Annotated in this window: 409 protein-coding genes, 5 tRNA genes and 10 pseudogenes (2 of these 424 running past the window's edge); 222 read left to right on the top strand and 202 right to left on the bottom strand. The window is 53.7% G+C overall.

The features are described from left to right. Positions 1-536: the 3' portion of an NAD(P)/FAD-dependent oxidoreductase gene (locus G7064_RS12930; RefSeq protein WP_166073905.1), read on the top strand. Its footprint begins 430 nt before the window's first position; 536 of the gene's 966 nt are visible here — the last part of the coding sequence; its start codon lies beyond the left edge, outside the window; the stop codon is at positions 534-536. Between the two features lie 9 nt (positions 537-545). Here G7064_RS12930 and G7064_RS12925 read toward each other — a convergent pair whose 3' ends face one another. The 27 genes and pseudogenes from G7064_RS12925 to uxuA all read right to left on the bottom strand — a co-directional run bounded on the left by G7064_RS12925 (position 546) and on the right by uxuA (position 40,103). Further along, positions 546-1,925 (bottom strand): sensor histidine kinase, encoded by a 1,380-nt coding sequence (locus G7064_RS12925; RefSeq protein ID WP_133274387.1) that lies wholly within the window; start codon positions 1,923-1,925, stop codon positions 546-548. Positions 1,926-2,048: 123 nt separating this feature from the next. Then, positions 2,049-2,351, bottom strand: a complete 303-nt coding sequence (locus G7064_RS12920) for a hypothetical protein (RefSeq protein ID WP_166073904.1) — start codon at positions 2,349-2,351, stop codon at positions 2,049-2,051. Between the two features lie 197 nt (positions 2,352-2,548). Continuing rightward, complete coding sequence (locus tag G7064_RS12915; protein WP_166073903.1) at positions 2,549-2,827, bottom strand: hypothetical protein; 279 nt, start codon at positions 2,825-2,827, stop codon at positions 2,549-2,551. A gap of 276 nt (positions 2,828-3,103) precedes the next feature. Continuing rightward, complete coding sequence (locus tag G7064_RS23050) at positions 3,104-4,288, bottom strand: hypothetical protein (protein WP_317172757.1); 1,185 nt, start codon at positions 4,286-4,288, stop codon at positions 3,104-3,106. A gap of 23 nt (positions 4,289-4,311) precedes the next feature. Continuing rightward, on the bottom strand, positions 4,312-6,072 hold the full coding sequence (locus G7064_RS23045) for a glycosyl hydrolase 115 family protein (protein WP_317172756.1): 1,761 nt from the start codon (positions 6,070-6,072) through the stop codon (positions 4,312-4,314). A 56-nt stretch (positions 6,073-6,128) separates the two neighbouring features. Beyond that, entirely contained in the window at positions 6,129-7,253 is a 1,125-nt protein-coding gene (locus tag G7064_RS12905) for an endo-1,4-beta-xylanase (protein ID WP_166073902.1), read from the bottom strand. Positions 7,254-7,309: 56 nt separating this feature from the next. After that, complete coding sequence (locus G7064_RS12900) at positions 7,310-8,893, bottom strand: alpha-N-arabinofuranosidase (RefSeq protein WP_166073901.1); 1,584 nt, start codon at positions 8,891-8,893, stop codon at positions 7,310-7,312. Positions 8,894-9,091: 198 nt separating this feature from the next. Beyond that, on the bottom strand, positions 9,092-9,910 hold the full coding sequence (locus G7064_RS22420) for a transketolase-like TK C-terminal-containing protein (RefSeq protein ID WP_240935488.1): 819 nt from the start codon (positions 9,908-9,910) through the stop codon (positions 9,092-9,094). Between the two features lie 44 nt (positions 9,911-9,954). Beyond that, positions 9,955-11,142: a transketolase gene (locus G7064_RS22415; protein ID WP_240935487.1), complete on the bottom strand. Its 1,188-nt coding sequence runs from the start codon at positions 11,140-11,142 to the stop codon at positions 9,955-9,957. Between the two features lie 85 nt (positions 11,143-11,227). Continuing rightward, positions 11,228-12,559, bottom strand: a complete 1,332-nt coding sequence (xylA, locus tag G7064_RS12890) for a xylose isomerase (protein WP_166073899.1) — start codon at positions 12,557-12,559, stop codon at positions 11,228-11,230. After that, positions 12,537-14,063, bottom strand: a complete 1,527-nt coding sequence (locus tag G7064_RS12885; protein WP_166073898.1) for a xylulokinase — start codon at positions 14,061-14,063, stop codon at positions 12,537-12,539. The genes xylA and G7064_RS12885 overlap by 23 nt, the downstream gene beginning before the upstream one ends. Positions 14,064-14,466: 403 nt before the next feature. Continuing rightward, complete coding sequence (locus tag G7064_RS12880) at positions 14,467-16,323, bottom strand: sialate O-acetylesterase (RefSeq protein WP_240935486.1); 1,857 nt, start codon at positions 16,321-16,323, stop codon at positions 14,467-14,469. 303 nt (positions 16,324-16,626) lie between these two features. Next, the gene (locus tag G7064_RS12875; RefSeq protein WP_166073897.1) at positions 16,627-18,684 is read right to left on the bottom strand and encodes an alpha-glucuronidase; all 2,058 of its coding nucleotides are present in this window, start codon (positions 18,682-18,684) and stop codon (positions 16,627-16,629) included. Between the two features lie 52 nt (positions 18,685-18,736). After that, positions 18,737-19,696, bottom strand: coding sequence for a glycoside hydrolase family 43 protein (locus tag G7064_RS12870; protein WP_205711115.1), 960 nt, complete (start codon positions 19,694-19,696; stop codon positions 18,737-18,739). Between the two features lie 57 nt (positions 19,697-19,753). Next, positions 19,754-22,213: a glycosyl hydrolase family 95 catalytic domain-containing protein gene (locus G7064_RS12865; RefSeq protein WP_240935485.1), complete on the bottom strand. Its 2,460-nt coding sequence runs from the start codon at positions 22,211-22,213 to the stop codon at positions 19,754-19,756. A gap of 91 nt (positions 22,214-22,304) precedes the next feature. Continuing rightward, complete coding sequence (locus tag G7064_RS12860; RefSeq protein ID WP_166073894.1) at positions 22,305-24,233, bottom strand: alpha/beta hydrolase-fold protein; 1,929 nt, start codon at positions 24,231-24,233, stop codon at positions 22,305-22,307. Positions 24,234-24,313: 80 nt separating this feature from the next. Then, a complete protein-coding gene (locus G7064_RS12855; RefSeq protein ID WP_166073893.1) occupies positions 24,314-25,657 on the bottom strand; it encodes a family 43 glycosylhydrolase in 1,344 nt (447 codons plus the stop codon). A gap of 127 nt (positions 25,658-25,784) precedes the next feature. Beyond that, the gene (locus tag G7064_RS12850) at positions 25,785-27,386 is read right to left on the bottom strand and encodes a glycoside hydrolase 43 family protein (protein ID WP_240935484.1); all 1,602 of its coding nucleotides are present in this window, start codon (positions 27,384-27,386) and stop codon (positions 25,785-25,787) included. A gap of 13 nt (positions 27,387-27,399) precedes the next feature. After that, entirely contained in the window at positions 27,400-28,641 is a 1,242-nt protein-coding gene (locus G7064_RS12845; RefSeq protein ID WP_240935483.1) for a glycosyl hydrolase family 8, read from the bottom strand. 115 nt (positions 28,642-28,756) lie between these two features. Then, entirely contained in the window at positions 28,757-28,930 is a 174-nt protein-coding gene (locus tag G7064_RS23040) for a hypothetical protein (RefSeq protein ID WP_317172755.1), read from the bottom strand. Positions 28,931-28,983: 53 nt separating this feature from the next. Continuing rightward, positions 28,984-30,339, bottom strand: a pseudogene (locus G7064_RS12840) (glycoside hydrolase family 43 protein); the annotation flags it as partial. Between the two features lie 422 nt (positions 30,340-30,761). Beyond that, positions 30,762-32,714, bottom strand: coding sequence for a RagB/SusD family nutrient uptake outer membrane protein (locus G7064_RS12835; protein ID WP_166073892.1), 1,953 nt, complete (start codon positions 32,712-32,714; stop codon positions 30,762-30,764). A gap of 11 nt (positions 32,715-32,725) precedes the next feature. Next, on the bottom strand, positions 32,726-35,107 hold the full coding sequence (locus G7064_RS12830; protein WP_240935874.1) for a SusC/RagA family TonB-linked outer membrane protein: 2,382 nt from the start codon (positions 35,105-35,107) through the stop codon (positions 32,726-32,728). Beyond that, positions 35,107-35,823 carry a carboxypeptidase-like regulatory domain-containing protein gene (locus G7064_RS22410; protein WP_240935482.1) on the bottom strand — a complete coding sequence of 239 codons (717 nt, stop codon included), beginning with the start codon at positions 35,821-35,823 and terminating at the stop codon, positions 35,107-35,109. The genes G7064_RS12830 and G7064_RS22410 overlap by 1 nt, the downstream gene beginning before the upstream one ends. A gap of 55 nt (positions 35,824-35,878) precedes the next feature. Next, on the bottom strand, positions 35,879-36,691 hold the full coding sequence (locus G7064_RS12825; protein WP_166073891.1) for an SDR family NAD(P)-dependent oxidoreductase: 813 nt from the start codon (positions 36,689-36,691) through the stop codon (positions 35,879-35,881). Positions 36,692-36,716: 25 nt separating this feature from the next. After that, positions 36,717-38,822, bottom strand: a complete 2,106-nt coding sequence (locus tag G7064_RS12820; RefSeq protein WP_166073890.1) for an alpha-glucuronidase family glycosyl hydrolase — start codon at positions 38,820-38,822, stop codon at positions 36,717-36,719. 24 nt (positions 38,823-38,846) lie between these two features. Further along, positions 38,847-40,103: a mannonate dehydratase gene (uxuA, locus tag G7064_RS12815; protein ID WP_240935481.1), complete on the bottom strand. Its 1,257-nt coding sequence runs from the start codon at positions 40,101-40,103 to the stop codon at positions 38,847-38,849. Between the two features lie 329 nt (positions 40,104-40,432). Between uxuA and G7064_RS12810 the strand changes: the two genes are divergently transcribed. Further along, the gene (locus tag G7064_RS12810; RefSeq protein ID WP_166073889.1) at positions 40,433-41,611 is read left to right on the top strand and encodes a LacI family DNA-binding transcriptional regulator; all 1,179 of its coding nucleotides are present in this window, start codon (positions 40,433-40,435) and stop codon (positions 41,609-41,611) included. 16 nt (positions 41,612-41,627) lie between these two features. Here G7064_RS12810 and G7064_RS12805 read toward each other — a convergent pair whose 3' ends face one another. Next, entirely contained in the window at positions 41,628-44,078 is a 2,451-nt protein-coding gene (locus tag G7064_RS12805) for an FG-GAP-like repeat-containing protein (protein ID WP_166073888.1), read from the bottom strand. An 884-nt stretch (positions 44,079-44,962) separates the two neighbouring features. On the opposite strand from G7064_RS12805, the gene G7064_RS12800 reads away from it, so the two are divergent. Further along, positions 44,963-45,181 (top strand): hypothetical protein, encoded by a 219-nt coding sequence (locus G7064_RS12800; RefSeq protein WP_166073887.1) that lies wholly within the window; start codon positions 44,963-44,965, stop codon positions 45,179-45,181. Between the two features lie 105 nt (positions 45,182-45,286). Here the strand turns inward: G7064_RS12800 and G7064_RS12795 are convergent. Next, a tRNA-Met gene (locus G7064_RS12795) sits at positions 45,287-45,359 on the bottom strand. Between the two features lie 135 nt (positions 45,360-45,494). Beyond that, on the bottom strand, positions 45,495-47,330 hold the full coding sequence (locus G7064_RS12790; protein ID WP_166073886.1) for a POTRA domain-containing protein: 1,836 nt from the start codon (positions 47,328-47,330) through the stop codon (positions 45,495-45,497). A 246-nt stretch (positions 47,331-47,576) separates the two neighbouring features. Between G7064_RS12790 and G7064_RS12785 the strand changes: the two genes are divergently transcribed. The 7 genes from G7064_RS12785 to G7064_RS12755 all read left to right on the top strand — a co-directional run bounded on the left by G7064_RS12785 (position 47,577) and on the right by G7064_RS12755 (position 52,716). Beyond that, positions 47,577-48,167, top strand: coding sequence for an RNA polymerase sigma factor (locus tag G7064_RS12785; RefSeq protein WP_166073884.1), 591 nt, complete (start codon positions 47,577-47,579; stop codon positions 48,165-48,167). Between the two features lie 3 nt (positions 48,168-48,170). After that, the gene (locus G7064_RS12780) at positions 48,171-48,473 is read left to right on the top strand and encodes a hypothetical protein (protein ID WP_166073883.1); all 303 of its coding nucleotides are present in this window, start codon (positions 48,171-48,173) and stop codon (positions 48,471-48,473) included. 87 nt (positions 48,474-48,560) lie between these two features. Further along, the gene (locus tag G7064_RS12775; protein ID WP_133274409.1) at positions 48,561-49,253 is read left to right on the top strand and encodes a ClpP family protease; all 693 of its coding nucleotides are present in this window, start codon (positions 48,561-48,563) and stop codon (positions 49,251-49,253) included. Positions 49,254-49,361: 108 nt separating this feature from the next. Further along, positions 49,362-50,501, top strand: coding sequence for a radical SAM family heme chaperone HemW (gene hemW / locus G7064_RS12770; RefSeq protein ID WP_166073882.1), 1,140 nt, complete (start codon positions 49,362-49,364; stop codon positions 50,499-50,501). 28 nt (positions 50,502-50,529) lie between these two features. Continuing rightward, on the top strand, positions 50,530-51,003 hold the full coding sequence (locus G7064_RS12765) for a hypothetical protein (protein WP_166073881.1): 474 nt from the start codon (positions 50,530-50,532) through the stop codon (positions 51,001-51,003). A 225-nt stretch (positions 51,004-51,228) separates the two neighbouring features. Continuing rightward, positions 51,229-51,921, top strand: coding sequence for an alpha/beta fold hydrolase (locus G7064_RS12760; protein WP_166073880.1), 693 nt, complete (start codon positions 51,229-51,231; stop codon positions 51,919-51,921). A 24-nt stretch (positions 51,922-51,945) separates the two neighbouring features. Further along, a complete protein-coding gene (locus tag G7064_RS12755) occupies positions 51,946-52,716 on the top strand; it encodes a cyclase family protein (protein WP_166073879.1) in 771 nt (256 codons plus the stop codon). 120 nt (positions 52,717-52,836) lie between these two features. Here G7064_RS12755 and rpmA read toward each other — a convergent pair whose 3' ends face one another. Both rpmA and rplU read right to left on the bottom strand, forming a co-directional pair. Then, entirely contained in the window at positions 52,837-53,127 is a 291-nt protein-coding gene (rpmA, locus tag G7064_RS12750; RefSeq protein WP_133274413.1) for a 50S ribosomal protein L27, read from the bottom strand. An 86-nt stretch (positions 53,128-53,213) separates the two neighbouring features. Further along, a complete protein-coding gene (rplU, locus tag G7064_RS12745; RefSeq protein WP_133274414.1) occupies positions 53,214-53,519 on the bottom strand; it encodes a 50S ribosomal protein L21 in 306 nt (101 codons plus the stop codon). A gap of 471 nt (positions 53,520-53,990) precedes the next feature. On the opposite strand from rplU, the gene G7064_RS12740 reads away from it, so the two are divergent. From G7064_RS12740 to G7064_RS12720, 5 genes are all read left to right on the top strand, one after another. After that, on the top strand, positions 53,991-54,950 hold the full coding sequence (locus tag G7064_RS12740) for a ribonucleoside-diphosphate reductase small subunit (RefSeq protein ID WP_133274415.1): 960 nt from the start codon (positions 53,991-53,993) through the stop codon (positions 54,948-54,950). A 502-nt stretch (positions 54,951-55,452) separates the two neighbouring features. Continuing rightward, a complete protein-coding gene (locus G7064_RS12735; protein WP_166073878.1) occupies positions 55,453-57,837 on the top strand; it encodes a ribonucleoside-diphosphate reductase subunit alpha in 2,385 nt (794 codons plus the stop codon). Positions 57,838-58,383: 546 nt separating this feature from the next. Continuing rightward, on the top strand, positions 58,384-59,067 hold the full coding sequence (locus G7064_RS12730) for a RibD family protein (protein WP_166073877.1): 684 nt from the start codon (positions 58,384-58,386) through the stop codon (positions 59,065-59,067). Positions 59,068-59,227: 160 nt separating this feature from the next. Further along, entirely contained in the window at positions 59,228-59,518 is a 291-nt protein-coding gene (locus tag G7064_RS12725; RefSeq protein WP_166073876.1) for a GIY-YIG nuclease family protein, read from the top strand. Positions 59,519-59,719: 201 nt separating this feature from the next. Beyond that, entirely contained in the window at positions 59,720-60,199 is a 480-nt protein-coding gene (locus G7064_RS12720; RefSeq protein ID WP_166073875.1) for a GNAT family N-acetyltransferase, read from the top strand. Positions 60,200-60,415: 216 nt separating this feature from the next. Here the strand turns inward: G7064_RS12720 and G7064_RS12715 are convergent, their stop codons facing one another. Together G7064_RS12715 and G7064_RS12710 are read right to left on the bottom strand one after the other, a co-directional pair. Then, positions 60,416-61,867: a Gfo/Idh/MocA family protein gene (locus tag G7064_RS12715; RefSeq protein WP_166073874.1), complete on the bottom strand. Its 1,452-nt coding sequence runs from the start codon at positions 61,865-61,867 to the stop codon at positions 60,416-60,418. Between the two features lie 263 nt (positions 61,868-62,130). Further along, positions 62,131-63,126, bottom strand: a complete 996-nt coding sequence (locus G7064_RS12710; RefSeq protein WP_166073873.1) for a ScyD/ScyE family protein — start codon at positions 63,124-63,126, stop codon at positions 62,131-62,133. Positions 63,127-63,413: 287 nt separating this feature from the next. Between G7064_RS12710 and G7064_RS12705 the strand changes: the two genes are divergently transcribed. The 4 genes from G7064_RS12705 to G7064_RS12690 all read left to right on the top strand — a co-directional run bounded on the left by G7064_RS12705 (position 63,414) and on the right by G7064_RS12690 (position 67,203). Next, positions 63,414-63,971, top strand: coding sequence for a hypothetical protein (locus tag G7064_RS12705; RefSeq protein ID WP_166073872.1), 558 nt, complete (start codon positions 63,414-63,416; stop codon positions 63,969-63,971). Positions 63,972-64,086: 115 nt separating this feature from the next. Next, positions 64,087-65,352, top strand: coding sequence for a M48 family metallopeptidase (locus tag G7064_RS12700; protein ID WP_205711114.1), 1,266 nt, complete (start codon positions 64,087-64,089; stop codon positions 65,350-65,352). A 14-nt stretch (positions 65,353-65,366) separates the two neighbouring features. Beyond that, positions 65,367-65,657, top strand: a complete 291-nt coding sequence (locus G7064_RS12695; protein ID WP_166073870.1) for a hypothetical protein — start codon at positions 65,367-65,369, stop codon at positions 65,655-65,657. A gap of 187 nt (positions 65,658-65,844) precedes the next feature. After that, complete coding sequence (locus tag G7064_RS12690) at positions 65,845-67,203, top strand: TPM domain-containing protein (protein WP_166073869.1); 1,359 nt, start codon at positions 65,845-65,847, stop codon at positions 67,201-67,203. An 85-nt stretch (positions 67,204-67,288) separates the two neighbouring features. Here the strand turns inward: G7064_RS12690 and G7064_RS12685 are convergent, their stop codons facing one another. Next, positions 67,289-67,816: a hypothetical protein gene (locus tag G7064_RS12685; protein ID WP_166073868.1), complete on the bottom strand. Its 528-nt coding sequence runs from the start codon at positions 67,814-67,816 to the stop codon at positions 67,289-67,291. A gap of 439 nt (positions 67,817-68,255) precedes the next feature. Between G7064_RS12685 and G7064_RS12680 the strand changes: the two genes are divergently transcribed. The 4 genes and pseudogenes from G7064_RS12680 (at position 68,256) to G7064_RS12665 (ending at position 71,431) form a co-directional block, all read left to right on the top strand. Then, positions 68,256-68,822 carry a GNAT family N-acetyltransferase gene (locus G7064_RS12680; RefSeq protein WP_166073867.1) on the top strand — a complete coding sequence of 189 codons (567 nt, stop codon included), beginning with the start codon at positions 68,256-68,258 and terminating at the stop codon, positions 68,820-68,822. Between the two features lie 316 nt (positions 68,823-69,138). Then, positions 69,139-69,405: an acyl carrier protein gene (locus tag G7064_RS12675; protein WP_165963684.1), complete on the top strand. Its 267-nt coding sequence runs from the start codon at positions 69,139-69,141 to the stop codon at positions 69,403-69,405. 183 nt (positions 69,406-69,588) lie between these two features. Further along, positions 69,589-70,304 (top strand): annotated as a pseudogene (locus G7064_RS12670) (3-ketoacyl-ACP reductase). 209 nt (positions 70,305-70,513) lie between these two features. Continuing rightward, positions 70,514-71,431 carry an alpha/beta fold hydrolase gene (locus tag G7064_RS12665; RefSeq protein ID WP_240935479.1) on the top strand — a complete coding sequence of 306 codons (918 nt, stop codon included), beginning with the start codon at positions 70,514-70,516 and terminating at the stop codon, positions 71,429-71,431. A gap of 57 nt (positions 71,432-71,488) precedes the next feature. Here G7064_RS12665 and G7064_RS22400 read toward each other — a convergent pair whose 3' ends face one another. Together G7064_RS22400 and G7064_RS12660 are read right to left on the bottom strand one after the other, a co-directional pair. Beyond that, the gene (locus G7064_RS22400; RefSeq protein WP_240935871.1) at positions 71,489-71,812 is read right to left on the bottom strand and encodes a hypothetical protein; all 324 of its coding nucleotides are present in this window, start codon (positions 71,810-71,812) and stop codon (positions 71,489-71,491) included. Positions 71,813-71,926: 114 nt separating this feature from the next. Next, positions 71,927-72,894 (bottom strand): annotated as a pseudogene (locus tag G7064_RS12660) (lyase family protein); the annotation flags it as partial. A gap of 280 nt (positions 72,895-73,174) precedes the next feature. Between G7064_RS12660 and G7064_RS12655 the strand changes: the two are divergent. The 4 genes from G7064_RS12655 to G7064_RS12640 all read left to right on the top strand — a co-directional run bounded on the left by G7064_RS12655 (position 73,175) and on the right by G7064_RS12640 (position 76,421). Continuing rightward, a complete protein-coding gene (locus tag G7064_RS12655; protein WP_166073865.1) occupies positions 73,175-73,765 on the top strand; it encodes a DUF4269 domain-containing protein in 591 nt (196 codons plus the stop codon). Positions 73,766-73,822: 57 nt separating this feature from the next. Continuing rightward, positions 73,823-74,590 (top strand): creatininase family protein, encoded by a 768-nt coding sequence (locus tag G7064_RS12650; RefSeq protein WP_166073864.1) that lies wholly within the window; start codon positions 73,823-73,825, stop codon positions 74,588-74,590. A 75-nt stretch (positions 74,591-74,665) separates the two neighbouring features. Further along, positions 74,666-75,604 carry a proline iminopeptidase-family hydrolase gene (locus tag G7064_RS12645; protein WP_166073863.1) on the top strand — a complete coding sequence of 313 codons (939 nt, stop codon included), beginning with the start codon at positions 74,666-74,668 and terminating at the stop codon, positions 75,602-75,604. Between the two features lie 106 nt (positions 75,605-75,710). Next, positions 75,711-76,421: a haloacid dehalogenase type II gene (locus G7064_RS12640; protein WP_166073862.1), complete on the top strand. Its 711-nt coding sequence runs from the start codon at positions 75,711-75,713 to the stop codon at positions 76,419-76,421. A gap of 4 nt (positions 76,422-76,425) precedes the next feature. Here the strand turns inward: G7064_RS12640 and G7064_RS12635 are convergent, their stop codons facing one another. Then, positions 76,426-76,866, bottom strand: a complete 441-nt coding sequence (locus tag G7064_RS12635; RefSeq protein WP_166073861.1) for a hypothetical protein — start codon at positions 76,864-76,866, stop codon at positions 76,426-76,428. Positions 76,867-77,209: 343 nt separating this feature from the next. On the opposite strand from G7064_RS12635, the gene G7064_RS12630 reads away from it, so the two are divergent. Further along, positions 77,210-78,064: a pirin family protein gene (locus G7064_RS12630; protein WP_166073860.1), complete on the top strand. Its 855-nt coding sequence runs from the start codon at positions 77,210-77,212 to the stop codon at positions 78,062-78,064. A 113-nt stretch (positions 78,065-78,177) separates the two neighbouring features. Here the strand turns inward: G7064_RS12630 and G7064_RS12625 are convergent, their stop codons facing one another. The 8 genes from G7064_RS12625 to G7064_RS12590 all read right to left on the bottom strand — a co-directional run bounded on the left by G7064_RS12625 (position 78,178) and on the right by G7064_RS12590 (position 89,877). Next, the gene (locus G7064_RS12625) at positions 78,178-78,435 is read right to left on the bottom strand and encodes a hypothetical protein (protein ID WP_166073859.1); all 258 of its coding nucleotides are present in this window, start codon (positions 78,433-78,435) and stop codon (positions 78,178-78,180) included. 52 nt (positions 78,436-78,487) lie between these two features. Next, positions 78,488-78,982 carry a hypothetical protein gene (locus tag G7064_RS12620; RefSeq protein ID WP_166073857.1) on the bottom strand — a complete coding sequence of 165 codons (495 nt, stop codon included), beginning with the start codon at positions 78,980-78,982 and terminating at the stop codon, positions 78,488-78,490. A gap of 87 nt (positions 78,983-79,069) precedes the next feature. After that, positions 79,070-80,452: a M56 family metallopeptidase gene (locus G7064_RS12615; protein ID WP_166073856.1), complete on the bottom strand. Its 1,383-nt coding sequence runs from the start codon at positions 80,450-80,452 to the stop codon at positions 79,070-79,072. Beyond that, positions 80,449-80,820, bottom strand: coding sequence for a BlaI/MecI/CopY family transcriptional regulator (locus G7064_RS12610; RefSeq protein WP_166073855.1), 372 nt, complete (start codon positions 80,818-80,820; stop codon positions 80,449-80,451). Before G7064_RS12610 ends, G7064_RS12615 begins: the two co-directional genes overlap by 4 nt. A 156-nt stretch (positions 80,821-80,976) precedes the next feature. Continuing rightward, on the bottom strand, positions 80,977-85,314 hold the full coding sequence (locus G7064_RS12605) for a PKD domain-containing protein (RefSeq protein WP_166073854.1): 4,338 nt from the start codon (positions 85,312-85,314) through the stop codon (positions 80,977-80,979). A gap of 510 nt (positions 85,315-85,824) precedes the next feature. Then, the gene (locus G7064_RS12600; protein ID WP_240935478.1) at positions 85,825-87,183 is read right to left on the bottom strand and encodes a DNA/RNA non-specific endonuclease; all 1,359 of its coding nucleotides are present in this window, start codon (positions 87,181-87,183) and stop codon (positions 85,825-85,827) included. A gap of 371 nt (positions 87,184-87,554) precedes the next feature. Then, the gene (locus G7064_RS12595; RefSeq protein ID WP_166073853.1) at positions 87,555-88,061 is read right to left on the bottom strand and encodes a GNAT family N-acetyltransferase; all 507 of its coding nucleotides are present in this window, start codon (positions 88,059-88,061) and stop codon (positions 87,555-87,557) included. A gap of 223 nt (positions 88,062-88,284) precedes the next feature. Beyond that, positions 88,285-89,877, bottom strand: a complete 1,593-nt coding sequence (locus G7064_RS12590) for a family 43 glycosylhydrolase (RefSeq protein ID WP_240935477.1) — start codon at positions 89,875-89,877, stop codon at positions 88,285-88,287. Positions 89,878-90,481: 604 nt separating this feature from the next. On the opposite strand from G7064_RS12590, the gene G7064_RS12585 reads away from it, so the two are divergent. The 3 genes from G7064_RS12585 to G7064_RS12580 all read left to right on the top strand — a co-directional run bounded on the left by G7064_RS12585 (position 90,482) and on the right by G7064_RS12580 (position 92,339). After that, positions 90,482-91,513, top strand: coding sequence for a Gfo/Idh/MocA family oxidoreductase (locus G7064_RS12585; RefSeq protein ID WP_166073852.1), 1,032 nt, complete (start codon positions 90,482-90,484; stop codon positions 91,511-91,513). A 212-nt stretch (positions 91,514-91,725) separates the two neighbouring features. Then, entirely contained in the window at positions 91,726-91,854 is a 129-nt protein-coding gene (locus G7064_RS22745; protein ID WP_262888608.1) for a hypothetical protein, read from the top strand. Between the two features lie 41 nt (positions 91,855-91,895). Continuing rightward, positions 91,896-92,339, top strand: a complete 444-nt coding sequence (locus G7064_RS12580; protein WP_165963686.1) for an Hsp20/alpha crystallin family protein — start codon at positions 91,896-91,898, stop codon at positions 92,337-92,339. 59 nt (positions 92,340-92,398) lie between these two features. Here the strand turns inward: G7064_RS12580 and G7064_RS12575 are convergent, their stop codons facing one another. Next, positions 92,399-93,082, bottom strand: coding sequence for an alpha/beta hydrolase (locus G7064_RS12575; protein ID WP_166073851.1), 684 nt, complete (start codon positions 93,080-93,082; stop codon positions 92,399-92,401). 239 nt (positions 93,083-93,321) lie between these two features. On the opposite strand from G7064_RS12575, the gene G7064_RS12570 reads away from it, so the two are divergent. Beyond that, complete coding sequence (locus tag G7064_RS12570) at positions 93,322-93,705, top strand: Hsp20/alpha crystallin family protein (RefSeq protein WP_166073850.1); 384 nt, start codon at positions 93,322-93,324, stop codon at positions 93,703-93,705. Between the two features lie 84 nt (positions 93,706-93,789). Here the strand turns inward: G7064_RS12570 and G7064_RS12565 are convergent, their stop codons facing one another. Continuing rightward, positions 93,790-94,113, bottom strand: a complete 324-nt coding sequence (locus G7064_RS12565; protein WP_166073849.1) for a hypothetical protein — start codon at positions 94,111-94,113, stop codon at positions 93,790-93,792. Between the two features lie 40 nt (positions 94,114-94,153). After that, the gene (locus G7064_RS12560; protein WP_166073848.1) at positions 94,154-94,435 is read right to left on the bottom strand and encodes a VF530 family DNA-binding protein; all 282 of its coding nucleotides are present in this window, start codon (positions 94,433-94,435) and stop codon (positions 94,154-94,156) included. Between the two features lie 117 nt (positions 94,436-94,552). Between G7064_RS12560 and G7064_RS12555 the strand changes: the two genes are divergently transcribed. From G7064_RS12555 to G7064_RS12545, 3 genes are read left to right on the top strand one after another with little or no spacing between them, the layout of a single operon-like run. Next, entirely contained in the window at positions 94,553-95,404 is an 852-nt protein-coding gene (locus tag G7064_RS12555; protein WP_166073847.1) for a glycoside hydrolase family 25 protein, read from the top strand. A gap of 36 nt (positions 95,405-95,440) precedes the next feature. Then, complete coding sequence (locus G7064_RS12550; protein ID WP_166073846.1) at positions 95,441-95,830, top strand: septal ring lytic transglycosylase RlpA family protein; 390 nt, start codon at positions 95,441-95,443, stop codon at positions 95,828-95,830. A 40-nt stretch (positions 95,831-95,870) separates the two neighbouring features. Next, on the top strand, positions 95,871-96,065 hold the full coding sequence (locus G7064_RS12545) for a hypothetical protein (RefSeq protein ID WP_166073845.1): 195 nt from the start codon (positions 95,871-95,873) through the stop codon (positions 96,063-96,065). 67 nt (positions 96,066-96,132) lie between these two features. Here the strand turns inward: G7064_RS12545 and G7064_RS12540 are convergent, their stop codons facing one another. Then, on the bottom strand, positions 96,133-96,546 hold the full coding sequence (locus tag G7064_RS12540) for a DUF6799 domain-containing protein (RefSeq protein ID WP_166073844.1): 414 nt from the start codon (positions 96,544-96,546) through the stop codon (positions 96,133-96,135). Between the two features lie 167 nt (positions 96,547-96,713). On the opposite strand from G7064_RS12540, the gene G7064_RS12535 reads away from it, so the two are divergent. The 3 genes from G7064_RS12535 to G7064_RS12525 all read left to right on the top strand — a co-directional run bounded on the left by G7064_RS12535 (position 96,714) and on the right by G7064_RS12525 (position 98,485). Then, positions 96,714-97,052, top strand: coding sequence for a DUF3140 domain-containing protein (locus G7064_RS12535; RefSeq protein WP_133274452.1), 339 nt, complete (start codon positions 96,714-96,716; stop codon positions 97,050-97,052). A 117-nt stretch (positions 97,053-97,169) separates the two neighbouring features. Beyond that, positions 97,170-98,117 (top strand): DnaJ C-terminal domain-containing protein, encoded by a 948-nt coding sequence (locus tag G7064_RS12530; RefSeq protein ID WP_166073843.1) that lies wholly within the window; start codon positions 97,170-97,172, stop codon positions 98,115-98,117. Between the two features lie 44 nt (positions 98,118-98,161). Next, on the top strand, positions 98,162-98,485 hold the full coding sequence (locus G7064_RS12525; RefSeq protein ID WP_166073842.1) for a chaperone modulator CbpM: 324 nt from the start codon (positions 98,162-98,164) through the stop codon (positions 98,483-98,485). Positions 98,486-98,497: 12 nt separating this feature from the next. On the opposite strand, the gene G7064_RS12520 is transcribed toward G7064_RS12525, so the two are convergent. The 7 genes and pseudogenes from G7064_RS12520 to G7064_RS12490 form a co-directional block, all read right to left on the bottom strand. Beyond that, entirely contained in the window at positions 98,498-99,235 is a 738-nt protein-coding gene (locus tag G7064_RS12520; RefSeq protein WP_166073841.1) for a ZIP family metal transporter, read from the bottom strand. 81 nt (positions 99,236-99,316) lie between these two features. Continuing rightward, complete coding sequence (locus G7064_RS12515; protein ID WP_166073840.1) at positions 99,317-100,057, bottom strand: SAM-dependent methyltransferase; 741 nt, start codon at positions 100,055-100,057, stop codon at positions 99,317-99,319. Between the two features lie 247 nt (positions 100,058-100,304). Continuing rightward, positions 100,305-100,679 carry a hypothetical protein gene (locus G7064_RS12510; protein WP_166073839.1) on the bottom strand — a complete coding sequence of 125 codons (375 nt, stop codon included), beginning with the start codon at positions 100,677-100,679 and terminating at the stop codon, positions 100,305-100,307. Positions 100,680-100,799: 120 nt separating this feature from the next. Next, entirely contained in the window at positions 100,800-101,423 is a 624-nt protein-coding gene (locus G7064_RS12505) for a hypothetical protein (protein ID WP_166073838.1), read from the bottom strand. 68 nt (positions 101,424-101,491) lie between these two features. Next, a pseudogene (gene nadC, locus G7064_RS12500) lies at positions 101,492-102,351 on the bottom strand (carboxylating nicotinate-nucleotide diphosphorylase). Between the two features lie 170 nt (positions 102,352-102,521). Beyond that, on the bottom strand, positions 102,522-102,920 hold the full coding sequence (locus tag G7064_RS12495; RefSeq protein ID WP_133274457.1) for a DUF4783 domain-containing protein: 399 nt from the start codon (positions 102,918-102,920) through the stop codon (positions 102,522-102,524). A gap of 45 nt (positions 102,921-102,965) precedes the next feature. Then, entirely contained in the window at positions 102,966-103,364 is a 399-nt protein-coding gene (locus tag G7064_RS12490) for a DUF4783 domain-containing protein (protein ID WP_133274458.1), read from the bottom strand. A 155-nt stretch (positions 103,365-103,519) separates the two neighbouring features. Between G7064_RS12490 and gpmI the strand changes: the two genes are divergently transcribed. From gpmI to G7064_RS12475, 3 genes are all read left to right on the top strand, one after another. Beyond that, on the top strand, positions 103,520-105,070 hold the full coding sequence (gpmI, locus tag G7064_RS12485) for a 2,3-bisphosphoglycerate-independent phosphoglycerate mutase (protein ID WP_166073837.1): 1,551 nt from the start codon (positions 103,520-103,522) through the stop codon (positions 105,068-105,070). Between the two features lie 94 nt (positions 105,071-105,164). Next, on the top strand, positions 105,165-105,650 hold the full coding sequence (locus G7064_RS12480) for a hypothetical protein (protein ID WP_166073836.1): 486 nt from the start codon (positions 105,165-105,167) through the stop codon (positions 105,648-105,650). Between the two features lie 168 nt (positions 105,651-105,818). Further along, positions 105,819-106,952, top strand: a complete 1,134-nt coding sequence (locus G7064_RS12475) for a glycoside hydrolase family 43 protein (protein WP_166073834.1) — start codon at positions 105,819-105,821, stop codon at positions 106,950-106,952. Between the two features lie 97 nt (positions 106,953-107,049). On the opposite strand, the gene G7064_RS12470 is transcribed toward G7064_RS12475, so the two are convergent. The 3 genes from G7064_RS12470 to prfA all read right to left on the bottom strand — a co-directional run bounded on the left by G7064_RS12470 (position 107,050) and on the right by prfA (position 110,167). Continuing rightward, positions 107,050-107,481 (bottom strand): secondary thiamine-phosphate synthase enzyme YjbQ, encoded by a 432-nt coding sequence (locus tag G7064_RS12470; protein ID WP_205711113.1) that lies wholly within the window; start codon positions 107,479-107,481, stop codon positions 107,050-107,052. Between the two features lie 8 nt (positions 107,482-107,489). Beyond that, on the bottom strand, positions 107,490-109,007 hold the full coding sequence (locus G7064_RS12465) for a hypothetical protein (RefSeq protein ID WP_166073833.1): 1,518 nt from the start codon (positions 109,005-109,007) through the stop codon (positions 107,490-107,492). Between the two features lie 89 nt (positions 109,008-109,096). Next, entirely contained in the window at positions 109,097-110,167 is a 1,071-nt protein-coding gene (gene prfA, locus G7064_RS12460; protein ID WP_166073832.1) for a peptide chain release factor 1, read from the bottom strand. A gap of 408 nt (positions 110,168-110,575) precedes the next feature. On the opposite strand from prfA, the gene thrA reads away from it, so the two are divergent. From thrA to G7064_RS12435, 5 genes are all read left to right on the top strand, one after another. Then, positions 110,576-113,023 carry a bifunctional aspartate kinase/homoserine dehydrogenase I gene (gene thrA, locus G7064_RS12455; RefSeq protein WP_166073831.1) on the top strand — a complete coding sequence of 816 codons (2,448 nt, stop codon included), beginning with the start codon at positions 110,576-110,578 and terminating at the stop codon, positions 113,021-113,023. Positions 113,024-113,127: 104 nt separating this feature from the next. After that, positions 113,128-114,057 carry a homoserine kinase gene (locus tag G7064_RS12450; protein WP_166073830.1) on the top strand — a complete coding sequence of 310 codons (930 nt, stop codon included), beginning with the start codon at positions 113,128-113,130 and terminating at the stop codon, positions 114,055-114,057. A 60-nt stretch (positions 114,058-114,117) separates the two neighbouring features. Then, entirely contained in the window at positions 114,118-115,410 is a 1,293-nt protein-coding gene (thrC, locus tag G7064_RS12445) for a threonine synthase (protein ID WP_166073829.1), read from the top strand. An 86-nt stretch (positions 115,411-115,496) separates the two neighbouring features. Beyond that, positions 115,497-116,186 (top strand): DUF3365 domain-containing protein, encoded by a 690-nt coding sequence (locus G7064_RS12440; protein ID WP_166073828.1) that lies wholly within the window; start codon positions 115,497-115,499, stop codon positions 116,184-116,186. 36 nt (positions 116,187-116,222) lie between these two features. After that, positions 116,223-117,482 (top strand): protoporphyrinogen/coproporphyrinogen oxidase, encoded by a 1,260-nt coding sequence (locus G7064_RS12435; protein ID WP_166073827.1) that lies wholly within the window; start codon positions 116,223-116,225, stop codon positions 117,480-117,482. A gap of 124 nt (positions 117,483-117,606) precedes the next feature. On the opposite strand, the gene G7064_RS12430 is transcribed toward G7064_RS12435, so the two are convergent. Next, the gene (locus tag G7064_RS12430) at positions 117,607-120,636 is read right to left on the bottom strand and encodes a M16 family metallopeptidase (RefSeq protein WP_240935476.1); all 3,030 of its coding nucleotides are present in this window, start codon (positions 120,634-120,636) and stop codon (positions 117,607-117,609) included. Between the two features lie 315 nt (positions 120,637-120,951). Here G7064_RS12430 and G7064_RS12425 point away from each other — a divergent pair, with 315 nt between their 5' ends. Then, on the top strand, positions 120,952-121,374 hold the full coding sequence (locus G7064_RS12425; RefSeq protein WP_166073825.1) for a hypothetical protein: 423 nt from the start codon (positions 120,952-120,954) through the stop codon (positions 121,372-121,374). 58 nt (positions 121,375-121,432) lie between these two features. Here the strand turns inward: G7064_RS12425 and G7064_RS12420 are convergent, their stop codons facing one another. The 7 genes from G7064_RS12420 to G7064_RS12390 all read right to left on the bottom strand — a co-directional run bounded on the left by G7064_RS12420 (position 121,433) and on the right by G7064_RS12390 (position 130,639). After that, positions 121,433-122,476 (bottom strand): glycosyltransferase, encoded by a 1,044-nt coding sequence (locus G7064_RS12420; protein ID WP_166073824.1) that lies wholly within the window; start codon positions 122,474-122,476, stop codon positions 121,433-121,435. A gap of 309 nt (positions 122,477-122,785) precedes the next feature. After that, a complete protein-coding gene (locus tag G7064_RS12415) occupies positions 122,786-124,204 on the bottom strand; it encodes an MFS transporter (RefSeq protein ID WP_240935475.1) in 1,419 nt (472 codons plus the stop codon). Positions 124,205-124,293: 89 nt separating this feature from the next. After that, positions 124,294-126,132: an alpha-amylase family protein gene (locus tag G7064_RS12410; RefSeq protein ID WP_166073823.1), complete on the bottom strand. Its 1,839-nt coding sequence runs from the start codon at positions 126,130-126,132 to the stop codon at positions 124,294-124,296. 116 nt (positions 126,133-126,248) lie between these two features. Further along, positions 126,249-126,956 carry an SDR family oxidoreductase gene (locus G7064_RS12405; protein WP_166073822.1) on the bottom strand — a complete coding sequence of 236 codons (708 nt, stop codon included), beginning with the start codon at positions 126,954-126,956 and terminating at the stop codon, positions 126,249-126,251. A gap of 168 nt (positions 126,957-127,124) precedes the next feature. Further along, positions 127,125-129,041 (bottom strand): glycoside hydrolase family 13 protein, encoded by a 1,917-nt coding sequence (locus G7064_RS12400; RefSeq protein ID WP_166073821.1) that lies wholly within the window; start codon positions 129,039-129,041, stop codon positions 127,125-127,127. A gap of 156 nt (positions 129,042-129,197) precedes the next feature. After that, positions 129,198-130,031, bottom strand: a complete 834-nt coding sequence (locus G7064_RS12395; protein WP_166073820.1) for a hydrolase — start codon at positions 130,029-130,031, stop codon at positions 129,198-129,200. Beyond that, positions 129,974-130,639, bottom strand: coding sequence for a hypothetical protein (locus G7064_RS12390; RefSeq protein ID WP_166073819.1), 666 nt, complete (start codon positions 130,637-130,639; stop codon positions 129,974-129,976). Before G7064_RS12390 ends, G7064_RS12395 begins: the two co-directional genes overlap by 58 nt. A gap of 238 nt (positions 130,640-130,877) precedes the next feature. On the opposite strand from G7064_RS12390, the gene G7064_RS12385 reads away from it, so the two are divergent. From G7064_RS12385 to G7064_RS23035, 3 genes are all read left to right on the top strand, one after another. Next, positions 130,878-131,330, top strand: a complete 453-nt coding sequence (locus G7064_RS12385) for a ferritin-like domain-containing protein (RefSeq protein WP_166073818.1) — start codon at positions 130,878-130,880, stop codon at positions 131,328-131,330. 148 nt (positions 131,331-131,478) lie between these two features. Continuing rightward, complete coding sequence (glgP, locus tag G7064_RS12380) at positions 131,479-132,825, top strand: alpha-glucan family phosphorylase (RefSeq protein WP_317172752.1); 1,347 nt, start codon at positions 131,479-131,481, stop codon at positions 132,823-132,825. Continuing rightward, positions 132,822-133,127, top strand: coding sequence for a hypothetical protein (locus tag G7064_RS23035; protein ID WP_317172751.1), 306 nt, complete (start codon positions 132,822-132,824; stop codon positions 133,125-133,127). Before glgP ends, G7064_RS23035 begins: the two co-directional genes overlap by 4 nt. A 211-nt stretch (positions 133,128-133,338) precedes the next feature. Here G7064_RS23035 and G7064_RS12375 read toward each other — a convergent pair whose 3' ends face one another. The 12 genes and pseudogenes from G7064_RS12375 to G7064_RS12320 all read right to left on the bottom strand — a co-directional run bounded on the left by G7064_RS12375 (position 133,339) and on the right by G7064_RS12320 (position 142,785). Further along, positions 133,339-133,914 (bottom strand): arylesterase, encoded by a 576-nt coding sequence (locus G7064_RS12375; protein WP_166073817.1) that lies wholly within the window; start codon positions 133,912-133,914, stop codon positions 133,339-133,341. A 76-nt stretch (positions 133,915-133,990) separates the two neighbouring features. Beyond that, positions 133,991-134,602 (bottom strand): TetR/AcrR family transcriptional regulator, encoded by a 612-nt coding sequence (locus G7064_RS12370; protein WP_166073816.1) that lies wholly within the window; start codon positions 134,600-134,602, stop codon positions 133,991-133,993. A 75-nt stretch (positions 134,603-134,677) separates the two neighbouring features. Next, positions 134,678-135,367: a carotenoid biosynthesis protein gene (locus tag G7064_RS12365; protein WP_166073815.1), complete on the bottom strand. Its 690-nt coding sequence runs from the start codon at positions 135,365-135,367 to the stop codon at positions 134,678-134,680. Positions 135,368-135,467: 100 nt separating this feature from the next. Continuing rightward, a complete protein-coding gene (gene crtD, locus G7064_RS12360; RefSeq protein ID WP_166073814.1) occupies positions 135,468-136,979 on the bottom strand; it encodes a 1-hydroxycarotenoid 3,4-desaturase CrtD in 1,512 nt (503 codons plus the stop codon). 214 nt (positions 136,980-137,193) lie between these two features. After that, entirely contained in the window at positions 137,194-137,619 is a 426-nt protein-coding gene (locus tag G7064_RS12355; protein ID WP_166073813.1) for an ArsI/CadI family heavy metal resistance metalloenzyme, read from the bottom strand. 73 nt (positions 137,620-137,692) lie between these two features. Beyond that, positions 137,693-138,268: a sigma-70 family RNA polymerase sigma factor gene (locus G7064_RS12350; RefSeq protein WP_166073812.1), complete on the bottom strand. Its 576-nt coding sequence runs from the start codon at positions 138,266-138,268 to the stop codon at positions 137,693-137,695. Between the two features lie 75 nt (positions 138,269-138,343). Then, the gene (locus G7064_RS12345) at positions 138,344-138,769 is read right to left on the bottom strand and encodes an arsenate reductase ArsC (RefSeq protein WP_166073811.1); all 426 of its coding nucleotides are present in this window, start codon (positions 138,767-138,769) and stop codon (positions 138,344-138,346) included. 20 nt (positions 138,770-138,789) lie between these two features. Then, positions 138,790-139,889: pseudogene (gene arsB, locus G7064_RS12340) on the bottom strand (ACR3 family arsenite efflux transporter). A gap of 70 nt (positions 139,890-139,959) precedes the next feature. Further along, positions 139,960-140,541, bottom strand: a complete 582-nt coding sequence (locus G7064_RS12335) for an ArsI/CadI family heavy metal resistance metalloenzyme (protein WP_166073810.1) — start codon at positions 140,539-140,541, stop codon at positions 139,960-139,962. A gap of 32 nt (positions 140,542-140,573) precedes the next feature. Beyond that, positions 140,574-140,921, bottom strand: coding sequence for an ArsR/SmtB family transcription factor (locus G7064_RS12330; RefSeq protein ID WP_166073809.1), 348 nt, complete (start codon positions 140,919-140,921; stop codon positions 140,574-140,576). A 123-nt stretch (positions 140,922-141,044) separates the two neighbouring features. After that, a complete protein-coding gene (locus G7064_RS12325; RefSeq protein ID WP_166073808.1) occupies positions 141,045-142,289 on the bottom strand; it encodes a class I SAM-dependent rRNA methyltransferase in 1,245 nt (414 codons plus the stop codon). Between the two features lie 55 nt (positions 142,290-142,344). Then, positions 142,345-142,785 carry an SRPBCC family protein gene (locus G7064_RS12320; protein ID WP_166073807.1) on the bottom strand — a complete coding sequence of 147 codons (441 nt, stop codon included), beginning with the start codon at positions 142,783-142,785 and terminating at the stop codon, positions 142,345-142,347. A 174-nt stretch (positions 142,786-142,959) separates the two neighbouring features. On the opposite strand from G7064_RS12320, the gene G7064_RS12315 reads away from it, so the two are divergent. The 3 genes from G7064_RS12315 to G7064_RS12305 all read left to right on the top strand — a co-directional run bounded on the left by G7064_RS12315 (position 142,960) and on the right by G7064_RS12305 (position 146,736). After that, positions 142,960-144,600 (top strand): hypothetical protein, encoded by a 1,641-nt coding sequence (locus G7064_RS12315; protein WP_166073806.1) that lies wholly within the window; start codon positions 142,960-142,962, stop codon positions 144,598-144,600. A 193-nt stretch (positions 144,601-144,793) separates the two neighbouring features. Next, the gene (locus tag G7064_RS12310) at positions 144,794-146,212 is read left to right on the top strand and encodes an APC family permease (RefSeq protein ID WP_166073805.1); all 1,419 of its coding nucleotides are present in this window, start codon (positions 144,794-144,796) and stop codon (positions 146,210-146,212) included. A 71-nt stretch (positions 146,213-146,283) separates the two neighbouring features. Beyond that, positions 146,284-146,736, top strand: a complete 453-nt coding sequence (locus G7064_RS12305; protein WP_166073803.1) for a GNAT family N-acetyltransferase — start codon at positions 146,284-146,286, stop codon at positions 146,734-146,736. 13 nt (positions 146,737-146,749) lie between these two features. Here G7064_RS12305 and G7064_RS12300 read toward each other — a convergent pair whose 3' ends face one another. Further along, entirely contained in the window at positions 146,750-148,279 is a 1,530-nt protein-coding gene (locus G7064_RS12300; RefSeq protein ID WP_166073802.1) for a M20/M25/M40 family metallo-hydrolase, read from the bottom strand. 111 nt (positions 148,280-148,390) lie between these two features. Between G7064_RS12300 and G7064_RS12295 the strand changes: the two genes are divergently transcribed. Continuing rightward, positions 148,391-149,260 (top strand): TolB family protein, encoded by an 870-nt coding sequence (locus tag G7064_RS12295; RefSeq protein ID WP_166073801.1) that lies wholly within the window; start codon positions 148,391-148,393, stop codon positions 149,258-149,260. A gap of 15 nt (positions 149,261-149,275) precedes the next feature. Here the strand turns inward: G7064_RS12295 and G7064_RS12290 are convergent, their stop codons facing one another. After that, the gene (locus G7064_RS12290) at positions 149,276-149,716 is read right to left on the bottom strand and encodes a hypothetical protein (RefSeq protein ID WP_166073800.1); all 441 of its coding nucleotides are present in this window, start codon (positions 149,714-149,716) and stop codon (positions 149,276-149,278) included. Between the two features lie 316 nt (positions 149,717-150,032). Next, on the bottom strand, positions 150,033-150,245 hold the full coding sequence (locus G7064_RS12285; RefSeq protein ID WP_133274492.1) for a hypothetical protein: 213 nt from the start codon (positions 150,243-150,245) through the stop codon (positions 150,033-150,035). Between the two features lie 486 nt (positions 150,246-150,731). Between G7064_RS12285 and G7064_RS12280 the strand changes: the two genes are divergently transcribed. Beyond that, positions 150,732-151,082, top strand: coding sequence for a BLUF domain-containing protein (locus tag G7064_RS12280; RefSeq protein WP_240935474.1), 351 nt, complete (start codon positions 150,732-150,734; stop codon positions 151,080-151,082). A gap of 5 nt (positions 151,083-151,087) precedes the next feature. Here the strand turns inward: G7064_RS12280 and G7064_RS12275 are convergent, their stop codons facing one another. Then, positions 151,088-151,699, bottom strand: a complete 612-nt coding sequence (locus tag G7064_RS12275; RefSeq protein WP_166073798.1) for a TlpA family protein disulfide reductase — start codon at positions 151,697-151,699, stop codon at positions 151,088-151,090. Positions 151,700-151,956: 257 nt separating this feature from the next. Between G7064_RS12275 and chrA (G7064_RS12270) the strand changes: the two genes are divergently transcribed. The 6 genes from chrA (G7064_RS12270) to G7064_RS12245 all read left to right on the top strand — a co-directional run bounded on the left by chrA (G7064_RS12270) (position 151,957) and on the right by G7064_RS12245 (position 156,941). Further along, entirely contained in the window at positions 151,957-153,150 is a 1,194-nt protein-coding gene (gene chrA, locus G7064_RS12270) for a chromate efflux transporter (protein WP_166073797.1), read from the top strand. Positions 153,151-153,226: 76 nt separating this feature from the next. Further along, entirely contained in the window at positions 153,227-153,547 is a 321-nt protein-coding gene (locus G7064_RS12265) for an ArsR/SmtB family transcription factor (RefSeq protein ID WP_240935473.1), read from the top strand. A gap of 59 nt (positions 153,548-153,606) precedes the next feature. After that, positions 153,607-154,422: a sulfite exporter TauE/SafE family protein gene (locus tag G7064_RS12260; protein WP_166073796.1), complete on the top strand. Its 816-nt coding sequence runs from the start codon at positions 153,607-153,609 to the stop codon at positions 154,420-154,422. Between the two features lie 59 nt (positions 154,423-154,481). Continuing rightward, positions 154,482-155,837 (top strand): MBL fold metallo-hydrolase, encoded by a 1,356-nt coding sequence (locus G7064_RS12255; RefSeq protein WP_166073795.1) that lies wholly within the window; start codon positions 154,482-154,484, stop codon positions 155,835-155,837. A gap of 119 nt (positions 155,838-155,956) precedes the next feature. Then, positions 155,957-156,517, top strand: coding sequence for a YeeE/YedE family protein (locus G7064_RS12250; protein WP_166073794.1), 561 nt, complete (start codon positions 155,957-155,959; stop codon positions 156,515-156,517). A 13-nt stretch (positions 156,518-156,530) separates the two neighbouring features. Further along, on the top strand, positions 156,531-156,941 hold the full coding sequence (locus G7064_RS12245; RefSeq protein ID WP_166073792.1) for a DUF6691 family protein: 411 nt from the start codon (positions 156,531-156,533) through the stop codon (positions 156,939-156,941). 54 nt (positions 156,942-156,995) lie between these two features. On the opposite strand, the gene G7064_RS12240 is transcribed toward G7064_RS12245, so the two are convergent. The 4 genes from G7064_RS12240 to G7064_RS12225 all read right to left on the bottom strand — a co-directional run bounded on the left by G7064_RS12240 (position 156,996) and on the right by G7064_RS12225 (position 162,894). Beyond that, positions 156,996-159,953 (bottom strand): DEAD/DEAH box helicase, encoded by a 2,958-nt coding sequence (locus G7064_RS12240; protein WP_166075123.1) that lies wholly within the window; start codon positions 159,951-159,953, stop codon positions 156,996-156,998. Positions 159,954-160,124: 171 nt separating this feature from the next. Continuing rightward, complete coding sequence (locus G7064_RS12235; RefSeq protein WP_166073791.1) at positions 160,125-161,354, bottom strand: FtsX-like permease family protein; 1,230 nt, start codon at positions 161,352-161,354, stop codon at positions 160,125-160,127. A 203-nt stretch (positions 161,355-161,557) separates the two neighbouring features. Further along, on the bottom strand, positions 161,558-162,367 hold the full coding sequence (locus G7064_RS12230) for a class I SAM-dependent methyltransferase (RefSeq protein WP_166073790.1): 810 nt from the start codon (positions 162,365-162,367) through the stop codon (positions 161,558-161,560). A gap of 98 nt (positions 162,368-162,465) precedes the next feature. Beyond that, positions 162,466-162,894 carry a ribosome-binding factor A gene (locus G7064_RS12225; RefSeq protein ID WP_166073789.1) on the bottom strand — a complete coding sequence of 143 codons (429 nt, stop codon included), beginning with the start codon at positions 162,892-162,894 and terminating at the stop codon, positions 162,466-162,468. Between the two features lie 207 nt (positions 162,895-163,101). Between G7064_RS12225 and G7064_RS12220 the strand changes: the two genes are divergently transcribed. Continuing rightward, positions 163,102-164,514 carry a hypothetical protein gene (locus tag G7064_RS12220; RefSeq protein ID WP_166073788.1) on the top strand — a complete coding sequence of 471 codons (1,413 nt, stop codon included), beginning with the start codon at positions 163,102-163,104 and terminating at the stop codon, positions 164,512-164,514. Here G7064_RS12220 and rpiB read toward each other — a convergent pair whose 3' ends face one another. The 3 genes from rpiB to glyA form a co-directional block, all read right to left on the bottom strand. Then, positions 164,515-164,943 (bottom strand): ribose 5-phosphate isomerase B, encoded by a 429-nt coding sequence (rpiB, locus tag G7064_RS12215; RefSeq protein WP_166073787.1) that lies wholly within the window; start codon positions 164,941-164,943, stop codon positions 164,515-164,517. A 46-nt stretch (positions 164,944-164,989) separates the two neighbouring features. Then, entirely contained in the window at positions 164,990-165,880 is an 891-nt protein-coding gene (gene tatC, locus G7064_RS12210; protein ID WP_133274502.1) for a twin-arginine translocase subunit TatC, read from the bottom strand. Positions 165,881-166,031: 151 nt separating this feature from the next. Beyond that, complete coding sequence (gene glyA, locus G7064_RS12205; RefSeq protein ID WP_166073786.1) at positions 166,032-167,324, bottom strand: serine hydroxymethyltransferase; 1,293 nt, start codon at positions 167,322-167,324, stop codon at positions 166,032-166,034. Positions 167,325-167,489: 165 nt separating this feature from the next. On the opposite strand from glyA, the gene G7064_RS12200 reads away from it, so the two are divergent. Both G7064_RS12200 and G7064_RS12195 read left to right on the top strand, forming a co-directional pair. Continuing rightward, positions 167,490-168,017: a hypothetical protein gene (locus tag G7064_RS12200; protein WP_166073785.1), complete on the top strand. Its 528-nt coding sequence runs from the start codon at positions 167,490-167,492 to the stop codon at positions 168,015-168,017. A 99-nt stretch (positions 168,018-168,116) separates the two neighbouring features. After that, a complete protein-coding gene (locus G7064_RS12195; protein WP_133274505.1) occupies positions 168,117-168,920 on the top strand; it encodes a tetratricopeptide repeat protein in 804 nt (267 codons plus the stop codon). An 87-nt stretch (positions 168,921-169,007) separates the two neighbouring features. Here the strand turns inward: G7064_RS12195 and G7064_RS12190 are convergent, their stop codons facing one another. The 3 genes from G7064_RS12190 to G7064_RS12180 all read right to left on the bottom strand — a co-directional run bounded on the left by G7064_RS12190 (position 169,008) and on the right by G7064_RS12180 (position 170,698). Further along, entirely contained in the window at positions 169,008-169,706 is a 699-nt protein-coding gene (locus tag G7064_RS12190; RefSeq protein WP_166073784.1) for a metallophosphoesterase family protein, read from the bottom strand. A gap of 175 nt (positions 169,707-169,881) precedes the next feature. After that, entirely contained in the window at positions 169,882-170,118 is a 237-nt protein-coding gene (locus G7064_RS12185; protein ID WP_166073783.1) for a hypothetical protein, read from the bottom strand. Positions 170,119-170,161: 43 nt separating this feature from the next. Continuing rightward, the gene (locus G7064_RS12180; RefSeq protein WP_133274508.1) at positions 170,162-170,698 is read right to left on the bottom strand and encodes a hypothetical protein; all 537 of its coding nucleotides are present in this window, start codon (positions 170,696-170,698) and stop codon (positions 170,162-170,164) included. Between the two features lie 159 nt (positions 170,699-170,857). Here G7064_RS12180 and G7064_RS12175 point away from each other — a divergent pair, with 159 nt between their 5' ends. From G7064_RS12175 to G7064_RS12145, 7 genes are all read left to right on the top strand, one after another. After that, positions 170,858-171,106 (top strand): 4a-hydroxytetrahydrobiopterin dehydratase, encoded by a 249-nt coding sequence (locus G7064_RS12175; protein ID WP_166073782.1) that lies wholly within the window; start codon positions 170,858-170,860, stop codon positions 171,104-171,106. A gap of 68 nt (positions 171,107-171,174) precedes the next feature. Continuing rightward, positions 171,175-171,873, top strand: a complete 699-nt coding sequence (gene rsmI / locus G7064_RS12170; RefSeq protein WP_166073781.1) for a 16S rRNA (cytidine(1402)-2'-O)-methyltransferase — start codon at positions 171,175-171,177, stop codon at positions 171,871-171,873. After that, complete coding sequence (lnt, locus tag G7064_RS12165; protein ID WP_240935472.1) at positions 171,812-173,563, top strand: apolipoprotein N-acyltransferase; 1,752 nt, start codon at positions 171,812-171,814, stop codon at positions 173,561-173,563. The genes rsmI and lnt overlap by 62 nt, the downstream gene beginning before the upstream one ends. A gap of 7 nt (positions 173,564-173,570) precedes the next feature. After that, positions 173,571-173,909: a hypothetical protein gene (locus G7064_RS12160; protein WP_166073780.1), complete on the top strand. Its 339-nt coding sequence runs from the start codon at positions 173,571-173,573 to the stop codon at positions 173,907-173,909. 62 nt (positions 173,910-173,971) lie between these two features. After that, positions 173,972-174,766, top strand: a complete 795-nt coding sequence (locus tag G7064_RS12155; protein ID WP_166073779.1) for an inositol monophosphatase family protein — start codon at positions 173,972-173,974, stop codon at positions 174,764-174,766. Positions 174,767-174,816: 50 nt separating this feature from the next. Next, positions 174,817-175,023: a hypothetical protein gene (locus G7064_RS21930; RefSeq protein ID WP_205703459.1), complete on the top strand. Its 207-nt coding sequence runs from the start codon at positions 174,817-174,819 to the stop codon at positions 175,021-175,023. Between the two features lie 116 nt (positions 175,024-175,139). Then, positions 175,140-175,478, top strand: coding sequence for a hypothetical protein (locus G7064_RS12145; protein WP_133274512.1), 339 nt, complete (start codon positions 175,140-175,142; stop codon positions 175,476-175,478). Between the two features lie 67 nt (positions 175,479-175,545). Here the strand turns inward: G7064_RS12145 and G7064_RS12140 are convergent, their stop codons facing one another. From G7064_RS12140 to G7064_RS12125, 4 genes are all read right to left on the bottom strand, one after another. After that, entirely contained in the window at positions 175,546-176,568 is a 1,023-nt protein-coding gene (locus G7064_RS12140; RefSeq protein WP_166073778.1) for an SPASM domain-containing protein, read from the bottom strand. 125 nt (positions 176,569-176,693) lie between these two features. Then, positions 176,694-177,155, bottom strand: a complete 462-nt coding sequence (locus G7064_RS12135) for a CHRD domain-containing protein (protein WP_166073777.1) — start codon at positions 177,153-177,155, stop codon at positions 176,694-176,696. Between the two features lie 161 nt (positions 177,156-177,316). Beyond that, on the bottom strand, positions 177,317-178,177 hold the full coding sequence (locus G7064_RS12130) for a CHRD domain-containing protein (protein WP_166073776.1): 861 nt from the start codon (positions 178,175-178,177) through the stop codon (positions 177,317-177,319). Between the two features lie 69 nt (positions 178,178-178,246). Further along, positions 178,247-178,711 carry a CHRD domain-containing protein gene (locus G7064_RS12125; RefSeq protein ID WP_133274515.1) on the bottom strand — a complete coding sequence of 155 codons (465 nt, stop codon included), beginning with the start codon at positions 178,709-178,711 and terminating at the stop codon, positions 178,247-178,249. 236 nt (positions 178,712-178,947) lie between these two features. Between G7064_RS12125 and G7064_RS12120 the strand changes: the two genes are divergently transcribed. Next, positions 178,948-179,310 (top strand): hypothetical protein, encoded by a 363-nt coding sequence (locus G7064_RS12120; protein WP_133274516.1) that lies wholly within the window; start codon positions 178,948-178,950, stop codon positions 179,308-179,310. Between the two features lie 70 nt (positions 179,311-179,380). On the opposite strand, the gene G7064_RS12115 is transcribed toward G7064_RS12120, so the two are convergent. Next, complete coding sequence (locus tag G7064_RS12115; RefSeq protein WP_166073775.1) at positions 179,381-180,859, bottom strand: TlpA family protein disulfide reductase; 1,479 nt, start codon at positions 180,857-180,859, stop codon at positions 179,381-179,383. A gap of 313 nt (positions 180,860-181,172) precedes the next feature. Next, complete coding sequence (radA, locus tag G7064_RS12110; RefSeq protein WP_133274518.1) at positions 181,173-182,558, bottom strand: DNA repair protein RadA; 1,386 nt, start codon at positions 182,556-182,558, stop codon at positions 181,173-181,175. 275 nt (positions 182,559-182,833) lie between these two features. Between radA and G7064_RS12105 the strand changes: the two genes are divergently transcribed. The 4 genes from G7064_RS12105 (at position 182,834) to G7064_RS12090 (ending at position 187,581) form a co-directional block, all read left to right on the top strand. Continuing rightward, a complete protein-coding gene (locus G7064_RS12105) occupies positions 182,834-184,219 on the top strand; it encodes a sensor histidine kinase (RefSeq protein ID WP_166073774.1) in 1,386 nt (461 codons plus the stop codon). A gap of 160 nt (positions 184,220-184,379) precedes the next feature. Beyond that, complete coding sequence (locus tag G7064_RS12100) at positions 184,380-186,032, top strand: FAD-dependent oxidoreductase (protein ID WP_166073773.1); 1,653 nt, start codon at positions 184,380-184,382, stop codon at positions 186,030-186,032. An 84-nt stretch (positions 186,033-186,116) separates the two neighbouring features. Next, positions 186,117-186,950 (top strand): metallophosphoesterase family protein, encoded by an 834-nt coding sequence (locus G7064_RS12095; RefSeq protein ID WP_240935471.1) that lies wholly within the window; start codon positions 186,117-186,119, stop codon positions 186,948-186,950. Positions 186,951-187,002: 52 nt separating this feature from the next. Beyond that, positions 187,003-187,581, top strand: coding sequence for a hypothetical protein (locus G7064_RS12090; protein WP_166073772.1), 579 nt, complete (start codon positions 187,003-187,005; stop codon positions 187,579-187,581). 17 nt (positions 187,582-187,598) lie between these two features. Here the strand turns inward: G7064_RS12090 and G7064_RS12085 are convergent, their stop codons facing one another. Beyond that, positions 187,599-188,978, bottom strand: a complete 1,380-nt coding sequence (locus tag G7064_RS12085; protein ID WP_166073771.1) for a lysophospholipid acyltransferase family protein — start codon at positions 188,976-188,978, stop codon at positions 187,599-187,601. Between the two features lie 99 nt (positions 188,979-189,077). On the opposite strand from G7064_RS12085, the gene G7064_RS12080 reads away from it, so the two are divergent. Both G7064_RS12080 and G7064_RS12075 read left to right on the top strand, forming a co-directional pair. Then, complete coding sequence (locus G7064_RS12080) at positions 189,078-190,343, top strand: hypothetical protein (protein ID WP_166073770.1); 1,266 nt, start codon at positions 189,078-189,080, stop codon at positions 190,341-190,343. Between the two features lie 288 nt (positions 190,344-190,631). Next, positions 190,632-191,399, top strand: coding sequence for a porin family protein (locus tag G7064_RS12075; RefSeq protein ID WP_166073768.1), 768 nt, complete (start codon positions 190,632-190,634; stop codon positions 191,397-191,399). A gap of 100 nt (positions 191,400-191,499) precedes the next feature. On the opposite strand, the gene G7064_RS12070 is transcribed toward G7064_RS12075, so the two are convergent. The 6 genes from G7064_RS12070 to G7064_RS12045 form a co-directional block, all read right to left on the bottom strand. Next, complete coding sequence (locus G7064_RS12070) at positions 191,500-192,951, bottom strand: phytoene desaturase family protein (RefSeq protein ID WP_166073767.1); 1,452 nt, start codon at positions 192,949-192,951, stop codon at positions 191,500-191,502. Positions 192,952-193,224: 273 nt separating this feature from the next. Then, entirely contained in the window at positions 193,225-194,325 is a 1,101-nt protein-coding gene (locus G7064_RS12065) for a chorismate mutase (RefSeq protein WP_166073766.1), read from the bottom strand. Next, complete coding sequence (locus G7064_RS12060) at positions 194,325-195,167, bottom strand: prephenate dehydrogenase (RefSeq protein WP_166073765.1); 843 nt, start codon at positions 195,165-195,167, stop codon at positions 194,325-194,327. Before G7064_RS12060 ends, G7064_RS12065 begins: the two co-directional genes overlap by 1 nt. Before the next feature lie 87 nt (positions 195,168-195,254). After that, on the bottom strand, positions 195,255-196,352 hold the full coding sequence (locus G7064_RS12055; RefSeq protein ID WP_317172750.1) for a pyridoxal phosphate-dependent aminotransferase: 1,098 nt from the start codon (positions 196,350-196,352) through the stop codon (positions 195,255-195,257). A 17-nt stretch (positions 196,353-196,369) separates the two neighbouring features. Then, on the bottom strand, positions 196,370-197,224 hold the full coding sequence (locus G7064_RS12050) for a prephenate dehydratase (protein WP_166073764.1): 855 nt from the start codon (positions 197,222-197,224) through the stop codon (positions 196,370-196,372). Between the two features lie 444 nt (positions 197,225-197,668). Beyond that, on the bottom strand, positions 197,669-197,971 hold the full coding sequence (locus G7064_RS12045) for a hypothetical protein (RefSeq protein WP_166073763.1): 303 nt from the start codon (positions 197,969-197,971) through the stop codon (positions 197,669-197,671). 164 nt (positions 197,972-198,135) lie between these two features. Here G7064_RS12045 and G7064_RS12040 point away from each other — a divergent pair, with 164 nt between their 5' ends. Then, entirely contained in the window at positions 198,136-198,762 is a 627-nt protein-coding gene (locus G7064_RS12040; RefSeq protein WP_166073762.1) for an RNA polymerase sigma factor, read from the top strand. Beyond that, positions 198,749-200,215: a TonB family protein gene (locus G7064_RS12035; protein WP_166073761.1), complete on the top strand. Its 1,467-nt coding sequence runs from the start codon at positions 198,749-198,751 to the stop codon at positions 200,213-200,215. The genes G7064_RS12040 and G7064_RS12035 overlap by 14 nt, the downstream gene beginning before the upstream one ends. A 72-nt stretch (positions 200,216-200,287) precedes the next feature. Here G7064_RS12035 and G7064_RS12030 read toward each other — a convergent pair whose 3' ends face one another. After that, complete coding sequence (locus tag G7064_RS12030) at positions 200,288-200,671, bottom strand: dodecin family protein (RefSeq protein ID WP_166073760.1); 384 nt, start codon at positions 200,669-200,671, stop codon at positions 200,288-200,290. 160 nt (positions 200,672-200,831) lie between these two features. Between G7064_RS12030 and G7064_RS12025 the strand changes: the two genes are divergently transcribed. The 8 genes from G7064_RS12025 to G7064_RS11990 all read left to right on the top strand — a co-directional run bounded on the left by G7064_RS12025 (position 200,832) and on the right by G7064_RS11990 (position 208,442). Further along, positions 200,832-202,241 (top strand): hypothetical protein, encoded by a 1,410-nt coding sequence (locus G7064_RS12025; protein WP_166073759.1) that lies wholly within the window; start codon positions 200,832-200,834, stop codon positions 202,239-202,241. 32 nt (positions 202,242-202,273) lie between these two features. Next, positions 202,274-203,893: a gliding motility-associated C-terminal domain-containing protein gene (locus G7064_RS12020; protein WP_166073758.1), complete on the top strand. Its 1,620-nt coding sequence runs from the start codon at positions 202,274-202,276 to the stop codon at positions 203,891-203,893. A gap of 81 nt (positions 203,894-203,974) precedes the next feature. After that, positions 203,975-205,378, top strand: coding sequence for a class II fumarate hydratase (gene fumC, locus G7064_RS12015; RefSeq protein ID WP_166073757.1), 1,404 nt, complete (start codon positions 203,975-203,977; stop codon positions 205,376-205,378). 151 nt (positions 205,379-205,529) lie between these two features. Next, complete coding sequence (locus G7064_RS12010) at positions 205,530-206,123, top strand: GNAT family N-acetyltransferase (RefSeq protein ID WP_166073756.1); 594 nt, start codon at positions 205,530-205,532, stop codon at positions 206,121-206,123. Beyond that, positions 206,116-206,508, top strand: a complete 393-nt coding sequence (locus G7064_RS12005; protein WP_133274535.1) for a diacylglycerol kinase family protein — start codon at positions 206,116-206,118, stop codon at positions 206,506-206,508. Before G7064_RS12010 ends, G7064_RS12005 begins: the two co-directional genes overlap by 8 nt. Positions 206,509-206,642: 134 nt before the next feature. Continuing rightward, positions 206,643-207,110 carry a DUF6970 domain-containing protein gene (locus G7064_RS12000; RefSeq protein ID WP_166073755.1) on the top strand — a complete coding sequence of 156 codons (468 nt, stop codon included), beginning with the start codon at positions 206,643-206,645 and terminating at the stop codon, positions 207,108-207,110. A 107-nt stretch (positions 207,111-207,217) separates the two neighbouring features. Further along, on the top strand, positions 207,218-207,709 hold the full coding sequence (locus G7064_RS11995) for a DinB family protein (RefSeq protein ID WP_166073754.1): 492 nt from the start codon (positions 207,218-207,220) through the stop codon (positions 207,707-207,709). 97 nt (positions 207,710-207,806) lie between these two features. Beyond that, entirely contained in the window at positions 207,807-208,442 is a 636-nt protein-coding gene (locus G7064_RS11990) for a thioredoxin family protein (protein WP_166073753.1), read from the top strand. A gap of 88 nt (positions 208,443-208,530) precedes the next feature. On the opposite strand, the gene G7064_RS11985 is transcribed toward G7064_RS11990, so the two are convergent. The 3 genes from G7064_RS11985 to G7064_RS11980 all read right to left on the bottom strand — a co-directional run bounded on the left by G7064_RS11985 (position 208,531) and on the right by G7064_RS11980 (position 212,663). Further along, positions 208,531-209,370 (bottom strand): DUF4382 domain-containing protein, encoded by an 840-nt coding sequence (locus G7064_RS11985; protein ID WP_166073752.1) that lies wholly within the window; start codon positions 209,368-209,370, stop codon positions 208,531-208,533. Positions 209,371-209,586: 216 nt separating this feature from the next. Next, complete coding sequence (locus G7064_RS22395; protein ID WP_240935470.1) at positions 209,587-210,504, bottom strand: AsmA-like C-terminal region-containing protein; 918 nt, start codon at positions 210,502-210,504, stop codon at positions 209,587-209,589. Continuing rightward, on the bottom strand, positions 210,480-212,663 hold the full coding sequence (locus tag G7064_RS11980) for an AsmA family protein (protein ID WP_240935469.1): 2,184 nt from the start codon (positions 212,661-212,663) through the stop codon (positions 210,480-210,482). The genes G7064_RS22395 and G7064_RS11980 overlap by 25 nt, the downstream gene beginning before the upstream one ends. A 273-nt stretch (positions 212,664-212,936) precedes the next feature. On the opposite strand from G7064_RS11980, the gene G7064_RS11975 reads away from it, so the two are divergent. Continuing rightward, positions 212,937-213,989 carry a PorP/SprF family type IX secretion system membrane protein gene (locus G7064_RS11975; RefSeq protein WP_166073751.1) on the top strand — a complete coding sequence of 351 codons (1,053 nt, stop codon included), beginning with the start codon at positions 212,937-212,939 and terminating at the stop codon, positions 213,987-213,989. Positions 213,990-214,065: 76 nt separating this feature from the next. Beyond that, positions 214,066-215,340, top strand: a complete 1,275-nt coding sequence (locus G7064_RS11970; RefSeq protein WP_205703461.1) for an SUMF1/EgtB/PvdO family nonheme iron enzyme — start codon at positions 214,066-214,068, stop codon at positions 215,338-215,340. 128 nt (positions 215,341-215,468) lie between these two features. Here G7064_RS11970 and G7064_RS11965 read toward each other — a convergent pair whose 3' ends face one another. The 3 genes from G7064_RS11965 to G7064_RS11960 are packed head-to-tail and all read right to left on the bottom strand — an operon-like array spanning position 215,469 to position 216,776. Further along, complete coding sequence (locus tag G7064_RS11965; protein WP_240935468.1) at positions 215,469-215,978, bottom strand: ComF family protein; 510 nt, start codon at positions 215,976-215,978, stop codon at positions 215,469-215,471. After that, positions 215,963-216,169 (bottom strand): double zinc ribbon domain-containing protein, encoded by a 207-nt coding sequence (locus G7064_RS22390; RefSeq protein WP_240935467.1) that lies wholly within the window; start codon positions 216,167-216,169, stop codon positions 215,963-215,965. The genes G7064_RS11965 and G7064_RS22390 overlap by 16 nt, the downstream gene beginning before the upstream one ends. Beyond that, positions 216,105-216,776 carry a hypothetical protein gene (locus tag G7064_RS11960; RefSeq protein WP_166073750.1) on the bottom strand — a complete coding sequence of 224 codons (672 nt, stop codon included), beginning with the start codon at positions 216,774-216,776 and terminating at the stop codon, positions 216,105-216,107. The genes G7064_RS22390 and G7064_RS11960 overlap by 65 nt, the downstream gene beginning before the upstream one ends. Positions 216,777-216,912: 136 nt before the next feature. Here G7064_RS11960 and G7064_RS11955 point away from each other — a divergent pair, with 136 nt between their 5' ends. From G7064_RS11955 to G7064_RS11905, 12 genes are all read left to right on the top strand, one after another. Continuing rightward, complete coding sequence (locus G7064_RS11955; protein ID WP_133274545.1) at positions 216,913-217,290, top strand: carboxymuconolactone decarboxylase family protein; 378 nt, start codon at positions 216,913-216,915, stop codon at positions 217,288-217,290. A gap of 2 nt (positions 217,291-217,292) precedes the next feature. Beyond that, entirely contained in the window at positions 217,293-217,649 is a 357-nt protein-coding gene (locus G7064_RS11950) for a hypothetical protein (RefSeq protein WP_166073749.1), read from the top strand. A 43-nt stretch (positions 217,650-217,692) separates the two neighbouring features. After that, positions 217,693-218,457 (top strand): exodeoxyribonuclease III, encoded by a 765-nt coding sequence (locus tag G7064_RS11945; protein ID WP_166073748.1) that lies wholly within the window; start codon positions 217,693-217,695, stop codon positions 218,455-218,457. A gap of 141 nt (positions 218,458-218,598) precedes the next feature. Then, a complete protein-coding gene (locus G7064_RS11940) occupies positions 218,599-222,015 on the top strand; it encodes a DUF4175 family protein (RefSeq protein ID WP_240935466.1) in 3,417 nt (1,138 codons plus the stop codon). Between the two features lie 45 nt (positions 222,016-222,060). Further along, on the top strand, positions 222,061-222,522 hold the full coding sequence (locus G7064_RS11935) for an ATP-binding protein (RefSeq protein WP_166073746.1): 462 nt from the start codon (positions 222,061-222,063) through the stop codon (positions 222,520-222,522). Continuing rightward, on the top strand, positions 222,519-223,010 hold the full coding sequence (gene ybeY / locus G7064_RS11930; RefSeq protein WP_133274548.1) for an rRNA maturation RNase YbeY: 492 nt from the start codon (positions 222,519-222,521) through the stop codon (positions 223,008-223,010). Before G7064_RS11935 ends, ybeY begins: the two co-directional genes overlap by 4 nt. Positions 223,011-223,224: 214 nt before the next feature. After that, positions 223,225-225,093, top strand: a complete 1,869-nt coding sequence (mnmG, locus tag G7064_RS11925; protein WP_166073745.1) for a tRNA uridine-5-carboxymethylaminomethyl(34) synthesis enzyme MnmG — start codon at positions 223,225-223,227, stop codon at positions 225,091-225,093. Between the two features lie 116 nt (positions 225,094-225,209). Further along, positions 225,210-225,584, top strand: coding sequence for a hypothetical protein (locus G7064_RS22385; protein ID WP_240935465.1), 375 nt, complete (start codon positions 225,210-225,212; stop codon positions 225,582-225,584). After that, positions 225,521-226,102 (top strand): class I SAM-dependent methyltransferase, encoded by a 582-nt coding sequence (locus tag G7064_RS11920; RefSeq protein ID WP_240935464.1) that lies wholly within the window; start codon positions 225,521-225,523, stop codon positions 226,100-226,102. Before G7064_RS22385 ends, G7064_RS11920 begins: the two co-directional genes overlap by 64 nt. Before the next feature lie 35 nt (positions 226,103-226,137). Next, on the top strand, positions 226,138-227,772 hold the full coding sequence (locus tag G7064_RS11915) for an Ig-like domain-containing domain (RefSeq protein WP_166073744.1): 1,635 nt from the start codon (positions 226,138-226,140) through the stop codon (positions 227,770-227,772). 826 nt (positions 227,773-228,598) lie between these two features. After that, complete coding sequence (locus G7064_RS11910; RefSeq protein WP_166073743.1) at positions 228,599-229,090, top strand: DUF4385 domain-containing protein; 492 nt, start codon at positions 228,599-228,601, stop codon at positions 229,088-229,090. Positions 229,091-229,137: 47 nt separating this feature from the next. Then, complete coding sequence (locus G7064_RS11905) at positions 229,138-229,620, top strand: hypothetical protein (protein ID WP_240935463.1); 483 nt, start codon at positions 229,138-229,140, stop codon at positions 229,618-229,620. A 199-nt stretch (positions 229,621-229,819) separates the two neighbouring features. Here the strand turns inward: G7064_RS11905 and G7064_RS11900 are convergent, their stop codons facing one another. Next, the gene (locus tag G7064_RS11900) at positions 229,820-231,220 is read right to left on the bottom strand and encodes an inorganic phosphate transporter (protein ID WP_166073742.1); all 1,401 of its coding nucleotides are present in this window, start codon (positions 231,218-231,220) and stop codon (positions 229,820-229,822) included. 320 nt (positions 231,221-231,540) lie between these two features. Here G7064_RS11900 and G7064_RS11895 point away from each other — a divergent pair, with 320 nt between their 5' ends. Next, positions 231,541-233,055, top strand: coding sequence for a glycine--tRNA ligase (locus tag G7064_RS11895; RefSeq protein ID WP_166073741.1), 1,515 nt, complete (start codon positions 231,541-231,543; stop codon positions 233,053-233,055). A 69-nt stretch (positions 233,056-233,124) separates the two neighbouring features. Here G7064_RS11895 and G7064_RS11890 read toward each other — a convergent pair whose 3' ends face one another. After that, on the bottom strand, positions 233,125-233,532 hold the full coding sequence (locus G7064_RS11890) for a hypothetical protein (RefSeq protein ID WP_166073740.1): 408 nt from the start codon (positions 233,530-233,532) through the stop codon (positions 233,125-233,127). 222 nt (positions 233,533-233,754) lie between these two features. Here G7064_RS11890 and G7064_RS11885 point away from each other — a divergent pair, with 222 nt between their 5' ends. The 8 genes from G7064_RS11885 (at position 233,755) to G7064_RS11850 (ending at position 248,091) form a co-directional block, all read left to right on the top strand. Next, positions 233,755-236,193 carry an efflux RND transporter permease subunit gene (locus G7064_RS11885; protein WP_166073739.1) on the top strand — a complete coding sequence of 813 codons (2,439 nt, stop codon included), beginning with the start codon at positions 233,755-233,757 and terminating at the stop codon, positions 236,191-236,193. Between the two features lie 177 nt (positions 236,194-236,370). Beyond that, a complete protein-coding gene (gene ileS, locus G7064_RS11880; RefSeq protein ID WP_166073738.1) occupies positions 236,371-239,817 on the top strand; it encodes an isoleucine--tRNA ligase in 3,447 nt (1,148 codons plus the stop codon). 157 nt (positions 239,818-239,974) lie between these two features. Then, positions 239,975-240,622 (top strand): lipoprotein signal peptidase, encoded by a 648-nt coding sequence (locus tag G7064_RS11875; protein WP_166073737.1) that lies wholly within the window; start codon positions 239,975-239,977, stop codon positions 240,620-240,622. Positions 240,623-240,815: 193 nt separating this feature from the next. Further along, positions 240,816-242,741, top strand: coding sequence for an ABC transporter ATP-binding protein (locus G7064_RS11870; RefSeq protein WP_240935462.1), 1,926 nt, complete (start codon positions 240,816-240,818; stop codon positions 242,739-242,741). A gap of 552 nt (positions 242,742-243,293) precedes the next feature. Further along, positions 243,294-245,807, top strand: a complete 2,514-nt coding sequence (gene rnr, locus G7064_RS11865) for a ribonuclease R (protein ID WP_166073736.1) — start codon at positions 243,294-243,296, stop codon at positions 245,805-245,807. Between the two features lie 150 nt (positions 245,808-245,957). Then, the gene (locus G7064_RS11860) at positions 245,958-246,929 is read left to right on the top strand and encodes a polyprenyl synthetase family protein (RefSeq protein ID WP_166073735.1); all 972 of its coding nucleotides are present in this window, start codon (positions 245,958-245,960) and stop codon (positions 246,927-246,929) included. Between the two features lie 137 nt (positions 246,930-247,066). After that, positions 247,067-247,705: a rhomboid family intramembrane serine protease gene (locus tag G7064_RS11855; RefSeq protein ID WP_317172749.1), complete on the top strand. Its 639-nt coding sequence runs from the start codon at positions 247,067-247,069 to the stop codon at positions 247,703-247,705. 110 nt (positions 247,706-247,815) lie between these two features. Further along, complete coding sequence (locus G7064_RS11850) at positions 247,816-248,091, top strand: PLD nuclease N-terminal domain-containing protein (protein WP_133271162.1); 276 nt, start codon at positions 247,816-247,818, stop codon at positions 248,089-248,091. A gap of 88 nt (positions 248,092-248,179) precedes the next feature. On the opposite strand, the gene G7064_RS11845 is transcribed toward G7064_RS11850, so the two are convergent. After that, positions 248,180-248,812 (bottom strand): DUF2939 domain-containing protein, encoded by a 633-nt coding sequence (locus G7064_RS11845; RefSeq protein WP_166073734.1) that lies wholly within the window; start codon positions 248,810-248,812, stop codon positions 248,180-248,182. 120 nt (positions 248,813-248,932) lie between these two features. Between G7064_RS11845 and G7064_RS11840 the strand changes: the two genes are divergently transcribed. Together G7064_RS11840 and G7064_RS11835 are read left to right on the top strand one after the other, a co-directional pair. Next, positions 248,933-249,847: a glycerophosphodiester phosphodiesterase family protein gene (locus G7064_RS11840; protein ID WP_240935461.1), complete on the top strand. Its 915-nt coding sequence runs from the start codon at positions 248,933-248,935 to the stop codon at positions 249,845-249,847. A 369-nt stretch (positions 249,848-250,216) separates the two neighbouring features. Beyond that, positions 250,217-250,603 carry a helix-turn-helix domain-containing protein gene (locus G7064_RS11835; RefSeq protein WP_166073733.1) on the top strand — a complete coding sequence of 129 codons (387 nt, stop codon included), beginning with the start codon at positions 250,217-250,219 and terminating at the stop codon, positions 250,601-250,603. A gap of 89 nt (positions 250,604-250,692) precedes the next feature. Here the strand turns inward: G7064_RS11835 and G7064_RS11830 are convergent, their stop codons facing one another. The 3 genes from G7064_RS11830 to recF all read right to left on the bottom strand — a co-directional run bounded on the left by G7064_RS11830 (position 250,693) and on the right by recF (position 253,107). Then, a complete protein-coding gene (locus tag G7064_RS11830) occupies positions 250,693-251,190 on the bottom strand; it encodes an acyl-CoA thioesterase (RefSeq protein ID WP_133271166.1) in 498 nt (165 codons plus the stop codon). Between the two features lie 399 nt (positions 251,191-251,589). Then, complete coding sequence (locus G7064_RS11825; RefSeq protein WP_240935460.1) at positions 251,590-251,907, bottom strand: DUF721 domain-containing protein; 318 nt, start codon at positions 251,905-251,907, stop codon at positions 251,590-251,592. A 93-nt stretch (positions 251,908-252,000) separates the two neighbouring features. Continuing rightward, positions 252,001-253,107, bottom strand: coding sequence for a DNA replication/repair protein RecF (gene recF / locus G7064_RS11820; protein ID WP_166073732.1), 1,107 nt, complete (start codon positions 253,105-253,107; stop codon positions 252,001-252,003). Between the two features lie 196 nt (positions 253,108-253,303). On the opposite strand from recF, the gene pdhA reads away from it, so the two are divergent. The 13 genes from pdhA to recJ all read left to right on the top strand — a co-directional run bounded on the left by pdhA (position 253,304) and on the right by recJ (position 268,074). Then, positions 253,304-254,356, top strand: coding sequence for a pyruvate dehydrogenase (acetyl-transferring) E1 component subunit alpha (pdhA, locus tag G7064_RS11815; protein ID WP_166075115.1), 1,053 nt, complete (start codon positions 253,304-253,306; stop codon positions 254,354-254,356). Positions 254,357-254,403: 47 nt separating this feature from the next. Continuing rightward, positions 254,404-255,174: a tetratricopeptide repeat protein gene (locus G7064_RS11810; RefSeq protein WP_166073731.1), complete on the top strand. Its 771-nt coding sequence runs from the start codon at positions 254,404-254,406 to the stop codon at positions 255,172-255,174. 184 nt (positions 255,175-255,358) lie between these two features. Continuing rightward, positions 255,359-255,835, top strand: coding sequence for a 6,7-dimethyl-8-ribityllumazine synthase (ribH, locus tag G7064_RS11805; protein ID WP_166073730.1), 477 nt, complete (start codon positions 255,359-255,361; stop codon positions 255,833-255,835). A 249-nt stretch (positions 255,836-256,084) separates the two neighbouring features. After that, positions 256,085-256,468: a TraR/DksA family transcriptional regulator gene (locus G7064_RS11800; protein ID WP_084443474.1), complete on the top strand. Its 384-nt coding sequence runs from the start codon at positions 256,085-256,087 to the stop codon at positions 256,466-256,468. A 176-nt stretch (positions 256,469-256,644) separates the two neighbouring features. Then, the gene (locus G7064_RS11795; protein ID WP_166073729.1) at positions 256,645-258,540 is read left to right on the top strand and encodes a pseudouridine synthase; all 1,896 of its coding nucleotides are present in this window, start codon (positions 256,645-256,647) and stop codon (positions 258,538-258,540) included. Positions 258,541-258,727: 187 nt separating this feature from the next. After that, a complete protein-coding gene (locus G7064_RS11790) occupies positions 258,728-259,225 on the top strand; it encodes a type III pantothenate kinase (RefSeq protein WP_240935459.1) in 498 nt (165 codons plus the stop codon). A 240-nt stretch (positions 259,226-259,465) separates the two neighbouring features. Then, on the top strand, positions 259,466-260,809 hold the full coding sequence (locus G7064_RS11785) for an OmpP1/FadL family transporter (RefSeq protein WP_166073728.1): 1,344 nt from the start codon (positions 259,466-259,468) through the stop codon (positions 260,807-260,809). Between the two features lie 37 nt (positions 260,810-260,846). Next, positions 260,847-261,386: an LPS export ABC transporter periplasmic protein LptC gene (gene lptC, locus G7064_RS11780; RefSeq protein WP_166073727.1), complete on the top strand. Its 540-nt coding sequence runs from the start codon at positions 260,847-260,849 to the stop codon at positions 261,384-261,386. Between the two features lie 37 nt (positions 261,387-261,423). Next, positions 261,424-261,774 (top strand): hypothetical protein, encoded by a 351-nt coding sequence (locus G7064_RS11775; RefSeq protein WP_166073726.1) that lies wholly within the window; start codon positions 261,424-261,426, stop codon positions 261,772-261,774. A 107-nt stretch (positions 261,775-261,881) separates the two neighbouring features. Then, positions 261,882-264,008, top strand: a complete 2,127-nt coding sequence (locus G7064_RS11770; RefSeq protein WP_166073725.1) for a peptidylprolyl isomerase — start codon at positions 261,882-261,884, stop codon at positions 264,006-264,008. A 222-nt stretch (positions 264,009-264,230) separates the two neighbouring features. Further along, the gene (locus tag G7064_RS22380; protein ID WP_240935458.1) at positions 264,231-264,782 is read left to right on the top strand and encodes a tetratricopeptide repeat protein; all 552 of its coding nucleotides are present in this window, start codon (positions 264,231-264,233) and stop codon (positions 264,780-264,782) included. Next, positions 264,782-266,062, top strand: coding sequence for a tetratricopeptide repeat protein (locus tag G7064_RS11765; protein WP_240935457.1), 1,281 nt, complete (start codon positions 264,782-264,784; stop codon positions 266,060-266,062). Before G7064_RS22380 ends, G7064_RS11765 begins: the two co-directional genes overlap by 1 nt. A gap of 284 nt (positions 266,063-266,346) precedes the next feature. Continuing rightward, complete coding sequence (gene recJ, locus G7064_RS11760) at positions 266,347-268,074, top strand: single-stranded-DNA-specific exonuclease RecJ (RefSeq protein WP_166073724.1); 1,728 nt, start codon at positions 266,347-266,349, stop codon at positions 268,072-268,074. Between the two features lie 28 nt (positions 268,075-268,102). Here recJ and G7064_RS11755 read toward each other — a convergent pair whose 3' ends face one another. The 4 genes from G7064_RS11755 to G7064_RS11740 all read right to left on the bottom strand — a co-directional run bounded on the left by G7064_RS11755 (position 268,103) and on the right by G7064_RS11740 (position 270,925). Further along, the gene (locus G7064_RS11755; protein ID WP_166073723.1) at positions 268,103-268,618 is read right to left on the bottom strand and encodes a hypothetical protein; all 516 of its coding nucleotides are present in this window, start codon (positions 268,616-268,618) and stop codon (positions 268,103-268,105) included. A gap of 184 nt (positions 268,619-268,802) precedes the next feature. Then, on the bottom strand, positions 268,803-269,168 hold the full coding sequence (locus tag G7064_RS11750) for a GtrA family protein (protein WP_166073722.1): 366 nt from the start codon (positions 269,166-269,168) through the stop codon (positions 268,803-268,805). After that, on the bottom strand, positions 269,119-270,432 hold the full coding sequence (locus tag G7064_RS11745) for a glycosyltransferase family 87 protein (protein ID WP_166073721.1): 1,314 nt from the start codon (positions 270,430-270,432) through the stop codon (positions 269,119-269,121). The genes G7064_RS11750 and G7064_RS11745 overlap by 50 nt, the downstream gene beginning before the upstream one ends. A 109-nt stretch (positions 270,433-270,541) precedes the next feature. Further along, complete coding sequence (locus tag G7064_RS11740) at positions 270,542-270,925, bottom strand: MauE/DoxX family redox-associated membrane protein (RefSeq protein WP_166073720.1); 384 nt, start codon at positions 270,923-270,925, stop codon at positions 270,542-270,544. 153 nt (positions 270,926-271,078) lie between these two features. Between G7064_RS11740 and G7064_RS11735 the strand changes: the two genes are divergently transcribed. The 4 genes from G7064_RS11735 to G7064_RS11720 all read left to right on the top strand — a co-directional run bounded on the left by G7064_RS11735 (position 271,079) and on the right by G7064_RS11720 (position 275,982). After that, positions 271,079-272,848, top strand: coding sequence for a peptidase M61 (locus tag G7064_RS11735; protein WP_166073719.1), 1,770 nt, complete (start codon positions 271,079-271,081; stop codon positions 272,846-272,848). Between the two features lie 177 nt (positions 272,849-273,025). After that, positions 273,026-273,757 carry an LPS export ABC transporter ATP-binding protein gene (gene lptB / locus G7064_RS11730; protein WP_133271182.1) on the top strand — a complete coding sequence of 244 codons (732 nt, stop codon included), beginning with the start codon at positions 273,026-273,028 and terminating at the stop codon, positions 273,755-273,757. Positions 273,758-273,863: 106 nt separating this feature from the next. Further along, complete coding sequence (locus tag G7064_RS11725) at positions 273,864-275,381, top strand: GH3 auxin-responsive promoter family protein (RefSeq protein WP_205711112.1); 1,518 nt, start codon at positions 273,864-273,866, stop codon at positions 275,379-275,381. Positions 275,382-275,502: 121 nt separating this feature from the next. After that, positions 275,503-275,982, top strand: coding sequence for a hypothetical protein (locus tag G7064_RS11720; protein WP_166073718.1), 480 nt, complete (start codon positions 275,503-275,505; stop codon positions 275,980-275,982). A 402-nt stretch (positions 275,983-276,384) separates the two neighbouring features. Here the strand turns inward: G7064_RS11720 and G7064_RS11715 are convergent. From G7064_RS11715 to G7064_RS11700, 4 genes and pseudogenes are all read right to left on the bottom strand, one after another. Then, positions 276,385-277,154: pseudogene (locus G7064_RS11715) on the bottom strand (TIGR00266 family protein). 174 nt (positions 277,155-277,328) lie between these two features. Continuing rightward, positions 277,329-277,709: a hypothetical protein gene (locus G7064_RS11710; RefSeq protein ID WP_166073717.1), complete on the bottom strand. Its 381-nt coding sequence runs from the start codon at positions 277,707-277,709 to the stop codon at positions 277,329-277,331. Between the two features lie 137 nt (positions 277,710-277,846). Next, on the bottom strand, positions 277,847-279,388 hold the full coding sequence (gltX, locus tag G7064_RS11705; RefSeq protein ID WP_166073716.1) for a glutamate--tRNA ligase: 1,542 nt from the start codon (positions 279,386-279,388) through the stop codon (positions 277,847-277,849). A gap of 143 nt (positions 279,389-279,531) precedes the next feature. Further along, positions 279,532-279,921 (bottom strand): RidA family protein, encoded by a 390-nt coding sequence (locus G7064_RS11700; RefSeq protein ID WP_166073715.1) that lies wholly within the window; start codon positions 279,919-279,921, stop codon positions 279,532-279,534. Between the two features lie 55 nt (positions 279,922-279,976). On the opposite strand from G7064_RS11700, the gene G7064_RS11695 reads away from it, so the two are divergent. Then, positions 279,977-280,693, top strand: coding sequence for a 3-hydroxyacyl-CoA dehydrogenase family protein (locus G7064_RS11695; protein ID WP_166073714.1), 717 nt, complete (start codon positions 279,977-279,979; stop codon positions 280,691-280,693). A 60-nt stretch (positions 280,694-280,753) separates the two neighbouring features. Here G7064_RS11695 and glmS read toward each other — a convergent pair whose 3' ends face one another. The 3 genes from glmS to G7064_RS11680 all read right to left on the bottom strand — a co-directional run bounded on the left by glmS (position 280,754) and on the right by G7064_RS11680 (position 284,973). Next, positions 280,754-282,589, bottom strand: a complete 1,836-nt coding sequence (glmS, locus tag G7064_RS11690) for a glutamine--fructose-6-phosphate transaminase (isomerizing) (RefSeq protein ID WP_133271189.1) — start codon at positions 282,587-282,589, stop codon at positions 280,754-280,756. Positions 282,590-282,686: 97 nt separating this feature from the next. Continuing rightward, complete coding sequence (locus G7064_RS11685) at positions 282,687-284,168, bottom strand: DUF4270 family protein (protein WP_166073713.1); 1,482 nt, start codon at positions 284,166-284,168, stop codon at positions 282,687-282,689. After that, positions 284,152-284,973, bottom strand: a complete 822-nt coding sequence (locus G7064_RS11680; RefSeq protein WP_133271191.1) for a glycogen/starch synthase — start codon at positions 284,971-284,973, stop codon at positions 284,152-284,154. Before G7064_RS11680 ends, G7064_RS11685 begins: the two co-directional genes overlap by 17 nt. A gap of 120 nt (positions 284,974-285,093) precedes the next feature. Here G7064_RS11680 and panC point away from each other — a divergent pair, with 120 nt between their 5' ends. From panC to G7064_RS11640, 8 genes are all read left to right on the top strand, one after another. Beyond that, on the top strand, positions 285,094-285,951 hold the full coding sequence (gene panC / locus G7064_RS11675) for a pantoate--beta-alanine ligase (RefSeq protein ID WP_166073712.1): 858 nt from the start codon (positions 285,094-285,096) through the stop codon (positions 285,949-285,951). Positions 285,952-286,087: 136 nt separating this feature from the next. Further along, positions 286,088-287,614 carry a S8 family serine peptidase gene (locus G7064_RS11670; protein WP_166073711.1) on the top strand — a complete coding sequence of 509 codons (1,527 nt, stop codon included), beginning with the start codon at positions 286,088-286,090 and terminating at the stop codon, positions 287,612-287,614. Between the two features lie 174 nt (positions 287,615-287,788). After that, the gene (panD, locus tag G7064_RS11665; protein ID WP_100338329.1) at positions 287,789-288,136 is read left to right on the top strand and encodes an aspartate 1-decarboxylase; all 348 of its coding nucleotides are present in this window, start codon (positions 287,789-287,791) and stop codon (positions 288,134-288,136) included. A 70-nt stretch (positions 288,137-288,206) separates the two neighbouring features. Beyond that, positions 288,207-289,259: a lysylphosphatidylglycerol synthase transmembrane domain-containing protein gene (locus G7064_RS11660; RefSeq protein ID WP_133271193.1), complete on the top strand. Its 1,053-nt coding sequence runs from the start codon at positions 288,207-288,209 to the stop codon at positions 289,257-289,259. Then, positions 289,243-289,725 carry a D-glycero-beta-D-manno-heptose 1-phosphate adenylyltransferase gene (gene rfaE2 / locus G7064_RS11655; RefSeq protein ID WP_166073710.1) on the top strand — a complete coding sequence of 161 codons (483 nt, stop codon included), beginning with the start codon at positions 289,243-289,245 and terminating at the stop codon, positions 289,723-289,725. Before G7064_RS11660 ends, rfaE2 begins: the two co-directional genes overlap by 17 nt. Before the next feature lie 23 nt (positions 289,726-289,748). Next, positions 289,749-290,426 carry a zinc metallopeptidase gene (locus G7064_RS11650; RefSeq protein WP_133271195.1) on the top strand — a complete coding sequence of 226 codons (678 nt, stop codon included), beginning with the start codon at positions 289,749-289,751 and terminating at the stop codon, positions 290,424-290,426. 208 nt (positions 290,427-290,634) lie between these two features. Then, on the top strand, positions 290,635-291,774 hold the full coding sequence (locus tag G7064_RS11645) for an acyl-CoA dehydrogenase (RefSeq protein WP_166073709.1): 1,140 nt from the start codon (positions 290,635-290,637) through the stop codon (positions 291,772-291,774). Positions 291,775-291,931: 157 nt separating this feature from the next. Beyond that, the gene (locus G7064_RS11640) at positions 291,932-292,855 is read left to right on the top strand and encodes a helix-turn-helix domain-containing protein (RefSeq protein ID WP_084443435.1); all 924 of its coding nucleotides are present in this window, start codon (positions 291,932-291,934) and stop codon (positions 292,853-292,855) included. Positions 292,856-292,948: 93 nt separating this feature from the next. Here the strand turns inward: G7064_RS11640 and G7064_RS11635 are convergent, their stop codons facing one another. The 3 genes from G7064_RS11635 to G7064_RS11625 are packed head-to-tail and all read right to left on the bottom strand — an operon-like array spanning position 292,949 to position 294,875. Then, positions 292,949-293,716, bottom strand: a complete 768-nt coding sequence (locus tag G7064_RS11635) for a geranylgeranylglyceryl/heptaprenylglyceryl phosphate synthase (RefSeq protein ID WP_166073708.1) — start codon at positions 293,714-293,716, stop codon at positions 292,949-292,951. Beyond that, complete coding sequence (locus G7064_RS11630) at positions 293,694-294,500, bottom strand: hypothetical protein (protein WP_166073707.1); 807 nt, start codon at positions 294,498-294,500, stop codon at positions 293,694-293,696. The genes G7064_RS11635 and G7064_RS11630 overlap by 23 nt, the downstream gene beginning before the upstream one ends. A gap of 3 nt (positions 294,501-294,503) precedes the next feature. Beyond that, on the bottom strand, positions 294,504-294,875 hold the full coding sequence (locus tag G7064_RS11625; protein WP_133271199.1) for a phage holin family protein: 372 nt from the start codon (positions 294,873-294,875) through the stop codon (positions 294,504-294,506). Between the two features lie 150 nt (positions 294,876-295,025). Between G7064_RS11625 and G7064_RS11620 the strand changes: the two genes are divergently transcribed. Further along, complete coding sequence (locus tag G7064_RS11620; RefSeq protein ID WP_166073706.1) at positions 295,026-296,168, top strand: J domain-containing protein; 1,143 nt, start codon at positions 295,026-295,028, stop codon at positions 296,166-296,168. A 129-nt stretch (positions 296,169-296,297) separates the two neighbouring features. On the opposite strand, the gene nagB is transcribed toward G7064_RS11620, so the two are convergent. The 3 genes from nagB to G7064_RS11605 all read right to left on the bottom strand — a co-directional run bounded on the left by nagB (position 296,298) and on the right by G7064_RS11605 (position 299,995). After that, the gene (gene nagB / locus G7064_RS11615; protein WP_166073705.1) at positions 296,298-298,214 is read right to left on the bottom strand and encodes a glucosamine-6-phosphate deaminase; all 1,917 of its coding nucleotides are present in this window, start codon (positions 298,212-298,214) and stop codon (positions 296,298-296,300) included. A 309-nt stretch (positions 298,215-298,523) separates the two neighbouring features. Then, positions 298,524-299,609 carry a glycosyltransferase family 2 protein gene (locus G7064_RS11610; RefSeq protein ID WP_205711111.1) on the bottom strand — a complete coding sequence of 362 codons (1,086 nt, stop codon included), beginning with the start codon at positions 299,607-299,609 and terminating at the stop codon, positions 298,524-298,526. Positions 299,610-299,922: 313 nt separating this feature from the next. Continuing rightward, positions 299,923-299,995, bottom strand: a tRNA-Phe gene (locus G7064_RS11605). A 155-nt stretch (positions 299,996-300,150) separates the two neighbouring features. Between G7064_RS11605 and G7064_RS11600 the strand changes: the two genes are divergently transcribed. From G7064_RS11600 to G7064_RS11575, 6 genes are all read left to right on the top strand, one after another. Continuing rightward, the gene (locus tag G7064_RS11600; protein WP_166073704.1) at positions 300,151-301,542 is read left to right on the top strand and encodes a (Fe-S)-binding protein; all 1,392 of its coding nucleotides are present in this window, start codon (positions 300,151-300,153) and stop codon (positions 301,540-301,542) included. 100 nt (positions 301,543-301,642) lie between these two features. Continuing rightward, the gene (locus G7064_RS11595) at positions 301,643-302,503 is read left to right on the top strand and encodes a (Fe-S)-binding protein (protein ID WP_166075112.1); all 861 of its coding nucleotides are present in this window, start codon (positions 301,643-301,645) and stop codon (positions 302,501-302,503) included. A gap of 114 nt (positions 302,504-302,617) precedes the next feature. Then, positions 302,618-303,118, top strand: coding sequence for a hypothetical protein (locus G7064_RS11590; RefSeq protein ID WP_166073703.1), 501 nt, complete (start codon positions 302,618-302,620; stop codon positions 303,116-303,118). A gap of 100 nt (positions 303,119-303,218) precedes the next feature. After that, positions 303,219-303,485 carry a hypothetical protein gene (locus tag G7064_RS11585; protein ID WP_133271203.1) on the top strand — a complete coding sequence of 89 codons (267 nt, stop codon included), beginning with the start codon at positions 303,219-303,221 and terminating at the stop codon, positions 303,483-303,485. Further along, the gene (locus G7064_RS11580) at positions 303,464-305,149 is read left to right on the top strand and encodes an OmpA family protein (protein ID WP_166073702.1); all 1,686 of its coding nucleotides are present in this window, start codon (positions 303,464-303,466) and stop codon (positions 305,147-305,149) included. Before G7064_RS11585 ends, G7064_RS11580 begins: the two co-directional genes overlap by 22 nt. A 272-nt stretch (positions 305,150-305,421) precedes the next feature. Beyond that, positions 305,422-306,195 (top strand): DUF4476 domain-containing protein, encoded by a 774-nt coding sequence (locus G7064_RS11575; RefSeq protein WP_166073700.1) that lies wholly within the window; start codon positions 305,422-305,424, stop codon positions 306,193-306,195. Positions 306,196-306,271: 76 nt separating this feature from the next. Here the strand turns inward: G7064_RS11575 and G7064_RS11570 are convergent, their stop codons facing one another. Next, positions 306,272-306,748 carry a DUF4293 domain-containing protein gene (locus G7064_RS11570; RefSeq protein WP_166073699.1) on the bottom strand — a complete coding sequence of 159 codons (477 nt, stop codon included), beginning with the start codon at positions 306,746-306,748 and terminating at the stop codon, positions 306,272-306,274. Positions 306,749-306,839: 91 nt separating this feature from the next. Between G7064_RS11570 and G7064_RS11565 the strand changes: the two genes are divergently transcribed. The 5 genes from G7064_RS11565 to G7064_RS11545 all read left to right on the top strand — a co-directional run bounded on the left by G7064_RS11565 (position 306,840) and on the right by G7064_RS11545 (position 311,985). Next, entirely contained in the window at positions 306,840-308,042 is a 1,203-nt protein-coding gene (locus tag G7064_RS11565; RefSeq protein ID WP_166073698.1) for a thiolase family protein, read from the top strand. Between the two features lie 15 nt (positions 308,043-308,057). Then, complete coding sequence (locus tag G7064_RS11560; protein WP_166073697.1) at positions 308,058-308,603, top strand: GNAT family N-acetyltransferase; 546 nt, start codon at positions 308,058-308,060, stop codon at positions 308,601-308,603. Between the two features lie 76 nt (positions 308,604-308,679). Then, positions 308,680-309,471, top strand: a complete 792-nt coding sequence (truA, locus tag G7064_RS11555) for a tRNA pseudouridine(38-40) synthase TruA (RefSeq protein ID WP_166073696.1) — start codon at positions 308,680-308,682, stop codon at positions 309,469-309,471. A 196-nt stretch (positions 309,472-309,667) separates the two neighbouring features. Beyond that, positions 309,668-311,422 carry an ABC transporter ATP-binding protein gene (locus G7064_RS11550; protein WP_166075111.1) on the top strand — a complete coding sequence of 585 codons (1,755 nt, stop codon included), beginning with the start codon at positions 309,668-309,670 and terminating at the stop codon, positions 311,420-311,422. A 41-nt stretch (positions 311,423-311,463) separates the two neighbouring features. Continuing rightward, positions 311,464-311,985: a hypothetical protein gene (locus G7064_RS11545; protein ID WP_166073695.1), complete on the top strand. Its 522-nt coding sequence runs from the start codon at positions 311,464-311,466 to the stop codon at positions 311,983-311,985. Positions 311,986-312,245: 260 nt separating this feature from the next. Here the strand turns inward: G7064_RS11545 and G7064_RS11540 are convergent, their stop codons facing one another. From G7064_RS11540 to G7064_RS11530, 3 genes are all read right to left on the bottom strand, one after another. Then, a complete protein-coding gene (locus G7064_RS11540; protein WP_133271210.1) occupies positions 312,246-312,755 on the bottom strand; it encodes an outer membrane beta-barrel protein in 510 nt (169 codons plus the stop codon). A 165-nt stretch (positions 312,756-312,920) separates the two neighbouring features. Further along, positions 312,921-312,994, bottom strand: a tRNA-Pro gene (locus tag G7064_RS11535). Between the two features lie 98 nt (positions 312,995-313,092). After that, a tRNA-Pro gene (locus G7064_RS11530) sits at positions 313,093-313,166 on the bottom strand. 272 nt (positions 313,167-313,438) lie between these two features. Between G7064_RS11530 and G7064_RS11525 the strand changes: the two genes are divergently transcribed. Further along, entirely contained in the window at positions 313,439-313,912 is a 474-nt protein-coding gene (locus G7064_RS11525) for a T9SS type A sorting domain-containing protein (protein ID WP_166073694.1), read from the top strand. Positions 313,913-313,978: 66 nt separating this feature from the next. Here G7064_RS11525 and G7064_RS11520 read toward each other — a convergent pair whose 3' ends face one another. Beyond that, positions 313,979-315,763 carry an ABC transporter ATP-binding protein gene (locus G7064_RS11520; protein ID WP_166073693.1) on the bottom strand — a complete coding sequence of 595 codons (1,785 nt, stop codon included), beginning with the start codon at positions 315,761-315,763 and terminating at the stop codon, positions 313,979-313,981. A 268-nt stretch (positions 315,764-316,031) separates the two neighbouring features. Between G7064_RS11520 and G7064_RS11515 the strand changes: the two genes are divergently transcribed. The 8 genes from G7064_RS11515 (at position 316,032) to coaE (ending at position 322,739) form a co-directional block, all read left to right on the top strand. Further along, positions 316,032-317,123, top strand: a complete 1,092-nt coding sequence (locus G7064_RS11515; protein ID WP_133271212.1) for a Glu/Leu/Phe/Val dehydrogenase dimerization domain-containing protein — start codon at positions 316,032-316,034, stop codon at positions 317,121-317,123. A 115-nt stretch (positions 317,124-317,238) separates the two neighbouring features. After that, a complete protein-coding gene (gene nusB / locus G7064_RS11510; RefSeq protein ID WP_166073692.1) occupies positions 317,239-318,423 on the top strand; it encodes a transcription antitermination factor NusB in 1,185 nt (394 codons plus the stop codon). 144 nt (positions 318,424-318,567) lie between these two features. Next, positions 318,568-318,879 (top strand): YtxH domain-containing protein, encoded by a 312-nt coding sequence (locus tag G7064_RS11505; RefSeq protein ID WP_084443414.1) that lies wholly within the window; start codon positions 318,568-318,570, stop codon positions 318,877-318,879. Between the two features lie 166 nt (positions 318,880-319,045). Further along, on the top strand, positions 319,046-320,047 hold the full coding sequence (locus tag G7064_RS11500) for an isocitrate/isopropylmalate dehydrogenase family protein (protein WP_133271214.1): 1,002 nt from the start codon (positions 319,046-319,048) through the stop codon (positions 320,045-320,047). Between the two features lie 154 nt (positions 320,048-320,201). Next, positions 320,202-320,726, top strand: a complete 525-nt coding sequence (locus G7064_RS11495; RefSeq protein ID WP_166073691.1) for a DUF1573 domain-containing protein — start codon at positions 320,202-320,204, stop codon at positions 320,724-320,726. Positions 320,727-320,834: 108 nt separating this feature from the next. After that, positions 320,835-321,152 (top strand): preprotein translocase subunit YajC, encoded by a 318-nt coding sequence (gene yajC, locus G7064_RS11490; protein ID WP_166073690.1) that lies wholly within the window; start codon positions 320,835-320,837, stop codon positions 321,150-321,152. Between the two features lie 19 nt (positions 321,153-321,171). Continuing rightward, positions 321,172-322,137: a hypothetical protein gene (locus G7064_RS11485; protein WP_166073689.1), complete on the top strand. Its 966-nt coding sequence runs from the start codon at positions 321,172-321,174 to the stop codon at positions 322,135-322,137. After that, positions 322,134-322,739 (top strand): dephospho-CoA kinase, encoded by a 606-nt coding sequence (gene coaE / locus G7064_RS11480; RefSeq protein ID WP_317172748.1) that lies wholly within the window; start codon positions 322,134-322,136, stop codon positions 322,737-322,739. The genes G7064_RS11485 and coaE overlap by 4 nt, the downstream gene beginning before the upstream one ends. Before the next feature lie 7 nt (positions 322,740-322,746). Here coaE and G7064_RS11475 read toward each other — a convergent pair whose 3' ends face one another. The 4 genes from G7064_RS11475 to G7064_RS11460 all read right to left on the bottom strand — a co-directional run bounded on the left by G7064_RS11475 (position 322,747) and on the right by G7064_RS11460 (position 326,544). Further along, positions 322,747-323,919: a hypothetical protein gene (locus G7064_RS11475; protein ID WP_166073688.1), complete on the bottom strand. Its 1,173-nt coding sequence runs from the start codon at positions 323,917-323,919 to the stop codon at positions 322,747-322,749. A 72-nt stretch (positions 323,920-323,991) separates the two neighbouring features. Continuing rightward, on the bottom strand, positions 323,992-325,617 hold the full coding sequence (locus G7064_RS11470; protein WP_166073687.1) for a glycosyltransferase family 39 protein: 1,626 nt from the start codon (positions 325,615-325,617) through the stop codon (positions 323,992-323,994). Between the two features lie 144 nt (positions 325,618-325,761). Continuing rightward, positions 325,762-326,247 (bottom strand): hypothetical protein, encoded by a 486-nt coding sequence (locus G7064_RS11465; RefSeq protein ID WP_166073686.1) that lies wholly within the window; start codon positions 326,245-326,247, stop codon positions 325,762-325,764. Positions 326,248-326,466: 219 nt separating this feature from the next. After that, positions 326,467-326,544 (bottom strand) — tRNA-Val (locus G7064_RS11460). A gap of 137 nt (positions 326,545-326,681) precedes the next feature. Here G7064_RS11460 and G7064_RS11455 point away from each other — a divergent pair. Both G7064_RS11455 and G7064_RS22740 read left to right on the top strand, forming a co-directional pair. After that, positions 326,682-329,264: an AsmA-like C-terminal region-containing protein gene (locus tag G7064_RS11455; protein ID WP_166073685.1), complete on the top strand. Its 2,583-nt coding sequence runs from the start codon at positions 326,682-326,684 to the stop codon at positions 329,262-329,264. Positions 329,265-329,394: 130 nt separating this feature from the next. After that, positions 329,395-330,291 (top strand): TerB family tellurite resistance protein, encoded by an 897-nt coding sequence (locus G7064_RS22740; RefSeq protein WP_133271222.1) that lies wholly within the window; start codon positions 329,395-329,397, stop codon positions 330,289-330,291. A gap of 86 nt (positions 330,292-330,377) precedes the next feature. Here the strand turns inward: G7064_RS22740 and G7064_RS11445 are convergent, their stop codons facing one another. Both G7064_RS11445 and G7064_RS11440 read right to left on the bottom strand, forming a co-directional pair. Beyond that, positions 330,378-331,523: a mechanosensitive ion channel family protein gene (locus G7064_RS11445; RefSeq protein ID WP_166073684.1), complete on the bottom strand. Its 1,146-nt coding sequence runs from the start codon at positions 331,521-331,523 to the stop codon at positions 330,378-330,380. Between the two features lie 45 nt (positions 331,524-331,568). After that, positions 331,569-332,794 (bottom strand): annotated as a pseudogene (locus G7064_RS11440) (Glu/Leu/Phe/Val dehydrogenase dimerization domain-containing protein). 231 nt (positions 332,795-333,025) lie between these two features. Between G7064_RS11440 and G7064_RS11435 the strand changes: the two are divergent. Further along, positions 333,026-333,334, top strand: a complete 309-nt coding sequence (locus G7064_RS11435; RefSeq protein ID WP_084443403.1) for an ArsR/SmtB family transcription factor — start codon at positions 333,026-333,028, stop codon at positions 333,332-333,334. Between the two features lie 87 nt (positions 333,335-333,421). Here the strand turns inward: G7064_RS11435 and hemA are convergent, their stop codons facing one another. Continuing rightward, entirely contained in the window at positions 333,422-334,696 is a 1,275-nt protein-coding gene (hemA, locus tag G7064_RS11430) for a glutamyl-tRNA reductase (RefSeq protein ID WP_166073683.1), read from the bottom strand. 315 nt (positions 334,697-335,011) lie between these two features. On the opposite strand from hemA, the gene G7064_RS11425 reads away from it, so the two are divergent. Then, positions 335,012-336,196, top strand: a complete 1,185-nt coding sequence (locus tag G7064_RS11425; RefSeq protein ID WP_166073682.1) for a sensor histidine kinase — start codon at positions 335,012-335,014, stop codon at positions 336,194-336,196. Between the two features lie 12 nt (positions 336,197-336,208). Here the strand turns inward: G7064_RS11425 and G7064_RS11420 are convergent, their stop codons facing one another. Together G7064_RS11420 and G7064_RS11415 are read right to left on the bottom strand one after the other, a co-directional pair. Next, on the bottom strand, positions 336,209-337,327 hold the full coding sequence (locus G7064_RS11420; protein ID WP_166073681.1) for a lipocalin family protein: 1,119 nt from the start codon (positions 337,325-337,327) through the stop codon (positions 336,209-336,211). A 48-nt stretch (positions 337,328-337,375) separates the two neighbouring features. Next, on the bottom strand, positions 337,376-338,143 hold the full coding sequence (locus tag G7064_RS11415) for a carboxypeptidase-like regulatory domain-containing protein (RefSeq protein ID WP_166073680.1): 768 nt from the start codon (positions 338,141-338,143) through the stop codon (positions 337,376-337,378). Positions 338,144-338,364: 221 nt separating this feature from the next. On the opposite strand from G7064_RS11415, the pseudogene G7064_RS11410 reads away from it, so the two are divergent. The 6 genes and pseudogenes from G7064_RS11410 to G7064_RS11385 all read left to right on the top strand — a co-directional run bounded on the left by G7064_RS11410 (position 338,365) and on the right by G7064_RS11385 (position 344,813). After that, positions 338,365-340,112: pseudogene (locus tag G7064_RS11410) on the top strand (amino acid permease). 163 nt (positions 340,113-340,275) lie between these two features. After that, positions 340,276-341,355 carry a DegT/DnrJ/EryC1/StrS family aminotransferase gene (locus G7064_RS11405; protein WP_166073679.1) on the top strand — a complete coding sequence of 360 codons (1,080 nt, stop codon included), beginning with the start codon at positions 340,276-340,278 and terminating at the stop codon, positions 341,353-341,355. Positions 341,356-341,416: 61 nt separating this feature from the next. Further along, positions 341,417-342,397 carry a hypothetical protein gene (locus tag G7064_RS11400; RefSeq protein ID WP_166073678.1) on the top strand — a complete coding sequence of 327 codons (981 nt, stop codon included), beginning with the start codon at positions 341,417-341,419 and terminating at the stop codon, positions 342,395-342,397. 49 nt (positions 342,398-342,446) lie between these two features. Beyond that, positions 342,447-343,145 (top strand): class I SAM-dependent DNA methyltransferase, encoded by a 699-nt coding sequence (locus G7064_RS11395; RefSeq protein ID WP_166073677.1) that lies wholly within the window; start codon positions 342,447-342,449, stop codon positions 343,143-343,145. A gap of 71 nt (positions 343,146-343,216) precedes the next feature. Then, positions 343,217-343,921: a WbqC family protein gene (locus G7064_RS11390; protein ID WP_166073676.1), complete on the top strand. Its 705-nt coding sequence runs from the start codon at positions 343,217-343,219 to the stop codon at positions 343,919-343,921. 67 nt (positions 343,922-343,988) lie between these two features. Further along, positions 343,989-344,813, top strand: coding sequence for a glycosyltransferase family 2 protein (locus tag G7064_RS11385; RefSeq protein WP_166073675.1), 825 nt, complete (start codon positions 343,989-343,991; stop codon positions 344,811-344,813). Between the two features lie 35 nt (positions 344,814-344,848). Here the strand turns inward: G7064_RS11385 and G7064_RS11380 are convergent, their stop codons facing one another. Continuing rightward, positions 344,849-346,120 carry a polysaccharide ABC transporter ATP-binding protein gene (locus G7064_RS11380; protein WP_166073674.1) on the bottom strand — a complete coding sequence of 424 codons (1,272 nt, stop codon included), beginning with the start codon at positions 346,118-346,120 and terminating at the stop codon, positions 344,849-344,851. Between the two features lie 6 nt (positions 346,121-346,126). Then, the gene (locus G7064_RS11375) at positions 346,127-346,984 is read right to left on the bottom strand and encodes an ABC transporter permease (protein ID WP_166073673.1); all 858 of its coding nucleotides are present in this window, start codon (positions 346,982-346,984) and stop codon (positions 346,127-346,129) included. A gap of 288 nt (positions 346,985-347,272) precedes the next feature. Here G7064_RS11375 and G7064_RS11370 point away from each other — a divergent pair, with 288 nt between their 5' ends. Further along, complete coding sequence (locus G7064_RS11370) at positions 347,273-348,262, top strand: lipid A deacylase LpxR family protein (RefSeq protein ID WP_166075108.1); 990 nt, start codon at positions 347,273-347,275, stop codon at positions 348,260-348,262. Positions 348,263-348,522: 260 nt separating this feature from the next. On the opposite strand, the gene G7064_RS11365 is transcribed toward G7064_RS11370, so the two are convergent. Together G7064_RS11365 and dusB are read right to left on the bottom strand one after the other, a co-directional pair. Further along, positions 348,523-349,461: a DMT family transporter gene (locus G7064_RS11365; RefSeq protein WP_166073672.1), complete on the bottom strand. Its 939-nt coding sequence runs from the start codon at positions 349,459-349,461 to the stop codon at positions 348,523-348,525. An 86-nt stretch (positions 349,462-349,547) separates the two neighbouring features. After that, positions 349,548-350,537: a tRNA dihydrouridine synthase DusB gene (gene dusB, locus G7064_RS11360; RefSeq protein ID WP_133271236.1), complete on the bottom strand. Its 990-nt coding sequence runs from the start codon at positions 350,535-350,537 to the stop codon at positions 349,548-349,550. Positions 350,538-350,606: 69 nt separating this feature from the next. On the opposite strand from dusB, the gene G7064_RS11355 reads away from it, so the two are divergent. The 4 genes from G7064_RS11355 (at position 350,607) to G7064_RS11340 (ending at position 355,214) form a co-directional block, all read left to right on the top strand. Further along, complete coding sequence (locus G7064_RS11355) at positions 350,607-351,662, top strand: CPBP family intramembrane glutamic endopeptidase (RefSeq protein ID WP_166073671.1); 1,056 nt, start codon at positions 350,607-350,609, stop codon at positions 351,660-351,662. A gap of 27 nt (positions 351,663-351,689) precedes the next feature. After that, positions 351,690-352,661: a phosphatidate cytidylyltransferase gene (locus tag G7064_RS11350; protein ID WP_166073669.1), complete on the top strand. Its 972-nt coding sequence runs from the start codon at positions 351,690-351,692 to the stop codon at positions 352,659-352,661. A 319-nt stretch (positions 352,662-352,980) separates the two neighbouring features. Continuing rightward, positions 352,981-354,267, top strand: a complete 1,287-nt coding sequence (locus G7064_RS11345) for a Glu/Leu/Phe/Val family dehydrogenase (RefSeq protein ID WP_133271239.1) — start codon at positions 352,981-352,983, stop codon at positions 354,265-354,267. A 266-nt stretch (positions 354,268-354,533) separates the two neighbouring features. Further along, complete coding sequence (locus G7064_RS11340) at positions 354,534-355,214, top strand: phosphatidylserine decarboxylase family protein (protein WP_133271240.1); 681 nt, start codon at positions 354,534-354,536, stop codon at positions 355,212-355,214. Positions 355,215-355,286: 72 nt separating this feature from the next. On the opposite strand, the gene G7064_RS11335 is transcribed toward G7064_RS11340, so the two are convergent. After that, positions 355,287-355,820, bottom strand: a complete 534-nt coding sequence (locus G7064_RS11335) for a dihydrofolate reductase family protein (RefSeq protein WP_166073668.1) — start codon at positions 355,818-355,820, stop codon at positions 355,287-355,289. A gap of 1,117 nt (positions 355,821-356,937) precedes the next feature. Between G7064_RS11335 and G7064_RS22365 the strand changes: the two genes are divergently transcribed. Continuing rightward, positions 356,938-360,678, top strand: a complete 3,741-nt coding sequence (locus G7064_RS22365) for a collagen-like protein (RefSeq protein WP_166073667.1) — start codon at positions 356,938-356,940, stop codon at positions 360,676-360,678. Positions 360,679-360,689: 11 nt separating this feature from the next. Then, on the top strand, positions 360,690-362,213 hold the full coding sequence (locus G7064_RS11325; protein ID WP_166073666.1) for a T9SS type A sorting domain-containing protein: 1,524 nt from the start codon (positions 360,690-360,692) through the stop codon (positions 362,211-362,213). 109 nt (positions 362,214-362,322) lie between these two features. Here the strand turns inward: G7064_RS11325 and G7064_RS11320 are convergent, their stop codons facing one another. Both G7064_RS11320 and ribD read right to left on the bottom strand, forming a co-directional pair. Next, a complete protein-coding gene (locus G7064_RS11320) occupies positions 362,323-362,805 on the bottom strand; it encodes a GAF domain-containing protein (RefSeq protein ID WP_166073665.1) in 483 nt (160 codons plus the stop codon). Between the two features lie 131 nt (positions 362,806-362,936). Next, on the bottom strand, positions 362,937-363,929 hold the full coding sequence (ribD, locus tag G7064_RS11315; RefSeq protein ID WP_240935455.1) for a bifunctional diaminohydroxyphosphoribosylaminopyrimidine deaminase/5-amino-6-(5-phosphoribosylamino)uracil reductase RibD: 993 nt from the start codon (positions 363,927-363,929) through the stop codon (positions 362,937-362,939). Positions 363,930-363,981: 52 nt separating this feature from the next. Here ribD and prmC point away from each other — a divergent pair, with 52 nt between their 5' ends. From prmC to rfbA, 7 genes are all read left to right on the top strand, one after another. After that, positions 363,982-364,842: a peptide chain release factor N(5)-glutamine methyltransferase gene (prmC, locus tag G7064_RS11310; RefSeq protein ID WP_166073664.1), complete on the top strand. Its 861-nt coding sequence runs from the start codon at positions 363,982-363,984 to the stop codon at positions 364,840-364,842. Between the two features lie 122 nt (positions 364,843-364,964). After that, a complete protein-coding gene (locus G7064_RS11305) occupies positions 364,965-365,567 on the top strand; it encodes an acyltransferase (protein ID WP_166073663.1) in 603 nt (200 codons plus the stop codon). 26 nt (positions 365,568-365,593) lie between these two features. After that, complete coding sequence (locus G7064_RS11300; RefSeq protein WP_166073662.1) at positions 365,594-366,889, top strand: nucleotide sugar dehydrogenase; 1,296 nt, start codon at positions 365,594-365,596, stop codon at positions 366,887-366,889. Positions 366,890-366,903: 14 nt separating this feature from the next. Further along, the gene (gene galE, locus G7064_RS11295; protein WP_166073661.1) at positions 366,904-367,941 is read left to right on the top strand and encodes a UDP-glucose 4-epimerase GalE; all 1,038 of its coding nucleotides are present in this window, start codon (positions 366,904-366,906) and stop codon (positions 367,939-367,941) included. Between the two features lie 49 nt (positions 367,942-367,990). After that, positions 367,991-369,043, top strand: coding sequence for a dTDP-glucose 4,6-dehydratase (gene rfbB / locus G7064_RS11290; protein ID WP_166073660.1), 1,053 nt, complete (start codon positions 367,991-367,993; stop codon positions 369,041-369,043). A gap of 69 nt (positions 369,044-369,112) precedes the next feature. Further along, complete coding sequence (locus G7064_RS11285) at positions 369,113-370,120, top strand: SDR family oxidoreductase (protein WP_166073659.1); 1,008 nt, start codon at positions 369,113-369,115, stop codon at positions 370,118-370,120. A gap of 60 nt (positions 370,121-370,180) precedes the next feature. Beyond that, positions 370,181-371,059, top strand: coding sequence for a glucose-1-phosphate thymidylyltransferase RfbA (rfbA, locus tag G7064_RS11280; protein WP_166073658.1), 879 nt, complete (start codon positions 370,181-370,183; stop codon positions 371,057-371,059). 71 nt (positions 371,060-371,130) lie between these two features. Here rfbA and chrA (G7064_RS11275) read toward each other — a convergent pair whose 3' ends face one another. Beyond that, entirely contained in the window at positions 371,131-372,363 is a 1,233-nt protein-coding gene (gene chrA, locus G7064_RS11275; RefSeq protein WP_240935454.1) for a chromate efflux transporter, read from the bottom strand. Between the two features lie 152 nt (positions 372,364-372,515). Next, positions 372,516-373,493, bottom strand: a complete 978-nt coding sequence (locus G7064_RS11270) for an isopenicillin N synthase family dioxygenase (protein ID WP_166073657.1) — start codon at positions 373,491-373,493, stop codon at positions 372,516-372,518. Between the two features lie 127 nt (positions 373,494-373,620). Between G7064_RS11270 and G7064_RS11265 the strand changes: the two genes are divergently transcribed. The 3 genes from G7064_RS11265 (at position 373,621) to G7064_RS11255 (ending at position 377,519) form a co-directional block, all read left to right on the top strand. Further along, positions 373,621-374,448, top strand: a complete 828-nt coding sequence (locus tag G7064_RS11265; protein ID WP_166073656.1) for a hypothetical protein — start codon at positions 373,621-373,623, stop codon at positions 374,446-374,448. Positions 374,449-374,725: 277 nt separating this feature from the next. Next, positions 374,726-376,777: an OmpA family protein gene (locus G7064_RS11260; protein ID WP_166073655.1), complete on the top strand. Its 2,052-nt coding sequence runs from the start codon at positions 374,726-374,728 to the stop codon at positions 376,775-376,777. 274 nt (positions 376,778-377,051) lie between these two features. Further along, positions 377,052-377,519 carry a response regulator gene (locus tag G7064_RS11255; RefSeq protein WP_240935453.1) on the top strand — a complete coding sequence of 156 codons (468 nt, stop codon included), beginning with the start codon at positions 377,052-377,054 and terminating at the stop codon, positions 377,517-377,519. Between the two features lie 127 nt (positions 377,520-377,646). Here G7064_RS11255 and floA read toward each other — a convergent pair whose 3' ends face one another. Together floA and G7064_RS11245 are read right to left on the bottom strand one after the other, a co-directional pair. Then, the gene (gene floA, locus G7064_RS11250) at positions 377,647-378,648 is read right to left on the bottom strand and encodes a flotillin-like protein FloA (RefSeq protein ID WP_133271257.1); all 1,002 of its coding nucleotides are present in this window, start codon (positions 378,646-378,648) and stop codon (positions 377,647-377,649) included. Between the two features lie 84 nt (positions 378,649-378,732). Beyond that, positions 378,733-379,197, bottom strand: coding sequence for an NfeD family protein (locus tag G7064_RS11245; RefSeq protein WP_166073654.1), 465 nt, complete (start codon positions 379,195-379,197; stop codon positions 378,733-378,735). Positions 379,198-379,384: 187 nt separating this feature from the next. Here G7064_RS11245 and G7064_RS11240 point away from each other — a divergent pair, with 187 nt between their 5' ends. Then, positions 379,385-379,639, top strand: coding sequence for a hypothetical protein (locus tag G7064_RS11240; protein WP_240935452.1), 255 nt, complete (start codon positions 379,385-379,387; stop codon positions 379,637-379,639). 70 nt (positions 379,640-379,709) lie between these two features. Here the strand turns inward: G7064_RS11240 and proS are convergent, their stop codons facing one another. After that, complete coding sequence (gene proS / locus G7064_RS11235) at positions 379,710-381,185, bottom strand: proline--tRNA ligase (RefSeq protein WP_166073653.1); 1,476 nt, start codon at positions 381,183-381,185, stop codon at positions 379,710-379,712. Positions 381,186-382,002: 817 nt separating this feature from the next. Between proS and G7064_RS11230 the strand changes: the two genes are divergently transcribed. Continuing rightward, a complete protein-coding gene (locus G7064_RS11230; protein WP_166073652.1) occupies positions 382,003-382,602 on the top strand; it encodes a hypothetical protein in 600 nt (199 codons plus the stop codon). 67 nt (positions 382,603-382,669) lie between these two features. Continuing rightward, on the top strand, positions 382,670-384,223 hold the full coding sequence (locus tag G7064_RS11225) for an OmpP1/FadL family transporter (protein WP_166073651.1): 1,554 nt from the start codon (positions 382,670-382,672) through the stop codon (positions 384,221-384,223). A gap of 93 nt (positions 384,224-384,316) precedes the next feature. Here G7064_RS11225 and G7064_RS11220 read toward each other — a convergent pair whose 3' ends face one another. Then, a complete protein-coding gene (locus tag G7064_RS11220; protein WP_166073650.1) occupies positions 384,317-385,273 on the bottom strand; it encodes a hypothetical protein in 957 nt (318 codons plus the stop codon). Between the two features lie 184 nt (positions 385,274-385,457). On the opposite strand from G7064_RS11220, the gene G7064_RS11215 reads away from it, so the two are divergent. Both G7064_RS11215 and G7064_RS11210 read left to right on the top strand, forming a co-directional pair. After that, the gene (locus G7064_RS11215; protein WP_166073649.1) at positions 385,458-387,680 is read left to right on the top strand and encodes a S9 family peptidase; all 2,223 of its coding nucleotides are present in this window, start codon (positions 385,458-385,460) and stop codon (positions 387,678-387,680) included. An 84-nt stretch (positions 387,681-387,764) separates the two neighbouring features. Then, a complete protein-coding gene (locus G7064_RS11210; RefSeq protein ID WP_205711110.1) occupies positions 387,765-389,255 on the top strand; it encodes an energy transducer TonB in 1,491 nt (496 codons plus the stop codon). Between the two features lie 16 nt (positions 389,256-389,271). Here the strand turns inward: G7064_RS11210 and G7064_RS11205 are convergent, their stop codons facing one another. From G7064_RS11205 to G7064_RS11195, 3 genes are all read right to left on the bottom strand, one after another. Next, on the bottom strand, positions 389,272-390,273 hold the full coding sequence (locus G7064_RS11205; protein WP_166073648.1) for a glycosyltransferase family 2 protein: 1,002 nt from the start codon (positions 390,271-390,273) through the stop codon (positions 389,272-389,274). A gap of 138 nt (positions 390,274-390,411) precedes the next feature. After that, complete coding sequence (locus G7064_RS11200) at positions 390,412-390,750, bottom strand: hypothetical protein (protein ID WP_166073647.1); 339 nt, start codon at positions 390,748-390,750, stop codon at positions 390,412-390,414. Then, positions 390,714-392,714 carry a hypothetical protein gene (locus G7064_RS11195; protein ID WP_166073646.1) on the bottom strand — a complete coding sequence of 667 codons (2,001 nt, stop codon included), beginning with the start codon at positions 392,712-392,714 and terminating at the stop codon, positions 390,714-390,716. Before G7064_RS11195 ends, G7064_RS11200 begins: the two co-directional genes overlap by 37 nt. 179 nt (positions 392,715-392,893) lie before the next feature. Between G7064_RS11195 and G7064_RS11190 the strand changes: the two genes are divergently transcribed. The 3 genes from G7064_RS11190 to G7064_RS11180 all read left to right on the top strand — a co-directional run bounded on the left by G7064_RS11190 (position 392,894) and on the right by G7064_RS11180 (position 395,630). After that, positions 392,894-393,421: a carbohydrate binding domain-containing protein gene (locus tag G7064_RS11190; RefSeq protein WP_133271265.1), complete on the top strand. Its 528-nt coding sequence runs from the start codon at positions 392,894-392,896 to the stop codon at positions 393,419-393,421. A gap of 141 nt (positions 393,422-393,562) precedes the next feature. Beyond that, a complete protein-coding gene (locus G7064_RS11185; protein WP_166073644.1) occupies positions 393,563-394,114 on the top strand; it encodes a hypothetical protein in 552 nt (183 codons plus the stop codon). A 67-nt stretch (positions 394,115-394,181) separates the two neighbouring features. Then, positions 394,182-395,630 carry a hypothetical protein gene (locus tag G7064_RS11180; RefSeq protein WP_166073643.1) on the top strand — a complete coding sequence of 483 codons (1,449 nt, stop codon included), beginning with the start codon at positions 394,182-394,184 and terminating at the stop codon, positions 395,628-395,630. A 22-nt stretch (positions 395,631-395,652) separates the two neighbouring features. On the opposite strand, the gene G7064_RS11175 is transcribed toward G7064_RS11180, so the two are convergent. Beyond that, positions 395,653-396,372 (bottom strand): glycosyltransferase family 2 protein, encoded by a 720-nt coding sequence (locus G7064_RS11175; RefSeq protein ID WP_166073642.1) that lies wholly within the window; start codon positions 396,370-396,372, stop codon positions 395,653-395,655. 218 nt (positions 396,373-396,590) lie between these two features. Between G7064_RS11175 and G7064_RS11170 the strand changes: the two genes are divergently transcribed. From G7064_RS11170 to G7064_RS11140, 7 genes are all read left to right on the top strand, one after another. Next, positions 396,591-397,346 (top strand): FkbM family methyltransferase, encoded by a 756-nt coding sequence (locus tag G7064_RS11170; protein ID WP_166073641.1) that lies wholly within the window; start codon positions 396,591-396,593, stop codon positions 397,344-397,346. A gap of 85 nt (positions 397,347-397,431) precedes the next feature. Next, the gene (locus tag G7064_RS11165) at positions 397,432-397,962 is read left to right on the top strand and encodes a 3-hydroxyanthranilate 3,4-dioxygenase (RefSeq protein ID WP_166073640.1); all 531 of its coding nucleotides are present in this window, start codon (positions 397,432-397,434) and stop codon (positions 397,960-397,962) included. A gap of 53 nt (positions 397,963-398,015) precedes the next feature. Further along, positions 398,016-399,302: a kynureninase gene (gene kynU, locus G7064_RS11160; protein WP_166073639.1), complete on the top strand. Its 1,287-nt coding sequence runs from the start codon at positions 398,016-398,018 to the stop codon at positions 399,300-399,302. Positions 399,303-399,380: 78 nt separating this feature from the next. Further along, the gene (locus G7064_RS11155) at positions 399,381-400,040 is read left to right on the top strand and encodes a hypothetical protein (RefSeq protein ID WP_166073638.1); all 660 of its coding nucleotides are present in this window, start codon (positions 399,381-399,383) and stop codon (positions 400,038-400,040) included. Between the two features lie 42 nt (positions 400,041-400,082). Next, positions 400,083-400,691 carry an alpha-ketoglutarate-dependent dioxygenase AlkB family protein gene (locus G7064_RS11150; RefSeq protein ID WP_166073637.1) on the top strand — a complete coding sequence of 203 codons (609 nt, stop codon included), beginning with the start codon at positions 400,083-400,085 and terminating at the stop codon, positions 400,689-400,691. A 124-nt stretch (positions 400,692-400,815) separates the two neighbouring features. Next, positions 400,816-402,222: an FAD-dependent oxidoreductase gene (locus G7064_RS11145; protein ID WP_166073636.1), complete on the top strand. Its 1,407-nt coding sequence runs from the start codon at positions 400,816-400,818 to the stop codon at positions 402,220-402,222. A gap of 310 nt (positions 402,223-402,532) precedes the next feature. Next, positions 402,533-402,955, top strand: a complete 423-nt coding sequence (locus tag G7064_RS11140; protein ID WP_133271275.1) for a LytR/AlgR family response regulator transcription factor — start codon at positions 402,533-402,535, stop codon at positions 402,953-402,955. An 89-nt stretch (positions 402,956-403,044) separates the two neighbouring features. On the opposite strand, the gene G7064_RS11135 is transcribed toward G7064_RS11140, so the two are convergent. The 5 genes from G7064_RS11135 to rpoN form a co-directional block, all read right to left on the bottom strand. After that, positions 403,045-403,764, bottom strand: a complete 720-nt coding sequence (locus G7064_RS11135; RefSeq protein ID WP_166073635.1) for a response regulator — start codon at positions 403,762-403,764, stop codon at positions 403,045-403,047. Further along, positions 403,749-406,892 (bottom strand): PAS domain-containing protein, encoded by a 3,144-nt coding sequence (locus G7064_RS11130; RefSeq protein WP_166073634.1) that lies wholly within the window; start codon positions 406,890-406,892, stop codon positions 403,749-403,751. Before G7064_RS11130 ends, G7064_RS11135 begins: the two co-directional genes overlap by 16 nt. 132 nt (positions 406,893-407,024) lie before the next feature. Next, a complete protein-coding gene (locus G7064_RS11125) occupies positions 407,025-407,639 on the bottom strand; it encodes a hypothetical protein (protein ID WP_166073633.1) in 615 nt (204 codons plus the stop codon). A gap of 70 nt (positions 407,640-407,709) precedes the next feature. After that, complete coding sequence (locus G7064_RS11120; RefSeq protein ID WP_133271278.1) at positions 407,710-408,198, bottom strand: copper resistance protein NlpE; 489 nt, start codon at positions 408,196-408,198, stop codon at positions 407,710-407,712. Positions 408,199-408,244: 46 nt separating this feature from the next. Then, on the bottom strand, positions 408,245-409,807 hold the full coding sequence (gene rpoN / locus G7064_RS11115) for an RNA polymerase factor sigma-54 (RefSeq protein ID WP_133271279.1): 1,563 nt from the start codon (positions 409,805-409,807) through the stop codon (positions 408,245-408,247). Between the two features lie 191 nt (positions 409,808-409,998). Here rpoN and asnS point away from each other — a divergent pair, with 191 nt between their 5' ends. After that, positions 409,999-411,393 (top strand): asparagine--tRNA ligase, encoded by a 1,395-nt coding sequence (gene asnS, locus G7064_RS11110; RefSeq protein WP_166073632.1) that lies wholly within the window; start codon positions 409,999-410,001, stop codon positions 411,391-411,393. 72 nt (positions 411,394-411,465) lie between these two features. On the opposite strand, the gene G7064_RS11105 is transcribed toward asnS, so the two are convergent. Continuing rightward, positions 411,466-411,711 (bottom strand): hypothetical protein, encoded by a 246-nt coding sequence (locus G7064_RS11105; RefSeq protein WP_166073631.1) that lies wholly within the window; start codon positions 411,709-411,711, stop codon positions 411,466-411,468. Between the two features lie 71 nt (positions 411,712-411,782). Next, the gene (locus G7064_RS11100) at positions 411,783-412,073 is read right to left on the bottom strand and encodes a hypothetical protein (protein WP_166073630.1); all 291 of its coding nucleotides are present in this window, start codon (positions 412,071-412,073) and stop codon (positions 411,783-411,785) included. Between the two features lie 444 nt (positions 412,074-412,517). On the opposite strand from G7064_RS11100, the pseudogene uvrA reads away from it, so the two are divergent. After that, positions 412,518-415,450 (top strand): annotated as a pseudogene (uvrA, locus tag G7064_RS11095) (excinuclease ABC subunit UvrA). 83 nt (positions 415,451-415,533) lie between these two features. On the opposite strand, the gene G7064_RS11090 reads toward uvrA, so the two are convergent. Further along, positions 415,534-416,067 carry a hypothetical protein gene (locus G7064_RS11090; protein WP_166073629.1) on the bottom strand — a complete coding sequence of 178 codons (534 nt, stop codon included), beginning with the start codon at positions 416,065-416,067 and terminating at the stop codon, positions 415,534-415,536. 334 nt (positions 416,068-416,401) lie between these two features. On the opposite strand from G7064_RS11090, the gene G7064_RS11085 reads away from it, so the two are divergent. Genes G7064_RS11085 through G7064_RS11070 form a run of 4 tightly spaced genes read left to right on the top strand, consistent with a single transcriptional unit; the run spans position 416,402 to position 419,972 of the window. Beyond that, complete coding sequence (locus tag G7064_RS11085) at positions 416,402-416,929, top strand: RNA polymerase sigma factor (protein ID WP_240935451.1); 528 nt, start codon at positions 416,402-416,404, stop codon at positions 416,927-416,929. Further along, entirely contained in the window at positions 416,926-417,618 is a 693-nt protein-coding gene (locus G7064_RS11080) for a hypothetical protein (RefSeq protein ID WP_166073628.1), read from the top strand. The genes G7064_RS11085 and G7064_RS11080 overlap by 4 nt, the downstream gene beginning before the upstream one ends. Next, on the top strand, positions 417,615-418,550 hold the full coding sequence (locus G7064_RS11075) for a hypothetical protein (protein WP_166073627.1): 936 nt from the start codon (positions 417,615-417,617) through the stop codon (positions 418,548-418,550). Before G7064_RS11080 ends, G7064_RS11075 begins: the two co-directional genes overlap by 4 nt. A 27-nt stretch (positions 418,551-418,577) precedes the next feature. After that, the gene (locus tag G7064_RS11070) at positions 418,578-419,972 is read left to right on the top strand and encodes a hypothetical protein (protein WP_166073626.1); all 1,395 of its coding nucleotides are present in this window, start codon (positions 418,578-418,580) and stop codon (positions 419,970-419,972) included. A gap of 79 nt (positions 419,973-420,051) precedes the next feature. Here G7064_RS11070 and G7064_RS11065 read toward each other — a convergent pair whose 3' ends face one another. The 6 genes from G7064_RS11065 to queA form a co-directional block, all read right to left on the bottom strand. After that, a complete protein-coding gene (locus G7064_RS11065; RefSeq protein ID WP_166073625.1) occupies positions 420,052-420,759 on the bottom strand; it encodes a DUF4142 domain-containing protein in 708 nt (235 codons plus the stop codon). 150 nt (positions 420,760-420,909) lie between these two features. Further along, positions 420,910-421,152, bottom strand: a complete 243-nt coding sequence (locus G7064_RS11060) for a hypothetical protein (protein WP_166073624.1) — start codon at positions 421,150-421,152, stop codon at positions 420,910-420,912. Between the two features lie 30 nt (positions 421,153-421,182). Beyond that, a complete protein-coding gene (locus G7064_RS11055) occupies positions 421,183-421,764 on the bottom strand; it encodes a DUF4142 domain-containing protein (protein WP_166073623.1) in 582 nt (193 codons plus the stop codon). A gap of 235 nt (positions 421,765-421,999) precedes the next feature. Then, on the bottom strand, positions 422,000-422,779 hold the full coding sequence (locus G7064_RS11050) for an enoyl-CoA hydratase-related protein (protein WP_166073622.1): 780 nt from the start codon (positions 422,777-422,779) through the stop codon (positions 422,000-422,002). A 119-nt stretch (positions 422,780-422,898) separates the two neighbouring features. Continuing rightward, positions 422,899-423,582, bottom strand: coding sequence for a 2-C-methyl-D-erythritol 4-phosphate cytidylyltransferase (locus tag G7064_RS11045; RefSeq protein WP_133271293.1), 684 nt, complete (start codon positions 423,580-423,582; stop codon positions 422,899-422,901). Between the two features lie 119 nt (positions 423,583-423,701). Beyond that, complete coding sequence (gene queA, locus G7064_RS11040; RefSeq protein WP_133271294.1) at positions 423,702-424,751, bottom strand: tRNA preQ1(34) S-adenosylmethionine ribosyltransferase-isomerase QueA; 1,050 nt, start codon at positions 424,749-424,751, stop codon at positions 423,702-423,704. Positions 424,752-425,002: 251 nt separating this feature from the next. On the opposite strand from queA, the gene G7064_RS11035 reads away from it, so the two are divergent. From G7064_RS11035 to G7064_RS11025, 3 genes are all read left to right on the top strand, one after another. After that, positions 425,003-426,268, top strand: a complete 1,266-nt coding sequence (locus G7064_RS11035; protein WP_133271295.1) for an ABC transporter permease — start codon at positions 425,003-425,005, stop codon at positions 426,266-426,268. 198 nt (positions 426,269-426,466) lie between these two features. Continuing rightward, entirely contained in the window at positions 426,467-427,330 is an 864-nt protein-coding gene (locus tag G7064_RS11030) for a TIGR00730 family Rossman fold protein (protein ID WP_133271296.1), read from the top strand. 78 nt (positions 427,331-427,408) lie between these two features. After that, positions 427,409-428,584, top strand: a complete 1,176-nt coding sequence (locus G7064_RS11025) for a lycopene cyclase family protein (RefSeq protein WP_166073621.1) — start codon at positions 427,409-427,411, stop codon at positions 428,582-428,584. A 4-nt stretch (positions 428,585-428,588) separates the two neighbouring features. On the opposite strand, the gene G7064_RS11020 is transcribed toward G7064_RS11025, so the two are convergent. From G7064_RS11020 to G7064_RS11010, 3 genes are all read right to left on the bottom strand, one after another. Then, complete coding sequence (locus tag G7064_RS11020) at positions 428,589-429,260, bottom strand: ABC transporter ATP-binding protein (protein ID WP_240935450.1); 672 nt, start codon at positions 429,258-429,260, stop codon at positions 428,589-428,591. Between the two features lie 162 nt (positions 429,261-429,422). After that, positions 429,423-429,644: a DUF2795 domain-containing protein gene (locus G7064_RS11015; RefSeq protein WP_019948259.1), complete on the bottom strand. Its 222-nt coding sequence runs from the start codon at positions 429,642-429,644 to the stop codon at positions 429,423-429,425. 140 nt (positions 429,645-429,784) lie between these two features. Then, positions 429,785-431,089, bottom strand: a complete 1,305-nt coding sequence (locus G7064_RS11010) for a DUF349 domain-containing protein (RefSeq protein ID WP_166073619.1) — start codon at positions 431,087-431,089, stop codon at positions 429,785-429,787. A 461-nt stretch (positions 431,090-431,550) separates the two neighbouring features. Between G7064_RS11010 and ettA the strand changes: the two are divergent. Next, a pseudogene (gene ettA / locus G7064_RS11005) lies at positions 431,551-433,211 on the top strand (energy-dependent translational throttle protein EttA). 137 nt (positions 433,212-433,348) lie between these two features. Here the strand turns inward: ettA and G7064_RS11000 are convergent. From G7064_RS11000 to G7064_RS10975, 6 genes are all read right to left on the bottom strand, one after another. Continuing rightward, a complete protein-coding gene (locus G7064_RS11000; protein ID WP_166073618.1) occupies positions 433,349-433,732 on the bottom strand; it encodes a hypothetical protein in 384 nt (127 codons plus the stop codon). Continuing rightward, complete coding sequence (locus G7064_RS10995; protein WP_166073617.1) at positions 433,684-434,424, bottom strand: hypothetical protein; 741 nt, start codon at positions 434,422-434,424, stop codon at positions 433,684-433,686. Before G7064_RS10995 ends, G7064_RS11000 begins: the two co-directional genes overlap by 49 nt. Then, the gene (locus G7064_RS10990) at positions 434,421-434,789 is read right to left on the bottom strand and encodes a hypothetical protein (RefSeq protein ID WP_166073616.1); all 369 of its coding nucleotides are present in this window, start codon (positions 434,787-434,789) and stop codon (positions 434,421-434,423) included. The genes G7064_RS10995 and G7064_RS10990 overlap by 4 nt, the downstream gene beginning before the upstream one ends. A 165-nt stretch (positions 434,790-434,954) precedes the next feature. Further along, positions 434,955-436,259 carry an amidohydrolase family protein gene (locus G7064_RS10985; protein WP_166073615.1) on the bottom strand — a complete coding sequence of 435 codons (1,305 nt, stop codon included), beginning with the start codon at positions 436,257-436,259 and terminating at the stop codon, positions 434,955-434,957. A 12-nt stretch (positions 436,260-436,271) separates the two neighbouring features. Continuing rightward, a complete protein-coding gene (locus G7064_RS10980) occupies positions 436,272-437,618 on the bottom strand; it encodes a hypothetical protein (RefSeq protein WP_166073614.1) in 1,347 nt (448 codons plus the stop codon). A 72-nt stretch (positions 437,619-437,690) separates the two neighbouring features. After that, complete coding sequence (locus G7064_RS10975; RefSeq protein WP_166073613.1) at positions 437,691-438,314, bottom strand: helix-turn-helix transcriptional regulator; 624 nt, start codon at positions 438,312-438,314, stop codon at positions 437,691-437,693. Positions 438,315-438,703: 389 nt separating this feature from the next. Between G7064_RS10975 and G7064_RS10970 the strand changes: the two genes are divergently transcribed. Both G7064_RS10970 and G7064_RS10965 read left to right on the top strand, forming a co-directional pair. Beyond that, positions 438,704-439,819, top strand: coding sequence for a PAS domain-containing sensor histidine kinase (locus G7064_RS10970; RefSeq protein WP_166073612.1), 1,116 nt, complete (start codon positions 438,704-438,706; stop codon positions 439,817-439,819). A 108-nt stretch (positions 439,820-439,927) separates the two neighbouring features. Beyond that, positions 439,928-440,431: a phosphoheptose isomerase gene (locus G7064_RS10965; RefSeq protein WP_166073611.1), complete on the top strand. Its 504-nt coding sequence runs from the start codon at positions 439,928-439,930 to the stop codon at positions 440,429-440,431. Positions 440,432-440,536: 105 nt separating this feature from the next. Here G7064_RS10965 and G7064_RS10960 read toward each other — a convergent pair whose 3' ends face one another. Further along, positions 440,537-441,736, bottom strand: a complete 1,200-nt coding sequence (locus G7064_RS10960) for an acetate/propionate family kinase (protein WP_166073610.1) — start codon at positions 441,734-441,736, stop codon at positions 440,537-440,539. Between the two features lie 1,294 nt (positions 441,737-443,030). Between G7064_RS10960 and G7064_RS10955 the strand changes: the two genes are divergently transcribed. The 3 genes from G7064_RS10955 (at position 443,031) to G7064_RS10945 (ending at position 444,261) form a co-directional block, all read left to right on the top strand. Further along, on the top strand, positions 443,031-443,330 hold the full coding sequence (locus G7064_RS10955; RefSeq protein WP_166073609.1) for a hypothetical protein: 300 nt from the start codon (positions 443,031-443,033) through the stop codon (positions 443,328-443,330). Between the two features lie 92 nt (positions 443,331-443,422). Next, positions 443,423-443,719, top strand: a complete 297-nt coding sequence (locus tag G7064_RS10950) for a hypothetical protein (RefSeq protein ID WP_166073607.1) — start codon at positions 443,423-443,425, stop codon at positions 443,717-443,719. Positions 443,720-443,898: 179 nt separating this feature from the next. Further along, entirely contained in the window at positions 443,899-444,261 is a 363-nt protein-coding gene (locus tag G7064_RS10945; protein ID WP_166073606.1) for a hypothetical protein, read from the top strand. Between the two features lie 105 nt (positions 444,262-444,366). Here G7064_RS10945 and pta read toward each other — a convergent pair whose 3' ends face one another. Continuing rightward, positions 444,367-446,457, bottom strand: coding sequence for a phosphate acetyltransferase (gene pta, locus G7064_RS10940; RefSeq protein WP_166073605.1), 2,091 nt, complete (start codon positions 446,455-446,457; stop codon positions 444,367-444,369). 327 nt (positions 446,458-446,784) lie between these two features. On the opposite strand from pta, the gene G7064_RS10935 reads away from it, so the two are divergent. Together G7064_RS10935 and G7064_RS10930 are read left to right on the top strand one after the other, a co-directional pair. Further along, positions 446,785-447,798 carry a glycoside hydrolase family 43 protein gene (locus G7064_RS10935; RefSeq protein WP_166073604.1) on the top strand — a complete coding sequence of 338 codons (1,014 nt, stop codon included), beginning with the start codon at positions 446,785-446,787 and terminating at the stop codon, positions 447,796-447,798. A 396-nt stretch (positions 447,799-448,194) separates the two neighbouring features. After that, positions 448,195-449,988 carry a serine hydrolase domain-containing protein gene (locus G7064_RS10930; protein ID WP_166073603.1) on the top strand — a complete coding sequence of 598 codons (1,794 nt, stop codon included), beginning with the start codon at positions 448,195-448,197 and terminating at the stop codon, positions 449,986-449,988. Between the two features lie 263 nt (positions 449,989-450,251). Here the strand turns inward: G7064_RS10930 and G7064_RS10925 are convergent, their stop codons facing one another. The 4 genes from G7064_RS10925 to G7064_RS10910 form a co-directional block, all read right to left on the bottom strand. Continuing rightward, positions 450,252-450,692 carry a CHRD domain-containing protein gene (locus tag G7064_RS10925; protein ID WP_133271317.1) on the bottom strand — a complete coding sequence of 147 codons (441 nt, stop codon included), beginning with the start codon at positions 450,690-450,692 and terminating at the stop codon, positions 450,252-450,254. Between the two features lie 74 nt (positions 450,693-450,766). After that, on the bottom strand, positions 450,767-451,693 hold the full coding sequence (locus G7064_RS10920) for a DUF5777 family beta-barrel protein (protein ID WP_240935449.1): 927 nt from the start codon (positions 451,691-451,693) through the stop codon (positions 450,767-450,769). A gap of 22 nt (positions 451,694-451,715) precedes the next feature. Further along, positions 451,716-452,291, bottom strand: a complete 576-nt coding sequence (locus tag G7064_RS10915; protein ID WP_166073602.1) for a YceI family protein — start codon at positions 452,289-452,291, stop codon at positions 451,716-451,718. A 23-nt stretch (positions 452,292-452,314) separates the two neighbouring features. Then, positions 452,315-452,656, bottom strand: a complete 342-nt coding sequence (locus tag G7064_RS10910) for a c-type cytochrome (protein WP_133271319.1) — start codon at positions 452,654-452,656, stop codon at positions 452,315-452,317. 1,346 nt (positions 452,657-454,002) lie between these two features. Between G7064_RS10910 and G7064_RS10905 the strand changes: the two genes are divergently transcribed. Both G7064_RS10905 and G7064_RS10900 read left to right on the top strand, forming a co-directional pair. Beyond that, positions 454,003-454,479, top strand: coding sequence for a hypothetical protein (locus tag G7064_RS10905; RefSeq protein WP_166073601.1), 477 nt, complete (start codon positions 454,003-454,005; stop codon positions 454,477-454,479). Beyond that, positions 454,466-454,669, top strand: coding sequence for a hypothetical protein (locus G7064_RS10900; RefSeq protein WP_166073600.1), 204 nt, complete (start codon positions 454,466-454,468; stop codon positions 454,667-454,669). The genes G7064_RS10905 and G7064_RS10900 overlap by 14 nt, the downstream gene beginning before the upstream one ends. Positions 454,670-455,080: 411 nt before the next feature. Here the strand turns inward: G7064_RS10900 and katG are convergent, their stop codons facing one another. Both katG and G7064_RS10890 read right to left on the bottom strand, forming a co-directional pair. Continuing rightward, positions 455,081-457,336 carry a catalase/peroxidase HPI gene (gene katG / locus G7064_RS10895; protein ID WP_166075102.1) on the bottom strand — a complete coding sequence of 752 codons (2,256 nt, stop codon included), beginning with the start codon at positions 457,334-457,336 and terminating at the stop codon, positions 455,081-455,083. A 249-nt stretch (positions 457,337-457,585) separates the two neighbouring features. Continuing rightward, on the bottom strand, positions 457,586-458,614 hold the full coding sequence (locus tag G7064_RS10890; protein WP_166073599.1) for an SMP-30/gluconolactonase/LRE family protein: 1,029 nt from the start codon (positions 458,612-458,614) through the stop codon (positions 457,586-457,588). A gap of 214 nt (positions 458,615-458,828) precedes the next feature. On the opposite strand from G7064_RS10890, the gene G7064_RS10885 reads away from it, so the two are divergent. Continuing rightward, positions 458,829-459,515, top strand: coding sequence for an SOS response-associated peptidase (locus G7064_RS10885; RefSeq protein ID WP_166073598.1), 687 nt, complete (start codon positions 458,829-458,831; stop codon positions 459,513-459,515). 130 nt (positions 459,516-459,645) lie between these two features. On the opposite strand, the gene G7064_RS10880 is transcribed toward G7064_RS10885, so the two are convergent. From G7064_RS10880 to G7064_RS10870, 3 genes are all read right to left on the bottom strand, one after another. Further along, a complete protein-coding gene (locus G7064_RS10880; protein WP_166073597.1) occupies positions 459,646-459,855 on the bottom strand; it encodes a hypothetical protein in 210 nt (69 codons plus the stop codon). Positions 459,856-460,094: 239 nt separating this feature from the next. Continuing rightward, on the bottom strand, positions 460,095-460,436 hold the full coding sequence (locus G7064_RS10875; RefSeq protein ID WP_166073596.1) for a hypothetical protein: 342 nt from the start codon (positions 460,434-460,436) through the stop codon (positions 460,095-460,097). Positions 460,437-460,666: 230 nt separating this feature from the next. After that, positions 460,667-461,373 carry the 3' portion of a serine protease gene (locus G7064_RS10870; RefSeq protein WP_166073595.1) on the bottom strand. It continues 451 nt past the right edge of the window, so the window shows 707 of its 1,158 coding nt (coding positions 452-1,158); its start codon lies off the right edge, out of view; its stop codon occupies positions 460,667-460,669.

Below are 461,373 nucleotides of genomic sequence, written 5' to 3'. Positions count from 1 at the left end.
TCTGGGGTCGGGGCGTGCTGCATTGCCCTTACTGCCACGGCTGGGAAGTGCGCGACCGAGCCCTGGCAGTATACGGGCGCGGAAAAGGCGTTACCGGACTCGCACTGCTCGTCAGCCGGTGGTCGAAGGAGGTGGTGGTATGCACCGATGGGCCCGGCGGCCTGACCGATAAGGCTCGCCAGCGTCTTCAGCGACAGGGCATTAAGGTGAGGGAAGAGCCTATTGAACGCCTGGATGGCACCAAGAAGCAAGGCCTACAACATGTGCTGTTCAAAAATGGTGATAAGCTGGTACGAGAGGCATTGTTTGTGCATCCGCACCAGCACCAACGCACCAATTTGGCCGAGCAGCTAGGCTGCCGTCTCAACAGCAAAGGCGCCGTCTGGACGGATAAAAAGCAGCAAACCTCGGTGCCGGGCCTCTACGCCGCCGGCGACACGACGGCCGGTATGCAGCAGGCTATTCTGGCCGCGGCTGAAGGCTCACTGGCGGCCATTATGATAAATGAAAAGCTTACCAAGGAAGAGTGCGTTTGAGGCGCTTAATCAACCCGGAATACGGATCGTAAACTCCGTGTATTCACCTTCCTGGCTTTCCACGGTAAGCGACCCATTGTGGCCTTTGGTTACGATATCGTAGCTCAGCGACAGGCCTAAACCGGTGCCTTCTCCCGTGGGCTTGGTCGTAAAGAAGGGCTGAAAAATCTTATCCTTCACGGTGCTTGGCATGCCCATGCCATTGTCGCGCACGCGTACCTCTACATCGCCGGTCTCGGTGCGGCGGGTGCTTACGCTTACCGTGGGTACGTAGCCATCGGATACGCACTCTTTCTTTTTCTGGACGGCGTAGAAGGCGTTGGTAAAGAGGTTTAGCATCACCCGCCCTATATCCTGCGAAATAGCATTCACCTGTCCTAGCTCAGGATACAGGTTCGTGTACAGGGTGGCGTTAAAAGTTTTATCCTTGGCTCGTAAGCCGTGGTAAGCCAGGCGCAGGTACTCGTCGGCCAGCATGTTTATATCGGTCGGTTGCAGCTCGCCTGTGCTGGCGCGGCTGTGCTCCAGCATTCCCTTCACAATGGATGCTGCTCGTTGGCCGTGGTGTGTAATTTTTTGCAGATTCTGCTTTAAATCAACCAGCAGCTCGGTTTCCAGATCGATGTTGCGGGTGGGCTTGCGCTTTTCCTCCTCCAGTTCCATAATCAGTTCGGCGCTTACATCTGAAAAGTTGGTCACGAAGTTCAACGGGTTCTGAATTTCATGGGCAATACCGGCAGTCAACTCGCCTAGAGAGGCCATTTTCTCGGCCTGAATAAGCTGGGTTTGCATGGTTTTGAGCTCAGTTAAGGCCTGGCTCAACTCCTCCGTCTGCTTGGTGAGCGTGGCGGTGCGTTCGGCCACGAGGCGCTCGAGTTCGGCATTCTGCAATGCAATGCGCTGCTTTTCCTGTTCTTCTTCCTCCCGCAACAGGCGCTCTTTCTCTAGGTGCTTTTTCTGGTTGCGCGCAATCAGCAGAAAGGTGATCATCCATATCACCGTGAAGCCCTGCGAAGCATCAAAGGCATTCTCGTAGTCCTCGTCCAGCTTCCAATTCGATAGGGCCAGCACCAGCTCCATGGCGGAGTACACGGTGTACGGCACGACGGCCAGCAGCACGGTACGAGCCGGTCGGTAATCGCGCAATGACAATGCTACCAGCACTACAACCACGAAGACGAAGAGCATATACACTTCGTCCAGCTGATCGTTGCGGAAGTTAATTAGCAGGTCAAGAATACCTAGCCCCACCCCCGGCACCCAAATCCAGCCGAGCAGCTTATCCCAATAGGGCAGGCGGTTGGGCAGGTCGAAAAACCTACGCAAAATCCGCACTACCACCAGTTGGGCCAGCAGAATGCTAATTATTATTTGACCATCAAATTTCATAGACGAAGCCAGTGCTGAGACAGCGAGGTAAACCGGGCGGAAAGGGGAGCATCAAATTACTAAACTACCGCTACCATCTTGCGCCTGCCAGTGCGGGAAAGATCAGCTTAGGGAGCAATAGTACTAATCATCTTTTATTAACTTTTTAGTTAGCCAGTTCTTCGGTAGCGGAACGGCAAAGACGACGGTCGGATTGCTGGTGCGTGGACGGCGGCGGGTGGTAAGCTTTTTCAGCTTGTCATCCTCTTTCGACAAAAGGATGCTGGCATAATCTCCAATCAGGCCCACGGAGGTGGGAAGTACAATGCGTACTGAAAGTTGCTGTGAGGTCTCAGCAGGTTTTGCGCCAGCGGGGTTTTGCGCGTGGCTGCTAAGAATGGAAAGTGGGCCCGCAAGACATAAGAAGAATAATTTAACACCTGACATTGAGTAAGAGCAACACTATACTACTGATTAGGAATAGAATTTATTTGCAACTCTCTATAGAATTATGAACAAATCTACTGTGTTTGCTTTCGTAAGCAATAGCTCAGCAAACGCAGCCTACCAACGCTCAGACTGTAAGGCGGTAGCCAGTATTATAGTGAAAAACGCTGCTCTTCTGCCGTCCGCTCGGGTAAAGGCTAATTCAAACCATACTGCTGCAGCGGGACGGCGTGCCATTTGGTATAAGCCAGCCAGCGCCGATACCACTTCTCATACGTACCCAGCACGCATATAACCTGGCCACTTTGCAGGTAGATGCGGGTCTTGGGCTGACGGTTTTTCCACTCAATGGGACCTGCTTCATCGGGCTCCATTTCCTGCACATGCTGCCAGAGAAAAGCGCGCAACATTTCGTGTTCCTGGCCCAGCATATCCTGCCAGAGCCGTGTAGCTTGAACAATTGGGGAAGAAGACATATTACGGAAGAGCAATCTAGTTTGCATCCGCCCGTTTTTTCCCAATAATTGCGCCTGTTTTTAAACTATGAAAGCACTGCAGGCTAAGGACAGCTAATTTCTGTAAATCGGTATAGTTTAAGTTGTTAAAGCAACTATTTGCGTCTGAAAGCCGACTTGGCTGACCAGTTAATTCTCCAACTTTACTCAGTGCGGTTCTAAAGCTCCTTAGTAAGGGTAAGGACACAAAAAAAGCCCCCAGTGGAGAGCTTTTAAGCATAGGTAGGCGCTAATGAATTACCGCTTACCTATGCTACTCTTGGATGCCTCAGTCGCTTTCGGTGCGGTCGTAGCGCCGGAGAAGCTCTCGGGTGGTCCGAGGTAGCTGGTTTTCACACCGCCACGGTCTATTACCAGCTTTTGCAGCACCACACCAGGGTCGACGAGCCAGAATTTCAGCACATGCTCGCCGGGCTTGGCTAGCGTGTGGCTGGAGGTTTTAATGATGATATTATTTGCCACTGCCTGCTCCCAAGGCCGGTTGCCATTATCCGGGTTTAGGCCAGTATGTAGGTTGACGATCTGCGGTGCTTCGTCATCAAATGACACAGCGTAGCGCAAGCCGGTGGTATTGGTGAAGTCGAGTGTGGGGGCCATGTATGCCTGCACCGTTACTGGGCCGCTGCCCTTTAGCTGCACTTTATATTCTAAGTGCGGACTGTTGCCGGCGGGCGTCTGGCTTGGAATAGTTCTGGGGAAAACCGTTACGCCAGAAAGAGTGCGGCCCAGGTCCGGAATGGTCTGCCATTTCACGTTGCTGCCGTTCACGGCTTGGCTGTAGTGCTCGGCTTCTATCGATACATAGCCATCGGTTTCGACAAAGCCTTTCGCCAGATTGGATTTGCCCCCCGCCGCACTTCCCACCACGGCTTGCACTACGACTTTCTTATTATTTGGTCCGCTGATGGTAATAGGTACGCGCGTGGTACCAGCAGGTGCTTTGCTCCAATCTACACTAACCAGCAGGCGCTGCTCCTTATCGAGCTTAGCTGGCTTGGTAACACGCAGCCACGGTGAACCGGTTTGAACGGTGTACTCAAAGGGAGCCGTGCCAAGGTTGAACACATCGATGTAGCGCGTGGTCTGCTGGTGGGAGTTGAAGGTCGGCAGCACGGCCTCGCCCGACTGTTGGGGCCAAGCCGCTTCGGCGCCCTCGATAGCTACGCCCATGTCGGCGGTGGCGGCAGGAGTAAGCTGTTTTACTTCGGGCATTTTATCAGTGGGGGGCTGCTGCCAATACGTATAGCCAATGTGGGTCTGGTCCATCATGTGGTTCCACTTGCCCTTAGCCATCGTCTGGTTGTAATAGCGCGAAATCTCGGCATCGCGCTCAAACAGCTTTTTGGCTTTGGCGGCCAGATCATTGGTACTGGCGCGGCCTTGTTGGGCGTAGAGTTGGTTCTGAGCGATGGTGTAATACATTTCGTTCAGGTTAGCGCAGGCTTTTACGGGGTGTAGCACCAACTGGAAATAAGCGTCACGGTGCTCGGGGGCATTTTTTCGTTTAGTTGCTCTGCTTCCACCAATAACTTGTTGTAGTCACCCACCACGGTTTCAAACTCGCGGTAGTTGGTCAGGCTATACGTTTTTTCATTCAACAATTCCGGCTTGCGGCGCGAGTTGTACTTGGCATACTTAGCCAATATATCAGCAATGGCCGCGGCGTGTTTGGCACCAAACTGCTGAGTGGCCCACTGCCGGGTATAGTCGTCAATTTGGTTGGCACCGATCTTATCAGGGTTCCAAGCGTAGTCGAGAAAGAAGCTGATGGGAAATTCCATGGGCTTCAGGTCGCCCACATTTACAATCCAGATTTGGTTGGCGCCGTACTCGTGCGCCAGGTGCATCTGCTCCCAAATACGCGGAATTGGGTTCGTGTTGAGCCACTTGTAGTTGCGCGGACCACCTACATAATCATAGTGGTAGTAGATGCCGTAACCACCTTTGCGGGGCTTGTCGCCTAGCTTGGGCAGCTTGCGGATATTGCCCCAGTTGTCGTCGCAGAGCAATAGGGTCACGTCGTCGGGCACGCGCATGCCTTTGTCGTAGTAATCCTGTACCTCTTTGTAAAGAGCCCACATCTGGGGCGTTTGCTCGGCGGGCTTACCAGTTTCCTCCGCAATGATTTTGCGCTGGTCGGCTACTATTTTTTCCAGCAGGGTGATGTTGCTGCCCTCGCTCATGGGCTCATCGCCGTCGCCACGCATGCCCACGGTTACGATGCTTTCCTTGGTACCCATGTTCCTGATACCCTGCCGCCAGAAGTCCTGCAAGGTTTTTTCGTTGGTCTGGTAGTTCCAGGGGCCGCTGCCGAAGCGCTTCCATTCTTGCTGTGAGCGGACCATAGGCTCGTGGTGTGAAGTGCCCATTACGATGCCGTACTCGTCGGCCAGCACGGGGCTCTGCTTGTCGTCGTCGTTGAAGGCATTGCCCCACATAGCGGGCCACAGGTAATTGCCCTTTAGGCGCAGAATCAATTCGAATACATGGACGTACATTTTAGAGTTGATACCGCCAAATTTCTCCTTGGCCCAACCGCTCAAGGCTGGCGCCTCGTCATTAAGGAATATGCCGCGATATTTCACCTTAGGCTCACCCTGCGTATGCCGACCGGGCGCCACATACAAAGCCTGCTGCGGCGGCGTGGGCACATCGGCCCACCAGTACCACGGCGACACGCCAATTTGAGCTGACAAATCATAAATTCCGAAGATGGTGCCGCGCTTGTCGCTGCCGGCAATAACTAGGGCGCGGTCTACACCAGGCATGGGCTGTTCCACCACTTGCAGCAGGAAGGTTTCCCACTTGCCCGCCACGCCCGACACATCAAGCTTTTTCGCTTTTACCAATCCGTCAATCAGGGGGCTTTTTCCAAGCGTCCCGATCAAGACTACCTCTTTTCCGGCCGGCGCTTTATCAGTTGCGAAGGTGGGCGTAAGCTTGGTAACGCGGTTGATATCGGCCTGCAAGTCCTTGGCGGCGCGTAGCACGCCTGGCCAGTCGGAGTTGCTGGCGTATAGAGCCGCGGTTTTGCCGCCAGCTGCCAGTGTAAAGCCGCCTTTTCCTTTTTGGCTCGAAACGTAGACTTCAGCGCCTGGTACTGTAGGGCCAGCTAGCGTTGGCAGCGTAGCTAGCAGTATAAGCAGCATCGGTAGCTGACACTTGCGGCGCCAATAAAAGTACAGTTGGATGGGTTTGAGTAACATAGCTTTGGGTGGAAGGAGGCAGAGCTGAAGGTCAAGGCTAGCTCCCGCCCCATGTTCTACATTTTGCTCTTTGCTGTCTGCATTACGGCCTGCAAAGCGGGCTTTGGCTGGTAGCGGCGGTCAAACAACAATGGGTAGCTGGTGCGACCTCTGATGGGCCAATCGTTTAGCCAAGAATCGTTGTCCGTTACGCCCCACAAGGTGATACGATCAATGACATCGCGGTGCTTGCGGAAGAGGGTGAATAAGTCAGCATAGCGTTTCGTCAGCTTTTGCTGTACGGAGTCGGGCAGACCGGTCGTATACACATTGTACTTCGCGTCGGTGGCAAACGTCTCGGCGATGTCTGCGCCTTGGCGCCGGCTAGGGTTGGGCAGCACATCAATGTCCAGTTCCGTGAAGTTGACCTTTACACCAAGCTTGGAGAACGCGACGATACTCTCTTCTATCTGCTCAATGCTAGGCTTTGTTAGGCCGTAATGGCCCTGCATGCCAATAGCCGTCACTTTAATGCCTTTGGCCTGCAAGCTTTTGACCAGTTTGATTGTGCCTTCCCGCTTTTCAGGACGGTAGAGGCTGTAATCGTTGTAGTACAATTCCGCTTTAGGGTCGGCTTTGTGGGCGTACTCGAAGGCTTTGGCGGCAAAATCTTCGCCCAGAATTTCGAGCCACTTGGTTTTGCGCAAGTCACCCTGCTGATCGTCGATAGCTTCATTTACGACGTCCCAGCCCCCGATTTTGCCTTTATACCGCCCTACTACGATGTTGATGTGATCTTCCAGACGCTTCAGTACTACCTCTCGCGTTGCTGGTTTGCCAGTCGCATCCTCAAACACCCACTTAGGCGTTTGCTGGTGCCACATGAGCGTGTGCCCCACGATGAACATCTTGTTCTCCTGACCGAATTTTACATAATCGTCAGCAGGCTTGAAATTATACTTATCTGGCTGTGGATGAACTGCTTCCCACTTGAGCAAATTCTCGGGGCTGATTGTATTGAACTGCTGCTTAATCAACGCAATGGCCTTGGTATCCTGACCATTAACCTGCTTGTAGTTGAGCGCGGCACCAACGTAAAAGTCTTGCTTGAACGCGTCCTTTAAGGTTGGCTCAGACTTCTGGATAAAGCCGAGCGAAACACTAGTCAGTACGGCGTATGTAAAGGTTTTTTTGATGCTCATGGAAGCGTAATATCAACGGAGAAATAGATACGGATTATGGTAGCATCAAGAAGTTGTTACTTCAGCTCCAGCATTACTACCGATTGGGGCGGTAGCTCTACGGCTAGATTTCCGCCGCGCTTTTTAGCACCAGAAAAGCCCCCCAGCTTCACTTTATTGGGGTTATCAAAGCTGTTGTAATCATTGACTTTAGCCGAAGTCAGAATCCGGCCGGTCACGTTTTTCCAGATAACGCCGGGCAGAGCAGTTTCCAGCTTCAGGGTCTTTTTGGTATCCAGGTTTACCAGTGAGATGTGCACCGCGCCGCTGGCATCTTTGGAGGCGGAAGCGTTCAGGGCCGGCACTTTGTCGTTGCCCATCACATAGTCGGGGCTGGTGAATTGTAGGGGCAGATACTGAGCATCCTGGTGCACCTGATACAAGTCGAAGACGTGGTAAGTGGGCGTGAGCAGCATCTTTTCCTTATCGGTCAAGACGAGGGCTTGCAGCACATTTATTGCTTGGGCCAAATTTGCCCCCCGCACCCGGTCGCAGTGGTTGTTGAAGATGTTGAGCGTGGTGCCGGCTACCAGCGCGTCGCGCAGGGAGTTTTGCTGAAACAGAAAGCCAGGATTAGTACCCGGCTCCACATCGGTCCACACGCCCCACTCATCTACCAGCAAGGCGACCTTCTTGTCCTTGTCATACTTGTCCATGATGGCGGCGTGCTTGGTCACCACGGCTTCCATTTTCAGGCAGTTCTTCATGGTGTTGAAGTACTCCTGCTCGTTGAAGCCGGTGGCTTTACCCTTGCTGCCCGTCCAGCTGCCGGTGGGCAGCGTGTACTGGTGCAGGGTGAGGCCCCACATCTGGTTAAGCGGAATGTTTTTCATGCACGTCTCTGTCCAGTGGGCGTCGTCGCCATTGGCTCCGCTCACGATTTTCTTGAGCGGCGGCGAGGCGGGGTAGTTGTGGGCGAAGGTGGCGTAGCGCTTATACACATCGGTGTAGTATTCGGCCGTCATGTTGCCGCCGCAGCCCCAGCTTTCATTTCCAATACCCCACCACGTCACTTTGTACGGCTCCGGGTGGCCGTTTTTGCGTCGCTCCAGCACGAGCGGCGTGTCGTCGTTGGAGTTCAGGTATTCCATCCAGCCGGCCATTTCCTGTACCGTACCGCTGCCCACGTTGGCAGCTAAGTAGGGCTCGGTGCCTAGCAGTTTGCATAATTCCAGAAATTCGTGGGTCCCAAAGCTGTTGTCTTCCAGGTTGTTGCCCCACCACATATTCAGCATCTTAGGCCGTTGGGCTGTGGGGCCCACGCCGTCGCGCCAATGATAGGTATCGGCGAAGCAGCCGCCGGGCCAGCGCAGATTGGGCACTTTAATCTTGCGCAGCGCCTCCACGATATCCATGCGGATGCGGCCCTGTTTGGGTACGTTCAGCTTTTCATCAACCCAAAAGCCATCGTAAATACAGCGGCCCAAATGCTCAGCAAAATGCCCGTAGATGTGCTTGCTGATTTGCAGCTTCGGGTCGCCGGGCTGCACCGTTACCTGCACCGTTTGGGCGGTGGCATGAATAGTTAAGCCAAGTCCGAGCCCGGCTAGGAGCCCGGCTTTTCTCCCCCACTTGCGCAGAGCAGCACGTGGCGTATCCATCTCAAAAAAGCCCCCAGCGGTCGGTTCGGATGCAATTTGGTCATTGAGTTAGAATGGTTAAATAATAAGCCGGCCGTCATGCAGAGCGAAGCGAAGCATCTCGCGTGCTGATGTCAGATTAGTAATCTAACGGCGTGAGCAAGATGTTTCGCTCCGCTCTGCATGACGGCCGGCTTATTATTTAACCACTTTTAAGGTTTACGAAAGGATTTCCTTGGGCTCGGTTTCGGCAGGCTTATCTTCCAGCAATGCTTTGGCCTTCTCCACCACATTCTCCACCGTAAAGCCAAACATGGCCATTACCTCCTCGCCCGGACCCGACTCACCGAAACGATTCATGCTGATCACGGTGCCTTCGTCGGTCGCGTACTTGTGCCAGCCAATGGGCGAACCAGCTTCAATGGTAACGCGCTTGCGCACGGCCGGCGGCAGCACTTGCTGCTGGTAAGCTTTATCCTGCTGCTCAAACAGTTCCCAGCTCGGCATACTCACGACTCGCGCCGCAATGCCTTGCTTCTGCAGCTCCTGCTGGGCTTGCATAGCCAGCGACACTTCCGAGCCGGTTGCAATAAGGATGAGCTGAGGTTTGCCACCATCAGCTTCGCTCAGAATGTAAGCGCCTTTGGCCACACCTTCGCGCGCGGAGCCATACTTCTCTTGATCCAAGGTGGGCAGCTTCTGGCGCGACAAAATAAGCACCACGGGCGAAGCCGGCTTGGTCATGGCAACGCGCCACGACTCTATCGTTTCGTTAGCGTCGGCAGGGCGCAGCACAATAATGTTAGGAATGGTGCGCAGCGCGGCCACCTGCTCTATCGGCTGGTGCGTAGGTCCATCTTCACCTAAGCCGATACTATCGTGGGTGAAGACAAACGTAACGGCCGATTCGGCTAGGGCAGTGAGGCGAATTGCCCCCCGCATATAGTCGGAGAAGGTGAGGAAGGTGCCGCCGTACACGCGCACGCCGCCGTGGCGCGACATGCCGTTGAGGGCGCCACCCATGGCGTGCTCGCGCACGCCAAACCAGATGTTCGTTTTCTCATAGCTACCCGGCTGAAAGCTCAGGTCGCCGCCGGGGGCATTTCGTTGGAGCTAGCCAAGTCGGCGGAGCCGCCGAAGAGGAAGGGAATCGTTTTTTTCAACGCACCCAGCGCCTTGCCCGACGCTTGGCGGGTAGCCAGAGCACCGTCGGCGGGCGAGAAAACGGGCAGCTCCGCGTCCCAACCAGCGGGCAGATCGCTGGCAAAAGATGTTAGGAACAGCTCGCTTTCCTGCTTGAACTGCTGTTGGTAGGCTTCAAACTTTTGCTGCCACTCCTGCTGCAGCTGAGCGCCGCGCTGGCCGGGTTCTGCCAAGTGTTGGCGCACCTCATCAGGCACCACAAACGACTCGTCTGGGTTCCAACCAAAAAACTCCTTGGCCTTGCGCACATTTTCGTCGCCTAATGGGCTGCCGTGCACTTTGCTAGTACCTTTCTGCGGACTGCCGTAGCCAATAATAGTCTTAATTGAAATCAGGGAAGGCCGGTCCGTTTCTGCTTGTGCCGCGCGGATAGCTTGCTCGATACCGTCTAGGTCGTTGCCGTCCATCACGCGTTGGGTATGCCAGCCATAGGCCTCAAAGCGCATCAACGGGTCCTCGGTGTAAGACAGACTGGTGGGCCCGTCGAGGCTGATGTCGTTGTCGTCGTAGAGGTAGATGAGCTTGCCCAGCTTTAGGTGGCCAGCCAGCGAAGCAGCTTCGGCCGCAATGCCTTCCATCAGGTCACCATCGCTCACAATAGCGTAGGTGTAATGGTTGACTACTTCGTGGCCTTCCTTGTTATACATGGCAGCCAAATGAGCCTCGGCCATAGCCATACCCACGCCATTGGCGAAGCCCTGGCCCAGCGGACCTGTAGTTACTTCCACGCCCGCCGTGATGTTGGACTCTGGGTGGCCTGGCGTTTTGGAGTGCAGCTGGCGGAAGTTCTTGAGTTCCTCAAGCGGCAAATCGTAGCCGTACAGATGCAGCAGGCTATACAGCAGCGCCGAGCCGTGGCCCGCCGACAACACAAACCGGTCCCGGTCGGGCCAAGCGGGGTCTTGCGGATTATAACGCAAAAACCGCGACCACAGCACGTATGCCATAGGCGCGGCCCCTAGCGGCAAACCCGGATGGCCGGAATTAGCCTTCTGCACCATATCCACCGACAAGAGGCGGATGGTGCTTACACTTTGCTCTTCTACTGATATCTGCTGATCAATCATACTGCGCTACATTAAGTTGTAAAACGTCCCCGGCCGGCCACAAAAATTCCCACCCAAGCAGCCAGCCGGTTCGGTTTTACTCGTTTTAGATGTATTGGTTGATAATAGCTTCCAGCCACTCCTGCTTACCGCTCTTCATCACGGGCTCGCCCGATTTATGGGCAATAGTGCGCAGGTCTTCTAAGCTCAACTGGCCTTTCTCAAAAGCAGCACCGTCGCCAGAGTCAAACGAAGCGTAGCGCTCTGTGCGGAACTTGCGGTAAGGCGACTTCTCCAGAATATCATTGGCCGTTACCAGAGCGCGGGCAAACGTATCCATGCCACTTATGTGGGCCACGAAAATGTCCTCCAGATCCGTGGAGTTACGGCGCGTTTTAGCATCGAAGTTGATACCGCCGGGCTTGATACCGCCGTGCTCCAGGATGATGAGCATGCACTCAGTCAACTCGTTGATGTTGTTCGGGAACTGGTCGGTATCCCAGCCGTTCTGGTAGTCGCCGCGGTTGGCGTCCATGCTGCCGAGCATGTTGGCATCGGCGGCTACTTGCAGCTCGTGCTGGAAAGTGTGGCCGGCCAGCGTGGCGTGGTTGGTTTCCAGGTTCAGCATGAAGTCATTCTCCAGGCCGTACTCTTTCAGGAAGCCAATAACCGTGGCCGCGTCGAAATCATACTGGTGCTTGGTAGGCTCGGCGGGCTTGGGCTCGATGAAGAACTTGCCAGTGAATCCTTGTTTGCGTGCGTAGTCGCGGGCCGTGCTGAGGAAGCGCCCCATGTGGTCGAGTTCCCGCTTCATATTGGTGTTGAGCAGGGTCATGTAACCCTCACGGCCACCCCAGAACGTGTAGCCTTCTCCACCCAGCGCGATAGTCGCGTCCATGGAGTTTTTCACTTGCGTGGCGGCGTGGGCTACTACCTGAAAATCAGGATTGGTGCTGGCGCCGTTCATGTAGCGCGGGTGCGAAAATACGTTGGCCGTGCCCCACAGCAGCTTTATGCCGCTAGCCGCTTGGTGCTCCTTGGCATAGTCGACAATGGCTTGCAGGTTGCGCTCATACTCAGCTAGCGAATCACCTTCGTCTACCAGGTCGATGTCGTGGAAGCAGTAGTACGGCGTGCCGAGCTTAGTGAAGAACTCAAAGGCCGCATCCATTTTATCCTTGGCGCGGTTGATGATTTCGTGGTGCGAGTCCCAGGCAAAGCTCTTAGTGCCAGGCCCGAATGGGTCGCCGCCCGTGCCGGTGAAGGTGTGCCAATACGATACGGCGAAGCGCAGGTGGTCTTTCATCGTTTTGCCCCCCACGACGCGGTTCTCGTCGTACCATTTGAAGGCTAGCGGATTGTCTGACTCGCGTCCTTCGAAGCGAATGGTGTCAATGCCTTTAAAGAATTCCGTTTTAGAAAGAGTGTTGGACGACATCTGTCTGGGTGGTTGTGGTTGAAAGAATCTGTTGAGTAAGGACCTTATGCCAGCGGGCGTAGGCCGATTGATATTGGGTTTGCAGCTCTGGCGTAGGCTCCAGCGTCAGAATGCGCTCCAAGCTGCCGAAAGCTTCGGCTGGGCTGGCGTATACGCCTACTCCAATACCGGCGCCACGGGCGGCACCTTGGGCAGCGTCCGTGTTGTAGAGTTCCAGGGTCACGTTGCCGGTGTTTACGAAAGCTTCGCGGAACACTGGGCTCAGAAACATGTTGGCGTTGCCGGCGCGCACCTTTTGTACTTGTACGCCCATACTGCGCATGATGTCCATGCCGTAGTTCAATGCAAAGACGATTCCCTCCTGGGCGGCGCGCAGTACGTGGGCCTGCGAGTGGATATTGAAGCTCAAGCCGCGCAGTTCAGCATCGGTGGGCCGGTTTTCCAGAATACGCTCGGCGCCATTACCGAAGGGCAAAAACAGCAGCCCCTCCGATCCAACCGGCGCTTGCGCGGCCAGCTGATTCATCTGGTCATAGGGCATTTCGCCTACTACTTTGCGCAGCCAGCTATTCAAAATACCCGTGCCGTTCATGCACATCAGCACGCCATTGCGTGGCTGCTCGATCGTGCTGTTCACGTGGGCAAACGCATTCACGCGCGAGTGCGGATCGGACGCGGGCTGATCGGTGATGCCGTACACGACGCCCGATGTGCCGGCTGTGGCGGCTATTTCGCCGGGCTGCAATACGTTGAGGGAGAAGGCATTGTTGGGCTGGTCGCCGGCGCGGTAGCTGATGGGCGTGCCCGCGTGTAGTCCTAATTCTAAAGCCGCTTCGGCCGTGAGCTGGCCCTGGGGGGCAAATGTGTCGACTACCTCGGGTAGCAGGTCGCGGCTGATGCCGTAATAATCGAGTAAATCCTGGGCGACTGCCTGCTCCCGAAAATTCCAGAAAACACCTTCCGACAAGCCCGATACGGTCGTCTGCATCTGGCCCGTGAGCTGGTAGGCGATGTAGTCGCCGGGCAGCTGGATTTTATAAATCTGCTCGTAGATAGCGGGCTCGTTTTCCTTTACCCATTTAAGCTTAGAGGCCGTGAAATTACCAGGCGAGTTCAGGAAGTTTTGGAGGCAATACTCCTCTCCTAGCTCTGCAAACGCCTGATTGCCAAAGTCTACGGCGCGGCTGTCGCACCAAATGATGGCGGGGCGCAACACCTTACCGTTTTTGTCGAGCAGCACAAGGCCGTGCATTTGATAGGTAATACCGATGCCGGCCACCAGTGAAGCGTCGAAGCCGTACTCGCTTTTCAACTCACGGGTGGCGTTCACCACTTCCTGCCACCAGCGTTCGGGCCGTTGCTCCGCCCAGCCGACTACCTCCGCCATTATCTCCATTTCCTTCTTCGGCGACGTGACGCTGGCCACGCACTTGCCGGTGTCTATGCTGAGTAAGGCAACTTTAATGGATGAACTGCCTATATCGTACCCGAGCAGGTATTTCATGGGTGGGATGGGATTAAAAAGAAGGATAGGTTAGCGCGGAGCAATCAACCCTTGTGTACGGTAAAGTTCAATTCACAAGAGATTCAACAACGATCTATCTTACAAGACTAACGGGGGGTTACTATTAGCCTCTTGGCAGTTCGGTATCCGAATATACACTACAAGCTTCGATTACTGACTTTATAAATATGGCCAAAAAACCTTGGATTGCGAATAAAAATATCGCAACCGTTTCCGAAAACGGTTGCGATAGGAAAAAGAACAACAATTTTATTTCGTAAAATATCTTCAAATAGTCAAACGCAACGCTTTCAGGTAGATGACTATTTAAGCAGGAAAGCTTACAGAATAGTACCATTTGCAAATGAGCTATGTACACAATCCCTAAGTTATTCAATAACGATTAAGGCGAAGCTGGCGCGACCGTGGTCTCAAAAGGAGAAGCCGGTAATCCTTCCTTATTATAAAGGTTGGCACCTTCCGGGTTGTCAGCCCAGGCGTAGCGAACGAATGCAGGCACTGGTACTTGGTCGTGCCACACGACGACTGTATTACCCTCAATACGGGCCTGGGCCCACACGAATTTTTTATCAGCGCCAGCTATGGCGAACTGCTTTAGTGGCTCGCCACCTTTGGCCACCAAACCACCTCCCACACTAGTGAACTGGAGTATTGCCTTACCGTCTCTCACTTGCATAGCTTGGTACAGCGGCCCGGAGGCTACCAGCTTTTTCTCACCGTAGGCTACCTGACGGGCAACCAGAGCTAGGCGCTTGCCCACGGTTTGTTTGTCCAGCGGGTGAATGTCGTTCCACTCGCCCACGTCGATGGTGACGACCATGCCCGTGTTTGGCACCTGCAAGGTCTGGCGCTGAGCGTCGCGCACGCCGGCCCAGCCGCTTTCGCCGGGCTGGGGCCGGGTAGCCATAAAGTTGGCGAGTTGTATGTACAAAAACGGCAGCGTCGGCTGCTGCCACTGCTGGCGCCAGTCTTTGATTACGGCCGAGAAAAGCTGCTGATACTCCTGCGCCTTGCCCGTGTTGGACTCCCCCTGAAACCAGATGACGCCCTTGATGGCGTAGGGCAGCAGCGGCCCCACCATGCCATTAAAAAGCCCCCCAGGCTGATTCTGGAAGGAGGTACTACCGGGCGCGGGCGGCAGCGTGGCGCCCAGCTTGTACTGCCAAGGGCCGCGCAGATCCAAAATTTGCCCCCCGGCGCTGAGCTGGTACTGTTTGTCGGGCGTGAAGCCGCCGCGCCCGCCGTTGCTGATGAGACGCACCACAATGATGTTCTTGCCCGGCTTCAACACGCCGGGGCCGAAATCGTACTTGCGGGGCGGGTACTGGTAGCCGGTAGAGCCTACTAGCTGCCCATTAATGTAGGTGGAGTCGGCATCGACGAGAGTGCCCAATTCTAGGCGGGCGGGCTTGCCGACCATAGCGGCCGGCACCTCCACTTCTTTGCGAAACCATACTACGCCATTTACCTGACCTAGCGGTGTTTGGTCGGCCCAAAAGCCGGGCACGCCCGTGGTGGCCCAGCCCGTGGCGTCGTAGTCGGGTGCCGACCACTTGGTTTGGCCGGGCGCCTGGCCCCGATCAGCCTTATAGAGGCGCTGCTGCCAGGCGCGGCCGGCGGCCTGGTCGCGCTGCTGAATACTAGCCACTAGCGCGCTGTCCTTGTATTGCGCGCCCTGCTGTTGGTAGGCCGGAAACTGCTTAAGGCCCTCGGCGCTCAGCCAAGCTTCAGCCGGGGAGCCACCTATGGCGTTTTTAATCAACCCAATGGGCACCTGATACTTAGCGTAGAGGTCCTTGGCAAAAAAGTACGCCACGCCCGAAAATTGCCCAATGCTCTGCGGACTCACGCTGACCCAGTTTCCGCCCATTATATCGTCTTTGGGACCTTTGAAGGAATAGCTCGTGGGCATCGTGAACTGCCGGATGCGGGGGTTGTTGGCTGTGGCTACTTCCTCCGGAAACCGGTCGCGCAGGCGGCTCATGGGTGTTTCCATGTTCGACTGCCCCGAGCACACCCACACGTCGCCCACCAACACGTCCTTCAGCGTAATGTGGTTGCTGGCCGTGATGTCCAGCTGATAAGGTCCCCCAGCTTTCAGAGCGGGCAAGCCGATTTGCCATTTGCCATTTGCGCCCGTTGTTGCCTGATACTTTTTGCCATTGAACTTTAGGGCGACCTTCTCATTGGGCGCGGCCCAGCCCCAGATATTCACTTTGGTATCACGCTGGAGTATCATACCGTCGCTGACAAGCCTGGGCAAGCGCACCTGGGCGTTTGTTTCGGTAGGGCCAGTTAGGCAGCTGCCTAGTAGCGCGAGCAATATCGTACCCCGGCCCAGAGGAGTGCGCCATGGCAATAAGGAACCAGAAAAAAGGGTATGCATCATGTGACTGCTGTTAAAACGTGTAAGGTTCAACTCGCTGGGTAGTCGGTGCCTACAGCAAAAGGAAGTATTTAAATGATAAAGCCTGAGGGCCACAACAGAAGAAAAACTACTCGGAAGCTTCCGCCCTTCTGCTTGACCATGTTTCGTTTAAAATCATTCAGTCGATCTTCTGGGCCGCATGTCGTTGGCAATAACTGACTCCAGGGTATGCATAGGCGGCTCGATGGAAGCAGGAATGGGCATACGGCTGAACTGCTGGAAGTACAGCAAACAAGCGTCTTTCCACTGCACGGCATTGCCACTTTGGCTGCGCAGCTTATTCTGCACTGCCGCAAACCGCTCCGCGTCGACGTAGGGCTGGGCCTGGTCCCAGGTACGTTGGAACTGCTGTACCTGCTGCACGCCCTTATCGTAGTGCGCGCACAGCTCGCTCCATAAAGTGTTGCCACTTTTCATCTTGAAATCCCAAGGCAGGTGGTGAAACCACAGCAGGTACTCATCGGGGCAAGTAGCTGGGTTGTTGAACTGAGTGGCCAGCGGCTCGTGGTATTGGCTTACCGCGTCACTACCGGTTTTGGTACGGTTGAAGCCCACACCGTTGGCGTTGGCTTGGTGGTAGTAGGGAGGAGTCCAGTCGGCGCGCATTTTGGGCGGAGCCCACCACGGCCCAGGGCCGTAGTGCCCGCGGGTGGCCGACATGATGTGGTGCAAACCCAGCGGCATCGAGTAATTCACGACGGCTTCCCGACTATCCAGCATCAACTGCTTTACGGGGGGCAAAAAGTTGGTGTTCCAATCAGCGGCGGTAGTCGGTCCACCGAAGGTCAATTTCAACCACTCATCGGCAATCTGAGCGCTTTTCAGTTGATTGTTCCAGGCCAGGCGGCCGAAGGCGTACCAGTTGGCCTGGGCAAAGTCGTGGCCGGTCCAGTTGGTATCGAGGCCCACGTTGGCCACACCAGCCATGGCCGTATGCTTTTGCGGGTACACGCTGCCATCGGTGCAGCGGGCCACTGTGCTGCCGGGGCCGGCTTGGTGGGTGTCGCTGCCCAGGCACTCTTCCCACATGGGGGCGAGAAACGCCAGGTCGATAGAATGTCCCAGATATTCCTGCGTGATTTGAAACTCAGGCATTACAGAGGTCTTCTTCATAGCCCCAAAGAGCGGGCTGAACGGCTCGCGCGGCTGAAAATCAATCGGACCGTTCTTTACCTGCACGATGACATTGTCGCGGAATTTACCGTCCAGGGGCACAAATTCGTTGTAGGCCTGTTTGGCCCGGTCCTTATCGTTGGGACTGTACACGAAGGCACGCCACATTACCAGGCCGCCGTAGGGCCGCACGGCGTCGGCCAGCATGTTGGCGCCGTCGGCGTGAGTGCGGCCGTAGTCTTGGGGGCCGGGCTGGCCTTCGCTGCTGGCCTTCACCAGAAAGCCCCCAAAATCGGGCACTAGTCGGTAAATTTCCTTGGTTTTGCCTTGCCACCACTTCACCACTGCCGGGTCCAACGGGTCAGCGGTTTTGAGGCCTCCGAGCAGCACCGGCGAGGAAAACTTCACCGCCAAGTAGGTCTTGACGCCGTACGGTCGCAGCACGTCGGTAATAGCCTTCACGCGGGCCAAGTATTCGGCCGAAAGGATCTGTGGAGCGGCATTCACATTGTTGATAACGGCCCCGTTGATGCCCACCGAGGCATTGGCGCGGGCGTATTTCTGCCACCGGGTTTTGTCCTGGCTGGTCGATACCAGGGCGCTATCCTTGCGCCAAAAGATGGACTGCCCGGCATATCCCCGCTCCACCGACCCATCGGGGTTGTCCCAGTGGTTAAGGAGGCGGTGCTCGTAGGATGGATTGAGCAGGTCGTTTTGCACGGGCTGGCCGGTTTGCTGGCGCCGCAGCAACTCATACACCCCGTAGAGTAGGCCCGCCTCGGTGAGCGCTCGCACGCTGGTAGGCCCCAGGCGAAACCCGTCGTACTTGATGGTTTTGTCTTTCACAATACGTAGCGTCACGGTAGCGCCCGCGCCGCCCTGCCAGCCCTGTTGCAACTCCTGCCGGGCGGTAGCGAGCAGGGCCGAGCTCTTGCCGGCCGCCACTACCTTGACCGGCGCGGCCCGCTGCGGCCGGAGCCAAAGCTGGTGCCCGTCTTCGGCGCGCAGTCTGAGAGCCGCATTTAGGAACAGCAGGGTGATAAGAAAGATGTTTTTCATAGCGTGGAATGTGGAGATCTGTGGTAGAGGTGAGCAATGTGCCCCAAATCCCTTACTTCACTGGCGCGACGCCTTTGGTCGTCTGCACGATGGGCTTGATGGTGCCGTCCTTGTTGTAGTACAAGTAGTCCACGCAGATGGAGCGGCGGTAGCTGCCACCGGTCGGTAAGGAGCCGTTGTGGTAGAAGAAGTAGCTCTTGCCCTTGTAATCGATGATGCCGGGGTGGGTGGTAAAGCTATTGGGTACGTTTTCCTGAATAATGCCCCGGTACGTCCACGGGCCGGCGGCGCTGGGAGCCGTGCAGTACTCAATCATTTCGGGCTTGGTGCCCTCGCTGGCGTACACTAGGTAGTACAGCTTTTTACGCTTGTACACCCAGGGGCCTTCAATGTAGTTTTTGGGCGTAATCACGTTGATGGGGCCGTCCAGCTCGGTCATGTTATCCTTGAGCTTCACCCAGCGGCAGCTTAAGTTGCCCCAATACATATACACCTGCTTATCGTCGTCCACGAAAACGGTGGGGTCGATATCGTCCCAGGCGTGGGGCTTGTCCTTGGTCATCTCATTCACAATGAGAGCCTTGCCGATGGCATCCTTAAATGGCCCGGTAGGCCTATCCGACACGGCTACGCCGATGGCCGCGCCACCCTGGCTGTTGTCGTCTTTCTTGTGAAACGTGGATACAAACCAGTAAAACTTACCATTGTGGTACACGCATTGTGCGGCGTAGGCGTCGCCGGTAGCCCAGGCGAAGGTGCGGGGCGAGAGGCGCTTGCCGTAGTCTTTCCAGTGCACCATGTCGGTGGTAGAATAGATGCGCCAGTCGGGCATTTTGTAGTTGGTTTCCTTCACCGAGGCCGTATCGTGGCTGGTGTAGAGAAACAGCGTATCGCGATACACTAGCGGGGCTGGGTCGGCGGTAAATACGTCGCGGATAATGGGGTTTTGCGCTAGCAGGCCAGTCGCAGTTGCTAGGATCAGCAAGACGATAACCGATAGGCGAAGGCTCATTCTCATAAAATCAGGCTTGAGGGGCGGAGTAGTGGATTGGAAGTAGTAGCTGACAGGTTATTGGGCTCGCAATTCGTAGGTTTTACCGGCTTTGGTCTGAAAATCATACACAAACGACGCTGGCAGTACGGACTGGCGCCGGGGGGCTTTTTCGGATACCTGGGGGACTTTTATGGCGGGAGTCTGATAAAACGGGTTGGGGTTGTCGCCCTGCGCCGGGCTCAGCTTGGTGCGCCCAGCAGTTACCACTGGACTATGCACCCGCACCCGACAATTGCCCCCCAGACGCGAAGTAATGCGTGCACGCGTGATTTTGCCTTGGTTCCAGGCAAGGTCCACCACGTATCCACCGCAGGCGACTAAGCCCGTTACTTCGCCCGTCGGCCACGCGTCGGGCAAGGCTGGCAGCAGATCAATGGCTCCGTCGTAGCTCTGTACCAGCAGCTCCGCTAGGCCGGCTGTGCATCCGAAGTTGCCATCAATCTGAAACGGAGGGTGAGCGTCGAGCAGATTAGGATACGTACCGCCGCCTTCGCCCGAGTTGCCGCCCGCGCCAGAGCGTAAGCGCAGTTGCTCCGTGAGGAGCTTGTAGGCGTGGTTGCCATCCTGCATCCGGGCCCAAAAATTCACTTTCCAGCCCATCGACCAGCCCGTAGATGCGTCACCCCGCTGGGTGAGCGTGGTGCGAGCGGCCTCAAATAAGGCGGGTGTGCGGTAGGGCGAAATTTGGCCGCTTGGGTACAGCCCGTACAGGTGGGAAATGTGGCGATGCTTATCAATGGGGTCGTCCACATCTTGCAGCCATTCCTGCACCTGCCCATACTGCCCGATATGCATGGGCGGCAGCCGCTCGCGCAGGGCGCGCAGGGTATCAGCAAATGGTTGATCGAGGCGGAGCAGCTCGGCAGCCCGGATAGTTTTCGAGAATAGATCGAACACCAACTGGTTATCCATTGTAGTGCCGGCCACAATCGCAATACGTTTACCCTGAAGCGAATACGTGTTTTCGGGCGACACCGAAGGGCCCACCACCAGCCACTTATTGGTCGGTTCCTCTTGCAAGGCATCTACCAGATAGGTGGCCGCCCCCTTGAGCACGGGGTAATATTCGCGCAGAAACTGCTCGTCGCCAGTGAACTGGTAATGGTCCCAGAGATGCTGACTCAGCCAGGCCCCACCCATGGGCCAGAGGCCGTACTGGGGCGGGTCGACTTGCCCCGTGATGCGCCAGATATCGGTGTTGTGGTGCAGCATCCAGCCCCGGGCCCCGTACATCTGGCGGGCGCTCTGCTGGCCAGTCACGCTCAGGTCTTTAAGCATCGCAAACAAGGGCTGATGCAGCTCGGTCAAATTAGTGACTTCGGCTGGCCAGTAGTTCATCTCGGTGTTGATGTTCACCGTGTACTTGCTGTCCCAAGGCCCTTTCAGCTGGTCATTCCAGATGCCTTGCAGGTTGGTCGGCTGCCCGCCCGGCTGCGACGAGCTGATAAGCAAATAGCGACCATATTGAAAATACAGCGCCGCCAGTGCCGGGTCGTGACCTTGCGCAAAGTTTTCGAGGCGCTGATTGGTGGGCAACTGGGCCGCGGGCGTCACCCCTAGGTTCAGCGTCACGCGGTTGAAGTAGCGTTGATAAGCTGCTATGTGGTCGGCCAGCGCCTGCCGGTAGGGCTTACCTACGGCCTTCGTCAAGTAGGCGGTAGCCCGATCTGCGGCGTTGCCGCTTACATCGTGGTAGTTGTTGAAGTTGGTACCGATGGAAATGTAGAGCGTGGCGCTGTTGGCGCGCTCAATGCGAATGCCTGCATCGGTGGTTTGCACGGTACCGCCATCGGCCACAACCTGCGCGCGCGTCTGAAAGCGAATCTTACCCTCCTGCCCTTCGTGCTCACTGCCGCGGCCATCAAGTACCAGCTGATCGTTTTCGGTGCGCAGGGTATGTTGCATCAAGCTTTCCGCGCCAAGCTGGCAGCTAATTTTGCCCGGTTGGCTGGCCGTAAGGCGCAGGATTATCACTTGGTCGGGCAGAGAACTGAACACCTCGCGCCGGTAAGAAATGCCCCCCAGCTGGTAGCTGACCGAGGCCACGGCGCGGCCGATATCCAGGTCGCGCCGATAGTTCGTGACTTGCTCGTGGCCGGGAAAACTCACATATAGGTTGGCAGCCATTTGGTAGGGCATTCCGCTGTTGCCGGCAGGCTGCATCTGGCTCTGGGCTAACGCTTGGGCCTCCACCAACTGCTTGGCCAGCAGCTGCGTCCGTAGCTGCCGAATCACCGGCAGGGCGTCGGCCTTCACGTTATTGTTGGGCCCACCAGCCCAAATAGTTTCCTCGTTCAGCTGGAGTCGCTCGCGTTCTGGCGCGCCAAACACCATCACCCCCAGGCGGCCGTTGCCAAGGGGCAGCGCCTCGTTCCAGTTGGCGGCTGGCTGGTCGTACCACAGCCGCAGCGGGGTCGGCGCGGGCTTTCCCCCGGCTACCGCCAACGGCCCGCTAGTCCAGCAAAGCAGGAGCAAAAAAGCCCCCAGAGCCAGCAAAGCTTCCTTATTCGTTCTCTGATTCGCAAGGGGAATGTGGATTAGATTTGAGGTAGTTATGTCTATTTGCTTAAAACAGCTTCTGGGCAAACAGATACAAATCGTGGCGCCATACGGGCCAGGTGTGGCCGCCGGGGTACTCGCTGTACACGTATTTGATGCCTAGCTCATCCATTTTTGCTCGCATCACCTTGTTGTTGGCGTAGGCAATGTCCTCCGGCCCGCCCATCGAGAGCCACAGCTGCTTGAGGTTGGAGTTGATAGTGCTTGCATTGGCTTTCATGAAGGCATACTGCGGATCGGAGAGTTGGGGGTTGTTAGCAAAAAAGCCCGAGCTAAACACGCCCAGATACTGGAACATATCAGTGTTGCGTATGCCGGCGTACAGGGTTTGCAGCCCGCCCATCGACAAGCCCGCCAGCGCCCGGTTATTAGCTCCGGCCGCTACCCGATAGTTGCTTTCCACCACTGGCAGCACCGTTTGCTTCAGCTCGTCTTCAAAGCGTTTCAACGTCTGCTCGCCGAAGCCCGCCAGGCCGCCGGGGCCACCCATATTGCCATCCAGCATCACCACGAGCATGGGTTTGGCCTTTTTCTCGGCAATGAGGTTATCCAGAATCAAATCGGTTTTGCCTTGCTTGGCCCAGCCGGTTTCGTCTTCGCCGCCGCCGTGCAGCAGGAATAGTACCGGGTACTTTGTAGTGGCGTTGGCGTCGTAGCCTGGCGGCGTATACACATAGAATTGCCGCCACGAATTGGTGACTTTGGGGAAGAAACGCTTCACTCGTAACTCGCCGTGGGGCACGTCGCGCAGGGCGTAAAAGCTGGTGCCGCGGCCGGTAATCTCGATGCCGCTGGCCATGCGTCCCATGCCATAGAATGTGTCGCTGGCCGGATCGGCCACGGGTAGGCCGTCGAGGACCAGGGAGTAATAGTGCAGGCCCCGGCTCAGCGTGTCAGTCGTCACGGTCCAGGTGCCGCTGCTGTCTTTTACCATGTCGTATTTGCGGCCGAGGTCTAGCTGCGCCTGCTGCACGCCAGGAGCTTTCAGGCGAAACACGGCGCGGTTGTCGGGCATAATCTGGGGATATTTCGCGTTGCGCACGTTGGTAGCCGCCGGCGTGCCGAGCACCGTGTAGCTGGGCAGGGCCGCCACATCAACGGGCTTGAACAGAAACTGCGAGAACATGTACAGCCCATTTTTCCAGACCTTAAAGTCGTGCCCGCCTGCTTCGAGGTAATACACGTGGGGCACGTTATGCTCGTAGAGGTAGTCGTGGGTGCGCTGGCTGATGGGTACCAAGCCGTCTTGGTCGCCGCACGAAATCCAGAGGAGCTTGAGTTGCTTTTTAGCTTTCCCGGGGTCGTGCACCAATTGCTCAGGCATCTTGGTGTTGGGGGCCGAAGAAAAGCCCCCCACCCAGGCAAATTTATCCAGGTTGCCCAGCCCAAAATTCAGCGACTGCCCCCCGCCCATCGACAGCCCGGCCACGGCCCGGTTCTCGCGGTTGGTGAGTACGGGGTACTTCTTTTCGATGTAGGGGATAAGGTCGGTGAGCAGGTCTTTTTCAAAGTTGGCAAAGGCCGCTACTTTCTCCGGACTGAACACATTGCCCACGGGTCGGTCGTCTTTCATGGCCCTGCCGTTGGGCATCACCACCAGCATCGGCTTGAGTTTGCCCGCCGCGTACAGATTATCCAGAATCACCTGCGGGCGCCCACCCTTGAGCCACTCCTTTTCATCGCCCCCAATGCCGTGCAGCAGGTAGAGCACCGGGTACTTCTTCCTTTTGGAGTAGCCCGGCGGTGTGTACACCAGCGCCTTGCGCACCGTGCCCACCGTTTTCGAAGTATAGCTGATGCTATCCAGCTTGCCGGTGGCAATACCCGCCGTGGGTTGATCGAAGCCCTTGGGCGCTTCCTTCACGGTCGGCTGGGCCAGAGAACTGCTTGTGTTCAGCAGCAGAATCCCTAAGATGACAGCATATATGTTTCTCATAGCTTGGAAAGAAAGTCTTGCAGAACGGGTGGCTGGGGGGCAAATCAGACGGTTGGGAAGCGGGGGGCTTTTTTCGCCGCTTACTCAAATCTGACCCAGTCAATTTCAACGGGTGTATCTGTTTTAGACGCCACCACCAGCGTATGCGTGCCGGGCTTGTAGGCAGACAGGGGGGCTTTTATTTCCTGCCATTGGCTGCCTTTCGGCACGATTACCTGAGCCAACATGGGACCGGTGGCTCCATCAATTCTGATGTGCACTGTGGCACCAGCCGCGGCGGCCACGCGCATGGTTACCGTCTTCAGCGCCTGTTTGCCGAAGGATACCCCATTGTATTGCACCCAGCTCTGGTTAGTGGCCAATACCGTTTTCCAGCCCTGAAACTTATTCGCGGTGTCCAGGAAAGCAATGGAGGCGCCGCTGGGGCTCAGGCGGCTGTAGCGGTCCAGCTGAATTTTCTGCTTGGCGTCGGTCAGGCCCACGCCGCGCAGAGTAGGCTGCACTTTTCGGATAGAACCATCGGGCGCGAAGGATAAGCTGTCGATCCTGACCGAGCGGTTCTTGTCGAAGTTGGGCGACAAGTCATTATGGTGGTAAAATAGGTACCACTGGTTTTTAAACTCCAGCAAGGAATGGTGATTGGTCCAGCAGCCCGTGGGCGACTCGTCCATGATGACGCCCTTCACGGTAAACGGTCCCAGCGGACTGGTACTGGTAGCGTATTCGAGGCGTTCAGTTTTGTTGGCTACGTGCGGATAGGTGAGGTAATACGTGCCTTGGCGTTCGAATACATATGGGCCTTCTTTCAAGCCCTTAGTGGGCAATTCCCCCAAAGTTTTAACCTCAGAGGCTAGCTCCAGCATATTTTCTTTGAGCTTGGCGCCGAAAATCTCCCCCTGCGACCAATACAAATACGCCTGCCCATCCTTGTCGATGAACACGTTCGGGTCAATGCCGCGCACGCCCTTGATAGGCAGCGGCTGCGGCACAAACGGGCCGGTGGGTTTGTCGGCCACGGCTACGCCGATGGTGAAGCCTTTGATGACAGTTGTGTCCTTGGGGGTAGTCGGGAAGTAGAAGTAGTACTTACCATTGCGGTAAATGCAGTCCGGGGCCCACATGCTGTAGCTGTTGGGCTTCACCCAGGGCACCTTGTTTTGGGTCACGATGACGCCGTGGTCGGTCCAGTCGGTGAGGTTGGCGGATGAAAACACGTGGTAGTCCTCCATCACAAACCAGCCGGCCCGTCCGTGCCCGGGAGTGGCCCGAATATCGTGCGACGGATACACGTACACCCGCCCGTTGAATACGCGCGCCGTGGGGTCAGCCGTGAATTGATCGGTGATAAAAGGGTTCTGCGCGCTGGCCGCTGCGCTAACAAAGACCAATGCAACCAGCTGATACCACAGTTTAGATTTTATCATTTGATGTCTTATTGAATGAATGCGTATTGTCATGCAGAGCGGCAGCGAAGCATCTGGCGTGTTTAGTGGGATTACTAATCCTGCGTCAGCACGCGAGATGCTTCGCGCTGCTCTGCATGACGTTCTTTTATTCTTTGCTGATCTGCTCTGAAATGGTGAAATAATCAAAATCAGCATAGCCGCTGGCATTTTTTGAGGCGTAATTGAACAGCCCAAATCGGTAGCCCATAAAATGCGGTAGCGTGTAAGCCATTTTAAGCGGCGCGCCTATTTTTTGCCAGGATTTACCGTCGAGACTGTAGAAGAAAACAGCTACATCTTTGCGGTCCGTAAAATCACATTCGGCCTTGAAATAGATTTTATTCTGCGTCAGCGGCATGCGCTGTATTTCCACGGGTTTTTCCGATTCCGCACTGACCATTACAATGGACTTCGTATCCTTTGTGCGCTTCACTCCTACCAGCCCGTATCGCCTTTGTAGCAGCGCGAGGCCGGCGAAGTCACCGTCTTTCAGCTGCGAGACGTCCAGGGCCGTGGCCCCGGAGCACGTGGGTCCGATGGTGCGCTGGGTGAGCGTGTTGCGAGCTAGGACAAAGGAGGTATCCACGCGGCCTGTTTTCAGGCGCAGGTAGCCTTTGCGGTCGGTGAGCGACCAGAGCGTGTTGTCGGGGTTGTGATTCCACTGCCACACCAAGGGCAGAGACGGCGCGCCCGGCCGCCGGCTGAAATCATCCGACGCCACGAGGCCGGGAATCAGCCCTTTGCTGGCCGGAAGGGCCAGCGTTTCGGGGACTTTGCCCCCCGTGCCCAACACCGGCCAGCCATCAGCCCACGTCACCGGCACCAGATACGGAATGCGGCCCACAGCCCCAAAATCGCGGAATAAGTAGGAGTACCACTGGCCGTCGGGTGTGTCAATGAGGCCGCCTTGGGCCACACCCAGGTCCTGCAAGGCCACCCGGCCCTCGTAGGGTCCGGTTAGCTTATCGGCGCGGTGAACAACGACTGTGCGCATGCCGCCTTTGGGCCACACAATGTTGAAGAGGTAGTATTTTCCTTTGATTTTGAAGAGCTGCGAACCCTCGGCGGGCAGGCCAGTATTGGGGCCGGCTGGCGCACCGGCATTTTCAATCAGTATCTGCTCGGTGGTGCCGGGCTTCACGCCGGAGGCGTCGGCGGCAAGCTCCACCAGGCGCAGCTTGCCGCCCCCATACACCAGGTACACGCGGCCATTGTCGTCAAAAAACAGGGAGTGGTCGTGGTAGCTGGGCTTGAACGACACCGCCTTCCAGGGGCCTTTTTCGATGTTCTTGGTGGAATAGATGTGCGTTCGGCCGGAAGTTTGGGCAAACGTGGACACGTAGTACGTGCCGTTGTGAAAGCGCAGGCTGCTGGCCCACGAGCCGCGGCCGTACGTGCTTTGGCCGTTAGCCAGGTTCATGGCATCGTTCGAGGCCAGGGTGTCGTAGGCGTAGCTTACCAGGCGCCAGTTCACCAAATCCGTGGACTTCATGATCGGCACTCCCGGACTCATGTGCATGGTCGTGCTGCTCATGTAATAATTGCCCCCCACCCGAATCATCGATAGATCCGGCACGTCGGCAAAAATCACAGGATTCTGCGCCTGCTTAGTTTGCGCAGAAAGCGGAAAACGAGCAGCCAGCGCGAAGAATATTCCGCAGCACAAACCGAGTTTACTGAAAAAGCCCCCCATAGAAAAAGCGTACATGCATTCGAGTTTTTTAGCGCTGCTGAGGCTTTATAGCCTGGTATTTTCCGCTCAAATGCATTAAGCTGAACAGATATAAAATACCGTCGTAGTAAGGGTCGAAATATCCATCCTCATATGGCTCCAGCTTGGCATTCCAGAGGGCGCGCACAAAGTCCAGCTTCTGCTTGTCCTGACTGGTCAGGGAGGCTGAGGCGGACGTAGCTACCAGCCCCAGCGAGTGCCGCAGCTTCTTGACGTTGCCGGCTTGCAGAATGAAATCGGGCCGCGAGCCGTCCACGTTGAACTGGTCCTCGAAGGTGTTGATGCCCTTGCTGCGCAGGAATCCCTGAAAGCGCTGGGCGTATTGCTCCTGCCAGGCTTTATCCTTGCCAAACCATACATAATCCATGGCAATGTTCATGGGTACCCGCCAGGAGTCGTAGCGGAAGGCGGGCGGTGCCCACTTGGTCGCGTGGGGCTTGCCGCTAAATTCGGTGTAGTCGTAATTGAGGCCCGTTACCGGGTCGCAGGCGCGGCGCAGAAACGCCCGCGACGTATCGGCGCAGGCCCGGTAGAATTGCTCGTGTCCGTCCTTAGCATACTCGGCCCACACTTCCATAAAAGCCGGCACGTGGTAGGAAGGGTCGGTCCAGTTATACATGTCGCCGACGGGCACAAAGGTGATTTGCTTGTGCTGGGTGTTGATCAGGTTGTACACGTCGCCGGTCCCGTTCTTTTTCCACATCGCATCCAGAATGTTGCGAGCTTCCTGGTAGTAGTTGATGCCAGTGGTATTGCCCCAGCGGTTGGAGGCAAACAGTAGGCTGGTGACGAAGTATAGTTCGCCGTCGGAGGCCGGTCCTTCGGAGTTGCGCTTCATCGTGGCCGGATTGAGACTCCAGGCAAAATACCCTTTCAAGGGCCCTTCCTGGTGTTGCAGGTATTTCTTCGACCAGCGCCAGATGCGGTCAAAAACCTCCTTCTTATTCAACTGCACGGCTATCATCATCCCATAGGAAACGCCCTCCGTCCGGACATCATGGTTTTTCAGGTCAGAAAAGTAGGCCATCGAATCACCTACTTCGAAGTAAATTCGGTTGGGTCCTTCAAAAAGCGCCTGATAGGTTTGGGTCACCTTCTTATCGATGTCGGCCTGGCTGTAGCCCGCTTCCCGGAGCAGATTGGGGTATTTTCCCGTATAAAAAGCCCCCTTGAAGTCGAGCGTGTCGGCTTGGGCGCGCGCTGCGCTAGGCCGTCGCCTAAGCCGATACACAGCAGAGATAGCAAAAGCAGGCCACCACTCTTGAGGCGCTGAAGGAGTTTGAAAGGTAAGTTCATCAACTAAGCAGCTAGAAATTAGGGGCGTGACGTTGCGCGGGCGTTGCGCTCTATTTCTTGTACATCGGGTCGTGACCCTCGTATTTCAGCCACTTGAAAGAGGCTGTATTGACGGTGGGCTGCCCGGCCGACGTGCCGTACATGCCGAACAGACAGCCAATAAAGCCCCCGCCGTTTGCGTGCTCAGGAAGCGCGCATCTACCTTGTCTTTGAGCAGCGTCCATGCTTTGCCGTTTTCCGAAAAATGGAAGCTGTAGGTGTCGCCCTCCGCTCTAATGCGTAATTGGACTTTGCCCGCTGCAGCTTTCAAAGGCGCTTTTGCCAGCGGCTCCATCTTCTTTGGCTCGTCGGTACTCTTGAATAGCTGTATCATGGGCTGGCCCTTTTCCACCGATTTGCAGAGGTAATAGAAGTGCTTTTCATCCTGAAAGACCACTAGGCCAGCGGTTTCATTTTCCGCCTTAGCCGAGAAAGTCAACTCGGTTTCGGCGCTACCATACAGGTGCTGTTGGCGCTTGCCAATGAAGGCCGGGTTGCCGAGTTCCGAGCAGGTTTCCGGCTTCAGCTTTAGCGTGAGTCCTTTGTCTTTACTCAGCGAAAAGTTCGTGCTATCCACTGTGCGCATGAACAACAGCGCCGGGTCAAGCTCCTTGTCGAAGGTGAGGGTGTAGCTGAAATTGCCGCTCTGTGGCCGGGCGCCCGGCTGTTTTACTTCGGGAAACTTCGCCGTGTATGAATACTGCACGCCGCCAGGGCCGGGGTCCATCACCGGCCACTCATCTTTCCACACTACGGGTACGATAAACGTCTCCCGGCCCGTGTTGTAATGGTTGCCTTCGTAGGGCCGTACCGCCAGGAAGATGGCGTAGGTCTGGCCATCGGGCCCGTCCACAAACTGCGCGTGTCCCGCCGATGTGATAGGGTCTTTGCGATCTTTAGGCAGCTCCCGCTGCGAGAGAATGGGGTTTTTCTCGTAAGGCACGTACGGCCCTAGCGGCGACTTGCTGCGGAAAACCACCTCGGTATGATTTACCGACGTACCGCCTTCGGCCGCATACAGGTAATACCAGTTGTTGCGCTTCATGATGTGCGGTCCTTCAATCCAGACCGGCTTTTTGCTCAAATCGACGCCGCCGTTGACCAGGATTTTGGCCTCGCCCACGGTTTGCAGCTTCACGGGATCTAGCTCGATAATCTTGATAGTGCGGTGGCCAGAATACAGGGACACGTTGTTTGGCGGGTCGCTGTTATAGATAACATAGGCTTTGTCGCCCTCGAAAAACAACGAAGGGTCGATGCCCTTTACCTCGGGTAAAAAAATCGGGTCGCTCCACGGGCCCGCGGGATTTTTGGCTGTCACCACAAAATTGCCCTTGTGGTCAATGAGTGTGCAGGTGACGTAAAACGTGCCATTATGGTGCTCAATGGCTGGGGCGAATAACCCGCGAGTCATCCGGTCGCCCATGAAGTTCATTTGCGAAGGCCGACTGATGACGTTTCCAATCTGCTTCCAGTTTTTCAGGTCCTTGCTGTGCATCACCGGAATGCCTGGAAAATAGGAAAAGGTGGAGTTAACCAAGTAGTAATCCGTGCCCACCCGAATGACGCTAGGATCGGGGTAGAAGCCCGTCATAATGGGATTTACCAACTCAATCGATTGTGCAAAAAGAGCTGCGTTATGGAGCAGAAATAGGCAGATTGTCAGTAGGAGAGCTTTTATTTTCATGCTATTTGGTGGGTATACTTTCTAGGTCTAGGATGTTCACTTGATAAGATGACAAGTGTGTAAGCGAGGGCGACACTTGGCAATCAATCGGAATATTTGCCCCCCGCCACTTCGCTCACAAAGCAGACCGCCGCTGAACTTAGCTAGTGGAATGGTAGATGCATCTTTAAAAAATATTGCCGGCAGCTCACTGAACCCGAACGAACTCGGGTTCGGTGATACTGCCGGCAGTTATTATTTTCTTGGTTAATGAAGCGTATTCTATCAAGGGGTAAAAGGATTGGCTGCTCGTATTGAACAGCCAATTCCTTTACCTCTTTTTCGTCAGGCTACTGGTAGCCTGGGTTTTGATAAGCCGCTTTTACATCTGCTGGTACATCCAGACGGTCAAGCTGAACCTGCGGAATAGGACGCAAGTAGTGCTGCGGCTGAATGGTACGTGTAACGGTTAGAGGTGTATGATCTCCGTAGTTGGTTCCTCCAATACGGTAGGTAGAAGACAGCTCATTCCATTTTTGAGTACGCACCAGATCATACCAACGGTAACCTTCCGCATAATATTCGCGCGAACGTTCTGCCAGGATGTAGTTGATGTCTATAGTAGCCGGAGTAGCCGCAACCAAGGCAGCGCTATTATCCTGCACTTTGGCCACGTTTCCATTATTGTCAAAACGCCACTTACCGGCCCGGGCACGGATAACATTAATCAAATCCCTAGCACTTTGACCAGCTTTGGGGGTTGCTCCTTTTACAGCTGCTTCTGCTGCTACAAAATACAGTTCAGAGAATTTGGCAATATTGAACGGACGTGTACTGCCAGCATTAGGCTGTCCTAAGCCAGTACCGTTATCCGTACGGTAAGGTCCAAGCTTCCAAAGGCCTGGATACACAATTCTGCTTATACCACGCGGCGAAATCACATAATCCGCTCTGCCAGGCAGCGTTCCTGCTCCTATATTGCTCGCACCTGCTCCGGTAGGGTACGTAATAGGAGTGGTAGGTTCTGCATCCAGGAAAGTCAGGATTGCGCCACCTGGGGCAACTGGCAGATTATTGGCATTGTATAAAGTGGGGTTAGCAACTCCTGCTTTGGGCCAGTTACCACGGTATACCGTGGTGAAAGTACCATCGTAACGAGAGTCATTTGTTTTATCGGCAAAGGTGTTCTCAATTGCACCAATGGTAGGAGCCATCCGATTCCAAGGACGGCCTAACGCCTGAGCTGCTTCCCGCTGAACAGAAGATGTAGCCCCTGTTCCATTGGGATTGCTGGCGCTTCTGATGTTGGTATAGTTCCAAGTCATCATCCAGCCGGCAAAGTTATCCGGGGCACCGCCACTACCAAAGGTAAGGCTACCCCCATTGTACAACTCGCTTGATTCGGTATGGTCAGCAAACAGCAGCATTTCAGCATTGCGGTCGTTTGTTGCCAAGTGTACATCATAATATGTTGGCTGCAAACGGAACGGACCAGGACTCGCAATACCCTCTGTTGCTATGTCATACGCCTGCTGATAATAATACTGGGCGTTACGACCGTCAGGATCTGTTCTTGGAGTTTCCGGGAAGGTCGGAATGTTGTTAGGGTTTTCGAGCCACCAAGCGTAGGTCAAGTAAGCTTTTGCTAGATAAAGGCGGGCAAGCGTTTTGGTTGCGCCTCCAATAACCCGTGGGGTCGCCGGCAAATCATTAATTGCGATCAGCAGATCAGGGAAAACTGCTTTCGTATAGACCTCGGGTACCGTATTGCGGACTGATGTTCTGATTGGATTGGTGTTGAATTCCAGTTCGCCGGAACCCAAGTCTAAGGGCACCCCGCCAAACGTTTGCACCAGCATGAAGTAGTCGAAGGCGCGGAAGAATCTCGCTTCGGCAACAAGGGCTGGAGAAACGGTTCCTACTGCGGTGGCATTTTTGATAATGCCACTGGCTGTATTGATGTTTGGAAAAGCAGCAGTCCACAATCTATCTGCCCGGCTGTTATTGGCGTTAAGTGCTGCTCGGCCGGAGAAGTCCATAGCCAGAAAGTTCTCGTCAGCATCTCTGCCATACGTTACTTCATCTGTGCCGGTAAGAGTAGCGTTATAGAAGTAAGCATCCCCGTAGATGTAGCGCAAGTGAGCGTACATGGATGTTAACCCACCAGCAACACCTCTTTCTGTCTGGAAGAAGCTAGGCTCGTAAATACTCCGAGGCTCTTCTTCCAACAGATCCGAGCACCCAGCCGCGGACATGGAGATGAGGGCCGCTCCGATGAAAAATTTTATGTTAAAGGGTTTCATTTTTCTCTTTTTTAGAAGGTAAGATTCAGGCCTACGAGGTAGCTGCGGGTTGCAGGTGCGTTAGTACCAATTGTCAACAGACGGGCCGGAACGCCAGTAGTTACTGCCGCATTTTGGTCGGCAAAAGAGTTCGTCTCAGGGTCCATACCTGATTCTCTGTTGTAAGGGGAGAACATCACAAATGGGTTCTGAGCTGTCACGTAAAGTCGCAGTCTATTCACTCCAGCACTCTGTAACCACGCGTTGTTGTCAAAGTTATAGCCAAGGGAAATGGTGCGTATCTTCAAGTAAGAGGCATCAAAGTAACCTAGCGTACTGCCATACTTTGGGTTGTCGCCGCTCGTGAGACCACCTGGCTTAGGATATTTGGCGCCCGTGTTCTCTGGAGTCCAGTAATCCACATCTACGTTGCCCCGGCGACCGTTCAGCAGATTGAGGTAGCCAGATGAACCATACAAGGTACTATTGAGGATACCACCGCTCTGAAAGGCACCTACTGTGCTCAAATCAAATCCTTTATAGGCAACACGGGTGTTGAAACCTCCTAGAAAGTCAGGGTTTACGTCCAGAATTTGACGGTCTAGTGGACCGATTGGTCTGACAGGGGTACCATCTGGGTTATAATCGCCGGTGTATTTCACCTTAATCATACCGGCATTTCCTCCTGGCTCAAGAATGTTTCTGTATGGATCTTCTTCTTGCCACAAGCCTATTTTCTCATAATCATAGATTACGTTGATAGGTTTGCCAACAAACCACCAGTTGCCTTCATCCCTCTGTTGCTCACCAGCAAGTGACACAATCTTGTTGCGGTTGGCATACAGGTTGACACCAGCTTCCCAAGTCCAGCCGTTAAGATTCTCTAAGATCACACCATTCAAAGAGAGTTCTATCCCTTTATTTTGGGTAGCGCCAATGTTGGCAGTATAGCTGTCCACGCCAGAAGTGGGAGGCAATGGCAAACCAAGCAGAATATCTTCGGTGTTGGTTACGTAATACTCAACTGTACCAGAAAGGCGGTTGTTCAAGACAGCGAAATCCAACCCGTAATTCCAGGTTTTAGAAAATTCCCAACCTAAGGTAGGGTTTGGCAACTGGCTTACGAATAGACCCGTCTGGTAGTTAGTAGGACCAAAATTGTATGGTCTGGTAGCTAAAAGCCCAAGGGTTGCATACGGGGCAATAGCTTGGTTTGATGTTACACCGTAACCAGCTCGCAGTTTCAACATATTTACGGCAGGAACACTCTGCATGAATGCTTCTCTGGCTATATTCCAGCCTACCGACACCGCAGGGTAGGTATTCCATTTATATCCTTCAGAAAGTCTGGAGGAACCATCTGAACGGACCGTAGCGGACAACAAATACCGGTCATCATAGGAATACATTACTCGTCCCATGTAGGACAACAGACCGAATTTCCGGTACTGTTGATCACCGGGGCTTACGGTGATTTCGCCGGCGGCTAGCCCTAGGTTATAGTACTGGAAGGCGTCAGAAGGAATATCTCTTGCTGCAATCCGCGACTGGTTGAAAATGTTATTCGAGGCAGAATATAAGGCCAGGGCATTTATATTATGCTTCTCAGCAAAGGTGCGGTCATAGGAAAGAATGTTCTCAATAGTCCAGTCTGTAGTGACCTGGTTACTAACGGATGCCGTGGAAGGTGTAGTGGGGTTAACAGCGTTTATCCCCTGTCCGGTATAACCACCACCCTGGGCCTGCCGATAGTTTACCCCTAGGTTGACCCGATACTTCAACCCCTCTACTCCAGGAATTTTAGCTTCCCCGAATATGGTGTTGTAAGTGGCCAACGATCTGGTTTCACTCAACCATTTATCGCTCAAATCTTCTACTATGTCTTTTGTATAGACCCACTGCTCATCCAAGGGCATTCTAATGGTTCTTTTCAAGGTACCATCAGGATTGTAAGGATTGGCGATTGGCGACGAATTCAAGGTGCCATATATACCCACATTGGAGCCTTCGGATAGGCCATAAGTATTATTGGTAGTGAAACCCAACCGGATATACTTACCAACTCCTTGGTCGAGCGTACCACGTACGGAATAGCGGGTGTATTGCTGGGTAGGGATTACGCCTTCTTCCTGGTAGTAGCCCGCATTGAAGTTATAACGTCCGTTCTCAGTACCACCGGAAACACCTAAGTTGTGGTTCGACTGAATACCAGTTCTATACAGCAAATCCTGCCAATCGGTATTCACATCATCGGCTTCATCCAAGGAGTTAGTATAGACGCCCGCTGCTTTGCGAAGCGCAACAAACTCAGGCCCCTCCATCATGTCGTATTTGGCGAAGACTGTCTTAGCGCCAACAAACCCATCGTATGTTATTTGCGGTTTCTGACCTGCTTTACCCGCTTTGGTGGTTATCAGGACAACTCCATTTGCCCCCGCGATCCGTAGATAGCCGTGGCAGACGCATCCTTCAAGATATCTACACTCTGAATATCGTTGGGGTTGATGTCACCGATGGATCCTGGGAAAGGAATGCCATCCAATACTATCAACGGGTCATTACTGGCAGAAAGTGAGCGTGTTCCGCGTATCCGAATTTGCGTGCTCGCGCCCGGCTGGGAGGAGGATTGCGAAAACTGCACACCTGGCAAACGGCCTTGCAAGGCCTGTGAGATATTAGCAGATGGCACTTCGCGCAAGGTCTCTCCATTGATAGAAGCAACTGAACCCGTTACCGCTTCTGCTCTCTGCACGCCGTAACCAACTACCACTACCTCGTTCAACTGCTTCGTATCCTCGGCTAGTGTTACATCGAGCGTTGACTGGTTGCCGACGGGTACCTCCTTAGCGGTATAGCCTACAAATGAAAATACCAAAGTAGATCCTGGTGCTGCTGCTACCGTAAACCGGCCATCTGCGTCGGTTGCGGAACCAGTATTGGACCCTTTGACCACCACGTTTACACCGGGCAACCCGGTACCATCGGCCGCCACTACACGACCGGAAATAGTTTGAGTATCCTGGGCTTGTACCTGCACAGGGACGAGCGTGGCCCCGACTAGGGGCAGGCTGGTGGCCACCGCTAGCGGCCAACTCAGCCCGAAGACCGTTTTTCGTAATGATGAATGCATGGAAGTGGGATGTTTGAGGTGTGAGAGTAAGCTTAATTTCTAGTGGAACTAGCTCCTAGAAGCCAATGGAATTGCCTCCATCCACGGGGAGGGAAGCGCCGGTGATATAGCGTGCGGCCTCGGAAGCCATAAATACAGCTGCATGGCCAATATCAGAGGGCTGGCCGAACTTCCCCATGGGCGTGCGGCGCATGGCCCGGTCGCGGCGGTCGGGGTCGCTGTTCATGGCGGTACGACTCATCTCCGTTTCGATGAAGCCTGGTGCAATGGCATTCACCCGCACGTTGTGCTTGGAGAACTCTGAGGCCAAAACCTTTACCATGCCCTCTACTGCGGACTTAGACGCAGCATAAGCTACTACCCGGTCGATACCATAGTAGGCCGCCATCGACGAAATCATGATGATCACCCCGCTCTGACGCTCTACCATGCGCTTGGCGCAGGCCCGGGTAAGCGCAAAAACGGCGTTCAGGTTGGTGTGAATAATGCGGTTAAAATCTTCGTCAGTAACTTCGAGCGCAGGCTTTTTCATATTTATCCCGGCGTTGTTTACCAGAATATCCAACGGGCCATAGGTAGCTTCAATTTGAGCTACTAAGCACTCCAAAGTGGCTAGTTCATTGACATCATTGGTGAGGTAATGAGCAGATTCGCCGAGCTCAGCAACAGCCTCTTGTAGCACTGACTCACGGCGGCCAGTAATAATAACGGTTGCGCCCGCAACTGTCATGCAGCGAGCTATTTCCAGCCCGATGCCGGTACCACCACCCGTAACTAGCGCCAGCTTTCCTTCCAGGGAAAATGGATTAAGCTGATGCTCTCCGCTAGGCTGGGTGTGCGATGAAATAAGGTGCTCGACGTGTGCCATACGAGAAACGATGATACGGTATAGATTAGCGCAATTGATAGATGTCGACCAGCTCTTTGATTTCGGCGAGCGGGCGTGTGGGAGGCGTGAGCGAAGGTGGAATAGGTCGCTTTGCGTAGGTCTGGAAGTAGAGTACGCAGGCGTCGCGCCACCAAAGGGCCTCGCGGTGCTGAATGCGCAGGCGGGAAGCTACATCGGTGTGCTGCTCGGGGTCTACTTTCGGCTTCACCTTCTCCCATTGCTGCTGCATCCACACCACCGAGTCGGTACCAGTGTAGTAGCGGGTAGCTAGCTCATCCCAGAGCGTATTGCCGGTGCTCAGCCGCTGGCCCCAGGGCACGTGGTGAAACCACAGCAGGTAGTTGGGTGGGCAGGTGGCCGGATTTCCCCAGAGCTGGCCCACCTGTGGGGCGTACAGGCTCAAGGCGTTGGAACCTTTGGCGGTGCGGTCGAAGCCGAGACCGACGGAGTCGGCTTTGTGATAGTACACTGAAGTCCAGTCGGGGCGGGCGCTTTTTTCCAGCCAAGGCTCGGGGCCATAGTGGATGCTCTGCCCCATAATGTGGTGCAGACCCAGCGGCGTGGTGTAGCGCACATAAATGTTGCGCGACTGGTTGAGAACCTGCGAAATCGTGCGCACAGCCTCGGGCTCCGCTGTCAGCGTCATTTTGGTCCACTCCTCGGCAATGGCGTCCGATTTCAGCGTGTGGTCCCAAGCCAGCCGGCCGAAAGCGTACCAGTTGGCCTGCCCCACAGGGTGGCCCGTCCAGTTGCGGTCGGAGCCGATGTTGGCAACGCCGGCAATGCCGCTTATGCTGTGTTTCTCGAGGGTGCCATCGACCACCTTTGCCACCGTCGAACCTTTGCCCTGGGAGTAGGTGTCGGACTCCAAGCATTCCTTGATAAGTGGCCCCAAGTACACCAAATGGGTTGCAAAGCCTAGATACTCCTGGGTCAACTGCACTTCCAGCACGAGTGGGGTGCGTGGCATAGCGCCAAACAGCGGGTGAAATGGCTCGCGCGATTGAAAGTCAATGGGGCCGTTTTTCACCTGCACCAGCACTTTGGGGTCAAACTTGCCGTCGAGCGGTTTAAACTCCTCATATGCCTCCTTGAATCGGTCGCCTTTGGAGTTGGCTTTGTACACGAAGGCTCGCCACATCACAATGCCATCGTGCTGACCCAACGATTCGGCGAGCATGTTGGCACCGTCGGCGTGGTTGCGGCCGTAGTCTTGGGGGCCGGGTTCGCCCTCCGAGTTGGCTTTCACTAGAAAGCCGCCGAAGTCAGGAATAGTCTTGTAAATCTCATCAGTGCGCGCTTTCCACCACTGCCGCACTTTGGGGTCGAGCGGATCGGAAGTAGAAAGCCCCCCAATGAGTTTAGGGGCCGCCCACATCACCGACAGATACACTCGAATGCCATAGGGCCGCATCACATCGGCGACCGCTGCCACCTTGCGCAAATATTCAGGCGTCAGGTAGCGCGCGCTGGCGTTCACGTTGTTAACTACAATGCCATTGATACCAATAGAGGCGTTGGCGCGGGCATAATCCTGATAGCGTGGATCGATGACTTCGGGCAATTCCAGCCATTTCCAGATCGAAGAACCCGCGTAGCCCCGCTCCACGGTGCCATTGGGGTTGTCCCAATGATTAAGCATGCGATACTGAATGCGCGGCTGACTGGTCAGGGCTGCCGTGGGGGGCATTTGTCCGGTCTGGATGTGGCGAAGCAGGGCAAAGGCGCCGTAGAGCACGGCCGCATCGGTAGGGCCGGTTATGACTAGTCCACCATTTTGCTCCGATATTTTGTAGCCTTCCTTGCCTAGTGTGGGGTCGGGGGCTACTTGCAAACGGATACGCCCTTTACCGCCCGATGCTCCCACCAACACCGGGCGGCCCAACAAACCTTGCAGCCCGAGTTGCAGCTCGTGGGCGGCCGTTTGTAAAGTAGGCGATGCTCCATTTTCTAGTGTAATGCCCTTAGCCTGCGCCTGCCAAGCCTTGCGCAAGCGCGCATCTGGCAGCTGATCATACTTTAGCCACAAGCGGTAGCCATCGTCGGCAAGCCCCTGTTGAAGGGAGCCAACGCATAGAACTACAAGCAGGAGCAGAAAGCGGAATCGCATAGGTGAGAGGGCAAATGAGACGTATTAATTGACGCGCGAAGCGAAAGAAGAAGCAGTAGTGTGCGCTGGGGGGCTTTTTTCAGCTTCCTGCATACTGCGCCGAATTCCCAGCTCTAACCCGCGCAACTCCGCCAACCCACGCAGCCGCCCGATAGCCGAGTAGCCCGGATAGGTGCGTTTCTCTAAGTCGTCGAGCATCTGATGACCGTGGTCGGGGCGCATGGGAATAGCCGCGTTGCCTTCACCCGTCTGGGCCCGGCGCAGCTCTTCACGCACCAGTTCTTTCACGACCGCATACATATCCACGTCGCCGGTGAGATGATCGGCCTCGTGAAAATTGCGCGGGTTTTCTTCGCGCTTGGTGGCCCGGAGATGAATAAAATGAATGCGGGGGGCAAATCGGCGCGCCATACCGGCCAGGTCATTATCTGGCCGAACTCCTAAGGAGCCTGTGCAAAACGTCAGGCCATTGGCCGGCGAATCATACGCTTGCAGCAGCCCAGCAAGATCAGCTTCAGTGCTTACTACGCGCGGCAAGCCCATAAGCGGGTACGGCGGGTCGTCGGGGTGAATGCACAGATTAACGCCCACCTCTTCTGCTACCGGACCTACTTCCCGCAGAAAGTAGTACAGGTTTTCGCGCAACTCAGCAGCACCAATAGCTGCGTACTCATCTAGCAAACCTTGAAATTTACTTAGCTGAAAGGCTTCCTCGGAGCCAGGCAACCCAAGCAGCACGGTATCCGATAACGTTTGCAGCTCAGCCGGCGACATAGCGGCAAATTGAGCCCGAGCTGCGGCTGCTACGGTTGAGTCGTAATCGTTTTCGGCGCCAGGACGCTTTAAAATGCACAGGTCGAAAACGGCGAAGTCCTGCCACACAAACCGTAGCGCCCGTGAGCCGTCAGGCATCTGGTAGTTCAAGTTAGTCCGCGACCAATCCAGCACCGGCATAAAGTTGTAGCACACCGTCTGTATGCCACAGGCGGCCAAGTTGCGCAACGACTCTTTATAGTTCTCTATATACTGTGTGCGGCTGGGTAAGCCTTTCTTAATATCCTCATGCACCGGCAGGCTTTCTACTACTGCCCAGTGCAAGGCCGAATACTGGCCATTATCTGCTTCAATCAACTGCTGCCGCGCTTGAATTTCCTCTGTTGGCCACACCACTCCTACCGGTAACTGGTGCAGGGCCGTAACTACGCCGCTACACCCCGCTTGGCGGAGTGAATAAAGAGAAACCGGATCATGAGGTCCGAACCAGCGCATCGTGTGCAACATGGGCACTATTTATTATAAAAGTCCAATTAACTTTAAGCTCCATAGCTTGTATCTAAAGGTTTGCTGAAAACCCCGCAACAAGCTATTCTGGGTGACTTGTTCTCGAAGATAGAATAACAATTGCAACCGAAAGCAAAAAAAAACATGGCCTAACGGGCTGATTTCTAAATAAAAATATCGAAAACGTTACCGGAAACGGTTTCGATAGGTAATCTTAAAACTCCTCAAGACAAAAAATAATTTTAGATTATCTTCGAATAATCAAGGAGGATATTTCGGAGTGCTTCTTCTCTACTGTTTGAGCATTTCGAAATAATACTATTCATATTATGATGAAATGCACAAAGTGCACCTCCGCTGATGCGGTGATGCGGGCAGGCTTCATTCGGGGCCGCCAACGGTTCTTTTGCAAGTCCTGCGACTATCACTTCACGGATAACAAGGCTCTGCCGGCGCCGGAGCGCAAACGGCACCAAACCACCATCAGCGACGTGGCAAAAGTGCTGGGCGTAGCGCCTTCCACGGTGTCGCGCGCGCTTAATGGCCACTCCGACATCAACTCCAATACCCGGCAGGCTATCATTGACGTGGCCCGGCAGTTAGACTATCAGCCTAACTTATTGGCTCAGAGCTTAAAGAGCAGCGAAACCAAGACCATTGGCGTTGTTATTCCGGATATTGAGCGGCCCTTTTTTGCCACGGCTATCAGTGGTATTCAGCAAGTAGTGACGGAAGCGGGCTACCGCGTCATGATTTGTCAGTCAAAGGAATCGTATGATGTGGAAGTCAGTAACGTGCAGGCACTTATTGCCAGCCGTGTAGATGGGCTACTGATTTGTCACTCTCGCGAAACCCAGAACTTCGACCACGTGAAGCCGCTGGCCTGCCGCGGAATTCCGGTGGTGCATTTTGACCGGGTGAGCAACGAGGTAGATAGCGCTAAAGTGATTCTGGATGACTGGAATGGCGCTTTCAACGTAACCGAGCATCTGATTGAACAGGGCGCGCAACGCATTGCCATCCTGGCCGGACCCGAGTCTTTGCTCATCAGCCGTAATCGTTTAGCGGGCTACCAGCATGCCCTTAAGCGTAACCAAATGCCGCTCCGCCCCGAGTATGAGGTGCACATAGAGTTTCAGCCGGAAGAAGCCGTAGCCGCCTTAGATGCGTGGCTGGCCTTGCCGGAGCCGCCTGACGCCATTTTTGCCATTAACTACACCAATGCCTTCGATTTGCTAGTGGCGCTCAAAAAGCGCGGCCTGCGAGTGCCGGAAGATATGGCGGTGGTAGGATTCGGCGACGAGTTTATGGCGTCGATGATCGAACCGGGCTTAACGACCGTGGACCTTCACCCTTACCGTATTGGGCAGCAAGCGGCGCGGCTTTTTTTGGAGCAGATGCGGCTAAAGGAAGCATTTCAACCCCGTACCTTCGTTATCTCCGGTGATCTGGTTATCCGGCAGTCCTCCCTGAAAGGCAAGGGGGGCTATTTTAAGCTGGAAATTTAGAAATTGACGCCTCCAATCATTCTATCACGCAGCGACTCTGGAAGTGACCGTCTGAGGTTTGATAGCGCACCACATAAATGCCCCCCGGTAAGCCTGCCAGCGCTAGGTCGCCTTCTGCCATATCCTTTACCGATTGGGTGCGAACCACTTGGCCGCTTTGGTTGATAATATGCAAGGTAGCCGCGACGGCTGGTCCGGTATAGCGGTAGTGCGCGCGCCCAGCAACCACTACCGTCGGATACACGTCGAAGCCAGGTGCAGCTTTAGACAGGTGTACGGCCCGCACCGGCGAATAGCTTATGGTACCATCGAGGTCGGTTTGGCGAAGGCGATAATAAACAATCGGTTCTCCCAAGGGTAGCTGCGCATCGCGGAAATTATAGTGGTGCGCGGCAGTGCTCGTACCGGCGCCCTTAAGTTTGGCGATGGTGGCAAAAATTTGCCCCCCAGTGCTGCGCTCCACCGCGAAACCGGCATTTTGGGTTTCAGAAGCCGTAGTCCAGGTTAGGCTCACCGCCGATGCGCCGCTGGCTACAGCCGTAAAGCTTACCAACTCAACTGGTAAGGGGGCAACACTAGCCCCTTGGTATAGATAGACTTGGCCTTGTCGGTTGTTGGCATACGGGTCGCCGATCATGATATCGTCATCCTCGTCCCCATCGATGTCGCCGACCCCGGCTACTACGCTGCCGAATAGGAAGCCATTCGTTCCTGCTGGCCTGCTCAATGTAATGGGGCTATTAGTACGCAGCCCAGAACTGGACCCCTGATAGAGATAGGCTCTACCCTTATTTCCCTCGGAACCATAGGCGCCAATCAATACATCGCTGTACCCATCGTTGTCAACGTCCCCTACTCCGGCAATGTCCAGCCCAAAAAAGCTCCCCGGCTTTGCCATAGGGTCATCAAGAGTTACATGGGTTGTATTTATCCCGGTAGGGCTGCCATTGTAGAAGTAGGCGCGGTTGGGGGTGCCACCCAGACCGGCAATAATCCCGACCAGAATATCAGAATAACCGTCGCCATTGACGTCTCCTGCCCCACACACATTTACCCCAAATTGGCTGAGCCTCACCCCATGGGGCTCATTTAGTATGGTGGGGGACGGAGCCAGTCCAGCGCTAGAACCGAGGTAGACGTACGCACGCCCCCGATTATTATTCGCGCCCTGTGCCCCAATCACCACATCCGCGTAGCCGTCTTGGTTCACGTCGCCGGCTCCGGCCACACTGACGCCAAACCAATCCTCGCCTGTTTTGGCTGGATTAATAATGATGCTAGGCGTTGTATTCAACCCCGAGCTTGTACCACGATAAAGGTACGCGCGCCCCTCATAGCTATTCGTACCAAAGGCTCCAACCAATACATCGTTATAGCTATCGCCGTCTATGTCGCCGATTCCCGCGACGCTATTGCCAAAATAATCGCTGCTATTACTCCCAGGAGAAGATAGGATAGTAGGAGTTTCGGTAAGGAGGCCCGTGCTAGAGCCGCGATAGAAATATACAAGCCTCGGTCCACTCCCAATGCTTTCAGCGCTGATGAGTACATCGGCGTACCCATCAGTATCTATGTCTCCTGCTGTTGCCATATTTTGACCGAAGGCACGAGTATTTGCAGGGGCTACTAAGACCGTAGGATCGGTAGTAACTAATCCATTCTTGCTACCGTGATAGAGGTACACCCGGCTTTTGTAAACAGAACCAGAATTGTTAAAGGTGTCGGCGGCGGCAATAAGGACATCGTCAAAACCATCGCCGTTTACGTCGCCAGCACCCGCTATGCGATGGCCGAAGGAGGTTCGCTTCTTCGAGCCAGGCTCCGCAATAGTACTAGGCGTGCTAATGAGCGGATCAATGACAAGGGGATAAATGGCGCGCGTATCATCCACCACCAGCGCCACCGTTTTGTTATCGTCGCTGAGCTGCATGCGCGACGCTAATACCCGGCCAGTGGCGTCCCAAGCGCGCAGGCCCGCGTAGCGCAGCACTTCTTTACCAGCTCTGAGCAAGCGCAGCGCTTGCCCATTCGGCTGCGCTGCTACCTGCAAATTTGTATGAAGCGCCAACTGCACTTGTACCGGACCAGCCAGGCCAGCCGGCCGCTGAAACAGGGTATAGTTTTGCCGTAATCCGGCCGGGGAGTTCTCATAATCGACGGCGAAGTCGGGGCCATGGGCATAAGCCACTTTGTTTTCCTGGAAATCAGCGCCTGAGGAAGATTTCTTAGGCATAAATTCCAGTATCCCGTCCCGTCCGATGCCCCGTAGCTTCAGGCTTAGCTGACCAGCCGGAGCAGCCTCGGCGTGGTTGGAAGTAGCTACCGTATAGCCATCCGCGTCCAGCGTGGCACGAAGTCCCTGATCAGGATTTGCAGCGAAAGTGGCCGGAGAAGATTTGCTGGATTGGTATAAAAAGTAGGCTCGGTGCCGGACGTCCATCAGCGCGGCCGCAACCCCTTCCTGCATGGGAATAGTCGGTAAGCCTGAAGCTGGCGCAAGGCCAAGGGCGGGGATCTCAGCCGGCCCACCCCCAAAAAGCCTGTTAGGTGCTTCTAAACTGGAAAAAAGCCCCCCATCGGAAGCCACAGTCTGAACAACGAGCGGCCGACGAGCAACCGCAAAATTTAAGAAGAAAAGCCCTCCACTAACAGTTGCTACAACAAGCAAGCCGACAGCGTAGGTACAGTGCCTCAAAAAAGAGGAAATACGCAACATAAAAACCAAAGTATAATATCTGATACATAGACACTTAACATTTCATAAGACACCAGTAGCCTGTAAGATCAGGAGTATGGAGGTGGCGCAGGCTGGTGGGGTGCGCGGGCCCCTTCACTAAACACGCAACTGGCGCAGGCCACAAGAAGCGTCCATAGATCTTTACTAAATATACATGCAAACGTTCTCGCAATTGAAAGCAAGCAAGAAAATTTATGACTAAGCTGAACTGTCGTCAGCAATAACCAGCCGAGCAGAAACTTACCTGAGTGGCTACGAGCTATTGTACTCTTTGTGAATGCTCGATTTTTAGCTTAGAAGCTCTTCTTCTCTCTTTAAAAACAAAACGGCTGGCTCCCAATTAAGCCAGCTACGCATATGTTGGCCCTGCATTACTAGTGGGCTAAGTTTTGGCCCACTAGTAATGTGCACTTAGCCAGCGGCTTATCAAATTTTTTATTTGGCTTCTAATTAAGGCTTTACTCTTTCAGCTATGTATACGTTGCTCCTACAAGGAGGCAGGGCCATCGGCAGTGATGGCAAGCGCTTACCCGTATATTTCCGTAGTATGGCTCAGCTTGTGTGAAAAGTACTTATTGCCGATCTTTGCATCCGTACTTATACTTAAGTTATTTATGCGCACTCCATCCTCTTTGGGCCCGCGTGAAGCGCACCGTCTCGCCTTTTTATTAGCATTTCAGTTGCCTTCTCACCCCTTTCTTACTCCTAGCCCATACCAGCAATTATTGCTTGAGGCTTTCGTGCGTGGGGAACTGACGATGGACCAAGTATTGGTGCATTTAGAGGCATACGAGTATGCACCGAAGGAGCAATCGGTCGTGTACGTAGCGTAGAGTCCTGCATGCTGGGTAAATAATCCGGAGGGGCTTCTAATTTCGACCATCGCAGAGGTAAACAAAAAGGCCGTTTCCTATTAGGAAACGGCCTTTTTGTTTAGGTAGCGGGGACAGGACTCGAACCTGTGACCTTTGGGTTATGAGCCCAACGAGCTACCAACTGCTCCACCCCGCACTGTTTGGTTCTGCAAATGTAAGAGGCTTTTTCGGAATTAGGTGGTGACGCGCAGCAAAAAAATGCATTTTGAGCTTTCCGCCCTGATAATCAGCCTCTTTATTCTCTGACAAATTTTTGAGTAAGTGTTTGGACCTAGAAGCGACTGGTAATTCCGAAGTGAATTTTAGAGGCATTAAGTGCCAGTTTTTGACTTAGCTGCGCTGATCGACCAACAGAATAAACTAGCTGGAATAAGCCCGCACCAGTGCGAAAGCTAATGCCTGCACCCATGCCCGTGGGCGTATCGGCGTTGGTACTTTGGGTTAGCTTACGTTGCAAGTACGCTTGATCGAGAAAGATAAACACGAAGGAATCGGGGCCAGTGAACTGGCGGTACTCCACGGTGCCGACAGCATAAGAACTGGCGTAGAAGGCAAACTCACTAAAACCGCGCAGCGTAGCCAAGCCACCCAATCGGAACAAGTCGTTGAGAAACAGACGGTCGTTGAGCAAAGACTCTCCTCGCACCCGACCGAGTAGCACACCGTTGCGGCCAATGGGATAATAGTATTCTGCACGGCCGCCGAGTGTAACCTGAGTAGAGCGCAGAGGGACTCGCGTGTAAAGCGTGTCGTTGAGGTCGGTGTTTTTGCTGATGCGCTTGTTGCCTACAGCGGCTAAGCCGCTAAAAAAAGCCCCCCGGCGCGGGAAATACAGGTCGTCGAGCGAGCTTTTGGAATAATCCAGTCCGTAAGAAGTGTACTCGGAATCGATGTTTTCGGGGAGAGCCTGTAGCTCCCGAAAGGTAGAGTCGGATAACAGGCGCGAGCTACGAAATTCGGTGAAAAAGCTTATGCGCCCGGCCCGCACCGTCGGATAGGTCACCTGCAGGCGAGGGCGAAGCGTTAGAAAAGCATCAGACTGCCGATAAAGGTTAAAATTGCCCCCCACCTCCAAGGGCGAGCCAAAAAAGTTGGGGTGCACATATTGGGCGTCGAGGAGTTGAGAGGCAGCGTCTACTTTGCGCCATTGGAGCCCCAACTGCTTGCCCCCACCGCGAATGTTGCGCAGGTTGATGGTCACGTCGCCGGTGAGCTGCACCTTGTTCTGGCCCGGGCCGGGGCTTGGGTTGGGCAGCACGCCTACAATGGCATCGAACTGGTTGGCGGGCCGGTCGTCGAGTAGCAGGTATACCCGCGCTTTCCCTTGGGCAAATCGCACCTCCGGCTCAGCCTTAACCTGTATATACGGTAGCTGGCGCAGCAGCCGGGTGATGGCGTCTACACGCTGCTGGCTGTAGGGTTGCCCAGGGAAAATCTGCAGATAACGGGTCAAAAACTGGGTTCGGGTTTTGGTATTGCCCAGCACCTGTAAAGAGTCGAATACGATAACGGGGCCTCGGTCGAGCACTACACGGCCTTCAATATCGGAGGCAATGAGCGCAACGGAATCGAGACGGACCGTGGCAAATGGGTATCCCTGGTTTTCGGCCTCAGCCAAGACGCGCTGTTGGAGCTGGGTCCAGTCTTGAGGGCGGAAAGGCTGGTCGCGGAAGAACTTTTCGCGGTAGCCGGCCTTGGTCAGCAGGCCGTCACCGAGGTTGCCATTGCGCAAGCGGGCCCACCGAAATTGCTCGCCCACATATATCCGTACTTGCACCGTATCGCGACTCCAACGCATAGTATCGGCGGAGGCGGTAAGGTAAGCGTCGGCTTGCAGGGCTAGTACTACGTCGCGGATGGTGCGCAGAGCGGTAAGCGAGTCGGGGGCGTTAGAACGAAACCGGTAACGTGCAAAGGTGGTTCGGTCTGCTTCCTCGGTATTAAGTTGAATAAATTTTGCCCCCCGCAGAGACTTACGCAGGTGCGTGGTACTAGTGTCGGGGCGGGCTGGTGGCAGCGGGGGCGTCTGGAGCGCTGGCTGGTTGGGCGCGGCTGGAGTGGGCGTTACCTGTGCCTGTGCTGCACCCGGCCAGCCCGCCAGCAGCATACCTATTACACAGTAAAAAAAAAGACGGGCACACATTAGGGCAAAGAACGTGGAGAGTGTGCACTTAATTTCAGTGGCTTCTCCAAAAGCAACCTGCCAATTTAAAGTGTTGCCTTTATCTACCAGTCGCTTGGTATCAGTTGGCAAGTACAGAAAGCGCAGTGGGAACAGTAAACTTTACTTTCTTTTTTAACGGCAGGTGATAGTTGTGGCCAATAATGATTAACCACTAGACTGCTCGCTCCCATGAAACTACTTCATTCATCCCCAACAATACCAGCTGAACCGGTGGCCGCGCTTCGGCAAGCCTTGCTGCACGACCGTGAGGCCGCACTTACCAAACTATACCGGCGCGCGTTCCCAATGGTGCGGCGGCAGGTGAAGCAGTTGGGCGGCACGGAGCAGGACGCGCAGGATGTATTCCACGATGCCTTGGTTGTATTCTACGAGAAAGCCATGGGCGGAACGTTGGTTTTAACGGCTTCGGCCAGCACGTACTTGGTAAGCGTTAGTCGGAACTTGTGGCGGCAGGAGCTCAGCCGCCGTAACCGGCATCCTTCCACCGAGTGGCAAGAGGACACGCAGGCGGCCGATGAGACGGCGGTGGCCACGCCAGAATCGGAAGAGGCCTTTTCGGTGCTGAGTTATGTAGAGCAGCTGGGTGAGAAGTGTAAGAGCATTCTGCTTTCCTTCTACTACTTCCAGCAGCCTTTGGAGCAGATTGCGTCCACTCATAACTACAGTAGTGTGCGCTCGGCCACGGTGCAAAAGTTTAAGTGCCTCGAGCGGTTACGCAAATCAGTTCGGGCTGTTCGGGCCGAGCTTTTAGCCTACTAAGTCATGCGACCAGAACTGAAGCGCATGCAACAAATTGAGCATCAGCTCTTGCCAACTTCCCCGCCCTTTGACCCGGCTAGTTGGGAAGTGCAGCTGCTAGTTGATGGCGATTTGCGTGCTGACACGGAAATACAACGCCTCCTATACCAGGGAATTCACTTGGCTGGCCAACGGCAGTTGCGCTGCGAGTTAGCCCTTATTCACCAGCGCCTGTACAGCCCGCACCGTAGTAGCTGGATTCAGATGGCCACCGCTAGCTTACGCTCCTTTTGGAGGCGCCACCTGCGCGGCCGAGCCTCCGGCTAACTTTTTCCTCGCTGTTTCATCCTTAGTCACGCACACGTTTACCTGTGCGCAGAAAACTTGTGTGCCTCTTATTTCGCCTTTTCACTTATGCTGACAAAACAAGAATTCCGCAAGTTCGCCGTCAAAGGTCAGGGCCTCAATGGCCTGGGTGTTGATCAGTATCTGCACCATATCGAAGGACAGGCGAATCATTTTATTACCAACATGACCCGTTCCGTGATTGAGGAGCGTCCTACACGCTTTGCTGAGATTGACGTATTCTCTCGCCTGATCATGGACCGCATTGTGTTCTTGGGGACCGCAGTAGACGATCAAATTGCAAACATCATCACGGCCCAACTCTTGTTTTTGGAGTCAGTTGATGCCAAGAAGGATATTCTGCTTTATGTAAACTCGCCGGGGGGCTCCGTGTATGCTGGTCTGGGCATTTATGACACCATGCAATATTTGGCTCCGGATGTAGCTACTATTTGCACGGGCTTGGCGGCCTCCATGGGCGCCCTTCTACTCGCGGGCGGAGCCGCGGGCAAGCGTTCGGCCCTCCCCCACGCCCGCGTCATGATTCACCAGCCTTCCGGTGGTGCCCAAGGTCCATCAGCTGATATTGAAATTTCCGCCCGCGAAATTCTGAAGATTCGCAAAGAGCTCTATGACATTTATGCGCACCATACAGGCAAAACATACCAGCAAATTCATGACGATTCTGACCGGGACTATTGGATGCGTGCTGACGAGGCCAAAGACTATGGGCTCATTGATGAAGTGCTGGAGCGCAAATAAATAAGTAGGCGGTGGGGTTTGAGTAGCTTGCCGAGTAATCAGAATTGAGTTGGGCTAAACTAATTGCACAACTCCAGCTGTTACTTCATACGCTTACTCTCCTTCCGAATGCCCGGCCTTTACCTCCACATCCCTTTCTGCAAACAAGCCTGCCACTACTGCGACTTCCATTTCAGTACTTCTATGGCACTGAAAGGCCGGCTAGTAGATGCGCTGGTGCGAGAGGTAGAGCTGCGCCGTGACTACCTAGGTCCTGAGGCCACGCTCGACACCATTTACTTTGGTGGAGGCACGCCCTCTTTGCTGACGGCGGCAGAACTAGACACTTTGTTTGGCGCCATTCATCAACAGTTTAAAATTGCCCCCCAGGCCGAAATTACCCTTGAAGCGAACCCCGACGACCTTACTGCTGATAAGCTTCGGGAACTGGCTGCGTCGCCCATCAATCGTCTGAGTATTGGTCTGCAAAGTTTCCACGAGCCGCACCTGCGCCTGATGAACCGGGCTCACTCCGCCGTCGAGTCGGCGCGGTGCGTGCGGCTGGCCCAGGATGCGGGCTTCGAGAATATCTCGGTGGACTTGATTTATGGAGTGCCCGCTCCCGACCACCGTATTTGGGAGCAGGATATGGCGTCGGCTTTTGCGCTGAATGTACCTCATCTTTCGTGTTATGCGCTTACTATTGAGCCGGATACCGTGTTTGGGCGGCGCCTGCGTAAAGGGCAGTTCACGCCGCCACCCGACGACTTCGTGGCCCAACACTTTGAAATGCTGTTGGCCCAAATAACCGCGCATGGTTACGAGCAGTACGAGATTTCCAACTTTTGCCGCCCCGGCCGCGAGTCGCGCCACAACTCAAACTACTGGCGCGGGGTGCCTTACTTGGGCCTAGGTCCGAGCGCCCATTCTTTTGATGGCACGAGCCGGGAGTTTGCGGTAGCGAATAACATGCGCTACGTCACCAGCCTGCTGGAGCAGAATGAGGTACCCACTACCCGCGAAGTCCTCTCGCCCACCGACCGCGCCAATGAATACCTGATGACCAGCTTACGCACCGCCCGAGGCTGCGACTTAGTGCGTCTGCGTCAGGAATTTGGGGTAGACTTACGCGCCCAACGCACTGAGTACTTGCGGGATTTGGAGCAAAACCAGTGGGCCACGCTGCACGATGAGGTGTTAATTCTAACGGATCAGGGAAAACTGCTGGCTGACCACATCACCCTAGAATTATTTCAGGCCGCTGGCTAAATCAATAAAATCAGCGTAATCTGTGCCTATGGAACGCCTGATTGATGCCCTCGCCGACGATGCCGACTTTTTTGTGGAGCACGTCCAAATCACTGCCATCGTTTTCGACACGACCGATGACGTAACGGTGTGGGCCACTACTTACTTCGACAACAGCCTGCATTTCTTTCACTTAGGCCTACAGTTTCCAGCCTTAGACCTACTGCTTCGCCTAGCTGGCGAGCGAGCGGAGCCATTGCAAGAGGAAGTAGCCGAGGCGCTGGCTACCGTCACAGAATGGCCCTGCCTTCTGGAGTACACCACCGAAGAAAAGCCCCCCGTCCCCCTTCCAAACGTGGCTATGAAGCTCGCCTGCACGTATCCGGCTACGTTGGTAGATGAAGATGATGAAGGGGAGGGTGAAGAAGAGGAAGAAGTCGACGAAGACGAGGAGGATGACGATGAAATTGCCCCCCACAATATCTTTTACTTAGAAGGCGTGTATCTGCGGCTCGAACCGTAGGCGTATGTGCTGTTTGCTATAGAGTTAAAAACACTTTTTTCTCTCAGTCTAGTGGTTGGTTACTAAGCTTGGTCGTCATGCAGAGCGCAGCGAAGCATCTCGCGCGCTTCGTTGAATTACCATTGCAAGCAAACACGCGAGATGCTTCGCTCCGCTCTGCATGACGTTATTGTTAGTGATTAATTCAGCGGCTATTCACAATTCCGTTTAACCCATCTACTGCTCATGTTTTACCTGATTCCTGGTTTGGGTGCTGATGAGCGCGTTTTTCATAAGCTGCGTCCTTTGCTGCATGGTCCGTCTCAGGTGCTAGAATGGTTGAAGCCGATAGGCGATGAGCCGTTGCCGGACTACGTGCAACGGATGGCGACGGCAATTCCTGAGGATCAGGTTTGCTTTGTGGTGGGCGTATCCTTTGGCGGCGTGGTGGCTCAGGAAATCTGCCGTATCCGGCCGCGGGCCTGCTCAGTGTTGGTGTCCAGCATTCCGGATGCTGACCGATTACCTCCCCTACTGCGCCTCATTCGGGCGACGCGGGTGTACAAATTGGTACCTCCACCTTTGCTCAAGCTTTTTCCGTGGGCCGGACGCTGGTATTTTGGGATTGATGACAACCTGGAATACAAAATATTCAAGGCCATTCTGCTCGACATGGACTCCGCTTATACTAGTTGGGCCATCAAGCGACTCCTACATTGGGACAGCACCGGCGTTGGTAGCTGCGTACAGATTCTGGGCTCCCGCGACCGGGTTTTTCCGCCTTCTCCCGCGCCTGTCGATTACCTTATTCCCGGCGGCACACACTTTATGATTCTCACGCACGCGCAAGAGATAAGTCAGATTTTGAATGACTTACTCTACAAGCAGCAGGCAAAACAAGAAGCCTCTGCCGAAAAGCGTATTGATATCGCGCAGTAATTTCCTCCTCTTTCGCTCCCCCGAATGCTTGCTACCTATCCCTACTACGGTCACACCTTTTCCTTCAACCCCAGCGCACCGCTGGATATTTCGCTGCCTCTAGCACCTGGCTCAAACCAAGTGAATTGCTTTTGGGCCGAGCCAGTGCAGTTCGACACCATTCGGGTAGGCGATTTTGTGGGGAGTGTAGCGGAGGGCGGCAGCACTAATTATAAGCGTGTTCACCTCACGCCCCACGGCAACGGCACGCATACGGAGTGCTACGGCCACATCGCCACCGATTCGGAGGCAACTATCAACCGCTGCCTGCGGCGCTTTCTGTTTGTGGCGCGGCTTATTTCCGTGGAGCCACGCCAGCAGACCAATGGCGACCAAGTAGTGATGCTAGCGGACGCACAATCGGCGCTGGGGGGCATTTTCCCTGACTCTGCGGTATTGCCAGAGGCTATTATTCTGCGGACGCTACCTAATCATAAAGCCAAGCGCAACCGCCAATATTCCGGTACCAATCCTGCCTATATAGAGCTAGCACTAGCGCAGTACCTTGCCGATCATCACATCGAACACCTTCTGTTGGACTTGCCTAGTGTAGACCGGGAAGAAGATGGCGGCCAGCTCCTCGCTCACCATGCTTTCTGGCAATATCCTGAGCATACCCGACGCGCCAGCACGATTACGGAGCTGATCTTCGTGCCCGATGAGCTGAAAGATGGCCTGTATCTGCTTAACCTTCAGATTACCAGCTTGGAGTTAGACGCCAGTCCGAGTAAGCCAGTAGTATACCGTTTGAGCTAGCTATTTTCTCACCTTACCAACACGAACGTAAAAAGCCCCCAGGTAGAGTCTGGGGGGCTTTTTGATTATTCTATCATCTGACCACAACATGCGTGGCGTCCGATTAGCTAGTAGCTCAGACTAAGCAGCAGTTGCTTCGGTCAGCTCAGTCTCGTCGATAACGGGTACTACCGATACGAACGAGCGGTCCTTGCGGCCCTTGCGGAACTGCACGGTGCCGTCTACCATAGCGAACAGGGTGTGGTCCTTGCCGATACCCACGTTCTGACCGGGGTGATGCTTGGTGCCACGCTGACGAACGATGATGTTGCCAGCAATAATGCCTTGACCGCCGAAGATCTTCACGCCCAAGCGCTTAGAATGCGATTCGCGGCCGTTGTTAGATGAGCCGACGCCTTTCTTATGTGCCATTGTTGTATATGTTGTGCGTTAGTGGTGTTGAATTGTCTGGTGGTGCTAAGTGTATCTTCACCTAGCAACGCAATCAGTCAATTCAATTACCCGATGCTGTTGACCATTACTTTGGTGTAGTCCTGACGGTGGCCGTTGAGCTTCTTGTAGCCCTTACGACGCTTCTTCTTGAACACCAATACCTTGTCACCTTTTACTTGGGCCAAGATGGTACCCTTCACTTTCACGTCCAGGAACGGAGCGCCGATAGTGAGCGAACCGTTATTATCGGTCAGGAGCACGTTGCCCAGCTCAACTACGTCTCCGACGTTGCCGGCTAGTTTGTGGGTATAAACAAATTTCTCGGCTTCGACCTTGGTCTGCTTGCCAGCTATGTTGACGATTGCGTACATCGGCGTCTCGCGTGTTTTAAAAATGGGAAGGCAAAAGTAACAGGTTTAAGATTCAAAACCAAACCTAACTCACTAGTCTTCATTTGGTCGGCTGCCAGAACAGCTCTCCTGTTGAGCTGGCAAACAGTCTTTTAACAGCACGCGCCGGGTACGCGAATACACTTTTTGTGGATAAGTTGGATTGTCCACAGTCGAAATGTTGATAAGTACTCAAAATTCGGGCGTTTTAGGCCAGATTTGGCTCCTTACTGCAAAAATATTATCAACAAGTCATCAGTGAGCATAGCTAAAAATTAACAGAATAAAAATGCTTTTCGGGGGCATTTTGCCAGTAGTCGGGTTTATATTTGATCCATTGACCAGCCAAATTTTATCCGAAGCTGGACTAAACAATTCTGTTTAACGCAGGGTTGGCAAGCCACTACCTGATCATATTTTTGGTCACGTTTCACCTTCAATACGCTATCTGTTATGGAACCACTGCTCGTTGAGAACCCCAACCGCTTTGTGCTATTCCCCATCCAGAACGATGATGTCTGGCAATTTTATAAAAAGGCAGAGGCTTCCTTCTGGACCGCTGAGGAAATAGACCTCTCTCAAGACCAGAAAGACTGGGAAAACCTCAACGATAACGAGAAGCACTTCATCTCGCACGTGTTAGCCTTCTTCGCCGCCTCCGATGGCATCGTGAACGAGAACTTGGCTGTGAACTTCATGCAGGAAGTGCAGATGCCCGAAGCGCGCTGCTTCTACGGCTTCCAGATCATGATGGAAAACATTCACAGCGAGACCTATTCGCTGCTGATTGACACCTACATCAAAGACCCCAAGGAGAAAGACCGCCTCTTCAACGCCCTGGAAACCGTACCCTGCGTGAAGAAGAAAGGCGAGTGGGCCCTGAAGTGGATCAACTCTGAGGACTTCGCCGAGCGCATCATCGCCTTCGCAGCTGTGGAGGGCATTTTCTTCTCTGGCTCGTTCTGCTCAATCTTCTGGTTGAAGAAGCGCGGCCTGATGCCTGGTCTTACCTTCTCCAACGAGCTAATCTCCCGCGACGAAGGTCTGCACTGCGACTTCGCTTGCCTGCTCTACGGCTACCTGCAAAATAAGCTCTCGGAAGAGCGTGTGCATAGCATCATCCGCGACGCAGTAACCATTGAGCAAGAGTTCGTAACGGATGCACTGCCCGTGAACCTGATCGGGATGAACGCCAAAAACATGGCGCAGTACATCGAGTTCGTGGCTGACCGCCTGCTTGTGTCTCTGGGTTACAGCAAGATCTACAATGCTTCTAACCCCTTCGATTTCATGGAAATGATTTCGCTCCAGGGTAAAACCAACTTCTTCGAGAAGCGCGTGGCCGAGTATCAGAAAGCCGGTGTGATGAGCGAGCGTACCGAGAATGCCTTCTCGCTCGACGAGGATTTTTAAGGTATTGATTCTAAATAAAAAGCCCCCCGGCGTTGGTTGGGGGCTTTTTTATTGGCTGGTTTGTCGTTCAACGAGGCCTCACCCCCTAGCCCCCTCTCCTAGGGGAGAGGAGGAACTAGCTTTATCAAACTAGATTTCTAATAATGACTAATATTCCAGAAGAGCTAAACGCTAGTTCCTCCTCTCCCCTAGGAGAGGGGGCTAGGGGGTGAGGCCACTCCTTAGTGCCGCCTACCAAATTTCCCTCAACACTACAACCCAATTTCACTCCCAAAATTTAGCACCTATCCCTTAGTGCCACCCATCAATTTTGCCCCCCAGCGCTACATTTTTGGACTATGTGGATAACTTCTGTTGATAAGTCTTGTCCTACCCAACTGTAAGAAATATCTTCCGCAACGATTAGCCACATCCATTCGCGGCTTACCCCAATTTCCCGATTATACTGCCTGCTCTCACAGAGCCGGCAAACTCATATCCAACTACCAAAACGCACACGCTTATGCTGGTAATTAAACGCGACGGCCGGCGCGAATCCGTGAAATTTGACAAAGTCACGGCGCGCATCGAGAAGCTCTGCTACGGGCTCAACATGGTGTATGTCTCGCCAATAGAAGTGGCCAAAAAGGTCATTGACGGGATTTATGACGGCGTTACGACGATTGAACTTGACAACCTGGCGGCCGAAACTGCGGCTTCGCTCACCACCAAGCACCCCGACTATGCTATTCTAGCGGCCCGCATTGCCGTGAGCAACCTGCATAAGGTGACCTCGAAGTCGTTCAGCAGCACCATGAAGCGGCTGTACACCTACGAGGACCCCAAGACGGGCGAAAACGCTTCGCTCATTGCCAAAGACGTGTGGGAAGTTATCCACAAGCACGCGGCTACCCTCGACTCGGCTATCCTCTACGACCGCGACTACAGCTACGACTACTTCGGGTTCAAAACCCTGGAGCGCTCTTACCTGCTGCGCGTGGATGGCAAAGTAGTAGAGCGGCCTCAGCACATGCTCATGCGCGTGGCCATCGGTATTCACAAGGACGATATCGACTCGGCCATTGAAACCTATGAGTTGATGTCGGAGCGCTGGTTTACCCACGCGACGCCTACCCTCTTCAACGCGGGTTCTCCGAAGCCCCAGCTGTCGTCGTGCTTCCTGCTCACCATGAAGGACGACTCCATCACGGGCATTTACGACACGCTGAAAAACTGCGCTCAGATTTCGCAGTCGGCGGGTGGTATTGGCTTGAGCATTCATAACGTGCGGGCTACGGGCTCCTACATCAAGGGCACAAACGGCACCTCCAACGGCATCATCCCGATGCTGAAGGTGTTCAACGACACGGCCCGCTACGTGGACCAAGGGGGAGGAAAGCGCAAAGGTGCCTTCGCTATCTACATCGAGCCCTGGCACGCCGACATTTTCGACTTCCTCGACCTCAAGAAAAACCACGGCAAAGAAGAAAATCGTGCCCGCGACCTGTTCTACGCTCTCTGGACGCCCGACTTGTTCATGAAGCGCGTGGAAGAAAACGGCGACTGGACGCTGATGTGCCCTAACGAGTGCCCCGGCCTGGGCGACACCTGGGGCGAGGACTTCGAGCGCTTGTACCGCAAGTACGAGAAGGAAGGCCGTGGCCGCAAGACCATCAAGGCGCAGGAGCTGTGGTTTGCCATTCTGGAAAGCCAGACTGAGACCGGCACGCCCTACATGCTGTTCAAGGACGCGGCCAACCGCAAGTCCAACCAGCAGAATCTGGGCACCATCAAGTCGTCGAACCTGTGCACCGAGATTATGGAGTACACCGACGAGCACGAAATTGCGGTCTGCAACCTGGCTTCGCTGGCCTTGCCGCGCTTCGTGAAGGAAGGTGAGCAGAAGGGCCAGCTGGTGTTCGATCACCAAAAGCTCTACGATGTCACGTACCACGCTACCAAGAACCTGAACAAGGTTATTGACATCAACTATTACCCCGTGCCCGAGGCCGAGCGCTCCAACCGCCGTCACCGCCCCATCGGGCTGGGCGTGCAAGGGCTGGCCGATACGTTTATTGCGCTGCGGATGCCGTTCGAGAGCGACGAAGCCACGGGCCTGAACAAGGATATCTTCGAGACCATTTACTTCGCAGCCTGCACGGCTTCGATGGATTTGGCCAAGAAAAATGGCCCCTACGAAACCTTCGCCGGCTCGCCCATGAGCCAGGGTAAGTTTCAGTTCGACCTCTGGAACGTGACGCCCGACTCGGGCCGCTGGGACTGGGAAACGCTACGCGCTCAGGTAATGGAGCACGGTATGCGCAACTCCCTGCTGGTGGCGCCTATGCCCACGGCCAGCACCGCCCAGATTCTCGGCAACAACGAGTCGTTTGAGCCTTACACCTCCAACATCTACGTGCGGCGCGTGCTGAGCGGGGAGTTTATGGTCGTAAACAAGCACTTGCTCAAGGACCTCATCAAGCTCGGCATCTGGAACGAGCAGATGAAGAACGAAATCATTGCCGCCAACGGCTCGGTGCAGAACATCGCCCGCATCCCGCAGCACATCAAAGACCTCTATAAGACGGTGTGGGAAATCTCCCAGCGCCGCATTATCGATATGTCGGCCGACCGGGGGGCATTTATTTGCCAGAGCCAGAGCCTGAACCTGCACGTGATGAACGTGAACTTCGGCAAGCTTACCAGCATGCACTTCCACAGCTGGAAGAAAGGCCTCAAAACCGGCATGTACTACCTGCGCACCAAAGCTGCCGCCGACGCCATCAAGTTCACGGTGCAGAAACAAGCCGCCGAGACCCTGGAGCCGCTGAACGTATCGGCCCAGAATGCTTCGGATATGGCTTGCTCGCTGGATAATCCAGACGCTTGCGAGGCCTGCGGTTCGTAAGGTGTTCGAAGGCTATAGTATCAACTTCGGTAAAGTCAACTGGTACTGGTGTAACAGTCTCAGCATTCTACAAGATGAAATAGAGGAGCTTCTCGAACTTCCTACTCGTAGTGGGCTTTACCCCAAAGAAGCTGGAGCTTACGAAGTTGTCGGATATACAAGGCACAGGAAATTTCTTTCGGTTACTTTTACGTTACAAGATGACCAACTTGTCGTCGAAGACGTAAATTTACCGAGCTATGAAACCATCCAAGACGTCATCCTCCGCCAACTCGCATCCGGCCAATAATCTTTCAATGATTGGTAAGACGACAGAGGAGTATGAACGCAGCAGACTCAGTGGACCACTGACGAAGCAAGAGTTTCTATCTCATCTGCGTAAAACCGGGCAACTACCACCCAATGCCAATTGGCGATTGGCGTCGTAGTCCTCCTAAAACTAAGACTAGAAGGCCCAACCAATATGGTTGGGCCTTCTGCATTTCTAGCGATATCATCATACCGCAAGTAATCATAAGAAGCCTACTCTTCCACTAACCAACACTTATGAAACCTCGGGTAATCTGCCACATGATGAGTTCCCTGGACGGGCGCACCATTCTCAGCCGCTGGGGCGACACGCCCAATACCAAGGAGTACGAAACGACGGCCGCCACCTTCGAGGCCCAGGCCTGGCTGTGCGGGCGCGTGACCATGGAAAAGGACTTCACCCACGGCCTGGCCCCCGACCTGAAGCCCGTAGCCTCCCCCCTGCCCCGCACCGACTTCGTGGCCGAGCACGGGGCCGAGTCGTTTGCCGTGGCCGTCGATGCCCACGGGAAGCTAGGCTGGGAATCGGCCGCCATCGACGACGACCACATCATCAGCATCCTCACCGAGCAGGTAAGCGACGAATACCTGGCTTACCTGCGCGAGAAAGGCGTGTCGTACCTGTTCGGCGGCGCCCAGGAAATTGACTTTGCGCTGGTCCTGCGCAAGCTAGGCGAGCTATTCCCCATCCAGACCATCCTGCTGGAAGGGGGCGGCCACCTGAACGGCTCCCTGCTCAAAGCCGGCCTCATCGATGAGTTGAGTCTGCTGCATTACCCCGTGGTGGATGGCGCGCCTACCTCGCCCACCATATTCGAGCAGGGCGATGCGCCGGGCCCAGCCACGCCCTTCAAGCTCCTAAGCGCCGAGCAGCGCCCCGGCGGGATTCTGTGGCTTCGCTACGAGGCGGGAGCAGCTTAGAAAAAGCTCCCCAAGGAGCCGGTTGGCATCATGGGGGGCTTTTTCTTGTCAGGTGGTTCTACTCCAGGCGGTCATGCAGAGCGGAGCGAAGCATCTCGCGTGCTGATGTTGCAATCCTATATCTTTAAACTGAACATGTTACCATAAAGACATCTAACTAGTGTACATCTACCTTCTGACCAATCCTTCTAGGTCAGTCCTTTACACCGGCATCACTAACAACTTGGACCGACGGCTATATGAACACGGTCAAAGCTTAGGTACTGTGGGCAAATTCACCGGTCGTTATCAGTGTAATCTGCTCATGTGCTTTGAGGTATATCCCGATGCTGTTCAAGCTATTGCGCGCGAAAAAGAAATCAAAGGCTGGAGCCGGGCGAAAAAAGAAGCCCTGATTGCGACAATGAATCCGACTTGGGAGCCTATCGATTTGAGTGCTTGGCCGGGCTAAACGAATTGCTAAATAATTCTTCAACACCAGAACGTCATGCAGAGCGGAACGAAGCATCTCGCGTGTTTAGTAAGAGTAGTAATCCTGTGTCAGCATGCGAGATGCTTCGCTCTGCTCTGCATGACCGCCTTTTAGAGTAGCTTTTTGACCAAGGCGGCTAGTATACTACACAGCGTAAAGGCTAACAGCAGAACTATCAAGATGCAGCAGATACAGGTAACCCTCAGGCCAACTGAAAGAGCCGACTTAGAATTTTTATTTCAATTCCAGCTTGACGAAGAGGCAGGTTACTTAGCTGCATTTATGCCTGAAAACCATACTGATAAAGAAGCATATGTGGAGAAATACACCAGATTTCTGAATGACCCGACCATCCATATGCAGACCATTTTGGTGGATGAAATTATTGCTGGTAGCATTTCAAAGTTTGAGCGGGAAGGCGACGCCGAAATCACGTATTGGATAGACAGACGCTTCTGGGGAAAGGGAGTTGCGACAACCGCACTGATGAACTTTCTTATCCTCGAAAACACCAGACCTATTTTTGGACGAGTTGCATTTGATAATCTAGGCTCGCAGCGAGTCTTGGAAAGATGCGGTTTTGTGAAAATCGGCACGGACAAAGGTTTTGCGAATGCGCGCCAAACAGAGATAGAAGAGTTTATTTATAAACTGACATAGTGACTACTAAACAACGGACCACCCAACTGACGTGAACAAACCCGCTAAAACAAGAAGAGTCGTCTGCGGTGCAAACGACTCTTCTTGTTTTACTTGACCTGATGCGATGACAGGCACGTCAGCACGCAAGATGCTTCGGCTGCGCCTCTGCATGACGGCTGGGAGTGTGACAGGCCATTATAGATCTGGTTTACTCTTGAGCATACTTCTGGCTTTCTAGCTTCCCAGCTTCCAGCCGGCGCGGTAGTCTCGCTTCACAAACTGGTTGACTTCGTCGAAGTTGGTGATTTTGCGCTGCTGATTATCCCAGAGCAGCTCGATGCCGCGGCCGGGGTAGTCAAAGCCTTGGCCGGAAGCTTTGGGGCGCTGGAGGTCGTAGCCGCGGATGGCGAGGTTGGCCATGAGCAGGGCTTCGGTCAGCGGACCAGCCAGCTCGAAGGGTGAACTGACGGTTTGCTTGCCGTGGCCGGCGATGCAGGCGTCTACCCACTGGCCGTAGTGGCCGTCGGCGCCGCCGGGCACGCGGGCGATGGTTTGCTTCACCTTCACTTCGTTGGTGCGGGAGGTGGGCAGCAGGCGCGGATCGGCGGAGTAGGTGCTGGCCATCATCTTACCCTTGGTCCCGACGAAGAGGGTGCCGTTGCCGCCGTCGCCAAACTTCTCGTTGGGGCCTAGTTCGTCGGGGCGGGTGGGTTGAATGCCGCCATCCATCCAGTGCACGGTGATATCCTGCTTGGTTTTGTTGGTTTTGGGGAAAGTCAGCGTGACGTGGCTGGAGGGCGGGCAGCTCTCGGGAAAGTAGCCGCGCTTAAATTCATCGACGTAAACGCTGCCCACGCTGGCCTGCACGGCGTTGGCGTATTGCAGATTCAGGACGCGGAAGGGCGCTTCCAGCAGGTGGCAGCCCATATCGCCGAGGGCACCCGTGCCGTATTCCCACCAGCCGCGCCAGTTGAAGGGCACCAGCTTATCTACGTAGTCGCGGTAGGGGGCCGTGCCGAGCCAGAGGTCCCAATCCAGCTCCGAAGGCACGGTGCCTTTAGTGGTGGGCCAGGCAATGCCCTGGGGCCAGACGGGCCGGTCGGTCCAGCAGTATACGGTGTGCACGTCGCCGATGATGTCGGCATCGTACCACTCCTGAAGCTGGCGCACACCGTCGTTGGAGGCGCCCTGGTTGCCCATCTGGGTTACTACTTTGTAGCGTTTGGCCGCCTCAGTGAGCACGCGGGCCTCGTGCAGATCGTGAGTGAGTGGTTTTTGCACGTACACGTGCTTGCCCAGCTGCATAGCTGCCAGCGTCACGACGGCGTGGTTGTGGTCGGGCGTGGCGATGGATACGGCGTCGATCTTCTTCGCTTCCTTGTCCAGCATGCGGCGCCAGTCTTTGTAGTAAGGAGCCTGCGGATACGCCTTGCGAGCGTTGGCAGCGCGGCGGTCGTCGACGTCGCAGAGGTAGCCGATGCGGGCTTTACCTGATTTGACAAACATAGCCAAGTCGCTTTCGCCCTTGCCGCCCACGCCGACGCCGGCTATTACCAGCTGGTCGCTGGGGGCGGTGTAGCCTTTGCCCCCCAGCACGAAGCGCGGCACAATCATGATACCAGCGGCAGCTACGGCGCTTTGCTTGATAAACTCGCGCCGGGACGGCGAATCGGGGATCTGGCTCATCGATACGTACGGGATAAGGGTGGGTGGAAACGAGCCGACCGGGGGGCAAATTTGCTCCCCAGGCCGAACTATTCAAGCGGGTATTCGCGGGCAAAGCCACAAACGAAAGATACAGGAATGTATGAATTTTGCGCGGTCTGACGCTGACCTGTGGATTCTGTAAGTAAGCACCTTAGCGTACAGTACTACACGCAAAAACGCCCAACCTAATGGCTGGGCGTTTTGCGCTCTTTGTGCAATTAAGCACCAACAATAGGGTTCGTTTAAAACGTTACGCGCCGGATAGTGCCGTCGCCGTTGCTTAGAACATAATAGGTACTGCCGCTGATACGCTCGATATCGGTGGGGCGCTCGAGGCCACCTAGCAGGACGGTGCCCGCTTCGTTGCGTACGGCCCCGGTTTTGGGCTGGAAGCCTACGTTTGTTGGGGGCTGAAACACGAATTCAGCCAACTGAGTAACTACGGGGGCTTTGTTAGCCGATAAGGCGATGTCGGTGAGGGTAGTGAAGCCGGTGCGGTAGTCGCTCACCACGCCGCTGTTGCTTACCTGCATTATTTTGGCGGCGCCAGTGGTGAAGGGAAAGCCGGTGAGCAGGCTAACCAGGAACCGGCTGCCATCGTGCACAATACCTGTGGGTACGGGCTGGGTCTGGGGATTGATGTTGGGGAAGCGGGCAAATACGCTCAGCGTTCCGTTGTCCTTATCACGCCGGATGATGGCATTGGCGCCCGCATCCGTGATATACAGGCTACCATCGGGGCCGAAGGTCATGTTGTAGAGGTTGGAATCAATCGGGTCGGAGAGGTTCTGCGACAGCACGTACGAGCCGATATCTTCCGATGTGAGGCTGGAAGCTGGCCGCGCAGGGTCGCCGAGCCGGTAAGCAGACACATCTACCCGATACAATTTGCCAGAATAGCCCCCCAGAATATACAAGATGCCGTCACGGTAGAGTACGTGGCCAATACCGGTTACTTCTCCATCCGGCCGCAGATCAGACTGAAAACCCGTAAATACTGGATACACCTGCCCAGTGCCCGCTACCACCGATACTCGCCCATCGTTACCGCCCGTTCCCGTCTCGCTTACCCACACACGGCCATTCGGCGCTACACTCATCCCAATTGGGTTCACCAGATCATCGGTTAAAATAGGCCGTTGGGAAGCCAGCAATCCATCGAGGCCATCGATGTCGTTGCAGCCGGTAGCGAGGGTCAGAAGTAAGGTTGCACTCAGGAGGTAGCGTTTGTAATTCATGGCAATTGCTAGTTGGAGTGAAGAAAGAAAATATGATTATTTTGGTTGAAATAGCTGTTAATCAGCTTGTTACACCTAATTAATAAAGTTAAACCCGAATTTCATAGCATTATTTCAATCTATTTTAGGACTGGTATCATGCTGTGGTTTAGCTTCTGCGCCAGTAATCCTCCCCTTTCAGGAAGCCCTAAAAAAAGCCCCCCAGCCTCTCCGCCCGACGGTACTAAGGGCGGTGTGGCACCGAGCCGGCATCTTGCGTAGCTTAGGCTTCCTTTCGTCTTTGTCTCATGTTACCGACTGGCAAGAAAATGCTTGGTCCTTCTCCCGCCCGGCTAGCCTGGTATAATGCTGTGCCGAACGTGTTCTGGTCGGTGCTGGGCCTGACGCCTATCAGCGTGTTTTGCTACCAGCAGATGGCGCGGCCGTGGCTGTACGCGCTGCTACTCATCAGCCTGTTGGCGTTTGCGGTACCGACTTCCTGGTTCAGGTATCTACAGCTTAGCCGCCGGCCGGCCGCTTACCGCCGATTGGGCGTGCACATTATTAACCGCTTCACCCAGCACGGCGACCTTATTCACCGCCTCATTCGTCGGCAGTATCCGCAGTACCAGCGCGTCCGCACTCACTCCAATAGAGCAGCCCTGGTAGGCGCCACCTATCATCAGGAGCGGTTTCACTGGGTGCTCTTTCTGTTTTTTCTACTGACGAGCCTGTACGCCGCCGCGCATGGGTACGGCCGTTGGGCGCTGCTTATTGGATTTACCAATGTCGTTTACAACCTCTATCCGATCTGGCTGCAACAGTACGTTCGAGTGCGGCTTCGTGCTTCTTCTGCCTATCCGTGAAGAGATTGCCCAGAGAGAAGGCAAATAGATTCTGATTACTCTATATTACCTGAATTATTCCCCTCTGCTTTATCGTCTACACTACCAGACTTAATCTCTCCTTCTACCCAAATCTATGGCCCTTCTTTACAAACCAACTTTTCTAACCCTGCTGGTTCTGGGTCTGCTCATGGTTCCGGCGCTGGCCGCAGCACCCGACTCGGCCGCTGCTTTTAACATCGAAGCCGCCACTCAGCATTACCTCAACACGCTCACGCCCGCCCAAAAGGCTAGCTCCGACGCTTACTTTGAGGGTGGCTACTGGCTGCAGATCTGGGGGCTGGTGTATGCGCTGGGTGTGGCAGCCATATTTCTGGCGCTGGGTCTTTCTAAGGTCATCAAAGGCTGGACTTCGCGGCTGCCGGGCAAGGTGCTGCCCACGCTAGCTTACGCGGCGCTCTATCTGCTACTGGCGTACCTGCTCAACTTCCCGCTGAGTCTCTACGACGACTATTTCCGCGAGCATCAGTATGGCCTATCCAACCAGAGCTTTGGGGAGTGGCTGACTGATGATTTGAAAGGCTTGGCGCTGTCGTTAGTATTCGGGAGTTTGGTGTTGCTGGCGTTGTACGCGGCCATTCGGCGCACGGGACGGAACTGGTGGGTGTGGGGCACGGGTATACTGGCTATCTTTTTAATGATATCCATATTTGTGTCGCCGGTATTTATCTCGCCCTTGTTCAACAAGTACACGCCGTTGCCGGCGGGCCCTGTGCGCGACCAGATTCTGAGCATGGCGCGGGCCAACGGCGTACCCGCTGACAACGTCTACCTCGTGGACGCCTCCAAGCAGAGTAAGCGCATTAGCGCCAATGTGAGCGGACTGGGGAGCACTATCCGGGTTTCGCTCAATGACAACCTGCTCAATCGTTCTACGCCCGAAGAAGTGCAGGCCGTAATGGGCCATGAGCTAGGCCATTACGTGCTGAATCACATTCCCAAAATGCTGATCTTCCTTGTCCTGATTATTGGTATCGGCTTGTGGTTTGTCGATTGGGCCTTTCACCGCCTGATTGGGCGCTACGGGCCGCGCTGGGGTATTGCCAGCATTGCCGACGTGAGTGGGCTGCCGCTGCTAATGGCTTTGTTTGCGATATTTATGTTTGTGGCCACACCCGCTTTCAACACTATTATCCGTACCCAGGAGCAGGAGGCCGACGTGTTTGGCCTGAACGCCGCCCGCCAGCCCGATGGCTTTGCTACCATTGCCATGAAGCTGTCGGAGTATCGCAAAATTGACCCTAGTCCGCTGGAGGAAATGATTTTCTTTGACCATCCCAGCGGCCACACCCGCGTCCTGACGGCCATGCGCTGGAAGGCAGAGCATCTGCAGACTGAATAGACACGTCGTACTTTATGCAAAACGCTATTCTTCAACTGGTTCACCAAGCACATGCGTTGAGTGAGGCCGCGGCCGTAGAGGCCACTGATCCGCTAGAGCGCAAAAAGCTTATCCTCGCCGATTTGTCTTTGCACTTAGTGCAGGCGGCACTGCGCCATCCCCAACCGCAGCCAGCGGAGCTACGACGCTATTTATTCTCCGTGCTTACTGTGTGCGATGGGTTTGTTCCCGACCTCGACCTTAAAGCAATGGCCGAAGTGGTGCTTCCTCCTTCTCAACCTAATACCGCAGCCCCGGCTGAGTAGCTTGCGCTGGCAGAAAATAACGTGGCGGATTGACAGCTCCAGGAGGCCCAGAGGAGAGCAGCAGCAATATGTGAAGCGTACGTAGCAGACAGGTGATAGGCTAAGTGTCAGGCAACTATGGCCACTTAGTCGGTGGAAGCGTAGAAGGCAAAAGAATGCTCCTTATCTCCCACTCCACCTTATTCCTATGCATCGCTTCCTATTCGTTATTCTCCTTCTTGTGTCGGCCGGCCTAAGTGGGCCTGTTAGTATCGCGCAACAGCCCATGGATGGGCTGCCGCCGCGACCTGCGCCTTTCCGCTTCGTAACCGACCAAGCACAGCTTCTCTCTCCCGCCGACGTTAAAACGCTGGAAGGCGGTCTGCGGCGCTACGCCGATAGCACCGGCACCCAGATTGTTGTCGTGACGGTGCCCACGCTGGGCGGCCGCCCGGTAGCCGAGTATGGCCGCGCACTGGGGGAAGCCTGGGGCGTTGGGCAGCGCGGCAAAAACAACGGTATTGTACTGCTGCTTTCGGGCCAAGAGCGGCAGGTAACGATTCAGGCGGGTAGCGGCCTGCGCGCCCAGATTACACCGGAGCTGACCAATGAAGTTATTAGTCAGAAAATGGCCCCCAGCTTCAAGCAAGGCCGCTACTTTGCGGGCTTACGTGCGGGCCTGAACTACTTGATGCTGGCCGCCAGCCCCACTTTTGCCCCCCAGAGCAAGCAGCAGGTCACAACTGCGGCGGTTCCAGGTGCGGCATCAGCGCCGGGTAGTGCGGCAGGCGCTGGCCTTATGACCGACGAATCGAGCCTGAACAATGAGCCGCCCGCGGCTTCTGAACCAGCCTCGGAGCCTTATAGGCCGGCCGTAGCGCCGCCCGAACCGTCGTCGCCGGGCCTGGGGATGGGCACATTGGCTATTGGGGCTCTGGTAATTGGCGGTATTCTGTGGCTGGTGATGCGGATGTTTCGGAGCAAGGCTCCAGCTGCCCCCCGAACTGTTTATTCCAACCAGGATCAGAATCGTAATCAGACGCCTGATTTCCTGGGTACCCAATCGCGCGGCGGCAACCAACCTGCGGGGCCGGCTGGCAACTATAGCCGTGGCCCAGCGCGCCAGCCAGTACCCGATTTTCTTGGTACCGGCTCTATGAACAGGGGGGGCGGTGGCCTAAGCAGCGGCATGGGGGGCATTTTGGCAACGGGAGCCGCCGCCGCCGCGGGCGCTTACCTCGGCAACCGAATGGCCTCGGGCGGGCACTCCGACCAAGCCGGCAACAGCATAGCTGGTCCCGACAACACCGCGTCCCAAAACCTTGATCCTGCGAATACTTACGCGGCCGGTATGGGCGGCGCAACTGCTTCTGGTGGCTTCCCAGCGTTGGAGGGCACAGGCAACGTTGAGGAAACGAGCCCTGATTATTTCTCCGACCTACCAGCCGAGAGCTCTGAGCCCGACTTTTTCTCCGCCGATGAAACGTCATCCTACGATGATACTGCCTCCGATGACACGGGCGGCGGTGGCTTCGACGATACCAACGACAACAGCGGCTCCTGGTAAGCGTTTCGAAAATCGGTTTTTAATAAAAAGCCCCCCAAATATGCTTTGGGGGGCTTTTTTGCTGGGCGTTATTTCTGCGTGGCTCTTATAGCCCGCCAGCTGCCAGCGTGGGAATTACTGCTACTGGTACCGAAGTGTTGAGGGTAGCCAGCTGCTGGCTTTGCTTGCCCAGCCGAACCTTCACATTGCGCACGGCTACTTCTTCGTTTGCTCCATTTGATTTCACCCGTAACGTGTACCGATAGCTGTCTTTCCCGACCTTCAGGCACATTAGGTATTCGCCGGGCTGCAAATTATCGAAGTTGAGGCGGCAGGTATAATAGGATTGGTCGAATGCTTCATCGAACAGCTTCTGGCCAGTGATGAGGCTATAAACTTGCAACTGCCCGTGCTGCTTGGCCAAGTTCTGGGTGCGCACCCGAAAAACGGTGGGTTCTACTTTGTCGATGGCTACGGGTTGCTGCTGCGCCACTGCGGGGCTGGCAAACAAGGCACCACCAAACAAGAGCACGCCCAAGGTGGCCCGACGCAGATAACCCAAAGCAGAAGTGGCTGGCCGGGGAGCAAAACGGGCGGCGAAGCAGGAAGCAGCGGAAGTGAAGGAGCTTTTCATGATAAAAAGTTTGGGGTTAGAAATGATGGAGGCGTTACCAAATGCGCCGCTTGGCAGCGGCTATTTTCCTCTATAATGTTCCTGCTGGTGGCCGAGCCTGCTGCTGGAAACAGCAGAGCGTGTGCGGTTGTGAACAGTTGAATTGTAGAGGTACAGATAAATTTCCAACACCCGTGCCACTTACGTAATCTATTACAATACAAATACTTACAATAAACCCATACCAAATACCACCGCTGAAAACTGTTCGCTCTCGGACAGAGCGTTCGATTTCGAACTAGGCGGGAGAACTGATATCAATAGGGTAGTAGAAAAACTGCATGCGTGAGAAGTATTCGTCACCCGACACCTCTCGTTTTACTCCACGGCCTGCCTACTAGCGCCATCACTATGGCTGCGCTTATTACTTTAGCCAGCGCGTCGCTACTACCTATACTTTATGGAGTCAATTCCTACCCCAGTTCTTAATCCGCCCCTCCACCAGGTACCCGTGCTCGAAACGGCTCGCTTACTTATGCGGGGGTACAAACCCAGTGATTTTGAGCAGTATGTGGCTATGTGGTCCGACCCCAAGTTTTACCGCTACCTGACTCCCCGCCCTATGGTGGAGGAAGAAGTATGGGCCACTATGCTGCGCAGCATTGGGCACTGGGCGCTGATGGGCTTCGGGTTCTGGGCCATTGAGGAAAAAGAAACCGGCGCCTTTATCGGTGCCGTGGGCTTTGCCGATCCGAAGCGCGACATCGTGCCCTCGAGCCACGGCGCGCCCGAAATTGGCTGGGTGCTGGCTGCTTCCGCCCACGGCAAAGGTTACGCGACGGAGGCCGTAGCGGCGGCCATTGCCTGGGGCGATGCGCATTTTGGGGCCGTGCGTACCGTGTGCATTATTCATCCGGCCAACAAAGCCTCCCTGCGCCTGGCCGAGAAGTTTGGCTACCGGCCCTACCACCGCACCACCTACAAAGATCAGCCGACGGTGATGCTGGAGCGGTTTGGGAAGGAGTAATTCCTCGCTTCTGCAACTGCTGCCGAATACAAAATCATCCTAAAAAGCCCCCAGATTTGCTTCGGGGGCTTTTTTATTCCGACTTACTGGTTGCGCACAGAGTGCGTGCCCCGCAGCGCGTTTGCTGCGCTTTTTTCGAGGTGTTCACTCATGTATCAGGAAAAAATCAGGTGCCTTGATAAGGTAAAAAGCCAGTTGATACGTCGTATAGCCTAACAATTGGGCTCCTGCCACAAGCGTGGGAGCACCTTTTAACGACCTATATAAGCGGCTTCGCAACGGCGCACGACGCCTCAACTTCTATTCTTTCTTTCGCATGCTACCCATTCAGCAGCAGGTGTATAGCTACCTGCCTATCAAACCCACGCTCGCAGCCAAACCATCCAACGACTCCCGCTTCAGCGAGGATTTGGGCATGGATCAGATCGATTTTTTTGAGCTGGTTATTCGCCTCGAAAACCTCTACCACGTCCGCATTCCTGATACGGAGCTGGAGCAGGTGAAAACGGTGCAGCAACTCATCAGCTGTCTCAATGATCAGCTGGTAGGGCAAAAGTGGGGCTGCTCGTTGCTTATGGCCTAGACTACTACACCTGTTTACTTCGCCTGACGCGTTTGTGCTCATTCCTGAGAGGGACTTTTCTCGGCATTCCGCTTTTCACTAAAACTGAAAACGGCGTGTACCAGCTACTTACCGCAGGCGGCCAAACACCTGTCGGCTTCGGTAGTTATGCCGTGTATTACTCTCTCTTTTAGTTGAAATCGCATGGAATCATTAGCAGGAAAAGTCGCCCTTGTGACGGGCGCGGGCAAAGGAATTGGGCGCGCAGTGGCCTTGGCGCTGGCGCAGGAAGGCGTGCATGTAGGCTTGCTGGCCCGCTCTGAGGAGCAGCTTCAGGCCGTAGCCGCCGAGATAAACGCCTTGGGGGCAAAACTGCCGTTGTAGCCGCCGACATCACCGACCGCGCCGCCGTAGAAGCCGCCGCTGCCCGCGTAGAGCAGGAGCTTGGCTCCATCGATATTCTCATTAATAATGCTGGCATCGGCACCTTCGGCAAGTTCCTGGACTTCGACCCCACCGAGTGGGAGCGCATTATTCAGGTAAACCTGATGGGCGTGTACTATGCCACGCGCGCCGTACTGCCCCAGATGATAGCCCGCCAGACCGGCGACATCATCAACATTTCGTCCACGGCCGGGCAGCGCGGCGCAGCGGGCACCAGCGCCTACAGCGCCTCAAAGTTTGCCGTCATGGGCCTCACCGAATCGTTGATGCAGGAAGTACGCAAACACAATATTCGGGTGTCGGCGCTCACGCCCAGCACCATCGCTACCGAACTGGCCGTCAGCAATAAGCTCACCGATGGCAACCCCGATAAAGTAGCCCAGCCCGAAGATTTGGCTGAGCTTATCATCGCGCAGCTGAAGCTTAATCGGCGGGTGTTTATTAAAGAGGCTGGTATGTGGTCGACGAACCCGTAGCAAGAGCTTTCTCTGCCTCTTGGTCTTTTGGTGCGGCGTTGATGCTTATTAGCTTCGACCTAGTATCTAAGCACATCACTATCGCGTAGAAAGTACAGCGCATCAGCTTCGACCTACGCGATATTCGCGAACGAAAAGCCCCCCAGACGCTCACAAGTAGCGTTTGGGGGGCTTTTTAATCTTCCCACCTCTACTCTTTCCTCATGGATATGCACCACATCCGGCGCGGTACCGGCAAGCCACTTTTACTGCTACACGGTATCGGAGGCAGCTGGCGCTCTTGGCAAACCATTCTCGATGGCCTCGCGGCTGAACGCGACGTGATTGCCGTAGACCTGCCTGGGTTTGGCAATACGCCCCCTTTGGATGGCCCGGTTACTATCGGCACGCTAGCCGACGCGGTAACGGACTTTCTGCACGCGCAAAGTCTACTGGGTATCGACGTGGTAGGCAGTTCCATGGGCGCGCGCTTAGTGCTGGAGCTGGCGCGCCGGGGCGGCGTGGTGGGCGCAGTCGTATCTCTGGACCCGGGCGGGTTCTGGGAAGGCTGGGAGATTCCGGTCTTTTATCATACTGTGGCCGTTTCAACCAAACTAGTGCGTGCCTTGCAGCCGGTGATGCCGCAGTTAACCGGCAATAGTTCGAGCCGCACTATATTGTTTGCCCAGTTCTCAGCGAAACCCTGGAAAATTGCCCCCCAGGTAGCTTTGGATGAGATGCGGACCTTCGCCAACGCGCCTTCCTTCAATGAGCTGCTGTATAACCTGGCCTACGGTGAAAAGCAGCAAGGCGCGCCGCGGGGCAGTATCACAGCACCTCTCATCATTGGCTGGGGCCGGCAAGACAGAGTATGTTTTCCGAGTCAGGCCGAGCGGGCGCTAGCCAGATTTCCCGATGCCCGCCTGCGCTGGTTTGACAACTGTGGGCACTTTCCACAATGGGATCAGCCTGAGGAAACCACTCGCCTGATTCTGCGCGCCACCAACGGCGAAACCATTGAGGAAGCCGTCGAAGCGCATGAAACTGTTGGCGCTTCGCCCCGCCGCCTGAGTACTACGGCCACCGTATTGGGCATAGTGGCCCTTGTAGCGGGTGGTATTTGGATGGCGGGTCTTAAAAGACGCTAAAAGGTTGTGGCCCACGATAAAACCTTATTTTCACCATGGGCCACAACCTCTGTTCAGCTACTGGATAAAGTGCGGCCTGATCAGGTTTTCGAAGGTGAATATTTCGTCCCATTTAGCCTGAGTCAGCAACTGACGCTCGGTCACAGCTACTTCATACACCGATTTACCGGTGCGCAGGGCCTCTTTTGCAATTTCGGCGGCCGTTTCGTAGCCCAGCACCGGGTTTAGCTGCGTAACGATGCCCACGCTGTTGCGCACCAAGCGCTCCGCGTGCTCTTTGTTGGCCGTAATGCCCACCACGCATTTTTCGCGCAAGGTGTGGCAGGCGCGGGTGAGGTAAGAGATGCTGGTGAACAATGCGAAGGATATGACCGGCTCCATTACATTGAGTTGCAATTGGCCGGCCTCAGCGGCCATCGTCACGGTCAGGTCGGCCCCGATAACATAGAAGGCTGTTTGGTTGACTACCTCCGGCACCACCGGGTTCACTTTGCCGGGCATAATGCTGGAGCCGGGCTGCAAGGGGGCAAATTTATTTCGTTGATGCCCGTGCGGGGGCCAGAAGATAGCAGGCGCAGGTCGTTGCAGATCTTGGAGAGCTTCACGGCCGTGCGCTTCAGCACCCCCGATAGTTGCACGTACGCGCCCGTATCGTAGGTGGCCTCAATCAGGTCGCCGGCCAGTATCAGGTGGAGGCCCGTAATGGTACGCAGGTGTTCGGTCACGATTTCGGCGTAACCGGCCGGGGCATTTACCCGCGTCCCAATGGCCGTGGCGCCCATATTAATCTCGCTGATGAGGCTGCGGCTGTCTTCAATGCGCAGTAGCTCCTCGCGCAGGTTGGTTGCGAAGGCCTGAAATTCGTCGCCCATGCTCATGGGCACGGCATCTTGGAGCTGGGTGCGGCCCATTTTGAGCACGTTGCGAAACTCAACGCCTTTTTCCGCAAACGCATCGGCCAACTGGCCCAGCGCCTGGCTGTAGCCCACCAGCTTATTATTCAGCGCAATGCGGAAAGCCGTCGGATAAGCGTCGTTGGTCGATTGGGAGCAGTTGACGTGATTATTGGGGTGGCAGAACTGGTATTCTCCTTTCTGCTTGCCCATCAGCTCCAGGGCCACGTTGGCAATGACTTCGTTGGCGTTCATATTCACCGAAGTGCCCGCACCGCCCTGAATCATATCAGTGGTAAATTGGCTATCGAACTCGCCGGCCGCCACCCGGTCGCAGGCCCGCACAATGCACTCGGCAATAGTTGGATCGAGCACGCCCAGGTCGCGGTTGGCCAGGGCTGCGGCTTTTTTTACGTAGGCCAGCGCCTGCACAAACAGCGGCTCTGAGCGGAGTGGAATACCCGTGATGTCGAAATTTTCGAGGGCGCGCAGGGTCTGAATCCCATAGTAGACATCCGTGGGGATGGCCCGTTCGCCAAGAAAATCGTGTTCGAGTCGGGAAGTTTGCATGGTGGGGTGGGGTGGATTTCTAAGAGTAACTTGTCTACGCAAAGTAACGGACGAGGTCGGAGATTGTGTGAAGCAGTGCTGTTGCCGATCAACGTACCTTAAGCAAAAAAGCCCCCCACTGCATGTCGGAACAGCTTCGCAGTTAGTAGAGAAATCCCTACTTGCGTCTGGTTGATGAATAACCTACCGCGTGTCAAACTACTACCTTCCACAACGACAGGAACGCGAATAGGCGTCTCGATACCGACCTTTGTGAAAAGACCATATAAGATCGCGCAGCGTGAGAAACTGGAAAGACCCGAGCTACTTGCGTACCGGCACCCCACGCCAGCAACTAGCCTATACTACGCTGCAAAGATTGGGTATACTCACCGCACTGCACGATTTTGACCCCGTGCTGGCCGGCACCATTCCGCTGGACATTGACATTAGCAGTAGCGACCTTGACGTGCTATGTGCCGTTTCAGCCGCGAAGGTGCCTTCCTTCCTACAGCTTCTCAACGCACACTATGCCCATCTGCCGGAGTTTGCGTTAGGGCAAAAACCCATCAACGACCGGGCGTCGGTGGTATGCCGCTTTCGTTATGCGGATTTTGAAATCGAGATTTTTGGGCAGGATTGCCCCACCGAAGCTCAGCACGCCTTCCGACATATGGTTGTGGAAGACTTGGTGTTGCAGGCCGGGGGAGGGGCATGGCGCACGGCCGTGTGCCAGCTCAAAGTGCAAGGACTGAAAACGGAACCCGCCTTCGCGACTCTCCTGCAGCTGCGCGGCAACGCCTACGAGGCCCTGCTGGAGCTGGAAGGGAAAAGCATAGAGGAAGTTCGAGCTTGGCTATCTAATCTTCCGCCGCCACTTGACGTAGGTTGATATCCGTTTAGTTTTGGCGCTACACCCATCATTACAGCTACTGTTCGCTTTTCTCCTATGACCCCACGCCCGTATATTCTTGCCGAAACCACCTGGCAGCAGGTGAAAGAAACGAAGTATGAAGTGGTGCTGCTGCCCTGGGGCGCCACCGAGGCCCACAACTACCATCTGCCCTACGCCACCGACAACTACCAGTGCGACTATGTGGCAGCCGAAGCAGCTCGCAAGGCTTGGGACCGGGGGGCAAAAGTGACCGTGCTGCCCACCATTCCTTTCGGCGTAAACACTGGTCAGCTGGATATTACGCTCGATATGAACCTGAACCCGAGCACGCAGCACTTAATTCTGCGCGATATGGTGCAGGTGCTGGCGCGGCAAGGTATTCCGAAGCTGGTAGTGCTGAATGGGCACGGCGGCAACGATTTTCGGCAGATACTGCGCGAGCTGCAGGCGGAGTTTCCGAGCGTATTCCTTTGTACCCTCAACTGGTACAAGGCCGCCGACCGCAGCCAGTTCTTCACAGCCCCCGGCGACCACGCAGATGCCCTGGAAACCAGCGTCATGCAGCATATTGCCCCCCAACTGGTGCGTCCGCTGGCCGAAGCCGGCGATGGTGCCGCTAAGCAATTCAAAGTAAAGGCTTTTCGGCAAGGCTGGGCGTGGGCGCAACGCGAGTGGAGCAAGGTATCGGCTGATACCGGCGTGGGCGACCCCGCCGAGGCGACGCTCGAAAAAGGCGAGGCGTTTCTGGAAGCAGTGACTACCAACATCGGGCAATTTCTGGTCGATCTGGCTGCCGCCGACCCGCAGGACTTGTACGAATAGGCCGCGCCGCTACCTCGTCTGCCGAACTTTGTGCAAGTTTAGGCCGGCACCACTCCCGCCCCATTATTTAACCCTATGAAGTATTTTTTCCTGTCACGGCGCACGCTGCTACTCGCCACCATTTTCTGGGCGCTAGGCTTCGCTGTGCAGGCCCAACCCACTATGAAAGAAGGCTATATCGAGGTGCCGGGGGGCAAAGTTTGGTATAAAATCCTAGGCGCCGACAAGCCGGGCATTCCGTTGCTGCTTCTGCACGGCGGGCCGGGCTCAGGAAGCGGCAGCTTCGAGGGCTTTGTAGCGCTGGCCGATGAGCGGCCGGTTATACTGTACGATCAGCTGGGCTGCGGCAAATCGGATAAGCCGGATAATCCGCAGCTGTGGACGATGGAGCGGTTTGTAACCGAATTGGATCAGGTAATAGCGGCGCTGGGCTATTCCAAGCTGCATTTGTTGGGGCACTCCTGGGGCGGCACGCTGGCCACCGAGTATTTGCTCACCAAAAAGCCCCCCGCCGTCGTCAGCCTGATTCAGTCGAGCCCGTTGCTGGACACCAAACGCTGGGTGCAGGATGCGGAGCGCTACATTGCGCAGCTACCGCCGGCGCAGCAAAAGGCGATGCGCCTATACGCTGCCACCGACGAGGCCAGCAAGCAGGCCTACAAAGAAGCCGTCACGCTCTACAACCGCCAACACCTGTACCGCAACGGCCCGATGCCACCCAATCCCACCTTCGGAACCCAAGTGTACGAGACCATGTGGGGCCCCGATGAAGCGCAGGCCACAGGCTCGCTCAAAAGCTACTCCCGCGCCAACGACCTTAAAAAGCTCACTGTGCCAGTACTTTATCTCTGCGGCCGCTACGATGAGGCCGCGCCCGCCACGGTGGCTTATTTTCAAAAGCAGACGCCCAACTCGCAGTTAGTTGTTTTTGAAAACGCCTCCCACAAAGCCTATTGGGAAGTGCCAGAGCAATACTTCCAGACCGTCCGGGCCTTTTTGCGCAAGCAGAAGTAAGCTGGGGGTTTTACCATTTTTTCGCTAAAACGGATGGTAGCGGTCTGCGTAACAAGTGGCTACGTATGCAGGTCTACTTGTTCTTTTGGCTAGTTTTTATTCACGTATGCAGCAGCCCCGTCCTACCGGCAATTCCAAGGTTATTCTCTTCGACGTAAACGAAACGTTGTTGGACATGAGCAAGCTGAAAAACGCGCTCATTAAAGCTTTCAACAACAAAGCGGCTTTCCAGCAGTGGTTTGGTTTATTGCTCCAGTATTCGTTGGTGGATACTGTGACTAATCATTACCACGACTTTCGTACCATCGGCGACGCGGCCCTGGATATGACGGCCGCTATGCTGCAGGAAAGAACGCTGAAGTCGGCCGAGAAGCACAAACTGCTGGCCCTCATGACCGAGTTACCGGCCCACAAAGACGTGCCCGAAGGCCTGAAAATGCTTTCGAAAGCGGGCTATTCTTTGGTGGCATTTACCAACTCCACGCGCAGCGTGCTCGATGAGCAGCTGCGCTACGCCGACATCATTCACTACTTCGAGCAGGGCTTAAGCGTGGATGAGCAGCGCCGCTACAAGCCTCACCCCGACACCTACCTCACCGCCGCCCGCCAAGCCGGTGCTGAGCCCGCTTCTACTACACTCATTGCCGCGCACGGCTGGGATATTGCCGGTGCGCTGCACGCGGGCCTTGCTGCTGGTTTCATTGCTCGCAAAGGCCAAACCCTGTATCCGCTGGCGCCATCGCCCACTTACGAGGGCAAAACGCTAGTGGAAGTAGCCAAGCAAATCATCGATAAAAAAGCCCCCCAGCGGCCGTAGATCCCTAATTTTTGCTTACGACCAGCTCGCGGATCTGCTCCTGTTGCAGCCATTGCATAGCATCACTTTCGGTGCTGAAAAAGGCGACAACGTAAGGCTTATCATCGTAGGCGCTGGGGGGCAAAAAGTTGGGCATACTCCTGATGGCGGCCAGCAAATCTGGGCCCGTGAGGTAGGCCACGCGCAGACGCCCGCCAAGTTGCGCGCTCATCTGCGGGAAGTACTCGGTGAGCAGCCAGTTGGTAATAACGGGGTCGTTGAAAGTCCGGCGCCGGATATCCTGTAGCCAGAAGCGGCAGCCGTTAGCCAAAGCGTTGTCTTTCAAAAGCTCATAGGCGCGGGGCAACAGCTCGGTAGCAGGCTGATAGCCCCAGCGTCCCACAAACATGTTCAGGTCGGAGCGGTAATTGGTGTGCAGTAGATCGGTTAGCTTCTCGGGAACCATGATGCCATGTGGTAAACAATACAGGTAAAACGCCGCGACGACACCTAGTGTTTTAGGCAAGGCATTCCTTTCCCTACGAGCGGTGGAGCAATAGCTTGTGGGCGACAGGTACAGGGTTCATCTTGCCGCCCGTCAGTCAGCAGGGCTACTGCCACTATTACTTGCAGCTTTGCGCCTTAAACAACTGCACAAAGTCTTCACAAAGCGCCCCGGAATCGGCCGCTAACTGATCTGCAAATAAACCCTGTTCCGCCACATCGGTTTAGTAAGCTGCTCACCCCGACCGCTCAAATGCAGTCCTGACGATTCACTCATTTTCACTCATTTTCACCCATTTCGCCTCATGCGCACCATCAAGCAGCAGCACCGAGCCGTCAGCGCGCCCATCGCCGACCTGATTACCTACCGAGCGTTACCTACACAGTCGGTCGACCACCTCGATCCATTTCTGTTTCTGAACCACCACGGCCCGCAGGTGTATCGGCCCAACAACCGCGGCCTGCCCTTTGGCCCTCACCCGCACCGCGGCTTCGAGACGGTGACGTTCATTCTGGCCGGCGACATCATGCACCAAGATTCGGGTGGCCACGAAAGCGTGATTGAGGCCGGCGGCATTCAGTGGATGACGGCCGGTAGCGGGCTCATTCACGCCGAAGTCTCATCGCCCGCCTTCAAGCGCACGGGCGGCGATCTGGAGATTCTGCAGCTGTGGGTAAACCTGCCCGCCAAGCACAAGATGACCGAACCCCAATACACTGGCCTACAAAAAGCGGATATTCCGGAGGTAGTGGAGGACGAAGGCCGGGTAGTTATCAATGCCGTTTCGGGCAACTGGCTGGGCACGGCTGGCGCTATGCAGCCCCTAACCGATATTCAGCTAGCCACCGTGGAAATGAAGGCGGGGGGCAAATTGATGCTGACTATTCCTGCCGAGCGCACCATTTTCTTCTACACCATCCGGGGCCAGCTACGCGTGAATGGCGAGCAGACCGAAGCGCGTCGCCTGATGGAGTTCAACCACGACGGCGACGAGCTGCAACTTGAAGCCTTGTCTGATGCGGTAGTGCTGCTCGGTCATGCCGCCCCTTTTCAGGAGCCTATTGTAGCCGCTGGTCCCTTCGTGATGAACACTAATGCCGAAATTCAGCAGGCCTACCAGGATTATCAAGCCGGCAAGTTTGGCACTTGGGAAGGGTAGTTTTTGCTTAACCACAGTGCTTTAAAAACGTCACGCAGATGCAGAGCCGATGCATGACCACCTTATATCTAGAAAAAGCCCCCAGAAAGTATCTGGGGGGCTTTTTCTAGATACTAGATATGTGACTTTCCTTTCAGATCCCAATGACTTGATGCTACTTGCGCATTACCAGCGGCCCTTTTAATGGTGCGCTTATATCGCTCGCCGATGATCACGCCGTCGGGGCGGCGCTTGCCGATAAACAGCGTAACGGGCTCGCCGTTTTCGTTGGTCACAAAGGTGATGTCGTGGCCTTTAAACACGTCATTAATCGTGGCAGACGGCTCATAAATCTTGCTGAGCTTATCGAACAAGAGGCGATGGAGCGGCATAACAGGCGCGTGAATGGTCACGCTTTCTACGCGCCTGCTGTGCCGCAGGGTTCTACTTTGTGGTGATGATAGCCGCCCCGTTTTTGCCCTTTTCCCCGTAGGCTTCCACCGCTTTTTCCGGCGACAGCACTGTTATCTGATAGATTTGGCTAGGCACCATGCGCTCAAATTCGGTGCGAGTCACTTCTTTCCCGTCGATGAGCAGCAGCTTGCCCGCGATGTCGGCGCTGCTGTTGAGTTTTTTATTTAACGCCACCACCGCCGCCGAATTTTCATTGGCTTTGGTCGTGATCAGGATGGCCTGCGTTTCGGACACGTTGCCGAGTACCGCGCGCACCTTTGGTCCTTTCAGTACATTCATGCTGGCAATGTCATTGGGGCTTATCTTGTCCAGATCCTCCTTGTTCACGCGTTGTCCATCTATATAATACAGGATACCATCGGGCAAGCCCACGGCAGTCTGTACGGGGCAGACTGCGCAGTTGCCTGCATGATGGGCATGACCATGCTTAGGCTTGAGAACAGCAGGCAGGAGCTGACAGACCATTTTTTGAGTACATGTGCGGCGGCAGTTGTCTTATGCATAATAGGAGGAAATAGAAAGTTAAAATGTCCCGTTGTGATCTGTATTGGCTTACTCTTTTGGCAGGGGTTTGCCGGTCATGTCAAAGCTGCCAAGCGCCTTGCCCTGCGTATCGAAGACCACATATTTGGGTCGGCGCCCCGTGGCAATAACGGCCTTGTAGCGCACCTCGCTGGCTCCGCCCCCAGTCACTTCCAGCAACTCAATCAGCCGATGTCCCGGAAAATTCTGGGTGATGTACGCCAGCGCCTCCGGGTGCAAATTGCTGATGGGCACTGCTTTTTCTTCCGGTTCAGAAGCCGCTATTGCGCTGCTGATTTTAGCGCTCAGAGCCTGCACCGCAGGCAAGTTCTCCTGCCCTTTCGTCGTCACCACCACCACGCTAGTCGTGGCGGCATTGTCAGTCAGGGCTTGGGCTGCTTCGCCTTTTAGCACCTGCATAGTAGCAATGGCGTCGGGGTTAGCATTCAACTTTTCTACCGCCAATGGCGCGGCGGGTTGTCCATCTACATAGTATTTCATTCCACCCGTTTGCGTGATGGCTGCGCTTGCTGCTGTAGCCTGCCCGGCCCGCGAAGTCGTAAAGCCTACCAACAACACTGCGGCAAGCGGAAGCACTAGTGCATACTGCGCCAGATGTGCGCGGGCGGAAGAAGGTTTATTCATCATAACAATCCGGTTTTTGAGGGTGAGAAGCGTGAAATGATTAGCCAACGCGGTGCCCGAGATTAGGCCGCTGAGGCGCAGTAGGCTGTATTGATACTCTTTCGGAGCCACTAAGCCTGCGCGCAGAACCGCGTCGTCCGTTACATACTCCAGGTTTTCTTGTATTGCTCGCCCCAGCCACCACGCCGCCGGATTGAACCAACCCAGCACCTGCCCCACCTGCGCTACCAATACATCCAAGGTGTGCCACTGGCGCACGTGCACCCGCTCGTGATGCAGAATGGCGGGCAGCTCCGCGGCTGGGTATTGTTCAGGGTTTAAGTAAATAAACGGACCAAAGGAAAACGGGCTACTGGCTCCCGGCAGGCACCACACCAGCTCGCCATTCACTACTTGGGGCACCGCCGTTTGGTGCAAGCGATAGAGCGAGAAGAGCCGGCCCAGCAGGCGCAGACTCATTAGCGCCACGCCCGTCCAATAGAGCCCAGCCAGCACGTTTGACCAGTCTACTACGGGAGCAGCCGGGGCCGTCAACTTGCCCGACCAATTAGGCACAATCGTCAGCAGCGAGCCGCTTAATTGGCTGTGGGGGGCAAATATGGCCGTTATATCCAAGACTGGGAACGTAGCCGAGAACAGGAGAGCGAACAGCAGGTACGCCCGGTTGAGGCCGTAAAAAGTCAGCCGCCGCAACGCCACATAATACAAGCCCGCGAACAGCAAGAGCGCCCCGTTGGCCTTCAGCAGATATAAAAGCAGCGCTGTCATTCGTCCTTGGCTGAGCGGTTCTCAATCATGCCGATAATCTCCTTCAGCTCCTCCGCGCTAATCTTCTGATCCTTCGCAAAAAAGGATACGACTTCTTTGTAGGAGTTTTTGAAATACTCGCTTACGAAGGCGCTCATAAACCGCTTGCGATACTCTTCGGCGGCAATCTGGGGGGCAAATCGGTAGGAGTTGCCTAGCTTTTCGCTCCGCAAATAGCCTTTGCGCTCAAGGTTGCGAATTGTGGAGGCCAGCGTAGTGTAGGGCGGCTTGGGTTCGGGCAGCAAATCCAGCACGTCCTTGATAAAGCCTCCATTGAGTTGCCATAGCACCTGCATGGCTTCCTCTTCGGGTTGGGTTAGTCTTTCCATCTATACCTATTACGAATCTTTCGTAATTATACGAACATTTCGTAATTAGTTGCTATTGTTTATCATTAATAATAATTTATACATAAAAAAGCCCCCAGAAGTAATCTGGGGGGCTTTTCGTCTTAGTTAAAAATGTGCTTATAGGCGCTAAGCAGGCTACTTCACCAGCACCAGACGCTTGGTTTCGATTTTACCGCTGGTGGTCAGGCGGCAAGTGTAGACGCCCTCAGCCAAGGAAGCACCTTCTACCGTGAATTCATACGTGCGGCCACCTTCTGCTACGCCATCATAGATGGTGGCTACCAGTTTGCCTACCGAATTGTAAACTAACATTTGTGCCTTGCCCGTTTCGGCAGCGCGGAAACGCAGAGTAGCACGCTCCGTGAAGGGGTTTGGATAGGCTTCAAATACATTAGCAGTAGCCGCGAATTCTGTCGTTACGGCAGTGGCTGCGGCCGAAGCGGTGAGGGTATTGCTGCTGCAGTTGCCCAGCTGTTCTTTGTGATTGAGCAAGTGACTCTCCACCTCACCCAGGTTCACATACACTGCCTGCCCATTGTGGCAAACCTGAATCTTAGGATTCTTCTTGCCATCGCGCACTTCCGTTACTTTTATCGTCACGGTCTTGGTAGCTACACAGCCAAATTCGTTCGCGACAGTTAAGGTATAGGTAAAGGTACCTGCGGTGGTAGCGGTGAAAACGGGGTTCGCGATGCTCGCACTGCTCAGACCAGCGGCTGGGCTCCACTGATAGCTCTTGCCGCCTGAAGCGTTGAGAGTCAGCTTTTGCGGGCCATAACCCAGATACAAGTTTGTGGGTACTCCACCTGTGTAGACCGTTGAAGAAGGCGTATAGGTGATAACAGGGTTAGGAATCGTGCCTTTCACATCGACGTCAGCGGTTTGGCTGGCCACATTACCGTGGATATCAGTAACGGTCAGCGTAACCTTATTGAGGCCAATATTTTCGCAGCTAAATATGCTCTTACTCAGCGTCATGGATGCAATTCCACAGGCATCAAGGCTGCCATTATTTACCAGTGCCGCCGTAATGGAGGCAGTGCCGTTGCTCAAGGTCACACTTATGTTCTGAGTCAGAACCGTAGGCACCTGCTTGTCCTGCACCGTTACAGCGAAGATTTTTACATCAGTACCGCAGCTATTCGTAGCCGTGACCTTAACGGTAGTAGTGCCTACAGGGAAGAAATAAGGAGAAGTGATAGTGGTACTAACACCATTTTTGACAATGCTGTACACGAGTTCGGGCGCCGGAGTACCCATGGCCGTAGCAGCAAAAGCAACAGAAGCACCACACTTATCATTATCGGTGTTGGCCGTCAGAGTAGCTGGAACAGTCAGCGTAGGAGGCGTTGTAATAGTTACAGTCGCTGAACCCGTCAGAGCAGCACCATTACAGTTAGCATCCGTTAAAGAAGTCAATGCATAAGCAGTGGTTTCTTTAGGAGCCACATCGAACGTATAATTTCCGTTGGCATCTACCTCAGCAGCGGTTACAATCAGTGGCGTTGGAGCAGCAACTCCATTGGCTGAATAGCCTACTGTCCAAGGAGCAATACCAGTCAACTGTACCGTCAGCTTGGCAGGAGTACCCACACATACAGTCGCGTCGCCGCTTAGTGTTGCAGTTGGCAGCTCCCGCACTGTCACCTTTTGCGTGTACGTTGCGGAGCAAGCGCCCTGCGTAATAATCAGTGTAGCCGTGTAAGTACCGGCCGCCGCGTAGGTGTGGCTGATGTTGCCAGCGTTAGTGTAATCTACTTTGCCATCACTCTCCACGTCCCAGGCATAGGTAGCGTTGGATTCCACAACGGTTGAAGTATTGGTGAAGGCAGTAGCAGAACCAGCACAAACCGTAGCGGCCGTAAAGGCTGGTACTGGCTCCAAGCAAACAAGACCAGTGCGTACTACTCGGTAGCTGTTACCTACCCGAATACCGTCGATGGTTAGCTTCGGAACATTGGCTCCTTGACGGATTGCCACAGCACCAATATTCGCAGGTGAGTTGCCCATTTCGCTCGCTTCGGCACTTGCCATTGCAGGCTCCGCACCAGCCGCCGGATTAACAAACAGCTTAGTAGTGGCACCAGCCTCATCGTAATCGTATTTAATCACCACTAAATGGGTAGTATTTAACGGATATTCAACCGTTGTATACTTGATCGCAGCGGCAGTACCATTGCTGCTAATGCCAAACTGCACTGTGCCCGACGCAACGCCAGGACGCGTATATAGCCGCGCCCTAAAGGTGGACCCAATTGATGAAGGACCGAGATGGAAAAAATAATCGGCAGTACTTACACTCTTGACATTTACTAGCAGCGATGTATATACCGGTGTACCTGCGTATACAGGCTCTGCAAACTGCCTGTTAATATCCTCGCCACTACCAACGGTAGCGGCCGCTTTGCCACTATTGGCGCTGTACTCAGAGTAAGACAGGCCATCGGCAGCTGTAACGGCAATTGAGTTGGTACCACCAGCGTCATGTGCCGTCCAGTTGTTAGCCGTTAGTAATGAGCCCGCTGCGTAATCGAAGTTTTCTTCCAGCAGTAGTGCGGCGGGAGCAGCTGAGGTTTTCTGGATTAAAACACCAGGGTCAGTTAACAAGTAGTTTTCGGCGTAGGGCAGGTCATTATCATTGAAGGCGAAGACCGAAAAATGATACGTGGCGTTGGCGCGCAGCCCCGTTATAGTCACGTTGTCGCCAGTGCCGTTGTACACTACGAAGTTGCCAACATCCAGCACACTCCCTTTGCCGAACTCTGCATTCGCAGTGTACGTGGTAGCGTCAGTAGGCTCGGCATCTACGGCGCTGCCGCGACGAGCTATTATTAGGTGCTTTTTGCCATCGACTCCTGCTAGGTTTAGTTGGAGCGAGGTGCTGGTTACTTGGCTGGCGGTGAGTTTGGCCTGAGTGGTAGGCTCAGCAGCCAATGGTACCGTTACAGTGGTGAAGGAAATCTCCTGGCCATAAGCTGTGCTTACGCCATTAGTCGCATAAGCCCGCACAAAGTAAGTAGTACCTGGTACCAAGTCCTTTATGGCGCTAGTAAAAGTATTGGCATCGGTAACATCAGCCGTTTTGGTAGTTACAGCAATAGTTGGGTTGGGTGTTTTAGCCCACACGACGCCGCGAGCAGTTACTGCACTTCCGCCATCTGCAGCTACCGTGCCGCCAGTAGTAGCACTGGTTGGAGTAAGCTCGGTCACAGCCGTAGTGCTTAGTGTAGCCGGATAAACTGGGTTGACACCCGTACCGGTAACTGCTACCGACTGATTAGGTAAGCCAGCACTTGTCACCGGAATCGATTCGCTGTAGGCTTGGGGAGCAGCTGGAGCAAATCGAACGTCAATTGTAGTGCTAGGCACATTGCCACCAGCCGGCTGCAACTCGATGGTGCAGCAAGCAAATGGGTTGTTGCCCGTCCGAATTTCAAACCCGGCGGGTGGCGTAATGATAATGCCACTCGTTAAGTTATTGCCCTCTACCGTAAAGCTTTTCAACCCGGTTCCGGCTCCGACAGCCAGATTACCAAAATCGGCAAGGGTGGATGCCGACACCAATAAGGCCGGCGTAGTAGGAGGCGCTGATACTGTTACCGTGATAGGTGCGCTCTGGCCAGGTACCGTGCCGCAGTCGGTAGTTAGAGTGGCTTGAGCAACCACATAGTAAGTACCTACACCCGGAAAATCTACCCCCCGCACGGTGTAAGAGGCCGTAGTAGCCCCACCGATAGCAGTATATGTACCAGATGTGCTAGTGCTATAAAGCCAAGAAAAAGTGGAAGTAACGGCAGCACTGGCCGTGAGTGTCTCGCCCGTGCCGGTTGTGATTACCGACTGCACAGTGGCTGGCGTTACAGTCACCGGGTTGCTTTCAGCTAGAAAGCTTACCGTCAGGTCAGAGCCGTTGTTAGTGCCATAGGTAGCAGGCGCGTCGTTTATTACTCGCACCCGATACTTAGTGCCACTTGGCGTAGCAGGCGGAATAACGGCCGCAATGGGCGAGCTAGTACCGCTACCGATAATGTTGTCGGTTACGTTCGTTGGGAATACCCCCAAGGCATTTGACAACTGCACTTTAAAACCGCCCGTGAAAGTGCCGCTGCTAGTATAGGCCACATTGAAAGGAGTGCTTCCAGCGGTAGCAGTAATGCAGTAAGGACTGTTAAAAGCAGAAGCGGTAGTGGTAATGGTAGCGGCGGGAACAGGTGGAGTGACCGTACCAGTAGTAACCACTAGGTTATCGATGCTAATTTTTGGACGGCTACCAGTGCTGGGAAGAGCGTCTGTTGCTGGTGGTATTACTGAGGTTATTAAAAAGAAGCGGATTTTAGCATCCGGCTTGCCAGCCAATTCCACTGGTAAAGGAAGATTAACAAAGCTGCCATTTGCAGCTACGTTATTAGTTATGACCGTTGTCGTGCCTGTGAAATCAACAAAAGCCCCCCCGTCACCAGTGTTGGTTTGCACTTTAAAGGTAGACTGTCTATTTCCCGTTGAGTTGCTTACTTGAGCCCAATCGAAGCTAATGGTACCAGATGAGGAGTTAGTAAAGTCTATGTTAAGATCAAAAGCGGAAGCATTGCTTCCACTAGGTGTACCAGTTGCTAACAGTACAATCTTTCCTTCGGTAGCAGAACCAACAACTCCTTTTTGTACGCCACCTCCACTGCCAGTAGCAAATACTGTGTTAGTATTAGGTAAAGTAGGTGAAGGAGTTGCTTTGCTATAAGGAGCAGCACCAATGCCAGAAGCAAAATCTGTCTGCCAGCCGGCTATGTTAGTAAAAGCCTCTGTGTAGGCACCATCTGCCAGTTTATGAGGCACGGGCTTTACTACTACTTGTCCCCAACTCTGTAGTGTAACGAAGAAAAGTAGGCAAGTCAGAAAAGTCGGCAACTGCCCAAACTTCCCAGTAGTTTTATAAAAACTTGTCATATAGACGGTTATGTCGTTTTGAAAAGGTCTGGAAGAATGGACTTAGTTGGTTGGCACTGCTACTGGGCCAGTATCAACTTTCGACTCGATAGCCGTCTGTACCTCCATAGGTAGAGCAGATAGTAAGTCATAACCTGTCGCGGCCTCAATGGCGTCAACCGTGGTGCGGTGGGTACCCCAGTTAGTATTCAGTGTCTGTGTGTTGGGCATGTCCACGGCAATGACACGCGTGGAAGCTGATATGCGGGCCACATCATTATCGCCAACAGGAATCACTACAATCACCTTCCACGTGCGATTTGGAACGGTGATGCGACCCTGATCGAGGGTATTGGTTACGCCACCGTTGCTACCAGTGCCGCCTACGCCATAGCTACCGCAGATAATGTACACCTCACTATTACCAGCAGGATTCGTTGCGCTAGGCAAGAAAGAGCGAGAATACTCCTCCAAATCTGCCCAGGGACCTTGGTTGTTACCTGGTGCCTGAGGCATCATGTTGGTCATGAAAAAAGTTGCCGCATTATCTTGTGGGCTAGAAGTGCGGTCGGCCGAAGGGCAGTTATGGCCGCGATCGAAACCCGAGCCGGTGTAGCTAGTCGCCTGCACCTGATACCACCCTTCAGGAAGGGTCGGGTCGGGTCCAAAAACGTCTACTCGGGGAGCAGTACCCCGATCTGAAGCATCAAGATGCCAGCTTACCCAGTTAGGCTTGCCCTGATCCCTGTTGTAGCTTAGCTTATACTGAGGCTTCACCATCAGATAATTACTAGGAAAGCTAACGTCGGTGACAGCACCACTAGGGTTACCCAAAGCAAGGTGGTCGTTGTCAATCGATGGCTGAGCGACCCCGAAGTCGGTTATGGCAAAGTCGTCGATGTTCAGTTGGCTGGGGCCACCCGACGTCTTGCGAATCTCAAACTTAACGTTGCCGGCAATATTGACATTGAAAGCGGCGGCTTGAAGTGTGCTGCTGGTCGTAAATACCGTGTTGCCCACCTTCGTCCACTTATTGCAGTTGCACGATTGGGCTTGTGCCCATAGCTCCCAGCTGCTGCTGGCGTCGGTGCCGTAAATAGCGTGCTGCACGGTGACGGTAGCAGCCCCATTCGGCACGAAGAATTCCATAGTGAGCTTACCGTTTTGCTGTAGGCGCACGGCCTGCGCGCCGTTCTTATGGTCGGTCTCGGTATTACCTAGCACGGCATCGGTCAGCGTCCAGGTGCCGGTAGCGAAGGCTACGGTTCCGGCTGCATAATCAGTCTTCGAACCAGTATCGAAGGTCTCCTGGGGGTTCGTTGCGGTGAGGCTGGCCGCCTGCTGACCGGCAGGAGCCGGTTGGAAAGCCAGACACGAAAACAGCAACAAAAAGCGAAATGAACTCTGTAGAAATTTTGGCATACTCGAGCTAAGAGAAAAGCATTCAAACAAGTTCCAGCTGCGCAACCTTGTGCAACCCAATGACAAAAGTACAATGTCAATTGAACTTAGCTCTTAATAAAATATAAAATCCTATAATTAGTAACAAAAAATTAATGGGATAATATAAATGAATAGAGTTTATGTAATTTTTGACCGCTTCACTCCTCTACCAGAAAGAAATAGGCGTAGGGATTATAGCTAGGACAGAAAGCCATTTAAGGACGGTGGCTGGCCGGACGCTATTCAGCCAATTGTGTCCTTACCTTGACACAGAACAACCATAGCAGTAAGTACTTTACCGCTGATTGAAATTATCCTGAAATCCGGTAAGGTATTTCTTTGAGGAAGGCTTATGCCAATTGCTTTTCGTAACAGAAAAAGCGCAGCCCGGGACGAAAAGCGAGCGTGATTTCGCCCGCGAAACGGTAGCCTAATTTGGGGAAAAGCTGTTGGGTAGCTCGGTTCTCCGAGTTGGTATCGACGCGCAACACGGGCAGCCGTTGCTCCATGGCCAACAGTTCAGCCTGCTGAAGCAGAGCAGCAGCTACACCCTGCCCCTGCGCGGCCGGATCGACGGCCAGCCGGTGCGTTACGAGTGCGGGCAGGGAGGCATCCCAATCGGCCTGGGCGTACTCCGGGTCCTGATCGGTGGTAAGGGCCGCCACACCAACAATTTTGCCCCCCAATTCGGCAACCCACAGATGTTGTCGGTCGATATCCTGCCGAAACACTGTTTCACTGGGGTAAGATGCTTCCCACTGATAATTGCCAGCGGCGTGCATTATCGGCACCACCCGACTGATGAGCAGCAGAATACCAGGTAGGTCAGTGATAGCAGCGCGACGAATGGTTAACATGAGTAAGGGTAACGATGGAGGATTTACTTGAAACGTAGTTACTAAGAACTTTGAAAACAGACCGAATTTGAATTCTGTAGACTCAAGATGCTTCTTTTCTTTTTCGTCTGACTGGCAGTTACAAGTCAAGGTATTTATAGTCACTTCCGCTTAGGTTTTATCAACGCAAAAAAGCCCCCCAGCACGATGCTGGGGGGCTTTTTTGCGTTGATAAAACTACCTCTTAGCGACAGTTGCGCAATGCAAAATTATCGAAGGCTACGGTGGCCGTTTCGGGACCCTGAGCCAGTAAGCCCACGCGCACTCCCCGATCCCATGGAGGCAGATAGGTGCCGTTCAGGGCAAAGCTATCGAGCACAACGGGTTGCCAGGCGGTGCCGCCATCAGTACTGAAGGCGAAGCGAAAACGGCTGCCGCCCCAAGCCTCCAGGCGCAAACTGAGCATCTTACAATTTTCCAGCTTTACTTCCGTGAGAGTCAAATGCTTATTGCCCTGCATGTGCCACAGTTGCAGATGGCCGTTGCCGGCTACCAGCGCCAAAGCGTTGTGGGGGTCGCCGATAGCAGCTAGTCCGGCGTAGGTGTTGGGCGCCAAGGCACCATAATCAAGTGTGGTGGCCGCTTTATAGGTAGCTGTGAAGGTCCGCTGAGCCACTAAAGCACCGAGGCCCGCAGGGCGCGCCGTCAGGAGTAGCTGGCCGTCGCTGACGCCCACAGTTGGCTGCTCATTCACGGGCCACTGCCAGGCAGCCGACAGGCGGTTACCAGGAAAATTATCATCCACATTTAGCACTCGCAAATCACGCAATGGCTCTGCCTGAGGGCTGTTATTTACAAACTCAGGCCAGCCTTCGGCGTTCCAGGTGAACTCGCTCAACAGGCCCTGGCGCCCTACAAACTCGTGGCTGTCGGTGTAGTAAGCGTGGTGCAGCAGAAACCAGCGGCCGTCGTACTCCGTCACAGTGCCGTGGCCGGGGCATTTCCAGGTTTTGTTTTTCTTTAGAATAGGGTTTTGGGGACATTTTTCCCAAGGTCCGAGCAGCTTTTTGGAGCGGGCGACACCCGTAGCGTACGTGCAGCACTTGCCGCAGCAGCCGTTGCCTGCATAGAACATGTAGAAGTATTCGCCCTGCCGCACGATGGCGGAGCCTTCTACAAGGCAGCCTTCCCAAGGCGTATCGTTGCGGAACAACTCTACTTTTTTGCCGAGCAGCGCCGTACGGCTTTCGTTCATGCGCTGGGCCCAGATGGGTGTGTCTTTGCGAAAGGCGTTGCCATCTTCTTTCCACACCATATACAGCGCACCGTTTTCGTCGCGAAGCGGAAAGCCGTCGATGGAGCCCATGCGCTGCCCCACCAATGGGCCGTGGTCGGTGTAAGGACCGGCGGGGTCGTCGGCGCTGGCAACGGCAACGCACAGCTGGCCACGCTTACCTTTTTTGCGGGCTGTGTAGCAGATGTAAGTTTTGCCATTCTCATGGCTGATTTCCGGTGCCCAGAAATTAGAGTCAGCCCACTCGGGCAGCTTATCCGGAAATACATAGCTCACTACTTCCCAATCGACGAGGTTCGTAGACTTGAGAAGCGGGAAAATTGGCCCCCACTCCGCGGAAGTAGCGCTGGCCCAGTACGTATCACCGATTTTGGTAATCGTCGGGTCGGGGAAGTCGCCGGGAAGAATAAGTTTATCGTAGATGGCCGCGGGCGCGGTCTCAATTAAGGGCGCAGTATTTACTACCGGCTGGCTAGCAACGGGATAAGGTAGCGACCATTCGCTGGACGGAATGGAGGCGCCTGTTTCTAAATCGAAGGACACAAGTAGAGAGGAAAGGGTGGGTAGAAAAATTCTCTCGACAGCTGGTAGGCTCAGTGTAATAAGTGGGCGGGTGGCCCAAGCCTGACTAGCTGTATGTGTGCCCTGAGCCTGTACTCAGGACCTATGAAGCGGCAAAAAAGGAGCGGAGAAACGTATAAGCGTCAATGACCTATAGTGGCCAATGAAAGAAAAGCGCTGTAGCGCAGGAAGATGTAAAGAGCGACTCACCTCAACTTTCAGGTGGGATCAAAAAGGCAGCCTTGCGTGATGACCAACGCTTCGAACTGCATTTTTCTTATACATCCACTTGCCTGATCAGTTTTTACTCTGTCAACAGCACGTATTTATCGTTGGCAGAGTCACGAAACAAAATTGAATTGAATTAGTGCCTCTGCATTTCAAATTGCAAACATTTTGCCAATAGCCCTTGGTTGCCTAATTCGGCCCGAATTATTAACACCGTAGTGTTAATGTAAACATATACCCGTATTTATACTAGGATTAATTGCAGATTCTTTTTACTAATTCTGGCAGCAGCCAGTATCTTGTGCTATTTGAGCCGTAAGCCTTTACCATGCAGGCCACAGCTGCCTTCCTTTTGACTATGACAACAACTTCAATTCAAGCGGGTCTCTTGGCCTATGGAATGTCGGGCAAAGTATTTCATGCCCCTTTTCTAGCTGCTCACCCAGGTTTTACTCTGCGAGCCGTAACGGAACGCCACCAGAAGCAAGCACAACAGGATTACCCCGGCGTGATTAGCTACGATAGCGTGGGAGCGCTGCTTGCAGACCCAAAAATTGAGCTAATAGTAGTAAATACGCCCAGCAACACGCACTTTGAACTGGCCAAACAGGCATTGCAAGCGGAGAAGCATGTGCTGATTGAGAAGCCGCTAGTTACATCTTCGGCCGAAGTCCGGGAGCTGCAGGAGCTTAGTCAGCGCATGAACCGGCACGTGTTAGCCTACCAGAACCGGCGCTGGGATAGTGATTTTCAGAGCGTGAAGCAGGTAATAGACAGCGGGCAGCTTGGGCAACTTATCGAAGTTCACTTCCGCTTCGACCGCTACAAAACAGTGCTTAACACCAAAGCATTTAAAGAAACGCCCATTCCGGGCAGTGGGCTAGTGTATGATTTGGGACCGCACCTGATCGATCAGTCAATTTGCTTATTTGGCAAGCCCTTATTCAGCCGCAAGACTACCGGAATGTTTCGGCCTGGCTCGCAGGTTCCGGATTACTTTTCCTTCCACCTCCACTACCCCAATGGCTTGCAGGTATTTCTGACTAGCAGCCTATTAGTAGCCCAGCCCCAAGCTTCTTTTGTGCTTCATGGTACGCAAGGCAGCTTCAGCAAGGCCCGCACTGATGTGCAGGAAACGCAGCTTCAGCAAGGAATTGCCCCCCAAAATGCCACCTACGGCTTGGAAGCTCCTGGCCAAGAGGGTATTCTGACGTTAGCCAGCACCGACGGCAACTTCACAACTCATTCTCAGCCGGCGCCCAAAGGCGACTACATGCAGCTGTTTGAGGCGTTGTATCAAACCATTCGGAACGGAATTCCTTACCCAATTAAACTGGAAGAGATACGGTGGCAGATGGAATTGCTGGAACAAACCGACGATGCGCAATAGTAGCCTGAGAGGCGACAACAAGGCCTTTCTTCCTAGGTAGCAGAGAGGCGGATAAATTGCCAGGCAAGAGCAGGCAGAGGCGCTAGAAAAATTATCAAAAAATGCCCTGACGAGCTTAAAAATGCGCATTTTAGTGAAACCTGGCACAAAAAAAAGCGGTAAAAAGCCCGTGTTTGAAACAATGGTTTAACCTTCTAAACTTTGTTATCGCCATGGCTATTCAGCAATATCAGGACTCGTTTTCCGGATTGAGCCAGTCGCCTTTTAGTGCCATGCTCGACCGGTTTTTCAACGACACGGTAGCTTCTCGGGGCGGCTATCCAGCTTCTCGCCCCAGGTAGATGCGTATGAAACGGAGCGCGGCTATCAGATTGAGGCAGCGTTGCCAGGTATTAAGCGCGAAGACATTAAAGTTGATTTTCATCAGGGCCGCCTGACTATTTCGGGCGAGCGGCAGTTCCAGAATGAGCAGAACGACCGACGCTACCACCTCGTGGAAAGTTCCTACGGATCATTTCAGCGGTCATTTCAGCTGCCCGACACGGTAGACCCCAGCCAGATTGAGGCCTCTTTCGAAGATGGCGTATTGCGCGTGATGGTGCCAAAAGACACCCAGAAAACCATGCGTCATCAAATCGATATTCGTGGGGGGCAAAATATAGGTAGCGGTCAGATGTCGGAGCGGATGGGCCAGCAAGCCAGTGATATATCCGTGCAGTCGGGCGAAGGCCAAAAGCAGTCGAACGGCAATCAATACAGCATGCAGGAAGGGCAGACTGATGGCAGTTCAAATGACAGTCGCAGCTCTGAAAAGAGGAAGTCCTAAAATCAGTCCTTTGAAGGCACCTCACGAAAAAGCCCCCCAGAATGTTTCTGGGGGCTTTTTTATTCCGTAGGGTTGGGGTTTGGCTCATAGTTTAGGGCTTCAGCCCCTGCACCCAAGGCTGCCAGCGTGAGGCCATCCTCGGCTACATAGCTCAGCTGCGCCGTAAGGCCTACATCGAGCAAATCCTGCACAAGGCCTTCGCCAGCGGCTTCGGGCGTGTACATATCGACGGTGGTGGCTACTACGTTCACCGGCCGGTCGGGCAGACCTACAAGAGTAGCCCGGCGGTCAATTTCGGGCGGAAAGATGGCGGCGTACAGAATCAGGCGCTCGTAGGTGATACGGTTGCTGGCCAGCCAACGACAAGCAGCGGCCGCGCCATGCCCGTAGCCCAGCACCGTCACGGGGGTATCGGGTGGGCAGTCGGCCAGAATTGTTTCGGCCAGCGAATCGAGGTAATTGGTAAGGTCGGCGAGGTCAGGCAATAAGTCGGAGGCGGCAAACCAGGTAGCGCCTGTGCTCAGGGTGCCATCGGGAGCGGGCGGCAAGGTGTAGCGCGAGAGGGCTTCGGGTAAAATCAGCAGGCGCTCGGGCGTTACGAGGTTAACAAGTTGAGCGGCAAAATCGGCAACGGATTGGCCTTCGCCGTGCAAGCAAAACCAGACGTGACGAATCGTCGGGCCGGGTTCGCCCACACAATAGTAGCGGGCGGTACGCGTCGTATTAAACGTTTGAAGCTGCATATAGTCTAACAGGAGCTGTACGACAAAGTATTCTATACGGAAGCGACGCGAGCCATGGTTGGGAGGCACCCAAAGTTGTGCGTAGGCACAGCACTTTCACCTGCCACTATGGCTGTTTACATAGGTTTCAGACGGCTTTTAAGACGTCAATCTGACCGAAACCCGGCGCTGATGGCGCACGATAGAGGTTGGTACATCGTTTGAAATAACCCCATCACAATCAAGAAAGAGACCTGACCATGAAGTTGATAAGCCAAGAATTCATTCGCAATATTGCCCCCCAGCTTAACCTGCTCAACACGTTGGGCGGTGGCACGGCCCAGGCGCAGCTGCGCGTCGATAAGGTGGCGAAGGGTGTGGTAGTGCGGGTGGCGGCGCCGTCGGTGCGCCCCGAAAATTTCCACGTATTGCTCGATAACAACCGTCTGACCGTGTACTGCGACTACCGCCACGAGGAGGACGACAAAATGAGCGCTCCGCTGTTTGCTCAAACCCTGGATTTGCCCGCCAACCTCGACCTCGACCGCATTGATGCTGTGCACGAGGAAAACGAGCTGCGTGTCCGCATTCCCTTCCAAGATTCGGCGAGCCGTCGCCGCGAAATCGATATCAAATTGCGCTAGGCTCCGCTTAGTTGCTTATAACGTCGGGACCGACCGACACCTTTTCACTGAAGCCACTGCTTAACCGCAGTGGCTTTTTTGGTCTTAATCAAATAGCGGTATCAGCAGCACAAACCCCGTAACGAGTGCCAGATAAAACCAACCCATCACCTGCCCCCGATACCGGCGCGGGAGCCGGTTGCTGAGCACAAGCACCGCTACCACTATCACCAGCAGGTGTAGCAGCAGAAACACCACGGTTTTCACCCAATTGCTGACAATCGTATTCTCGGGCTGCATCTGGTCGCTCATGCCGAGCCCGGAGGTAGCGAAACGCAAGACATAGTACGTCACGGTTTCAAACACCACAAAGCACACGAAGCCAATCAGCAGCGCCTGGGAACCCGATTTCTGCGAAACGTCTGCCATTTTTTACTTCAAAGCGCTAGATGAATAATTGCCCCCAGTATTACTTCACTTGATTTTTCTTGCTCAAAACTTCCTGACTGCGGGTCTTGATATAAAGCTCCTCCACCTTGGTGCGGGCCCAAGGCGTCCGGCGCAGAAATACCAAGCTGGATTTGATACTGGGATTGACGGCGAAGCAATTGATATGAATGCGCTCATCCAAACCAGGCCAGCCATAATGCGCTACCAGGTATTCCAGAATCTGGGCCAGGGTGATGCCGTGCAACTCACGGATTAGGTGGCCTGATTCGTCGCGGGCGTCGGAAAGGTTGGAAGTAGCCATGTGGCGGAGCGTTAAGAAGCGAAAGGTCGGGAAAAGCAGTCATTGATAAGCAACCCATGATGGGTGGGGGGCTTTTTCTGTGCCGGAACCACTAGCTTAGGTACGAGCCAGGCAGGTATGTGCGTTACCTTTGTGATGGCCACGCTGATGAACCGACCCCGAACACGCCCTATTGCTCCCCGCCGCCCCGCCGCTTCTCGGTGGCGTTTGCCCCTGCTAATCTGCCTGGGGTTGCTGCTGGCGGCAATGGTTTTTTACGGGCGCAACTGGCGGCAGATCAACCGCTATGCACGGCTTACTTATGCTAAGTATACGGCTCATCAGCTGACGGGCCGCGAGAAAACGCCCCTACTAACCGGTTACACGGTGCACGGTATTGATGTATCATCGTATCAGGGCCGCATTGATTGGCAGGAAGTGGCAGAGCACCAAGTGCGTTTCGCCTTTATTAAAGCCACCGAAGGCGTTACCCTACGCGACTCCCGTTTCCAGCGCAACTGGCGCGAAGCGCGGGCTGTGGGCATTTACCGCGGAGCCTATCATTATTTCCAGCCCAACTACGACGGCGCCCAGCAAGCCGATCTTTTTGTGCGCAACGTGCCCATAGCCGCCGGCGATTTGCCCCCCGTACTCGATGTGGAGGACCCTAAGTTTCACGATGTGGCCGTGATGCGGCGCAACGTAGCTACCTGGCTGCGCCTGATAGAGCGCCACTACGGCGTGCGCCCTATTCTCTACACCAACTACAACTTCTACAAGCGCCATTTAGCTGGTCACTTCGACAAGTATCCGTTGTGGCTGGCGCATTACGAAGTGGAAAAGCCCCTACTACCCCGCGAAAGATGGATTATCTGGCAGCACAGCGACGAATCGCACGTACCAGGTATCCGCGGCCCCGTCGATTTCAACGTATTTCAGGGCAATTTTGCCATGCTGCTTGCCATGCGCATTCCCGAAAAGGCGGAGTAAGTGTAGGCTCCGGTTTAGTGTCATTTATATTTGCGTATGCCTCACTTTTCTTTTCGTCGTTTTTGCTGGCTGCTAAGCTTACCGTGGCTGCTGAGCGCCTGCGCTGGGAGCGCCAACACGTTCACTCAGAGCGGTCAGGGCTCGTATTACGCCAACAAATTCAATGGCCGCAAAACAGCCAGCGGTACCGTGTATCGGCCTAATAAAATGACGGCCGCCCACAACACGCTCCCGTTCGGTACGGTAGTACGCGTGACCAATACGCGCAACAACCGCTCAGTAAAAGTCACGGTCACGGACCGCGGACCGCACGTGAAAGGCCGCATTATTGATTTATCGCGCAAAGCCGCCCGCAAAATTGATTTGATTGATGCCGGGGTGGTTCCAGTAAAGGTGAAGGTGGTAAAAGCGGCGCCTTCACGCTAAGCTGGGGGGCTTTTTACCTGAATTTTTCTACTTCTCTCGCATGAGAATTCGCAAAAAAGTACGCTGGACTGTACCTGCTGCATCAAGTCGCTTTGTAGCGCTGGCTGCGTTTGTGAAAGCCGCCGAATCCCAGGCTTGGACCGATGCGGAAATCCAATACGTGATGGACGAGGTAGTAGAAGCCCGCGACGATGACGAGGCTGCCCTGATTTTGCTGGACTACACCCAAGTCTAAAACACAGTCGGGCGGCCCAAATCCTACTGGTCTGAGCCGCCTGACTGTGTGGATTAGCAGACTAAGCCTAGCGTTTCTTTTTCTTGCCTTTATTCTTGAGGTCCTCCTTTTTAACGAGGAGAAGGCTGTCTTGCGCTGCTTTTTGAGCACTAGTAGTAATACGGCCACTCAACGAAACAATATCGCCCTCCGTCAGCTGAGTGCTGACGCCCGCGGGCGTCGTTATCGTGCCGGTCGGCGTTATTTTCGTACCGTTGATAAGGCTCATTTCCTGCGTCAGGGGCGTGGTGCGGCCCATTTGGGTCACCATTACTTTGCCTTCTTTCATCATCACGCCATCCTTCATAGTAGCCACGCCGGGCGTTACTGGCTTCGGACGAGGTGTTGCAGCCTTGCGGGGGGGCATTTTTGTTTGAGCCGAAGCGGCTACAGCACTGGTAGTTAAGGCGAAAGCCAGAAGCACGATACCACGTAATTTCATGAGGAAAGTGGGATGGAGAGTGGGAGATATAAGTAAAGCGAATTGAAGAGGCAACAGCTGGGCGTGCACACATACAAGCCAGCAACCCACCGTAAGCCAAGCGCGTTAGAAAAGAAAAATAGCCACATCAGTGGCACCTTCTTTCATCCTCTAAATCAGCAGTTCATATGGCGGCCGATAAAGCATCAAACAATATTTACGCCGATTTTAAGGCGCAAGTGAATATGACCGCAACCGAGCTAAAAAAATGGCTTGGCACGGAGGAATCCAAATCGGTGGGCCAGGACAGCGGCGACGGTACCAGCATTGGCCATAAGTCAGGCGAGCGTATTATTGAGATCCTGAACAAGAAAAAAGCGGACCTGACGGAAGCAGATGAGGCGCACATGCACAAGGTTCACTCGTACATTAGCCGACACCTAGCTCAAGGCCCCGAAAAAGACGTGGAGCATTCTCGCTGGCGCTATTCGCTCATGAACTGGGGCCACGATCCGCTGAAAAAGTAAGCGGCCTGCTGTCTGTTGAATTCTACATCAGGGTGCCGGCGTTCGTAAGTTGATATCTAAAAGCCGAAGTCGTTTATTCCGTTAAAATTCAGCATTCAACCTTCACTAACGCACCAAGTGGAATACAAGGATTATTATAAATCGCTGGGGCTGGATAAATCGGCTACTACCGACCAGATCAAGAAGGCATATCGCAAGCTGGCCCGTCAGTATCATCCCGACGTAAACCCGAACAATGCGGAGGCTGAGCGCAAGTTTAAAGAGATAAATGAGGCCAACGAAGTGCTCAGCGACGAGGAAAAACGGCGCAAGTACGACCAGCTAGGGGCCGATTGGCAACGCTATCAACAAACCGCCGGTGCGGGCCGCGCCGGCGGGGGCGGCTTCGACTGGTCGCAGTATGGGCAGCCCGGTGGCTTTGGCGGCTACGGCCAGGCCGGTGGCAGCGACCCATTCGGCAACACCGACTTCTCTGATTTCTTTAGCTCCATTTTCGGTGGTATGGGGGGCGAAGGTCGCGCTGGGGGGCATTCTGCACGAGCCAGCGCCGGGCAGGATTATCAGGCTGAGCTGGAATTGACTTTGGCTGAGGCCTACGAAGGCGGCCCACGCACGCTCACTGTCAATGGCAAAAAGCTGCGTATTAACATTCAGCCTGGCGTAGAAGATGGCCAGACCATCCGGCTGCGCGACCAGGGTGCGCCCGGTCGCAACGGTGGCCCGGCCGGTTCGCTCTACATTACGTTTCGCATTGCCCCCGACCCGCGCTACACCCGCAATGGCGCCGACCTAACGCTGGATGTGCCGGTGAGCATTTATACCGCGCTGCTCGGCGGTCAGCAGGTGGTCGATACGCTATCGGGGCCGGTTAAGATCAGTGTAAAACCTGAAACCCAGAACGGCACCCGCCTACGTTTGCGGGGCAAAGGCTTCCCCATTTATAAGCAGCCCGGCCAGTTCGGCGACTTGTATCTGCGCCTGGATCTGACCTTGCCTCAGCACCTCACGGAGAAAGAAAAGGAGCTGTTTCGACAGTTGGCCCAACTTCGGGGCGAAGCGTCATGATCTAATCTCCATTTGCCGTTGCCACACGCTATTTACGATCTGCTATGGAAACGTCGTCCATTATCACCATTACCTTCCACGACTGCGCCATCCGCTACGGCCTCAGCGAGCTTGACCTTCAAGAGTTTGTAGACTTAGGCCTCCTGCACCCCGCTGATACGCCCGACACGCTCCGCGCCGAGCCCGACGACCTAGCCCGATTGGCCCGCCTGCACCATGAACTAGGCCTGAGCGCGGAAGGAATCGACGTTGTAATGGCTATGCGGCGGCGCTTGCTGGAACTCCAAGCTGAATTAGCCCATCAGCGTGCCCGCGTTGCCCAGCTGGAGTATTTTCTGAACAAATCAGGCCCGCTGGTAGATCTGTAGCGGCGGCTACTGCTAAACATCAATGGCCAGCGCCAGCAGCGTACCAGCCAGCGTAGCGCCAAGCTTAGGCCAATTGAGACGATGCTCTGGGCTGGTTTCGAAAAGAATGGTAGTCGATACGTGAAGAAAATTGCCCGCGACCAAGCCTAGCAGTGCGGCATACAAGCCGCCAGTCATCAGATCCTCTAAGACTACATAATTGCTGACCACAATGCCTATGGGCGCAGCCAGCGCAAACAGCACCAGATACGGCAGAGCCCGCTTGAAACTGTGCAGGCGCAACAGCAGTGCTGCCATCAGGGCGAATGCGGCTGGGATGTGGTGCAAGGCTACGCCCCACAGAATCGCATAAAAGTTCTCGTTGGTGAGCGTGGCGTCGGGCTGCTTAATCAGAATACTACCTTCCAGAAAAGAATGGATTACCAGCGAGAACAGGAGCAGAAAGGGCACCTGCCCATCATGCGCCGTATTGTGATGAATGTGGCCGTGCTCAACACCTTGCGAGAAGACTTCCAGCAATAGCTGCCCAAAAAAGCCCCCCAGCACATAATAACCGATGCGGTGCATCTCATCGGTGGGCACCAGCAGCAAGGCTTCGGGCAGCAGGTGGGTGATGGTGAGGGTAAACAGGTAAGCTCCACTAAACGCTAGCAGCGGCTTCATCCACGTAGTGCGGGCCGTAGGCAGCAAACGCGTAAGCAGGCCCGCGCCCAACACGGTTAGAAATAGTAGCAGAACGGCAATCCACATGGGTACTGTATTGATTAGGTATGCACTAATAAAGGGAATAGTGAAGCAGGATATAGCTACCCTGTTGTTGGTCCATCACCCCTATTTTTTTACTATAAAGATCATTCGGGGGCTAAGGGCTTCGTTATACGGACCTAGCTGATAGTCGCCCAACACTTCAGCTAAGCGCAGCCCCGCCATCTGAAAATATTCTTCAAAGTTGTCTAAGCTCAGCGCTCGAACCCGCTCCTCGAATTGCTGCTCATACCCGAGCGCATCCTGAAAGCGAATCGTTTTGACGATAAATCCGTCATCGAGGCGGCGGGTGATGTGGAAGGTGATACCCCTAACGGTTTTCTCTTCTTCGAGTACTAACTCGCGCAACGTGCGCTCAGTATTCATAAAGTCAATCACCATTTTGCCCCCCGGCCGCAACGCCGCCGCTGCGGAGCGTAACGCCACGATGTTTTCCGTCTCGTGAGCAAAGTAGCCGAAGCTCGTAAACAAGTTGAAAATAAAATCGAATGGCCCGAAAGGCAGCGGATTGCGCATATCATGCACCTGGAAATGCAGGTGCTCGTGCGCAAATCCCTGCGCGTAAGTGATGCTCTCCGGCGACAGATCGACGCCTGTGACTTCGTAGCCTTTCTGGCTTAGGTAAACCGAGTGGCGGCCTTTGCCACACGCCAGATCGAGCAGCTTCGCATCCGGCTTGACCCGTAGATGATCCAGCAAAGCATCAATGTAAGCTTTCGCCTCTTCCTCGTTACGGTCGTGGTAGAGCAGATGGTAATAAGGGGAGTCAAACCAACTAACAAACCACTCAATAGTAGGGTGCAACATGAATGGATTGGAAGGAGATGCCTGCTGGCCAGACAAGCACTTTTAGAGAGTACTGATAAACGATATTTGCAACAATGTTACAAATAAAATAACTTTTTCTGGCGGATGAGCTGTCATTATAGCGGCTGTGAGCAAGAGATTTGCCCCCCAGAGGTTATTGAGAATAGCAGCTAAAGTAATAGCCGCCGTTGGCACGATGCCAACGGCGGCTATTATTAAGTCACTGAATGCAAGCTTCTTAAATAATTTAGCGCTGAATCTCGCTGCCGTTTGCCATAGTATCGGCTTGGCTAGGCTTAGCGTTGATCTTAGCGGCTTCTTCTTTTCTATTGGTGCGCATCGCTTCCTCGGCGTTAGCCGAGATGCTAGCTTCGGCCGAAGGCTTGGGCTTGCCGTCAACGCCTTCTACTGCCGAGCTAACTGGCTTTGGAATTGCGGCGCCTTTTGCTTGGTTGGTTTCGTAGGCTGTGCCTTGGTCAAAATTGTCAGACGAACGGGAGCCGGGCGCCACTTGATCAACCGACACTTGCTTATCGGGACGGAAGGAAGAAGGCTCGCTGCTACAAGCAGACATTGATAAGGCGAGGCTGGCCACGCCAGAGAGCAACAGGTTCTTATTCATAGAGTTAAACTGAGATGAGCTAGATGAAGGCTGAGCAATTACCTGGCTCGCTGCTTTTCCGAGCAGCGAGCCAGCAAACCATTCCGCTAAGTAAGGGTTACCGACCCTGGGGGGCAAATGTTACGCAGCCGGTGCATCAGCGGAGGCTGTTGGTGCGGCCGGCAGCAGGTTTTTGCGGCGCAGCATGGCATCAAACAGCTTTATATCATTGGGCGAATTAAAGATTCGTAAAGGCAACAGCAAGAATACGGGTACATCAAAGGTGCGCGCAATCCAGCGTCGCCATCCCGCTATCTCACCAGGCGCCTCGCCGGGGCGCAGCCACATTGTAAAGCCCTCAACATCGCGCTGAGCCCGCCCAATCATGTCCCAGCTTAAGTTCATGCCTTGCTTTTCATTCAGGCGGAGCAAAATCTGGCGCTGATCAATCTCGTAGTTAAACCGCTCAAATAACGGCTTGCTCTGCTCCATCTGCGTCACGCTCGTAATCTGAGCTGAGCGCAGGAGCACAAATAGCACGGTCAGCAGAACCGCTAAGCCTATCCACCACCACGAAGGCCAGATGAGAGCCGGCAACAGCCCGATGGCCAGCGGAATAAGCGCATACCACCACTCCTTTTTCCACACCTGCGTCATGGCCATGCGGGTATAGGTATTGGTGTTCAATTGGTATTTCTTGGTACGGATGGCCAGTGGCGCGGCTCCTTGCGCCTGACGGAAGCCCCGTTGATTTGGTTGCTGCATTAGAGTAATGGGAATTGCTGAATGGGTAAATGGCTAATCTGTGGGGTCTGTGCGGCTCCGATAACCACTTAGTACGCTTTAAGACTTAAGTCTAAGCTTTTGAGTGAGTGAGTAAGCGCCCCCACAGAAATAAAGTCGACACCCGTGGCGGCCACGGCGGCAATGGTATCTTCCGTAATGCCACCCGACGCCTCCGTAGGAAAACGCCCCCGATAAGTGCTACCGCCTCCCGCAACTGACTGGGGGGCATATTATCGAGCATAATACGGTCGATGCCGCCCGTATCAAGTGCCTCTTGTACTTCGGCCAGGGTACGGGTTTCTATTTCAATGGGTAGCTGGCGACCCGTGCGCTTCAGATATGCATGCGTGGCTTCAATAGCGGCCCGAATTCCACCAGCGTAATCTACGTGGTTGTCCTTGAGAATAATTTGATCAAACAGACCGTAGCGGTGGTTTACCCCGCCCCCAATAAGAACCGCCCATTTCTCACAAAGACGAAAGTTGGGAGTGGTTTTGCGTGTATCGAGCAGCTGGGCACTGGTACCGTGAATGAGGCTGGTCAGATGCGCCGTGTGCGTGGCAATGCCACTCATCCGCTGCATGCAGTTGAGCACCAGCCGCTCAGCCGTCAGGATACTCTGCGAGCGCCCCTCTACGCGAAAAGCAATATTTCCATCCTGAACGCGGGCTCCATCGCTCAGCAGTTCCTCTACTCGCAGATCAGGATCGACAGCACGAAAAATCTGATGCGCCAAGGCAACACCAGCCAGCACACCTTTATCTTTCACTAATAAATGTGCCCGATTCTGAGCATCCGCTGGAATAGAAGCGAGAGAAGAATGGTCGCCGTCGCCCACATCTTCGGCCAAGGCCGTGCGGATAAACGTGGATATGGCTTCAGGGGTGAGGTAGGGAGCGTTTTGCACAGTGCAAAAATAGAAAAACCACCTGACAAAGCCTCTGCTCCTCGGGCTCTTCGTACGGCACAGGCCATCAGCGCTTAAATATGCCTGAAAACAATAAACCCAGCATCTGGTCGATGCTGGGTTTGAAATGTATAGCTAATGTGATAGACCTAGGCCGGTCAGCCTGCGCTTTACTCTTTTGTAAAGTTAATAGAGTCGATGACCAAAGCGCCACCGATAGGCTTCATTTGCACAAACACTTGGTAAGAACCGGTTTTGCCAACGTATTTGCCGGCCGCATATTGAATACTCTCAGCACTGGTTTTTTGATGATCGTACTCAAAACTGGCCGGAGAGTTTTTGGCGAAGAAGTCCTTCATCACAAACTCGGCCTGGGTGGCACTGTAGCTTTGCTTATCACCATCGAAGGCGAGCTCTACCGTAGGGCCAAAGAATTGCGAAAGGTCACGGGCCGAGCCATTGCGAATTGCCCCCTTAACAGCCCCTAGCGACTCTCCTTGTGCTTGTACTCCAACAGCCAGCAAAGCAAACCATAGAATGGCGCAGAACTGGAGTAGTATTCGTTTCATATAAAAAATTCTTTGTCTGGGTATACTAAGCCGGTTACCCGGCCGTTATTCCTGAGTGAAGTCAATTGTGTCGATGGTGGGTGAGCCACCGCCGGGCTTCATCTTCACGAATACCCGGTAGGTACCCGCTTTGCCCGTGTATTTGCCGATAGCGTACTTGGTTCCCTCATTACTGCTTCCCTGATGTATAAAGTCAAAAGCGGCAGGAGGGTTTTTAGTAAAAAAGTTTTTGAGGGCTGATTCGGCTTCAGCAGCGCTGTAGCTTTTCTTGTCCCCATCGTAGCTCAACTCTACTTTAGCACCTAAGTAAGGAGCTAACTCTTGAGCTGACCCATTGCGAATGGCGCCCCGAACGGCTCCAAAGGCTTCGCTTTGTGCATAGCTCGCTATGGAGAGTAGTCCTAGCCAAACCAGCAGGCAAGCCCGAAAAACTTTGCGTTTCATACAGTGGAAAAGTACGAAAGTGTTAACTCCAAAACTATGCCAATAGGCGATAAATTGATTTATTCCCCACTAATTTGCACCAGTCCTAAGATAATTGAAAAGATCTGGGAAGAACACAATCTAGGGTTCGGGTCCCTACCCTTATCTTTGTGGGTATGAACAAACAGGTGCTGCTCGTTATTCTGGATGGCTGGGGTCTGGCTCAAAACAAAGCTGTTTCGGCCATTGATGCTGCTAATACTCCGTTCGTTGACTCCCTTTTTCAACGTTTTCCTCACAGTCGCCTACAGGCTTCAGGTGAAGCTGTAGGCTTGCCCGATGGCCAGATGGGCAACTCGGAAGTAGGGCACATGAATATAGGAGCTGGCCGTGTGGTTTACCAGGATTTAGTCCGAGTCAATAAAGCTATCCGGGAACGTAAGCTAGGAACTATCCCCGCGCTGGAAAAAGCATTTGAGTACGCGCGCACCAATGGTAAGAACCTGCATTTCATGGGGTTACTCTCTGATGGGGGCGTACATTCGCACATCGAGCACCTGAAAGCTCTTTGCACACTGGCGCACGACGCCGATGTGCACAAGGTGTTTATTCATGCTTTTACCGACGGGCGTGACACGGATCCGAAAGGCGGCGTAAATTACGTCAACGACTTAGAGAAGCACCTGGAGCGGAATAGCGCCAAGATTGCCACCATTGTGGGGCGCTACTATGCTATGGACCGCGACAACCGCTGGGAGCGGATCAAAGTAGCGTACGACTTGCTGGTAAATGGCAAAGGTACGCCGTCGCAAAATCTGATTCAGAGCATGCTTGACTCTTATAAGGAGGGCGTGACGGACGAATTCCTGCTTCCCATCGTGAAAGTGGGGGCTGATGGTCAGCCGATAGCTACTATTCAGGAAGGGGACGTAGTGATCTGCTTTAACTTCCGTACCGACCGGGGCCGGGAAATCACGCAGGCACTCACCCAGCAGGATTTCCATGCGTTCAACATGCATCGGCTCAATCTGCATTATCTCACCCTCACGAACTACGACGCCACCTTTGTAGGAGTGACGCCGATTTTTGAGAAGGATAATCTGGACGACACATTAGGCCAAGTATTGGCTGAAGCGGGCAAAACGCAGATTCGAATAGCCGAAACGGAGAAGTATCCGCACGTAACGTTTTTCTTTTCGGGTGGCCGCGAAACGGTATTTGCGGGTGAAACCCGCATTATGCGCCCTTCTCCCAAGGTTGCCACCTACGACCTGAAGCCGGAGATGAGTGCCTACGACCTGCGCGACGCGCTGGTGCCGGAGCTACTGGCTCGATCAGCCGACTTTGTGGTACTCAACTTCGCCAATCCCGATATGGTAGGTCACACGGGTGTCTTTGAGGCAGCAGTGAAAGCTGTAGAAACCGTAGATGCCTGCGCTAAAGACGTAGTAGAGGCTGCTTTAGCCAGTGACTATGCCTGTATCATTATTGCCGATCATGGCAACGCTGATATGATGATCAACCCTGACGGCACTCCGAATACGGCGCACACAACTAATTTGGTGCCCTGCATTTTGGCGGATACTACGTACCGTGGTACACTGGCCGACGGGAAACTCGGCGACATTGCGCCTACTGTATTAGCCCTAATGGGAATACCCCAACCGGCTGTTATGACGGGCCAGTCGCTATTGCAACCCGCTGCCATCAGTACTACGAATGCGTAAGGCGTCCTCCTGGCTGCTGGGATTACTTGCACTTGCTTCGGCTTGCGGAACTGAAGCGGCGGGCCCCACTCCGACGAGGGCGACACGTAAGCCTATGTATTTCGATATCAAGGCTTTTCTGGACGCCCAAACTCAGGAACTAACCCAGCGCAATCCGGCGGTGGAAAAGCGCGTGGAGCTACGTGGGGGGCAAATAGAGACGACGCGCGTGCCCGAAGTAGACTGGAGCAAGGAGCTACAAATCTTCTATCAAGCCGATATCAACAAGCCAGCGCTGCGCGGTGCTTATGCCGTCGATTCGGTGGCTGAGGGCGATACACTGCGGCGGACTTACTGCCGCAAAACAGGCATTGACAATGCTGTAGAGCGCATCACGGTTTTGTCGGTAGTCGCCACTCCGGCTGTAGCCCAGGAAATTACGGCCACACTTACGCAGGATAATCCGCTGTTTTTTTCGCAAAAGCGCGTGGTGATGCACACCACAGATGGGCGCTTGTCCGACTATCAGGTGAAAGGCGTGCAAAAGCTGGTGCTATTCGATACGTTGCGCTATTCGGCAGCTGGGCGCGTACTAAACTAGCTTAGGGGGCAAACTTTGCGCCTTGGTGTTCAACATCCTTGAGCGTAGCCGCTACATCTTAGAATTGATTTTCTTTGCCACAGAAGCCTGAACTGCTATACTGCTTCTGCATTTCTTCCGTACGCATCGCTACCACTTCTCTCCTCCTTTCTGGTCAAACCATCATCTATGAAAAAAGCCCCCCAGTTCCTGTTACCATCATGGCGCACGCTTGCTTTCCTACTTCCGCTGGCGGTGGGCAGCGCTTGCCAGAGCAAGACATCCACAAACGAATCAGCCACTACTCCGGCCGACTCCACAGCAACAGCTTCTACCGACTCTGCTGGCGCGAAAAAGTACCTGAACAAGCCGCTGATTTCGGAGATTTATACGGCTGACCCTTCCGCGCACGTGTTCAATGGCCGCATCTATATCTATCCGTCGCATGACATTGAAACGGGCATGCCGGAGAATGACAACGGCGACCATTTTGCCATGCGCGACTACCATATTCTGTCTATGGACAGCATTGGTGGCAAGGTTACGGACCACGGCGTAGCGCTGGATATCAAAGATATTCCTTGGGCCGGGCGGCAGCTCTGGGCGCCGGATGCAGCCTTCAAGAATGGCACGTATTACCTCTACTTCCCGGTAAAGGATAAGCAGGATATTTTCCGCATTGGTGTAGCCACCAGTAAGTCGCCAACAGGCCCGTTCAAGGCGCAGCCCAAGCCCATAGAAGGCAGCTTAAGCATTGACCCAGCCGTGTTTACGGATACGGACGGCAAGTCCTATATGTACGTGGGAGGCATTTGGGGCGGGCAGTTGCAACGCTGGCGCACCGGTAAATACGACGCCAGCAAGCCCAAAGAACAGGAGCCCGCCCCGAATGAGGAGGCCGTGGGTCCGCGGGTAGCGCGCCTGACCAACGACATGCTAAGCTTCGCGGAGCCCGTAAAGGAAGTAAAGATTGTAGGCAAAGATGGCAAGCCCTTTTTGTCGGGCGACAACAAGCACCGCTTCTTTGAAGGCGGCTGGATGCACAAGTACAACGGCAAGTACTATTTCTCCTACTCCACCGGCGACACCCACTTGCTCGCGTATGCCACTGGTGACTCTCCCTATGGCCCTTTCACCTACCAGGGCGTCATTATGAACCCTGTAGAAGGCTGGACAACCCACCACTCCATCGTGGAAGTTGACGGCAAGTGGTACATCTTCTACCATGACACCGAACTATCAGGCAAAACCTGGCTGCGCAACGTGAAAGTAACCGAGCTGAAGCGCAAGCCCGACGGCAGTATTGAGACGATTAATCCGTAAGCGGCTGCTTATTATTATACAAAAAAGCCCCCCACTGATAAAGTGGGGGCTTTTTTGTATAATCTGTCTTTTAGTAATTAAAACCTGTGTGGCCTACTTATTTGCTGGCCTTTCCCATCAGCGTAGCTACTACCCACCGTCGCCCGCCGTCGTTGCGGTGCTCACCCAAATAAATTCCCTGCCAAGTTCCCAATGCTAACCGACCATCGGTGATGGGCACACTCACGGTCGTGCCGAGAAGGGCTGCTTTCAAATGGGCCGGCATATCATCGGGGCCTTCTTGGGTATGGCGGAAGTAGGGAGCGTTTTCGGGCGCTATACGACTAAAAAACGACTCGAAGTCTTGTCGTACCGTGGGGTCCGCGTTTTCATTAATGCTCAGGCTGGCAGACGTATGCTGGATAAAAAAGTGCGCAGTTCCTACTTTAATTCCTTCCAGCTCCGGCAATTCTGCCGTGAGTAAGTCGGTGATAAGATGGAAGCCCCGCCGCACAGCGGGAAGGCGCAGACGTTTTTGAAACCAAATCATAAGACAAACTACGGATTCAAGCGCTCGTAGGCACCGATGTCGGGAGTGGCAGCCGCGCGGGGCTTATTGAGCAAGTCGCGAGGGAGCAGGGGAGACAGCAGAGGACGATTACTGGCCGGCGAAAGCGTATCAAGGCGATAGTCGAAACGGTTGCCCCGAGGCCGATCGGGCCAACTGTAGAAATTTGGGTCCTTATTGAGGATATTGTCGGTGCCAGTTCCGCCAAAGCCGGGCTGAGAAGCGGCGCCTGGTCCCTCGTAGACCCTGGTACGGAGCAGGCTATTGCGAACCGTAATCTGATTCGCGTAGCGGCTTACGTTTTCAAACCCCAGTTCATCTACGTTATCGCCCCAAACAATGGAATTCAAAATACTTACCGTAGGTAGCACCGACGGGCCGGGCTGGCCATTCGCCAGCGTAAGCACATCGGAAAAAACCAGCGAAGGATTTGGCCGCACAAAGCCGCGCGTATAGTTGGCGATAGTGCAGAAGTTGAGCGCGAAATTGCCCCCCTGCAAGCCCCGAACCGCAAACTCACCGCAGTTGGTGAGCAGACAATTGCGCAGGGTGAAGTCGCCGGAAAAGCTAAGAATGCCGGCGCCATCAAAGCTGGCGCTGCCACTAGCAAAGTTGAGGCTAGCCCCGGAGATATTCTTGATAATAGTATTCTCCACCAACACATTAGGCCGAGGCTGGCGGTTCTCAGGATTGAAAACCAGTAACCCAAATCCGGCATTCTTGATTTCGGCGTAGCGGACCACGTTCCCTTGGCTGGTAGCATCAAACTGAATGCCGCGCCACTGGCCGGGAATTTCGCGGTAAGCCGCTTCGAGCCTGTCGCCGGCGAAGCGTACGAAGCGGGGGTCGTCGGGCTTCAACTCCTCACTGGGGGCCAAATCCGGGTTTACCAGCAAACGCCCTTTGATTACAATCCCCGACCCAGCATGCACATACACCCGGGCGCCGGCCTCAATGGTGAGCGTGCACCCTGCATCAACCCGCACGAAATCATAGATGACGTGGGGCTTATCGTTCCGCCAGACGGTATTGCAAGCAAGTGTTTCGGCCGTATGGAAGTAGGCGTTCTGGCCGTAAGCTACCAGCGCTACCTGCTGCTCATTGCCATTAGTGCGAAACTGCACTTGATCTTCTACCAGAAACGGAGTGTTCTCCGTCCCCGGTCCTAGTTTCGCCTTCACCAGCAACAGCAAACTATCACGGCCCCGAATCTCTACATCCTGAGTCAAGGGACCGGAAGCGCCGCTAACAGTTAGGGTATAGGGTGAGTTGGCCGTTTTTAGGCCGATTTGCTCCACTCGCACGGCTCGGCGGTTGCGGTTATACACCCACAAACGCTTCGTGACGGTGCCCGTTTGCACGAATATGGTGTCGAAAACCAGCGTATCGGCCGAAAACTCTAGGCGAGCACTAGAGTCGCGCGTTACAATTTCCTCTTTGGGCTCACAGCCTGGCAGCAGGGCTGCGAAGCTGAACAGAATGAGTAGAATGGGAAAGAATAAGCGCACGAATCAACTAGATAAGTAGTAATCAAACTTAAAAAGCCCCCGATGAGTGTTCTCTCACAGAAAACACTCACCGGGGGCTTTTTATACGTTTACGATACGCCTTCTTTCAAACGCTCCGCGCTTTCGGCAATCCGCAGCTGCTCCACGAAATCGTCGATGTTGCCTTCCATCACGCTGGCCAAGTTATATACCGTGTAGCCAATGCGGTGGTCCGTAACCCGACCCTGTGGGTAGTTGTACGTGCGAATCTTGTCGGAACGGTCGCCCCCGCCAATCATACTTTTGCGCTGGGCGCCTTCAGCTTCGTTTTTCTTGGCTAACTCTATTTCGTAGATGCGTGAGCGCAACACTTGCAGGGCTTTATCGAAGTTTTTGAGCTGCGACTTCTGGTCTTGGCACTGAGCCACTAAGCCCGTGGGCAAGTGAGTTAGGCGCACGGCTGAGTAAGTCGTGTTTACCGACTGTCCACCAGGCCCCGACGACATAAACAGGTCCTTGCGCACATCATTCATGTCAATTTCCACGTCCAGTTCCTCGGCTTCCGGCATTACCACGATGGAAGCTACCGAGGTATGAATGCGGCCCTGTGTTTCGGTGGCGGGTACGCGCTGCACGCGGTGTACGCCGCTCTCAAACTTGAGCTTGCCGTACACATCCTCACCCTTCACCGACAAAATAATCTCTTTGTAGCCGCCGCTGGTGCCTTCGGTAGCGTCAATCAGATCCATGCGCAGGTTTTGCTTTTCAGCGTAGCGCATGTACATCCGCTGCAAGTCGCCGGCAAAAATGGCCGCCTCATCGCCGCCAGCACCCGCTCTGATTTCCATAATTACGTCCTTGGAATCGTTGGGGTCTTTGGGCAGCAGCAAATCTTTGATAACGGTTTCTAGGCGCTCCTGCTCAGGCAACAACTCGTCGAGTTCAGCCTTCGCCATCTCGCGGAAATCTTCGTCCTTTTCCGTGGATATAACTGCGCGAGCACCCTCAATATTAGAGAGCACCTCCTGGTATCTGCGATACTCAGCTACAATGCGGCCAAGGTCTTTGTATTCTTTATTGAGGGATTTGTAGCGCTTCATGTCGCTCATCGCCTCGGGCTGCATTAGCTGCTCATTCACGTCGTCGTAGCGTTGGCGAATGGCCTCCAGTTTTTCTAGCATCTTGCCTTCAGAGAATTATATTGGGACTGCAAAGGTACTGAAAACAAACAGGCCACGCGAACGACAAGTTGCATTGCACTAGGAAAGCTAGCGCAACAATAGCACGTTCAACTGGCTTTTTTAACAATAATATAAAGCTCATCGGATATTATCCTTTCCAGAAAATCCCTACTTTACCGTCGTAAGTCTGCACCGATGGCCGCACTTCCTAACTCAATTCGCAAATTTTCAGCTCTGGGGGGCTTTTTTTTCGCGCCCACCTTTAGCTACACAACAGGTATTACAACCCGCTAGACGGGCTGCGATACCTCTCCTTTCCTTGATGTTCGCAGCCCGTCGCCGGCCGCTTCCTGACCCGAAGCCAAGCCGGTCCCGACGGGCTTTTTTGTGTCCTTTAGCTTCTGTCTTATGCAGGTTCTCAAATTTGGAGGTACGTCGGTGGCGACAGCGGCCAATCTTCAGCGCGTCGCGCAACTCGTCGAAAACGCAGCCCAGCAGACGGCTACGGTAGTAGTGGTATCGGCCCTTGGCGGCACCACGGATGCGCTGATTGAAGCCGGCCGCTTGGCCGCAGGGGGCTCGTCTCACTATCGCACGCAATTGCAGCGCCTAGAAGACCGACACTTGGGTGTGGTGCGGGATTTACTGCCTATTTCGGAGCAAAGCGCGGTGCTGAGTTTGGTCAAAACCCACTGCAATGAGCTAGACAGCATCTGCGACGGCATATTTGCTTTGGGAGAGCTGTCCGACCGCACGCTCGACCGGCTAATGAGTTTCGGCGAAATACTGTCGTCGCGGTTGTTGGCCGCTTACCTCAAAGCACAAGGCGTAGCTCACCTGTGGTACGACAGCCGGCAGCTTATCCGTACTGATTCGCGCCACGGTTTCGCTACCGTCGATAGGGAGACGACCAACCAGCAGATTCAGGCGTTTGTGGCGGCGCAGCCATGTCAGGTTTATATAGTGCCGGGCTTTATTGGCAGCGATGCGCAGGGCGTTACGACCACGCTGGGGCGCGGCGGCTCCGACTATACGGCTGCTATTTTTGCGGCTGCGCTAGCCGCGGAGCGCCTAGAAATCTGGACGGATGTGAGCGGCATGATGACCGCCGACCCGCGCCTAGTAACGCTGGCCCGACCTATCCCACGCATTTCCTATCAGGAAGCAATGGAGCTATCGCACTTCGGCGCCAAGGTATTATATCCACCTACCGTTCAGCCAGTAAGAAGCCAGGGCATTCCCCTCTGGATCAAGAACACTTTTGCCCCCCAGGATGAAGGCACGCTGGTAGAAGTGAATCCACCGGCGAATAAGGACGTGGTTCGGGGCCTGTCGAGCATTGCGCAGCTGGCTTTGCTGAATCTGGAAGGTAGCGGCATGGTGGGCATTCCGGGGTTCTCGCGGCGGCTGTTCGGGGCACTGGCCCAGCAGCGCATCAATGTGATTCTGATTACCCAAAGCTCCTCGGAGCATTCCATCTGCGTAGCGGTCCGAGCCGCCGATGCTGAACTGGCGCAAAAGGCTGTAGATGAAGAATTCACCGCTGAAAGAGCAACTGGCAAAGTAGAGCCGCTGCGCTGCGAAAACGACTTGGCTATTGTGGCTTTGGTGGGCGATAATATGCGCAATCACCCTGGTATCAGCGGGCGCATGTTTAGCGCATTGGGCCAGAATGGGGTGAATATCCGCGCTATTGCCCAAGGCTCGTCAGAACGTAACATCTCGGCCGTAATTCGGGCCACCGATGTGCGCAAGGCCATCAACGTGCTGCACGAGGCATTTTTTGAGGCTACTGCCAAGCAGGTAAACTTGTTTGTGGCGGGCGTAGGCAATGTGGGGGGCAAATTATTGGAACAGCTGGCGCGCCAACAGGAATGGCTGCGCGAAAAGCTGCGGCTAAACTTGCGCGTGGTAGGACTGGCTAACAGCCAGCGCTTTGTATTAACCGAAAACGGCGGCATTGAACTCGACGGCTGGCAGACGGCACTGGAGCAAGGGCAGCCGCTTGATTTATCGGAGCTCGTTCGGCAGCTGCACGAGCTTAATTTGCGCAACACGGTTTTTGTTGATGTGACAGCCAGTGCCGATGTAGCGCAGATCTACGCTGCGCTACTGGAGAAAAGTGTGGCGGTGGTGGCCTGCAATAAGGTAGCTTGCTCTTCCGACTATGTGAGTTACGCTCACCTTAAAGAGTTAGCGCGGGAGTTCAACGCAGAATTCCTGTTTGAAACGAATGTGGGCGCAGGCTTGCCTATTATTGGCTCGCTCAACGATCTGCTACGCAGCGGCGACGAGGTGCGGAGCATTGAAGCGGTACTATCCGGCACGCTCAACTTCGTTTTCAACCATTATGATGGCACCGTTCCCTTTGCTGATGTCGTTCGGCAAGCGCAGGCCGAAGGCTACACAGAGCCCGACCCGCGCCTCGACCTCAGCGGCACCGACGTAGCCCGCAAAATCCTGATTTTGGCCCGGGAAGCCGGCCAGGAAATGGAGCTGACCGATATTCACAACGAGTCATTCTTGCCGGCTTCCTGCTTGGAAGGCGATGTAGAGGCTTTTTACCAGCAGCTGGCCGTACACGAAGCTCATTTCCGTGGCCTGTATGATACGGCAGCGGCCCAAGGCCAGCGGCTGAAGTTCGTGGCGCGCTACGCCGATGGGCAGGCCAGCGTTGGTTTGCAGGGCGTGGCGCCGGGCCATGATTTTTACGTGTTGCAGGGCAAAGACAATGCGGTGCTGTTCTTCACCAATCGATATTCGGAGCAGCCGCTGGTGGTGAAAGGGGCCGGAGCGGGCGCTGATGTCACGGCCTCAGGTGTTTTCGCCGATATTATTCGGGCCGCACGGGCGTAGCGACGCATACTGGTGTCTTGCCTCAGCCTGATTGCGCTTGCCCTCTTCTATTCCCCAACTTTCGCAACGATTGAGATGCGTATTCGCACCTCTACCCTTTTATTATGCCTAGTTCTGATTTTCTGACGCTGTATTCGCCGGCTACGGTTGCTAATATGGTATGTGGGTTCGACATACTGGGCTTCGCCCTGGAAGCGCCTTACGATACCATGCACATGCGCCTCACCGACCAGCCGGGCGTAGTAATTACGCATGAGGACGACTTCCAGCTCCCCACCGATCCCGCGCGCAATGTGGCTGGGGCCGCCTTGCTGGCCTTGCTGAAAGCAGCGCCAGCGGGCACGGGCTTCGAGGTGCGCATCAATAAAGCTATTCTGCCGGGCAGTGGCATTGGGAGTAGCGCGGCCAGCGCGGCCGGGGCCGTAGTAGGCGCCAATAAGTTGCTGGGGGGAATTTTTTCGCAGCAGGAGCTGGTTCGCTTCGCCATGTTTGGGGAAGAAGTGGCCTCCGGTGCCCAGCACGCCGATAATATTGCGCCGGCTATCTATGGCGGCGTCACGCTTATTCGTGCTATGGAGCCGCTGGATGTAGTGCCGCTGTCGGCGCCTCCGCTGCACGTGACGGTCGTGCACCCGCAGATTGAGGTGCGCACCGCCGACGCCCGCCAGATGCTTAAGCAGCAGGTTTCGCTGAAATCTGCTATCCACCAGTGGGCCAACGTGGCTGGATTGGTAGCCGGACTTTTAAAGGCCGATTACCAGCTGATTGGCCGCTCACTGGAGGATGTAATCGTTGAGCCGGTCCGCAGTATTCTGATTCCGGGGTTCGCGGCCGTGAAGTCGTGTAGCTTGGAAGCGGGGGCTTTGGGCGGTGGCATTTCGGGCTCTGGGCCATCTATTTTTATGTTGAGTGAAGACGAAGCCACGGCCCAGGCAGTGGCCAGCGCTATGCGGGTGGTATATGAAAAGCTGAGCGTTGATTTTCATATCCACGTCAGCACCATTAACTCAGCTGGTGTGCGCTTTAAGCAATAGTCTGGCCGGTCCAATGTGCGGTTTCAGAGCCGTCACCGACGATTAAATTCCTCTTCGTTTATGCGCTACTATAGCCTCAATAAGCAAGCTCCGTCCGTTGATTTTCAGGCGGCTACCATTGCCGGCCAGGCCCCCGACGGCGGCTTATATTTTCCGGAGCAGGTTCCAAAGTTCTCGCCCGATTTGCTTAACAACCTCAAAACGATGCCGCGGGCGGAGGTGGCATTTGAAGTTATTCGGCCGTATGTGGGAAACACCATTCCAGCTGATGTGCTGCGCACTATCTGCGCGGAAACCGTGGATTTCGAGTTCCCGCTGGTACGCGTAACAGAGCGGATAGCCGCGCTGGAGCTGTTTCATGGCCCGACGCTGGCTTTTAAGGATGTGGGCGCGCGGTTTATGAGCCGCTGCCTTGGCTACTTTTCGCGGCAGCAAAAAGCGACCATTACGGTGCTGGTGGCAACTTCCGGCGACACGGGCGGGGCCGTAGCCGACGGATTTTTGGGCGTAGAAGGCGTAGAAGTCGTTATTCTGTATCCCTCGGGCAAAGTAAGTGCCTTGCAGGAGTTGCAGTTGACTACGCTGGGCCAGAACATCACGGCGCTGGAAGTGCGCGGTAACTTCGACGACTGCCAGCGCCTCGTGAAGCAGGCTTTCCTCGACCCTGCAGTAGCCGCGCACCGACAGCTCACCTCGGCCAATTCCATCAATGTGGCCCGCTGGCTGCCTCAGCAGTTTTATTACTGCTACGCCCTGCAACAATGGACGCAAAAAAGCCCCCCGGTGGTGGCGGTGCCCAGCGGCAACTTTGGTAACATCTGCGCTGGCCTGCTCGCCCACGCGTCGGGGTTACCTATCGGGCACTTTGTGGCGGCTTGCAACGCCAATTCAGCCGTGGCTGACTACTTGCGCACGGGCACTTTTACCGCCCGCACGGCTGTCGTCACGCTTTCTAACGCAATGGACGTAGGTAACCCCAGCAACTTCGGCCGCATCCTGGAATTGTTTGGGCAAAGCCACCCGGATATCAGTCAGCTGGTGAGTGGGGCTATTATTTCCGACGAGCAGACGAAAGAAACCATCCAACGCGTGTATCAGGAAGCGGGCTATTTGCTGGATCCTCACGGCGCAGTTGCGTTGAAGGCACTAGAAGATTATCTCACTGACCACCCTACTGACCAAGGCATTTTCCTGGAAACCGCGCACCCAGTGAAGTTTCCGGAAGTAGTAAAGCCCGTTATTGGAGCCGTAGTGCCGGTACCAACCGCAGTGCAAGGCCTGCTGAGCCGGACTAAGCGCAGTATCCTACTAGAGCCGGAGTACGCTGCTTTGCAGGAGTTTTTGCTCCGATGAAATTGTTGGCGAAACCTGGAGGTGGGGTAGCAGGTAGTTAGTACGCTGGTTATCCTTTCTTTGCTGTGCCGACTTACTCTTTCCTCATGCGCTATAGTTTCCGCCCGCTTGCCGGGGCTTTTCTGCTTCTTTCCACCCTGCTGAGCGCTTGTAGCGCCGATCAGATAGAGCACATCAAAGACGGGAAGAAGATCGCCATCAAGCTGGAAAACATGGCGGTAAAGCGCATTATGCCCGCCGATCTGCTCCGCGCCACGCGCTGGGCTGGCGACTCGCTCACCAGCCACGCCGACCGCGAATTGCGCCGCGTACTGGCCGAAAAGCTAGCCAGCGGCGGTGTAGCGGCGGCTCTCCCCTACTGCCGCCCCGAAACATTTGCTTCCGTCGATTCGCTGGCGAAGGTACTTGAGGCCGCACCGCGCCGCCTGAGCCAGCAGGCGCGCAACCCGCAGAACCAAGCAAATTTGCCCCCCAGCCAGCTTCGGCCGGATACTACGCGCCTCGTGAGCAGATTAAACACGGAGCAGTTTAGCTACCAGCGCCCCCTCATCCTCAACGACCAGCAGTGCCTACGCTGCCACGGCACAGTAGGCAAGGATATTAGCGCCGCCGATTACGCTCTGATTAAGCAGCGGTATCCGGCGGATAAGTCCACGGGGTTTCGGCTGGGCGAGCCGATGGGCGTGTGGCAGGTGCAGCTGCAGCGGACGGGCGTAGCGGAGCACTACACCATGAGAACGCGCAAGATTATGAAGCCGCGCCCGAAGCTGTTTTAGCCAAATTTGCCCCCCAGTCTTCCTTTTCAACAACCTATGTCTACTACTGCCCCTGTTATCATTGTTGGAGCTGGCTTGGCTGGCTTGGCTTGCGCTAATTACCTACACCGCGCCGGCCGGCCGGTGCTAGTGCTGGATGGAGCCGATGCCGTGGGGGGCCGGGTACGCACCGATGTCACGCCTGAAGGCTTCCGGCTCGATCGGGGCTTTCAGGTGCTGCTCACCCGCTACCCGGAAGTAGAACGACTTCTCGACTATGGCGCGGCCGACTTAAGAGCTTTCCGTTCTGGGGCCGTAATTCGCCTGGCCGATGGTAGCGAAACAACCCTGCAAAACCCCTTACAGAAGCCCTTCGCAGCTTTTTCAGCCCTAACGTCGCCTATCGGGTCACTCACCGATAAGCTGCGGATTGTGCAGCTAGCCCTCGATGTGCGCGCCCAAACGAGCCAGCAGCTATTAGCGCGTCCCGCCACCGACACGCTCACCTTTCTGCGGCGCTATGGCTGGAGCGAGCAAATCATTGACACCTTTTTCCGGCCCTTTTTCGGCGGCGTGTTCCTCGACCGCTCTCTGAGCACGGCTAGTAATTTCTTTGAGTTTGTCTTTCAACAGTTCGTCATTGGCGAAGCCGTGGTACCGGCCCTGGGCATTCAGCAAATCCCCGAGCAGTTAGCGGGTCGCCTGCCCGCGGGCAGTGTGCGGCTGAATACTCTGGTGGAAGCCGTGGGGGGCAATTTTGTGCAACTCAGCAATGGCGACACGCTGGAAGCAAGCGCCGTAGTGGTAGCCACCGACGGCGAGGCGGCCACCCACCTTTTGCCCCCCAGCCCGCACGCCGCCCCAACAGTAGCCTGGCGGCGCACCACCTGCACCTACTTCGCGGCCAACCGCTCCCCCGGCCGCGGCGACGGCTTACTCCGCCTAAACGCTACCTCCAATTCCTTGGCGCACAACGTTAGCTTCCCCAGTGATATAGCACCCGAAATTGCCCCCCAAGGACGCACGCTGGTATCGGTAAGCACCCATGGCGAGCATGGCCTCGACGAGCAAGCTCTCACCGAGCGTTTACGCCAGGAACTCACGGCCTGGTTTGGTTCGGAAGCAGCTCAGTGGCAGCATTTACGCACTTATCACATTCCGTACGCGCTACCGGTTTACGCGGCCGGTCAGGCGCCCCAGCAGGAGTTGCGGGTAGCTGATGGCTTGTACCGTTGTGGCGATTACGCGGCTTATCCTTCGCAGAATGCGGCGCTGGCTACGGGCCGCCAGGTGGCCGAGCTGTTGTTGGCAGGCTAGTAGCCATTCTATAAACAAAGACGTTCGCTAAGGAATAGCAACCAGGTAAACGACGCTGTCTCATTCAAATAAAAAGCCCGGCTCCATGCGGAACCGGGCTTTTCTGTAGGAAGCAAGGGTCAGCTTATTTCGCTTTCTCGCTCTTCTCTTTGATTTTCATCTTTTTGCCGTCTTCTTTCATTTTCCGCTTGGCCTTTTTATCCGTGGCCGGCGCCGCTTCGGGCGCCGCCGCCGCCGGGGCCACGACGTTGTAGGAAGCGGACATGTCGGCTTTGACGGGGTTGCCATCCAGGTCCAACTCGATGACTTCGTAGCCCAGCTTCTGCAACTCGGGCAGCTGCTGCTTGTCGCCGGTCACCACCAGCACCATGCTTTCTAGGGGCAGGTACTTCGCGGCACTAGCCTTCACATCTTCCTTCGTGAAGTTTTGTAGGATCTCCGTCTGCTTCTTCAGGTAATCCGGCGTCAGGTCGTACTCCAATAAACGACCCAGGAAGGCAGCTTTCTGCTGGCCAGTCTCATAGAGACGCGCATCGCTCTGGCCCACCGACGACTTAAGGAACGCCAACTCTTCATCCGTCACCCCATTCTTGCGATACGAGTCGATTTCCTTGACAAACTCTTTCACCGACGCAGCCGTAGCATCGGCCCGCACGCCCGCGCTAGCCGTAAAGGGCCCAGCGTAGCGACTGCCGGAGTAACCCGAGCGGGCCCCATAGGTGTAGCCTTTGTCCTCGCGCAAGTTCAGGTTGATGCGCGAGTTGAAAGCGCCCCCCAGAATATAGTTAGACAAATACGCCTTGTAGTAGTCGCCGGTGGCGTCGTAAGGCAAAGCCAGGTAGCCAATACGGATTTCCGATTGCGCGGCCCCGTCCTTATTCACAAAGTAGAGCTTGGTCTTGTCTGGCTTGGCAGCCACGGTCATGGCCGGTAGCGCTACCTCCTTGCGGCTCCAATTCTCTAAGAAACCCAACTTCGGCATGAGTACTTTTTGGTCTACGTCGCCGACGGCCACCAAATGCGAGATGTTGGGAGCGTAGTTTTTCGCATAAAATTGCTTGACGTCCTCCAGCGTAATATTCTGCACCGAGTTCTGCGTACCGCTGGTCGGGATGCTCATGATATCATCTGCGCCATAGAGCAAGCGGCTGTAGGTCTTGTCGGCGATGACCACGGGCTGCGTGTTCTGGTTGGCAATGCCTTCCAGCGTTTGCTTCTTGATGCGCGCAAAGTCGGCCGCGTCAAAGCGCGGACGCATCAAGCGCTCCTCCACCAAGGCCATCGTCTGGTCCAGGTTTTTGGTCAACGATTGCACATACACCGTCGTGTTGTCGGCGCCGGCGCTTACTTGCACCGTGCTGCCTAGGCGGTCGAGGGCGGCACTAAATTCCTCCCCGGTGTACTTCTGCGAGCCTTCGTTCAGCATAGCGGCCGTGAGCGAGGCGATGCCGGCTTTGGTGCGGTCAGCTTGCTCTAAGCGGTGGCCGCCGCGAATGGTGAGCAGCATCGTCACCGACGGGATTTCCGTGTTGCGGGTGCCCATCACGCGCAAGCCATTCTTGAATTGCTCCTGCCATACGGCCGGCACCTGTACCACTGGGTTCGCGCCACCTTTCGGCTGCTGGCTGCGGTCAAACGTGTCCTTGGCCTTCACGTAAGTCAGGCCTTTGTAGATGTCAGCCGGAGCTTTGTAGCCTTCTTTCGAGATAGTATAGTTGTCGGCCTTCGCGAGCAGGTTAGGCGCTGTTTTCGGCACCACACTCAGAACTACCGCTTTTTTGCCCTTGATATACTGATTATACACGCGCACTACATCGGCTTTGGTTAGGGCGCGCAATTGCTTCAGCTCTTCCGGCAAGCGGTTGGGGTTGCCGGTGTAGGTTTGGTAAGCGGCCAGCTGCGATACTTTGCCGCTCACGCTGGCCAGGCTATTGATTCTGTCAGCCTCACTACTTGACTTAAAGCGCTGCACTTGCTCATCCGTGACACCAGTTTTCTCAAACTCGGCCAGCGTTTGCCGCACCAATACTTCCATGCTGTCTAGGCCTTTGCCCGGAAAGCTCAGGGCCGTAATGCCAAACTCGCCAGCCAATTCCGAAGAACGGTTAGAAACCGAAGCTTGTACGGCTTTCTGGCTCTTTACTAAGTTCTTGTACAGCAAGGAGTTTTTGCCCTGGCCCATAATTTCGGCCAACGCATCGAGGGCTACCTCATCGGGATGGTACTGCGGGACGGTCGGAAACACCATTTGCAGCATGGGAAAGCGCACGTTGTCTTGGTAGCTCACGTAGCGGTCGGCCGTCAGCTTGGGGGCGGGTAGCTTCATGTTCTCCACGGCCGGACCGCGGCCGATAGAGCCGAAATACTTCTCCACCAACTTCACTACCTCGGCCGGCTTCACGTCGCCACCCACCGTGATTGTAGCGTTGTTGGGGCCGTACCAGCGCAGGAAGAAGTTCTTCAGGTCGTTTACGTCCGACCGGTCCAGGTCTTCCAGGTAGCCAATGGTCATCCAGGAGTAAGGGTGACCGTAAGGGTATAGGTTTTTGGATACGTTCTCGCCAGCTAAGCCGTAGGGGCGGTTATCGTAATTCTGACCGCGCTCGTTTTTCACGGTCGAGCGCTGCACCTCAAACTTTTGCTGCGTTACCGCGTCGAGTAGGAAACCCATCCGGTCGGCTTCCAGCCACAGGGCCGTTTCAAGCTGATTGCTGGGTACGGTTTCGTAGTAGTTCGTGCGGTCGCGGTTGGTGGAGCCGTTGAGCGTGCCGCCCACCGATGTTACGGTTTTAAAGTGCTGTTCGTCGGCCACGTTGTCCGAGCCCTGGAACATCATGTGCTCGAAGAAGTGAGCAAAACCCGACTTGCCGATTTCTTCCCGCCCCGAACCTACGTGATACGTTACGTCCACGTGTACCAGCGGGTCGCTGTGGTCTTCGTGCACGAGTAAGGTGAGGCCGTTGGGCAACAGGTATTTCTCGTAAGGAATAACCAGCTCGGTGCCTTTGCGAGTTACTTTTTCCACCAACTTGGTGCCCCCGGGTGCGGGCGCTGGCTTGGTGGTTTTCTTAGGAGCTGGGGTTTGTTGCGCCACCACTGGATTCATCGCCAGTGTGAGGCCCAAGCCCAGCAGCCAAAATGATTTTGGGGTCATAAAAAGTACTTTACTACTGCGTGTGAGAAAAAGGAAGGGTGAGCAAAGACACAGTACCATACCCTTAGGACGCACGTGCTTAGACTTAAGATTACCAGTTTTTTACCATAATCCCGAAATCAGACTGGTCTGGGGGGCTTTTCGCACGCAATCTTCCAGAGTCTAAAGCTTATTTCTGCTGTTCTGACTAAGCTTATCCAGCAAAAGTCAGAGCAGAAGCGCTCCTGTTAGAAGATCATAATCTTTTGAGGGCGTATAGCTGTTAAGACCCAACAAGCGCGGATATGCCGGTATCTTCGCAGGCTATTTGGCGCTATGCTCTCCCTCGACCTCGACTTTCTACGTCTTTCTTATCGGCCCGATTTACAACTGCTTTTTCTGCGTTGGACGCGGCCCGTATCTACAGCCGAGCATCAGCAGGGATACACGGCCGCACTGCATCTGGCGCGTTCGGCTGGTGCGGGGCAATGGCTGATCGATTTGCGCAGCCGCGGACTGGCATCGGCCGAAGATTTTGCCTGGGTTTTAACTGATTTTCGGACCCGAATGGGTGCCGCACTGCCGCATGTTTCGCGGCGTATTGCTTACCTAGTCACGCCTTATCATAGCGAGCTTATCCGGGAACGCCTGGCTTTGCTGGAGCCAACTTATCCGGTGGCCGTACAGCAAGGCGCGGCCATTCAGGTGTTTACCGAAGAGCAGCCCGCGCAGCAGTGGCTGCATATGGGCGGCGCCTAATTTGCCCCCCAACGCTGTTTTTAACTTTATACTCAGCGCTACTCAATTACAATAAGGCCTAGCCTTCCGCCCAGCGGTAGCGCCGCTCTTTCCACTGAATGTAGCTCGGCCATAGCGTATAGCTCAGCACAGCCACCGACATCACCGATAGATACACCTCGTAGAGCAGCAGCACCGCCAAGGTTTCGCGGCGCCCGACTTGGCGTAGTGTGATGTGCAGGAATACTGTCTGCAAGGCTAGCTTGGCGCTGAATATACTGAGCACGACCGCAGGAGTAAACAAGCCAGGCCAGTACAGCACCATATAAAATAGGCCGTACAAGCTAAATAAAACGGAGAGTTGCCAGGGTAGGCGCGTAGCGCCTTTCATCCAGCGCTTACGCTGACGCAGCAAATGCATCACCGTCGGTTGGGGCACCGATACGCCCAGCGTGCGCCGATCCATGAGGTTGCGGTAGCCCCATCCTTGGGCCACAATCTGGGCAAACAACTGCAAGTCTTCGGTAATGCTGAACGCCAGCGCCTCGTAGCCCCCAATCGATTCGTACGCTTCGCGGGTGACGAGCATGTTGTTGCCCACTGCGGTTACGGGCTGGCCCATCTCGGTGAGCAAGCGGATAATATTCAAGCCAAACAGCCAGTCGAGGCCCTGCAAGCGACCGAATAAGCTGCCATCGGCCGTGGTGGCGCCCGTCACGACGCCCACGCCAGCAGGAGCCGCCGCCAGCATCGTCTGAACCCAATCCGGCGCCAGCGCCATATCGGCATCCGTAATCAGGAAAATATCCGCTGTGGCAGCCCGACTCAGGTGAGCCAACACGTTACTTTTACCTTTGGCCGTACCCAGCCGGTGCCGAATGGGCATCAGCTTGAACTGCGGTTTATCTGCAATGAAGCGCTGCACAACGCCCATGGTATTATCCGTGGAAGCATCGTCGCCAATCAGGATTTCGAGCTGTTCGGGTGGGTAGTTGAGGCGGGTGAGGGAGGTGAGGCAGCGCTCAATAGTTGCTTCTTCGTTGCGGGCCGCAATTAGAATACTCACTTTCGGCCGCTCTGCACTCGGTGGCGCAATGGGTTGTATGCGAAGTACGCGGAGCAAAATGAGCGCACATAAAGCGAAGAACAACCCAAAGAAAACCCAAGCAATAACCATAAACCACCCTTTTTAATGCAACGGGCCGCGCTCAACTGCGCAGGGCAGGAATGCGGCCGTATAACTTAAAAGAATACGGTCATCTTTGGGGTTAGCGTTGCTGCGTAAATGCTGATTTTAAAGCCTGATATTCACGTACTAATACGGAGCCGCACATCAGATTGTACTGCTTCGATTAGCTCAACTTCATAAAAAAGCCCCCAGCATGCGTAAAGCGGTGCTGGGGGGCTTTTTTATGAAGTTGAGCAGACGCTTTTACAAACGCGGATCTGTTTCCACTGGGGCGTCGTAAGCGGGAGTACCCAATACAACGGGCTCTTTAGCCGGAATACGGACGTCATCGGCATCATCCACGCGCAGGGTGAGCAGGCCGGAGATAATCATGGAAACGCCCCCCAGAATGAGGGTGTAGACGGATTCGCCGTCAAACACATTCTTGGTGAAAAACCCCAGAATCAGGCCGGCTACCACCTGCGGAATCACAATAAAGAAGTTGAACACACCCATATAATAGCCCATTTTGTTGGCCGGCAGCGCACCGGCCAGCATGGCGTAAGGCACCGACAAAATGCTGGCCCACGCCACCCCTACTCCCAGCATGGAGAGCAGCAGCATATTCGGGTCCTGAATGAAATAGATTGAAATCAGCCCCACTCCGCCGGCTACCAGGCACAGCATATGCGTGAAGCGGCGGCTGGTAGCGCGAGCAAGGTAAGGAAGCAACAGGGCCGCAATGGCCGATACGCCATTATACACGGCGAAGCAAATGCCCACCCAGTCGGCGCCTTCGTTGTAGAGTTTGGAAGTGGCATCGGTGGTGCCGTAGATGTGGCTGGTAACGGCGGGCGTGGTATAAATCCACATGGAAAACAAAGCCAGCCAGGAGAAAAACTGCACCAGCGCCAGCTGACGCATAGTTTTGGGCATGGCAAAAATGCCCGCGAAGGACTCCCGCACGCCATTGAAAAAGCCAGCGTTGCGTCGTTTTTCCTCCTCAAACTCCGCCATATTTTCGGGCGGATACTCCCGCGTACGCAGCACCGTCCAGAGCACAGCCAGAAAAAATGCCGCCCCGCCCATATAAAACGCATACTTCACCGACTGCGGAATCTGGCCGGCGGGGGCAGTATTCGGTACGTCAAACCAATTGGTAAACATCCATGGTAAGGACGAGGCCACCACGGCTCCGACGCCGATAAAAAAGGTTTGAGCCGCAAAACCAGTCGTGCGCTGCTCCGAAGGAAGCAAGTCGCCAACCAGGGCGCGGAAGGGCTCCATGCTAATATTGATGCTGGAGTCCATTATCCAGAGCATACCAGCGGCCATCCACAGGGCAGTTACGTTGGGCATGGCCAGCAGCGCCAGCGAGGCCAAAACGGCCCCTATCAGGAAGAATGGCCGCCGACGGCCCCAGCGTGGGCTCCAGGTGCGATCGGAGAGGTAGCCAATAATGGGCTGCACCAGCATGCCCGTAACGGGCGCGGCCAGCCACAGAAAAGCAATGTTGTCGGCGTCGGCCCCCATCGTCTCGAAGATGCGGCTTACGTTGGCATTCTGAAGCGCAAAGCCAAACTGAATGCCCAGAAAGCCGAAGCTCATATTCCAGATTTGCCAGAAGCTCAGGCGGGGCTTTTCGCGGGCACTAGCGGTGGCTACAACGGGGCTGCTTGCCATGATGGGTGGGAATTGTGGTGGGGCGTATTAGTTAGTTCAGAAACTCCTAGTTCTCCTTTCTTTGTCCTCATGACAAAGGAGAGATATTGCTACTGCTTGGACTTAATCTCAAACACATAGGCGCTGAGCGGGGCCAAAGTCAGGTACAGATTGTCGGTTGGAGGAGCTTCGTTGAGCAAGTCGGTGTAGGTAAATTGCTGTTGCGTATTCAGGCCCATGGCAGCCATCGCTTCTTTCGGAATGATGATGGTGGGCTGCATGGTTTTGTCGCGACTGAAGTTAACTACAATCAGTAGTTTCTGCTTGTCGGTGTAGCGCAGGAAGCTGTAGGCCTGCTTTTGGTCGTACTCTTTGCTGAGGTTGTTAGCATCCTGCAACTCATAAAACTTACCGCGCCGAATGGCGTCGGAGGTGGCCGTGAGGTTGAGCAGGCGCGAGTAGAACGCACGCAGCTGGCGCTGCTCGGCGCTGAGGCGGCCGCCGTCGAACTTGCCGCCGTTCATCCATTTCTGGTGCTCCGGCACGCCCCAATAGTCGAATATGGTGGTGCGGCCATCCTCGCTGCTGAAGCCCTCCGCGCCCCGGCCCGGCTCGCCCACTTCCTGCCCCGAGTAAATCATGACGGGCCCTGTGGCCAGCGTGGCGGATACCGTCATGGCCGGAATGGCCGTGCGGGGGTCGGTGGCAAAGTCGCGGGAGGCGATGCGCTGCTCGTCGTGGTTTTCCAGAAAGCGCAGCATATGAGAGCTGAAGCCGCGGCTTTCTTCTTTCCAGACTTTGGTGATGTCGTCGGTGTTGCCTTCGCCGCGCATCAGGCGACGCAAGCCGTCGTAGAGGCCTACCTTATCATAGAGGAAGTCGAACTTTCCCTGGGCGATGTACTGCTTGTATACTTTCGGGTCGTAGGCTTCGGCGATGAAAACCAGATCGGGCTTCACCTTTTTTACCTCCGGAATTACCCAGGCCCAGAACTCGATGGGCACCATTTCGGCCATATCGCACCGGAAGCCGTCTACATCCTTTTTCGCCCAGAAAATCAGGATGTCGCGCATCTTCTTCCATGTATCGGGCACGGGCTCGAAGTAGCCTTTCCGGCCATTCTGATAATCGACGCCGTAGTTGAGCTTAATGGTCTCGAACCAGTCGTCGACGCTAGGCGTGGCCGAAAACACGTCGTTACCAGTGACCTTGGCCGGATTCTCAGCGAACTTCTTGTCTTCTTTCGGTCCCGCTGCCGCGCCTAGCGGATTGTAGGAAGCAGGCACAACCAATGGTTTGCCGGGCAGGTAATAGAAGTTATTCTGGGGGGCGAATCCTTTCGTTTTATCGTCTTTTTCGCCCAGGTCTACCACGCCCGCCGGCTTCGCATCCGACTTATACGTGCGGGCTACGTGGTTGGGAATGAAGTCGATAATGAGCTTGAGCTTGTTGTCATGGGTGCGCTTCACCAGGGCTTCGAACTCCTTCATCCGGTTTTTCACGTCCACGGCCAGATCGGGGTCCACGTCGTAGTAGTCCTTGATGGCGTAGGGCGAGCCGGCCCGGCCTTTTACCACGTCAGCGTCGTCGAGCGGGATGCCGAACTTGGTGAAATCGGACATGGTAGCATGCTCGATAACGCCCGTGTACCACACGTGCGAAACACCCATTTCGCGAATTGCCTGAAGCGCGGGCGCCGTGATGTCATTGAATTTACCAGTGCCGTTTTCGGCGCTGGTGCCGTAGGGCTTGTTCACGGTCTTCTTATTGCCGAACAAGCGGGGCAGTAACTGGTAGATAACGAGCTTGTTATCCTGAGGAGTTTCGTCGGTGGTATTGGGGTCAGGCAGCGTAGTAGTATCGTTCACGGAAATGGAAGATGTCGAAGGAGAAAGCTGGAACGCGGCTAATGCCAGCGCGCAAGCGGCAATAGGTAGAAGTTTGTGCATAGGGAGGCAAGATAGGAAGATAGATAGTTGATGCTATATAAAGTTGAGAAGCCCAGCCCTTGTAGCAGGACACGCAGCCGCTATCCAATCAAATTATTCCTCAGACTATTAAGCGTTTAGTAATCCTGAGTGAGGGGGTGGAGCATGAGCTCATCGACCACTACATGGGGCGGCGCTTCCAGGATGTAGCGTACCGCCTGGGCTACATCGATGGGCCGGAGGTGGGTTTTCTCAGCTTCAGGTCCGCCGGGCTGAGAACCATTGAAATACGTATCGACCAGCCCCGGATAGACGGTGCTTACCTTAACGCCATGCGGACGCATTTCCTTGCGTAGGGCGCTGAGCACGGCATCCTGAGCGTATTTGCTGGCGCCATACGCCGCGCCCGTGACAAAGGTGCGCTTTGAGACATCGGAGGCGATGCCTACAATATGCCCGTGGCCTTGCAGCTTAAAGTGAGGCGCGGCCGCTTTGCACACCAGAAAAGTACCCTTCACATTTACGCTGAAGATGCGGTCCCATTCAGCAGCATCCACGTCTTCGAGCAGGTCGAAGCTGCCGACGCCCGCGTTACAGATAATCATATCGAGGCGGCCGTAGTGGCGCAGGGCCACTTCCACGATGTTCTGGGCGTCGTCCTCATCCGATATGTCGGCGGGCACGGCCAGGCCGTTGATTTTGTGGGCGACATCCAGCAGATCGTCGGCGGAGCGGGCCACGCACACCACTTTTGCCCCCTGCATGGCCAGCAGCAACGCAATAGCCCGGCCGATGCCCCGGCTGGCCCCCGTGACGATGGCAACTTTATCGGTGAGGTCGGTCATATCGTTCTGTTAGGTTTAGCTCGCAGAAGGCGCCTGAGACAAAGGCTATTATTGTAACCTCTTGACCTTTCGCAATATGGGAGTTTCAAGATACAGATCATTAAGCTATATTCTTAGCTATCAATCATATAAATCTTAGCGTCCTCTGCGGGCTAAAAACATCAGAACTTACCGCTTCAGCTCCAGCACCCAAGCCGTCTGGGCCGGAATACGCAGTGTCTTCAAGTCCGGTATAGTAGCCCCCGAAACCACGTTGGTTGCGGAGGTAAAACCGGTCAGGCGCTCGGCAAAACGCCCCCCAGCCACGGTTTTATCCTGCTTGTTGGCGTTCATCATCACCATGATTGTTTCGCCCTTGTCGTTGTAGCGGAAGTAGGTGTACACGCCATCTTCGGGGATGTAGTGCATGAGCTTACCGCTGTGCAAAGCTGGGTGGGCCTTACGGTAGTTGGCCAGCTTGCTTACCAGCGTAAACACCTCCTGCTCAGGCGCTGTGCGGCCGGCGGCCGTGAATTTATTCACATTATCCCCCGGAAAGCCCCCCGGAAAGTCGGCGCGCACGAGGCCGTCGGGGTTGGAGAAGTTTTTCATCAGAATCTCGGTCCCGTAGTACAGCTGCGGAATGCCGCGACAGGTAAGCAGCCAGGTCAGAGCCATTTTCTGCTTGCTCACGTCTTCGCCCAGCACCGAAAAGATCCGGCTCAGGTCGTGGTTGTCGAGAAAGACCACATTGCGGTTCGGATTCTCATACAGCCAGTCGCTTTGGAGCGTGTAGTAGATCTTGGAAATGCCCTCCGACCAGCCCGGCTCCTTGTTCAGCGCATCCTGAATGGCATAATACAGCATGAAGTCAGTGACGCCGTTCAGGTTGCTCTTGAAGCCATTGACGGCCGGAAAAGCATTGCGCGACCAGTAGGCCTGCTGGGCTACGCCTTCGGCGGCTTGCACCCAGGTTTCGCCAAACATGCCCAGCTGCGGGTACTCGTCCTGAATGGCTTTGCCCCATTTCATTAGAAAGCCAGGCTCCGAATACGGATACGTGTCGATGCGGTAGCCGTCGAGGCCAGTATACTCTACCCACCACAGAAAATTCTGAATGAGGTAGGTGGCCACCAGCGGGTTTTCCTGGGCCGGATCGGGCATGGTGGTGTCAAACCAGGTGGTATTGAACAGCTTGCGGTCCTCGGCCGACGCGTAGGGGTCGTTCACGGTACCGTCGCGGTAGTTGCCCTTGGTGAAAGTGGGCCACTGATGAAACCAGTCTTTGGCCGGCTGATCTAGGTAGAGGTAGTTTTTGCTGCCCATGTGGTTGAGCACCACATCGTGAATCACCTTCAGGCCGTTGCGGTGGGCATTGCGCACGAAGCTTACGTAGTCTTCATTGGTGCCGTAGCGGGGGTCCACGGCGTAGTAGTCGGTGAGGGCATAGCCGTGGTAGCTGGCCTTGGGCATGTCATTCTCGACGATTGGGGTGGGCCAGATAGCGGTGACACCCAGCTCTTTGAGGTAGCCAAAGTGGTCTTCAATGCCTTTTATGTCGCCCCCGTGACGGGCGTACATGGAGTCGCGCGACACACGGTTTACCATGGTGCCTTTGATCACATCATTCTTCGGGTCGCCGTTGGCAAAGCGGTCGGGCATGAGCAGGTACACGAAGTCGGCGCTGGTGACGCCCTGTACCTTGGTTTTGTCGTAGGGCGTGGTGCGCTGCCGCAGTTCATACTCGTATTTTATCTTTCGCTCACCGTCAAATTCCAGTGGCAGCTTACCCGGCTTAGCGTTGGCGTTTATGGTCAGATTAACAAGCAGATAGTTCGGACTCTCCAGCTTTTGTATCCCGTCCAGGGTCACACCGTCGTACTTCAAGCTGACTTTGCTGGAGCTTATTTTTGGGCCATACACCAGCAATTGAAGCTTTGGATTTTTCATGCCTACCCACCAAAACGTGGGGTCGATGCGGGTGATGGGGCCGGCTTTTTTCTTCGATGCCGTAGTAGACGCTACTTCGGGCGCAGCCACGGCAACAGCGGAGGTAGACGCCAGCAAACCGGACGCGAGCAGAAGCAAAAGGCGCAAGAATTTCATAGGGTTGGTGGGGATGGGAGTAAGTAGGGGAGCAAGGTAAGCACATTCGGAAAAGCACTCTACTATCAACTGGATTGCGTGTGAGCATTATGAAGTTAAGAAAAAAGCCCCCCAACCTAGACTGGGGGGCTTTTTTCAGCAATGTAAAGCGAGGAGCTACTGTAGTTTAGCCAACCACAGCGAGGCATTCATGTGCAGGCGCGAGTGGCTCGCGTTTTCGGTCCAGCCGTAGTACACAGTGTTGCCGGGCGAGCCGGTGCCGTCGTCGGCCGGGGATGAGTCGCCAACGATAACCACGCGGCCGGTACCAAAGGTGCTGCTGGCGGCCATTGCCAGGTTGTTACCCTGAGTGGAGTTAGTGCGCCAGATGAGGCCCTGCACCGTCGAGTTAGCGGTAGGGTTGAGCGTCATACTAGCGCCATTATGGAAGGAAAGCTGACTAACCGCGCCTTGCGAACCATTCAGGATAGGATTGGTGCTGGATACGCGCACGTTGCGGCTGTCTTCAGAAAAGTTATCGAGGTTCACTTTGAAGCCGAAGGGGTTGGCCTGCACCGAGTTGTTGGCCATCAGATCGTTCCAGATGTCGGGCGAGTCGTAGCCGTCGTTGTTGCGGTCGGAGATATCGTGGTCGGAAATCATGAACAATCCGCCGCCGTTTTGTACGAAGCGTACAATGGCCGTTTTCTCAGCCGCCGTGAACAGAACGTTGGGCTCATCGACTACGAAAACGCTGTAATTAGCTAAGTCCTGCGGGTTGGAAGTGTTGCCGTAGGTAAGCGCCGCGCCAACTGGCAGTTGCTCTACTTGGTGGCCGAGTTTGGCCAAAGCCACACCCCAAGCCGAAATAGCGCCGGTCCAGTAGGTTTCGGGAGTGGTGCTGGTGATACCGCTTTGGGCCGGCGAGGGGAAGCGCACGGCCACGCCGTTTTCTACGTCGAGTACCCAGTCAGCATTGCCGGCCAGCTCGCCGTGCGAGCCGTCAAACAAGAACTTTTTGCCCCCGTGGTCGGGGGCGGCGTGGTTGTGGTGCCGTACTGCTCCACGGCAATGTTGTCGAAGTTGATACGGAAGGTGCCGCCCGATACTTTCCGGATTTGCAGGCGCACATTGCCGCTTTGGTTTACGGCAAACGTGGCCGTTTGCAGCGCAGCACTGCTGGTAGTGATAGTCGAGCCTACTTTGGTGTAAGCGCCACTGTTTACGGATACCCACAACTCCCAAGTGCTGGTACCATCAGTGCCGTACTTAGCGTGGCTGATGCTCACGGCGCCGGCGCCGGTGGTGGCGTTGAAGTTCATGGTAAGCGAACCGACATTACGTACTCGCGCCGATTGAGCGCCGCTTTTGGCATCGGCGGCGGTGTTACCGATGAGCGCGTCGTTCAGCGTCCAGGAACCCGAGCCGAGCGTGACGGAGCCAGTGGTGTAGGCGGTTTTGGTGCCCGTCTCGAAGGTTTCGGGGAAGCCGGCCGAGTTAACGTCTTGCGACGTGCTGGTAGTCGTGAGGGTAGAAGCTTGTGGGTTAAGGTCTTCTACTTTGGCGCAGGCTACGGATAAGGCCAGCAGCGCGGCAGTGAGTACGCGTGATAGTTTCATAGACGGGGATAAGGATGGGAAAGAAGAGCTATCGGGTAAAAGTACCGGTTTAGTTTAGGGCTGAGTGTAATGCCATAATTATGTTTTAGTTACTAAATCCTATTTATGAGTTAGTTATGCTTCGCTCATTAGGCAATAACTACCCTTAAAACGCCAACCCTTTCTATGCTTCATCGTTTGCTATTTCTACCTGATTCATCAGGCATTACTCTATTCTTTACCCTTACTACTCAACACTATGGCTACCGAAACGAACAACAGCATCGACACTTTGCAAGAACTGCTGCTCTTTGTAAATGACCGGATTGAGGGCTACAAAAGAGCGGTGGAGGAAACCAAAGACCACGAGCTGCAAGGCTACTACAAGCAGCTCGTTAGTCAGAGCCAGCAATTCTCGAAGGATTTGAATGGCCACCTGCGCAAGCTGGGCGGCGAGCCCGAAACCGGCACCACGCTCAAAGGCAAATTTTACCGCGGCTGGATGGATGCCAAAGCCCTCATCACGGGCTCCGACGAGAAAGCCATTCTGGGCTCCAACGTGTACGGTGAAGAATGGGCCCTCAAAGCCTACCAAGATGCCCTCGACGACAAAACCCTGCCTGCTGCCATCCGTACGGCGGTGGAGCGTCAACTGCATATTTCCGAAAAGACCTACAAAAAGCTCAAGAAGCTAGAGCACAGCCATTCGTAACTACTTTCATCCTCCCGATCCTGCTTTACAGCGGGAGCCGAACATTTGATTCGGCTCCCGCTTTTTTTGAAACGAAATGCTGACCTTGGCCGCCGCAAAGGCCGAGCTTGGCCCGCCCCCTACCTTTTCATTCCGATTTTCCCCTTTTATGGCATTCAAATTCAACCCGTACACGCCCGCTCCAGAATTTGCCCCCCAGGCCGCGTATTTCTCCATGGAATTTGCCCTGGATCAAGCGCTCAAAACGTACTCCGGTGGCCTCGGCTTCCTGGCTGGCTCGCACATGCGCTCAGCTTATGAGCTCAAGCAAAACCTCGTTGGTATCGGTATTCTATGGTCGTTCGGCTACTACGACCAAGGTCGCAACGAGGACCAAACCATGCGCGCCGACTTCCGCCAGAAGCATTACACATTTCTGGAAGACACCGGCCTCGTGTTCCCCATCATCATTCACGATGTAGAGGTGAAAGTGAAGGCCATGTATTTGGCCCCCGATACCTTCGGCACGGCTCCCATGTTCTTCCTTACCACCGATATTCCGGAGAACGACTTTATCTCGCGCACCATTTCCCACCACCTCTACGACGCCGATACGGCCGCCCGCGTAGCGCAGTCCATTCTGCTGGGTGTGGGCGGTGGCAAGTTGCTGGATGAGCTAGGCGTGAAAGTTGACACTTACCACCTCAACGAAGGTCACGGTCTGCCGCTGGCTTTTTACCTCTACGATAAGCACGGCCGCAAGCTGGAGGAAGTACAGAAGCGCTTGGTATTCACCACGCACACGCCGGAGCTGGCCGGCAACGAGGAGCACGACATGAAGCTGCTCGCCAAGATGAGCTTTTTCGGTAGCGTTTCCGCCGACGAAGTAACCCGCGTGGCCGGCGTTGAAAACGACCGCCTGAACTATACGCTTACGGCCCTGCGCTTCTCGCGCAAAGCCAACGCCGTATCAAAAGTGCACGGGATTGTGGCTAACCAGATGTGGGGCGAAAATGCGGGTATCTGCCCCATTATTCCCATCACAAACTCCCAGAATGGCACCTATTGGCGCGACAAGCAGCTTCACGAAGCTTTGGAAGCCAACGATGATACGGCACTGAAAGCCCGCAAGCGTGAGCTGAAAAAGCAGCTATTCGACATTGTAGCCGACCAAACCGGCACCCTGCTCGACCCCGATGCGCTGACCGTAGTGTGGGCCCGGCGCTTTGCCGGCTACAAGCGCGCCGATCTGATTCTGCGTCGCTTTGAGCGCTTTAAGGAGTTGGTTTCCAATTCTGATCGGCCGGTACAGGTGATTTGGGCCGGCAAGCCGTATCCGAAGGACTACGGCGCCATCAACCTCTTCAACGATATTATCCGGCAAACCCGTCCGCTCAAAACCTGCGCGGTGCTTACGGGCTATGAGCTGGGCTTATCAGCGGCCATGAAGAAAGGCTCGGATATCTGGCTGAACACCCCCGCTTCCCGCGTGAGGCATCAGGTACCAGCGGCATGACGGCCGCCATGAACGCCAGCGCCAGCCTGAGCATCGCCGACGGCTGGATCCCAGAGTTTGTGCGCCACGGCGAAAACGGCTTTCTCATCCCTCACGCCGACCTCAATCGCCACGAAAGCGAAAAGGATGACTTTGAGGCCGACAGCCTGCTGACGGTATTGGAAAACGAGATAGTGCCCCTCTACTACGACCAGCCCGAAAAATTCCTGGACGTCGTAAAAACCGGCATGCGCGAAGTAGAGCCAGAGTTCGAATCGAACCGCATGGCCACCGAGTACTACGACTTGATGTACAAAGCGTAATCAATCCTTAATCAAAACACAAAAAAGCCCCCAGATACTGTCTGGGGGGCTTTTTTGTGTTTTTAAACGAATTCACTTACATGAAAGCAACCGTCATGCAGAGCAGAGCGAAGCATCTCGCGTGTTTATTGAGAGTAGTAATCTAGCATCAGCACGCGAGATGCTTCGCTCTGCTCTGCATGACAAACGATTTTATCTTTCAATCAGCAGTTCAGACTAGAACTGTTTGTAGAACAGCCCACACATTGTTCACCAGAATTTTATGCCCTTCGGCGTTGGGATGCACGCCGTCCGGCAGATTCAGGGCGCGCACGCCAAGCACATTTTGCAGCAAAAACGGCACGAAGGCCACGCTGTTTTTGTCGGCCAGCGTGCGGAAAGACGCCTTGAATTCAGCGGCGTAGCGGCCGTACTGGTGGCTACCAAAGGCGCTTAAGTCGAAGGGAAACTCTAGCCCCACCAGTACAATCTTGGCCACCGGATACTTGAGTTTGACTTGGTCAATGATTTCCTGCAAATTCTGGGTGGTTTCGCGAACCGGAATGCCACGCAGGCCATCGTTTGCGCCCAACGCCAACACAAATACATCGACAGGCTGCCGGGCCAATACACTGGCTACGCGGTGCCGGCCGCCGGCCGTGGTATCACCGCTTATACCATAGTTCAGGGCTTTATAAGGCAGCTTCAGCGCGTCGAGGCGCTGCTGAATGAGGGCGGGAAAAGCTTCGTTGGCTCGTAGTTGGTAGCCAGCCGTGAGGCTATCACCGAAGAAGATAATGTTCTGCATACAAGCGGGTTAAGCCATACGGTGAGTTTTATCCTCTGCGTTATTGCCACTGCGTGCTAGTGGCTGGGGGGCTTTTTTAAAGCTTAGCAAAGTGCGACGATACCAGGCGTAGCCCCGAATCGGTGCATAGCCCCCGCATATAGTAGAAGAACCCGCTCCGCATTACTTCGGCGCGGCTGTATTGGTCGGGGGGGAAAAGCTCATGGTTTAAAGCCATATTCAGCATCTCCATTAATATCTTGGTTACCAGCCCAATATCAATATCGTGACGCAGCTGCTGATGAAGTACTCCTTCCTGGATAAGGTCTCGGATCATCAGAAAGCCGTAATTTTTTAAATGGTCCTGCATCATATTCCAGGCTCTGGGATGCAGATGCTGAATCTCGAGCAAGGAATTGCCCGACACCTTACTGATCTCATTATAGCCGTGCGTACACACTGCCAATAGACGCTCGATGGGCGTCGAGAAATTAGCGAACAATTCCTGGTGCTCTTGCTTTTGCCGCTCCAAATCGTAGGCCATGGCTTGCACGACTAAGTCGTTCTTGTCGCGAAACATGCCATAAAAAGTAGCTGGGGCTACGTGCAGGGCTTCTATTAGCTCGCTTTCCGATAATCGATTGACGCCGTAGCGAGCAAAGACTAGCTGAGCTTCTTTCAGCAGGTTACTCTTAAAAGTCTGTAACATACTATAGCTACAGGAAAAGCGCGCCAAGTGCTTGCCTTCCTCAGTTAACAAGATGATTTCTAACTTTTTATCCTTCTATTTCACCAGCCCTAATCCGAAGAAGAATAGCAATTGCAATAGGTACACAAAGGGCACTAGTGCATTACGTTTGGTGAACTCTGTGCGGTTGAAATAAATCTGTAAAATAAACGAAATGATAAACCAGCCCTTGAAATTGAGTAGGGGAATCAGGTCGTATTGCCATCGCCAGAAATCCAGCGGGCCGGCCATAGGCTCAATACAGGCATCGAGGCCCACCATGAGCAGGGCCGCTACTACCGCCCGCCCAATACTGGGCAGGGGGAGGTAACGGGCCAGTATACCTGTGCAATAGGTTAGTATCCACCAGTTTACCCCAATCAGCAGCGGCACACCTAACACCTTTATACCCAGCGTATCGCCGTAGGTATACTGCCCAAATATGTAGCCCGTATTGATGCCCACTACTTCAATAAAGAAGCCGGTCACCATTACCACCAGGCTAAACCAGATAAAGGTGGGGCTATGGTCGGGGTGAAAAGCCAGCAGCAATGCCGCCGTCAGCAGCAAGTTGAGGGGCGTGAATTGCAGGAAGAAGCTGGGATCTTGGGAAAGCGCCAAGCCCAGAAAGCCCGTAACGTGAAACAGGAGCAGAATGCCCTGGGCTATGCGCAAACGACGTTGCCCCGGATCGGTGCCCGTAGGCGGCGCGATGGGCAAGCTTTGCGTGGATTCGGAAAAAGACACAGAGGAGAAAATTAGCAATTAAAACCTAATAGCGGCAATTGGCAGACATAGGTTGTTTATCAGAGGCAGAAACAACGTGTGCTGCCTTAACTCATTTTCCTTAGCCTTTGATTAACTCAGCTGCTATTTTGGCCGAGAGCAAACAAAGCGGAATGCCACCGCCGGGGTGCACGCTGCCGCCACAAAAGTACAAGCCCTCAAGTTGGCGTGAAAAGTTAGGATGACGCAGAAATGCGGCCAGCGCATTATTGGAGCTGCTGCCGTACAAAGCGCCCCCAAAAGACGACGTGCGTTCCTCAATCCCCCGCGGATCCCAGACCCGCTCGGCCCGAATGAGGGATTCTACGGCTACGCCTAAGGTGCGGGTTAGTTTATCGAGCACGGCGCGGCGGGTTTGGGCAATAAGCGCATCCCAATCCTGGCCCTGATGGTGCGGTACATTCACCATTACAAACCAGTTTTCGTGGCCAGCAGGCGCGTCCGCGGGCGTTTTTTTGGACGTCACATTCACGTACACCGTCGGGTCGGCGCTGACGGTTTTTTGCTCGAAAATGGCCTTGAATTCCTGCTGATAATCCTGGGAGAAAAAGATGTTGTGCAGGTCCAATTCGGCAAAGTCGTGGGCTATTCCCCAATAAAAAATGAGCGCGGAAGAGGAGCGCGGCTGGCTCAGGGTGCGCTCGGGCGCGGGCTGCTTCGGTAACAGCCGACGGTAGGTCGGCACCACATCCATATTGCTGACTACCAAGCCATAATCGTACACGTCTTGGGGCGTGCGTACGCCGGTCACGCGGCCCTTGGCAGTCAGAATTTCTTCGACGGGCTCGTTGTAGCGGAACTCCACCCCCAGCTCCTCGGCCAGACCGACGAGGCTTTGGGCAATGCTATAAATGCCCCCCACGGGATAAAAAGCGCCAATACCATGCTCCAAATGCGGAATCAAGCTGAGCGTGGCGGGCGCCTGATACGGGTCGGAGCCGTTGTAGGTGGCAAAGCGGTCGAAAAGCTGCACCAAGCGCGGGTCGTTGAACGCCTTGGCGTGGCGCTGGTGCATGGTGCCCGTAAGGCCCAGCCCCGGTAGCGCCGCCACCGCCCGCAGCACGTCGGGGCTAAGATACGTAGCAGCTTTGTGCAATGATTTATGCAGAAACGTGCTTTCGGTGGCTTCGTAAGCGGAGGCGCTCCGACGCAGAAAGCTTAGCACGTCGGCGGCGGGCACGCTTAGCTTTTCCTCTATTTCAGCGGCAAACTTCTCTTCGTCGGCCCAGGCTTTTAGGCGCGTGCCGTCGGCGAAAAAGTAATGCGTTATCGGGTCGAGGCGCTCGTAGCGAAAGTGGTCCTGCGGGTCGCGGCCAGCCAGCCGAAACAAGTCGTCGACCAACTGCGGCAAGGTGAACAGCGACGGGCCAGCATCGAAGCGGTAGCCGCCGGGTAATTCAAACTGATACATCTTGCCCCCAAACGACTCCTGCGCCTCAAATACCGTAACGGCGTGCCCCTTGAGCGCCAGCCGCACGGCCGTAGCAATACCGGCAATACCGGCCCCAATGATGGCAGCGGGTTGCTTAAGAGAAGATGCGGATGTACGCTTTTTGGTGCTGGTTTGCTTCACGCCAAGTGGGTGTGTACGGAGCCCTAGGGGCCTAAAAATAGCTATTCAGCAGCGTGATTCCCCTTACATCGGCGGGGCACGCTGCTGAACTCTACCACTACTACACCACAATTGTTAGTGAGCAGGATGAAATACACCTACTTAAACTTCACACTACTGCTTTTGGGTTCATCAAAGTGTACCAATAAGGCACAAAGACGGTCGGGGGGCTTTTTTACACCTCAACAGCATTTTGCGTCTGGGAAGCGGGCCGGGCGTTCTGACCTTCGCCGTACACCGTAGCCGAACCGAAAGTATAAAAAGCCTCCCAGTCGACGCCCTGTGGGTCCGTAATCCAACTTTTCTCCGATTTGGCGTAGCAGCAGGTGCACTTGCCTTCTTCGCGGATAGTGGCCTTGGCATTTTTGAGGCGACCATATACTTCGATTAGTTCCTCGGGGCTTTCGGCCTGAATGCCAAGGTGCTCAATGCCAGCATTCTCGGGGCGAAGGGAAATCGCGAAGTTGATGCGGGGATCTTCAAGCATCCATTTGGCGTAATCTTCTTTCAACACAGTGGGCTCTGTGCCAAAAAGTGCCGTGTAGAAGGCGACAGATTCAGTGAGGTCTTTGATGCGAACGTTGACGTGGAAGCGTTTCATGGTCGGTTTATGTGGGGTTAGAAGTTAAATTCCCCGTCATGACGACCAGCCGGCTTAAAAGACGCAGACTTTTTTACTTTTTTTCTAACGTCTGTTTGTAGGTCTGCAAGGAGCCACAATCACTTCGAATGGCGAAGCCCAGCAAGTGCCCCTGCGCATCCGTTTCAAGCAAGCAGCACTCAGTGAACACGTCGCGCAGCATTTCCCGCCCCCGCTGAATCCGCGACTTGGTGGCCGACAAGCCCAAGCCCAGTTGCTGGGCAATATCCTGCTGCTTCATGCCTTCCACATCCGCTAGGCGCAGGGGCTCAGCGTAAGTGGGCGGCAGCAATTGAATCATGGGCAGAATATACTCGGCAGCTTCCTGATAAGCTTCGCTTTCAGATTCAGCTTCCACATCAAGGCCTTCATCCAGCGGCCGTAGTCGACGGTTTTTGCGCGCGGCATCCACAATGGCATTCTGGGTAATCTGGAACAGCCATGAGCGAACATTGGCCACACCGGAGCGCGCCTGACAGAATCCGTACACTTTCAGTAATACATCCTGCAATAAATCAGCGGCTTGCGCCTCGTCGGGCACGCGTTTGCGGATGTAGTTGCGGAGCGCATCCTTGTGCTCCAGCCAAAGGTTAGGTACGTCGCAATGCATGGGACGGCGATGAAAGAAGACTCCAGCAACCCAGTTCTATTCGGGTCACCCCAGAAATCTAATTGATAGCTAGAATTATTGAAAATACTGGCGCATGAATGCTTGAGCATACGTTTTCACCTGCTCGCGCACGGCCCGAAACTGATCCAAAATTTTGTCGGGGGTACCGGTGGCTTTGGCCGGATCGGGGAAGTTGTGGTGCAGCATGGTGGCCGAGGATGGAAATACCGGGCAGGCCTCGCGGGCGTTGTCGCAGACAGTAATCACGTAGTCAAAGGGCACGGCCGCATACTCGTCCACGTGGTTGCTGGTGTGGTGCGCTATATCCACTCCATCTTCGTGCATCACCTGAATAGCTTTCGGATTGACACCGTGCGTTTCGATGCCCGCACTGTACACGTTGGCTTGGTCGCCCAGGAACTTGGCTAAGTAGCCGTGCATGAGCTGACTACGGCAGGAGTTACCGGTGCAGAGCACCAGCACGTTTTTCTTATCAGACATACAAGGGAGTATATTGGAAATCAGGGTGCAGTAACGCTCCGGCCCGCGTACCAGCGGCGGCGAAACCAGAAAGCCACGTTGACCAAGGCAATCAGAGCTGGCACTTCAATAAGCGGCCCGATGACGCCGGCAAAAGCCTGACCCGAGTTCAGGCCAAACACGCCAATGGCCACGGCAATAGCGAGTTCGAAGTTGTTGCCGGTAGCGGTGAAGGCAATGGAAGCATTTTCGGCATAATTGGCCCCCAGCCACTTACCGGCCGCAAAACTGAGCACGAACATGATACCGAAGTACAAGGCCAGCGGCAGGGCAATGCGCAACGCATCCAGCGGAATGCGCACAATCAATTCCCCTTTCAGGCTAAACATGACCACAATAGTCAACAGCAAGGCAATGAGCGTAATGGGGCTGATAGCGGGGATAAATACCTGCTCGTACCAGGCATCGCCCTTGAGCTGACGCAGCACCAGGCGCGACAAAAAGCCCCCACGAACGGTATGCCGAGATATATGAGCACACTCTGGGCAATGTCCCAGATACCAATGTTCACAGCGTAGCCTTTCAGCCCGAAATACGGCGGCAGCACAGTAATAAACAGCCACGCCAGCACCGAGTAGAAAAGCACCTGAAAAATGGAGTTCAGCGCCACCAAACCGGCCGCGTATTCCCGGCTGCCGTCGGCTAAGTCGTTCCACACCAGCACCATGGCTATGCAGCGGGCAATACCAATCAGAATCAGGCCAATCATATATTCAGGCTTATCAGGCAAAAGCCAGATAGCCAGAAAAAACATGAGCAGCGGCCCAATAATCCAGTTCAGCACCAACGACAAGCCGATGATGCGGGTGTTCCTGAAAACCGTGGGCAGCTGCTCATATTTCACCTTAGCCAAGGGCGGATACATCATCAGGATGAGACCGATGGCCAGCGGCACGTTCACCGTGCCTACCGAAAAATAGTTTACCGCACGCTCCATGCCCGGCACAAAGTAGCCCAGCGCCACGCCCACCCCCATGGCCAGGAATATCCAGAGCGTTAGACCTCTATTGAGGCCGGAAAGCTTTTTACGGGCTACCGCTTGGGGCGCAGGGGTTGGAAAAGCTGGGTGCGTTGAGTTCATGTGGTGACATTGTTCAGAAGTTCAGAAAAAGCCCCCTAGGATCAACTAACCGAAACTAGGGGCATTTTTCCTAGCAGCAACCGCCGCCGGGCGTGCACGCGGCAGCGGTAGTATTTGCCGGCGTAGCGTCTACCAGCGTGAATGCCATGGGCGCGGTAGTTGGAACTTCCTCGGCTACCGGCGCGGCTTTGGCGGCTGGCGCAATGCAGCACTGGCCATTGCTACCGTTGGCTTGGTCGTATTCGTGTTGGTAGCGCGGGTCGTTGAATTCGGCGTCTTCGTGGAAGTAATACACTTCCCATTCCACGCCATCGGGGTCGTTTACCCAAAACTTGTCCTGCTTGGCGTAGCAGCAGCTGGTACCCATTTCTTCGCGGGGCAGCAGGCCAGTTTTGCGTGCTACTTCCAGGCGTTGCTCCATCTCCTGTACCGTTTCGACCTGAAAGCCCAAGTGGCCGAAATTGCTGGCCACACGGTCTGGGTTTTCGACGAAGGAGATAATCAGCGAGGGCTTATCGAGAACGTATTTGGCATAGCCACGCCGAATTTTGGCGGCTGGTTGCCCGAAGAAAGCCGTGTAAAAGTTGACCGTAGCGGTCAGGTCCGACACGTACAGCGAGACGTGCATGCGGGGAAAAACAGCAGTTTCCATGAGTGCAGAAAGATGGAGAGGTGAAAGAAAAATTAGCAGCAAGTGCTACCCGGGGCACAGCTATCCATAGCCGTCGACTCGACGAAGAAGGCCGTAAACTGCTGATGCACCTGACGTAGCAATTCTGTATTTAGGCAGTAGCACACGGTGAGGCCATCAATCTCGCCCCGAATAAGGTCCAGCGCCTTTAGCTCTTGCAAGTGCTGCGAAACGGTGGTGCGGGAAAGCGGCAATTCCGCCGCGATGTCGCCAGAAATGCAGGTTTTCTTTGAAGCCAGCAACTGAATGATAGCCACCCGTGCCGGATGCGCGAGTGCTTTGGCTACGCGAGCTAGTTGCTGCTGTTCCTCAGTAAAAGCGGTGGTTTTGGCGTAAGTCATAAACAAACTATGAAGTATGACGCAAATATACGACATACTATGACATATGTATACGCCATAGATATTTTTTATCTATGCTTGCCTGTTCTTTGGCCGAATTAAGCTGAAAGAATATGTCCTCCGCTACTCCACCGCCAGCACTAGACCCTTCAGATATTCCCCTTCCGGGTGGAATAAGCTTACCGGATGGTCGGCGGGCTGCGTGAGGTGATGAAGCACCCGCACCTGCCGGCCTGCTTCAATGGCCGCCGCCAGCACTGCTCCTTGAAATAGCTCACGGCTAACCACTTGTGAGCAGCTGAACGTAAACAAAATGCCCCCCGGCGCGATACGACGCAGGCCCGCCGCGTTCAGACGCTTGTAGCCCATCAGGGCATTGTGCCGGGCGGAGAGGTGCTTGGCAAAAGCCGGTGGGTCGAGCACGATGAGGTCGTATTGCTCCTCGCTGGCTTTCATGAAGGTGAATACATCCTGGGCATACGCCGCGTGCTTGTCTTCCAAGCCTGTGAGGGCCGCGTTGCGCTCAGTCAGCTCGATGGCGCGCTTAGAGCTATCCACGGAGTGCACCAGCGTAGCGCCAGCTTGCAGCGCGTACACCGAAAAGCCCCCCGTGTAGCAAAACGTATTCAGTACGCGCCGGCCAGCCGAGTAGCGGGCCAGCAGGTCGCGGTTGTCGCGCTGGTCGATGAAAAAGCCGGTTTTCTGCCCTGTTTCCCAATCTACGGCAAAGGGATGGGCATTTTCGTGTACTAAGTGCTCGGTGCCGGTAGAGCTGCCCAACAGGTAGCCATTCTTCGCCTCAGGAGCGGCTTTGGCGGGTACGGTTTCGGCGCTCTTATCGTAGATGGCTCGTAGCTTATCGCCTAATACCACCTTCAAGGCATCTGCAATTTGCGGGCGAGCTAGGTACATGCCAGCACTGTGCGCTTGCAGCACGGCTACGTCGCCGTACACGTCCACAATCAGACCCGGCAGCCCATCGCCCTCCGCGTGGATCAAGCGATATACATCGGTTGTGTGGTTGCTAGCAGACTGGGGAGCTTTTTCAGAAGTCTCCTGCTCCAAATTTTCTGCCTGAGTCGTCAGTCCTAACCGCTGACGAAGTTGGTAGGCATTGCGCAGCTTGTCTTCCCAAAAGGCGGCATTCGGCTCCGTGGCTTCGGGCCCAAAGCCCAGCATACGCACGGCAATAGAGCCCGGCGCGTAGTGACCCACGCCTAACTGCTCGCCATTCGAGGCATGCACTGTCACTACCTCACCTTCCTGCGGCTGGCCCTGCATGCGGGCAATGGCGCCCGAAAACACCCACGGGTGCAGGCGACGCAAGGATTGATCTTTACCAGGTTTGAGGGTGACGATGGCGGGCATGGCGGCGAGGAATAAAAGGGAACTGGGGGGCAAAAGTACGCCAATCCCCGCCCCTTCACCGAAATAGCCGACGATAAATCGGTTTGCGCCAGGCAAACTGCGCCCACATCACCGGATACAGCAGCGCATCCATCAACGGCGAAACTGTCCGAAATTCTATGGCATCAATGATAACAGTGCCACCCTCGGGGCTGGGTTGCATCAGGTGGCGGTGGCGCCAGAATCGTAAGGGGCCAGGTATTATTTGGCCTTCATCCACAAAGAAATGGGTACCATTCGGCAATACGCCGTCGTCGGTAATCAGGCTGGTCCAGCGCTGGCTGATGGGCCCCACCCTCAATTCAATCTCCACTTGATCACCACGGCGGCTGCCATCGAAGCGATGCAGCCTCATCTGAGGAAAAGGTGGCGCTAATTTCAGGAATAGCTCGCGGGTAAAGCCGGCCATAACCTGAGCGGGTGACTGCGCTACGTGCGTGCGGAGAGTGAGGTGCATAGCTGCAAACAGGCTAATGCGAGTTTGGGTTGTATTTCAGTTATCTATTTAGGGATATAGCTAATTTTTGTGCGAAGAAAATAGCAAGTATTTTAGAGCACCCAAAGACTTGGATTACCTATAGCAGGCCGAGCAAGGTTACAAATACTACATAACTGCACTAAATACGACTAAATGATAAAAGGCTTTATCAATCAAAATGAGCGGCTATGTGACATCGTATTCTTAGTAGCTGCCACTACTACTCTACAAATATATTTTCTCTCTGATATAGGATTTTATAGTGATGATTGGGCTTTTCTAGGAGTACTTACTAATATCAAGTCTAGTAATCTATTCACGTTTATATATAATTTTTATTTATTATATAAAGATGTCCTCATAACTCGCCCCATCCAAATCATACAACTATCGACATTATATTGGTTTTTTGGCACCTCACCTCTTGGCTATCATATTAGCAATTTATTCTTCTTAATTCTTTTGGTAATATATTTTTACCTGAGTTTAAATAAATTACAAATTCCACGTATTGCGGCGTTCACAATACCCCTTATATATACTCTATTACCTCATTACTCCACAACTAGAATATGGCTAGCGAGCTTTAATATTAACGTAAGTACATGTTTTTTCTTCATTAATCTATATGCCAGCATAGAATATATAGAATCAATAAGCGACAGAAAACGTAAATGGCAATGGATGTTAATAAGCCTATTAAGCCTAGCAGTTTCTATTTTAGCCTATGAAGTTATAGTTCCCTTGTTTGCCATAAATTTTTTTGTAGTATGGTGGAAAGGACGTAATAAAAATGTAAAAACTACAAGCTTGATAGTAGCAAGCATAGCAATCTATTTATTGTGTATTTTATTTAAAGTTAAATACTCCACGCGAATAGGTGGATATACTTCTAATTATTTAATTACTATCAGCCAGGCGTATAAAGCGGCTGCTATGAATGATTTTTATATATATGGAGTTAAACTACCTAAACATATATGGCACTTGTTTCAAACTCGTACAAGCGAAAAAATATACTTTATTGCTAGCGCTATGTCTTTAATAATTTTTTTGTATCTTATTCAGTTTAAAATTCAAACTTACACAAGAAGATTTTGGCTACTTACAATCTTGACAGGAGCAGCAATTTATATAACTGGATATTTGATATTTCTAACTGCTAATAATTTACAACCTACGCCTACTGGTATTAATAACAGAGTCACAACTACGGCCGCAATCGGGGTAGCAACTTGTTTTTTTGGATCAATTGGATTACTATCTTTTTATATAAAAAACAATCATATCAAAGTTTTTTTCTTTTCATTTATCACATCTATATTATGCGGATTTGGGTATATCATAAATTGCACAGTTAGCACTTTTTTTTCACAGTCATATATAAGCCAATTAAAGATACTTGATTCTTTACGGAAATCGGTTCCTAAACTCACCGCAAAAAATACACTAATATTAGACGGTATATGTCCATATCTAGGCCCTGCTCCTATATTTGATTGTGAGTGGGATCTGGCCGGAGCGTTACAAGTACATTATAGAAATATGTATACACAAGCAGATGTTCGAACGAATAGATTAACCTATAACGAAAATGGATTGACTACTATTACGTATGGAAAAAAGAACTTTTATTCTTATAATAGATATTTGATAATATATAATAATCAAAATAAAAAGTATTTTACACTAAATAACTTTAAAGATGCAAAAACATATTTCACTACAAATAGGGCAGCAGATATAATCACTTGTTCCGAGGGCAGAGAAGGGTATGGCACAAGCATTTTTTAGTATTTCACTTGTGATAGATTTCATTTTTTAGTGGTGTGTAGTTAAAACTGATTGTCAGGCTAACTTTCTTATCCTATGATTGCGTAACAAACAATTATTAAGCTGACTAACGCGACCTAGTTCATTGTATGCTGATTTTTCGCAGAGCAATTCACTTATCTTCCATCATTTAACCATTGCTTAGCCCTCATGCATGGACAAACTCGCTAGGCCGACCAGTGCTTCCGGCCCTACTTTAATCCGTGCAGTTGGGTTATTTACCGGCACTTTCCTCGTGGCGGGCGTTGTGATTGGCTCCGGGGTGTTCAAGAAAATTGTCCCCTTGGCCCAAAGTGGCCTTAGTGAAGCTTGGATATTGGCTGCCTGGGTACTGGCGGGCCTCATTACCATATGCGGGGCTCTCAACCTAGCCGGTTTATCCTCTCTCACGGAAGAGTCGGGGGGCATTTATGAGTACCTGCGGCTCTCGTTTGGGAATTTTGCTTCCTTCCTGTTTGGGTGGAGCGACTTTACCATTATTGGTACTGCCTCCGTGGCCGCGCTGGCTTTCATCTTTGCGCAAACCATTAATACACTGCTGCCGCTGCCAAACCCATTACAGCACTTGGCACAAGTATCCATCGGCCAGTTCATTTATCCTTTCGCCGACTCAGGAATAAAGATTCTAGCCATTGGCACCATCGTCGTTCTGACGTGGGTAAACTACCGCGGGGTCGCCGGCAGTGGCAAACTCAGCAATGTATTCACGGCGGCCAAAATCATGGGTATTCTGCTGCTCATCATCTTGGGGCTGTTTATGGCTACCCCACCAACTCCGACGCCACCCCCGTTGCCCAACCTCAACACGGCTGCAGTGGCGGGCACGCCTTTTTTCAATGCCTTTTTCGGGGCGTTGCTCAGCGTATTCTGGGCTTACGACGGCTGGATGGACCTTTCTTTCGTTACGGGTGAGGTGAAGAATCCGCGGCGCAATGTGCCGCGAGCCATTCTGTTTGGGGTAAGTATCGCCATCGGGCTGTATGTATTGGTCAACTATGCCTACCTGCGGGTATTATCTTTGCCAGCGCTGGCGGCAGTGAGTCCCAATGAGATAGGAGCAGCAGTGGTAGCCGAGGCTATACTGGGAAAGACCGGCAAAACGTGGATTCTAGTTTTAATTATGATCAGCGTATTCGGGTCCCTAAATACCGTACTGCTTTCCCATAGCCGCGTTTACTTCCGCATGGCGCAGGAGCGCTTCTTCTTTGCCCAAGCCAGAGCAGTGCATCCGCGCTACCGGACACCCCACGTGGCACTGCTGTACACCTGCGCGTGGAGTTGCCTGCTGGTTCTTTCCGGCACCTTCGATCGGCTGACCGACTTAGTTATCTTCGGCAATTTCCTTTTCTATGGCCTACTAGCAGTGGCAGTGCTGAAGCTGAAGCGCCAAGGCAAAATAACAGTGCATGTAACTGGCTACCCCGTTATTCAGCTCATCATCTTGCTGTTTGCCCTGGCGTTGACTGTGAACACCATCGTTACCCAACCTCAGCAGTCCCTCATGGGCCTTGCCCTGATGCTGACGAGTGTGCCGTTCTACTTTTACTTTAAAAGGAAGGAAGCCAAAGCCTAAAAAACGAATGTATTGCACCTTGGGGGGCAATTCTTATGACAGCCGCTTCGCCCGCAACAACCTCTATCGCTATGCTACGCCTTATCCGGACCACCTCCGACAATCCCGATTTTCGAGCACTGGTACAACTACTCGACCACGACTTGGGGGAACGCGACGGTGCCGACCATGCCTTTTATGCCCAGTTCAACAAGGTCGACGCCATTAAGCACGTGGTGGTCGCGTATCAGCAGGAAGTGCCGATTGGGTGCGGGGCGTTCAAGGAATTCAGCGGCGAGCTAGTGGAAATCAAGCGCATGTATGTACAGCCCGATTGGCGAGGCCAGGGGGTTGCGGCCGCTATTCTAGCGGAACTGGAGCGCTGGGCCGAGGAATTAAACTACAAAGGCTGCGTATTGGAAACAGGGATGAAACAACCCGAAGCCATTCGACTTTACAACAGAAGCGGCTACCGGCGCATCCCCAATTACGGGCAGTACGCGGGCGTCGAGAACAGCGTTTGTATGCAAAAGGAGCTCCTGTAGCTCCACAGCCAGCTTACTTTAGCTGCATGATGGCGGCCATAGTCTCTATGCCATCCCAAAGGTTGCCCAAGCGAATATTCTCGTTTTCGGCGTGCTGATTGTTGTCGTAGTTGGCAACGGGCACGGTGAGTGTGGTCGCGTTTATTTTTTTGAACACGTGCAAGGGTAAGCTGCCGCCGGAGGTAGGCACCTGCACCACCGGCTGCGTGCTTGTACGTTGCACAGCGGCCACTACTTCCTGAGCGATGGGCAAATCCATGGAAGTGCGCTCCGCATTGTAGCCCGTATGCGGCGTCAGGCGCACAATGCGCGAATAGCGGGCGCGCTCGGCGTCGGTAGGCTCTTGGGTTGTCACGAAAAAGCCCTGGCGTCGAATGTGGCTGACCACTTTCGCTACCTGCCGCTCCCAATCATTGCCCAGTACAAGGCGCAAATCTAGCGTTGCCTCGGCAGTGGTAGGAATCACGTTGGCCGCCTGCGCCCCCACATTGGCACTGCGCATGCCATTTACATTTAAGGAGGGCTGATTAATTAATTCATTCAAACTTTGCCCCCCACCATCGGCTCGGGCAAAGCCTAGCTCCTGCTGTATCTGCGCGTCGAGGTTGGGCACGCGGCGCAGGGCTTGCTGCTCCTTGGCGGTAAGCGGTGTTACGTCGTCGTAGAAGCCAGCTATGGTCACGCGGCCGGTGCTATCCTTCATAGAAGCCAGCAACTGGGCCATCAGAAGTGCTGGATTGGGAGCCCAATTGCCGTAGTGCCCGCTGTGCAAAGGTCGCTTCGGGCCGTACACGGTCAGGCCGATATTCACGTCGCCGCGGGCCCCGAATACCACCTGCTTTTGCCCCGATTGATGCACGGGACCATCGCAAATAATCCAGAGGTCGGAGGCGAGCAGCGCGCGGTTGCTTTCCACAATCTCGCTCAGGTGCGGCGAGCCTTTCTCTTCTTCTCCTTCGAAAAAGAATTTGATGTTGACGCCGGGCCGCTGCTTGCTTTGCACCAAGGCTTCATAGCCCGCTAAAATGGCCATCACTCCGGCTTTGTCATCGGAGCTGCTGCGGGCATAGAGGCGCCAGTCGGGCTTGGATGTTTCCCCAGCCTGCATTAGCGGTATAAATTGCCCCCCTTGAGCCAAGGCGGCGTTGGTTAGCTGAGGCTTGAACGGACTCAGCCCGCTGGCCCACTGCGCGGCATTGACCGGCTGCCCATCGTAGTGCGCATAAAATACAATGGTGCGCTTGGCACCGGGCGTACGCACCTCGCCATACACCGCGGGTGGCACACCAGGCGTCTTCGCCTGCAATAGCTGCCCCTTGATGCCCCGCTTCTGCATCATACCCAGAATGAAGCGGGCCGTTTCGCGCAGATTGGCACTGTCCGCAGCCACGTTTGGGATGGCCAGAAACTGCATGTACTCCGTCAGCAGCGGCAGTTCGTGGGTTTGGCGGTATCGCCGAACTTTTTGCACACCTGCATCGGGACCTGCGAATGCTGCTAGTGTCAAAAGCAAAAGCAGGCTAGCCGTATATCGTTTTTTCATCTCAACAGCCGGGCACAAAGGGGGCGCAACCATGAACAAGGTAAGCGGCTCCGCGCAAAAAGCCATATTTCGTGAACTAGCCTTACTTTCACTTTTCTTAGCCTTGATCTGATGAACCGACTCCTCCTCCTTCTCTGCTGCCTTTTCCCTTCCCTGGCTTCGGCGCAGGTAGATACCGACATTTATCTGGTAGACTTGTCGGTGAAGGGCAACACAGTAGTGCTATCTAAGCCGCGCAACATTACGCCGCACAAAGGCTACGACAACCAGCCTTTTTTCCACCCTACGCTCCCGCTGCTTTACTACTCGTCCGCTACTGACAGCAGCCGCACCGATCTGAAATCCTACAACTACAAAACGGCCCAAACGCAGCAGATTACGGCTACGCGTGAGCGGGAATATTCGCCCCTGCTCACGGCCGATCAACAGTTTCTCTCTTGCATTATTCAGCGCGACAACGGGCAACAGGATTTGGGCAAATACCCCCTGGCGGGCGGTCAACCAACCATTTTGGTAAACAACCTGAAAGTCGGCTACCATGTCTGGATTGATCAATCTCGCCTGCTGGTGTATGCGCTGGCAACGCCCAGCAGCGAGTTGCACTACTTAAATCTGGCCACTAAGAGCGACACGATTATCGCCCGCAACATTGGCCGCTCGCTGAAGCCGATACCTAATCAGCCTGCGCTCAGCTTCTTAGAGAAAACGCCGGAGGGCAAATGGCTAATCAAGCGGTTTGATACCAACACCAAGGCTATCACGCTTCTGGGACCAGCACTGGAAGGATCGGAAGATTTGGCCTGGACGAAAAACGGCTTGATGTTGATGAGCAACGGGCAACAAATTTATGCCTGCCGACCCGGGCACCGCGATGGTTGGAAGCCAGTGAAGATGACTGGAACAGCGCCGGGCCTGAATAAAGCTAGTCGGTTGGCTATAAATGCAGCTAATAATCAGCTGGCTGTGGTGGTCAGTGAATAATCGTAGGCGCTAGCTTCAGCGGGCCAGGTGCACGGCCTGGCTATAATGACGGACGTTCCACTCGGCACTCAGCGCGGGCAGGCGACTTGAGCCATCGGTAAGCCAGTGCAGAGCCGACTCAGAGTCGGTGAAATATTGGGCGTCGAAGCGGATTCCAGGTTGCACCAGATCGTGTAGCGCATCGATGGCCAGTTGATTATGCACCCGGAAGCTGTCGATTATCAGCACCAGCCGCTCGAGCGTGAGCGTCACCAATTCGGGCATCCAATGGTCGCCGAGCCATTCTTGGTCGGCTGGTGACAGGTCCGGCACGGTGTTCATATCAAGCAGCAGATGGCGCACCTTCAAGGTTCGGATCAGGCCCAGCAGCTGCTGCGAGCTGGGTTGGAGTGCGTGCGTATCATGACCACTTGTCCATTCAAGGCGCAGTACACTAAGCACTTGATCGTATTGCAAACAGAAGTGGGGAATGCTGCGGATAATCACGGGAGAAACCAGAGGATGTAGCACCGACCATCGCTGCTGCAGAGCAAGAGACAGAAATTGGGCCGAAAGAAACTGACACTGGCTTAGTCGGTATTTCAGCAGCACTCGTGGCTGTCAAATGGGCTTTCAATATCCTACAAAGTAAAAAAGCCCCCCAATGAATAAAACTTGCTTTGTTCTAGGCATAACCCGACAAAGCCCGCACTTTGTGGGTGCAGGCTAGCAAACAATGCTTTACTGGTTCAACTATAGAAGCAGGAAGCGGAGTTAGGAAGACAGATGCTTATTAGCGAACGGTGAAGCCTTTAGCTTCCCACACGGGTACGTTTTGGGTGCGTACAAAGCGAGTTTCGACATGACCCCAAGCGTCTTGCTTGTACATTACCGTTTTACCTTGCTCGCGGGTATGCAGGGAAAGCAGGTGATCGGCATGCGACATTGCGGGGCCAGTAGTTTCAATGGGCTTGCGCGCCCGTGGGCGCTTAACGGATGTTGACATATACAGCTAACGTCAAGACTGGCCAAAAAGGGTCAGTCTGGTTCATTTAAATTTTCTTTTCTCCGAATAGTAGCGCTTCTGAGAGCGTACAACCCGATATAGTGGCCCGCGCACGGACACACTCTACGCTGTCGGCACTACCGTTACCTGACCGAACACCTTCAATACTACAGGTTTCGGCTCGGGCAGTAAAGTAGTTTGCTTGTCTGATCGTGGGGGGCAAATTTGCTCCCCGCAACACCTCAACGTAATATACAAGGTTCGGGTTTTTTTGTTATTTATTGCCAGCAACCGTTCAGCTTCCTCCCAAATGCGTTTTTTCAGGTGCCCCCTTGAGTAGAACAAAGTGCAGCCAATTTTGTATCTTCTCCTATCCAAACGCAACCCCAGCCGTGGTGAGCGGCGAAGCCCTGTTGTGCGCGGGCCGCTATGTTCTATCAACTAATCTATGTTAGCCGAGCTGTGGCGCCCTTAAGTGCCGAGGAGATGCAGTCCTTAATTACGCACGCCCGCAACTTCAACTCCATCCACCATATTACTGGGGTTTTGTTTTATGATGGCGAGCACTTTGCTCAGATATTGGAAGGCGCGGAAAACGAGGTAGAAAGCCTTTATGCCCGCATTAAAGTTGATACCCGGCACCGGCAGGTAACAACAGTGACCCGCACCCGCAGGCCGCGTCGCGAATATCCACATTGGGGTATGGCCGGGCACCTGTTGGCGGCGGCCCAATTCGCTGAACTGGTAAAATGCCTGCCCGACGAGACGGAGCAGCCTGCGCCCCGGTCGTTGCGCGTTCGCCTGGAGCCCTTTGTGGCGCATAGCCAACGACTGTAGCGCGCCTAGCTGCCAGGAACAAATAGGTTTTCCAGCGCAGCTTTAAACTCCGGCGTATCATACTCAGCCATACCGTCGTGGCGCGCCGCAACCTGCCCATCAGGACCCAGGATGACGGTAGATGGAATGGCGCTGGAGTTGAAGGGTGCCGGGAGCGTCCCCGTTGGAAAATACACCGGGAAAGTATAGCCGCGCCGCTTGAGCAGGGCCCGTGCCTTTTCCGGCCTCTCGTCGAGCGAAATCATTACAAACGCAACTTTCGACTTATCCACCTTTTTGTACAGCGCGTGTATGCCCGGCATTTCAGCCACGCAGGGCGGACACCAGCTCGCCCATAGATTCACAAACACCACCTTCCCTTTCAGCTCGCTTAGATTAACATTTTTGCCCCCCAGCGTAACTAGCGGCAGATTGTGAGGGTAGGTGGCCGCGCCACCTGCGGCCGTTGCGTTGGCTGTGGGCGGGCCAGCGGCTAACGTCGGGAGGTCTGGCTTCCACAGCCCAGTGGCCAGCAATCCGCGCTGTATGCTGCCCAATACCATCGGACGCAGATCGGTGAGTAGCACAAGGGCCAGAATGGCGAAAGGCAGCCATTGCAGCAGATTTTTACGATTCATAAGCAGATAGTTAAGAAGAAAACACAGAGGGAAGAGAAAACAGCCAGCCATTTTTGGAAAATTGTGCCCCACATCTGGTTTGACGTTATTGCCCTGTATGTTTCGACTTTTTCATACGAACCCTTTTTTACCCAGCCGTCTTCCTCGTAGAACTGTGCTGCTCAATGCCAGATTTCAAGAGTTGCTACTCAATATTTTATCTCTGCGCATCGGGAGTGCGGGAGTCCAACTAATAACCGAGTATTTACCCGTAACCTATGCGTAAGGTTGAGCCCTCTACCTCGCTTGGCGAGCTGGCGCTGCTGTTTCTGCGCTTGGGCACTACGGCCTTTGGTGGCCCCCCAGCGCACATTGCCATGATGGAGGAAGAAGTCGTGCGGCGGCGGGGCTGGCTTACCCAGGAGCGTTTTCTGGATTTACTTAGCGCGGCCAACCTCATTCCCGGCCCCAATTCCACCGAGCTGGCTATCCATATTGGCTACGAACGGCGCGGCTGGGCGGGGCTGCTGGTGGCGGGCACCTGCTTCATTCTGCCCGCAATGCTCATCGTGATGGGCTTCGCCTGGGCCTACGTGCGCTTCGGCACGTTGCCGGCCCTCACCGGCGTGCTTTATGGCGTAAAGCCAGTCATTGTGGCGGTGGTAGCGCAGGCGCTCTGGAGTTTGGGGCGCTCGGCGCTCAAAACCAGAACGTTGCACCTGCTGGCCGGTGCTGGGCTGGCATTGGCGCTGTTGGGCGTAAACGAGCTACTCATCCTGTTTGGTGCCGGTGTAGTTACGGGCGCCCTGCGCTGGCCAACGCTGGAAACCAAACGCTTACCTCCGGCGCTACTGCTGTTGATGGGAGCGGTGGGAATGCTGGCTCTGTTGCCAGCGTTTTTTGGGCTTCGGGCAGGTGACGGCATCGGCAGCGCGCCGCTCGGTTTGGGGCCACTGTTTTTGGTGTTCGTCAAAATCGGCTCAGTGCTTTACGGCAGCGGCTACGTGCTGCTGGCCTTCCTCGACGCCGACCTAGTACAGCGCTTTCACTGGCTCAGTCAGGCACAACTGCTTGATTCAGTGGTGGTCGGGCAGGTTACGCCGGGACCGGTATTTACTACCGCTACTTTCGTGGGCTACGTACTGCTCGGCTGGGCCGGTGCATTAGTGGCTACGGGGGGCATTTTTCTGCCGGCTTTCGTTTTTGTCGGACTAAGCATCCCGCTGCTAGCGCGTTTGCGCCAGTCGCCTCTGGCCGGCGCCTTCCTCGACGGACTGAACGCCGCTTCCTGGGCTCTTATGGCCGCTGTGTCATTCACACTGGCTCGCACCGCGGTTGTAGATACGCCGACGATTATCCTTCTGTTGGTCAGTGCGGTGCTTCTGCTGCGGTATAAGGTCAACTCGGCGTGGCTGGTACTGGGCGGGGCTGTTGTGGGCTATAGCTTACACGCAGCGAGTTTGGTTGGATGAAGAACTCAGCGTTCTTGGAACTAGTATGGGGGGCAAATTTGTATACATGAACAAATGATCATACATTTGTAAAATCATGATGACCCCTACTGCTGCTTCCGTCGATATGGGCCTCTCTGTTGAGAAAATGGAGAAAGTGGCCTTCATTCTGAAAACTACGGCTCACCCCACGCGCATTGCTATTGTGCAGCTCCTAGCGGCCCACGAAAGCATGTCGGTTACGGATATCAGTGAAAAGCTGAACGTGGAGCAAAGCCTGCTTTCCCACCATCTTTCGGGCATGAAGCTGAAAGGCATTCTGAGCAGCCATCGGGAGGGTAAGAACATTTTTTATTCACTGAAGATGCGCGAAGTAATCGACGTAATCCAGTGTCTGGCCGCCTGCACATTTCTATAAGGTGGGGGGCTTTTTTTACTCATTCATATGAACAATCAATCATAATTTCATACGTTCTAATGCTACCTTACTTCGGTTATTTCGCGGCTATCTTCATCGGCCTTTCCCTCGGTATCATGGGCGGAGGCGGCTCCATCCTGACGGTGCCCGTGCTGGTGTATCTGATGGGGGTGAGCCCCGTGCTGAGCACGGCCTATTCGCTGTTTGTAGTAGGAAGCACCTCCGTGGTGGGGGCCTCGGGCTACTTCCGCAAAGGGCTGGTGTCTCTGAAAACGGCTATAGTCTTCCTTATTCCTTCGCTGCTGGCCGTGTTTGCCGTCCGCAAGGTATTGCTGCCAGCTATACCCCACGAGCTATTTACCATGGGTAGCCTGGTTTTTACCAAAGACCTACTGGTGCTGGTAGCCTTCGCCGTTCTGATGGTGGTGGCCGCGGCGTCAATGATTCGCGTGAAGCAAACCAAGAAAGTGCTTGACGAAGAGCTAGGCCATAAAATCGACTTCAACTATCCTCTGATTCTGGGCATTGGGCTGGTGGTGGGCACGCTCACGGGCTTTGTAGGCGCGGGCGGGGGCTTCCTTATTATTCCGGCTCTGGTGCTAGGGGCACGCTTACCCATGAAGCTGGCCGTGGGCACTTCGCTCGCCATTATTGCCCTAAACTCACTCATTGGTTTCACCGGCGACCTTAGCGCCGGCACCCCTATCGGCTGGCCATTTTTGCTCGGCTTTCTGGCCTTTGCGCTCGCAGGTATTGTGCTCGGCACTTACCTAGCGCGCTTCATTCCCGGAGCCAAGCTCAAGCCCGCATTTGGGTGGTTTACGCTGGCTATGGGCACGTTTATTTTGCTGCGCGAGCTGGTTTTTACGCCATAAGCATCAGTTTATCAACTAATTAATATCAAATTTTTCTCACCTACTAGTTTACTTTTCTCATGAAAATCGAACAGTTTGAAGATAAAGGGCTGGCTCATTTCTCCTACGTTATTCTCAGCGAGTGTGCCCGTGAAGTAGTGCTCATCGACCCGGCTCGCAACCCGCAGCCGTACTACGACTACGCCCAGGCGAACGACGCCCAAATTGTGAGCGTGATTGAAACCCACCCCCACGCCGACTTTGTGTCTTCGCACCGGGAAATTGCCCAGCGCACCGGGGCCACCATCCGCGTGAGCAAGCTAGTAGGCGCCGACTACGCCCACGTAGCCTTCGATGAGGGCAACTCGTTCACCGTTGGCCAACTTACTTTCCGCGCCCTCAATACGCCCGGCCACTCCCCCGATTCCCTCAGTATCGTGCTCAGCAGAGATGGAAAGGACGTAGCCGTATTTACCGGCGACACCTTATTTATCGGCGACGTAGGCCGGCCCGACTTGCGCGAAAGCGCCGGCAACCTTACTGCCAAGCGCGAGGAGTTGGCCCGCCAGATGTATCATTCCCTCCGTGACAAGCTCATGACTTTGGCTGATGAGGTGCTGGTGTATCCAGCCCACGGCGCGGGCTCGCTTTGCGGCAAGGCTCTGAGCGGCGCGAACAGTAGCACCATTGGCGCGGAAAAAGCGGGCAATTATGCCTTGCGCCCGCTAAGCGAAGAAGATTTCGTGCAGGAGCTACTGGCTGACCAGCCCTTCATTCCCAAATACTTTGGCTACGATGTGGCCCTCAACAAAGCCGGCGCCCCGGCCTATGCCCCCAGCGTACAGCAAGTGCCGCGCTTAGCTGCTGGCACCAAGCTGGAGCAAGGGGTACTGGTAGTAGACACCCGGCCCGAAGCCGAATTCAAGCAGGGTCATGTGGAAGGTGCGCTCAACATTCAGCAGGGGGGCAAATTTGAAACCTGGCTGGGCTCTATTGTCGGACCGAATGAGCCATTTTACCTAGTAGCTGGCGATCAGAAGACCCAAGAAGACCTGATTCAGAAGGCCGCTAAAATCGGTTATGAACCGCTGATCAAAGGCGCGCTAATCGGCACGCCTGCTACCACCGACACCATGCCGAAGCTGGACGTAGCCACCTTTCGCGCTCACCCAGAAAACTACACCATTGTAGATATCCGCAACGAGTCGGAAGCCAAAGCTGAGCCGCTGTTTGCCGACGCCCTGAACATTCCGTTGCCCGTGTTGCGCGAGCGGGTCAGCGAAATTCCGACCACTAAGCCCGTAGTAGTACACTGCGCTGGCGGCTACCGTTCGGCCGCGGGCAGCAGCATTGTAGCTCCTGCGCTGGTAGACACGCCAGTGTTTGATTTAAGTGAAGAGGTAAAATCATTCCAGCCAGTTGCGGCCACTCACTAAATACAGCGGCCCGCATCAGTCCCAGTGTTACTCTTAGGGCAGCTTTAACCTACTCTATCTTCTGACCACTCATTTGCCGTGGGTGGCGACAGAGAGTATTAACCATCTAGTTTTTTCTTATGCTTGACTTACTTCGCCAGCCTTGGCCCTGGTACGTGGCGGGGCCACTGATTGGCCTTACGGTTCCAGCTCTGCTGCTGCTCGGCAACAAAGCCCTAGGCATCAGCTCCTCACTGCGCCATGTGTGTGCCGCCTGCGTGCCGGCCGGTATTCCCTTCCTGACTTATAACTGGCGGGCCGAAACCTGGAACCTGTTTTTTGTGCTCGGTATTGCGGTGGGGGGCTTTTTAGGCTATCAGGTGCTCGGCCACCCCGATACCATTGCCATCTCGGCCGAAACAGTCCGCGACCTGAAAGCTGAGCTGGGCCTGACTGACTTCACCGGCTTGCTGCCCCGCGAGTTGTTTGCGCTGGATAACCTAGCGAACTGGAAAGGCTGGGTGTTTTTGGTGCTGGGGGGCTTTTTGGTCGGCTTCGGTACGCGCTACGCCGGTGGCTGCACTTCGGGTCACGCCATTTCGGGCCTCTCCAATTTGCAGTGGGTATCGCTGGTCGCGGTTATCGGCTTTTTCGTGGGCGGCCTGCTCATGACCTGGGTTATCTACCCGCTCCTATTTTAACACGCAATCCGTCATGAAAAACCTCAAATACCTAATGCTGGGCGTTGTGTTCGGCCTAATTCTCACCAAAAGCGAAGCCGTCAGCTGGTTTCGGATTCAGGAGATGTTCCGTTTCCAAAGCTTTCACATGTATGGTATCATGGCCACGGCTGTTCTCGTGGGCCTGATTTCTATTCAGCTCATCAAGCGCAACCACCTCAAGACCATTAACGGAGAGACCATCGCCATTGCGGACAAAAAATATAGCCATGGCACCTGGATTGGCGGCATCACTTTCGGCGTGGGCTGGGCCATCACGGGGGCTTGCCCGGGTCCATTGTTTGCGCAACTAGGGAGCGGCGTCGCCGCAGCCACCGTCATGATCTTGGCTGCTCTGGCTGGCACCTGGACTTACAGTGCCCTGCGCGAAAAGCTGCCGCATTGAGCTGCTCGCAGAACACAATATGTGGGGACAAAACAAACAATTGTACCGTTCTGCCTAGCCTAGCAGCTCCTCAATATCCTCTTTCGTCAGGCTCTTGATAATTGTCTCGTCGGTTGAAATCAAGTCCGTGACGAGTTGAATTTTCTTATTCTGCAAAGCCAGGATCTTCTCTTCTACCGTGTTCTTTGAGATAAACTTATAGGTAAACACGGTTCGCTGCTGGCCTATGCGGTGGGCGCGGTCAACGGCCTGTGCTTCCACGGCCGGGTTCCACCACGGGTCGAGAATAAACACATAATCGGCGGCGGTAAGATTGAGGCCGACGCCACCAGCTTTCAGCGAAATAAGAAAGACCCGCAAATCCTCGGTTTCCTGGAAACGGGCAACTTCCTTGTGCCGGTCACGGGTGTTGCCATCGAGATAAGCGTACTCAATTTGCTTTTCATCAAGTGAAGCCCGCACAATATCGAGGTGCTTCACAAACTGGCTAAACACCAACACCTTGTGGCCCTCTGCTACCACGCTCCGAATCATGCGCACTACTTCGCGCAGCTTGCCCGATTCTGCTTCGTAGGTTTCGTCGGCCATGCGCGGATGGTTGGCAATCTGGCGTAGCTTCGTCAGGCCTTGCAGCAGCATAAACTGCGTGCTAGCCGTGCCGTGCTCTTCAATATTGCGCAGAATCTTATTGCGGTAGAAGCTCTTGGTTTCCTCGTAGCACTGCGCCTGTTCATCCGTCATGGAGCAGTAACTTAGGTGCTCTATCTTCTCCGGCAACTCTTTAGCTACCTGTGCTTTATGGCGCCGCAGAATAAAGGGTTTGATAAGCGCATGGAGCTTTCGAGTGCGGGTTTCGTCTTTGCCTTTTTCAATGGGCTTAAGAAACTCCTTGCGGAAAAACGCCTGCGAGCCCAGCAAGCCGGGATTGATAAATGACATCTGCGACCACAAGTCCATCGTGCTGTTCTCAACCGGCGTACCAGTCAGAATAAGCCGATGGCGCGAGTGCAGCCCGCGTACTGCCTGTGATGTGGTAGACGAAGGGTTTTTGATAGCCTGCGACTCGTCCAGAATCACGTAGTCGAACTTGTAGGTTTTGAGGAGCTCCGCATCGAGGCGCACGATGCCGTAGCTGGTTAGCACCACATCGTAGTCCGAGAATTGCTCTACGTTTTTGTCGCGGTAGGTACCCGTGTAAATAAGCAAACGCAAGCTAGGCGCAAACTTAAAGGCTTCGCTCATCCAGTTGAAAACCAATGAGGTAGGCATTACGAGTAGCGAAGCCGAGCCAGAACTATCGCCGCTTTCTTTGCGCTGAAGAAGCAAAGCCAGGGTTTGAATGGTTTTACCTAGGCCCATGTCATCGGCTAAGCAGCCACCGAAACCATAGTCTTTCACGAAGTGCAGCCAGTCGTAGCCGGCCTTCTGATAAGGGCGCAATTTGCCTTTAAACCCAGCAGGCATAGCCTGTTCTTCCACCGTTTCGAAGCCGCGCAGCTTTTCCAGCTTCCGCGACATAGTCACGGTGGCCAGGTTACCATTTTGCAAGTCCGAGACTAAGGCCAAATGATGTTTGCGCAGTGTAAGCGTGTTATCGTTTTCCTCCGAAAACGCGAAAAGCTCCAAGTATTGCGAAAACCACTCTTCCGGAATGATGGCAATCTGGCCGTTAGGCAGCCGGTACTCGTGGCGCCGGCCCAGAATGTAGGAGCGCAGCTTTACGAAAGGAATTTCGAACTCTCCGAAGCGAACCGTGCCGTGTACATCAAACCAGTCGTTGGACTCGGTGATGCCGACCTCTACCGTAATGGCGCCAATGAAGTAGTCTTTGCCTGATGTAGTGCTTTGCTGCACCGTAAATCCAAGGCGCGACAACTCTTCGGCGTGGCTGTGCAGCCAACGAAACGCGGTGGCTTTTTCCAGCACCGCGCGGCCATTGCGCACTTCCAGCGCGCGGTCAGCGAGTTCTTTTATCATGGCCTCCTCGTGGTCGATGTTGCGAATGAGGCGATGAAAAATGTAGCTATCGGCGGTTTTTTCCAGCTTTACGCTCACCCGCTTATCGAAGCTATTCGGCACGGTGTGGTCGCCGTAGCGGAAGGAAAGATCGAAGTGAATGTGGCCGGAAGAAACGGTAGTGCTGGCACTGGGGGGCAAATTTCCATTGCGAGCACCAGCGCGCGGCGCTTCCTCCGTTACGACCAACACGCCAGGCACATCGGAAAAGGTGAGCTGAGGCCGGGCTACATAGCGCTCCGAGCGAATATCAAAGCCGCGTGCGTGCACATCGAATGACTCGACTAGCGGAGCCACGAAGCGTTGAAAGTAGCTGTCTTCTACCTGACGTGGAATGACGATAAACTTCTTATTCAGAAAGGGTTGCAGCTTCTTGCCATCCACATCATTGCGGAAGCTATAGAGTACATCGCTAACCATCAGCCACGCGGGCTGCGCGCTTACGACTACGGCATTCTTAAACTGAAAATCCAGCTTTTGCCCCTTGTACTGGATAGTGGGGAAATAGTGGGTATTATCCTCGTTACGGCGGAAGTGGAAAAGCACTGACGCGGGCTCATCGGCCATACTTATTTCGCGCCAAGTTGGCTCACCGTCTTTGCCCATAATGAAGACACATTTGCCCCCCAGACGCGCCAGAATCTGCCTCATGCGCTCCTGCACGTAGCGGGCTATCTGCTCCTGTAGGCTTTTGTCGCCCTTTTCAGGGTCATAGATTTTGAAAAAGAAATCGGCGGGGGTAGTCTTTTTGGGCCAGAACTCTTTAATGACGCAATCCTGCTGAATCTGGTCGGTGAGAGCAATCAATTCGAAATCGATTGCGTCGAGACCGGCAGCAAATTCGGGGGCATTTTTAACCGAAACGGTCTGATGCTGAAGGGTTAGTTGTCCGCGCGGGTTGCGCTGCACCACGTACGATTCAAACAAATAGCCTAAGTATTCGTGTTCGAGCAGCGAATAAACAATTTGAAACGGCTGCGACGTAGAAACCTTCATAATCAGCGCCGGCAACGGCGTAGAAATCAATGACAAACATCAAATATTAACTTTTCTCGCGAAAAGCAACGTATAATCTGTCACTAATTATGATGAGCACAGACTACAGTTCCGCCGGTTATAGTACTACGACGGGTTTATAGCATGCATACTCCGATATGGGCTCTGGCGTTACAGATTTTCGCGTACATCGAGGCGCGAGGCATTCAGCGCAGGTCGGATGGAAACCGAGATGGTGATTATAATAATGGCGATACTCGTCAGTACAATGTCTGAGGATTGCATTTTCACCGGGTAAGAATCGACGACGCTGGTGGCCATACCCATGGATACCAATCCGAAGGTTTGCTGGAGCCAGCAAATTGTCATGCCTAGCACAAGTCCAACTACGGCGCCCACTAAGGCCACAATGGCTCCTTCCAGCAGAAATACATTGCGCACAGTGCGATTAGTGGCTCCCATGGCCATCAGAATTGCGATGTCTTTGCGCTTATCTATGACTAGCATGGACAGGGAAAAGAAGATATTGAGCGAGGCAATAAGCAGGATAAAGGCGAAGGTGATGAACACAAACATCTTCTCTACTTTGATGGCCTTCAGCAGACTTACGTGCTGCTCATCGGAGTTCAGCACCTTGAATTTGGGACCAATAAGCCGCTGAATATCGGCCTGGGTTTCTTCTACTGGGTAATCCTCAGCCACGCGTACTTCCAGCGCCGTGCGCCGGTTGCCGTACTGCAGCAGTTCCTCGGCAAAATCGAGCGGTACGAACACGTAGCTATTGTCAATCTGCTGCTCAATCAGAAAAACGCCCCCCGCCAGAATAGACTGCTCGGAAAAGGCATTTTCGGGGTTTATGGACAGCGTGCGCTTGCCGGTATTGCGCGGATACAGCAGGCGTAGGGGCGAAAAGCGGTTGTCGAGGGCAATGCTCAGCTCGTGCTGCACGCCAGCCCCGATGAGGGCATAAGCCTCGCCGCCGCGGCGCAGGCGATGGTCGCCCTCTACAATGGATGAGTCGATATTGGTTTGCGCGAAATAATTGCCAGTTACCCCTTTCATCTTCACCACCATCTGTCGGTCGTGGTACTGAAGCAGGGCATTGTCCTCAATTACTTCGGTCACCAAGCTGACACCGGGCGCGGTACGCAGGCGGTTGAGCAGCGTGTTGTTTACCTCAAATGACTTTCCTTCCACCGCCGTGATCAGCAGATCGGGGTCAGATTTGCCGTAGAGCGTGCGCACCAGGTCCTCGAGCCCATTGAACACAGACAGCACAATAATCAACGACATGGTACCCACCGCCACCCCAATCATGGAGATGTTGGAGATGATACTGATGATGTTGCGCTTTTTCTTAGACGAAAAGTAACGCCGGGCTATGAGCAACGAAACGTTCATGCGGGGCGCAAACGGGGAATAAAAGCGGAGCTTATCACGGAGTTAACTGGCGCGACGCATGAAATCTTTGAGGTGGCACGGACGCTCCTCGTGGTTGTTAGATGAGGCTTCTCTCTCCATCCGCTCGTCAACTGACTCAAGCATCTGGCGAAAAGCAGCAAGGCAAGATACGCCGCTTCGCGGAAAGCTGATGCGTTGGGGGGCTATTTCCAGGCTTTTACGATAAGACCTGTACCCGAATCGTGCTTGGAGTTGGCATCGATCCAGTTTAGAAGCAAGCAGAACGGAAACGTGATTAGGTAATAGAATGGTAGCAGGACAAAGAACCACTTGGAGGCACCCAGCATCAGAATGGGGTACTTCATGCTGAGGCGCCACGAAATCTGGCCGGGCTCCCCGTAGCTGTACTGGGCCTCAATGCGGTCGAAGCCGGCGGTGCGCAGCTTCTGCTGAATCTCGTGGATATTGTAGCCGTCGCGTACGTGCTCCTCGATAAAGCTGGTTTCGTCGTCGCCGTGCACGTCGGAGCCGCCTTGGTCAGATGGCGTGGAAATCAGTAACATACCACCGTCTTTGAGCGAGGCATGAATGTTCGTAAACACCTCCACGTCTTCCAGAATATGCTCCATCACATCTACCGATAACGCCAGATCAAACGTATTCGGCTCCTGATACAGCACCAAGTCCTGCACGGCGAACTGCACGTTCCGGCGCCCGATTTGGCGAAAAAAGTGGTTGGAATCAGCAATCTGCTCGTCTTTCACATCGACGGCCAGTATCTGCCATTTTTTGCTCAGCCCGGAAAGCCAGTAAGTGTACTGGCCGTAGCCGGAGCCCGCATCGAGAATATTTAGGGCTTCATCGGTGCGGCCTTTGGACCAATGGCGCAGCTCGCGGTGCACGTGCCAGGTGCGCAGCAACAGCAAATCGAGCAGATAATAGAAGAGGCGGCGCAGCCAGGGCGTGCGGTTAAACACCTCTCCCAGCGACTTTTTAATCGGGTCGTAATACAAAGTTCTGTTACCTGTTGTGAATGGTCAATTGCCGTTCTGAAGTGTTCTGGGGGGCTTTTTTAATAAAGTGTACTGCTTCACCCTTGCCTACCCAAACTTTACTCGTCTTCGTCGGCAAATAGCTTGGGGCGCTTGCCCTCGGTGGGCGTATCCGTTTCGTCGTCGGGAGCCGGCGCGGGCGGAATATGCAGGGTGTTGATTACCTCATCCATCCGGGCAGCATACGATGCGCTGTCATCAAGAAAGAAATTCAACTCCGGTATAACACGCACCTGCTTGCGGATTCGCTTGGCCAAAGCTTGGCGAATGGCTTTGCCATTGTCGCGGATATCGCGCAGCACGGCCTCACTGTCTTTAACCAACAACAGGCTCAAGTATACGCGGGCCACGCCCAAATCGGGAGATACGCGCACGGTGCTGATGCCGGGGGGCAAACCTGGGAACAGGTGAGGCAGGTCGCGTTGAAAGACGGCGGCCAGGTCCTGTTGCAACAAGCTGGCGAATTTTTGCTGACGTTTACTTTCCATAATAGCCGACAAAGGTAAGATTTAGGCAATGAGTAGTTCACACTCCGTAAGCAGACTTCCAACCCGAGGGCGATAATCAAAGCCAACGGGCTCAGATGAGGCCTTCCACGCGCTTTCGTTTTAGCTTTACGCAGCAAAAACCGATTAAGTATTGTGTTCAGCACTTTCGACTAGCCTTTTAACTAAACCTTTTGCTCACGCTTCGCCTTGCTGCGTTTTTTTAAAAGTCCGCTTTCTACCCGTCTGATCACGTTGCTCGTGCTGGTGCTGGCCATTCGACTGCCGTTGCTCTGGCTGGGCGTGCCGCTTACGGCTGCCGAGTTGCGCGCATTGCTGATTGGGGAGCGGATGCATGCGGGCGCCCTTCTCTACCACGACTTGTACGATAGCACGGCGCCGTTGTCGGCCGTCGTTTTTGCAGCTCTTGACCTAGTTTCTAGTCGGCCGCTGTGGCTCTATCGCATTTTAGCGCTGGCGTTGCTTCTCTTCCAAGCGTTGCGGCTCAACCTAGTACTCAATCGCGCTGATGTTCATCCGGAACGGGGTTACGTTGCGGCTCTTACTTACCTGCTCGTGGCCAGCGTTACCGCCGAGCTCGATACACTTTCGCCGCTGCTGCTGGGCCACACGTTTATTGTAACGGCGCTGAGTGCTTTGCTGCCCACCACCCGCGAGGGCTACGACAACCGCCGCCTGTTTCGCGCAGGTTTTCTGACGGGTTTGGCGGCCTTATGCTATTTGCCGCTGGCGCTGTTTCTATTGGTTGGGCTATTCGCCGTTATCATCTTCGCTGCCAACTCCTTCCGAAGCTTTTTGCTGTTGCTGTGCGGGTTCTTCTTTCCGTACATCGTCGTTGCCACCTTTTTCCTATACACAGAAAGCCTCCCTGGCTTCGTTCAATTTCATTTGCGCCCGACGCTTCAAGGATTAGTCGCGGGTACTGATGGGCTGCCCTTGTGGGTACAGCTGCGGCTGCTGATTCTGCCCGGCACCATTTTACTGCTGGCGCTCGCGCGGACCTTCACTACGTCGTTGGGACTGGTATTCCAGGTAAAATTTCGGCAAATGATGCTGGTGTGGCTGCTGACTTCGGGTCTGATGATGGCAGCTGGTGGCGGTGTGGCTCCCGGCACACTGGTGCTTGCGCTGCCGCCGCTCACCTATTTTGGGTTGTTTCTCTGGCAAAAAGCGCTCCGCCCGTGGGTACCCGATGTGCTGTTGCTGGTCGTGCTGGGGGGTATTTTGGTAATCCGCTACCGTGCGGTACTCGGGCTCGAACAACTGGTTCAGATTCCGGCCGAAAGCAATTATGCCATACAGCCGCACCCAGCATATACAGCTGTGCAAGGACAGCGCCTCTTGGTACTCGGCCCCGACCGGCGCCCGTATGTGCAGAATAGTTTGGCCTCGCCTTACCTTGACTGGCGGCTAGCCCAGGCTGATTTCGGTCACCTCAACGAGTACGCTGCCATCTTCCGCTTGTCGCAGAATTTTGCCCCCCAGCCGCCAACTTACCTCATTGATGAGGTTGGCTTACTGCCGGAACTGCGCTATAAGCTGCCCGCCATTTTTGGACGCTATCAGCCAACCAGCACGCCACGCGTGTACCGGCTCAAGTAGCTAGCAGTCAATCTTATTGACGCGCGTTTGGTGGCGACCACCTTCAAATTCGGTGTTAAGAAACTTATCAGTGATTTGGCGGGCGGTTTCCTCACTTATGAAGCGCGCCGGCACGCACAGAATATTGGCATCGTTGTGTTGGCGGGCCAAGGAGGCTAGCTCAGGCTCCCAGGCAATGGCCGCGCGGATACCGCGGTGCTTGTTGGCGGTAATACAGACGCCATTTGCGCTACCGCAAACTAGAATTCCCTGCTTGAACTCGTCAGCCGTTATAGCGGAGGCTAACGGATGCACAAAATCCGGATAGTCCACGGAATCGGGTGAGTGAGTGCCAAAATCCTGCACCTCGTGGCCAGCTTCGCGCAACCACTTGGCTAGCATCTGCTTGTACTCAAATCCGGCGTGGTCGGAGCCAATAGCAATCTTCATTTCGGTGCTGTGCTACAGTTTATGAATGATAGAGTTTCGTACTCTATTAGCTCTGGCCATTATTGGCAACCAGATCATCGTTAAGCTTTTGTAGTCTGTTGCGTCCCACGACGCGGGCAATATTGATACTTACCTCGTACAGCAGCAAAATCGGAATGGTAACAATCAGCTGCGACGATACATCAGGAGGTGTGATGATAGCCGCCACAACCAGAATAACCACGATGGCATGCTTGCGGTACAGGCGCATGATTTCGGGCGTAATCAGACCCGCTTTAGCTAGGAAAAACACGATCATCGGCAGCTCAAATACAAAAGCGCATGACAGCGACATCGTGGTGAGCGTGCTCAGATAGCTCTGCAAGTCAATCTGATTCTCAATGCTAGGGTCGAGCTGATAAGAGGCTAAGAAGTTGATGCTCAGAGGCGCAGCGATGTAATACCCGAACAATAAGCCCAGAATAAAGAGAATTGAGACAAAGAATACTGCACCGCGCGAGTTCGCCTGTTCGTGCGGATACAAACCTGGCTTCACGAAGCGCCACAGCTCCCAAAAGGTGTAAGGAAAACCCATCGCCAACCCTACAATAAAGGAGCTGCTGATGTGCATCGTTAGCTGCCCGCTCATCTGCCGGTTCTGAATGTCAAACTTGATGGGATCGACACACAGATCGGGAGCGTGGACGAGCTTCCCGAACTCACAGAACATGCGGTACGTCCAGAAATCGGGGCGTGAAGGACCCAGAATCAGGTCGTGGAAGAGAAAGTCTTTCGCTAAAAAAGCCCCCAGCGTAAACACTAAGACCGCAATGGCGGCGCGAATGATATGCCAGCGCAAGGCCTCCAGATGATCGATAAAAGACATCTCCTGGGGCTCGCCCGGCCGGTTTTCGGCTTGGATGCTGGTTTGATCCACTGATACTTGAGTTAATAACATGAAGTAGGTAGCACCTGTGTAGTTAAGTGCTTGCGCCAGACGTACGAAGTTTTTGGCTGCCTAGGTCGCAGCCAGCCAAAAACGATGGTGGCGGGGGGCTTTTTTAACGCTTTTCCCACATCCGGTTCGTATGTCCGCGCTATTTTTTTGCCTAGGCAAACAGTGGAAAAGCCTGCATCCACTCATTTACCTGCCCGCGCACCCGGCTGAGGTGCGCCTCGTCATCGTGGTGCATGAGCACGTCGTCGATCAGCTCCACGATGCGCGTCATATCCGTTTCAACGAGGCCACGCGTGGTGACGGCTGCCGAACCAATGCGCATGCCCGAGGTTACGAAGGGCGACTTATCATCGAAGGGCACCATGTTTTTATTGATGGTGATATCAGCTTTGATAAGCGTGTTCTCCGCCAGCTTGCCGGTGAGACCTTTGCTGCGCAAATCAATTAGCATCAAATGGTTATCCGTGCCGCCCGAAATAATTTGATAGCTGCGTTCCGTAAATGCTGAAGCCAGGGCGTTAGCGTTGCGGATAACCTGACGCGTATAGTCGGCATACGTCTCGGTGAGGGCTTCACCGAAGGCAACTGCTTTAGCACCAATTACATGCTCTAGCGGCCCGCCTTGCGTGCCGGGGAATACGCCGGAGTCGAGCAGCGCCGACATCATGCGCAGTTCCCCCTTCGGCGTTTTCAGGCCAAAAGGATTCTCAAAGTCCTTACCCAACAAAATAAGCCCCCCACGCGGCCCGCGCAGCGTTTTGTGGGTAGTCGTCGTTACAATGTGGCAATGCTCGAACGGATTATTCAGCAATCCTTTGGCAATCAGGCCACTGGGGTGCGAAATATCAGCAAGTAGCAAAGCACCTACTTCGTCGGCGGCTTCACGCAGGGCTTTGTAGTTCCAGTCGCGGGAGTAGGCCGAGGCCCCGCAGATAATAAGCTTAGGCTGCTCGCGGCGAGCAGTTTCCTTTACCTTCTCCCAATCGATAAGACCGGTTTCGGGCTCTACACCATAGAAGGACGGCTTATACAGCTTACCGGAGAAATTGACGGGCGAGCCGTGCGTTAAATGCCCCCCATGGCTTAGGTCGAAGCCTAGAATTTTGTCGCCGGGGTTGAGGATGGCGAGCATCACAGCAGCGTTGGCCTGAGCACCGGAGTGCGGCTGCACATTCACCCACTCTACGCCAAACAACTCCTTTGCACGGTCGATGGCCAGCTGCTCAACTTGGTCTACAATTTCGCAGCCGCCATAATAGCGCTTGCCGGGCAAACCTTCGGCATATTTATTGGTGAGGATAGACCCTTGCGCCCGCATCACTTGCTCCGAGACGTAATTTTCGGAAGCAATGAGTTCAAGACCGTGGGTTTGGCGCTCTTTTTCCTTACGAATAAGGTCAAACAGCACGGTATCGGGGGCGAGAGTAGTTGTGGTCGTTTCCATAGCCTCAAAGGTAGGGGTGAATCATTTAGCAATAAATACACAGCTCGTGGCAATGTTCAGCAGCAGGTACCAGCAATTTACTAATAAGCTGCCGGCAAACTCGGGATACTTCTTCCGCATGTCGTTTGTTCCTTGTTACTTGCCATACGCTACGTGAGCATTTCTATGGTATCGCCCCTCGCCGAACTTCTGGCCCAGCTTCGTGTGGGCAACCAGAGATCCTTGATTACTTTCTACGAGCAGAACCGCGACCATTTTGCGCGCTGGGCGAAGTGGCACTATAAGCAGGAACCAACCACCGCTCACGCCACGTTGCGAGCCGTCTTGTTGGAGTTCTACGACCGCGCCACCGATGGCCGCTTGACCAAAATGCCCCCCGACCTACGCGCTTTTATTTATGACATGGCCCGGGAGCGCCTCGATAATGCCGCTGCCGAACGGTTGCCTCAGGCCGAGGCCAATCGGCGTCAGCATTTGCTGCAAGCATTTCATGCCTTGGGCGCCGATTGTCGGCAGGTACTTTCTTACTTTTATTTTCGGGGTTATAACTTCGAAAAAGTAGCCGGCAAAATGGGCTATCCCAATGCTGTAGTGGCTCGTATTCAGAAATCTACTTATCTGCGCAAGCTGTATGAGGTAGCTCTGCAAACATCCGACGCTGACCATCAGATACTTCCACCCACCGATACTTAACCGGATGCTGGCCCTTTTCTTGTTTAGTGGCCTACACGTCTCATTCCTCCTACTTCTTTAGCTTCCCGCGCTGCCTTGGTTCAAAGTTCCACCTCTTCTATGACGTCGTCCTTCGACTTACGCCCATATTTGGAAGATATGGAGCGCTTTGCTGACGGTCAGCTATCAGCAGCCGAGCAGGAAGCGTTTGAAGAGCGCATGCTCGAAGACCCGGAGCTACTCAAAGCGCACCAGGCTTATGAGCAGCTGACGGCCGATTTGCGCTGGGCGGCCGGACACGAGATATTGCAGGAACAGCTTCAGGCGTTGGATCAAAGCTTAGATCAACGTCAGCAAGCGCTAACCAGAGTGCAACGTAGCCCAGCTACTACGCGCCGCCGTACTCGTCGGCGCTGGCTGCTGGCCATCATGGGCGTGATTCTGGTAGGCATTGGCACTTGGCTGATGCTGCGCCCCAGCGAAGACGATGCACCTGCTGCCTGGAGCCGCTATTATCAGCCAGATATGGGTTTGTCGGAAGATGAACCAAGCATAGCCCGTCGGCCATTGCTGGCGGAGGCCATGCACCAGTATCAGGCAGGTCGCTACCCCGATGCGCTTCGCATTTTGCAGCGCCTTTCCCCCGACCAAGTGGGCCAGGATACGCTCCTCTACTACAATGGCATTTTTCTGCTTCAGCAAGACCGGGCAACAGCGGCACGCTCTTACTTACGCCGCGTAAGTCAGCAGTCGAACTCTCCGCTGGCAGGCAAGGCGCTCTACCACCTCGGGATGGTGCATTGGCGCAATAAGCACCCCGTTGAGGCACGTGCTATTCTGCGGCAGGTAGCCGACGACCCCAACAACCCATACCGGGAAGATGCCCAGCTTGTGCTGCACGACAACGTACTTCAAGACCAATAAAAAAGCCCCCCAGAAGCTATCTGGGGGCTTTTTTGAGCAAGTGATTAACCGATAGTTCTTTCTTCAAATCTTGATCTGCGCGCCCATTCAGCGGTGTGCTATTGGGTAAGGTTCTTCCTGATTAGGAATAAGCTGAAGTTGAAACGTATCTAAGTTCAACACAGCCAAGTGAGATAGCTCTGGATTGTGGCGGTAAACGCAGCCTGTATCGAGGCCGATTACTCCCTGGCGGGCCTCTACTCGCCGCTGCACTTCGGCCGTAGGCGTCGGAACGTGACCATGGAGCAAGCGCCGCCCTTGGAGCCGCGAGGCATCAAATACGAACTGCTTGGTATTGAGCATTGTGTTCCAATCCTGACGCATCTGCTGGGGGGGCAAATGAAAGTCGAAGCCGGCATGAACCAATGTGAAGCCCGGAATATCCAGCTGATACGGCAATTCATTGAGCCAGCGGAGATAATGAGTCGGAATATGAGCCGCCTCCGTCACCCCAAAACTTTGTAGCGTCAACGCCCGGTCATCGGCCGACGCCCAAGTAACAGAAGTCCGGCCGTGGGCCGCATCGAGCAACTCCTGATCATGGTTGCCACGCAAACAATATATTTGAAAACCAGCGGCTTGTAGCTGCATCAGGTAATCAAGTACCCCGCGACTATCAGGGCCTTTGTTTACATAATCGCCCAGCACGTACATCTCATCCGTGGGCCCCAAGCGCAACTTATTCTCTACCGCGTGGCGGAAGGTGCGCAGACAGCCGTGCAAATCAGTGGTAGCGTAGCGAGCCATTAGCGTTTTGAGAGTTACACTGTTCTTGTTTAACCTTGACCCGCAAGTACTCCATGTGAACGGAGGTTCTGGGGGCTTTTCTGTGCTGGTCAATGCCCAGTTTGTAAATCAAAGAGCACTTCCTCCAACGGAAGAAGTGCTCTTTAGATACCTCAGGCAAACACCTGTTTATCATCTAGCTATAAGCTGGCTTATCTAAACTGGGCTTATCGTAGTTGCGGTTAGGATTGTTGGTCATGTGAGGCGGAATATCAGCCTCGCCGTCGTTGGTGTATTCATCGGCTAAGCGTTGCGTCAACTCGTCTTCGTTGAGCGGTGTGCTGTTTGGGTCGCCTTTGGCTTTGCCGCCGGTAGCCGGATTACCTTTATTTTCCTTGGACTGCTGGTTGGTATTATTGCTTTTGTACGGCATGATTTCAACAGGTTAAAGTGGTGAAATACTGGAACTATAAGCGTTATTCGCCCCGCAGAATACCTGATTCTTGGGCATTGGGGTCGTTTAAATCAGCGTTGGTTTCGGGAGTGGCGCGGCCAGCGGGGCTGTCTTGCACCGTCGACACATCGTGGTCGTCTTTAGTCAATGTGTTGCGGATACCATCCACGTCGCTTTCGCCGGCACCATGCAGGGTGCGCTGGGCTTTAGTGGCGTTGGCTTCCGAGGCGGAACGTGGCCGCCGAACGGTATCAGCGCTGGGCAGGTCAGAGTCAGGCATATCTTGGTCGGCTCCTTCATCGGCGCCTTCGCCTACGGTCAACATATTATCGGCGGGATGGCCTACTTTATCCGCATCTTCGTTCACGGAAATAGAGGTGTTACCGCTGCCGCTGTCCGTGCCAAAGCCTTCTTTGCCATCACGGTTGCCAAAACCGCCACGGGCAGCTTCATTCTTGGGCGGATCAGCATCGGGGATGATATGACCGGCGGCTAATTCCTGATCAGTAGTGTCGTCGTTGATGACGCGGACGGGACGATTATTAGGATCAATGGCCATAGAAAGCGTCGTTTAAAGTCGTGGGTGGATTACCTTGAAGTGTACTATGGTTTGCGAAATTTGGTTTAAGTTGGACAGAAACACCGTGGCGTACAGCAAGTAAAAAGCGTTCGGGCCGAGCGCTTTATTGTCGATCATTCTTACCAAAAAAAGCCCCCCATGTGGACCGAACACGATAACGCCCTCACCCGCACCTTCCGCTTCCCCGATTTCAAGGCGGCCTTCGCTTTCATGACGGCCGTGGCCGCCGAGGCGGAGCGCCAGAATCATCACCCGTGGTGGTCCAATGTGTACGATACCGTTGAGTTTCGACTCTACACCCACGATGCGGGCAATACCGTCACCAAACGCGACCACCGCCTAGCGGAAGCCATTGACCGAATAGCCGCCGAGCACGGCGCTAGTTGAGTAGCTGTTTGTTGAGCTTGCAACTTCCTGTTTAGCACATCCTCGCATCGGCCTACCTTTGTGCAACTATGCCCGACGAATCCCCTACGACCACTGTTCTATACCTCGTGCCCACTCCCATCGGCAACCTAGAGGATATCACCCTGCGGGCCATTCGCATATTGGGCGAGGTAGACACGGTGCTGGCCGAAGATACCCGCAACAGCGGCCGCCTGATGCAGCATCTGGGTTTAAAGAAACCGTTGCTTAGCTATCATTTACATAATGAGCACCAAACCGTAGCCCGCCTGATCGAACGTCTGGAAAAAGGCGAACGGATGGCGCTGGTGTCGGATGCGGGCACACCGGGTATTTCTGATCCGGGCTTTCTGCTGGTGCGCGAATGCCTAAGCCGGGGCCTAAAAGTAGAATGCTTGCCGGGAGCTACTGCCTTTGTGCCGGCATTGCTCAAATCGGGGTTTGGGGCCGAGCGGTTTGTGTTCGAAGGGTTTTTGCCCGTGAAGAAAGGCCGCCAGACCCGCCTGCGGGAACTGGCCACCGAAGCCCGCACGTTGATCTTTTACGAATCGCCGCACCGCATTGTGAAGACGCTGGAGCAGTTGGCCGAAGTATTTGGGCCTGAGCGGCAGGCGTCGGTGAGCCGGGAATTAACCAAGTTATTTGAGGAAACCGTAAACGGCACGCTGCCCGAGCTGGCAGCCAACTTTGCGGGCCGTTCATCCATTAAAGGAGAAATCGTTGTTGTCGTTCAAGGAAGTAAAGACTAGCCCAGCGCCGGTAGTGGCCGCGGCTCCGCGCCCCCGTACAGGGTGGGCTTACTGGCAACCTTCGCTGTTGGCGCTGCTCAGCGCGGTGCTTTTGTGGGCTGGCTGGCCCGTGCACCCGGCTGCTATGGCCCTGCTGCTGCTTGTAGGGTGGGTGCCGTATCTGCGCATGGAACAGCTGCTTACACGGCGCGGGGCCAGCGGCTGGAAGGTATTTCGCTATACCTATCTGACCTTAGTGCTATGGAATGCTTTTACCACGTGGTGGGTGAGCTATAGCACCCTGGGCGGCGGAATTGCGGCCGTCGTGCTCAATGCGTTGCTGATGTGCCTGCCTACTATGGCGTTCTACCACACCAAAAAACTAGCTGGTCCTACGCTGGGCTACCTTTCACTGCCCATTTACTGGATTGCCTTCGAGCAGCTGCATTTGCACTGGGACCTCACGTGGCCCTGGCTTACGCTCGGCAACGGTTTTGCTCAGGCGAATAGTTGGGTGCAGTGGTACGAATACACCGGCTTTTTGGGCGGTTCCGTCTGGATTTGGGTGGTAAATATTCTGGCGTTTATGTCCCTGCAACAATACGCGGCGGCTAGTCGGCCGGGGGCGCCAGAGTTGAGCCGCGTGCAGGTGCAGCGCCTGATCCTGGTTCCGTTGCTGGCTGCTTTGCTGCCCATCGGGATTTCTAAACTTATTGGCTATAACTATCAGGAAAAAGGCCCCCCAGTTGAGGTTTTGGTAATTCAACCCAACATCGACCCCTATCAGGAGAAGTTTCAGGGGGCCGAGAACTTTATTCCTATTGAGGCGCAGGTTACTCGGCTGATAACCCTTACCACCGAAAACCTAACGCCCAAAACGCGCCTCGTGCTTTGGCCCGAAACCTCGCTGGATCAGGCACAGTGGGAAACGCAGTTTGATGCGAATCCGAATACCCAGCGCGTGCGGGCTATGCTGGCTCAGCATCCAAATCTGGAGCTTATCACGGGCATCACAAGCCTAGTGGCGTATCCGAGCAAGGAAAAGGCCAGCGTCACAGCCCGCTACCGCGACGATGCGGGTTTCTACGATGTATTTAATACGGCTGCTTTTCTGCCAAACGCCAGCACCCCAGCTACTTTCTACCATAAGTCCCGATTAGTGCCCGGTGTGGAAAAGGTGCCGCCACTCCTTACCCAACTGATTGCCAACATCGACTTGGGTGGCACAGTGGGCAGCTACGGCAGTCAAGAGGAGCGCACTGTATTTCGCTCTCCTACCGACTCCGCGTTGCGGGTGGGCCCCCTGATTTGCTACGAATCGGTGTACGGCGACTTTGTGGCTGAATACGTCAAGAATGGGGCAAGCATGCTGGGCATTATCACGAATGATGGCTGGTGGAGCGACTCGCCCGGCCACGAGCAGCATCTGCAATACGCCACCCTGCGCGCCATTGAAACTCGGCGAGCAATTGCTCGCTCGGCTAATACAGGCATTTCGGCTTTTATTAATCAGAAAGGTGAAATCACGACCCAGACTGATTGGTGGGTGCCTGCGGCCAGCCGGGCCACTGTTCAACTCAACTCCGAACTCACTTTTTACGTGCGCCACGGCGAGCTGATTGGCCCAACGATGCAAGTGCTGGCAGGATTACTGATAGCACTGACTATAGGTAAAGCAATAATGAGGCGACGGATTATTACAGCCGCTTAACATGAGAATGATTGCAGTTGTCCGTAAGCCCGTTTCAGACACAAAGCGTATTATGATTTATGATACAGGTAACGGTGTTTATCTGTTTGGTTATAATACCCTGAATGATGCTGGTGCCTGCTGGGATCAATGGCACGAAAATATCCAAGAAGCTATAGCAGCTGCACTAGAGGAGTACGGTACTCTTCCGGCTGACTGGGAAGTTATTTCAGAACCTCTAGATAACTGCCAACATGACTGGATTGCGCCTATTCGCGTAAAAGGCCGTCTTGAGAGTAACCCAGAATGGGGTCACCTCGAGAAACTGGTTAATGGTCAGTGGGTTCCTTTCGAGCTAGCGCTATAACTGACCACATAGATTTTCTCTATTATTTAGTCTGATGTAAAGTTCAGACAACAACTCACTCTATGGATTTCAACGCATTAAGCCTTCAGGTAGCGGAGATAGCGCGCCGGGCCGGGCAGTTTATTCGCCAGGAGGCAGCTAGCTTCGACCTAGCTACCGTGGAGCACAAGGGCTTGCATGATATGGTTTCGTACGTCGATCAGCAAAGCGAGAAGCAGCTGGTAGACGAACTGCATGCGCTGCTGCCAGAAGCTGGCTTTATTACGGAAGAAGGCACCGCCGCCAAAGCCCGCACCGAGGAATACAATTGGATTATCGATCCGCTCGATGGTACTACTAATTTCATTCATGGACAGCCCGCGTATTGCGTGAGTGTGGCGCTGATGCACCGTGACGAGCTAGTGGTGGGCGTGGTGTATGAAATCAACCAGGATGAGTGCTTCCGGGCAGCACTGGGCGGCGGTGCTTTCTGTAATGAAAAGCCGATTCACGTATCGGCGGCGGCCAATTTGCACGAGTCGCTATTAGCCACGGGCTTTCCTTACTACAAGTTCGACCGGCTCGATGCCTACCTAAAAATCATGGGTGAATTCATGCAGTCAACGCACGGTATTCGGCGCGTGGGCTCAGCGGCGCTAGACCTCGCCTACGTTGCAGCCGGGCGCTTTGATGGATATTTTGAGTTCAACATTAACTCCTACGACGTAGCGGCTGGCGTGCTGCTAGTGCGTGAAGCCGGTGGCCATGTCACGCAGTTTCTCACTAATGGCGACCCCATATTTGGCCGGGAAGTGTTAGCTACCAACGGTCAGATACACCGGCAGATGCAGCAAACCATTGGTGATTATTGGAAGTAGTAAGCGTCAGCGCCAAACTTTTTTTCCGATTGCGTAGTTTTGTGGGCGTTATGCTATTCCAATATTTCCTGATCGGCGTTTTGTTTCTGGCGGCCACTTTCTATGTGGGCCGGATATTCTGGGGGGCTTTTTTCTCCCCTAGTACCACGGGGTGCGCCAAGGGCTGCGGCGGTGCTTGCGGTACCATCGATGTCGACCGGCTGCAACGCACTATTGAAGCGGCAGCGCAGAAAGCTGGACCGTTACCAAGTAAATAACATTCACTATTGTCGATTCAGACAACCTCGCCCCGTGCCGACTGCGTATAGTCGGCACGGGGTTCTTTTTGTTCCCTATTCTGCCGAACCGTTCCACTCCCAAACGCCCCCTGATCATGCAAGATAAAGAAGAAGAACGCTCCCTGATTATGGTAGAGCAAAAGCTAGCCAAGGACGGTTTCACCGAAGATTTTCGGGTTGAAGACGGCCGCCTGCGCCCTTTTAGCTCCGAAACCATCAGCTACGGTCCTCAAGATGTGACCATCGTAGATTTTTACCGCTTCGAGGGCGAGAGCGACCCCGATGATATGTCTATCCTTTATGCCTTGGAGTGTGCTGACGGTACACGCGGCACCATTTCCTCCTCCTACGGCCCAACTGGCGACTCAGACAGTCTGGAGTTTCTGAAGCAGGTAGAAGACCTAGGCAAAAACCTGAAGAAGGATCATAAATAAGAGATTGATGCACAAAAAAGCCCCCCAGAAATTCTTCTGGGGGCTTTTTTGTGCATCAATCTCTTATTCAGCCCCACACGCGCGTTCCTTCTGTACAGTTGCGACACATCTCAATCTGGTCGCGGCCTTTAAGCAGAGAAGCACGAAACTGCCGATACTTTGGGCCCTGCCATAAGCCGCGAAAGGTTTGTTGAGACAAATCACCGAGACGATACTCGGCGTCTTTATCGAAGCAGCAGGGCACCACCAAGCCATCCCAGGTGATAACGCAGGAGTGCCACATCTTCCAGCAATGATTCAGCAGGCGGTTCTTGATGCTCCAGGTGCCATTCTGGTTATTCTCGTAGCGCGAGTAGTAGTCGATGGTTGGGATGAGGGGCGAACCGTTCTGGTAGTCGTAGATCTGGGCGGTTTTAAACCATACGTCGTCCACACCCATTTCCTTGGCCAGTTGCTTAGCATCCTCAATCTGGTGCTCGTTGGGCTTTACTACCAAAAACTGAAACACCACGCGCGGCGTGTTCGACTTTAGCTCTTTGCGCCAGCGTAGCACATTGCGCGTACCCTCCAGCACCTTATCGATTTTGCCCCCCACGCGGTACTGCTGATAGGTTTCTTGAGTGGTGCCATCAAGTGAGATAATCAGCCGGTCTAGGCCAGACTCCACGGTACGCCGGGCGTTTTGGTCGTTGAGGTAATGCGCGTTGGTGCTGGTAGCGGTATAAATTCCTTTATCGGCGGCGTATTTCACCAGTTCCAGAAAGTGCGGATGCAGGTACGGCTCACCCTGAAAATAAAAAATCAGGTACCAGAGCCGCGCCGCTACTTCGTCGATGGTGCGCTTAAACAGTTCGTCGGGCAGCATACCGGTGGGCCGGGTGAAGGAGCGCAGCCCACTGGGGCATTCTGGGCAACGCAGGTTGCAACTGGTCGTTGGCTCAAACGACAGAGCCATTGGCAGCCCCCAGTGGCGCGCCTTGCCGGTTAGCTTGCTTAGGGCGTAGCTCCCAACCACCTGCGCGGTATTAAGCGCCCGGCGCGGGGTAGTTTTGGAAAGCAGGTTGAGTGCGTCGGTGAGCGTAGAGGCCATGGTGCGGGCAAAGGTCGGCAATGCCGGAACAAAAAAGCCCCCTAAAGTTTCGACAGCGTTTCTGAGGCACAAAAAAGCCCCCCATACATGTCGTGTGGGGGGCTTTCTTGACAACTTACAGGTATCTATTTCACTTTAATATCTCCTCTTATTTCGCCGCCGGGGAAAGCGGCGCTATGCAGGTTGGCGTAGAAACCGTTGTTGAGCAATAGGGCTTCGTCGGCTTCCGTGAAGGTGGCGGTTGCCGTGATGGGGGACGTCAGTTGGGGGAAGGGGTGAATTACGGGGCCATTCGTGCCGGGCGCGCCGCGGTGCAGGTGTCCGGCTTGCGGGGTCAGGCCGGTGTAGGTTACCGTGTAGGTGAGTACGTTGGTGTCTTTGTTGTACACTCCCGAAAAAGTGCCCGTAGCGGCTGAGGGAGTTGGTGGCACCTCTTGGCTGCCATTGAGCACCGCCGTCAATACCACATTGGGGTTTGGAGCGGGCTGGATAATCTTGCGCAACTCATCCAAATTGACTTGGTCGCACGATGAAAAAGCCACCAGGCCAAAGGCCAGGAGGAAACCGGAAGTGAGTTTTTTAAGCATTGGTTAGGTAGTAAAGAGTGGGTTATAGAAAAGAAGAAAAGTTGGGCCCGCTAACGCGGAAATCTGAACCGTAAACACCTTCGTAGAACGTACGACAAAGCGGCGAATTCGGTTCATAACAATTTAGTCCTCTTGCGTTTATAACTAAAATACAATCTATATTAGAGTGGCACAACTGCCCCCCTAACCTCGCCATTCGGAAACTCAGCGCTATGCACGTCTATATAAGTGTCACCGGAGAGCAATGCCGCTTCGTCAGCTTCCAGAATGCTCGCCTTGCCTTCAAAGGGCAAGAAACCACTATTTGAAGGCAACGTCGCTATAATGGGCCCATTCGTGCCCGGCGCGGCGCGGTGCAAATGCACCACTGGTGATGAAGATGGTAAACTAATAAGTGACCAGTAGGTGAGCACATTGGTGTCCTTATCATATAATGCATTGATAATGCCCGCACGAGCAGAAGAAGTGGGCGGCACTACCTGACTACCATTTACCTGGGCTGTCAGAGCTACTTGAGGGCCCGGAACGGGAACAGGAGTGGACGGCTGCCTTATAATAGCCCCCCGAGTTAGGGCAGCGAGCCGCTGCCCCGCGTCGACCAGCGACTCTCCGTCCACATACATATTCCCCGCCAATAGCAGAGCCTCGTCAGCTTCGGATAACGTGACGGTCCCATTGCGGGCGGGCAAGGTAAACGCAATAGGCCCATTCGTTCCGGGCGCGCCCCGGTGCAGGTGCACTTCATCTGCGGTTACAGAATTAAATACACTGCTATTGAATGCTACCACATAAGTCAGGACGTTAGTCTGCTGGTCATAGGTGCCCGTAAAAGAAGCTAAGCCGCTGCTGGGAAACAGTGGCCTCGGCACTAGTTGGTCGTTCGTGAGTCTCGCGGACAGAGATATTTCGGGAGGACTAGGCGGCACCTTTTTGCGCAGGTCATCTATATCAAATTGGTCACAGGCAGCCGTAATGCCCAGACTCAGGAGTAAGAGAAAACCGGAAGTGAGTTTTTGTAGCATGATTGGGGAGCATGAAGTGAGCGTGTATCGCTTTAGTATTCTTGCGGCTGGGCTATAGCAGAGCCTGCTTTACTGCCGCCTGACAGGCCCTCGAAGTTCGCCCTGAGGAAAAATTGGCGTATGCACATCCACATACATCCCGTTGTTGAGTAGCAACACCTCATCCTCTTCGGAAAGGGTAACGGTAGCTCCCACAGGGTGTGTGAGCGAAGGAAAGGAGAAAACGATGGGCCCATTCGTTCCTGGCTGCCCCCGGTGCAGGTGAGCCGATAGTACAGGCTCCACAGAGTAACCAATAGTAGAAACCAATACATTGGTTTGTGGGTCGTAGAGCCCTGCGTAAGTCCCAATAGCCCGCGACGGGGGGCCATTTACTACTTGGCGAGCGTCCATATTAGGGGAGGTCAAGGCTATCTTGGGCCGGGGGGCAGGCTGTCCATTCCCTCGCCAGTCTTCTAGGCCGAACTGGTCGCAGGCGGAAAACGCTACGGAGCCTAATGCCAAGAGGCAACAGCCGGTAAGTTTGTTTAGCATAGATTCGGAATTGTAGAGTGGGAGATAAAACCGGCCATGACCTGCCCGTTGAGCTGGTGATTGACAGTATTAAAGCGCTATATGAATATAAGGAAAAGACTTTGGAATATTTCCATAACTAGCTGGAATTCTGATTGTTGAGCTGAGATAAAAGTATATCATAGTGATTTTATACAAGCACTATAAACCTCACTCTGCCTCTACCGTTAACTAGTATCTAACTCTGATCTGCTACTATGAAAATTCCAGTTGAAAAAGGCCAGGAAAAGGGCTTCTTGCCCGATGGCCGCCATACAGTTGAGATTACTGATATTCAAGAAGGCACCAGTGAGCACCAGAATGTGCCATTCTTCGCGGCGCGCATGGAAAACGAAGACGGCTTCGTGACGCAACGGTTCTATACTTCGGCGGCGGCCATGCCCATTCTGCTGTCCCTGTACTCCGCTGTTGGCATTCATGCCGAAGCCGGCAAAGACCTCGACACAAAGCAGTTGCTGGGTAAGAAGCTTTCCATTGAGGTAAGCGACCATAGCTACTCGGAGCCAGCTTCCGGCGCCGAGCGCACGATTAAGCAAGCTACCGGCTTCCGGGCAGCCTAGCTCACGGCCCTAAAGCAAAAAAGCCCCCCAGAGTTAGTCTGGGGGGCTTTTTTGCTTTAGGGCCGTGAGCTTATTTATCGGTTGCTACGGGCAAGGCGCTGGTGTACGTGGAGGCTTTGCCAAATGACTCTTTTATCTCGTCGATTGCCGCGTGACTACTTAGACGCTTAGGCTTGGTATTGAGGAAAGAGCCATCTTCAGCCAGCAAAAAATACGAGGGCACCTCTTGTAAAGCGTAGGCCCGAGCCAGCGCTGAGCGCAAGCCGCCCGCCGCCCGCACATGTACACCCGGCAGCTTCTTGCTTACTACCAGTTGCTTCCAGGCGGGGTCGTTGTCATCGAGGGCAATATTGAGAAACACAATGTTTTTGCCTTCGAATTTCCTCGCTAAATCCTGAGCATACGGTAGGTCGCGCAAGCTCAGACCGCTGGTCGTGCGCCAGAAGTTCAGGTACACGAGCTTACCGGCAAAATCACGCAACGACACTGTGTCGCCTTTTACCGTTACGAGCTTGAAGTCGGGAGCCGGCGCACCAATAGCGAAGGCTTTGTGAGTTTCAAAATCGCGCTGTAGCAGCGGAAAAAACTCATTTTTAGGATCTACGCTGCGAAAGTCAGCTAGCATCGCTGCCGACTGCTTCACATGCCCGAAACGGAACGACTCCTGCAGAACACGACCCATAACCAAGGGCTTTACCGGACCTGTCAGTTGCTTCTTGGCCAACTCATAGCACACCCAGTAAAAGTCGGGATCGGTGCGCTGATGGTTGGCCGCTACTGCGGTATGATGGATGTAATTCAGCAAAAACTCCTGATGTTGCTCGCTTTGGGCAGCGCTGGGATTGTTGATGAGCTTCGCGTCGTTGAGGAAGCCATAATACTCAGGCGTCATTTTCAGGCGGCCTTCTGTGGCTACCACCTGCTCACGCAGATCCTGAAACGTGAGGCGGTCGTTAGCATAGCTATAATCGATTTCGGCCTGTGCATAGGCCTTGAAAGCGGCCGATACCTGATTGTCCTGCGCGTAACCGTCCAAAAATTTCTGCTCGGCTTTGCGGCGGTAATCCAGAAAAGACAGGAAGCCAGGCTCGTAAAGCATGATGTTATCGGGCAGGACCTGAAAGCCATCATTTTCAATAAACTGTTCGTCCAGTTCCACGAGATAGCTGCTGGCAGCGGAGCCAGGGCCCTTAAACTTGATGCTGGAAGCTAGGTCATTGCTTTTGAAACGCACTTCAATTGCGTTGCCAGGCTCCAGAAACAGATCAGCTACATCATCACCGTACACGAGGTCGGCGCGGGTAGGACCAGGCACCGCCACGGCCAGCCGAAACTCCCCTTTGCTATCGAGGCGCGCGTAAGTAATGTGCTCTTTCGCGTCGAGCGGATGCTCGCGAAAAGAAACAGCAATAGTATCCGTCTTATGGTTGCTCACCTTCCCGGTCAGCACCACAGTGCCCTGTGCCCGACTCATAGCGGGCGCCAACAGCGCAACAGTCAGCAGACCAATAAGAAAACGGAGAGGCGATTTTTTCGAAGCAGAATTCATGCAGTAGGCAATCGACAGCACGGAGGATCCGTGGTGAATACTTAGCTAAATACTAATAACTGGTTGAGCGGATCAATTCAGTATATTCTCGTTATAAGACAATTCTTACCCCGAAGATAAGGCATATAAACCTATAAAGTGCAATATTGAGAATCACTTTTTCGTAACTTCTTGTTGGGGTATGAGTTCGAAATTGGGAAGCTGAGTGGCGTAAAAGCTCTCTTGGCATCTGAAAAAGGGTGAAAAATGTATTTTACCGGAATAGAAGCAGCGATTCACTACTTGTTACCAGCTATAAACATGCCTAAATTTTTTACCCAAACAGTCCTGTTAATACTTCATCCAGCCTCCCAACCGGGTGTACCCGAATACCAAAGCGCCCTAAGTCCAAACCTCGAGCATTAAACTGCGAAATGTACATTTCCTGAAAGCCGAGTTTTTCGGACTCCGACAAACGCTGATCGAGACGGCTGACGGCACGTATTTCGCCGCTCAATCCTACCTCAGCCGCCAAGCAGGTCTCGCCGCTGAGCGGTATGTCATTGAGGGAAGAAACGACAGCAGCGCATACGGCCAAATCGAGGGCCGGGTCTTCTAAACGCAACCCACCGGCAATGTTTAGAAACACGTCGTGCTGCCCCAGACGGAGGCCGCTCCGCTTTTCGAGTACGGCCAGCAGCATCTGTAGCCGCTTGGAGTCGAAGCCGGTACTACTGCGCTGGGGTGTGCCATACGTAGCGGGGCTCACTAGGGCCTGCACTTCCACTAGCAAGGGCCGATTCCCCTCCAATGTAGCCCCGATGGCAATGCCACTGAGTGTTTCGGTGCGCTGGCTAAGCAGAATTTCCGAAGGGTTGGATACCTGGCGCAAACCGGCGCCCTGCATCTCATAAATACCCAGCTCAGAAGTAGACCCAAAGCGATTTTTGATGGTGCGCAGAATGCGGTAGCTCAGATGTCGGTCGCCTTCGAACTGCAACACGGTATCGACCATATGCTCCAGAATCTTGGGGCCGGCAATAGAACCGTCCTTTGTGATGTGGCCAATGAGCAGCACGGGAACGCCGGTTTCCTTGGCGTACTTGAGTAGTTCGGCCGTGCACTCCCGCACCTGCGACACCGAGCCGGCTCCTGACTCCACCAAGCCCGATTGCAGGGTTTGGATGGAATCGACTACCACCACATTGGGCTGTAGCTGGTCGATTTGGCGGAAGATATTTTGAGTATTGGTTTCGGTGAGGATATAGCAGCCGGGATGCTGGTCGCCGAGGCGCTCCGCCCGCATCTTGATTTGCTGCTCACTTTCCTCTCCCGAGATATAAAGCACCTTGAGTTGCCGTAAGCTCATGGCAATCTGCAGCATAAGGGTGCTTTTGCCAATGCCCGGCTCGCCACCGATAAGCACCAGGGAGCCGGGCACGAGGCCACCCCCGAGCACGCGGTTTAGCTCGCCGTCATGCGTGTCGATACGGGCTTCCTCCTCGTAGTGAATCTCGCCGATGGGGCGGGGCTTGGCGCTAGTTTTGGCGCCGGGTGAAGCTGTAGGCGGCTTCCAGGAGCCGGTAGACTGGTTATTTTCTTTTTCGACTACTTCCTCCACGTAGGTGTTCCACTCCCCACACGATGGGCAGCGGCCAATCCATTTGGCTGACTGAGCACCACACTTTTGACAGAAATAAAGGGTCTTGATTTTGGCCATGAATTGGTTCGGATGAACGTATAGAATGCTCAGCGGGAAGGAAAAGTTTGGCAAGATCGAGATTTGCCGGTGCTCACCGGTTTGGGACGTCGGCGGCGGTGAGTATCCGTTGCATTAGGTCAGCCGAAAGTGAATTTGGCTTACCTTGCTTAAGGTCTTTAAGGGCTTGGATTACGAAAAAAGCCCCCCAGTCTGCCGCCAGATGAGCTAGCCAAACTCAGGCGCAGCGCTGCTTGTTATGTATCGATTTATTTCCCCTTAGCTATCTCATTTGTATGGTTAGCCTTGCCCCTACCGATCTAGCCGTTATTCCGGCATTCGCCGATTTGCCCCCCGAAACCATCGATTGGCTCCTTGCTCACGGCGAGCGGCGCGAATACGCGGCCGAAGAGGTAATCTTCAAACCCGGCGACCCAGCTGAGTATATGATGGCCTTACTACAAGGCGAACTCCAGTTTTTTGCGGTGCGCAATGGCAATCGGGAGCCTATTTTTCGGATAAGTGCGGGGCAAGTGAGTGGCGTGCTGCCGTATTCGCGGTTGCGCGTTGTGAATGGCTATAGCATCGCGACCATGCCTACCGTTACGTTCGTGCTGCACCGCGACCTGTTTCCGGAGCTTGAGCGAACAAGCCCGGAACTGACGCAGCGCTTGGTGGCCTTGATGAGCGACCGGGCCCGTGATGAGGCCCGCGGGCAAGAACGCGACGACAAGCTGCGCGCCCTCGGTAAGCTGTCGGCGGGATTAGCGCATGAGCTGAATAATCCGGCGGCGGCCATTGCCCGCGCCTCGCAAGCCTTGCAGGAGTTGAACCTGGCTAAGCCCTCGCAGCTGCTGGACTTGCTTCAGCATTGCCCTACTCCGGAAGCGCTGAAAGCGTTGACGCTATTAGCTACGGAAATAAATGCTAATGAGAAGTCTATGTCGGCGCTGGAGTGCGCTGATTACGAGGACGATCTAGCCGATTGGCTCGAAGACCAAGGAGTAGCCGATGGCTACCGCCTCGCGGCCGGGCTGCTGGAGGCTGGAGTGACCAAGGATATACTTGCTCCCGTAGCCGCCAACTTGCCCAAGCCCGCGCTACCGGCTGCTTTTGCTTGGCTGGAAGGCCAACTCACCACCCAACGTCTAATCCGAGATGTGCAGGAGGCCGGCGGACGGATCAGCACTTTGGTAGCCAGCGTAAAGACCTACTCGCACATGGACCGCGCCACCGACCGCGCGCCCCTCGATATTCACAGCGGTCTGGAAAGCACCCTTACCATGCTGGGCCATCAGCTCCGCGACAAAAAGATTCAGCTGACTCGCGATTTTGCTCCCCAGCTTCCGTTGGTACGGGGCCAAGTCAGTAGCCTGAACCAGGTATGGACCAACCTGCTCGATAACGCCATCGATGCTGTGGCTGTGGGCGGCGAGATTACGGTACGCACCCATTTGCAGAGTGGCTTTGTGCGCGTTGCCATCATCGACAACGGTACGGGTATCGCGCCGGATGTGCTGAACCATATTTTTGAGCCCTTCTTCTCTACAAAGGAAGCCGGTGCCGGCTCCGGCCTGGGCCTCGATATCGCTCAGCGTATTGTACGAAGCCATAATGGGCGTCTGGAGGTGAACTCAGTACCTGGGCACACGGAGTTTAGCGTGTGGCTTCCAGCGTTGTAAGGTTGGGGGGCTTTTTCTGAGAAGGCCGAGAGTAGTTGAAGTAAAAAAGCCCCCCGGCCCGTCTGTACCTTTGCATGGATACGATTGACCGTCAGGCAAAGCGCAGCATGACATCCTACTAACCTATTAGCGCATAGTTTACGAAGCACCTATCACTGCTATGAAAAAACCAGTTCTCCTTGTTGTAGACGATGATCCGCAGGTGCTCAGCGCCATCGACCGGGATTTGCGAAGCGAGTTTCGCCGTGACTATCGGGTGCTGCGGGCCAGCTCGGGGCCGGAGGCTCTGGAAATTCTGAAGGAGCTAGACACTCGTGCCGAGCCGTTGGCCCTGCTCTTGGCCGATCAGCGCATGCCCGAAATGGAAGGCGTGGAGCTGCTGGAAAAAGCCCGCGCCATTTTTCCGGATGCCAAGCGGGTGCTGCTCACGGCCTACGCCGATACCGAAGCGGCTATTCGAGCCATCAACAACGCCCACCTCGATTATTATCTCCTCAAACCCTGGGACCCACCGCAGGAACTCCTCTACCCCACATTGCGCGACTTGCTAGCTGCTTGGCAAGCGCATTATAAGCCACGCTTTCAAGGTCTTCGGCTGATTGGGTTTCAATGGTCGCCGGTTTCGCATGAGCTCAAAGACTTTCTGGCGGGCTATATGGTGGCGTATCAATGGCTTGATTATGAAACCAACCCCGAAGCGGATACGCTGTTGCAAAGCACGGGCCTCACCCCCACCGACTTACCCGTCGTTGTCTTTGAAGATGGCTCTGCGTTAGCCCGACCCGAGCGAGCGGCGGTGGCGCTCAAAATAGGTTTGTCGCAGAAAGCTTCCGCCGAGCTTTATGATGTAGTCGTGATTGGTGCTGGGCCATCGGGACTGGCGTCTGCGGTTTATGGTGCGTCGGAGGGGCTGAAGACACTGGTTATTGAGCGCGGTGCCCCCGGCGGGCAAGCCGGCAGCAGCTCGCGAATAGAAAATTACCTCGGCTTCCCCACGGGCTTGAGCGGTGCCGAACTGGCGCATCGGGCCTGGGCACAAGCCGTTCGTTTAGGCGCCGAACTAGTTGGCCCACAAGAGGTTACTAATCTATGCTTGCAAGATGAGTACAAAGTCCTGACGCTGGCCGATGGCAGCGAAGTACGCACCCGGGCCCTGGTGTTGGCCACTGGCGTAAGCTACCGCACCTTGGATGTCCCCGGCGAGCATCACTTAAGCGGCGCTGGCGTGTACTACGGCGCGGCCCGCACCGAAGCTCGCTCCTGCGATCAACAGGACGTTTACATTGTAGGCGGTGGCAACTCAGCCGGCCAAGCGGCCATGTATCTGGCCACTTATGCCCGCCGCGTATTCATTTTGATTCGGGGCGAGTCGTTGGCGGCTTCCATGTCGGCTTATCTAATCGAGCAGATTGGGCAAACCGAAAACATTGAGATTCTGCCTTTTGCGCAGGTGAAGGAAGTGCGGGGGCAGGATCATTTGGAGGAAGTAGTAATCGTAAATCGGGGGCAGGAAGAGGTGCGGCCCGCCCGCGCCATGTTCGTCTTTATCGGGGCGAAGCCCAGCACCGAATGGGTTCAAGACATTTTGCTCTGTGATAAGCGCGGCTTTTTGCTCACGGGCCGCGACTTGGTAACTGATCCTCGCTTCGCTGCCCTGTGGAAGCGCAACCGCGAGCCATATCTGCTCGAAACTTGCGTGCCGGGCATCTTTGCCGCCGGCGACAATCGGGTGGGGGCCATGGCACGGGTGGCATCGGCCGTGGGCGAAGGCTCCATGGCGATTAAGTTTGTACACGAATACCTCGATGAATAGCAGCAAGCAGCAGTGCCGTAGATTGAATAATGCCCGTTATGCTGTAAATCAGCGAGACCCTATATTTTGCAAATAATTGATTTAATGCTCATTACATTGAAGCGCCGTATTCGTCAGGGAGTATTTCTGATGGCGGCCACAGTACTACTCACCGGCTGCGAACTGTTCGAATTCAGCCCCAACGACGTGCGCGCCCCCGCCGCCGACCGCGACCTGACAGCCAAAAACCTGGCGCGCCTGCAAGCAACGCCGAAGCCCACCGGCGGCGACACGTTGCGCTTTGTCTTTACCGGCGACTCCCAGCGGTTTTACGATGAAGCCGGGTCGTTGGTGGAAAGCGTGAATCGGCAGCGCGGTATCGCGGCGGTAGTGGTGGCCGGCGACATCTCCGATTTTGGGCTGCGCCGCGAGATGCAGTGGGTGAATGACCGTCTGCGCCATCTGAACGTGCCTTATCTAACCGTTATCGGCAACCACGACCAAGTAGCTAACGGCCGGCAAGCGTATCAGGAAATCTTCGGGCCCCTGAACTACACGTTCACCTACGACCGCACCCGCTTTATTCTCATCGACACGAATAGCCGCGAATATGGCTTCAATGGCAAGGTGCCTGACATCGGCTGGCTTGAGCAGCAACTCGCTGATACCGTGGGTGTACGCCGCCAGATCTTGCTTTGCCATGTACCGCCCACCAACGAAGATTTTGACCCCACGCTTATCAAGCCTTACACCGAAGCGCTAGCAAAAGCCCCCCGCTTGCTTTTTCACCTCAATGGCCACGCCCATAGCTTCAGCATCGGCGAGCCGTACGCCGATGGCGTAACCTATATCAACTCGTATGCTTTCGAGAAGCGCCAATACGTGATTCTGACCGTATGGGGTGCTGATCAGTACAAGCTCGAGAAAGTTGCCTTTTAATTATGCGTGTTTTTCTACTTCTGGGGGCTTTTTTGGGCTGATTTTATCTGTTTTGCCAGCAGCAGCCCAAGTTCCAACTGACTCGGCAGCCACACGTTCGACGCGGGCTTGGTACGTGCCGCAGCACGCCGTACTACAAACGGCGGGCGGCATCGGAATGGTGAGCGGTGGCGTGGGCTATAGCCTGTTTCGGCAGCGGCTCGACGTGGATGCGCTGGCTGGCTACGTACCCCAGCGCTATGCGGGCAATAAAGCGCTGGGCATTTTCACCCTCAAAACTACCTACACGCCCTACACTATTACACTTCGTGGCGCGGCGTGGCGGGTGCATCCGCTTTCTTTTGGGGGCTTAGTGAACTACACTCCCTCCCGTACCCTGAACCGCTCCCGCGACGAGAAATACTACGAGGGCTACTACTGGTGGTCGTCTACGGTGCGCTTCGGAGCCTTTATAGGTGGAAAACTCGCACGCCCCCTAAAGCCTAGTCCAACGGGTCAGCCGCGCGCAGTGTCGCTTTACTATGAGCTGGGCACCAATGACTTGTATGTAGTGAGCTTAGCCACCAACCTGTCGGGGCTGAAATTGACAGATGTGCTGACGCTGGGTGTGGGAGGCAAATTTACGTTTTAGGCCTCACGAATTTTGCATTACAGTTCATTACCAGCCACATAGGCGGCCCGTGCGTTAGCGAGCAAGCGCATAATGCTGGTACGCTGGCGCAGCAGCTTCTCTATCTCCGGGCGCTGCTGCCGAAACAGCCGTAGCACCCGCAAACGTTGGCGGCGGTCCTGCAGGTTATTCCAATAGTAAAGGGCATAAAACCCAGTAAGCGGCAAGCTCAGAGCGTAGAGCGTGGTCAGGCGCCAGTCCTGCACAAAGTGCTGCACAAGGGCAATCTGGGCGGTATAGGCGAGGCTGAACGTAACCATGCCCGTCACCATCAGAATAGGCGCCACAAACTCCACTTCCTTGGTAGCACGCTGGGCTACCACCGACGGAATCCGGTAGGGCAGGTAGTTATTGACTACCCCGTACGCATACACGGGGAAGCCTAGCGCCAGCTTCAACGCCGTTTTTGCCCCCCGCAGCCACCGCTCGCCTTTGTTGCCCGACTCCAGCGACTCATCGGTGAGGCGCAACGCGCGCAACTCACGTAGGTACTCGCTTAGTTTCTCGCGCACTTCCTGCAAGCGAGCGGGGTCGTGCTTCTCGAAGTAAATAATGGCCTCCGACAAGTTGCGGCTGAGCTCGAAGTTGTCATACAGGGTTTCATCATCGTCGGGCGCGAGGTGTTCGCCAAAGGTGCGCTCCACTTGCTGCACCAGCTCGTCTTCGGCCGCGTCGCGGGTAATCACCAGGTTATCCTCCAGCCGTCGTCTGATTTCCTCGGTCAGCTCATCGGCAGCAGCGATGGGGTCGTGGGCGTACAAGGCCGCGTAGTCGGTTACCTGAATGGGCAAGGCCACGTTGAGCAGCACATCGGAGCGAAATCGGCTGGGATCGAAATAATTGATGCCCACCGGTAAAATCTGCACCTCCCGTTTGAAATCGTGGCGAGCGGCGGCGCCCAGCGCGATGCGGGCAGCCCCGGTTTTGAGGGGGCGCAGCCGCCGCTCGGTTACACTGGTGCCTTCCGGAAAAATCATGATGGTGCCGCCCTGGTCGAGGTAGTCGTAGCTGCGGCCGAAAGTAGCTTCGTTGCGCCGGGCCAATTCTTCGGGGCTTACTTGGGCGGCGGGGTCAGTGCCATCCGCGTCTTGGCGTCGATAGATAGGAATGGAGTTGGTTTGCGCCATCAGCCATTTCATAAAAGCTCCCTTAAAAAAGGTGCTTTTAGCCAGAAAAGCCACTGAATCGCGCCGATTGGCAGCCACTACCAGCGGATCCATGAGCGTATTAGGGTGATTGGCGACGATTAGTAACGGTCCCGGCGTTTGCAGCAGCTTGCGGTGGCGCACTTCTATTCGACGGAAAAAAACGCGCAGCCCCAGTTGAATCAGGGGCTTGAGTATGGCGTACGACAGCATAAGTGGGAACAGTAAAACGTTAGCGAAAGTCAGGATTATTTCTCAACCCGGTATCTTCGGCAAGGCTTTGCCGCCGCATTCATTTTTCCTGCTCTATTCATGCGTTCTGTCTTCTCGTTTTTTCTTGCTTTCCTGCTGACCCTGACTGCCGCTTCGGCCCAGACTGACAAAGCCGAATCAGCTGCCTTAAAACAGGCCAACGACTTGGTCGCCCAGCGCAAATACAGCTCAGCCTTTGCCCTGCTTCAAAAGTTTGATCCCCAAAATAGCCGGCCCGCCGTGGTGATGCGCAAACAGGAAATTGCCCTGTCATATAATATCACCACTCGCGAGTATGAGATCTTTTCGATGAAGGATCTGGCCTTGGTTGAAACGCTGGAGCAAATGCGCGCTCAGCGTTCCTACGACTCGGCCTATCGATTTCCCATCGAAACGGCACTGCTCAACCTCAAGCGCCGCAACCCCACTAACTACAAGCTAGACAAAGCGTTAGGCGACTATTATTACAGCGCTCAGCAGTGCGACTGCGCCGAGAAGGCAAAGGGCGAGGACAAGCTTTTTGCCCTTATGGTGCGCCACTACGAGGTAGCGCACCTGCGCGGCTACGGCGATTATCTCTCCTATTATGCCTTGGGGTATGCTCACGAGCGGCTCGGCAACTTCGCCCAATCGGTAGGGCCTTTCCGCCGCTCAATTCAGTTGAAGAAGGACTTCCCCGATGCTCATTATCACCTGGCTTACTCTCTGCTTGAGCTGAAGCAGCTGGAAAAATCGCGCGATGAGGTGCGCTTAGCCATGAATCTGTACACCGACGAGCAATTCAAGTCTGATGCGGCTTATATGCTGGCCGATATTGAGGAGCAAATAAAGCGCGTAGCGGAGGGCAAACCTGCCAAGCCGGCCCGCTCGAAGCCACGCACCACGCCGGCTACTACCACCACTACGCCTGCCACCGAGCCCGAACCCATCAATCCTACGGAGTTGGCGACGGTAAAACCCAAGCTTCTGGCTGCCCTCAAAGGCAAGAACAAGCCCGAAATTGTGCGGCTCACGCAGCAGCTCTACCAGCTGGCGCCCAAGGATGAAAGCACCTACCGCGAGTTGCTCGACTTATATCTAAGCAATAATCAGGGTCCAGACCTTATTACCTTTTTTACGGAGCAAGCCGCTGTTCCCAACCAGGATCCGCTGGCCCAAGGGTACCAGCGACTCTACTTGGGCCATCTGTATCTGGAGCAGAAAAATAATCTTCAGGCGCATAATCAGTTTGTGCTGGCACGCCAGTTCTTGGTGCAGGCGCTGCCTGCCAACAACTCTGCCCTCGCCGTAATTGACCAGTTGATCGCAACAACTCCGCAGGATTGAGCGGGGGGCAATTTTCATCACAAAGGGCGACCTCGTACTCCGGTCAACAGCACGGGCTCAAATCACTTTACAGATAATTTTTGGGATCAGTCCAAGAAATATAGAGGGGAATGCTTGTACTTATTCTGATTTTTAATTGGCTATAAATCAGAACACTATAGCTGTTAACGCTGCATAACGTTGTGATTGGCACGGTTTTGCAATAATACCTTGCAACGCTCAGCTATTCCGAAGTGCACATAGCGAATAGCAGCGTTTCCTTCTCTTCTTCTCTACTATTTCCTGGATATGAAAAATCTGCGTCTTTGCGGTCGCCTGGCCGCGCTTGCTCTTCTCTTTTCTACTGCCATCGGGGCTCAGGCTCAGGTTCGGCAGCCCTATAACGCACCTTTGGCACCCCGCCCAAAGCAATATTCTACCACTACGTCTATCTCGACTTCCCCCAGCCGGGGTGTGCAGTTTGGCCTGCGGGCGGGCGTCAACGTCGCCGACTGGTCGGGTGATGCGGTGCAAAGCGTGCTTGATGTAGCCGAATTGACCAATGGTGCCGTAACGCGCGAAATGCGGCCTGGCTTTCATGCGGGCTTGTATGCTACGCTACCTTTGGGCGCGCGCTTTGCCATTGAGCCCGGCCTGGTATACTCCGAAAAAGGCACCCAACTCGCAGGGCGCGTTCCTTTAGAGCGGTTCGACTTCTTAAATGCGCGCGTAACGGCTACCTCGCGCATGGCTTATATCGATGTGCCTGTATTGGCCAAGGCGTACCTCACGCGCGGCTTCTACATCTACGCTGGCCCGCAAGCGTCGTACTTGGTCAGCAACAAAGTGCGGGTGGAAGCCGGGGCGCTAGGTTTCTCCGCCTTTAAGCAGGACTATGACGTGCGCAACCAATTCCGGGAGCTAGACTTTGGCGTAGTTGGTGGCCTGGGTTACCAGTTCGACAGCGGCCTGGGCCTAAGCGCCGGCTACGACTACGGCCTCACTTCCCTGGATAAAAACGACCGTTTCGACGCTCAAAACCGCGTGATTAAAGCTTCAGTAAACTTTTCTTTCTAGTTCTGCGCCCTATTCTTTCAACAACCAATAAAAAACCCCCGGATATTCTGGGGGGCTTTTTTGGTGCTTTAAAAAGTGCTTGTAACAGAAAACCCTAAACCTAGCTGTTGAGTAAAGGCGCTGGCTGGCGCTTGAAAATATCCTGCAAGGCTTGCCGAGCGGCGTGGTGTCCACACATTCCGTGCACGCCGCCACCGGGAGGCGTAGAGGAAGAACAGATGTATAGACCCTTCGCCGAGGTGCGATAGGGCGAAGCACGCAACGCCGGGCGAGTAAACAACTGCGTCACATCCAGAATACCCCCGTTGATGTCGCCACCAACGTAGTTATTGTTATAAGATTCTATCTGCGCGGTATTCATGGTGTGTCGGGCCAGAATCCGGTCGCGGAAGCCGGGAGCAAACCGTTCTACTTGGCTTTCAATGGCGTTTGTTCTGTCTACCTGCGAGCCGTTGGGCACGTGGCAATACGCCCAAGCCGTGTGCTTGCCGGCCGGCGCCCGGGTGGGGTCAAACAGGCTTTGCTGGGCCAAAAGCACAAAAGGTCGTTCGGGGTGCTTGCCTTCATTGGTCTGCTGCTCCGAATCGGCGATTTCCTCCAATGAATTTCCCAAATGAACGGTGCCAGCCTGGCGACATTCCAGCGCCGTGAACGGAATAGGTTCATCCAAGGCCCAATCAATCTTGAACACGCCCATGCCGTAGCGGTAGCGCTCTAACTGCCAGCGATAAAGCGACGAAAAGGTATGCCCCGCAATCTGAAGTAACTGTCGGGGCGTGACATCGAACAGGACGGCGTGGCTGGAGGGCAGTTGGGTAAGTGAGCTGACGTGCACATTTGTCTCAATTTTGCCCCCCAGTGATGTAAAATACGACGCCAACGCCTGCGCAATGGCCTGCGAGCCGCCCTGCGGTAGTGGCCACCCGCGCACATGCCCCATAGCCATCAGAACCAATCCGATGGCCGAGGTAGTAACGTTGGAAAGCGGTTGAATGGCGTGGGCAGCCATACCAGCCCACAACCCCCGCGCTTCGGGCGTTTGAAAACGCTTGGCCAGCATCGTAGCTGAAGTAATCGCATCGAGGCCAAAACGGGCCATTGCCAACGGATGCTTCGGGATGCGCAGCGGCCCCAGAATAGCGGGCGCCAGCACCGACCAGTCGCGGACAATAGGTTGGATAAGTTGCCGGTATGTCTTTTCATCTGCCCCCAGCCGCCGGGCCGTTTCCGATAGTGAACTATCTAGAGTTGCGGCTCGGCCTGTATCAAAAGGGTGAGCGGCGGCTACTGGTGGATTAATAAAGTGTAAGCCATGCTCTGCCAACGGCAAGGTTTTGAGGTAAGGCGACTCGGCCGCTAAGGGATGAATGGCCGAGCAAACGTCGTGCACGAAGCCGGGCAGCGTAAGTTCAGCCGACCGCAACCCGCCGCCAATAGCTTCTTTGGCTTCCAGTATCAAAACGGATAGGCCAGCTTGCTGGAGCGTAATGGCGGCCGCTAACCCATTCGGCCCTGAACCGACGACTACCGCATCAAAATCTCGCTTATCCAATAGAAATGACTGTTAAAGAGTATGTATCAGTTAAACAAGACCGCCTCTGAAAAGTAATAGGTCTTAATAATACTAGGCGGTCATGCAGAACGCAGTGAAGCATCTCGCTCGCTTCGTTGGATTAGTAACCCACCATCAGCACGCGAGATGCTTCGCTATTGCTCTGCATGACCGCTTTACGGAAACGTTTTACGTTGAACGCCGTGATTCGTCAGTCAACTTATGGAATGAGCTGTCGATATTTTATTGCCTTTCAAAAAAGCCCCCCGCTCCCTATTTAACGTCATCGTGAGGGTTCATCACGCGGTTTTGGCGGTTGATGGATTCGAGGTGAATGGCGTCGAAATACTTGAGGATGAAGTCTTTGGTTAGGCCCAGCTTGGCGCCTTTCTGCACGCCACGATCCAGGATTTCATTCCAGCGGTTGGGCTGCAGAATGGTGATGTCGTTCTCCTTTTTGTAAGTACCAATCTTCTCGGCTACGGCCATGCGGCTGCTAATAAGCTGCATGATCTCGTCGTCGATGTGGTTGATCTGGTCGCGGAGTTTGGCCAGCACCGTCAAGAATTCCTGTTTATCGGTGGTTTCGTGGCGCCAGATGAGGCTGTCGAGCAGGGCAACCAGGTTGGTGGGTGTTACTTGCTGGGCGGCATCGCTCCAAGCCTGGTCGGGGTCGCGGTGCGACTCCAGCATCAAGCCGTCGAAGTCGAGGTCAATGGCTTTCTGGGCTACGTCGGCGAGTAAGTCGCGGCGGCCACAGATGTGGCTGGGGTCGCAGATGAGCGGCAACTCGGGCATGCGGCGCTTCATCTCAATAGGCAATTGCCAGAGCGGCGCGTTGCGGTATTCGGTGTTGCCGTAACTGGAAAAACCCCGGTGAATTAGTCCAATTTTCTTCACGCCGGCTTTGGCCAAGCGCTCCACGGCCCCGGCCCACAGCTCCACATCGGGGTTGATGGGGTTTTTGATAAATACCGGCACGTCGGTGCCGCGCAGGGCATCGGCCACGGCCTGCACCGAAAAAGGATTTACGGTGGTGCGAGCGCCAATCCAAAGCACGTCCATCTCGAAGGCTAGGCTGTCTTCTACGTGCTTCGGCGTAGCTACTTCCACCATCACCGGCAGGCCGGTTTGCTCACGGGCCTTTTGCAGCCAGGGCAAGCCTTTCGTGCCGATGCCCTCAAAGCCGCCGGGCTTGGTGCGCGGCTTCCAGATGCCGGCGCGCAGCATATCCACGCGGCCGGTTTGGGCTAGTTGGTTGCAGGTATCGAGGAGCTGTTCCTCGGTTTCGGCGCTGCAAGGGCCGGAGATGAGCAGGGGCTTTTTGCTGGTGAGCTCAGCGGCCGACGTGGTAGTTGTTTGGGCTTGGTCCATTATTTCAAGATTTTACGAATGAGGTTGGCTTGCTCGATGAGCTGATGAAAAGCGTGATAATCTTCTTGTTCCAGCACGTCTTTCATGTGCTGGAGTTGGCGCAAATGCTCACTGAGCACATCGAGCACGTTGAGGCGGTTTTGGCGGAAAATAGGCACCCACATATCCGGCGAGCTTTTGGCCAGACGCACCGTCGACTCGAAGCCGCCGCTGGCTAGGTTAAATATCTGCTGCTCCTCCTTCTCCTTATTTAACACCGTGAGAGCCAGAGCAAAAGAGGTAATGTGGGAGATGTGGGAGATGTAGGCTGTGTGCAGATCGTGGGCAGCCCCGCCCATGTACACCAGCCGCATCCCAATTTGCTCAAAAATGCCCCCCACCCGACTTACGGCGGCCGGGTCGCTGTGCTCCGCGTCACAGATTACAACGGCCTTGTCTTGAAACAAGCCCTGGACCGCCGCCTCGGGCCCCGAATACTCGGTACCGGCCATGGGGTGCACCGCCACAAAACGGGCCCGACGCGGGTGCTGCGCAACAGCCGTCAGCAGCTTTTGCTTGGTCGAGCCGACGTCGATAACTATTTGGTGGTCAGCAACTGAATCCAGCACCTGGGGCAGCAACGTGAGCATGGCATCCATGGGCACGGCCAGCACGATCAGATCGGCGCGGCTGATGCCGGATGCAAGGTCGACTACCTCATCGACAAGACCCAGGGCCAAAGCTTTCGTTTGATTTTCAAAGCTTTGATCTACGCCGATGATATGCATAGCCAAGCCAGCATCTCTGAGACTCAATGCTAGGGAGCCGCCAATTAAACCAATACCTATTACGGTGACTATCATCTTTTTATCGAGAAACAGGTGTGGCTTTTCGGGCTGTAACAATGCGTTCTAAGGCAGCCGTCAGCACGCTTTCTGGCTGGCACAAGCTCACCCGAATGAAGTCGTTGCCGTTGCTGCCAAAAATGCCCCCGGCGTGATAAATACCTTCGCCTGGTGCAGCAACTCGTGGCTGAGCGCGTAGCCATCGGCGTAGCCAGCCGGAATTGCCCCCCAGACAAACAACCCCGTTTGCTGCCGATCAAACTGACAGCCGATAGTAGTGAGCAAGTTGAATACCTGCTCGCGGCGGGCTTGATACGTGGCGTTGAGCTGCTCAAACCACTCAGCACCCAGCCTCAGCGCGACAATAGCGCCGCGTTGCACCGGCAGAAACATGCCTGAGTCGAGGTTGCTCTTGAAGCGCAGCACCTGTTGCAGCCACTCGGCCCGTCCCACCAGCATACCTACGCGCCAGCCCGCCATGTTGTGCGATTTGCTGAGCGAGTTCAGCTCCAGCGCGACCTCTCTGGCTCCCGGCACCGCCAGCAAGCTCTGCGGATTCTCGTTGAGAATGAAGCTGTACGGGTTGTCATGCACCAGCAGAATATTGTGCTGCTGCGCGAAGGAAACGAGGTGGGCCAGAAACGCCATGTCGGCGGGGGCGCCGGTGGGCATGTGCGGGTAGTTGATCCACATTAGCTTTACCCGACTCAGGTCGCGCTGGGCCAGGGCGTCGAGGTCGGGCTGCCAGTTGTTGGCGGCGGTTAGGTCGTAATCGACGGGTGTGGCGCCGCTGAGCTGGGCGGCGGCGCGGTACGCCGGGTAACCCGGATTAGGAATCAGCACCTCGTCGCCAGCTTGCAAAAACGTCATGCTGATGTGCATGATGCCTTCTTTCGAGCCCAATAGCGGCAAAATTTCATTGACTGGGTTTAGCTCCACCTGATACGCCCGCTGGTACCACTCAGCCATCGCCTGCCGCAGAGCCGGGCTACCCTGGTAGCCTTGGTAAGCGTGCGTGTTGGGCTGCGCAGCCGTGGTGCTCAAGGCTTCAATTACGCTGGGGTGCGGCGGCAAATCGGGGCTACCGATACCCAGGTTGATGACGGCGGCACCGGCCTGATTCATGGCCTCAATTTCGCGCAGCTTCTGGGAGAAATAGTACTCGCCCGTGTGCTGGAGGCGGTCGGCGGTGGAGATGTTCATAGTAGTAGTTACAGATTCTAACTATCGTGTGTTGAGGCTGTTAATTGAGTGTCTCCCCTTTGATAAAGTCCTAGCACGCGTAAATCTTCGGTGAGCGGTTCTAGGTCTTGGAGTACTTCGTGGAATTGATCGGCGTGGTCGAATTCCAGATCGGCGTGGAAGAAATACTGCCAGGCGCGGCCGGGCTGGGGAAACGATTGAAGCTTAGACAGATTCAGGTCGTGGTCGGCAATTTTGTTGAGCACCCGCGCCAAGGAGCCCTTGGTGTGGGAAGTGTGAAAGTACACCGACGCTTTGTTGGCCGCGGCCGGCTGGGGGGCATTTTCAGCGGTATTGATGATAAGAAAGCGCGTATAATTCTCTGGCACCGACTGGATATCCGCCGCTCCTACTTCTAAGTCAAACAGCTCGGCGGCCGCTTGGCCCGCCACGGCGGCGATGCCCGTCAGATGGCCTTCGCGAATACGCTGGGCGCTAAGGGCCGTATCCTCGGTCTCAACCAGCTTCCATTCAGGGTGTTGGTTGAGAAAATCGGCGCACTGAAGCAGGGCCATTGGGTGCGAATGCACCTCCCGCAAGTCAGCCAGGGTTTGGCCGGGCAGCAGCAGCAGATGCTGCCGAATGGGCAGATACACCTCGCCCGTTACTCGCAGCGCCGACTGTTGGAGTAGGTTGTAGTTGGGTAGAATGCTGCCGGCAATAGAGTTTTCAATGGCCATTACGCCCCCAGTGGCGGTGCCGCGCGTCACCTGCCGCACCACTTCCGTAAAGGTTGCGCAGGGCGTCACGGCCGTTTCGGGCCCGAAGTACTGATGAGCGGCGAGTTGATGAAAGCTCCCGGCGAAACCCTGAATGGCAATGGTAGGCGTCATGGAATGAGATATGAAATTATGGTATGAAAAAGGCCCCCTGGGGTGCAGGGGGCCTTTTTCGTTGCTTCTTGTGAGGTTAAGCAGAATAAAAGACTCCCTGTTTCTTCCGGTAGAAGAAATAATAGAAGCCGTAATAAAAAGAAGCGGAGAACTGCATGATCGAAGAATACTTAAGGAATAAAAAAAGCGCCTTTTCGGAGGTCCGAAGGCGCTTGGTTTGTCTGGGGTGATGGGGGGCAAGCGGCCTCGGTTCTACGCGGTAGCGTAGAAAAAATACGAGGTAAAATAATACTGAGTAGAGGCCGTACGCATGAGGTGAAGTAGCCGTTTAGCTGCCCAAATCTGAACAAAGCCAAGCAGGAAAACAAGTTTAGCCTAAATTTTTCTGGTTTTATTGGTTGGGCATGAGTCGTTTATGGGCAGGGATTTATGTATGATCCCTTTCTATTCCGTTGCCTGCGGATACTTTTTCGCCAGCTTTTTGCTTTGTTGCTGCATCCGCTTTTCGCGGCGGGCAGCTTGCTTGGGGGCTTCAATCGCTTCAAGTGCCCGAATATCAGCGCACTGCGCGGCGGTGGGCAGCCACCAGGGCAGTTGTACCGCAGTTCGAGCTTGCACTGGTTCAGACGCAGCGGTGAGCGTATCGGCCGGAGCTTGGATTGCGGCCGGACTTGGTGAAGTCGTTTGGGCAGCGGCTGGCAAGGCAACGAGTAAGCTGGCAATGAAGAACAGAAAGTGGTGGCGCATCAGGCAAGTAGTTGGGTAGAACAGTTATTCTGATGCCCATTGAGCTGTAATTCCACACGGCGCAGTGGAAATAAGTTGACGCGTTGACGCCCCGGCCGCTTAAACGCGGAATTTTGCCCCCCAGGCCGTAGCTTCCCGATTCATTTGCTGGTCGTTCCGCCTGTATGTTTTTTAACCGCCGTCGTCCTGAGTTGCCCGCCGCGCTATCCGATGCGGAGTTGCTGGTGCGCTACCGGCAGCACGGCGACGTGGCCGATGTAGGCACGTTGTATGAGCGACATATGGTGACTGTGCTAGCCATTTGCCGGCGCTACCTGCGCGACGAGGACGACGCGAAAGACGCGGTGATGCAGCTGTTTGAAAAGCTGGTGGAAAGCTTGCGGCGGCACGAGGTCGAACATTTTCCGGCCTGGCTGCATACCACGGCCCGCAACCATTGCCTCATGATTTTGCGGGCCCGACAGCGCGCCGGCCCCGACGGTGGCGCGCTCGTGCTGCACTTTCCCGATGCAGCCGGTATGGAATCGGCGGTGGCCGCGCATCTACCTGCTGATGACCCCGACGAAGCCGCTTTGACCGAAGAACGCCTGCAAGCCTTGGAGCTCGCCCTGGCCGAACTACCGCCCGGTCAACGACGATGTCTGGAACTGTTTTACCTCGAAAAGCAGTGTTATCGTACCATTGCCACCATCACCGGCTTTGAATTGGGCTTGGTAAAAAGTCATCTACAAAACGGCAAGCGCAACCTCAAACGTTACTTAGAGTCTACTTCTCCCGATGCGGCCCACTGATCAGTTACCTTCTCCACTCCCGTCTGCCGAACCCGGCGGGCACCTGCCCGTGGCCTTGCTACGGCAGTACGTGGCCGGTACACTCGCGCCCGCCGATCAGCACCGCGTGGAGGCGCATACCCTTGATTGTGAGCGTTGTGCAGAAGTGTTAGAAGGGTTGGAAATGACCGACGCTACTACTACCGACCACAGCTTGGCCGACCTGCAAAGCCGTCTGCGCACCCGCGTAGCGCAAGATACCAGCCGCAAAACGGCCGCAGAGTGGCCCTGGCTGCAAATGGCCGGCGCATTACTGTTGCTCATCGCTAGCCTTGTCGGCTGGCGCCTCAATCAAGCAAAGACCGAAGCGCAGTCAGAGCCGGTAGCGGCGATGATGCGCCGGGAAGAGGCAGCATCGTCGCAACAGGATGCAGCGCCGCTAGCCGCATCCAAGCCTGAGTTGGAGGCGATGAAATCAACGCCAATGCCAGCAGAAATAGCAGCAGCTGATGTGGCTCAATCCGATGCGGCTCGGCCGACGCCGCCGCGCGCTCCGGCTTCCGCTCGGACAAAAGCAACTATGCGGACAAGCCCGGCTCGCATTGCTGAACCTGTCAATGCTGACATAGCAGCAATCAGGACTCAAGATGCTGCTATGGATGCTATGAAGGATAAAGTAGTCACCGACAGCGCTTCTACGCCAAACGTAGCCGCAGCGAGTGAAGCCCCGGCGGTAGCTACGGCTCCTCTCCCACCCGACCGGGCCCGCACGGCGCTTGCGCGCTCGGCCGCGGGCACTGCCATCGACTCGGGTAAACAAGTGGCCAAAATGCCCCCCAGCAGCGATGCGCGGTCTTTGGCCAGCAGCGGCGCGGCAGCCGCCGGTATGAGTTTGGTTCGAGGCCGTATTACTGATCAAACTTCCGGTGCAGGGCTGCCCGGCGTAACGGTGCTAGTGAAAGGCACCCAACAGGGCGTAAGCACGCAGGCCGACGGTTCTTTCGCGCTGCCCGTAGCCGATACTCAATCGACTTTGGTGATTGCCTCCATCGGCTACGAGCGAAAGGAATATAAGCTGACCAATCCAAGCGCGCCGCTCGCGCTGGCCCTCTCCCCAGACACCCGGAGTCTCAGCGAAGTAGTAGTGACGCGCAAAGGCAAAATGCCTACTCCGTCCGCCGTTGGCCCGGCCCCGGCCGGCGGGCTGCCTGCTTTCCACGAGTATTTGAAAAAAGAGCTGGAATACCCTGATAAGGCGATGCGTGATCGTACCCAAGGAACGGTGAAGCTACGGTTCACCGTAACCGCCACCGGTACTATCGAGGACTTGAAAGTAGTAAGCGGCCTCAGCAAAGAGTGCGACGAAGAGGCTATGCGGCTGGTGCGCGAAGGACCATCCTGGTTTCCGGGCATTATCGGGGGGCGGCGCACGGCCCAGCAAGTGCGCATCTCCGTCCCGTTTCGTATTCAATAGTTTATGGTCACTGGCACCACAAAAAAGCCCCCCAGATCAGCTCTGGGGGCTTTTTTGAGAACTGAAAAATATCTAGCCGCTGTAGCCGCCGCCGCTTTCGGCGGTGGTAGCGCTGCCGCCGGGCTCTACTTGGCGGGGCAGGTCGGGCTGGGTTTTCATTTCTACTTGACTATAATCGGGAATGCCGCCACCGGTTCCGGGAGTTTCGGCTTGCTCGGTTTCGGCGCTACCTACGGCGCCCGCATTCCACTTGTGCATCACTTCGAAGGTGATTTTGGCCGTAATGCGGTACTCCACAATCCGGTTGTCCTGCACTTTGCAGCTTTGGTCTTTAATGTAGATGGAGCGGATGCCCTTAAGTGTGGTGCTGGCTTCGGTGAGGGCGCGCTGGAGAGCGTCTTCAAAGCTTTTGTCGGAGCTGGCCAGTACTTCAATTACTTTTTTGATGCTACTCATAGCTTGGGGCGTTTGGAGGTGGAAAAGAGCGCTTACGGTCATCGGGCAACCGGGTAGCGTTATACGCGGGCACAGCTAAAAAGGGTGGCATTGGCAAAGTTTGTGACTTAGTGTTTCTTTGCTCATTCCTATATAGTGCTCCCCCCTCATTCTCGTGCGAATGTCCATTTTTACCCCTGCCGGGCGGCTACTGGTAGTTGCCACGTTATGCCTGTTATCCAATTATTTAGCTGCTGAGAATGTACCGCGCAGAAACAGCATTTCGTTTATTGAGAATAAAAGCCAGTGGCCGGCGGCGGTTCGCTTTAAGGCTTCTGTTCCGGGCGGCGATGTGTACGTAGGTGCTACCGGCTTGGTATATGACTGGCATAGCACTGCCGATGTAAACAAGGCACACGCCGATTACGAAGCGGCTGGTACGCTCACTCATCCGCACCCAGCACTCCCAACTACCGCCATCCGCGGCCACGCCGTGTTTGTCGATTTTGTGGGTGCTCAAGCGGTAAAAACTCCAGCAGGCGACCAACTGCAGGCAGCCCACCACAACTACTTTCTGGGCAATGACCCGGCCCACTGGGCCAGCAATGTGCGCTCGTTCAGCGCCGTTGAGTACCCAGCGCTTTATCCGGGGGTGAGCCTGCGGCTCTATGGCACCGAAGCAGGCAACCTGAAGTACGACTTCACCATTGCGGCCGGAGCTAGTCCGGCACCAATCGCGCTGCTTTACCGGGGGGCTTTAGGACTCGATCTGCGCCCCGATGGAACCTTACTCGTGCGTACTTCCGTGACCGATGTAGAAGAGCAAAAACCTTACGCCTACCAGACCGATGCGCATGGCGTGCGGCAGACCGTCGTCTGCCGCTACCAACTGACAGGCAGCACTGTCCGGTATGAGTTTCCGGCCGGCTACGACCGCAGCCGGCCCCTCATTATTGACCCCACGGTAGTGGCTTGCACGTTTTCGGGCAGCCGAGGAAGTGTGTGGGGCGAAACAGCGGGCTACGATAAGGAAGGCAATATTTTTACCGGTGGGTTGGCTCAGACATCAGGCTACCCCATTACGCCCGGAGCGTACCAAAATGTATTTGCAGGCTTACAGGATATTGCCATCAGCAAGCTAAACCCAACCGGCTCTACCTTACTCTATGCGACCTATCTGGGGGGCAATAATTACGATGAAATTCGCAGCCTGACCACTACTCCGACTGGTGAATTGTATTTACTCGCCCATACTACTTCCAGTAATTTTCCCACTACCGCAGCCTTCGACCGCACCCTCAACGGAGGAAATGACTTAGTGATAAGCAAGTTGAATGCTACCGGCTCAGCCTTGCTGGCCTCTACTTATTACGGGGGCAGCGGCTTTGAAACGGGCGCCGACCTAGCGTTAGGCGCTTCAGGCGCACTGTATATAGTCGGTAATACTTCTTCCATTAATCTACCCCTTAGCCCCACCGCCTACGACCAAACACTAGGTGGCAGCCAGGATGTCTTTGTGGCATGCTTTGATGCTAACCTGACTTCTCTTACCTGGAGTACGCTTCTGGGGGCAATTCTACTGAAACCGTAACGACGTTTGGCATCACCTCCACGGACGAGGTTGTGGTGGGAGGCAGTACGCTTAGCGTCGATTTTCCGACGACTGCCGGTGCCCTCACCACTACATACCGCGCTCCGGGTGAGGCCTTTATTACCCGGCTACAAGCCGACGGTAGAAGGCTCGCCGCTTCTACCTTTTATGGCTCGCCTAATGGGAGCGACAACATCACCAACCTTCAGCTGGACAAGGCCAACAACGTTTATGTTTTTGGTAGTACATCGGGTACGCTCGCGGCTACGCCCGGCGCGGTATCGGCCAGCAATAGCTCTACTTTTATCACGAAGCTGGCGCCCAGTTTGGCTGATGTGCGCTTTACGGCCCGGCCAGCTATGGGCCCTATCCTGTCAACGGCCTTCGGGCTGGACGCCTGCAACAACATTTATGCGGCAGGTTTCACCGCCACGCCCGGCTTGCCACTCGTAAATGCGCTGCCTAATAATACCATCGCCGGCTATTACACTATGACCCTCAGTAGCGATGCGTCCAAGCTGCTATTCGGATCTTATTTTGGCAATACGACAGCCCACGCACATAGTCAGGTTCACCGCTTTGATTCGCAGGGACGGCTTTATCAGGTGCTATGCGCATTTACTTATCCGACCATCGCCGGAGCATATTCGCCTACCAATAGAGCAGGTGGACTTGATGTGCTAACCTTTAAAATTGACCAGAATGCTGGCAGCACTAGCTCGCCGTTGCAGGCTGCAATTGCGCCCGTCGATTCGGCCTGTGCGCCTTACGCCGTGCGCTTTGCTAATGCTAGTATAGGTGAGGGCAAGTTGCGCTATCGTTGGAATTTTGGAGATGGCACCCCCGCCGACACCGCCCGGCAGCCTTCGCATACGTTCACCGCACCGGGCCTCTATCGTGTGCAGCTATCAGTGATGTCACCTAATGCGTCCTGTGGCAATACCACACGCGACTCGACCATCGTGCTGGTGCGCGTGAAGGCGCTGCCTACCGTAGCGCTGCCCAAGAACCTGATACTATGTGCAGGTAATTCACTTACAATCAACGCGAATAGTCCGGGCAACACCTACCGCTGGAGTATCGGCGCCACTACTCCTACCATCAGCGTTACGCAACCTGGTAAGTACTCCGTAATTGTAAACAACGGCCGCTGTAGTAGCCGAGATAGTACCATCGTGAGGCTGGTAACTGAGCCGACCCTGACATCTGACACGACGGGCTGCATAGCTGGTGGCATACGACTGCGCACCACCGCCGAGCCGGGTAGCACGTACCTATGGTCGACCCAGGAGACGACGGCTAGTATTATGGCTCCTACTTCGGGGCGCTATACCGTACACATTACGCAAAGCGGCTGCGTAACCGAAAAATCGGTGACTGTGACGCTGCTGCGGCCAGTTTTGCCCCCCAACATTATTACGCCCAATGGCGACGGCAAAAATGACGTGTTCAAGCCATCGGAGGCCGTAGCTGTTGAGCTGGGTACCCGCCTCCGCCTCTATAACCGGTGGGGTAAGGAAGTGTACGCGTCTGATAACTATGCGAATGACTGGATGGCGGCTGGGCAACCTGCCGGGATATATTACTACACCCTCGAAAATGAGCGGTTTTGCACCCCGCGCGTAAAAGGGTGGCTGGAAGTCGTAAAGTAAGCAGGCCGAGTCGGGCAGTTGCCGGGAGGTTCCTTACTTTTACCGGCACCAAAACGGATTTATCACACCAGTTTTTGCTTCATGAATTTTCGCACCGAGAAAGACACCATGGGCCCCGTACAGGTGCCCGCCGACGCCTACTACGGCGCCCAAACCCAGCGCTCCATTGATAACTTCCGCATTGCTCAGGATATCAATCGGATGCCGAAGGAAATCATCCGCGCTTTTGCTTATCTGAAGAAGGCCGCTGCGCTCACCAACCGCGACGCCGGCGTATTATCGGCGGAAAAAGCTGAGCTGATTGGCCGCGTGTGCGATGAGATTCTGGAAGGCAAACTGGATGCGGAGTTTCCGCTGGTGGTGTGGCAAACCGGCTCGGGCACGCAGTCGAATATGAACGTGAACGAGGTGGTAGCTTACCGCGGCCACGTGTTGCAGGGCGGCCAGCTCAGCGACGAGAAGAAAGCGCTGGCCCCCAACGACGACGTAAATAAGTCGCAAAGCTCGAACGACACCTTCCCCACGGCCATGCACATTGCGGCCTACAAAATATTGGTGGAAGTGACGATGCCCGGCATTGAGAAGCTGCGCGATACGCTCAAGCGCAAGTCGGAGGAGTATATGCACGTGGTAAAGATTGGCCGCACCCACCTCATGGACGCCACGCCGCTCACCGTGGGCCAAGAGTTTTCGGGCTATGTATCGCAGCTCGACCACGGCCTGCGGGCTATTAAAAACACGCTGGCGCACTTATCGGAGCTGGCCTTGGGCGGCACGGCCGTAGGTACGGGCATCAATACGCCCCCCAACTACTCCGAAAACGTAGCCAAGCACATTGCCGACTTAACGGGTCTGCCCTTTGTTACGGCCGAAAACAAATTTGAAGCCCTGGCTGCCCACGACGCGATTGTGGAAGCGCACGGCGCTTTGAAAACGGTAGCGGCCTCGCTGATGAAGATTGCCAACGACATTCGTCTGCTGGCTTCAGGCCCGCGGGCGGGCATTGGTGAGCTATATATTCCTGATAATGAGCCTGGTTCCAGCATCATGCCCGGCAAGGTAAATCCCACCCAAAGCGAAGCCATGACGATGGTAGCCGCGCAGGTAATGGGCAACGACGTAGCTATCAACATTGGGGGCATGAACGGCCACTTCGAGCTGAACGTGTTCAAGCCCTTGATGATCTATAATTTCCTGCACTCGGCCCGCCTTATCGGTGATGTGTGCGTGTCGTTTAATGACAAGTGCGCGGAAGGCATCAAGCCGATTGAGGAGAATATCAAGAAGCACGTAAACAGCTCCCTGATGCTGGTAACGGCCTTGAACCCACATATTGGTTACTATAAAGCCGCTGAAATTGCCCAAACTGCGCACCGTGAAGGCAGCACGCTTAAGGAAACCGCTCTGAAGCTCGGCTACCTGACTGAAGAGCAGTTCAATGAGTGGCTGAAGCCGGAAGATATGGTGGGCGAGATACAGAAGTAGCCCCAGGCACCGACTTATTAAGTAGTCCTCGAACCGGGCGACCAGCTATAGTGCTGGTCGCCCGGTTTCGTATTGCCTTATCGTTGATTAAGTCACCGATTTCCTTTTTTCCAGCATCTTTAGGGCTGACTTTCACGCACCTGCCGTCTCTATGGATTTCGCTCAGGACATTATTCTTGAAAATAACCGGGCTCAACTACGGCCCCTCACTGCCCAAGATTTTGAGGGACTGCAATCTGTTGCGTTTGATCCTGAATTGTGGCAGTTTACCCTTACCCGCGGCGATGACCGCATTAGTCTGGCCGCTTACATTGCGGCGGCAGTACAGGGCCGCGAGCAGCAGCAGCGCTATCCATTCCTGATAGTAGACAAGCTGACAAACCAAGTAGCCGGCAGTACCAGCTACTACAACATCAATCTGGAGGATGGGCGATTGTCCATTGGCTACACATGGGTGGGCACGGAATTTCAACGTAGCGGTCTGAACCGAGCGGCCAAGCATCTACTGTTTCGGCATGCCTTCGATGTGCTGGCGTGCGAGCGAGTGGAGTTGGAAACCGATGCCCATAATCTGAAGTCGCAGGCGGCGATGCGGCGCATGGGAGCCACGGAGGAAGGCACGTTGCGCAGCCACCGCTACACGCAGGGCGGGCGTCGGCGCGACACGGTAATTTTCAGCGTGTTGAAGCCAGAATGGCACCACTTGCGCACCACGACCTTTAAAGACTTCGACAACCATGGCTGATTTGCCTCCCAGGCAGCATAGCCTACTTCGGCGCCGCGCCGCAAGCTTCGGGCATGCCTTTCGCGGGGTGGTGTCGGCGCTGGGCTCGGAGGTGCACCTGCGCTTTCACGCGTTGGCTACGGTGGTCGTGATAGGGTTGGGATTTTACTTTAGCATCAGCCGGACGGAGTGGGCGCTAGTAGCGCTGGCCGTTGGCACCGTCTGGACGGCGGAACTGGCAAATACCGCCATTGAGGCGCTCACTGATTTGGTGTCGCCGGAGTATCATCCGTTGGCTGGGAAGGCCAAGGATGTAGCCGCGGGGGCCGTTTTACTGGCTGCGCTGGCCGCCGTGGTAGTCGGATTACTCATATTTGCCCCCCGGGTATGGGGGTTGGTTGAGTAGAGCGAAATAGGCCTCAAAAACAATTACTAAAGCGCGGCGTAAGGACTACTGTTCCGATTATGGGTCCGCCTCAGCGAGGTTTTCGCCCTGCAAGTAGCTTGTTGCTACTTGTTCACTGCTTCCTTCCAGTAGTTATGCGCTCTGCTCTACTTCTTGTTTCCCTGTCGATGACAGCCTTGCTATCAGTGGGTTGTCAGACCGGTGTGAACGTGACTACCCCCACCGATGCCCCCGTGACGGGCAGCGTATCGGGCACCGATACTCCCGCCCCGACCAGCGCCAATACGGTGATGCCCACACCCGTTCGCTCCTCTATTGCCGACACTACCGGGCGCCCCGTCTGGCTGCGTGAGCGTATTCAAAAAATACTGGCGGAAGAACCTGCCAACCCACCTGTGCAGGTATTCCGCTACCTCTACAACGACCAAGTGGTGTACTATGAAACGGCGCCTTGCTGCGACTTTTTCACTACACTTTACGCCGCCGATGGCAAAATCATCTGTCAGCCCGACGGCGGTATCACGGGCAAAGGCGATGGGCGATGCGCTGATTTTACGAAAAGACGCACGCGAGAAACGTTGGTTTGGCAAGATCCCCGATAGGCTGAGTTCCTTGATTCAGATAAATTTGTCCGTCTAAGGCTGTCACTTACCTCTCGACAGCCAGTTGCTACGGTTGATTTCTAATCCGTTTTCATCATTCAACTCCCATGATCAACACCATCGAAAAACTAGCCGCTTATAACATCTGGGCCAATGATACCTTGCTAGCGCATATGGATAAAGCGGTTGCGGGCGGCGCCGAAATCCCGGCTGTGGCCCTGCGCTTATTCAGCCACGTACTCAATGCTCAGGCTATCTGGATTGCTCGCCTCACCGATACGCAAAGCCCAGTAAAAGTATGGCAGGAGCACACGCTGGAAGGCTTGCACCAGCTTCACGCCCAAACCTCCGGGCGTCTGCTTCAGATGGCTCAGGCAGCCGACGAAACTGAACTGCACCGCATGATTACTTATACCAACTCGGTGGGTGACGCCTATGTTAGTCAGGTATCGGATGTGCTGACCCACGTACACGTGCACGCCAACTATCACCGCGGTCAGGTAGCTACTCGCCTACGCGACAATGGGTTAGAGCCCATCAATACCGACTTTATTACTTACTGCCGCGAGATGTCAGCTAAGGAAACCGTGAGCCTGTAGCTACTGAGCTTGCGGCGCTTACGTAAAAACCCTTCTGGCTTGCATACCAGAAGGGTTTTTGTTTGTTATCCAGCCATTCTCCTTAACGCCCCATTCTATGTCTGCTCCCCTTTCTTCTGTTTTGACTCCCGAGCGCTTAGCCTCAGCCTATACTTACGCCTCTTATCGTCAGCTTATTGATGAGCTGATGGCTCAAAACCTCACTACCGGCACCAATCAAACGGAGCAGATTTTACAATATGCTCGCTTGAATGTGCAGCGGATGCGCCGGGTAGATAAAACAATTGTACTGCTGCCTGAACTACACGAGGCTCTGGCCAATCTGCAAAATAAGTACGTGTGGCTCACGCTCACGGAAGGTTGGTGCGGCGACGCGGCCCAGATTGTGCCCGTAATAGAAGCCATTGTGCAAGCCAGCAACGGCAAGTTGGAATCTCGCTACCTGTTGCGCGATGAGAACCTGGATCTGATGGATCGTTATCTCACCGACGGCGGGCGTTCAATTCCCAAACTCATTGTATTGCATGCTGATATGCTTACGGAAGCCGCTACATGGGGTCCACGTCCGGCGCCTGCCCAGGCCATGTTTCGGGAGTTAAAAAGTCAAAATCTGCCTTTTGAAGAATTTGCTACCCAGCTTCACGGCTGGTACGCCCATGATAAAACCCAATCGACTCAGCGGGAGTTGCTGGAGTTGGTTCGGGCACTGGAGCCTGCACTTAGTGTGATGTAAGCGCAGTGTCATTCCGTAACCACTTGGTTTGAAAGCAAAAAAAGCCCCCCAGACGACGTCTGGGGGGCTTTTTAACTTTAAGTCAGACTTAGTCAAGTTTGGTTTGACCCAACTCCGTCACCTGATTATTGGTAACTGTGATGTCGGTGCGAACCACGTTTTTGTAAGCTGGCTGATTAGCAGGAGCGGTAGTAGTGGGAAAAAACTCTACGCGGTAAACGCCGGAGGGTAAGCTACTCAACTGGAAACCGCCCGAGGCGTCAGCGGAAGTGCTGAAAGTATCGGCGGGCGTAATAGAAGCGCGGATAGCCAATATTTGGGGTAATGACGCGCTAGGCGTAACTGTGCCGCGCAGACCGCCAGCAATGTCCTGAGCGATAACGCGAATAACTGGTTTCAGCAGAAAGCGCTCTTTCTTGTCGTTGCCGGGGCGCCAGTTGCCGCGCTGCACAATCGACTTGGCTACGTCGAAGTCGAGCAGAAGCTGGAAGGTTTCACGCTCCCGCAAAGTTGCTTTGTTCAGCTTCAGCTTAACGCCAGAAGTCTGACCGCTAGGCGTTTTCAGATCATACACTTGGCCATCACGAGTAGTGACGGTGCTGTTTGGACCGAGTACCAAGCGAATTTCTTTCAAATCACCGGGCTCGAAATCAGTATCTACCAGCAGCGCGGAGCGACCATTTACATAGTCGAGGATATTGAGCGTTTGGGGCGTGAAAGGCAGTAACTCCCAGCCATCGGCGCTCTGTTCATCCTTAAGATGCACTTCAATCTGACGGACATCCAGCGTTACTTTCTGGAAGTCGCCGGGTGCATCCGTTAGGCGGATTTGCAGCTTGGTAGCGTTGTTACTGCTTTTGTCGTCGGCGCAGCTTGCTAACGTAAGCCCAGCAAGTAATGCAACGGGCAGATAGTGTGAGATTTTCATGAAAAGGTGCAGATGAAAATGAAGGCAGCGAAGCTTAGTTGGCTGCGCACTACTCTAGCCATATTCAAGCCAGATTTATAGGATTTATTATATCAAAAATAAATAAATATGCTTTTACAATGAATATCAACCAAAGTAGCTGCTTCTCTCACTTATTGCTAAGACAAAGAAGCCCCCACTAGTAACTAATGAGGGGCTTTTTCCAATATGGAAGAATTACTTGTTGTCTGTACTAGTAGTATCAGCCGAAGCCGGCGTTTGTTCCGGTGTAACGGCTGGTTCTGTTGGTTCGGCAGGACGCGTTTTGGGCTTGCCAAATAGGATACCGTTGAGCTTGTCTTTAGCCTGACTACGGATCTTGGTTTCGGCTTCGAGGCGCTTTTTTTCAATTTCGAGACGAGCCTTTTCCTGCAAATCCTGCTGACGACGGGCTAAGTCACGCTGCAGACTATCCTGAGCCACTTGGGCGCGGGCCTGCAACTGTGATTTTGCGTCGGTCACTTTGGCTTGCACAATGTTCTGCACCAAGTCTTTGGCTTGCGCCTTTACGCTGCCACTGTTCAGCTTCACCTGCGGATTCTTGACGGTGCCGCCAATGGTTAGGCCAAGGGTCACGCGGTCAGTGCCTTCCAGGTTTTGAACGCCGGTGAGGGAAGTGAGGCGAGCATTGAGTTGGTTGCCCAGCTTGCCGGTGGGTACGTTCAGGGCGGTTATGTATTCAAGATTGCCATTTACGTTGTTGGAGCCCCCCACGGTCATCTTAATCTGGCCCACGTTCACATCAAACGGCTTTACTATGAAATTGCCGTTGAGTACCTCAGCCGCTACGTCTTTGTTTTCGACTACAAACTTCTTCAACTCCTGAAACTGTGTCAGAGCACTGATCTTGTCCATCACCTCCGAATCACTAACGGCGGCCCGTACAATCTCAAACAGGCCTTTGCCGGTAAGCGAGCTGTACACGGGCATCATATCAGGACCCATTTCGCCGCTTATGTTGAAATTCGTAGAGAAAATGCCTTCCAAGTTGGCGGCCAGGGGCACCAATGTTTTAACGGAATTAAAAGCCTGAAAAGCGTTCTGGAAGTTCAGGTTCTTGATGTTCAGCCCTAGGTTGAACTTGGGGTGCTGCAAATCTTTGCTGCTGTAGCTGCCGGTTGTGGCAAAATTGCCCCCAATGTGTTAAAGGTCAGCCCATCCATACGCACGGTTTCGTCGCGAACGACGACGGTGCCCTTCACATTGTCGAGTTTGAGGTTATCATACACCACTTGTCCGACGTTGCTATTTAGGGTCAGGTCGAAGAATTTGGGGATTTGCAGCACGCCTTGTGCCTGGGCAGGCGCGGCGGTTTTGGCGGTGGTAGTAGGCTTCGCAGTCACCTCATCCACCATCCACTCATTCACATTGAATCGGTTGCTATTCACCGTCAGGTTGCCCCGCAAGGGCTGACCCGGCGTAAACAGGTAGCCCATATAGTTGCTGATGGTGCCGGATGCGGCAATGTCGGAGCTGCCCACAAAGCCGTTCATGTTTTGCAGCACGATCTTGTCGTTATTAAAATTGGCCGTAGCGCGCGTCACTTTTACGCCCTGGGGCAAATCGGCGCTTTTATAGGTTACGTTTTGGGCATTCACCGTGCCTGAGGCTACTACGTTCTGGTAACGCTCGGCTTCGATATCAGCCATGCTGCCTTTGGCGGCGACGTTACCGTTCAAACGCCCCGTTACGGTCATGCCTTCCAGCGGGAATATTTTGGTCAGCTTGGTCAAGTCTATAGTGCCGCGCACGTTGGTATCGAAAATGGGCTTGTCGATATTTTGGGCGGCAATACGGCCTTCCAGCGGCTCGCCATCAAGCAGCATGCGGAACTGTGGAATATTAATGCGCGTGTCGTTGGGTTTGCCCGTGGTGTTGGTGACCGTACCGTTTAGGGTTAGATTTTCAATGGGTGCTGGAAACTGCTTCGACTTTACGTAACCATTGGTGAGGCGCATAGCGGCCTGAACTACCGGCATTTGAGTGGCTGAATAAGCGCCTTTAGCCGTCGCATCCACGAATAATTGCCCTTTCAGCAGCAAGTCCTCAATCGGATATACTTTCATTACCTCTGCCAAATCAACGTTGGCTTTCACGCGCCCATCCACGCGCATTGGCTCCAATCCATCGATGGCTACGGAGCCATCTACGGGGTTTTTGCCTAAGTCGAGGTGAAATTGCTTCACATTCACTTTCACGTTGTTGGTGAAGCCCGAGGGATTGTCCACCACCATATCCACATTGATATTGCGGGCCGCTTGTGGCAGGTCGGGGTAGTGGAACATACCGTCTTTGACTTGCAAATTCACACCATAGCCCGGCGATTTTACATCGCTCATGGTGCCTTTATAATAGCCATCGAAGGCCATTTTGCCTCCCGTCTCGATATTCTTGAAGCGCTCCGTGAATATGCCGGGCACCACGCTCAGGATATTTTTAAAGTCGGTTTCGAGGGCTTTGAAGGTCAGATTGAAGTCGATATCGTCTTGGGGCATGGCAATGGTGCCGGCAAAGCTGGCCGGGAAGTCATTGATGCGCACCTGATTGTCCTTGAACGTGAACAGCATCTTATCCAAGTTCATAGCCATCGTCACGTCGGCATTGAGCTTAGTGTTGGATAAATAATCTGTGCCGGCATAGTTCATCGTGAAACGATCGGCCGTGGTCTGCGACACCATATCGAACACGTTCTGCGTGAAGTCGCCTGAGCCGGTATGGTTTACATTGTGAGCCTGGGCTGCAAAGGGAATCGTTAGGTCTTCATAGCGAATTTTGCCCCCCACGATTTCCCAGCCCTTTATGGCGATGCTCAACTGACTGGTATCCTTGCCTTGTGTGGCCAGAGTAGAATCGGATAGGAAAATATCCCAGTTGGCGCGGCCGCTTTTCAATACCCGCAGATTAATATCAGGCTGATCAAGCTGAATAGATTTAATTTTGATCTGCTCACCGCGCACTACACTCATCAAATCTAGCCCTACCCGAAAGGCCGGCAGGTAAGCCAGCGTGTCGCGGGCAAACGAATCTTGCCCGATGATGCGCAGTTTGTCGATGCTGAGGGCCAGATCGGGGAAGGTGCGGAATAAACTCAGGCTCACATTGGCCGGATCGTACTCTACCTTAGCCGCCACCCGCTCAGCCAGTTGGCGGTCGAGGGCTTGCTTGATCTTATCTTTGAATAAAAGCGGGGCGAGGGCAACGGCGGCCACCAGCACCACTAAAAATACGAGTAGGCCAACAAAAATTTTACGCATGAGTAAGAGGCTTTGAATCAGGAGAAGCGTACAAGTTCGGGGCACAACCCATCCACCGGAGCACGTGCTACCTGAGTTTTAAATCCTGAATAGGCAAAAATAGTGCAATGTTAACCTGATGGTCGTCGCTAGGGCTAACATTCGATCCACAGACATTTTACTTACTTTATTGGGCAAGATTGCCTTTTACTTCTTGCGCCACCTGCTTCCCGTGTACCAAACGGGATAGGTGGCGCGTTAGTGTTTTTTCTTTATGCATCTACCTCTACTTTCTTGTTTTGCCCCCAGCGGCTTCGGTGTACTTGGAGCCGCTTTGTGGCGCCGGTAGTGTTGGCAGTAGGTTGTAGCATTGGCTTGCATTCGGAGGCGCAGGCCCAAGATCTATACTTCTCCCAACCCTACGCTACGCGCTTGCACACCAACCCGGCTTTTACCGGTTTGCTCGATGATTATAGCGTTTCACTTAACTATCGAAATCAATTCCCGACCCTAGCGGGCACCTTCCAAACCAGCCAGCTAGCCGCCGACTACCGCATGCGCAACCAACGCAGTGCCGTCGGCCTTTTGCTCAACTACGACCGCACCGGGTCAGTCGGCTACACGCGCTTTGAGGTAGGGGGCTTGTATGCTTATCACACTCGACTTACGGAATATATAAGTTTGAGCGCGGGCTTGCAGGCTAGCTACGGAAATCAGCGTGTAAGCTACGGAAACCTTGTTTTTGGCGACCAACTTTCGGATGAAGGCCTCATTGGAACTCCTACTGCAGAGACTCTGGACGTGGATCCGATAAATTATCTTACGATTGGCGTGGGTGGTTTACTATATACGGAACGGTTTTGGATAGGGGCTGCTGCACACCACTTAAATCAGCCAGATCTGGGTTTTGCGACCCAAACCAAGCTGCCGATGCGGTTGAACTTTAATACTGGTTACAAACATTATTTCGTGCGCACTTCCACTCCCATCAAAACTCGTGAGATTAGCCTGACCGGTACGGCCAGCTACACCCGGCAGGGTGGTTCGCAGCGGGCGGAAGTTGGATTGTATGGCACCGTTTCCCCTATTACTCTCGGTGCCGTGTATCGGGGAATGCCGCTGCCCGGTGCTCCCCAACCGCAGCAGATTATCGCTGCTATTGCGGGCATCAGCACCGGCGTTTTCCGCTTCGGTTACAGCTACGATGTCAGCCTGAGTGATTTTAGTGCCGATTTGGGTGGCGCGCATGAACTTTCGGTCAGCGTCCGCAATTTCGATCGGATAGAAGACGCGTGGCGCCGTTTACGGCACCGCAACTTCAAAGCCATTCCGACTCCCGCTTTCTAAACAACAGTACAAATAAGTAACTTGCGTCAAATTACCTTCTCTAAATCATTTTCTCTCAGGTAGTTTCTATTACATCATGAATCTTTCCAAATACTTACGCTTTGCCATCGTGGGAGCCTGCGCGTTGGCTGCCTGCAGTAAAGGGGCGCCGACCGCCACCAAACCTGGTAAGTACAGCTCAACGACGGGCATCGAGTACAACACCGAAGAGGGCATGAAGGTATCCGACTACGCTGGTATTCCAGAAGGTCCGGGCCTGATCTTCATTGAAGGTGGCCGTACCGTTTTGGGCTCAGCCGAAGAAGATGTGGCCATGACCCGCGACAACGTGGAGCGGACGGTTACTATCGCATCGTTCTACATGGATGAGGCGGAAGTAGCAAACATTCACTGGTTGGAATATCTGCACTTCGTTCGCAAAGACTCAGCAGAGGAGTTCTATCAGTCAGCATTGCCCGATACCGCTGTTTGGGCACGCGAGCTTTCTTTCAATGACCCTTACGTAGACTATTATCTGCGCTACCCCGGCTTCCGCTACTTCCCAGTAGTAGGTGTTAGCTGGTTGCAGGCCAACGACTATTGCACTTGGCGCACCGCTAAAGTGAACGAGACGTTAGCTAGTGGTGGTGGCACAACCAGCAAAAAAGGTGGTGGGCTATTTGGCCGCAGCAAAAAGAACGCTGCTGCCGACGAAGCCGCTGATGCTGCTGAAGGTGCTGGCGCAGCAAAGCCTTCGATTGAAGATGGCAACACGCTGCCTAACTATCGTCTGCCCACAGAGGCTGAGTGGGAATTTGCTGCTCAGGCCCTTGTTGGTACCCAGGAGGTTGGCAACGAGAACCAAGAGAACAAGCGTATCTATCCTTGGGATGGTCGTCAAGTGCGTAACCCCTACGGTAAGAAGATGGGCCAGTTCTTGGCAAACTTCAAGCGTGGCCGCGGTGACTATGCCGGTATCGCTGGTAGCCTAAACGATGGCGCCATGATTACGGAGTACATCTACAACTATCCTCCAAACGACTACGGCCTCTACAACATGGCTGGCAACGTAAACGAGTGGGTACAAGACATTTACCGTCCGCTCTCGTTTGAGGACGTAGAAGATTTGAACCCCTTCCGCCGCAACGGCTTCCTGGACCCAGCAGAGTCGGGTAACGGCAGCAGCACTGGCTACGACAAGAAGGGCTACCAGTCGCTCATCGATGACCACGTTCGTGTATACAAAGGTGGTTCGTGGAAAGACGTAGCGTATTGGTTGTCGCCTGGTACCCGTCGCTTCATGGCTGAAGATTCAGCCACTGCTGCTATCGGTTTCCGCTGCGCCATGATTAACGCTGGTTCAAACAAGTAATCTGACTTAGTAGTCGATCAATGATAAAGAAAAAGCCCCCAGCCGAGTGCTGGGGGCTTTTTCTTTATATCACAATCAGTTGGGAAACTACCAGAGTGGTTACGGCTTACATACCATCCAAATCGATGTTAATTCTCGGCGCAGGCAATGGTCGCAATACTAACCTGGCTGCAGCCCGCGGCTAGCAATGCCGTTGCGCAAGCTTCGAGCGTAGCACCAGTAGTCAGCACGTCATCTACGATGAGAATGCGTTTATTTAAAATGTCTGCTTGCTGATTTACTTCAAACACCTCCGCTACATTTTGCCAGCGTTCCGCGCGGTTTTTCTGGGTTTGAGAAGACGTATGCTCGGTGCGACGCAAGGCAGTAGCACTCCACGGCACCTGAAGGCTCATTGATAAGCCTTCCGCGAAAGTATCCGACTGATTATAGCCTCGCTTAGCCAGTTTGCTCGGATGCAATGGCACTGGCACAATTAAGTCAAACTCCGTAGCAAAGCCGTGATCCGCAAGTTCAGTACCGTACCAACGGCCTAGTACGCGCCCAATATCCCGCTGCCCTTGGTACTTGAGTTGATGCAGTAAATGCTGCACCCGACCGCGCCGCAGGAAACGCAGGTAGCTCAGGGAATATCGCACGGGCAACTTACCCCAGAACTTACGGGCCAACGGATTCTCGTTGGGGGCAATTTGTGGTAATCGGTATACGGGAACTGCGCTCGGCAGCCCGTGCAAATATGGTCTTCGCCGCGGGCTAACGGCTCATCACACGCCAAGCAAACTTGCGGAAAAATGAGGGAGACAAAGTCGGCTAGTGCAGTACGAATCATGAGGCGCTGGGGGCAAAAACGTAGCCACGCTTCTGGGTTGGTCAGCTAAAAAGCTAAGCCACGCCAGAAGTAGCCCACTTCCCACCAGCCAGTAACTTAGACTAAGTGCTTGATAGGAGACAAAGATGGCAGCTACAACCAACACCAAACCTAACGTCCACAGCAAGTGCCCGGCTACGGTGCGCTTAGGTTGACTTCCAAGGCGAGGCGCATAAGGCGCATCCATCCAAAGCACGCGCAAACGACGATACTCCGATAAGAGCAACGCTATGTTCATCAACAGCAGCACCCCAATCACGTAAGGCGTACCAGCCCATTGCTGCGAAATGGTAATCAGTAGAATATTGAGCAGCATCGGCATCAGTGCTATGGCTCCGAGCAGCCAAAACCTGCGCGTGAGCAGCAAGAAGCCGGTTATAACTTGGCTAAACGCAATAAAGGCCGCGTACATACCCAGCTGATAGGCCTGTAGCTTTTCAATCAGCCAAACAGGACCAATCCAGCCCGGAAAGTGGTGGCCAGCATAGAGCTTAGCCATGCCGGAGGTAAAGAAAGTGGCCCCCAAAAACACCATCAGGCCCACACGCCACAACCGAACAATACGCATAGCTAGAACTGCAAAAAGATTGAAATCAGGCAAGGAGTAAGGTAGCCGGCGTAGCAATAGCTAGCAACTATGCGGGGCATTTCTGCCTACTTTCGTGTTATAGATTCTCACCTCTGACTTACATCCTCCATTCAATATGAGTATCGTCACCGAATTCAACGATTACCGGGAGCGCATGAACGAAAAGATCATGGCGGCCGACAACAAGGTCATCAAGCGCTTTTTCAACCTCGACACCAACACCTACCAAGCTGGCGCCATCGACGTCAAGACCAAAGAAATGCTGGGCCTAGCCTGCTCGATGGTGTTGCGTTGCGATGATTGCATCAAGTATCATTTGGGGAAATGCCACGAAGAAGGCCTCAACGACGAGGAGATCTATGAGGTCTTTGCCATTGCCAACCTCATCGGCGGAAGCATCGTGATTCCGCATTTCCGCCGCGCCGTGGAGTACTGGGAAGCTCTGAAAGAAGAAGCCGTAACAGCCGCGCCTCCTCATGCCCACGACGCATAAGTATGGACGCGCAGGAAACCGAGGCCGAATTTGAAGCCCGTTGGTGGCAGCTAATGAATGAGATGCGGGAGCGGTTTGGTAAAAAGCCCGATCTGAACGCGTTGTTGCTACTTATTGGCGTGCAGGAACTTGGTCAGGGTGCTGGTCCGTTTACCAAAGAGCAGAAGCAGGACCTGATGCACATTGCTACCTGCCGGCTCTTTAGCCTCTCGGGCCACTACGAGTTGGAGCAGGTGGACGAGGATGGTTGGCCGCACTATAAGCTACTGCGGCCCGTGCCTTTTGCTAACCTGAAAGAGCAGGAGCGCATGCTGAAATGGCACATTCTGGAGTATTTTGATAAGTGGATGAAGGACTAGCTTACAATGCCAGTCCTTCGTTCAACACCCCTTATTCCTTCCCTTGAAGATTATCAGCTATAACGTCAATGGCCTGCGCTCCGCGTTGAGCAAGGGCTTGCTTGACTGGGTGCGGGAGGCCGCCCCCGACGTACTTTGCCTCCAAGAAATAAAAGCCGGCCGCGAGCCGCTCGACGTGTCGGGCTTCGAAGCGTTGGGCTACTACGCATATTTGCATCCGGCCGCCAAGCCCGGCTACAGTGGCGTGGCGACGTTTTCTAAGCACAAGCCCAACAACATAGCCGTGGGCTGCGGTACGGAGTGCTACGACTGTGAGGGGCGGGTGTTACGGGTAGATTTCGACGAGTTTTCGGTGCTAAACACCTACATGCCATCTGGTACCAGCGGCCCCGAGCGGCAGGCGTTTAAGGTGGAATGGCTACACTTTTTCCGCCAATATGTGCGCGACTTGCGCCCCACGTTGCCGCCGCTTGTCATTGTAGGTGACTTCAACTGCTGTCAGCGCGAGCTCGATCTGCACAACCCCAAAGCCAACCAAAACAGCACGGGTTTCACGCCTGAAGAGCGGCGCTGGTTTGCTGATTTTCTGGCCGACGGCTTCACCGATTCGTTTCGTCACCATCATGGCGACGCTGGGGGGCATTATTCGTGGTGGACGTACCGAGCCGGGGCCCGCGCCCGCAATGTGGGCTGGCGCCTCGATCATCTCTTGGTAGACGATGCCCTGCAACCGCGCGTGGCTAGTGCTGGTCTTTTGCCTGATGTGATGCACTCCGATCATTGCCCAGCCGTAGTGGAGCTGCAGTAACAATAAACTTACCCTTGGTGCAGCGTTATCTTGGAACAATTGCCCCCCAGCGGTTGTCGTTCCGAAATAGACTGGTGACGAAAGTCACGCGCGGCTTTAATGCGTATCTTTCCTCAGCCCGGAAAGGCGTTTTTACACCTTGTGAAGAAAGAATCGGTGTCAGATACTAACGCAACTACAACTACTCGCTTGCCGGCGCTGCAACAGGTGCTCGGTCAGCTCGATGCGTTCAAGCGTAAGTTTTATCTCAACCTGCTCGTGCGCGGTGTGCTGGTGGCGGGGGGGCTTTTACTGACGTTATTCTTAGTACTGAGCTTGCTGGAGTACTTCCTGTATCTACCTACGTGGGTGCGGGGCGGCCTGCTGTTTGGCTTTTTGGGCTTGGTGGTCTACACCTTCCTGCACTGGATTTGGAAGCCCTTGGCGGCCCTCACCAACCTGCGGCGCTTACTCTCCGACGAACAGGCGGCTCAGCGCGTGGGTGAGCTATTTCCTCAGGTACAAGATAAATTACTGAATGCCTTGCAATTGCAGGGACAGGCGCGCGAAAATGCGCTGATTGCCGCTAGCTTAGAGCAACGCGCGGCTCAGTTTACGGGCCTTGAGTTCAGTGAAGGCATCAAAATAAAAGAGCAGAGCCGGCCGCTGTGGAAATATGTGGCGGTGCCGGCTGCCATCGTATTGGGCGTGTTGCTCGTGTACCCCAGCTTGTTTGTGCAGGGTACAGGTCGCATTCTGAACTACCGCCGGGCCTATTCGCCCCCCGCGCCGTTTGAGTTTATCATTGAAAACAAGAAGCTGCAAGCCTTCCGCAACGAAGACTTTAAGCTACAGGTGCGGATAGAAGGCAAGGCGCTACCCAACGAAATCTCTATCCGCTACAACGGCCGCGAGCGGCGCCTAACCAAGGAACCTGGCAGTAGCAACCGCTACAGCTACCAATTTCAGCAACTACAGAATAACACCGAGTTTCAGCTGGCCGGCGCTGGCTTTACCTCCGACGACTATGACCTGACCGTGCGCGCCCGCCCCGACCTGCGCGATTTTGCAGTACATGTCACGTACCCAACTTACCTCGGCAAACCCGCCGAAACCATTCGTAACAGCGGCAACCTGACGGTGCCAGAGGGCAGCAGCGTGCGGTGGGAGTTCGCCACTACAGCTACCGATGAGCTGCAATTGCTGTTCAAAAACCCTGATGAAACCGTAACGGCCACAGTTGCCAACGACCAGTTTCAGGCCACGCGCCGGGTGCTGCGCAGCCAGGAATACACCGTGCGCCTGCGCAATGCCGCCAGCCTCAACCGCGACCCTATTCAGTACCAAATCACGGCTATACCAGATCAGGTACCGGAAATAACCTTGGAGGCATTCTCCGATACAACATCTTTGCGCTATTTAGCACTGGGGGGCAATTTGCGCGATGATTACGGGTTCACGCGCTTACAGCTAAACTATCGAGTCACGTCGGGGCCTAAATCTACTACGGGCTATAAAACGCGGACGCTGCCATTGCAAAGTGGTCCAGCGCAGGCCTACGCTTACCAGTGGGATTTGGCTGGCCTCAATATGAAGCCTGGCGACCGGCTCGAATACTTCGTGCAGGTGTGGGATAATGACGGCGTGAACGGCCCTAAAAGTGCCCGCACGCGCAGCTCAGAGTTCCGTCTGCCGGCCCGCAAGGAGCTACGCGAGCAGCTGAATGCGCAGTCGCAGTCGGTGCAGAACCAGTTGAGCAAGTCGGCGGAGCAGTCCAAGAAATTGGAGCGGGAGTTGGCCAAAACCGAAGATAAGCTCAAGACCAAGCGCGACCTGAACTTTCAAGACCGTAAGCAGCTACAGGATATGTTGGAGCAGAAGCAGCAGATGGATCAGCAGCTAGCCGACATGAAGAAGATGTTTGAGGAGATGAATCAGCGCGAAGACCAGCTGGACCCGAAAAGCCAGGAGATGGCAGAAAAGGCCAAAGAGCTGGAAAAGCTGATGGAAACGCTGCTTGACCCCGAAACCAAGAAACTGTACGAAGAGCTGCAAAAGCTACTGGAACAGCAGCAAGACCAGACGCAGCCCGAAATGCAGAAGCTCCTCCAGCAGCTCGAAAACAAGGAAAATACTTTGCAAAAGGAGCTGGAACGCGCGCTGGAAATGTTCAAGCAGCTACAGTTTGAGCAAAAGCAGGAAAACACTATCAACAAGTTAGAGGAGCTGGCCAAAGAGCAGCAACAGCTAGCTGAGCAAACTCAGCAGAACGATAAGTCGCAGCAAAAAGGCCCCCAGCAGCAACAAAAGCAGCAAGAGCTACAGAAGCAGCAGGCCGAAAAGCAGCAAGAATTCAACGAAGTGAAGCAGAACCTCCAAGACCTGAAAAAGCTGGACGAACAGCTCGATGGCGAAAATGGCGCCGACGAGATGAAAGAACAGCAGCAGCAGGTGGAGCAGGAAATGCAGGAAAGCCAGGAGCAGCTCAGCAAAAACCAAAACCAGAAAGCCAGCCAGAGTCAGCAGGACGCCGGGCAGAAAATGCAGCAGATGGCCCAGCAGATGCGGGAGCAGCAGGAAGAAGAGGAAGGCGATAAGCAGCAGGAAAACATCGATAGCCTGCGCGATATTCTTGAAAACCTACTCAAAATCAGTTTTGATCAGGAAGGCCTGATGAAAGATTTCCGCCAGGTAGACCAGACGGACCCGCGCTTCGTGCAGCTCGGCCAGACCCAGCGCAAGCTCAAGGACGATGCGGCCATCGTGCAGGATTCGCTGTATGCACTGGCCAAGAAGGTATTTCAGATCCAGAGCTTCGTGACCCGTGAAGTAGGCGAGATGAACAACCAAATGGATGAATCGCTCAACCAGATTCGGCAGCGCAACGTGGGCCGTGCTACCAACAGCCAGCAGCTGGCCATGACGAGCATGAACAACTTGGCGCTTATGCTCAACGACGCCTTGCAGCAAATGCAGGAACAGCAGCGCCAGAGTCAGCAAAGCCAGCAGGGCGACGGCAAGCCGGGCAAGAAGAAAAAGAAAGGCCAAGCCGCCGGCGAAGGGCAAATGGGCCGAATGCAGCAACAGCTCAACCAACAGATTCAGCAATTGCAGCAGAGCGGTAAACAGGGACGCGAGTTATCGGAGGAGCTGGCTAAGCTGGCTGGTCAGCAGCAAATGCTGCGTGAGGCGCTCAAGGAGCTGGATAAGATGCAGCAGCAATCTGGGGGGCAAAAAGGGAAATGTCAGGAAGGCCAGGGCGGCACCGGCGACCTAAAAAAATTAATGGAACAAACCGAAACCGACCTCGTAAACAAGCGGCTGACGGAGGAAACTGTTATGCGGCAGCGCCAAATCCTGACTCGCTTGCTGGAAGCCGAGAAATCGGCCCGGGAGCGGGACTTGGATGACAAGCGTGAAGCACAAACAGCTCAAGCGAAGCCACCCGTTTTTCCACCCGCTTTTGATCAATATAAGCGGCAAAAAGAGCGGCAAACCGAGCTACTTCGTACGGTACCACCCGCCCTCACGCCTTACTATCAACGCGAGGTAAGTGAATATTTTCAGAAAATGAAGTAGCTCATCGCTACTTTTACTGCTGCTGCCCTCCCTCTTACTTTTACTATGAAGCAGGTTAAAATACAGATTCCTTCGCTCGTTGAGAATATTCGCGTGGTAGAAAGCTTCATCGACAATTCGAAGGATACCTTTGATATTGAGGATGATATCTATGGTAATATTATGGTAGCCGTTACGGAAGCCGTTAATAATGCCATTCGTCACGGTAACAAATTCGACAAGGACAAGAACGTGTACCTGTCGCTGCAAGTAGCTCCGGATCGGATCAAATTTGAGGTTGAAGATCAGGGTGATGGCTTCGATTTTACCAATCTGATTGACCCTACCGCTCCTGAAAATCTGGAAAACCCAGGGGGAAGAGGCATTTTCCTGATTCGCCACCTCGCCGACGAAGTGGAATTTCAGAAAGATGGACGTAATGTGCAGCTTACCTTTCTTTTAGCCCCTACTTCCGATCTGGAAGCGTCGGGCTCTGATTCCTTATCTTCCGATCATAACGCGGCATGAACCAACACCCGCCCGGTACCGAGGACGAAATGAATAACGGCCTGCCCGAGCAGTCGCACGAGGTACACGGCATTGAGTTTATAGTTGAAGATGTAGAGTTTGAGCTAGCTGAAGCTGAAGCGCTGACCAGCTGGATAGAACGCATAGCTGAGGTACACGAGCACGAAATCGTGCAGCTCACTTATATATTTTGTTCCGATGAGTACCTCCACCGCGTGAACGTGGAGTACCTCGACCATGATACCTATACCGACGTTATTACCTTCGACAACGCCGACATCTCGGATATCATTGAAGGGGATATTTTCATTAGTGTAGAGCGGGTGCGTGAAAACGCCGAGCAGTTGGGCGTACCGTTCTGCGATGAGCTACACCGCGTCATGATTCATGGCATGTTGCACTTGCTGGGCTATCAAGACAAAGACCTACTGAGCCAGACGGCCATGCGCAAAAAAGAGGATTACTGCCTATCTTTGCGCACGTTCTGAGCACGTTGCCTCTTCTCTTTTCTAAGAAATTATCAGAAAACCGCAGGCCGTTTTGAACGGCGGCGGTTTTTTGGTTTTCAGGAACGTACAAGGGCGTATTCGTCGTTGTGCAATCCAATCTAGCAGTCAGGCAGCAACGATGGATAGGTTGTCGTCTGCCTTTTACTTATAAGTGCTTTGCTGTTAGTATGACAGCAAAAAAAGCCCCCCAGCCATGTTTCAGCAAGAAGATTACGATGTTATTGTAGTAGGTGCCGGCCACGCGGGTTGCGAAGCCGCTGCTGCTGCCGCTAACCTTGGCTCCAAGGTGCTGCTCGTAACCATGAACATGAACACTATCGCCCAGATGTCGTGCAATCCGGCGATGGGCGGGGTGGCTAAGGGACAAATTCTGCGTGAAGTGGATGCGCTCGGGGGGCAAAGTGGCATCGTGACTGACAAGACCATGATTCAGTTTCGAATGCTGAATCGGTCGAAAGGACCAGCAATGTGGAGCCCGCGCGCCCAAAGCGACCGGATGCGTTTCGCGGAAGAGTGGCGCCTGACCTTGGAACAAACGCTCAACGTGGACTTCTGGCAGGAAGCCGTAACCGGCTTGCTAGTTGAAGATGAAACCATTGTAGGTATCCGAACGGCCTTGGGCGTAGGGTTTCGTGGCAAGGCGGTGGTGCTTACCAACGGTACCTTCCTTAATGGCCTGATTCATATTGGCGAAAAGCAGTTTGGTGGTGGCCGGGCAGCTGAGAAAGCTAGCTCTGGCCTGACCGAGCAGTTGTTGGAGTTGGGTTTTGAAGCCGGCCGCATGAAAACCGGTACGCCGCCCCGCGTTGATGGCCGCTCCCTGGACTACTCCAAAATGGAAGAGCAGCCCGGCGATGAAATACCCGGCCGCTTCTCTTATCTCGACACGCCTACGCTGGTCAAGCAGCGGCCGTGCTATATCACGTATACCAACCCAGAGGTGCACGAAATCTTGCGCACGGGCTTCGAGAAGTCGCCCATGTTTCAGGGTCGCATTAAGGGATTGGGGCCACGCTATTGCCCATCAGTGGAGGACAAAATCAACCGCTTCGCCGACAAGGACCGCCACCAAATTTTTGTGGAGCCGGAGGGCAGCAGCACGGTGGAAATGTACATCAATGGTTTCAGCAGCTCGTTGCCGGAGGACGTGCAGTACCGGGCGTTGCGCAAAATTGCAGGCTTCGAGAATGCTAAGATGTTCCGGCCCGGCTATGCCATTGAGTACGACTTTTTCCCACCTACCCAGCTCAATCTGACGCTGGAAACCAAGCGTGTGCGCAACCTCTATTTCGCGGGCCAGATTAACGGCACCACGGGCTACGAGGAAGCCGCCTGCCAGGGCCTAATGGCGGGTATTAATGCCCACAACCGCGTCCACGGCAAGCAGCCGTTTGTGCTGAAAAGGAGTGAGGCTTATATCGGTGTGCTCATCGACGACCTTGTGAACAAAGGCACCGACGAGCCATACCGCATGTTTACTTCCCGTGCCGAGCACCGTATCGTGCTGCGCCAGGACAACGCCGATTTGCGCCTTACACCGATGGGCTACGCGCTCGGCTTGGCCTCGGAGGAGCGCATGCAGCGGGTGGAGCAAAAGCAGCGTGAGACGGCGGAGATTATAGAATATTTGCAGAAGAAATCCATTGAGCCAGCCGAGATAAACGGGCTGCTCACGGAACTAGGTTCGGCTACTATCAGCGAGAAAACGCGGGCCGTAAACCTACTTCGCCGTCCCAATGTAGAGCTGGAGCACCTTACACGTCACCTTCCGACGCTCGCGTTGGAGTTGGGCCAGTATCAGGCGGACAGCTTGGAGCAGGCTATTATTGCCATCAAGTACGAATCTTATATTCAGAAGGAGCACTTACAGGCTGCCCGCGTAGGTGAGCTGGAAAACTTCGTGATTCAAGGCCGCTTGGATTACAAGCAGATGCCGGCTTTGTCGCATGAGGCGCGTGAGAAGCTCCTACGCGTACAACCCGAAACGATTGGCCAAGCTGCGCGCATTAGCGGCGTGTCGCCAGCGGATATTTCGGTCTTGATGGTCTACTTAGGAAAGTAATGCTGAATTTTGAGTGCGGAATGAGGCCTGTAGGCTGCGTTTATGGTAGAAATACTTAATTAACGCAGTCTACAAGCTATTTCACAGTTAAAACCGAGCATTCAAAATTTCAACCTGTGTCCTACGAACGTCTGTCAGCCTGCCCGGTGTGCGGCAAAAGCGAGTTTCGCAACAAGCTGGTAGTAGAAGATAAGTCGGTCAGCAAGGAAAGCTTTGCCATTGTGCAGTGCGAGAGCTGCGGCTTTCAGTTCACCAATCCACGGCCCGGCCCAGCTGATATTGGGCGCTACTACGAGTCGGACGAGTACGTGTCGCACAACAGTGGCGCTCAGGGTGTCATCAACCAAGCCTACAAAGTCGCACGGTTTTTTACCATGCGGCGCAAGGTGGCGTTGCTGAATAAAAAAGCCCCCGCAAAGGAAAAGTATTGGATTACGGCTGCGGCACCGGTCATTTTCTGGCGGCTTGCAAGTCAAATGGCTGGCAGGTAGCCGGTGTAGAGCCTAATGCGCGGGCCCGCGAAGAAGCGGCGCGGCGCGTAGGTCAGTCTATTGGCACAAACGATCTGGGGGGCTTTTCTGCCGAGTCGTTCGACGCCATTACGCTCTGGCACGTGCTCGAACATGTGCACGAGCTGACCGCCACGCTCAAGCAGCTTATCAGTTTACTGAAGCCCGATGGCGTGCTGGTAATTGCGGTGCCCAACGTGGAGAGCTTCGATGCCCAGCATTATCGCCAGGATTGGGCGGCCTACGACGTGCCGCGTCACTTGTATCATTTCAGCCCCAAAACCATGACTCAGCTGCTTAAAAAGCATAAGCTTGTGGTTCGCGAAACGTTGCCGCTTCCCTTGGATGCTTACTACGTGAGCATGCTCAGCGAAAAGCACCGTGCCGAGCGTAAGGGAGGATTATTGAGCGTATTAAAAGCCGGCTATAAGTCCAATCAGTACGCAGCCGAGCATGAAGGGCAATATTCCAGCTTAATTTACGTAGCTGCTAAACGGTGAGCTGGCCGTTTCACTAAATCACTAAATACTCATTAATGTCCGTGCGCCCTCGTTTGCTGTTTTTACTAGGAATTGGAGTAGCAATGAGTGGCTGTGCGTCCGTTGGTTCGCCGGAGGGCGGAGCTAAAGATCTGACGCCGCCGAAGCTGGTGCGTACTTCCCCGGAGCAAGGAGCCCGCAACGTGTCGCAGCGCAGTATTCGGCTGGAATTTTCGGAGACGGTGCAGCTGAAGGACTTGCAGAAGAACCTCATTATCGCGCCCGTCATTCCGGAGGAGAATAAATATCAGGTGCGCGAAGACAAAGGTGGCATCACGCTCACCTTTGAGCAGCCCTTCGATAAAAACACGACTTACTCGTTCAATTTCGGTAGCGCCGTTACGGATATCACGGAGAACAACGTAGCGCCCAACGTAATGCTGAGCTTCAGTACGGGTGCCACGTTGGATTCGGGTCGTGTATTCGGGCGCGTGACGGACCTGCTCACCAAACGAACGGCCGAGGACATTTCAGTTATTCTTTACCCTGAGGCTGATACCGCTAATATTCGTCGGGGCAAGCCTTACTATCTGGCGCGCACCGCTAAAAATGGGCAGTATTCTTTCCAAAATTTGCGGGAGGGCCGCTATCGTTTGTTTGCTTTGCAAGACAAGAATAACACCCGCCGCTACGAGGAAGGGGAGAGGATAGCCTACCTGCCGGAGTTGGTTACGGTAGCCCCCGGCCTTGACTCGATTGCGCTCGTGTTGGTGCGCCCAGATGCCCGACGCCCCTTGGCAACCGGCCGGCAGGGCTCGCCCACGCAGTTTAAAGTAAGCTACAACGAAGGCGTCCGTCAGGCCTCGCTGGCGCCTTTGCCTGGTGGTTCCGCAACTGCGCCAGAGGCCGTGGCGCAGCTAAACAATGCGCTACAGGTTGCCGATCAGGGCAGATCAGTGGTGGTTTACAAAACGAAGGCCGTCAGCGAGGGCCGCTATCTGCTATCTGCCACCGACAGCGTGGGCAACGTAGGCCGTGATACGATTAACGTACGATTTCAGGGTAACGCTCCGGCCCGGCGCGGACCAGCTTACACAGTAGAAGGTAATCCGCGGGAAGTGTATTATCAGGGACAGGTTCAATTTGTGTTTACTGAACCGGTTATTTTGCCCCCCAGTCAGCCTTTTGGTACGCTGGTAGAAGACTCCACGGCCCGCCGGCCGCTTCGCCTGCCCCAAGATGGTACGCTCAGCCCCGACCGCGTCCGGTTGACCGTTAGACCGAATTTTAAGGCCCGCAAAACGGCTACCATCATCCTCGATAGTACCGCTATTGCCAGCGTTACGGGTCAGTCGTTGGGGCTGCGGCCACTGCGGCTGCGTATTTCTGAGCAGTCGCCTTCCGGCACACTCTCCGGAGCTATCCAAACCAAATTCACGCGCTACCAGATCCAGCTGATCAACGACACCTTTCAGCCGGTAGCCGTGCTTGATAGTCCGAAAAACCGCTATGTATTCAGCAATATTGCTCCCGGCTCGTATCAAATCCGCGTTCTGATTGATGCCGATGCAAATGGCAGTTGGTATGGCGGCGACCCGCAGTTTAAGCAGCCCGCTGAGCCGGTTTATCTCTTCCCCAAGAAGCTGGACGTACGCGCTAACTGGGAGCAGGAGGAAAATATCACCTTTTAGAAAAGGAGCTTTTCGTACCAATCATCCTTTTTTTGGTAGCTGCCTGCCCGGCATTAACTAGCATAGAAGTATGTAGTTCGCTTCCGGGCTCAGCGCAATTCATAGCTGTCCGCAAGCTGCTGGACTTGGTGCAATAGAAACTCTTCTTACTGAAGTATGCGGGTTTGGCTTGCTAGTGCTACCACAACCTGCGCGCCCGCATCATAGCCGTTTCCCACAGGCTCCCGAATGGTTGAAAACGCTATCCACACAGCGCAAATACACTTCTGGGCGCGCTGGGGGGCTTTTTTATGGTTTTCCACAAGCTATACACGGGGTTATCCACGGGCTTACTCCAGCGCTCGTAATCTGTGGATAATATGGGCGTAACGTGGGGATAACTCGTGGAGAAGTTGCGGACAAGTTTTTTTGTGTGTGTAGATGCCAACACAGCACAGTTCGGCTGTGGATAAGGGTGGACAACTTCTCCGCAGAAAAGACCTAATCCACACTGCCGGTTTCATGTGAATTGTGGATTCGTGGATAACGTCGTGGATTGTGAATAAAGACGATATTTTGCTTTCAATCAATTAGTTACAATCCACACACCCTGTTGATAGCTGGTGCATAAGCCCAAGCTTGTACACAAGTTTTCAGCACTGTTTATAACTCTGAAATCTTATCAACTTATGCACAGCCCTAATGGTGGGGGATTAAAAAAATATTTCTTAAAATTTCTTTTAAAAAGTTATTAACCCTGTGGATAAACCGGGCGTTTCGCAAAAAAGCCCCCCAACACAATTCGCGGCATCTCGCGTATAAAGCAGTTCAGCTTTTGTAAGGCGCCATGCCCTTTGATTACTCGCTCGATTTTAAAAAAGTGGATTTTCGGCAACAGCCAGAGCTTTACCGTGTGGGCAAGGGTGAGCAAGGCGTGCTGCTGGTAGAGCCCTATAAATCGGAAATACTGCCACACTGGCGCTTTCGTACGCCCGAAATAGCGCAGGAATCATCGGAACGGATCTACGAGCTCTTTAAGGGCTATTTGAAAAGCAACGACTTCGTTGGGGCCGATATGGCGCGCAAGTTTCTGCAAATGGGCTTTACCCGGGCTCGTCGCTACGCCAATCATAAGGGTGGGAAAAAGTACGATGGCCCGGTGCCCGATGATAAGAAAGGTCAGAGCGGTTCCCACGGCCGCGCCGAGCTGCCTCGCGCCCCCGAAGACCCCGAGAAAGCTGCCGCTGCCGCCATCTTCAAACAGAAATGGGATCAGGCCCAACACGACCCCGAATACGAACGGCAGCGCGCCGAATTTCAGGCTCGCTACGGCAAGTGAGCCACAGATTCCTACCTTTATCTAAACTTAGACCTCACCCTACGGCTATGATTAAGCCTGACCAACCAACCAGCATGGAAGAAAACGAAATCACCCTGGGCACCGGCATGGGGCCTCTTAAGTTTGGAGCCTCCATGGACGAGGTGCGCGCCCTGATGGGTGAGCCTGAAGAAATTGAAGAGTCGGAGGATGACGATGAGTTCGAGCATCAAGCTTGGAACTACTTGGAGGAGGGCTACTCGCTTTACTTCGACCGCGAAGACGATTATCGCCTCAGCTGCATCGAAACGGACCATCCGGGCTTACGCTTGTTCGGGGAGCCAATTCAGGGCAAAAGCCAGGCTGCCATCGAGGAGCTTATGAGTCGGCATGGCTATACGAATCCGGAAACGGAGCGTATGGAAACTGGCGAAGTGCGCCTCTCTTATGAGAAGGAAATGATTGACTTATACTTCGATGAGGACGAGCTGCAGTTTGTCAACTTTGGCGTGTTCATATCCGACGATTTAGAAGTACAGTGGCCGAGCTAGAATGTAGTTATCCACAATACACTCGTTTTTACCTGTGGAAAAGTGGATAACTACCTACTAATTCGATACTTTACTCACTAAAACCAGTGGAAAAAGCCCCCCAATAGCTTTTCCACATTTATTTACACAATGAGCTAGAGCCAAAAAAGCCCCCCTGATTAAGGGGGCTTTTTTGGCTCTAATCAAGAAGGACTCAACCTTACAGGATAGCTCGGAAGAACAAGAACAGGGCTCCTGACATTACCATAGTTACGGGCAGCGTGAGCACCCAGGCCAGTGCAATGTTGCGCACCATCTGAGGGTTTAGATTCTTCACGCCCCGGTTGGCTACCATAGAGCCAGCAATGGCCGACGATAGAACGTGAGTAGTGGAACTAGGCAAACCGATAGCCGTGGATACCCCAATCATGGTGGCCGCGACCAGTTCGGAAGAGGCGCCCTGCGCATAAGTCAGGTGTTCCTTACCGATGCGCTCACCAATGGTTTTGACGATGCGCTGCCAGCCCACCATCGTACCGATACCCAAGGAAGTAGACACCATAAGCAGCACCCACCATGGCGCATAATCGGTGTAAGTGCGCAGGTCAGTAATACCGGCTTTATAGGTTTCTTGGTCGGATGAGCTTAAGGAAAGCTGCTTACTATCCAGGAGTTTTTTCGTGCGGTTGTCCAGCAGTAGGATGGCTTTACGAATCTCAAAGCGCGCATTCTGGGGCAGTTCGCGCACGCTGGTTTTACCCACAAATACGCTGTCGAGGGCAGCCGTTTGCGTTTGAATATCCACTAAGGTTTTGCGGTCTTCGGCGCTCAGCGCGTTTACGTCCACCTTCTGCACCACTTGTTCTACGCGGGCCAAGGAGGCGCGCATGTCCAACGGGTTCAGGTCGTCGTTGAGGGCAAAAAACGTAGGTACAATGCCAATCAGAATCAGCATAATAAGGCCTACGCCTTTCTGACCATCGTTGGAGCCGTGGAAAAAGCTTACCAGCGTACAGGTCACAATCAGAATAAGGCGAATCCAGAGGGGTGGGGGCTTACGCTTGTGGGGCTCGCGGAAGATAGCCTTGTTGCGCACAAAACGGCGCAGAATAAACATGAGCAGAATGGTCAGTGTGAAGCCAAACAGCGGCCCCACGAGCAGCGCCACGCCGGTTTCACCAGCCTTACTCCAGTTGACGGCCGCGCCGCTGGACTCCGGTAGCAATGAAAACGCAATACCAACGCCAAGTATAGACCCAATAAGCGCGTGCGAGCTGGAAGCTGGGATACCGTAGTACCAAGTGCCTACATTCCAAAGAATAGCCGACAGGATGAGCGCGCCAACCATCGCAATGCCGTGGTACACATTCTGATCAACAAGGCTCTCGACGGGCAGCAAGTACACGATACCCATGGCCACGGCAATACCACCGGCAAACACGCCAATGAAGTTCCAGAAAGCCGACCAAATGACGGCCACCCAGGGGCGCAGGGTATTGGTATAAATAACCGTCGCGACGGCATTGGCCGTGTCGTGAAAGCCATTAACAAATTCGAAAGCGCAGGCCGCTACCAAGCAAAGCATCAGCAGCAGTAACACTTGAGGCTCTAAGCCAAACATAGGAGGGGAAATAGGTACAAAAAAATGGTCGCCCAAAGGTAATGCCACCAAAAACGGGGCAAGATTATCAAATTGTTACCTGACATGATGCGCCAGATTTATTTGTTGTGCACTGAGCTGGAGTTTACAGTCGGGAATACCACTCGCAATGGCCCCGATACGCAAGCAGCCCGGTGCGCGGCCAACTGAGCCATAAAAAAGATTTGGGCAGTGACTGGGGGGCAAATATCAGAACGGTCTGTTCTGGTTGAGCGGGGCTGTAAGCTACGAATCTGTTTTTTCAGTCCTATCAGTTAATTCTGCGGTCTATCTTTGCCCTTATGAGCAACGCGACGCAGAAACCTTCTCTCGAAAATACCCAGCTAAAGGACATTGTGGCCCACGCCAAGGAATACGGCTTCGTATTTCCATCGTCCGAAATCTACGATGGCCTGCAAGCCGTGTACGACTACGGCCCCAATGGCGTAGAGCTGAAAAACAACCTCAAGCAGCTCTGGTGGCGGGCCATGACCCAGCTCAACCAGAATGTGGTGGGCATCGACGCGGCCATCTTTATGCACCCGCTCACCTGGAAAGCCAGCGGCCACGTCGACGGCTTCTCCGACCCCATGATTGATAATCTGGACTCGAAGAAGCGCTACCGCGCCGACGTATTGCTGGAAGAAAAAGCCGCCCAGTACGAAAATGCCGGCGACAAAATACGCGCCGACATGCTGCTGGCCGATATGGGCCGCCTGCTTACGGCCGAGGACCTGACCGGCGTGCGCCAGCTCATCATTGATGAGAAAATTACCTGCCCCGTATCGGGCACTGCCAACTGGACTGAGGTGCGCCAGTTCAATTTGATGTTCTCCACGCAGGTAGGCTCGGTGGCTGATGATTCCAGCTTGATTTATCTGCGGCCCGAAACAGCTCAGGGCATTTTCGTGAACTTCCTGAACGTGCAAAAGTCGGCGCGAATGAAGATTCCGTTTGGCATTGCCCAGATTGGGAAGGCCTTCCGCAACGAGATTGTGGCCCGGCAGTTCATTTTCCGCATGCGGGAGTTTGAGCAAATGGAAATGCAATTCTTCGTGCGCCCTGGCACCGAGATGGAGTGGTACCAGCAGTGGAAAGAAACACGCCTACGCTGGCACGAAGCTCTCGGATTACCCGCTGAAAAGCTGCGCTTTCATGACCACGACAAGCTGGCTCACTACGCCAACGCCGCTGTGGATATTGAATTTGAGTTTCCCTTCGGCTTCAAAGAAATCGAAGGCATTCACTCTCGCACCGACTTCGACCTGACGCAGCACCAAACGTTAAGCCGCAAAAAGCAGCAGTTCTTTGACAACGACCTCGACGAGAACGGCAAGGCCTACGGCAACTATGTGCCTTTCGTAGTAGAAACCTCCGTGGGCGCCGACCGTCTGTTCCTGGCCACACTCTGCCAAGCCTACACCGAGGAAACCATCACGGAAGGGGAGGGCGAGCAGCAGCAAACCAAAACCCGCACCGTGCTACGTCTGCATCCAGCCTTGGCTCCGGTGAAAGCCGCCATTTTCCCGCTGGTGCGCAAAGACGGCTTGCCCGAAAAAGCCACCGAAATCTTCGACGAGCTACGCCATGATTTCCGCCTTGTGTACGAGGAGCGCGATGCCATCGGTAAGCGCTACACCCGCCAGGACCTTATTGGTACGCCGTTCTGCATTGCTGTCGACCACCAAACTTTGGAGGATAACACCGTGACGGTGCGTCACCGCGACTCCCGCGAGCAAACCCGAATGCCGATCAGCGAGCTGCGCAACTACATTGGTGAAGCCGTCAGCTTTAAGCGCATTTTTGAGAAGCTGTAAATCCTATTTAGTAATGCATTAAAAAAGCCCCCCAGAACTAATTCTGGGGGCTTTTTTATAACTAATATCTTAATTATCGCCCAGCCAATCGGTGGCCTCGCGGCGGGAAGTAAAGTAATTGAATTCGACTTGCTGGGGGGCAAATGCGCGGTCGAAGGAGGGGGAGTAGCAGCCCATCTGGTGTTGGTACTGACCCTCCGAGAGCAAAGCCGCAATAAACAATGGGCGCGACGAGTGAGCCGGCAAGTGACGCATGATGGGCGCTAACAGAAACTCCTCGTCATCGTCGGTGGGTGGAGCGTTGCGCTTCAGATCCAAAAGCAACTTATCCACACCCAGATTGTGCATAGCTTCAAGCGCCAGCTGATACACTTTTTCAAATGTTTCCGCCAATGAGGCCGCCGCGTACTGCAGCTGCATGGTAGCAGTAGCAGCATGATAAGCGAGGGACACAGTGGGCGTTTGGTACAAAATCATGGAAGCGGGACAGTGGCGAACCAGTGTCTAAAACGGCATTGGGGGGCAAAAATTGCGGTGATCGGACTTTTACGAGGGTTGAAGTGTATGTGTTTACAACTTTTTAGGTTGAAAGATTCAAATGCCTCTTGTTCGGTTGCCTGGGGAAACTGTCGGAGGTCGAAAACTTGTAGGCTTACTACCTACTCGGCTTTCCGTACCTTTGCTGCATTTTAACGGCCTATGTGGAGCTCTCTTGCGCTTTTCGTCATCAAGCAGCGGCGGATTCTTATCCTGCTCATAGCCGCGATGACAGTATTTATGGCTTGGAAAGCCAAAGACGTAGAAATGACCTACGACTTTGCCCAAGTTGTGAGCCCGGACGATCCGGACGTCGTCTACTTTCAGAATTTCAAGAAGACGTTTGGGGAAGACGGCAACGTGCTCGTGCTGGGCTTGCAGGACAGCAGCGTGTATAAGCTGGGCAACTTCACCGAGCTACGCAACCTCACCGATACCCTGAGTGGCGTAGAAGGCGTGAACGGCGTGTTGTCGGTCACAAAGGTTTTTGCTTTGCGCAAAGACACTGCTACGCAGCAGTTTAAAGCCGTCCCAATCTTCCAAAAAGCCCCCGAAACGCAACGCGAGCTAGACAGCCTGATGCGGGAGGTGAATCGGGTCGAGTTCTACAAAGGCCAACTCATTTCGCCTAGCACGGGTGCTACGCTCCTGGCCCTCACCATGGACCCTAAGTACTTGAATTCGTCGCGCCGCCAGGCCGTGATGAATGAGATTTTGGGGCACGCAGAGGCTTTTAGCGAGAAAACGGGCATCCGGCTGCACTACGCCGGCCTGCCCTACGTGCGCTCCACCATGACCACAAAGGTGGCAGCCGAAATGAAGTTTTTTGTGCTGCTTACGGTGCTCATGATGGGTGCTACCCTGTTTATGTTCTTCCGAACGTGGGCAGCCGTTATCTTCCCCATCCTAGTGGTGTTGGTAGTGGTAATCTGGTGCGTGGGCACCATGGTGCTGCTAGGGTACAAAATCAACCTGCTGACTGGCCTGATTCCCAGCATCCTGATTGTTATCGGGGTTCCCAACTGCACATACCTGCTCTCTCGTTACCATTATGATTACCGCAAATCGGGTAATCAGATCCTGGCCATGACGCGCGTCGTGCGCAAAATTGGATTGGTGACGTTGATGAATAACACGACGACAGCCGTCGGTTTTCTTGTCTTCTGCTTCACCGACATTGCCATCCTGTATCAGTTTGGCCTGATTGCTACGATCAATATTTTCGTGGCCTTTGCCGTCTCGTTTATTCTGATTCCGGCGGTGTTTACGTACCTGCCGCCGCCTACGCCCAAACAGCTAGAACACCTTGACGCTAAGCCGCTAACCAAACTGCTGGAATTCTTTGAACATCTGGTGTTGGAGCGCCGCCCCACGGTCTATCTGATTGGAGCGGGCCTCGTCGCCATCTCCTTATTGGGTATCACGAAGATCAAATCTGTCTCCTATATGGTGGACGATTTGCCTAAGGAAAGCTCCGTTAATAGCGACTTAAAGTTCTTTGAGCAGCATTTCAACGGCATCATGCCCTTGGAAATAGTGATTGACACGGGCAAGAAGCAGGGCATCCTGAAGATCAAGAATTTGGAGAAGATGGACCGCTTGGAGAAATTCCTACGCACCCAGCCAGTTCTGTCATCACCAGTCAGCATCGTTACTTTCCTAAAGGCTTCTACCCAAGCTTTCTACAACGACAATCCGGAGTATTACCGCCTCCCCGACAACTCCGAGAAGAACTTCATCCTGAGGTACTTGGCTAAGTCAAGAGGGAAAGAATCGGCGAATGGTCCGATGAGTGACAAGTTGTTACGTTCCTTCGCTGATTCTACCGGCCAGCGGGCCCGCATCTCTCTCAAGATTGCCGATATCGGTTCTCGTAACCTCGATACCCTGATTACTCGTCAAATTCAGCCCCAGATTCAAGAGATCTTTAATGGCTCGGGTATGACGGTTAAGCTGACGGGCACGACTATTCTCTTTACCAAAGGCAACGAGTACCTGATTAACACGCTGAAGGAGAGTATTATAATTGCCTTCGCGCTAGTTGGGTTGGTTGTACTGATTCTGTTCCGCTCGGTGCGGGCGGTGTTCTTTACGCTGCTGCCCAACTTAGTTACGCTTATCCTGACTGGGGGGCTAATGGGCTACTTCGGTATTCCGCTCAAGCCCAGTACTGCCCTGATTTTCAGTATTGCCTTGGGTATCGATGGCGATAACTCCATTCACCTGATAGCCAAATTCAGGCAAGAGCTAGCCGTGAATGGGCGCCGCGTGAAGGCCGCTATCAGCACTACCTTGCGGGAGGCGGGAACTAGTATGATTTATACCAGCATTACACTGTTCCTGGGCTTTAGTGTGTTTGCTTTCAGCGAGTTTGGTGGCACCAAAGCCTTGGGGTTGCTGATGTCGGCGAGCTTGCTCATTACCAACTTCTCTAACCTGATTCTGCTTCCCTGCCTGCTCGTGACGTTTGAGCACGGCAAGGATGAGACCATCGATCAATCACTACTTCAGCACTACGACGACGATTATCACCAAGAAGACGATGACGTAGAGCTTAACCTCAGCCGTATGACGGTGAAGAGGTTAGGTACCGAAAGCTAGTCTTCTTTAACGATTGCCTCAACCCCTAGCCCCTTCTCCTAGGGGAGAAGGGGGACTAATTCTACTTACTAGATGACTAGAACAAACTAGTTTTCTAGAATAACTAAAAGCTAGTTCCCCTTCTCCTTAGGAGAAGGGGTTAGGGGTTGAGGCCCGCCAGAACTACAATACCCGCACATGAAATACACCGAATACAAACAGCCGCTTAACTACGCCCAGGTTGGTACTGACATCCTTAAATGGTGGCAGGAAAACGGCATTTTTGAGAAGAGCGTGAGCACCCGCGAGGGCCAGCCCACCTATGTGTTTTACGAAGGTCCGCCGTCGGCCAACGGGGCGCCGGGTATTCACCACGTCATGGCCCGGACGGTGAAGGATATCTTCTGCCGCTACCAGACCTTGCTGGGCAAGCAAGTGTCGCGCAAGGGCGGCTGGGATACCCACGGTCTGCCGATCGAGCTACAGGTAGAAAAGGAGCTGGGCATCACGAAGGAGGATATCGGCAAGAAGATTTCCATTGCCGATTACAACCAGCGTTGCCGCGAAACCGTGATGCGCTTCAAGGCGCAGTGGGATGACCTGACCCAGAAAATGGGCTATTGGGTTGACCTCGACGACCCCTACATCACCTTCGAGCCGGAGTACATCGAAAGCTGCTGGGCGTTGCTCAAGAAGCTCTACGACAAGGGTTTATTATACAAAGGCTACACCATTCAGCCTTACTCACCCGCGGCCGGCACTGGCCTTTCCTCGCACGAGCTAAACCAGCCCGGCACCTACCGCGACGTGAAGGACACGACCATCGTGGCGCAGTTTAAAGTGAAGCGGGATGAGGCTTCAGAGAAGCTGTTTACTGGTGTAGATAACTCGGTGGAAGACTTGGGGGGCAATTCTGCTTCTGGGGGGCAAATCGATACGTTCATTCTCGCCTGGACTACCACGCCTTGGACTCTGCCTGCCAATACAGGTTTGGCTGTAGGCAAGAACATCCGCTACGCGCTAGTGATCACCTTCAATCCGTACACATATCAACCTATTCGGGTGGTGCTGGCTAAGGATTTGGTGAATCGTTATTTCACAGAAAAAGGTGCTGAAGCTTCTTTAGGAGACTATAAAAGTGGCGATAAAGTATTGCCTTGGCGTTTGGAAGGCGAGTTTTTAGGTCAAGACCTCGTAGGTATCAACTACGAACGTCTGTTCGGCCAGAACAAAAATTTTCCTGCATTCGAAGGCGAAGAAAAAGGCTTCCGTGTCGTTGCCGGCGACTTTGTGACGACCGAAGACGGTACTGGTATCGTGCACATCTCGCCCACGTTTGGCGCTGATGACTTCCGCGTAGCCCAACTCAATGACATCCCAGCCCTGCTGGTGACCGATGCCGAAGGTAAACTCACGCCTATCGTGGATCGGACGGGCCGCTATGTGCCGCAGATGGGCGAGTTTGGAGGGCGTTTGGTGAAAAACTACGACGGCCACGACGAGACCGGTGCCGACTACAAAACTCTGGACGAGAGCATCGCCATCCGGATGAAAGGAGATGGCACGGCCTTCAAAGTGGAGAAGTACGAGCATACCTACCCGCACTGCTGGCGCACGGATAAGCCCGTGCTGTACTACCCACTCGACTCCTGGTTTATCAAGACGACGGCAGTCAAAGATCGCCTCATTGAACTCAACAAAACCATCAACTGGAAGCCTGAAAGCACAGGCTCCGGCCGCTTCGGCAACTGGCTCGAAAACCTGGTAGACTGGAACCTAAGCCGCTCGCGTTATTGGGGCACGCCGCTGCCCATCTGGCGCAGTCAGGATGGCTCGGAGGAAATCTGCATTGGCTCCATTGCCCAGCTGAGCGCTGAAATCGACAAAGCCGTGGCTGTCGAGATCATGACCCACAACCCGCTGACGGCTGGGGGGCAAATTGACCTGCACCGGCCCTACGTGGATGATATTTTCCTCGTATCGCCCACCGGCCAGGCCATGTACCGCGAAACGGACCTCATCGACGTGTGGTTCGACAGTGGCGCTATGCCCTACGCGCAGTGGCACTACCCACTCGAAAATGAAGCAAAATTCCAAAAGAACTTCCCCGCCGATTTCATTGCCGAAGGTGTAGATCAAACCCGCGGCTGGTTTTTCACTCTGCACGCCCTGGGCGTGATGCTGGAAGACTCGGTAGCATTTAAGAACGTGATTGCCAACGGTTTGGTGCTAGCCAAAGATGGGCAAAAGATGAGCAAGCGCCTCGGCAACGCCGTCGATCCGTTTGCCACCATCCAGCAGTTTGGCCCCGATGCCACCCGCTGGTATCTCATCGCTAATGCACCACCATGGGACAACCTCAAATTCGATCCCGCTGGCGTGACGGAGGTGCAGCGCCGCTTCTTCGGGACGCTGTTCAACACGTACTCTTTCTTCGCGCTCTACGCCAACCTCGACGAGTTCCGCACCCGCGAGTTTGACCGTATTCCGCTTACTGATTTAAGTGAGTTGGACCGCTGGGTGTTGTCGAAATTGCAGTCTTTGATTCTGGAAGTCAGGGGGCATTATGACAACTATGACCCCACCAAAGCGGCCCGCGCCATCCAGGATTTCGTCACCGATCAGCTCTCCAACTGGTACGTGCGTCTCTCGCGTCGCCGTTTTTGGAAGGGCGAGTTGACCACGGATAAAAAGGCCGCTTTCGAGACCTTGCAGGAATGCTTGGTGGTCGTGGCGCAGCTGATGGCGCCCATCGCGCCCTTCTTCGCCGAGTGGCTTTATAAGAACATGACCGACGGCATGCGTCAGGAAGCATTGGCGAATAACACGCCATTGGCTCCCGAATCGGTACACCTCACGCTGCTTGTAGAAGCTAATACTAGTCGGATTGACACGGCTTTGGAGGAGCGTATGGAACTGGCTCAGCGCATCAGCTCTTTGACCCACTCGCTGCGCAAAAAGTCGGTGCTAAAAGTGCGCCAGCCCTTGCAGCGCATCTTGGTACCCGTGCTGAACGATACCACCCGCGACCAGGTAGGCTTGGTGGAAGACCTGATTTGCGCCGAGGTAAACGTGAAGCACGTGGAGTTTTTGGACGACACGAGCGGCGTCTTGGTGAAGTCGGTGAAGCCCAACTTTAAGCGTTTGGGTCAGCAATATGGCCCGAAGCTGAAAGCTGTGGCGGCCCGCATTCAGCAGATGACGCCCGAGGAAATCAGCGTGCTGGAATCGACCGGAACGCTGGCCGTGGAAGTAGGAGGGGAGCAGCTGAATTTGGCCCCCGACGACGTAGAAATCCGCACCGACGACCTGCCCGGCTGGCTCGTAGCCACCGATGGTCCGCTCACCGTGGCGCTCGACGTGACCTTGACCGACGAGCTGCGCCGCGAAGGTGTGGCCCGCGAGCTGGTGAACCGTCTGCAAAACCTGCGCAAGGACAGCGGCCTGGAAGTGCAGGACAAAATCCGCATCACGCTAGGCGGCGAGCAGCCTGATTTGGCGGCCGCCGTGCAGTTCTTTGGCGACTATATCCGCACCGAAACCCAGGCGCTTTCGCTCACCTTCAACCCGGAGCTGACGGGCGGCGTGACGCTGGAGTTTGATGACTACAGCGTGCCGGCTCAGCTTGAGGTGGTAACTGCTTGATACTGAATAGCCAACCGAGACGTAAAAAGCTCGGTTGGTATAACCTCGCACAAAGCATTGGAGGGTGCGTTTAAAGTCGTTCAAAAACCCATAAATCAGGCCCAAAACGGCACAAAATGCCCCCCGGAGCTTGTACTCAAGCGTTAGAAGCACAAGAATGAAGTACTGGAAATATTACTTGCTGGCCTTATTGGTTATCCTCATCGATCAGGTCTCGAAATGGGCTGTGCACGCCTACATGGAGCCAGGAATGCCAGGCGAAATTCCGCTCATCGGCGACTGGTTTAAGCTCCACTACACCCTCAATCCAGGTATGGCTTTCGGGGTGGAACTGCCGGCGCCCTACGGCAAAATCATCCTGACGACCTTTCGCCTAGTAGCCGTCACGTTTATTGCCTACCTCATTCGCAAGCACAGTTTCCGGCACACGCATCCCGGCCTGCTGGCATGTGGGGGGCTTATTTTGGGCGGTGCCATCGGCAACCTGATTGACTCCATGTTCTACGGTGTGATCTACAACAACGCCCCTTTTGAAGCGCCTACGCCCTGGCTGCACGGACAGGTAATCGACATGATTTACCTTGACCTTTATGAAGGTTTTCTGCCCATGAGTTGGCCGCTAATCGGTGGTTCTCACCTCTCGCTGTGGCCCATTTTTAACATCGCTGACTCAGCAATCTTTATCGGAGTAGCGCTTATTCTACTCAATCAAAGCAAGTTTTTCCAGCACGAAGATTCGCCTACGAAAACCGTAGTACCTCACCGCGACACCGAGCCCACCTCTACTGAGCACGTTCAGTTGTAGAATTTAAAGTTTGCTCTAAAAAACTTCTGTCATCCTGACGAAGGAAGGACCTTATCATACTAGAACAAGTCTTTGTTAGGCTACTCGTTCTACGTGATAAGGTCCTTCCTTCGTCAGGATGACAGCCGTTTTAGGTAGCTTTGGTTTTAGCGCCGTCTTGCTCTTTTGTTTCCTCTTTTAGCTTATTCACTCCGTGCAGCCTCTCCTCACCGTCTCCAATCTCACCATCGACTTCACCTCTCACCGCGGCGACGTGCGGGCAGTGAACGATGTGTCGTTTGAGCTGCGTCGGGGCGAGACGCTGGCTATCGTGGGTGAATCAGGATCGGGGAAGTCGGTGACGTCGCTGGCGTTGATGGGGCTGATACAAATGCCCCCCGGCCGGGTCACCACGGGCCAGACGCGGTTTCAGTCGGAGGAGTTGGGCGAAATTGACTTGCTAAAGCTTTCCGATGAGCAGCTGCGGCGGGTGCGGGGCAACGAAATTTCGATGATTTTTCAGGAGCCGATGACCTCGCTAAACCCCGTGCATACCTGCGGGGCCCAGGTCGTGGAAGCCTTGCGTTTACATACGTCGCTGTCCGCGAAAGACGCCGAAGCCCGAACTATCGAGCTGTTCGCTACCGCCCAGCTGCCGCGGCCGGAGAAAATCTTCAAAGCCTATCCGCACGAAATATCTGGGGGACAGAAGCAGCGCGTGATGATTGCCATGGCCATGGCCTGTAACCCCGCCATCCTCATCGCCGACGAGCCCACCACCGCCCTCGACGTGACGGTGCAGGCCCGCATGCTTCAGCTCATCGACGACCTGCGGCGCCAAAATAACACGGCCGTTCTCTTCATCACCCATGACTTGGGAGTGGTTGCCGAAATCGCCGACCGCATCCTGGTGATGTATCGGGGAAAGGTGGTAGAGCAGGGCCTCGTGCTCGATATTTTTACAAACCCCCAGCACCCCTATACGAAAGGCCTTTTGGCCTGTCGGCCCAAGCTCTCCGTGGGTAAGCAGCGTTTGCCGGTTGTAGCCGATTTTATGGCTGAAGACGCTTTCGGCCAACTAACCGAAATAAGCTCTCCTCAGCCTGAAGCTCCTAGCGTTGAGCCAGATAGAGCCCCGGTGCTAACCGAAAACATGCCAGTCGAAATCCCCAAAATGTTCCACGGGGAACATTTTACGCCAGTTTTTGACCTAAAATCGACTTCAGAATCTACTATTTCAGAGCCTGTTTTGGGGGGCAATTTAGCTACCAAAAACGGTTTGAAACCAGCCGAAACTACCGGGCCGGTATTACTGCGGGTGGAAGGGTTGAACGTGCACTTTCCCATCCGCAAAGGCTTGTTCAATCGGACCAAAGAGTACGTGCGAGCAGTTGATGGCGTGAGCTTCGACATTTATCCGGGCGAGACGGTGGGGCTGGTAGGCGAGTCAGGCTGCGGCAAGACGACGCTAGGTCGGGCCTTGTTGCGCTTAGTGGAACCAACGGCGGGTCGCATTCTGTTCGAAGGCACTGACCTGGCTACGCTGCCGGCGGGCGAGTTGCGGCGACGGCGGCGTGAGTTCCAGATGGTGTTTCAGGACCCCTACGCGGCGCTCAACCCAATGATGACGGTAGGAGAGGCCATCATCGAGCCCATGCAGGTACACGGTGTGGGCGGCACCAAACAACAGCAGAAGGCAAAGGTGATGGAGCTGCTGCGCACCGTAGGGCTGCGCGAGGAACATTACCTGCGCTATCCACACGAGTTTTCGGGTGGGCAGCGCCAGCGCATTTGTATTGCGCGAGCCTTGGCCTTACAGCCTAAGTGCATCATCTGCGATGAGTCGGTGTCGGCGCTAGACGTATCGGTGCAGGCCCAGGTGCTGAACTTGCTCAACCAGCTCAAGCGGGATTTCGGCATTACCTACCTTTTCATCACCCACGACTTGTCGGTGGCCCGGTTCATGTCGGATCGGCTGCTGGTAATGAACAAAGGGCAGATTGTAGAGAGCGGACCAGCGGCGGCTGTTTATGCTAATCCGCAGCACGATTACACCCGCACGCTGCTCAGTGCCATCCCGAAAGATGAGCCATCTGATATCCGGGCGGCCCAGGCACGGCGAGCGGCGGAAGTAGCGTAGGGTTCGACTTCTATTCAGTGAGTCGTTGAATAGGGGGTAAGCAAAGAGGCGGTCATGCAGAGCGCAGCGAAGCATCTCGCGTGCTGATGTTGCCAAAGTAACTTCAATCAAAAAAGGCGATCATGCTTGATCTGGCGTCCGCCTGTCGAAGCATCTCTACCGCTTCGTTGCCAGACCGTTGAGATTAGTATTGCGGTAGAGATGCTTCGACAAGCTCAGCATGACAGTACCTAACTCATCAAGACTGCCTGGCTTTCTTGTCATTTTCTATCCAGCAACTCGAATCTAGCTGGGGGGCTTTTTTACCCATTATCTACCACCAGCAACAATTATATAACCCATCATTATTCGCAGTAAATAGTTCTTTTCCCTAATATTTCGTAGTATCTACTTTGAGGCGTCGAAGCTGTTGCTTCCACCCAACCTCAACCGCCTTACCGGCGACATCAAATTTTTGCTTAACCCCGGAGAAACGCGCTTGCGTATACTCCAACCTACCTATACTCGGCCGCCTGCGAAAACGACAACCACTGGGCGGCACCTTCTTTTCGAATGAAGAAACAAGATGAATCTGCAGCTCCCCGCGCCCCTCGCGCGAAAGCTGCTCGCGGCGAAAAAGCCGCTGCTGCCCCCGTTACCAAAACGCAAGTGTACCGGGTATTTGCCGACAACCCCGGCAAAGTATTTTCCTACCGTCAACTCTCGCGCCGCTTGGGCGTGACCACTAAAGAGCAGCGCGAAGAAGTGTTTGATCACCTCAAAGCCCTGCGCAAATCCAATCAGCTTACCCTGCTCCAAAACGACGACTACCGCCTCACTGATCCAGCCGCGCTACGCATGCAGCCCGACGCCGGCCAGCGCCCTGAGCGCAGTCGTAATAAGGGGGGCAAATCTCGGCCAGATGGCGCTGCTATTGAGGCTCAGTTTGGGCAGGATCCCTTAGTACATCGTCGCCGCGATGCTGGCTTCGACTTTCCTGGCGACGACCGTCAGCGCTTTCGCGAGCGGCCCAGTTCCGGTGGCGACATCATCACCGGTACGGTAGCGCTGGCCACCAATAAGTACGCTTTCGTGGTAAGCGAGGAAAGCGAAAACGACATCCGCGTTTTCACCGACCGCCTAAAGTTTGCCATGAACGGCGACACGGTACGAGTACGTCTGCGCGGTGAGCGTGATGGCCGCCCGGTGGGCGACGTGTTGGAAGTAGTCAAGCGGGAGAGGGAAGAAATAGTAGGCCAACTGACGGTGCAGAACGCCGGCTTCGGCTTCGTATCTCCCGACCATCGCAAGATGTACTTCGATGTCTTTGTGCCCCACGAAGGCATTAAAGATGCCCGTAGCGGCGAGAAAGTACTTGTGCGCATCACGGAGTGGCCCGAGGCCCCCGGACGTCAGCCTGTGGGCGAAATCGTGCGTTCTTTTGGACAAGCCGGCGAGAACGAAGCCGAGATCAACGCCATCATGGCGGAGTTCGGGTTGCCGTTTGAGTTTCCCCAGGATGTAGAAGAAGAGTCGGAAGGCATTTCGGACCGCATTCAGGAAGATGAAATTGCGCGCCGCCGCGACTTCCGCGACATTACCACCTTCACCATCGACCCCGTCGACGCCAAGGATTTTGACGACGCGCTATCCATTCAAAAGCTAGAAAACGGCAACTGGGAAATCGGCGTTCACATTGCCGACGTTACCCACTATGTGCGGCCCGAGTCAATGCTGGAGCGCGAAGCTCGCCACCGTGCAACGTCCGTTTACTTAGTCGACCGCGTGATTCCGATGCTTCCCGAGCGCCTGTCGAATGGCTTGTGCTCGTTGCGGCCGAATGAAGACAAGCTGACCTTCTCAGCCGTGTTTGAACTCGACGATAACGGCAAGCTCTACGACTCCTGGTTTGGCAAAACCATCATTCACTCCGACCGGCGCTTTGCTTATGGCGAAGCCCAGGAACGAATCGAAACGGGGGAGGGTGACTACGCCGAAGAGGTAAATACGCTGAACAATATTGCCAAAAAGCTGCAGGCCCAACGCTTCAAGAAAGGCGCGATTGGCTTCGAAACCCAGGAGGTAAAATTCCAGCTGGATGAGAACGGCAAGCCAGTGGGCGTGTATGTGAAGGAGCGCCAAGATGCGCACAAGCTCATCGAGGAGTTTATGCTGCTGGCTAACCGCAAAGTGGCCGACTTCGTGTTCCAGAAAAAGAAGACCAAGCCGCGCTTCACAATGGTGTATCGTACCCACGATGCTCCGGATGCCGACCGTCTGCAGAACTTCGCTTTGTTCGCCAAAAAGTTCGGCCACGACCTGAACCTAGAGAACCCGAAGAAACTCAGCAACGAGCTGAATAGCCTGTCGGAAAACGTAGTGGGCAAGCCCGAGCAGAACGTGATTCAGACACTGGCTATCCGTACCATGGCTAAGGCCAAGTACACGACGGAACCGCTGGGTCACTTTGGTCTGGCCTTCGACCACTATTCGCACTTTACCTCGCCCATCCGTCGCTACCCCGATATGATGGCCCACCGCTTGCTGGAACACTACCTGCAGGGGGGCAAAAATGTGGAAGCCGAGCCCGTGGAAGAAGAGTGCAAGCACTCCTCGGAGCGGGAGAAGCTAGCCGCCAATGCCGAGCGCGCCAGCATCAAATACAAGCAGGTGGAGTACATGGCGGCCCGCGTAGGCGAGCAGTTCAAAGGCGTCGTATCGGGCCTCACCGAGTGGGGTATGTACGTGGAAGTGGAGGAGAACAAGTGCGAAGGTATGATCCGAGTGAGCGACATTCCCGGCGACTTCTTCGAACTCGACAAGGACAATTACCGCCTCGTCGGGCAGCGCACCAAGCGTATTATTCAGTTCGGCGACGAGCTGCAAGTCATCGTGAAAGCCGCGAACCTGCTTGATCGTACTATCGACTTCGAACTGGTAGATGAGCGCCCTATGTCGCAGCGCCGCAACGATGCGCCTCGCCGCGAGGAAAACGGCCGTGGCCGTCGGTCGGAGCGTGGCCCTGAGCGGGACCGAGGCGGCAAGAGCAGCGGTGGCCCAGGTGGTGGCGGTAAGCGTCGCCGCTAAGTAGTGGCCTTTTAAAATAAGAAAGCCTGATGGCTGCACGGTGTGCGGACGTCAGGCTTTTCTGTTGAGCTAATTTGCCCCCCAGCGTTGCGTCTAATCTACTCCAACGCGTTCCTCCGTACCTTTCCAGCCCCAATTCATCTTGCCCCTGTGAGCCCCACTGATTTCACGCAAAAAATAACTGCCGCCCTGGCTAGTCTTGAGTACGGTCAGCAGCCAGTAGCCCTCTACGAGCCCATCCGCTACATCATGGCGCTGGGGGGCAAACGCATCCGCCCTTTGCTTACGCTGATGGGCGCCCATCTCTTCACCGACGAACTAGATCCTGTGTTACGGCCGGCGCTGGCCACGGAGGTTTTTCACAACTTCACCCTGCTCCACGACGACATCATGGATCAAGCTCCCTTGCGCCGGGGCCAGCCCACGGTGCATGAGAAGTGGAACGCCAACGTAGCTATCCTGAGCGGCGACGTGATGCTGGTCCGGGCCTACGAGCTGTTCCTAGACGTACCGCCAGCGCTATTGCCAACGGTGCTGCGCAAGTTCAGCCAAACGGCCGCCGAGGTATGCGAAGGCCAGCAGTGGGACATGGATTTCGAGACCAATGAACAGGTCTCCATTGAGCAATACCTGGATATGATTCGGCTGAAAACGGCTGTGCTACTTGGCTTCTGTCTGGAGCTGGGAGCCCTGCTCGGCGGTGCCTCCACTGCGGATGCCGACCACCTGCGCCAGTTCGGAACCGACGTGGGCATTGCCTTTCAGCTACGCGACGATCTACTCGATGTGTATGGCGACGCAGCCACTTTCGGCAAGCGCGTGGGCGGCGACATCGTGTCGGATAAGAAAACCTTCCTGTTACTCACGGCCCAAGCCCAAGCAAAAGCCCCCCAGCAAACTGTACTGGCGCAGCACCTCGGTCAGCCAGTCGCGGATGTTGCGGCCAAGGTGCAGGCCATTACGGAAGTGTACGACCAGCTTGGTATTCGCTCCCAAACCGAAGCGCTCATCAACGACTACTTCCAAGATGCTCTGCAGCACCTAGAGCACGTAACCGCACCGGCCGAGCGCAAGGCCATTTTGCGGCAGTGGGCATTAGAGCTAATGGCTCGCGAGAGTTAGTCTCATGTTCTGGCCAAATTTAGGCCCGCTGGCAGCATCTTGCGGTTTAAGTTGACTTGGTTATTACTGGTGCCGTCAAAGGCGCATAGGAGCCGTAAATGCGGCTTTCTTCTTATTACCTCTTTATTTGTCTCCTGATGCTTAATCTGAATGTGGTGCTCGTGCTCGTTATCCTGACGGGGGGCATTTCCTTATACGCCTGGTCAAACCCAACTCTGCGGGAAAGCTGGATCATGACGCCCTTTCTGGTGCGCCGCCGCAACGAGTGGTACCGCTTCCTCACGTCCGGCTTTCTGCATGCCGACTGGATGCACCTCATCTTTAACATGCTGGCCTTTTACTCCTTTGGCGGCCTCATTCAGGATGTCTTCGTGCAGGTGTTTGGCGTGATGGGCGGTATCTGGCGCTTTCTATTGCTGTATCTGGGGGGCATTATTGTGTCGGATATCCCCACTTATTTACGCCATCGCAACGACCCCAACTACCACAGCCTAGGTGCGTCGGGTGGCGTCGCCTCCGTGATTTTTGCCAGTATCCTGTTCCGGCCTATTGAGGGAGGGATTTATATCTTCCCTATTCCCTTCGCCATTCCAGGCGTCATCTTCGGAGTGCTATACCTTGCCTATTCTTATTATCAAGGCCGTAAGCAAGGCGATAATATCAACCACGACGCGCACTTTTATGGCGCCATCTACGGCATAATTCTTACCCTGATACTGGTTCCTGTTTCCGGCTCTATTTTCTGGAAAGAAATTCAATCATACTTATTTAATTAGCTGATAATCAATTAATTAAATATTAAAAATAAGCATAATCATATCTAATATATCAGCAGGTGCGTAAAGGGCATCATAACAACATTTCTCCCCTTCCAAAGACACCTGCTATGAACAAGCTTCTCACTCTAACGAAACGCCTGCCGGTTGCGGCCCTATCTCTTTCTCTCACGCTATCGCTGTTACTCAGCAGCTGCTCCGGTCGCCGTAGCGATGGCACAACTACTATTGCCGGTATTATTTATTTGGCCTTAGCAGTTCTTGCCGTCATTAGCCTCATTAAGCAGGATTGGCCAATCGGTAAAAAAATCATTTGGGGTCTGGTAATATGGTTCTTCCCTTTCCTTGGCTCTATTATTTATTTCCTGTTCTCAGGACGCAGATAACCTGCGCTGACATTATAAAAAAGGCCCCGACGTTATCTTACGTCGGGGCCTTTTTGTGTTTATTACTTTAGGCAAACTGCTGACTCCGCTATTGGCTTTTCAGTAAACGCTGCTTTTCCAGTCGGGCTGTATGCTTAATTAAGGTACCCATATTGGCTATTTCTGTCACGCGCCAGTAGTCGCCCTGGTCCAGCATTTTCAGTTCCACTACGAGAGTCGTGTCGTACTGTGGTTGCGTTATTTCTAAACCAACTAAGGTTTGCCCGTCCTGTTGATTCACGTATTTAATTCCTTTGAATGCTGGATTCGGACCAATAACCCGTCCGGCCAGCCCAAGCACCGATATATTCATTCCGCCAATCTGTTGCCCCGCTGCGGCCGCTTTTTCCGCCGAGCCTGACTCGATGTACTGTCGTACTTCTTGCTGCGCAGACTTCGCCAGCTGGGGTTTCAGTAGTCGTAAGGCGCTTTGAATAATATGTCCATTCACGTTTAACCCTTCCAGCGCGGAGCTTTCATCCGCTACCTGATCTACTAGGTTGCGTGCTACCCTATCGATGTCTACGTAGCGCTCAAAAGTAGCCACATCATGTATGCGGACGGCATTAGCAGCCTGTGCGAGTGAGTACTGCGGACTAGCTGTTACCACCGTGTGATAGTACCAGTAACCGCCAACGGCGACAATAATAATTAGTAATCCGAGCAACAAAGCTTTCTTCATAGAATGTGGTAGAGGGAAATGAGTACACAAGGGGCAAAAGTACCGTATTCCACTACCAGTCTGTGGCTCGAATGAATGCTGGAAATAGAATCCGCTCAACGAATCGGCAACGGATAATCTGTGGTACTTTTTCCGCTAAAGCTATCCAGCAAAGAGGTGCACGCGTATTCAGAGTTTCGTAAACCGCTGAAAATGCCCCCCAAGAATCTTTCTATCCCTGAAATCCACGGTCATCGTGGTTGCCGCGGCTTACGTCCCGAGAACACGCTTGCGGGCTTTCTACATGCCTTAGAGCTTGGAGTAGATGCCTTGGAATTAGATGTCATTATCTCCGCCGATGAGCAGGTGGTTGTATCACACGAGCCCTGGCTATCAGCTGCCATTTGCCAGGATGCCGCCGGCAAGCGCATTGACCCCGCAAGAGAGCGTGAGCACAATCTTTTTCAGATGCCTTACGCTGCTATCCGCCACTACGATTGCGGCTCTATACGCAACCCCCGCTTTCCGCAGCAGCAACCAGAAGATGCTTGCAAACCCCTGCTCCAGGAGGTCATTATGAAGGCGAATACGTACGCACATGAACTCAGCCGGCCACTACCATTTTTTAGTATCGAGATTAAAAGTAGCCCGGCTGGCGATGGCATATTTCATCCCTCACCGCCACACTTTGTTGAGTTGGTTTTAACGGTTGTGCATGCTACTGATATAGCTGCGCGAACGACACTGCTGAGCTTCGATAAACGAGTTTTACAAGCCGCCCGAAGCCAGGTTTCAGCCTTGCCTTTGTGCTTGCTGGTTGAGGATAAACAACCCCTTGCTGAGCACTTAAATGAGCTTGGGTTTGTACCCGCCGTTTACGGTCCTGAGCACAGCCTCGTCAATGAAAAACTGGTAGCCGAGGTCCATACTTGTGGTATGCGACTTATCCCCTGGACGGTGAACGAGCCCGCCGAGATGCAACGTCTTATTACGCTTGGAGTCGACGGCATCACTACTGATTATCCTGACAGACTGGTGGGCTTATTATTACAATAATCACTACTGAGTCTTGTCCGTATGTGGTCATGCACTTTCATCCTCGTAAAAATCAAGCAGTACTTACACGCTAGTTGATAGGTTTAGTGCCTCTAATGTGATGTTACAGGTGTCAGAGGTGTCTCTAGTCGCAAAAAGTGCCTTTTCAGCTTTATTAAGGGGTTTTGAGATGATTATTTACATGTGTAACAACTATTGTAACATGTATGGGTATTACAGTAATAACGTATCAGTATCTTGTTACACGTTACAATCTGTATCATTGTATCGTGTTTACATTGCATGTAACGGTTCGTTTTAACGTACATATTTGTACATGTGAAACAAATTTGACACCTTTACAGACTAACTAATACATAATGCTTACTTATGCCGCACCAGGGCAAAATTCTTCAAGATGCCATCAAAAACAGTGGTATTTCCATCACTCGTATCGTGGAGGAACTGGGTATTACTCGTCCAACTATTTATCGTAAATTCAAAGAGGAGACTCTTGATTACGGTTTTGTAAAACAGGTTGGTGAGATCATTACACATGATTTTTCGCACGATTTTACATCGTTACAACAAGCAGCGTTACCCTTTGTGTCCGTTACACCTAGTGTATCTGTTACAAGCAGTGTAACACAGCGACCGGCCTCGTTACAAGTTGCCGATAATGATCCTAGTAAGCAGCTTATGGCCCTTCAGGCTAAGTATATAGCCCTATTAGAAGCCTATAATGAGCTCCTATTGAAAGTGTACAGTCCCAAGTGACAAATATGTTCCACGTGAAACATGCTGTCGTTACGGACTTGTATTGAGGACATCTTCAATGCCTCATGAGAAAGCAAAATGTGTAGGATTTAGTAACCTAACTGACAGTTCTCGTTACGTAATAAATCGGCTTGCTGAGTAACCGCTAGCAAAGAGCGAGCGTTATCAAACTCAACACCAAACTGGGCTTTGAGCTCCTTTCGTTTAATGGATTCCATGAAGCGCCTCGTATCATCTGGCGTCTCTAGTATCAGGCCAGGCACAGGGGTAGGGCGCCCGTTATCATCCTTAGCGACCATTGTGAAATAGCATGTGTTGGTGTGTTTCACAACACCAGTTCGCACGTCCTCCGCAATGACCTTAATGCCGATTACGAGGGAAGTACGACCTACGTAATTGACGGAAGCCAGCAACGATACTAGCTCCCCCACCTCTACTGGTTGGAGGAAGTTTACACCATCTACGCTCACCGTCACGCAATAGGTGCCAGCATGTTTTGCGGCAGCAGCATAGGCAACTTTATCCATAAGCGATAGCAGAATTCCGCCATGAATTTTGCCCCCCAGATTGGCATAGGATGGGATCATAAGTTCAGTGAGGGTTACCCGGGAGTGGGATACTAAACGGAAGCCTGGGAGAAGGGGAGACGACATATAAGCGAGATCAAACCAGATGATGAGAGGATCTAAATTCAGAAGGAATGCTAGGGTCCTGCGCCTATACCTGTAGGAGTACTGCACAGTGAGCGATGGAGCAACCGATGGCCGTTAACAAGAATAAAAATTAAAAGGCAGCACGAGGCAAGTGCTTAAATAAGCTAGGCCTTGGGACGCTAGTAAACAGGTTGTAATGGAGCGGAGGCGTGAGCTCGCGCTGCAGATAAGATTAGAGCAAGCCAAGTGCTACTATTTTGTAGTCCGAAATAGAAAAGGCAACTAGAAGCGCACTCTGATAAGCAGAGAATATAGAGGGCTATAAGAGTAGCGCTATAGGAAAATCACCTCTTTAATAACTGTCTCGCCAACCTCATCATTGATGAGCTCCATCACGCGCGTCTTGGCCATAACCAGCTCATGCTTGAGGGGGGCTGAACTAAGGCGCACGAATAGCTTACTGTTACTGATATAAATCTCCTGAGTCTTTAAGGCTACTGCCTTACCCATGATGCGTTCCCAACTCGACACGACAAACACCTCGTTCAGCTTTCCCTGTAAGCGGTACGCTTTGAGCAGTGCCTTAATACCGTCCTTTAAAGGGACAATATCAGCCTGGCGAGAGTTATCGGAGTTGCTTGGTTTTTTCAAGAGAATGCAATACAATAATGCGCGAACCGAATAGCAGAATAGCCATTGGGGGGCAAAATTAGATGCCTGCAAAGGTACGCTATTGAAGCTCCCCTAGAGAGCGGTGACAGTACCATTATGCACCGCAAAGCGAGCTACTTGTTCTGAGATAGTAGCTAGAATTCGGTCGGTACGTTCTAAGTGAGTATCGGTAAGGAATACCTGGCCAAAGGTATGCTCGGCTACTAGCTGCATAAGGCGGGTGATGCGCTTTTCATCTAGCCGGTCAAAGATGTCATCGAGGAGCAGTAAGGGTTTATGTTTTTTGCGGCTGGCAAATATCTCGAACTGGGCGAGCTTCAATGCAATGGCATAAGACTTCTGCTGGCCCTGAGAACCATAGCTCTTTACAGGCAACTCATCCATTAGAAAAGTGAAGTCATCTTTATGGGGTCCAATCGTGGTGCGCTGCAAGGTAATATCACGCCGCTCATTGGTGCGGAGCAAATGCGCAAAGTCAGCGCCTGGTAGCTGGCTCTTATATTGCAGCGTCACCTGCTCACGGCCATCGGCTAACTGCTGATAGTGGCGCTGAAAGAGAGGGGTGAAGTCCGTAAGAAATTGCTGGCGGCGCTCCATAATTTGCCCCCCAACAGGGACCAACTGCTCATCAAGCACCAGTAAATAATCACGGTCGTAGCCGCGGCCGTCGGCAGCCAGCTTGAGCAGCGCATTACGCTGCCGTAGCAAATTAGAGTAGGTAATGAGAAGCTCGAGGTAATCATGATCGAGCTGAGAGATAATACTGTCGAAATACTTGCGCCTCTCCTCGCTGCCCTCCCGAATCAAGTCGGTATCATAGGGAGAGATAAGCACAACAGGATAGCGGCCTATGTGATCTGCAATGCGCTCGTAGGCTTGCTTGTTGCGGGTGACCAATTTCTTTTGACCTACGCGTAAGCTGCACTGAATAGTGTCAGTGTCGGCAAGGGGTGTTTGAAAGCGACCTTTCACCACGAAGAACTCAGCACCCTGTTTTATACTTTGCGCATCGGCAGTAGCGAAAGCGCTACGCGTGAGAGACAGGTAGTGAATAGCGTCGAGCAAGTTAGTCTTACCACTTCCATTGTCGCCGACGAAGCAATTGATGTGAGGCGAGAAAGCCAACGTGGCTTCGTCGTAGTTTTTAAAGAACAATAGGTGTAGGCTTTCCAGAATCATCCGGTTCGAAATTGCAATCCTTTTGCGTACTTTCGCATCCCAAACGCGAACAACCGAAAGCACGATGGCGGAGACGAAAGTAAAGGCTGACTCAAAAGCGACTAAGTCGGCTAAAAAAGGGGCAAACCCGAAAGGCACTTCCAACGGTAACGACCCAGCGTCGGTTACCAAAACGGTAAACCAACCTGACTCAGGTATGCCACCTTCGAATGAAGAGGCGAAGGAAGCGACTGGTGCGCCCAAGGCTACCGTACCTGCAAAGCCAAAGTTTCCGAAGGAAACGTATTTGCAGTGGTATGAGCAGATGCAGCTGATGCGCAAGTTTGAGGAAAAGGCGGGGCAGCTTTACGGACAACAAAAGATCAAAGGTTTCTGCCACCTGTATATAGGTCAGGAAGCTTGCGTAGCGGGTGCCGTATCAGCCCTAACCAAAGACGACAAGTGGATTACCGCTTACCGCGACCACGCCCACCCATTAGCCTTAGGTACGTCGCCTAATGCCATCATGGCCGAGCTATTTGCGAAAGCTACCGGTTGCTCGAAAGGCAAAGGAGGCTCCATGCACATGTTCGATAAAGAAGTGAACTTTATGGGTGGCCACGGTATCGTGGGCGGTCAGGTTCCGCTTGGTGCCGGTATTGCTTTTTCCGAAAAGTATAACAAGACGGGTAACCTTTGCATCTGCTACATGGGCGATGGCGCTGTGCGCCAAGGTGCCTTGCATGAAGCTTTCAACATGGCTATGCTGTGGAAGCTGCCGGTTATTTTCGTTATCGAAAATAATGGCTATGCAATGGGTACCGCTGTGCAACGCAGCTCTAACGTTACGGAACTCTATACGCTAGGCGAGAGCTACGACATGCCTTCCTTCCCAGTGAATGCTATGAATGTAGAAGATGTGCACGATGCTGTAGCCCAAGCCGCGGAGCGCGCCCGCGCCGGCGAAGGACCTACGCTGCTCGAGTTCAAGACCTATCGGTACAAGGGCCATTCCATGAGCGACCCAGCGAAGTATCGTACGAAAGAAGAACTGGAAGATTATCGCTCACGCGATTCCATCGAGGCCGTGCGTCACACTATTTTGACGAACAGCATGGCTACCGAGGACGACCTGAATGCCATTGACGAGCAAATTAAAGTGGCCGTAAATGAGTCCGTAGAATTTGCCGAAACCTCCCCTTATCCGACTGCCGACGAGTTGTACAAAGACGTGTACGTGCAGCAGGATTATCCTTACATCCGCGACTAACCTCGTTGCCTTTCCCCAGCCGTGAGGCTGCCTTTTTGCCCCCCGTAATGTCAAAGATTCCCTACACGCGCAATACCCCTAATGCCCGCCAGCGCACAGAGGTACCCGCAGATCCAAACCAACCTGTCGCGGACGGTGTGACCGAGCATCCGTTGATGGAAGACCCTGACGCGCTGGCCCTCCGGCTGGTAGAATCGGAGGACTTCGTCCGGCGCAACAAGACAGCTTTACTGAGCTTGTTAGCGGTCGTTGTGCTAGCTGTTATCGGCGGCTTTGCTTTTTACACGTGGCGCAATACCCAGAATGAAAAGGGGCAGGCTGCCATGTATCAGGCTGTCAACTACTGGGAAGCTGACTCATTGAACAAAGCCCTCAAGGGCGATGGACAGTATGATGGTTTAGCTGCTATAGCCTCTGAGTATAATGGTACCCAAGCGGCTAACTTGGCTAACTTCTATGCCGGCGTAGCCGCTTTGAAAGATGGTAAATACCAGAACGCCATTGATTATTTGGAAGACTTTACCTCTGATGACTTGTTGGTACAAGCTCGGGCTTACTCCCTGATCGGAGACGCATACCTGGAGCTGAACAAGTTTAAGGAAGCAGCTGATCAATATGAGAAGGCCGCCAATTACAAGGCTAACGAATACTTCTCACCCGGCTACCTAATGAAGGAAGCTATGGCCCGCGAGCTTGCTAAAGACTACGATGGTGCCATAAAAGCCTATACAAAAGTTGTGGACGAATATCAGAATGCTGCTGAGGTTACGGAGGCCAAACAGTACCTTGCCCGCGTTCAGGCAATAGCTGGAAAGTAGTCGTCGCGAGTTTGCAGCTTTTGCAGATTAGCCAAAACTGATAAAAGGAAAAGGGCGGTTTTATACCGTCTTTTTCCTTTTATCAGTTTTATCAATGCAGAGTTTACTTACGTCGCTTTACCGAATCGGAAATCACCGGTCGTTCTGGTTAGTGCGATACAATCATTCAACAAATCCGTGCTTCATGGCAACCGCTCTTAAAAACCTTAGCGACTACAGTTCTGACCACTTCGTTGATATTGCCGATAAGCGCTTTGGCTTGGTAGTAGCCGAATGGAACCGCGAAATTACGGACGTACTTAGTGCTGGTGCGCATGAAACCTTGCTTAAGCATGGTGCCCAAGCCGATAATATTTTCCGCAATACCGTACCGGGCAGTTTTGAATTAACATTGGGCGCGCAACTGTTGGCCCAGCACGAAGAGATTGATGCCGTTATCTGTTTGGGAGTAGTTATCAAAGGCGACACAAAACATGACGACTACATTTGCCATGCCGTCGCCAATGGTATTACCAACGTAGGCTTAAAATATAACAAGCCCGTCATCTTCGGTTTAGTAACAACCAATACCCTGGAGCAGGCTTGGGATAGAGCGGGGGGCAAACATGGCAATAAAGGAGTAGAGGCAGCAGTTGCGGCCATTCAGATGCTGGGCTTTTAATTCGAGAGCGAATTTCGCTTTGTGGCAATATGAATGTATTGTGGTCAATTAGCGTACAAAAGCGTAGCTTTGCGGCCAAATGCACCAGCGGAATCCGTTATAATACCAAATTCGTAACTCCCTGAAGCCATTTTATCTTCTAACAACTAAACTGGTTGTACTGGTGTTAGGAGGGGTGAAAAGCTGATCTTCATTTGAAAAAGGTTTGCTAATTAGTTTACATTCAATAGTTTACTTTCCTGAGCTGACATGAGTGAAGAAACCATACGCTACTCCAGAGAAGATCTAGCGGAGTTCGAAGAGATTATCCAAGACAAGCTTACGGCTGCCCGTAAGGAGGTGTCATTTATCAAAGAAACACTGAGCCGTCGTAACGATTCGGGTACCGATAATACAGCTTCTTCCTCCAAGGTATTGGAAGACGGCGCTGATACGGCCGAAAAGGAAAGCATGAACCAGTTGGCTTCGCGCCAAATGAAGTTCATTCAGCAGTTGGAGAATGCGCTGGTGCGCATTAAGAATGGTACGTACGGCGTGTGCATTGGCACTGGCAAACTGATTCCGAAGGAGCGTCTGCGGGCTGTACCGCATACCCAGCACTCCATCGAGGCTAAAATGGCGCGCCGCGACTAATAGCCTTCTTGCTATCAATAGAATTTGCCCGGACTTGCGACCGGCTACCCACAACAGGGTTGCGGTGCAGGTTCGGGCACTGTTTTGCTGGCTAGTGCGTTAGCATCACCTCGTCTTATTTAGCGATATTTACTTTCAAACCGTACCGTAGCGATACGGCACTTACTTCCCCGACCATGGGCAAAAAGCACAAACCTGATTTTAACGCCGGCCGCAATGGCCGCAACGACTCTCGTCCTTCCGGTAACGCGGGTGACTCTGAAGAATTCCGCAAGTCTTCGGACCGCCCCACTAATCGGGACGGCAATGACTTCCGGCGGGGCAGCGACTTTCCTTCGCGTCCTGCTTTTGGTCGGCCTAACACTGGTGGTAACACCGGCGGCGGTGGTCGCTTTAGTGGAGGAAACGCAGGAGGCAAATTTGGTGATAGAGGTAGCCGGCCAAGCGGCGGTGATTTCGGTCGGGGGGATGAGCGCGGACCACGCGGCAACTTTGCCCCCCGACGTGACAGCGACAGTCGCCCGCCTTTCAAACGCAACAATAACGAACGCCCCACTCGCTCGTTTGACCGTGATGCTCCCCGTCGCTTTGACGACCGCCGCGACAGTGGCTTTGGTCGCGACCGTGACCGCGCTGACGAGCGGCCCGCGCAACCCTATCAGCCTAAGGCCAACTGGCCGGGCCAGCCGTATCGGCAGGAGGGAAAGCCAGCTGTTCCTCGCGGAGGATCAGGTGAGCGCAACCGGAAATTTAATAAGGTTAATCCCTTCGAAGCTGATAAGCCGGTGCCCGCAAAGGCTCCATACGAGCCCGATACTCGCCGCGACTCACGGAACGATGAAACGGGACCAGACCGGCCAATACGTCCGGCGCGGCCTTTCGATTTCAAAAATGCCCCTCAGGAAAGAGACACTGACCGCGATGACCAGCGCCGCGAAGGTGGCTATGAGCGGCGCGACCGTACCGAAAGCAGCTTCGGTGGACCACGTCGTGATGATGACCGCAGTAAATTTGCCCCCCGCGGTGAGCAGCGCCGCGAAGGTGGATTTGGGAGTCGTAATCCGGATGACAAACGAGGTAATTTTGCCCCCCGCAGCACCGGTGAGCGCAGTAGCTACAGCGACCGGAACAAGGCTGGTGGCCGCGACTTTGGCTCCTCGGCTCCCCGCGACGCCCGGCCATTTGGTGAGCGCCCGGCGCGACCCGAGAATCGGCCGGCACGTGGTGCTAGCAGCAACCGGGCAGATAAGCCTAAGCGTGACGAAGTGCCTGGCGAAGCTCCCGCTTACAAGAACCTAAAGTTTTACGAAGAGGATAAAACCCGCGGCAACAAGCGTCGGCGCGAGGAAGATGATTCGGCCGGTGATACGCTGCGCTTGAATCGATACATCGCTAATGCGGGTGTTTGCTCACGGCGTGAGGCGGATGCGCTTATTGCCGCCGGCGAAATTCGGGTGAATGGCGAGGTAGTTACCGAAATGGGCTACCAAGTACAGCCCACCGATACCGTGCAGTATGGCAAAACCAACCTCAAGCGTGAAAAGGAGGTGTATGTACTGCTCAACAAGCCAAAAGACTTCATCACTACTACCGATGACCCAGAGGGTCGCAAAACGGTAATGGATCTGGTGGCGACTGCCTCCAAGGAGCGCATCTTCCCGGTCGGCCGCCTAGACCGCAACACGACTGGTCTGCTGCTCTTCACTAATGATGGTGAGGTGGCCCAAAAGCTTACGCATCCGTCGCACAAGAACAAGAAGATCTATCAGGTAGAGCTGAACACACCGCTCACCGAAGATCATCTGCGCCAGATTGCCGAAGGCGTTGAGCTGGAAGATGGCAAAGCGGAGGTTGATGATGTGGCCGTGGTAGCGGGCAATGCGCACTTTGTGGGCGTTGAACTGCACATTGGTCGCAACCGCATTGTGCGCCGCATATTTGAGCACTTAGGTTATGAGGTCGTTTCTCTGGACCGGGTGCAGTATGCAGGACTCACCAAAAAAGATTTGCCCCGTGGCAAGTGGCGCTATCTGAACGAGAAGGAAGTTATTCGCCTGAAGTATTTCTTGTAAGAAGCAACCTGCGGACGCTTTACCGACTCATGTTCAAGTTGGTAAGGCGTCCTTTGCTTTTGGCGCTCCCTAGCCGCTCTTAGTTTTTTTATCCAATTACTCCGACTGCCTTCAGCCAACTTTAGCCAGCTATTTCTCCACAAAAGAAGAGCGAGCTAAACTAACGCCATAGGTAAGCTCTGTTTTCATGCGCACTCTCACCCTCGACATTGGCAATACCACCGTGAAATACGGTTGCTTCGAGGATGATTTGCTGCGCGAAAACGCCATTGCTCAGACCAAAGAGCAAGTTAATGAGGTCGTAGAGCGGTGGAAGCCAGCCCACGTTATTCTAGCGTCGGTGGCGGAGCCAACAGATGCGTGCGCAGCTGAAGTGCGCGCCCGAGTGGCAGGGCAAGTAGTGGAGTTCAAACCGGCGTCTACGCCTTTACCTATTCGTAATGGATATGGCACTCCCCAGACCCTCGGCGCTGATCGCCTAGCGGCGGCAGTGGGGGCAGCATGGCTCCGGCCGGGTTGCGACTCGCTGATTATCGATGCTGGTACAGCTATTAAATGCGACTGGGTAGAAGGTGGTCATACGTTCCGGGGCGGTAGTATTGCGCCGGGGCTGCGGCTACGCTTTCAGGCGCTACACACGTTTACGGGCCGGCTGCCGTTACTAGAAATGCCCCCGACCTGCTAACTGAGATTCCACTCACTGGCACTGACACGGAGTCGGCCATTCGTAGTGGAGTGCTTAATGGGGCCGTGGCAGAAGTGAATGGAATACTTGATCAGTACCGTGCTCAGCGGCCAGCTTTAGGAGTACTCCTAGCGGGTGGCGACGCACCCTTTTTTCAATCGCGGCTCAAAGGCCCTATCTTTGTAATTCCCGAACTCGTGCTGCTCGGGCTTCACCGAATATTGGTGCATAACATTGACTATGTGGAAGAATAAATTAGCCGGCGTGGTCGGTTTTGGGTTGATGGGTCTGGCAACAGCGCCGCAAAGCCAAGGACAAGGGCTGGGCAACTCGCCGTACTCACGCTTGGGTCTGGGCGATTTCAACCTCAATACTGGCGGGGTGCGTCAGCAAGGAATGGGCGGTGTCGGTTTGGCAGCGCCCAATAGCATTCATATCAACGAGTTGAACCCGGCTTTGCTTTATTACACAGCTCGTACGACCTACGAAATGGCTGTGAATGGGCAAATCAAAACGCTTCGTAACCAAACTAACTCTCAGCGCGACGGAAGTGGTACGCTGGGCTACTTGGCCTTGGCCGTGCCGCTGTCCAAAAGCTGGGCTGGTGCTGTTGGTCTCAAGCCGTACAGCGCCGTCGATTATGAGAGCAATGTGGTCGAAACCGTAGCCTCTGGTCCAACTGGTACGCAAGTGCTCAAGCGTTACCAAGGCGAAGGTGGCCTCTCGGAAGCGTACATAGGGCAGGCATACCGATTAGCTAAAGGCCTGACGGTGGGCGGCACGGCCGCGTACGTGTTTGGTAGCATCGACCAGCGCGTAGCTACACAGGTGGCGCCCGCAGACATTACCGATGCATCGCAGCTAGCCAGTGTAGTATTGCTGGAACACGTACGCTACTCCGATTTCACCTTTCGGGGAGCGGCACATTATCGGGGTGCTATCAACAGCAAGCTCAACTATAGCTTGGGGGGCGTTTATACATTCCGGTCGAGCATAGATGGCGTGCGCAACACTTCTCTGGACCGCGAAGATGTAGCTGGCAATCAGCTGGAGCGTATTCAGCTAGAAGATAGCCAGAAAGGCGAGGCCCGCGTGCCCGCTATGGCCCAGTTCGGCATTAGTATCGACAACAACAAAAACTTCAGTGCCAACCTCGACGTTGCTCATCAGCAATGGTCGAAGTTTCGCTCGTTCGGTATAGCTGGCGGTGCCACCACCGGAATAGCTTTAGAGAATACAGTACGTGTAGGTCTGGGGGGCGAATACACGCCCGATCCGACCTCCGTGGACAGCTACTTCAAGCGCGTGACTTATCGCGCAGGCATAAGCGCTACCCAACTGCCTTACCGCCCTGAAGGGCAAACATTGTACGACCGGGCGGTAAGCTGGGGCTTTAGCCTGCCCGTACCATCGGCCACGCCGTTGGAAGCTGCTAGTATGAACTTGGCCTTCACCTATGGGCAGCGCGGCAACACGGACATTAACTTGGCGAACCCCAACGGCAACGTGCGCGAGGACTATGTGCGAGTGCAAGTGGGCTTAACGCTAAACAACCGCTGGTTTATTAAGCGGCGCATTGAGTAATCGAGGGGCGCGCATGCTAACGCATAGTCGTAGTTGGATGAGGCTCCTGGGGGGCATTTTAATGGTGGCCGGTTTAAGTACGGGTTGCCAGAAAAATGACGCCGAGGTCAAAAAGAAAGTGGTGTATAATGGGCCACTACTGGAAGCTACCAACGTGACCATGCTGGTCAGCGACTCGGCCAAACTCCAGATCAAGCTGACGGCTCCTGTGTCGCAGCAATTCGAAAGCGGCGACCAAGTATACCCGAAGGGCATGAAGGTGACCTTTTACTCAAAGGATGGCGGCATCGTGAATACGCTGCAGGGCAAGTACGGCCGGTACGACAAAGCCAAAGACCTGTACCTAGTACGCAATGATGTGCGGGTGAGCAATGAGGAGAAGAAGCAAAAAATGAACTCCGAAGAGCTGTATTACGACAAGCAAAAGGCCATCATCTACACTGAAAAGTTCGTGCGCGTCGAAACGCCTACCGAAATTCTGACAGGTACCGGCCTGACGGCCAATCAGAATTTCTCGCGCTACAAGATTCTTAAGCCCGCGGGCGTCTTCACCGTTGAGGCACCAGTAGAGGAATAAAAAAGCCCCCCAGCCATGCGGGTAAACTATTTCCTGCATGGCTGGGGCTTTTTTAAGCGACCACACCACTTATCCAACGCTCTGCGTTGGCTTCACTTTTTCTAACCGCATGGATTTTCAATTTGATAGAGCGCTGGGGCGCACCGTGCTGTTTTCCGTGGCGGTAGTAGCCTTAGTTATTGGCGTGTACGAGACTATCATGTCGAATAGTCTGGACGCCATTTCGCGTAATTATTGGCTGTTTATGGTGTCGTTTGCCTGCATGATGTGGTATCGCTACCTGGGCCAAACCAAAGCCAATACTCCCGGTCCGACTGCGCCCACGAAGCCTGCGCCTACCAAATCACAGTCGCGCAACGTTGCTCCGCGCAAAAAAGGCCGCCGCTAGACGATCGTCTGCTGGGGGCATTCTAGCAATGCGCTTTGAATGTCCGGCGGATTCTGGTTATTTTGCGCCTCTTTCCACTTTTCTATACTGCGCTTTTTTTCAAGTACATGGCATTAATTAACACGATTCGAGAAAAATCGGGCTGGGCCGTCGGCGCCATCGTTTTTGGCCTGCTGCTCTTCATTATCGGTGGCGACCTGATCTCGGGCCAGAACCGCCTCTTCAATCGTAACGATACGACGGTAGGGGAGATATCCGGTGAAAAAGTGGAGCTCAACGAATTCAATAATACCCTTGAGCAAGCCAAGCAGGCTTTTATCGCGCAACAGGGCCATCAGCCCGACGAAAACACCCTCGGCTACCTGCGCGACCAGGCCTGGAACCAGACCATTTATCGCATCGCTTTTAAAGAGCAATTCGAAGCGCTGGGCTTAGAAGTAAGCGAAGATGAACTCTACGACATGGTGCAGGGCCGCAATGTGCACCCCAGCATCCGCCAAGCTTTCTCTGACCCACAAACTGGCCAGTTCGACCGCAATAAGGTTGTAGAATACCTGCGCAACCTCGACAAATTGCCCCCCCAAGCCCAAGATCAGTGGCGGAATTTTGAAGCAGGCCTGACCCCCGACCGCTTAGCTACCAAGTACAATAACTTGATCAAGCTAAGCACCTACGTAACGTCGGCTGAGGCTAAGCGCTTCAACGAAGCTCAGAACACTCGCGCCAACATCCGTTACCTCATCGTGCCTTACTTCTCTATTTCGGATTCGTCCGTAAAAGTGACGGACGCGCAATTGCAGGCTTATCTGGATAAGAACAAAGGCCGCTATAAGGTGGAAGATGGTCGCGACATCGAATACGTAAGCATTCCGGTAACGGCTTCGAAAGAAGACAGCGCCTCCGTTCGCGCTTCTGTTGATCAGCTAACGGCTCAGTTCCGCTCAGCACCCAACGATTCGTTGTTCGCCAAACTCAATTCCGACCAGCCGTACAGCGGTGCCTACGTTTCGCCTGCCGATCTGCCCGAGAAACTCCGCGAGCAGTTGCCCTTGCAAGTAGGCCAAGTGTATGGTCCTTACGCCGAGAATGGTGTGTATTCAATCTTTAAAGTAACTGGCCAAAAAGCCGGTGCTCAGCCTGCCGCCCGCGCCAGCCACATTCTTATCAAGCCAGAAAATACAACCCCGGAAGCCAAAGCTGCTGCACTAGCTAAGGCAAAAGATGTGTTGGCTCAAATCAAAGGTGGCGCTGATTTCGCTGCTATGGCTCGTCAGTACGGTACCGATGGTACCACCGCTACCGGCGGCGACTTAGGCTGGTTCACGCAAGGCCGTATGGTGCCAGAGTTCGAGAAAGCCATTTTCGGGGCTACAGCCGCTGGCTTGTTGCCTAATCCGGTAGAAACCTCTTTCGGTTACCACATCATCAAGGTTACGGCTCCCAAAACCAATCAGACTTACCAGATAGCCGCCGTACAGAAGAACCTTGTACCAAGTGAAACTACCCGTGAGGCTGCTTACCAGAAAGCACAAGAGCTGAAAGGCGCTGCTACCAACTTAGAAGCTTTCCGCAAAGCAGTGGCTGCTGATAAATCGCTGCAAAAGCTGGAGGTTAAAGGGCTTGGCCGCGGTGACCAAGCCGTAAACAACCTACAAGGTGCCCGGGCAATCGTGCGTTGGGCTTTCGGTGCAAACCAAGGCGGCCCAGAAACCAAAATTGGTGATGTGTCGGAGGTTTTCGAAATCGGCGACCAATATGTGATTGCTGCCCTCACCGGCGAGCGCACGAAAGGCACCGCTGATGTAGCCAGCATCCGGCCTGAGCTGACTGCCGCAGTTCGCAACGAAATGAAGGCTCAGCAGATCATGGAGAAGTTGAAAGGCAAAACGGGTACGCTGGAGCAAATTGCTGCCGCTTACGGTTCGCAAGCCCAGGTAAAAACGGCTAACGACGTAGTTGCCAGTTCTGGCATTATTCAGGGCTTAGGTGCTGAGCCCGTAGCTGTGGGTAAAGTATTCGGGTTGAAGCCCGGCCAGAAGTCCACGCCTATCCAGGGTGAGCAAGGTGTCGTAATTGTGGAGCCAGTGAGCATCACGCCAGCCGCTGCTCCTGCCGATTTGAAGGCTATTCGTCAGCAGCTTGCTTCGCAGCGCACTGCCCGCGCCGATGGCGCCATCTACGAGGCAGTAAAATCGAATGCCAATATCAAAGACGAGCGCACGAAGTTCTTTTAAATCAACGTTACTAAGTCATTGAAAAAGGGCCGCATAAGCGGCCCTTTTTTTTGTTGCGTGTATTTACCTCGGTACCAAATGCGCCTCCTGTTATTCTGAAAAAAGGGAGAGATTATGCTAACTGGATTATGCCGATCTTTTACTCGCGCATCACTTTTTTCTCGATAGTGAAATGAAACTGGCGCCTAACCAGTTATTTGCACACGTCATCAATCCGCCGCTATGCTGTTCCCTGATCTTCGTCAGCTTCGTTTTGCTTTTTTGATTCTGCTAAGTGTGGGGCTGTCGGTGCCGCTACATGCTCAGCAGGAGGAGGGCGGCGATATTGCCTTGGCCCGCGAGTACGTGCGCAAGGGCGAAAATGAAAAAGCCGTTTTCCTCTTTGGTCGTTTGCGTGTCGATGAGCAGATGGCCCCCAATGTATTGCCCGATTATGTGAGCGCTCTGCAAGCGCTAAAGCGTCACAAGGACGCTGAGAAGCTCATGAAGAAGGCAGTTCGGCAGCAACCCAAAGAAGTAAGCTACAGCGTACTGCTGGGGGGCATTTATACCGCCAGTGGTGACGAAGCAGCGGCTAATAAACAATACGAAAAAGTAATAAGTCAGCTTACGAGCGAGCAAGTGGTGCCCGTAGCCACGGAGTTTATGAAGCGTAAGCTTTCGGAGTGGGCCGAGAAAACGTATCTGCGCGGCCGGCAGCTAGCCGGCAACGAGACTGAATTTGCCCCCAGCTCATTCAGCTGTACACCCAGAGCGGGCAAAATGCCCCCCTGATGGCCGAAACGCTGCGCCTTATCCGCGACGATGACCGGCAATTACCCTTCGTGCGCAACATGCTCCAGAATAGCTTGCGCGAGGAAAAGGACTTCGACGCTTTGGAAAAGATCTTGCTCACGAATGTGCAGCAGAACCCCGACCAAGTAGTGTATAGCGAGCTGCTGCTGTGGCTGCAGGTGCAGCGCCGCGACTTCACCGGGGCCCTCGTGCAGGCCAAAGCCCTCGACCGCCGGGCTCGCGCCGAAGGTGGTCGCGTGCTGGATTTAGCCGCTATTGCCCAGCGCAACAAAGACTACGAAAGTGCTATTGCTGGCTATGAGTACGTGATTCGGGAGCACCGCCAAGGGCCGTTTTATCCCGTGGCTCGGCAGCGCCTGGTACAGACGCGCGAAGAGCAGGTGCGCAATACCTTTCCGATTGATGTCGCCAAAATCCGTAGCCTCATCACCGAGTACGAGCAGGTGCTAACTGAGCTGGGCCGCACGCCCGAAACTGCCCCAGTACTGCGCAATATGGCTACGCTCTACGCTTTTCAGCTCGACGATAAGCCGAAGGCCATGGCCCTTTTGCAGCAGGTAATTGATATGCCCCGCGCTAGCCTGACGGTGGTAGACGACGCCAAGCTTAACCTCGCCGATATCTATCTGCTGCGCAATGAGCCCTGGGAAGCCACGCTGCTGTATTCGCAGGTGGAAAAGTCCCACAAGGACTCACCGGTGGGGTATGACGCCAAACTGCGCAACGCTCGCCTAAATTATTATGCTGGTAACTTCAAGCTAGCCCAGAGCCACCTCGATATTCTGAAACAGGCCACCAGCCGCGAAATCGCCAACGATGCTATGCAGCTCAGTCTGCTCATCACCGATAATACCGCCCAGGACACGTCTGGCGTGGCCCTGCGTGAGTATGCAGTCGTGGAGCAGCTGGTGTTTCAGAATAAGCTCACGGAAGCGTTGAAGGGCCTCGATAACCTCTTGCAGAAATACCCCGGCCACGCCCTCACCGACGATGCCTGGTATCTGAAAGGCCAGCTTCAGCGTCGTATCGGTGATTACCAAGGTGCCATTACAACGCTCAGTCGCATCACCGGCAATCCCAAGTACGACGTGCTCAGCGATGATGCCCTCTTCCTGACAGCCACGATTATGGAAGAAGACGTGAAGGATCAGGCCAAAGCCCAAGAGCTATACAATCAGGTTCTGGTGAAGTACCCGGGGAGTATTTATGTAGCCGAAGCCCGCAAGCGCTTCCGCAAGCTGCGCGGCGATAACTCGTAGAAAGCGGGGCAAAAGCGTAGTTATTGCTTACCCCAACCAGTTGTGATTTGCGCTCGTCTAGGAAAAGAAAATAAACAGTAGCGCAATGAACAGCATGAAAACCAGGTACATCAGCCCATCAGTGAGGATATATTGCCGGTATTGCTGGTAAAACGCGCGAAGCTTTTTCATAAAGTACTAGGGCAAAAGGCTGGGGGGCAAAAATACGCATTAGTGGGCGAGGCGGCATTTTTCTGCTTACTTTTGAAGTCGTCGTCCGCTGTAGGCGACCCCCGCCGACTAGTATGGAAAAGAGATGGATTCGTAAGCCTGTGCCCGACCCGGCCACCGTGCGGCAGTTGGCTGATGCGTTGCGTGTAAACGAGGCCATCATTAGCTTACTCTGTCAGCGAGAGGTGAGTTCCTTTGAGGAAGCGCGCGCTTACTTCCGGCCCGTACTTCAGGAGTTGCCTAACCCATTGCGCATGCGCGACATGGACCGCGCCGTAGAGCGCCTCGTGCGGGCCCTGCATGAAGGCGAGCGAGTGCTGGTATTCGGCGATTACGACGTTGACGGTACTACTTCCGTAGCGGTAGTTTACTCGTATCTGCTCCCGCTGTTCGGCCCCAAGCGCATCGATTATTACATTCCTGACCGCTACCAGGAGGGCTACGGCGTATCGGAAGCCGGCATTGACTATGCTGCGCAGCACGGCTACGCGCTGATTATTGCGCTAGACTGCGGCGTGAAATCGGTGGATAAAGTAACCTACGCCACCACCCGTGGCGTCGATTTTATCATCTGCGACCATCACTTACCCGGTCAAGAATTGCCCCCCGCCGTGGCCGTGCTCGACCCCAAGCGCACCGATTGCGAGTACCCATATAAAGAGTTATCAGGCTGTGGCGTAGGCTTTAAGCTGATGCAGGCGCTAGGTGAGCATCTGGGGCTGGATGAAGAGCCACTCCACGAACTACTCGATCTATTGGCAGTGAGCATCGCGGCTGATATCGTACCTATCACCGGCGAAAACCGCATTCTGGCTTATCATGGGCTGCGCTTGCTCAATGACACCCAGCGTCCTCAGCGCCCCGGCCTCGACGCCCTGCGCGAGTTGGCTGGCTTGGGCGTAAATGAGCTGAATATCACAAGTCTGGTTTTTGGCTTTTCCCCGCGTATTAATGCCGCTGGCCGCATGGGCGATGCCAAGCGCTCGGTGGCCATGCTGCTGGCGCAATCCAAGGAGGAAGCCAAGGAGAAGGCTGGAGTAGTTGATAAAACCAACCAGGAGCGCCGTGGTTTCGACACCAGCACGACCAAAGAGGCGCTGCAAATGATTGAGGACGACGCGGTGCTGCGCACGGCCAGTTCCACGGTGCTCTTCAAGCAGGATTGGCACAAGGGTGTAGTGGGCATCGTGGCCTCTCGCTGCCTCGATAAGTACTACCGTCCTACCATCATCCTGACGGCCAGCAACGACGGCAAAGCCACCGGCTCAGCTCGCTCCGTGGTGGGCTTTGATGTGCATGAGGCGATTGGTGAATGCGCTGATCTGCTCGACCAGTTTGGGGGGCATATGTACGCCGCTGGCCTTACCATGCCTATCGAAAATGTGCCGGCTTTTCGCGAGAAATTTGAGCGCATTGTGGCTGGTCGCATTCTGCCTGAGCAGCTCATTCCGCCCGTAGAAATTGATGGGGTGTTGCGGCTAAGCGACGTGACGCCGGGCTTCTTTAATCTGCTGCGGCAAATGGAGCCTTTCGGGCCGGGCAACTCCAACCCGGTATTTGAGTCGCGAAATGTATACATCGTGCCTCATTCCGCGCGGATTGTGGGCAACTCTCACCTCAAACTCGTGCTCACCCAAGATGGTCACTACACAATAGATGCCATCGGTTTTGGACTAGGTGAGTATCTCGACCGTATCATGCAGGGCCATCCCTTTAGCGTATGCTACACCGTTGAAATGAACGAGTTCCGAGGTGTGAAAAGCCTACAGCTGCGCTTGAAGGATATCCGCTGGGAAGAGTAAGAACTACTTATAAGCTCAGTACATTCACTTATTGTTCAACCTGTTGGCGGGGAGCCAAATACAATTTGCGGCCCCAACGCACATAGCCTTCGCACGTGTAAGTCCCGGTACTCACCGCTTTCGCTTTCTGGCCCTCCAAAGGTGTCGTCGCATTCAGATTTAACCAAGTAACTGACCCGTTGTGCCGCCGTTCGCGCAGTACTACCAGTCCGTTGTTGGCGTAGCCTGTATACCGCTCATTAGTAGCACCACTCAAATATGTTTTGGTTACATGCTTCCAAGCTAGTTGGCCTGCTTTAAATACTGTACCTGAAGATTTTGCAGGTGAACCTGAAGAGTTTGTAGGCAAAATGCCTGACGTAAAATAATAGCCTCGTACTACGTGCCGGGCGGTGGCGGTGCGAGGCGCAGACACCGTAAAACGCCCAGCGTTTTTAGCTATCTGTTGGCGGATAGCATCGGCTTGCTGAAGTAATGAATCGCGGGCTGCAGCAGCGATTAGCGGATCATTAATTACTTGTGCCTGAGCAGATAAGGAGATCATTACTGCACTTGCGCAAAGCGCAAGACGGAAGGAGCAGAGCATACTAATAAATTAGAAAAACAGATAATTATTGCTTCGTAACTCGGCAGTAAAGTAGCGAAGGAAAGCCTATATATAAACTTATTGATAAGGCTATTTACAAGTTAATATTGCGGTCAAACGCCTTTTATACCTTTGTCTATGATTAGGCAAAGGTATAAAAGGCGTTAATCACGAAGTTCCAGATCACTACCACGCCAGTGGAAATTAGCTTTGCAACGTAAAACGGCACTTTCCAGCGCTGATACAGCCAGCGGAGGAGCAGAGTATTGAGACCTAATCCAATAATAGCCGCCAGCGCAAAATATCCGAACTGACCCAGAATGGCCGGGTCGTGGCTGCGAAAAGTCCAGATGCGGTTTAGGAAAAAATTGATGCAGGTAGCCACGCTAAAGCCAATGGCATTGGCTACATAGGGGTTCAGTCGTAGCTTCTCCTTGACCAGATAGGTCAAGCTGAAATCAACGGCTACCCCGAAACCTCCCACCACTCCATACTTGACCAGCTTCATCAATAATTGAGCGTATTCGGGGGCATAAGCTAGACGGAAAGAGAGGCAGCTGAAACCGCCGTAGCAGTTGCTTCGGCAGCAGAAGTAGAAGACTGGGGGCAAAATTGCGGGTTAGTAGCTCATAGGTCAGGCGCGCCCAAACGAAGATACAGGGCACGGCCTTGAGCACGTAAGGTACCACGTACGCCTTACGCAGGAAGCGTGGAAACAGATCGGTAGGGGAGAGCACCGTGAACAGAACCACGCTAAACAGCAGCAACAGATCGGGCCAGCGCCGGCTGGGTTGTAAGCTCCACCACAGCCCCACGCCCGCCACCGCAATAACGAACGTGGGCGACTCCGCCTTATGATTAAATACGACCACCCACAGCAATACTGCCGCTAGCAGCCCCGTCCGGAATGCTGCGTGCTGGTATTGTTTGAAGCGCAGCAGCGGTAAGCAAAACAGCAAGGCTCCTACGAGTACCACAGCCGTCTTGGGGGGCAAAAATCCGAACCAAGTTTCCAGCCACCCCATCACCGATAGCCCAAACGAAGCCGAGTGGTCGGCGGTCAGCATAACGCCCCAGCTTTGGTATTGGGCCAGCAGCTCAGCGGGCGGCACCACCACCAGCGGCAACAGCGCCAGCACAATTCCTAACCCAACGGACCATAACACAAAGCGCACCCGCTGGCGCGGATACAGCCAAAACAGGACGAACGCCACTAATCCAAACAGCTTCACGAACACACTCAGCAAAAGCCACAGCGCCGCTCTGCTGGGCCGGGCGCGCTCCAGCGCCACCGCTCCGCCTATGATAAGCCCGGCCACCAAGCCGTTACTCTGGGCGTTTTGCATGGAAGTCAGCAACTCAATAGCCGATAGCCAAAGAACTACACGCCGGGCTCTAACATCAATGGTCGGTAGTTGTTGCACGGCCCAGTAGAGGGCCGCGGCGTTTAGCGCATTCCAGCCCAGCAAGCCGATAAAATTGGGCAATACAGCAAATGGACCCATGAGCAGGGCAAACGTGGGGCTGTATTTATACAAATCGTACTGCTCCACTAGGTGCAGGATGTACATATCCTGGCCTTGCAACAGGTGATAAAACGCGTTGCGAAAGATGATGTAGTTGTTGTAGTTGGTGTAAGGCAGATTGCTGCTTTTCAGAAACTGCACCACCGTAGCGGCCACCGTCAGCAGAATATAGACGGCCGGTAAGCTCGCGGGGTGATGCACCAAACGTTGCCAGCGCGTAGAAGAAGTCGATAGAGTTGTTGCCATAAAGCGAGATAGAGCACGTGGGGCAAAAGTACAATACCCAGCATCAGCTTAGTGAACCGGGCTAATCATCAAAAAAAAGCCCCCCAACGGCTCGAAAGCGGTGCCAAGGTCAGAAGACAAGGCGCTCCGCCTTTCGCGTGTGGCTCCACGCCCAGGCAATGAGCACTAGTTGCAACGGCAGCCGGCCCCACACGAGCCACGCTGGCAAATGAAATAAGGAGTCATTGGCCTGAGCCATGTACACGTTAGCAGGCAACACGGCAATAAATAGTGCCACCGTGCCCCAAGCCGCCCAACGCATTGTTCGTCGGAAAAGCAGCCCGATTCCCAGCCCAACTTCGCAGAGGCCACTCAGATACACGAGCATAAGCGGGGCCGGCAAATATGGCGGCATAATGCGCACATACGGCGTAGGGGCTACAAAATGCAGCACGCCGGCCACCACGAGCAACAAACCAAGCGTATAGCGACTAAGGGTAGTAAAACGGGCCATTCTGGGGGGCAAAAGTAACGGCGTATTCAGCGCCGGTATGCAGTATAGGGAATCCGGCTTGGCAATTCTGCGTTGAGGAGAATTCGCGAAGAGCAATGGTTACCTTGTGCGCTCGTTTTAACCGCTCCTTTCATTCCCCGATATCCTTATTGCATGAAAATTCTTGGTCTTGCCCTCGGGCTTGGATTAGGGGCCGCCGTGGCGGCTCAGGCGCAGCAACCTGCCTCCGCAGGCTATCAGATTGCCGTCGATTTGCAGAATGTGACCAATGACCAGGTGCGGGTAGTCGTGAATACGCCGCCCGTAAAAGAGTCGCAGGTGTCCTACGTAATGCCCTCGGTGGTGCCCGGCTCTTACTCCAAGAAAGACTACGGCCGCTTCGTCACCAACTTCAAGGCTTTCGATAAAAAAGGCAAAGCCCTGAAAGTCACGCAGCCGAATCCTAATCTGTTTGTCATCAACAAAGCGAAAGGGTTGGCGCGCCTCGAATACTTGGTTGATGATACCTGGGATGCCAAGCAGGGCGACGATTATATCTTCCAGCCCGGCGGCACCAATTTCGAAGCCGGCAACAACTATGTGCTCAACCACTACGGGCTTTATGGCTACTTGGAGGGCTACAAAATGGCTCCTTACCAGGTAACCGTGGCGAAGCCCGCCGACCTATATGGTGCCACTTCTCTGGAAAAAAAGGCCCCCACGCCCACCCAGGATGTATACACCGCGCCTAACTATGTGGACCTAGCCGACGGCCCAATCCTTTATAGCCGCCCCGATACGACGAGCTTTGCTACTGGCGGCGCGCGCATTGGCGTATCAGTTGTGTCGGAAACGGGACAGATAAAGGCTGCTGACGTGCGCGAAATCATGCGTCCGATGGCGGAAGCATTGACGCAGTTTTTTGGACAAATGCCCGTGCCGAAGTACCATTTTCTGATGTATTTCCCGGCCCTTGGCTCGCCGCTAATCAGCAAAGACGGCGGCTTTGGAGCCATGGAGCACTCGTACTCCTCAGTGTACTTTCTGCCTGAGTTTCCCGACTCGGCGCGCCTGCGTAGCATGGTGCAGGAAGTAGCCTCGCACGAGTTTCTGCACATGTTGGCGCCGCTGAACATTCACAGCCGCGAAATCGGTGAGTTCGACTTCCGCGACCCCAAAATGTCGCAGCATTTGTGGTTGTATGAGGGCGTAACCGAATATTTCGCTCAACTCGTGCAAGTACGTGGCGGCTTGGTAACGCCCGATGCGTTTCGGGAAAAGATGAAGGAGAAAATCGACAACGCCTCGAAGTTCAAGGACGTGTCGTTTACGGAAATGAGTCGCAATATTCTAGTGCCGCCCTACAAGGATATGTACCAGAACGTGTACGATAAGGGCGCGCTGATTGGTCTGCTGCTCGATATTCGTATTCAGGAGCTAAGCCAGGGCCGCCAGAGCCTGCGCGACGTGCTCCTGACACTGCGCCAGAAGTACGGCCCCACGCGCTCCTTCGAGGACAGCCAGCTTATTCCGGAAATTGTGGCGCTCACCAATCCACAAATTCAGCAGTTCTTCGATCAGTATGTTATCGGTAACCAGCCTTTGCCCTACGCCGAGTATTTCGCCAAAATCGGCTGGCGTTACGCGCCTACAGAGCAAAGCAAAGTGCTTGCCTTTGGCCGGTTAGGCTTCGGCTACGACACCGAAAAACAGCAGTTTAAGGTAGCTTCTACCGCGCCCGATCAGAACGCGTTTGGTTTGAAGGACGACGATGTGATTCTGGCCGTGAACGGCACCAAGCTGGATATGTCGAACGCGGAAAAGCTTCTGCGCCCACTGGTGGAGCCCACTTCGACGGCACCAGTGAAGGTGCGTTTCCAATCCAAAGACCAAAAAGCCCCCAGGAGCGCCAAGCCTCGCCCCAGGAGTTTGAGGTCGAGCTAACTAACGTAGTAGAGGCCAGCCCTGCCCCAACGCCTGCTCAGCAAGCCTTACGCACCCAATTGCTCGCCCCGAAAGCGTAACTGATAGAACAAACAGATAGCGGTCAGGCGGCTTATGGCAGCCTGACCGCTTGTTTTCGATACGCTGAAACCCCGCCAACCGTCCTACCTTTACCCCATGATTCTACGCGCCGACCACCTTATCAAAACCTACAAAGCCCGCACCGTAGTCAACGACATGAGCGTGACCGTAGAACAGGGCGAGATTGTGGGTTTGCTGGGGCCGAATGGGGCTGGTAAAACCACCTGCTTTTACATGATTGTGGGTATGGTGAAGCCTAACTCGGGTTCCATTCACCTTGACAATGAAGATATTACCAAGCTGCCCATGTTTCGGCGGGCCCAGCGCGGCGTTGGCTACTTAGCCCAAGAGGCGTCCGTGTTCCGCGATTTGACGGTGGAAGAGAATATTCTGGCGGTGCTAGAAATGACCGACTTGCCTAAGAAAGCGCAGCGTGATAAAGTGGAGGAACTGCTCAATGAGTTTAGCCTTACGCACGTGCGCAAAAACCTGGGTCGGGTGCTTTCCGGTGGGGAGCGGCGCCGTACCGAAATTGCCCGTGCCCTGGCCGTCGATCCGAAGTTTGTGCTGCTCGATGAGCCTTTTGCCGGCGTTGACCCCATTGCCGTAGAGGAGATTCAGGGGATTGTAGCCAAGCTCAAGCATAAGAATATCGGCATCCTCATCACTGACCACAACGTGAACGAAACGCTCAGCATCGTGGATCGGGCCTATCTGCTGTTTGAGGGTAAGTTGCTCAAAGCGGGCACTGCTGAAGAGCTAGCCGCCGACGAAACCGTGCGCCGTGTATACCTAGGCAAGCATTTCGAGTACAAGCGCAAGATCTAGCGAAGGCTAAAATCAGGCTTTCACCTCTCACATCGGGCTGAGCTTGATAGGAGAGGTTTTTTGTTTGTAACTATTCGCCAAATTACCGCTCAATCCCACTATTTCCATGATTGATTCCGTCCTGACGTGGGCCCTGCAGCGGCGACTAACTGCTATTAACCACTTCCGAAATCACCCGCACGAGGTGCAGCGCAAGCTGTTGCAGGAACTGCTGCACACGGCGCGAGCTACGGAATGGGGGCAGCGCTACGGCTTCGCTGATGCCTTCGACGGCCGTGAGCTAGCCCAGCGTGTGCCCGTAAGTAGCTACGAAGATTTGTACCCCGCTATTGAGCGCGTCTTGCGCGGCGAGCCCGACGTGCTATGGCCCGGCCGCGTGACGTGGTTTGCCAAATCTAGTGGCACTACCAACGCGCGGAGCAAATACATTCCCGTCACGCGTGAATCGCTGGATGCGGGGCATTATCGCGCCGGCCGCGACATGGTGGCGCTGGCCACGACGCTGTATCCAGCGGAAAAGATTCTGGGGGGCAAAACGCTGTCTTTGGGCGGCACGCATGGCCCCAATCCTTTTCGCCCCGACGACTCCGATTCCCGCGTCGGCGACGTATCGGCCGTCATTATGCAGAACTTGCCTCGTTGGGCCGAGTTTCTGCGCACGCCCCCGCTGGAACTGGCGTTGCTGGATGAGTGGGAAGAGAAAATTGAGCGCATAGCTCGCCACGTGCAGCACGTAGATGTAACCACTCTGGCTGGTGTGCCCACCTGGATGATGCTTCTGCTGCGGCGCGTAACTGCCCTCGCTGGCGCTGATAACATCACGGAAGTGTGGCCTAACCTGCGCCTCTTTCTGCACGGCGCGGTGGCTTTTGGGCCCTATCGAGCGCTGTTCAAAGAACTGATTCCGAGCGAGCGGATGCGTTACCTAGAAATCTATAATGCCTCGGAAGGCTACATTGCCGTGCAGGACGAGCCCAACTCAGAGGACTTGCTGCTCTTGCTCAACCACGGGATTTATTACGAATTCATTCCCGCTGACCAGTTCGAAGCAGAAAACCCACGTACGCTTCAGCTTGAGGAGGTAGAACTTGGCCACAGCTACGCATTAGTAATTAGCACCAACGCTGGCCTGTGGCGCTACAAAATTGGTGACACGGTGCGTTTCACCAGCCTTGCGCCGTATCGAATACGCATTACCGGGCGCACCAAGCATTTTCTGAACGCTTTTGGGGAGGAAGTCGTGATTGAAAACGCCGATGCCGCTATTGCCGCTGCCTGCCGAGCCACCAATACCACCGTACGCGACTATACGGCTGCTCCCATCTACTTTGATGCCTCAGCCACTTCCCGCGGCGGTCACCAATGGCTTATTGAGTTCACAAATTTGCCCCCCAGTCCCGATCAGTTCGTTGCTGTGCTCGACCAGACGCTACGCCAGCTTAACTCCGACTACGACGCCAAGCGGCACCGCGATATGGCCCTAGCCCCGCCCCAGCTTACGGTGGCTCCAGCGGGCACGTTTGAGCGTTGGCTGGGTAGTAAAGGCAAGCTTGGGGGCCAGCATAAAGTGCCCCGCCTCAGCAACTCACGTGAGCTGCTCGACGAAATTATGCGCGTTTTATAAATGGAACATCAGGTAACTAAGCCCAAAGTAGATAATTAAAGAAATCCGGATCTTCAGGTGAAACTCCTGGTGGCGTCCAGTGCGTTGTTGTTACTCCGCTTTAACCTCAACCATTTCTCGCATGCGTCAGAAACTCTGGATTGTAGCCGTGGGGCTATGGCTCTCGTCTTGTGCTAGTTCCGCTTCTACCGCTACCTCCCGCAACCGACTCCCCATCGGTTTTTGGTCGCTTAATGAGTACGACCGCACTGGTGAGCGGCACGGCCGCTGGAACGCTTATTACGATGAGCAATATCAAAAAATAGGCACCAAGGGGCGATTTAAGCATGGTCAGCCAGTAGGGCGCTGGCGGTATTATAGCCTTGCTGGGCAGCTTGAGCGGCAGGAAGTTTACTTGCGTCGGCCGGCTGGCCGGCAGCTTATCACGTACTATCACCCCAATGGTCGGGTAGCAAAACGTGGGCAGGCCCAATTCGAGACTGACGCCACCGATGCCCATTTCTACTGGCTGGGCGACTGGACTTCGTACTCGCCGACTGGACAGCCAGAAAAAATAGAAACGTACAATACGGGTAAGCTGCAATCGGTGAGAAAGCTCTAAGCTAAGTATTGCTGAAACGAGACTTGTGCTCTAGCACTTTATAGGTTTAGAGAATACGCGAAAATAAAGATGAGATATAACTATTTTAGACGGCATTATTGTTGATATATTACGCGGGTATTGACTTTGTGCAAATCTCAAACGATTAGACTTCACACTGTGCCCGCCCCTACTACCCGCTCCCGCCCCTATGTATCCCGCCGCAATGCTACTGCTAATAATGGCGAGCTTTCTTCGCTGAGTGCCATCGTAACCATGGGGTTACTTGGCGTCTTGGTTTGCACATTAGTAATCAGCATCGGATTCATAGCCACGCAGCTTTAGCGACGGTTAGTAAAGCCGCGCAATAGCATAGAGCCAAGAATTGCCTCAATAGTGGAGGGGCAAGTTTAACCCGTGGGCTTACTCCTCCAGGAAGCTGCTTAGTATACCACCACTTTCCTTTCTGGCATTGCCGCCATTAGGCATAAGCGCCTGAATCAGTTTTTTCACGGGCATCGATTGAATCCAGACTCTACCCGTGCCGCGCAGGGTGGCTAGCATCAATCCTTCACCCCCGAAAATCATCGATTTTAGCCCCCAGCGCGCACAATGTCGAAGTCGATGCTGGGCTCGAAGGCAACTACGCAGCCCGTGTCGACGCGCAGCAATTCATTGTTGAGCTGCCTCTCAATGATGGTACCGCCGGCGTGAATAAAGGCTTTGCCATCGCCAGTTAGTTTCTGAAGGATAAAGCCTTCGCCGCCGAAAATGCCCGCGCCCAGGCGACGGTTGAAATGAATAGCAACCTTAGTGCCTCGCGCCGCTGCCAGAAAGCCATCCTTCTGCACAATTAATCCTTGCGGTAGAGTGCGCAAATCAAGCGGGAGAATGGTGCCGGGATAGGGTGCCGAAAACGCCACTCGGCTTTTGCCATGGCCACCGCGATGCGTAAAGTGCGTCATAAACAACGACTCACCCGTCAGCAAGCGTGACCCGGCCGAAAACAGCTTGCCCATCAATCCCTGATCGGGCTCCGACCCATCGCCCATCTTCGTTTCGAAAGCAATGGCCTCGTCCATGTATACCATCGCACCGGCCTCGGCAATGACGGTTTCATTGGGGTCGAGTTCTACTTCGAGGACCTGAATATCGTTGCCCAGAATGCGGTAGTCTACGTCGTGAGATTGCATAGCGAAAGATAGAAGAACAAAATTTTCTCAAGTATAGTGAAATGCTATGATTGCTTGAGAGATTGAGATGCTAATTTGGGCTTTCGGCAAAGGCAGCGCTCAGCGTAAGTAGCTGTTACTCAAAAAAGCCCCCAACGACCTTTGGGGGGCTTTTTTGAGTAAAGTGATGTGCTGCTATTCTGGCGATTCGGTGGTGGGAATCATCTCGTCCTCATCAGGGTCATCGGCTGCACTACGGGGGGCTTTTTTGGGCTTCTTCGCCTCGCGACTCGTGCGACGCATGAACTCCTCCTCCGACTCTTCCGGCTCCGGCGTGCCCTCTTCCAGCGGGAAATCTTCGTCTTCCTCGATTTTCTCACCAAACTGCCCATCGCGGTTCACCAACTTCTTGTCGCGCACGTGGCGATTCAGAAATTGGTTGACCTCTTCGATTGTATAGGTGGAGGTGATCTCGCCCAGCGGGTTGATTTTTATCTCAAAACCTTCTAGGTCTTTATGCACCCTGGCCTTCTTTTCCGGGTCGTTTTTCTTCTTTTTGACGGGTTTCTTAGCCATATCGTCGTCCGTTTTCGGTGTGTTAGGTCACAGCACCCTGCTCCAAAACGCAAAGGCCGCCCCGTAGCAATACGGCGCGGCCCCTGTAGTGGATGCGGAAAGTAGTGCTAGCAAAGAACACTGCCCTTCCGCCTAGGTTATTGAGGCAACTTCTGCACGGCCGTTTCGATGCGTTGCGCAGTTTCAGCAGGCCCGATAATGCTCATTGTGGCCATCAGATCGGGACCGGCGCTAACGCCTGTCACCACTACGCGCAGTGCTTGCAGAACCTGCCCAATTTTGATGCCCTGACGCTCGAGTACCTGCGTAAGCAAAGCTCTGATGCCGTCGGGCGAAGTGTCGGAAGAGGTAGGCAACTCACGAGCAAATTCGGCTAGTGCGGCGGCCGTGGGCGCGTTCCACTTCTTCGCAATTACCTGCTCATCGTAGGTAGTTGGGGCTTCGAAGAAGTACTGCGCTTCACGCCAGAAATCCTGCGGAAACGTCACACGCTCCTTCATTACGCCGGCAATCAGTACAGCTTTTTCCTCCGAGCACTCAATGTTGTGCTCGCGCAAAGCCGCCAGCAGGTACTGCGCCAGCTCCGTATCGGGCTTGGCACGCAGATACTGCTCGTTGTACCAGCGCACTTTGTTCTGGTCGAAGCGGGCGGGTGACTTGCTCACACGCTCAATCGAGAAAGACTCGATCAGCTCGTCCATAGTGAACAGCTCCTGCTGCGAACCTGGGTTCCAGCCCAAAAAGGCCAGAAAATTGATGAACGCCTCCGGCAGATAGCCGCTTTCACGGTAGCCACTGCTCACAGTCGGCTGACCAGTTTCGCCGTCGATGCCATGCCATTCGAGAGGAAAAACGGGGAAACCGAGCTTATCGCCATCGCGCTTGCTAAGCTTGCCCGTGCCATCGGGCTTGAGCAGCAGGGGCAAGTGGGCAAACTGCGGCATAGTGCTTTCCCAGCCCAGATAGCGGTATAACAGCACGTGCAGCGGCGCCGAAGGCAGCCACTCTTCACCCCGAATCACGTGGGTAATCTCCATTAAATGGTCGTCCACGATGTTGGCCAAGTGATAGGTTGGCATCCCATCCGACTTCATGAGCACCTTATCATCAATTGCAGAGGAATGCACAACTACCCATCCTCGAATCAGATCCTGGAAGCGTACCTCCTCTTTGCGGGGCACCTTCAGGCGAATAACGTAGGGTGTATCGTTAGCCAATAGCTCCTTTACCTCATCTTCAGGTAAGGTAAGAGAGTTGCGCATTTGGTTGCGCGTAATGGCATTATACTGCGGATTCGGCACCTTGGCGGCCGTGAGGCGCGCGCGCATGGCATCCAGATCTTCGGGAGTATCGAAGGCGTAGTAAGCGTGGCCACTGTCGATGAGCTGTTGCGCGTACTGCCGATACATCGGCTTTCGCTCGCTCTGCCGATAGGGCGCGTGCGGACCGCCTTGCTCCGGACCTTCATCAATCTCGATGCCCGCCCAGTGTAGGGCCTCCATGATATACTTTTCGGCACCGGGCACGAAGCGGTTCTGGTCCGTATCCTCGATGCGCAGTAGCATTTTGCCCCCCAGCTTGCGGGCCAGTAGATAATTATACAGCGCGGTGCGCACGCCGCCAATGTGCAGCGGCCCCGTAGGGCTGGGCGCAAATCGCACCCGAACTTCTCTTTCCATACAAACAAATAGTCGCGCTCAGACTCAGAAAACGCGGCGCGAAGGTACGACAAAACCGCCCGTCGGTGGTTGACTCAGGCGGTTTTGTCGTTGGGTGATAGTAGCGTTAGTCTTGTGTGCGATAATCTGTTCGCCTAAACACATCAGGCCCGGACGGCTACACAGGAAATTTCAACCTGCACATCTTTTGGTAAGCGACTAACTTCCACCGTTTCGCGGGCCGGGGCATAGTCGGCCTCGAAATAGCTGCCGTAGATGTCGTTAATCAGTCCAAAATTCCCGAGGTCTTTGACGAAGATGCTGCACTTCACCACATCGCGCAGGGTAAGGCCCGCCGCTTGCAGCACAGCTTGCAGATTGCGCATTACTTGGTGCGTTTCGGTCGTTACGTCGCCGTTACCTATGAGCTGGCCGGTGTGCGCATCCAAGGCAATCTGGCCCGAAACGTAAACCGTATTGCCGGCCTGAATACCCTGGCTATAAGGACCGATGGGAGCCGGTGCGTCGGGGGAATAAATGATGGTGGGGGGCATTTTGGTGGGGTTGTGAGGATGGAAGGTATCTTTAGGCCGAAACTTACGAGAAAATATGCACCTGCTGATTATTGATGGCAATCATGTAGAAGCCGAGTTTAGGCAAAAGTTTGGGCCGACGCACGAGTATACGTTCATTGATACCGAAAATGGTCCTGAAAGAGATTGGGAAGAAATCCAGCACATTATAGATGCTGCTGCGGTCAGCGCTGACGTTGCATTTACCTTTTGTATTCCTTCTGATCGTTACGGAGTTACACGTTGGCTAGAGGAATTTACCTTTCCTATATTCGCCGAAGTACTTTGGAATTCGCTGGCGGATAGTCAATGGGAAGACGAGAATGGTAAGCCTCACAAATTATACTTTGGCTTTTGTGGCTTGCCAACTCTGCTGAATCGGCCGCTGCTGGAAGTCAGTCTATACAATGAAGCAGATGCTAACAAACTCGCCGAAATCTGCGCTGCGTTGGGAACTGGCTATCGTGTGGTGCAGGACCGCGTGGGCCTAGTCACGCCACGAGTTATCTGCATGATTATCAACGAAGCCTGTTATACGTTGCAGGAAGGGACAGCCAGTATCCAGGATATTGACAAAAGCATGAAACTGGGCACCAGCTATCCGCGTGGGCCATTTGAGTGGGCCAATCTGATTGGGGTTAGCCGTGTGTATGCTGTGTTAGAGGCTATGTGGCAGGACACCCATGACGAACGCTACAAAGTGTGCCCGCTGCTGAAAACCATGTATTTGCGCGGCGAGTCTTTTACATTATAGTCTAATTCACAAAAAAGCCCCCAGAAACATTCTGGGGGGCTTTTTTGTGAATTAGATGTGTTACTCCACCGTCACCGACTTAGCCAAGTTACGAGGCTGATCGACGTTGCAGCCGCGCAATACGGCAATGTGATATGACAGCAACTGCAAAGGGACTACCGACACGAGCGGCATCAGTACCTCACTTGTCGCGGGTACCTCAATCACGAATTCGGCCATAGCTGGAATCACTTGGTCGCCCTCAGTTACCACTGCAATGATGCGGCCTTTACGGGCTTTCACTTCCTGAATGTTGGAGACAACCTTCTCGTAGGAGCTGTCTTTGGTGGCAATAACCACCACCGGCATGTTTTCATCAATCAGAGCGATAGGGCCGTGTTTCATCTCAGCGGCTGGGTAACCCTCCGCATGGATGTAGCTGATTTCCTTTAGCTTGAGTGCACCTTCTAAGGCTACAGGGAAGTTGTAGCCGCGGCCTAAATACAGGAAGTTTGGAACGTCTTTGAAAATTTCGGCAATCTGCCGAATCTCCGTATCGAGCAGCAAAGCTTGTTCTACTTTCGAGGGAATATTGCTCAATTCCACCATCAATTCGCGCAGCTTCACGTCGGATAAGGTGCCGCGCTTGTGGCCCACAATCATCGCCAGCAGCGTAAGCACCGTTACTTGGGCCGTAAATGCCTTTGTGGAAGCTACGCCGATTTCGGGGCCGGCGTGGGTGTACGCGCCTGCATCAGTAGCACGGGCAATGCTGCTGCCCACTACGTTGCAAATTCCAAAAATGGTAGCACCCTTGCTTTTCGCCAGTTCAATGGCAGCCAGTGTATCAGCAGTTTCGCCCGACTGAGAAATGGCAATAACAATGTCGCGCTCCGAAATAACCGGATTGCGGTAGCGGAATTCCGAAGCATATTCTACTTCTACTGGGATGCGCGCTAGGTCTTCGAGCAAGTATTCTGCTACCAACCCAGCATGCCAAGACGTGCCGCAGGCTACGATGATAATACGTTGAGCATTCACGAATTTCTGCTCATAGGCCCGCACGCCACCCATGTTCAAATGGCCAGCTTCCAGTTCCAGACGGCCACGCATGGAGTCAAGAATAGAGCGAGGCTGCTCAAAAATTTCTTTGAGCATAAAATGCTCGTAGCCACCTTTTTCGATGCTTTCGAGTTCTAACTCTAGCTTCTGAATGTACGGCGTCTGGCTAACATCTTCCTTCGAGCGAATTTCCAGCTTCCCATCCCGAATAACGACTAGCTCATAATCATTTACATACACTACCTCATTAGTGTACTCAATAATGGGCGTCGCATCGGAGGCAAGAAAGAACTCGTCTTTGCCAACCCCAATAACCAACGGCGAGCCTTTGCGGGCCGCAATTAGCTGGTTTGGGTTGTCCTTGCTCAACACAACAATTGCGTAAGCGCCTACCACTTCGTGCAGAGCCAAGCGCACGGCTTCTTCCAAAGAACAGCCGTTCTGCTTCTTGATCTCCTCAATCAGATTAACAAAGACTTCGGTATCTGTATCTGAATGAAATACGTGGCCTTGCTGCTGCAAGTGAGTTTTTAGCGCTGCGTAGTTCTCAATAATGCCATTGTGAATAATGGCAATGCGCTCGGAGGTTGAATAGTGCGGGTGAGCATTAGCATCGTTGGGCTCACCATGCGTTGCCCAACGCGTATGACCCATCCCGATCTGTGCGTGCGTGTCTTTCTCCTCAATGAAATCAACAAGCTCCTGAACCTTACCTTTCTTTTTGTATACGTTCAGGGTGCCATTGAGCAGGGCCACACCGGCCGAGTCGTAGCCGCGGTATTCTAAGCGGCGCAAACCTTTAATGATAATGGGGCAGGCTTCACGATAGCCGATGTAAGCAACGATTCCGCACATAGCGCGTCAGGAAATATAGTTTTGAAAGAAAAAAAGACGGCCCGCCTCCGGCACAAAGGTCGTGCCGACGTGCTGAGGCCGCCTGGGGGACAAATTGCTAGCGCAATTTAGAATAATAGACGCGGAGCGTGATGTTGTCAGCGTCGAGTACAGCTCGGTTAAGGGTGAGGGTGGGTAGTGTCCGAAGTGTGGGAGAAAGAATCAATGTAGCCGGGCGGGTGGCATCCGTCTGAGTGTATATGTAGTTCTGTACGTAATTCGTAATCAGAACGCTATAATATTTATTGTTGCTCCCTAAGTCATAAAAACGCGCTTGAGCTTCTACGCGTTGTCCTTGGGCTCCGATACTATCGCCTAATACTACCCGATCCGTCCGAAAATTATTCGTTAAGCTCTGCAATACCTGATTGTTAGCATTGGCTTCGTATAGATAAAGCCGCCGTGGCAACGGGAATAAAGCATTCGCAAATGGCTTTACGGGCACAATTAGTTCAGCGCGGTTGATGGCGATGTCCTTCCGATCTTTTAGCGCTTTTAGGCCAGCCGGAATATCCAGACGAGTGCCGAAACCTACGCCTTCCTGTACGTAAGTAATACTACCTGCTTCAGCAGAGGTTACCGCGGCTGAACCGTTTGTGAGACGAGCAAACGGTCCAGCGGCTGATAAGTCGCTGGTAATCTGAGTGAAGTAGCGCGGCGCATTGAGGTTGATGCTCGTCGCGGCCTCACTAGCACCACGGGGTGGGCTACCAAAATAAACGGAATACGAGCGCCACTTCCTCGGGGTAGTAGCATCGTGGTAGTAAAATACTACCCGCAGGTCGTTGGCCCGATTGAAACCTACAACTGTACCTGTGAAATTATTAGTTGGCGCAACAGCTATGCCCTTCCAAAGAGCATCTAATTGAGTCTGAGTAAAGGTTTCGCTTTGCAAACTCGAAAAAACACCTCCCAGTAGTCCCGGAGTCTGACCAGGGCGCGACAGCGCGAGCCTTACCCGGCGGTCCTGAACCGTTACAACAGCAGTAGCCGTATCGGTAGTAACGGTAGATGCAATGCGTTGCCGCTCCCGACGAGTTCGATTGAGCGAGCCAGCGACGTTAGCACTAATAACCTGACCTACTGGGACAGATGTATTGGCGTTGTAAGAACTCCGGTCGTCTAGTCTCTGCTGCAAGGCAGACACATCGAAGCGCACGGCTTGCGTCGCACTGCCATAAACCTGGTCAAAGCTCATGACCATTAACGTCGAGTCAAGTACAGTGCCGCTGAACTTGGCAGGCAGTGAGTCAGCCGGCATATTCACCTGCAAATTCAGGAATGAACGGGCCGTGGTAGTGCCTAGCGCTGCATCACTAATTCGGCCAACCAAAAAGTTGTCGGCTTTCAGCGTCTCCAGCGAGTCTTGCAGAATGGTGGCTACGGGCGCTTTAAACTCGCTGTAGTCGGTGGTGATAGGGGCCGTGCCCGGCAACTCCACCCGAATGTCATTCGGGTCGTCGCAGCTAGTAGTAAGCAGGAAAGCGGCAGAAAAGCAGAGGGTCGCGGTGAGGCGGAAGGCGCTAGCTGGCCAATTCATTATAAAGCGCGTAGTAAGAAGTCAACAAGTTCTCGTCGGCGCCCACCTGACCGATGCACTTCTTCTGGGTATTCTGGGCATACTCAGTGAACATAGCGTTCATGTTGTCGCTGAAGTCCTCATCAGATTTTACTACCGAGTCAGCATAATCCATCCCAACTTTGATGAAGCCTTCGTAGTCCGCTGACTTCAGCGCAGCCAGCATTTTGTCATCAATGTCCAGCATCTTCGCTTTCTCAATGATGTCACCGCTGAATTTGTGGTCGAACTCGTTATTATAGATGGTAAACACCGACTTGGCATCTTTGAAAATCGGGTCTTTCTTGTACGTCGTTTTCAGGTACATCGGGATCAAGCCAGTCATCCAGTCGTTGCAATGAACGATGTCGGGAGCCCAACCTAATTTTTTCACGGTTTCGAGCACACCTTTGCAAAAGAAGATGGCGCGCTCGTCATTGTCGGCGTGGAACTTGTCGTTTTTATCCACCAACACTGATTTGCGGTGGAAATAATCCTCGTTATCGATGAAATAAACCTGAAGCTTAGCATTAGGAATAGATGCTACCTTGATAATCAACGGCTTCTCTTCTTCGCCCACGGCAATGTTGATGCCCGATAAGCGAACTACCTCGTGCAACCGGTTCTTACGCTCGTTGATAATGCCGAAACGAGGAACGAAAATGCGGATCTCCATCCCCATTTCCTGCATGCCTTGCGGCAACATCCGCAGAAACTCCGCTACCTTGGTCGTCTGCAAAAACGGATTGATTTCCGTAGCAGCATAGAGTATTCTCAACTTGGACATATCGGGTTAGTAGAGGTGATTAAGTAAGAGGCAATAGTTTTGGATGCACAAAATTAAACATTTTTAAGCGAAAGTTCAATAAAACCCACCTGCGGGTCCTTCCCGCAGGCCTTCTACCTTATGGAGATACTGCAATCGGCCGCCGCGTTGCAAGCCCAAACTGAAAAATGGCGCCGTGAAGGTCAACGCATTGGTTTAGTGCCTACTATGGGCGCCTTACATGATGGTCACCTGCGACTTGTACAAGCCGCCGCCGCTGAAAACGACGTAGTAGTAGTCAGTATTTTCGTTAATCCGACTCAGTTCAACAACCCCGACGACTTTCGGCTTTATCCGCGCCTGCCCGAAGCTGACGCTGCTTTGCTCGGGCCGGCTGGCTGCACAGCGCTATTCTTGCCCTCAGTAGAGGAAATGTATCCTGAGCAGAGCAAGCTACGCTTCGATTTTGGCTCTCTGGAGCAAGTGATGGAAGGGGCCCACCGTCCCGGTCATTTTAATGGGGTAGCTACGGTAGTAAGCAAGTTGTTTCACCTGAGCCGCCCCCATCGGGCATATTTTGGCCAGAAGGACTTGCAGCAAGTTGCCATCATTCGCCAGTTGGTTGCTGACTTGTCATTTGATTTGGAGCTTATCACTTTCCCTACCGTTCGCGAGACTGATGGCCTAGCTATGTCCTCGCGCAATAGGCGGTTGTCGGTTGAGGCTCGAAAAAAAGCCCCCCAACTCTATAAAGCCTTACAATTGGGTGCCAGATTATTAGAAGAGAACCGGCCTGTAGCTAGTGTAAAGAATGAGGTGCTCCAATTTCTGGCAATGGAAGAAGCCATTACGCTGGAGTATTTTGAAATAGCTGATGCTTGCACCTTACAAACAGTAGAAGAACTTACACAGCCTCAAGACGTAGCTCTCTGCATTGCTGCATGGCTGGCAGAAGTGCGTTTGATTGATAATTTATTGATTAGTGCTAAAAGCCTATAGCGCAATACTATAAAGCCCATACAAATCAATATATAGTAAAATTTAAAAGGAAAATTAATATTTTTTCTACCAAATGGATTAGATTAAATATTATTTGAATTATGTTAGTGCATTGATAAATCATATAAACTCAAGCATGAAGCACAAACACTTTACTCCCAAATTCCTTTCTTGTTTAGGTCTTGGCCTTCTTTTCACCTTTGGGTGCAGCAAAGAAGAACTGACTCCAAGCGAAAGCCTTAGCGCTAGCACCTCGCAGGAAGCAGCTTCTAACGCATCTAACTCCGCTAGACTGAGTTCTAACCACTATATCATTATTGCCTCCGGCGAAAAATTGCCTGCAGATATTGCTGACAAGGCTAAGTCGGCTAACGGTACTGTAACTGCTCTGCTCGATGAAGTAGGTATCGCGTCGGCAACTTCTGATGATCCAAGCTTTGCGGCCAAGGCATCCAAAATTGCTGGTGTAAAGTCTGTTGTTAGAGATTTTACCTTCCAAGGATTTGACCCAGAAGCAGAGAAAGTAGTTGAAATCGATGCTACCTATGGCAATCCGCCAAAAAGCGGTGATAATGATACCTACTTTGATCTCCAGTGGGGCCATGATGCTATCAATGCTCCAGAAGCGTGGAACGCTGGCTATCGGGGTAAAGGGGTTCGAGTAGCCGTTCTGGACTCAGGATTTGACTTGGATCATCGCGACTTGGCTCCAAATATTGATTTGGCAGCCAGCAAAAACTTTGTTCCTGGCGAAAAACTTAGCTATGCCCTTACAGGTGTAGGAAGCCACGGTACGCACACTGCCGGTACCATTGGAGCTGCTGATAATGGACTGGGTATCATTGGTGTTGCTCCCGAGTCAAAGTTGATTTTAGTGAAAGTGCTGAGAGACTCTGGCTCCGGCAGCTTCTCTTGGATGCTTGAAGGTATTTTGCATGCTGTAAGCCAAGGCGCTGATGTAATTAACATGAGCTTAGGGGCTGGTATACCACGGAACGGCAAATACTTGGATGATAACGGCACCCCAGACAATCCTGCGGATGACTTTGTTGTATCCGATACGAAAGCAACTCAAGAACTGATTGTTGCGATCAGTAAGGTAACGGCTTACGCTGCCAAGCAAGGCGTAACGATTATCGCTGCAGCTGGTAACGATGGTATCGATGGCAACAAAGACCGGAACTTGGTTCAAATGCCCGCTGATGCACCCCACGTGATTTCTATCTCGGCTACCTCTCCTCGGGGCTGGGCGCTTAATCCGCTTACCGCTAACCTTGACTTTTTGGCTACTTACTCCAACTACGGAACCTCGGAAATCGACTTCGCTGCTCCCGGTGGTGATACAGCTTATCCAGGTAACGAGATTGCTAAAATAGGCCCGGTTACACAGTATGTGTATGTATTTGATCTTGTTTTCAGCACAGGTAGTAATCTGAATCCAGCTACTTCCTCCTACTATTGGTCAGCGGGTACCAGCATGGCTGCACCACACGCTGCTGGCGTAGCTGCACTCATCGTTGGCAAAAACGGTGGTCAGATGGATCCAGCAAAAGTGGAAGCCGCTCTGCGCGCTTCAGCTGATGATTTGGGCAAACCAGGTCGTGATCCACAATATGGTCATGGCCGCGTAAATGCTTATCGTGCAGTAGCTCCTGCTAACTAGGATAAGTAAGGTTATAAAAAGCCCCCCAGGCAAGCCAGTAGCAATACTAGGCCACCTGGGGGCTTTTTTGTGAAGCGGTAGTAAGCTGTCGGTTATCAGCAGAAAGCGAGTCGATGGCACAATCAGGCCCGAACCCTTATCTTTGCCGCCCTTATTTCACCCGCATTCTTTCTCATGCATATCGAGGTTCTAAAGTCTAAAATTCACCGCGCTAAAGTCACGCAGGCCGAACTGCATTACGTAGGCAGCGTCACCATCGACGAGGACCTGCTCGACGCTGCCAACATGGTAGAAAACGAGAAAGTGACGATAGTTAACGTAAATAACGGCGAGCGATTTGAAACCTATACCATTCGCGGGGAGCGCGGCTCGGGTATGGTGTGCCTCAACGGGCCTGCTGCCCGGCGCGTGGCCGTAGGGGATATCGTTATCATCTTTTCATACGCCCTCATCGACTTTGCGGAGGCGCGTGCGCACAAGCCCACGCTTGTTTTCCCCGATCAGCATAACCGGTTAGTGTAGCTTAACTAGCTGTTCGTTCTTATGTCTTGAGGAATGATCAGCCAGCTAATTATTTAACAAGTCAAGCAGCATGAAGCAACTGCTCTCTATACTCAAGTACGCACTGTTGGTATCCTTATCGGGGTTGCTGATGTGGTATGCCGTGCGGGGGCAGGATCTGAGCCGTATCGGCGAATATGTACGTGGGGCCAATTATTTCTGGCTACTTGTCACCATGGCTATATCCGTATTGGGATATCTGAGCCGCGCTTACCGGTGGAAAATGCAGATAGACCCCACCGGCTATAAAGCCTCCTACTGGGATGTATATCATGCTATGATGGTGGGCTACCTCGCGAATATGGTACTGCCCCGCATGGGGGAAGTGATTCGCTGCTCCGTGCTGCGTCGGAGTAGTGGCGTACCTGTGCAAATATCGTTGGGTACCGTTATCGCGGAGCGCTTCATTGATGTGCTGATGCTTCTAGGGCTGTTGGGAGTCACGCTGCTATTGGAGTTTGATAAATTCTGGTCGTTTGTAATGGGCTTGCTAACTGATAACTATGAGTCATTTGCGGCCTACCGAACTACCTTGCTGGCTATTGCTGGCATTTCATTGCTTTTGCTTTTGCTGGCAGTGTACGCCCTCGTTAGGAATCTGGAAAGGCTGCGTCAGAATGCGTTTTTCAACCGGATTGTTGGACTGGCAAAGGGGTTACTGTCGGGTATATTTAGTGTGCTGAAGCTCGAGAATAAAGGCGTGTTTTTGCTGCATACGCTCTTCACCTGGCTGGTTTATTATCTGATGGATTACCTAGCCTTTTTCGCCTTTCCTGAAACTTATAACCTAAGCATGATGGCTGCCTTGGCGGTGCTCACCTTCGGGGCATTTGGGATGGCGGCACCGGTATCAGGCGGTATCGGCACATTTCACGTAATGGTGCAGGCTACGCTGCTTGTGTATGGTGTTTCAAAGGAAGCCGGTATTGCCTATGCGCTGGTGGTGCACGGTTCTCAAACTCTATTGGTCGTCCTGATGGGTGGAATAAGCTTTGTGTGGAGTATGATAAAATCAGGTCGGATAGCCCGCCGTAGCGCCATATCTTTAGCCGTAGCTACAACTGCCGATGTGGAGCAAGGATAAAATTATTGATCGTAATAAGGTAGCACCATTGCTGGAGCAGTGGCGCACGGAGGGCCGCCCGGTGGTTTTTACCAATGGCTGCTTCGACTTGCTTCATCTGGGGCACGTCGATTATCTGGAGAAGGCGCGTCACTTAGGTGGAGCATTAGTAGTGGGTCTGAATACCGACGCTTCTGTCAGTTGTTTGAAGCCGGGAAGGCCGCTGCAAGACGAAATGTCACGGGCACGCATCCTGGCGTCCCTTTTGTTCGTCGATGCCGTAGTGCTGTTCGATGAGCCTACGCCGCTGGCCCTGATTGAATTGATCAAGCCCGACATTCTGGTGAAGGGCGATGACTATGCAATCAGTGGAATTGTCGGCCACGAATTTGTGTTGAATAGTGGCGGGCAGGTACTTACCGTACCGCTCGTAGCCGGCTACAGTACCACGCGGATCGTGGAGCGCATACGTCAGCTTCCTTCTTAACTTTTACTTTTCTCTCCAAGCCCATGTATTTATTCCTCATTCTGGCGATGGTTGTAAGCTGGCTGATTCAGTGGCGCTTGCGCAGCAAGTTCTCTGAATACGCCAAGATAGGTCTGCAATCAGGCTTGTCCGGTAAGCAAATAGCCGAGCTTATGCTCGCTGATCATGGCATTACCGATGTGCGCGTTATTTCTACCGAAGGCCGTTTGACCGACCACTATAACCCCGCTGATAAGACCGTAAACCTGAGCGAGGCCGTGTATGAAGAGCGTTCGGCAGCGGCGGCAGCAGTTGCAGCCCACGAGTGCGGGCACGCCGTGCAGCACGCTACGGCCTACAGCATGTTGCAGTTCCGCTCCGCTATGGTGCCCGCTTTGAGCGCCGTATCGAAGTTTATGCCTTTCATTCTCATTGCGGGTGTATTCATGATCAACACCTCTATGATTCCGCTGGGTATAGGCATTGCGTTATTCGCTCTCACCACCTTGTTTTCCTTCGTTACGCTGCCAGTTGAGTTTGATGCCTCGAAACGCGCGCTGGCCTGGATTGACAAGCGAGGCATCGTGACAACCTCAGAGCATGCTATGGCCAAAGATGCTCTTTGGTGGGCTGCCATGACGTATGTTGTCGCCGCTCTCAGCTCCCTAGCAACGCTGCTTTACTACGTTAGCATCTTCATGGGTGGCCGCAGCCGCGACTAACTTGATGATTGATTGTGCTAAGTAGATTCGTATACTAAAAAAGCCCCCAATATCTTTGGGGGGCTTTTTAACATTTTAAGCTAGACATTTGTATCACTCAGTCAGTTATTCATGTGGCCAAGTCGCACTCGAATGAGCGTAACTTGCCCGTCTCTGCCGAGTTAGTGCTTACCTTTCCACCCACGTTTCCCACCCAAGCTTTTTACGAATGGATTTTCAGTTCACCGAAGAACAACTAGCCGTACAAGCGGCCGCCCGCGACTTTGCCCAATCTGAACTTTGGGCCGGCGTAATCGAGCGCGACGAACACCAAAAGTTTCCTGCCGAGCAAATCAAGAAGATGGGCGAGCTCGGCTTTATGGGCATGATGGTTAGCCCTGAGTACGGCGGCGGCGGCATGGATACGGTATCCTATGTGCTGGCGATGGAGGAAATCTCGAAAGTAGATGCCTCTTGCTCAGTTATCATGTCGGTGAACAATTCGCTGGTATGCTGGGGTTTAGAGAAATACGGCACGGAAGAGCAGAAGCAGAAATACCTGCCTCGCCTCACCAGCGGCGAAATCATTGGCGCCTTCTGCCTTTCTGAGCCAGAAGCGGGCTCGGATGCTACCATGCAGCGCACTACCGCTGAGGACAAAGGCGACCATTATCTGCTCAACGGTACCAAAAACTGGATTACCAACGGCTCAACGGCCTCGGTGTATCTGGTCATTGCCCAAACTAATCCTGAGCTAAAGCATCGCGGCATCAACGCCCTTATTGTGGAGAAAGACATGCCTGGGTTTGTGATTGGCCTGAAAGAAAACAAGCTGGGCATCCGCGGCTCCGACACGCACTCCCTCATGTTTACGGACGTGAAAGTGCCTAAGGAGAACCGCATTGGCGAAGATGGTTTCGGCTTCAAATTCGCCATGCAAGTCCTTGCTGGCGGTCGTATCGGTATTGCGGCTCAAGCACTGGGTATTGCTTCTGGTGCTTTTGAGTTAGCCCTGAAATACTCCAAAGAGCGCAAAGCATTTGGGGTTGAAATATCTAAGCATCAAGCTATTCAGTTCAAGCTGGCTGACATGGCTACCAACATCGATGCAGCTCGTCTGCTGTGCCTGCAAGCCGCCCAAGACAAGGACAACCATGTTGACTATGCCAAGTCAGGCGCTATGGCTAAGCTGTTTGCCTCTAAAGTAGCTATGGAAACTACCGTAGAAGCCGTACAGGTGCATGGAGGCTATGGTTTTGTGAAAGAATTCCATGTGGAGCGCTTCATGCGCGACGCCAAAATCACTCAGATTTACGAAGGAACTTCCGAGATTCAGAAAATTGTAATCTCGCGGGAATTATTAAAATAAGAAGTTCATAGCTTAAAATTCAGATTATTTGCATTAAACCCAGTCAGAAAATGACTGGGTTTTTCGTTATTGTGAATTTTTATATGTTGTTTTGCATTGTCTACGTTTAGACGACTGTGCGGCCCCCTAGATATCCCTACCCAAAACATCCCCGAATATGGAAGATTACAATAAAGTGATTGAATCGCTTGGTGTACGTTACATCAAGGCGAAGAACCTGGTATTGCAACAGCCGTTTACGGTGCGCAATTATTATGATGTTGGTAACAATCTGATATTACTGCACAAAGGCCATATTGCCTTTGGCGATGAGGAGCAAGCAGTAGAAGAAGGTGAAATGCTGTTCATTCCCGGCGGGCGCGCTACAAAAGTGAACTACGGCGGCTCTGGGGGCAAATTGATCACCAACGACGACCTGATCAGCAATAAGGATAAGTTTTTCCATTCCAACTCTGACCTCGACCTCATTGGCGATGCGGAAGAGAGTCATAGCCACGTAAGCTTTGAGGCCAAGGTATTTGACTCGGTCAACTTCTTCGCCTCGCTGGATGTGCCGGCTTTCCTGATTACGAATAACTCCAAGCTGGCTAACCTAGTCATTAAAGTTGTAGAGGAGAGCTTGCAGGAACTGCCCGGTCGTGAGCGTCTGATCACGATTTACACCGAGAACATTGTAGTCGAAATCGTGCGCTACATCTTGAAAAACAAGATGTTTGTGGAGCAACTGGCTACCAACAGCACCTACTTCAAGGATCCACGCCTGATTGACCTGTTCAACTACATTAAGGAGAACATTGGTGGCGACTTGTCCAATAAAGTCCTGTCGAGCGTGGCCAACGTATCGGAAGACTATGTAGGCCAGTACTTCAAGATGCTGACCGGCATCAACCCACAGGACTACATTGAATACCAGCGCATGGAGCGCGCCGTATTTCTGCTTCGCACTACCAAGAAGAGCATCCGCGACATTGGCAAGGAAGTGGGCTACAAGGACACGGCTTATTTCTGCCGTCGCTTTAAAATGATGTTCGGTATCCCAGCTGGCAAAATGCGCCGCCGCGAGTCAGCGATGAATATCTAATTACAGCTTATAACCACCAAAAAAGCCCCCCAGACGTAGGTCTGGGGGGCTTTTTTGCTGTAAAGCCAACAGCTTTTTCTCCAAAGAGGTAATTTATACTGTATCCAGCACTGCGTTGAAGCTCTGAATAACTCCAGATACCTCCGCTAGGAACTGGGGGGCTTTTTCAATCTGATTACCGACCACAATAACGTCAGCACCGGCCTCTAGAGCTGCCTGCGCTTTGTCCGTCGTGTTGATGCCGCCGCCCACTATTACGGGCACTTCTACCGCTTCCCGCACCGCCCGAATCATCGCTGGAGTAATGGGATACATGGCGCCGCTGCCACCATCAAGATACATCAGGCGCAGCCCGAGTTGCTCGCCAGCCATGGCCGTACAGGCCGCAATGCTGGGCTTATCGTAGGGTAGGGGCGTAGTACCGCTCATATAGCTGGCGGTAGTCTGTCGGCCGGTATCTACGAGCATATAGCCAGTAGGCAAAATCTCAAGGTTGCTAGCCCTCAGCAACGGCGCTGCCACCACATGTTGGCCAATCAGGAAATCAGGGTTGCGACCCGAAATAAGTGACAACAACAGAATTCCGTCGGCTTGAGTGTCTAAGTGCAGACTATGACTCGGAAACAGCAGTACGGGCACCGTGCTGTTACTTTTAATAAAAAATATGAGCGACGCCTGGTGAGCATTCATCACCAGGCTGCCGCCCACAAAGAAGTAATCGATAGGATGAGCCTCGCTCAGTGCTAGCAAATGCCGACAGCCGGCCTCGTTCAGTTGGTCGGGGTCGAGGAGCACAGCCAGGGATTTCTGGCCGCGCTGACGGCGGTTGCTAAGCGTTTCATAGAGACTGCTGTGGCGCATCCGCGTCGTCGTGGTGATAAGTAAAGTCGATGTCCTTTGTCTCCGGCTCCATATGCGTTACCGTCGGATTGTCTGCAAGGTCGGAATTTTTGTTCACTGGCAAATATTCACCGACTTTTTTGGCCACATACGCCATTAAAACAGCTGTTACCTGAGCGGTCAGCATCTTACCCGTATCCGACTGCAGAAAACTTTGCAATACAGAAGCTACCATACTGGGTTGCTTCTGGGAATACGACTGGCTAGCATCAAATGCTGGCACCGGCAAACGGCGCTCATCATCGTAAGCTAGAGGAGGAAAAGGGTCGGTTTCGGCGGAGGCATGATATACATCAGGCGCCAAATCGGCCCGGCCGGCGGCCGGGTGCTGTTGGCCGCGGTCAAACTGGTGTCCACCACCGAAGCCGTAGTCGTCGCCAACACTCTGGCGGCTGGTCTCGTGCACTGCCGGATTAGAAACATAAGACGCCCGATGCGCGTTTTTGCTCTGCTTTCTTTCCAGCTTTTCGCGCTTCTTCTGTGCCTTGCGAGCCAGACGGTCGTCCTCAAACTCTTCGTAGCCCTCGTTGTCATCATCGTCCGAATCGTCGCGGCTACGCAGTGCTTTAGAAATCAGCCAAATGCCCCCCAGAATGCCTGCTCCAATGGCGGCATATTTGCCCACTTCCTGTGTTTTCTCTTTGATGTGGTCAACGTCGCCCAGCAGGGCACGCTCGTATTCGAGCTTCTGGCGCTCCAGAAATTCTTTTTCGTCCTCGAATAACGGGTTGTGTAGCTCTGCCATGAGTTAGTTACGCTTATCAGATTTGTAAATTGTGTTATCCAATGTCTTGTTGGCCAGGCCCTGAAATAGCTTCTTGTCGACGCCTACGACAAAGATGATCAGCAGCAATAAGTAGAAGCCCGCCAGTACCCCAAAACCCCAGTAGGGGCTGTCGAGCGCCTCATTGAGTACCAAGCCTAGAAACACATTGAGAAAAATGAAAAAGAACAGCCCAATTATCGCCATTGTAGCACCGTGCGCGGTAGCCACAAAAGCCGTTTTTGCCTTCTCCTGCGCTTCAAGGCGCACCAGATCAATGCGCGTATCGAGGTAGCCTTTCAGGTTGCCTATCAGGCTGTCATTGGGGGGCGTTTTAGAGTCGTCGTCGAAAGCCATACGGCGTAGGATAGAATGGAAAGAAAAATTGTTAGTAGGTCGAAGGCCGGAAAAAGCGCCTAACAGCTGGTTTTTCGAGCCAAATGCACATACGAAAAAGGCGGGTTTGTGTCTGAAAATTGAATTACTTTTACCCTATACTGCCGTGTTTTGAGTCAGAATCATTATCAAGTTTTAGGTGTAGGAGCCACGGCGTCGGCCCACGATATAAAGGCGGCGTATAAGCGCTTGGCCATCCAGTACCACCCCGATAAGCACGGCGGTAGCACCCGATACGAGGAGCAGTTTAAGGCCGTAAACGCCGCTTATCGGGTGCTCTCCGATGCAGGCCGTCGCGCTGTCTACGATCATCAGTTGCGCCGCGCCGCGCAAGCACTGGAGGCACAGCGTCAGCAGCAGGCTTACCGGCAGCAGGGCCAGCGCGTGTATGGTGTGCCTATGCCGCCCCCACCAGCCCCTATGCGCACCCGCACCCCAGCGGGGTCGGCGGAGCGCCACTACCGCTCTATTCCGAAGCGCCGAAAATTTACGCGCCGCGACTATCTCCTAACAGCTGGGTTCATTGGGCTATTCGTGCTGTTTATATTTTCGGTGAAAGTGACCATGGACCACGTAACGGCTGTGGGAAATTATGATGACGGCCTGCGCGCCTACGCCGAGGGGGAGTGGAGCACCGCGCACAGCTTTTTTTCCGAAGCCCTGCACTTCAAACCCAACTACACGGAGGCACTGCGTCGTCGCGCCGAAATCACGGAGTTGGTTTATCATCAGCCCGCCGTGGCGCAAAATGACTACCGTGCAGCGCTGCCCAACACGACGCACCCCGCCGACCGAGCTTTTATTCTACACCGTTTGGGCCGCTATGAAGCGCGCCAGCAGCAGCCTACCGTAGCCGATCAGCTGCTCACCCAAGCCGTGACTCTAGACTCAACCCGTGCCGGTGCTTGGATACTGCGGGGCGAAATACGATTGCTCACCAAACGGCAATTCCGCTTAGCCATCCGCGACCTGAGCACGGGGCTGCGGCAGCGTACCGTGGCGGGTAGGGCCCCCACGTTGTATGCGCTTACCTTGCGTGGCCTCGCCTACTACCGCCTCGGCGACTACGGCCGCGCCCAACAAGATTATCAGCTGGTAGCTAAAGCCAACCCTACTAATGGGCAGGTGCATTATTTGTTGGGGCGGGTGGCTCAGCGCCAGGGCCAGCAGGAAGAAGCATGCGCTGCATTCACGCAGGCCCTACGACTGGGCTATAGTTTTGCCAGTGCCGCGCAGAAACAAAGTTGTCAGTAAGAAGTCATCATAGCCCTGAAAAAAGCCCCCCAGCTATCTGAGGTATAGCGCTGGGGGCTTTTTTCAGGGCTTCGACACACAATGGCAAGTAATTGGTCGAGCAGAAGACTTAACCAAAAAATGAGGGTATTAGTAATGCCAGCGTACAAACGCTTCAATACCTTCATACTCAGGCAAACCTAAGCGGTCGTAGATCTGCGCAGTGGTACGGTTGCGCTCCTCGGCCCGCTGCCAGAATTCGCGCTGATCAGCACCAGGAAACAACGGCCGGTCCTTCTGCGACTGGTGCTTGAAGATGGCCCGCCGCTTGCGCGTCAACTCTTCCGGGCTGATGGGTACCGCCATTTCAATCTGATCCACATCCCATTCCTGCCATGCCCCGCGGTAGAGCCACACCCAGCAATCCTGCAGCCACTCAGCGCCTTCTGCTTTTAACCGCTGTACTGCCTGAAAAATGGCTGATAGACAAACGCGGTGTGTGCCGTGCGGATCGGATAGGTCGCCGGCGGCGTAAATCTGCTGGGGCCTGATTTTATTCAGCAAATCGATGGTAAGCTGGATATCCTCTTCCCCCAAGGGCTTCTTGCGTACGCGTCCGGTTTCATAAAACGGCAAGTCCATAAAGTGCGCGTTCTCGTCGGGCACACCCGCGTACCGGCACGCCGACTTCGCCTCACCCCGCCGTATCAATCCTTTAATTTGCTGTACCTCACCTGAATCAACTTGACCGGGGGCCTTATTCTGCAAAAAGTCGACGACGCGCCTGTATAAGTTTTCAGCAGGCTGCTCATCGAGGCGGAAAGCTTCGTCATAGTCGGCCACAAATTCGGCGAAACGAATAGCTTCTTCATCGAATACCGCGATGTTGCCCGACGTTTGATAAGCTACATGCACCTCGTGGCCTTGGTCAACCAAGCGCAGAAAAGTGCCGCCCATTGATATGACATCATCATCAGGGTGGGGGCTAAAAATGAGCACCCGCTTCGGAAACGGCTCTGCTCGCTCGGGTCGGTGCGAGTCATCCGCATTAGGTTTGCCCCCCGGCCAGCCCGTAATGGTGTGCTGCAATTCATTGAACACCTTGATATTAATACTATAAGCCTGTCCCGATTCAGCTAGCAAATCCGATAATCCATTCTCATTGTAATCTTGGTCAGTGAGCTTGAGTATTGGCTTTTGCAACTGACGAGCCAGCCAGGTAGTTGCCTTGCGCACGAAGGCGGCATCCTGCCAGTTGCAAGGCAATCCAGCGAGCCAGGGCGTTTTTCGGGCAGTCAACTCAGCCCCGGCAGCCTCATCCAACACGACGCGCACATGGGGATGCTTCTGCAGGTACGTAGCTGGTACCGAGTCCGTCATGTCGCCCTCGGTCATGCGCTTTATGACGGCCGCTTTGCCCTCGCCCCATGCCAGCAGCACTATCTCCTGGGCTTCCAGAATAGTGCCCACGCCCATCGTAATAGCGCGGCGCGGTACGTTCTCCTCTCCATAAAAGTCGCTAGCCGCATCGGTGCGGGTAATATGGTCGAGGGTGATGAGGCGGGTACGGGAGGTAGCACCCGAACCAGGCTCATTAAAACCAATATGGCCGGTGCGTCCAATTCCCAGAATCTGTAAATCAATTCCACCGGCTTCTTTGATTTTCTCTTCGTAGCGCCGACAAAACTCTGCAACTCCCTCCGCGGGCACCGTGCCATCCGGAATATGCACATTGCCCGCCGGAATATCGACGTGGTCGAATAAGTATTCCCGCATAAAACGCACGTAGCTCTGCAGAGACTCGGGTGCCATGGGAAAGTACTCGTCCAGGTTAAATGTTACAACATTCTGAAAGCTAAGCCCTTCCTGCTGATGCAAACGAACCAACTCCTCATACAAGCGAGTGGGGGTAGAGCCCGTTGCTAAGCCGAGCACACAGCTTCGTTTCTCCGATGCCCTCTGCTTGATCAAATCAGCAATATGATGCGCTACAGCTACGGAGGCCTGTTCTGAATCTGGGTAAATGGTGGTGGGTATACGTTCTGTGGAGGCGTTTAGCAAGTTCATAGAGACTGACGGATAAGATAAAGGAAACTTATCAAAAAAATGCTCTACGTCAAACTTACAAGCCGATAATCAAAACAAATTATATAATAAAGAAATAAAATAATAATGTATGCTTATCCAGATTTTACAATAAAGAGTGTTGCGGCAAGTGCCTGATAATAAAATAATAATAAAATATGTTATGTGCTAAACTGTCTCCTTTTATATATTGAAACATATGATAAAATTCACTTATCATAAAGTTGTTTTGTTGTTATATATGTAGATAAAGAATTTTATAAAATATACCTTTAATTTTTGATAAAGCAGTTAAAAAGTAAAAGGCAAGAGTAATAACTTAATTGTTTTACCCGGGAATATAAATTTAGACCATAAATATTTTATATGATTGTATCCTATAAAATATTTCAAGTAGAATTTGAAAAGAGAATACAATACGCGCCTATGCTTGCTCATTGTGAATGCGCCTTTAGCCTGTACCAAAGCAGCTTCAGTATCAGTAAAGTATAGATTATTGGCTAAGGAAGCACAGTAAATAGCATAATTTGTGAGAGCTGCATTTCTTAAACTACTACGCTTGTCGATAGGTAAGTAATTCTGAATAATGTTAAACACCTTTATTATATCTCTTACATTTTGTCCGGTTTTTATAGAATGCTGAGTAATGCTATTATTAGTTAGGTATCGATAGTGCGCTAAACATTTAGGTGAATACGCAACCGGAAAATGTGCTGCTATTCTAGTCCACATCTCCCAATCTTCGCCGTAGTGTACCGCGAAAAAGCTCCCTAACTGTTCATACACACTTCTTTTTACTACGATAGCGGGCGGCTGTACTCGAATAGTAATAGCCATTTTTAGTAAAAAGTCTTTTACAATGCCTTCCTCCCTTTCAAATGGAGGGTTTATAAACATTGCATCTTCAGTCATATAGGCTATATGTGTGAAGGCAGCACCTGCTTCAGGATATTTAGTGAATAACGTATCTATTTCAGTGTAAAATCCCGGCGCCACTTTATCATCGCCGTGTAAAAGATGGACCCGATGGCCAGTAGAAAGGTTTAGACAGCTTTCAAGATTACGTAGGCTCCCGAGGTTACTAGTCTGTTGGAAAAATTCAACCCTGTTCTTTCCAACAGCGTCCACTAATGCCTTCACATCACCATCAGTACTGCAGTCATCAACAACTGCTATTTGCATCAGTTCGGGCCCTGGGTCCTGTGCAAGCACACTCTCTATCGTCTCCTGCAAATACTGCAAACAATTATACGTGGGTATCATCACCGACCACATAGGCCGGTGAACGTGTGCAGGAACCGCTGCAATCGTAGGTGGAACACTTGGTATGCGCTCCAAGGGAGTTGCAGTGTCAGCGGACGGCATTTTGACTTTCATCGATACCTATACATCCTAAGTGTATGTCTATAAGATATATCCTTAGTTGTAGGCATAAAATAGGGAAGTTTCTGGCAACAAGTTAATTATTTATAGTAAAAATATAAAATTAATCATTTTGATAAAAGATGTGATGTATCCTTGTAATAACATTTATTGATTTATTGTGTTGAAATTCAGGTTGATATACATTTCTATAAACCGTTTCCCAAGACAACGTATGAATTTCCCTTTTAATACGATAGCTAATGGCAAATCGAAATTGCCTTAAAACGAAAAGCCCTCTCTGCAAATCGCGGAGAGGGCTTTTTTGTGGTAACGGTTGGAATCGAACCAACGACACCAGCATTTTCAGTGCTGTGCTCTACCGACTGAGCTACGTTACCAACTTTCCTTTGCCCTTTACGGCTTAGGAGTGGCAAAAGTAGTAAACCAAAAGCAAGCTGCAACACTTACCTTAAAAAAGTTTTCGCCTAAAATCTTAAATTTGTTAGGCATAACGAGTACTTTTCGGTCGAACCCACCACCCAACTGCTTTCCCGTGACTATCGAAAACATTATTTTCCTGCTAGTAGCCATTATCGGCTTCGGCTTGTTTGCCTGGCAAGCGCGAAAGATCCGCGCCAACATCCTAGTAGGCCGCGACCGGGATATGTCGGGCAATATCGGGGAGCGGCTGCAAAAAACCTTGCTGGTAGCGTTTGGGCAGCAGAAAATGTTCAAGCGTATTACCCCAGCCCTGTTGCATCTTGTGGTGTACGTGGGGTTTTTGGTGATCAATATTGAAGTAATAGAAATTGTAATTGATGGTGTATTCGGCACCCACCGTGTTTTGCAGTTCCTAGGACCAGTATACAATGTGCTGATGGCGACCAATGAAATTTTGGGTGCGCTGGTGATTGTAGCGGTTATTGCTTTCTGGTGGCGGCGCAACGTGAAAAAGGTGCGTCGCTTCTCCGGGCCCGAAATGCGCGCTTGGCCGCGCATTGATGCCGATATGATTCTATACATCGAAGTAGTGCTAATGGTAGCGCTGTTCGTGATGAACACATCGGATCTGAAGTGGCATCGTCTGCAAAATCTGGAGATGCCGGGTTCATTTCCAGTTAGCTCATTACTGTTAGGCATATTTCCGAGCGACTTGAACTTGCTGCACTTCTTGGAGCGTGCAGGGTGGTGGGCACACATCGTGGGTATTCTGATTTTTCTGAACTACCTGCCGAGCAGTAAGCACTTTCATATCATTATGGCCTTCCCGAACGTGTACTACTCGCGGCTAGTGCCGCAGGGACAGTTCTCGAACGTGGACAGCATTACCCACGAGGTAAAAGCCATGATGGACCCCAGTTATCAGGTGCCTGCACCACCAGTAGGGCCCGATGGCTCGGCGTTGGCGCCTACTTCGTTTGGAGCCAAAGACGTAGAAGATTTGGCTTGGACTAATCTGCTTAACGCGTACTCATGCACGGAGTGCGGACGTTGCACTGCCTCGTGCCCGGCTAATATTACGGGTAAGCTGTTGTCGCCGCGCAAGATTATTATGGATACCCGCGACCGGATGGAGGAGAAGTACAACTCTCCATTGATTTTTCAGCCTAACCAATACGGTGACGCCAGCAAAGGCACGGAGCGGGTAAAAGTAGAAGCTGATCAAAACACGTTGCTGCGTGGTAAAGTAACGCCCGAAGAGCTGTGGGCTTGCACAACCTGCAACGCCTGCGTGGAGTCGTGCCCAGTGAATATTAACCCGCTCGAGGCTATCATTGAGATGCGCCGCTTCTTGGTGCTAGAAGAGTCGGCTGCACCGCATTCGTTGAATGTTATGTTCTCCAACATTGAGAATAACGGTGCGCCGTGGGCTTTTTCGCCCTCCGACCGCTTCAATTGGGCCGATGAACTGTATTTGGCCGAGAAACAAGCTGTAACAGCATAAACCAAAGCGTCATGCCACCCAACTTATAGCATGACAAACGATATCAAAAACCAACTAAATGGCTGAGCAAATCACCAAGCGTCAAGTTACAGTTCCCGTTATGGCCGATCTGGCTGCCCGCGGCGAGCAACCCGAAATTCTGTTTTGGGTGGGTTGCGCAGGCGCCTTCGACGACCGCTATAAGCGCGTGACCCGGGCTTTTGTACGCATTCTGGAACACGTAGGCATAAAGTACGCTGTGCTGGGCATGGAAGAAACTTGCACTGGCGACCCTGCTAAGCGCGCCGGCAATGAGTTCCTGTTTCAGATGCAGGCCATGCAGAACATCACTACCCTGGATGGCTACCAGATCAAGAAGATTGTGACGGCCTGCCCACACTGCTTCAATACGATAAAGAACGAATACCCGGCGCTGGGGGGCAATTATGAAGTGATTCACCACAGCACTTTTCTTCAGCAGCTTATCAATGAAGGCAAGGTAGGCGTGGCGGGCGGCGGCGAATTCAAAGGTCGACGCATTACGTTCCACGATTCCTGTTACTTAGGTCGGGCCAACAATATTTACGAGGCGCCCCGCGATGTACTCGCAGCTCTCGACGCTGATTTGGTGGAAATGAAGCGGAGCCGCGCTAATGGGCTGTGCTGCGGGGCCGGTGGCGCGCAGATGTGGAAAGAAGCGGAGCCGGGCAACAAAGAAGTGAACATTGAGCGCACGGAAGAAGCTCTGTTTACCCTTGACGGCAACGCTCCTGCATTAGCGCAAACGCGTGGGGTAGAAGATGGCAATGCCGGCGCTACGCCAAGCCCTCGGGCCAACGCGCAGGGGGCAATTATTGCGGTATCATGCCCTTTCTGCATGACCATGATGAGCGACGGTGTGAAGAACAAGGAGCGCGAGTCGGATGTGCAAGTTTTCGATTTGGCAGAGCTGATTGCTAGTGCTGAAGGTCTGAACGCCTAGCGTCGAGCCGAAAGGCATTTTTGTTTATTCGAAACAGCCTCGTCGGAACTTCCCGGCGAGGCTGTTTCTTTGTATGATTAGAGTGTGTATTTCTAAGTTTCAAGCTACTCCTCCATGTTTGTTCCGTTCGAAGAATTGCCCCCCAGCGCCCGCATTTGGATTTATCAGGCCGACCGGCCACTGACGGAGGCAGAGCTAGCGGCCGTTGAGCCCGCGTTGGCTCAGTTTGCCGCCGAGTGGACCAGCCACGGCCGCACGCTGCGCGCTTCGGCCGCCTTTCGGCACGGACAGTTTTTGGTGTTGGGATTAGATGAAGCGGTAGCCGGTGCAAGTGGCTGCTCTATTGATACTTCCGTACGCTTTGTGCACGGCTTGGAGGAGCAATTGGGCGTAAATCTGCTGGAGAAATCGCACCTAGCTTTTCTCGTTGATGGGCAGGTGCAGTTGCTCGACCGGCGGGCATTGCGTGAGGCGGTGGCTACTGGCCAGCTCCAGCCCGAAACGCCTTATTTTGACAATACCATTGCCCAGCACGGCAAGCTAACGGCGGCGTGGCCCGCGCCAGCCGCTGAGACTTGGTTAGCCAAATACTTTCAACCCTCGCCGCAGCGTTAAACTTACGGCTCTACTCCTGCCGAAACTTAGTATTATTGCTAGGCATAACAGCATTGCTAATCTACGCCGCCAGCTTTACCCTTCCTACTGCTTTCCTTCTATGAAGAATTCTATTATTGTGTGGGCTGCCGCCGGATCAGTGGCTGCGTTGGGCCTCAGCGGCTGCGCGACCTCCGAATCTGGTACGAAAGCCGATAAGCGCTTTGCTCGCGGTGAATATGAAACGGCTATTGCCCTATATAAAGCGCAGGCAGAGCGGGGCAAAAATGCCCCCAGAGCAATTTTCGGGTTGGCGAATCGTATCGACTATCCAACCGCATCGAGCAGGCAGAGCTATATTATAAAATGGCCGTCGGAGCGGGCTTGAAGAACGCTGATGCTGGCTTCTATTATGGATTGGCGCTGAAAGCTAATGGTAAGTACGATGAAGCCATTGCCCAGTTTGATGACTACGTAAAGCTGGGCACCAACCGTGCCTTAGCTGCCCGGGCCGAAATAGAGGCCAAAAATACACGCTTGAGCAAAGAGCTTTTGGCGCTAAAAACGCGCGATGAAATCCAACCCCTTGATCAAGTAAACTCCGAGTCGGCGGACTTTAGCGCCACCATGATTCCGGATACCAAGGAAATCGTGTTTGCCTCGGGCCGAGATGGAAAGAAATACTTAGGCAATGGGGAAGGGTTTAATGACCTGTATGCCATTCGCTTTGAGGATGCGGAGAAGATGACCGGCGGCACCGTCCGCAAGTTGGAGCCCATCTTCAACACCGAAGGCATGCACGAGGCAAGCGCCACCTATAGCCCCGATGGCAAAATGGTCGTGTTTGCCCGCTCCAATAGTGGTAAGAAAAAGGGTTACCTAAGCGTTGACTTATGGGCTTCTTACTACCGCAGTGGCGCCTGGACCGAGCCCGCGCTCATCAATATCAACGACCGCACCACCGACGACTTCTCGCCCGTTTTCTCTCCCGATGGTGAAACGCTGTACTTCGCCTCCGGCCGCAAAGGTGGTGAAGGCGGCACCGATCTTTATAAAGCGACCATAGCCGCCAATGGCCGTTTCGCGCCCGCTGAAAACTTGGGTCCTGAAATCAATACGCCGGGCAATGAGAGCTTTCCGGCCATTGCTCCCGATGGCACGCTGTTTTTCTCCTCCGACGGGCACCCCGGCATCGGCAAGCTGGATGTGTTTGTGGTTGATAAGGGCAAGGTGCGCAATCTAGGCGCGCCCTTCAATAGCAGCGGCGACGATTTTGCTCCCTACTTCACGGCCCAAAACGTGGGTGTATTCTCTTCGAACCGGGCAGGTGGCAAAGGCAGCGACGACTTGTACCGCTTCCGTCGCAACACCACAAAGCTCGTCAACTTCTTCGTGGATGGCACTGTGCTGGAGCGCGACGCCAAAACCGGCACTACGAAGCCCGTCGCCTCCGAAAACGTGGAGCTGTTTGCCAATGGCAACCGTAAACTTCTGGAAGTCACTACCGATGCTGAAGGTAAGTTTAGCTTCAAACTTGACTCGGCCACGACCTATGCACTGGTGGCTGACCGCCCCGGCTACTTCACGGCCCGTACTTCCGTAACGACGGTAGGCAAGATGCCTGCTCAGGATCAGCTGCCGGAATTAGTGAATGACATTCGCCTGCCCGCGACACTCACGCTCAATAAGATCGTGAAGAACGTGGCCATTGTAGTCGAGAATATCTTCTACGATTACAACAAAGCCGACATTCGTCCCGATGCCGCAATCGAGTTGGACAAGCTGGTTGAAACGCTGAATGACAACCCCAAAATCACGATTGAGCTAAGCTCCCACACCGACTCGCGCGGTAAGGACGCCTATAACGCCAGCTTATCGCAGCGCCGCGCTCAATCGGCTGTCGATTATATCATTTCCAAAGGCATTGCGAAAGAGCGCATTACGGCCAAAGGCTATGGCGAAACGCAACCTGTAGTTCGCAACGCCAAAACCGAGGAGCAGCACCAGCGCAACCGTCGTACGGAGTTTAAAGTGACACGCATAGCTGAATAACGATCTGCATAGAACCAAAAAAGCCCCCGTACGCGTACGGGGGCTTTTTTGTGCTTTGGTGTATCCCTCAATCTTGTGGTAGCTAATTTCAGCAACACACCTAAGAACAAGTAATAGAGATAGTTAGAAACTACCTAAAGTAATAAGAGGCTGATAATTAAAACGCTAACCTTACTATGAAATCGAATAGGATTTACTATATTCAAAATGGCATAATACTTGGCTTAAAGAAGCTATCGGGAGCATCCCTATTGCTCTCACATTCTTCACACATGAAAAAGGCCTTACTTTTGAGCATCAGTTTGCTGATGCTATTATCGGCCCAGCTGCGTGCGGCGCCGGTTATTGTCAACTTTGCTTCCGAGCGCGGGGTGCCGTTTCACTTGGTATTCGATGGGCAGCCGCTGACGCGTGGCGGCGTACGCCAAGTGTCCATCGACCGCCTTGCTCCGGGTTTCCACTGGGCTGAATTTCGAATTCCGACGCCTTACGGTCGGGCCGTCAATTACCGTACACGCGTGTTTCTGGATCCGGGGTTGGAGACTAGCTACGTGCTTATTGCCCGTAATGGCTTCGCGCCAGCGTTGCGGAAAGTAGCGGCCGTGCCGCTCGGCTTGGGCCGCGGACCTGGCCGTCGGGCGTATCCCGATGACGTCATTTACGACGATGACCGACGGGAGCCGAACGCGCCCGTTGACCCTTATGGGGCGTACCACAACGGTCCGGGCACGGCTTACCCTGGCGCTTATCAGGTAATGACGCCGCAGGACGTCGACGCGTTGGCACAAGCGCTGGCAAATCGTTCCTTCGATAGCGACAAGCTGCTAGTGGCCCGCCAAGCCTTGAGCGAAACGAGTATTCGGGCCGATGATTTGCGCCACCTGCTCACGCAGTTCGACTTCGATAAAGACAAGCTGGAGTTAGCCAAATATGCGTACCCTGCGGTGGCTGATCGGCAGAATTTCTATCGGGTTTACGACGTGTTTCGCTTCAGTTCCAGCGCCCGTGAGCTGGAGGCATTCGTAGAGCGCAACCGAGGTCGATAGATAATCTATTAAGCATTAAAAAAGCCCCCCAGAATGTTTCTGGGGGCTTTTTTGTGACTCGGTAGTGCAGTAGAAGTTACCGAAGCCGATCCATGCTGCGCACGAGTTGCTCGTCGCGGCGGATGAAGCGGTTGGCCAGCACATTGAGCAGCAGCGCGAGAGTAGGCAGGTAAAAGCCGGCCTCAAACTCGCCGGGAACTTTGATATTGAGCAGCTGCTCGCCTACCCCAGAGTAGTAGAAGCCCGCGCCAATGGTAGCTACTATCAGCAGAAAGTTGACTAAGCCTAGCTTAAGCTGGCGGAAACGATTTTTAAATTGGAAAATTTCATACACCGCCACTGCCGCTGAAACCAGCGCCAAAATAGCAATGAGATAGGTTGGCGTCGGCGCTGGTGAGCCCGCTTGAGGGTTTGTAAAAGCCAGTTTGTAGGCCGATAGCACCACTTCTTGCCCGGTTAGGGGGTCGGTTTTGCTCCAGATGGGCAATACCAATACACTCAGCATGGCCAAGGCCAGCAAAAGAAGGAACACGCTTTGGATTCTTTGTATCATCTTTGTGGTTTGACGGTTCGCGCCGCGTTGCCGAAGCCTACGGGCCGGCAAAAGTAGCCAACAACGACCGTAATAACCGCATTCCAAGCCAATGCTAAGTGCTTATATAGTAGATGCCGTCCGCACCCCTATCGGACGGTTTGGCGGTGCGCTCAGTAGCGTCCGCCCCGATGATCTCGCCGCACACATACTGCGCGAGCTATTACGCCGCAATCCAACCTTAGATAAGGTGGCCGTAGAAGACATTATTATCGGTGCCGCCAACCAGGCCGGCGAAGACAACCGCAATGTGGCTCGTATGGCTGGCCTGCTGGCCGGCTTGCCTACTACGGTGCCCGGCAACACCGTAAATCGCCTGTGCGCTTCGGGTTTGCAAAGCATTATTGATGCTTCGCGGGCCGTGCGCTGCGGTGAGGGTGACGTGTACTTGGCCGGTGGCGCCGAGAGCATGACCCGGGCTCCTTTCGTGATGGCGAAGTCAGAAACAGCCTTCGGCCGGGAGCTTACGGCTCATGATACCACCTTGGGCTGGCGTTTTGTCAATCAGAAGCTTTCCAAGCTGCATCACCCATATGCCATGGGCGAAACGGCGGAGAACGTAGCTCGCAAATACGGTATCACGCGTTTGGAGCAGGACGAATTTGCCTTTAACTCCCAGCGCAAGTATCACCGTGCCAACGAGAAAGGCCGTTTCCGCCGCGAAATCGTACCTGTATTCGTGCCCAACCCCAAGGGTGATGCTGCCTTGTTTGACACCGATGAGCCACCGCGCTTGTCTACCTTGGAGAAATTAGGCACGCTGAAACCTGCTTTCCAGCCCCAAGATGGTACCGTGACGGCTGGCAACTCGGCTGGCATCAACGACGGCGCGGCCGGGGTGATAGTAGTGAGCGAAGAGGCACTGCGGCGTTATAACCTCAAGCCTCTGGCCCGCGTGGTAGCCTCCGCTGTTGCTGGTGTAGACCCGGCTTACATGGGTCTCGGACCAGTGCCCGCCAGCCAAAAGGTATTGCAGCGCGCAGGCCTGACCATGAACGATATGGATTTGATTGAGTTGAACGAAGCGTTTGCCGCTCAGTCCATAGCCTGCATGCGCGACCTAGAGCTTGATCCTGAGAAAGTAAATGTCAACGGCGGTTCTATTGCCATCGGCCACCCGCTGGGTGCTAGCGGTTCGCGTATCACGGCGACGTTGCTGCACGAAATGCAGCGCCGCGAAGGCGTGCGCTACGGACTAGCTACTATGTGCGTAGGAGTAGGGCAGGGAGCAGCAGTAATTTACGAGAAGGTCTAAATTTGCCCCCAGCTTATGTCTGCTGCCTGGCTGCGCCCCACATTGGAATTACCCGTGCATGGGGCGCGGCTGCGGCCCTGGCAGCTCAGTGATGCTCAGGCATTAAGCACGCACGGCAATAGCCGCGCCATCTGGCTGAACCTGCGCGACCGGTTTCCCAATCCCTATACGCTCACTGATGCTGAGCACCATCTGCGCTTTGTATTAAGTCCGGAAGGCATGACCGACGTGCACTTGTGCATAGAGGTAGATGGGGAAGCGGCTGGGAGCATCAGCGTATTATTCAAGCAAGATGTCAATCGGCGTTCAGCAGAAATTGGTTACTTCTTAGGTCAGAAGTTTTGGGGCCGCGGCATCACGACAGCGGCAGTTGTCGCCTTGACGGACTACGCGTTCACCAATTTTGACTTGTGCCGCCTGTATGCTGTGGTGTTTGCCCCGAATGCTGCTTCTGCACGCGTGCTGGAAAAGGCTGGCTATGAGCTAGAAGCGCGCTTGCGTAAGAGTATCACTAAGGATGGCCAAACTATGGATTCTCTGCTTTACGCTTCAGTAAAGTAGCATAAGCAGTAGCTTGCGCCTTATTAAACGGCCTCAGACAGTGCAGCAATTGTGCTCGTCAAAGCCTCCGCTCTACATGCGCTATTTTCTTCATCTGGCCTACGATGGCACCCGTTTTCACGGCTGGCAGGTGCAGCCTAACACCCTGACGGTACAGCAAGAGCTAGACCGCTGCCTCTCGCAGGTATTGCGCCAGCCCGTCTATACAGTAGGCAGTGGCCGCACCGATACGGGCGTGCACGCCAGCCACCAGGTAGCGCACTTCGACGCCGATTTGCCCCCCACGCTGGACGAGGCCACCATTTTATATCGCCTAAACCGCGCATTGCCCCCCGACATTGCCGTGCGGCGCTTGCATGCCGTACCCGACAAAGCCCACGCCCGCTTCGATGCCGAAGCACGTACCTACGAGTACTTCGTGCGCCTCATTCCTGATCCGTTCGGGGTTAATCAAAGCCTTTACCTAGATCGGGCGCCGGACGTAGCCGCGATGAATACTGCGGCCGCCTACCTCATCGGCTCCCGCGATTTTACCAGCTTTTCCAAAGTGAAAGGCGGCGAAAACCATTACATCTGTGTGTGTTATGAAGCGGGCTGGCATTCTATTCCGGGCGGTTTGGTGTTTCGCATTCGGGCCAATCGCTTTGTGCGCGGCATGGTGCGCTTGGTGGTAGGAACGCTGCTGAGCGTAGGCCGGGGCAAATTGACTCCCGAGGAATTTGGCCATACTCTACATACCCAAAGCCGTATTGCCGCTAGTGGCGCTGCGGTGGCGAAAGGCTTATTCCTGAGCCGAGTTGAGTACCCGTCGGAGTTGGTTGCAGCCGAAGAGCCTACCGGAATGCCGTACTTTGTGCCGACTTCTTAACATCTTTCCTCCGCAGGAGTGACGAGTGTGTGGGGCAAAAGTGAGTGTAAGCCGCTGCTGTTTTTGCAACCTCTAAGGCTTATGTGTGGTTACTTCTCCTTAGTACCCTGTATTGATTAAAAAATCCTCTGTGGAGCAAACAACTACCGCCACCAAAACCGGCAACATCTTCGATTGGCAGGTGCTAAGCCGCCTGATGAAGTATGTGCGGCCGTACCGGCGGATATTTTATTTTCTGATTTTCCTGACCGTTGCTACGGCCGCGCTGGGCACCTTACGTCCTTTTCTGATCCAGAAAATGGTGGACCGAAGCATCGAGCAGGGCGACTTGACGGGCGTGAACCAGATGTTTGTGCTGCTGCTGGTGCTGCTGGTAGCTCACACGCTGGTAAGCTATCTGCAAACCTACTTCGGCGGTTGGCTGGGTCAGTATATCGTGCGCGATATTCGGGTTGATCTGTATCAACACATTCTGAATCTGCGCCTTAAGTTCTTCGACCGCACACCCATTGGAGTGCTGGTAACCCGCAATATTTCCGACGTAGAAACATTGTCGGATGTGTTCAGCGAGGGGTTAGCGGCCATGATTGGCGACATTCTCCAACTGCTGTTCATTATGGGCTTCATGTTTTGGATTGACTGGCGCCTCACGCTGGTGAGTTTGTCGGTCATTCCGCCTTTGATTATCAGCACGTATGTGTTCAAGGAGAAGGTAAAGCAGTCGTTTCAGGAGGTACGCACGGCGGTGGCCAACCTCAATTCCTTCGTGCAGGAGCACCTAACGGGCATGAACGTAGTGCAGATCTTCAACAACGAAGAGCGCGAGTTTCGCAAGTTCAAAGCCATTAACCAGGAGCACACACGGGCCAATGTGAAGTCGGTGCTGTATTACTCCATCTACTTCCCAGTGGCTGAGGTGTTGGCCGCTATTGGCGTAGGGTTGCTGGTATGGTATGCGGCGCAGGGCCAGATTGAGGGCACTATCTCAAAGGGAGCGCTTATTGCCTTTATCCTGTATAATGCGCTGTTCTTCCGGCCAATTCGGCAAATTGCTGACCGCTTCAATACATTGCAGCTTGGCCTAGTAAGCACGGACCGTCTGCTGAAATTGCTTGATAGCAAGGAGCTTATTGCCGATACTGGCACGCTGGCGCCAGCCTCCATCCGTGGGGATGTGGCCTTTGAAAAAGTCTGGTTTGCCTACAACGACGAAGAGTACGTGCTGCGCGACATCAGCTTTGACGTAAAAGCAGGCCAAACCATTGCCTTTGTGGGAGCTACTGGTGCCGGCAAGACCTCTATTATTAACCTGCTGAGCCGCTTCTACGAAATTAACAAAGGCACGATTCGCGTTGATGGGCACGATTTGCGCGAGTTCGACCTGAAGGAGTTGCGCCGCCATATTGGGGTGGTGTTGCAGGATGTGTTCTTGTTTGCAGGCACCATCGCCGACAACATCACGCTGGGAAATAAGGATATTACGGAGGCCCAAATCTGGGAAGCAGCCGATTTGGTCGGTGCCCGACGCTTTATTGAGCGACTGCCGGGCGGCTTGCATTATCCGGTAATGGAGCGCGGGGCCACACTTTCCGTTGGTCAGCGCCAGCTTATTAGCTTCGTGCGGGCCATGGTATACCAGCCGCAGATTATTATTCTGGATGAGGCTACTTCCTCGGTCGATAGCGAAACGGAGGAGCTGATACAAGAGGCTATCGACAAACTTATGGAGGACCGCACCTCACTGGTTATTGCGCACCGTCTCAGCACTATTCAGAAGGCCGACCGCATTATTGTGCTCGACCGCGGCGAGATCAAGGAATCAGGAACGCACGAAGAACTATTGCGTCATGGGGGCTTTTATCAGCAGCTCTACCAAATGCAGTACAAAGACGTGAGCATGGAGCTGAACAGTGAAAAAGTGGATCTGGGAAGTAGCGCTCGTACTTCTTAATTCACATTGTACTTTGTAGCACTCACTTTAAACACTACATAATGCGTTGGTTCTGGCTTATCGGTTTTGCTCTGGTGCTTATTCTGGGTGGCGTATATGCTTATCTGGGAGGTTTCCGTCAGCCTGAAGTAACGGTGATTACAACTGCGAAGCCCATCTTTTTGGCTGGGCGCTACTACAATGGGCCCGTTCAGGGAGATGAGTTTGGGCCTCTGTTTCGTCAGGCGCAGCAGTACAAGGAGAAGAATCACCTCCAGGGCACACTCGGCAATATCTATTATAATGACCCCGAGGCGGCCGGCGACACAGTAAAAGCCTTTATCGGCCTTATCGTAGCGGATACTGTTTCGCAGAATTTGCCCCCCGGCTACCGCTACAGCACATTCAGCGGTGGGCAGCGGGTAGTACAGGCCCGACTTGAAGCCAGTTATATGCTGGCGCCCGGCAAGCTCTACAGTGGTATCAAAGAATACGCAAAGCAACAGAAGATACCGCTGCGCCAGGTGTATGTGGAGCAATTTCCGGACGCAGGGCCGGCGGAAGTGTTGGCAGTAGTTAAGTAGAGAAACCTCAAAACAAAGCCGGCCCGGATATACATCGGGGCCAGCTTTGTGCTTGGTAAAATGGCAATTTTATTGGCGACCTATGTAATAAGAGGCTCCTAGCGTGAGATTGCTCAAGCCAAAATTGGCTCCAAAGCTTGAGGTTTTAGTTTCCCTATCATATTGTCCCTCCTGTAAACTTGAAGGCTTAGTGCGAGTGCGAGAATAGCCAATACTACCAGCAGTCAGTTCCAAACCTAGTTTATGAGAAGGAAAGAAAACTAGTGCTGGAGTGATACTGACACCCCCCCATTAGTTTTACTTTTACGTTCATTATCAATTCCATCAAATGTAGTGGTAGTAACTTGATGATTTAATCCAGCTGATAATTGGCTATAAAATCCGAAGCTCTCAATCGGGAAATAGTAGTAACGCAGAAAAGGCGCTACATTATAAGTGATAGATTTTGTTATCAGTTTGTTCGGGCGGGCGGGATCGGCACTTTCAGAATAAGGCCTAATTTCTTTTGTTGTACCAAATCCAAAAGACAGCCCTGCAGCTAGATTGTCAGCTATAAAGTAACCTGCATTTGGATTGATATTAAAATTTTGATAAGTGAGCTCTATTGGGTTTGGACCGGCAGGAATGACTGACCCAACATACTTGCTCTCATTAGTAGACCAATTGTATCCAATACTTCCCCCAATTAAAGAGGTGCCTCTACTTATTTGAGCTTGAGCTATTGAGAAGTTTAGAGATAAGAGTAATGCCAGAAAAACGATCTTCTTCATACAGATAGTGGAAAAGGAAGTAAAGAGATAAAGTGATTGAATACCAAGCTGGCAAAGAACGCAACCCTAACTTCATCTTGTATAGTAGATATAATAATTAAATTATAATATATAAAAAAGCCCCCAAACAATCGTCTGGGGGGCTTTTTTGAGAGTTAGAGTAAGTCGGGGTGGCAGGATTCGAACCTACGGCCTCGTCGTCCCGAACGACGCGCGCTACCGGGCTGCGCTACACCCCGAGAGAGGTGCCGTGGGGCACCAAGCCTTCCTTTTACTGCCCAAAAAAAGCCTCCGAATCGAAATTCGAAGGCTTCTTTTAAACAGCGAACTGTTTCTGTCGGAGTGGCAGGATTCGAACCTACGACCTCCAGCACCCCATGCTGGCGCGATACCAGGCTACGCTACACCCCGATAGAATCGAATCGCAAAGATAAGAGACGATTTGGGTTTGGCACAATCTTCGGAAGGATAAAATTTGCGGCTAAAACTGATAAAGCTACCCTAATACAAACCTAAAAATTTGATGAAAGGAAGAAGGCGTTTGCCAGCAATTAGGCTGGGACCTACTTATCGGTTGAGGCTGAATAGAATGCAGTTGTAAAGAGGAAAATTAGAATAGAAGAATACCAACTGTGTTATACTTTTACAGGATATTGACTTTGTCTCTTTCGTTTCGGATGCATATGAAAAAATTTACTGTATTGCTGGGCTTAGGAATGGTCTTTTTGCTAACGGTGCCAACACTAGCCCAAACGAAAACCGCTGCGAAGCCCGTAGCACCCGCAGCTAAGCCAGCCGCCCCTGCACTAACCGCATCGGCTGCCGCTGAGAAGTCCACCGAGGCTGCTGAGCCAGCTACTGGTGCCCCTTCCTTGATAACTGATAAGATGGAAGCGCCAGCCGCCACTTCTGGAGCGCTCAAGGTGAGCTTGGATAATAACCCGTTAACCAAGAGCCTTATCGTGCGCACCGATGCCGCCGGCCCTACCCGCGTGGAAATAAACGACGGCGAAGGCCGACCTGTACTGACCCGCAATATGATGGTTGGTAATAAGCCGACCTCACTCGACGTAAGTCGCTTGCCTGCTGGCTACTACATTGTACAATGCACCGCCGGCGAACGAAAAGGGATGCGCCGGGTAATGCTTGGTCAATAATAGCAACGACACAAAAAAGCCCCCCAGACTTGTTCTGGGGGGCTTTTTTGTGTCGTAATGCCAACCTTACACTTCTTCCGTCTGCAACTGCCGTTCGTAGAGAGCACGGTAGAGGCCATTTGCGTCCGCCATCAGTGCCGCGTGGGTACCATGCTGGACAATCTGGCCGTCGTCGAGCACGAGAATCTCATCAGCCAGCTTCACCGATGATACCCGATGAGAGATAATCAGGCTGGTGCGGTTGGCCATAATGCGTTGAAGGCTACCCAGAATCGCATTCTCCGTGTTGGTATCGACGGCTGAGAGTGAGTCATCCAGAATCAGAATTTTGGGCTCTTTAACCAAGGCACGGGCAATACTGACGCGCTGTTTTTGCCCCCCAGATAGTGTAATTCCTCGCTCGCCAAGCTTGGTGTCGAAGCCCAGCGGAAACTGCACAATGTTGTCGTACACGTTGGCGTCTTTGGCCGCTTGCAGCATTCTTTCCTCCGTCGGGTTTTCGAGGCCGAAATTGATATTGTTGCGGATTGAGTCCGAAAACAGGAACACATCCTGGGGTACGTAGCCAATTTGCTCCCGCAACGACGTCAGGGCATAGTCGCGCACATCGGTGCCATCTACCAGAATGCTGCCGTCGGTTACGTCGTAAAGACGACAGAGCAGGGCAGCCACGGTACTTTTGCCTGAGCCCGTATTGCCGATAACGGCTAAGGTTTGACCGGGACGAATTCGGAAGCTGACGCTTTTAAGAGCCTGAATACCAGTGTCAGGGTACGTGAAAGACACGTTATCAAATATGATATCACCCTGAATGTCGCGCTCTACATTTTGGCGGGAGATGATGTCCGTCTTCTGATTCATGAACTCATTGATACGCGCCTGTGAAGCTTCTGCCCGCTGCACGAGGCTGCTAGTCCAGCCCAGGGCCGTAACGGGCCAAGTAAGCAGATTTACATAAATCAGAAACTCGGCGATACTACCCACACTGATAGTACCACGAATAACTTCCTGTCCCCCAATCCAGACGGTGATAATGGTGCTTAAGCCGACTAGAAACAGAATCAGCGGGAAAAACAGGGAGTTCACAAAGTTCAGACTCAATGACTTCTCCCGGTAGTTGTCGCTGGCGACGGTAAACTGCTGGTGCGAATCCTCTTCACGCACAAACGACTTCAATACCCGGATGCCCGAAAACGCCTCCTGCACGAACGTTGTCATGCTAGAAAGCGAGCGTTGAATTTCATCCGACTTGCGCTCAATCAGATTGTTGACGTAGAAAATGCTGATAGAGAGAATCGGCAGCGGCAAAAGCGTGTAAATCGTCAGCTTCACGTTCACCATCAGCATCAGCGGGATGATGAGCACAAATAGAACGACGAGCTGCAGGAAGTACATGATGGCCGGCCCGATGTACATGCGCACCCGGCCCACGTCCTCGGAGATGCGCGACATCAGGTCGCCGGTATTGTGGCGCCGGTAGAAGCTCAGCGGCAACGATTGGTAATGCTGAAAAATCTCGTTCTTCTGGTCGTTCTCTACCCGCCGCGACATCACAATGAGCGTCTGGCGCATGAAGAACAGGAAAATGCCCCGCAGCAGCGCCATAATTACAATGAGCAGACCGTAGAGGAGCACATTGCGACCAAACAGCTCGTACACGCCGCTTTGCGCCTGCGTGCCAGCAAAAAGGTGATATAAGTCGATGCCTTCATTCACTAAATCGAAGGCGTAGCGCACGATTTGGGCCGGGAAAATAGCCAGCAGCGTCGACAGCGCCACGAACAGCACCCCACCCAGGAAATGCCATTTATAGCGGTACAAATACTTATTGGTAGAGGCAAGAGCGCGCACAGGTCGAGGTGTTGGAATGGGGTAGCGAAGGGAGTCGCCAAGCGGTGTAAGCCCGACGGCTGGGGGGCAAAATCAGAAAATCGGGTTACTTTTGCCCCCAAATTGAGGGGTAATGCTAAGCTCCAGCTCCGCAAATCGTCGTACGTCTAACGTTAGTTACGACCACAACGATTCACCATGTTGGAGCTTCGTCTTGCCCTCAAAGATACAACAACCGCTTTCCACCCAGTTTACCTTCCCACCCACCCAATTTTAATTTTTGTCCCGCATGGTTGAAATCCAAGAGTTGACCAATACTTCGGTCTTCGGTCAGATTGCCGAGCATCAACACGAACAGGTCGTATTCTGCCACGACCACGAAACTGGCCTCAAGGCCATTATCGGTATTCACAACACGGTGCTCGGCCCAGCTTTGGGCGGTACTCGCATGTGGGAATACGCTTCCGACGCAGAAGCCCTGAACGACGTGCTGCGTTTATCACGCGGCATGACCTACAAGGCAGCCATTTCGGGCTTGAACCTAGGCGGTGGCAAAGCCGTCATCATTGGCGACGCCAAAACGCAAAAAACCGAAGCCTTGCTACGCAAGTTTGGTCGCTTCGTGAAGAATCTCAACGGCAAGTATATCACGGCCGAAGACGTAGGGATGACGACCAAGGATATGCAGTATATCCGTATGGAAACCAAGCACGTAGCTGGCCTGCCCGAGAGCATGGGCGGTTCCGGCGACCCTTCACCCGTGACGGCTTTTGGTACCTATATGGGGATGAAAGCCGCTGCCAAGAAAGCCTTCGGATCGGAGAGCTTGGCCGGCAAGCGCATTGCAGTGCAGGGCGTAGGCCACGTGGGGGGCTATTTGTTGGAGCACCTCATTAAGGAAGGCGCCAAAATTGTGCTGACCGACTACTACGAGGACCGCAAGCTGGAAATGGCGGCCAAGTATAACGCGGTAGCCGTGGGCCTCGATGAAATCTACGATCAGGAAGTAGATATCTATTCACCTTGCGCGCTGGGTGCCACCATCAACAGTGACACAATTGACCGCTTGAAGTGCCGCGTTATTGCGGGCTGCGCCAACAACCAGCTGCAGGACGAGAACGTGCATGGGCCGGCGCTGGTAGAGCGCGGCATCATTTACGCTCCCGACTTCCTTATCAATGCTGGGGGGCTAATTAACGTCTACTCCGAGGTAATTGGCGGTAGCCGCAAGTCGGCCCTGAGTCAGACTGAAAAGATTTACGACTTCACCACAGAGGTGCTTAACAAGGCTGAGCTTGAGGGAATTCATCCTCAAAAAGCCGCTATTCGCCAAGCTGAGCAGCGTATTGCTGCATTAGGCAAGGTAAAATCAACTTATTAATTGCGTTGCGCGTTGTGGGTTGCCTTTTGACCGGTAACAGAACAGCTTTTTTATAGAGCAGTATCTCCTAACTAACAACAGGCAACTCACAACTCGTAACAGACACCACACCAGAATGCTCAATCGTCGCTCGCTTCGCATCAAGGTTATGCAGGCCCTATACGCTTACCATCAGGCAGTAGGGTCAGATTTTCTGCTGGCCAATGACCGCATTGCCGAGGAATTTGCCCCCGACCTCACTTCCCCCGAACCCCAGGACCGTAAGGTGCTGCAAGGTCAGCGCAAGCTGGCCGAGGTCATCTTTAAGGAATGGCACAAAACCAAAGCTGACCCGGAAAAAACCGAAGATGCTGCCGTAAACGAGGCTGTGGCCGATGCTATCAGCTTCTACGAAAAGCAGGTCAAGAAAGAGGGTACCTTCTTTGAGGGGCAAATGCTGCACGCAGCGGAGAGCATTCACGACCAATATATTCATCTGCTGAACCTGCCTACCGCTTTGCTGCGGGTGATGGAGGATGAGCGCGACCGTGAAGCGCGTCGGTTTACGCCTTCTAAGGAAGCACTACTCGACACTACTCGCTTTGAGCAAAACCAAGTGCTGGAGAAGCTCGTGGGCAACAAGCAACTGCAGGACCTCACCATTCGGCGCAAGCTGCAATGGAACGGCGAGCAGGAGATGGAAGCGCTACGCACCGCTTGGCGTCAGGAAATAAAGCAGGACGCAGAGTTTCAGGCGTACTTGGCCGCACCGGGGGGCAATTATACCGAAGACCAGGAAGCGCTGAAGCACCTGTACAAGACCTTCGTGTTTAAGGAAGGCGCACTGGCTACCCAGCTAGATGAGGCGGACCTGAACTGGGAGGAAAACCGTCCGGTGGTGAAAAACCTAGTGGTGAAGACCATAAAAATGCTTGACGAAGCGGCCGACGAGAACCTGGAGCTCATGGCGTTGTCAGCCAACTGGGCCGAGGACAAGGAATTTGCCCAAAGCCTTTATCAGCAAACGCTTGCCGATGACGAGCGCTACGAAAAGCTGATTGCCGAGTCAGTGCAGAACTGGGACGTGGAGCGCGTAGCCCAACTCGACAAGATCGTGCTGAAGATGGCACTCTGCGAAATGCACCTTTTCCGTAGCATTCCGGTGAAGGTGACCATCAACGAGTACATCGAAATCAGCAAGATGTACAGCACACCGAAAAGCAAGCAGTTTATCAACGGTATTCTGGACAAGCTGGCCCAGGATTTGACGGCTAGCGGTGCTATCCGCAAGTCGGGTCGTGGCTTGCTTGACAATCAGTAATGGTTAAAGCTTAGTACAAGCAGAAAGCAAGCGAGACATCGACCCATTATTCGGTTGACTATATATCTCATTTTGCGTCTTTGCGTACTCAGTAGTAACTAACGTCTCATTTCTCACCTGTTTGTACTCACTTCTCTAAAAAATATGGGTAGCAAAACCACTACCGGCCTTGTGTGCTTCGCGGGCGGTGCCCTTACCGGAGCCGTTTTGGGTCTGCTGTACGCGCCTGAAAAAGGCCGCGAAACCCGCAGCTGGCTGAGTTATCAGCTCGAAAAGTACCGTGAGGTACTCGCTGATCTTACCGAAAGCTTGGTGACGAGCCGGGTAGATGCCGGCCCTTCAACGGCTAAGTCGGAAGGGCAGAAAGTCATTCGCGAAGCCAAAGACAAAGCGGAGCAGTTGCTCGGCGATGTTGACCAGCTCATCAACCAAATCAATTCTCGTAAGACGGTTTAGGTAATGCGCTGATTCGACGGTGTGCTGATGTGCTTAGGATGGTTTTCCATCGGGGCGCATCAGCACACTCGCATTTCACGCAGCCAAGTAACGGTTGCACTTTACCTAAAAATGCCGATTCGTTTTGCGACACATTTGCACATCAAACAATCAGTAGATCAATAGAATGCATACAATCACCCTTATTCCCGGCGACGGCATCGGACCCGAAATCACGAAGGCCGTTACGGATATTTTCAGTGCCGCCCAGGTGCCTGTGCAGTGGGAAGAGCAGAACGCTGGTCAAACGACTTTCGACCAATCGGGCGAGTTGATTCCGCAGGCGTTGCTGGATTCGTTGGAGAAAAACCGCGTGGCTCTGAAAGGCCCCATCACGACGCCCGTAGGCAAAGGCTTCCGCAGTATCAATGTGTCGCTGCGCCAGAAGTACGATCTGTACCAAAATGTGCGCCCATCCAAGACCAACCCTGGCATTGTGACGCGCTACGAAGGGATTGACTTGGTGCTGTTTCGCGAAAATACCGAGGGCTTATATTCCGGTCTTGAAGTGTGGGATGAGCGCTTAGGCATTGCCGACTCTTTCAACCGCATCACAGTGGAGGGCTCGCGCAAAATTTGCCGCGCGGCGTTTGCGTACGCGGCCAAGCATAACCGCAAAAAGGTAACGCTGGCGCACAAGGCTAACATCCTCAAGATGGCGGGTACACTTATGATCAATGCCTGCAAAGAGGCGGCTGCTGAGTTTCCGCAAATTCAGTTTGAGGATAAGATTATTGATAACATGTGCATGCAGCTCGTCAATAAGCCCGAGCAGTTTGATGTTATCGTGACGACCAACCTCTTCGGTGATATTCTGTCTGACCTTTGCGCTGGCCTCGTAGGGGGCTTAGGCGTAGTAGCGGGGGCCAATATTGGTGATGATATGGCCGTATTTGAAGCGGTGCACGGCTCGGCTCCTGACATTGCCGGCCAAGGCAAAGCTAACCCTACAGCTTTGCTCCGCTCAGCCCTGATGATGCTACATCACCTCGGCGAGCACACGCACGCCGACCGCCTCGAAGCTGCCTTGGATGCTACCTTGCTGCAAAAGGAAAAGTGTACTGGCGACTTGGGAGGCAAGGCCTCGACCAGCGAATTTGCCCAGGCGGTAATTGATAATTTGAAGTAGAAAAAAGCCCCCCAGCGCCTAATTTTGTGCGCCTCACTAGGGGCAAGTGACTGCTAGGTGCCGGAACCCCGCCCAGCATTCACCTGTTGTAGCTTTTTTAATTGAAAACGAAGAACTTAGGCTGTCCAAATAAGATGGTCTGCTAACAAACTCCATGAAACGTACCCTCATTCCCTCCTTGTTCGCCTTTGCCGTGTTGCTAGGCGCTTGCAACAATGAAAAGTCCACGGAAGTAGGCGCGGCCGGCATGAATGCCGCCGCTACTGCCGCCGAGGCTACCGCCAGCCCGGTAGTTGATAACCCCAATGTGGCCAGCGAAACGGAAGCGCCCAATCCGAATGCGCCGGTGATGACCTTCGCTGAAACCGAGCACAACTTCGGCGACATCAAGCCGGGCGAGGTAGTGAAGCACACCTTTACGTTCACCAACACCGGAAAAAGCCCCCTGCTAATTGAAAATGCAACGGCTTCCTGCGGCTGCACTACTCCTAACTGGACCAAAGAGCCCATTGCTCCCGGCGGCAAAGGAACCATTGATGTGCAGTTTGACAGCCAAGGCAAAACTGGCCTTCAGAACAAGCAAATAGCTATTCGGGCCAACACGCAGCCTACTATCACCCAGATTGCTATTCGGACCAACATCCTACCTGACGGCCAAAACGGACCGTTAGCTCAATAAAACGGTAAGCAAGAGCGGCCCACAAGCCGCTCTTGTTATTTTTGCTGACTCGGGCGCCGCTAGCTCTTTGGTGGCCGCGGCGTTTTTCTTCAACCCAACACCTCTCCAATGTTCCTCACGCTTTTATTGCAAGCCCCGGCGGGGGGCATTACCCAGTTTCTGTTTCCGGTGGCTATTGCCGCCGTGGTTTATTTCTTCATGATCCGGCCTCAGCAGAAGCGGGCGGCTACGGCACGTAAGTTCCGCGAGTCGCTGATCAAAGGTGCTACGGTGGTTACGATTGGTGGCCTGCATGGCAAAATCGTGGATGTGCACGAAGAATCAGTGATTATTGAAGTAGACCGAGGCACCCGCCTCAAGTTTGACCGTAGCGCTATCGCGCGCGAAGTAACGCCGGCCGCGAAGGCTCCTGTAACGACGCCCTAATTCCCTTAACTATACCGCTTTGCCGCTCACTCGTGCTGCCCGTCTGGTTCGCTGGTTCACCAGTCCGTTTTACGGACAGGAGAGCAGCTACTGGCGGGCAGTTACCGTTTGTTTTATGGCGGCTTCCACGTTTTGGCTGCTGAATGCGCTGAACAAAACGTATTCTACCCGCATTACCTACCCCTTGACTTGGCGCTACGACACCACGCGCTACATACCCGTGCAGCCGCTTCCCAGTGAAGTAGCCGTAAACGTGACGGGGCGCGGGTGGAAGTTGTTGCGCAAGGCTCTGATGCTAGACGTGAAGCCAGCAGAGGTACCCGTAAGCAGAGTGCCCACCGCTACCCGCTTTGTCACAGGAAGTTCGTTGCGGCCAGCCTTGCAGACCGCGATGGAAGGTATGCAGTTCAACTATATTCTGACCGATACGCTTTGGGTTGAATTTGATGAGCTAATAACGCGTAGGCTGCCGTTGACGCTCAGTCCGGATGTTGATGGCTCCGCTTTGCCCTACGCCGCACGCTTTGTACCCGAAAGCATTGCATTTCGGGGGCCAGCCCGTACCGTAAATCGACTGGCCAGCCCCTATCCTGTGCACTTGCCCAAAGCACCAGCCGGTAGTAGCGACGGGGCTATTATCGTACCTATCGGCGGTCCGGCCTCGGTGGAAACCAATGTACAGGAAATTCAGGTGCGCCTACAGCCGCGCCCTCTGCTAACCGTGCCTGTGCAGATAGTACCTGAGCTGAATAATTTTCCGGTGGGGGAGAAGTTCGGATTTTTTCCTGCTACCGTAACCGTAGAGGTACAATGTTTCCCTGAGGACACTGCCCGTTTAAACCTGCAGGAACTGCGGGTAATGCTGAATTATCGTAAGCTAACTGCTCCCGATTCCAGCCTGGAGCCTATGCTTGTACAGGCTCCGGCATTAGCCCGCGGCACTCTTATCAAAACACCCGCCGTGCGGGTTTCACGGGTTAGATGAGTATGCTGCGGATTGGTATCACCGGCGGAATTGGGTCGGGGAAGAGTATTATATGCCGGTTGTTTCAATTATTGGGTGTACCGGTTTACGATTCCGACTATCGGGCGAAATGGATAATGGCGAATGATTTGAGCTTGCGAGCGGAATTGTTGGCTGCATTCGGTTCCCAGACGTTTAGCGAGTCGGGCCAGTTGGATAGAGCCTATTTGGCCCGCGTTGCCTTCTCAAACCCCGCGCAGCTAACCCAGCTCAATGCTTTGGTGCACCCGCACGTAGGCCGCGACTTTGAAACCTGGGCTGCGGCGCAGCAGCAAGCAGGACACGCCTACTCGCTAAAGGAGGCAGCTTTGCTTTTTGAGTCGGGTGCCTACCGCCAGCTCGACCGTATTATTACGGTTTTTGCCCCCCAAGACGTGCGGCAAGCCCGCGTATTACGCCGCGACCCCCACCGTACTGCTGCCGATATTCTGGCTATTGTCGGCAAGCAGATGAGCGAGGAGGAAAAGGTCCAGCGGGCCGATTACGTCGTGTACAATGATGATCAGCAATTATTGATACCGCAGGTGCTGGCGCTCGATACGCTGTTTCGGCAGCAGGGGTAGCTCAGCGCTACCTGATTATCGCGCTACGCTCGAATTTTCGGGTGGGGTCGAAAAGCTTGCGGTACGTCACGTGCGTTTTGGAAATGCGGGCTCCGATGGAGCGGGTGAGGGCTAGCATACGAGGGTTGAAATCGCCGATCCAGTTCATCTCAATCTCGGTGTAACCGGCCGCTACAAGCGTTTGCTGAGCGTGCACCAGCATCGCCGACTCGACGCCCTTGCCTTGGTGAGCGGGTACAACGCCGAAGATGACCCCGAACATTTTGCGCGGCTGCCGGCGTTCATAGCGCCATTTTTCCCATACAAACCGAATTTTGCCCCCCAGATTTAGCCTTGGCCCTACGTGCTTAAAAATCTGATTCAGCTCGGGCAAACTCACAAAGAAAGCAACGGGCTCACCCTGGTGATAAGCAAACCAAAGCAAGCGCGTGTCCATAACGGGCCGCATTTGGCGCACCAGCTGGTGCGCTTTGTCCAACGTCATCGGGTTGATACCCGAATGATTAGCCCAAGCCAGGTTATACACATGATGAAAATCATGGGCCATCTGGTCGGCTGAGCGACCTACTGAGTGGGCAAACGTGTAAGCTGGCTCCTCCTGCGCATAGCGCTCGGCGGTGCGCGCAAAGCTTGGATGCAGAGGCTCAGCTACTTCCCGGTGGCAGGTATACTGCTTGAAGTACACCTGAAAGCCATAGTTTTCAAACAACTGCTGGTAATAGGGCGGATGATAAAACATCCCATAGTTAGGCTCCGTGAAGCCCGAGACCAGCAAACCCCAAAACCGGTCGCGCTCCCCGAAGTTGATAGGCCCATCCATGGCCTGCATCCCACGCGTCAGTAGCCACTCCTGGGCAACACCAAAGAGTTGGTTGGCCGCGGCCTGATCATTAATGCACTCAAAAAAACCGATTCCACCGGTCGGTAACGTAGGATCGGTGTGTGCGGTAAGCTCATTTACAAAAGCGGCGATGCGACCAATGGCCCGACCTTGTGCATTGGTCAGAACCCAGCGAGTGGCTGTGCCATGCTGAAAGTTGGGATTACGTCGCGTGTCGAATACGGCCTCAACATCATTATCGAGGGGCGAAATCCAGTTAGGATGGTGTTGATAAATTTGAGCCGGCAGCTCCAGAAATTGCCGCCGGTGCTGAGCAGTAGAAACTTCAAGCAGTGACATCACGCAGTAAGGAACGATACCGGGCACGCGAGCGGTATAGTTATAAAAAAGGTTAACCCGCTACCAGCCGACTTACTTATCAGAGCGTCGGAAAACCGATAGGATGCGCACGCCATTAACCTGAATAGTATGTACTTCCCGACCGATGGTGTCGGGAAAAGAATGCGTTCGATAACGATAGTTAGTGAGGATATAGTCGGCGTTTTGGTGGTTTGTGAAGCGTAGGCGGGCGCGGTCGGCGGGGGGCAAAATTAGTGAGTTCGTATAAACTAGGTGACCACTGGGCCAGGGCGAGTGTACGTTGATTGTGGGAGCTTGGTCGTGCGTAAGTGCCCATTCAAGCCCCTGACGGTAGGAAAGGCCCCAATAGTCGAGGTCGAAGTTGTGCTGAGCGAAGCTGGGGGGCAAAATGCTGAAATACGTCTGCTGGTGCGGATGGTCGCGCACTATGCGCCAGGCCGCGTGTACCATTCCGCCGCTGACAACTAGGGCCGCACTTATAGCCACCGGCCGCCACTGAGGTCGCTGCCGCGCTGTTGCCGCGAGCGTATGCACGCCATGCACCGCCAGAAGTATCAGCGCTGGATAGATGAAGTATAAGTGCCGCCAGCCATCATACACTACCGGACGCAATGCCATGACCAGTAGCACAGGTACCAGTAGCCAGCTCACGAAAAGCAGATCGAGGCGCCCGGCAAATGAACTTACGCTTGCTCGCCCTCGCCAACTTATCTTCCGCAGCCAGAGGCCCACTCCGATTAAGGCGGATATTACGTAAGGTAAAGGCGTTGTGATGATTATCCATACTGGGATATAATGCCAGGGAAGCTGCGTGCCCGGCAAGACTTGCCCAAAGTATACCACCCGCCCCGCCCAGGGGTATTGGCTGATTCGCTGCGTAGCCGCTAAAAGTTCTTTCCAGGGCAAGGCCCATAAATAGGGCCACCCCAACACTGTAAAAATCAGCGCGGCCATACTATATACTCCGCCCACTCGCAGCAACATTCCGCGCTCATTCCGCGCTCGGTGGCGGGCTTCCAGCCACAGCATAACCAGCGTTACGACTAGCAGCAGCAACCCCTGCACGCGCACATCGACGGCCAGCGCCGTGGCGAGCCCGTGGACGAGGGCGCGCCCCCGCGTCGGGTGGTGCAGCAGCCGCACCAGCGTGTAGATAGCCAGCGTGAAGAAGGCCATATACACGATGTCTTTGCCGTTGTAAAAAGCTTCGGCAAAAAACCGGGGCGAGAGCACGAGCAGCCCCGCGCCCAATAACCCCCAACGCCAGCTTTCAAACCGTTGCTTTCCGAGCTGATACAGGGCCCAAACCCCAAGCACGAAAACGAGAAAGACGCAAATGTGACGAAGACGATAGAACGCCTGTGAATCGCCATGAGTAAAAACAAAGCTGAGCAGGGCCAACGGCAGCTCGAACGCTACACCATGGTCAGCATCCGCAAAGTTCTGGATGTCGGGAATCAGGCGACTGCTAGGTTGGCTGGCTACTAACTCGGGAGCTACCAACTGAGTCAGATACTTTGCACTGACTAGCCCATTGAGGTGGTTGTTCGGCTCATCCCACGATACGCCGTAGTCATTATGCAGCCACAAACCTATGCCGATCAGCATCCCAAAAAAGCCCCCCACAATCCACTGGCTGCTCGACTTAAAGAAACGAAAGCGAAACAAGTCAGGCATGAATAGGGCTGCTGTGGCGGCGCAAGTTAACAGCTAGCCGAGCAAGTGTAGTAACACAGACTGGTTGTTGAGTAGCTACTTGGTAGTCACAAAAAAGCCCGCTTCATAATTGAAGCGGGCTTTTTTGTGACTACTGTGCTAATTTTAGATAGACCCGTAAGTAACGGTACGGACAGTAGTATTACCATTGCTGGTTGATGTCTGCTTAACAGTCATGGTAGAGGATGTTAAATCGGCCGGACCGCTGAGCGTAGGAGGGAAATTAGGGCATAAGCAGGGTTCCGTAAAGGTGATAACCGTCTTATCAGCATTCCAGCTCCAGGTGCCCTTCGCTGTCTGCGGATCGGGAGCAGCGCATTTGCTAGGGCCTTCATTTATCTCTAATTCGCCATTATCGTTAAAGCGAATGAAGTCATCCTTACCACAAGCCTGCAATGCGGCGTAATTATCGACTGTTGTGGTAGCACCGGCACTAGTTGTGGTTACACTAACATCAGCCGTTGCGCGCCAATCTTTATTAACCAGTAGAGTTATCTTAGGATCTGTTGCATCTGGCTCATTCTCTTCACCACAAGCAGTAAAAGTGACAGCCAGTAATAAGGAAAGGCTAAAAGTCAGTAAGTGTTTCATAATACAGAAAGGGTAGGGAGAGAGGGTATTATTAATGCAGCGGTGTAGCTACTGTAATGACAAGCTGAATACGCTATACGCTCCAGCAGGTTACTTTATTATAAAGATCCCACTAAAACGGATAAATATATTGATTTTTTACGGGCTTCAACCTGCTATGTATCTTACCAATCCTAAAACTACAAACAAAAAAAGGACAGCCGTTACCGACTGTCCTTTTGGTGGGAGATACTGGGTTCGAACCAGTGACCCTCTGCTTGTAAGGCAGATGCTCTGAACCAGCTGAGCTAATCTCCCTTTGTTCCCGTTTGGGATGGCAAATATGGCAGGTCATTTTCGAATACGCAAAAAAAACCGCGACCTTCGGGCTATAATTTTTAGTGAGGGAGTCCAAAAAACCTCTCAACTGATTCACTACCAGAAAATTTCGGTTGTTGATTCGTTTAAAAAAGTTTTTTCTGTACTCGCTGCTGGGAGGCATTTTGCTGCTGTTGGGGGGCATTTTGGGAATCTGGCTGGGGGAGGAGCGCATCATTGCGTTGTTTGTGCGGGAAGCCAACCGGCACCTGCGTACACCTGTGCAAGTGGGTAAAATTGATCTTTCGTTGATCGATCAGTTTCCGCGAGTGTCGGTAACGCTGCAGAATGTGGTAGTGGGGGGCTCTTTACCCCAAGATACCGTGGCTCTGGCGCGCGCGCGTCGCTTATACTGCGCCTTCGACATTTGGGACCTTGTAGCTGGTCGCTATCGCATTCGGGCCGTGACCCTGGACTCAGCAACGGTGCAGGTGCGCTATGATGCGCAAAGCCAACCTAACTGGGACGTCTTTCGGGTCGATTCATCGGGCACATCCGATGATAAGCCCTTCGCATTTGACTTGGAACGTATTGTGCTGCGGCGGGTGCTGGTAATATACGATGATGCAGCGCGGCGTCAGCGGCATACTATCCGAGCCCACGACTTGCGCGCGGGCCTTTCAGTAACGGATGAGCTCATTGATATTCAAGCTGATGGGAAGGCGCGTATCGAAGCGATTGAGCTAGGGCAGGATAAATACTTTCGGCAAAAGGAGTTGACACTGAAGACCCTGATAACTATTGACCGCCCAGGCCGACGAGTTACCATTCAGCCCTCTGATTTGCGTATTGGGCCCGCTACGTATGGTGTGGCGGGTACGGTAGGTTATGGGGGCGAAACACAGTTGGATTTACACGTGGAAGGTCGACAAACCGATGTCCAATCGGTAGTAGCGTTGCTGCCCCCGCGCTTGGCTGGCAACTTAAGCGCTTATCGTAGTCGGGGAGAAGTGTATTTTAGAGGTACGGTGCGCGGAGCTATGTCTGCGCGCAGCAATCCGCGGGTGGATGTGCAGTTTGGCTGTCGCGATGCTTCCTTCTACCATCCTGAGTACCGCGAAACCGTAGAAAACGTCTATCTGACGGGGTCCTTTGATAATGGCAACAAGCGGTCGTTGCGCACGTCTACGTTGGCTCTGCGGAAGGTGCGCGGCACGCTGCACGGGCGGGCGCTGGGGGGCAATTTGCGCTATCATAACTTTGAAGACCCTACAGTACAACTCGACCTGCGGGCCGACCTTGACGTAGCCCGTGCGTTGCGCTTCTACCCGGTAGCCGCCGTGCGTACAGCTAGTGGCGACGCGCGCCTAGCCGTGCGCTTCAACGGCAACCTGCGAGCCTTTCGGGCCCAACCTGCCGCCGCCGCTGTGCAGTCTAGCGGCGACCTGACGCTACGAGGTGTGAGTTTGCGCCTGCGCGATTTCGGGCAGCCATTTACGGGGCTCAGCGGCAACTTTATTCTGCGTCGCAACGATGTAGCAGTCAGTGATTTTAAGGGGCGAATAGGTCGCTCTGACTTTCAATTAAACGGCCTGTTCAAAAATGCGCTGGGGTGGCTCTTGCTACCTCGCCAACAGCTCTTAGTGGAGGCCGATGTGGAGTCGCGCTTACTTGATTTTGACCAGTTGCTGAGCGCGCAATTAGCTGACGCTGCGCAGAAAAGCCCCCCAAAGGGTAAAAAGCGAGGGCCGCAATCCGAATACGAGTTTCACGTAGCCCCCAATCTGGCCTTAGACGTACAGGCCAGCGTAGGCCGAGTGCAATTTCGGCGCTTCCGGGGACGTAACCTCAATGGCACGGTGCGCCTGCGCGACCAGGTTATTTCTTCGCCTACGCTGAGTGTGGCAGCGGCTGGCGGCCAAGCCAGCATTCGAGGAAGCATTGATGCGCGCCAGCCCGATTTGCTGAAGGTGCATACCACCATGGCCTGCTCACAACTGCCGCTTGATAGTCTGTTTTACGTGTTTGAGGACTTTGGCCAGAAGTTTATTACGGCTCGTCACCTACGCGGCCGCCTCACGGCTTCGGGCGAGTCGGACTTGTACTTTGACCGCCGTCTGACGCCGCTTACTGACCGAATGGAAGCCGAAGTAAGAGCAACGGTGCGCGATGGGGAGCTCAATAATTTTGAGCCGTTGCAGAAGCTTTCTATGATAGCCCGTCGGGACCAATTGCGCCATTTGCGCTTCGCAGAGCTCACCAACAACTTCTATATTCAGAGCCGGACAGTGTATATGCCGGAAATGGAAATCCGCTCTAACGTGCGCACTGCCTCCATTATTCGCGTTACGGGCACGCATACCTTCGACCAGCAGATGGATTACCACCTCTCCATTCCGGTGTTGCCGGGGCTGCTACATCGGGCATCTATGGGGGGAAGCGGCACCACTGGGCCCAACCTGTTGCTGGCTATTCAGGGTGATGAGAACAACTTCAAAGTAAGCTATGATCGGGCTCGTGCGCAGGCCAACCGGGCCGCCGCAACGCCCCCCGGCAGCGGTCCGCGCCCTAATCTGAGTGATGCGTTGGATGGATCTGCCACTACCGATCCTGTGGCGACGCCTGCAACCCGGCCGGCAGAGGCGCGAAAGCCATTTGAGCTGAAAAAGCCGGTAAAGAAGCCAGCCCAGCCACAACCCGACGAGTATTTCGATTTCTAGCCGTACTTAAAAGCGTGGCAAAAGGGTTGTACCACAACTCTTTATTGCGGGGTATAGTCGAGCATCAACATTTCCCGATAGAGTGCGTTAAGGAGAGCAGTACTTTTCTTTCCTCCCAACCTTAACCGCTATGGACAACACGCAAGTATTACAGAATTACTCTGAACAGGAGAAAACCGCTTACCTAAGCGTCATTGCCAGCCTAGCCTCAGCCGACCGTCAGGCCTCAGATGCCGAGATAGAGTTTTTGCAGCAGCTCGCTCAAGCTGCTGGTCTCTCCAGTGGCTCTACCCAACAGGTAGTAAGCGCCGCTCAGGATGCCACTAACAGCACTGTACAGCAGAATCTGGACGCGTTGAAAGGTAGTGAGCTACGCTTTTCGCTGGTAACCGACCTGATCAGCTTTGCCCGCGCCGATGGAGCTTATTCCAACGACGAAGAGGCAATGGTTAACAAGATTTCCACGTATCTCGGCATTAATCAGCAACAGCAGCACACGCTGGAGCAAGTAGTTGACCAAGCCGAGAAAGTGCCTCACGATGCTAACGATCCTGCCAAGCAGGGCTTCTTCGGCGGCATTACTGATAAGCTTGAAAGTGCCGGCATCCCCAAAGGCGCCCTGATGGGTGGTTTGCTGGGTGTAGTGGCCCCGATGGTGCTGTCGCGCGTAATGGGCGGTAACCGGGGTGGTGCGATGAGCAGCGGTGGCTTAGGTGGCCTAATGGGCGGTGGCTCCATGGGCGGTCTGATGGGCGGCATGGGCGGCAGCGGCATGGGCGGCTTGTTGGGCGGTTTGCTCGGCGGCGGCTTGCTGGGCAACGTACTAGGCGGCGGTGGCCAGCAATTGCCCCAGCGTGGCTCACACGTAGGCAGCGGCGGCTTAGGCTCCCTCACGTCCATCTTGGGCGGTTTGGGTGGTCGCCCAAACTCGGCACCCCGTTCCGCCGGCGGCGGCGGTCTGGGCAGCCTCCTCGGTGGCGGCAGCGGTATGGGTGGCCTGCTGGGCGGTCTGCTCGGCGGTCGCTAGAACCAGTCTATAATAATCTGACATATAAAAAGCCCCCCAGAATATTTCTGGGGGGCTTTTTTGCGCAATAAGAAGCTACGCAGCTGTTATTTCCCCAAAACGGGCTGATCAACAGATTCGAGACCTTGCAGCCGGTCGGCAGGCGATTGAGTGCTGGCCAGCATATTGGCAAACTTGCCGCCGTGGCGCTCCACTGCCTCCACAATAGCATAGTTCAATTCCTCTTTCACCGCCAGAAACTCATCGTAGTTATTCGTCTCGACAAAATACTGAACAGCGGCTTCCTTGGCTGTAGGCGTGAGAGCTGTGAACTGCAACTGCACCTCATTAGTCGTAAGCGGGTGCGCCCGAATAGTGGCCGTAGCATCGGCAATAATGCGACGAAGCTGGTCGCTGGTCGTTTCGTGGCTGATGGTGAGCGTGAAGTTGACGCGCCGGGCGGTACGCAGCGATAAATTATCCAAGGGCTTATCAATCATCGACTTATTAGGCACCGTGACGTAGCTTTTCTCCACTGTGCGCAGACGAGTGCTGCGGAAACCTACTTTCTCGACGGTGCCGGTTACGCCGCCCACAGTTACCAGGTCGCCTACATTGAAGGGACGGTCAAGGAAAATAGTGAACGAAGCAATGAGGTTTTCAAGGCTTTCCTTGGCCGCAAATGCCACCGCGAGTCCACCAATGCCTAGGCCACCAATCAAGGCTGTCACGTTCACGCCAAAGCCTTTGCCGAGGATAATCAGAAAGGCGATAATCATCACAAACACCTTCAGCAGATCCTTGGCAAAAGGAATCAATTGATTATTCAAACGTGAAGGAACAATTTCGGCTTTGCGGCTGAATACCAGCACAAAAAAATCGATCAGGCGCAGAACGACCCAGCAAATGGCCGTGATAAAGCCAATCTGGTAAACCCGAAAAACAAGCAGTTCAAGCCAGTGCTCGCTTTTGTCTAGATCGGAAGTGCGAACCGGATAGTTAAGCACTTTGAACGCCAGAAAAATAGTGATCAAAACGACGACTACTTCAATTGGTTTGATGAGCAGCACCTGAAACTGGGTTTCGCTAACACCCTCCGTTTGCTTGCGCAGAAACCGAAACAGCAGACGCGACAACAAGCGCGACAGCAGGGTTTTGAAAACGTAGCCCACCAGCATAATAACCCCGCACACGAGGTAAGTGCCGATGTTGTTGCCGAAAAATCGATATTGAAGAAATTCGTTGACAGTCATGGTATTATAAAATATGATTGCCCTCTTTAGCGAACAATCAACGAACTATACAAGCTCCCGCAAGGCCATTTCAAACGACTTCTGCGCCAGTCCCGTACGGCCGTCGCCCTGCTGGCGTGTGCGCTCCAAAGCCCGACGAATAACGCGTGACGTATCGCTAAAAATAGCTTGGTCGGTGATTTCGGCGTTGGTCTCCATCAAGTAAGCAAATACCCGAGCCATACCGCAGTTGGCAATAAAATCGGGAATGACGGAAGCGTGTTGGTCGGCGTACTCGCCGGTAGGCCCGAAGAAGATTTCGGGATCCTGAAAAGGCACATTGGCTCCGCAGGAAATCACCTCCAGGCCGCCGGCCAGCATTTGCTCTACTTGGCTGCGCGAAACCAGACGGGATGAGGCGGCAGGAATAAATATCTCGGCTCCTGAGGACCAGATGCGCTGGCTAATTTCCTCAAATGAGAGCAAGCCGCTGGCAGTGAGTGTATTGTTTTTTCTAGCGAGAAACAGCTCACGAATCTCTTCCAGCGAAAACCCATTCGCATTTAGCAAGCCACCGGCCCGGTCGATGATACCCGTAATACGAACACCCTGGCTGGCAAGGTAATATGCCGCCGCCGCCCCTACATTACCCCAACCCTGGATGAGGGCACGCTTACCAACTAACTCACCGCCCCAGAGCTCATAGTAGTGGCGTACCGCCTCTGCCACGCCGTAACCAGTAATTAGATCGGCCACGGTGTACTTGCGGCTTAGGCTAGGCGTGAACGTCGCATCTTCAATTACCTTCACTACTCCCTGGCGCAACTGCCCCAGCTTCTGAATCTTCTGCGGCTCCGTGGCGTGGTAATGGCCGTTTACAATGCCCTCCTGGGGTGCCACAGGCCATAGTCTTCGGTAATAGGAATCACGTCGTGGATTTCGTCCACGTTCAAGTCGCCACCGGTGCCGTAGTAATTCTTGAGCAGCGGAATAACGGCCTTATACCAGCGCTCCAGCACGCCGCGCTTGCGCGGGTCATGCGGGTCGAAGTTGATGCCCGATTTTGCCCCCCCGATGGCTGGCCCCGATACCGTGAACTTTACTTCCATGGTTTTAGCCAGGCTTTCGACCTCGCGCTTATCCAGGCCCTGGCGCATGCGGGTTCCGCCGCCGGCGGCTCCGCCGCGCAGAGAGTTAATGACGACCCAGCCTTCGGCCTCAGTTTCAGCATCCTTCCATTCAAAAACTATTTCGGGACGCTTATTTTCAAATTGGGCCAGTAGGTCTTTCATTAGAAATACAAGAAAATTAACAGAGTGAAAAATATGGTGCAAAGGTAAGTAGACCCATGCTAGCGCTCAGGAATTAGCTTTTATAACTAAATTTTTTGTGGGTAAAGCCATAAGAAACTCGGCGAACACCAAATCTTTTCAGGGCTATGTTCGTTTCAAAGGAACTTTGCAGGTATAGAATATCGTATGATCCTTATTCTCTCCCTAAGTTTTCCACCTTTGTACTAGTATATGAAACCACTGCTGGCGCGCGTAGAATCCAAGAAAGTAGACAAGGCTGCCGCAATGCTGAAAGTGTTGGCCCACCCTAAACGCCTTGCAATCGTGGATTTGCTGGGTAAGGAGGACAAGATGACTGTAACGGAGATTTACCGTTCCCTCGACTTGCCTCAAGCCATTGCTTCTCAGCATCTTATCACTTTGAAAGACCGTGGCATTCTGTCCTCATTCAAAGTAGGCACTAAGATCTACTACTCACTGTCTATTCCTAAGCTGCTTGATGTGATCGACTCACTCGAGGACTGCTGCGAATCTATGTAATCACCTGTTTCGCTCACGAAACCAAACGAAAAAAGACCGCTACTAGCGGTCTTTTTTCGTTTGGTGTTAGTACCAAGTAAAGGCTTACTAATGAGCAGTTGTCGGCTGGTTCTCTAAGTCGAACAACTCTGTGATAATATCAATCACTTGGTCGGCTTCGCCGCGTTTGCAGGCTGCTTTCAACTGCAGTACTGGCTGCTTCAAAAACTTCTGCATCAGGGAGCGGGTAATTTCGTCCATGCGCTTGGCTTCCTCGGGGGGCATTTTCTTCTGGTAACGATCCATTTCTTCCTGCCGAATCTGCTCCAAGGCATTCTTCAGCTTCTGAATAGTGGGCGACACCAGCATTTCCTTGGTCCAGTCGGAGAGGCTAGCAATGCTTTCGGCGATAATAGCGCGCACCTGCGGTACGGCGGCCAAGCGCCGCTCTAGCGCCGCGCTAGCTTTGCTATGGATAGCATCGATGTTGTATACCAGCACGCCGGGCACGTTTTCCACCTCGGCCTCCACGCTACGGGGTACCGAGAGGTCGATGAAGAACTTATAGTTCAGTACGTCGAGGCGCGCCACCATATCGGTGGTGAAGAAGGGCGAATCGCGGTTGATGGACGAGATAACTACGTCAGCGTCTTTCAAGCCAGTTACCAAGTCTTCGAAGTCAAGCACGCGCAAGCCACACTCAGCTGCTAGTTCTTCGGCCTTGGTACGGGTACGGTTGCAAATGCTCACATTGGAGAACAAGTTGCTGTCGCCGAGGTGGCGGCAGACATCAGCCCCAATTTCACCTAATCCTACCACCAGAATGCTAGGGTTAGCAACGTCGGCGGTTAATTCCTCCACCAGTTCCAAGGTGGCGTAAGAGGTAGACGCGGCCCCGTCGCGGAAGCTGGTCTCTTGCTGTACGCGCTTGTTAGTGAAGAAGATAGTGTGCATTAGGCGGTGCAAGAACGGACCAGCGGCGTCCGCATCGGCAGCCCATTGGTAAGCGTTCTTTACCTGATTGCTGATTTGTAAGTCACCTACCACCTGAGCGTCGAGGCCCATAGCCACCTCAAAAAGGTGCTGAACGGCCGTCTCATAGGTATCGAGCACGTCGAAGTAGGACGCATAGGCGTGGCTCTCGGGCAAGCCCTTCAGGTGACCTAGTGCCGTAATGATGGCCGTGCTCTGGTCGTGATCGGCGGTGTAATACACCTCCGTCCGGTTGCAGGTGCTGAGCACGAGCAGGTCGCTGAGACCCAGATCGTGATGGAGCGTATGTAGGAAGCGGCGGCAAGCGGCCTCGTCTAATGCAATAAGCTCCCGAATGGCTAAGGGCGCTTTCTTGAAAGACAGGCTGACAGCCTTGAATGGGTGGAGCATAGCTGGTGCTAGTGCGAGAATCTGGGGGGCAAAAATACGGCGGAAATCGCTAGTGTGAAAACAGCCGACACTCCATAGTGGTTCGAGGGTATGTAAAGTATCGTGCCAAAACGCTTATAACCAGACTGGGGGGCTTTTTAGTGCACAGATAAACTTAAAAAATTCGTGTAGCGACCTGCTACGAAGCAGAACTGTGGAACCTGAGTTGAGGTGAAAGCGTCTGCATCGGGCGCGGGCACGTATCTTCGTTGCCTGTGCGTTTGTAGTTCTTCGCGCCTCCCGTGGGGGCTTTTTTGCCTTACAGCTTTTCCGCCTTTGCTACCGATTTACGATCAGAAGTCCCGTATCAAGCTCGTAGTGCTGGCTGGTGCCCTGCTCATCGCCGCCGCTACGGTTATCTACACCAATATTCTGGTAGGCCGCCTCTCTGAGCGCGAGCAACAACAGATTGATCTGTATGCTAAGGCTCAGCGCTATATTATCAGCACGGAGGAGGAAACCAACCTGGTGTTTGTACAGGAGCAGATTATTGATGCCAACACCACCATTCCTATCATCTTCACCGACGATCAGGGGAATATTCAGGGTACCAAAAACATTGACCTGCCCAAGGGCATATCGGAGGAAGCCTCGATACAGTTTCTGCGCGAGCGAATTGAGAAGATGAAGGCCCAGCACCCGCCTATCGTAGTGGAATACGCGGCGGGGTTGCGCAACTACATTTATTACCAAGACTCCGTGCTGCTCACGCAGTTGCGCTATTATCCGCTGGTGCAGCTGGCTATCATTGCTTGCCTGGGCGTCATTGCCTACTTCGCCTTCAGCTACTCGCGCAGAGCCGAGCAAAACCGCGTATGGGTAGGCCTGGCCAAAGAAACGGCTCACCAACTGGGTACACCGCTAAGCAGTCTGATGGCTTGGCACACTTACTTGAAAGAGTCGGAGCGGTTCCGGGACGAGCCCATTGTGGAGGAGTTGGGCAAAGATGTGCGGCGCCTGGAAATTATTACGGAGCGCTTCTCCAACATTGGATCGGTGCCCGTGCTCAAGGATGAAAATATTTTGCAGGTGACTCAGAACGCCATTGCTTACCTGCAAAGTCGGGTGTCAAAGAAAGTAGTGTTCAAGATTGAAACCAGCCTGCCTACGCACACACCAGCCAAGCTTAATATTCCGCTGTTCGACTGGGTAATTGAGAATATCTGCAAAAACGCCATCGATGCGATGGATGGCCGTGGTAGCATTACTATTCATCTGCGTCGCCCGGCCCGCAATAAGTCCCAGGTGGCCATCGACATCACCGACACCGGCAAAGGCATTTCCAAGAGCAAGCTTGACCGTGTATTTCTGCCCGGCTACACTACCAAAAAGCGGGGTTGGGGCCTAGGCTTGGCGTTGGCTAAGCGAATTATCGAGAATTACCACCAAGGCCGACTATTTGTGAAATGGTCGGAGCTAGGGAAAGGAACCACCTTTCGGATAATCCTGAATGGCGAATAGCGAATCGGCCTTCTAACGCGTAATGCTGCTAGGCGCTGGGCTTTCCACCGGAAGCGTACGAGGTGATTTTACTTCTTTGCGGTTCGTTATTTCTACGTAGCTGTTGCCGCTGACTGGCTTGCCATTGTGGGTACCCGTCACGCGGCACATGCCCTCCCAGTAGCTCATCTTAATGCCGGGCAGTAGCTTGAGCGTCAATTCTTGGTCAGGTATAATCGGCTCAATGGTCAGGTCATAGCCTTGTTTGGGTACCCGCAGGCGCCACTTACTAGGGTAGCGCAGCTTGGAGGTAGGGCTCGTCCAATAATCGAGGGTTTCGAGCTGAAAGTCCTCGGCGGCAAGGTGCGTGTTCTGGGCTTGGGGGCCAAAATGTGAGCCGCCGCTCACTGTTTGGCCGGTGGCTTTATTGAAAAGCTGATACGCCATGATCTCCTCCCGTGGCTCATCGAGCTGAACGGAAAACCAATCCCAGCCGAGGTCTTTCGTAGTCACTGAGTTGCAGTTCCATTGACGGTCGTACCACAACTCGCCTTCCACTTCCCGCCGCTTACCATCGACTTCAATGGTACCAGTAGCTGCAAGGCGCGGGTAGCTATAGTAGCCAGCCTGGGCCACCGGCCCGTATTTCTCGTAGCCCGTACCACCGTGTAGCAAGATGGCTTTGGCAGGCGTCGTAGTAAGGTTCACGGCTAAGCCCGGATGGGCAGCCATGCGCGCCTGCAGATGGTAGCGTCCTTCCTGACCACTCAAGGTCCAACGCTCATCCTTTTTCTTCATCGATAGGCTGAGTGGGAGCGTAGCGGGCAGCAGCTTGGGCAGCCGTTCTACCTTGTAGTCGTAGCGGAACTGCTTGGTTTGCGGGTCGGTGAGGGCAAAGTTTACCATCTGGTAGTCCTGCTTGCCTGTGGGGTTGAAGTGGAAGAATACGTACTCCACGCCATAGGTTTCACCAGTTGCCTTGTCTTTCAAATGGCCCGTTAAGTACCACCACTCCAAGGAGTTACGCAAGTGCGGCGTTTCCTCCTGCGGCAGTTGAGCACGTTCGGTGAAAATGTCATGCTTGTTGGTAGGCTTAAGCGTACAGGCAGTAGCAAAGAATAGCGATAGGGTGAGCAGCAGGATATTTCTCATACCCCGAAAGAATGCCTTTGGGGGGCAAAAGGTTTGCTAAAATCGAAGTTAGTGGTGTCGAAATGGAAGGATAGCCCGCTGCCACAGGCCACGCGGGGTATACCAGGGCGCTACATAGTAGCCACCAGTCATGGCAATTTCTCCCAATAGCACGGTATCCGGCGCAAGCTTGATAACCAGCGCAGCAGAACTTTTTAAATCAATGCTATACTCCCGGTTGATATAGCCTATTGAGCTGAATATCAATTTGACAGCTTTCAATTCCCTAAACTCGTCGGGAAGAATCAACTCGAATTGCCCGTCCGCATTGGTGCTAACTCCCACGTTAGTACCCGCTATAAGTACTGTAGCGCCTGGCATTGGCTCTTGGGTAGTGGAGTCCAGTATCATGCCCCGAACTACCAGAGGCAACGGCTTAAGTGATAACGGCTCTACACGGCGCGGTACGGCCACCATTCCCATCGTAATGACGTGCTGCTGCGTCGAGATAGGACGCTGAGCCTGCACTTCCGGTGCCGTTGCCGCCTGCAATCCTACTACTGCCACCGTCGCCGCTACCCATTGCTGCCACCGCGGGGCGTGCGTAATCGGCGCTACTACCAGTGGCCGATTCAGCTGCTGCGTCGCAAAGCGCCCACAGGTGCTACCCGACGGCCGGTGCTGGAGCCACTGTACTACTTCGGCATCGGTCATGCGCGTAAAATCCACAACCACTTTATCGCAGGCGGCGCAGTGACGGCCTTGGGCAGCGGGTGTCATCTGGGTCCATCCTTCATGACAGGGCTTTGGAATAGTAATAGTGGGGCGATGCGACATAATTGCGAGGGATTAGCGTTTCCCTGCTGATGCCACGCCGGAGATAATTCCACACGAAATAGCCAAAAATTTTGCCCCCCAAGCCAAGCCAGGGCAAAGCGCTCCGCTGCTCTGGTCTTCAATTGGGCGCCATCTGACAAGAAGCTAGCGCCGGGGTGTGCAGCCCCGCCGCAATATTCTTTATCTTTTGCCCCCCAAACCTTCTGCCCTTCACCTTTCGAATGAGTTCTTTTTCCTCCCTCTTCCGTCGTAAAGACATTTCCGCCATCCTGCAAAACCCGCCTGTCGACACTGCCGCCCACCCTGGCAGTACGGAAGAAGGCGCCTTGGAACGCAACCTCACCGTGCGCGACCTCACCGCGCTGGGTATTGCTGCTGTTATTGGGGCCGGTATTTTCAGCACCATCGGCAATGCCAGCCACGACGGTGGCCCGGCCGTGTCGCTGCTTTTTGTATTCACCGCCATTGCCTGCGCATTTTCGGCGCTGTGCTACGCGCAGTTTGCCGCTACCATTCCCATCAGTGGCTCGGCTTACACCTACGCCTACGCATCCTTTGGGGAGTTGACGGCCTGGATAATTGGCTGGGCTCTGATTATGGAATATGCGGTAGGCAACATCGTGGTAGCTATTTCCTGGTCCGATTACTTCACCGGGCTCATGCAAGGCATTGGGCTAGAGGTGCCTGCTTACCTAAGTATGGGTTTTCAGAGCGCTTATCAGGGCTACCATACTGTGCTGGAACTGATGCTAGCCGGGCGGCCCCTCACCGAGGCCTCGCCCGCCGATATGGCTGGCTACCAAACCTGGATTAGCGCGCCGGAACTCACTGATTCACTTCGCCTAGTCATCGACCTGCCTGCTTTCGGTATTACGTTTCTGATTACCTGCCTTGTGTACGTGGGGATTAAAGAATCAAAAAATGCCTCCAATCTATTGGTCCTACTGAAACTCATTGTAGTAGCCATAGTAATTATAGTGGGCGTTTTCTATGTGAATACTGGCAACTGGACGCCCTTTGCGCCTAACGGCGTGAGCGGTGTGCTCAAAGGCGTATCGGCCGTATTCTTCGCCTACATTGGCTTCGACGCCATCAGCACCACCGCCGAAGAGTGTAAAAACCCGCAGCGCGATTTGCCCCGCGCCATGATATACGCGTTGATCATCTGCACGGTGCTTTATGTAATTATCACGCTGGTACTCACCGGCATGGTGTCATATAAGGAGCTAGGTGTAGGCGACCCGCTCGCTTTTGTCTTCACCAAAGTTGGTCTGCCAAAGTTGGCGGGCTTAGTAGCGGTAAGTGCTATTTTCGCCATGGCGTCGGTGCTGCTCGTGTTCCAGATTGGCCAGCCCCGCATCTGGATGTCGATGTCGCGCGACGGCCTTTTGCCCCCGTGTTTGCCCGCGTTCATCCACGCTTCCGCACCCCGTCTTTTAGCACCATCGTCACGGGCCTATTCGTAGGTATCCCGGCTTTGTTGCTCAATATGGACTTAGTAATCGACCTAACCAGCATCGGTACCTTATTCGCCTTTGCGCTGGTGTGTGGCGGCATTCTGCTCATTGACCCACACGGCACTTCCGACGCACGCTTCAAGGTGCCTTACCTCAATGGCAAGTTCCTTGTGCCGCTGGTAGTACTCGTGGGGGGCATTTTATTACTGACTTATAATGGCGAGCAGGTAGCCGAGTTCGGCCGTGCCGTGCGCGGCGACAGTGGCTACGAAGGCTTCCGTCACTATATCCCGATGCTGGTGTTTCTGGGCTTCTGCGTGTACCTGAGCATTGCTTCCTTCCGCAATCGGCTCTCGTTACTGCCGGTGCTGGGCCTGCTCACCAACCTCTACCTGATGACGCAGCTAGGCGTGAGCAACTGGCTATTGTTTTTTGCCTGGCTAGTGATGGGGCTCGGCGTGTATTTTGGCTACGGCTACAAGCATAGCAAGCTGGGCTTGAAGAAGGTCTGATTACTGTTTGGGTGTAACATTAAATCAGGGGCTTACAAGCCATTGTTGCTCACCTGGTAATTGCTGCACGTCAGATAGTTAGTATTTTGTATTACGTATACAAGTTCATTGTTATCTCCTTCCACCATCAACTCCTAAAGCTTCGCTTCTAAGTACCCACTTCATGATCCATGTAACGAAAACATACCTGCCGCCTTTAGAAGAGTACACCGAATATCTTCAAGGTATCTGGGCGCGGACATGGATAACGAATTACGGACCACTGGTGCTGGAACTGGAGCAAAAACTAAAGAATTATTTAGGGGTCAAGCATGTGTTCTTGGTGTCCAATGGCACCATCGCTTTGCAAATAGCCATCAAGGCCTTAGAGTTAGAAGGAGAAATAATTACCACACCATTCTCCTACGTTGCTACTACTTCCAGTATCGTATGGGAAGGATGCAAGCCAATTTTTGCCGACATCCAACGGGATACGCTTTGTCTCGATCCGCAATTAATAGAGCAACTTATCACGCCTCGTACGAGTGCAGTTCTGGCTACCCACGTCTATGGAAACCCATGTGATGTGGAAGCCATTGAAATAATTGCTCAGAAGCATCAGCTAAAGATTGTTTATGACGCTGCGCACGCCTTTGGAGTACAGTACAAAGGTCAGTCAGTGCTAAACTTCGGTGATGTGTCTACACTGAGTTTTCATGCCACTAAACTGTTTCATACAGGTGAAGGTGGAGCTATTATTACCAATGATGATCAGCTAGCACATAAGATAGGATATATGGCTAACTTCGGTCATAATGGTCCGGAAAGGTATTGGGGGTTGGGAATCAACGGAAAGAACTCAGAGTTACATGCGGCTATGGGACTGTGTGTACTACCTAAAGTAACTGATCTGATTCGGCGTAGAGAAGAGATTAGCAAGCAATATGATCAACTACTTCATGGCCTTGGATTAGTGAAGCCTATGGTTGCTAAGCATGTAGTTTATAATTATGCCTACTACCCTATTATTTTTCCGAATGAAGAAGTAATGCTTGCAGTAATAGCTGCACTCAATGCTGAGCAGATTTTTCCGCGACGGTACTTTTATCCATCGCTAAATGAACTGAACTACATTGATAAGCAGAGCAGCATTATTGCCGAAGATATTTCTTCAAGAGTGATGTGCCTGCCACTGTATTACGACTTATCTGTAGACTCAGTTCTACAGATAGCCTCCATTATAAAAAATGTCGTAATACAGTAATTAGTATTTAATCTGCTTCATAATAATAACAGCGTAAATACTTAAATATAATACATTGGGTGTGCGACAACAATTAATCCCTTTAGAGTCAAGAGCTCATTGGGAGGAAACGCTACAGGATATTAGCTATGATTTTGCTCATAGTTGGCATAGCTGTTATGCTATGCACCTAACCACCGGCCTTGATACATATCTTTATTGCTTTCAAGACGAAGATGTAAAAATAGTTTGCCCCATATCAGAGCGCACATTTGAAGGCTACGTAGATATAGTAACTCCTTATGGATTTTCCGGATTTATTGGTAATAAGGCATTTCCGGAGTTTCAAAGATATTGGAAGGATTTTGCAAAAGGCCGAGGATATATTTGTGGGTTTATTTCAATAAATCCTGTTATTTCAAACCAAACATATCTGGAGAATTCTGATGTTTATAGCTATAACAGTTTATATATACTGGATTTGCGTTTAAGCATTGAAGACCTTTTTAGTAATCTTGATCGTAATCGCAGAAGACAGCTTAAAAACTGGGAACAAATTGCTCCCCAATTTATAACTGATAAATCAATACTTATAGATTTTTTTCTTGAAAACTATCATGCGTTTTTTCAACAAAAAAACGCATCAAGTGGATATCTATTTTCTTTAGAAACACTATCATATATCGTCAACCTAGATAATGTTCTATTGGTTGGTTTTGGTGATAGTAAAATAGAAGCTGTATCTGTCTTCGCTTACACGCCTCATGGAGCGCAGGCACTATTCCACATATCTTTACCAGAAGGAAGGAATCATACCATGCCATTACTATGGTATGCTATACAATACTTGAAGTCCGTTAATATTCCTTTTTTAAATATGGGCGGGGGGCTCCAGGATGGAGATAGTATCGCCGATTTTAAACAACGATGTGGGGCCCAAAAAATGCCACTTAGCTGCCTGAAGCAAGTATATAACGCTGATATATACAGCATTTTATGTAAAAGTGTGAATGCTGACCCTAATAACAAAGTAGGTTACTTCCCTCCATACCATTTCATCTGAGTAATAATTCAATCAAACTGAATTCGTACCAATAGCAAAAACAGCAACAATGTTTGATAAAACAGCCGATTACTACGATGCATTATATCACTTCAAGGATTATGGTGTAGCATGTGATAAACTGCACAAACTTATTCAGAGTCAGCTACCCGCAGCAAAAAGTCTTCTGGATATAGCATGTGGTACGGGAAAGCATTTAGAATACCTAAGCTCACATTACTATGTAGAAGGATTAGATCTAAACCCTGACCTTTTAAATGTAGCACAGAAGCGATGCCCTAATGTGTTATTTCATCAGGCAGATATGACTGATTTTTCTTTATCTAAGACATATGACGTTGTTGTATGCTTATTTAGCTCAATAGCTTATGTGAGAACACTAGAAAACTTGAGAAAAGCAGTTCAATGTATGGCCGATCATCTAAGTCCAAACGGTCTGTTAGTCATCGAGCCTTGGTTTAGTCCAGATACTTATTGGGTGGGTAAGACTACGGCGAATTTTGTGGATCAACCAGATCTTAAAATTGCATGGATGTATAAAAGTGAAAGAAAAGACCTTACTTCATTTTTGGATATTCACTACATGGTTGGGACCCCACAAGGTATTCACGAGTTCACTGAAGAACACATCTTAGGGTTGTGGACCGATTCTGAATATAAGCAGGCCTTCGAGGATGCTGGAGTGCGTGTTAATTATGATGAAATGGGATTGTTTGGGCGAGGCATGTATTATGGACTAAAACGATAGATACCACAACTTAAATAATTTTAGTGCTCTATATTAATTTCTGTCGAATAATTCGCTTGCTCTTGTGCTTTATGAAAATAGCGATTATGCAGCCTTATTTATTTCCATACATAGGTTATTATCAACTAATAGCTGCTGTAGATAAATTTGTTGTATACGATGATGTTGCTTTTATAAAACAAGGATGGATCAATAGGAACAGAATACTTGTGAATAAGACACCGTATATGTTCACAGTTCCCTTGCAAAACGCAAGTTCATTTTGTAAAATAAGTGATACATTAATAGATAGTAAGTTATATCAATTATGGATTAAAAAGTTCTTGAAAACACTTGATCAGAATTATAACAAAGCTTCATTTTATGAGCCAATAAGAAGTGTAATTTTAGAGATTTTTAAAAGAGATTATACAACTATAGCTGAATTATCACGCGCTAGTTTGCAGCAAATATCTGAATATATTTACATTGATACTGAATTTGTTGGGTCATCCAGTATATACAATAATTCTGAGTTAAAGTCGGAAGATAGGGTAATTGATATTTGTCTTCACGAGCAAGCTACAGTGTATATAAATTCCATAAACGGTGCTGATCTTTATTCAAAGGAAAATTTTAAACAACACAATATAGATTTACTTTTTATTTCTCCCACTTTAATTCCATATAATCAATCTACTATTGATTTTGTTTCTCATTTGTCGATAATAGATGTGTTGATGTTTAATTCTAAAGAGGATATAAAAAGAATGATCCAGAATTTTATACTAATCTAGTAGAACCAGTTTTTGCCTTAAACAGATTGATAAAGAATAAGATTTTATGATAACAGTTAGTGTTTGGATGACTACGTATAATCATGAGAGCTATATTGCTCAAGCAATAGAGGGAGTGGTCATGCAGAAAACTAACTTTAAGTATGAGTTAGTAATTGGCGAAGATGTTTCTCAAGATAATACTCGGCAAATTGTTAAAGATTATCAAAAAAGATATCCGAATATTATCCGCTTATTCCTGCCTGAAGATAATCTTGGAATGGTGCCCATGACAAAGGCTACGTATAGCCTTTGTACGGGCAAGTATATCGCTTGGCTAGATGGCGATGATTATTGGACTGATCCTTTTAAACTACAAAAGCAAGTAGATTTCTTGGAAAATAATCCAGAATATTCTTTCTGCTTTCATAAAGTGATTGTTATAAATCAATTACAAAATTCTTCGGCTGAATCTATAGATCCAGCCTATAAAGAGGGAAATGATACATTGTCTATAGAGCACTTTATCCAAATTCATAATCCTGTTTATACATTATCAGTTCTGCATCGGAATGTATTGGGCGCTACATTACCTGATTGGCTCTTTGATTTGCCGTACACTGATTGGGGGCTCTATTTTATCCTATGCAAATATGGTAAAGCTAAATATTTCAGGGAAGTGATGGGTGTTTATAGAATACATAAAGGTGGTGCATATTCAGGTCAAACTAATTTTTACAATTTTTCGCAGATAGTTTTATTTTTTAAGGCGATTAAGAAAATCGAACCAGTTAAATATTATAGTGCAATTGACCGGGTGATCGAGTATTATCAGAATGAATTGTTTAAAATTCATATAAGAAAATTTGATCTGATTGGAGCCTTAAGGAATAAGTTTTCTAGAAATTATTGATGAATAATAAGGGAGCGTATTTTTATTTTAAGATCTTATTCAATTTGTTGTAATTGAAAAGGTAAGAGCGGTCGAACGGCGCCCAGCCATTTTCCATACCATTTTATATCGCTCCGATAATCCTCCAAATCGAAGCTAATGCACTCTTCGTAATCGTAAAGAGATATGGAAGTGTCTTTTACTACGAATAGAGAAATGTAATAAGACCCATCGTTCAGGAAACTTCCGGGTATAGTGCACTCTCCAGATACTAGACCCTTCTGAAATACTGTGGCAGTTGAGGGTACGTCGAAAATGCACTCTCCCCCATATGAATACAAAACGAAATGAGTGCTAATTAAAATATCATCCGAAAAATTCCAGAATTGAAACTTTAGTGTGAGAGGCGTCCGAATGTCAAGTGGTGCATCAGGTTGAAGCAGATGTGGGATAAGTTCAACTGATTTGAACCGAATCTTGTCATTGCCTGGCGCTTCAGATAGAGATTCCCAACTTTGTTTTGTTTTGAACTGCTGGTTATTAATTAGATACTTGTTTACAACGTGCGTGACTTCACCTTGGGCTTTTACTTTGCCATGTTGCAACCACAAGCCATGGTCGCATAAGCTAGTAATGGCGGCCATACTATGGCTGACAAAGAGAATAGTACGCCCTTCACTGTGGGCTACCTCCTTCATTTTGCCTAAGCACTTCTTCTGGAACTCAGCGTCGCCGACGGCAAGCACTTCATCGATAATCAGAATATCGGGCTCCAAGTGAGCGGCTACAGCGAAAGCCAGTCGCACATACATTCCGGACGAATAGCGCTTTACGGGGGTATCTAAAAATTTTTCTACCCCGGAAAAGGCTACTATCTCATCGAATTTGGTGCGAATTTCGGCTTTACTCATTCCCAGGATATAGCCGCTGAGGTAGATGTTTTCACGACCAGAAAGCTCTGAGTGGAACCCTGTGCCTACTTCCAACAGGCTGCTCACCTTGCCTCGGCCTCGGACAAAACCAGCGGAGGGACGAATAATGCGCGATACGATTTTAAGGAGTGTGGATTTGCCCGCGCCGTTGCTACCAATAATGCCCCAGACCTCGCCCTGCTTCACCTCAAAGTTTATGTCTTGCAGGGCCCAAAGAGCCTGACTCTGGGCAGCATTCGGCGACTGGGCGTCGGGCAGCTGAAAAAAAGGATCCTGTTGTTTTCTGACCGTTGTGGTCCACCAACGTTGCAGGTCCTGTAGCAGGTAGCCCGTACCGATGGTGCCTAAACGGTAAACTTTGGATAACTTCTCAACTTGGATAACTACTTCTGACATACAACCTTAGATAGTATCTATTAGCTTATCCCCTTGCTTATTGAAAATAAGCAGCGCGGCCAGCAGGAGCACAGCCGTAGTGATGAAGCTGTAAGCGAATAGGGGAAAAGTTACTACTCCTTGGCCCAAAAGGGATCGGCGAAATAGCTCAAATAGGGGCGTAAGAGGATTTAGCTGCACGAGCCAGCGCCACTTTTCTGACACATACCCGACTGGATAAATGACCGGAGTCAGGAACATGAGTAGACGGGTTCCTAATCCTATTAGGTAGCTCATGTCCCGGTACTTTGCCGTTAATACAGAGAAGAACAAGCCTAGTGCAAAGCTGATACCTCCAACCAGCAAAATTGCTACGGGCGCAAGCAGCAGCCACTGAATATCAGGTATTTGTAAGCCCTTGAAAATAATATAATATGCCAGCACCACTGCCAGCAAGCCGAACTGTATACCGAAGTTGAACAGATAACCGCTTAGGCGCGCAAAGGGAATAATAAGACGCGGGAAATAGACCTTGCTGAAGACCTGGGCATTGTCGCGGAAAGTGGATGAAACGCTGGTAAATGTATCGTTGAACAGGTTCCAGAGGATAATGCCTGCTAGATAAAAAAGTACGGGCGGGGTACCTCCTGTTGAGATGCCAACTACTTTGCCGAAGACAATGACATACGTAATCAGGGTAAGGAGCGGCTGCAACAGCACCCACAGTGGCCCCAAAATAGTCTGCTGATAGACGAGCAGGAAGTCGCGGCGTACCAGCCCCGACGCTAAATGGCGGTAGGCCCAGAGGTCGGGTAGGCTAGTACCCCACCAGCTGGTTTTGGATCCGATTTCCCAATCCCATTTATTATCAGTGCGAATAGACATGTGTTGCGTGTGATACTGGCCCTAAGACCAGGCAGAAGTTCTGAAACTAGAGCAGTGCTCGAAGAAGCTAGCTCGTGCAGCTTAGGCGATAAAGAAAGGTAAGGCTGATTCGTGTTCAGACCAAACTACAGAAAAGCCCCCCACACGCAGCAAATGTAGCAGTAGCTTTCACCGAATGACGCACAAGGGTTTCAATTAAATCCTTGATTCTCACAACTATTTCAAGAAACCATACGATGTGCTTTGCTTGCTAACGAGCCCAAACTGAACCGGCCGTGAACTGCGTACATAGCGCACTATGCGCTACTGGCTGAGCACTTTGCTGCTGTTTTTTATCCTTATCGAAACCGGGCGGGCCCAAATAATGCCCCCGACAGTAGCGTTGTCAGCTCCGACCACATAATCGCTTATTCCTTCGCCAACGACGCCTTTTTTCGCACCGATTACTATTTCACCCAAGGCATGACCCTGAATGTAGTGCTGCCCGTGCTGGCTAAGTCGCCAGTAAATAAAATCCTGTTGGGGAGCAAAATGGTGGCGGTGCGCTATCATGGCGTGAAGGTGTTTTATGATGGCTTTACGCCCCTGCGAATACAGGATGCTTTTATTCGGGTGGGCGACCGGCCATATGCCTCCTATATCTATGCTTCGCTGTACCGTGTGGCCAATCAGCCCCAACGACGGCAGCGCCTTACTGCTGGTATCGACGTAGGATTTATGGGGCCGGCTGCCGGGGCCAAGGGTTTTCAAACCAAAGTACATGAACTGCTGGATGCACCCACGCCGCGAGGTTGGGATTATCAAGTGCAAAACGATTTGGTGCTGGGCTATCAGCTAGGCTTCGAAAAACAGCTGCTGGGGGGCAAATTTGCGGAGCTAATTGGTACGGCGCGGGCTTCGGTGGGTACGCTGAATACATTGGCAGCCACAGGTTTGCTATTGCGCATGGGCAAGATGAATCCGTATTTCCGAAACCTGGGCGTAAGCTCGGCGGCCGGACGTGCTGGGGGGCAAAAATTTCAGCTTTATGCCCAAGGTCGCCTGGAAGGAAGAGCGGTGGGCTACAATGCTACGATGCAAGGCGGAATACTTAATCGGCAGAGTCCTTATACGCTGCGTGCTGAGCAGCTGAAGCGCACAGTAGTACAGGGCAGCGGCGGAGTATTGCTTGCCTACGGTGGCCTCCGCTTCGAGCCATCGGCTACTTGGGTGTCTCCGGAGTTTCGGGGTGGACGAGCGCACCGGTGGGTTCAGTTTGAGGTTTGGGGGGCTTTTTAGCCGCACATAAACCTGCTAGAATATGCAGGCAGAGGGCCAAAATCCGGCAATACTACTTACTGCGTATGTTGTGCCATGCCCAAAACAGTGCGAAAAAGACGTTATAAACCGGCTAAGTGGCGTCGACTTATACAAGCTAATTGGCCCTGGAGCTTGGCATTGGCGGCCTTCACGGCGCTGGGCCTTTTAGTATGGCACCACGGCTGGTAAGTACCGAATAAATTCTGCCGACGACGGTAAGATGCAGGTGGTGGCGGGAGCTACTTCGCTTTGTTTACCATAAAAACGCCCCCCAGGATGATAATCATCCCCAGGCAATGCAGCAGGTTGATGGTTTCGCCATCCAACACGCCCCAGCCCAGTGCTACAATAGGCACCAGGTAGGTATTGGAGCTGGCAAAAAGCGCCGTGGACTCCTGAATCAGCTTATTGAACAGTACCATCGCCACGGCTGTACTCATAAAGGCCAGCAGCGCAATGTAGCCCAGGGCCGACCAGGCGCCGGGCACGTTGGAAAGCTTCGTGAGAAAATCGGTAAAGCCGAAAAGAAAAATCAGGGCGGGCCCACCGATCAGCAGCAGAATCAGGCTGGTGACGGCCAGCGACGGCAGGCCATGCAGCTGGTGCTTGATCACGTTTACACTCACCCCGTACCCCATGGTGGCCAGCACAATGTAGAGGCCATACCAGGCATTGCCCAAGCCGGTAGGAGTGGCCGAGCCGCCGCTGCCGCCCAGGCCCATCAGAACCACCGTGCCTACAAAGCCGAGCCCGATGCCTAACGCCCGCAGCGGCGTAATGCGCTGCCGGAAAAATAGAGCGCCCACGAGCAGCGTAAACACTACCGTCAGGGCATTAAGTACGCCAGCCAGACCGGAAGCCAGTTTGGTTTCGGCATAAGCAAATAAGAACGCCGGAATAAACGTGCCCACCACGCCGCTCAATAGCAAATACTTGAAGCGGCCACGCTCCACGCGCCGCACGTGGCGCAACCCGAACGGCAACAGTACCAGCGCCGCAATGCTCACCCGCGCTGCACCCAGTTCCAGCGCCGAAAACACCTCCAGCCCTTTCTTCATCAAAATAAACGAGGTGCCCCAGATGCAAGCCAGCACAACCAGCAACACCCAGGCCGAGGCTGGAATACGCTGAGCCGGCGCGATAGTAGCCGCCGGAACGACCGTAGCAGATGAAGGCATTATACAGGGAACTGGGGGCTTTTTTAGATAAAGTATACGACAACGCCCCACTGTATAGGGCAGGCGTGTTTGGCTAAAGCGGAGTGCTATCCTACCATTACCGGCTCGGCAGCGGCAATTTCTTCCAGAATTTCCAGAATGATTGCGGGCTGCTCAGCGTCTACAAGTCGGGTGCGCCACTGCTTGGCGCCTTCCAGGCCCCGGAAATACTGAGCATAGTGGCGGCGCATCTCAAACACGCCCACGCGCGGACCTTTCCACTCAATACTCTTCTCGAAATGCATGCGGCACATGGCTACGCGCTCCTCAATAGTGGGCGGCGCCAGCTTTTCGCCAGTAGCCAGGTAGTGCTTAATTTCGCGAAAAATCCAGGGGTAGCCAATGCTGGCCCGGCCCACCATAATACCATCGACGCCGTAGCGCTCTTTGTAAAGCGCCGCCTTTTCGGGCGAATCGATGTCGCCGTTGCCGAAGATGGGAATACGAATGCGCGGGTTGTTTTTGATCCGGTGAATAAGCGTCCAGTCGGCTTCGCCTTTGTAGAGCTGCACGCGGGTGCGGCCATGCACGGTAAGCGCCTCAATACCAATATCCTGCAAGCGCTCGGCTACTTCCTCCACGTTTTTGGTGTCATCGTCCCAGCCCAGGCGAGTTTTTACCGTCACGGGCAGGTGCGTATTCCGCACCACGGCAGAAGTCATTTCCACCATTTTTGGAATATCGCGCAGCAGGGCTGCTCCGGCTCCCCGGCAAGCCACTTGCTTCACGGGGCAGCCGTAGTTAATGTCAATCAGGTCGGGGCCAGCAGCGGTGCTGATGGCAGAGCACTCGCCCATGGTGGCCACATCGGAGCCAAACAGCTGAATGCCGATGGGCCGTTCATAGTCGAACACGTCGAGCTTTTTGCGGCTTTTGGCTGCGTCCCGAATCAGGCCTTCCGAGGAAATAAACTCAGTGTACATCAAATCAGCCCCATTGGCTTTGCATACGGCCCGGAACGGTGGATCGGAAACGTCCTCCATTGGAGCTAACAGCAAGGGGAAATCGGGTAGAGCGAGGTCGCGGATGTGTACCACAAGTAGGCAGTTAGAGGAATTTGCGCAAATTTACGACACTTCCAAGTTTCCCGTAACCACCTGTCTGCTATGAAAGGTTTCGTGTCCAGCCGATTGCACCCATTGCTGACCCTGGTCTTGCTCGTTGGCCTAATGGTGGGCGGCTTGTGCATAGCCACATTTTTAATTGCAGTCTTGGCTAGCAGCATCTACGGTATTGGCTTGCTGGAAATGGGCAACGTCACAAGCCGGCCCGACTCGCACCCCGATGGTTGGGCGTTACTTATGCTCAGCCAGGGCCTGACCTTGTTTATCGGCTTTGCCGGTTCGGCGTTGGTGCTGGCCTGGATGCAAGGCTACCGCTGGACTGAGTATTTTGCCCCCCGCCGCCCCACGCGCACCGAATGGCTGCTACTGGCCGGGCTGCTTGTCATCGTTAGCCTCCCCGCCATGTCGAGCCTGATAGAATGGAATGCTAAAATGCACTTCCCGCCGTTCATGCAGGGGTTCGAAACGTGGGCCCGCCAACTGGAGGATAAGGCAGAAGCCATGACCAAGTCGCTGACTCAATTTAATACAGTAACACGCCTGTTAGTAGCGCTGCTCGTCATTGCCATCGTGCCGGCCATCAGTGAGGAGTTGGTTTTCCGCGGGGTCGTCCAGCGCAACTTAGTGCAGTGGACGGGCAGTCACCACGTCGGTATCTGGCTGTCGGCCGCTATTTTCAGCGCCATTCACTTCCAGTTTTTTGGCTTCATTCCGCGCTTGGCTTTAGGCGTGATTTTTGGCTACCTCTACGCCTGGAGCGGCAATATTCTGGTGCCTATGGCTGCACACTTTACCCAGAATGCCTTTCAGCTTGTCCTGCTATACTTGGTGCAGCAGCGCGCTTTGACGACTGATGCCTTCAATCCTGACTCAACGGAAAGCCTTCCGTGGCCGCTGGTGCTGCTTTCGGCCTTGCTATCGGCTGGCATTCTGTATTATCTGTATCAAAAAATGGCCCCTACTACCGAACCAACGGAGGCGCATACCATTGCCAGCACTGGTATAGCCGTTCGCACTGCCGATGCGCCCGTGCCACATGAGCGCCACACGCTCAGCGGCCGGGGCATTGAGGTCGATGATGATAAGTCGGCTTCCTAACTTTTACGTTTCATTAACCTCGCTATTTTGCCCCCCACGCCCGCCCCAGCCGAATCTACTCTGACCGACCAGCCGCCGGGCAAGAAGCCGATGTCCAACCTCACGCAGCGCATTATTTTTGGCGCTATTGGCGCTGCGCTACTATTCGGCTGCATCTGGTACAGCGCGTGGAGCTTCGCCGTATTTTTTGCCTTGGTACAGGCCAAGATGCTGCTTGAGTTTTACCGCATGATGCGCAAGACTGGCTACGCTCCGGTGGCAGCTATGGGAGTGGGGGTGAGTGTGTTGCTTTTTATGGGCGTGCACTTAATTGCCGGAGCTGGACATTACAATACGGAAGGCAACTCGGCCATTCAGATTTACAACGCGGATGCTGCACCGGGTAGCTCAGTGGCTTTTTATTCGTTTGGCTTTTTAATTCAGCGGGTCTTGCTTTGCAGCCTGGTCCTCATACCCGTCCTGCTGATTCTGCGGGAAATGATTCTGTGGCCCCGTTCCAAAAACCCCTTTGGGAACATTGGGGTGAATCTGCTGGGCTTATTCTACGTGAGCATCCCGATGAGCTTGCTCAGCGTACTGGCCTTCACTGAAACCGGCTACGACTTCCGCCGAGTTCTCGCCCTGCTTTTCCTCGTCTGGACCGCCGACATTGGTGCTTACGCCGCTGGCAAAACCATGGGCAAGCACAAATTGGCCCCCAACATCTCGCCCGGCAAAACGTGGGAAGGTTGGATTGGCGGCGCCCTGCTTACGTTGGTGATGGGCTGGGCCTTAGGCTATTTACTGCCCGATATGCCACTCTCACACCGCTTGGTTGCTGCTGCCGTCGTCGCCGTATTTGGGGTGCTCGGCGACCTGGCTGAGTCGATGCTGAAGCGCAGTGTAGGCGTGAAAGACTCCGGCCGTATTCTGCCGGGCCATGGTGGATTGCTTGACCGCTTTGATGCGTTGCTGCTGGTCCTGCCGGTGCTGGTGCTGCTACAGCTATTGGTGGAGTAAGCCTGACCATATCAGCGCACTGCTTGATTTGTGGATTTTGCCGCCAGAAATCTTCTGCTATATCCTTGATTTTTAGGGATCTGCTAATTGGGCTCCGCGGCATTCAGCTGTGGAGCTTAAGCCTGTTTCCTTTCCCCGAACTGGGAAAAGCATATGGATTGGGGCAATTATTGCACAGCGAAGCACCAAGGCGGTTTATTCAGCGTATGCACAAACCTAGTACCTTTGACCACCCCAAACACAGGGGGCATTTGGGGCTCCACCCGGCCTTTATGCGTCCTGAATTATAGTCCCACCCTTTTTCAACTCTTCCTCTTCTATGGCTGTCACCACGGTGTACAAAGAGCCGGCCCCAATTGTGGACCGCGAAAATCCGCTTGAATCAATGATGTCGCGTTTTAATATCGCGGCGGAGATTCTGGGTCTGGATGAATCAACTTACAACGTTTTAAAAGCGCCTGATAAGCAGGTAATCGTCAATATTCCCGTGACCATGGACAATGGCCAAATTCGGGTGTTTGAAGGCTACCGCGTGGTTCACAACACAATTCTGGGGCCCTCGAAAGGTGGTATCCGCTACGACATGCACGTGCACCTCGATGAGGTAAAAGCTTTGGCTGCCTGGATGACCTGGAAGTGTGCCGTTGTTGACATTCCCTACGGCGGAGCCAAGGGGGGCATTATCTGCGACCCAACCACGATGAGTGCCGGCGAAATCGAGCGTATGACCCGCGGCTACACGCTGGCTCTGAAAGACGTGTTTGGCCCCGACCGCGACATCCCGGCTCCCGACATGGGTACTGGTCCGCGCGAAATGGCCTGGCTGATGGATGAGTTCTCTAAAACCACTGGCGCTACGTCGCCCGCCGTTGTGACGGGCAAGCCCCTGGTAATGGGGGGCTCTTTAGGCCGGGTAGAAGCTACCGGTCGGGGCGTAATGGTATCTGCCATTGCGGCTATGAAAAAGCTCGGCATGGACCCCACCAAGTCATCGGCAGCGGTGCAGGGCTTCGGCAATGTAGGCTCATGGGCAGCTAAGCTGCTCTGCGAGAAAGGCGTGAAAATCAAAGGTGTATCTGACATCAGCGGTGCCTACTGGAACGAAGAAGGCATCAACATCGACGAAGCTATTGCCTACAAAAACGCGCATAACGGCCGCTTAGAGGGCTACACTGGCGCCACTGCCATGGACCCCGACGACCTCCTAATCAGCGCTGTAGACGTGCTGGTGCCTGCCGCGGTAGAGGACGTAATAACGGAGCACAACGCTGAGCGAATTCAGGCGAAGCTGATCGTGGAAGGTGCCAACGGCCCAACCTCAGCCAGCGCCGACGACATCATCAACCGCAAGGGTATTATGGTAGTGCCCGACATTCTGGCTAACTCTGGCGGCGTTACCGTGTCCTACTTCGAGTGGGTGCAGAACCGCTTGGGCTACAAGTGGAGCGAGGGCATGGTGATTGAGCGCGCCGCGCGCATCATGAACGACGCCTTCGAGAAAGTGTACGCTACCAGCCAGAAATATAAAGTGCCTATGCGCATCGCGGCTTACGTAGTAGCAATTGATAAAGTAGCTCAGACGTACAAGTTCCGCGGCGGCTACTAGGCCTTTCGTGGTTGCGCCACAGTCAGCTTCATGGGTTATTAGACCAAATAGCTGAATTGCGCGTATGTAAACAGAGTAGTCGTAAAACTGTCTAATTGATAGCCCGGACCCTTTAGTCCGGGCTATCTTTGTCAGGCTTTTGTACATTCGTGACTAAACCCGACAATAAACCCAGTTTTCTTATCTGTTTGATTAGCTGAAACCTTGTAGCCGCGCATTTTGTCGGTTGGGTTCAGCCTTAGGTCAGCGCAGCTACTCTGCGATTTATGAAGATTCACAAAGAAGGACGACGTATACTATTCTTTACGCTGCTGGCTCTGCTAGCTGTTAATTTGTTGCTGTTCCGATTTAATAGTCGCAACGAAACCTTCAATATCATTTTCGTCGTGGCATCCGCCGTGGCGTTTCTGCTGCTGTTGCAGTTTTTCCGCAGCCCTTACCGCAACCTGCTCACCCACGAGGATCTGCTTATCGCTCCCGCCGATGGAAAAGTGGTCGTGATTGAAGACGTACACGAACCGGAATATTTTGATGATGTGCGCAAGCAAATCAGCATCTTCATGTCGCCTATCAACGTGCACATCACCCGCAATCCGATTTCAGGTGTGGTGCGCTATTTCAAATATCACCCCGGCAACTACCTAGTAGCTTGGCACCCCAAAAGCAGCACCAAAAACGAGCGTACTACGGTAGTAGTACAATCGGAAGCCGGGCCGATGGTCCTTTTTCGGCAGATTGCCGGCGCTATGGCCCGCCGCATTGTGTGGTACGTGAGCGAAGGCGACGAAGTAAGCCAGGGCGAAGAGTTCGGCTTCATTAAATTTGGCTCTCGCGTCGATATTTATGTGCCGTTGGATACAATACTGAAAGTGCAGCTTGGAGATAAAGTGAAAGGCGGCGAAACGGTTATTGCCCAACTAAAAACGGAAACGCCCAGTCTGTTCTAGTTCGTAACTTACTCTACGAACGAGGATAAACATCGAATAAAAAAGCCCCCCAGATCTACTCTGGGGGCTTTTTTATTCGATGTTAGTGAGTTGATAATGCAACAGTATCATCCCATTGGGCCAGGCATGATTGCGTAGCAGCTTAATCGGCTGTGCAGATTTTGGAGCTTCCCACAGCGGAATACCGTCGCCTAGTAGCCTCGGAACCACAAATAGCATCAGCTCATCCACCAGCGCGGCCGCCAGCAACGGGGCTGCCAACTTGCTGCCGCCAATAAGCCAGATTGTGCCGCCTTCCTGCTGCCGCAATTGCCCGACAAACTCAACTGCCTCCGCCGTTACAAACCTGACGGATGAGTGTGCCGCCTCAGCGGGAGGGTTGCTAGTAAAAACGTAGTTGACAAGCTCTGGGTACGACCACTCACCAAAGGTGAGCATCTGTTCATAAGTAGTGCGACCCATCAGTGTAGCATCGACGGAAGCTAAAAAATCAGCATAGCCATAATCTGATTCTGGTAGAATGGGCGGCAGCCAGTCAACGGAGCCATTGGACGAGGCAATATACCCGTCAAGGCTCGCAGCAATGTATAGTACTACTTTGCGCATAAGCCAAGATACAGGTTTAAGATAATTTATCCGATAAGACTATCGGCTTTTATATGCTTAAGTCAGTGAATAGAAGGGAGTGTGCTCACACTTATTAAGGTGTAAATTTAGTTGAACAGTTATACTGACCTGTGTAGCAGGTGCCATAAGGATTTCTTCTTACCCCTTCGGTAGTGAAGCCGCCGAAAGATTCGCCAGTTGTTAAGTAAGTAGGAGAATTCTATACTTTATGAAATGAGTTTTTCTCTAGTGATTCAGCAACTACAGTATAACACATGTTTCAAACGATTCTAAAGCTTATATAATCAGTCAACTCATACATTCTTAGAAATATTCAAGTGTAAAACAAGCACTAATTGACTGTGTCAAACTATGGCTTTTAAGTGCATACTAGCCGTTTTATGAGTGTTCATAATAGCACGCGTAGTGGCTGAAATTTAATTATTCCTAGTGCATGGATTTTCTGGAGTATAAATCAATAGTAGATCGATAAAAGTATTTATTTATACAAATTACTTATAGTCAGCATTATACGATAATATGCCTTGGTTGCTAGTTGTCACTTTAAGGGGCTTGGCAATTGCGGTAATCCCTTTATATAGATAGTTCAAAATATTTGCTACACAACTGCATTTGTCTGATAAAACCCCTGATTAGTGAGCAAAATCGGTTCTTTACGAATAAACCATAAAAAATGTTGTAATAATTCTTAAGAAATTAGAAGCATCCCATTTTTTATTAGATATTCACATAGTTATTGGCCAATCGACTCCAAATACAATCCTATAGTTTATTCTGCTTTACTACTTCATTGAATGCTTCACTGCCTGCTAAATAATTTGTACTTAAATAATAAACGCTAGTATAGTCTCCACCCCTAATTCCAAATCTATGAGTAGAGTCTTTCCCACCCCCTACGGCAGCGTACCCTACGAGTTAAACGTGGCCATAATGGCCACAATGATTTTGCTGGCAACGCCATGTAAAGTCGAAAGGATGGACCTGCCTTCTTAATAAGATCATATTAAACTTTTTTATTACAAACAAACCGTTCTGCCTAATGCACAACTCTACTCATTTCTTGCCTCCGCTGAGGCTTGTAATGGTTGCCGGATTTATGTCACTTGCTGGTGTGGGCTTTGCCCAGACAGGTATTGGCACACGCAACCCCGATCCTTCAGCTGCGCTCGACATTTCGAGCAGTAACCGTGGCCTTCTAATTCCGCGTGTTGCACTTACTTCGAGCACCGATAACACGACGGTGCCGAACCCCGCTACTGGGCTGATGCTTTTCAATATTAATGCATCACTTCCAGGTGGAGTAGGCCTATATTATAACGCTGGAGGCTCAACAGGGTCTACTGGCGCTACTCCTACTAACTGGGTACGAGTAGCCACTAGCAGCGCACAAATAGGGGTAGAAAGCTGGCATACGATTAGTACCCCTAGTGGTAATACTGGTGGTACTAAAGCAAGTGCCTCCCCTTACATTGAGAATCAGAGCGCGGCTCTTCAGAGCGCCAACTTTCGAATTAGTGGTACTGGCGCAATAGGTGGCGCGCTAACTGTAGGTGGGAATACCACATTATCTACACTAGCAGGCGGCGGAAACCGAATGGTTACTACCGATAACACGGGTAAGCTGATTGCTAAACCATTAGATTTTCTTACAATCAATGGTAACGAACTGCGGCTAAATGCTACTAATGCTGTAACCCTGCCGACTATTGCCGGACCACAAGGTCCAGTTGGCCCAACAGGGGCAACGGGAGCAACTGGTCCTGCTGGTGCTAAAGGTGATACAGGTGCAGCTGGGCCTATCGGGCCGGTTGGGCCTCAAGGTGTAGCTGGCGCTACGGGTGCCACTGGTGCTAACGGTTTAAATGGCGCCAAAGGCGACAAGGGTGACACCGGCGCGCAAGGTCCACAAGGCATCGCAGGTACGAACGGCACTAATGGTATTAACGGCCAAGACGGAGCAACTGGTCCTCAAGGTGTAGCTGGTCCAGTAGGTCCAATTGGTCCTCAAGGTACTGTTGGTATCAAAGGAGACAAAGGCGATACAGGTGCGACCGGGTCTACTGGCCCTCAAGGCTTAAAAGGTGACACCGGTGCACAGGGCACGGCAGGTACCAACGGCACCAATGGGGTTGATGGTGCCAAAGGCGATACGGGTGCCAAGGGTGACCAGGGCATTGCTGGTCCAGTCGGCCCGATTGGTCCACAGGGCCTGAAAGGCGACAGCGGCGAGAAAGGTGAGACCGGTGCTACTGGCGCGCAAGGCATCCAAGGCCTAGCTGGCACGAACGGGGTTGATGGTGCGAAAGGCGACACGGGTGCAACCGGTCCTGCTGGCTCACAGGGTATTCAAGGCATCCAAGGAGAAACTGGTGCCAAAGGGGATACCGGTTTCAAAGGGGACAAAGGGGATACCGGCGCGCAAGGCACTGCGGGGATTAACGGTGCAAATGGCCTTAATGGTACCAACGGTGCGGATGGTGCCAAAGGAGATAAGGGCGACAAAGGAGACACTGGAGTTACTGGTCCTCAAGGTGTAGCTGGCAATAATGGTCTTAACGGTGCAAATGGCCTTAATGGTACCAACGGTGCGGATGGTGCCAAAGGAGATAAGGGCGACAAAGGAGATACTGGTGCCACCGGACCCCAAGGTATTCAAGGCGTAGCCGGTTCGAACGGTCTTGACGGCAGAGATGGCAGAGATGGCAGAGACGGAGCTACTGGGGCTACTGGTCCTCAAGGTGTAGCTGGCGCTACGGGTGCCACTGGTCTAACTGGTCCTCAGGGTGAGAAAGGAGCTGTCGGTGCAACTGGCGCGCAAGGCATTCAAGGCGAGACCGGAGCAAAAGGCGACACTGGCTTCAAAGGCGACAAAGGGGATACCGGTGTAGCTGGAGCTGATGGCGTAGCCGGAGTAAAAGGCGACAAAGGGGATCAGGGTATCCAAGGCATTCAAGGTGTAGCTGGTCCAGTAGGTCCAGCTGGCACCAATGGTGTTGACGGCGCTACTGGCGCTACGGGTGCTCAAGGTCAGCAAGGTCCGCAAGGTGAGGTTGGTCCAATCGGCCCACAAGGGGAGAGAGGAGTAGCCGGTGCTGATGGTGCTAAGGGCGAAACTGGTGCGAAAGGTGATACCGGTTTCAAAGGGGATCAGGGTGAAACCGGCGCCAAGGGTGATAAAGGTGATCAGGGCCTAGCAGGCACGAACGGTGTCGATGGTGTCGATGGTGCCAAAGGTGATACCGGCGCACAAGGCCCAATCGGCCCACAAGGTGAGCGTGGCTTAACTGGTGAGACTGGTGCTCAGGGTGAGCGTGGCTTAACTGGTGCTGACGGCGTAGCCGGAGCAAAAGGTGAGCAAGGTATCCAGGGTGAGCGTGGCTTAACTGGTGAGACTGGTGCTCAGGGTGAGCGTGGCTTAACTGGTGCTGACGGCGTAGCCGGAGCAAAAGGTGAGCAAGGTATCCAGGGTGAGCGTGGCTTAACTGGTGAGACTGGTGCTCAGGGTGAGCGTGGCTTAACTGGTGCTGACGGCGTAGCCGGAGCAAAAGGTGAGCAAGGTATCCAGGGTGAGCGTGGCTTAACTGGTGAGACTGGTGCTCAGGGTGAGCGTGGCTTAACTGGTGCTGACGGCGTAGCCGGAGCAAAAGGTGAGCAAGGTATCCAGGGTGAGCGTGGCTTAACTGGTGAGACTGGTGCTCAGGGTGAGCGTGGCTTAACTGGTGCTGACGGCGTAGCCGGAGCAAAAGGTGAGCAAGGTATCCAGGGTGAGCGTGGCTTAACTGGTGAGACTGGTGCTCAGGGTGAGCGTGGCTTAACTGGTGCTGACGGCGTAGCCGGAGCAAAAGGTGAGCAAGGTATCCAGGGTGAGCGTGGCTTAACTGGTGAGACTGGTGCTCAGGGTGAGCGTGGCTTAACTGGTGCTGACGGCGTAGCCGGAGCAAAAGGTGAGCAAGGTATCCAGGGTGAGCGTGGCTTAACTGGTGAGACTGGTGCTCAGGGTGAGCGTGGCTTAACTGGTGCTGACGGCGTAGCCGGAGCAAAAGGTGAGCAAGGTATCCAGGGTGAGCGTGGCTTAACTGGTGAGACTGGTGCTCAGGGTGAGCGTGGCTTAACTGGTGCTGACGGCGTAGCCGGAGCAAAAGGTGAGCAAGGTATCCAGGGTGAGCGTGGCTTAACTGGTGAGACTGGTGCTCAGGGTGAGCGTGGCTTAACTGGTGCTGACGGCGTAGCCGGAGCAAAAGGTGAGCAAGGTATCCAGGGTGAGCGTGGCTTAACTGGTGAGACTGGTGCTCAGGGTGAGCGTGGCTTAACTGGTGCTGACGGCGTAGCCGGAGCAAAAGGTGAGACTGGTGATACCGGCGCAACTGGTCCAGCTGGTCCTCAAGGTGAAACGGGTCCTGCTGGTCCTGCTGGAGCTACTGGTGCTAAGGGTGAGCAAGGGATTCAGGGTGTAGCTGGTCCAGTAGGCCCTGCTGGAGCCACCGGTCCTGCTGGTGCGAAAGGTGACACGGGTGCACAAGGCATTCAAGGTGTCGCTGGAGCTACTGGCGCTACCGGCGCAACTGGTCCTGCTGGCCCTGTTGCTGCAACTGTAAACCCAAATAATATTGCTGTTACCAGTACCACGGATATGGCTGCTGCCTTAAACGGCTTTAATTATGTGACTTTGAAAGGTGGGAGCGCTAATACATTATCCTTGCCTACTTCCTCATCTACTGGACGTATTGTTTATCTCCGCAATGATACTGGTAGAGCATTAACTGTCAATTCACTTGCATTAGCCATCGGCCAAACGCGCATGTTTATTTATGATGGTTCAGCTTGGGTTGTCCTTTAATCAGCATGACCATGAAGCGATACTTTAATTTACTTGGACTCTCCCGAGCCGCGCTTGCAGTAGCGCTGGTGTGTGGTGCTGCGGCACCGCACACCAGCAAAGCCCAGACCCTGTATAATGGTCTGGGGGGCATTTTCGCCGTCACCGACTCAATGCGCTACGTGCGCGGCGATGTGGAAAATGCCGGCGAGCTCAACCTAACTTCGGCGCCAGGCGGTTCAGCCACCCGACTCTTCATTGATGAAGGCAACCTGATTAACACGGGTACCGGCACTTGGGTAGCAGGCCAAAGCACGGTACTATTGCTCGGGGTGGGTGCCACGCCACACACACTCAGCATGAACGGCGCTTCTCTCTACAATGTGCGGTTCGACAACCCAGCGGGTACTTCGCTGGGCTCGAACGCCACTGTGACAAGTGCCCTCAAGCTGGCCAACGGCAACCTGCTCACGACGGAGGCCTTCAGCCTGACGCTTGGCCCAAACGGCGCCGTGTTCGGCCCGGCCGCCGGTAACCAGGAAGATGGCACGCACTATGTAAAGGGCAGTCTGCTCCAACAGAAAGCGGTAACCGGCACCAACGACGTGAACTTCGGCAATATGGGCTTTACCCTGAATCCGCAGGGCCAGAGCTTAACATTGACCGTTGACCGCCGCACCGGCCTGAAGCAGCAGAACTACTCCTATGGACGCAGCCGTAATTTCGCGGGCCGGGAAAGCATCGACCGCATCTGGCGGCTCAGCACGCCCGGCGCCAAGGATCCGGCCAAGCCCGTGAATATTTCGCTGGCATGGCTCGCCGACAACGACAATGACCAGAACTTTGATACTGCTCTCGCTCAGGTGTGGCGCTCTACCAACCAAGGCGCAACCTGGGTACGGGAAGGTGTGCCGCAAAAAGGCAAATCGCGCCAGGTTACGGTAGCTACTACGCACCTCAATGCCTGGTATACGGTAAGCAGCACGAAGGCCCCGATGCTCACGCCAGAACAGCTGATCTTCTCGGCAGCGCCCCGGCAGCTTGACGCGGTGCTAAGCTGGAGCACTACCTCGAAGCCCGAAAATGGCTGGTTCGTTATCGACCGGTCGAGGGATGGACAGCAATGGCAGGAAATCAGCCGCCAGCCGGTGGCTGGTCAAAGCTGGTCGCCGGCTGCTTCCACAGCTGTGGATAAGGGAGCCGGTAGCTTAGGGCAAATTGTTCACTATCGGCTGCGCCAGCTTGGCACCGATGGGATGATGCGCTCCAGCAGTATGTTGCAGGTTCGCTTCGATGCGCCACTGGTGTTCAATCTCGACGCTTATCCGGTGCCTATGCAGGATTATCTGACCCTCGATCTGAGAACGCCTACGGAGGGCCCGATGTACCTGCAACTGTACGACAGCAACGGACGCCTAGTAGTTAATCGGCAGGAGAAGGCCCCAGCTGGCTCTAGCCGCTATCAGCTACAGGTGCGCGACTTGCCCTTGGGCATGTACACCCTGCGCATCCGTCAAGGCAGCAACACAGTAACACGGACGATACCTCGCTACTAGTATTGCCTTAGCCAGCTGCGTAAGCGGCTTTCACAAAACAGCCCCGTTTCCAGAATTGGAGACGGGGCTGTTTTGTGAAACAGGAAATAAAGGGTGGCTAAGGACCTACTTAAAACCAGCTTCCCATCAACTGCGCCAGTTGCTCAAGCGCCTGCTGGTCATCCTGGTCAAAGTCGTTGAGCTGGTCGCTATCCACATCGAGCACCATAACCACCTGCCCATCTTTCAGCACCGGCACCACAATTTCAGATTTTGATTCGCTGCTGCAGGCGATATGCCCCGGAAAGTGCTCCACGTCGGGTACGAGCAGGGTCTGTGCCTGGGCCCAGCTGGCACCGCACACGCCCTTGCCATGCCGGATACGGGTGCAGGCGATAGGTCCCTGAAAGGGGCCGAGCACTAGCTCATCACCTTTTACCAAGTAAGCGCCCACCCAGAAAAAACCGAAGGCTTGCTTCAAAGCGCCCATCGTATTGGCCAAGTTGGCAATCAGGTCGGGCTCGCCTGTGGTGAGGGCCTCAATCTGAGGCAGGAGCTGACGGTATTTTTCAGCTTTGGTGAGCGTAAGATCGAGAATGAGTCCTTCAGCCATGAGAAAAGCAGGGTAAGCGGCGGCTTATATAATTAGTTGTGTAGTACGAAAACAGGACCTTATAAGGCTAATACAGGTTGCTGCCTACGCGCGGTAGTGATGATATACAAACAGCGTATCCTCGCCCAGAGTTACCTGCTCGTGCAAATGCTTGATACCGAGTTGGGGGCAGCAATGCCAGTACCTAGCGTTTTAGGATTGCGCAGTATCCGCGCTTCATCCCACAACCCGTGTTGCAACAAAGAGGTTAGCACCGTAGGGCCGCCCTCCACCAATACCGATTGTATTTGCCGCTCAAACAGGTTGGCCAAAATACGAGGAAACAAGTCTTCCGCTTCAGGCAGTTTGATGTATTCAATATGAGTGCTGGCCGCCCGTTCGCGGTAGGTATAAACTAGCGTAGGCTGCTTGCCATCCAATAAATGGTGACTGGGGGGCAAACTTAGGTTCTTGTCGATGACAACGCGCACCGGATTTTGGCCGGGCCATTCGCGCACGTTCAGGTTAGGGTTGTCATGCAGGGCCGTGCGAGTGCCGACCAGGATGGCCTGCTCCTCGGCGCGCCACTGATGCACCGCCACGCGGGCCAGCGGACCACTTATTTGAATGGGCTGATAAAACCGTCCGGCCAATAGTCCGTCAGCCGTTTCGGCCCATTTCAAGACCACATAGGGGCGTTTTTTCTCCTGAAAAGTGAAGAAGCGCCGATTCAGCCACCGCCCTTCTGCCTCCAGCACGCCCGTTTCTACATGCACCCCAGCGGCCCGCAGCTTATCGATGCCCCGGCCGGCTACTAGTGGGTTGGGGTCGAGGTTGCAGATGACCACGTCGCGTACGCCGCTGTCAATCAACAGGTCGGCGCAGGGCGGCGTTTTGCCAAAGTGGGCACACGGCTCCAGTGTCACATACACACGACTTTTGGGCAACAGGCTTTTGTCGGTTACGGCAGCCAGCGCATTTACCTCGGCATGCGGCCCGCCGTAGCGCTCGTGCCAGCCTTCGCCAATGATACGGCCTTGGTGGGTTACTACACAGCCAACAACGGGGTTGGGCCGCGCGTAGCCCAGGCCCAGCCGAGCCAGATCGAGGGCGCGGCGCATTATCAGTTCATCAAAATCACGCATACGGGGTGGGAGGAACGTAGCTTTATGGCCGAAGGTACAAACCTCGCCTCGTATGACCATCCTGGAGCTAACGCGCCGCCTCACTACTGCTTTGGGGGGCATTTATCCTGAGCCTGAAGCCGCTGCCATTGCGGGTCAGGTGATTGAGCATTATCTGGAACTGACTCCCTTGAAGCGCCGCATGCAAGCCGCTGAGTTGGTGCCAACAGAGAAGGAGCAATTGCTAGAAGCCGCTCAGGCCCGGCTGCTCCGCCACGAGCCGCTACAATATGTACTAGGCACGGCTCACTTTGCCGGCCTGGAGCTGGACGTGACGCCGGCCACCCTTATTCCCCGGCCCGAAACGGAGGAGCTGGTAGCGCTTATTATACAAGAGCAAAAAAAAGCCCCCAAGCTTACTGTTCTAGACATCGGAACGGGCTCCGGTTGCATTCCTATTGCTCTCAGTCAGGCGCTGCCCGAAGCGCGAGTGATAGGAGTAGATATTTCGGCAGAGGCGCTGGCTGTGGCCCAGCGCAATGCGGCCCGCTATGCGCCCAGCGTAGAGTTTCAGGAGGTAGATATTTTACATGCCGCGCCGGCCGGAATTGCTCTCTATAGCCTAGCGGTGCTGGTGAGCAACCCGCCGTATGTGCTGGAAAGCGAGCGGGCGCTAATGCGGCCCAACGTGCTGGAGTACGAGCCCGCCACCGCGCTGTTTGTGCCGGATAATGACCCACTGCTTTTTTATCGGCGCATCGCGGAGCTGGGGCGGCAATTGTTGCGACCGGGGGGCAAATTATACTTCGAGATAAACGAGCAATACGCCACGGCCGTGCTCAACTTACTCGCCGAGCTAGGGTACGCTGGGGGGCAAATTCACCAGGATATGTTCGGCAAAGACCGCATAGTAAGTGGGAGTATTGGCACCTAAATACGCTCGTGCTTCCAAACCCAAAACTTTTCGACGTTGCGCGCCCCAAATTTCTCAAACTTAAAAAGTCCTACCTTTGCCGGCTCAAAATCGGCAGCCTGCCGAGCTAGTTATCTGCTTTCGTGACTGATACGGTTGCCTATTTTGCTCACCCCACCGCTGTGCTCGACGACGGCTGCCGTATTGGCGCCGGGTGTCGCATCTGGCACTTTGCCCACTTGATGGCGGGCTGCGAATTGGGCGAAAACTGCACCATTGGGCAGAACGTGATGATAGCCGATGGCGTCCGCCTAGGCCGCAACGTGAAAGTGCAAAACAACGTGAGCCTGTATACGGGCGTGGAATGCGCCGATGATGTTTTTTTGGGGCCGTCCGTCGTGTTTACCAATGTACGCAACCCGCGCAGTGCCTTTCCACGCCGCCACGAATACCAACCTACCGTGTTGGAGCGCGGCGTGAGCGTGGGGGCCAATTCTACTATTATATGCGGGGTGCGGCTGGGAGAATACGCCTTTGTTGGGGCCGGTTCCGTAGTAACGCATGATGTTGCACCGTATGCCTTGGTATATGGCAATCCGGCTCGTCCGCAAGGCTGGATGAGCCGCGCTGGGCACCGCCTCACTTTCGATGCCAGCCAGCGGGCCACCTGCCCTGAAAGCGGCATGCAATACGAGTTAACCTCTGATAATCAGGTGCTACCTGTTATTTCGATCCAAAATTCATAAGTCAAAATTCAGCATTTCTTCTTCCTGTGTACGAGCAATTACTTCAGAAAAAAGCCAAGCTAGCCGTCATCGGTCTTGGGTACGTGGGCTTACCTATCGCCCTTGAGTTTGCCCGCAAGCTCAGCGTTATCGGCTTCGATATAAACGCTGCCCGTGTCGACTTGATGCGTAACGGTATCGACCCCAGCGGTGAGCTGGAAGCCAAAGACTTCGAGGGCTGCGACATTACGTTCACCGACTCTCTGGAGGTGTTGCGTGAGGCCACCTTCTTCATCGTTGCCGTGCCCACGCCCATCGACGAGCACGCCATGCCCGATTTGAAGCCCCTATTGGGCGCCTCAACCAGCGTGGGCAAGGTGCTCAAAAAAGGCGATTACGTAGTGTTTGAAAGCACGGTATATCCCGGTTGCACCGAGGAAGATTGCATTCCAGTGATGGAGAAACTGTCGGGGCTGTCATTTCCTCAGGATTTCAAGGTGGGCTACTCCCCCGAGCGCATCAATCCCGGCGATAAAGAGCATACGCTGACTAGCATCATCAAGGTAGTGGCTGGCTGCGATGATGAATCGCTGGATATCATTGCTAAGCTCTATGAGCTGGTGGTAAAAGCCGGTGTACACCGGGCCAGCAGCATTAAAGTAGCCGAGGCAGCCAAGATTATCGAGAACACGCAGCGCGATGTCAACATTGCGCTGATGAATGAGCTGTCGCTGATTTTTGACCGCATGAACATCAATACCTACGAGGTGTTGGAGGCTGCTGGTACCAAGTGGAATTTCCTCAAATTCTCGCCTGGCCTAGTAGGCGGTCACTGCATTGGCGTCGACCCTTACTACCTGACGTACAAAGCGAAGGAGCTAGGCTTCGACGCCAAGGTTATTCTTTCGGGTCGCAGCACCAACGATAATATGGGCGCTTATATCGCCCGCAAAACGGTGCAGATGATGATTAAGCAGGGCAAAGACGTCGCTAAAAGCCGGGTGCTGGTGATGGGCGCTACTTTTAAGGAGAACGTAGAGGATATTCGCAATTCCAAAGTGGCCGACGTAATTCAGGAGCTGAAAAACTTCTCTGTAAACGTGGATATCGTAGATCCGTACGCCGACTCTGACGAACTGCACCATGAGTATGGCTTTCGCCTCACATCCGCTGAAGAGACCAGAACTGACTATGACGCCGTTATTGTAGCCGTAGGGCATAAGCCCTACCTCGACAAGAACGAAGCGTATTTCAAGTCGATTACGGCTGACAACGCCGTTTTGGTTGATATTAAGGGCCTCTACCGCAACAAGATGCAGGATTTGCACTACTGGAGCCTATAGAACACATGCTAGATATGGAAAGGACAAAAATATTAGTAACCGGCGGCGCAGGCTACATTGGCTCACACGCGGTGGTGGAGTTATACGAAGCTGGATATCAGCCTGTAATCGTTGATAACTTCAGCAATTCTTCCGAGTCTGTGATGCACGGTCTGAAAGAGATTCTGGGGACCAATATAGCGTGCTACGCCATCGACTGCGCCGATGAAATAGCCCTACGGGAAGTTTTTGCGCACGAAAAGGACGTGCGTGGTGCCATCCACTTTGCCGCCTACAAGGCGGTAGGGGAGTCGGTACAGAAGCCACTGGCCTACTACCATAACAATATCGCTTCCTTACTCACGCTTTTAAAAGTGATGCAGGAGTTTGAGGTGTCGAACGTGGTATTTTCTTCTTCCTGTACCGTGTACGGCATCCCTGATCAGTTGCCCGTTACGGAGGAAACACCTACCAAGCCAGCTACCTCGCCCTACGGCAACACCAAAAAGATTTGCGAAGACATCCTGCGAGACGTAGTAGCTGCGCCAAATAGCAGCGTGCGCACAATTCTGCTGCGCTACTTCAATCCTATTGGTGCCCATACTTCTGCTCTTATTGGTGAGCTGCCGCTGGGCATACCTAACAACCTGGTGCCGTTCGTGACCCAGACGGCGGCGGGTATTCGGGAGAAGCTTACCATCTTCGGCAATACCTACGACACCCCCGACGGCACCAACGTTCGCGACTACATCCATGTAGTAGACTTGGCTAAGGCGCACGTAGTGGCCGTAGAACGCCTCTTAAAAGGGGAAAGCGAGCCAGTTGAAACGTTCAATGTGGGCACCGGCCGTGGCAATAGTGTGCTGGAGGTAGTACAGACGTTTGAGAAGGCAACCGGTCAGAAACTCAACTACGTTATCGGTCCTCCTCGCCCCGGCGACGTACCGGCCATCTATGCCGATGTAACCAAAGCGAATCAGGTATTAGGGTTTCAAACCACTACTTCCTTAGAAGAGAGCTTGGCGAGTTCATGGAAATGGCAGCAGAAATTAATGGCGGATAACGCAGGTTAAACAGCTGAAATACCGCTGTCTAGTCGTTAAACGGTTCAACTGTAAGTAGATGAAAATCATTATCACCGGCGGGGCTGGATTTATTGGGTCGCACGTGGTGCGCCTGTTTGTAACCAAGTACCCCGAGTATCAGATCCTTAATCTGGATGCGCTGACGTACGCAGGTAATCTTGAAAACCTGCGTGATATCGAGAATGCGCCTAATTATCGCTTCATAAAAGGCGACATTGCTGATCAAGCATTCATCGATGAGCTATTTGCGCGAGAAGAACCCGACGCCGTAATCCATCTGGCGGCCGAGTCGCACGTTGACCGCTCCATCACCGATCCGCTGGCTTTCGTGAAAACCAATGTGCTCGGAACAGTGCATTTGTTGAATGCGGCCAAAAACCTATGGAAGCCGCTGGGGTATGAGGGCAAAACCTTCTACCACGTAAGCACCGATGAAGTATACGGCTCCCTTGAAATGGGCCCCGAGATGTTCACGGAAGAAACGGCGTATGATCCTCGTTCACCATACTCCGCTTCTAAGGCTAGCTCCGACCATTTTGTGCGCGCATGGCACCATACATATGGTCTGCCGGTGAAGTTGAGCAACTGCTCCAATAACTACGGCCCCAACCATTTCCCGGAAAAGCTGATTCCGCTAGCTATTCACCGCATCCGCACCCAGCAGCCGGTGCCGGTATATGGAAAGGGCGAAAATGTGCGCGATTGGCTTTTTGTGAAAGATCATGCGACGGCCATTGACGCGGTGTTTCACAAAGGCAAAGTGGGCGACACCTACAATATTGGCGGCGTAAATGAGTGGCAGAACCTGGCGCTGATTCATCTGCTGTGTGACGTGGTTGACGAGAAAACCGGCCAAGCTCCTGGCACCTCGCGTAAGCTCATCACCTTCGTGAAAGACCGGGCCGGGCACGACTTGCGCTACGCCATCGACTCGAGCAAAATCATGAACGAGCTGGGCTGGAAGCCCTCCGTCACGTTCGAGCAAGGCCTCGCCCAAACGGTGGACTGGTACTTAGCAAATACCGAATGGCTAGAGCGCGTGACAACGGGTGCCTACCAAGATTATTACCATCAGCAATACAGTAACTAGGGCTCGAAAAGCCACAATTTTCACTCAAATAAATAGTGGCTCCTCTTTCCGTCCTCATTCCCCGACAAAGTGTACGAAACCCCCTTTCACGACCAGCCACTCGATAATCTGACCTTTCTGGTGACGGGTGGTGCCGGCTTTATTGGCTCCAATCTGGTTGAATACCTGCTTAAGTACGGCGCCGGGCGTGTGCGCGTGCTGGATAATTACTCCAACGGCTTCCGCAAAAACGTGCGCTTGTTCGAAGGACATCCGGCTCTGGAAGTTATTGAAGGCGACATTCGCGACCCGCAAGTGTGCCGCGATGCTTGCCGGGGGGCAAATGTGGTGCTGCATCAGGCTGCGCTAGGCTCCGTACCGCGCTCTATCAATGACCCCATTAAGAGTAACGATGTGAACGTAGGGGGCTTTGTGAATATGCTGGTGGCAGCTAAAGAAGCCAATGTGCAGCGCTTTGTGTATGCAGCTTCTTCGTCAACTTATGGCGATTCGCCTCATTTGCCCAAAGTAGAAGACCGCATTGGGAAGCCTCTGTCGCCGTATGCCGTGACCAAGTATGCGAACGAACTGTACGCCGACGTATTTGGCAAGACTTACGGCATGCCCATCATTGGTCTGCGCTACTTCAATATTTTTGGTCCCCGCCAAGACCCAAATGGCGCTTACGCAGCCGTAATTCCGTTGTTTATTGACGCTGTGTTGCAAGGAAAAGCCCCCCGCATGAACGGCGACGGTGGCCAGACCCGCGACTTTACCTTCGTCGAAAACTGCGTACAGGCGAATATCAGAGCAGCTTTGACTACAAATCCGGCGGCACTGAATGAGGTGTATAATATTGCCGTAGCCGACCGTACGTCGCTCAACGATCTGTTCAATATTCTGAAAGAAGAAGCCGGCTCCGACATCACGCCCGAATACGGCCCCGATCGGCCCGGCGACATTCGCGACTCACTAGCTGATATTTCCAAGGCCAAAAACCTACTGAGCTACGATCCTCAGATTCGTATTCGGGAAGGTTTGCAGCAAACGCTGGCGTGGTTTAAGGCCAACCAAACTTTCATTCGTGAGAGCAACTAAACGCTGGACGACCTACAGGTCATTCATATTCCAATTTATATAGCAGGTTCATCCTAACAAATGAAAGGTATTATTCTCGCCGGTGGATCTGGCACTCGCTTGCACCCGCTCACGCTGGCCGTTAGCAAGCAACTCATGCCGGTGTATGATAAGCCGATGATCTATTATCCGCTATCTATTTTGATGATGGCTGGTATCCGAGACATTTTGCTGATCACGACGCCTCATGATCAGGCCCAATTTCAGCGTCTGCTCGGCGATGGAAAAAGCTTAGGTTGCAACTTTCAATACGCCATTCAGGAAGTTCCCAACGGCTTGGCGCAGGCATTTGTCATTGGCGCCGACTTTATCGGAGATGATAAAGTTGCCTTGGTGTTGGGGGATAATATTTTTTACGGCGAAGGCCTGGAGCAACTGCTGCAAAGCAATAGCAATCCCGACGGGGGCGTGGTATACGCCTACCACGTAAATGACCCCGAGCGCTACGGTGTAGTAGAGTTTGACGCTGATAAGAAGGCTCTCAGCATTGAGGAAAAGCCCAAAATGCCTAAGAGCAACTACGCGGTGCCGGGGCTGTACTTCTATGATAATGAAGTAATTGAGATTGCTCGTAACCTTAAGCCCAGCCCACGGGGCGAATACGAAATTACGGATGTGAACCAAGAGTACCTGCGCCGTGGCAAGCTCAAAGTGGGTATTCTGGGCCGTGGCACGGCTTGGCTGGATACGGGAACATTTGAGAGCCTCATGCAGGCCTCCGAGTTCGTGCGTGTAATTGAGCATCGCCAAGGCCTAAAGGTGGGTTCCATTGAGGAAGCTGCTTACCGTCAGGGATTTATTACGGCTGATGAGCTGCGCAAGATAGCGGAGCCTCTGCGTAAAAGCGGCTATGGCGACTACCTGATGAACCTGCCCGAAACGCAAATGCTGGAACAGTAGCCAAGTGGAGATACCACTAAAAAGCCCCCCAAGCTAGCTTGGGGGGCCTTTTTGTTGGTGACAGAGGTTCACTAAAACAACAGGCCAGCTACCAATCCGGCCCCGATGATAACGTAGGACGGAATCCTATTCCACAGCAGCAGCAAGAACGTAGAAGCTACCAGTATCAGATTGATGGGCGTATCGGGCAGCGGATGGTAGAGCAGGAAGGTAGCGGCCCACACCAGGCCTGCACTCACCGCATTAATGCCTTCCAACGACGCCTTCACCACGCGATACTGTTTTAGCTGGTCCCAGAAGCGGATGAGGAAGAAGATTAGAAAGGTGCCCGGCAGAAAAATGCCCGCCGCCGCTACCAGCGCCCCTAATAACTGGCCACTTACCCCAACCTCATCCCGCCGCATCGCCAGCGCCCCGATATAGGAAGCAAAGGAAAAATTGGGCCCTGGCATGGCTTGTACTAGTCCCAAGCCGGATAGAAACTCTGGGGCCGTGAGGTAGCGCTTAAACTCCACGAACTCAGCGAATAGGAGGGGCGCCAGTACTTGCCCACCCCCAAACACGAGGCTACCGTTGCGATAGAAGTTCTCAAAAAGCCGCACCGGCAGCCAGCGAGTGTAGTGGCCGAGTACGGCCGCCGCAATAAGCACCCCCAGCCAGAGAATAAAGTTGGCCCACTCAACACGCAAGGGCTGCTTTTGCTCCACCTGCGGCAGTTTGCTGTAGCGAAAGGCTGTAATTAGCCCCCCAGCCAATAATAATAGAGGCAATACCGCCGGTAACTGGAAGGAATAGGCCAGCATGGCTCCCGATACCATCAGGGCAACGGAAGTCTTCGTGTGAATTACCTTTTCCGCGATTTTGTACGCCGAATAAGCCACAAAGCCAATGGCGATGGGCTGCACAAATTGCACTAGCCTAGCTACAAGGCTGGAGTCTAAGTAGCTAATACTGAGTGCGAAGACGGTCATGAACGTCACGGCGGGCGTCATCCAAACCAGTAGCGTGAGATAGGCCAGATTGGGGCCGCCCAGCCGAAAGCCAATAGCAGTAATCGTTTGGGTAGAGGAGGGGCCGGGCACGATCTGGCATAAGGCCGTCAACTCGACCAACTCCGCCGACGTGAGATAACGTCGTTTATCAACCAGCAAGCGGAACATCATGGCCAGGTGCGCCTGCGGTCCACCGAAGCTGGTGAGGGCCAGCACGGCCACATCCTTCAGGAAAATGATGCCGCGTACGCGCTTGGTACGCGTGCCACTTCGGCGGGGTGGGGGAACCAAGCTAACCTCTTCCGTTTCCACTTTTTAGTGCTTGGTGCTTTTAACTGCCCAATAGCAAGGCGTTCATTGTTGGAAGATAAGATACGGTATTATCAGAAAAAAGCCCCCCAGAAAAATGCCGGGGGGCTTTTTACCTCAAGTATCGGTTGTCAGAAGACAACTGACAACCACGATTACTTTTTCTTCAAGCCAAGCTCGATCAAACGCTCATTCAGGAATTCGCCGGCGGTGATGTCTGCTTCCTGCTTGGGATTGTCAGGCGTAACGCAGCTTCCCAAGGCAGCTAAGCTCATTTCGGAGCGAGGGTGCATGAAAAAGGGAACGGAGAAACGCGACGAGTTCATCTTCTCGCGGGGTGGGTTTACCACGCGGTGAATGGTGCTCTTGAGTACGCCATTAGTCAGGCGCTGAAGCATATCGCCCACGTTTACCACAATCTGATCGGGCAGAGCCGTGATGGGAATCCACTTGCCATCACGACGCAACACCTGCAGACCATCGGCCGAAGCTCCCATGAGCAGCGTAATCAGGTTGATGTCGCCGTGTTCGGCGGCCCGCACTGCATCGGCAGGTACCGCGTCGGGGTTCTCAATGGGGAAGTAATGGATGGGGCGCAGAATGCTGTTGCCGTTGCGCACCTTATCATCGAAATAGTTTTCGGGCAGATTCAGGTACAACGCAATAGCACGCAGCACATCCTTACCCGCCGCTTCCAGCGTTTTGTACGTGGTTAGCGTGGTCTGGTGAAAGCTGGGTACTTCCTTCGGCCAAATGTTATCAGGATACTCGTTCTTGATAGGATCATTTGGGTCGTCTACCTCTTGGCCTACGTGGTAGAACTCCTTAAGGTCGCCGGTGTTACGGCCCTTCGCGTGCTCTTTGCCTTTGCCAATGTAGCCGCGCTGACCCGCCAAAGCCGGGTTCTCATAGCTTTGCTTTACCTCATCGGGCAGCGAGAAAAAGGATTTTACGTCGGCGTAGAGCTGGGTGGTTTGCTCTTCGGTTAGGCCGTGATTACGTAGTGCCACGAAGCCGATGCTTTGGTAAGCATCACCGAGTTGTTGAACGAAGCGCTGCTTGCGCTCCGGGTCGCCTGACCGAAAGTCGGCTAGATCGAGGGATGGAATTTCTTCCAGCAATGTTGGGTCCATAGCGGAAAATCAAGATACTTTTGAGCAATCATTTCGTATTCTGCAAGGTACTCAAAAATCAAATGTCATCTTTGTAGCTCAACGACACCGGATTTCTGGGTCTTTTAGTATAATTCCACTTTTTATTATGAAAGCATCAACTTTACTCTTAAGCGGCGCCATGTTTTTAGGCCTTGTGGCCTGTGACACAGCCCGTCAGCAAACCGAAACTGCCAGTCAGACCATTGCTGAGAATACAGCACCGGGCGGTTTGTCAAGTATGGAAAAGAATGGAATTCGCCTGACTCCTTTCAACGACTCGCCTAAATACCCCGAGTCGCAGATGCGGCTGAAGTCACCGATTTCCGGCAACACGCTCGCTTCCGGGGCAGTAGCTTTCGACTACGACCTAACCAACTTTCAGCTAACCAAAATGACTGGCGGCGTACATGCTGAGCACATGGCTAATTCTCAGCAGGGCCAGCACATTCATAATATCGTTGACAATGAGCCCTACACGGCGCATTACACCACTGAGTTCACTAAGAATATTCCGGATGGCCAGCACGTAGTGTTGTCGTTCTTGTCGCGCTCTTACCACGAAAGCCTCAAGCATCGTGGCGCTTACGATCTGCGCCTGATCAATGTAGGGTCTGCGCCCGTTACCCCACTAGGGGCCGATCTGGCTGCTCCACACATGTTCTATAGCCGCCCCAAGGATACTTATTCGGGTAATGATACCAAGAAGGTGATGCTAGATTTTTACCTGGTTAACACTACCCTGGCTCCTGAAGGCAATAAGGTGCGCGCCACTATCAATGGCACTGAGTTTATGCTGGATCAGTGGTTGCCGTACATGATGGAAGGCTTGCCCGCCGGCCAAAATACCGTGAAGCTGGAGTTGGTTGACACGAATGGTACCGTTATTCCGGGGCCGTTCAACTCCGTTACCCGCACGTTCACTCTGCAGCCCTAAGCATCTACTGCTGATTGCTTGATTTTCAATAAAAAAGCCTGTTCATGCTTAGCGTGAGCAGGCTTTTTTTAATGTTGTAGCTTATATAGTTTCTTTTTAATAAGGAAAAAGTTCTATTTTTAGAAAAAATATGTCCATATAATCATCATGAGTAATTTTGGCTTGGCTTTCGCAGATCGGAGCCGCCCCTGAAACTACTTTGAATGTGATTGGGTAAGAAACGAAGTCAAAGATGAGCTTGTTAGGCTCTCTTCCTAGTATCTTTTTGGTGTTAACTATGCGTTTTTACAAGTCGTTTTTTACGTTGGCGGTTGTGCTGGCTTTGAACTTAAACGCTCAGGCTCAACATGCTGTCTGGGCCAGCAAAGTAGTAGAGGTATCGTCGCAGAAGGCAGAAGGAAAAGAGGCATTCTCGCCCGACAAAGTACTAGGTGAGCCGAACGCCAAGCCACTTGGGCAAGTAAGCAACGATGCCTGGATCCCGAAAAAAGAAGGGAAAGAGGAATTTGTGGAAGTTCGCTTCAGTAAGTCCTTGATTGCGCGCCAGGTAACGGTCGTGGAAAATTTTAATCCAGGGTCAGTTATTAAAATTGAATTGGTCGATACGCGAGGCGGAAAGCACCAAGTGTACGAAAACAAGAACCCGGGGCCCATTCCGGAGCTGTTTCGCTCTCTGCAAGTAACCTTTGAACCAGGTACTTACCGGACGATAGGCGTGATAGTAACCATGAACACGCTGAAAGTAAATGGCGTGAATCAGATTGACGCCATCGGTATTGCCGACGTGGCGGCTACCATGGTGAAGGAAGAATTTAAAACGGCCCCCGCAGATGACAACGGGGTATCGGCCGACTCGTCGATGGTGAACTTGGGACCTACCGTCAATTCGAAGTACGTTGATACGCACCCAGTTATATCGCCTGATGGCAAGACGCTATTCTTCGCCCGTCAGGAAAGTCCGCAGAACGTGGGGGGCAAAGATGATGTGCAGGATGTGTGGTACAGCAATCTGCGCGACGCGGCCACTAAGTCGTGGAACCCTGCCAAGAATATTGGAGGACCCATTAATACGCCCGGCCCCAATGGCTTAGCCTCAGTTTCGTCGGATGGTAATGCCGTAGTGTTGATTAACGTGTACAACCCCGATGGCTCACTAGATCCCAAAGGCCTGAGTATGGCCCGGCGTACGCCCACCGGCTGGACAAAGCCAACGAAGATAGAAGTAGAGGATTTCTATAACGACGACCCCGAGAACGTTGATTTCTACCTCGCTACATCCGGCAAGGAACTGCTAATGGCAGTAGAGCGCAAAGATGGGCAGGGCCAGCAGGATTTGTATGTCAGCTTGCTCAAGAGCGATGGCAAAACCTGGGGCAAGCCGCGTAATCTGGGAACCTCGGTGAATACTAAGAAGGCTGAATTTGCTCCCTTTCTGGCGGCTGATGGCAAAACACTGTACTTCGCCTCGGAAGGGCACGGTGGCTACGGGCAGAGCGATATTTTCTACAGCAAGCGTCTCGATGATACTTGGACAAGCTGGACTAAGCCGCGCAATCTGGGTTCCAACATCAATTCTTCTGACTTCGATGCGTACTACACCGTATCTGCGGCGGGGGAAGATGCCTATTTGGTGTCGTCGCGCAATGGCACGGAGGGCTCACGCGATATTTTTCGTATCGGCCTCACGCCCCAGTTTAAGCCGGAAGTTGTAACCCTGGTGCGCGGACGCGTGCTCGATGCCAGCACCAAAAAGCCAGTTGCCGCCAAAATCCGCTACGAAAACCTGCTGACCGGCGAAGAGTTGGGCGTGGCAGAAACTAGCCCAGTGGATGGCTCATACACTATTGTGCTACCCTCGGGAGCACACTACGGCTACCGCGCTGAAGCGGCCGATTACATTTCGGAAAGCGACAATATCGACGTAACCGATCGACAGAAGTATACTGAGCTCACGCAGGATCTGTACTTAATTCCGTTCACGGTAGGGCAAACTATCAAGCTGACCAACATCTTTTTTGCCCAGAGTAAATTCTTCCTGCGGGAGAACTCTTACCCAGAGCTACAACGCCTGATCGGGATTATGAAAGAGTACCCGAACATGGAAATCAAGCTGGAAGGCCACACCGATAATCAGGGCGACCCAACCCTGAACGTGAAGCTGAGCCTTGACCGCGTGAATGAGGTGAAGAAGTATCTAGTGGCGCGAGGCATTTCAGCCGCTCGTATTACCACGGAAGGCTTTGGAGGCAGTAAGCCCGTAGGCAGCAACGACCAAGAGGAAACGCGCCGCCTCAACCGGCGGGTTGAATTCCGAATCACGAAGAAGTAACAGCTTCTATAAGCCTGTATTTTCCTAAAGCACAAAAAAGCCCCCCAGACTGATTGCTGGGGGCTTTTTTGTGATTTAAGGCCTTCGTGACGGCTAACCAAGGAGTAAGGATGGGTGGCAGGTATAGAATATTACAAATGGGAAGAGTTGTGCCGACTATGTGCGCAGCTAAACCATCAGCTTGCTTTTATCGTCTAGTTAAAAGACTAGCCGTACTTCTAAGCATAAATGAACAGCCAGCGTACGACTTCCACAGGTACTGGTCTTGCATAATATGCAGGCCACACTCCTTCTTCCATTGAACGCCCCGACACTGCATCTGCCCGTGGATAAGATTTCCTGCACCCTCCTAGTAGACGACGACCGCATCAATAACTTTCTCAATCAAAGGCTATTGGAAGGACTTAATATGACGGATAAGTTGCTCACGGCCCTGAATGGGAAGGAGGCGCTGTCCTTGTTTGAAAAGGAGTGCCGCGAGTCTGCTTGTCCGGCGCTGATCTTGTTGGACGTAAACATGCCCGTCATGAACGGTTTCGAGTTTTTGGAGGCCTACGACCAGCTCCAGATAACGCCCAAAGAGCCCGTTATTATCATTATGCTCACCACTTCATTGCACCCGCGCGACGTAGAGCGTGTGCAGCAACTGGGCATTGCTGGCTTCTTGAATAAACCACTGACTAAAGAGAAAGTGAATGATATTCTGAAGGACCATTTTAACCGGGAACTGCCGCAGGAATGAGCCCAAACACGGGTTTGCCCAAGTATAGTAGCCCAATTGCACAGCAAAAAGCCCCCGAACGCAATGGTTCGGGGGCTTTTTGCTGTAAATGATAACCTGTAAATGCGCTGGCTTTTGCCTCTGCTAATCAGGTCTGGCGGGTCTCGTCGCGGCCGGGCTTGATGCTGCTACTTTGCCCCCCAGGATTCGCAATGGAGTCGCGCATGTCGGTGTCTGACTGAATGTTGCGCATTTTGTAGTAATCCATAATACCTAGGTTGCCACTGCGGAATGCTTCGGCCATAGCCTTCGGAATTTCGGCCTCGGCCTCCACCACGCGGGCTTTGGCTTCCTGCGTCTTGGCGCGGTTCTCCTGCTCCACGGCTACGGCCATAGCGCGACGCTCTTCGGCTTTGGCTTCAGCCACTTTCAGGTCGGCCGTGGCCTGGTCGATTTGCAGCTTGGCCCCAATGTTTTCGCCGATGTCGATGTCGGCAATATCAATGGACAGAATCTCGAAGGCGGTACCCGCGTCCAAGCCTTTGCTCAGCACCAGCTTCGATATCTTATCCGGATTTTCGAGCACTTCCTTATGGGAGCGCGACGAGCCGATACTGGTTACAATGCCCTCACCCACACGGGCCAATATGGTTTCTTCACCGGCGCCGCCCACTAGCTGCGTGATATTGGCGCGCACCGTGATGCGGGCCTTGGCAATGAGCTGAATCCCATCCTGCGCCACGGCTGCCACGTTAGGCGTGTTGATGACTTTGGGGTTTACAGAAGTCGTGACGGCCTCAAATACGTCGCGGCCGGCCAGGTCAATAGCAGTAGCTTGCTTAAAGGTGAGCGGAATATTGGCCTTGTCAGCGGAAATAAGGGCTTTGATAACGCTCGGAATATTACCGCCGGCCAAGTAGTGCGTTTCCAGATCATTCGCGGTTAGCTCCAGGCCTGCCTTGGTGCTCGTAATCAGAGAGTTGACGATAAGCGTGGGCGACACTTTACGCACCCGCATCAGCACTAGCTGAAATAGACTGACCCGCACCCCCGAGAAAATAGCCGTAATCCAGAGCCCGATGGGGAAAAAGTACAGGAAGACCAGCAGAGCTACGGCCGCGATGGCAAGCGGAATAAAGGGAAACTCCATTAAGTAGGGGTGTAGGCTTTAGTAGAGAGAAGAGAAAAGGCTATCGGGGGGCTTTTTGGGAGCCTACCAGCACTGCTTTAAGGGTTAAGCTTGTTCTACAATAATGCGATTCTGCTCGATGCGCAGAACGCGCACGGCGGTGCCCGCATCCAGAAACTCTCCCCGCGTGGCAGCTTCGCGGCGGTCCTCGCCAAACAGAACAGTACCGGCGGGCCGTAATGCCGATAGTGCCCGGCCGGTAGTACCGGGCTGCATATCGGGGCGGCGCACATCGCGTACGCGGCTATCATTTACGTCGGTGAGGGCAAACCTATGCAGATTTTTTGGTCGGAGACCTACGTATAACATCAACCCCGCCGCCACCACCGAAAACAGCAGCGCATAATGGCCGGCAGTGCTTCCCAAATCCCGATAGCCTAGCCATACGCCCACCACCAGCAACCCAAATCCAATTAGCCCAACCAAGGTAGTGCCCGGAATAAACAGCACTTCCACGACGAGAAAAAGCAGTCCGAAAAGCAGAAGTAAAATAACGGTAAGCCAGTCCATAGAACGGAAAGTAGGATGTGTTCTTAAATATACACAAAAACAACTGCCGCTGCCAGCCCTCACCCCGATCTTCCTGAACGCAGATTTTCTACCCTTTTTCTGCGGTGAAACGGCGAGAAAACATATTCAGTAGCTAAAATAGATAGAAGTGCACCTCTGATTTACCCGGTAAACACGTAGTTATAGCATGATGAAACAACGTGAAATAATGGACCAGTCGAATACAGCCTGGACTTGTGTGCAGGCCTACGCCGGCCTCGATAGTGAAACCGCCGAGCAGGCTATTAAACTGGCCGAAGCGGAAGACGGAACCGTGACCGTAGTCTGTACGCCCAGCGGCGGTGCCCAAACCGTGCGGCTAGAGTTGGATAAAGGGTGGTTAGACGATCTGTCGGACGAGGAATTAACGTCTGCTATCAGTTCGGCCGGTACGGGTAACTAGCTGAGTTAGGAAGCAAAAAAGCCCCCCGCTACTACTATCGGGGGCTTTTTTTTTGAGGGAAGACAATCTACTAATATGCTCGCGCAAAGTGAGCCCGCCGCGTGCTGGGCTTGCCCGTCACGATGCAGATACCATCCTCATCTGGCTCGGCCAGCGCCAGGCAGCGAATAGTGGCTTTCGTCTCGTCCTTAATGCGCTCCTCCGTTTCGGGAGTGCCATCGTAGTGCGCTACCACGAAGCCGCCGGGGCCATCGAGCACCTGCTTGAATTCCTCATAGCTCTCCACGCGGGTAGTGTGAGTTTCGCGGAAGGTAAGAGCGCGCTGGTAGATATTCTTTTGGATATCCTGAAGCAACTGATCAATGTTGTTCACGATGTCGGTGAGCGGCAGGTGTAGCTTCTCCTTGGTGTCGCGGCGAGCTACTTCCACCGTGCCGTTCTCCAAGTCGCGCATACCGATGGCCAGCCGCACGGGCACGCCTTTCAGCTCCCACTCAGCAAACTTAAAGCCTGGCCGCTCGGTGTCGCGGTCGTCGAGCTTTACGCTGATGCCGCGCTCCAGCAAACCCATTTGAATAGGCCGGATGCGCTCCTTCAACTCCTCAAGCTGGCCAGTTTTGTAGATGGGCACGATAACTACCTGAATAGGAGCCAGCTTGGGGGGCAAAATCAGTCCATCGTCGTCGGAGTGCGCCATAACCAACGCACCCATCAGGCGAGTACTCACGCCCCAGCTGGTTCCCCATACGTGCTCCAAACCACCTTCTTTGTTGGCAAACTGCACGTCGAAGGCTTTCGCAAAATTCTGCCCCAGGAAGTGGGAAGTGCCAGCCTGCAACGCTTTGCCATCCTGCATCAAACCCTCGATGCAGTAGGTTTCGAGCGCACCAGCGAAGCGCTCATTCTCGGTCTTCACACCTTTTACGACTGGCAGCGCCATCCATTCCTCCGCAAACTCGGCGTACACGTCCAGCATCTGGCGCGTTTCGGCTAGGGCTTCTTCGGCCGTAGCGTGGGCCGTGTGGCCTTCCTGCCACAAGAATTCGGCAGTGCGCAGAAACAAGCGCGTGCGCATTTCCCAGCGCACCACGTTGGCCCACTGATTAATGAGCAGAGGTAAGTCGCGGTAGCTCTGAATCCAATTTTTGTAGGTGCTCCAGATAATCGCCTCCGACGTGGGCCGCACAATCAGCTCTTCCTCCAGCTTGGCATTCGGATCGACGCGCAGCTTCCCCGGATTATCGGGGTCCGTCTGCAACCGATAATGCGTTACCACGGCGCATTCCTTGGCGAAGCCTTCCGCGTTTTTTTCTTCGGCTTCAAATAAACTTTTGGGTACAAACAGCGGAAAGTAGGCGTTTTCGTGGCCCGTGCGTTTGAACATATCGTCGAGCTGGCGCTGCATCTTTTCCCAGATGGCATAGCCATACGGCTTGATAACCATACAACCCCGTACAGCCGAGTTCTCGGCCAGGCCGGCGCGCTTCACTAACTCATTGTACCACAGCGAATAGTCTTCGCTCCGCTTCGGCAAACTTTTACTCATCTTTGGAGTATCTTTAAATAAGCAAATCCGTTCGTACTCTGGTACAACATTTGACACTACAAAAGGGCACCGTTTCGGGGCAAATTACGTTATTAAAACCCAAGCAGTCCGCTACATTAGCGGAGAAGAGCGTGGGTCCTGTTAGGTTACCCGTATTCTCTACTTTCTTGGTTCACACTTTCGCGCCAGCAGACATGAAAAATTTCCTCCCAGCCTTATTGCCCACTTTGGCCCTACTTACGCTCGGGGCTGCGTTGGCACGTCGGCGCTCACCTCTACGGAGAGCGACGGTGTTTACTATACGTCTAAGGATAAGACAACTCTTGTAGCCTCGGCTACCCCCGCTTCATATGAGGACGGCAGCTACGAAGCTACTACCGATGAGGCGGCCAATCCTGACTACAACGAGGATGCTGCATCATCTAACGCGCGTAGTGGCTCATCCGAATATTATGATGAAGACTACGGTTATTCGACGCGCATTCGTCGCTTTCATCAGCCATACCGCGGTACTGGCCTCGGCTACTACGATCTGGCCTATACCGACCCTTTCTGGTATGGCTCTAATGCCTATTATGGTGCTTATTCGCCCTACGGCGGCCTCTACGATCCTTTCTACAATCCCTACGCTTTTGGAGGTGGCTCCTTCATTAACATTGGTTTAGGCTTCGGCAATCCTTGGTCGCGCCTATGGCGCTATGGCTACGGTGGCGGTTATGGTCTCGGCTATTACGATGGTTTCAACAATGGCTATTACAGCCGTCTGGGTGGCTACGGCTATGGTGGCTTAGGCTACGGCGGTCTGGGCTATGGCAACGTGTATAACCGCAACTACACTGATAACCGTCGGAACGTAAATGTGGCCCCGCGCCGCGACCGCAGCAGCCAAGCTTACACCCTCGACCGTCCGTCCAACAATGGTCCGGTAATGTCTACCCGCAGCCGCGGTGGTAATGTGGTTGATGGCTCTGGTGCTACTGCCGCTCCTGCACCTACGACCGCTGGTCGGGGCCGTGGGCGTGTCCTGAACGCAGCAGGTGCAGATTCGCCGCAGCCTACTGCCCAGCCTTCGCAGCCTGGCGTGGTTACTGAATCAGGCGCTGGTGCCAGCCAGCCGCGGCGGTGGCGCACGGTAGATCCAGCTACCAGCACTGGTACTGCTTCCCCCGATCAGCCTGCTCGTGCCTTCCCCTCACGTCGGGAGATGCGCAACGCACCTAGCCAGCAGGTATCACGTCCACAGCGCTCGGAGTCTTCAACATCGGAGCGGACGACCCGGACGTATTCACAGCCCTCGCGCTCTGAGTCATATTCGCAGCCTTCGCGTTCGGAGTCGTACTCACAGCCTTCGCCTTCGTCGAGCCCCAGCAATAGCGGTGGTAGCGACAGCGGCGGCAGTCGTGGACGTATTCGTTAAGCCAACGGCGTAAGCTCAATAATAATCTGCGCACGTTCGTTTTAGGCGAACTGTCTATTTCTCCTTCATGAAAAACCTGAAATACTGGCTTGGTTTGACCCTTATGGGTTGGGCCAGCCACGCCTTTGCCCAAAGCGAAACGGATGCGCTACGATATTCGCAGTTGCAATTTGGGGGCACATCCCGGACACTAGGCATCGGGGGAGCCAACGTAGCGGTGGGCGCTGACCTCGGAAACCTCGTGAGCAACCCAGCTGGTCTGGGGCTTTTCCAGCAGTCGGAAATAAGCTTTACGCCTGGCCTGAACATTGGCAATACCACTACCTCGGGCATCGGGGCCCAGCTATCAGATTCGCGCAACGGCTTGCAGATAGGAAGTCTGGGGGCTGTTTTTGTAAACCGTCGCCCCGACGATGATAATACGTCGGACTGGCGGGCCGGAGCTTTTGCTGTGGGCCTGAACCGCATCAATGATTTTAACACGAGCTTTCGCTATTCAGGCACGGTCCAGGATAACCAATCATTCTTTCAGCGCCTTCGCGAGCCGCGACTATTAAATGGCTCTCTGCCTCAAACGCTGGATGATATTATAAACCAAGATAATACGGGCAACTATCTGGATCTGGAAGGCTTGGCCTACGGGGCTTATCTGACCAATATTCAGGATAATGGTCCCGGCACGGCGGAGCAGGTAGTGACGGTGCCGCGCAGTGGCCCCATCACGCAGCAGGAAACGGTGGTAAATGAGGGCTCGCAGACGCAGTTTGATTTCGGGTATGGCGCCAGTTACCGGGATAAGATTTACATCGGCGGGGCTATTGGCATCGTGAGTACACGCTTCATCCAAACCCGTGAGTTCAGTGAGTTCGGAACTGACCCAGGTAGCGGGGTGAGCCTAACGTTGCGCGATAACCTCGAAACGCGGGGCAATGGCTTCAATGCGCGGCTGGGGGGCATTTATCGGCCCAACGACCAGGTGCGGGTGGGACTTTCCGTCCAGACGCCTACGTTCATGCAACTCGATGATACCTATAGCACCTCCCTCACGACGCAGTTCACGCCGCCCGTTGAGTTTGTTAATGAGAACGGGCAGGTTATCGACCGGATTTCTGATGGGTCGGCATCTACTAGTGGCGAGTTTAGCTACCGCCTGACAACGCCTTTCCGGGCATCTGGAGGCGTGGCAGTATTGGTTGGCAAGTATGGTTTTTTGAGCGGTGATTTGGAATATGTAAACTACCCCAGCGCCCGGCTGAGAGACGATTCAGATACCGGACTCTCTGGCTCTTTTAGCTCGCAAAACGACGCCATTACGGCGCTCTACCGCTCCACCGTAAATGTGCGGATTGGTGGGGAAGCCCGCTATAATGCTTTCCGCTTCCGGCTGGGATACGCCCGCTACGGCAGCCCGTATGAAGGCAGCGGCCAGGATGGTTCTCAGAACTATTTCACTGGTGGCCTCGGCATTCGCCAGAATCGGTTTTTCCTTGACTTAGCGGGTGTTTACAATGCTGGTAATCAATACTATCGGGCTTACACGCTGAATTCTGGCAACGAGCCTGTGATTACCGTAGATGCGAACCGCTTCACTACTTCTATAACCGCTGGTATTACTTTCTAGGTAGCCGTAGTTACCGCGAAAAAAGGCTGCTTCCTTGCAAGGAAGCAGCCTTTTTTCTTTACGAGCCAACGATTTTTGCCCCCCAGTTCCTGTCTAAGGCTGCTTGGTGACGCGCACGCGCAAATCGACGGTAGGGCGGTCGGAGGTTGGTAGCTTTTCCACCAGTAGTAGTCCAGTTTGCCCCCCAGTCGTCTGGAAGGCATATACTTGGTTGAGGGCCAGGGCCCCAGTGCGCGTGATCGTTGTGTTCTGAGGATTTGCGAAAGCTGTGGTAATGGCCTGGGGGTTGATAGCGCCGGCAAAGCCGGTAGCAAGCAGCGGGGTTTGCTTGAGCACTGTCAGGTTTCTGGTCGGCCACGCCCTGATACCTAAGATTGGATTCGTGGTGAACAGCGGATCGGAGGGAGTTACGAGAATAGGCGCGTTGCCAAAGGAAGGAAAGTACAGTACATCAATGCGTTGCTGAATAATAGGATTGGTGCGAACGGCGGTATTGGGAAATAGTAAGCCGGCGTCCAGATCCAGAAAGCTCAGCGTACGTTGGGTCGTGGGTGCTTGCAGGCGGGCAATGTATTCGTGGTAGGGTACAGTCAGCGAGTCGGTTTTGCGGGTGGTAAGCTCGAAACGACGGCTGGCTTTGTTCCCATCCGCATCGGTCACCTCGAAGCGCCAGATTTCGCGGCCCGAAGTGGTGCGAGTGCCAAAGGTGAATTGGTAGGCCAGCTTGCGAACCGTAAGTAGGGAGTCCAGATATACCACGCTATCCTTAGGGGCGTTGTCTGGGTCGTAGGGGCTAGGGTAGATGAAGGGGCTCGACTGAGGCTCATATTTCACCGTGATAACTAGGCGCTGGAGCAGCGGCCCATTAGCCGAGTCGCGGTTGTCGGCAAAGATGCGGGTGGAAAGAGTGTCGCCGGGAGCCGTTACGAGGCGGTTATTGCTCACAAAGCGACTGGTACCAACAAAGTCAATTCGTGGGCCGGAGCCGGGGTCAGGAGTGCAGGCTGCCAGCAAGCTCAGCAGCGACAGAAGAAACAAAGACAGACGCATAGACAACAAAGGTCGGGGATGGAAGGCGAATGCTAACGCCTCCATCGCAGATGCTAGTACGCAGCAGGTGAGGCAGTGGCAGCTACTTTAATCCAAATTGCCCCCAGGGTCCAAATCTTGCGACCTCTTTGATTTATTGAATACCTTTAACCCACATAATTCCGCCGTCATTTTATTTCACTCTATGAAGTTTCGCTCTTTCGGGCTGGCCTTGTTGCTCACTACGGCTAGTCCTGCTTTAGTACCCCAAATTGCCCCCCAGGCTTTTGCCCAGCAAAAACAAGCCATTACCCTCGAAGATATTTGGTCGAAGCCCACGTTCCGGGCCCGCTCCGTACCGGGCTTCAACTGGATGCGCGACGGCCGCTACTACTCCGCTCTCGATGGCGGCAACCTAGTACAGTCGGATGTGACGACCGGCAAACCCGTCAGCACCCTTGTAGCCGCTCAAGATTTGCGCGTAACTGGCAGCAACGAACCATTAGCCGTGGATGGCTACAGCTTCAATGCCGACGAGCAGAAAATTCTATTCTGGACCGCTGAAGAGCCTATTTATCGTCGTAGCTCTAAGGCGAATTACTTCGTGTTTGATCGGGCTACGAAGAAATTAGCCCCCCTAAGTGCTGGCGGCAAGCAAAGCTACGCCACCTTCTCGCCCGACGGCAAGCGCGTCGCCTTTGCCCGCGACAACAACCTATTTGTGGTCGATTTGGCCACGATGCAGGAGAAAGCGGTGACCACCGACGGCGTGGTAAACAAGATCATTAATGGCTCGGCTGATTGGGTGTACGAAGAAGAGTTTTCGTTCGCTCAAGGCTTTTTCTGGTCGCCGGACAGCCGCCACTTGGCTTTTTACACCTTCGACGAAAGTCAGGTACCCGAATATAATATGCAGGAGTGGGGTGCGCTATATCCCAAAGACTACCGCTACAAGTACCCCAAAGCCGGTGAGAAGAACTCGGTAGTAAGCGTGTCGGTGCACGATGTAGCCGCCGCTCGCACCACCAAAATGGACGTGGGCAGCGTAGCCGATCAGTACATCCCGCGGGTGCTTTGGACCAAAACGCCCAATCTGCTCAGTATTCAGCGCATGAACCGCTTGCAGAATAAGCTGGAGCTATTACACGCCGATGCCGCTACTGGCAAAACCCAGGTGGTGCTTACTGATACGGACCCAGCTTACGTGGACATTGCCGACGACCTGCGCTACCTGAACGATGGGAAACAGTTCATTTTCAGTAGTGAGAAAGACGGTTACCGCCACTTGTACCTGTACGATATGAAGGGCAAGTTGGTGCGTCAGTTAACCAAAGGCAACTGGGAAATTGGCGCTATTGAGGGCCTCGACGAGAAAAGCGGGCAGGTGTATTTTACTAGCACCGAAGCCTCACCCTTGCAGCGCCACCTCTACCGCGTGAGCTTGAAAGGCAAAGGCAAAAGTCGCCTAGGAGAAGCTGGTACTGGCACTGATGTCGTGAATATTAGCCCTGATACCCGCTATTACCTCAACTATCACTCTGCCGCCGGCGAGCCTACAACTGTAAGCTTGCGCAACGGTCAAGATGGCAAGCTGGTGAAAGTGCTGGAAGACAACGCCGCCCTGCGCCAAACCTTGAGCCAGTATAACCTCGGCAAGGTGGAGTTCTTCGACTTCAAAACCACGGAAGGCACCACGCTCAACGGCTGGATGATCAAGCCCGCCAACTTCGACCCAAGCAAGAAATATCCCGTGCTGATGCACGTTTACGGTGGTCCTGGCTCCCAAACCGTGCTCGATAATACGGGCGGTGGTGTGGCCCTGACCAACTACCTCTGGCACCAGATGCTAGCCCAGAATGGCTACATCGTAGTCTCGGTGGATGGCCGCGGAACAGGCGCTCGGGGGGCAAAATTCAAGAAAAGCACCTACGCCAACCTCGGCAAACTCGAAACCATCGACCAGGGCGAGGGCGCCAAATATTTGGGCACGCTGCCCTACGTGGATAAAGCTCGCATCGGTATCTGGGGTTGGAGCTTTGGCGGTTACATGACCGCCCTGGCCATGACCAAGGAAGCTGATCTATTTAAAGCGGGTATTTCGGTGGCCCCTGTTACCAACTGGCGCTACTACGACACCGTGTACACCGAGCGTTTTCTGAAGACACCCCAGGAAAACCCCGGTGGCTACGACGACAACTCACCCGTGCAGTTTGCGGAGCAGTTAAAGGGTAAGTACCTGCTCGTGCACGGCACCGGCGACGACAATGTGCATTTCCAGAACTCAGTGGCCTGGACTGATGCACTCGTGAAAGCCAATAAAGACTACCAGACGCTGTATTACCCCAACCGCAACCACGGTATTTCGGGCGGCAACACGCGCCTGCACCTCTACCGCCAGATGACCGATTTTATCCTGAAAAATCTGTAATAGGTTGTCTGGGGTGCTTTTTTTGCAAGATGAGCTAGTCATTCATTTTGCGCCTTTCTCGTTGTTTATAAGCTGCTCTTTCCAATGTTCCGCATACCAAAAATCCTCGGCTTAGCTGGCTTTCTATTAATAGCAAGTGGGTGTCAGCGCGATAAGCCGGCAACTACCGAAGCATCAGAACCAGCGCTGGCGCAAGCCGAGGATTTTTTGGATACCATTCCGGCAGCTACCCCACTGGATACTACGTCTGGAACATGGCACCGCCTGGCTAGGCGTACCAACCCGAATGCGCCGCTCTTAAGCCGGCGGAGCTTGCGCGGGGCCGTAAAATTGCCCCCCGGCGTGCCGCCCCCGCCCGAGGCAGAGCTACATGATATCACGCTGAAAGCCAGCGAGTACTTTCGCATTGACCCTACGCAAGCTAGCGAAGTAATTGGGCGGGAAGGTACTATTGTGCGAATTCCAGCCGGCTCCTTAGTGACGGAGAAGCAAGCTCCGGCCCGCGGTCCCGTGTGGGTAGAGCTGAAGGAGTGTTACTCCATGGCTGATATTCTGCTCTCTAACCTGTCCACCGTTTCCGACAACAACGACCTGCTCGAAACAGGCGGTATTGTACTGGTACAGGCCTCAGCTCAAGGGCGGCCGCTGCGCGTGGCCGAAGGACAAACAATCCAGATTGATATGCCCGCGCCGCGCCGCCAGTCGGGCATGCGCCTTTCCTTTGGACGGGGCGACCGGCGTAAGCACTTGCGCTGGGTAGCGCTTACTCCAGATTCGGAGCCTGTAGAAGAAAAATTCTATACCGAACCTGAGAAAATGCCCGCATACGGCAAAGGTCCAGCGGATATCAATAAGCTGATCCGGTACCCCAAGCAAGCGATTGCTAAGCAAACGCAAGGGTTAGTTTTTGCATCCTTCGTGGTCGATGAAGCCGGTCGGGTAGTGAACCCCAAGATTGTGCGGGGCATCGGCGACGGCTGCGATGAGGAGTTGTTGCGGGTGCTACGTCAGACTTCGGGCAGCTGGAAACCAGGTTTGCAAGCTGGTAAAGCCGTGAAAGTAAAAATGGTGCTGCCCGTGCGCTTTGCTTTCCACGCGGGGTTGGCCTCGTCTCTGGATAGCGCGGCCACAACCGAAATTACTTCCGACTCTACACAGGAGTTGACAACAGAAGAAATGCCCCCCGCTGAGCCCAGCTTCAAAGCAGAGCCCACCGACCGCTACTTGTTCAGCAGCGCCCAACTGGGCTGGCTCAACTGCGACCGAGTGTGGCATGCTACCGGTAACCCCGCCACCGACCTGATGGCCACTGCCGATACCGACCCAGGTACCAGCGTGTACCTCGTATTTAAGGAAGCTAAAACCCTAGTAACTGGCCAGCCAGAAGAAGGGGGTTATGCTTTCCGAAACGTGCCGGCCAACAAGCGCGCCGTTCTCATTGGCATTCGCTATCAAAACGATGTGCCATTCGTGGCCCTTCAGGAAACCACGACCGGTCGCCACGCCACCGAAACCCTAGCTTTCCGCGAAACGACCTTGGATGAGCTAGAGCGAATGCTGGCGAAGCTCAAGTAGCCCTGCGCTTTACTAGCTACTTGCTGATGGTGTACGGCTGCTGATAGCTGCCAGCGGCATGCACGGGCCCCGGCGTTGGGTTTTGAGATTGGGCCGTTGGAATATTGGTATCAGAAATAATGTAGAGCGGCCGGTGCCGGACGTTGGCGCCAATGCGCGAAATGTATTCGCCGATAATACCAATAGCAATTAGCTGAACGCCCCCCAGAAACAAGATGCTCACCATCAGCGAAGTCCAGCCGGGTAAGTAGTCATTGTAGAAAAATCGCGTCCAGAATGCGTAGAGCATCACAAGGAAGGCGATTCCCGACACGAAGAATCCGCTCACAGTAGCCACTTTCAATGGTACTTCAGAGTATGCCGTTAGGCAGTCGATGGCCAGGCGCAGCATCATGCGGTAGGTCCAGGCAGTTTGCCCCCCAGCGCGCTCAGCCCGGTCAAATTCGATTGCCGTTTGCCGGTAGCCTATCCACGAAATCTGTCCCCGCAGAAAGCGGTTGTGCTCTGGCATCTGCCGTAGCGCGTCTACTACTTTGTAAGAGATAATGCGGAAGTCGCCGGTATCCAACGGAATCGAGATATTGGTGAGCTTGGCCATCGTCCGGTAAAACAACTTGGACGTGATGCGCTTAAAAATGCTTTCGCCCGCTCGGCGGCGGCGCTTGGCATACACCACTTCGTAGCCTTCCTGCATTTTGCGGTGCAGCTCTGGAATCAGCTCCGGCGGGTCCTGCAAATCGGCATCGATAATAACGGCAGCCCGACCGGAAGAAAGATTCAGGCCGGCGGCTACCGCGTTTTGCTGACCAAAGTTGCGGCTGAAGTCGATGTAGCGCACTCGCTTATCCTGCTCTGCCAACTCCCTGATCAGCAGCAGCGACCGATCGCGCGAGCCATCGTTTACAAAAATGAGTTCCGTTTGTCCACTCATTGAGTCAATAACACTCCGCAGGCGCTTATACAGGGCCGGAATGTTTGCCTCTTCGTTGTAAATCGGAATGACAATAGAGAGATCCATAAGCAAGTGAACAGGGAACGAGGCGCTTACGCTGATGAGGGAGTTAGGCGGGGCGAAGGTTAAGGGAAGAGTAGTAGCTCAACGAGTTGACAAAACTACTACAACTTCTGGTCAGGCTGGAAACGCTTGTTACGGCGCTCAAGGTTCTAGCGAATAGCCGTTTAGTATCAGGCGGCCTCGCTCATCAACCCAGTATACATCCGTGTCGAGGGGGCGAATCAGGAAGTCATCAACCAGCAGCTCGCTGTTGTCATACAATACTTCCAAGCGGTCTACGCCTGGCTGCACTCGTATCGGAACGGCCACGCGCACCCAGTCGCCATCTATTTCGGTGCTATGCCGCGCATCGGCTACTTGGTGGTCAACGAGAGCGCCATTGGCGTACTGCTTTACCTGCATATTGCCATAGCCCTCGGGCATTTTGCCATTCATCCACACGCTCACTTCATAGCGGCCCGTGTCGGCTGGGGCTGGCACGGGTCCATCGTATAAGATAGAAAACTTCCAGTCGGGCTCATAAAAGCCCCCGCGCCAAGCCTGCCCCGCCGCTCCGGGCTGTTATCATACGACTGCAACAGTACCCCCTTGGAAGTAGTGGCGCGCAGACCGCCCGGCCGCACTGGCAGCGTGGGTAGTAGAACGGCCGCTTTCGCTCGCTCCTGAGCCCGGGTAGTAGCGGCCAAAGCAGCCAGGGGTAACTCATAGAGCTTCACATCTGCCGACGCGACGAGGGGACGGGCCAAGCTTACTATGCGTTGCTCAGCCGGCGATAAAATGCCGGGCGCTACCAGCAGCAAAATAGGCTTATCGGAAGGAAACTGCTTTAGTAGAGGCTTACTTAGTAGCGGGCTGCTGAGCAGCTGCACGTGCCGCAATACTTGGTCTACGGAAGGGCGCGAGACGTAGCTTGAGAGCTGAGGCAAGCCCGTAGCGATAGACATGCGGTGGGTTTCGGCGATGGACGCTTCGGAGCCGGGTAAGGCAATTTTGTCGCTGCCGTTATTGAAATAAGGAAGCGGTAGAATTGCCTGAAAATCGCTGGGCTTCTTACCGGCCCAACTTAAGTAGTTAACCAATAGGTTGTTGTCCCGATCCATGAAAGCGCGGGCTCCAGCGCCCAGTGCTACTTCACGCGCTTTGGTCGAGACGTTTATCCACGCTTCGCTGGCCCAGATGATCAGGAGGAGCGGTAGCCACGGCAACGCCAGCAGCGACACGCCATGCTGGCGCTGATAGCGCCAGAGACGGTACAGATAGTAGGCGGCGTAGGCGGTGAAAACGTAATAAAAAGGCCAGGCAAAGCGCCCCAACGCTCGCAACTGCTTGATCGGGCCCAGGTACTTTACGAAATCGGAGAACCAGGGAAAGATGAAAGGCACGCCAAACGAGAACAGCAGCAACAGGCCGCCTGCCCATAAGCTGGTATACAACGGCGTAGGCATGGCCCGGCGAAGGTGGAGCTTGTGGCCTCGGCGCTTCCACACATGCCGTATCACCCGGAAGGCCGACACCAGGGCGATGCCAGTAGCCACCAGTCCCACGTACGACATGGCCTCGAAGCTAATATCGCCGGCGGGCAGGAGCGCGGCCCATAGTTCACGCAGGGGCGAAAGAGCTGGAGTAAATACCCCGCTCGGCGTGGCCATGTAGACCAGAAAGCCATATGGGTTTGGCGGCCGGTCGGTGGTCGGATCAGTCAGCCATAGCCAGCCCCGAAACAGCAGTAAGGGCAGTAGGGCTGCCAAGGTCATGCGCCAAAGCATGGCCATGGGACGCGGGCGTTGGAAGAAGAGGACTAGCACATGCCCCAGCAGAAAAAAGCAGCCGCAGGCTAGAAAATACACCATCACCAGCCCCATAAGCAGGCTGCTAACGACAAAAACAACGTACCAGCGGAGTTTGGTTGGCGCTTCCTGCATGCGCAGAATGCAGTACCACAATATCGGTACGAAACAGGGATAGCTCAGCGACATATGCCCCCCGAGGCGCTGTATCTGAGGCGATAAAAACCCGATGAGCAAAGCCATCAGGCCGGCGTACACAACTGGCATGCGCAAACGCCGCAGGATAGCATACATCACTAAGGGCGTTACCCAGACAGCCAGCAAGGCTAGCAGATTGGTGATGGCAACCGTATGCTCCGCCGCGGGGATGCCCAAGCGCTGTAGAAGGTTGATGCCTACCGCTATCAGCGGCTGCAAATTGGGGTAGGTAAAATTTTCCCCAAACGGGTAATTCATCCCACTGAAGTGGTGGCCAGTATCATAGAAGGCGTAGTACGCGGTAGCATAGTAGCTTTGCAGACCGTCGCCGGCGGGCAGGAAAAAATAGTCGTTTGGGTCAGCCAGTACAAAAGAGAAAAGCGCAACCAGCAGCACGGTGGTAGCTAGTCCAACCCCAGCCATTCCCAGCCAGTGCGCGTTTCGACGAGGTATAATCATACGTAAAAGCAGTGCGCTATCAGTAGTTCAGACAAGCTGCCCCGGTAAGTGATAAAGCGAATGAAGACCAGCATGCGGGGGGCAAAACTACGCTATTGCGGCCATAGCCGCCCGCAGTAGTTGTAGTGCTTCCGGCTATATTTGCCGCCGATTACATCTGCTCTCACTATTCCCTTTTTATGCGCCATTTGGCTATTGGGCTCGCCCTAGTACTGCTGACAACGGCTTGTTCGCAGAACGGCAGCGAGAAAAATCCGGCCGGAGCGGCTGGCCGAGTATTGGTTAGCACAAGCTTTGAAGAACTGGAGGGCTGGATACCCGAGAACCCGTCGTTGACCCAAGAAAAGGCCCATACCGGACGGTATTCTGTCAAAATAGATCCCGGCACGGAGTTCAGCCTCACCTATATCAACCAACTGTATCGGCTTTCACCCAAGCGCTTCGACAAAGTGCGCCTGACGGCTTGGGGCCAACTTACGGCCCCGGGCTCAGCGGCCGTCGTCTTTCAGATCACGCACGCCGACCAGACAACTGCTTTTTACGAGAAGATTGACATTACCGAAGTCAACAGTTGGGGCCGGATAGATAAGGTACTGACGATGCCACCAGTGCTAGACCCAGCAGATCAGGTGAAAATCTATCTGTGGCGTGCCACGGCCACGGCTCCCGCTTACCTGGATGATCTCACGCTGAGCGTGGAGCCCTAAAAAAGCCCCCCAGCCAATAGGGAGTTGCTATTCCGTAAAGCTATTTGGCTTGGTTCATCGGCTGCTTTGATTAAAACAACTAGAAACCCTCTGTTCGCAAGCTAGTGTGAAAATTAGCTTGGAGAGTAATATAAACCTTAAATGCGCCCTATCACTGCCTTAGTATCGCTGCTGCTACCCGCCACGCTTTTGTTCGGCTGCACCGGTAGCAGTTCAAGCCAAGGTGCCTCGGCCAACGACAAAACGTTGGTAAGCACTGATTTTGACGAGTTTCGGGGCTGGGTTAGCAACGCCGACAGCTCGTTGAGCAACCGGCAGGCGTATAGTGGCCGCTATTCCCTAACCATCGGGGCGGGCCGCGAGTACGGTATGACCTTCAAATACCCACTGGGCGAGCTGAGCGCCACCAAGCCGCGTACCCTGAATGTGCAGGCGTGGGTACGAACTGAGGAAACGACTACGCCCGCCCAACTCGTGGTGGAGGTTCTCAAGCCTGGCACCAATGAGCGCGTCTTCTGGAAAGGGATACACTTATTTGGCGGTAGCAAACCCGGCAAATGGACCAAGTTGAACACCGACCTCGTGATGCCGGATAACATCGCTTTTGACCATATTCTGGGAGTATACATGTGGGGCAATGGCGCACAGAAACCGGTGTATCTGGATGATTTGCAAATCACTAGCGCCGATTAAACCCTTCGTGTACCTGTAGTCGCAGATTAGGATAGGCTGACGACATTAAATTATCAGTCGGTAAAATATGCTGCGAGATATACACCACATGCTGCGCGCCCATTTAGCAAGCCGTTACAGTGCGTGGACATGGTTTTGTATCACATTCCTGATTTTCTTAACTCATCTCCTAACCTCACGCTACCATGATTTTTATTATGATTCGTCGGGTTATTGGTTTTTAGCCAACACTTTCGATCAGAAGGGCGCCAGCCGATTTTCTTTTTATAATTTTAATAGCGCACTGCGCGGATATTTGCTGCCGCTGCTCCATTATCCGGCGGCAGTAATAGTGCGTGAGTGGTTTCCGGATGCCGTATCGGAAGCAGCCAAAATTATGGGTGCTTTGTGGGCCGGAGCTGTGTTTGGAGTAGCTGCCCCGGCATTATGGGAAAAAGCATCAGGCAAAGTTGTGAACAACTTGCGCCGGTTATTATTTGTCGGGGTGGGCTTCGTGTTGTGGCGGGATTATTTCAACTTTCCTCTATCTGATTTTCCAAGCGTACTGGCGGTGGTGCTGGCGTTGCTGGTTGCACACCGCGCCCGCAACTATTGGTCGGCGCTGGCGGCGGGAGCATTGGTAGCGGCGGCCGTGTACATTAGACCGCTAAGCTTATTGGTAACGCCTTTTGTACTAGTGCTGCTCCTTCTCGGGCCAAGTGCACAGACCGACACAGCAGGAAGTAATGTTTCGTGGCTGAAACAGGCCGCGCGTTTAGGATTATTTGCACTGGCCTTTTTGCTGTTAGCTATTCCTCAGTATTTAATAAATGTGAATAATTATCAATCGCCTAACCTGTTGATTTTAGGATTGGGGGATGGTGATTTCAGAGTAAACGACGTCGATAATGTTTATTTATTTAAAATAAACGAGGGACTGGACAAGCAGCGCTACGAAACGAATATCGGCACGGATTATCCCATTCCGCAGGCTACTTTTCTGGATCCGGCGGGCCGGGCACTGCTGGAGCGCAATGGTAATCCGTTGTTCGATTCTTACTTTAAATACTTTGTGTTTGTCGTAAGCCACCCGGCGGATATGACGGCGCTATATACCCGGCATTTTTTCAATGGCTTGGACGTGCTCTACCCGGGACCCTACGTGAGTAGGATATACGGTTCTACGCTCTCCCTTTCGCTCGTAAATTATACCGTCCTGTTCGCCGCTTTCCTGGTGATTTTGCTTCGCGTCCAGCAGTTGCGTCTAAGGCATTGGCTAATGGTGGGGGGCTTATTTATCACCTGCCTGGCCTCTATGCCGCTGATGATTGAAACCAGGTATTTCCTGCCCTTAGATTTGCTGCTTTACGCCGTCGCCTGTTTCGGTTGGCCTGCTGAATGGCGCTGGACGACGGTGCCCAAACACCATATTGTCTCGGTGGTTTTAGCTTATTGCTTTTTCGTGGCAATCTGCCTGACCTTGTCGAGCAATACGCAGGCTTCCTTATCCTTAAAGCCTAAAACGCTACAGCGGTAGCCAATTTTGCCCCCCAAGGCTACTAGCCTAGACCGTACCGCAGAATGCACCATAGTGCCCACAGCCCGTCGCGCCAATTGATTTTTTTGCCCTCGGCGTAGGTTCGGCCGTAGTAGCTGATGCCTACCTCGTAGATGCGAATACCGGGAACACGCGCCATTTTGGCGGTCACCTCGGGCTCGAAGCCAAAGCGCTTTTCTCGCAGCACGAGCCCCTGAAGAATGTCGCGCCGGAAGAGCTTGTAGCCGGTTTCCATGTCTGTCAGGTTCAGGTCGGTGAACATGTTGGAGAGGAAGGTGAGGACCGCATTGCCGATGCTATGCCAGAAGAACAGCACCCGATGCGGTTTGCCCCCCACGAAGCGGGAGCCATACACTACATCGGCAAAGCCGCGCACTACCGGTTTGAGTAGAGCGTTATAGTCGGCGGGGTCGTATTCGAGGTCGGCGTCCTGAATGATGATGTAGTCGCCGGTGGCTGCCTGAATGCCGGTATGCAGCGCGGCGCCTTTGCCTTGGTTGGTGAAATGCTGAAGAAGACGCAGCCCCAAGGCGGGGTGCCGGACTGCGTACGTGGTAATGAGGCTGACTGAGGAATCGGTGGAGCAGTCATCAATCAGAATGATTTCCTTCTGAATATTCCCGGCTAATTCTACCTCGCGCAACTGGTCGAGCACCTGTGTGATGGTGCGGTCCTCGTTGTAAACGGGAATGAGAATAGTGAGCGTTTGGAACTTGATCAAAGCAGGGAAGCTAACACAACGGCCCCACGAAAGTAGAAGGTTATGGCCGGAGTACGGGTTTGCCGGCCGCGCGACTTAATAAATTCAATAACGTATTAGGGCTATGTCGGAGCTGTAGCCTTCTCGCTTCACCCAAACCCAAGAGGTAAGGCCACGCATGACATAGTTGCTTACTTTTGCCCCCTATTACTTACCTACGATAGTTTCAGAACCCTTTCATGAAGGAGTTGGCCAAAAAGATTTTAAAACGTATTCCTATTGCTTTTACTAAAAACCAGCAATACGACCGCGACACGGAGCGGGTGCTGCGGGCGGTATGCCACCCGAGGGCAAACTGCGTGGATGTGGGCTGTCACAAGGGCGAAGTGCTGGAGCTTATGCTTAAATATGCCCCCCAGGGCCAACATTATGGCTTTGAGCCGATACCGGATTTATACGAAAAGCTGACGGCCCATTTTGCAGATTACGCCAACTGTCACTTCTACCAGTTGGGCCTTAGCAACGTAACCGGCGAAACGTCCTTCAACTACGTGCTCACCAATCCGGCTTATAGCGGCTTCGTAAAGCGTAAGTATGATAAGGCCGACGAAGTAGACACGCTAATTACTGTACGCAAGCAGCCGCTTGACCAAATTTTGCCCCCCGGCACGCGCATCGATCTGATAAAGATTGACGTGGAAGGGGCGGAGCTGGAGGTGTTGCAGGGCGCGGTAAAAACCATTCAGCAGAGCCGGCCCGTTATCATTTTTGAGCACGGCCTAGGCGCTTCCGATTACTACGGTACACGGCCCGAGCACATATATGAGTTACTCACGGGCGCGGCCAACTTGCAGGTGTCTACGATGGCGCGGTGGCTGGCCGGACAGCCCGCCTTTACCCATGCCGAGTTTGTGGAGCAGTTCGAAAAGTCGCTGAATTATTATTTCATGGCTTATCCGTTGGAGAAGGCCCAACTAGGGCAGTCGGCGCAGTAGCGTGGCTGCGCACCCGTTGCTTACGTAAACCAGTAATTATTCCTTACCAGATACCTCGCTCCACCTTCACCAAGCACCAACCTTTATGGCCCTCGCTCGTCCCTTCAACTTTCAGCAGTGGATTGATGAACACCGCCACCTGTTGAAGCCACCCGTTGGCAATCAGCAGGTATTCACGGATAATAAAGATTTTATCGTGATGGTGGTGGGCGGCCCCAATGCCCGCAAAGACTACCACTATGACGAAGGTGAAGAGCTTTTTTTGCAACTGGAAGGCGATATTGTGCTCAAAGTAATTGAGGACGGTAAGCCAGTGGATATTCCGGTGCGGGCCGGCGAGATGTTTCTGCTGCCGGGCGGCGTACCCCACTCGCCCCGGCGCCCGGCTGGTTCCATAGGGCTGGTGCTGGAACGCTACCGCACCGCCGGCGAGCTGGATGGGTTCCTGTGGTATTGCGAGAACTGCGGCACCAAGCTGCACGAAGAATACGCCGAAATAACGGACATCGTACAACAATTGCCCCCCATCATGAACCGGTTTTGGGAATCGGAGGAACTACGCACCTGCCGCAGCTGCGGAACGGTGATGGAGAAGCCTGCGCCAGTACCCGCCTAGCGGGGGCTAATTGGTGTGAGTAAGCCAATCCATTGTGGCTATCTTTGCTTCCGATGACCACTTTCCAAGCCACCCCCGAGTTCGCCGCCACCCTCGACGCCCAAGATCCGCTCCGCCGCTTCCGTGAGCAGTTTCATATTCCGCCCGCGCCCGATGGGGGCGAGAGCATCTATTTCTGCGGTAATTCGCTGGGTTTGCAGCCGCGCACCGTGCGGGCCGCCATTGAGGAGGAGCTGGAATCGTGGGAACGGCAGGCTGTAGAAGGCCATTTTCGTGGTAAATCGCCGTGGATGCCCTACCACGAAACCTTGGCCGACTCAACGGCCCGCCTAGTAGGTGCTAAGCCGTTGGAGGTCATTGTGATGAACAACCTGACCACCAATCTCCACTTACTGCTTATTTCCTTTTACCGCCCCACGGCCACGCGCTACAAAGTGCTGATGGAAGGGGGCGCATTTCCCTCCGACCAGTATGCGGTGGAATCGCAGGTGAAGCTGCATGGCTATGCGCCCGATGATGCCATTGTGGAACTGGTACCCCGACCTGGTGAGCGCACCCTGCGCACCGAGGATATTGAAGCTAAAATCCGGGAAGTAGGCGAGGAGCTGGCCCTAGTGCTGTTGGGGGGCATTAATTACTATACCGGCCAGGCTTTCGACATGCAAGCCATTACCAAAGCTGGTCACGCCGTGGGCGCCACCGTTGGCTTCGATTTGGCGCATGCAGCGGGCAATTTAGTGATGCACCTGCACGACTGGGATGTCGACTTTGCCTGCTGGTGTTCTTATAAGTATCTCAACTCGGGCCCCGGTGGCGTGAGCGGAGCATTTGTGCACGAGCGCTTCGCCAATCGGCCCGATCTGCCGCGCCTCGCGGGCTGGTGGGGCCACGATGCTTCCGAGCGCTTCCAAATGAAAAAAGGGTTCAAGCCCATGGCTGGAGCCGCAGGTTGGCAACTGGCGAATGGGCAGATTATCGCTTTGGCTATGCACCGCGCCGCCCTGAACATCGTGGATGAGGCCGGTGGCATCGCGGAGCTCCGGCGCAAGAGTGAGCAGCTTACGGCTTACCTGGAATTCGTGCTGCGTAGCCTGAATTTGCCCTCCAGCATCCTTGAAATCATTACCCCCTCCGAGCCGCAGGCCCGTGGGTGCCAGCTTTCCCTGCTGGTGCACAAAGACGGCCGCGGCCTCTTCGACTACTTATCGGCGGCTGGCGTGATTGGCGATTGGCGCGAGCCAAACGTGATTCGGCTGGCTCCGGTGCCGCTGTACAACACCTTTGGGGAAGTGCAGCGCGTGGGTGAGCTGCTCAGCAAATGGGCAGAACGGGTACGTTAGCTGTTCGTTTTGGAGTGAATTTACGTAGAGGAATTTGTAGCTGTCCTTTCGTCAGCCTCCTTGCCCTTCATTACTAAGATGACCGAAGATTACGTGGCCAAAATGGGCCGCAAAACCCTCGCTGAACTTCACCAGTATGTGAGCGGCCGCAGCCAGTACCGCGAAGATGCCGTGCTAGCCGCGCTCGACGAGCTGGCCCGGCGCGGTGAGCCCCACCCCGACGACCCCCAACTGCGCCCCGAGCTGGAAGCTGAAGTGCAAAAACAGGTGGCGCAAGTAGCCGAAGATCAGCAGCGGGCCATAGATGCTACTGCCGCAGAAGAGGCTGCTGAAGCAGGCCCAACACTTTACTCGCCCAGCACTATTACTTTGTTTTCGGTAGTATTCTCGATGCTGGCTGGCGGAGCTTTGTTGGCGCTTAATTTCCGCGCTCTTAAGCGGACCGGCGCTACAGTGCGGTTGGTTTTGTTTATAGTCGCTTACTTAGTTATCGGGGGGCTAATTCTGAATTGGGTGGTGCAGCGCTATGGTTTGAATCCCTGGTTTGGTGCCTTCTTCGATCTGCCGGCTATTGTGGTGTATATCTTCTGGTTTTGGCCGCGCTACGTGGGCGCTACGCCATACCAGAGTCGCAGTTGGCTTTTGCCATTTATCATTTGCGCAGCCATAAAAATTGGCCTTACTCTGTGGGCAGCTAGTTTTCTGACTAAGTTTATCGGTACGCTGCCGGGCCGATAATTCATTGTGAGGCATCTCAATCAACGTCATAGATAATCGGCTGTGTCGCTCACGTTATTGCCTCTGCCCGATGCCGAAGTGCTGCTCGATCCGCACTTTTTGCCCCCCATAGAGGCAGAGGCTCTTTTTCAGGAGTTGCTCAATACCATTCCGTGGCGGCACGAACCCATTAAGCTGTTTGGCAAAGAGGTAATGCAGCCCCGCCTGACCTCCTGGCACGGCGACCCTGCCGCTCGCTACCGCTACTCGGGGCTTATTCTGGAGCCGCAGCCCTGGACGCCCGCCTTGCAGCGTTTGCGGAAGCAGGTAAGCGAGGCCACAGGTGCCGATTTTAACAGCGTGCTGCTCAACCTTTACCGTACCGGTCAGGATAGTATGGGCTGGCACGCCGACAATGAGCCAGAGCTAGGGCCCCATCCTGTTATTGCCTCCGTGAGCTTGGGTGCAACCCGGCGCTTTCGGCTCCGACCCGGCCCTGGTACCCCGCCGTATGCGCCTTTGGGGCTGGATTTGCCCCCCGGTAGCCTGTTGGTAATGCGCGGTCCCACTCAACAACGCTGGCAACATGCCCTCCCCAAAACGACCCGCCCGATAGAAGCACGCTTGAATCTAACTTTTAGGCGTATTGTTGAGGTCAAAACTCAACTGTAGAAGTCAGATAATTGCCCCCCAGCCACCGTCTGGGCGTATTCATTTGGCCACCGGGCCAAATAGGCCGTAAACGAGTACTTTTGCCGCCCGTCGCTTTCCTCGCCGGCTTTCAGCTTCTTTGCTTATGGGTACGCCTTCTTCCGCCGCCGTGGCTGCTGCCACCGATCTGTCTCCTTGCACCATTATGGGGGCAGGGCTAGTAGGGTCGCTGCTGGCGCTCTATTTGGCCCGGCGCGGCCACCAAGTGGATGTGTATGAGCGCCGCGCTGATCCGCGCCTAAGTGGAGCCGTGGAAGGTCGGTCCATCAATCTGGCGTTGTCGGATAGAGGCTGGCGGGCTCTCGAGGGTGTCGGCATCAGCGAGCAGGTGCGCGAAGTGGCCATTCCTATGTACCGGCGCGTGATGCACGACCAGCAGGGCCGCCTCACCTATCAACCCTATGGCCGCGAAAACCAAGCTATTTACTCCGTATCGCGTGGGGGGCTAAATCGCACGCTGCTTAACCTCACAGAGGCCGACCCGCGCATTCGCATGCACTTTAATGAGCACTGCCAACACGTTGATTTGCGGGCGCGGCGGCTGGAAATGCATAACACGCTCACCGACCAGGAGCAGACGCTACCGTTTCGTCGCCTGTTTGGGGCCGATGGCGCTTACTCGGCAGTGCGGGGAGCCATGCAGAAAACCGACCGCTACGAGTTCTCGCAGAGCTATTTAGAGTACGGCTACAAAGAATTAACCATTGAAGCTGGTCCCAACGGCGAGTGGCAACTGGAGAAAAATGCCCTTCATATCTGGCCACGGGGGCAATACATGATGATTGCTTTGCCAAATCTCGATGGGTCATTCAATTGCACCCTATTTTTCCCCTACGAAGGCCAGGAGTCTTTTACTACCCTGGAAACAACGGAGCAGGTGCAAGCCTTTTTCGAGGAGAAGTTTCCGGATGCGGTACCGTTTATGCCGGATTTAGCGGAGGAGTTCATTCAAAACCCAACCGGCTCCCTAATTACAGTTAAGTGTTTTCCGTGGACGCACAAGGATGAAATAGTACTGCTTGGCGACGCCTCGCATGCTATTGTGCCCTTCTACGGGCAAGGCATGAATGCGGGCTTTGAGGATTGCAGCGTGCTGGATGCTTTGCTTAACCAGTATGGGGAGGACTGGAACATGGTGTTCAGCGAGTTTCAGCGCCAGCGCAAGCCCAACGCCGACGCGATGGCTGACCTGGCTATCTACAACTTTGAGGAAATGCGCGACCGCGTAGCCGACCCGCGCTTTCTGCTTCAAAAGAAGATCGAAAGTAAGATCTCGGCTCAGTACCCCGATCAATGGCTGCCGCTTTATTCGCAGGTCACGTTTTCGGATACGCCCTACGCCGATGCCTGGGCCAATGGCCAGCGACAGGAAAGTATTATGCAGCGCCTCATGCCGCATATCCAAACCGAAGCAGACTATGATTTGCCCGCCGTGCAGGAAATGGTGCGCCAGGAAATGGAAAAAAATGATGCCCTTTCGAGCTTAAAGTAGTGCCCCTTCATTCAAAAAAGCCCCCGCAACCACTGGATATAGCAAAGGAGCAAAAGCTCGGAATTATTCTAAAACAAGAGCCCCTGCTTTTCGCTTTGTTGGATGTGTAATGGCTTGACACTTACCTGCGTACTCAAATTACTGTGCCGATATTTTTCAATCAGTTTCATGGATGATTGGATTATATTGATTGAGAAACGACTAATCCGATAATCTGGCCGGTAATTTGGTTGTTTCGAGGCCCGCTTTTCAGGAGCGCTTTTTGATCGTTCATTCGCACACTCTCTTTTGTTGTCCTGTTCGTTTAGTTATGTTGCTTGAAGACATTGTCTCCCCCCGCATTCTAACCTGTGCTATTATTGACGACGACGAGATTAATCGCTTAACCCTACAGCATTGCATTAGCCTCACTCCCAGCCTACACCTGCTAGCATCCTTGAAAGGTGGGGTAGAAGGCCTGAACTTTTTCAGTTTGGGCCGCCGGGTTGATGTGCTGTTTCTGGATGTAGAGATGCCCGACCTGAACGGTATCGAGATGATGCGCTTGCTGCCCGAGCCGCCAGAAGTAATTTTTACGACTGCTTATGAGAGCTTCGGGATGGAAGCTTATGAGCTGAACATAGCTGACTACTTAGTGAAGCCCTTCTCCTACGACCGCTTTCAGCTAGCTGTGCAGCGGGTAGCAGAGCGCCTGCAGCCTGCTATGCCAGCCGGTATAGCTCTACGCGACTAACTTCTATAATCACCGCTTAACTAAATAAGCCCAGCGCTGCCCTACTATATGGAGGCAGCGCCGGGCTTATTTGGTTGATGAGCTGTTGCTTACGCGAGCGTCTGTCGGCACTTCTCCAAAGCACGAAGCAACTGCGGCAGCAGTTGAATAAGCTGCTTGGTAGCCATGGCGCTTTCTTCAGGCTGTAAATCAGGTGTTTCCAGGGTTCGAATAGGCGTCAGTAACTCGTGGGCATGAAGCAGCTTGAGTGAAGGCTTAATCTTATGAATTAAGGTGCCCACCTGAGCCCAATCCGAAGCGTCGGAAGCGGCGGTAAGTTGAGTTACCACCTCTGGCGTATTATCAAGAAACGAGTCAAGAATACTGCGCACAAAGTTCGTCTGGCCGTGCGCCATCTGGTAGAGTTCACTTAAGTCGAACAAGGGCCGCGTAGCCTGCTTCGACGCCAGGCGCAAGGCACTCATTTTTCCCAGCAACTCGGCCTCCTCAAAAGGCTTCGTCAAGCAGTCGTCCATGCCAGCGGCCAGATACTTTTCATTAGCTTCATGGAAAGCATTGGCGGTGAGAGCAATAATAGGTGTGCGGGCCCTAGTAACGTTAGTATGCCGACGAATTTGGGCCGTAACCTCCAAGCCACTCATCCCGGGCATCTGAATATCCATCAGAATCAAATCGTAGCGCTGCTCCTCGAACAGGCGCAGTGCCGCAGAGCCATTGGAAGCAGCATCGACTACCACTCCATAGTTGGCCAATACCAGTTGCGCTACCTGGCGGTTCACGTCATTATCCTCTACTAGCAATACGCGCATACCTTCCACTGCCGCCGTAGCGTACTCAAGCGCCGCCTCGGCTTTAGTTGCGATAATGGTGCCTTGGGGGCTTTTTCGAAGGTGAGCGTGAAGCTAAATGTGCTGCCACGCCCCGGCTCACTGCACATCAGTAGGTGTCCACCCAACTGCTCTACCAAGCTGCTGCTAATGGTGAGGCCCAAGCCTGTGCCCCCAAATCGGCGCGTCGTATCGGCGTAGGCCTGCGAGAAGCTGGCAAAGATGGCTTCCTGTTTGTGCGTGGGTACGCCTGCCCCCGTATCACTTACCTGAAAACTGATGGTGACTTCCTTAGTCGTCTCATCTAGTAGCTGACACGTCAGGGTAACGCTGCCCTTATCAGTAAACTTAATGCTGTTGCTGAGTAAGTTAAGAAGTACTTGTTTGAGGCGATATGGGTCGCTGAGTACTAAGGAATCGGGGAGGGGAGGGGGCGTTACGTCGAAGCTAATACCTTTCTCGGCGGCCTGAAAAGCGACGGTTTGGCCCGCCATTTTCAGTGCCTGATACAAATCGAAGGGTGTGCGCTCCAGTTCCAGATTGCCGGAGGTGATTTTGGCCACATCCAGCACGTCGTTCAGCACGCCCAGCAGGTGCTGCCCAGAGTTGCGAATAATATCGAGGTACTCGCGCTGTTGAGCGTTCAGATCGGTGCGTGCCAGCAAACCGGCCATGCCCAGTACTCCATTCATAGGGGTACGGATTTCATGACTCATATTAGCCAGGAAATTCTCCCGGGAGCGAGCTGCTGATTCGGCTACCAGCTTTGCCCGCCGTAGCTCATCCTCGGCCAGTATGCGCTCCGTGATATCCTGCGCGTAGGCAATAACGTAGGGCAACTCGCCGGCCTCAGCCACTAAGCAATTGTGATACAGTAAGTAGCGTGGCCCAGCGTTGCCCAGCGGCTTTACGCTCACAATTCCCGATACCTCTCGTTGTTGGCGAAAGGCAGCCAGGTACGCTTCCAGATCGGTTCCTTGGTCTACGGCCAAGCCTTCAGCAAGCGGCCTTCCTACCATGCTATGAACCGGGACGTCCATAAGGCTTGCCATGGCTGGGTTGGCAGAAAGAACTATGCCGTCGAGGTCGTGGGTACAAATGAGGGCTTGCGTATAATGCATCAGGTCGCGATACTGCTTGGCGTTGCGCTCTAGGGTATGACGAATGCGCTTTACCTCCGTGATGTCGGTACTGACGGTAAGCACCTGAACCGTACCCTCGGGGCGAACCAATGGCCGCTTTACTACCTGATAATGCCGTATCTCGCCGCTAGCCAGGGTAAACGGCAACTCGGCTGCATGTTCCCGTCGACTAGCTAATACGCGCCGGTTGAGTACATTAAGCTGCTGAACCTCTGTGTCTTCGGGTGATTCATCGCTCTTTCGCACCCGGGCATGGTTGCTCCGACTGACAAGGTCATCGAATGCGGTATTGGAAAACATGATGTCCCCCTCCTCGTCATTCACATAAAGCAGGTTAGGAACGGTATCGACTATCTGACGAATAAACTCTTGCTGCTCACGCACCACCAATTCGCTGCGACGGTGCAGTTCTTCGGCTTGATGGCGCTCCGTAATGTCGAGGCCGTAAGCCAGCATCAGATGCAGCGTGCCGTCTGGATTAAATACCGGCTGAAATCGGCGCAGGACGTAGCGTGGCTCATGGCTTCCAACGGTCAACTCTTCCCACGTAACCTGGCCCCGCTCGCGCACTGCTTGCTCAAACATGCGCTGCCGGTTCTCGGCTACATCAGTAGGGCGCTGGCGATGCGCGCAGTATTCCAGGTCAGTTTTGCCTATTATCCATTCCCGAATGTCCTGATCTTTGATACTTACTGGGTTTGCGAATATGTAACGGCCGTGGGCATCCAGTACGGCTATGTCGGCGGGTAGCTGATTGAGAACCGTTTCGTAAAACTGCTGCTGTGCCGCAAGCTTCTCTTCGGCTTGGTGGCGGGCCGAGATGTCTAGGCCTGAGCTGACCATCATGCGCAGCGAGCCATCGGAGTTGAATACGGGCTGGAAGCTGCGCAATACTTGGATTTGCCCCCCAGGTTCCAGAAAGTTTTCTTCCCAGCTTATCCCTTGACGCTCATGTGTGGCTTGGGCAAAATACGCGTCGCGCAAATCAGCCAAGGCCTGGGGGCGCTGCCGATACAGACAGGCTTCCCGATTCGTCATACCCAGAATCTCGCTACGAGTTACAGCGTTTGGGGCCGCCGTCGGGTTGGCAAACAGGTAGCGGTGCTCCGCATCTAGAGCGGCTACGCCAACAGGTAGCTGATTGAGAATGGTTTCGTAGAACTCGCGCTGTTGAGCCAGCTTCTGCTCGGCCTCCCGACGAGCCGTAATGTTGGTCAGGTATAAGCTAGCATAGTTCTCGCCGGGCACGGGAGTTACGATGAGCAGATAGTGCTCATTGGCTACGCTTATCTCGCGCTGATGATGAGCAGTAGTGCGGAGCGCTATTGTTACTAAGGCTACCAGCTGAGTGCGCAGCTCATTGGGGCCATCCTGCTTATAGAGTTGCGCAAGCTGGTAGGCCGCTGGGTTAGCATACAATAGCTCGCCGCCGGGCGTAAGGCGCAAAATAGGATTCGGACTTTGCTGCGCCAACAGAGAAATAGTACTTGCGCGGGCATTGCGGCGGTAACGAATGGTGATGTCGCGGTAGCAAACCAGCCGACCTGCCATCACATCATCGAGCACAATGTAGTCGCGCTCCAGCACCCGACCGTCGGCCAACATTACTTCCTCACCCATCACCGTACGGCCGGCCGCTCTTACTTCTTTGGCCCGAGCCAGATAAGCCGCCGGATCAGGGTAGTTATGCTGACTGCGGACCGCCACTTCCAAGCCTGAAATACCGTACAGGCTTTCCGGCTCGTCGGCAATGCCAAAAAGCTGGCAATAAGGGCGGTTTACCAAGAGTACGCGGCCATCGTTGTCCACGAGCATGATACCCATTTTCAGGTTCTGAGCCAACGCAGTCAGCCGCGACTGATGACGCTGTGCACTGGCCTGGGCTACCTCAAGCTCATACCGCATGGCGGCAAGTTCCTGCTCGGCTTCCGCCCGCCGGGCTCGCTCGTGGTGTAGTTGGGTGAGCAACGCTTCTGCAGAGTCGGGGGAGGGGATAAAGTGGAAAGGGGCATGCGCGGTAAAAACGACAGTTGGGCGGTCGGTAAAGATACACCTCCCGAGGCAGCGGTCAAGAGCAAAGTTTGGTACTAAAACAAGGATTTAGACGGAGGCGACTCCCAATACCAGCCCTATAACCACGCTAATTCCCAAGCCTAGCCCGGCCCAGGCTTGGGCCGGCGTGTGCGCATCAAGAGTCAGGCGGGCGCTCAGTACGGCCAGAGCCAAAAGAGCAGCGGCTAGTAGCCACCACAAGCCAGCCCAGCCCGCCGCATTTGTAAGGTGCAGTAGTAGAAACAGCCCAAAAGAGCCCCCCACGCCTACGCCATGAGCGCTTATTTTCCAGCGCAGCGATATGAAGAGGGTCAGCAGAACGGCCAAAGTCATGCCCAGCATCATGCGGCCGAGTAGAGGAGAGAAAGGTGGCTGGTGCAGCAGGAAGGCCGCGCCGGCAAAGCTGATAGCTGCCAGCAATAACGGTAGCGGCCGCTGGGCGCGCTCGCGCAGGAGCAACGAATCGAGGCGGCCAAACCAGTACAACGCGCCCGTACCCAAGGCGGGTAGTAAAAATGTGAAGCCAAACACGACGGCCAGCACTATCCAGCGGTCTGCTACGGCGGGCTGTGCTACCACGCCCGGCAACTGGTAACAGACAACGTAAAACAGATAAGAGGGTACTAGCAACGGATGAAACGCCAGCGAAAGGGCGGTTGCCAAGGATTTATTCAACAGTGTAGAAAAGAGGATTGTGGCCCTAAGCTACCAAGTTGATTTTGAATACAAGGAACTAGAAGTTGCCTATCTGCGCCAGTACGTAGCGCTCGGCCAAATCGCCGGTTATCTCTTGCCCGTCCAGATCTAGCTGTTGTAAGGCGCGGGGGCGCATGCGGTAATCAGTGGGGCCGGCGGCGGAGCGCCGCGTAAGTCGCACCAGATTAGCTGATACCTGCGCCCACCGGCCGGAGCTCACCTGATCGTTGTTGCCTTCCTTGGGCTGATCTAAGTAGGTCCGGCGCTCCATGTAGGTGCTATCGGGGTAGAGGTACAGCACGGTTTCAATCCCAGCGCAGTCGGCGCAGGGCAGCAACCCCTGATAAATGCCCCCCAGACCTTCGGTAGCCACTGCAATAGAAGGCGAACTTGTGCTAGGCGACGCGGCGCGACCTACCATACCATCGGCCGGGAGCGAGGCATCGGTGGAATCCACGGTGGACCCGGTTGGCCGCTCGCAAGCGGTGGCTAATAGAAGCAGGCAAGCAAGCAGAAGAAGTCGCATAAGCTGAGTAGGTTAAGCGTAAAAAAAGCCCCCAGCTGCCCCAACTCTACAACTCCTTTCGGAGTCGGGCTACCGGAATATTGAGCTGCTCGCGGTACTTGGCCACCGTACGCCGGGCAATGTTGTAGCCACGAGCGTTAAGCATTTTCTCCAGCTTATCATCGGAAAGCGGCTTGCCTTTGCTTTCCCCCTCAATGATTTCTTTCAGAATATGCTTCACCTCCCGCGAGCTAGCGTCCTCACCCGAATCGGTAGCAATACCTTCGGAGAAAAAGTACTTCAACGGATAGATGCCGAACTCGGTTTGCACTGACTTGCTATTTGCCACCCGGCTCACGGTCGAAATGTCCATGCTGATTTCCTGGGCTATGTCCTTCAGGATCATGGGGCGAAGCTTGCTTTCGTCGCCTTCGAGGAAGAACTCGCGCTGGTAGCGCACGATGGCATCCATCGTGCGCAACAAGGTTTGCTGGCGTTGCCGGATGGCATCAATAAACCACCGGGCCGCGTCGAGCTTTTGCTTCACAAACGTGACGGCCTCCTTCATCTTCCGATCCTTTTTCGACGCCTTGTCATAGGCCTGAAACATCTCGGTGTACGCCGGCGCTACCCGCAAGTCGGGGGCGTTGCGCGAGTTCAGCGTCAGGTTGAACTGCCCGTTGTCATTGCTGAGAATAAAATCGGGGATGATGTACTGCACCTTACCCAAACCCGTCGGGCCGCTGCCGCCGGGCTTCGGGTTAAGCTTCAGAATCAGGGCAATAGCATCTTTCAGCTCGTCGTCTTCCAAATCGAGCCGTTGCTGAATGCGCGGATAGTGCTTCTTGGTAAACTCGTCGTAGCACTCGGAAAGAATGCGCTCCGCGGCCTCCACCGTATCGTCTACGGGGCGGCGCTCTAGTTGCAGAAGCAAGCACTCACGTAGGTCGCGTGCCCCGATACCGGCTGGGTCGAAGGCTTGAATAATGTGTAGCACGCGCTCAATCTCGGCCGGGGTAGCTTCGATATTTTGGGCAAACGCCAAGTCGTTGGCAATAGCCGACAGGTCGCGACGGATATAGCCGTCGCCGTCGATGGAGCCCAGCAATTGGCGGCCAATGGCGAGCTGCTTGTCATCTAGGTTAGCAAAACCCAATTGATCAAAAAGCGAGTCAATCAGCGTAGAACCGGTATCGGCCAGAGGCATTTCGCGGTCGTCTTCGGCGTCGCCGGGACCGTCGCCTTGCATCTTGTAGCCAGCAATCTCATCGTCGTTGAGGTAGTCACTCAGGTCCAGATCCTGGTTGTCCGGCGCGTCGGCGATGTCATCTTTGGGTAGCTCTACTTCGGGCTGCTCCTCCGAGCGGTCGTCAAAGTCTTCATCGAGGGTATTGTCGTCGTTGTCGAACTCGGAGTCTGGGTCGTCGAAATCCTCGTCGCTGTCGTCATCGTCGTCGCGTTCCAGTTCCTCTTCATTCTCGTCGCCTTCTTCCAAAGCGGGGTTTACTTCCAGCTCTTCCTTAATGCGCGTCTCCAATTCCGCCGTCGGAATTTGCAGCAGCTTAATGAATTGGATCTGTTGGGGAGACAGCTTCTGCGAGAGAAGCTGCTTCATATCAAGTCGTTGCATACACAGAAATCGCAATAAGCCCCAGCGACGGTGAAATGGGGCACTACTTCAAATGTAGCGTATTCTCTACTTGAGTTGAAGTAAAAAAGTTGAGGCCGTCAGAAAGCATTAAAGAACAGCGCAAATTTCTGCGCTAGCGAAAACCTCTACCTTTGCCCCCATAGATTATAAACCACAGAAAGTCGAGTCCGATGTCCGTCAGAAGGTCGAGTGTACAGCAGCTGCTGCAAAGCCAGGAGCTGGAGCGCGAGGTAGTAGTAAAAGGTTGGGTGCGCACCCGCCGCGGAAATAAGTATGTGCAGTTTATCGCCCTGAACGACGGCTCTACCATCCACAATATTCAGGTGGTAGCCGATGCGGAGAAGTTTCCGGAGGAATCGTTAAAGGACGTGGCCACCGGCGCTTGCTTGTCGGTGCGCGGCCAACTCGTAGCATCCCAAGGCAAAGGTCAGGCAGTAGAAATTCAAGCTATTGAGATAGAAGTTCTTGGTACTGCTGATCCGGAAGAATACCCGCTGCAAAAGAAAGGGCACTCTTTAGAGTTTCTGCGCGAAATAGCTCACTTGCGGCCCCGCACCAACACCTTCGGCGCAGTGCTGCGCGTGCGCCATGCCTTAGCGTTTGCGGTGCATCAGTACTTCAATGACCACGGCTTTTACTACGTGCACACGCCCGTCATCACCGGTTCCGACGCCGAGGGCGCCGGCCAGATGTTTCGGGTCACTACTTTGCCCCCCGAGCACCCGCCCCGCACTGCCGACGGCTCGGTAGATTACAAGGAGGACTTCTTTGGCAAGCAAACCAACCTGACCGTGTCGGGCCAGTTGGAAGCCGAAGTAGCAGCCATGGCACTGGGCAAAGTGTACACGTTTGGGCCAACTTTCCGCGCCGAAAACTCCAACACGGCCCGTCACCTAGCGGAGTTCTGGATGATCGAGCCCGAAGTAGCGTTCAACGATCTGCAGGACAACATGGACTTGGCGGAGGACTTCCTCAAAAGCTTAGTGCGCCAAGCCTTGGAGAAGTGCGCCGACGACCTACAGTTCCTCAACGACCAGTACGACAAGGAACTGCTTAACCGCCTGCGTTTTGTAATAGATAATGACTTCCAGCGCCTTACTTACACCGAGGCCGTCGAAATTCTGAAAGCGGCAAAGCAGAAGTTCGAGTTTCCCGTGGACTGGGGCACCGACCTGCAAAGTGAACACGAGCGTTATTTGGTTGAGAAGCACTTCAAAAAGCCGGTTATCCTGACCGATTATCCTAAGGATATCAAGGCTTTCTACATGAAGCTCAACGATGATGAGCGCACCGTGCGCGCCATGGATGTGCTGTTTCCTGGTATTGGCGAAATCATTGGCGGCTCTCAGCGGGAGGAAAGCCTAGAAAAGCTGCGCACCCGCATGGAGCAAATGCACGTGGAGGAACACGAGCTGTGGTGGTACTTAGAGCTACGGAAGTTCGGAACTGCCCCCCACGCCGGCTTCGGCTTGGGCTTCGAGCGTCTGGTGCTCTTCGTGACCGGTATGGCCAATATTCGGGATGTGATTCCTTTCCCCCGCTTCCCAAAAAACGCGGAGTTTTAAGCTGTAGCCCAAACCTCCTTTTAGTACAATGGCAGCCCCGTGAGAGGCTGCCATTGTACTTTATACTGCTAATCAGCAGTAATTACGCAGTTCTTTATCATCTACAGCCACCAACGCATCCAACCGTAGCTCAAAGCCGTCTTGCAGGCGCATGTATTCTACTTTGTCCTTGATAAACAGATCGGTGATGACGCCTTGGTAGGTGCTGGGGGGCGTATCTGGTTCCAGGCGGTAGGTGAGGGTGCAGGGCTGGCGGGTGGTGGCGCGGGCTTCTAGCTCGTCGTAGAAGGAGCAGCTGATGGGTTGGTAGGTTTTCATACGTACTAAAACGAAAAACACCCCGATTAGATAACCAATCGGGGTGAGTTAGTAGAAGGGTGAAAGGGGGGCTAATGCTTGCCTTTTCCTTTACCATTTCCGTTGCCTTTTCCCTTGCCGGGGTGGCCACCTGCTTGCTGCACCACGATTACGTTGCCAGTCGGGTAGGCGGCGCGCATCTTCTTGGCTTGGCCGGGGGGCATACCGTGCGGGTGGCCCGCTTTCGGGTACTTCACCTTGTGCTCACGGATCAGGACCCAGGGCTGGGCACCCACGTAGTTGATAACTACCGGGTGAAAGCTGCTGGGGTTGTAATTAGAAATAGTGGTTACGCGCTTCCATTTGCCTTCGCGCTGCACCACGTAATGCTTGTCGCGCAGGTCGTAGTAGCCACCTACTTCAGGTATATAATAGTATTGCGTGCCGGCTGGGGCAGCAGGTCCCCAGGAGGGGGATTGATATTGATATTTACCTGAGCATGGGCTGGTTCGGTAGCGCTTAGAAGCAGTAGGGTAAAAGCGCTGGCAAGCGTGAGTTTGGGTAGGAATGACATGGAGAGAGGATGTAGCGTGAAGGAATTATCCTACTATAGGCAAGAACAGCGCCAAACGCGGCTTTATGAGCTCTGCTCAAAGCACGCCGGCCGGACAACTGTTGCGCTGCGTATGGGTGGCTACACAGGAGTTAAATTTTAGTTCCCCTAAACCCACTGTATATTCTGCTAAACCCTCTGGCAAATAAGCTATTCTGGATAGTGAAAGGGTTAGGTTTTGCCTACCTTTGCGGACTTATTCGATTCGCGCTGCATGGCTAAGAAAACAACTGCTTCCGTACCCGCTCCTACTCCTGAAAAAGCCCCCCAGCTTCCGGCTGTACTCGCTACCAACGGCCACGCGGCCGACGTAGAGGCGCCTTTCATTGAAGTGTACGGGGCGCGGGAGCACAACCTGAAAAACGTTTCAGTTCAGATTCCGCGGGGCAAGCTGGTGGTGTTCACCGGCATTTCGGGCTCGGGCAAATCCAGTCTGGCTTTCGATACGATTTATGCCGAAGGGCAACGTCGCTACATGGAGACGTTTTCGGCCTATGCCCGCTCCTTTATGGGTGGCCTGGAGCGACCCGACGTGGATAAGATCGAGGGCTTGTCGCCGGTAATCAGCATTGAGCAGAAAACCACTTCGCGCAATCCACGCTCCACGGTGGGCACCATCACCGAGATTTATGACTTCCTGCGCTTGCTTTATGCCCGCACGGCGGAGGCCTTCAGCTACGCTACGGGCGCCAAGATGATCCGGCAGAGCGACGAGCAGATTATCAACTACATTCTCAAGCATTTCAACGAGAAAAAACTGGTGGTGCTGGCGCCCGTGGTGAAGGGTCGTAAAGGCCATTACCGGGAGCTGTTTCAGCAGATTGCCAAGCTAGGCTTTGCCAAAGTGCGCGTGGATGGCGAACTGCTTGACCTGACGCCCAAGATGCAGGTGGACCGCTACAAAATTCACGACATCGAAATTGTCATTGATCGGTTGGTGGTGAAAGCGGAGGATCGGTTCCGGTTGTCGGGATCGGTGCAGAACGCGCTGACCCACGGTAAGGGCACCATGCTCGTGCTGGACCCAGACACCAAGAAAACGCAGTTTTTCTCGCGCTTTCTCATGGACCCCACCACCGGCATCGCCTATGATGACCCGGCGCCAAACACGTTCTCCTTCAACTCGCCCTATGGCGCTTGCCCCACCTGCAACGGTTTGGGTGAGGTGCAGCAGATTACAGAAGACTCGGTTCTGCCGGATAAGAAGCTGAGTATCAGCCGCGGTGGAATTGCCCCCCTGGGTGAGTACCGCGACATTTGGATTTTTCAGCAGCTCCAGCTCATCCTCAAAAAGCAGAAGTTCAGCCTGTCCACGCCCATTGATAAGCTACCCGAAGACTTAGTGGAGCGCCTGCTCTACGGCGTGCCCGAAGACGAAGACGCGGACCCTAAAAAGGCAAACTACACGGAACCGTTCGAGGGCATCATTCCCTTCCTGCGCCGCCAGATGGAGTCTGATTCGGAGAACATCCGCGCCTGGATCCAGGAGTATACCCAAGCCCAGGAGTGCCCCGAGTGCCGCGGCTACCGCCTAAAAAAAGAGTCACTCCACTTTCTGATTGACAGCAAGAATATCGGTGAGTTGTCGGTGATGGATATTGCCCAACTCAGCCAATGGTTCGTGGGCCTAGAAGAACGCCTGAGCGAGCGGCAGAACGTGATTGGGCGGGAACTGCTCAAGGAGTTGCGCAAGCGTATTGGCTTCCTGCTCGAAGTGGGTTTGGAATACCTGAGTCTGCACCGCTCGGTGCGTACCCTGTCGGGGGCGAATCCCAGCGGATTCGCTTGGCTACCCAGATTGGTACCCAACTCGTGGGAGTGCTCTACATCATGGACGAGCCGAGCATCGGGCTACACCAGCGGGATAATGAGCGCCTAATCAAAGCCTTGCAGCACCTGCGCGATATCGGTAACTCGGTGATTGTGGTGGAGCACGACAAGGATATGATCATGAACGCCGACCACGTGCTGGATATCGGGCCGGGTGCGGGCATTCATGGGGGGCATATTGTGGCCGCCGGCTCACCTACTGAGATTTTTAAGTCGGGCAGTTTGACTTCGCAGTATCTGAGTGGAGAGCGCCACATTGAGCTGCGCAAGAAAAAGCGCAAGGGCGAAGGCAACATGCTTACGCTCAAGGGTGCTACAGGTCACAACCTGAAGAACGTGACCGTGAAATTTCCGCTCGGTAAACTGGTGGCCGTCACGGGCGTATCGGGCTCGGGCAAATCTTCGCTCATTCACGATACGCTGTATCCTATTCTGAATCAGTACTTTTTCAACTCCAAGAAAGATCCACTGCCGTACTCCGCAGTTGAGGGCTTGGAGTTGATTGACAAAGTAATTGAGGTAGATCAGTCGCCGATTGGGCGGACGCCGCGCTCCAATCCTGCCACGTATACGGGTGTGTTCACGGAAATTCGCAGCTTGTTTGCGTCGTTGCCGGAGGCTAAAATTAGGGGCTACGGACCGGGTCGTTTTTCCTTCAACGTGAAGGGCGGCCGCTGCGAAACCTGCGAAGGCGCGGGCCTGCGCACCATCGAGATGAACTTCCTGCCCGATGTGCACGTGCCCTGCGAAACCTGCAAAGGCCGCCGCTACAACCGCGAGACGCTGGAAGTACGTTTCAAAGGCAAGAGCATCACTGACGTGCTCGACCTGACGGTGGAAAAAGCCGTGGAGTACTTCGAAAATCAGCCGCGTATTATTCGTAAGATTCAGGTGCTGAACGAAGTAGGTTTAGGCTATCTGACCTTGGGCCAGCAGGCGACCACGCTCTCCGGTGGTGAAGCGCAACGGGTGAAGCTGGCAACTGAACTCGGCAAAAAGGACACGGGCAAGACCTTTTACATCCTCGACGAGCCGACTACGGGCCTACACTTCGAGGATATTCGCCACCTTTCCGATGTGCTGCAAAAGCTGGTTGACAAAGGCAACACCGTTCTTATCATCGAGCACAATCTCGATCTGATTAAAGTAGCTGACCACGTCATTGATCTAGGTCCCGAAGGCGGCGGGAGCGGCGGTACTATTGTCGCTCAGGGCACGCCGGAGCAGGTGGCAAAAGCTGGCAAAGGATACACGGGAAAGTTTCTGGCTGAAGAACTGAAGGTGAGCAAGTATGCGGAAGAAAAAGCGACCCTGTAATAGGGCGAGTAGTCATTAGCAATTGAAAAAAGCCCCCCACGCAGTGCGTGGGGGCTTTTTTGCGCTACCTGTAAGAGAAGGAATCAATGCGAAACCTCAGATTGCGTAGTGACATAAAGCGGCGTGTTCAGCCCCGCAACGGTTGCATAGGTAGTAGTGCCCACCGACTTGCCATCGATTACTAGCTCACATACCGCCTGATAGCCTATGCCAGAGCTAGAAGGCAAGGCCTGATCTTCCCAAATGGTGACCGTTATTTTTGGTCTAATGACCTCGGCATACGTGGCGATAGGCGCCAGCTGCACCTCTTTGAGTGCAGCAGTTACCTCTTGCTCATGGTGCTGAGTAGTGGCATCCAGAAGCTTATAGGCGGCGTTGCCCTGTGGTACAACCTGCTCATAGTCCACGGTGATGTTAGGGGAGATGAGGGGCAGCTGAAAAGTGCTGTCTAACGCTTTGAGATAATAGCGCACCGCCACAGTGTGCATTCTGAGTGGTATGGGCTTTACAAGCACGGCCTCCGTTGGCTGGGGGGCATTTTCTTCTTGGTCGCAGCTAGTAGCCAGCAAAGAGAGGGTGGCGAGCATAAGTACCCGCAGCGTAGAGGAGGATAGCATAAGCATAGAAGAGGAAAAAGAGTAGGGGATGAGATATAAGCTCACCGGTTTAGCGGCTGTAGGCGTGCTGTCAAGCAATTGGCTTGAGTTCTAAGCTGCTAGCTGGCATGATAGAGTGGAGGCAACCAGAGGAATGGTTGGTCGGGCCCAGATATTTTTTGGTGCCGCTACACCATGCGTGTTCGATATCCTCTGGTTTTATCTGTCTGTTTGGAGGTAGCGGATACTGGCCAATGAATAGGCCGGAAAATATATTTTGCCCCCGACCAACCTTCTGAGCTCAGCTTTACACTTTAAGCCGAAATTCAACTTAGCCTCCGCCGCGCCCTTGCTTTTGCCCCCCGAAGAACAGCGCTTACTTACTGCCTGCTTGACCCAGGACCGGCAGGCGCAGTATGAGCTGTACAAACGCTACAAAACGGCCATGTTCTCCACGGCGCTGCGCATGCTAGGGCACAACCGGGAGCTAGCGCAGGATGCCTTGCAGGAGGCTTTCGTGGAAGTGTTTCAGCACTTAGTCAACTTCCGGCAGCAGTCGACATTAGGAGCTTGGATTAAAACCATCGTGGTGCGGCGGGCACTGCTTATCCTGCGGCGCGAGCAGCGCATGGAGATCTACGACCAAGACCGCCACCCCGAACCGCTGGTGGCTTGGCACGACAACCTGACCGGCGAGGCCCTGGACAAAGCCATCGGGGAACTGCCGGCGGGCTACCGGGCCGTGTTCTGCCTCATAGAAGTGGAAGGCTATGCTCATCGCGAAGTAGCCGAACTGCTCGACATCACGGAAGGGACCAGCAAGTCGCAGCTCTACCACGCTAAGCGCTTGCTTCAACGCAAACTACAGTATCTCTACTCATGAACCAGACCCCCGAAATACCTGAGGCCGGTGGTCCTAACCTCCAACGGGCCCTCGGCAACCTGCCAGCTCACGAGCCCGACCCGACCACCTGGCCTCGCATCGAAGCTCAACTTGCGGCCGATGAGGAGATTATCCGCGTAGTGCCCACGCTTACCAAACATGAGCCCGACGAGCTGGTATGGGACGCCATTGCCGCCCGCCTGGATAAAGTTGCTCCGGCTGTTGTGCCCCCTGTTCTAGTAAAGCCAGCGAAAGTGCGGCCCTTATGGTTATCTCCCGCTTTCCGTCAGGTGATGGCCGTAGCGGCTAGCGTGCTGATTCTGCTGGGTGTATGGTGGCAGCAGCAGCGAACCGTGGAGCCTACTACTACGGGTATCCGCGAGACGCTGGCGGTCAGTGAAGAAGTAGCCACGCCGATGCCCACGTCAATTGCCGTTTCAGTGGACCCATTGGAGCAGGAAGGTCGGTCTTTTATTGATGCGCACTGTACCTCACTGCCTACGGTGTGCCAATCGGGGGAATTTAAATCCCTGCGCACCCAACTAACGGAGCTGGAAGAAGAGGAAAAGCAACTGCGCCAAGATGCTCGCCGCTTCGGGGAGTCGCCGGAGTTGCTGCGCCAACAAGCTCAACTCATCACCATGAAAGCCACCATCACGCGTGAGCTGGTTCAACTTCTTATCTCATGATGTTTCCCTCCATTTTGCCCCACCTCTGGCCGCGCTGTTGGCTGCTGGTTGCGCTGCTGGCGCTCCTGTTGCCAGCGGCCCAGGCCCAGCAGAAAGTCAAAGTCGTGACGCGTACCCTGGAGCAGAGCTGGGGGTGCCCGCCGGGTATGCCAGTAACCATTCAGGCTGAAAAAGCTACGGTGCGGGTGCAAGGCTGGAATAAGCCTACCGTTCAGGTAGTGTTGCGCCTAAGCGCCCGGCACCCCGAGCAGGTGGTAGCCGAACAAGATCTGCCAGTGGCGCGGTATCGGCTGCAGCAAAGCAGCAACGCTATTTATTTGGTCAACTTTTTTACCCTGCCCACGGGTGCTCCCGCCGTGCGCAGCGACTTGCGAGCCGAATACACCATTATGATGCCGGCCAGCAACCCTATCAAGATAGTAAACACCTACGGCCAAACGGAGCTAACTGACCTCACGGGCCAGCAAGAACTGGAGCAAAACTTCGGCAAGATTGCTCTCCGCGACCTCCGCGGTACCATTAAGGTCACGGCCCGCTACACCGACCTGATGGCCAGTAATCTACAGGCCAACTTCACCTGCGAGGCTACCAAGTCGGCGGTGCAGGCGCAGGGGCTGGGGGGCAATTCTACGGTGAATAACTACTTCGGAAGTGTTCGTTTGCAACTCGCTGCTAATCTGAGCAAGCTGACGGTGGTGGCCGACCGCACGGAGGTCCTTATCAGCGCGCCGCAGCCCGAGCTATTTGCTTATCAACTGGCCGTGCAGCAAGGCACTCTTACGGTGCCAACGGCTTATGCCGCCAGCAAAAAAAGCTCGGCCAGTCGCGCAACGCTGACCTCATCTAAAAGCACTTCGTGGCGAGCGGTGCGCGTGACCACATCTTATGCACCTCTGACTTTGCAAACGGAACCACTCTCCCCCCAGCTCTAATCCATCTTGCTTTATACCTCTACCGCTATGTTCTGCTTACACTCCTTGCGCATCTATCGGCACCTGCTTTGGATAAGCCTAATAGCCAGTATCTGCTTCCAAGCTTCGGCCCAAACTATTCCCGACACAACCCGTCTGAGCTACGGGGAAGAGGAAATTCTAACGCCCGAAGCTGACGCACAACTCCGCGTACAAGCGGAGGACCGTAGCTTGTGGAAATTGGGGCTGAACAATTTCACGGTAAGCAATTCCTTACTCGGCCGAGGTCAATATTATACCCGCTATGGCTTTCATCTGGCGTACGAGCGGCGCCTCAAGAGTCCCGCCTGGACGGTGCTGGCCGAACTGAGTCCCGCCCTGACGCACTACCGCCCTGCGCTCGGCGCTGACCTAGATCGGGGGTTGAGTATGCGCGCTCAAGTAGCGGGCCGTTATTACTATAACACTGAGCGGCGCTTGCGCCTGGGTAAGAATACGACCAACTTTTCGGCTAACTATATTGCATTGGCGCTGGGTGCGGGTACGGGTTTAGATCGGCCGGCGCGGGATACACCCTTTTACTTTCTTACCAATAATACGCGCTCAATAGCTACCGATGTGGCAATAGTATATGGGTTGCAGCGTCGGTTGGGCCGCTACGGATTTATTGATGCGAATATTGGCGTAAGTAACTTGCTTTCCTCGCCCTGGAGGACCATATCTATTACCAACAGCCTTCGCATAGGCTTGGCTATCGGGTCGCAGTCGGCCACCAACTATTCGCCCCGCGTTATCCCGGTAGATACCGACGAATCGTTGAAGCCCAAGGCGTATGCAGGCTTTCAGCTGGGTGCGTATCTGTACCGGGTGCGCTATTCGGATACCAACCCGTACCGGGGCACGAATTTGCCCCCCAAAGCGGGAGTTGGCACGTACAGCCAAGAGATATTGATGCCGTACGCTTATGTTGGCTACTACGTGCAGCCTCGCTTGGCCGTGCAAGTTGGGATGCAGCGGCAGCGGGAGGAGTTTCGAGTTACCCCGGCTAGGTTTCCGGGGCTTCTTTCTCGGGATAGCATTACCAATAAAAATGACTTGGCTTTGCCCGTTATGCTACGCTATTCGCTCACGCGCTCCTTCCTGAAGCGGTGGCAATTCGACGTAGTAGCCGGATTGGTGCCTCACTGGTCGTCGGTGCGCTTTCAAGAGCAGGAGTTTGTTGATGAGCAGCTTACCAATGAGTACGGTTTTCGACGCAGCGCTTTCGGTGTACATGCCTCCGCGGGACTAAATGCGAGCTATGGATTTGGTCGCCGCCGCCGGCTTCAAGCCACTACGGAGTGGGTGCTTACCAAAGATCTGCGCTCCGAATTTCAAAGTAGCGAACCGTTGCAGTGGGGCCTCAGCTTTATCGGCCTGCGCTACCGCTTTGGCTATCGCTAGACAGCAACGGTTATTAAAACAAAAAAGCCCCCAGATAGCTTCTGGGGGGCTTTTTTATAGGTGAAATAGCGCTGAGCACTTACATCTTCATGCTCGCATGCTGCTTAGATGTATCCAAGTGCTTCTGAATAACAGGGGTTGTTTTGGTAATAAAGCCTTGTAGTTCAGTGTCTTTGGTCATCTTAGCGTGCGCTTGCATTGTATTTAGCGTCTTCTGGTGGTCGGTCACCATTTGCTGCAGGAAGCGCTGCTCCAGCTCTTTGCCCGATAGCTTGCGCATCTGATCAGCAATGGCTTTGTGCTCAGCATCCATATCGGTGGGCAGTGTCACGTTCTTCTTCTGGGCCAGCGCTTTCAAGTCGGCTGTCGACTTGGTATGATCCGTAATCATCATGTTGGCGTGGTCTTTCGCCATGCCGGTGACGCCTTTCTCCAGCACCAAGCGGCTCAATTGAATCTCATTCTGGTCGCTGTGTGCGGCCGACTTCATAAACTCCGGGTCGTCTTTGTGCGGAGCCGTGGGGCCGTTAGGATCTGCGCTGTTTGCATTCATTCCGGCGGGCGCGGTGCCAGCGGCAGCAGCCGACCCTCCGGCAGCGGTGTCAGAAGGCATAGTAGCCGTGGCGCTGTCGCCATCGGTAGCAGCATTCATGTAGTTGTCGCCGGCGTTGCCGCCAGCTTCTTCTGAGTTAGTAGGAGTGTCGGTCGTGGCGGTTTTTTCATTGCTGCAGGCACTAGTAGCCATTAGCAGACCTGCGCAAAACAGACTCATGATTGTACGTTTCATAGCGGTTAGTAAAGGGTGGAATGGTTGAGCTTGTACTGTGAAAAAATAGGTCTGCCGCCAACCATCGACTTAGTAAGTCAGCGATTAGCGGCAGAAAACGGCTGAGCGGTTGCTCAGAGTCGTTAGTGTACGGATCAGAATATCCGAAGGTTAGTCCTTGTCGGCCGCTTCCAACGAGTCGGCATCGGCGGTGACGGTAGCTCCTTCTTCGTTGTCGATGACGGTGGCATCAGCCTGTACGCCACCTTGTGCGGCGGCTTCTTCTTGATCAACTACGGCCTCGCCGGCCGTGCCGTCGGTGCGCTTTTCAGCGTTGTCTCCGCAGCTTGCAAACGACAAAGCAGCGAATAGAGCCAGAACAGAAAATAAACGGTGTTTTGGGAATTGGAACATGGGTTAGAATTCAGGTTAACAATAAAAAAATTAAGGCAAGTTTTCGAGTTGGTCTTCCACGACGCCCACCTCATCTAGGTGTTTCTCGAGTGTGGGTAAAAATTTGGCAGCAAAGCCGCGAATGTCGCCATCGTAAGCGTCCTTGCTCATATCCTCGAACGCATCCACGTCCTGTTTGTGAGCCTCCACCAGCATTTCCACATATCGCTTATCGAACGGTGTGCCAGTCAGGGCGCTTAATTCGGCGTACTGTTTTTGCTGGTCGCTGCCAAGGCCGCTGGGCAACATCAGGTTTTTCTGTTGCGCCAGGTTGCGGAGCGCCGTGCTTACTTGCCCATGCTGTTGCACCAGACTCTGGGCTAAGTTGCGAACCGCGGGAGTAGTAGATTTTTGCTGGGCCAGCTTGCTCATTTCCAGTTCCAGCAACCCACTGCTGGCTGCGTTTACCATAAAATCTGCGTCGCGTTCCTGGCGCTCCGTCACGGCAGCTTCCTTGATGCGCTTTTCGTTCTGAAACCTGGCTTCCGCTACTGGGTCTTTTTGGCTGGCGTCTGGTGAGCACGCACCTAAGGCAACGCAGCATCCTAGGAGCAGAAAACGGGCAGAAGCCATAGTACACAAATAGTTAGAGGAATGGAAAATAAGCTAGTGCCTATACGGGCACCTCAGCAGGTGGTTATCAGCGAGAACAGGATAGCGGCGAAATGCAGAGCTTAGAGCGCGTCTGGGGGGCTTTTTGGGCTGATAGAGTGTTGCGATATAAGCACGCAAACCATTCAACCAAAAGCGCCACCCTGTAGCAAGGTGGCGCTTTCAATAACCAAAAATTGCAGCTTGATTGCCTGGACTACGCTCCGCGAAACTGAGGCTTGCGCTTCTCCAGAAATGCCTGTACGCCCTCCCTATAATCATCCGACTCGCCTGCAATCTGCTGGCAGTAGGCTTCGTAGTCCAACATTTCATCAAGTGTTGAGGCACTGGCCTTGTTCAGCATTTGCTTGATCAGGCCAATCGATTTGGTAGGTGCTGCGGCATATCGTGCTGCCAGAGCATACGTAACCTCGTCGAGCTGTTCGGGCGCCACCACCTGGTTTACTAGGCCCAGCCGCAACGCTTCCTCCGCCGATACCTTAGAGCCCAGCGTACACAACTCAAACGCCTTCAGCGTGCCCACTAAGCGCGGCAAAAAGTACGACGAACCCGAGTCCGGCACCAGCCCAATATTGATAAACACTTCAATCAGGGAGGCCTCGGTGGAGGCAATCAGCGCATCGCAGGCCAGCGCCAGCGAGCAGCCAGCCCCGGCGGCTACTCCATTCAGCCGCCCGATAATAGGCTTCGGTAAGCTTCGCATAGCCCGGATAATAGGGTTGTAGCGCTTGTGCAAAGAGTCATAGAAAGACCTTTTTTCTTCTCCCTGCGCTGCCTTCAAATCCTGCCCTGAGCAAAACGCCCGTCCGGCACCCGTAAGCACGACGGCCCGTACCGAGGCGTCGCGCGCTACTTGCTTCAGGGCATCCTGCAGCTCGTAGCTCTGCGGGTCGTTGAAGGCATTGAATACATCGGGCCGGTTAAGCGTAATAGTCGCAACACCGTCGCGCACATCGTAGAGCAAGCAGGTATACATAGGAATCAGTGAAAGGTAGAAAGCGGCTCCGAGTAGGTCATCATCGCGTCGCCTGGGGGGCAAATTACATGAGAAAGTTGGCGTTCTGACAAGACCTAAGGTCACAGCGCCACAGTGTACTACCGACTACGCAGAATGGCTTCGGCCAGCAGCATATCCTCCGGCGTCGTGATTTTGAGGTTGCGATAGTCGCCTTCTACTAAGTGAATGGGGTGCAGGTCTTCCACCACGCTCGCGTCATCGGTGAAAGTAGGCAACTCCGGCAACCGATACGCTCGCCGAAGCAGCTCCAAATCAAAGCATTGAGGGGTCTGAACTAAGCGCAAGCGGGAGCGGTCCATCGCATAAGAACCTTCTTTGGATAAGCCGCGCACCGAGTCTTTGGGTGCCACGGCGGCTATGGCCGCACCGTGCTCAGCAGCGGCCGCATACGTATTCTCAATGACTGCCGCCGATACTAGTGGCCGCACGCCATCGTGCACCGCTACAATGCCTTCGGTGTAGGTAGCCAGGTGCTTCAGGCCATTACGCACAGATGCCCACCGAGAATGCCCCCCGCCCACCACCGCGTGCGGAATCGAGACCTGATGCCGGGTACAGAGGTGGTGCCACGTATCAAACTGGTCGGGGGGCAAAACCACCACAAATTGCTGCACTCCTAGGCTGGTTTCGGCGAAGCGGCGCAGCGTATGCAGCAGCACGGGCTCCCCAAGCAACTCCAGAAACTGCTTCGGCTGACCTGCGCCCATGCGCGTGCCGCTGCCGCCAGCCACAAGTATAGCAAACCGATTAGGAGACGACATGAGCAACAGCTACGAGAGTGACAAAGGAATGTAATGAGCAACAAAAGCCCGGCCACCAAAGGTAACCGGGCTTTTCGGTGAAGACGAAGAAAGATAGTATCTAACTTTTGACTTCTAGTTTACAGAATCAACATCGCGTCGCCGTAGCTAAAGAAACGATACTTCTCCTTAATAGCTACTTTGTACGCTTCCGCCAACAGATCGTAGCCAGCAAAAGCGGCCGTCATCATCATTAGCGTGCTCTCCGGCGTATGGAAGTTGGTGAGCAGGGTATTAGCGATTTTGAACTCGTACGGAGGGAAAATAAACCGGTCGGTCCAACCTTGGTTGGCTTTTAGACGGTTGTGCGCCGATACGGATGACTCCAGCGCCCGCATGGTGGTGGTACCCACCGAGCACACGCGCTTTTTAGCATCCAGCGCCTTATTTACAATAATGGCCGCCTCCGCAGGAACGATGAAGTTCTCTGAGTCCATCTTATGCTTGGTCAGGTCTTCCACATCCACCGGACGGAAAGTGCCCAAACCAACGTGCAGCGTAACGGCAGTAGTTTCTACTCCTTTGATTTCCAGGCGCTTCAGTACCTCGCGGGTAAAGTGCAAGCCCGCTGAAGGAGCGGCTACGGCACCAATGTGCTTGGCATAAATGGTCTGATAGCGCTCTTTGTCGGCCGGCTCAGCATCGCGGGTGATAGCCTCGCGGGGCAGCGGCGTTTCGCCTAAATCGTGGAGAGCTTTATAAAATTCTTCATCAGGACCATCAAACAAAAACTTGATGGTACGGCCCCGAGATGTGGTGTTATCAATAACCTCGGCCACCATGTCGCTTTCGCCGAAGTACAATTTATTGCCCACCCGGATTTTACGGGCCGGATCAACGAGTACGTCCCACAGATGGCTTTCTTTGTTTAGCTCGCGCAGCAAAAACACTTCAATTTTTGCTCCTGTCTTTTCTTTATTGCCATATAGTCGCGCCGGAAACACCTTCGTGTCATTCATCACGAACACGTCGCCGTCATTGAAATACTCAATAATGTCTTTGAAAATACGGTGTTCGATTTTGCCAGTATCGCGGTGTACTACCATTAAGCGCGACTCGTCGCGGTTTTTAGCCGGGTGCTGCGCCAGCAGGTTCTCGGGCAGGTCAAATTTAAACTCGGACAGTTTCATGGTCGGATATGGGCAATAGGGGGGGAAGCTAACAAAAATTTCAGGGGGCAAAAGTACGTAGAATGGCCGGATTAATCGTTATTTTTCGCCCGGAATCAGCATAGAATGCTCAAATAGCTGAACAGCTAACTGATTGTAATAGTGGCAGGTTAAATACATAACTTGCTCCATTGCTACCCGCTGAACTACTGCCCAGTCGACAATGTATTAGTTCAGCTAGCCAACCCTTTAGCTACTTAACCTCTCGCTCCATGCTCGCCCTGCGCCTGACACTGGAAAGCTTCCGCTTCGCGTGGCAAGCTCTCAAATCCAATTTGCTGCGCACCATTCTCTCATTGTTGGGCGTCACGGTGGGCATTTTTGCCATCATCGCTGTTTTTACCGTTGTAGATTCGCTGGAGTCCAACATTCGGCAGAGCATGGATTTTCTGGGCGAAAAGGTGATTTACGTCGGTAAGTGGCCCTGGAAATTTGAGCCTAATCAGCCTTGGTGGAAATACTTCAACCGCCCTGTGCCTACCCAGCGCGAGTTTCGCTCCATTGAGCGTACCCTCGACCCCAATAGTCATATGGGAATGGCTATTATGGCTAACACGGGCGGAAACACCCTGAAAGCGGGAAATAACAGCCTTACCGACTGTAATTTGCAAGGCGTGAGCTACGAATTCCAACAGGTTTCAAAGGTTCCTATTGGGGAGGGGCGCTATTTTACCCCCCAGGAAATAGATCTATCTCGCAACGTCGCCATCATTGGGGCCGACATCGCCGAAAATCTGTTTGGCGGCAGTTCAGCTTTAGGCCGGGAATTCACGGCACGTGGGCGAAAGTTCACCGTGATTGGGGTAATGAAAAAAGAAGGAAAAAAGCTGATCGACACGCCCAGCAACGACACTAATTGCCTGATTCCGTTTGGGATGTTCAGTCAAATCTTTGCCATCAATAGCGGAAGCGGTGGAAGCGGCGTAACTCCTAGCATTATTGTGAAGGGCCGCGAAGACGATCAGAACCTCACCAACTTAGAGTCGGAGCTACAGGGAGCACTGCGGAATATTCGGGGGCTCAAGCCCCGTGAGGAAGACAACTTCGCCCTGAATCGGCCCGAAATGTTTGGAGAGCTCATCTCCAAGCTGTTCTCTGTAATTGGGGTGGCGGGCGCCGTTATTGGCAGTTTTGCCATGCTGGTGGGCGGCTTCGGCATTGCCAATATCATGTTTGTGTCGGTGAAGGAGCGCACCAATATTATTGGCATTCAGAAGTCGCTGGGGGCCAAAAATTACTTTATCCTGTTTCAGTTTCTGTTCGAAGCTATTTTTCTGTGCTTGATTGGCGGCGCAGCCGGCATCTTTCTGGTCTTTCTGATCACGCTGATTCCGCAGGAATCGCTGCCCCTGTTTCTCTCGGCTGGCAACGTGACGCTGGGCCTCACCGTATCGGTGGTCATCGGTATTCTGGCCGGTATTATTCCGGCGGTTCTGGCTTCCAACCTCGATCCGGTTATTGCCATCCGCTCGAAGTAAAACAGCGAGAGTAAGTAGGCTCTTCCTATTGGACAACAGAGCCAAACCCTTATCTTGCACGCCCCGGTTTTGGGTAGAGGGCAATTGCGCGTTTTGGTCGCTAGGCTTCTGATTATCTTTCATTTTCTTTAAAAACAGGCTCGCGGCACCCAAAAGTGCTTGCTAATTCCCGTAGGCGGGCTCAAAAGTGCAGTATCTATGACTAAGCTTAAAAAAACCAGTCGGACCAAAATCCACGACGAGACCCTGAATGCAGGGAGTGGGCAGACCATTAGTCAGCCCAATGTGAACGATAATAAGGTGACATCCATCAGCGAAATTCGGGAGCAGACCAGCGGGCAGCGTACCCTACAGCTCGATGATGAGCAGCGCATCCGGCGCGCGTTCGTGGATAAGGACTGGAACGAGATTAAGATTGCCGACTCCTGGCAGATCTTCAAAGTGATGGCTGAGTTCGTAGAGGGCTTTGAGAAGATGAGCAAAATCGGCCCCTGCGTGTCTATTTTTGGTTCGGCACGTACCAAGCCCGATAACCCTTACTACCAGATGGCTGAGGAAATCGCGGCCAAACTCGTGCGGCACGGCTACGGCGTCATCACGGGTGGCGGGCCGGGTATTATGGAAGCCGGCAACAAAGGTGCGCGCTCCGAGGGTGGTCGGTCAGTAGGGCTCAATATCGAGCTGCCCTTCGAGCAGTTTCATAATATCTACATCGACCCCGATAAGGTTATCAACTTCGACTACTTCTTCGTGCGTAAGGTGATGTTCGTGAAGTACGCTCAGGGCTTCATTGGCATGCCCGGCGGCTTCGGCACCTTAGACGAACTGTTTGAAGCTATCACGCTGATTCAAACCAAGAAGATAGGCCGTTTCCCTATCGTGCTGGTTGGGTCGCGTTACTGGGAAGGAATGTTCAAATGGATTGAAGAAGTGATGCTGCACGAAGAGCACAATATCTCCGCCGAGGATATGCAACTGGTCCAAATTGTGGATGATGCAGCTTCGGCCGTCAAAATCATCGACGATTTCTACTCCAAGTACCTGCTCTCGCCAAACTTCTAATACAGAAACAAGCTCAGGTATTAAGCCGTTATTTGAACCGGCGACGGAAATGCTTCCGTCGCCGGTTTTTTTGTGTTTGTGCAAACTGATTTCGACTATTTGATAGTGGGTGGTGGGGCCGCTGGTCTGAGTCTGGCGTATGCGCTAGCCCAGGAGCCGCGCCTGCACGATAAGCGGGTACTGTTGTTGGAACCGGTAGCCAAAGACCAAAATGACCGCACATGGTCGTTCTGGGCAGATGCGCCGTCGCCGTTTGATAGTATCGTCGCCCACGAATGGCAGCAGCTGGCCTTTCGTAGTCCGGGCTTCGAGCGAGTATTTCCGCTTCGTCGCCACCGTTACAAAATGATTCGGGGCCTGGATTTCTACCAGTTCGTACATGCCGCGCTGGCCGACAATCCACAGTTTACGCTGATGCGCGCTACTGTCGATAATCTCGAAAATTTGCCCCCCGCCGGCGTGGTAGCGAGTACCGTTGAAGGAAATTTCACGGCCCGATACGCCTTCGATAGTCGCCCGCCAAGTATTGATAAGCAGCCCGATAAGCACCGCTACCTGCTCCAGCATTTTGTGGGTTGGGAGGTAGAAACTGACCAGGATGTGTTCGACCCGGAAACCGTGGAATTCATGGATTTTCGGGGGCCACAATACCAAGAGCCGCGCTTTATGTACGTGCTGCCTTTCAGTCGGCGCCGAGCGCTAATAGAGTACACGCTATTCTCTGGTGACCTACTGCCCAAAGCTGCCTACGAAGCGGCGATGCACGAGTACCTGACTACCACGCTCGGCGTAAAGACCTACCGCATAGCGGCGGAAGAAGTTGGCGCTATTCCCATGACCGATCATCCGCTGGCCGCCCGTCGGGGGGCAAATATTATCAATCTGGGGACGCGCGCCGGGCGGGCTAAGCCGAGTACGGGCTACGCATTCAAACGCATTCAGGCGCACACGGCCCGCTTGGTAGAAGCGCTGGCCACCACCGGCACGCCGCCGCCCGACCCAACCGGCGACCGGTGGCAATTTCGCCTCTTCGATACCTTACTGCTCGATATCATGCAGCGCAAGGGCGAAACCACTCGCGACATCTTTACCGAATTATTTCAGCACAACCCGGTGGAGCGCATCTTCGACTTCCTGGATGAGCGCACTTCCTGGATTGAGAACTTTCAGGTGATGAACTCGGTGACGCCGTGGCCATTTATGCGTTCTATCGGGCAGGTATTACGAGGCACACCAGGGAAACGAGACGAGTAGTTGCCTAAGAAATAGGCTCGATCCGCAGGCTGTCCTCGCTTTCCAGATACGCTTTTGCCTTCTGCACGCTCTCGGGCGTGAGCACTTCCAAAACGGGCTCTGGAAGCGACAAATTCAGTAAGTAGCCCGTCATGGGGGGCAAATTATCGAGGTCGTGAGTGATGCAAAGCACTGTTTTGCCAGCTTCTAGTACCCAGCTTTGTAGCAGGTCGAACACCCGGCGACGGTAATACACGTCGAGCTGCTGGGTGGGCTCATCGAGGAGGTAAAGCTGGGCGTCTTGCAGCGCCAGTTGCGCCAGCCACACCAGCTGCTGCTCGCCGCCGGATAGGAGCGTAAAGTCGCGGTGAGCAAGGTGAGCGGCACCCACGCGGGCCAACGCTTCATCGGCCTGGGCATAATCGGTGGGGCCGTAGGCACTCAGGAAACGCTGGTGACGGAAGCGACCCATCACAACCAGTTCACGAACTTCAATGGGAAAGCTAACCGTATTGCGCTGGGGCAGATGGGCCAATAAACCACTGGCTGCCGGCTGGCGCTCGGTGCGCAGGTCGTGGCCAAATATGTGCGCGCTGCCCTGATAAGGAATTCGGCCCGTAAGGGCTTTGAAGAGTGTGCTTTTGCCGCAGCCATTGTGCCCCACAATAGCTACAAAAGCCGGCGCCGGAACACGCAAAAAAAGGTTGCGGAGCAGAACACGATGTTCATACCCCGCAACCAGATTCTGTATTGTTAAAGGAGCTGAGAGTTGAGTGCTGGCGGTTGAAGCAGACTGACTGTCGGGTATACCACTCATCCAATCCGTTCTGACTTCGGCTGCTAACTCCTGACTTCTTTCTTAGTACTCGTCTTCATTAAACATGAAGTCTTCCTTGGTCGGGTAGTCCGGCCAAACTTCTTCAATGTTCTCGTACGGTTGGCCGTCATCCTCCAATGCCTGCAGGTTTTCCACCACTTCCATCGGGGCACCCGAGCGGATGGAGTAATCAATCAGTTCATCCTTGGTGGCGGGCCAGGGGGCATCTTCCAGGTAGGAAGCAAGTTCCAGAGTCCAATACATAATGGTGTGCTACAAAAAAAGTGGGCAAAATAAAGTTGTAAGTAGCCGGTGAGCAAAAACCCGGCCGGCCGAAAACGCCTGCCAAAGCGGCGCAACAGCGTTTGCTTCCCGACAACGTAAAAAGTGTTGTAAGGTTCAGCCTAAGCCGCTAGACGCTTGCGCAACAATTCGATAAGATCGGTTTTTGTGCGGATTTTTCGCTCAAATCCGCGGATTTTTCCTTCCAACATATTGCGGAAAGTTTCGTTGCCGGGTGAGTCATTGAGCTTGCCCAAGTTCTCTTGTAGCACTTCCAACTCCTGCTTGTCGTACTTGATAAAGTCGCGTAGAGCCTGCACACGGGTGTTTACCTGCTCTTCCGGCGAGCCTGTCTCCTGGGTATTCGGCTGGCGCTTCCGGATAAAGTGCTCCAAAGCGCTCATCTCAAATACCTTATCACAGGCCATGATGAACTGCTCCCACACGCGGTCAGATTCTTCACCGCGTACGGGACCCACCTTTTTCCAGGCGGCCTGCAACTCTTTCGCGCGTGCCACCGCTGCCGACATAGGCTGATTGAGCAACCCTTCGGCCTCGGCAACCAAGGCCCGCTTACGGCTTAAGTTGTCGTCCATGTAGCCGTCTTTGGCATCTACCCGCTTGGTGCTGATGTGCTCTTTCAGACGGTCGAAGAAGTGGTTGTGAGCAGCCCGAAATCGCGTCCATAACTCGTTGGCTTGTTTGCGAGGCAAGGAGCCCCCCACTTCTTTCCAGTCTTGTTGCAGCTGCTTGAGTTGGCGAGTGGTTTCTTCAAAATCCTCCGAGTTTTGGATAGCCTCCGACTTGCGAATCAGGTCGCGGTACTTGTCTACCACCCGATTAGACATAGCCTTTTTATCGGCCAGAAATTCTTTTTTGCGCACGAAAAACTGATCCACGGCTTCGCGGAAGCGGTTTTCCAGCTCTTCGGTGAGGTGCTTTTCTACGGGGCCAGTCTTTATCCAGGCTTGGCGCAACTCCTGAAGCTTCTCGCCGGCCGTTTGCCAGTCGATGCTGTCGCGCAGGGCTTCGGCCTCCTGAATAAGCGTGATCTTGGTATTTAGATTCTTCTCACGGTTGCGCGCCACGGTAAGCTTGATGCCTTCCTCGGCCTCGGTGAGGCGGCGGTGCAGGCTCGCAAAGTCGCCGAGGCCATCATAGCTGGCCATCTGCTCCTTTAGGTGCAGGGCCTTCATCAGGAAAGAGCCTTTGTTCTCCGATTCCTCAATCTTGGTGAGGAGCTCTTCTACTTTGGCCCGAAAGCTCTCGAAGCGCTGAGCAAAGTACTGAAGCGAAGCCTCCTCGGATTCTTTAACCTGCCCAACCTGACGGGCCGGCAAATCCATAAACGAGCGTAGCCACACTTGGTCGCCCTCGACGTAGCCGTAGCGCCGGGCTTCGGCCAGCAGGTGATCTTGTGGTTCCATACTATATGATAATAATAACGCGAAAGCGGCTAGGTGGTGGGATCGGAAGGGTAAAGAAACGGTATTAGCTGACTACAAGTTTACGGGATGAAAAGCACATTCGCTGCCTGTGAAACCCTGTGTTTAAACGGCGGAAACTTAGGGCAAGCTGCCTACCTTTGGCCGGCTCGCCGAGTTAGCCAAGGTTATCTGAACCGAACGTAAGCCAACGCCGCAAGGTTAGGCCGCGGGTGGGGAACCAAGTTGAAACAGGCGAATTGATCTAAGAGCTTCTCTAGCAGAACGTCATGCAGAGCGGCCGCGTCGCATCTCGCGTGCTGATGTCTCATTAGTACTCCCGCTAAACACGCGAGATGCGACGCGGCCGCTCTGCATGACTGCCTTTTTACGAGGAATCTGCCTGCCCACGCAGCTTGGTTTGTTGTCTAAAAACTTTAAAAAAGCCCCCCAATTTCATTTCTATGAGCGAAACGATCATCTTCTCCATGGCCGGCGTGAGCAAAGTGTATCCGCCCCAGAAACAGGTTCTCAAAAATATTTACCTCTCCTTTTTTTACGGTGCCAAAATCGGCGTGCTTGGTCTGAACGGCTCGGGGAAGTCGTCGCTGCTGAAAGTAATTGCCGGCGTCGATAAGCAGATTCAGGGCGAAGTAGTATGGTCGCCGGGCTACTCAGTGGGCTATCTGGAGCAGGAACCCCAGCTCGACCCCGCCAAAACGGTGATGGAAGTAGTGCAGGAAGGTGCCGCCGAAACGGTAGCCTTACTTAAGGAATTTGATGAAATCAACGAAGCTTTCGGAGCCGAAGATGCTAACTTCGACAAGCTGCTGGAACGTCAAGGCGCAGTGCAGGAGCGCCTCGACCAGCTCGACGCCTGGAACCTAGACAGCAAGCTAGAGCGTGCCATGGACGCCCTGCGCACGCCCGACGGCGACGCCATCGTAGGCAACCTATCGGGTGGTGAAAAGCGCCGCGTAGCTCTCTGCCGCCTGCTGCTGCAAGAGCCCGACGTACTTCTGCTCGACGAGCCCACCAACCACCTCGACGCCGAAAGCGTGCTGTGGCTGGAGCAGCACTTGCAGCAGTACAAGGGCACCGTGATTGCCGTAACCCACGACCGCTACTTCCTCGACAACGTGGCCGGCTGGATTCTGGAGCTGGACCGCGGCGAGGGCATTCCGTGGAAGGGCAACTATTCCTCATGGCTGGAGCAGAAGTCGAACCGCCTAGCTCAGGAAGAGAAAACCGAGAGCAAGCGCCAGAAAACCTTGCAGCGTGAGCTGGAGTGGGTACGCATGTCGCCCAAAGCCCGACAGGCCAAGAGCAAGGCTCGCGTGGCTGGCTACGACAAGCTGGTGAGTGCTGATGTGAAAGAAAAGGAGCAGAAGCTGGAGCTATTTATTCCAGACGGTCCTCGTTTGGGTGGGCAAGTAATTGAGGCTCATCATATTTCCAAGGCTTTCGGCGACAAGCTCTTATTTGAAAACCTGAGCTTTGCCCTGCCCCAGGGTGGTATTGTCGGCATCATCGGACCGAACGGAGCGGGTAAATCCACACTGTTTCGTCTCATCACCAACCAGCTAGAAGCTGATGCGGGCACCTTCGAAGTCGGCCCCACGGTACAGACGGCCTATGTGGATCAGCAGCACGACACGCTCGACCCGAATAAGTCAGTGTTCGAGACTATCTCTGGTGGTACCGAAACGATGCTCCTGGCGGGCCGCCCAGTGAATGCCCGGGCGTACGTGAGCAACTTCAACTTCCGCGGCGGCGACCAGGAAAAGAAAGTGGGTATGCTGTCGGGTGGGGAGCGTAACCGCGTGCACTTGGCCACTACACTAAAGCAGGGGCAAATTTGCTTCTGCTTGACGAGCCCACCAACGACTTGGACGTAAATGCCATCCGGGCACTGGAAGACGCGCTGGAGAACTTCGCCGGTTGCGCCGTAATTATCAGCCACGACCGCTGGTTCCTCGACCGTCTGGCCACGCACATTCTGGCCTTCGAGGGCAACTCGGAAGTAGTCTGGTTTGAGGGCAACTTTTCGGATTATGAGGAAGCCAAGAAGAAACGCTTGGGCGATGTAGAGCCCAAGCGCGTGCGGTATAAGAAGCTGGGATAATCGTCCGCTTTTTGTTGGTATTCAACATAGTATCAGCAAAAGCCCCCAGCACTTACTATCTGTGTTGGGGGGCTTTTTTGGTGAAAGTAGCTGGCGCCATGCCACTTGCAGTAAGCCAGTGTAGCCGTAGCTAGCGGCTACGGGTTCTTGAGGCGGGCTGCATCAGCAATATCCCACCGAAGCCCGGCAAATAAAATGGCCGCTGATTTACCATCGTTTGGGGCTTTTCGCCCCAGGCTGGTGGCTATCCAGATACCTTCGGAAGCCCTGAACTCCAGGCCGCCCGCCCACTCAGCGCCCGAGCTGGCTACATTGGGAAGCGGGTTGCTATGGTTAGTGCCTGTCACCTCGACAAAGAAATTAACTGTACCTGACCCGAACAAGGCGCGTGCACCATACTGGAGCTGGTTGTCGGTTTGGGTGGGGCCGTTCAGCTCCGGGGTTTGCTGTTGGCAAGTGTAGCGCACCTGGCCTACCAACTGCCCCGATTTGCCCCCAGTGGCAGCGCGCCCGTAGCCCACACGCTCCAGCCCAGCCAGCGGCTATCGGTAGCTGGCAGTATACTCGATTCATTGAGTCGCCACCCGCTGGCGGCGGCCAATGCCAGACCCGCGCGGTTCCAATTGTCTTTGCGCCACTGTTTGCGGTAGGCTATTACCTTTTCTTTGGCGGCTGCAAAGGCGAGGTCAGCATCATCGGGGTCATCGGGCAGACCTGCTTCTAGCAGCTTACGCACCTGGCGCGTGTACGCTGAGTCTAGCATGGGGTCGCTGTGGTCGATTAGGGTTAAGCGGAAGCCGAAGCCCAGGTCCGTAGCGTTGGCGTCGCCGCCCGTGCGCACGCTGCCTCCCGATACCTGGGCGTTGTAGAGCACATATTTGCGCCAGTTCGTCTGGTATTCTTTCACATCTACGCTGCCGCCTAGCAGCGCATAGGGTGCTACGGCTACGGCCAGCCCTTGCTTTACCCGACCCGCTGAGTCAACCCCGTTTGCCAGCTCCGTGGCCAGTGCGCGCGGCGTTACGGGGCGCGTCACGTTGTTGGCACTGCCCCCTACAAAGGTGAGGGCCGGCAGCTCGGGAATAGCATAAGGCGTCAGTTTTTCCTGACTGCCCTGGGCTACTAGCTGGACGGCCAGCTGTGGGGCCAGCACCAGCCAAAGCGTGAGGAGCCAAGTCGTGCGGAATGGCAGAAGGTTCAATTGGCTGTTCATACAGTTAGCTCCAAAGTGTTTTTTCGCTGATCGAAGCCATCCTCATCCGTGGTGCCTCGCAGAGAGAAGGCTCCGTCCTGTACTGGCTGGCCGTTCTGCAGAACCTCTATCTCGATGCGGTACGCGGTGTAGCTGTTGCCGCTCAGCCACACTAAATATCTGATTTCGCTGCCTGGCGGTAAGGGTCCCACGGTATGCATGTGGGTAGAAGGGTTGCTGGTTTCATCATCCGTACCGGTGGCAAAGATGCTGGGCTTCTCGTCGCCCGGTCGTTTGTACCAAAGCCGATAAGCCACCACGTGGGGCGAGTGAAACGTGATGGCAAAAGTTATCGGCTGGGCGGGGTCAATTTTGATGGCTGGCATAGGGAGGAAAGTTGGCAGTGAATAAGTGAGTCATTTCAGTACCTCTGCAGGCTGGCACACTTCCGTCCTGCTCTTGCGCCCTTTTTTAGATGGAAACGGGCAGCGGCCGCAGGCCGGGCTCAGGCGGCAGGGCCGGCGCATAGGCTCGCCTACAGATCGGCTGGCCTATCCGCTCCACAGGCACATAAAACTCAGAGTGCAGAAAGCAGGTGGGATTATCGGTGGCCAGGCGTTGCCAGGAGGATGGCGCGTCAGCTTCGGGGGCATTTTTAGCAAATACTGCATCAATTCACCGGCCAGCGTTTGCTCGGCTTGCAGGCGCGAAACCATGAAGAAGTCGGTGCCAAAGAGCAGCCGGTCGCGGTAAGGTGACTGCTGACCTAGGTCGGCGGCCAACGTTTGGAATAGCTCATTTTCCGCCCGCCCCCGAAACACGACTGGCCCTTCGGCCAGGGTAAAGGCTACATCGGTGTACACGTTGGGATATTTGCGCATGAGCCACCGCACGCCCGCGTACCAGTTGGCAGGAGCTTCTTCCGGTGGCTGGGCCGCGGCGGACGACTGGGGGGCTTTTTCCTGGGCTTTGAGGTAGGCCAGAATTTCGTCGCCGCCGCCATAGTGCGCCAGACATAGCTTCAGCTCAGGATAGCGGGCCAGCACCAGGTCGTAAAGGCGAGGCTCCAGCAGCAGATCACTAAATACGTCGTTGCGGAAGCTGAAGCGCCCTTCCTCCACTGGGAGCGGAAATTCGTTGTCGCCCAGCTTAAAGGGCTGGCCCGGTTTCGTAGCTTCCGCAATGCGCTGGCGCAGCGCCGGGGGCAGGGCAGGCCAGCGCAGGTGGGGGGCTAATTCGCCCTGGTAATAAATGCCGCCGCGCGAGCAGTGGGTGAGCACCGGCACCTGATGCTTTTGGGCAAACGCATACACCAGATCCAAGCGCTCATCGAAGGGAAAAAAGCCGAGCGAAGGATACAGCTTCAACCCAACGAACCCCCGCTTCAGCCACTTTTCCGCGAAAGCCAGATTTTGCGCCGCCGTTCCCATGCGCGGGTCGAGGCACAGGAAGGGCAAGCAAGTATTCGGGTGGCGCTTGCGTACTTCCAGCAGCTGCCAGAGCTGGGTGTCGTAGTTGAGCGTAGCGGCTCCCGCGCCCATATAATCCATATTCAGGGCCAGCAGTACAAAGCGGGTTCCGGCCGGATAGTGCGGCTGCAGCTGTTGTTCGAATACGCTTACCTGGGATATGCCGCTGCCAATTTCCAGAAAGGCCGCATAGCGTTGGAGCAAGGGCAGCCGGAATCTTTTGCCGAACAGATTGGTCAGTTTTACGAGCAGCGTGGTGGCCCCCGGCACCTTCAACACGGCGCGTAGCACGGAGCCCAGCCGCCGCCCCGTGTACATATCCAGAAACCTCAACGGGGCACAATCCAAGTTAAAGACGTGTGCGTGGCAGTTGTACAGATTGCTCATAGCAAAAGCTTGTCAGCTAGGCTCTTTGGGAGAAGTAGCAGTGGCAGTAGGCGGGCGCAAACCCTGGTTGCGCATGTTCACGAGACGGTTGAGCAGCTCAAACCAGAAGGGCGCCCCAAAGGACAGCGCCGCCCCCGTCAGGAGCCAGCCCAGGCCGGTAAGCCACCACGGCTGTTGCAGGTTGGGGGCAGTAGTAGCCGGTGGCGCAGCCCGCAAAACGAGGCCGCCGCGCGTTGGCAGCTGAAGGAGTGTGTCGCGCTGCCACTGCACCACAGCGGCCGGCACTACTGATTGCAGGCTGTCAGCGGCTGGTGCGGGTGTTAGGTTCCGCTGATGATGCACCCAGTAGGCGGGCCGCAAGATGGTACCCGTAGTGCGTTCACCTCTGATCCAGCGCCACATTCGCTGACTCCGGGTGGGTGCATGGGCCACTGCCGGTTGGTACGTGTAAAAGGAGTCGGGCAGCTTCGTACTGTCGACGGTAGGCGGTATCGTCCAGCCGATGGGATAGCCGTGGCGCTGGAGGCCCTTAGTCAGCGAGTCGGCCTGGTTGATGAACGCCCGCACCTGTTGTTTGGTGCTTAGAGAGTCGGGGGGCTTATTGCCAGTAGAAGACAGTGCAGCAACTCTAGCTCGGGCCACTACTTCGGTTGCATAATCGGCTACGCGGCGGCGCTCCTCGGCGTGCTCCCAGAAGTAGCGGGCCACATAGAGCGAATCAAGGTTGCACACTATTGCCAGCAGTAAGCCCAATGCAAATAAATAAGGTCGGATTTCGCGCTTATACCAGCCCGTAACCCGCTCCATGTAGTTATCATACCATACAGCCAGCCCGCGCACAAATTCAGCAAATACCTTTTCGTCGCCTACTGCTCCGGCTCCGGCGACGGTACAACCCTGGGCATTGAGCACCAAGCTTTGCAGGAGCCGTTTAAAGTCGCCGGGCGAGACGTGTGCCAAGCCCGCTTCAAACTTCGCCAACGCCGTTGCCTGGCCCGCGCCCGGATCGGTAACTTGGTACTCGTACTCGCCGCTGGGCTGCTGCACAAACTCGTGGGTGCGGGCTTCGTCAATCACTAGATCGACAATGGCTTTTACAAATACACTGGACGGAACATAGGTTGGGGGGCGTTTGGTGGTTTGCGCCAGCATATCCACGCTGGGGTGCCGATACATCAGCTCAGCCCAGTTTTTGTCGTTGCCGCTATTGAGGGCCTTAGTAAGTTGGTAGCGCAGAAATCGCCCCCGCAGGTTGATTTTGCTCGCAATCAACTCAAACCCCGACAGCACTACCTGGCTGAAAAACAAGTATAGCAAGGCCAGTGAGATAGCAACTTCTAGGATAGGGATAAGCGACATATCGATACCTATGTATTGGCCTGATAATCCGATTCCTGGCGCGCCACGGTACTTCCCGTCAATTACAAGATTTTACGCTGCCACCCAGCCCTCCCGCATGGCCTGTACTACCAGGCCAACCAGTGTTTTGGCCCCCGTTTTTTGCAGCAAGGCTCGGCGGTGGCTTTCCACGGTGCGCACACTCAGAAAGAGACGGTCGGCTATTTCCTGGTTACAGTGGTCGGCAATTACTAGGCGTAATACTTCCAGCTCGCGGCGGCTGAAAGGTGTGGGCGGTGCGCTCCGCCGAGCCTTTCGGGCAGGGCAGCAAAATGCTTCAGTGGGATAGAGCAGGCTACCAACGCACTTTATTACTTCCGTAGGCGTCGCACGACGTGGAAGTAATGTGTAGCCCATTTGCGCCAATAGGTTACAGGTAGCGGTGGGCAGGCGTCGTCTGGTGAGTACCACTAGCCGCTGCTGGTTGTGGGCGCCGTGCAGGTGCAGCAATTGCGGCAACAAGCCGGAATCGGCCGCCATGGCATCGACAATAACCAAGGTGAAGCGCTGCTGCGCTAGCAGCTTCAGAAGCTGGTCGGGGTCGGGGAGGGTGCAGATGCGCAGAGCCGGCCATGTTTCGCGCAGCATAGCAATCAAGCCCAAGCGATACAGCGTGGGTGAGGCAGCAACTAGCACATCCCCTGCGGGTATAGTCATGTAATTTGCTAAGTCAATCCATGTATAAAAATGAAATGGGGTAGCAAAAGGTGATAGAGAGTGGCGCGGGTATTTGTATTATATAACGAGTTGAATATAGTAAACTCAGATAGGTAAGTCAATACTTGGTTCTTAAAAAAGGTAAATCTCATATAAGAATGATTAAATTATAGAGTGCTGCTCACAACTAGTTTCATACCTTCGGCCCCAGGGATATTGGTGAGCTAGCCTCGCCCTATGCGCCCTTTGCTTATCAGGCTAGGGTTGTATTTTTGACTACTTAGGCCTTTTTCTCCTGATACATTCATCCACCTCTGCCAAGCCCGACAATAACTAAAGACGTCGTCATCGTATAGTTTAGTCGTTCGTCCTACTTCCGCTACATTTCCATGCTCAATCCGGTACCGTTTTTTCATGACTTCGTGGAGAATATCCACCAGGTTTTTTTTGTGTATGACCCGGCGACGAATCAAGTGACATTCGTAAATGCTGCTTACGAGCGGCTCCTAGGCGGAAATCGTGCGCGGGTAAATGAAGAGTTACCCCAGCTCATTGACCGCCTGCATCCCGACGACCGCCCTTACTTGGCTAATTGCTGGCGGCGCTGGCAGCGGGGTCGGCTGGAAGAAAAGGAAATCGAATTTCGCCTTCTCGCTCCCGATGGCACAGAGCAATGGCTGCAATTGAAGCCCCACCACCAGCAAACCGGAACCGAACAACACTTGCTGGGGGGCTTTTTAGACGTGATTACCGGCCAGAAAGAGTATATGGCCAACGTTGATAAGTTCAACGCCAAGAAAAACGCTACCCTCGAAATTCTCTCGCACGATCTGGCCGGCCCATTTATTATGCTGCAACAGCTAGCCGAATACATGGGCGAGCAGGTTGGGTCATTGCGGAACGAGAACCTTAACGAGATGATCCGCATCATGCAGACCACTTGCAAGGAAAGCGTCGACCTTATCCGCGACTTCGTCGATCAGGAGTTTCTGGATTCGGCCAATGTGGAGCTCAAGCTGGAGCGGGTGGACATGGTGGAGCGCATGCAGCAGATGATGGAGAGCTATAAGCAGTCGGAATCGGTAGTAGCAAAAAACTTCACACTAATTGCCCCCCAGGAGCCGGTTTACGTCAATCTGGACGTGAATAAGTTTATGCAGGTGCTCAATAACCTGGTGTCGAATGCCCTCAAGTTTACGCCCGACGGCGGGCATATCACTCTCACAATAGCGCAGGAGCCCAGCACCGTGCGCTTCACCGTGGCCGACGACGGCATCGGCATTCCGCAGGCCCAGCAAGCGGGCTTGTTCGATCGTTTTACCAAAGCCCGTCGGCCCGGTCTGCGCGGCGAAAAGACTACCGGCCTGGGGATGTCGATTATTAAAACCATCGTGGGGCTGCACCGGGGCCGTATCTGGTTTGAAAGCGAAGAAGGCAAAGGCAGTACCTTTTACATTGATCTGCCGCTGAATATGGCCTCACAGTCCAACGGGCAGCAGGCTTAACGCGCATTGCTGCTCACAAGAGTGCGTGAGCAACTCGTGTAGCGTAAGCGGTATATTATTTGAGACCATGGATACGTTCGATATTCTTGTCACTCACATGTTTTTCTAATGCATACAGATTCTCAAAAGCAGATCCTTTTTCAACAAACCGAGCAAAAGCTTAAGGAGCAGGGGTTTTCAATCGACAAGCAAGACCAATCGCGCCCATGGGGGGGCTTTTTTGTCATTGATGAAGCCCAAGCCCAGGCCTTTGCCGATGCATATTTTGATGGGAAGGCCGTGGAAGACCTGCGCATTTCGGGCAAGCTGAGTCCTAAAATTCTGATTGTAGCGCCCCAGAAGCGGCTGTCGTGGCAGTATCACCACCGCCGCGCCGAAGTTTGGAAAGTGCTGCAGGGTCCTGTAGGTGTAGTGACAAGCGCCACCGATGAGGAAGGCGAGCTAAAAACGTATGCCGTTGGTCAGTTGATTACCTTAAAGCAAGGCGAGCGTCATCGATTAGTCGGGCTCGAAGACTGGGGAGTGCTGGCCGAAATCTGGCAGCACACAGACGCCACCCAGCCCTCCGATGAGGACGATATCGTGCGCGTGCAAGATGATTTTGGGCGTTAGAATACCAGCTTGACACAAGCCAAAAACGCGGCCGAAATAGCTTTCGGCCGCGTTTTTGGCTTGTATAGTTCTCAGGGCAGCTTGCGCCTTCAGTAAGTAAGAGCGTTAAGTCGTTAGCAACTCGGCGCACTGCCGGGCAATGGCCAGTTCCTCATTAGTAGGCACCACCAGAATCTTCACCCGCGCTTCTGCCTTATTTATTTCGCGCAGCCCCTTCGCGCGCTTCTCATTGCGGGCGTCGTCGAGGTGCAGGCCCAGAAACTCCAGGTTTCGGCATACCAAGGTCCGAATACGGGCATCGTTTTCGCCCACGCCGGCCGTAAATACTACCGCATCGAGGCCATTGAGCACAGCAGCATAGGCCCCGATATATTTCTGGATACGGTAGGCATAAAGATCGTAAGCCAGGGCGGCGGCGGGGTCGCCGGCCAGCAGAGACTTGGTAATATCGCGCATATCGCTGAAGCCGGTGAGGCCTAGCATCCCACTGCTTTTGTTGAGCAGGCTTTGCACCTGAGCCGGTTCATAGCCGCGCTCCTGTATCAGGTGAAAAATAACCGACGCATCAAGGTCGCCGGAGCGCGTGCCCATTACCAAGCCACTGAGCGGCCCAAAACCCATGCTGGTATCCAAGCATTTGCCCCCCAGTACGGCTGCCATGCTACAGCCATTGCCCAGGTGAATGGTGATGAGTTTGGCTGCCGAATTTCCTATATAAAGAGCTGCCTGTGCGGCTACATACTGATGGCTGGTGCCGTGAAAACCATACGCCCGTATGCCGAACTCGGTGTAGAACGAAGTGGGCAGGGCGTAACGAAAGGCTTTGGGGGGCAAAGTTTGGTGAAAAGCCGTATCAAATACCGCGACCTGACGGGCCTGGGGAAACAGGTTTTCGGCCACCTCAATACCCAGATAATTAGCCGGATTATGTAAGGGAGCCAAAGAAAATAGCCGCTTTATTTCCGCTTTTACCGCCGGGGTAATGAGCGCTGTGGCGGCAAATGCTTCGCCCCCGTGCACCACCCGATGCCCAACCACTTCAATCTGCTGCGGGTCGCGGAGTACGCCTTGCGCCGGGTCGGTAAGCAGGCCCACTACTTCCCGCAGCCCGGCCTCGTGGTCGGGGAGGGGCTGGCTGCGCTGGATAACGGGCTCGGCCTCGCTGGTGAATACGTTGTGGGTGATGGTAGCATCGGGCAGGCCAATACGCTCCACCAGACCGCTGCACACGGGCTGCTCGGCGGGCCAGCGGAAGAGTTGATACTTAATAGAGCTGCTGCCGGAATTAATGACGAATAAGTACATAGAAGTCGCTTACGTACCGTCCCCCACTTCTAGTTTACCTGAAGTGGTGTTGCTAGACTTCACGCCCCCCATACTCACGCTGTTAAAGTATCTGCTCAACTCAAACCTGAGCTATTGACCAAAAAGAGCCTGAGGTGTCAATAGTTACCAATTGAAAATGCTAAAGCCTTGACAGTAACGAATGTATTGCTAGTAAAAAATAAACACGCGTTTTTATTTGATAACTTTGAAAAACAAAGTACTTTTGATTCACTATTCGATATAAGCAATCAATTATAGACGATACTCGGGGTAAGTACACCTATAGTCAGCCTGACCGGCACCAGCAGGAGCGTACGTTGTCTATCTACAAGACTACTGCGCGCCTGATGGCTCCGTCTGTCGAGCGAGAGTAAAAACGCAAGCATTGAATAGGAGAAAACATCACAGCCACAAACTCTGTGTTCGGCCAACTATCCAGAAGTAATAAAGCATGAGTATTTCTTCCACACTTGACCGAGTTCATGCTAGGGTAAGGCAAATAAAATGGCTCCGTGATTTTACTGTTTTCACCCGCATAGTTTTAGCCATGGGTTTTCTGCCTTCTGGCTACGTTAAAATTGTTGGGGAGCGGTTCACCGATTTGTCCGTTTGTCACCCAATGGGCCATTATTTAGAAGCTTTTCATCGGACAGGGTTCTACTACACTTTTGTGGGGGTGGTACAGGTAACGGCTGCCTGCTTGCTGCTAATTCCGCGCACAGCAACCCTTGGCGCTGTACTTTATTTTCCTATTATTTTAAACATCTGTATCCTAACGTTCGCTGTGCGATTCGTTGGGTCATGGATTACGGCGCCCCTAATGGTACTAGCTAATTTGTATTTGCTTTGCTGGGACTACGATAAATTAAAATATATTCTGCCATTCAACCAACGATCTGATTTAATAAGTTGATAAGTAGAATATTAAATAGTATCCAAAATAAAATAATGTAATGAAAATATTGTTTACACTATTTGTTCTTATCATGCTATTTACAACTGGCTGTGAAATTATGCCTAGCAATACTCTGAAAGATTGTAGGAGCCAATGCGAGGGTAGTAAAAAATCTAAAGCATGTTATGAATTTTGTGATTGTATTCATCAAAATTGCCAGCCACTAGATACTTGCCTAGCTGAATACAATAAGGCTCCACAGGAATCAATTTGAATACACAAAAGTGCCTTAAGCTTAGTATAAGTAATTATTAACCGACATAACAGATTGTTTCTGGTTTTCGCAAAATAAACTTTCACACTTTTTCAAACATTGTCATGGATAACACTTCAAACGCTTCGGCTTCTATTTCGAATTTAATCGGTTGGCTATTTGGGCTGCTTGCTTTGGCCATCGGTGTAGTGAACACTTTCTGGGGTAATGATGCCGGTTTTGGAATCTTTATTATTGCGATGTCATTTGCCTTTTTTCCTCCGGTAAATGCTTTTATCAAGGAAAAAACAGGATTCGCCATTCCTAGAATAGCAAAATGGCTTCTGGGCTTCTTTATTATCTGGGCATCCTTAGGCGTAGGCGAACTGTTCGATAAGATCGACCTTATGATGGCTTCTTTCTAGTCTTCTTATTGGCCTCCGCTGAAACATAGAGTTATGAAGACGACCTGTTCTGCTTTACTGTTTGCTTGATTTTCAAACTATACATAGGCGTCATGAAAGAAAATGCAGTGCAAGGAAAGGCCACTCTATCAAGTATAATTGGTTGGGGGTTTGGTATGGTCGTTTTTGCTGTTGGCGTAGCGAATCTGTTTTTGGTGCACCCCGTTCCGGGGATTGTTTACCTTTTTCTATCTTTACTTTACTTACCTCCAGTAAATGTTCTTATCAAGGAAAGAACTGGCTTCTATATACCTACAATAGTAAAAATAATCCTCGGTATAATTATTATTCAATTCACCTTAGGCGTGAGTGACTTGGGAGATATGATTGATGATTTCTTTATTGATTAATTATCCCCTTTGTTATATGAATTATAATTTTACCTAAAATTTTAATTTATATAATTATGCAATATTGTTTTGTGTTAAATTATTATTGTAGATAGTTAAAAAGAAAAACATTTTATTTAAATTGCCTTATTTGTGGAATTGCACGGTGTTGTTAGTCATTAATCAATTATAATAAAGCAATGATGTTAAAAATAGTTTGTGCATTAGTAGTATTATCTGCCTGCGATTCGAGGCAAAATGCAATGAGTGAAAAAGGAGATTCGATAATGAATTCTGTGGATAAAGAATTAATTGATAATTTCAATTCAAAAATATTAGGTTCTTGGACTGATAGTGCTAATAACAATGCAGTTTTTGAGATCAGAAAAGATAGTATTTATTATATTGATCAATTTGCTGCCTATAAATATCGTCTGCGTGGTGACAGTATTGTGATTTTTTATCCAGATTTAAAATTTTCTGGATCAATAAGCTTTCATAAAGATACTTTGATAATTACTTCGATAGATGGATCTGCGAAATTCCAAAAATTTGTGAATTAGGTTCGTTATTGCTAAAAATATAAATGATGAGTTAAAGGTTAAAAAGATTTTATTTATTTATTGTGACTCCATAAAGTCGTTCACGAAATGGCTTTACTTTAAATACTACCCCTGTGCCTGAATAGCGGTGATGATAACTGTATTCACTACGTCTTCCACGGTGCAACCGCGGCTTAAGTCGTTTACTGGCTTATTCAGGCCCTGCAATACTGGGCCGATGGCTAGGGCGCCAGTTTCGCGCTGTACGGCTTTATAAGTGTTGTTGCCGGTGTTCAGGTCGGGAAAGATGAGCACGCTGGCCTGGCCGGCTACCGTGGAGTCGGGGAGCTTCTGGCGGCCCACGATGGGGTCGACGGCGGCGTCGTACTGGATGGGGCCTTCCACTTGCAGATCGGGGCGGAGCTGGTGCACGAGCTGTGTGGCGCGCCGCACTTTCTCCACTTCCGCGCCCTCGCCGGAGGTGCCTGAAGAGTAAGACAACATAGCCACACGGGGCTCGATGCCGAAACGGAGGCTGCTTTCGGCCGAGGAAATGGCAATTTCAGCCAATTGCTCGGCCGTAGGGTTAGGGTTCACGGCGCAGTCGCCGAATACGGCTACACGGTCGGGGAGGCACATAAAGAACACCGACGACACAACTGATACTCCCGGCTTGGTTTTGATAAACTGTAACGCCGGCCGGATGGTGTGCTGGGTGGTGTGCACGGCCCCCGATACCATGCCGTCGGCGTGGCCCTGATACACCATCATGGTACCGAAGTACGAGACGTCCGTCATCATGTCGCGGGCCATGTCGAGGTTTACGTTTTTAGCTTTACGCAACTCGTAGAGCGTTTCAGTGTACTCGGCGAAGCGAGGCGCGTGAGCGGGGTCGAGTAACTGAATGCGACTGAGGTCGAGGCTAAGACCCAGGCGGTTGACGGCGGCCGTGATGGTGGCCGGGTCGCCGAGAATAGTCAGGTCCACGACATCCAACTGCTGGAGGCGGGCGGCGGCGCGCAGAATCCGGTCGTCGTTGCCTTCGGGCAGCACAATATGGCGGCGCTGGCTTCGGGCCCACTGCATAAGCTGGTACTGGAACATATGTGGCGTCATGCCTTCGGCCGTGAACGTGGCCAGCTTTTCTTCCAGCGCGGCGACATCTACGTACTGCTCGAAGGTGCTGATGGCCAGCTCAATCTTCTTCGGGTTATCGGGCGAGATACGCGACTGAATAGCGCCTATCTGGGTGGTGGTGAGGAAGGTACCCGTTGAGACGGATAGAATAGGTATCACGGTTTCGAGACCTTCCATTAGGCGCACCACATACTCGTCAGGGCCGATATCGCCGGTGAGCACGATGCCCGCCACCTTCGGGAAGTTGGCCGAGGCATTGGCCTGCAAAGCGCCCAGAATAATGTCGGCGCGGTCGCCGGGCGTTACGATGAGCACGTTCTCCTTGATGCGGCGCAGGAAGTTGGGCACCTGCATGGCTCCGGTGATGAAATTGTCGACTTGGTTGCTCAAGAGGTGTTCGCCGAGCAATAATTTGCCCCCCAACTGCTCCTGAATCTCCTTCATGCTGGGACTACGCAGGCTCTGATTTTCGGGAATAACGGTCAGGACGATACCCGCCGGTAATTGCCCCCCCAGCAGCTGGCGCACGGTATCAGCTTCGTTGGGGGGCGTTTTGTTGACCATAACGGCCAGTACGGGCACTTCCCGCGCCTCAAAGTTGCGCAGCACCGTCAGGGCCGCGTTCACGACCTGATCGGTGGTTTTGCCCTCGCCCGAAATTACCAGAATGGCGGGCGCCCCCAGGTTTTTGGCGATGGAAATATTGGCGTCGAACTCAAAGGCCGTTCCTGCCCCCAGAAAGTCGCTGCCTTCCACCACCAGAAAGTCGTATTGCTGCTCTAGAGCCTTGAATTTGTGGATGATAGTGTCGATAATATCGCCTTGCGTGTCGCCCTCCACGAGGCGCATGGCGGCTGCTCGGGTGTAAGCGTAGGCGCCATCGTAGGTGATGGGCAGCCCAAAATGGCTGATAATCGTTTCGATATGCGCGTCCTTTTTTTCGGCGGGCTCAAAGTTGATGATGGGCTTGAAGTACCCGACTTTGGGCGTTTTGCGCAGCAGCATATTAATCAGCCCCAACGACACGAGCGACTTGCCACTATAAGGCTCGGCAGCGGCAATAAATACGGATTTGGTCATAGTGCGAAAGCGAGGGTAGGTATTCCTGTACGATTGGGAGGCGAAGTGAGGCGGAATAGAGTTGAGGTTATGGCGTAAACGACAGGTTGAACTTGTTACAAAACGTCATGCCGAGCGGAGCGAAGCATCTCGCGTGTTTACTAAGAGTAGTAATCCAACGTCAGCACGCGAGATGCTTCGCTCCGCTCAGCATGACTACCTTATTTACTTACAGTAAACCATCAACCGGAAACAATAGCTACTGTCGCGCTACCAGCGTATTTATGTTAGGCGTAGCTGCTTAGCTACAGCGCTGCTGCACACGCTTTTCATCTAAGTACTGCCTGTATGTCTGCAAAAAAGCCCCCCAGCACGTATACCAATCCCATTCTCAATGAAGACTTTCCTGATCCAACCATTATCCGAGCGGCTGACGGCTATTACTACGCCTATGGCACCCAAACGAAATGGCGTAATCAACTCATTATCAATATTCAGGTAGCACGTTCGCACAACCTGATTGAGTGGGAGCTGCTGGGCGATGCGCTGCCGCAAAAGCCTATCTGGGCCGATTCGACCCAGAAGCTGTGGGCGCCCCACGTGAGCGAGCACGACGGCCTCTATTATCTCTATTTTTCAGCGTTGCCGAATGGTACTAGCAAGGAGGATCTGTGCCTGGCCGTGGCAGTGGCCGAGGCACCCGCCGGCCCGTTTGTGGATATTGGCCAGCCATTACTCTGCGGAAAAAGCTTTATCAACATTGACCCGATGAGCTTCGACGACCCCGTTACAGGTAAGCGGCTGCTGTATTGGGGCTCCGGCTTTGGGCCGATCAAAGTGCGGGAGCTGGCCCCCGACCGCGTGTCTTTTGCCCCCCAGAGCGTTGCCCTCGACCTGATTCAGCCCATACCGGATAAGGCGCCCACCAATTACCAACGTTTGGTCGAAGGCGCGTGGGTGGTGATGCGCGACGGGTGGTACTACCTGTTTTACTCCGGCAATAACTGCTGCGGTCCCGATGCTCATTACGGAGTACTGGTCGCCCGCTCGCGCAGTGCTACCGGGCCATTCGAGACCTTGCCTCAGGCCACCGGCAACCCCAGTAGCATGTTGCTGGAAGGCAACGAGCACTGGCACGCCCCCGGCCACAACTCCGTCATTACGGATGCTGCCGGGCAGGATTGGCTGGCCTACCATGCCATCGACCCCCGCCAGCCCACTTTCAACGCCATCGATGCCGAGCAAGGCTACTCCCGCCGCATTATGCTCCTCGACCGGCTGGAATACCGTGATGGCTGGCCCCGGTTGATTAGCGGCGGCACTCCTTCGCACCAAGCACAAGCGGCCCCGGTCACAGAATAATTGACCTGAAAAAGCCCCCCGCGCCTCTCGCTAGTATCGCTGTTTAGCTCGCTAAACGACGGACGGAATAGAAGGGTGCGGGGGCTTTTTTATCTCCCCTAATTGCGCTTAAAATGGGGGCTTCGGTACTGAGAAGTAATCGGAAGGTGCTAGCATTTTGAGTGTGATTCAACAAACATAGAATAATGTAATTTAACTATGTAGAAACTATTCTGTCTTTTGATATATAGTATCAGGTTTTCAAACAAATAAGTGAATTAGGTTCATGAAAAATTTATAATAATAATCAAATTATTGACTGCTTAATCTTGGAATTGTGGAATAAAAATGGCGTAACAAGAAGCGCTGCGCTACAGCAGAAACGAGCTTGTTGGCTACCCTTTTTTATTCCTCTTTTTGAAGAAACTCTACACGCTCGTTTTACTGCTGCTTTCGTTGCAGGCTGGTGCCCAAACGGGAGTGCCAGTACCTGAACTTGCCCACTTTGATACCGCTATTGAGCAGTTTGTGCAGCGGTGGGAGGTGCTGGGGGCATCGGTAGCGCTGAGCCGGAGCGATAAGCTCGTGTACGCCCGTGCTTTCGGCTACGCCGATCAGGCCCGCACCACTCCGCTACAACCCCACCATCTGATGCGTGTGGCCAGTTTGTCGAAGCCCATCACGGCTATGGCCGTTATGAAGCTGGTGGAGGAAGGCCGCCTCGACCTCGCTCATAAAGCCTTTGGGCCGGAGGGCTATCTGTCGGATGCTTACTACACAGAAGTTATTGATGACCGCCGCATCTACGATATCACGGTGCAACAACTACTGGAGCACAGCGCCGGCTGGGACCGGGAGAAAAGCTGCGATGGTTTCGCTAGCTGCGACCCTATCGATTTTCCCGAGCATGTAGCCCAGGTAATGAATGTGCCCAATCCCGTGGGTGACTCTACCTTGGTGCGCTTCATGCTAAGTAAAGGTCTGAACTTCAGGCCCGGAGCACGGTTTGCTTACTCCAATATTGGCTACCTGGTTCTGGGTAAGATAATTGAGGCCGTAACCCTGCAACCGTACGAAGCCTGGGTGCGCGACCACCTACTGCTGCCCAGTGGCGTACGCGAAGCTCATCTCGGGCGCAACTTATTGGTAGATAAGCAGGAACGCGAAGCCGAATACGACAGCCATTTCCAGCAATCGTCGTGCTATGGCACCGGCGAAGTAGTGCCGGCAGCCTACGGCGGCTGCAACGTAGAAGCTATGAATGCTCACGGCGGCTGGATATTCACTGCCCGAGACCTTACGCGCCTGCTTACCGCCGTAGATGGCGCAAAGGGCCGCCCCGGCTTGCTGAGTACGGCTACTATTGCCACGATGGTAGAGCCCTCGGCCGTGAATGCCCGGTATGCGAAAGGATGGCAGGTAAACACTGGCAACCGTTGGCACAGCGGCTGCCTCGATGGTACGGCTACATATTTGGTGCGAGCGGCTAAAGGCTATACCTGGACTATCCTGCTGAATACTCGACGTGATGATGCTGCCTTCTGGACTGAGCTCGACCGGCTGGGGTGGGCCTGCATTCGGGGCGCTACCGAGTGGCCCGCTCATAACCTGGTTGTTCCTGACCAGAATGCTGCCCAGCTTACGGGTACTTCCTTAACGAAAACCAGCACGCTGCTTAAGTGGGCCAATGGCACCGGCAACCGCCGCATAGTACTCATGAAAGCGGATAGCCCCGTCGATGACATTCCCCTCGATGGCGTCGACTACGTGGCTAATCCTCGTTTTGGTAAAGGCCAAGCCTTGGCCGGCGGCAGCTTTGTGGTAGCCAATGGTGAAGCTGATACCGTAATGGTTAAAAACCTGGATCCCAACCGGGCTTATTTTGTGCGCGTCGTGGAGTATGCCAAATCGGAAACCACCAGTCAGCAGGCGCTCTACGCGCTGGAAGCTAATGCCACTATGATTCTGAACGAGCATTTGGCCGAACCGTCCCTTGTTGCTGCTCAGCCCGCGCTGCAGATGGATCCGGGCTCGGCCTACAGCGAACTGGCGCTACAATTGGTGCCCGCGTCGCTTTCCAGCGATGCTCACTTCCTGCCAAACGGAATTTTGCCCCCCAGCTCTGCTACTCCTGCGCTGGAGCCAGTAGGCAATCAGCCGAGTCGAATCCGCGAGTCGGGACGCGCCGTGCTGCGCTTGTTTACGAAGTAGACTACTCCTAAAGCCTCTGTAACGGCAAAACACAGTGCAATGCCGGTTGGCTCCTTCGGGCATAGTACCAGCATTACTTAGTCATAAAAAGCCCCCCAGTCCTTCGCTCAGCTTGCGCGGAAGTAGTTTAGTGCCCAAGGTAAAGCTTTTGCGAGAGGCCCGGAGATGGTAGGGCAAGGCACAGAAAAAAGCCCTTTGCTGAATGTCCAGCAAAGGGCTTTTTTAATGTAGACTAAGGCAAAAGTCAGCTACTAGCGAAGTTGTTACTTCACCGTAATCTGGCCGCGTAGCTCACCGCCAGTGTATTGCGAGCTGTGGAGGTTGGCGTACGTGCCACCAGCTAGTAGGGCCGCTTCCGTGCTCTCCGACAGCGTAGCCGTGCCTTTGATGGGCGAAGGCGTGATGGTGAACGGCACCACCGCATTGCCGTTGGTACCCGCTGCACCCAAGTGAATGTGGCCCATGGTAGGGGTGGCCGTCATGCCCTGGTAGGTCACCTCGTAGGTCAGCACTTTTGTATCCTTGTTGTAAGAGCCAGTAAACGTGCCCGTGCCGGTAGCGGCGTTGGCGGGCACTTCTTGCTTGCCATCCAGCTTGGTGGTCAGGTTAACGATGTTGGAAGGGGTGTTGTCGTCTTTCTCGCACGCAGTGAACGTCGTCAGGCCAGCGAACAACAGGGCAGCGAGGGTAATTTTTTTGAACATGGGGGAAGGGTAAGGGATGGAAAATGGGTTGAAGGTTTAGTGGAAATAATGTCAGGTAGGAAGCCTATGGGGGCTTATTTGCGAAATCCTGCTTTGGGACGCACCGTGAAATTGCGATTGACGATAAAGCCGAAATAGATATCGCCATCGAAGAAATTGCCGCGCGTCTGCTGCACAAACGACTTCTCAATCAAGCCTTGCGCGTTCGTGACGTGCAGTTGGAAGACGTGTCCGCCTGTTTCCAAATCGACGCCTAGCGCTAGGGCATTGCGTACCCCAGTTGGCTTAGAATCGGGAAGCAGGTAGTAGTACTCCGCATTCAGCGACGTGCGTTTGGTCAGCTTCTGCCGGCCGGCAAAGCCCAGAGCATACACGTCATTTGGGTCCTGCTCCGTAGCCACTAAGTTGTTGTGCACCATCGTGGGCATAAACTGCAAGGAAAGCGATGGGCTAAACTTACGGGCCACCAACGCCTGAGCCGTGTAAGTAGAACGACGAGTGAAGGTGCGGTCAAACGCATCGCCACTGTAGCGCAGCGTATTGACCGCCGTGCTGCCAAACATGGTCACGCTGACCGGCGAACCGCCCGCCCCAGTGCGCTGCCGAATAGCTTTGTACTTGATAAAACCATCAAATGCCTTCTCCAGCGAGCTACGGCCAATGCCGACGGTGAGTAAGTCCGTAATCCCGTACTCTAAGCCTAGGCGAGTCGTTGCCTGGTCAAGGCCAAAGAAGTTGTACGCGCCGCTGTTGAGGGTTCCGAAGCGGTGAGAGATCAGAAAGATCATCGTACCCTGCCCCGGTGTTTGTACCGTGTGCCCATTAATGAGGCGGGTGCTTTTGAAGGTAGCATCTACGTAGCCAGGAGTTTGGGCGGTAGGAGCTTGTTCTTCCAATTGCCCAAGTAGGTCGCCTTGAGCCCACGCAGGAGCCGCGGCGAAAAGGGTCAAGCCTACCAAGAAACCTGCTAGCCGGCGGCTTAGGGAGTACGTGTGTTGCATATAAAAGGGTGGTAGAGGCGGATTATTTGGATAAAGTCAGCTGCGAAACGGGGTCGCAGGATAAGGACACGCGGATGCCGACCGTCTTGGCAATGTTCTCGCGCACCAGCAAGGGCACCTCAATGCCATAATCGGCGGGAGCCACGTTGAAGTAGGCGTGCACGAGGAGGGTGCCGCGCGACATCTCCAGGGCACCCGGCACGGTAATGCGTTTCGTCACCCCATGAATCGTGAGGTCGCCCTCCACGTTCACGCGTTGCGAGCCGCCTTTGAACAGGGCGTCGGGGTGTAAATCAACTACCCGGCCCGAAAAGGTCGCCTTGGGAAAGCGCTCCGACTCCATATAGTTCTCATTGAAGTGCTCCTGCATCAGCGTGCGCTTAAACTGGAAGGACTTGATGGGGATGGCGAAGGCCAACTGGCTGCTCTGCACATCTACCACGGCCGATACCTGTTCGGTACGGGCCTCAATGTCTTCAATGATACTAGTCGAGTAAAAGGTAACGGTACCCGTGCGGGTCATGTATTTTTGGGCCCAGGTGTCGGGCGCCACGCAAAGCATGACGATCAACAAAGACCACCAGGTGAGGTTCTTCATACAGCAGAGCGGCGAGCAAGAGCTTAATTATTTGGAGCTCCGGCCGTTACCCATGCTTTGAGGAGTGCGATATCACAGTCGGAGAGCTTGGCCCCATCTTTTGGCATTTGGGCATAACCCGGCGCGTGACTCACCACCCCCACTAGCTGGCCTGTATCAGCCCGTCGTTTGATTTCCGCAAAATCTTCCAGGTTTACTCCTCCCGTCAGAATGGCTGCATTGTGGCACGTGCGACAGTTCTTGGTTAGGAGCGGGGAAATATGCTGTGTATACGTTACCAAGTCCGGCGGCGTGCAGGGCTGCGGGTCGGTGGCTAGCTTCTCCACGCTGTCGTAGGCACAACTAGTCGTTAATAGAAGAAGCAAGTAAAGGGAATACCGGCGCATAAAGGTGTGCAATAGAATCTGTTGTTGGTGGAAGCAATGAGGACGGGTCGAGCAAAAAGCTCAGAGCGGAGAAACGGGTAATAGAATTCAGTAAACTGGGAAATGTATAACTTTCAAAAAGAAGGAGGTTTGCTGTATTATTTGCTAAACTGTATTCTTGAATATGTCAAATAAATCGAGATTAATGTTAAAACGACTTGATTTAATGTTTTTATATTTTAGAAATCTGCACTTTATTTAGTCTCTAAAAAGCAAAATGCATTGGGTTTTAAAGAAAAAAATTGCTCACACAATTCAATTACACCAAGCTTTTATATTATAAAACCCAAGTGCTAATCTGAGGAGATATTTGACGCAAGCTGAACTATAACCGTGCCAATATTCAATGCTGAAAATCAGTATTTATCTGCGTTAAATACTGATTTTCAGTACTTTGTATTAAAATTATATTAACTGTGATGATGGCTATGTGGGTAGAGGTCATAATAGATTTTGTAGACTGTAAGTATTAATTGTATCCAAAATTGCTGTCAATGAAAGTTATTTAAATTACTATAATTCAAACTCTAATTATGAGTTTGAATTATAGGATTCATTGTTAAACTCAAACACTAAGTACGTAATTTGAATCAAGTATTCGCTGTTGTCTTATTTAAATGGAAAGTACTGTTGCAATATTTGATATGGCTATAACTAAAACTTATTTTAGTTATAATTATGCCAATGGATTTTTGAGGATGTGCTGATAAAGATAAAGTAAGCTTTCCCTATATCGATAAAGAGGATTTGTGGAAGCATCTGGAACCATCTATTATCAAATTTGTTCTAAAAGACAACAATCAAATATTATAAAATTAATAATTAAAAATATGATTATAAAGTTATGCATGCTAACGTATGTGTGTGCTAAATAACAATTAGATGAGCTTAGAATAGTTAGAAAGCCTACTAAGCCGGTAGTTGAAAAAATGTTTAAAACATGTGGAAATAAATTTTTCCCAGATACGGTGGTTATACAACATCGGATTGCGCTATTGAAAATATTTTATAACTGAGCCTTTACTTGCTTGATAACTTGATAAACCCATCGTAGGGGAATCGTTTTGCTTACTATAGCAATGGATTATATGACAGCTTAGACTGAATGGACCCAAAAGAAAAGGCCAACTATTTCTCCCCATTAAGTAAGTGGAATTGAACTTATACTAGATTGGAATTGATTTTTATGTTTTTATAATAATTTTAAGCTAAAACACTATGTATAGGTCTAATGATTGTATATTATTGTAATAAGCACAGTAAGCAAACTTCTTTTGTCTCTTCAAATGACTGCCTTTTATACCACAACAGCTACGGATTCATATAACTTTTCCCGGGCTAGCCTATTGGCTTTTTGTGGCTTGCTGATACTTGGGTTCACCTCTTGTGTGGGTGGCCGAGAACGTACCCCTTCGCTGAGCGCAAACAACGCTATGACGGCATCGCCGATTGACTTAACACGCCTTCAGGTGCAACCCGCTGAGGATGGCATTGAAGTGAAGTGGGAGACGGCAACTGAACTGGGGTGCGCTTATTTTGAAGTTGAGCGTAGTGCAGATGACATCCATTATAAGGTTATTGGTCGAGTAGAAGGAGATGCAATGGCAGTTACAACGCGCAGTCATGCCTTTTTGGATAAGGCTCCGTTGCAGGCGGCTGCTTATTACCGCCTTCGTCAAGTAGATTTGGATGGAATGAATCATGTTAGCCTCAAGCATCTGGTGGATGCCAATGGCACTCAACCATTAGTTGCCTCTCGCTAACCCCACCGATATTATTCGACGCAACTTTCCTAAAAAGCCCCCAGCCATTGGCTGGGGGGCTTTTTTCAGTAATGAGTATTTTGAGAGAAGTGATAGTTTGGTATTCGTTAGTCTGGAAATCGTTGATGGCGGAAAGGGTGAGTCGGCGGCCGAATCGGCTGAAATGGGAGCCCTAGGTTGGCAGAGCTAAGGGCAGTGCCATTAGATCACTCAGCTTTCTACTGCCCTTCGGCCTGATAGATACGATTGGAGCTATTTACACCAGTGGTATTTATGGTGTCACCTGCCTTTGTTAGCCTTAATGTGATTTAAGAGGAGGTTGACATATGGTATCGAGACGCACGAGCTGCCTTCACACTCCATCTCCCACACAATTGAAATCAACCGACTTATGCCGCTCGGCGAATCAAAGCTGCCTGCACCCATTCAGCCCGTAGAAAACGTGTTGCTATAAATAGTGGAAGGAACCTGTTTAGGAATTGACGCAAACGTTCCGAGCATCATGCAGCCTATGGCCCGAACAAAAAAGGTGGCCTTGCAAAAGGCCACCTTTTTCAAAGCAGTTCAGCGGCTAGCGTAGCCTGCCAAGCTCACCATTAGGCTAGGCTAAATCGAAGCGGCCAAGGTTCATTAGTTTGGTCCACACGGCCACAAAATCACGTACGAACTTCTCCTGGGCATTCGCATAGCCGTACACTTCGGCCAAGGCCCGCAACTCGGAGTTCGAGCCGAAAATCAGATCTACACGGGTGCCAGTCCATTTTACGGCACCGGTCTTACGGTCACGGCCCTCGAAGGCCGTCTGCGCGTCCGACGTGCTTTTCCAAGTAGTGCCCATGTCGAGCAGGTTGATGAAATAGTCGTTGGTCAGAGTGCCCGACCGATCAGTAAAGACGCCGTGCTGGGACTGATCAAAGTTGATGTTGATGGCCCGTAAACCCCCGAACAATACCGTCAGTTCGGGCGCGGTGAGCGTCAGCAGTTGAGCTTTGTCAACCAGCATTTCCTCAGCCGAAGCTTTGTGATGCGACTTGAGGTAATTGCGAAACCCGTCGGCGGCTGGCTCCAGTGCCCGAAACGAGGCCACGTCGGTCTGCTCCTGCGAGGCATCCGTGCGGCCGGGCGCGAACGTTACCGCCACCTCGTAGCTGGCGTTGCGCGCGGCCTCTTCGATGCCGGCATTACCTCCCAGCACAATCAGATCGGCAATCGATACCTGCTTGCCGTCGGTTTGGGCTGCGTTGAACTCGCGCTGCACGCCTTCCAGCACTTGCAGTACCCGAGTCAACTGGGCGGGGTTATTTACTTCCCAGTCTTTCTGGGGGGCTAGGCGAACACGGCCGCCATTGGTGCCCCCCCGCTTATCAGAGTCGCGGTAGGTAAAGGCTGATGCCCAGGCGGTAGACACCAATTCGGATATCGACAGGCCAGACGCCAAGATTCTGCCTTTCAGGGTAGCAGCGTCTTGGTCATCAATCAATGGATGGGTGACGGCCGGCACCGGGTCCTGCCAGATTAACTCTTCCGTGGGCACTTCCGGACCGAGGTAGCGCTCAATCGGGCCCATATCGCGGTGGGTCAGTTTAAACCAGGCGCGAGCAAAAGCATCGGCAAACTGGTCGGGGTTTTCGTGGAAGCGCCGGGAAATGACTTCATACGCTGGATCTGCCCGCAGGGCGATGTCAGTAGTGAGCATGAAGGGCGCGTGCTTTTTGGCTGGGTCGTGGGCATCTGGAATGGTGCCGGCGCCGCCACCATTCACGGGCCGCCACTGGTGTGCCCCAGCGGGGCTCTTGGTCAGCTCCCATTCATAGCCAAACAGATTATCGAAGTAGTCATTGCTCCACTGGGCAGGCGTGCTAGTCCAGGCGCCTTCAAGGCCACTAGTAATGGTGTCGGCGCCGTTGCCGGTACCGTAGCTGTTGCGCCAACCTAAGCTCATTTCTTCCATGCTAGCGCCAGCGGGCTCCATGCCCACATACTTGCCGGGATCAGCGGCGCCGTGGGTTTTGCCGAAGGTGTGGCCGCCGGCAATCAGGGCTACCGTTTCTTCGTCGTTCATGGCCATGCGGCCAAAGGTTTCGCGGATGTCGCGGGCAGACAGGGCCGGGTCGGGATTACCGTTTGGGCCTTCCGGATTCACGTACACCAAGCCCATTTGCACGGCGGCGAGTGGATTTTCTAACTGCCGGTTGCCGGAGTAGCGTTCATCACCTAGCCACTCGGCCTCTGAGCCCCAGTAAATGTCCTGCTCAGGCTCCCACACGTCTTCGCGGCCACCCGCAAAGCCGAATGTTTTGAATCCCATTGATTCCAGGGCGCAATTGCCGACGAGTACCATCAGGTCGCCCCATGAGATTTGCTGGCCATATTTCTGTTTGATAGGCCACAGCAGCAGGCGGGCCTTATCAAGGTTGGCATTATCGGGCCAGCTATTGAGGGGCGCAAAGCGCTGAGCGCCGGAGCCCGAGCCTCCCCGCCCGTCGCCAATGCGGTACGTGCCGGCGCTGTGCCAAGCTAGTCGGATGAACAGCGGGCCGTAGTGTCCATAATCGGCTGGCCACCACTCTTGCGAATCCGTCATGAGGGCATAAAGGTCCTGCTTCACAGCCGCCAAGTCGAGCTTCTTGAACTCCTCGGCGTAGTTGAAATTGCCCCCCAACGGGTTGGAAATGCTGGCGTGCTGACGTAGAATATTGAGCTTGAGTTGGTTGGGCCACCACTCGCGGTTGGTGCGGCCTCCGCCGGCGCTGCGTTGGAGTGCGCCACTGCTGAAGGGGCACTGCGCTGCCGCTGGTCCGTTTACCTCTTCGAGAATTGAGTCACCCGTAGGGTGTGCATGCTGACTGTCGTCCATCTGAAAATTGGGTTGCTGTGTGATGGGAGTATAATGCACAGCACGCCAAAAAGTTTGGACTTCTACTAGTAGAGCTTATCGGCAACTTGCTGGCAATCTTATAATATGCTTTGATGAACATATTGTAAGATGCCTCTTTAGGCCAAATGTCAGAGTGGATAGATAAATAAGAGAACCGCGGATGGGCGGTGGTTTGCGAATTAGCGACAAATCCACTTTCCTATCCGACACTAGCACTAGATAAGAGGCTTACCAGCCGGCTCCTTTGGTAAGTGTGCGGATGCGGCACAAATAGTTGCTGGCCGTGAGGTAGAGCGTGCTCCCATCGTCACCCCAGGCCAAATTGGCAACCGCAACGGGCAGACCGATGCGGCCCAAATGAGTGCCATCGGGGGCTAGCACGTGTACGCCGCCGGGACCAGTAGTAAATACGTTTCCTTGCTGATCTACTTTAATTCCATCAGGCATACCAGCGAGTTGGCTGGTAAGAGGTGTGGCATCGAAAAAAACGCGGCCTTTGCCTAAGCTGCCATTTTCTCGCACCGGATAAGCCATTACCACTGCTCTTTTAGGATCTGATTGGGTGACGTACAGCGTTTTCTCATCCGGAGAGAAAGCCAAGCCATTAGGGCGCGTCAGGTCCTGAATGACTAGCGTTATCTGCCCCGACTTCGCTATGCGATACACGCCACTGAAATCCAGCTCACGGCGTGGGTCTTTTTCCTGTTCGGGCAGGCCGTAGGGTGGATCGGTGAAGAAGATGTCGCCGTTCGATTTGATAACCAGATCGTTGGGACTGTTCAGGCGCTTTCCTTCGTAGCTGTCGGCGAGGGTGCGCTTGCCGCCGTCTTTGAGCAGCACGGATATGCGCCGGTCGCCATGCTCGCAGGCTACCAATTGGCCCTGCTTGTCAAAGGCAAGGCCATTGCTGCCCGATTCCTTACTGTAAGTACCCAGCCCTGTATAGCCGGCGGGCTTGAGATGTTCGGCCAGTGGCTCGCCTTCTTTCCAGCGATAAATCACGTTTTGTGGCGCGTGAGAAAACAGCAGGGCGCCATGTTGCTTCGACCACACTGGACCTTCGGGCCAGGTGAAACCCGACGCTAGCACTTCTATTTTGGCATCGGGTGCTACCAACTGACTCATGGCTGCCTTGTCGGGGAGGACGCTGCCCAGCGTGGGATACACTGGCGGCCTGCGTTGCGCGCGGGCTGGCGCAACATGAGCCAGCGCCAAGCTGGCAATACCTAGTAAGCAAAGCAGAAACGGCTGATCCATAAGCACAAGGTAAAGGCTACCCTAATTGTTACGGCCGCCGCGGTATCGTGTTCGGATGAATACGCCGCAAATAAGCCCCCCAACAACTGCCCTGTTCTTGGGTCAGGCTGAGAAGAGCATTTCTCACACAACTTCTACCAGCGGGCCGGCGTAACCAGATATGTGCTTTCTAGGGCCTGAAATGCCTTTCTTTCACTGCTTTTCCTATTAGCTTATGTGTGGCCGCTATACATTTATCTCGCCGGCTCCTGTTATTGAGGAGCGTTTTGATGCCCGGTTTACGGAAGAAATGCCCCCCAATTACAATGCGGCGCCTTCGCAGCAACTGCCCATTATCACCAACAGTGCTCCCGGCCAGATTCAGCTGGTGCAGTGGGGCTTGGTGCCGGGGTGGGTGAAAGACATTAAAACCGCGCTAAAACCTATAAATGCCCGCGCCGAGACGCTAGCCGAGAAGCCATCGTTTCGGCAGCTGCTCCAGCGTAAACGCTGCCTGGTGCTGGCCGACAGCTTTTATGAGTGGCAGCAAGTGGCGCCACCGGCCGGGAGCAAGAGCAAAAAGGCCAAGGTGCCCCACCGAATTCTGCTGCGCAATGAACAGCCTTTCGCTTTCGCTGGCCTCTGGGACGAATGGACCGACCGCGAAACGGGCGAAGTACTGCCTACGTTCACCATTATCACCACGGAGCCGAACGACCTGATGGCCCACTTGCACAACCGCATGCCCGTGATACTGCCCGATCGGGACGCGGAGCTGGCCTGGCTCGACGATGGCGTGTCGGCAGTGGACCACCAGCACTTGCTCCGCCCATATGCCACCGAGCTGATGCAGGAGTACGCGGTTAGCACCCTCGTCAACTCGCCTGGGCATAACTCTCCTGACGTACTGGCTGCTGCTTAATTATTGAACTGCACTGGCTATTGTGATAGCAATGCATCCGGTTGAAAATAAGTGAGTAAGCTGCCGCACTTTGGAAGTGGCAGTCAACAAAGAGCCCCCTGCTAACAGGGGGCTCTTTGTTGACTATGTATTAGATGATACGAACAAGCGGACGGCCTTTGTGGCGCGTGGTTTTTTTGTGTTTGAACTGCGCTTTAATTGGTTTGCGCTTGGCGTAGGGTCCGATGGCGGTAGGTGCGGTAGGAGCCAAAGGTCTTATCGCGGCAGCTACTGTGCCCACTGTCTCGCCCAGAGCCATGAACAGGAGTGTGCCAAAAATCAGAAAGTATTTGTGCGGCATAAGAGGTAGAAAAGTGAGAGTAGGTGGTGTAGAGAGGTCAGTTGTCTAAACATAGGAACTTATATGTATTATAAAAAATAGCAGCTTTTTTATATAGAAAATAACCCGATTAGCTCTCTGCACTTACTGAATCACGAAGGTTGGCTATAATCGCAAAAAAGCCCCCCAGAATATATCTGGGGGGCCTTTTTGTAGCAAGTAAGAAAAAGGCTTCCGAGCGTTAGCGCAAAGCCAAAAGCTTACGAGTCTTGATTAGCCTGAGGCTTAGGGCCGTTGTTTGGCTTTTTATTCTTGTGCTCCTCCACTGGCTCAGCCGACGTATCATCGTCGTCGGCGGCTTCCACCACCTTGTTTACAACTACCACAGCAACAGCAGCGATAGCGGCAATACCGATAATCAATTGGGTAGTGGTAAAGCGCTGGGCTGTCTTTTTCAGCAGCGTTCCACCGTGCTTGAGCAAGTCGTCAATACGGTCGTGGTCGCCCTGGAAGATAACGTGGTAAGCACTCTCGAGTGTCCGAGTGATGTCTTCGGGCAGAATTTTTTCTAGCTGAGTTTCTAGTTGTGTTTGGTTGTCCATAGCGCAGGTTTGCGAAACGAGTGAAAAGTCGATACAGAATAGTGGTGTAGCCACCGGGAAGCGTGTACGCAAAAACTCGTTCGCGGGCTGTCCTTTTTTCTATTCCCCCTGCATAAGTCCACACAGCCAACGCTTTAGGTATGCAGTCGCTTAAATCTGGCGTTGAGATGCAGGCTACTAAAAAAGCCCCCCAAGATCTGGGGGGCTTTAGGAGGAATAGCTATTGGCGCTTATTCGTAGACCTTCACTACGAAAACAAAGTCCTGTAGCTTCCGCAGCTGCTGCGGACGCGTATTGCCAGTCAACTGGTTGAATCGAGGTAAGTTATACGGCTGAGCAGGCTTCGCTGTGGCCAGCGAATCGACTAAGCGCATTAAGTAAGATGACTTGGTGGCAAAAGCGGCGCTTTGCACATCCGTCTGCCGACCACTGATAATACCGATCAAATTGCCCCGATCATCGAGCAGCGGACCGCCGCTGTTGCCCGGATTCACGGGAATAGAAATCTGATAAAACCCGGTATCACCTTCGAAGCCTGAGCGGGCGCTCAATGAACCATCATTAAACACCAGATCCTCACGCGGATACCCCAGGGTGTATACTCGCTCGCCCAATTCAGCCAAACCACGCTTGAAGGAATATGGCAAGCGACCAAAGCCATTAAACTTTGGGTCGGTGATACGCAAAATAGCCAAGTCGTGGGCTACATCGGAGAAAACAGGCTCGGCGCGGAAGCGCTGCCGGTCGCGGCTCTCAATCAGGACCGAATCTGCCCCCTGAATCACGTGGTAGCTGGTTACCAAGTAGCCATCGGTAGTGAGGGCGAAGCCCGTTCCGCTGAATTTACCCGGGTTGGCTTCCTCAGTGGGGCGCGGCTCATCCATCAAGGTGAGGGCCTTATTCATCGCGCGCTGGTTGCGCTTGATGCGCTCTACTT

The sequence above is a fragment of the Hymenobacter sp. HDW8 genome, from assembly GCF_011305775.1.
Lineage (GTDB): Bacteria > Bacteroidota > Bacteroidia > Cytophagales > Hymenobacteraceae > Hymenobacter > Hymenobacter radiodurans.
Note: the sequence above shows the minus strand (reverse complement) of the source record. Positions and strands in the feature narration are given on the sequence as shown.

Coding starts and splice junctions, on each gene's coding strand:
- G7064_RS11960 (WP_166073750.1), bottom strand. CDS start 216,776: ATGCGTATTGTTCGGTTGTGGCGTGTGGGCCTGATGGTGTTTTTGGGG.
- G7064_RS10965 (WP_166073611.1), top strand. CDS start 439,928: ATGCATACAGATTCTCAAAAGCAGATCCTTTTTCAACAAACCGAGCAA.
- pdhA (WP_166075115.1), top strand. CDS start 253,304: ATGCCACCTTCGAATGAAGAGGCGAAGGAAGCGACTGGTGCGCCCAAG.
- G7064_RS12490 (WP_133274458.1), bottom strand. CDS start 103,364: ATGAAACGCAAAGTTTTTCGGGCTTGCCTGCTGGTTTGGCTAGGACTA.
- G7064_RS12785 (WP_166073884.1), top strand. CDS start 47,577: ATGAAACTACTTCATTCATCCCCAACAATACCAGCTGAACCGGTGGCC.
- hemW (WP_166073882.1), top strand. CDS start 49,362: ATGCCCGGCCTTTACCTCCACATCCCTTTCTGCAAACAAGCCTGCCAC.
- G7064_RS12540 (WP_166073844.1), bottom strand. CDS start 96,546: ATGAAATTACGTGGTATCGTGCTTCTGGCTTTCGCCTTAACTACCAGT.
- G7064_RS12635 (WP_166073861.1), bottom strand. CDS start 76,866: ATGGTTCCCGAGAAGCTAACCGATCTACTGCACACCAATTACCGCTCC.
- rpmA (WP_133274413.1), bottom strand. CDS start 53,127: ATGGCACATAAGAAAGGCGTCGGCTCATCTAACAACGGCCGCGAATCG.
- G7064_RS12600 (WP_240935478.1), bottom strand. CDS start 87,183: ATGCCAAAATTTCTACAGAGTTCATTTCGCTTTTTGTTGCTGTTTTCG.
- G7064_RS11325 (WP_166073666.1), top strand. CDS start 360,690: ATGAAGCGATACTTTAATTTACTTGGACTCTCCCGAGCCGCGCTTGCA.
- G7064_RS12855 (WP_166073893.1), bottom strand. CDS start 25,657: ATGATAAAATCTAAACTGTGGTATCAGCTGGTTGCATTGGTCTTTGTT.
- G7064_RS11625 (WP_133271199.1), bottom strand. CDS start 294,875: ATGGCTTTCGACGACGACTCTAAAACGCCCCCCAATGACAGCCTGATA.
- nusB (WP_166073692.1), top strand. CDS start 317,239: ATGCTCAATCGTCGCTCGCTTCGCATCAAGGTTATGCAGGCCCTATAC.
- G7064_RS11635 (WP_166073708.1), bottom strand. CDS start 293,716: ATGCGCCACAGCAGTCTCTATGAAACGCTTAGCAACCGCCGTCAGCGC.
- G7064_RS11055 (WP_166073623.1), bottom strand. CDS start 421,764: ATGGCTTCTGCCCGTTTTCTGCTCCTAGGATGCTGCGTTGCCTTAGGT.
- G7064_RS11015 (WP_019948259.1), bottom strand. CDS start 429,644: ATGTATTGGACTCTGGAACTTGCTTCCTACCTGGAAGATGCCCCCTGG.
- G7064_RS11590 (WP_166073703.1), top strand. CDS start 302,618: ATGTTTGTTCCGTTCGAAGAATTGCCCCCCAGCGCCCGCATTTGGATT.
- G7064_RS11695 (WP_166073714.1), top strand. CDS start 279,977: ATGCACCTGCTGATTATTGATGGCAATCATGTAGAAGCCGAGTTTAGG.
- G7064_RS12820 (WP_166073890.1), bottom strand. CDS start 38,822: ATGCGATTCCGCTTTCTGCTCCTGCTTGTAGTTCTATGCGTTGGCTCC.
- G7064_RS12390 (WP_166073819.1), bottom strand. CDS start 130,639: ATGAAACTATCACGCGTACTCACTGCCGCGCTGCTGGCCTTATCCGTA.
- G7064_RS12575 (WP_166073851.1), bottom strand. CDS start 93,082: ATGCAGCTTCAAACGTTTAATACGACGCGTACCGCCCGCTACTATTGT.
- G7064_RS12735 (WP_166073878.1), top strand. CDS start 55,453: ATGCTGGTAATTAAACGCGACGGCCGGCGCGAATCCGTGAAATTTGAC.
- G7064_RS12295 (WP_166073801.1), top strand. CDS start 148,391: ATGAACCGACTCCTCCTCCTTCTCTGCTGCCTTTTCCCTTCCCTGGCT.
- G7064_RS11215 (WP_166073649.1), top strand. CDS start 385,458: ATGAAGTTTCGCTCTTTCGGGCTGGCCTTGTTGCTCACTACGGCTAGT.
- G7064_RS11735 (WP_166073719.1), top strand. CDS start 271,079: ATGAAAATTCTTGGTCTTGCCCTCGGGCTTGGATTAGGGGCCGCCGTG.
- G7064_RS12245 (WP_166073792.1), top strand. CDS start 156,531: ATGAAAAACCTCAAATACCTAATGCTGGGCGTTGTGTTCGGCCTAATT.
- G7064_RS12370 (WP_166073816.1), bottom strand. CDS start 134,602: ATGTTACAGACTTTTAAGAGTAACCTGCTGAAAGAAGCTCAGCTAGTC.
- G7064_RS11500 (WP_133271214.1), top strand. CDS start 319,046: ATGCATACAATCACCCTTATTCCCGGCGACGGCATCGGACCCGAAATC.
- G7064_RS12280 (WP_240935474.1), top strand. CDS start 150,732: ATGCAGTCCTTAATTACGCACGCCCGCAACTTCAACTCCATCCACCAT.
- G7064_RS11090 (WP_166073629.1), bottom strand. CDS start 416,067: ATGCTATCCTCCTCTACGCTGCGGGTACTTATGCTCGCCACCCTCTCT.
- G7064_RS11980 (WP_240935469.1), bottom strand. CDS start 212,663: ATGCGTAAAATTTTTGTTGGCCTACTCGTATTTTTAGTGGTGCTGGTG.
- G7064_RS11580 (WP_166073702.1), top strand. CDS start 303,464: ATGGCCGTCGGAGCGGGCTTGAAGAACGCTGATGCTGGCTTCTATTAT.
- G7064_RS12615 (WP_166073856.1), bottom strand. CDS start 80,452: ATGACAGCGCTGCTTTTATATCTGCTGAAGGCCAACGGGGCGCTCTTG.
- G7064_RS12780 (WP_166073883.1), top strand. CDS start 48,171: ATGCGACCAGAACTGAAGCGCATGCAACAAATTGAGCATCAGCTCTTG.
- G7064_RS11010 (WP_166073619.1), bottom strand. CDS start 431,089: ATGGAACCACAAGATCACCTGCTGGCCGAAGCCCGGCGCTACGGCTAC.
- G7064_RS11240 (WP_240935452.1), top strand. CDS start 379,385: ATGATGAAACAACGTGAAATAATGGACCAGTCGAATACAGCCTGGACT.
- G7064_RS11390 (WP_166073676.1), top strand. CDS start 343,217: ATGAAAATAGCGATTATGCAGCCTTATTTATTTCCATACATAGGTTAT.
- G7064_RS12800 (WP_166073887.1), top strand. CDS start 44,963: ATGCGCACTCCATCCTCTTTGGGCCCGCGTGAAGCGCACCGTCTCGCC.
- G7064_RS12695 (WP_166073870.1), top strand. CDS start 65,367: ATGCAAAACGCTATTCTTCAACTGGTTCACCAAGCACATGCGTTGAGT.
- glyA (WP_166073786.1), bottom strand. CDS start 167,324: ATGGAAACGACCACAACTACTCTCGCCCCCGATACCGTGCTGTTTGAC.
- pta (WP_166073605.1), bottom strand. CDS start 446,457: ATGACCAAATCCGTATTTATTGCCGCTGCCGAGCCTTATAGTGGCAAG.
- G7064_RS11800 (WP_084443474.1), top strand. CDS start 256,085: ATGAGTGAAGAAACCATACGCTACTCCAGAGAAGATCTAGCGGAGTTC.
- G7064_RS22415 (WP_240935487.1), bottom strand. CDS start 11,142: ATGATTGATCAGCAGATATCAGTAGAAGAGCAAAGTGTAAGCACCATC.
- G7064_RS12065 (WP_166073766.1), bottom strand. CDS start 194,325: ATGGACCAAGCCCAAACAACTACCACGTCGGCCGCTGAGCTCACCAGC.
- G7064_RS12760 (WP_166073880.1), top strand. CDS start 51,229: ATGTTTTACCTGATTCCTGGTTTGGGTGCTGATGAGCGCGTTTTTCAT.
- G7064_RS11245 (WP_166073654.1), bottom strand. CDS start 379,197: ATGGACTGGCTTACCGTTATTTTACTTCTGCTTTTCGGACTGCTTTTT.
- G7064_RS11225 (WP_166073651.1), top strand. CDS start 382,670: ATGAAAAACCTGAAATACTGGCTTGGTTTGACCCTTATGGGTTGGGCC.
- G7064_RS10920 (WP_240935449.1), bottom strand. CDS start 451,693: ATGCAACACACGTACTCCCTAAGCCGCCGGCTAGCAGGTTTCTTGGTA.
- G7064_RS11365 (WP_166073672.1), bottom strand. CDS start 349,461: ATGCCTTCATCTGCTACGGTCGTTCCGGCGGCTACTATCGCGCCGGCT.
- G7064_RS11845 (WP_166073734.1), bottom strand. CDS start 248,812: ATGAAGAAAGCTTTGTTGCTCGGATTACTAATTATTATTGTCGCCGTT.
- truA (WP_166073696.1), top strand. CDS start 308,680: ATGCGCTATTTTCTTCATCTGGCCTACGATGGCACCCGTTTTCACGGC.
- yajC (WP_166073690.1), top strand. CDS start 320,835: ATGTTCCTCACGCTTTTATTGCAAGCCCCGGCGGGGGGCATTACCCAG.
- G7064_RS12200 (WP_166073785.1), top strand. CDS start 167,490: ATGGTATCGCCCCTCGCCGAACTTCTGGCCCAGCTTCGTGTGGGCAAC.
- G7064_RS11795 (WP_166073729.1), top strand. CDS start 256,645: ATGGGCAAAAAGCACAAACCTGATTTTAACGCCGGCCGCAATGGCCGC.
- G7064_RS22745 (WP_262888608.1), top strand. CDS start 91,726: ATGGCTATTCAGCAATATCAGGACTCGTTTTCCGGATTGAGCCAGTCG.
- G7064_RS12175 (WP_166073782.1), top strand. CDS start 170,858: ATGTGGACCGAACACGATAACGCCCTCACCCGCACCTTCCGCTTCCCC.
- G7064_RS11190 (WP_133271265.1), top strand. CDS start 392,894: ATGCGCCATTTGGCTATTGGGCTCGCCCTAGTACTGCTGACAACGGCT.
- G7064_RS12520 (WP_166073841.1), bottom strand. CDS start 99,235: ATGTGGATTGCCGTTCTGCTACTATTTCTAACCGTGTTGGGCGCGGGC.
- G7064_RS11445 (WP_166073684.1), bottom strand. CDS start 331,523: ATGACTGTCAACGAATTTCTTCAATATCGATTTTTCGGCAACAACATC.
- rpoN (WP_133271279.1), bottom strand. CDS start 409,807: ATGCAACGACTTGATATGAAGCAGCTTCTCTCGCAGAAGCTGTCTCCC.
- G7064_RS11385 (WP_166073675.1), top strand. CDS start 343,989: ATGACTACGTATAATCATGAGAGCTATATTGCTCAAGCAATAGAGGGA.
- G7064_RS11970 (WP_205703461.1), top strand. CDS start 214,066: ATGAATCTTTCCAAATACTTACGCTTTGCCATCGTGGGAGCCTGCGCG.
- G7064_RS11955 (WP_133274545.1), top strand. CDS start 216,913: ATGAGTATCGTCACCGAATTCAACGATTACCGGGAGCGCATGAACGAA.
- G7064_RS11475 (WP_166073688.1), bottom strand. CDS start 323,919: ATGTCACTGCTTGAAGTTTCTACTGCTCAGCACCGGCGGCAATTTCTG.
- G7064_RS11375 (WP_166073673.1), bottom strand. CDS start 346,984: ATGTCTATTCGCACTGATAATAAATGGGATTGGGAAATCGGATCCAAA.
- G7064_RS11680 (WP_133271191.1), bottom strand. CDS start 284,973: ATGTCCAAGTTGAGAATACTCTATGCTGCTACGGAAATCAATCCGTTT.
- fumC (WP_166073757.1), top strand. CDS start 203,975: ATGAATTTTCGCACCGAGAAAGACACCATGGGCCCCGTACAGGTGCCC.
- G7064_RS12235 (WP_166073791.1), bottom strand. CDS start 161,354: ATGAACGTTTCGTTGCTCATAGCCCGGCGTTACTTTTCGTCTAAGAAA.
- G7064_RS12625 (WP_166073859.1), bottom strand. CDS start 78,435: ATGCCGCTCCATCGCCTCTTGTTCGATAAGCTCAGCAAGATTTATGAG.
- G7064_RS11135 (WP_166073635.1), bottom strand. CDS start 403,764: ATGCGCGTATTGCTAGTAGAGGATAATGACGTGAACCGCCAGGTAGCG.
- G7064_RS12920 (WP_166073904.1), bottom strand. CDS start 2,351: ATGTCAGGTGTTAAATTATTCTTCTTATGTCTTGCGGGCCCACTTTCC.
- G7064_RS12710 (WP_166073873.1), bottom strand. CDS start 63,126: ATGAATTACAAACGCTACCTCCTGAGTGCAACCTTACTTCTGACCCTC.
- G7064_RS12860 (WP_166073894.1), bottom strand. CDS start 24,233: ATGAGAAACATATATGCTGTCATCTTAGGGATTCTGCTGCTGAACACA.
- prfA (WP_166073832.1), bottom strand. CDS start 110,167: ATGCTAGAAAAACTGGAGGCCATTCGCCAACGCTACGACGACGTGAAT.
- G7064_RS11320 (WP_166073665.1), bottom strand. CDS start 362,805: ATGGCTGAAGGACTCATTCTCGATCTTACGCTCACCAAAGCTGAAAAA.
- G7064_RS22365 (WP_166073667.1), top strand. CDS start 356,938: ATGTCACTTGCTGGTGTGGGCTTTGCCCAGACAGGTATTGGCACACGC.
- G7064_RS12375 (WP_166073817.1), bottom strand. CDS start 133,914: ATGCAGAACATTATCTTCTTCGGTGATAGCCTCACGGCTGGCTACCAA.
- G7064_RS11265 (WP_166073656.1), top strand. CDS start 373,621: ATGAAAGCATCAACTTTACTCTTAAGCGGCGCCATGTTTTTAGGCCTT.
- ribD (WP_240935455.1), bottom strand. CDS start 363,929: ATGCGTGATTTTGATGAACTGATAATGCGCCGCGCCCTCGATCTGGCT.
- G7064_RS12180 (WP_133274508.1), bottom strand. CDS start 170,698: ATGGCCATTGATCCTAATAATCGTCCCGTCCGCGTCATCAACGACGAC.
- ileS (WP_166073738.1), top strand. CDS start 236,371: ATGAAATACACCGAATACAAACAGCCGCTTAACTACGCCCAGGTTGGT.
- G7064_RS12690 (WP_166073869.1), top strand. CDS start 65,845: ATGCATCGCTTCCTATTCGTTATTCTCCTTCTTGTGTCGGCCGGCCTA.
- G7064_RS10950 (WP_166073607.1), top strand. CDS start 443,423: ATGAAAGAAAATGCAGTGCAAGGAAAGGCCACTCTATCAAGTATAATT.
- G7064_RS11145 (WP_166073636.1), top strand. CDS start 400,816: ATGGGTACGCCTTCTTCCGCCGCCGTGGCTGCTGCCACCGATCTGTCT.
- G7064_RS12915 (WP_166073903.1), bottom strand. CDS start 2,827: ATGTCTTCTTCCCCAATTGTTCAAGCTACACGGCTCTGGCAGGATATG.
- G7064_RS11740 (WP_166073720.1), bottom strand. CDS start 270,925: ATGGCCCGTTTTACTACCCTTAGTCGCTATACGCTTGGTTTGTTGCTC.
- G7064_RS12665 (WP_240935479.1), top strand. CDS start 70,514: ATGCACCACATCCGGCGCGGTACCGGCAAGCCACTTTTACTGCTACAC.
- G7064_RS12260 (WP_166073796.1), top strand. CDS start 153,607: ATGCTACCTTACTTCGGTTATTTCGCGGCTATCTTCATCGGCCTTTCC.
- G7064_RS12325 (WP_166073808.1), bottom strand. CDS start 142,289: ATGCCCGCCATCGTCACCCTCAAACCTGGTAAAGATCAATCCTTGCGT.
- G7064_RS11155 (WP_166073638.1), top strand. CDS start 399,381: ATGACCGAAGATTACGTGGCCAAAATGGGCCGCAAAACCCTCGCTGAA.
- G7064_RS12610 (WP_166073855.1), bottom strand. CDS start 80,820: ATGGAAAGACTAACCCAACCCGAAGAGGAAGCCATGCAGGTGCTATGG.
- G7064_RS11810 (WP_166073731.1), top strand. CDS start 254,404: ATGTCAAAGATTCCCTACACGCGCAATACCCCTAATGCCCGCCAGCGC.
- G7064_RS12640 (WP_166073862.1), top strand. CDS start 75,711: ATGCAGCAGCCCCGTCCTACCGGCAATTCCAAGGTTATTCTCTTCGAC.
- G7064_RS10995 (WP_166073617.1), bottom strand. CDS start 434,424: ATGAACAGCCAATTGAACCTTCTGCCATTCCGCACGACTTGGCTCCTC.
- G7064_RS22740 (WP_133271222.1), top strand. CDS start 329,395: ATGGACAACACGCAAGTATTACAGAATTACTCTGAACAGGAGAAAACC.
- G7064_RS12545 (WP_166073845.1), top strand. CDS start 95,871: ATGAGAATTCGCAAAAAAGTACGCTGGACTGTACCTGCTGCATCAAGT.
- G7064_RS12585 (WP_166073852.1), top strand. CDS start 90,482: ATGACAACAACTTCAATTCAAGCGGGTCTCTTGGCCTATGGAATGTCG.
- G7064_RS12835 (WP_166073892.1), bottom strand. CDS start 32,714: ATGAAACCCTTTAACATAAAATTTTTCATCGGAGCGGCCCTCATCTCC.
- G7064_RS10925 (WP_133271317.1), bottom strand. CDS start 450,692: ATGTTCAAAAAAATTACCCTCGCTGCCCTGTTGTTCGCTGGCCTGACG.
- G7064_RS12560 (WP_166073848.1), bottom strand. CDS start 94,435: ATGGCTACTTCCAACCTTTCCGACGCCCGCGACGAATCAGGCCACCTA.
- G7064_RS12675 (WP_165963684.1), top strand. CDS start 69,139: ATGCTACCCATTCAGCAGCAGGTGTATAGCTACCTGCCTATCAAACCC.
- G7064_RS12265 (WP_240935473.1), top strand. CDS start 153,227: ATGATGACCCCTACTGCTGCTTCCGTCGATATGGGCCTCTCTGTTGAG.
- G7064_RS12255 (WP_166073795.1), top strand. CDS start 154,482: ATGAAAATCGAACAGTTTGAAGATAAAGGGCTGGCTCATTTCTCCTAC.
- G7064_RS12565 (WP_166073849.1), bottom strand. CDS start 94,113: ATGGCAGACGTTTCGCAGAAATCGGGTTCCCAGGCGCTGCTGATTGGC.
- G7064_RS12040 (WP_166073762.1), top strand. CDS start 198,136: ATGTTTTTTAACCGCCGTCGTCCTGAGTTGCCCGCCGCGCTATCCGAT.
- G7064_RS10890 (WP_166073599.1), bottom strand. CDS start 458,614: ATGGATCAGCCGTTTCTGCTTTGCTTACTAGGTATTGCCAGCTTGGCG.
- G7064_RS11985 (WP_166073752.1), bottom strand. CDS start 209,370: ATGAAAATCTCACACTATCTGCCCGTTGCATTACTTGCTGGGCTTACG.
- galE (WP_166073661.1), top strand. CDS start 366,904: ATGGAAAGGACAAAAATATTAGTAACCGGCGGCGCAGGCTACATTGGC.
- G7064_RS11260 (WP_166073655.1), top strand. CDS start 374,726: ATGCGTTTTTACAAGTCGTTTTTTACGTTGGCGGTTGTGCTGGCTTTG.
- G7064_RS12705 (WP_166073872.1), top strand. CDS start 63,414: ATGTTACCGACTGGCAAGAAAATGCTTGGTCCTTCTCCCGCCCGGCTA.
- G7064_RS12335 (WP_166073810.1), bottom strand. CDS start 140,541: ATGGAAACTGCTGTTTTTCCCCGCATGCACGTCTCGCTGTACGTGTCG.
- G7064_RS11990 (WP_166073753.1), top strand. CDS start 207,807: ATGTCTGCTCCCCTTTCTTCTGTTTTGACTCCCGAGCGCTTAGCCTCA.
- G7064_RS11995 (WP_166073754.1), top strand. CDS start 207,218: ATGATCAACACCATCGAAAAACTAGCCGCTTATAACATCTGGGCCAAT.
- G7064_RS12425 (WP_166073825.1), top strand. CDS start 120,952: ATGCTCTCCCTCGACCTCGACTTTCTACGTCTTTCTTATCGGCCCGAT.
- chrA (WP_166073797.1), top strand. CDS start 151,957: ATGCGTAAGGTTGAGCCCTCTACCTCGCTTGGCGAGCTGGCGCTGCTG.
- G7064_RS11435 (WP_084443403.1), top strand. CDS start 333,026: ATGAAACCACTGCTGGCGCGCGTAGAATCCAAGAAAGTAGACAAGGCT.
- proS (WP_166073653.1), bottom strand. CDS start 381,185: ATGAGTAAAAGTTTGCCGAAGCGGAGCGAAGACTATTCGCTGTGGTAC.
- G7064_RS11650 (WP_133271195.1), top strand. CDS start 289,749: ATGTATTTATTCCTCATTCTGGCGATGGTTGTAAGCTGGCTGATTCAG.
- asnS (WP_166073632.1), top strand. CDS start 409,999: ATGTCCGTCAGAAGGTCGAGTGTACAGCAGCTGCTGCAAAGCCAGGAG.
- G7064_RS12005 (WP_133274535.1), top strand. CDS start 206,116: ATGGCTGATTTGCCTCCCAGGCAGCATAGCCTACTTCGGCGCCGCGCC.
- G7064_RS22410 (WP_240935482.1), bottom strand. CDS start 35,823: ATGCATTCATCATTACGAAAAACGGTCTTCGGGCTGAGTTGGCCGCTA.
- G7064_RS11405 (WP_166073679.1), top strand. CDS start 340,276: ATGATCCATGTAACGAAAACATACCTGCCGCCTTTAGAAGAGTACACC.
- G7064_RS11935 (WP_166073746.1), top strand. CDS start 222,061: ATGAAGCAGGTTAAAATACAGATTCCTTCGCTCGTTGAGAATATTCGC.
- G7064_RS10960 (WP_166073610.1), bottom strand. CDS start 441,736: ATGTACTTATTCGTCATTAATTCCGGCAGCAGCTCTATTAAGTATCAA.
- G7064_RS12190 (WP_166073784.1), bottom strand. CDS start 169,706: ATGGCTCGCTACGCTACCACTGATTTGCACGGCTGTCTGCGCACCTTC.
- G7064_RS12595 (WP_166073853.1), bottom strand. CDS start 88,061: ATGTTAACCATTCGTCGCGCTGCTATCACTGACCTACCTGGTATTCTG.
- G7064_RS12305 (WP_166073803.1), top strand. CDS start 146,284: ATGCTACGCCTTATCCGGACCACCTCCGACAATCCCGATTTTCGAGCA.
- G7064_RS11560 (WP_166073697.1), top strand. CDS start 308,058: ATGTCTGCTGCCTGGCTGCGCCCCACATTGGAATTACCCGTGCATGGG.
- G7064_RS11205 (WP_166073648.1), bottom strand. CDS start 390,273: ATGGATCTCTCTATTGTCATTCCGATTTACAACGAAGAGGCAAACATT.
- G7064_RS12775 (WP_133274409.1), top strand. CDS start 48,561: ATGCTGACAAAACAAGAATTCCGCAAGTTCGCCGTCAAAGGTCAGGGC.
- G7064_RS12805 (WP_166073888.1), bottom strand. CDS start 44,078: ATGCAGGAAGGGGTTGCGGCCGCGCTGATGGACGTCCGGCACCGAGCC.
- G7064_RS12765 (WP_166073881.1), top strand. CDS start 50,530: ATGGAACGCCTGATTGATGCCCTCGCCGACGATGCCGACTTTTTTGTG.
- G7064_RS11630 (WP_166073707.1), bottom strand. CDS start 294,500: ATGGCAGAGCTACACAACCCGTTATTCGAGGACGAAAAAGAATTTCTG.
- G7064_RS12160 (WP_166073780.1), top strand. CDS start 173,571: ATGATTGCAGTTGTCCGTAAGCCCGTTTCAGACACAAAGCGTATTATG.
- G7064_RS11575 (WP_166073700.1), top strand. CDS start 305,422: ATGAAAAAGGCCTTACTTTTGAGCATCAGTTTGCTGATGCTATTATCG.
- G7064_RS10915 (WP_166073602.1), bottom strand. CDS start 452,291: ATGAAGAACCTCACCTGGTGGTCTTTGTTGATCGTCATGCTTTGCGTG.
- G7064_RS12680 (WP_166073867.1), top strand. CDS start 68,256: ATGGAGTCAATTCCTACCCCAGTTCTTAATCCGCCCCTCCACCAGGTA.
- G7064_RS12650 (WP_166073864.1), top strand. CDS start 73,823: ATGACCCCACGCCCGTATATTCTTGCCGAAACCACCTGGCAGCAGGTG.
- prmC (WP_166073664.1), top strand. CDS start 363,982: ATGACCATCCTGGAGCTAACGCGCCGCCTCACTACTGCTTTGGGGGGC.
- G7064_RS11710 (WP_166073717.1), bottom strand. CDS start 277,709: ATGGCTAAGAAACCCGTCAAAAAGAAGAAAAACGACCCGGAAAAGAAG.
- G7064_RS12045 (WP_166073763.1), bottom strand. CDS start 197,971: ATGCGCCACCACTTTCTGTTCTTCATTGCCAGCTTACTCGTTGCCTTG.
- G7064_RS11685 (WP_166073713.1), bottom strand. CDS start 284,168: ATGAATTGGCCAGCTAGCGCCTTCCGCCTCACCGCGACCCTCTGCTTT.
- G7064_RS12880 (WP_240935486.1), bottom strand. CDS start 16,323: ATGATACTCCAGCGTGATACCAAAGTGAATATCTGGGGCTGGGCCGCG.
- G7064_RS11470 (WP_166073687.1), bottom strand. CDS start 325,617: ATGCCTGACTTGTTTCGCTTTCGTTTCTTTAAGTCGAGCAGCCAGTGG.
- G7064_RS12185 (WP_166073783.1), bottom strand. CDS start 170,118: ATGCCGTACAAAAGCAATAATACCAACCAGCAGTCCAAGGAAAATAAA.
- G7064_RS11645 (WP_166073709.1), top strand. CDS start 290,635: ATGGATTTTCAGTTCACCGAAGAACAACTAGCCGTACAAGCGGCCGCC.
- G7064_RS23035 (WP_317172751.1), top strand. CDS start 132,822: ATGACGGCCGCCATGAACGCCAGCGCCAGCCTGAGCATCGCCGACGGC.
- G7064_RS11525 (WP_166073694.1), top strand. CDS start 313,439: ATGAAAAAATTTACTGTATTGCTGGGCTTAGGAATGGTCTTTTTGCTA.
- G7064_RS12035 (WP_166073761.1), top strand. CDS start 198,749: ATGCGGCCCACTGATCAGTTACCTTCTCCACTCCCGTCTGCCGAACCC.
- G7064_RS11850 (WP_133271162.1), top strand. CDS start 247,816: ATGAACAAGCTTCTCACTCTAACGAAACGCCTGCCGGTTGCGGCCCTA.
- G7064_RS12095 (WP_240935471.1), top strand. CDS start 186,117: ATGCTCATTACATTGAAGCGCCGTATTCGTCAGGGAGTATTTCTGATG.
- G7064_RS12525 (WP_166073842.1), top strand. CDS start 98,162: ATGGAAACGTCGTCCATTATCACCATTACCTTCCACGACTGCGCCATC.
- G7064_RS12050 (WP_166073764.1), bottom strand. CDS start 197,224: ATGACGCCTACCATTGCCATTCAGGGTTTCGCCGGGAGCTTTCATCAA.
- G7064_RS12310 (WP_166073805.1), top strand. CDS start 144,794: ATGGACAAACTCGCTAGGCCGACCAGTGCTTCCGGCCCTACTTTAATC.
- G7064_RS12080 (WP_166073770.1), top strand. CDS start 189,078: ATGCGTTCTGTCTTCTCGTTTTTTCTTGCTTTCCTGCTGACCCTGACT.
- G7064_RS12755 (WP_166073879.1), top strand. CDS start 51,946: ATGCTTGCTACCTATCCCTACTACGGTCACACCTTTTCCTTCAACCCC.
- G7064_RS23045 (WP_317172756.1), bottom strand. CDS start 6,072: ATGTTACTCAAACCCATCCAACTGTACTTTTATTGGCGCCGCAAGTGT.
- G7064_RS12140 (WP_166073778.1), bottom strand. CDS start 176,568: ATGGCCTCTACGCTCACCGACGCACTCAACCTGCTTTCCAAAACTACC.
- G7064_RS12430 (WP_240935476.1), bottom strand. CDS start 120,636: ATGACCCCAAAATCATTTTGGCTGCTGGGCTTGGGCCTCACACTGGCG.
- G7064_RS11255 (WP_240935453.1), top strand. CDS start 377,052: ATGCAGGCCACACTCCTTCTTCCATTGAACGCCCCGACACTGCATCTG.
- G7064_RS12550 (WP_166073846.1), top strand. CDS start 95,441: ATGCCTCACTTTTCTTTTCGTCGTTTTTGCTGGCTGCTAAGCTTACCG.
- nagB (WP_166073705.1), bottom strand. CDS start 298,214: ATGAACTTGCTAAACGCCTCCACAGAACGTATACCCACCACCATTTAC.
- G7064_RS11750 (WP_166073722.1), bottom strand. CDS start 269,168: ATGAAGCTGGTCAAGTATGGAGTGGTGGGAGGTTTCGGGGTAGCCGTT.
- G7064_RS12475 (WP_166073834.1), top strand. CDS start 105,819: ATGAAAAAAGCCCCCCAGTTCCTGTTACCATCATGGCGCACGCTTGCT.
- G7064_RS11220 (WP_166073650.1), bottom strand. CDS start 385,273: ATGCGTCTGTCTTTGTTTCTTCTGTCGCTGCTGAGCTTGCTGGCAGCC.
- G7064_RS12510 (WP_166073839.1), bottom strand. CDS start 100,679: ATGAATAAGAACCTGTTGCTCTCTGGCGTGGCCAGCCTCGCCTTATCA.
- G7064_RS12025 (WP_166073759.1), top strand. CDS start 200,832: ATGTCCATTTTTACCCCTGCCGGGCGGCTACTGGTAGTTGCCACGTTA.
- G7064_RS12720 (WP_166073875.1), top strand. CDS start 59,720: ATGCAGCAGATACAGGTAACCCTCAGGCCAACTGAAAGAGCCGACTTA.
- G7064_RS12345 (WP_166073811.1), bottom strand. CDS start 138,769: ATGTCTGATAAGAAAAACGTGCTGGTGCTCTGCACCGGTAACTCCTGC.
- G7064_RS12250 (WP_166073794.1), top strand. CDS start 155,957: ATGCTTGACTTACTTCGCCAGCCTTGGCCCTGGTACGTGGCGGGGCCA.
- G7064_RS10905 (WP_166073601.1), top strand. CDS start 454,003: ATGACTGCCTTTTATACCACAACAGCTACGGATTCATATAACTTTTCC.
- tatC (WP_133274502.1), bottom strand. CDS start 165,880: ATGTTATTAACTCAAGTATCAGTGGATCAAACCAGCATCCAAGCCGAA.
- G7064_RS12620 (WP_166073857.1), bottom strand. CDS start 78,982: ATGGTCTGTCAGCTCCTGCCTGCTGTTCTCAAGCCTAAGCATGGTCAT.
- G7064_RS12415 (WP_240935475.1), bottom strand. CDS start 124,204: ATGGCAAGCAGCCCCGTTGTAGCCACCGCTAGTGCCCGCGAAAAGCCC.
- G7064_RS12630 (WP_166073860.1), top strand. CDS start 77,210: ATGCGCACCATCAAGCAGCAGCACCGAGCCGTCAGCGCGCCCATCGCC.
- G7064_RS10880 (WP_166073597.1), bottom strand. CDS start 459,855: ATGCCGCACAAATACTTTCTGATTTTTGGCACACTCCTGTTCATGGCT.
- glmS (WP_133271189.1), bottom strand. CDS start 282,589: ATGTGCGGAATCGTTGCTTACATCGGCTATCGTGAAGCCTGCCCCATT.
- recJ (WP_166073724.1), top strand. CDS start 266,347: ATGGAAAAGAGATGGATTCGTAAGCCTGTGCCCGACCCGGCCACCGTG.
- recF (WP_166073732.1), bottom strand. CDS start 253,107: ATGATTCTGGAAAGCCTACACCTATTGTTCTTTAAAAACTACGACGAA.
- G7064_RS11565 (WP_166073698.1), top strand. CDS start 306,840: ATGCTAAGTGCTTATATAGTAGATGCCGTCCGCACCCCTATCGGACGG.
- rfbB (WP_166073660.1), top strand. CDS start 367,991: ATGAAAATCATTATCACCGGCGGGGCTGGATTTATTGGGTCGCACGTG.
- G7064_RS12730 (WP_166073877.1), top strand. CDS start 58,384: ATGAAACCTCGGGTAATCTGCCACATGATGAGTTCCCTGGACGGGCGC.
- G7064_RS12125 (WP_133274515.1), bottom strand. CDS start 178,711: ATGCTAAACAAACTTACCGGCTGTTGCCTCTTGGCATTAGGCTCCGTA.
- G7064_RS12825 (WP_166073891.1), bottom strand. CDS start 36,691: ATGGCACACGTCGAGCACCTTATTTCATCGCACACCCAGCCTAGCGGA.
- G7064_RS12100 (WP_166073773.1), top strand. CDS start 184,380: ATGAAAAAACCAGTTCTCCTTGTTGTAGACGATGATCCGCAGGTGCTC.
- G7064_RS11895 (WP_166073741.1), top strand. CDS start 231,541: ATGAGCAACGCGACGCAGAAACCTTCTCTCGAAAATACCCAGCTAAAG.
- G7064_RS12715 (WP_166073874.1), bottom strand. CDS start 61,867: ATGAGCCAGATCCCCGATTCGCCGTCCCGGCGCGAGTTTATCAAGCAA.
- G7064_RS12925 (WP_133274387.1), bottom strand. CDS start 1,925: ATGAAATTTGATGGTCAAATAATAATTAGCATTCTGCTGGCCCAACTG.
- G7064_RS11060 (WP_166073624.1), bottom strand. CDS start 421,152: ATGTTCCAATTCCCAAAACACCGTTTATTTTCTGTTCTGGCTCTATTC.
- G7064_RS11640 (WP_084443435.1), top strand. CDS start 291,932: ATGGAAGATTACAATAAAGTGATTGAATCGCTTGGTGTACGTTACATC.
- G7064_RS11950 (WP_166073749.1), top strand. CDS start 217,293: ATGGACGCGCAGGAAACCGAGGCCGAATTTGAAGCCCGTTGGTGGCAG.
- gltX (WP_166073716.1), bottom strand. CDS start 279,388: ATGGAAAGAGAAGTTCGGGTGCGATTTGCGCCCAGCCCTACGGGGCCG.
- G7064_RS11660 (WP_133271193.1), top strand. CDS start 288,207: ATGAAGCAACTGCTCTCTATACTCAAGTACGCACTGTTGGTATCCTTA.
- G7064_RS11195 (WP_166073646.1), bottom strand. CDS start 392,714: ATGATTATACCTCGTCGAAACGCGCACTGGCTGGGAATGGCTGGGGTT.
- G7064_RS11775 (WP_166073726.1), top strand. CDS start 261,424: ATGGCTGGGGCTTTTTTAAGCGACCACACCACTTATCCAACGCTCTGC.
- G7064_RS11120 (WP_133271278.1), bottom strand. CDS start 408,198: ATGCGACTTCTTCTGCTTGCTTGCCTGCTTCTATTAGCCACCGCTTGC.
- G7064_RS22380 (WP_240935458.1), top strand. CDS start 264,231: ATGCTGTTCCCTGATCTTCGTCAGCTTCGTTTTGCTTTTTTGATTCTG.
- G7064_RS12330 (WP_166073809.1), bottom strand. CDS start 140,921: ATGACTTACGCCAAAACCACCGCTTTTACTGAGGAACAGCAGCAACTA.
- lptC (WP_166073727.1), top strand. CDS start 260,847: ATGAGGCTCCTGGGGGGCATTTTAATGGTGGCCGGTTTAAGTACGGGT.
- G7064_RS11745 (WP_166073721.1), bottom strand. CDS start 270,432: ATGGCAACAACTCTATCGACTTCTTCTACGCGCTGGCAACGTTTGGTG.
- G7064_RS10875 (WP_166073596.1), bottom strand. CDS start 460,436: ATGGACAACCAAACACAACTAGAAACTCAGCTAGAAAAAATTCTGCCC.
- G7064_RS12240 (WP_166075123.1), bottom strand. CDS start 159,953: ATGAAGGTTTCTACGTCGCAGCCGTTTCAAATTGTTTATTCGCTGCTC.
- G7064_RS11165 (WP_166073640.1), top strand. CDS start 397,432: ATGGCCCTCGCTCGTCCCTTCAACTTTCAGCAGTGGATTGATGAACAC.
- G7064_RS12085 (WP_166073771.1), bottom strand. CDS start 188,978: ATGCTGTCGTACGCCATACTCAAGCCCCTGATTCAACTGGGGCTGCGC.
- G7064_RS22400 (WP_240935871.1), bottom strand. CDS start 71,812: ATGGAGCCGGTCATATCCTTCGCATTGTTCACCAGCATCTCTTACCTC.
- G7064_RS11335 (WP_166073668.1), bottom strand. CDS start 355,820: ATGCGCAAAGTAGTACTATACATTGCTGCGAGCCTTGACGGGTATATT.
- G7064_RS12470 (WP_205711113.1), bottom strand. CDS start 107,481: ATGATTTGGTTTCAAAAACGTCTGCGCCTTCCCGCTGTGCGGCGGGGC.
- G7064_RS12505 (WP_166073838.1), bottom strand. CDS start 101,423: ATGCAGCAACCAAATCAACGGGGCTTCCGTCAGGCGCAAGGAGCCGCG.
- G7064_RS11720 (WP_166073718.1), top strand. CDS start 275,503: ATGCGTCAGAAACTCTGGATTGTAGCCGTGGGGCTATGGCTCTCGTCT.
- G7064_RS11035 (WP_133271295.1), top strand. CDS start 425,003: ATGCTCGCCCTGCGCCTGACACTGGAAAGCTTCCGCTTCGCGTGGCAA.
- G7064_RS12355 (WP_166073813.1), bottom strand. CDS start 137,619: ATGAAACGCTTCCACGTCAACGTTCGCATCAAAGACCTCACTGAATCT.
- G7064_RS12285 (WP_133274492.1), bottom strand. CDS start 150,245: ATGTCAACATCCGTTAAGCGCCCACGGGCGCGCAAGCCCATTGAAACT.
- coaE (WP_317172748.1), top strand. CDS start 322,134: ATGAGTATGCTGCGGATTGGTATCACCGGCGGAATTGGGTCGGGGAAG.
- G7064_RS11080 (WP_166073628.1), top strand. CDS start 416,926: ATGAACCAGACCCCCGAAATACCTGAGGCCGGTGGTCCTAACCTCCAA.
- G7064_RS12440 (WP_166073828.1), top strand. CDS start 115,497: ATGCGCTATAGTTTCCGCCCGCTTGCCGGGGCTTTTCTGCTTCTTTCC.
- G7064_RS12450 (WP_166073830.1), top strand. CDS start 113,128: ATGCCTAGTTCTGATTTTCTGACGCTGTATTCGCCGGCTACGGTTGCT.
- G7064_RS10970 (WP_166073612.1), top strand. CDS start 438,704: ATGCTCAATCCGGTACCGTTTTTTCATGACTTCGTGGAGAATATCCAC.
- G7064_RS11885 (WP_166073739.1), top strand. CDS start 233,755: ATGTGGAGCTCTCTTGCGCTTTTCGTCATCAAGCAGCGGCGGATTCTT.
- rfaE2 (WP_166073710.1), top strand. CDS start 289,243: ATGTGGAGCAAGGATAAAATTATTGATCGTAATAAGGTAGCACCATTG.
- G7064_RS12315 (WP_166073806.1), top strand. CDS start 142,960: ATGATAAAAGGCTTTATCAATCAAAATGAGCGGCTATGTGACATCGTA.
- G7064_RS11045 (WP_133271293.1), bottom strand. CDS start 423,582: ATGTCGTCTCCTAATCGGTTTGCTATACTTGTGGCTGGCGGCAGCGGC.
- uxuA (WP_240935481.1), bottom strand. CDS start 40,103: ATGTTGCACACGATGCGCTGGTTCGGACCTCATGATCCGGTTTCTCTT.
- G7064_RS11770 (WP_166073725.1), top strand. CDS start 261,882: ATGGCATTAATTAACACGATTCGAGAAAAATCGGGCTGGGCCGTCGGC.
- gpmI (WP_166073837.1), top strand. CDS start 103,520: ATGAACAAACAGGTGCTGCTCGTTATTCTGGATGGCTGGGGTCTGGCT.
- G7064_RS11380 (WP_166073674.1), bottom strand. CDS start 346,120: ATGTCAGAAGTAGTTATCCAAGTTGAGAAGTTATCCAAAGTTTACCGT.
- queA (WP_133271294.1), bottom strand. CDS start 424,751: ATGAAACTGTCCGAGTTTAAATTTGACCTGCCCGAGAACCTGCTGGCG.
- G7064_RS10990 (WP_166073616.1), bottom strand. CDS start 434,789: ATGCCAGCCATCAAAATTGACCCCGCCCAGCCGATAACTTTTGCCATC.
- G7064_RS11355 (WP_166073671.1), top strand. CDS start 350,607: ATGAAAGGTTTCGTGTCCAGCCGATTGCACCCATTGCTGACCCTGGTC.
- G7064_RS11345 (WP_133271239.1), top strand. CDS start 352,981: ATGGCTGTCACCACGGTGTACAAAGAGCCGGCCCCAATTGTGGACCGC.
- G7064_RS12570 (WP_166073850.1), top strand. CDS start 93,322: ATGAAGTTGATAAGCCAAGAATTCATTCGCAATATTGCCCCCCAGCTT.
- G7064_RS11570 (WP_166073699.1), bottom strand. CDS start 306,748: ATGATACAAAGAATCCAAAGCGTGTTCCTTCTTTTGCTGGCCTTGGCC.
- G7064_RS11700 (WP_166073715.1), bottom strand. CDS start 279,921: ATGCCCCCCACCATCATTTATTCCCCCGACGCACCGGCTCCCATCGGT.
- G7064_RS12875 (WP_166073897.1), bottom strand. CDS start 18,684: ATGAAAAACATCTTTCTTATCACCCTGCTGTTCCTAAATGCGGCTCTC.
- G7064_RS11545 (WP_166073695.1), top strand. CDS start 311,464: ATGCGTTGGTTCTGGCTTATCGGTTTTGCTCTGGTGCTTATTCTGGGT.
- G7064_RS12350 (WP_166073812.1), bottom strand. CDS start 138,268: ATGCATTGCGACGTACCTAACCTTTGGCTGGAGCACAAGGATGCGCTC.
- G7064_RS11785 (WP_166073728.1), top strand. CDS start 259,466: ATGTGGAAGAATAAATTAGCCGGCGTGGTCGGTTTTGGGTTGATGGGT.
- G7064_RS11670 (WP_166073711.1), top strand. CDS start 286,088: ATGAAGCACAAACACTTTACTCCCAAATTCCTTTCTTGTTTAGGTCTT.
- thrA (WP_166073831.1), top strand. CDS start 110,576: ATGCAGGTTCTCAAATTTGGAGGTACGTCGGTGGCGACAGCGGCCAAT.
- G7064_RS10885 (WP_166073598.1), top strand. CDS start 458,829: ATGTGTGGCCGCTATACATTTATCTCGCCGGCTCCTGTTATTGAGGAG.
- G7064_RS12850 (WP_240935484.1), bottom strand. CDS start 27,386: ATGTACGCTTTTTCTATGGGGGGCTTTTTCAGTAAACTCGGTTTGTGC.
- rfbA (WP_166073658.1), top strand. CDS start 370,181: ATGAAAGGTATTATTCTCGCCGGTGGATCTGGCACTCGCTTGCACCCG.
- panD (WP_100338329.1), top strand. CDS start 287,789: ATGCATATCGAGGTTCTAAAGTCTAAAATTCACCGCGCTAAAGTCACG.
- G7064_RS11420 (WP_166073681.1), bottom strand. CDS start 337,327: ATGAGAAATATCCTGCTGCTCACCCTATCGCTATTCTTTGCTACTGCC.
- G7064_RS12480 (WP_166073836.1), top strand. CDS start 105,165: ATGTATTTCGATATCAAGGCTTTTCTGGACGCCCAAACTCAGGAACTA.
- G7064_RS12535 (WP_133274452.1), top strand. CDS start 96,714: ATGGCGGCCGATAAAGCATCAAACAATATTTACGCCGATTTTAAGGCG.
- G7064_RS12385 (WP_166073818.1), top strand. CDS start 130,878: ATGGCTACCGAAACGAACAACAGCATCGACACTTTGCAAGAACTGCTG.
- G7064_RS12010 (WP_166073756.1), top strand. CDS start 205,530: ATGGATTTCGCTCAGGACATTATTCTTGAAAATAACCGGGCTCAACTA.
- G7064_RS12225 (WP_166073789.1), bottom strand. CDS start 162,894: ATGGAAAGTAAACGTCAGCAAAAATTCGCCAGCTTGTTGCAACAGGAC.
- G7064_RS11210 (WP_205711110.1), top strand. CDS start 387,765: ATGTTCCGCATACCAAAAATCCTCGGCTTAGCTGGCTTTCTATTAATA.
- G7064_RS11890 (WP_166073740.1), bottom strand. CDS start 233,532: ATGATTTTGTACCAAACGCCCACTGTGTCCCTCGCTTATCATGCTGCT.
- G7064_RS12405 (WP_166073822.1), bottom strand. CDS start 126,956: ATGACCGACCTCACCGATAAAGTTGCCATCGTCACGGGGGCCAGCCGG.
- G7064_RS10975 (WP_166073613.1), bottom strand. CDS start 438,314: ATGACTATACCCGCAGGGGATGTGCTAGTTGCTGCCTCACCCACGCTG.
- G7064_RS21930 (WP_205703459.1), top strand. CDS start 174,817: ATGCTATTCCAATATTTCCTGATCGGCGTTTTGTTTCTGGCGGCCACT.
- rplU (WP_133274414.1), bottom strand. CDS start 53,519: ATGTACGCAATCGTCAACATAGCTGGCAAGCAGACCAAGGTCGAAGCC.
- G7064_RS23040 (WP_317172755.1), bottom strand. CDS start 28,930: ATGGACGCTGCTCAAAGACAAGGTAGATGCGCGCTTCCTGAGCACGCA.
- G7064_RS11505 (WP_084443414.1), top strand. CDS start 318,568: ATGGGTAGCAAAACCACTACCGGCCTTGTGTGCTTCGCGGGCGGTGCC.
- G7064_RS11550 (WP_166075111.1), top strand. CDS start 309,668: ATGAAGTATGTGCGGCCGTACCGGCGGATATTTTATTTTCTGATTTTC.
- floA (WP_133271257.1), bottom strand. CDS start 378,648: ATGGAGTTTCCCTTTATTCCGCTTGCCATCGCGGCCGTAGCTCTGCTG.
- G7064_RS11465 (WP_166073686.1), bottom strand. CDS start 326,247: ATGAAACACTTACTGACTTTTAGCCTTTCCTTATTACTGGCTGTCACT.
- G7064_RS11765 (WP_240935457.1), top strand. CDS start 264,782: ATGGCCGAAACGCTGCGCCTTATCCGCGACGATGACCGGCAATTACCC.
- G7064_RS11910 (WP_166073743.1), top strand. CDS start 228,599: ATGCCCTTTGATTACTCGCTCGATTTTAAAAAAGTGGATTTTCGGCAA.
- G7064_RS12900 (WP_166073901.1), bottom strand. CDS start 8,893: ATGGATACGCCACGTGCTGCTCTGCGCAAGTGGGGGAGAAAAGCCGGG.
- G7064_RS11105 (WP_166073631.1), bottom strand. CDS start 411,711: ATGAAAACCTACCAACCCATCAGCTGCTCCTTCTACGACGAGCTAGAA.
- G7064_RS11835 (WP_166073733.1), top strand. CDS start 250,217: ATGCCGCACCAGGGCAAAATTCTTCAAGATGCCATCAAAAACAGTGGT.
- G7064_RS12075 (WP_166073768.1), top strand. CDS start 190,632: ATGAAAAATCTGCGTCTTTGCGGTCGCCTGGCCGCGCTTGCTCTTCTC.
- G7064_RS11610 (WP_205711111.1), bottom strand. CDS start 299,609: ATGAAAGTCAAAATGCCGTCCGCTGACACTGCAACTCCCTTGGAGCGC.
- G7064_RS11755 (WP_166073723.1), bottom strand. CDS start 268,618: ATGATCTCCTTATCTGCTCAGGCACAAGTAATTAATGATCCGCTAATC.
- G7064_RS10985 (WP_166073615.1), bottom strand. CDS start 436,259: ATGAGCAATCTGTACAACTGCCACGCACACGTCTTTAACTTGGATTGT.
- G7064_RS12435 (WP_166073827.1), top strand. CDS start 116,223: ATGTCTACTACTGCCCCTGTTATCATTGTTGGAGCTGGCTTGGCTGGC.
- G7064_RS12105 (WP_166073774.1), top strand. CDS start 182,834: ATGGTTAGCCTTGCCCCTACCGATCTAGCCGTTATTCCGGCATTCGCC.
- thrC (WP_166073829.1), top strand. CDS start 114,118: ATGCGCTACTATAGCCTCAATAAGCAAGCTCCGTCCGTTGATTTTCAG.
- xylA (WP_166073899.1), bottom strand. CDS start 12,559: ATGTCGTCCAACACTCTTTCTAAAACGGAATTCTTTAAAGGCATTGAC.
- G7064_RS22390 (WP_240935467.1), bottom strand. CDS start 216,169: ATGATTCGTACTGCACTAGCCGACTTTGTCTCCCTCATTTTTCCGCAA.
- G7064_RS11180 (WP_166073643.1), top strand. CDS start 394,182: ATGCTGCGAGATATACACCACATGCTGCGCGCCCATTTAGCAAGCCGT.
- G7064_RS11170 (WP_166073641.1), top strand. CDS start 396,591: ATGAAGGAGTTGGCCAAAAAGATTTTAAAACGTATTCCTATTGCTTTT.
- lptB (WP_133271182.1), top strand. CDS start 273,026: ATGATTCTACGCGCCGACCACCTTATCAAAACCTACAAAGCCCGCACC.
- G7064_RS11340 (WP_133271240.1), top strand. CDS start 354,534: ATGAAGATTCACAAAGAAGGACGACGTATACTATTCTTTACGCTGCTG.
- G7064_RS12740 (WP_133274415.1), top strand. CDS start 53,991: ATGGAACCACTGCTCGTTGAGAACCCCAACCGCTTTGTGCTATTCCCC.
- G7064_RS12030 (WP_166073760.1), bottom strand. CDS start 200,671: ATGAGTAGCATCAAAAAAGTAATTGAAGTACTGGCCAGCTCCGACAAA.
- rnr (WP_166073736.1), top strand. CDS start 243,294: ATGAAGAAACAAGATGAATCTGCAGCTCCCCGCGCCCCTCGCGCGAAA.
- ribH (WP_166073730.1), top strand. CDS start 255,359: ATGGCAACCGCTCTTAAAAACCTTAGCGACTACAGTTCTGACCACTTC.
- G7064_RS11515 (WP_133271212.1), top strand. CDS start 316,032: ATGGTTGAAATCCAAGAGTTGACCAATACTTCGGTCTTCGGTCAGATT.
- glgP (WP_317172752.1), top strand. CDS start 131,479: ATGGCATTCAAATTCAACCCGTACACGCCCGCTCCAGAATTTGCCCCC.
- G7064_RS10980 (WP_166073614.1), bottom strand. CDS start 437,618: ATGTCGCTTATCCCTATCCTAGAAGTTGCTATCTCACTGGCCTTGCTA.
- katG (WP_166075102.1), bottom strand. CDS start 457,336: ATGGACGACAGTCAGCATGCACACCCTACGGGTGACTCAATTCTCGAA.
- G7064_RS11185 (WP_166073644.1), top strand. CDS start 393,563: ATGCGCCCTATCACTGCCTTAGTATCGCTGCTGCTACCCGCCACGCTT.
- G7064_RS12555 (WP_166073847.1), top strand. CDS start 94,553: ATGTGCGTTACCTTTGTGATGGCCACGCTGATGAACCGACCCCGAACA.
- G7064_RS12055 (WP_317172750.1), bottom strand. CDS start 196,352: ATGAACATCTCCACCGCCGACCGCCTCCAGCACACGGGCGAGTACTAT.
- kynU (WP_166073639.1), top strand. CDS start 398,016: ATGACCACTTTCCAAGCCACCCCCGAGTTCGCCGCCACCCTCGACGCC.
- G7064_RS10935 (WP_166073604.1), top strand. CDS start 446,785: ATGTCTGCAAAAAAGCCCCCCAGCACGTATACCAATCCCATTCTCAAT.
- G7064_RS10955 (WP_166073609.1), top strand. CDS start 443,031: ATGGATAACACTTCAAACGCTTCGGCTTCTATTTCGAATTTAATCGGT.
- G7064_RS11050 (WP_166073622.1), bottom strand. CDS start 422,779: ATGTATACCTGCTTGCTCTACGATGTGCGCGACGGTGTTGCGACTATT.
- G7064_RS11415 (WP_166073680.1), bottom strand. CDS start 338,143: ATGTCGCATCGCCCCACTATTACTATTCCAAAGCCCTGTCATGAAGGA.
- ybeY (WP_133274548.1), top strand. CDS start 222,519: ATGAACCAACACCCGCCCGGTACCGAGGACGAAATGAATAACGGCCTG.
- G7064_RS11855 (WP_317172749.1), top strand. CDS start 247,067: ATGCTTAATCTGAATGTGGTGCTCGTGCTCGTTATCCTGACGGGGGGC.
- G7064_RS12870 (WP_205711115.1), bottom strand. CDS start 19,696: ATGAGCCTTCGCCTATCGGTTATCGTCTTGCTGATCCTAGCAACTGCG.
- G7064_RS11140 (WP_133271275.1), top strand. CDS start 402,533: ATGTTGCTTGAAGACATTGTCTCCCCCCGCATTCTAACCTGTGCTATT.
- G7064_RS12060 (WP_166073765.1), bottom strand. CDS start 195,167: ATGATAGTCACCGTAATAGGTATTGGTTTAATTGGCGGCTCCCTAGCA.
- G7064_RS11030 (WP_133271296.1), top strand. CDS start 426,467: ATGACTAAGCTTAAAAAAACCAGTCGGACCAAAATCCACGACGAGACC.
- hemA (WP_166073683.1), bottom strand. CDS start 334,696: ATGCTCCACCCATTCAAGGCTGTCAGCCTGTCTTTCAAGAAAGCGCCC.
- G7064_RS12000 (WP_166073755.1), top strand. CDS start 206,643: ATGCGCTCTGCTCTACTTCTTGTTTCCCTGTCGATGACAGCCTTGCTA.
- G7064_RS12700 (WP_205711114.1), top strand. CDS start 64,087: ATGGCCCTTCTTTACAAACCAACTTTTCTAACCCTGCTGGTTCTGGGT.
- G7064_RS11540 (WP_133271210.1), bottom strand. CDS start 312,755: ATGAAGAAGATCGTTTTTCTGGCATTACTCTTATCTCTAAACTTCTCA.
- G7064_RS11875 (WP_166073737.1), top strand. CDS start 239,975: ATGAAGTACTGGAAATATTACTTGCTGGCCTTATTGGTTATCCTCATC.
- rpiB (WP_166073787.1), bottom strand. CDS start 164,943: ATGAAGATTGCTATTGGCTCCGACCACGCCGGATTTGAGTACAAGCAG.
- G7064_RS11915 (WP_166073744.1), top strand. CDS start 226,138: ATGTCCGTGCGCCCTCGTTTGCTGTTTTTACTAGGAATTGGAGTAGCA.
- G7064_RS12145 (WP_133274512.1), top strand. CDS start 175,140: ATGCAAGATAAAGAAGAAGAACGCTCCCTGATTATGGTAGAGCAAAAG.
- G7064_RS12495 (WP_133274457.1), bottom strand. CDS start 102,920: ATGAAACGAATACTACTCCAGTTCTGCGCCATTCTATGGTTTGCTTTG.
- G7064_RS11905 (WP_240935463.1), top strand. CDS start 229,138: ATGATTAAGCCTGACCAACCAACCAGCATGGAAGAAAACGAAATCACC.
- G7064_RS12810 (WP_166073889.1), top strand. CDS start 40,433: ATGATGAAATGCACAAAGTGCACCTCCGCTGATGCGGTGATGCGGGCA.
- G7064_RS11270 (WP_166073657.1), bottom strand. CDS start 373,493: ATGGACCCAACATTGCTGGAAGAAATTCCATCCCTCGATCTAGCCGAC.
- G7064_RS11075 (WP_166073627.1), top strand. CDS start 417,615: ATGATGTTTCCCTCCATTTTGCCCCACCTCTGGCCGCGCTGTTGGCTG.
- panC (WP_166073712.1), top strand. CDS start 285,094: ATGGAGATACTGCAATCGGCCGCCGCGTTGCAAGCCCAAACTGAAAAA.
- G7064_RS11495 (WP_166073691.1), top strand. CDS start 320,202: ATGAAACGTACCCTCATTCCCTCCTTGTTCGCCTTTGCCGTGTTGCTA.
- G7064_RS12905 (WP_166073902.1), bottom strand. CDS start 7,253: ATGAGCATCAAAAAAACCTTTACATACGCCGTACTGACTAGTGTTTCG.
- G7064_RS12320 (WP_166073807.1), bottom strand. CDS start 142,785: ATGCACCTCACTCTCCGCACGCACGTAGCGCAGTCACCCGCTCAGGTT.
- rsmI (WP_166073781.1), top strand. CDS start 171,175: ATGCCCGACGAATCCCCTACGACCACTGTTCTATACCTCGTGCCCACT.
- G7064_RS12400 (WP_166073821.1), bottom strand. CDS start 129,041: ATGAAATTCTTGCGCCTTTTGCTTCTGCTCGCGTCCGGTTTGCTGGCG.
- G7064_RS12195 (WP_133274505.1), top strand. CDS start 168,117: ATGACGTCGTCCTTCGACTTACGCCCATATTTGGAAGATATGGAGCGC.
- G7064_RS11725 (WP_205711112.1), top strand. CDS start 273,864: ATGATTGATTCCGTCCTGACGTGGGCCCTGCAGCGGCGACTAACTGCT.
- G7064_RS11395 (WP_166073677.1), top strand. CDS start 342,447: ATGTTTGATAAAACAGCCGATTACTACGATGCATTATATCACTTCAAG.
- G7064_RS12685 (WP_166073868.1), bottom strand. CDS start 67,816: ATGAAAAGCTCCTTCACTTCCGCTGCTTCCTGCTTCGCCGCCCGTTTT.
- G7064_RS11595 (WP_166075112.1), top strand. CDS start 301,643: ATGGCCGATCTGGCTGCCCGCGGCGAGCAACCCGAAATTCTGTTTTGG.
- mnmG (WP_166073745.1), top strand. CDS start 223,225: ATGTTTCAGCAAGAAGATTACGATGTTATTGTAGTAGGTGCCGGCCAC.
- G7064_RS12410 (WP_166073823.1), bottom strand. CDS start 126,132: ATGCACAAACTTCTACCTATTGCCGCTTGCGCGCTGGCATTAGCCGCG.
- G7064_RS12790 (WP_166073886.1), bottom strand. CDS start 47,330: ATGCTGCTGGCGGGCTGGCCGGGTGCAGCACAGGCACAGGTAACGCCC.
- G7064_RS11070 (WP_166073626.1), top strand. CDS start 418,578: ATGTTCTGCTTACACTCCTTGCGCATCTATCGGCACCTGCTTTGGATA.
- G7064_RS10945 (WP_166073606.1), top strand. CDS start 443,899: ATGATGTTAAAAATAGTTTGTGCATTAGTAGTATTATCTGCCTGCGAT.
- G7064_RS12120 (WP_133274516.1), top strand. CDS start 178,948: ATGAAAATTCCAGTTGAAAAAGGCCAGGAAAAGGGCTTCTTGCCCGAT.
- G7064_RS11900 (WP_166073742.1), bottom strand. CDS start 231,220: ATGTTTGGCTTAGAGCCTCAAGTGTTACTGCTGCTGATGCTTTGCTTG.
- G7064_RS12515 (WP_166073840.1), bottom strand. CDS start 100,057: ATGTTGCACCCTACTATTGAGTGGTTTGTTAGTTGGTTTGACTCCCCT.
- G7064_RS12275 (WP_166073798.1), bottom strand. CDS start 151,699: ATGAATCGTAAAAATCTGCTGCAATGGCTGCCTTTCGCCATTCTGGCC.
- G7064_RS12135 (WP_166073777.1), bottom strand. CDS start 177,155: ATGCTTAAAAAACTCACTTCCGGTTTCCTCCTGGCCTTTGGCCTGGTG.
- G7064_RS12130 (WP_166073776.1), bottom strand. CDS start 178,177: ATGCTACAAAAACTCACTTCCGGTTTTCTCTTACTCCTGAGTCTGGGC.
- G7064_RS11790 (WP_240935459.1), top strand. CDS start 258,728: ATGCGCACTCTCACCCTCGACATTGGCAATACCACCGTGAAATACGGT.
- G7064_RS11585 (WP_133271203.1), top strand. CDS start 303,219: ATGAAGAATTCTATTATTGTGTGGGCTGCCGCCGGATCAGTGGCTGCG.
- G7064_RS12300 (WP_166073802.1), bottom strand. CDS start 148,279: ATGAAAAAACGATATACGGCTAGCCTGCTTTTGCTTTTGACACTAGCA.
- G7064_RS11830 (WP_133271166.1), bottom strand. CDS start 251,190: ATGATCCCATCCTATGCCAATCTGGGGGGCAAAATTCATGGCGGAATT.
- radA (WP_133274518.1), bottom strand. CDS start 182,558: ATGGCCAAAATCAAGACCCTTTATTTCTGTCAAAAGTGTGGTGCTCAG.
- G7064_RS12155 (WP_166073779.1), top strand. CDS start 173,972: ATGGATTTCAACGCATTAAGCCTTCAGGTAGCGGAGATAGCGCGCCGG.
- G7064_RS23050 (WP_317172757.1), bottom strand. CDS start 4,288: ATGTATTACACCATCGCTCAGAACCAACTCTACGCCCAACAAGGCCGC.
- G7064_RS12885 (WP_166073898.1), bottom strand. CDS start 14,063: ATGAAATACCTGCTCGGGTACGATATAGGCAGTTCATCCATTAAAGTT.
- G7064_RS12645 (WP_166073863.1), top strand. CDS start 74,666: ATGAAGTATTTTTTCCTGTCACGGCGCACGCTGCTACTCGCCACCATT.
- G7064_RS11065 (WP_166073625.1), bottom strand. CDS start 420,759: ATGAAACGTACAATCATGAGTCTGTTTTGCGCAGGTCTGCTAATGGCT.
- G7064_RS12115 (WP_166073775.1), bottom strand. CDS start 180,859: ATGAATTCTGCTTCGAAAAAATCGCCTCTCCGTTTTCTTATTGGTCTG.